Consider the following 461,373-nt stretch of genomic DNA (forward strand, 5'->3'; position numbering starts at 1 on the left):
GACGTTTTAAGAGAGGGAAGAACAATGCTCGACACAAACATGAAAACCCAGCTCAAGGCCTACCTTGAGAAACTGACCAAACCCGTTGAGCTGATTGCCACGCTGGACGACAGCGTGAAATCGGCAGAGATCAAAGAACTGCTGGCTGAGATCGCCGAGCTGTCGCCGAAGGTGACGTTCAGGGAAGATAACTCACTGGCCGTGCGCAAGCCTTCTTTCCTGATCGCCAACCCGGGCTCCGACCAGGGGCCGCGTTTCGCGGGGTCTCCTCTGGGGCACGAATTTACCTCGCTGGTGCTGGCGCTGCTGTGGACCGGCGGTCATCCGTCAAAAGAGGCGCAGGCGCTGCTGGAGCAGATCCGCGATATCGACGGTGACTTTGAGTTTGAAACCTATTACTCGCTCTCCTGCCACAACTGCCCGGACGTGGTGCAGGCGCTGAACCTGATGTCGGTGCTTAACCCGCGCATCAAGCATACGGCGATTGACGGCGGCACGTACCAGAATGAAATCACCGAACGCAACGTGATGGGCGTTCCGGCCGTCTATTTGAACGGCAAGGAGTTTGGCCAGGGCCGCATGACGCTGAGCGAAATCGTTGCCAAAGTGGATTCCGGCGCGGAAAAACGCGCGGCGGAAGCGCTGAACAAACGCGATGCTTACGACGTCCTGATCGTGGGGTCCGGCCCGGCGGGCGCGGCGGCGGCGGTGTACTCCGCGCGTAAAGGCATTCGTACCGGCCTGATGGGCGAGCGTTTCGGCGGCCAGGTGCTGGACACCGTGGACATCGAAAACTACATTTCCGTGCCGAAGACCGAAGGTCAGAAGCTGGCAGGCGCCCTGAAGGCGCACGTTAGCGACTACGACGTGGACGTGATTGACAGCCAGAGCGCCAGCAGGCTGGTTCCGGCGGCGGTTGAAGGAGGTCTGCACCAGATTGAAACGGCCTCTGGCGCGGTATTGAAAGCGCGGAGCATCATCATTGCCACCGGTGCAAAATGGCGCAACATGAACGTGCCGGGTGAAGATCAGTATCGCACCAAAGGCGTCACCTATTGCCCGCACTGCGACGGCCCGCTGTTTAAAGGCAAGCGCGTGGCGGTGATCGGCGGCGGTAACTCCGGCGTTGAGGCGGCTATCGACCTGGCGGGGATCGTTGAACACGTGACGCTGCTGGAGTTTGCTCCAGAGATGAAGGCGGACCAGGTGCTGCAGGACAAAGTGCGCAGCCTGAAAAACGTCGACATCGTGCTGAACGCGCAGACGACAGAAGTGAAGGGCGACGGCAGCAAGGTGACCGGTCTGGAATACCGCGACCGCGTAAGCGGAGACGTCCACAGCGTTCAGCTTTCGGGGATCTTTGTTCAGATTGGCCTGCTGCCCAACACCACCTGGCTGGAAGGCGCGATTGAGCGCAACCGCATGGGCGAGATCATCATCGACGCTAAATGCGAAACCAGCGTGAAGGGCGTGTTTGCCGCCGGTGACTGCACAACCGTCCCGTACAAGCAGATCATCATCGCGACGGGCGAAGGCGCGAAGGCATCGCTGAGCGCCTTCGACTACCTGATCCGCACCAAAACCGCATAATAAAAGAAAGTAAGACGACACCTGCACAGCCGCCTCTCCACGAGGCGGCTTTTTTTTAGTTCTATTTTTTTTACCGATTTTCCTTCCGATTTTTTCCTTCAAGAATCGAGTTGCCCGCTTTGATCAAAGAAAATATTTAATGTATTGCTAATATCTGCGAGATTTTTAGCGGATAATTATTTGCATTTCGTATGAATGATAAAAACATATTCACCAATTCAATATATGACGCGCTGTCATTATTTGAGTCTACAGGTCTGGCGCTGCGTGATTTTTTTAACGCCGCGGAAATGACCTCCCGAAATAAGGCCTTGCGACAGCTTCTTCCCGAAAGCGCAGAGTGGCATGACGATATCTGGCTGGATATTGAATATGATTTCAATGCACTCTTCGTCGGCCCCATGGCCCCGCTGGCTGCGCCTTACGCCTCGGTGTATATCGATGATGAACCGATGGTAATGGGCCCGACGACCCTGGGGGTACGCGAGTTTTTACACAGCATTGGTCTGTTTGTTAATGATGAAAACGGCGTGCCGGATGACCACGTTAGCTTTGAGCTGGAATTAATCGTGATGTTATCCGCTCATGCCAGGCAGTCCCCGCAATATCATGACGCGTTAACCCGCTTCACGACGGGACATGTCGAATTATGGCTGCCGACATTTATTGAAAGAATAAATAACAAAGCAAAAACTTCCGCAATCAAATCGGTCGCGAATCGTATGACTAATTGGTTAGATGAATTAAAAGCGAGAGTAATATTATGAGCATTGATACAGGGCAACTGAACAGGCGCTCCTTTTTAAAGGGGCTCATTGCATTAGGCACGGTCGCCGCGTTACCCGGCGGATTATTATCCTCCCGCTGCGCGATGGCGCAGCCGCCGATTCCGTTTAATCCGAAGACCTACAAAATCTTCCGCAACGCCTGCCCGCGTAACTGCTATGACACCTGTAGCTTAAAAACCTGGGTGAAGGATGATGTCATCACCTTCGTTGAAGGCGCGAGCGAATCGACCTTTACCCACGGCTCGCCGTGCGTGAAGGGGCTGACCTATCCTCGCCGCGTTTACTCTCCGGACCGCATTAAATATCCGATGATTCAGGACGGGCGCGGCAGCGGTAAATGGCGCCGCATCTCCTGGGATGAAGCGATGCAGCGTATTGCCAGCAAAATGCTGGAGATCAAAAAGAAAGACGGCTCCCTGCTGGGGCTGGCGCTGACGAAATACTCCGGCAACCTCGGCGTGATGAGCTATGCCGTCGAGGGGATGATGTCCTCTCTGGGCTACACCACCCGCTTTGCGGGTACGCCGTGCTGGCCTGCGGGCATTGACGCGCAGCATTACGACATGGGCGACATGTGGTGTAACGACCCGGAAGATATGGTGAAAGCCAAGTACATCATCCTTTGGGGCGCGAACCCGGCGTGGTGCTCCATGCACTCCATGAAGTACATCTACGAGGCGCGCGAGAAAGGGGCGAAGGTGGTCGTGATCGATCCGCTGTTCTCGCAAACCGCCGCAAAAGCCGACCTCTACCTGCGCGTGCGCTCGGGCTCCGACGGCGCGCTGGCGCTCGGCATGGCCCGCCACCTGGTCGACATCGGCCGCGTGGACCAGGATTTTGTGAACAACTATGCCCACGGCTATCCGGAGTTTGAGCAGTACCTGCTCAATAACGTGACGGTCGAGTGGGCTTCTGAAATCTGTGGCCTGGCCCCGGACGTCATTCGTCAGCTTGCCGAAGAGTTCACCGCCGTGAAGCCGTCCACCGTCTGGATTGGCTACGGCATGCAGCGCCACGTCAACGGCGGCGCGAACGTGCGCGCGATCGATGCGTTTGTGGCGATGACCGGCAACATCGGCGTAGAAGGCGGCGGCGCGCGCTACGGCCATCTGCAAACCTGGGGCTATAACTACCATGCCATGACGCAGAAGCCGCCGGTCGGATCGGTCGGAATGGAAGGTGCCTCAGGCCCGGTCGGGGAATTCGTCAGCGACAGCGGCGAAAAGAGCAAATACGCCGACCGCGCGCTTAACCTTAACCAGACCGCGCAGAGCATTCTGGACGCCAACGATCCGCCGATTCGCATGCTGTGGGTAGCCTGTAAGAACCCGTTCGCGCAGGACTTTGACCGCAACAAGATGGAAAAAGCGTTCGAGAAGCTGGAGATGGTCGTCTGCGTTGACCAGTTCTTTAACGAGACGGTACAGCACGCGGACATTGTTCTGCCCGTCACCACCACGTTCGAGCACTGGAGCGCCTCGTCTTCCTACTGGCACTACTGGCTGACGGTCAACGAGCCGGCCATCAAGCCGATGTACGAATGCAAGAGCGATCTGGATATTGCCGTGCTGCTCTCCCGCACCATCAACAAAATGGAGCCGGGTTCGTGCACCTTCCCGCAGGATGTCGATCAGAAAAAATGGCTGGATCTCGAGTTCAACGACGGGCTGGCGAAGCAGTTTGGCATCAGCTCCTGGGACGATCTGCTGGACGGGCCGGTGAAGGCCAAAATGCCGAGCAGCGCCGCCTGGCACGATCGCAAGTTCAAAACGCCGTCGGGCAAATATGAATTTTTATCCGAACGCTGTGCGAAAAACGGCCATAAGGCGCTGCCGGAATACCTGCCGGCTGCCGAAGGCAAGCTGCCGTTCCACCTCTTTACGCCGCACCTGCAGTACGGGCTGCACTCCCAGTTCGTTAACCTCGACTGGATGCAGGTCTTCTGGCCGGAGCCGTTCGTCTATATCCACCCGGTAGCGGCGGAGAAAAAAGGTATCCGCGACCTGGCGAAAGTTCGGGTATTCAACGAGATCGGTGAAGTGGAGCTGCGTGCCAAAGTGACCACCAACGTGCCGGAAGATTTCCTGGTGATGTATGAGTCCTGGTTCAACAAGCTCAGCTATAACGTGCAAAACGTGGTGAAAGATACCCCGGCCGATATGGGCCTGATGGCCACCGGCGCGCCGGGCGCGGCGATCCACGACCAGTTTGTAGACATTGTCCTCATCGCGAATGAAGGAGTAGAGGCATGAGACGCGCATTTTTAGTGAACAGTGATAAGTGTATTGGCTGCCGCGGATGCGCAATGGCCTGCAAAAGCTTTAACCAGCTTGAGCCGGAACGCTTCTGGCGCAACGTCTACCCGCTGGATAAAGAAATTTATCCGCACGAGGAGCGCGCCTTTTTCTCGCTGGCCTGCAACCACTGCGAAAACCCGGCCTGCCTGGCGGCCTGCCCGGTTGAGGCGTACACCAAACGCGACGACGGCGTGGTGGTGCATAACCCTGAGCGCTGCATCGGCTGTAAAAACTGCATCCGCAACTGCCCTTACGGCGCGCCGCGCTTTAACGAAGAGACGCAGAAAGCCGAGAAGTGCAGCATGTGCTACGAGCGTCTGGATATCGGCATGAACCCGGCCTGCGTGAACGCCTGCCCGGTGGGCGCGCTGACGCTTATCGATCTGGACGCCGATCCGCTGCCAAACAACGCGGTGCAGTACCCGCCGGGCTTCCCGCGCATGCCGCAGCTCAATCCGGGAACGCGCTTTATTCTCGCTCGTCAGCCTAAACAGCCGGGGGATAAATAATGGAAAAGTACGAACTGCCGCTGGTGATTTTCACCGTGCTGAGCCAGATGTCCGTCGGCATGACGCTGCTGCTGACCTGGCGCACGCTGCGCGGAGAGCTTGAGGGCAACCGCATTCACTGGCTGATAACGGGGCTGATCCTCGGCGTGGCGTCCATCGCCGCGATCCTGCACCTGGCGCACCCGGAGCACGCCTATAACGCGCTGATTAACCTCAAGCACGCCTGGCTGAGCCGCGAAATTCTGGGCGCAACGCTTTACGGCGGCACGATTGGCCTGGCGTTCCTGACCAAAGGCAACAAGGGCGCGGCGCTGCTGGCGTCCCTGTTCGGCATTCTGCTGGTTGTTGTCCAGGGCATGACCTACGCCGCCCCTGCGATGCAGGCGATTGCCAACGGCATCACCATGATGCTGTTCTTCGCCACCGTCTGGGTGATGGGCTGCGCCGCCGCGCCGCTGCTGCGGCTGAACGCCTCTGGCTGCGCCCTGCGCAATGGCGTGCTGGTGCTGATGGCGCTAATGATTGCCGCGCCGGTGATGTGGCTGAGCGGGGGAACCATCATGAAGATGACTGCCCACGCGTGGCTCAGCTCGCCGCTTTATCTCGGAAGCCTCGCCTGCTGTGCGGTAGGCTGCGCGCTGACGATGATGCGTCAGCCGATGCAGAAGGCCGTTTTCGCCATCCTGCTGGTGGGCCTGGTATTAAGCCGACTGACGTTCTTCGGCGACACGGTGAGCACCATCGTCAATATTGGTCACTTGTACTGAGAGCAAAAACCCCGCTGAAGCGGGGTTTTTTATGCGCGCTATCTGACCACCATCACCGGAATATGGGTATGGCGGATCACGCTGGAGGCGTTGGAGCCTAAAAGATGCGTGGTGATCGACGGATTGCGCGAACCGATGACGACGACGTCGGCCTTCAGCTCTTCCGCCAGCTCGTTCACAACGTCGCGCACGCTGCCAAACCTGACGTGGGTTTTAATACGTGAAGGATCGATGCTGAAGTGCCCGACCATGGTTTGCAGGCGCGTTTCCGCTTCGTGCTGCAGATGTTCCTCAAAGCGGCGCACGTCGGCGGCGAAGCGGTGCAGGCTGAGGCTGGCGGAACCCGGCAGAACGTGTAAAAGATGAATGATCCCATCCTGCTGCGCCAGGAACTCCGCGTGGCGTACGGCCTTGTCGCTCAGCTCCATTTCAAAAACATCAACCGGCATTATGATTGTCTGATACATACCCGTTTCTCCTTGTTTAAAAACGCTAAAAGCATTCAACCACAAAATAATACGGGTTTCTGCTAGCCGTCTGGCACTTTTTTGCTTTGCCAGGACAAATCTTAAATACCGATATTTCCAGGGCGGATCGCCTGGGGTAGCTACCCTTTTAGAAGCTTACCCGCATCTCTGGAGGTCGAATGAAAGCACTCACTTACCACGGTCCACACCATGTGAAGGTAGAAAATGTCCCCGATCCCATCATCGAACAGCCTGATGACATTATTCTCCGCGTAACGGCGACGGCCATCTGCGGCTCTGATCTTCATCTCTATCGAGGCAAGATCCCGAAGGTGGAGCACGGCGATATCTTTGGGCACGAGTTTATGGGGGAAATCGTCGAGTGCGGCCGCGACGTGAAGGGGCTGCAAAAGGGCGAGCGGGTCGTTATTCCCTTCGTGATAGCCTGCGGGGACTGCTTCTTCTGCCGCATCAATCAGTTTGCGGCCTGTGAAAAAACCAACGCCGGGCAGGGCGCGGCGCTGAACAAGAAACAGATCCCCGCACCGGCAGCGCTCTTTGGCTACAGCCACCTCTACGGCGGCGTGCCGGGCGGCCAGGCGGAGTACGTTCGCGTGCCGAAAGGCAACGTGGGGCCGTTCAAAGTGCCCCAGCTGCTGTCAGATGACAAAGCCCTGTTCCTCTCGGATATCCTGCCGACGGCCTGGCAGGCCGCCAAGAACGCCCAGATTGAGAAAGGCTCAAGCGTGGCCATCTTTGGGGCGGGTCCCGTCGGGCTGCTGACCATCGCGTGCGCGCGGCTGCTGGGTGCAGAACAGATTTTCATCGTCGATCATCATGCCTATCGGCTGCGTTTTGCTCAGGAACGCTACGGCGCTATCCCCATCAACTTCGACGAGAACAGCGATGCCGCGGAAAAAATTATCGAGCAAACGGCCGGCCAGCGAGGCGTGGATGCGGTTATTGACGCGGTGGGCTTTGAGGCTAAAGGTAGCACCACGGAAACGATCCTCAGCAACCTCAAACTTGAAGGCAGCAGCGGCAAAGCGCTGCGCCAGTGCATTGCCGCCGTGCGGCGCGGCGGGGTGGTCAGCGTGCCGGGAGTGTATGCCGGGTTTATTCACGGCTTCCTGTTTGGCGACGCCTTTGACAAAGGATTGAGCTTTAAAATGGGACAAACCCACGTTCATGCGTGGCTCGGAGAGCTGCTGCCGTTAATCGAAAAAGGCCTGCTGACGCCGGAGGAGATCGTGACGCATTATCTGCCACTGGCGGATGCTGAGCGCGCCTACAAAATTTTCGAAAAGCGGGAAGAAGAGTGCCGCAAGGTGATTTTGGTGCCCGGCGCGGCGTCCGCGGAAGCGGCGGAGCAGAAGGTCAAAGGTCTGGTTAACGCGTTTCCTGGCGGGGTCGTGTGACATTGAGCGCTTACTCATGTCGCTCAAGATAGAGCACGGCAATGACGATGACCGCCAACATAATAAGAAATACCAGCGTTATAACCAGCGTCTCACCCATGACCGTCCCCGCGGCACCAAAACAGATTAAGCGTGGATTAAGGCCGTTTTGCGGGAAATAGGAGGATTGGGTGAAATTGCACAAAGAGGATGCATGGCATCCTCCGGTCTGCGCGCAGGGCGCATGTGCAGGGGGGGATTAACGCAGGTATTCGCCCGCGGCTTCCGGCTGGTAGAGCAACTCAAGCACTTCAAGATGGGCAGAGGCACCGCCGGGCAGCTCCCAGTGAATGGTGTCACCGGTGCGCAAACCGAGCAGCGCAGCGCCCACGGGCGCCAGCACGGAAAGCTGCGCGCTGCTGTCGGTCATATTCGCCGGATAGACCAGGGTGCGGGTCAGCTCCTCGCCGGTCGTCAGGTTGCGGAACTTCACCTGGCTGTTCATCGTCACCACGTCGTGCGGCATCGACTCGGGCGTGCACATTTGCGCACGGTCAAGCTCCTCGTTCAGGGCGTCGGCAACCGGGAGCGAGGCGAACTCCGGTTTTTCCAGGAGTCGGTCGATACGTTCTGCGTCAAGTTCGTTAATGATGATTGTAGGTCTGGACATTTTTACTCCATGTCGTTAATGCTGCGCGTCACGCAGAAACCAATCCAAAAGAAAACCCTCGCCGTCTGGCAGCGAGGGTTTAACTCTCCTGATGATACTTGCTGAATGCGCAAGTTTGAAGTGATGCGGGTCACATTCATGCGCCAGATGAATTTTTAGCGAAAAAGGTGAAGCCTCTCAAATTTGCATTATTCTTTTTAAGCGCCCTTTGTCGGCGCCTATCCGCATCCCGCGTTTCTTCCAGGAGATCTCATGAGCGATTACGACAAACTTACCTTGAAAGACGGCAGCTATTTGTACTTTAAGGACTGGGGAAGTGGGCAGCCCATCGTGTTTAGCCACGGCTGGCCGCTAACGGCAGATGCCTTTGAAGATCAAATGTTATATCTGGGGTCGAAAGGATTTCGCGTCATTGCGCACGATCGCCGCGGGCATGGCCGCTCGGCGCAGCCGTGGGACGGCCACAACATGGATCAGTATGCTGACGATCTCGCCGAGCTGACCGCGCATCTCAATCTAAAGGATGCCGTTCACGTGGGGCATTCGACGGGCGGCGGGGAAGTGGCGCGCTATATTGGTCGCCACGGCACGGATCGTGTCGCCAAAGCGGCGCTGATTGGGGCGGTAACGCCGATTATGATCAAAACCGATTTTAACCCGAACGGGGTGCCGAAAGAGGTGTTTGATGGTATTCGGGAAGGGGTGGTTAACGACCGCGCCGCGTTCTTCTATGAGCTAACCAGCGCGTTCTACGGCTACAACCGTCCTGGGGCCAAAGAGTCCAAAGCCGTGCGGGAAAGCTTCGTTGAGCAGGGGCTTCAGGGCTCGATCAAGGCGCTTTACGACTGTGTAAAAGCGTTCTCGGAAACGGACCTGCGCGAAGATCTGAAAAAGATGACCATTCCTACGCTGGTGATCCACGGCGATGACGATCAGATCGTCCCGATCGAGACCTGCGGTCGCGTGGCGGCGGAAATCCTGCCGAACGCCGAGCTTAAAGTCTACGAGGGGGGCTCGCACGGTATCTGCACCACCCATAAGCATCAGATCAACGAAGATTTGCTGAAATTTATTCAGTCATAATATCTCGCGGATTGCGCTACGCTGATCGTCCTGAACCAGGGCGATGAGCGAAGCGCAATTCGTATGCCCATCTTAAAGAGAGCACTATGTACTTTTACCAACCGTCTCAGGGGCACGGCCTGCCGCATGACCCGCTGAACGCCATTATCGGCCCGCGGCCGATTGGCTGGATCTCATCCTGCGATAGCGACGGAGGGCTAAACCTCGCGCCGTATAGCTTCTTTAACTGCTTTAACTACCGCCCGCCGATTATCGGTTTTTCCAGCAACGGCTGGAAGGACAGCGTGCGCAATATTACCGAAACCGGGGAGTTTGTCTGGAACCTGGCGACGCGCGATCTGGCAGAGGCGATGAATCAGACCTCCGCGATGCTCCCGCACGGTGAGGATGAATTTACCTTTGCCGGCCTTACGCCCGCAGCCAGCAGGCTGGTGCGCGCGCCGCGCGTGGCGGAAAGCCCGGTTAACTTCGAGTGCCGGCTTTCACAGCGTATTCAGCTTACGGGCGCCGACGGTACGCTGATTGACACCTGGCTGGTGCTGGGTGAGGTGGTCGGAATTCATATCGCCGAAACGCTTCTTGAAGAGGGCATTTACCAGACCGCCAGGGCGCAGCCCATCCTGCGCGCGGGCGGGCCGACGGCCTACTATGGCATCAGCGATGAACATCGCTTCGATCTGGTTCGCCCCGGTGCGGGTCAGTAGCCAACTTTATCAATCACGAACTGCTTGCCGCAGTTGCCCGGATGCGGCTGCGGAGCAAATGAACCTGCCGAGAGCGGATTATTAATGGTGCTGGCCTTCAGCGAGATCTGCATTTCCGTCAGATACGCCGGGCTGCCGTTGCAGGTGAGCTTGAACGCTTTCACGTTCTCTTTGCCCCAGCCTTTCGCCACGGCAGCGTCAAAATCGCGGCGGCTTACGGTTTTTCCGTAATTCTGCGCCAGAAAATTCCCCACCGCGCTCTCCTTAACTTCCTGATTCATCCGCACCATGGTGCCGAAATAGGCGTCCGGATCGAAGCCAAAGCAGACGCCATGCTTGGCATATTCGTAGCGCTCAAGGCAGGAATTTCCTCCCGCAGCGGGCATGACGCTGTTCAGCTTCGCGGCGGCAGAGAGGGATAAGCCTGTTTCGGCGGCCGCGCATTTACGGCTGGCGCGAGCTTCCGGCGAGTTAGGCACGGGCCGGGTGGCGCAGCCAAAGCGCATCCAGCGGCGTTCGTCCACGCCCCGCGCGGCGACCGACTTAGGCAGGCCGGGCCAGAGCCCGTGAACGGTCAGAAAATCGGTTTTGCGGTCGCTCTCTTTTTGCATGCGGCACTCGGGCGGCTCGTTTCGATTGCGTTCGATTATGCTCTGGCAGAAACCCGTTTGCCAGGAGAGCGCCAGAACGTAGCGATCGAAGTCGCCGTACTGCGTCGCCTTAAGCGGTTCTGCCTGCGTGGAGAATATGCAGAGTGCAAGCGCGATGGCGCCAGAGGGGATAACGACATCCTTCCTGAACATTTAATTTCCTGATAGATGGGGTGTGATTTATTTCTGAGGATTATTAAAGCACAAAAAGCGCCGGGAGGCGCTTTTTGATGGTCAGGAAATTTAGCTTATGGCAGAGCCGGGGACCATAATTTCCGTGGCGATTATTACGATGATCAGGCCCACGACGACGGGGACCGAAGTGCGTTTTACCACTTCAAACGGAGAGATTTTCGCCATACCGGCAACGGCGACCACGACGCCGGAGACCGGGGAAATGGTGCGTCCGAGGTTTGATGCCTGCAGCATAGGAATCGACAGATAGGCCGGGTTAATGCCGGATGAATGGGCCAGCTTCGGGATCATCTCAACGAAAGCATAGAACGGGGCGTTACCGGAACCGGTGGTCATCGCCGCCAGCATGGTTAACACCACCAGCACCAGCATCAGGATAATGCTGGCCGAACCGAACGAGGTGGCGATGGAGATCAGGCTCTGAATAAAGCCGATGGTGCTCAGGCCCTGGGCGAACACGCCCGCGGCCACCAAAAGCATCACCACGCTGGCAAAGGCATCGGCCATGCCGCGATAGGCCACTTCCAGGCCCGAAAAGACTTTTTGCGTATTGAAGCCACGAACAAATTCCAGCACCGCCGCCAGCAGCATGCAGATCACCAGAATGGTAATAATGTGCAGCTGCGGACCCCATTTACCGTCAAAAATCAGCACGCCAATAATCGGGGTGAACGGCAGAATGGCGTAAAAGGCGGGCGCGGTGGTGGTGATCTCACTCACGTCCAGCATCTCGTGATGAATGTTCTCTTTTTTATCGAGATAGCGCTGCCAGAAGAAGTGCGCAATGGCCATGCCGATAATGGCGGCAATAGAAATAGGCAGCGTGGTTTTAAAGGCAAAGTCGATCAGCGACATTTCAGCGGCTTTGGCCGCCAGCACCACGTCGCCGGACGTTGGGGACAGAATAATCGCCGCAGGGGAGGCGCAAATGGCCGCCGCCGCGCCGCGGCTAATGCCCACGTTTACCATCACCGGGAACAGGGTAGCCATTAATAACACGCCGAGGCCGGTCGCCGAGGAGACGGCGAGGGACATCAGGCAGGCGACGAAATAGGCGGCGATCATCAGCAGGTACGGGGAGTTAATAAACTTGAGCGGCTTGGACGCCAGCTTCACCACCATGTCGTTCGCGCCGATGTGGGTCATATAGGCGGCGAAACCGCACAGCATCATGATCATCATGCCCAGATCGCCGCCGCGGCTCATGAGCAGAATCTTTATGTATTCAACGATGTCGGTGGCCGTATAGCCGGTGCTGGTTTCGCTGGCAGGCAGAACCTGGTGGCCCATGAGCGCGCTGATAATTAGCAGCGTCAGGCCGCCAACAAACAGTACGCCCGTGGCGGAATAGCCTTTGATGATGTAGCGCGCAACGCCGACAATGACGACGACTCCAATAAGGAGCTCGATAAACGTTAGCATGGTTTCCCCTGTATCCTTGCAGCCCAAGAGTAAAAAAATCAATAAAAAAGAAGGATGAAATGTGCCGAATTAACCATCATCCATAGCTGATTAAAATCAATAAATGGATGACTAAAGAAGATATCGGCATTATTTTGCCATCGGTACAACATTTATGTCATGACTTTATTGACCGCCTGAATGCGTATTATATGTCATTAATCTGCTACTAAATTGTTAGCGTGCTGAGGATAATTAACAGATACCGGATAAAAAACGTAAATCTCTTTAAACGCGCTGTTCAATGTTTTCTTTTCCCGCTTATACTCGGCCCACTTTTCATCACCCGATGACGCCGCTATGCACGCCAGCTGGACCTACCGCCTGCGCTTTCTCAAAAAGCATCTGTTGATGTTTTTGATGGCCTTTGGCTGGCTGCTGATCCAGAGTCAGGTTGCGGTTGCGTCTCACGATTGCTCCATCGATCTTCGCGGAGAGGTTGCCGCTATCCAGCACATGGAGATGATGGGCAACGCCGCGCCGCAGCACGCGTCCGACGCATCGCCGCTGTGCGAGAAGCACTGCGTGCCGGATCAGGTTCAGAAAGAACCGGCCCAGCCGCAGCTCGTCGCGCTCCCGTCAGCAATGACGATCGCCCTGAACGTGCCGGAATGCCGCTCTGCTGGCTATTCTGCATGGTCCGTTAACCCGCCCGCCGTGGGGCCACCGGCAACGATTCGCTATTGCCGGTTTAGAGAATAAAAACCTGTTAATTCGTTGATTTTAATTTAATTTACGTTTAACAGGAGCTTTATCATGCGTGCTTTATTTTTCTCCGCGCTGCTTGGCGCATCGCTTTCTTTCGCCCCTTATGCCGTTCAGGCCGACGAGGCTGTCGCCCCTTCGGCGCAGCGCTGGCAGGGCCGCGGGGTTGTCCAGTCATTCTCTGCGCAATCGGTCATGCTCCAGCATGACGCCATACCCGAACTGAAATGGCCAGCCATGACCATGCCCTTTACCTTATCTTCCGGTGCCGTGCTGAACGGCGCGAAGCCGGGTGACAAGGTGACCTTCATCCTCGAACGCGCGGGCGAGGGTTTCCAGATTGTCTCGCTGACGCCGCAGCGCTAGGCGAGGACACCATGAAACAACACACACTGGGCCTGTGGCTCGGTGGGGTGCTGTTCGGTCTCTTGAGCTCCGCCGTACAGGCGGAGCCGTGGACGCTCGAACAGACCCTCGCCGAAGCCCAACGCTATTCAGCCGAACTTTCCGCCAGCCGCAACGAGGCGCAGGCGCTGGATGCGATGGCCGATTCCGCCACGCAATTACCCGACCCGAAGCTGAAGTTTGGCATTGAAAACGTGCCCGTACAGGGCAGCAACGACCGGCGAATGACGCGGGAAGGCATGACCATGCAGAAAATTGGCATCATGCAAAGCTACGTCAGCGCCGAGAAGCGTGAGCGCAAGGCGCAGACGTTCCAGGCGCAGGCGCGGGGCGTGCTTGCAAAGTCTGAGGCGATCCGCGCGGCGCTTCAGCGCGATACCGCGCAGGCGTGGCTGGATTTGGCGCTTGCGCAGCAGGCGTTGAAAACCGCCAGCGCGCTGGTCGGCGAAACGGAACGCCAGCGCGGCGTACAAAAGGCGAGCGTCGGAGCCGGCGGTTCCGCCCCGGACAGCGTGCTGGCATTGCAGGTCACCCTGAGCGCGATGCGCGACAAAGAGACGCTGGCGCGTCGCGACGTCAGGCTTGCCCAAAGCAGGCTGCTCCAGCTGACGGGGCAGACCATCACCGACGCGAGCGGGCCGCTCCCGCGCTACCAGCGCCTGCCTGCGGATATCACTACCCTGGAGGCGGGCGTGCTTCAGCATCCTGAGGTGGAAGCCGCCCGACGCGAAGCGGAAACGGCAAAGGCCCGTTCGGCGCAATCCGCCGTGGCGGCCATTCCTGACGTGGACGTAGAGGTGTATTACGCCCATCGCGCTGAAGGCTATGACGACATGGCGGGCGTAATGTTTAGCGTCGATCTTCCACTGTTTCAGTCCAAAAGGCAGGACAAAGCGTATGCCGCCGACGTTTCCCGCTCCATGCAGGCGGTGGACCAGCTCACGCTTATCAAACGCGAACATATTGCGCAGATCCAAACGCTGGTGGCGCAGTATCAGGCGGCGCAGGCCCTGTGGCAGCGTCAGCGGGACGACGTGTTACCGCTGCAGCGCCAGAGGCTAAACGTCATGACGGCCCAGTATCGCTCGGGACAATCGGAGCTTCCCGCACTGCTCGAGGCACGCCGAAGCGTGCTGGATACGGAACTGGCGGTAAACCAGGCCGAGCGCGAGATGGCGCGCACCTGGTCCGCCGTAAACTGGCTGATCCCGCAGGAGCTGGCGCAATGAAAAAACTGACCTTAACTACCTTCGCCCTTGCGATCCTCGCCGCAGCCGGCGGCGGCTACCTGCTCGGACAGAAAACGGCCCATCACCCCGCGGCGGCTCCGGCGCCAGAGCGTACCGTGCTGTACTGGTACGATCCGATGGTGCCCGGACAGCGCTTTGACAGGCCGGGTAAATCCCCGTTTATGGATATGGCGCTGGTTCCACGCTATGCCGATGAAGAGAACGCGGCGAGCGGGGTGGGGATTAGCACCCGGCAGCAGCAGAATCTCGGCATGAAGACGGCAAAAGCGCAGATGCGCCAGATGGTCTCTCCGTTCTCGGCGTTTGCCACGGTGTCTGCCGATGAGCGCAGCGTGTCGGTGGTCCCTGCGCCCGCGAACGGCGTGGTCTCAAAGCTGTTTGTGAACGCGCAGCAGCAGCAGGTCAAGGCCGGAGAGCCGCTGGCACAGCTGTGGATGCCGCAATGGACGGCCGCGCAGCAGGAGTATTTGGCCGTTCGCCAGCTGGGTGACGGAAGATTAACCCGCGCCGCGCGGGAGCGGCTGGCGCTGCAGTTTATGCCGGAAGAGGTGATTCGCGCGGTGGAGCGCAGCGGCAGGCCGCAGGCCACGCTGACGCTGCGGGCCGAACGGGCGGGATACGTCGTGAAGCTGGACGTGCGGGAGGGGGCGCAAATCACGGCAACCGCGCCGCTTTTCGAAATCGCAAGCCTTGACCCCGTCTGGCTGATTGTTGATTACCCGCAGGCTCAGGCGCAGTCCCTGACGGTGGGCAGTGAAATGGTCGCCACGTCGGAGAGCTGGCCCGGCGAGGAGTTTCACGGTGCGGTCAGCGAACTGCTGCCGCAAATGGACGCCGCGACCCGAACCCTAAAAGCCCGCGTTGCCCTAAGAAATGCCGGGCAAAAGCTGAGGCCCGGAATGTATCTCACGGTTCGCCGCGCGCAAACCCCAGAGCGCCCGCCGGTATTGGCCGTGCCTGGGGAGGCGGTCATCAACAGCGGTGACGCCTCGCGGGTGCTGATCGCGACGGGGGACGGCTACTTCAGGCCGGTGAACGTCACGCCGGGCATGACGGCGCAGGGGTGGACGGAAATTCGCGCGGGGCTGAAGGAGGGCGAAACCGTGGTGACGTCCGGCCAGTTCCTGATTGATTCAGAAGCTAGCCTTCGCAGCGCAGTGCCGGAGGTGACGCCATGATTGCGGCCATCATTCGCGCTTCATTGCGTAACCGACTGCTGGTGATCCTTGCCGCGCTGGCAATGGTGGGGTGGGGCATTTGGGCGGTGCAGCGCGCGCCGCTGGACGCGCTGCCCGATCTTTCTGACGTGCAGGTTATCGTTAAGGCAAGCTATCCCGGCAAAGCGCCGCAGGTGATTGAGGATCAGGTCACATGGCCGTTGACCACCTCCATGCTGTCCGTTCCGGGGGCGAAAACGGTCCGTGGGTTTTCAATGTTTGGCGATGCTTACGTCTACGTTCTGTTTGAAGAGGGGACCGATCTCTACTGGGCGCGCTCCAGAGTGCTGGAGTATTTAAGCCAGGCGCAGGCGCAGCTTCCGGCGGGAGTGAAAGCCTCTCTGGGGCCGGACGCAACGGGCGTCGGCTGGATCTATGAATATGCGCTGATTGACCGCAGCGGAAAGCACAGCCTGGCGGATTTGCGCGCCATCCAGGACTGGACGCTGAAGTTTGAGCTTAAGTCCGTGCCGAACGTATCGGAGGTGGCGAGCATCGGCGGGATGGTGCGCCAGTATCAAATCGTCGCCGATCCGGCAAAAATGCGCGCGCTCAATATTACCCACGGCCAGCTTTCCAGCGCCGTGCAGGCCGCCAATCAGGAGAGCGGCGGCGCGCTGCTGGAAATGGGCGAGGCGGAGTATATGGTGCGCACCACGGGCTACCTGCGTACGCTGGAGGATTTTCGCAACGTGGTAATAACCAGCCGCGACGGCGTGGCGGTTATGCTCAAGGACGTGGCGACGATCGGCTTTGGTCCGGAGATCCGCCGCGGCGTGGCCGAGCTGAATGGAGAGGGGGAGGTTGCCGGTGGCGTGGTGGTGATGCGCTACGGGCAGAACGCGCTGGAGACCATTCGCGCGGTGAAGGCGAAGCTGGCTGAACTGCAGAAAACGCTGCCGCAGGGCGTTGCAATTGTGCCGGTGTACGACCGCTCGACGCTGATTGAGGACTCGGTCAAAACCTTAACCCACAAGCTGCTGGAAGAGTTTGCGGTGGTTGTGCTGGTATGCGCGCTGTTCCTGTTTCATTTCCGCTCGGCGCTGGTGGCGATCGTCTCCCTGCCGCTGGGGATTTTGGGCGCGTTCGTCGTTATGCATTATCAGGGCATTAACGCCAACATTATGTCCCTCGGCGGGATTGCCATTGCCATCGGCGCAATGGTGGATGCGGCGATCGTGATGATCGAGAATATGCATAAGGTGCTCGAGCGGTGGCGGCATGATAACCCGGGCCGGCAGCCTTCATCCGCAGAGTATTGGCAGCTGGCGGAGCGCGCGGCTATTGAGGTAGGGCCCGCGCTGTTTTGCAGCCTGCTGATCATTACCCTGTCGTTTATTCCCGTCTTCTCGCTGGAAGCGCAGGAGGGGAAAATGTTCTCGCCGCTGGCGTTCACCAAGACGTGGTCAATGGCCGTAGCGGCCGGGCTTGGGATCACGCTGGTGCCCGTGCTGATGGGGTATTTTATTCGCGGTAAGATCCCGGATGAAAAGGCGAACCCGATCAACCGCGCGTTGATTCGGTTATACGAGCCACTTCTGGATAAAGTTCTCACCTTTCCCAAAACGACGCTGGTGCTGGCGTTTGTGCTATTGCTCGCCACGCTATGGCCGCTAAGCCGCCTGGGCAGCGAGTTTATGCCTCCGCTGGATGAGGGAGACCTGCTCTATATGCCTTCAACGCTGCCGGGAATATCCGCGCAGGAAGCCGCAAAATTGCTGCAGCAAACGGACAGGCTAATTAAAAGCGTGCCGGAGGTTGAAAGCGTATTCGGTAAAGCCGGGCGGGCGGAGTCGGCCACCGATCCCGCGCCGTTAACCATGCTCGAAACGACCATCCGCTTTAAGCCGCGCGAGCTGTGGCGGCCCGGGATGACGCCGCAAAAGCTGGTCGAAGAGCTCGACAAAACGGTATCGCTGCCGGGGATCGCAAACGTCTGGGTTCCGCCTATCCGCAACCGGCTGGACATGCTGGCTACGGGGATAAAAAGCCCGGTCGGCATTAAGGTGAACGGCAATAATATTGCGGATATCGAGCGCGTGGCGCAGCAGATTGAGCGCGTGGTGAAGCAGGTGCCCGGCGTTACCTCCGCGCTGGCTGAACGGCTGGCCGGCGGACGCTATGTGGATATTCAGATTGACCGGCTCAAGGCCGCGCGCTACGGCGTCTCGGTTGACGAGCTGCAGGGCATGGTTTCCACCCTGGTCGGCGGCGACAATATCGGCGAAGTCATACAGGGGCGCGAGCGTTATCCTGTTAATCTGCGCTATCCGCGCGGTCTTCGCGACAATGTTGACAAGCTTCGCGCGCTGCCGGTCGTCACCGCAAACGGTAGCCAGGTGGCGCTTGGCGAGCTGGCGACAGTTTCGGTGAGCGAAGGCCCGCCGATGCTGAAAAGCGAGAACGCCCGTTTATCCAACTGGATTTACGTTGATTTGCGCGGGCGCGACCTGAAATCAGCCGTGGATGACATGCGGCAGCGCGTGGCTGAACGGGTGGCATTGCCGCAGGGCGTTTCGCTCTCCTGGTCCGGGCAGTTTGAATATCTTGAGCGGGCGACGGCAAAGCTCAAATTAGTCTTGCCGGTAACGCTAATGATTATATTTATTCTGCTTTGGCTGACGTTTAAACGCGTTTCAGATGTCCTGATAATAATGGGGACATTGCCCTTCGCGCTTATTGGGGGCGTGTGGCTGCTTTGGCTGCTTGGGTATAATCTCTCCGTGGCCGGGGCCGTTGGGTTTATCGCGCTGTCAGGCGTGGCCGCGGAATTTGGCGTCATTATGGTGCTTTATTTAAACCAGGCATTGGATAAATATTGGCGGAGCGGATCTGAAGGCGGAAATAGCCTATTGATGCGCGCGATCCACGAAGGCGCGGTGCTGCGCGTTCGACCGAAGGTGATGACGGTGGCCACCATCATGGCGGGCCTACTGCCCGTAATGTGGGGCGGAGGAAGCGGTTCAGAGGTGATGCAGCGTATCGCCGCGCCGATGATTGGCGGCATGGTCACGGCACCGCTATTGTCAATGCTGGTTATTCCCGCGCTCTATAAGCTTATCCATCAGCGCTAGGCCTGGCGCCTGCATGCGAATATTTTAGCGTGCAGGCGTCTTCTGATAAGAATATTCTCAATATCATCATCCGTAATTAGGAACTGCGGCGGTTCCGTTAAGGTTTTATTCAACTATTCTGTGTTAGAATTTGCCCTTAATAGCAAGAATGGTAATGGTATTGTGAGCGTACGTAATAATTTTTTACTGATTTTATTCTTTATTTTTGGTCAGTTAACGTTTTCATCCGCTGCACGGGCAGAAGATAACGCGACGGGCAAAGGCTGGTTTTCCACTTTTACGGATAATGTCGCTCAAACCTGGACAGCGCCGGAGCACTACGATCTCTATATTCCGGCTATCACGTGGCATGCGCGTTTCGCCTATGACAAAGAGAAAACGGACAAGTACAACGAGCGTCCTTGGGGGGCGGGCTTTGGCCAGTCTCGCTGGGATGAAAAGGGGAACTGGCACGGCATCTACCTGATGGCCTTCAAAGACTCTTTTAACAAGTGGGAGCCGATTGGGGGATACGGCTGGGAGAAAACCTGGCGTCCGCTGGCGGACGATAATTTTCACCTCGGTCTGGGCTATACCGCTGGGGTGACCGCGCGCGATAACTGGAAATACATACCGATTCCGGTCATCCTTCCGCTGGCCTCCATCGGCTATGGTCCGGCCACGTTCCAGATGACCTACATTCCAGGAACGTACAACAACGGTAACGTTTACTTTGCCTGGATGCGCTTTGAGTTTTAACCGTCAAACCTTTACATTCTGGTGAAAAAATGTGCTGCCGTTGAATTGTATAGCATAAAAATTCAACGGCAAAAATTAACGCGACTTTTGTCACTTTTTAACAAAGAAGCGCTGGACAAAACGTCTAACAATTGTTGTACTGATACTCGACACAGCATTTGTGTCGTTTTTTAATGTAAAGGTAATTTTGATGTCTAAGATTAAAGGTAACGTTAAGTGGTTTAATGAGTCCAAAGGATTCGGTTTCATTACTCCTGAAGATGGCAGCAAAGATGTGTTCGTACACTTCTCTGCAATCCAGTCTAATGGTTTCAAAACCCTGGCTGAAGGCCAGCGCGTTGAGTTCGAAATCACTAACGGTGCCAAAGGTCCTTCTGCTGCTAACGTAATCGCTCTGTAATTCAGACGCGTCAGCAAGAATTTCAAAACCCGCTCATTGAGCGGGTTTTTTTCGTTATGCGTTAGCCTAAAAAATACATTTTCAGGAAAATGGCGACGATCGCTACGCTCAGCAACACCATTCCCGCACTCATCACGTTCTCTTTCATTCTGCCGCCCTCGTTCAATGTTTAGGCAAGAGTGACAGAGAAAAATTAAGCCAACATTAATGTGAACATGATTAGTGTGCGCTGGCAGACGAAAATAGCCAAAATGCGAGCGCGGTCATCGCAAACGATCCAAGCATGTTGACGGCAATATTGGTCAGAGCCCACCCAATGCGACCTTCCTGAAACAGGAAAACCACCTCGGCCGAAAACGTTGAGAACGTGGTTAAGCCGCCGCAGAAGCCCGTGGTCACCAGAACTTTCCACATCGGGTCGATATTCGTCATGCGGTTAAACCAGGCTAGCCCCATGCCAATGATGAATGCGCCAATCAGGTTCGCTGCGAGCGTGCCCATGGGAATGGCCTGATGCAGTGGATTAAATCGCATACTCAGCAGCCATCGCGCGACGCTACCGGTACCCCCACCAATAAAAACGGCTAAAAGTAGTTGAAACACCGTACATACCTGCTATTTGATGTGTAAGAGCGTTAAGTGTAACGCTGATGTGGACGAGGGGACAAATATGCATGTTGCGGTTGGGCAGTTTGCAGTCACGCCGGACTGGAAAGAGAATGCGCAGAAATGTGTTTCTCTTATGGCGCAGGCTCGAGAAAAGGGCGCGGCGCTGCTCGTGCTTCCAGAGGCGCTGCTGGCGCGTGCCGACGGCGATCCCGATCTGTCGGTGAAATCGGCGCAGCCGTTGGATGGCCCTTTTTTACAACGGCTGCTGGGCGAGAGCGTCGGCAATCAAATGACGACCCTATTCACGATCCATGTACCTTCAACGCCCGGACGGGCAATCAATACGCTGGTGGCGATCCGCGGGGGGGCCATCATTGCGCGTTATGCAAAGCTTCACCTTTATGACGCGTTCAGCGTTCAGGAGTCACGGCTGGTCGATCCGGGAGATTGCGTGCCTCCTCTGGTAGAGGTTGACGGGATGAAAATCGGCTTAATGACCTGTTACGACCTTCGCTTTCCCGAGCTGGCGTTAAGCCTCGCGCAGCAGGGGGCCGAAGTGCTGGTGTTACCCGCAGCGTGGGTGAAAGGCCCAGCAAAAGAACACCACTGGGCGACGCTGCTGGCTGCCCGCGCGCTGGATACTACATGTTATGTCGTCGCCGCGGGCGAGTGTGGAAACAAAAACATTGGGCAGAGCAGAGTGGTCGATCCGCTGGGAGTGACGATTGCGGCGGCAGCGGAAGCGCCCGCGATGCTGTTTACCGAGATAATTTCAGCGCGAATAACGCTTGCACGCGAGCAATTACCCGTTCTTCGTAACCGTCGTTTTGCGCCACCGCAATTATTGTGATGTTTTTTTCAACAATGCTTGATTCACCTTGTTACAGATTGCTATTGTGTGCGCGCGCCAAATGACCGTTAATACGATCGGGTTTTACTGGCGCTGAATGCAGCCTGTTTTATGTAAAGAAGGTATCTATGGGTGAGATTAGTATTACCAAACTGCTGGTGGTTGCCGCACTGGTCGTCCTGCTGTTTGGTACCAAGAAGTTACGTACGCTGGGTGGAGACCTGGGTACCGCCATTAAAGGCTTTAAGAAAGCGATGAATGATGATGACGCGGCTGCGAAGAAAAGTGCCGAGGATGACGTCCCTGCAGAGAAGCTTTCTCACAAAGAGTAACCGCATGGCTTTCGCGCATGCAAAAGAAAAAACCGGCGCTTAGGCCGGTTTTTTTTCGCTTAACGGTAAATAAATATTACCGTCTTACTTCACCTCTTCGCCTTTCGCCTGCATGTCGGCGTGGTAGGAAGAGCGAACGAAAGGCCCGCAGGCAGCGTGGGTGAAGCCCATAGCCATCGCTTCGGCTTTCATTTCGTCAAACTCGTCCGGGCTCACGTAGCGCTGTACCGGCAGGTGATGACGGCTCGGCTGCAGGTACTGGCCCAGCGTCAGCATGGTCACGCCGTGGCGACGCAGATCGCGCATCACTTCAATGATTTCGGCATTGGTTTCGCCAAGGCCAACCATCAGGCCAGACTTGGTTGGAATGTGCGGGTGTGCTTCTTTGAAACGCTCCAGCAGCTTCAGGGACCAGTTATAGTCGGCCCCTGGACGAACCTGACGATAGATGCGCGGCACGTTCTCGAGGTTGTGGTTAAACACGTCCGGCGGCGTCGCGGTGAGAATATCCAGCGCGCGATCCATACGGCCGCGGAAATCGGGAACCAGCGTCTCGATTTTAATGGTTGGATTTTTTTCGCGAATCGCCGTAATGCAGTCCGCAAAGTGCTGGGCACCACCGTCGCGCAGATCGTCGCGGTCAACGGAGGTGATCACCACATAACGCAGCCCCATGTCGGCGATGGTCTGCGCCAGCTTTTGCGGTTCGTTAGCGTCAGGCGCGACGGGACGACCGTGTGCAACGTCGCAAAACGGACAGCGGCGGGTACAGATGGCACCCAGAATCATGAAGGTCGCCGTACCGTGGTTAAAACATTCAGCAAGGTTAGGGCAAGAAGCTTCTTCACAAACGGAGTGAAGGCCATTTTTGCGCATCGCCGCTTTGATCCCCTGGATACGCGAAGAGTCTGCCGGAAGTTTGATTTTCATCCATTCCGGTTTTCTTAACAGCGCTTCGCGCTCTGTAGCCACGTTTTTAACCGGGATAAGGGCCATTTTATCGGCATCGCGGTATTTTACACCGCGTTCCATCACAATGGGTTTACTCATAGCGTGCGTGTTCCAGTTGCGAATATCGAAGGAAAGCGTTTTAGTTCAAGGGAATGTTGTATTTATCAACTATTTTTGAACGAACGACAGGCAGTATATCATTTAAAGGGGCGATAAAGCAGCCTGCCGTGTCGCCAATTTGTAAAATAGTTGTTGTTTAGTGCCTTTTGCCCCGCCCATGGCGCGGACGCTTGATGCGCTTCTCAATCAGAAGGTCTGACGGATAATGTTGATCACGTTGTCGAGTACCGGATCGCGCAGGCTGAGCTTGTTGTAATGAAGTGAAATTTCGACAGATTCCGTACTGAGGTGGCTCAGCGGAATGCGCTCAAGCGGCCAGCATTTCTTGAGCAGGTGAAAGAGGCGCAGCGGCATCACGCACAGCATATCGCTGCTGGCAATCAGGGAGGCAATAGTAAACATATTGTAACTGCTGACGCTGACCTGCCGTTCCGGGAAGAGATCGTTAATGCGCTGACGCTGCGGGTTTTGCGCATGGCCTTCAGCCATAAACGATGAATGCTCATAATGGCGAAGATTGTCGAGCGTTGGCGGCTGGCCCAATGCCGGGTGATGCTGGCGGCAAACGAGGACCAGGCTGTCGGCGTAAAGTACGTGCTGCCCTAACGCCCGTGCGCTAGAACTGCTGACGTCAATAACCAGATCGGTCTGGAACTGTGCCAGTTGGGTTTCGGGTTCCTGAACCGGCACGTTGCGCAGGAGTAGCTGCGGTGCATGCTGCTTGACGGCCTGGTAGATGGCGGGCATAACCAGAACGCCAAGGGAAGGGGAGGTGCCGATGGTGATGGTTCTCTGCTTATCGTAGCTGCCGGTTAAATCAAGCGCGCCGAGAATCGATTCAAGCCCCTGGCTAATGTACTCATGTAAATGGGTTGCGTAAGCAGTTGGCGTGACGCCCTGGCCTTTGCGAATAAATAACGGATCGGGAAATATGGCGCGCAGCTTTTGAATAGACTGGCTAATTGCGGAAGGCGTGAGGTTAAGAATTTTAGCCGCGTTAACGATACCCTTGTGGACATATACCGCCTCAAAAATAGTCAATAAATTGAGATCAATATTACGTAAAGTCCGAAAAATTTGTGGTTTATCATCTCCAACGGTTTCGTTGATACGCTTTGTTGGTAAATTCTTATACTCCACGCTTTCACTCCGTATTCATTCACAGTATGAATGATAGTTGAATTTATTTATTATGCTTGTAGAGATTCGTAAAATAATTGACGTATTTCACTGGCTTATCAAAAACGAACAGTTGGGTGATTATCACGCATGTTGCATATGCCCCGCAGCCTGCACGGGCGGGGCAAGAGAATATGTAATGCTAATATGCGGGAGCATCGAAAATATAGAATCTACTGATTTTTGTAAAGTATAAAAGCAGTAAATAAATCACGGTCCGGAGAATAATCGGACCATGATGTATGGTGTATTAAGCGGTGATATATTCGTGGGGAGGATTGTTAAGTAGCGCTAAAAGATTGTTTAATAGCGCTGGTCGAATATTATCGGGGGTGGCGTCTTCTACCCACTGGCGCATTTGCGTCATTTCCATGCCCGCATAGCCACAGGGATTAATTCGCTGGAAGGGCGTCAGATCCATATTAATATTGAGCGCCAGCCCGTGGAACGAACAGCCTTTGCGGATGCGCAGCCCAAGCGAACAGATCTTCTTCTCACCCACGTAGACCCCCGGCGCATCGGCGCGCGGATGGGCGTCAATGCCGTATTCTGCCAGCGTATTAACGACGGTGTTTTCCAGTAAGGTCACCAGTTCACGCACGCCAAGCTTCCTGCGCTTCAGGTTCAGCAGGACATACACGACCTGCTGGCCCGGGCCGTGGTAGGTCACTTGTCCACCGCGATCGCTTTGAATCACGGGAATGTCGCCCGTCATCAGCAAATGTTCCGCTTTTCCGGCTTGGCCCTGGGTAAAGACCGGCGGATGCTCTACCAGCCAAATTTCATCTGGCGTGGCGTCGTCGCGTGAATCGGTGAAGTCGTGCATAGCCTGTGAGACAGGCTCATAGGGCTGTAGCCCGAGGTGGCGGACAAGAATTTTATCCTGATACAAAACAACGTCTCCGAAGACGAGGGACAAATGGGATTGGGGAGTATATCACAGCGGGGAAGTGGGTTACCCGGCTAACCGGGCAACCCGAAAGGGACTACAGCACCATACGAACAATTTCGATATTGCCGAGCTCTTCGTACAGCGTTTCAACCTGCTCAATGTGCGTTGCATTAATGGTGATAGAGACAGAGTGATAATTGCCTTTGCTGCTTGGTTTCACCGACGGAGAGTAGTCGCCCGGCGCATGGCGCTGAACCACTTCAACCACCTGATCAACCAGCTCAGGTTTCGCCAGACCCATTACTTTGTAGGTAAATGAGGTAGGGAATTCAAGCAGTTCGTTAAGTTTGGTTTTCATGTCAGCTCCGGCGTAACGTCAAAAAATAATAACTCCCACGTCGGGTGGGAGTTATCAGGATACTTAGTATATGGGGATCAAAATCACACTTTCAAGTGTTCAATTTTTAGCCAAACCAGTGATGGAACATCAATTTAATGTAATCAATGATTTTACCGAAGAAATTGCCCTCTGGAATTTCATCCAGCACGACGAGCGGACGCTGATCGATGGTTTTGCCGTCCAGCTGGAAGTTGATGGTGCCGACAACCTGGTTTTTCTGCAGCGGGGCATGCAGTTCGGTGGTGTTCAGCACGTAGCTGGCCTTCAGGTCTTTCATACGGCCGCGCGGGATGGTCAGATAAAGGTCTTTATCTACGCCGAGCGACGCGCGATCGTTGTCGCCGAACCAGACCGGCTCAGACGCAAATTCTTTACCTGCTTTCAGCGGGTTCACGGTTTCGAAGAAGCGGAAGCCCCAGGTCAGGAGTTTTTTGCTTTCCGTCTCACGGCCCTTGAAGGTACGACCGCCCATCACCGCAGAGATCAGACGCATTTGACCTTCGGTTGCCGAAGCCACCAGGTTATAGCCTGCTTTATCGGTATGACCGGTTTTAATGCCGTCAACGTTCAGGCTGTTGTCCCACAGCAGGCCGTTACGGTTGGTCTGGCGGATGCCGTTGAAGGTGAACTCTTTTTCTTTATAGATGGAGTACTCGTTTGGCACGTCGCGGATCAGCGCCTGGCCGATCAGCGCCATATCGCGCGCAGAGCTGTACTGCCCTTCGGCGTCCAGGCCGTGAACGGTCTGGAAGTGGCTGTTTTTCAGCCCCAGCGCAGAAACATAGCTGTTCATCAGGCCCACGAAAGCATCCTGACTGCCGGCCGCAAAGTCCGCCATCGCCACGCAGGCATCGTTACCGGACTGCAGGTTGATGCCGCGGATGAGCTGGGAAACCGGCACCTGCATGCCTGGCTTCAGGAACATCAGGGATGAGCCTTTGAACACTGGGTTACCCGTTGCCCATGCGTCGTTACCGATGGTCACTAAATCGGTTTCTTTAAACTTACCCGCCTTCATGGCCTGGCCGATAACGTAGCTGGTCATCATTTTGGTCAGGCTGGCCGGATCGCGACGCGTGTCGGCGTTCTGTTCTGCCAGCACTTTGCCAGAGTTGTAATCGATCAGGATGTAGGATTCCGCATCGATCTGCGGAACGCCAGGGATCATGGTCTTGATGTTCAGGTCATCCGCGTGAGCCGCAGAAAATGCAGCCGCGCATAAGGCCGTGGTCAGCGCCATGCGCTGCACAAAACGAGCAGAAAAAGTGGTCTTCATGGTCAGAACTACGACATCCGTGATGGAATTAAAAAAAGTGCCCTACTATAGCAAATGCTATACGGGCAGGCATCCGACTTTAAGCGTGAGTTTGTTAACGTTGTTTACACAAACTGACATTTCGGATACCGCCGATTGATTATTTTGCAACAGTAATAAACGACTGCAGCTGTGCCTCGCTTTGCAGGCGCTGCTGCAGGCTTGCGGCCTGGGATTTGCTCGCAAATGGGCCCATCTGAATACGCCAGACCGCTCCATTTTGCTCAACGCGCCCGGGCACGCTGAACTGCTGGCTCAGGCGCTGCTGATACTGTTGAGCCCTTGCCTGGTCGCTGACGGCACCCACCTGTACCACATAGCTGCCGCTTGCCGCTGCCGGTGCTGCGACCGCTGCATTTTGCTGTGCGGCGGGGGCCACAACGGGCGCGGGCTGCGCGACCGGAGCGGCTGCTGGGGCTGGCGTAGGTTCGCTGCCCTCAAGCACGCCGGAAGCTAAGGTTGTTGGCGCACCGAGGAAGCCGCTGCTTTTCACCGGCGCACCCGTGCTGTCATCGCTTTGCAGCGTATCGTTGCTGATGGCGCGAACTTCGCCCTGAGGCTGGGCTGGCTCTGCCGGAGAGGACACGCCGCCCATGCCACCGCTCAGGTCAGGCCGCGCGGGAAGGGCGTAGGTCTGTTTAGCCACCGTCGTACAGGCGGTGCCCGGACCAGAGAGCGTGCCGTCCTGCGCAACAATAATCGGGTCGATACGCACCTTCGTATTGTTAGAGGTGTTCAGGCGGTCGGCGGCGGCGCGCGACAGCGAGATGACGCGGTCATTGCCGTATGGGCCACGATCGTTAATGCGCACCACAATCATGCGGCCGTTTGCCAGGTTGGTTACGCGGGCATAGCTTGGGATAGGTAGCGTTGGGTGCGCGGCGGTGATTTGCATCGGATCGAACGTCTCGCCGGATGCCGTCAGGTTGCTGCCGGGCTCTGCGTCATAAATGGCGGCAAAGCCGGCCTGGCTGAAGCGGGACGGATCCTGAACAATTTTGTAGCTCTTGCCGTCGCGCTGGTAATCCTGATTGGCGCTGGCATTCAGCGGTTCATAGACAGGATCGGCACCGCTGATTTCGACTATCGGGCCATTACAAACCGCAGGCTGCGGCGGCGCGACGGTTGCCTGTTGCTGACCATCATCACTGGTACAAGCTGCAAGTAAACTTGCTGCGATACAGATCCCCAGCCACTGCTTACGCATTGCAAACCCCTTATTTTTATACGCTTTTTGACAACATTTTTCTGTGGGTATGGATCGACATGACGATACCAAACCCGGCCATCAACACGATCAGTGCCGAGCCCCCGTAGCTCACCAGCGGCAGCGGAACGCCTACAACCGGCAGAATACCGCTCACCATACCAATATTTACGAAGACATAAACGAATAAAATCAGCATCAATCCACCCGCCATCACGCGGCCAAAGGTGGTTTGCGCCCGCGCGGCAATCCACAGGCCGCGCATAATCAGCAGCACGTAGAGGGCAAGCAGGATCAGAATGCCCACCAGCCCCAGCTCTTCGGCCAGAACCGCAAAGATAAAGTCGGTATGTCGTTCGGGTAAAAACTCCAGCTGGGACTGCGTGCCGTGCAGCCAGCCTTTACCGCTCAGGCCGCCGGAGCCAATCGCAATCTTAGACTGGATAATGTGATAGCCCGCACCCAGCGGGTCGGTTTCCGGATCGAGCAGCATCATCACGCGCTGACGCTGATAGTCATGCATCAGGAAGAACCAGAGGATCGGGATAAAGGCCGCCACGAGCACGACGGCGATGCCGATCAGGCGCCAGCTCAGGCCAGACAAGAACAGCACAAACAGGCCGGACAGGGCGATCAGAATTGAGGTGCCCAGGTCAGGCTGTGCCGCTACCAGCAGCGTTGGCAGGAAGATGAGCACCAGCGCGATGGCCGTATTCTTCAGCGAAGGCGGGCAAACGTCGCGGTTGATAAAGCGCGCCACCATCAGGGGAACGGCAATTTTAGCGATTTCCGAAGGCTGGAAGCGGACAATCCCGAGATCCAGCCAGCGCTGTGCGCCCTTTGAGATGGCCCCAAAGGCGTCCACCGCAACCAGAAGAATAATACAGAAGATGTAAAGATACGGCGCCCAGCCCTCATAGACGCGCGGTGGGATCTGCGCCATCACCACCATGATGACCAGACCCATTGCGATCTGGCCAATCTTGCGCTCCATCATGCCGATGTCCTGGCCGCTTGCGCTCCAGATCACCATCGCGCTGTAGAAGAGCAGCGCCAGCAGGATCAGCAGCATGGCAGGATCGATGTGGATTTTGTCCCACAGCGATTTTTTATTTGGATTATCCGTCATGATTATTGGTCCTCCGCCGCAGCGGCCGCCGGGTTTTCAGCCGGCAAGTCGGTGTTATTGTCGCCCAGCATAATGTGATCGAGGATCTGGCGCATGATCGTGCCCACTGCCGGGCCCGCGCCGCCGTTTTCCAGGATCATGGCCACCGCAACCTGCGGGTTGTTATAAGGGGCAAATGCCGTCATGAGCTTATGGTCGCGCAGACGTTCCGCAATACGGTGGGCGTTATAGGTCTCGTTGGCCTTCAGGCCGAACACCTGCGCGGTACCGGATTTCGCGGCCACTTTATACGGCGCGCTGGCGAAATATTTATGTGCCGTACCGTTCGCACGGTTGGCTACGCCGTACATTCCGTCCTTGGCGATCTCCCAGTAGCCGGAATGAATATCGCCAACGGGTGGCTCATGCGGCTGAACCCACGGCACTTTTTTGCCATCTTCAACCGTGCTTTGCAGCAGATGCGGTACTTTTACTACGCCGTCGTTGATGAGGGTCATCATCGCTTTGTTCATCTGAATAGGCGTTGCCGTCCAGTAGCCCTGGCCGATACCGACCGGGATCGTATCTCCCTGATACCATGGCTTCTTAAAGCGCTTCAGCTTCCACTCGCGGGTTGGCATGTTGCCTGAGCGTTCCTCGGCAAGATCCACGCCGGTGTAATGCCCGTAGCCAAATTTACTCATCCACTCCGACAGGCGGTCAATACCCATGTCGTAGGCGACCTGGTAGAAGAAGGTATCCGCGGACTCTTCGAGCGACTTCGTCACGTTCAGATGGCCGTGGCCCCATTTTTTCCAGTCGCGATAGCGTTTTTCAGAGCCGGGAAGCTGCCACCAGCCCGGATCGAACAGGCTGGTATTGCGGGTAATGACGCCTGCGCTCAGCGCGGATACGGCCACATACGGTTTCACGGTGGATGCCGGAGGATAGACCCCCTGGGTAGCGCGGTTGACCAGCGGCGTGTTCGGGTCGTTCAGCAGGCCGGAGTAGTCCTTGCTCGAGATACCGTCGACGAAGAGGTTGGGGTCGTAGCTCGGCATTGATACCATAGCCAGAATCCCGCCGGTTCGCGGATCGGTCACGACGACGGCCGCGCGGCTACCCGCCAGCAGAGTTTCAATATACTGTTGCAGCTTGAGGTCGAGCGTCAGATAGACGTCGTGCCCCGCCTGAGGCGGCACCTCTTTCAGCTGACGGATTACGCGGCCACGGTTGTTAACTTCAACCTCTTCATAGCCGGTTTGTCCGTGAAGCACTTCTTCGTAATAGCGCTCAATGCCGAGCTTGCCGATATCGTGCGTCGCGGCGTAGTTCGCCAGCTTGCCGTCTTTATCCAGCCTTTCGACGTCTTTATCGTTTATTTTTGAGACGTAGCCGATGACGTGCGTCAGCGCGGAACCGTAAGGATAGTAGCGGCGCTTGTAGCCTTTGACCTCAACGCCGGGAAAGCGGTACTGATTCACGGCAAAGCGGGCAACCTGGACTTCCGTCAGGTTGGTTTTCACCGGAATGGAGGTAAAGCGATGCGAGCGTGAACGCTCTTTTTTGAATGTGGCAATGTCGTCGTCGGTCAGGTCGACCACGCTTTTCAGCGCTTCCAGCGTATCCTGAACGTTATCTACCTTTTCCGGCATCATCTCGATTTGGTAGATGGTGCGGTTCAGCGCCAGCGGCGTACCGTTGCGGTCGTAAATAATGCCGCGGCTGGGCGCGATGGGAACCAGCTTGATGCGGTTCTCGTTTGAGCGCGTCTGGTAATCGGTATAGCGGACGATTTGCAGATTATAAAGGTTGGCGATCAGCACGCCGGTCAGCAGCAAAATCCCCAAAAAGGCGACCAGCGCCCGGCGCACAAACAGCGCGGACTCAGCCGTATAGTCGCGAAAAGAATTCTGTAGTTTCATCCGCTGCTTAATCTACCCTGGTCAAGTCACTACTCGCGGTGATAGGGGTGGTTGGTCGTTATGCTCCATGCGCGATAAAGACTTTCTGCCACCAGTACCCGAACGAGCGGGTGGGGGAGCGTCAGCGCGGAGAGAGACCAGCTTTGTTCTGCCGCTGCCTTGCAGGCGGGGGATAACCCTTCCGGGCCGCCAATCAGCAAACTGACGTCACGGCCATCCTGCTTCCAGCGCTCAAGTTCGTGCGCCAGCTGCGGCGTATCCCAGGGTTTGCCTGGGATATCGAGGGTGACGATGCGGTTTTTGCCTGCGGCGGCCAGCATCAGCTCACCCTCTTTATCGAGAATACGTTTGATATCCGCGTTCTTACCGCGCTTTCCTGCTGGGATCTCCACCAGTTCGAACGGCATATCTTTGGGGAAACGACGCAGATATTCAGTAAAACCGGTTTGTACCCAGTCCGGCATTTTGGTGCCGACGGCGACCAGCTGCAACTTCACGCATTAACCCCAGAGTTTTTCCAGCTCATACAGACGACGGCTTTCGTCCTGCATGACGTGGACAATAACATCGCCAAGGTCGACAACCACCCAGTCAGCGGTCGCTTCACCTTCAACGCCAAGCGGTAACAGCCCTGCGGCGCGCGATTCCTGAACAACATGATCGGCAATAGAAACCACATGGCGAGTAGACGTTCCGGTGCAGATAATCATGCAGTCGGTGATGCTGGATTTACCCTTAACGTCGATAGCGATGATGTCCTGACCTTTCAGGTCATCAATTTTGTCGATAACAAAATCCTGGAGTGCTTTACCCTGCAAGTTTTCCCCCTGGGTGAAAAGATGGTGCAACAAAGAATTTGTGGTCAGCCAGTATACCTGAACTGAGGCCAGTGTCGGGACAAATGTCACCGTCCGGGCTTTTGAAGGCGGGTATCATCCCACCCTCCGCCTGAGATTGCATCGCCATTTTTGTAAAACAATTTCTGTAAAGCAATGTTCGGCGGGAAAGTCTGGCAGCGGAGGATAACAGCATGACTTTACCTGTCAAGGCAGGATAATCAATAAGGGGCTTTTTCACTCGCCGGGATTATTCATCTGCTCTTTTCTGATACAAACCGTGCTGGTGAATATATTCCAGCACCGGGGTGGGCAGCAGGTCCTCACAGGGCAAGCCTGCCTGTAAGCGCTCGCGGATCAGGGTTGCGGAGATATCAAACCACGGCGTTTCAGCCAGATAGATTTTACCTGCGGGCAGCGTATGTAGCTCGTCAATATTGTCCGTTAAATGGGCTTCCAGCCATTGCTGATACTGCTCTTCGCGCATGGTCAGAGGATAGCCCGGACGACGGGTGACGATAAGATGGCTGTTGCGCAGAATGGTTTCGTATTTGTGCCAGCTTGGGAAGTTCAGCAAAGAGTCCTGGCCAATAATAAACGCCAGCGGTTTCTCCGGCCCTTGTTCTTCGCGCCACTCCCGCAGCGTCTCGGACGTCCACGAAGGCGCGTCGCGCTTGAGTTCGCGCTCGTCGAGGGTGAACAGCGGCTTGTCGGCAATCGCCAGCGCGAGCATGGCTTTACGCTGCTCGCTGGTCGCTTCCGGCTGAGGGCGGTGCGGTGGAACGTTGTTAGGCATAATAATGACGCGCTGCAGGCCAATCAGGTTTGCCAGAATTTCGACGGGCTTGAGGTGCCCGTAGTGTACCGGGTCAAAGGTACCGCCATACAGCGCCTGTAGAGAGTGCATATTATCCATCAATAAATACGTCGGCCAGCGCCTTATGGCACAGCAGCAGAGAGAGGCTTTCAAGCTCTTCCCACACCGATTGACCGTAGTCCTGCTTCAGCGTCAGCTCGGCGCGCGTGAGCAGATGCACCGCCTGGCGCAGCTGCTCGTGGCCGAGCCGGTTAATGGCTTCGGTGGTCATCGCCCTGCGGTTTTGCCAGACGCGGTGTTTGTCAAACAGCGTGCGCAGCGGCGTGTGGGCCGACTGGCGCTTGAGGTTGATTAACAGCAGCAGCTCGCGCTGGATCGTGCGCAGTAAAATAACCGGTTCGCTGCCTTCGAGACGCAGCTGCTGCAGGATATGCAGCGCGCGCTTACTCTTAGCGGCCAGCAGCGCGTCGACCCAGTGGAACGGCGTAAAGTGCGCGGCATCGTTAACCGCCTGCTCAACGCGCGGCAGCGTCAGCTTGCCGTCGGGCCACAGCAGGGATAGCCTGTCGAGCGCCTGCGCAAGCGCCAGCAGGTTGCCTTCATAGCAGTAGCAGAGCAGCTGATTCGCCGCGTCGTCCAGCAGCAGGTTCTGCTGCTTTGCCCTTGCCGCAACCCACTTAGGCAGATGCGCCTGCTCGGGCGTCTGGCAGGTCACAAGCACCGCGTTGGTGGCGAGCGTCGTTATCCACGCCGCATTTTCCTGCGCTTTAGTCAGCTTATTGCCGCGCACAATCAGCAGCAGATCGCCGTGAAGCAAGCTTACCAGCGTCGCCAGCTGTTCATTAATCGCCGCGTTAGGGCCATTTTCCGGCAGCAGAATCTGAATGGTTTGACGAGAGGCAAACAGGCTCATCGCCTGGCAAATCGAAAAAATCGCATTCCAGTCGGTGCTGTTATCCAGCTGGAAGGTGTGGTGTTCATCGAAGCCCTGCGCCGCCGCCGCGTGGCGAACGGCATCAAGACTTTCCTGAAGCAAAAGCGGGTCGTTTCCGAGCAGCAGGTACGCCGCGCGCAGCCCTTCATTGAGCTGCGCGCGGAGTTGTTCAGGATACAACCTGATCATCAGTTACCCAACGAGGTGGCTGCCGGAAGCGAGGCTGCCTCAGGCTTGTCGACAATGTCTGAACCCTGTTTAGACGTTGCCGCAATGCGCGGCAGCTGACGGATCAGCTGTTCCGCTGCCTTGTCGTACATTTCGTTAATGATAATTTGCTGTTCGGCATCTTTCGCCAGCGCCGTCTGCGGGTTATCAAAGAACGAACGGTAGACCTTGGTGCTGATCGGATAGATGTCTTTACCCGGGATCAGCACGGCTGCGCTAACCGACATGACCATCTGATATTCCGCCGTGCGTCCGTCCTGGAAGATGGACGCCGTGTCTTTGCTCAGCGTCGAGCGGAGGACGCGGAATGACGGTACATCCTGGCGAAGCGTGTCTTTCTCGATAATCTCCACGCCGTTCAGGCGCAGCTGACTGCGAAGCGCGCGGCTAAGTGGGCCGTTCGGATCCGAAGAGTCGAAGATCATCGTTTTCATCTGCTCTGGCACCGCCGTTGTGTTGCGCAGGTGCCAGCCGCAGCCGGCGGTGACAAGCACCGCCAAAGATAAAAGTATTGTTGCCAGTTGTCGCACGTTTCCTCCCGCGCTTAGCCAACGACCAGATTAAGCAGTTTACCCGGTACGTAGATAACCTTACGTACGGTAACGCCCTCAAGATATTTCGCAACCAGATGCTCCTGGCCCGCGCGCTCGCGCACTTGCTCCTCGGTTGCATCAACGGCGACGGTAATTTTACCGCGCACTTTACCGTTAACCTGCACGACGACCAGCGTGGTGTTTTCCACCATTGCCGCTTCGTCCGCTACCGGCCACGGCGCGTTGTCGATATCGCCCTCGCCCTTCAGCGCCTGCCACAGGGTGAAGCTGGCGTGCGGGGTGAACGGGTTAAGCATGCGAACGACTGCCAGCAGCGCTTCACGCATTAAGGCGCGATCCTGCTCGCCGTCCTGCGGTGCTTTTGCCAGTTTGTTCATCAGTTCCATAATAGCCGCAATTGCGGTATTGAAGGTCTGACGACGGCCGATATCATCGGTGACTTTAGCAATTGTTTTATGCACATCGCGACGCAGCGCCTGCTGATCTTCAGTCAGTGCGGCAACGTTCAGCGCAGGGGCATCGCCCTGAGAGGTGTGCTCGTAAACCAGTTTCCAGACGCGTTTCAGGAAGCGGTTAGCGCCTTCAACGCCGGATTCCTGCCACTCGAGCGTCATGTCTGCCGGGGAAGCAAACATCATGAACAGGCGCACGGTATCGGCACCGTAGCGCTCGACCATAACCTGAGGGTCGATGCCGTTGTTTTTGGATTTGGACATCTTGCTCATGCCGGTATAGACCAGCTCGTGGCCTTCGGCATCTTTTGCCTTCACGATGCGGCCTTTTTCGTCACGCTCAACGATGGCATCAACCGGAGAAACCCAGTTACGCTCGCCGTTTTCGCCTACGTAGTAAAACGCGTCGGCCAGAACCATACCCTGGCACAGCAGCTGTTTTGCCGGCTCGTCGGAGTTCACGAGGCCCGCGTCGCGCATCAGCTTGTGGAAGAAGCGGAAGTAGAGCAGGTGCATGATGGCGTGTTCGATACCGCCGATGTAGATATCCACCGGCAGCCAGTAGTTCGCCGCGTCGGAATCAAGCATGCCTTCCTGATACTGCGGGCAGGTATAGCGCGCGTAGTACCAGGAGGACTCCATAAAGGTGTCGAAGGTGTCGGTTTCACGCAGCGCAGGCTGGCCGTTCACGGTGGTTTTTGCCCACTCTGGATCGGCTTTGATCGGACTGGTGATGCCGTCCATGACCACGTCTTCCGGCAGAATCACCGGCAACTGATCTTCAGGCGTCGGCACCACGGTACCGTCTTCCAGCGTCACCATTGGAATCGGTGCGCCCCAGTAACGCTGACGGGAAACGCCCCAGTCGCGCAGACGATAGTTCACCTTACGCTCGCCAACGCCCAGCGAGGCCAGCCTGTCGGCAATCGCGTTGAAGCCTTCTTCGAAGCTCAGGCCGCTAAATTCACCGGAGTTGAACAGGGTGCCTTTTTCGGTCAGCGCCTGCTCGGAGAGGTCAGGCTCAGAACCGTCGGCCGCCAGGATAACCGGCTTGATGTTCAGGCCATATTTGGTGGCAAATTCGTAGTCGCGCTGGTCGTGCCCTGGAACAGCCATCACTGCGCCGGTACCGTACTCCATCAGCACGAAGTTAGCGGCCCATACCGGAATTTCTTCCCCGGTCAGCGGATGCACGGCTTTAAAGCCGGTATCAACGCCTTTCTTCTCCATGGTCGCCATTTCGGCTTCAGCCACTTTGGTGTTGCGGCATTCGTCGATGAAGGTCGCCAGCTCAGGGTTGCTCTCGGCCGCTTTCTGCGCCAGAGGGTGACCCGCCGCCACGGCCAGGTAGGTCGCTCCCATGAAGGTGTCCGGACGGGTAGTGTAAACGGTCAGCGTCTGGTCGTAATCCTTCACGTTGAAGGTGATTTCAACGCCTTCAGAACGGCCGATCCAGTTGCGCTGCATGGTCTTCACGGTGTCAGGCCAGTGATCCAGATTATCCAGATCGTTCAGCAGCTCGTCAGCGTAAGCGGTGATTTTAATAAACCACTGGGGGATCTCTTTACGCTCAACCTTGGTGTCGCAGCGCCAGCAGCAGCCGTCGATCACCTGTTCGTTTGCCAGAACGGTCTGATCGTTCGGGCACCAGTTAACGGCGGACGTTTTCTTGTATACCAGGCCTTTTTTATACAGCTCGGTGAAGAATTTCTGCTCCCAACGGTAATATTCCGGCGTACAGGTCGCCAGCTCGCGGCTCCAGTCGTAGCCGAAGCCTAGCATTTTGAGCTGGTTTTTCATGTACGCGATGTTGTCGTAAGTCCACGGCGCGGGGGCGGTGTTGTTTTTTACCGCGGCGCCTTCAGCAGGCAGGCCGAATGCATCCCAGCCGATTGGCTGAAGAACGTTTTTACCCAGCATGCGCTGGTAGCGAGCAATCACATCGCCAATGGTGTAGTTACGCACGTGGCCCATGTGTAGTCGACCAGAAGGATAGGGAAGCATCGACAGGCAGTAATACTTCTCTTTGCTCTCGTCTTCGGTAACTTCAAAGGTACGCTTCTCGTCCCAGTGTTGCTGGACTTTGGATTCTATCTCTTCCGGGCGGTATTGCTCTTGCATGGCAGCCAGTGGTCCTGTGTTCAATACAGCTACAAAATGTAGCCAATGGATGTGGTAATTCAGATCCGCATAGCATAGCCCAAACGTACGCGTCAAAACAGCCTTTCGCACAAATGCCCTTTGCAGGAATTTACGGGCTCTGTGCTTCACCTGACAAAGCGGGACCGAAATACGGTCTATGATTAAAAAGAGTCACTTACCCAGGAGGCAGAAGGATGAACAAGGTTGCTCAATTTTACCGCGAACTGGTGGCGACGCTCACCGAGCGGCTGCGTAACGGCGAGCGTGATATTGACGCGCTCGTTGAACAAGCGCGTGCGCGGGTCACGCAAACGGGTGAGTTAACGCGAACCGAGGTTGAAGAGGTGACGCGCGCCGTTCGTCGCGACCTGGAAGAGTTTGCGCGCAGCTACGCGGAGAGCCAGGACGAGGTTGCCGACAGCGTCTTTATGCGGGTAATTAAAGAAAGCCTGTGGCAGGAGCTGGCGGATATTACCGATAAAACCCAGCTGGAGTGGCGCGAGGTGTTTCAGGATCTAAACCACCACGGCGTTTACCACAGCGGTGAGGTGGTGGGTTTGGGGAATCTGGTTTGCGAGAAATGCCATCATCATATTGCGATTTATACGCCAGACGTGCTCCCGCTGTGCCCGAAATGCGGGCACGACCAGTTCCAGCGTCGGCCGTTTGAACCCTAAATAAAAGCACAGGTTTGCTCCCTCTCCCTGTGGGAGAGGGCCGGGGTGAGGGCATCAGGCCGCACTATAATAAGCCAGCCTCTCCGCCAGCAAATCGACAAACCCCTCCCGATCGATATCCACCATCACCGTCGTATTCGGCTTATTCCCGGTCAGCGAGTAGTAATCCACCACCGTCATGCCCTGCGTGTATTTTCCCTGCGTTTCCACGCCAACCCACCTGTCCACCGTCGTAAACATCTCCGGTTTCAGCAGCCAGGCAATGGTGCAAGGATCGTGCAGCGGCGCGCCGTGGAAGCCCCATTTCTCAGCCTTATGGTATTCCATAAAGAAATCGAGAAGCTCCGCAACGGTTGTCGCAACCGGATTGTCGACGGCACGGAAGCGCTCAATATCCTCCGCCATAATCTGCGCGCGGTGGGTGACGTCCAGCCCCGCCATCACAATCGGTAACCCGGACTGGAACACAATCTCAGCGGCTTCCGGGTCAACAAAGATGTTGAACTCCGCCGCTGGCGTCCAGTTACCCAGCCCCATCGCGCCGCCCATGATGACGATGCGCGCGATCTTAGCGTGCAGCTCGGGATGGCTGTTCAGCAGCAGCGCCACGTTGGTTTGCGGGCCGGTTGCCACCAGCGTAACGGGCTCGCTGCTTTCGCGCAGCACCTTTGCCATCAGCTCTACGGCAGTGCAGCTTTGCGGCGCAAAGGCCGGTTCCGGCAGCGCCGGGCCGTCAAGGCCGCTCTCGCCGTGGACGTTGTCGGCAATAATCAGATCGCGCATCAGCGGCTTAACCGCGCCGCCCGCGACCGGGATATCGGTGCGCTTAAGCAGCGTCAGCATGCGCAGCACGTTGCGCAGGGTTTTATCAGGCGTCTGGTTTCCGGCGGACGAGGTGACGGCTTTGACGTCCAGCTCCGGGGAGGCGAGGGCAAGAACGAGGGCGATCGCGTCGTCATGACCCGGATCGCAATCGAGAATAATTGGCTGTGCCATAAGGTTCTCCATGCTTGGCGTTATTTTGTGACAAGGTTAACGCTGCATTGAGACGCCGACGAGAAGAAGAGAGAGAAAGCGTGAGGCAGCGCGCAATCCGCAGATTGCGCGCTGAAAAGATTAGTGCAGGATTTTGGCGAGGAAATCTTTTGCGCGATCGGATTTCGGATTGGCGAAGAACTCTTCTTTCGGCGAGTCTTCGACGATCTTCCCTTCATCCATGAAGATCACGCGGTTGGCCACCTTGCGGGCGAAGCCCATCTCGTGCGTCACCACCATCATGGTCATCCCTTCGTGAGCCAGCTCGACCATGACGTCCAGCACTTCGTTGATCATCTCGGGATCGAGCGCCGAAGTGGGTTCGTCGAACAGCATGGCGACGGGGTCCATACACAGCGCGCGGGCGATCGCCACGCGCTGCTGCTGGCCGCCGGAAAGCTGTGCCGGGAATTTATCGGCGTGAGCGGAAAGCCCCACGCGCTCAAGCAACTTCAGCCCTTTTTCGCGCGCCGCCTTTTTATCGCGCTTAAGCACTTTTACCTGCGCCAGCGTCAGGTTCTCAATAATGGAGAGGTGCGGGAACAGCTCAAAGTGCTGAAACACCATCCCAACGTGGGAGCGCAGCTGAGCCAGATTTGTCTTCTTGTCATTAACCCTGGTGCCGTTAACCACGATCTCGCCTTGCTGCACGGGTTCCAGGCCGTTCACCGTTTTAATGAGCGTCGATTTTCCGGAGCCGGACGGCCCGCACACCACGACCACGTCGCCTTTTTTTACTTCGGTGGAGCAGTCGGTCAGCACCTGAAAGTGCCCATACCATTTTGAAACATTTTTCAGGGAAATCATCATACAGTCCTTTTCTTCAGCCAGCTGACCAACAGCGACGCGCTTAAACTAATCACAAAATAGACCCCGCCCGCGAACAGGACCATCTCAACCTGGGTACCATCACGCTCGCCAATGGTTGACGCGGTGCGGAAGAAGTCCGCCAGGCTAAGAACGTAGACCAACGAGGTATCCTGGAACAGCACTATGCCCTGCGTCAGCAGGAGCGGGACCATGGCGCGAAACGCCTGCGGCAGAATAATCAGCTTCATTGACTGCCAGTGCGTCATTCCCAGCGCCAGCGCGGCGCTGGACTGCCCGCGGGAGATGCTTTGAATGCCCGCACGGATAATCTCAGAGTAGTACGCGGCCTCAAACATCGAAAACGCCACCATCGCGGAGATCAGGCGGATGTCGGTTTTCGGCGACAGCCCCAGCACGTTTTGCAGAAAGCCGGGAACAATCAGGTAAAACCACAGCAGCACCATCACCAGCGGGATGGAGCGGAAAACGTTAACGTACGCGGTCGCAAACCAGGCGAGCGGCTTAAAGCTCGACAGGCGCATCACCGCCAGCAGGGTTCCCCAGACGATACCGATGATGATGGCAATGACGGTGATTTTTAACGTAATCAACAGGCCATCCAGCAGGTACGGCATGGAAGGGACGATAGAACTCCAGTCAAATTCGTACATTATTTGCCCCCCATATTGCCCGGCAGGCGAATTTTGCGTTCAACCAGGTTCATTACCAGCATGATGAAAGCGTTAATCAGAACATACGCGAGCGTAATGGCAGTGAAGGACTCCCACGCGTGTGCGGAGTAATCCAGCAGCTTGCCCGCCTGCGCGGCCATGTCCACCAGGCCGATGGTCGAGGCGATGGCCGAGTTTTTTACCAGGTTCATCATCTCTGAGGTCATCGGTGGGACAATGACGCGATAGGCGTTTGGCAGCAGCACGTAGCGGTAGGCCTGCGGCAGCGTCAGCCCCATCGCCAGCGCGGCGTTCTTCTGTCCGCGCGGCAGCGACTGAATGGCCGCGCGTACCTGCTCGCAGACGCGCGCGGCGGTGAACAGCCCCAGACACAGCATGGAGGAGACGAAGAACTGCACGTTGGGGTCCAGCTCTGCCTTGAACCACATGCCGATATTTTCCGGCAGCAGTTCCGGGATCACCAGATACCAGGTAAAGAACTGCACGATCAGCGGAACGTTTCGGAACAGTTCCACATACAGAGTGCCGAGCATGGAGAGAAAGCGGTTGGGTACGGTACGCAGAATACCGAACAGCGAGCCGACGAGAAACGCGATAATCCACGCCGTTATGGATAACGCAACGGTGACCTGAAAGCCGCTCCAGAGCCAGCCGAGATAGGTGGTGTTGCCGAACGGGGCTTGTTGCAGAAATATGCCCCAGTTCCAGTCGATTGACATAATAAACTCCAGAAAAAAAAGGGTAGCAGCGCTACCCTCGAAGATTGGTGAGAAGCTCATTTTCGCGCTGAGTGGGGAACGACCACTCCGCGTATAGTCTGTCCGTGCTTCCCGACAATCGAGAGGGCAGGTATTCCCGCCCCTGTTGTTCTAATTAGTTAAGAGCTTTGTCGTTTGGTGTTTTGAACAGCGCTTTCATGTCATCGGACAGTTCGAAGTTCATGTTCAGGTTCTTCGGTGGAATAGGGTTCTTGAACCATTTGTCGAACCATTTTTCCGCTTCGCCGGAGGTCTGCGCCTGCGCGATGGTGTCATCGATCAGCTTTTTAAAGTCGGCGTCGTCTTTGCGCAGCATGCAGCCGTAGGCCTCTTTAGACTGCGCGGTGCCCACGATTTCCCAGTTGTCCGGTTTCTTCGCTTTTGCACGCTCGCCGGCCAGCAGCGCATCGTCCATCATAAACGCGACGGCGCGACCGCTTTCCAGGGTACGGAAGGAGTCGCCGTGGTCTTTCGCGCTGATGATGCGCATATCCATTTTCTTCTCGTCGTTCAGCTTGTGCAGCAGCACTTCTGACGTCGTGCCGGACGTCACGACGACCGCTTTACCCTTCAGATCGGCAAAATCTTTGATGTCGCCGCCTTTCTTGGTCAGCAGACGGGTGCCGACAACGAAGATGGTGTCGGAGAAGGCCGCCTGTTTCTGGCGCTCAAGGTTGTTGGTGGTGGAACCACACTCAAAATCGAAGGTGCCGTTCTGCAGCAGGGGAATGCGGTTCTGTGAAGTGATTGGGATCATCTTCACCTGCAGATCGGGTTTGTTCAGCTTTTTCTTCACGGCTTCAACGATGGCGTTGGAGTAGTCCTGTGAATAGCCCACGACTTTTTGCGTGTTGTCGTAGTAAGAAAACGGGACGGATGATTCACGGTGGCCGACCACGATAACGCCGTTTTTGGCGATCTTGTCGAGCGTGCTTCCTGCTTTCGGAGCGTCTTCAGCGTGAACGACGCCCGCCGACATCCCCATCATCAGCATTGCTGTGGCCAGTTTACGTAATTGCATACCCAACTCCTTCTTATCAGCGTCAGTGACGCATTGATACCCATTGTGATGTTGTTATATCTCGCGCTGTGCGAGTGCAGTGTTATGCAAGCTTGTTAACATTTAGTCTGGCTTAATGTAAAGATTTTGCTGCGTTATTGTTTATTTTTGCGAAGCGCGCCGCACCATTCAGAGGCAATAATCTCCCGTTGCACCGTTTCGGTGCTACCGACGATCTACGCTGGTGCGACAAGGTTGCACGTTAAGCCAGAAAGCGTTTGCGGGGATAATCAAAGCAATAGGCGTGCCAGAATTGACCCTCACCCTATCCCTCTCCCTGGAAGGGAGAGGGGAAAAGGCGGAGCTGGATTTTGAAAAAGTGCAGAGAACCGTTCCCTCTCCCCTGTGGGGAGAGGGCTAGGGTGAGGGGGAAGGTTATTTGCGACGCTGACGAAGGCTCATTACCACGGCGCCAAAGCCAAACAGCGCGGTCAGCACCCACAGCGGCCAGTTGCCGGTACGGGCGTACGGGGTCAGGCCCGTGGTTGGCGTGACCTTTGCGGTCAGCACGTCACGGGTGAACTGCGGGAGCATCGCCTGAATTTCACCCTGCGGACCAATCACGGCGGTGATGCCGTTGTTGGTGCTGCGCAGCAGCGGGCGAGCCAGCTCAAGCGAACGCATGCGCGCCATCTGGAAGTGTTGCCACGGGCCAATCGACTTGCCAAACCAGGCGTCGTTCGAGATGGTCAGCAGGTAGTCGGTATCCGGACGGAAGTTATCGCGCACCTGCTCGCCGAGGATGATTTCGTAGCAAATGGCGGGCGTCAGCGCAAAGCCGTGCGCGTGCAGCTGCGGCTGAACGTACGGCCCGCGGCTGAAGGATGACATCGGCAGGTCAAAGAACGGAGCCAGCGGGCGCAGAATCGACTCCAGAGGCACAAACTCGCCAAACGGTACCAGATGGTTTTTGTTGTAGCGGTCGCTTGAGTCGTAGCTATACTCGCTGCCCTTGCCGAGCGTAATGATGGTGTTGTACGTGTCGTAGCGGTTCTGCTGGTTGAGCCGCGCATCAACGATTCCGGTAATCAGCGTGGTGTCGCGCGCGCGCAGCAGGTTATCCATCATCTTCAGGAACGGCTGCTGGTTAATTTCCAGATCCGGAATGGCGGACTCCGGCCAGATCACCATCTGGGATTTTCCCATCACCTGCTCGGTGGCGTTGGCGTAGATTTTCAGCGTGTTGATAAGCTGATTTTCATCCCACTTCAGCGCCTGAGGAATATCCCCCTGCACCATAGAAACCTGCATGGCGCGCTCGGGCTGCGGGGTGAACCACTGGACGTAACGCAGCGGGAAGGGCAGAGCGAACAGCACCAGCGCGGCAACCAGGGGCTTCCAGCTGCGCGCGGTCAGGGCCAGCACCAGCAGGCCGCTGACGACCATCAGCAGGAAGTTAATCGCCTCTACGCCCATGACCGGCGCCAGCCCTTTCAGCGGGCCGTCGATCTGGCTATAGCCAAACTGCAGCCACGGGAAGCCGGTCAGCACCCAGCCGCGCAGAAATTCAGTTATCTGCCAGACAACGGGGGCGGCAATCGCCACGCGGATCCAGGTCGTTTTGGGCCACAGGCGAGAGAGGATGCCCGCGAACAGGCCGGTGTAAAGCGAGAGGTAAGCGGCGAGCAGCACGACGAGGAAAACGTTAACCGGGCCGGGCATTCCGCCAAACTGCGCGATGCTGACGTAGACCCAGTTAATGCCGGAACCGAAGAGCCCCAGCCCCCAGACGTAGCCGATAGCCGCGGCCTGCACCGGGCGGCGATTCAGGGTTAAACCCTGTAGCCCCATCAGGGAGAGAATGGCCGCTGGCCAGATATCGTAAGGCGAAAAAGCCAGCGTACCGCTGGCTCCGAGTAACAGCGCCAGCAGCAGACGGACGCGCTGGCGTTCAAAGAATGGGGCAAATGCCATTTACATTAATCTTCCAGTTTTGGCACCGGTGAGTCGTCCGGCGTTCTGACGTGAACCTGAATAATACGTCGGCTGTCGGCCATGGCGACCTTGAATTGGTAACCGTCGATGTCAACGGTCTCGCCGCGCGCCGGGAGATGGCCAAAGGCCTGCATTACCAGCCCACCAATGGTATCCACCTCTTCATCGCTGAAGTGGGTGCCGAAGGCGTCGTTGAAGTCCTCAATGGACGCCAGCGCGCGCACGGTCCAGGTGTGGCGGCTCAGCTGACGGAAGTCGATATCTTCTTCTTCGTCGTATTCGTCTTCGATTTCGCCCACGATCAGCTCAAGGATATCCTCGATCGTGACCAGACCCGAGACGCCGCCAAACTCATCAATCACAATCGCCATGTGGTAGCGCTGAGAGCGGAACTCTTTCAGCATCCGGTCCACACGTTTGCTTTCCGGCACAACCACGGCCTGGCGTAACACTTTTTCCATGCTGAAGGCTTCCGCGTCGCTGCGCATAAACGGCAGCAGATCCTTCGCCATCAGAATGCCTTCAATGTGATCTTTATCTTCGCTGATAACCGGGAAACGCGAGTGGGCGGATTCGATGATGACATCGAGGCACTCGTCCAGCGTCTGGTTGCGTTTCAGGGTGATCATCTGCGAGCGGGGGATCATGATGTCGCGCACGCGCTGGTCGGCGATGTCCATTACCCCTTCGAGCATCTCGCGCGTATCTTCATCGATAAGATCGTTTTGCCCGGAATCACGGATCAGCTCCAGCAGTTCGTCACGGTTTTTGGGCTCGCCGTGGAAAAGCTGGCTCAGAATAAGGGAGAAAAATCCCTTTTTAGTGTTTGGAGTGTCGCTACTGTGTGAATTGTCGTCGCTCATGGCGTTTGTTAAGGGTTCTCTTGTTGGTTCTCAGTTCACCGCCGCGCTATTTCCTTGCGCAGCGGCATGTTAGTCAGCCTGGGGCTGACTATTCTTTCTCGGCAATGTACGGGTCCTCATAGCCCAGAGCAAGCATTATCTCTGTCTCGAGGGACTCCATCTCTTCCGCTTCGTCATCTTCAATGTGATCGTAGCCCAACAGGTGCAGGCTGCCGTGGACCACCATATGCGCCCAGTGGGCCTCAAGCGGCTTTTGCTGCTCTTTGGCTTCCTGCTCAACCACCTGACGGCAGATGATCAGATCGCCTAACAGCGGCATCTCCATGCCCGGAGGCGCTTCGAATGGGAAAGAGAGCACGTTGGTCGGCTTATCTTTCCCGCGATAGGTCAGGTTAAGCTCATGGCTTTCCGCTTCATCCACCAGGCGAATCGTGACTTCTGATTCTTCCTGAAACTGGGGGATAACCGCATCCAGCCATTTCTGAAACTGTGCCTCTTCTGGCATGCCGGAATTATCTTCACAGGCCAGCTGTAAATCGAGGATCACCTGACTCATTTTTGTTCTTGCTCCTGCGCGTCGCGCTTGCGTTCTGCGGCCAGTTCGGCCCTGCGTTTCTGATCGGCTTCTTCCCAGGCCTCATAGGCGTTAACGATGCGCGCAACAACCGGGTGGCGCACCACGTCTTCGCTGTGGAAGAAGTTAAAGCTGATTTCATCCACTTCCGCCAGGACTTCAATGGCGTGGCGCAGGCCGGACTTAGTATTTCGCGGCAGGTCAATCTGGGTGACGTCGCCGGTGATGACCGCCTTTGAGTTAAAGCCAATGCGCGTCAGGAACATTTTCATCTGTTCGATAGTGGTGTTCTGGCTCTCATCGAGGATGATAAAGGCATCGTTCAGGGTGCGACCGCGCATGTAGGCCAGCGGCGCAACTTCAATGACGTTACGCTCAATCAGCTTCTCGACTTTCTCAAAGCCGAGCATTTCGAACAGCGCGTCATAGAGCGGGCGCAGATACGGATCGACTTTCTGACTCAAATCACCCGGCAGGAAGCCTAGCTTTTCACCGGCCTCCACCGCAGGACGCGTCAGCAGAATGCGGCGAATGTCCTGGCGCTCAAGGGCGTCTACCGCGGCGGCGACGGCCAGATAGGTTTTACCCGTACCCGCCGGACCCACGCCGAAGGTGATGTCGTGATCGAGAATGTTGGCGATGTACTGCGCCTGGTTCGGCGTGCGCGGCTTGATCACGCCGCGCTTGGTCTTGATGTGAATCGCCTTGCCGTAGTCCGGCACGCTCTCCGCGCTTTGCTCAAGCACGCGCGCTTCTTTGATCGCGAGGTGGATTTGCTCCGGCTCGATATCCTGAATTTCGCCGCGCATCGGGGCGGTATCGACATACAGGCTGCGAAGAATATCCGCAGCGGCGTTGACGCAGATTGGGCGTCCGGTGAGTTTGAAATGGTTATCGCGACGATAGATTTCGATACCCAGACGTCGCTCCAGTTGCTTGATGTTGTCATCAAACGGCCCGCACAGGCTCAGCAGGCGAGCGTTGTCTGCTGGCTCAAGGCTAATTTCACGCGTGTCTATGTTCAAACCGTTCCTCTTTGATGGTTTAGCTGACCTGGTGGTGGCGTAGTAACGCGGCCATTACCGAAATTATTCACGCCACAGAATAAAGGCGCAAGCATTGCGGAAGATATTGGGGACGATGGAAGGAAATACAAGGCCTGCCGGAAGGGCAGGCCTGAAGGATTAAGGCTGATAAATTCCGACGCCAGAATCGTTTACTTTGCGGGTGCGGGAGATCACGGATTCCGGAGACTCGGCGATGCGCAGGCCCATTTCGTCCTCGGTGCGCACCAGCTTTGCGCGCAGGGAGTTGGTCAACACCTCGACAATCTCGACGTCCACGAACTTACCGATCATATCCGGCGTGCCTTCGAAGTTCACCACGCGGTTATTCTCCGTGCGGCCGGAGAGTTCCATGATGCTCTTGCGCGAGGTGCCTTCCACCAGAATACGCTGGACGGTACCGAGCATGCGGCGGCTCCAGGCGTTTGCCTGCTGGTTGATGCGCTCCTGCAGGATATACAGACGCTGTTTTTTCTCTTCTTCCGGCACGTCGTCAACCATATCGGCCGCTGGCGTACCCGGACGCGCAGAGAAGATAAAGCTGTAGCTGACGTCAAAGTTCACCTCGCCAATGAGCTTCATGGTGCGCTCGAAGTCGTCAGCGGTTTCGCCAGGGAAGCCGACGATGAAGTCGGAACTGATCTGGATATCCGGACGCGCTTCACGCAGCTTGCGGATGGTAGATTTGTACTCCAGCACCGTATGCGGACGACCCATCAGGTTCAGCACGCGGTCGGAGCCGCACTGAATAGGCAGGTGCAGGAAGCTCACCAGCTCCGGCGTATCGCGATAGACATCAATGATGTCGTCGGTAAACTCCATCGGGTGGCTGGTGGTAAAGCGAATGCGGTCAATGCCGTCAATGGCTGCCACCAGGCGCAGCAGCTCGGCAAAGCTGCCGGTGGTGCCGTCGTAGTTCTCTCCACGCCAGGCGTTCACGTTCTGGCCCAGCAGGTTGACTTCGCGTACGCCCTGCGCGGCAAGCTGCGCGATTTCGAAGAGGATGTCGTCCGCCGGGCGGCTGACCTCTTCGCCTCGGGTGTACGGCACCACGCAGTAGGTGCAGTACTTATTGCAGCCTTCCATGATAGAGACGTAGGCGCTCGGGCCGTCGGCGCGCGGCTCCGGCAGGCGATCGAACTTTTCGATCTCCGGGAAGCTCACGTCAACGACCGGGCTACGCGTGCCGCGAACCTTATTGATCATCTCGGGCAGGCGGTGCAGAGTCTGAGGACCAAAGACGATGTCCACGTACGGGGCTCTCTGGCGGATCAGCTTGCCTTCCTGCGACGCAACGCAGCCGCCCACGCCGATAATCAGGTCCGGATTTTTTCGTTTGAGGAGTTTCCAGCGACCCAGCAGGTGGAAGACCTTTTCCTGCGCTTTTTCACGAATTGAACAGGTGTTAAGCAGCAGCACATCGGCTTCTTTCGCGTTTTCAGTCAGCTGGTATCCGTGGGTGGTATCCAGCAGATCGGCCATCTTGGATGAATCGTATTCGTTCATCTGACAGCCCCAGGTTTTTATGTGGAGTTTTTTAGTCATCGACTTGCTCAGCTCAGGATTGCAAGCCGCGTATTGTAATGCTTTGGTGGGGTTGTGACCAGTATGAAGGTTGTCAACCTCAAGGCCGTAAAAATCCGGTAAACTTAAGGGATTCTCCAATAAGGAAAAAAGACCATGACACTCCAACACACCGAAGTTGCCGTTGTCGGCGGCGGTATGGTCGGCGGCGCGCTGGCGCTGGGGCTGGCGCAGCAGGGATTTGAGGTAACGGTAATTGAGAAGGCGTTGCCACCGGCTTTCGATGCAGCGGCGAAACCGGACGTGCGGATTTCGGCGATCGGCGCATCCTCTGTCGATCTGCTGCGCGGGCTTGGCGTCTGGGAGGCGGTGCTGGCGATACGCGCGCATCCCTACAGCCGCCTTGAAACGTGGGAGTGGGAAACGGCCCACGTCGCGTTTGACGCTGCCGAGCTGAAGCTCCCGCGCCTGGGCTATATGGTGGAGAACAGCGTTCTCCAGCTGGCGCTCTGGCAGGCGCTCGAAGCGCATCCGAAGGTGACGCTGCGCGTTCCCGCTACGTTAAACGCATTGCATCAACACGATGGCGGCTATCTGCTGGCGCTGGATAACGGCGACGAGCTTGCCGTCAAGCTGGTGGTGGGGGCGGACGGGGCTAACTCGCAGGTCAGGCAGATGGCGGGGATTGGCGTGCATGCGTGGCAATATCATCAGTCCTGCATGCTGATCACCGTTCAGTGTGAGAATGCGCCCGGCGAAAGCACCTGGCAGCACTTTACGCCGAACGGACCGCACGCCTTTTTACCGCTGTTCGATAATTGGGCGTCGCTGGTGTGGTATGACAAGCCGGCGCGCATTCGTCAGCTGCAGGGGCTTTCTTTGGCTCAGCTGCAGGATGAAATCCAACGGCACTTTCCAAGCCGGCTGGGCAACGTGACTCCTGTTGCGGCTGGCGCATTCCCGCTCACGCGCCGCCATGCTTTGCAGTACGCCCGCGAGGGGCTGGTGCTGGTGGGCGATGCGGCGCACACGATCCACCCGCTGGCGGGGCAGGGTGTGAACCTGGGCTATCGCGACGTCGATGCGCTGCTGGACTTGCTGGGCAACGCGCGCGCGCATGCTGAATCCTGGGCCAGCCATCGGGTACTGAAGCGCTACCAGACGCGGCGCATGGCGGATAACTTTATTATGCAGTCGGGGATGGATTTGTTCTACGCGGGATTCAGCAATGACTTAGCGCCAGTGCGCATTCTTCGTAACATTGGATTGATGGCAGCGGAACGCGCCGGTGGCCTGAAGCGCCAGGCGCTGAAATACGCACTCGGACTCTAATCTTTTTTCCCTCTCCCTGTGGGAGAGGGCCAGGTGAGGGCATCAGGCCGCACGGTACTGACAACGAAAACAAAAAAGCCCGCAGAGCGGGCTATTTTGTTTTAAGTGGCTGGGGTGCAGGGATTCGAACCCCGGAATGCTGGTATCAGAAACCAGAGCCTTACCGCTTGGCGACACCCCAATTGCGTTAAACAAACTGCTTAACGACTTTTTAAATTGGCTGGGGTACGAGGATTCGAACCTCGGAATGCCGGAATCAGAATCCGGTGCCTTACCGCTTGGCGATACCCCAACAATTTATTTTGATTACCGATAAATCGACAATCTTAATTTGGTGGCTACGACGGGATTCGAACCTGTGACCCCATCATTATGAGTGATGTGCTCTAACCAGCTGAGCTACGTAGCCAGTACTGCTTTTCTTCGATGGCTGGGGTACCTGGATTCGAACCAGGGAATGCCGGTATCAAAAACCGGTGCCTTACCGCTTGGCGATACCCCAATAACCGCGGAGAACCGCAAAATCGAAGAAATATGGCTGGGGTACCTGGATTCGAACCAGGGAATGCCGGTATCAAAAACCGGTGCCTTACCGCTTGGCGATACCCCATCCGTGCAACGCTTATCTGGAAATGGTGCGGGAGGCGAGACTTGAACTCGCACACCTTGCGGCGCCAGAACCTAAATCTGGTGCGTCTACCAATTTCGCCACTCCCGCAAAAAAGATGGTGGCTACGACGGGATTCGAACCTGTGACCCCATCATTATGAGTGATGTGCTCTAACCAGCTGAGCTACGTAGCCATCTTTTTTTCGCGTTACCTTATCGGCGTTGCGGGGCGCATTATGCGTATAGACCCTTGCAGCGTCAATACCTTTTTCATCGAAAATAGCCGGAATGTGACTGTTTGGTTAGGTTGCGAACAGCGTGGCCGAATATTCGGCAATTATTGTTTATTAATCGATTTTGTCCATGCAAAAAAGACAAAAAAAGACCCCGCAGGGTCTTTTAACAGCGTAACGATTATTTATAGGCTGACTGGTGCACGCCAACCGCGCGGCCTGACGGATCGTTCATGGATTTGAACGATTCATCCCATTCAATCGCTTTCGCCGAGGAGCAGGCAACGGACGGGCCGCCCGGCACGCACTCGGCCGCGCTTGGAAGCGGGAACAGCTCTTCGAAGATCTCGCGGTAGAGGTACGCTTCTTTCGATCCCGGCGTGTTGTACGGGAAGCGGAAGCTCGCGGTTTCCAGCTGCCGATCGGAAACGTGCTTAGCGGCCACCTCTTTCAGGGTGTCAATCCAGCTGTAGCCTACGCCGTCGGAGAACTGTTCCTTCTGACGCCACGCCACGCTTGCCGGCAGATAGGATTCAAAGCATTCACGCAGGATATGTTTTTCCATTTTGCCGTTGCCACACATCTTATCCTGCGGGTTGATACGCATCGCGACGTCGAGGAATTTTTTATCCAGGAACGGCACGCGGGCTTCGACGCCCCATGCGGACATCGCTTTGTTGGCGCGCGCGCAGTCGAACATGTGCAGCGCCTGCAGCTTACGCACGGTCTCCTCGTGCAGCTCTTTTGCGTTAGGCGCTTTATGGAAATACAGGTAGCCGCCAAACACCTCATCGGAGCCTTCTCCGGAGAGGACCATCTTGATGCCCATCGCCTTGATTTTACGAGACATCAGGTACATTGGGGTAGAAGCGCGAATCGTCGTAACGTCATAGGTTTCAATGTGGTAGATCACATCGCGGATCGCATCCAGACCTTCCTGCACGGTAAAGTGAATTTCGTGGTGCACGGTACCGAGGTGGTTTGCCACTTCCTGCGCGGCTTTCAGGTCAGGCGCGCCTTCCAGGCCAACGGCAAAGGAGTGCAGCTGCGGCCACCAGGCTTCCGAGCGCTCCTGATCTTCCACGCGGCGCGCGGCGAATTTCTTGGTGATGGCGGAGATCACGGAGGAGTCCAGGCCGCCGGAGAGCAGCACGCCGTAGGGCACGTCTGACATCAGGTGGCTTTTTACGGATTCTTCCAGCGCCTGGCGCAGCCCGGCCTTGTCGGTAACGTTGTCTTTTACCGCGTCATAATCAAACCAGTCGCGCTGATAATACGGACGGATCTCGCCGTCTTTGCTCCACAGGTAGCTGCCTGCCGGGAACTCTTTAATGGTGCGGCAAACCGGCACTAGGGCTTTCATTTCTGACGCCACGTAGAAGTTGCCGTGCTCGTCGTGGCCCATATACAGCGGGATGATACCAATGTGGTCGCGGCCAATCAGGTAGGCATCCTTTTCGCTGTCGTACAGGGCAAAGGCGAACATGCCCTGCAGGTCGTCAAGAAACTCCGGGCCTTTTTCCTGATAGAGCGCCAGGATAACTTCGCAGTCGGAACCGGTCTGGAACGCGTAGCGATCGCCATACTCGGCGCGCAGGGCCTGATGGTTGTAAATTTCACCGTTCACCGCCAGCGCGTGCGTTTTTTTCTCGTTATACAGCGGCTGTGCGCCAGCGTTGACGTCAACAATGGACAAACGCTCGTGAGCCAGAATGGCCTTATCGCTGGCGTACACGCCGGACCAGTCCGGACCGCGGTGGCGCATCAGGCGAGATAATTCCAGGGCCTTTTTTCGCAGTTCGCCTGCGTCAGTTTTAATATCCAGTACGCCAAAAATAGAACACATAACCTTCTCCGTTAATGCTGATGCGTTGTGATGTTGCTTGCTTATGAAAATGCCGCAAAAGGGGGAGGGCGCGCAAGGGTTTTACGGTGCGAAACGCAAATAGTGCAATTGTGATTGTGGAATGTTGAAAAAAGAGTATGCAAACAGCGCTTTTATTGATGATTATTCAATGAATGGGGTGTTCTATTAAATATGAAGGTGTTTCAGGTGCGCTAAAATGAAAAACCGCGCCCTAAGGCGCGGTCTGGAATCAGATAACGTCAATTTCCTCGACGGAGGGGTAAATCCAGCTCGGCCGGAACGGCATGCTGTCGATGTCGTCGATCGTTGAAACGCCGGACAACACCAGGATCGTCTCAAGACCGGCCTGGAACCCGGCCAGAATGTCGGTGCGCAGGTTATCGCCTACGATAACGGTATCTTCAGAATGCGCCTGCATTTTATTCAGCGCAGCGCGAATGATCCACGGGCTTGGCTTGCCGACGTAAAACGGTTTACGTCCGGAGATTTTTTCAATGCCCGCGCACAGCGCGCCGCAGGCGGGGTAAAAGCCGCGTCCGTGGGTGTCCGGGTTGGTGGCGATAAACCGCGCGCCGTTGGCAACGAAGAAAGAGGCTTTATGCATCATTTCCCAGTTGTAGGATCGCGTTTCGCCTACGATGACAAAGTCCGGGTTGACGTCGGTGATGGTAAAACCGGCTTTGTACAGCTCATGGATCAGCGCGCCTTCACCCACCACGTAAGCCTTTTTTCCTTCCTGACGCTTGAGAAAATCCGCCGTCGCCATGGCCGAGGTGTAAAACACGCTGTCAGGAACGTTCACCCCTGCAGTTGCAAAGCGGTTTGCCAGATCCTGACCAGTCTGGGAAGGGTAGTTCGTGAGCAGAACCAGTGGCATTCCTTTGTCGATGATGCGGTGAAGAAACTCCGCAGCACCCGGCACGGCAACGTTGTCGTGCATCAGCACGCCGTCGATATCACAAATTACGTTCTTAATGGTCATGGACATTCCGACATCAAAAAAAGAAGGCGTTACTATAAGTCCCGATCAGGATTCCAGCAAATGTTGCAGCAGGCTGCCGTTAAGCATGGCGCGTTTAACCAGCGCGAATGCCCCAATCGCTGAACGGTGATCCAGCGTAGAGCGCACCACCGGTAAGTTCTGGCGAAACGCTTTCAGCGCCTGGGTATTGATGCAGCCCTCGATGGCGGGAAGTAATACTTTTTCCGCTTCCACAATTTCGCCTGCGATAACCACTTTTTGCGGGTTAAACAGGTTAATGGCGATAGCGATAGTTTTACCCAGATGGCGCCCAACCTGCTCAATCACCTCGCAGGCCAGCGGGTCGCCTTTATTCGCCGCTTTGCAGATAGGACCGATCTTACAGTCGTCGAGCGTGATGCGGCTTTGGTAGCCCTGTTCCAGCAGATGGCGCACGCGCTGCTCGATAGCGGCGTTGGCGGCAATGGTTTCCAGGCAGCCAAAGTTTCCGCAGTGGCAGCGCTCGCCTAGCGGCTCCACCTGGATATGGCCAATCTCACCGACATTGCCGTTGCGGCCAATGAAAATTCGGCCATTGGAGATGATCCCCGCGCCGGTGCCGCGATGAACGCGCACCAGAATGGAGTCTTCGCAGTCGTGGCTCGCACCAAAGTAGTGCTCGGCCAGCGCCAGAGAGCGAATATCGTGGCCGACGAAACAGGTCACGCTAAAACGTTTTTCCAGGGCGTCAACCAGGCCCCAGTTTTCAACCTGGATGTGGGGCATATACCGGATTACGCCGCTTTCAGGATCGACCAGGCCCGGCAGAATCACCGAGATGGCGATCAGTTCGCGGATCTTGCGCTGGCAGCTTTCGATGAAAAGGGCGATGGTTTTCAGCAGCGCGTGTTCCAGCGTCTCCTGCGTGCGCTCCGGCAGCGGATAATGCTCCTCGGCGATGGCTTTGCTGCTCAGATCGTACAGGGTAAGCGTGGTGTCGTAGCGGCCTAGACGCACGCCGATGGCCTGGAAATTGCGGGTTTCGGTGACAATAGAGATAGCGCGACGGCCTCCGGTGGAGGCCTGCTGATCGACTTCTTTGATCAGGCCGCGCTCAATAAGCTGACGGGTAATTTTTGTCACGCTGGCGGGAGCAAGCTGGCTTTGTTCGGCTATCTGAATCCGCGAGATTGGTCCGTGCTGGTCAATCAGGCGATAAACGGCCGCGCTGTTGAGTTGTTTTACGAGGTCAACATTACCAATTTGAGCTTGTCCGCCTGGTGTCATACTTTTACTTACTCAGTGACGACCTCGTTACCATTAACGATGGTCTTAATAATTTTATAATCGTGTGTGAACGCCGTCAGGTTTGCAACCATACCGGGGGCAATACCGCCCAGCTGTTTATCCACGCCGATCGCGCGCGCCGGGTAAAGCGTTGCCATACGCAGCACTTCATCAAGCGCGATGCCGCACTGTTCGACCAGGTTGCGTACCCCTTCGATCATCGTCAGGGCAGAACCGCTCAGGGTTCCGTTCTCGTCCACACACAGTCCATTACGGTAGTATATTGTTTTACCAGCAAAAATGAACTGGTCAATATTTGCCCCTGCCGGTGCGGTGGCATCCGTTACCAGACAAAGCTTGTCGCCTTTCAGGCGCTTGGCGTTACGGATGTTGGTGTAATCAACGTGCAGACCGTCCGCGATGATGCCGCAGTAGACGTCCGGCTCGTCCAGAATGGCGCCCACGAGGCCCGGCTCGCGTCCGGTGATGTAAGGCATCGCGTTGTAGAGGTGCGTGGCAAAGGTAATCCCTGCGCGGAAACCTGCTTTCGCCTCTTTCTGCGTGGCGTTCGAATGGCCTGCGGAAACGACAATTCCGGCATCAGCCAGTTTACGGATGACCTCAGTACCTGTCATTTCAGGCGCCAGCGTCACTTTGGTGATGACGTCAGCATTCGCGCACATGAAGTCAACCAGCTCGGCGTCCGGTTTACGCACGTAGCTCGGGTTATGGGTGCCTTTTTTGACCATGTTAAGCCATGGTCCTTCGAGGTGAAGGCCCAGCGCCTGATTTGGATGTTTCGCCAGATAGTCGCGCATTACGCGGATACCCTGTTTCATCAGGTCATCGCTGCTGGTAATCAGGGTTGGCAGATAGCTGGTGCAGCCCGATTTCTCGTTGGCTTTTTGCATGATTTCCAGCGTTTCAACGGTCACCGCGTCAGCGGTGTCGTTAAACTGCACGCCGCCGCAGCCGTTAAGCTGTACGTCGATGAAACCGGGGGCAATCACTGCTCCATTGAGTGAGCGCTGCTCAACGTCCGGCGGCAGCTCGGCCAGCGGACAAACTCGTTCAATCAGGCCATTTGCGACAACTATCGCATGGTCATCCAGAATTTCATGGCCGGTATAAATCCGACCGTGGGTTAAAGCGTACATAACGACCCCCGGTTTAAAAAATGCGACCGCCTCTGAAAGGAGAGGCGGTTATTCAATTACAGACCTTTGATGTTCTCTGCTTCCAGCTCGTTGAAGTACTTCAGCGTTTTCACTTTCAGCTCCATCGTTGACGGTTCATCGCACACGACAACGGCTTTTGGATGCAGCTGCAGGCAGCTGATGGTCCACATGTGGTTCACGTTCCCTTCAACGGCAGCCTGAAGCGCCTGTGCTTTCACGCTGCCCAGCACCAGAATCATGACTTCTTCGGCATCCAGCAGTGTACCCACGCCAACGGTCAGGGCGTACTTAGGCACCTGATTGACGTCGCCGTCAAAGAAGCGGGAGTTCGCCACGCGCGTGTCGTGAGTCAGCGTTTTGATGCGGGTGCGTGAAGCCAGGGAAGAGGCTGGTTCGTTGAACGCAATATGACCATCGTTACCTACGCCGCCCATAAACAGGTGGATTTTACCGTAAGAACGGATTTTTTCTTCATACTGACGGCATTCTGCGTCAATATCTGGCGCATTTCCGTTCAACAGGTTGATGTTTTCAGCTGGAATATCAACGTGATCAAAGAAATTACGGTGCATGAAGCTATGGTAGCTCTCCGGATGTTCCTTCGGTAAGCCTACGTACTCGTCCATGTTGAAGGTCACAACGTGCTTAAAGCTGACCTGGCCCGCTTTGTGCATTTCGACCAGAGCTTTATACGCGGTCAGCGGGGTGCCGCCGGTTGGGAGACCCAGTACGAAAGGACGGTCGGCGGTAGGTTTGAATGCATTGATACGGTTAACGATATGGCGAGCGGCCCATTTACCAACTTGTTCAGCTGTTGCCAGGGGAATCAGTCTCATTGTTCACCTCAAGAGTTTAAAAGTAGAAAAGTGGGCGGATGGCATCGGAACCTGAACTAAGCGTAACCTGGAACCTTTCAGGCTGGATCAATCCGTCTTGATTTTTTGAATGATAAAATAAGTTTTCGCTGTTAGCCAGTGAAAGGGAGGGTTAATAACGATATTTGGTGACAAAACTCACAAAAAAAGGGTGTTTAATTTGCGATACGAATTAATTTTTCACACACTCACGATGCCAGTGAATTATCAACGGTAGTTATAAGCCTGTAACACTATAAAAACATAGTTTAGAACGAGCCTTAAAAAGTGGGTCTCGTAGGGGGAATCGGATGAATATTTTAGGTTTTTTCCAGCGACTCGGTAGGGCATTGCAGCTGCCCATCGCGGTGTTGCCAGTGGCAGCACTGTTGCTGCGATTCGGCCAACCGGATTTATTAAATGTTCCCTTCATCGCGCAAGCGGGTGGGGCCATTTTCGATAACCTCGCGCTGATTTTCGCCATCGGTGTGGCATCCAGCTGGTCCAAGGACGGTGCGGGTGCGGCAGCTCTGGCAGGTGCGGTGGGTTACTTTGTACTGACTAAGGCGATGGTAACCATCAACCCGGAAATTAATATGGGTGTGCTGGCGGGTATCATTACCGGTCTGGTCGGCGGTGCGGTTTATAACCGCTGGTCCAACATTAAACTTCCAGATTTCCTGAGCTTCTTCGGCGGGAAACGCTTTGTACCGATCGCAACCGGCTTCTTCTGCCTGGTGTTAGCGGCTATTTTCGGCTACGTCTGGCCGCCAGTTCAGCATGCAATTCATGCTGGCGGTGAATGGATCGTGTCAGCAGGCGCGCTGGGTTCCGGTATCTTTGGCTTCATTAACCGACTGCTGATCCCAACCGGTCTGCACCAGGTTCTGAACACCATCGCCTGGTTCCAGATCGGTGAGTTCACCAACGCCGCAGGTGCGGTATTCCACGGCGACATCAACCGCTTCTATGCGGGTGACGGCACCGCGGGCATGTTCATGTCCGGCTTCTTCCCAATCATGATGTTTGGCCTGCCGGGTGCAGCGCTGGCGATGTACTTCGCCGCGCCGAAAGAGCGTCGCCCAATGGTTGGCGGTATGCTGCTCTCCGTAGCCGTCACCGCGTTCCTGACCGGCGTGACCGAGCCGCTGGAATTCCTGTTCATGTTCCTGGCTCCGCTGCTGTATCTCCTGCACGCGCTGCTGACCGGCATCAGCCTGTTCGTTGCTACGCTGCTGGGTATCCATGCGGGCTTCTCCTTCTCCGCAGGCGCTATCGACTATGTGCTGATGTACAGCCTGCCGGCCGCCAGCCAGAACGTCTGGATGCTGCTGGTGATGGGCGTGATCTTCTTCATCGTCTACTTCCTGCTGTTCAGCGCGGTTATTCGCATGTTTAACCTGAAAACCCCAGGCCGCGAAGATAAAACCGATGACGTGGTCACTGAAGAAGCGAACAGCAACACCGAAGAAGGTCTGGCACAGCTGGCGACCAGCTACATTGCTGCCGTTGGCGGTACCGATAACCTGAAAGCGATTGATGCCTGTATTACCCGTCTGCGTCTGACCGTGGTCGACTCTTCCCGCGTGAACGACGCCGCGTGCAAACGCCTTGGCGCATCCGGCGTGGTAAAACTGAACAAGCAGAGCATTCAGGTGATTGTGGGTGCGAAAGCGGAATCTATCGGCGACGAAATGAAAAAAGTTGTGATGCGTGGCCCGGTTGCCGCCGCGGAAGCGACTTCAGCTCCGGCCTCTGCTCCTGCTGCCGTTAAGCCGCAGGCTGTGCCAAACGCAGCAACCGTTGCTGCGCTGGTCTCACCCGTCACGGGTGAAGTGGTTGCGCTTGAGCAGGTGCCTGACGAAGCGTTCGCCAGCAAAGCGGTCGGTGACGGCGTGGCGGTGAAACCAACGGATAAAACCGTGGTGTCTCCGGCTGCCGGTACCATCGTGAAAATCTTCAACACCAACCACGCGTTCTGCCTTGAGACTGAAAAAGGCGCGGAAATCGTTGTCCATATGGGTATCGATACCGTGGCGCTGAACGGTCAGGGCTTTACTCGCCTGGTGGAAGAGGGCGCGGAAGTGGTGGCAGGCCAGCCGGTTCTGGAAATGGATCTGGACTTCCTGAACGCCAACGCGCGCTCCATGATCAGCCCGGTTGTGTGCAGCAACATCGACGACTTCAGCGGCCTGGTGATTCAGGCTAAAGGTCAGGTTGTTGCGGGCCAAACGCCGCTGTATGAGATTAAAGGCAAGTAATCGCTCCTGAGTAGAGTTCATGCCTTAAGCGGCGGGGGATAACCTCCGCCGCTTTTTTTTGCTGTAAATGCCCCCATTATTTTCTTCAGAGACGTTTTAAGGGTTGTCACTACGTCCGGCTTATAAGATCATATGCCGTTATACGTTGTTTACGCTTTTGAGGAATCCACGATGAGTGAGGCTGAAGCCCGCCCGAGTAACTTTATTCGTCAGATCATCGATGAAGATCTGGCCAGTGGTAAGCACACCACGGTTCATACGCGTTTCCCGCCGGAGCCAAACGGCTACCTGCACATTGGTCACGCGAAATCTATCTGCCTGAACTTCGGCATTGCGCAAGACTATCAGGGCCAATGCAACCTGCGTTTCGATGACACAAACCCCGCAAAAGAAGACATCGAATACGTTGAGTCAATTAAAAACGACGTGCAATGGCTGGGCTTTAACTGGTCAGGCGACATCTGCTACTCCTCTAACTATTTCGATCAGCTGTATGCCTACGCGGTGGAGCTGATCAACAAAGGTCTGGCGTATGTCGACGAACTGTCCGCTGACGAAATCCGCGAGTATCGCGGTACGCTGACGGCGCCTGGCAAAAACAGCCCGTTCCGCGACCGCAGCGTGGAAGAGAACCTGGCGCTGTTTGAAAAAATGCGTGCCGGCGGCTTCGAAGAGGGCAAAGCCTGCCTGCGTGCCAAAATCGACATGGCGTCACCGTTTATCGTGATGCGCGATCCGGTGCTGTACCGCATTAAGTTTGCTGAACACCACCAGACCGGCAACAAGTGGTGCATCTACCCGATGTACGACTTCACCCACTGCATCAGCGATGCGCTGGAAGGCATTACGCACTCGCTGTGTACGCTGGAGTTCCAGGACAACCGTCGCCTGTACGACTGGGTGCTGGATAACATCACTATTCCTGTGCATCCGCGTCAGTACGAGTTCTCTCGTCTGAATCTCGAATACACCGTGATGTCCAAGCGTAAGCTGAACCTGCTGGTCACCGACAAGCACGTTGAGGGCTGGGACGACCCGCGTATGCCGACCATTTCCGGCCTACGCCGTCGTGGCTACACCGCAGCTTCTATTCGCGAGTTCTGCAAACGTATCGGCATCACCAAGCAGGATAACACCATCGAGATGGCCTCCCTGGAATCCTGCATTCGCGAAGATCTCAATGAAAACGCGCCGCGCGCGATGGCCGTAATCGATCCGGTTAAGCTGGTTATCGAAAACTATCCGCAGGGTGAAAGCGAGCTGGTCTCCATGCCTAACCATCCGAACAAGCCGGAAATGGGAAGCCGTGACGTGCCGTTCAGCGGCGAGATCTGGATTGACCGCGCTGACTTCCGTGAAGAAGCGAACAAGCAGTACAAGCGTCTGGTGCTGGGTAAAGAAGTGCGTCTGCGTAACGCCTACGTCATCAAAGCCGAGCGCGTTGAAAAAGACGCGGAAGGTAACATCACCACCATCTTCTGTTCTTACGATGCGGAAACGCTGAGTAAGGATCCTGCCGATGGCCGCAAGGTGAAAGGCGTTATCCACTGGGTGAGCGCTGCCCACGCGCTGCCGGTAGAGATTCGCCTGTACGATCGCCTGTTCAGCGTACCTAACCCTGGTGCGGCCGAGGACTTCCTGTCCGTCATCAACCCTCAGTCGCTGGTGATTAAGCAGGGTTATGCTGAGCCGTCTCTGAAAGCGGCTGAAGCGGGCAAAGCGTTCCAGTTCGAACGTGAAGGGTATTTCTGCCTGGACAGCCGCCACAGCACGGCGGAAAAACCGGTATTTAACCGTACCGTAGGCCTGCGTGATACCTGGGCTAAATCAGGCGAATAATTTCGCCGCAGTGGTCAATGAGAAACAAACGCCGCTTATAGCGGCGTTTTTTTATTTAACGATCAGGCCATTAACGATATGAGCTTACACGCGCGCAGATAAAATCAGGTCAATGTCGTGCTACTTATTTTATTAAAATAAAGTTGTAATATTTACAGGGGGTATGGAGCTTAAAAAATAAACGCAAATAATGCATGTTATTGCGTAAAAATAGCCCTTATGCCTTGTAAATCCTCGCTTCATCTGAGTTGTTACAAATAGCTACTAAATATGTGCACTTCGTCATAATCCTGAGTTTTGCCTTCTAAAAAGCATTGATAATTCGCGTCGCGAAAAATAACCTAAAGACGGTAGTTAATTCGAGGGTATTTCTAACTACCCCTGACCATTAGGTCTTTTATATTTTCGCCGTTTTAGGCGCTTTAATTCGTCAAAGAGGAATAATCTATGCGTACGTTCAGTGGCAAACGTAGTGCGCTGGCGCTGGCTATTGCCGGTGTGACAGCATTGTCGGGGTTAGCGGTGACTCCAGAAGCTAAGGCAGCAGGTTTTATCGATGATTCTACCCTTACCGGGGGGATCTATTACTGGCAGCGTGAACGTGACCGTAAAGACGTCGCTGAAGATAAGTACAAAACAAACCTCTCTCACTCAACATGGAACGCCAACCTTGATTTCCAGTCAGGCTATGCGGCGGACATGTTCGGCCTGGATATTGCCGCATTTACCGCGATTGAAATGGCGGAAAACGGCGACAGCGGCCACCCGAACGAAATTGCCTTCTCCTCCAGCAATAAAGCCTACGATGAAGACTATTCGGGCGATAAAAGCGGTATCAGCCTGTATAAAGCGGCGGCAAAATTTAAATACGGCCCGGCGTGGGCTCGCGCGGGCTACATTCAGCCAACCGGCCAAACGCTGTTAGCCCCGCACTGGAGCTTTATGCCTGGTACTTACCAGGGGGCGGAAGCCGGGGCGAACTTTGACTACGGTGATGCGGGTGCGTTGAGCTTCTCCTACATGTGGACCAATGAGTACAAAGCGCCGTGGCACATTGAGATGGACAAGTTCTACCAGAACGACCGCAAGACTAAGGTTGATTACCTGCACTCGCTCGGTGCCAAATACGATTTCAAGAATGATCTGGTGCTTGAAGCAGCATTTGGTCAGGCAGAAGGCTTTGTCGATCAATACTTTGCCAAAGCCAGCTACAAGTTTGACGTCGCGGGCTCTCCGCTTTCAACCAGCTATCAGTTCTACGGGGCGCGCGATAAGGCCGACAACAACACCATTAATGATATCTACGACGGCACGGCCTGGCTGCAGGCGCTGACCTTTGGCTATAAGGTGGCCGAGGTAGTGGATTTGCGCCTGGAAGGGACGTGGGTGAAGGCGGAAGGGCAGCAGGGCTACTTCCTGCAGCGCATGACGCCAACCTACGCCTCCTCAAACGGTCGTCTCGACATCTGGTGGGATAACCGCTCAGACTTTAACGCCAACGGTGAAAAGGCGGTGTTCTTCGGGGCGATGTATGACCTCAAAAACTGGGATCTGTCGGGCTGGGCCGTCGGTGCGTCCTATGTTTACGCCTGGGATGCAAAACCGGCCGACTGGTTTATCAACGCCGCAGGCCAGCGTGAAGACTACGCGTCCAACAAAATCAAAGAGTCTGCGTACAGCCTTGATGCGATGTACACCGTACAGGACGGCCGTGCGAAGGGCACCATGTTCAAACTGCACTTCACTCAGTACGACAACCACTCCGATATCCCAAGCTGGGGCGGTGGTTACGGCAACATCTTCCAGGATGAGCGCGACGTGAAGTTCATGGTTATCGCCCCATTCACTATCTTCTGATAAACGCTCTGGCGGGCTAAGGCCCGCCGGAATGGAGACGGCTATGTTTAAGAAAATCGTACTTGTCGCGGTGATGACCGCCGGGCTTGCGGCCTGCGCAACCTCACCGGGGCCGAAAGAGGATTCGCGTCTAAAAGAGGCGTACAGCGCCTGTATCAATACCGCGCAAGGCTCGCCAGAAAAAATCGAGGCCTGTCAAAGCGTGCTGAACGTGCTGAAAAAAGAGAAGGCGCACGAGCAGTTTGCCACGCAGGAGAGCGTTCGCGTGATGGATTACCAGGCCTGCATCCAGGCGCGTAAAACCGGAAACGATCAGGAAGTGGCGAAGCGCTGCGATAAAATCTGGCAGGAAATTCGCAGCAACAATAACTAATGCGCTGTATTCACGCCCGGTGGCGCTGCGCTTACCGGCCTGCAAAGGTGTCACAGCCCCTCAGGCCCGGTAAGCGCAGCGCCACCGGGCTTTTTTAGGCAAAAAAAAAGCCAACCTCGCGGCTGGCTCAGAGTATGAATACGGATTATTTGGCGTCGTGTGCGCGGTCGTTCTCGCGGCAATCGCCTTCAGCGCAGTGACCATACAGGTACAGGCTGTGGTTGGTGAGGCGGATACCATGACGCGCAGCGATTTCACGCTGGCGTGATTCGATGGAATCATCGCTAAATTCAATAACCTTGCCGCAGTCGAGGCAGATCAGGTGATCGTGGTGGTGCTGCTGAGTCAGTTCGAAAACAGATTTACCGCCTTCGAAATTATGACGGGTAACAATGCCCGCGTCATCAAACTGGTTCAGCACACGATAGACGGTTGCCAGGCCAATTTCTTCACCCATATCGATAAGACGCTTGTAAAGGTCTTCCGCACTGACATGGTGATTGTCTGGCCCCTGAAGCACTTCAAGGATTTTTAACCGAGGAAGCGTTACTTTCAGGCCAGCCTTCTTTAATGCGGTATTGTTGTCAGTCATGCGGAATCTGTCCTGTTGCTAAACGATTCACTTCAAAAGAAGAAGTGACAGAGAATGCACTTGGGATAATGCGTCTCATTATAGAACTGCCACGCCTAAATGAAAACTGCAAGTCTCAAGCAAAATATGCTTATAAAAATGGGGTATCACCAACAAACTTGTTCGATGGAGCCCACGTTTTACCAGGGGGATATTGTACAGGTCTGAACGGAAAAGTTAAAAGTTTGTAGCAATTAATTTAATCGGTTTGACCTGGACAACGGGCGCAACCGGAGTCGCGCCGCAGGGATATCAGGCGTTGAGGATGTCGTCCAGGTTCAGCTCTTCACGAACCTGCTTCACCCATTTTTCAACGCGTTCGGCGGTCAGTTCTGGCTGACGGTCTTCGTCAATGGCCAGGCCAACAAAGTGGTCGTCATCAGCCAGGCCTTTGGAGGCTTCAAAGTGATAGCCCGCGGTTGGCCAGTGGCCAACAATAGCCGCGCCGCGCGGCTCAATGATGTCGCGGATAGTACCCAGCGCATCACAGAAATACTCCGCGTAGTCTTCCTGATCGCCGCAGCCGAACAGGGCGACCAGCTTGCCGTTAAAGTCCACTTCTTCAAGCGTAGGGAAGAAATCATCCCAGTCGCACTGCGCTTCACCATAGTACCAGGTCGGGATGCCCAGCAGCAGGATGTCATAGCCTTCGAGATCTTCTTTGCTGCTCTTGGCGATGTCGTGCACATCGGCAACGTCTTTACCGAGCTGTTTTTGAATGTTTTTTGCGATGTTTTCGGTATTGCCGGTGTCACTGCCGAAGAAAATGCCGATGATTGCCATGAGTAAAATAACCTCTTGAAACTTAATAGTATGGTGGCGCAAATTGTCCACGGATAAGGGCAATAATAGCAGAACACGCAACCCTGCGGAAACAGCTATCGCGCAGGACTGCACTCTGTGCTACATGAAAAGAGAGATTTGGGGGATTTTCAGACTTTTACTTTAGCGCGAAGCGTATCAAGCTGGGCGATCAGCATCGCTTCGATCAGCTCGCTGCGGCTAATGTTGCGTGCTTCAGCCAGCTCGTTAAGCGCATCAACCGCGTCAGCGTTAAGCTTCAGTTCGACACGCTTAAGCCCACGATTTTTATCGCGTTTAAGCTGGTTGCGTTTATTAATACGCAGCTGTTCGTCACGCGAGAGCGGATTCGTTTTCGGTCGTCCCGGTCGACGCTCATTCGCGAACAGATCTAGTGTCGTACGGTCCGTTTGTTCTTTGGCCATGATTCTGAGACTTCGGGGGAAACACGCCGCCCTGCTAAAGCCCGGGCGATAAGCGCGCCATCATACATCAGCGAAAACGACACGCCAACGACTGGAAGCCCGCAGCCTTCCAGTCGCTGACTTTTTAATCAATTCGCAGTATCAGTGAGATAGCGACGGATGGCGCGCAGGACGGCGTCCGGTTTTTCCGCGTGAACCCAGTGTCCAGCTCCGGCAATCACGTGGGCTCGCGCCTGAGGGAATTGCGCCAGCAGCGCGTCGCGGTACGCGTCGGTGACATAAGGCGAGTTACCGCCGCGGATAAAGAGGGCAGGGTGCGGCCAGGCGGGAACACTTTCCCAACCCACAATGTGAGAATACTGATCCCACAGAACGGGAACATTAAAGCGCCACTGGCCGTCAACAAACGATTTCAGCAGAAACTGCACCACGCCTTCCTCATCAAGATGCTCGCGCATCACGGTGGCGGCCTGTTGGCGAGTGGAAACACCCTCCTCGGTCACCGCATTGATGGCGGCAAAAATCTCGTCGTGGCGGCGAACGTCGTAATCCACGGGCGCGACGTCGATGACCACCAGACCGCTGATTCGCTCGGGCGCGAGCGCGGTCAGCGCCATCACCGCTTTACCGCCCATGGAATGCCCGATGAGCGTCGCTTTTTCCAGGCTATGTGCATCCAGCGTGTCCAGCAGATCCTGCGCCATCGCCGCGTAGGTCATCTCCTCCGCGCGACCGGAAAGGCCGTGATTGCGCATGTCGACCTGCAAAATATCATGATCGACCACCAGATCGCGCGCCAGCACGCCCAGGTTATCGAGGCTGCCAAAAAGCCCGTGAACCAGGACAATGGGGGGATTATTGTTCGGCGATTGCGCAGATAGCGCTCGGGTATTCAATTTCATGGCAAAGTTCTTTTTTTACGTATGTCAGGTTAGGGTATCATGTTCACCATTCTGCCGCCCGGCTGCAAGGTTCCAGTTTAATCCGACTTTTGCCGCCAACCTGGTTTGACGCTATCCGCTGTTGGGATTTGCTCCTATAATCCCAACGACTTGTATTCAGATAAGATATCGCACTGGATTAAGATGAAAACAATCGAAGTTGATGACGAACTCTATCAGTATATCGCCAGCCAAACGCGGCATATCGGGGAGAGCGCGTCAGACATTTTACGGCGCATGCTTAAAATTTCCGCCGCCGCACAGCCCGCAACGTCCGCGCCAAAAGAGGTTGCGCCTCAGCCTGGCGTAAATGCGTCAGCAAAACCTGCCGCGACGCCAGTAAAAGATAAAGTCCGCGCGGTGCGCGAGCTGCTGCTGTCTGACGAATATGCGGAACAGAAAAAAGCGGTTAACCGCTTTATGCTGGTGCTGTCTACACTCTACTCACTGGATAACAAAGCGTTTGCTGAAGCGACCGAATCGCTCCACGGCCGTACCCGCGTGTACTTCGCCGGCGACGAGCAGACGCTGCTGCAAAACGGCAATCAAACCAAACCTAAACATGTCCCGGGCACACCTTACTGGGTCATCACCAATACCAATACGGGCCGCAAGTGCAGCATGGTTGAACACATCATGCAGTCTATGCAGTTCCCTGCGGAATTGATTGAGAAGGTTTGCGGTACAATTTAACCCTTGCATCAGAAGGACCAGGCAATGGCAAATCACAGCCGTGCAGGCCAACCTGCACAACAAAGCGATTTGATTAACGTCGCTCAGCTGACCGCACAGTACTACGTGCTGAAACCGGTCGTGGGCAACGCAGAACACGCAGTGAAGTTTGGTACATCTGGCCACCGCGGCAGCGCGGCGCGCCACAGCTTTAACGAGCCGCACATTCTGGCCATTGCCCAGGCCATCGCGGAAGAGCGCGCTAAAAACGGCGTCACCGGTCCGTGCTACGTTGGGAAAGATACTCACGCCCTGTCTGAACCGGCGTTCATTTCCGTACTGGAAGTGCTGGCCGCGAACGGCGTAGACGTGATTGTCCAGGAGAATAACGGCTTCACGCCAACCCCGGCGGTATCAAACGCCATTCTCGTGCACAACAAAAAAGGTGGTCCGCTGGCTGACGGCATCGTCATCACGCCATCCCACAACCCGCCGGATGACGGGGGGATCAAATACAACCCGCCTAACGGCGGCCCTGCGGACACCAACGTCACCAAAGTGGTAGAAGACCGCGCGAACGCGCTGCTTGCAGCCGATCTGGACGGCGTCAAGCGCATTTCCCTGGACGCGGCCATGGCGTCCGGGCATGTGAAAGAGCAGGATCTGGTGCAGCCGTTCGTGGAAGGGCTGGCGGATATCGTCGACATGGCGGCGATCCAGAAAGCCGGCCTGAAGCTGGGCGTTGACCCGCTCGGCGGCTCCGGTATCGAATACTGGAAGCGCATCGCCGAGCATTACAAGCTGGATCTGACCATCGTTAACGATCACGTCGATCAGACCTTCCGCTTTATGCACCTGGATAAAGACGGCGCGATCCGCATGGACTGCTCCTCCGAGTGCGCGATGGCCGGTCTGCTGGCGCTGCGCGACAAATTCGACCTGGCGTTTGCCAACGATCCGGATTACGACCGCCACGGCATCGTGACCCCGGCGGGCCTGATGAATCCTAACCACTACCTGGCCGTTGCAATCAACTACCTGTTCCAGCACCGTCCGCAGTGGGGCAAAGAGGTGGCCGTCGGTAAAACGCTGGTCTCTTCCGCGATGATTGACCGCGTGGTTGACGCGCTGGGCCGCAAGCTGGTGGAAGTACCGGTCGGCTTCAAGTGGTTTGTTGACGGTCTGCACGACGGCAGCTTTGGCTTTGGCGGCGAAGAGAGCGCGGGCGCGTCCTTCCTGCGCTTCGACGGCACGCCGTGGTCCACCGACAAAGACGGCATCATCATGTGCCTGCTGGCGGCAGAAATCACTGCCGTCACCGGTAAAAACCCGCAGGAACATTACAACGAACTGGCAGTACGCTTCGGCGCGCCAAGCTACAACCGCATTCAGGCGGCAGCAACGTCCGCGCAGAAAGCCGCCCTGTCGAAACTTTCTCCAGAGATGGTCAGCGCAAGCACGCTGGCGGGTGACCCTATCACCGCGCGCCTGACGGCTGCGCCGGGCAACGGGGCGTCTATCGGTGGTCTGAAGGTGATGACCGAGAACGGCTGGTTCGCCGCGCGTCCGTCCGGTACGGAAGATGCGTACAAAATCTACTGCGAGAGCTTCCTCGGCGCTGAACATCGTCAGCAGATTGAGAAAGAAGCGGTGGAGATTGTCAGCGAAGTGCTGAAAAACGCGTAAGTGTGGATCGAGGGCGGGCTCATGTCCTCACCCAGGCCTCTCCCACTGGGAGAGGGTGAAAACGCTAAAAACGGCAACCCCAGGGTTGCCGTTTTGCTTTTCCCTAACTGTGTTTATTCGTCAATTCAAACCGCGGCGACACCAGCCCGTACAGCGTCCAGCCCATAAAGGTCACCATCGCGCCGTAGAGCATCGCTTCTTCACCGGAAGAGTAAAGCGCATAGAAGCTGTAGATAGCGCCCACCAGCGCCACAACGTTCGCCACTCTCGCCTTGCTCGGATCGACCTTCGCCACTTTCTGAATAATCACCAGCGCGGCCATCGACAGGATATACGGAATGATGTTCGTCACCACCGCCAGGTTAACCAGCACGTTGAACTGGCTGTTCAGCGACGGGCTAATGGTCATCAGCGACAGGCCGCTCTGGAAGATGACGATCGCCAGCATGCCCTGCACCGGTGCATCCGCTTTGGTCACGCGGGAGAAGATTTTCGGGAAATACCCTTCGTCAGCCGATGACTTGAACACCTGCGCGATGGTGAACTGCCAGCCGAGCAGCGAGCCGCAGCAGGACATTACCATCAGCCCCATAATCACTTTCCCGACTTCCGGCGTAAACATCTGCGCGAAGGCCAGCCCGAACGGTGCCGTGGAGTTCGCCAGATCCATATTGGGCACAATGCCGGCAATCACGTTGGTGGACACGATATAGATCACCGCTGCCCCCAGGGTGCCGCCGAGCACCGCAATCGGCACGTTCTTTTCCGGATTTTCGACGACTTCCGCGTTCGCGCACGCCGACTCCAGCCCCAGGAAGGCCCACAGCGTCATGGCAATGGACGAGCCCACCGCGGTGAAGAACGGCACGTGGTGCGGGTTCCAGGAGTTTGCGTACAGCGCCGGGCTAAACCAGAACCAGCCGATAACGCACAGCCCCACCACCGGAATAATCACCCCCCAGACGGTAATGCTGCTGAGCTGCCCGGTAATGCGCGCGCCGCCAAAGTTCGCCACGGTGCAGATCCACAGCACGCCGATTGTCGCCAGCCCAATCTGTACCGGGCTCAGCGTTGCGCCAAACAGCTCCGTACCGTAGCCCACGGCGGAAATGGCAATGGCGACGTTGGCGATCAGCAGCGACACGCCGTAGGTGTAGTTCGCCATAAAGTTACCGGACTTGCCGAAGGCGTATTCCGCGTAGCCGCCCATCCCGCCGGACTTGCGGCTGAACATTCCGCACTTGGCAAACGCCCACGCCAGCGCCATCGAACCCACCGCGGTCACCAGCCAGGAGATGATAGAGATGGTGCCCACTTCGGCAAGCTTGGTGGGCAGCATGATAATCCCGGACCCCATCATGTTCACCATGGTGAGGATAGTCAGCTGCACCACGCCCATCTTGTTGGATTTACTCATAATGCCTCTCCTTTGAGCAGCGCGGGCTGGGCTTCAGGTTGTTTGATGACGTAGCAGCGGACCTGCTTGCGGCCGTCGCACTCCTCCACGTACACGCCCTGTAGCTCAGGCGCAAAGCCCGGCAGCAGGTTGATCCCTTCTTCCAGCGCGGTGAAATAGCGCAGCACCGAACCGCCCCAGACTTCCCCCGGCACCACGCACAGCACGCCCGGTGGATAAGGCAGCGCGCCCTCGGCGGCGATGCGGCCCTCCGCGTCGCGCAGGGAAACCAGCTCGACCTCGCCGCGCAGATAGGCGTAGTTGGCGTCCTGCGGGTTCATCATCACGCGCGGGAAGTGGGACTGGCGGAACATCTCTTTTTGCAGCTGCTTGACGTTATGGCGGGCATACAGCTCATGCATTTCCTGGCAGATCTGGCGCAGGGTGTACCCGGCGTAACGTTCCGGGTGCTGCTTATAAAGAGAAGGCAGCACGTCGATAAGCGGCGCATCGCTCTCAAGCAGCTTCTCAAAGCGCACCAGCTGCGCGACAAGCTGCTGCAGTTTGCCCATATCTTCCGCAGGGGTGAGCAGGAACAGAATCGAGTTGAGGTCGCATTTCTCCGGCACGATGCCGTTCTCGCGCAGGAAGTTGGCGAGAATGGTGGCAGGCACGCCGAAATCCTCGTATTCACCGTTGCGGGCGTTGATGCCCGGCGTGGTCAGCAGCAGCTTGCACGGATCGATAAAATACTGGTGCTCGGCATAGCCCTCAAAGGCGTGCCAGCGCTCGCCCGGCACAAAGTGGAAGAAGCGCAGGTCGGTAGCGATGTCAGCCGTGTCCCAGCTTTCCCACGGGCGTCCGTCCACCGTTTCCGGCACGAACGGACGGATGAAGCGGCAGTTTTCGAGGATCAGCTTGCGCGCTTCAATGCCGGTCACCACGCAGTCCATCCACATGTTGCGGCCGTTCTGGCCCTCATGCATGCGGGCGTTAACATCGAGTGCGGCAAACAGCGGATAGAACGGGCTGGTGGAGGCATGCATCATAAAGGCGTTATTGAGACGCTTGTGCGGCACATAGCGCGGCTGGCCTTTTATGTGGCTGTCCTTCTTGTGGATCTGCGAGGTCTGCGAGAAGCCCGCCTGCTGTTTATGCACCGACTGGGTCACCAGAATGCCCGGATCGTTTTCGTTCAGCTCCAGCAGCAGCGGCGAACAGTCGGCCATCATCGGAATAAACTGCTCGTAGCCAACCCAGGCGGAGTCAAACAGGATGTAGTCGCAAAGATGCCCAATCTTGTCCACCACCTGGCGCGCGTTATAGATGGTGCCGTCGTAGGTGCCAAGCTGGATCACCGCCAGGCGGAACGGGCGCGCGTCGCGGGCGCGTTTGGGCGCGACGTGTTCCACCTGTTCGCGCAGGTAACGCTCTTCAAAGCAGTGCGCGTCAATCCCACCGATAAAGCCGTACGGGTTGCGCGCGGTTTCCAGATACACCGGCGTTGCGCCCGCCTGGAGCAGCGCGCCGTGATGGTTAGACTTGTGGTTGTTACGGTCGAACAGCACCAGATCGCCGGGCGTGAGCAGGGCGTTGAGCACCACTTTGTTTGATGAGGAAGTGCCGTTCAGCACGAAATAGGTTTTATCCGCGTTAAAGACTTTCGCCGCGTGCTGCTGGGCGATGCACGGCGCGCCCTCGTGGATCAGCAGGTCGCCCATTGCCACGTCGGCGTTGCACAAATCGGCGCGGAAAAGCGTTTCGCCAAAGAAATCAACGAACTGATTCCCGGCGGGATGGCGGCGGAAAAACTGTCCGCCCTGATGCCCCGGGCAGTCGAACGCGCTGTTGCCCTGCTGGACGTAATCAACCAGCGCGCGGAAGAACGGCGGGCGAAGCTGGGTCTCGTACTTCTGCGCGGCGGCCTCCAGCTGAAGCCCGTAAAAATGATTGCTGGTATCAGAATATTCAAATACGCCGTGGATCCGCGACAGGCAGTCCGCCGGAACAATTTCCTCTTTGTGTGTCGCAACAAATACCGGAATAGTAAATCCCGTTGCGTCTAATTCTTCTAATACACCGTTTTGAATATCACCTATTGCCAGCACGACCGCGGCAACGTCAATATAATCCGTGGCGCTAACGTCGACTATTTCCCTGTGGGTCGTAAAGCAGTCGGGGCACGCGCGGCTGGCGGCGATTTTTAAACTTTTCATCATAATCTCTTTATTTTAGGTAATAGGAGTCCCTCGATTTCCGCTCATCAAGAAATCGACAGTTAACCGGAAAAAAAGCAAAGCGTGGCCGCTGATAAAAAACAGCTAATTGCTTTTCTGAGAATAAAATTCAGTCCGTCCGGCTACGGATGCGTCTGAATCAACGGAAACGGGCGCAGCGGTTCGCAGGCAATCGCCTGTAACGTAGGGGTATTTCAGGTTTTTCTGCGACTGGGAGCGCCAGCGGTCGAAGGACTACCGGGCATTAAAGAGATGAAAGTCGAAGCAGTTGCGGTGGGCAAACATCATGATATGCGTCGCCCGCCTTATGTGGGGCATTAATCGATTGTTGTTTTCCATGTTCATATTCCTTTCATGATTGAAAGCACGGTCATTTTATCCAGGAAATGATGATTAACTGTGAAGAAGATCACCGTTAACCGATCAAAACAGAAATAATTATTCGTTTTGATTGAATAGTGCAGTTTAACGTTCTGCATTGTTGTTTTGATGTTAATGATGTGTTTTTGAAGTGTGTTTCATGTGCAGAAATAAATCTAAAAAATAACGCGGCATTATTTTTTTGGGGTTTATAAGAGACGAGGGTGATTTAGCTTAAAATAAAAACGAATAATTATTCAAAGCATAAACCGATAACCGATACCGGTTTCAGTTAATAAATGGCGAGGACGCGCGGGGTCAATTTCCAGCTTTTGGCGCAGGTGGCCCATATAAATGCGTAAATAGTGACTATGCTCGACGGCGTTCGGACCCCAGACCTGGCTCAAAAGCTGGCGCTGGGTAAGCACCTTGCCGTGGTTATTGAGCAAAACCGCCAGCAGGCGGAACTCGATCGGGGTGAGGTGGATCTCTTCCTCACCGCGAAGGATGCGGCGAGCGGCCAGGTCGACGCGGACGTCGCCAAAGGTGTAGACCGGGTCAGCGGCGGGAGCCGCGCCGTGGCGACGCAGCGCCACGCGGAGCCGCGCCTGTAGCTCGCCGATGCCAAACGGTTTGATCAGGTAATCGTCCGCGCCGGCGTCCAGCGCCGCGATTTTATCCGTCTCTTCGGTGCGGGCGGAGAGCACCAGAATCGGCATCTGGCTCCACTGGCGCACTTCGCGGATAAAATCGATGCCGTCACCGTCCGGCAGCCCCAGGTCGAGGATCGCCAGGTCCGGCTTGCGGGTAGCGGCTTCAATCAGGCCGCGCTGCAGCGTCCCCGCTTCGTGAACGCGCAGCCCGTCGCTTTCCAGCGCGGTGCGCAGAAAGCGGCTGATGGCGAGCTCATCTTCAACAATCAGGACGTTAATCACAAATCCTCTGGTAATTCATCAAGTTCTGGCGGGGCTTCCAGTGGAAGTGTAACACAAAATCGCGCGCCGCCTTCGGGCCGATTCTCGGCTGAAATCGTCCCTCCGTGCACGTCGATAATGGCCTGACAAATGGCCAGCCCGAGGCCAACGCCGGGAATGGCGGACTCTTTATTTCCGCGCGCGAATTTCTCAAAAATGGCGTGCTCCTGTCCGGGAGGAATACCCGGCCCCGAGTCCCAGACCTCGAGCCGCAGCGTCCGGTCCTTCACCGTGGCGTTAACGCCAATCTGCGCCTTTGCACCCGCGTATTTACCTGCGTTTTCGAGCAGATTGATCAGCACGCGCTCGAAAAGCGGGCCGTCGACGTGGATAAGCGTAAGCGGCTCCGGCAGGTTCAGCGCAATATGCCGACCGCCCAGCCCCGGTTCGAGCATCTTCAGCGCGCTGCCGACCACTTCCTCCAGGGTCAGCCACTCTTTTTTCAGGTTGAAGCCGCCCGACTGTATGCGCGCCATATCCAGCAGGTTGTTCACCAGGCGGGTCGTATTCAGCACGTGCTGGCGGATTTCGCTGGCCTGCAGCGCGTGCTTTGAACCTTCGGCAGCCAGATCCAGCGTCAGGATTTCAGACTGACCAAACAGCACCGTCAGCGGGGTGCGCAGATCGTGGGAGAGCGCCGCCAGCAGCGAGTTGCGGATGCTCTCGCGCTCGCTTGCCAGCCGGGCCTGCTCTTCGCTGGCGGTCAGCGCCAGGCGTTCGAGCGCGTTAGCGACGAGCAGGGTAAAGGTCTCCAGCAGCCGCTGCTGCTCGGGGATCATCAGCTGGCGCAGGTTAGACGGCTCGACGATAACCAGCCCCTGATTTTTATCCGCGCTGCGCAGGGGCAGGATCTGATACGGCACCCCCGGCAGCGTATCGGTGCCGGCTCCGGCGGGAAGCCCTTTGTCAAAGCTCCAGCGCGCGATGGCCTCATCCCACGGCGTCATGCCCGACGCGGAGGTGAGCGGGCGCAGCTGGCCGCGTTCGTCCGGGAGCAGAATCAGGTTGCTGGCGTGGAAGGTGGAGCGGATAAACTGCTCGCTGGTCTGCACGATATCCAGCGGCGTGCGGCCAACGGCCAGCGACTTGGACATCTCGTACAGGTGCCGCGTGCGCTGTTCGCGATAGCGGGCGATACGCGCCTGGTAGCGCACCCCGGCGGTCAGGTTGCCGATCACCAGCCCGACGGTCAGCATCACGCCAAAGGTCAGCACGTACTGCACGTCCGACACGGCAAGCGTCCCGCGCGGGGCGATGAAGAAGAGATCGAAGCTGACGACGTTGATGACGGTGGCCAGCACCGACGGCCAGCGCCCGTAGAAGAGGGCAACGACCACCACGCCCAGCAGGTAAATCATCACCAGGTTTGCGGCGTCGAAGGCGATCAGCCACTGGCTGGCAATCACGGTAATCAGGGTGCAAAGCGCGATAGCAACCAGGCAGCCGCGGATCTGCATACGCCATTTTTCGCTGAAGCCGCGGGCGTCCGGCGTGCGGTTCGGCAGCGGCGTCGGCTTATCGTCCAGCGCTACGATCACCAGATCCAGATCCGGCGCGCGCCGGGCCAGCCTGTCGGCAAACGACTCGCGGCTAAACCAGCGGCGGTGCTGACGGCGGCCAATCACGATTTTGCCCAGGTTATGCTCGCGGGCGTAGCGCAGAATCGCCTTGTCTTCCTGCGGATCGGAAAGGGTTGCGGTTTCGGCGCCCAGCTCCTGCGCCAGGCGCAGCGAGCTCAATATCGCGCGGCGCTGGTTTTCCGGCAGGGCGTGCAGCTGCGGCGTTTCAACATACACCGCGTGCCAGGCGCTGCCAAACTTTGCCGCCAGCCGCGCGGCGGTACGGATCAGCTTTTCATTGCCGCCGCCGTGGCCGATGCACAGCAGGATGGCATCCCGCGTGTGCCAGACGCGCTCCTGTCCCTGCAGGTCGCGCCAGGCGCGCATCTGGTCATCCACGCGGTCGGCGGTGCGGCGCAACGCCAGCTCGCGCAGGGCGATCAGGTTGCCTTTACGAAAGAAATGCTCGATGGCGCGTTCGGCCTGGCCGGCAATATAGACTTTGCCCTCGTGCAGGCGCTGGCGCAGATCGTCCGGCGGCAGGTCAACCAGCACGACCTCATCGGCGGCGTCAAAGAACGGGTCGGGTACGGTTTCCCGCACCTGAATGCCGGTCACGCCGCTGACGATATCGTTAAGGCTTTCAAGATGCTGAACGTTCACCGTGGTGAAGACGTCGATCCCGGCCTCAAGCAGCTCCTCCACATCCTGCCAGCGCTTGGGATGGCGCGAGCCCGGCGCGTTGCTGTGCGCCAGCTCGTCCATCAGGATAAGGGCGGGGCGGCGGGCGAGGGCGGCGTCCAGATCGAACTCGGTGACCAGCCTGCCGCGATGGCTGATGCGGCGTGCGGGCTGCGTGGCAAGCCCGTTAAGCAGCGCGGCCGTCTCTTTTCGCCCGTGCGTCTCGACCACACCGATGAGAATATCGAGCCCCTGCGCCCGCAGCCGCTGCGCTTCCGTCAGCATGGCAAAGGTCTTTCCGACGCCCGCGCAGGCGCCGAAAAAGATTTTGAGCTTGCCGCGGTGGGCTTCTGCCGCGTGTTCCAGCAGCCTGTCCGGGTCTGGACGAAGAGGCTCGTCGGTCATTTAGTTTTTCCTTAGCGCGTCCAGCGCCAGATTTAGCTCAACGATGTTTACCACCGGCGCGCCAATGAAGCTGACCAGCGGTTTTTGCGTGTGCTCAGCCACCAGCTGGCTTACCTGTTCCACCGTCAGCCCGCGGGCGGCGGCAACGCGCGGGATTTGCCACGCGACGGCCTGCGGCGACAGGCTGTAGTCCAGCCCGCTTGCGGAAGCGGTCACCAGCTCCACGGGCACCTCGCGGTCGGCCTGCGGGTTTGCGCTACGCAGCGCGGCAACGCGCTGGGCAACGGCGTTATCCAGCTCGGGGTTGCTCCCCGCCAGGTTACTGCCGCCGGATGCCATTGGATTATACGGGCTTTCCGCGGTGGCGGAAGGGCGCCCCTGGAAGTATCGGGCGTCGGTAAAGTTCTGCCCAATCAGGCGCGAGCCGCGGTTTTCGCCACCCTGCATAATCAGCGAGCCGTTGGCCTGGTCCGTAAACCACCACTGGCCCAGCGCGGTGGTCACCAGCGGGTAAAGCCCGCCGGTGATCAGAGACAGCAGAATAAACAGAAGTATAGCGGGACGTAACATCGTCATTTGATTCACCTTTTAAACCAGCCCGAAGAGGGTCAACAGCACGTCGATAACCTTGATGCCAATAAACGGCACCACCAGCCCGCCCAGGCCGTAAACCCACAGGTTGCGGCGCAGCATGGCGGCGGCGGTCAGCGGTTTGTAGCTCACCCCGCGCAGCGCCAGCGGGATCAGGAAGACAATAATCAGGGCGTTGAAGATCACCGCGCTGAGAATGGCCGATGACGGCGAGTGCAGGTGCATCACGTTCAGCGCGTTGAGCTGCGGATAGGTAGCGGCAAACGCGGCAGGAATAATGGCGAAATACTTCGCCACGTCGTTGGCGATGCTGAACGTGGTAAGCGAGCCGCGCGTCATCAGCATCTGCTTCCCAATGTGCACCACCTCGATCAGCTTGGTCGGGTTCGAGTCGAGATCGACCATGTTCCCCGCCTCTTTTGCCGCCTGGGTACCGGAGTTCATCGCCACCGCCACGTCGGCCTGCGCCAGAGCGGGCGCGTCGTTGGTGCCGTCGCCGGTCATCGCCACCAGGCGTCCTTCGGCCTGATACTGGCGGATCAGCGCCAGCTTGGCTTCCGGCGTGGCCTCTGCGAGAAAATCATCCACGCCCGCTTCGGCGGCGATGGCCGCCGCGGTCAGGCGATTATCCCCGGTGATCATCACCGTTTTGATCCCCATCTTGCGCAGCTGAGCGAAGCGCTCTTTGATGCCGCCCTTGACGATATCTTTCAGCGCAATCGCGCCCAGCACGCGCGAGCCTTCTGCCACCACCAGCGGGGTCGCCCCCTGGCGCGCGACGCTTTCCACCAGCGCGTCGACTTCCGGCGGGAAGTGGCCGTTGTTCGCCTCTATGTGGCGGCGAATGGCGTCCACGGAGCCTTTGCGGATCATGCGATCCTGAATGTTGATGCCGCTCATGCGCGTCTGCGCGGTGAAGGGCACAAAGGTCGCGTGAAGGCTTTGCACGTCCCGCTGGCGCAGGTTGAAGCGCTGCTTCGCCAGAATCACGATGCTGCGGCCTTCCGGCGTTTCGTCGGCAAGCGAAGAGAGCTGCGCCGCGTCGGCCAGCGTTTTTTCATCCACCCCTGGCGCGGGCAGGAAATCCGACGCCTGGCGGTTGCCGAGGGTGATGGTCCCGGTTTTGTCCAGCAGCAGCACGTCGACGTCGCCCGCGGCTTCCACGGCGCGTCCGCTGGTGGCGATCACGTTCGCGCCCAGCATCCGGCTCATCCCGGCCACGCCGATGGCGGACAGCAGGCCGCCGATGGTGGTCGGGATCAGGCAGACCAGCAGCGCGACCAGCACGGTAGTGGAGACCGCGTTGCCGCCGTAGGTCGAGAACGGCCACAGGGTGGCGGTCGCCAGCAGGAAGACGAGGGTTAACGCCACCAGAAGAATGGTCAGGGCGATTTCGTTCGGCGTTTTGCGGCGCTGGGCGCCCTCCACCATGGCGATCATCCTGTCGAGGAAGGTTTCGCCCGGGTTTACGCTGCACTGGATCACCAGCCAGTCGGAGAGAATGCGCGTCCCCCCGGTCACGGAGGCGAAGTCGCCGCCCGATTCGCGGATCACCGGCGCGGATTCCCCTGTAATGGCGCTTTCATCTACCGACGCGCCGCCCTCAATGACCTCTCCGTCGCAGGGGATGATGTCACCGGCCTCCACCAGCACCACGTCGCCCTTGCGCAGCTCGTCCGCCGGAACGTGATCCATCTGCGCGCCGTATTTCGGCTCGCGCAGCTTGCGGGCAAAGGCGGTCTTTTTCACCCCTTTCAGGCTGTTGGCCTGCGCCTTGCTTCTGCCCTCCGCCAGCGCTTCCGCAAAGTTGGCAAACAGCACGGTAAACCACAGCCACAGGCTAATGGCCGCGGTGAACGGTGCGTTTCCCGGCAGATGGCCCGTTGCCATGGCCACGGCCAGTACGGTAGTCAGCACGCTGCCGACCCAGACGATAAACATCACCGGGTTATGCCACTGAACGCGCGGGCTCAGCTTTTTAACCGCATCCATGAGGGCCTGACGAACTAACGACGGTTCGAACAGGGCCATTTGTTTACGACTCATGTCAAATACTCCGCAAAATCAGCGTAAAGAGAGATGTTCCGCGACCGGGCCAAGCGCGAGGGCGGGGATAAAGGTCAGCGCGCCGACCAGCAGCACGGTGCCAATCAGCAGGCCGATAAACAGCGCGCCGTGGGTCGGCAATGTGCCCACGGTGGTGGGCTGGATTTTTTTGCCCGCCAGCGACCCGGCGATCGCCATCACCGGAATAATCACGCCGAAGCGGCCCGCGAACATGCAGAAGGCCAGCAGGCAGTTCCAGAACGGCGAATTGGCGCTCAGGCCCGCAAAGGCGCTGCCGTTGTTGTTGGCGGCAGACGATACGGCGTACAGCACTTCGCTAAAGCCGTGGATGCCGGGGTTGAAGATGCCGCTGCGTCCGGCGTCGGTCATCAGCGCCAGCGCGGTGCCGAGCAGCACGAGGGCAGGGGTGACCAGAATCGCCAGCGCGGTAAACTTCATCTCCCGCACGTCGATTTTTTTCCCGAGATATTCCGGCGTGCGGCCTATCATCAGGCCGGCGATAAACACCGCCAGCAGCACGAACAGCAGCATGCCGTACAGGCCCGATCCCACGCCGCCAAACACCACCTCACCAATCTGCATCAGCCACATTGGGATCATGCCGCCCAGCGCGGTAAAGGAGTCATGCATGGCGTTTACCGCGCCGCAGGAGGCGGCCGTCGTCACCACGGCGTACAGGCTGCTGGCGAGAATGCCGAAGCGGCTCTCTTTACCTTCCATATTGATGTTGCTGTCAGCGCCCAGCTGCATAAAGTGGCTGTTGCCGTTCCATTCGGCCCACATCACCAGCGCAACGCACACCACGAAGATCAGCGACATTGCCCACAGCAGCGTGCGGCCCTGGCGGCGATCGTTGACCACCTCGCCAAACGCGAAGCACAGCGCCGCGGGGATCAGGAAGATCGCCAGCATCTGGACAAAATTGGTTAGCGCCGTCGGGTTCTCGAACGGATGCGAGGCGTTGGCGTTAAAGAATCCGCCGCCGTTGGTGCCGAGCATTTTGATCGCTTCCTGCGAGGCCACCGGGCCCATCGGCAGCAGCTCTTTTGCCCCTTCGATCGAGGTATACGGCGCGTACGGCAGCACGTTTTGCAGCGTCCCCTGCTGAATAAAGAACAGCGCAATCAGCAGGGCGATCGGCAGTAAAACCCACAGCGTGATGCGCGTCAGATCGATCCAGGCGTTGCCGAGCGTGCTGGTATTCTGCCGCGCAAAGGCGCGCGTCAGGGCAAAAATCACCGCAATGCCGCTGGCGGCAGAGAGGAAGTTTTGCACGGTAAGCCCGGCCATCTGGCTAAAGTAGCTCAGCGTGGTTTCACCGGCGTAGGACTGCCAGTTGGTGTTGGTGACGAAGCTAACCGCCGTGTTCAGCGCCAGATGCCAGGAGAGCCCCGGCAAATGTTGCGGGTTGAGCGGTAGCCAGCCCTGTAGCATGAGCATGGTGAACAGGGCAATCAGACCCAGGACGTTCAGCAGCAGAATCGCCGCGAGATACTGACGCCAGTTCATCTCGCTATCGCGTATTCCGAGCATGCGCCAGAGCCCGCTCTCAGCGCGGCCTACGCCCGGCAGCGCCACGTTGTTGATCATCCTCGCCAGCAGCGTTCCCAGCGGCTTTGCCAGAATAAACAGCGCCAGTAAAAAGCTGGCGATGAGCAAAAATGCCTGAGCAGCCATCAGAATGCCTCCGCATGAATCAGGGCATAAACCAGATAAGCCAATAACAGGAATACCAGCACGATGCCGGCAATGATACCTGCACTCACAATCCACCTCCGGGTGACATATGTTGATGTGCTAACGGTAGGATTTATGGCGCAAAGATTTCGCAAAAATCGCAGGGAAGGGTGTAAAAAAAGTATAAAAATGGAAAGGCCACAATTTAACTATTGGTAAGTAAATTGTTAACTTTCTTGTAACTTAATTACGGCGTGAATGTAAATATTCACTAAATGGATGAAAATAAGTGGTCGGATGAGTAGTAAAATTACAAACAAAACGATATTATTTTAGCCAGCTCACAAATTTTGAATTTTCCGGATGACCTTTCCGGCCAACTATAGGGGAGAAAAATATGGATCTTTATAAAGCGTTTCCGGCTCATATCGTTTTCATGCGTCGCACTTTCGCCGTAGTGGCCGGCGTGCTGGCCCTGCCGGTAATGCTGTTCTGGAAAGATCGCGCACGCTTTTACAGCTACCTGCACCGCGTCTGGGCGAAAACCAGCGATAAGCCGGTGTGGATGGACCAGGCCGAAAAAGCGACCTGCGATTTCTACTGATACGAAGAGCATCCCTCTCACCGCGATAACACGTCGCGTTAAGGCCGCCCCGGGCGGCCTTTTTTATTTCATCGCGTCTACACTTCTATGGCAAAGTAAACAAAAGCACGCCGTTTTCCCTTTGGCGGCATGCCATTACGGACATAATGGACAATTGCCAGGAGTTTTATGCCCACCCATCTGGTTTGGTTTCGCGCGGATTTACGCGTCCACGATAACACCGCTCTCGCTGCCGCCTGCCGTTCACCGAGCGCCAACGTTCTGGCGCTGTTTGTGGCTACCCCTAAACAGTGGCAGCAGCACGATATGGCGCCGCGTCAGGCCGCGTATCTGGCGGCGCATCTGAACGACCTGCAGCGTTCCCTCGCCGAAAAAGGCATTCCGCTGATCTATGAAGAGGTGGATGACTTTGCCGCGCAGGTCGAAAAAGTGAAGCAGGTCTGCGAGCAGCATGACGTCACCGATCTTTTTTATAACTACCAGTACGAATACAACGAGCAACAGCGCGATCGCCAGCTGGAGAACGCGCTGGAGACGGTGGTGTGCCAGGGTTTTGACGATAGCGTGATGCTGCCTCCGGGCAGCGTGATGACCGGCAGCCGCGAGATGTACAAAGTTTTCACGCCGTTCAAGAACGCGTTTATTAAGCGGCTGAAGGAGGGATTGCCCGAGTGCGTGGCCGCGCCTGCCGTGAGGGGCGACGCGATCGCGAAGCTGCCCGAGCTGAAGATTCATTATCCGCAGCAGGCGTTTGACGACGCGCTGTTTCCCGCCAGCGAGAAAGCGGCCATTGCCCAGCTGCGCCAGTTCTGCAAGCACGGGGCGGCCGACTACGAGGCGCGACGTGATTTTCCCGCCGTTGAGGGCACCAGCCGCCTGTCGGCCTGCCTGACGCTGGGCGCGATCTCCCCGCGCCAGTGCCTGCACCGCCTGCTGGCGGAACGGCCTGACGCTCTGGACGGCGGCGCGGGGGCCGTGTGGCTCAGCGAACTGATCTGGCGCGAATTTTACCGCCATCTGATGACGTATCATCCTGATTTATGTAAACATCGTCCTTTCATTGGTTGGACCGATAAGGTGGCGTGGCAGTCCAATGACGAGCAGCTCAAGGCCTGGCAAACCGGGATGACCGGCTATCCGATCGTCGATGCAGCCATGCGCCAGCTGAATGAAACCGGCTGGATGCACAACCGTCTGCGAATGATTACCGCCAGCTTCCTGGTTAAAGATCTGCTTATCGACTGGCGCGTCGGGGAGCGGTATTTTATTTCTCAGCTGATTGACGGCGATCTCGCCGCCAACAACGGCGGCTGGCAGTGGGCGGCCTCTACGGGTACCGATGCGGCACCGTATTTCCGCATTTTTAACCCAACCACGCAGGGGCAAAAATTTGATGCGGAAGGCGAGTTCATCCGCCGCTGGCTGCCCGAGCTGGCAAACGTCCCGGCGAAAGCGATCCACGAGCCGTGGGGATGGGCGGACAAGCAGGGCGTGACGCTCGATTATCCGCGTCCCCTCGTTGACCATAAACAGGCGCGCGTCGCCACGCTGGCGGCGTATGAAGCCGCCCGCAAAGCTTAAGAGAGTAATGATGAAAAATAGCGAACTGGAAAGCCTGATTAACGAAAAATTAAACAGCGCCTCTTTTAGCGACTACGGCCCAAACGGCCTGCAGGTTGAAGGACGCGACGAGGTGCAGAAAATTGTCACCGGCGTGACGGCCAGCCAGGCGCTGCTGGACGAAGCCGTGCGGCAGCAGGCGGACGCGGTGATTGTTCACCATGGATACTTCTGGAAGAACGAATCGCCGATTATTCGCGGCATGAAGCGCAACCGTCTGAAAACGCTGCTCGCCAATGATATTAACCTGTACGGGTATCACCTGCCGCTTGATGCGCACCCCGAGCTTGGCAATAACGTTCAGCTGGCGCAGCTGCTGGGCATTACGGTGATGGGCGAAATCGAGCCGCTGGTGCCGTGGGGCGAGCTGTCGATGCCGGTGCCGGGCCTCGAGCTGGCGTCGTGGATTGAAGCGCGCCTGGGACGCCGTCCGCTGTGGAGCGGCGATACCGGCCCGGATACGGTGAAGCGCGTGGCGTGGTGTACCGGCGGCGGGCAGGGCTTTATCGACAGCGCCGCGCGCTTTGGCGTGGATGCTTTCATCACCGGTGAAGTGTCTGAGCAGACTATCCACTCGGCCCGCGAGCAGGGCCTGCACTTCTATGCGGCGGGCCATCACGCGACCGAGCGCGGCGGCATTCGCGCGCTCAGCGAGTGGCTGACGGAAAATACCGATCTGGATGTGACCTTCGTCGATATTCCTAACCCGGCCTGATGAGAGGTATCTAAGTGCAGCGAGCGCGTTGTTATCTTCTCGGTGAAACGGCGGTGGTGCTGGAACTGGAGCCGCCGGTCACTCTTGCGTCACAAAAACGGATCTGGCGGCTCACCCAGCGCCTGGCCGATGCGCCGGAGGTCGTTGAGGCGATTCCGGGCATGAATAACATTACCGTTGTGCTGCGTAATCCGCACGCGCTGGCGCTGGACGCCATTGAGCGCCTCCAGCGCTGGTGGGAAGAGAGCGACGCGCTGGAGCCGGAAGGCCGCGTGGTTGAGATCCCGGTGGTGTACGGCGGCGAAGGCGGCCCTGATTTATCCGTCGTTGCCGCGCACTGCGGGCTGACCGAAAAACAGGTCGTCGAGCGGCATGCGTCGGTTGATTACGTGGTCTGGTTCCTTGGCTTTCAGCCGGGCTTCCCGTACCTGGGCGGACTTGCGCCAGAGCTGCATACGCCGCGCCGCGCCGAGCCGCGTCTGAGCGTTCCGGCCGGAACCGTCGCCATCGGCGGCGAACAGACGGGAATTTACCCGCTGGCCTCGCCCGGCGGCTGGCAGCTCATCGGCCACACCCGCACCTTACTCTTCACGCCGGGGCAGGAGGCGCCGACGCTTCTGCGCCCGGGCGATACCCTGCGCTTTATTCCACAGAAGGAGGGGGTATGTTAACGCTTATCCGCGCGGGCCTTTATACCTCCGTTCAGGACGCGGGCCGCTTCGGCATGCGCCAGTCGGGCGTGAGCTACTGCGGCGCGCTGGACCGCCCGGCGCTTGAGATTGCAAACCTGCTGGTGGGCAACCCCGGCAGCACCGCCGCGCTTGAAATTACGCTCGGCCAGTGCGTGATTGAGTTTCATCAGGAAACCTGGTTTGCCTTAACCGGCGCGGGCTGCGGTGCGACGCTTGACGACATGGCGGTTTGGACGGGCTGGCGCCTGCGGGCAAAAGCGGGGCAGCGCCTGACGCTTAAACGGCCACAGCACGGCGTGCGCAGCTACCTTGCGGTTGCAGGCGGCATTGACGTGCCGGCGCTGATGGGATCGGCGAGCACCGATCAGAAAGCCGGGATTGGCGGCCATGAGGGGCGCCTGCTGCGCGACGGCGATCGTCTGGCGATAAAACCGTCGGCGCGTCATTTTTCCACCACCCAGGGCGTGAAGCAGCTGCTGTGGGGAAACCATATCCGCGCCCTGCCGGGGCCCGAGTATCATGAGTTCGACGAGGCTTCCCAGGAGTCTTTCTGGCGCTCGCCGTGGAAAATCAGCCCGCAAAGTAACCGCATGGGCTATCGCCTGCAGGGACAGCCGCTGACCCGCACGACCCGCCGGGAGCTGCTTTCCCACGGCCTGCTGCCGGGCGTGATTCAGGTGCCGGGCAACGGTCAGCCGATCGTATTAATGAACGATGCGCAGACCACGGGCGGCTATCCGCGAATAGCCTGCATCATCGACGCCGATCGTTACCATCTGGCGCAAATTCCCCTCGGACAGCCTATTCACTTCGTGCAGTGCTCGCTGGAAGAGGCGCTGCAGGCGCGGCAGGACCAGCAGCGTTATCTGGAACAGCTGGCGTGGAGGCTCGATGGTAAAGATTGATTTGAACGCCGATCTGGGCGAGGGCGGCAATGCCGATGCGGCGCTAATGACGCTGGTCTCGTCGGTGAATATCGCCTGCGGCTTTCACGCGGGCGACGCGCAGACCATGCTGGAAAGCGTGCGCAGCGCAATTAAAAATAACGTCGCGATAGGCGCGCATCCGAGCTTCCCTGACCGGGAAAACTTTGGCCGAACGGCGATGACGCTCCCACCCGAAACGGTTTACGCCCAGACGCTTTATCAGATTGGCGCGCTGGAGGCGATTGTTCGCGCCGAGAAGGGCGTTCTGCGCCACGTGAAGCCGCACGGCATGCTGTATAACCAGGCGGCGAAAGACCCGTCGCTGGCCGATGCGATTGCCCGTGCGGTGCGGGATTGCAACCCGCAGCTGATCCTGGTGGGGCTGGCGGGCAGCGAGCTGATTCGCGCGGGGCAGCGTCACGGCCTGTCGACCCGCGAGGAGGTCTTCGCCGATCGCGGATATCAGCCGGACGGCAGCCTCGTGCCGCGAACGCAGGCCGGAGCGCTCATTACCGACGAAGATAAAGCGCTGGCGCAGACGCTGGAGATGGTGCAGTCAGGGCAGGTGACGGCGATTGACGGCACCACCGCGAAGGTGCGGGCCGAAACGGTCTGCTTACACGGCGACGGCGAGCACGCGCTGCGGTTTGCGCGCCGCCTGCGGGCGGCGTTCTCTGATGCGGGCATCCTTGTCAGTGCAGAATAATTATTAAAGGACAATAACATGCCAGAAGGTCCGGAGATCCGCCGCGCGGCGGATAGCCTGGAGGCGGCGATAAAGGGCAAACCGTTGACCGCGGTCTGGTTTGCTTTTCCTCAGCTTAAGCCGTTTGAAGCCCAGCTGCTGGGGCAGACGGTGACGCACATCGAAACGCGCGGCAAAGCCTTGCTCACGCATTTTTCCCATAACCTGACGTTATATAGCCATAATCAGCTTTACGGCGTCTGGCGCGTAGTGGATGCGGACGAACGGCCGGAGACCAACCGCGTGCTGCGCGTCAGGCTGCAGGCGGCGGACAAAGCCATCCTGCTTTACAGCGCGTCAGATATCGAAATGTTAACGCCGGAGCAGCTGCTTGCGCATCCGTTCTTACAGCGCGTCGGGCCGGACGTGCTGGATATGCGCCTCACGGCAAGCGATGTAAAAACGCGCCTGCTGTCAGCGAAATTCCGCAATCGCCAGTTTTCCGGGCTATTTCTCGATCAGGCGTTTCTGGCGGGATTAGGAAATTATCTGCGGGTTGAAATTCTGTGGGAAGCGGGGCTGGCGCCGCACCACAAGGCCTCTCAGCTAAGCGATGAACGGCTGGAGGTGCTCTCGCACGCGCTGCTGGACATCCCGCGCCTGTCGTACAACACGCGCGGCGCGGTGGATGAGAACAAGCATCACGGGGCGCTGTTCCGGTTTAAGGTGTTTCATCGGGCGGGGAAAAAGTGCGAGCGCTGCGGCGGGATCATCGACAGGATGATGCTCTCTTCAAGGCCATTTTACTGGTGTCCGCATTGCCAAAAATAAAAGTAAAACGGTAGCCCAGAGGCTACCGTTTTTAATGTTTTCACCCTCTCCCTGTGGGGGAGAGGGCATCAAGCTGAACCCAACCGTTCTTAGCGCTTCAGATCAGACTTAAAATCGCGCTGCTCGTAGCCGGTGTACAGCTGACGAGGGCGGGCAATTTTCATGCCTTCGCTATGCATTTCGTTCCAGTGCGCAATCCAGCCCACGGTACGCGCCATGGCGAAGATCACGGTGAACATGGAAGACGGAATGCCCATCGCTTTCAGAATAATGCCAGAGTAGAAATCGACGTTCGGGTAGAGTTTCTTCTCGATGAAGTACGGGTCGTTCAGCGCGATATGCTCAAGCTCCATCGCCACTTCCAGCAGATCGTCCTTGGTGCCCAGCTCTTTCAGCACTTCGTGGCAGGTTTCACGCATCACGGTAGCGCGTGGGTCATAGTTTTTATAAACACGGTGACCGAAGCCCATCAGGCGGAAGGAGTCGTTCTTATCCTTCGCGCGGCGCACGAATTCAGGAATGTGCTCCACGGTGCTGATCTCTTCCAGCATCTTCAGCGCCGCTTCGTTCGCGCCGCCGTGCGCCGGTCCCCACAGGGAGGCGATGCCCGCCGCGATACAGGCGAACGGGTTCGCGCCTGAAGAGCCCGCGGTACGGACGGTAGAGGTGGAAGCGTTCTGTTCGTGGTCAGCGTGCAAGATCAGGATACGGTCCATTGCGCGTTCCAGCACCGGGTTCACTTCGTACTCTTCGCATGGGGTTGAGAACATCATGCGCAGGAAGTTACCCGCGTAGGAGAGGTCGTTGCGCGGATAAACGAACGGCTGACCGATCGAGTATTTGTAACACATCGCCGCCATGGTTGGCATTTTGGACAGCAGGCGGAACGCGGCGATATCGCGGTGGCGCGGGTTATTCACGTCCAGCGAATCGTGGTAGAACGCCGCCAGCGCGCCGGTGATGCCGCACATGACCGCCATTGGGTGAGAGTCGCGGCGGAACGCGTGGAACAGACGGGTAATCTGCTCGTGGATCATGGTGTGGCGGGTAACGGTGGTTTTGAACTCATCGTATTGGGCCTGCGTCGGTTTTTCGCCGTTCAGCAGGATGTAGCACACTTCCAGATAGTTGGACTCGGTGGCTAACTGATCGATGGGAAAACCGCGGTGGAGCAGGATACCTTCATCACCGTCGATAAAGGTGATTTTAGATTCGCAAGATGCGGTAGAGGTGAATCCAGGGTCAAAGGTGAATACCCCTTTAGAACCCAGCGTACGGATATCAATAACATCCTGACCGAGCGTGCCTTTTAGCACATCCAGTTCAATAGCAGTGTCACCATTTAGGGTGAGCTTTGCCTTTGTATCAGCCATTTACGGTCTCCTTAGCGCCTTATGCTTAAGACTGCCAATTACCGGATTTGCATTCTACTGATTTTTAAACGTTACCAGTTTGTTATTTGGCTTACCGCTCAGCTCACGAGGAGAAACCAGGGTACAGAGCTATGGCGCCTTGCAGGTAAATGAATGAAAAATCAGTGAAACAACAGCAAATCAGTGTCTTCGCAGTCCGAATTATTCAAACCTGACTATCACTAATAACTGTCCTGATAACTTCGGTCAATACCATCACACTGTTACATAACTATTTCTCAGGTGAAAGCAAGACCTCATAACTTTTGCGCATTATATGCCTTTTCTAATGACGTTTGTAACAATTTTGTTTAACATTTGTCAAATCAGATGATTAAAAATTAAAAAGATGTTGTTATCGTGACCCGGATCACTGTTCAGGCGAAAACCCGACAAACTGTATGTAGGTTAATTGTAATGATTTTGTGAACGGCCTATACTGCCGCCAGGTCTCCGGAACACCCTGCTAATCCCGAGCCACCCAGCGTTGTTTTGTGTCGTCGTAGCTTCTGAAAGGGAGTTTTATCATGACGCTTAGTTATAGTAAGGACGCTGCTTGACCCGCACGCAGACCGGAGGAAGGAATAATAAGAACAGCATGTGGGCGTTATTCATGATAAGAAATGTGAAAAAACAAAGACCTGTCAATCTGGATCTCAAAACGATCCGGTTCCCCGTAACAGCAATAGCGTCCATTCTGCACCGCGTGTCCGGTGTCATTACGTTTGTGGCGGTCGGCATTCTGCTGTGGTTGCTGGGAACAAGCCTCTCTTCTCCGGAAGGATTCTTCCAGGCTTCGGCCATCATGAGCAGCTTCTTCGTGAAATTCATCATGTGGGGCATTCTCACCGCGCTGGCGTACCACGTGGTGGTGGGCGTTCGCCATCTGCTGATGGACTTTGGCTATCTCGAAGAGACATTCGAAGCCGGGAAACGCTCCGCTAATATTTCCTTTGTGATTACTGTCGTGCTTTCACTTCTCGCAGGAGTTCTCGTATGGTAAGCAACGCCTCCGCATTAGGACGCAACGGCGTACATGACTTTATTCTGGTCCGCGCTACCGCCATCGTCCTCACGCTTTACATCATCTATATGATCGGTTTCTTCGCCACCAGCGGCCCGCTGACGTGGGAGATCTGGAGCGGTTTCTTCGGATCGTCCTTCACCAAGGTGTTCACCCTGCTGGCGCTGTTCTCCATCCTTATTCATGCCTGGATTGGCATGTGGCAGGTGTTGACCGATTACGTTAAACCTTTGGCGATTCGCCTTCCTCTGCAGCTGGCGATTGTCGTTGCGCTGGTGGTTTACGTTATTTATGGATTCGTTGTGGTGTGGGGTGTGTAATGAAACTGCCAGTCAGAGAATTTGATGCTGTCGTAATTGGCGCAGGTGGCGCAGGTATGCGCGCAGCGCTGCAAATTTCCCAGAGCGGCCAGACCTGTGCGCTGCTCTCTAAAGTCTTCCCAACCCGTTCCCATACCGTATCCGCCCAGGGTGGTATCACCGTGGCGCTCGGTAATACCCATGAAGATAACTGGGAATGGCACATGTACGACACGGTGAAAGGTTCCGACTACATCGGCGACCAGGATGCCATCGAATATATGTGTAAAACCGGCCCGGAAGCGATTCTGGAGCTGGACCACATGGGCCTGCCGTTCTCCCGTCTGGAAAACGGTACTATCTATCAGCGTCCGTTTGGCGGCCAGTCGAAAGACTTCGGCGGCGAGCAGGCGGCGCGCACCGCGGCGGCGGCTGACCGTACCGGTCACGCGCTGCTGCACACGCTCTATCAGCAGAACCTGAAAAACCACACCACCATCTTCTCCGAGTGGTATGCGCTGGATCTGGTGAAAAACGCCGATGGCGCAGTGGTCGGCTGTACCGCGCTGTGCATCGAAACCGGTGAAGTGGTTTACTTTAAAGCGCGCGCAACCGTGCTGGCCACCGGCGGCGCGGGCCGTATCTATCAGTCCACCACCAACGCCCACATCAACACCGGTGACGGCGTCGGTATGGCTATCCGCGCGGGCGTACCGGTGCAGGATATGGAGATGTGGCAGTTCCACCCAACCGGCATCGCCGGTGCGGGCGTGCTGGTCACGGAGGGCTGCCGCGGTGAAGGTGGCTACCTGCTGAACAAACACGGCGAGCGCTTCATGGAGCGTTATGCCCCGAATGCGAAAGACCTGGCGGGCCGTGACGTGGTGGCGCGCTCCATCATGATCGAAATCCGCGAAGGCCGCGGCTGCGACGGCCCATGGGGTCCACACGCCAAGCTGAAGCTCGACCACCTGGGTAAAGAGGTGCTGGAATCCCGCCTGCCGGGCATTCTGGAGCTGTCCCGCACCTTTGCCCACGTTGACCCGGTGAAAGAGCCGATTCCAGTTATCCCAACCTGCCACTACATGATGGGCGGTATTCCGACCAAAGTGACCGGCCAGGCGCTGACCGTGAACGCGCAGGGCGAAGACGTGGTGATCCCTGGCCTGTTTGCGGTGGGCGAAATCGCCTGCGTGTCGGTACACGGCGCTAACCGTCTGGGCGGCAACTCCCTGCTGGACCTGGTGGTGTTTGGCCGCGCGGTGGGTCTGCACCTGCAGGAATCCATTGCCGAGCAGGGCGCGCTGCGTGATGCGACCGATGACGAAATTGACGCCTCTCTTGAGCGCCTCAACCGCTGGAACGGCAACCGTAACGGCGAAGATCCGGTGGAAATTCGCAAAGCGCTGCAGGAATGCATGCAGCACAACTTCTCGGTATTCCGCGAAGGCGACGCGATGGCGAAAGGCCTTGAGCAGCTGAAGGCGATCCGCGAGCGTCTGAAAAATGCCCGTCTGGACGACACCTCCAGCGAGTTCAACACCCAGCGCGTCGAGTGCCTGGAGCTGGATAACCTGATGGAAACCGCGTTCGCGACCGCGATGTCGGCAAACTTCCGCACCGAGAGCCGCGGCGCGCATAGCCGCTTCGACTTCCCGGATCGTGATGACGAAAACTGGCTGTGCCATTCCCTGTACCTGCCAGAATCGGAAACCATGACGCGTCGTAGCGTCAATATGGAACCGAAACTGCGTCCGGCGTTCCCGCCGAAGATTCGTACTTATTAATGCGGAGACAGGACAATGAAACTCGAATTTTCAGTTTATCGTTATAACCCGGATGTAGACGACGCTCCGCGCATGCAGGATTACACCCTGGAAGCGGAAGAGGGTCGCGACATGATGCTGCTGGACGCCCTCATGCAGCTGAAGGAAAAAGATCCTACGCTGTCGTTCCGTCGTTCCTGCCGTGAAGGGGTTTGCGGCTCCGACGGCGTGAACATGAACGGCAAAAATGGCCTGGCCTGCATTACGCCAATTTCGGCGCTGCAGCGTGCGGGTCAGAAAATCGTTATTCGTCCTCTGCCTGGCCTGCCGGTCGTTCGCGATTTGGTGGTAGACATGGGGCAATTCTATGCACAATATGAGAAGATTAAGCCTTACTTATTGAATAATGGGCAAAATCCACCCGCTCGCGAGCACCTACAGTCTCCCGAGCAGCGTGAAAAACTCGATGGACTTTACGAGTGCATTCTCTGTGCATGTTGCTCGACGTCGTGCCCGTCGTTCTGGTGGAACCCGGACAAGTTTATCGGCCCGGCCGGCCTGCTGGCTGCCTATCGCTTCCTGATCGATAGTCGCGATACCGAAACCGATAACCGTCTGGAGGGATTGAGTGACGCTTTCAGCGTATTCCGCTGCCATAGCATCATGAACTGCGTCAGTGTGTGTCCTAAGGGGCTCAACCCGACGCGCGCCATCGGCCACATTAAGTCGATGCTGCTGCAGCGCAGTGCATAAGTAGTGAGAGGGGAGCACTGTTCCCCTCACCCTAACCCTCTCCCAAAGGGAGAGGGAACAGATAGCAGGAAATCTTTAAAAACTGCCGACGACCTTCCCCCTCTCCCCGTGGGAGAGGGTCGGGGTGAGGGGAAACCCTAAGACAGTTTCTAAAGGTTCCTTCGCGGGCCAAGTAGAGCTCGCAGGTGAACCCCGGCACGTACACGCGGTGTGCGTGGTAGTTTCTACGGCGAAAGTAAGCATATAAATGCTTAAGGGATCACGATGCAGAACGGCGCAATGAAAGCCTGGCTGGACTCTTCTTACCTCTCTGGGTCGAACCAGAGCTGGATAGAACAGCTCTATGAAGACTTCTTAACCGATCCTGACTCAGTGGACGCAAACTGGCGTTCCATGTTCCAGCAGTTGCCTGGTACAGGGGTCAAACCGGATCAATTCCATTCCAAAACACGTGATTATTTCCGTCGTCTGGCGAAGGATGCCTCACGTTACTCTTCTGCGATTTCCGACCCTGACACCAATGCGAAGCAGGTTAAAGTCCTGCAGCTTATTAACGCTTATCGCTTCCGCGGTCACCAGCATGCGAATCTCGATCCGCTGGGGCTGTGGAAACAAGACCGTGTGGCCGATCTCGATCCGGCGTATCACGATCTCACCGAGGCCGATTTCAAGGAAAGCTTTAACGTAGGTTCATTTGCTATCGGCAAAGACACGATGAAGCTGGGCGAACTGATTGACGCGCTCAAGCAAACCTACTGCGGCTCCATCGGCGCGGAATATATGCACATTACCTCCACCGAAGAGAAGCGCTGGATCCAACAGCGAATCGAATCCGTGGCGGGCCACGCGAATTTCTCGGCAGACGAGAAAAAACGCTTCCTGAACGAACTGACCGCAGCGGAAGGGCTTGAGCGCTATCTGGGCGCGAAGTTCCCGGGCGCAAAACGCTTCTCGCTGGAAGGCGGCGATGCGTTAGTCCCGATGCTCAAAGAGTTAATTCGTCACGCCGGCAAGAGCGGCACCCGTGAAGTGGTGCTGGGCATGGCGCACCGCGGTCGTCTGAACGTGCTGGTCAACGTGCTGGGTAAAAAGCCGCAGGACCTGTTCGACGAGTTCGCGGGCAAGCACAAAGAACACCTCGGCACCGGCGACGTGAAGTACCACATGGGCTTCTCGTCCGATATCGAAACCGAAGGCGGGCAGGTTCACCTGGCGCTGGCGTTTAACCCGTCTCACCTTGAGATCGTTAGCCCGGTGGTTATCGGTTCCGTGCGCGCGCGTCTGGATCGTCTGGACGAGCCAAGCAGCAACAAAGTGCTGCCGATTACCATTCACGGCGATGCGGCGATTACCGGTCAGGGCGTGGTTCAGGAAACCCTGAACATGTCGAAAGCGCGGGGTTACGAAGTGGGCGGTACCGTTCGCATCGTGATCAACAACCAGGTGGGCTTCACCACCTCTAACCCGCTGGACGCGCGTTCTACCCCGTACTGCACCGACATCGGCAAGATGGTGCAGGCGCCAATCTTCCACGTGAATGCGGATGACCCGGAAGCGGTGGCCTTCGTGACCCGCCTGGCGCTGGACTTCCGCAACACCTTTAAACGCGACGTGCTGATCGACCTGTTCTGCTACCGCCGTCACGGCCACAACGAAGCCGACGAGCCAAGCGCAACGCAGCCGCTGATGTACCAGAAAATCAAAAAGCACCCGACGCCGCGCAAAATCTACGCTGACAAGCTGGAAGCGGAAAAAGTGGCGACGCTGGAAGATGCGACCGAGATGGTCAACCTCTACCGCGACGCGCTGGACGCGGGTGAATGCGTCGTGAAAGAGCTGCGTCCGATGAACATGCACTCCTTTACCTGGTCGCCGTACCTCAACCACGAGTGGGATGAGAGCTACCCGAACAAGGTCGAGATGAAGCGCCTGCAGGAGCTGGCTAAGCGCATCAGCACCGTGCCGGACGCGATCGAGATGCAGTCTCGCGTGGCCAAAATTTACGGCGATCGCCAGGCCATGGCGGCCGGTGAAAAACTGTTCGACTGGGGCGGCGCGGAAACGCTGGCCTACGCGACGCTGGTTGACGAAGGTATTCCCGTTCGTCTGTCCGGTGAGGATGCGGGCCGCGGCACGTTCTTCCACCGTCACGCGGTGGTTCACAACCAGTCTAACGGCTCAACCTACACTCCGCTGCAGCATGTGCATAACGGTCAGGGCCAGTTCAAGGTTTGGGACTCCGTACTGTCTGAAGAAGCGGTACTGGCCTTCGAATACGGCTACGCCACCGCTGAACCACGCACCCTGACCATCTGGGAAGCGCAGTTCGGTGACTTCGCCAACGGTGCGCAGGTCGTTATCGACCAGTTCATCTCCTCCGGCGAGCAGAAGTGGGGCCGCATGTGTGGCCTGGTGATGCTGCTGCCGCACGGCTACGAAGGGCAGGGGCCGGAGCACTCCTCCGCGCGTCTGGAACGCTATCTGCAGCTCTGCGCCGAGCAGAACATGCAGGTCTGCGTGCCGTCTACCCCGGCTCAGGTCTACCACATGCTGCGTCGTCAGGCGCTGCGCGGTATGCGCCGTCCGCTGGTAGTCATGTCGCCGAAGTCCCTGCTGCGCCACCCGCTGGCGGTTTCCAGCCTCGACGAACTGGCCAACGGCACCTTCCTGCCGGCCATCGGCGAAGTTGACGAGCTGGATCCGAAAGGCGTTAAGCGTGTCGTAATGTGTTCTGGTAAGGTTTATTACGACCTGCTGGAACAGCGCCGCAAGAACGACCAGAAAGATGTCGCCATCGTGCGTATCGAACAGCTTTATCCGTTCCCGCATCAGGCGATGCAGGACGTGCTGAAACAATATGCTCACGTGCATGATTTTGTCTGGTGCCAGGAAGAGCCGCTTAACCAGGGCGCATGGTACTGCAGCCAGCATCATTTCCGTGAAGTGATTCCATTTGGGTCCGCCCTGCGCTATGCAGGCCGCCCGGCCTCCGCCTCTCCGGCGGTAGGGTATATGTCCGTTCACCAGAAGCAGCAACAAGATCTGGTCAATGACGCGCTGAACGTCGATTAATTAAAGGATACATAATGAGTAGCGTAGATATTCTTGTTCCCGACCTGCCTGAATCCGTAGCAGATGCGACCGTCGCCACCTGGCACAAAAAACCGGGCGATAGCGTTAAGCGCGATGAAGTGCTGGTAGAAATCGAAACTGACAAAGTGGTACTGGAAGTACCGGCTTCGGCGGATGGCGTTCTGGATGCCGTTCTGGAAGATGAAGGCACCACCGTGACCTCTCGCCAGATCCTCGGTCGCCTGCGTGAAGGTAACAGCGCGGGCAAAGAGTCCAGCGCGAAAACGGAAGAGAAAGCCTCTACCCCGGCGCAGCGCCAGCAGGCCTCTCTGGAAGAGCAAACTAACGATGCGCTCAGCCCGGCGATCCGTCGCCTGCTGGCCGAGCACAGCCTTGACCCGGCAGCCATCAAAGGCACCGGCGTCGGCGGCCGTCTGACCCGCGAAGACATCGACAAGCATCTGGCAAAAGGGCCTTCTGACGCAAAAGCAGAAGCCAAAGCGCCAGCCGCCGCACCGGCAGCGCAGCCTGCGCTGGGCGCCCGCAGCGAAAAACGCGTGCCGATGACCCGCCTGCGCAAGCGCGTGGCCGAGCGTCTGCTGGAAGCGAAAAACTCCACCGCGATGCTGACCACCTTCAACGAAGTGAACATGAAGCCCATCATGGACCTGCGCAAGCAGTACGGTGACGCGTTTGAAAAACGTCACGGTATCCGTCTGGGCTTTATGTCCTTCTACGTGAAGGCGGTAGTTGAAGCGCTGAAACGCTACCCGGAAGTGAACGCCTCTATCGACGGCGACGACGTGGTGTATCACAACTACTTCGACGTGAGCATGGCCGTTTCCACGCCGCGCGGCCTGGTGACCCCGGTTCTGCGTGACGTTGATGCCCTGGGCATGGCGGATATCGAGAAGAAAATCAAAGAGCTGGCCGTCAAAGGCCGCGACGGCAAGCTGACCGTAGACGATCTGACCGGCGGTAACTTCACCATTACCAACGGCGGCGTGTTCGGTTCGCTGATGTCTACGCCAATCATCAACCCGCCGCAGAGCGCGATCCTCGGCATGCATGCCATCAAAGATCGTCCTATGGCGGTAGACGGTAAAGTGGAGATCCTGCCGATGATGTACCTGGCATTGTCTTACGACCACCGTCTGATCGACGGCCGCGAGTCCGTGGGCTTCCTGGTGGCCATCAAAGAGCTGCTGGAAGACCCAACGCGTCTGCTGCTGGACGTGTAGTAGTTTTTTAGCGTCACCTGCCCTGCAGGCCGGCACACAGACCGCGCCGGCCTGCAGGTTTAAAGATAACGATTACCCTGAAGGATGGATAGAACACATGAACTTACATGAATATCAGGCCAAACAGCTGTTTGCCCGGTATGGCTTACCGGCGCCGGTGGGTTATGCCTGTACTACTCCGCGTGAAGCAGAAGAAGCCGCTTCTAAAATTGGCGCTGGCCCGTGGGTAGTTAAATGTCAGGTTCACGCTGGCGGTCGCGGTAAAGCGGGCGGTGTGAAGGTTGTTAAGAGCAAAGAAGAGATCCGCGCGTTCGCTGAACATTGGCTCGGCAAGCGCCTGGTGACGTATCAAACGGATGCGAACGGCCAGCCGGTAAACCAGATCCTGGTTGAAGCGGCGACCGACATCGCAAAAGAACTGTATCTGGGCGCGGTTGTTGACCGTAGCTCCCGTCGCGTGGTGTTCATGGCATCTACCGAAGGCGGTGTGGAAATCGAGAAAGTGGCGGAAGAAACCCCGCACCTGATCCACAAAGTGGCGATCGATCCGCTGGCGGGCCCAATGCCTTACCAGGGTCGCGAGCTGGCGTTCAAGCTGGGTCTGGAAGGCAAGCTGGTGCAGCAGTTCACCAAGATTTTCATGGGCCTGGCGACCATTTTCCTTGAGCGCGATCTGGCGCTGATCGAGATTAACCCGCTGGTTATCACTACCCAGGGCGACCTGATCTGCCTCGACGGCAAGCTGGGCGCTGACGGCAACGCGCTGTTCCGCCAGGCGGATCTGCGTGAAATGCGCGATCAGTCTCAGGAAGATCCGCGTGAAGCGCAGGCGGCACAGTGGGAGCTGAACTACGTGGCGCTGGACGGCAACATCGGCTGCATGGTTAACGGCGCGGGCCTGGCAATGGGCACCATGGACATCGTTAAGCTGCACGGCGGTGAACCGGCAAACTTCCTCGACGTGGGCGGTGGCGCAACCAAAGAGCGCGTGACCGAAGCGTTCAAAATTATCCTCTCTGACGACAACGTGAAGGCCGTTCTGGTGAACATCTTCGGCGGCATCGTCCGCTGCGACCTGATTGCCGACGGTATCATCGGCGCGGTAGAAGAAGTGGGCGTGAATGTGCCGGTGGTTGTCCGTCTGGAAGGGAACAACGCTGAACTCGGCGCGAAAAAACTGGCTGACAGCGGCCTGAATATTATTGCAGCGAAAAGTCTGACGGATGCAGCTCAGCAGGTTGTTGCCGCAGTGGAGGGGAAATAATGTCCGTTTTAATTAATAAAGATACCAAGGTTATCTGCCAGGGCTTCACCGGTAGCCAGGGGACTTTCCACTCCGAACAGGCGATTGCCTACGGTACGCAGATGGTTGGCGGCGTGACGCCAGGTAAAGGCGGCACCACGCACCTGGGCCTGCCGGTGTTCAACACCGTGCGTGAAGCGGTCGAAGCGACCGGCGCAACCGCGACCGTGATCTACGTTCCGGCTCCGTTCTGCAAAGACTCGATTCTGGAAGCGATTGACGCGGGCATTAAGCTCATCATCACCATCACCGAAGGTATCCCTACGCTGGATATGCTGACCGTGAAGGTCAAGCTGGACGAAGCGGGCGTGCGCATGATTGGCCCGAACTGCCCGGGCGTGATCACCCCGGGTGAGTGCAAAATCGGCATCATGCCGGGCCACATTCACAAGCCGGGCAAAGTGGGCATCGTTTCCCGCTCTGGTACCCTGACCTATGAAGCGGTTAAGCAGACCACCGATTACGGCTTCGGCCAGTCCACCTGCGTGGGCATCGGCGGTGACCCGATCCCTGGCTCTAACTTCATCGATATCCTGAAGCTGTTCCAGGAAGATCCGCAGACCGAAGCGATCGTGATGATCGGTGAGATCGGCGGAAGCGCGGAAGAAGAAGCCGCTGCCTACATCAAAGAGCACGTGACCAAGCCGGTTGTGGGCTACATCGCGGGCGTGACCGCGCCGAAAGGCAAGCGTATGGGCCACGCTGGCGCGATCATCGCAGGCGGTAAGGGTACGGCTGATGAGAAATTCGCAGCGCTGGAAGCCGCAGGCGTGAAGACCGTACGCAGCCTGGCGGACATCGGCGAAGCACTGAAATCCATCATTAAGTAAGTCCTCTCTGCTCCCCGAACGGGGAGCGATGAAGTATAAAAATGTCCGTTTCGACATGGTTGGCCGCTGTAAAGCGGCCTTTTTTATTGCCTGCGTCTGGCGACGAGAGTGAACTTGTAGTCGTCGGTATTGAACACGTTGCGGCTGTATTCAAACACCCGTCCGTCCTTCAGGTAACCGCGAGAAACTTTTTCCAGGATCGGTTTAGCCGGATCGAGCGACATCGCGGCGATCGCCTCTTCCGATGGCATGATCGGCACCAGCTCCTGCTCGCTGCGATCGATAACCATCTTTTTGATCTGTTCAACGTAATGGTATTTCGACTTTTCCATCACGCCCCAGGTGAGGTCAGGGAACATTGCCAGCGGCATCCATGTCTCTTCCAGATTTACCGGCTTTTGCTTAATGAAGCGTACGCGCTTGATATGCCAGACCTTATCTTCCGGATTAATAGCCAGTATAGCCGCGAGCCTTGTATCGGCTTTCACCACTTCAAAGGTTTTGACATCGCTGTGCGTATCGACGTTTCGGTCAACCAGTTTTTCGTAAAAGCCGGTGAGCTGGTAGATGTCGTAATTAACGCGTTCCTCTTTTACATACGATCCGCTGCCCTGAATACTTTCGATGATCCCTTCATCAGCCAGCAGTTTCAGAGCCTGCCGGACGGTGACGCGGCTAACGTTGAACGTTTCCTGAAGGCAGGACTCGGTTGGTAGCGCGTCACCGGGTTTTAATTCTCCAGCGTTGATTTTCTCGCGGAACGCATCGGCAATCTGCCGGTACATCGGTTTGTTGGCCATTTTAGGGTGCCTGAATAATACCTTTTCAAAGAATTATGCATTCCACTAATGATTTGTAAATAATACAACTAGAATACAAATTTTGTTGTTAGTGAAAATGATCACATAAATGTATTACTACTTCTGCCACACTCCTCTCCAGACAATAACGATCGAGATGTGAGGATCTCTATGAACCTGAGGAACCTGACCGATCCGCGCGCTGTTAGCGTTCGGGCGCAGTTTACCTGCCGGGATGAGGCAATCCGTCAGCTGACGGCGCGGCTGGTAAAGCTGGGCAAAATAGCTGACTCCGACGCTTTTCTGGCGGAAGTTTTCCATCGGGAATCGCTTGGCCCGACGGCGCTGGGCGAAGGGCTGGCGGTCCCTCACGGCAAATCAGCCGTGGTGAAAGAAGCGGCTTTCGCCGTAGCAACACTGTCCGAACCGCTGGAGTGGGAAGGCGTGGACGGACCGGAAGAGGTTGAGCTGATTTTTCTTCTCGCCATTCCTCCTGCTGAAGCGGGCTCGACACATATTCAGGTGCTGACGGAACTGACGTCTCGCCTGGCGGATGACGATCTCCGGGCGCGCGTGATGGCAGCTACCACGGCGGAAGATGTGCTTGCTGCCCTGGAAGCGACCCCTGAAGCACAAGAGGCCGCCGTTGCGGTGAATGCCCCGACGATCGTTTGCGTTACCGCCTGCCCGGCCGGGATTGCCCATACCTATATGGCGGCGGAATACCTCGAAAAAGCGGGGCGCAGGCTGGGCGTCAACGTGGTGGTCGAAAAACAGGGGGCCAACGGCATTGAGGGGCGCATCACTGCGCAGCAGTTGAAGGAGGCGAATGCGTGCATTTTTGCCGCAGACGTGGCGATTAAAGAGCGAGAGCGTTTTCAGGGGATCCCCGCGGTTTCCGTCCCCGTTGCGGAGCCTCTGCGCCATGCTGAAGCGTTAATTGAGCGCGCGCTGGCGCTACAGCCTTCATCCGATGCGGGTCATGAGTACGTCGATACCGAAACGAAAAAGGGCGTAAAAAGTGAGCTCAAACAGGCACTCCTTAGCGGGATCTCCTTTGCGGTACCGCTGATTGTCGCCGGCGGTACGGTGCTGGCCGTGTCGGTATTGCTGGCGCAAATCCTGGGTCTACAGCACTTGTTTGACCAGGAATACTCGTGGCTGTGGATGTACCGCAAGCTTGGCGGCGGCATGCTCGGCATTCTGATGGTGCCCGTTCTGGCAGCCTATACCGCTTACTCGCTGGCGGATAAACCCGCGCTGACGCCGGGGTTTGCGGCCGGACTGGCTGCCAATATGATCGGCTCCGGTTTTCTGGGGGCTATCGTGGGCGGCCTGGTCGCGGGTTACCTGATGCGCTGGGTGAAAAATCACATCCGCCTGAGTAGCCGCTATAACGGCTTTTTGACTTTTTACCTCTATCCGGTCATTGGCGTGCTGGGGGCGGGAAGCCTGATGCTGTTTGTGATCGGCGAACCGGTGGCCTGGCTTAATAACACGCTCACCGTCTGGCTTAATGGTCTGTCCGGTGCGAATGCGCTGCTCCTGGGGGCGATCCTCGGCTTTATGTGCTCATTCGATTTGGGCGGGCCGGTCAACAAAGCCTCTTATGCATTCTGTTTGGGGGCAATGGCGAACGGCGTCTACGGTCCCTATGCCATCTTTGCCTCCGTCAAAATGGTCTCGGCCTTTACCGTGACGGCGTCAACGATGCTGGCTCCGGGACTGTTTAAACCCTTTGAAATTGAAACCGGAAAATCGACGTGGCTGCTCGGGCTTGCGGGGATTACCGAAGGGGCGATTCCGATGGCGATTGAAGATCCTCTCCGCGTGATTGGCTCATTTGTCCTCGGCTCCATGGTAACCGGCGCGATCGTTGGCGCGATGGGGATCGGGCTCTCTACCCCTGGGGCAGGTATTTTCTCGCTCTTCTTACTTCACGACGCTGGACTGAGCGGGGTGGTTGCGGCGGCCGGCTGGTTTGGCGCGGCGCTGTTGGGGGCTGCTATTTCCACGTTTGTTCTGCTGCTCTGGCGACGTCAGGCGGTAAAAAAAGGCACGTACGTCACTGAAGACGCCTTACCGTAAACTCACACAGGAAATGAAGATGAAAGCTGTATCTCGCGTTCATATCACGCCGCATATGCACTGGGACCGTGAGTGGTACTTCACCACCGAAGAGTCGCGTATTCTTCTGGTCAATAATATGGAAGAGATCCTGACCCGCCTGGAGCAGGACGAAGAGTATAAATATTACGTCCTTGATGGGCAGACGGCGGTGCTGGAGGATTATTTTGCCGTCGTGCCTGAAAACCGCGAGCGGGTGAAGGCGCTTGTTGAGCGGGGCAAACTGATTATCGGCCCATGGTATACCCAGACCGATACCACCATCGTTAGCGGGGAGTCGATCGTTCGCAACCTTATGTACGGTATGCGTGACTGCATGGCGTTCGGCGAGCCGATGAAGATTGGCTATCTGCCGGATTCGTTTGGTATGTCCGGCCAGCTTCCGCATATCTATAACGGGTTTGGCATTACCCGTACGATGTTCTGGCGCGGCTGCTCGGAACGACACGGAACCGATAAAACGGAATTTCTCTGGCAGAGCCAGGACGGCAGCGAAGTGACGGCGCAGGTCCTACCGCTGGGCTACGCGATTGGTAAGTACTTACCGGAGGACGAAGCGGGGCTGAGAAAACGGCTCGACAGCTACTTCGAGGTTCTGGAACGCGCCTCTGTAACCCAAGAGATCTTGCTGCCCAACGGCCACGATCAAATGCCGCTGCAGCAGAACATTTTCGCGGTGATGGACAAGCTTCGTGAAATCTATCCCCAGCGTCAGTTTGTGATGAGCCGTTTTGAAGAGGTGTTTGACCACATCGACGCGCACCGCGATGAACTGGCGACCTTAAAAGGGGAGTTCATCGACGGGAAATACATGCGCGTCCATCGGACAATCGGCTCCACGCGCATGGATATTAAAATCGCCCATGCGCGTATTGAGAATAAAATTGTCAATATTCTTGAGCCGCTGGCGACGCTGGCCTGGACGCTGGGCTTCGATTATCACCACGGTCTGCTGGAGAAAATGTGGAAAGAGATCCTCAAAAACCACGCTCACGACAGCATCGGCTGCTGCTGCAGCGATAAGGTGCATCGTGAGATTGTCTCCCGCTTCGCACTGGCTGAAGACATGGCAGACAACCTGGTGCGTTTCTACATGCGCAAGATTGTCGACAACATGCCGCAAAGCGATGCTGATAAGCTGGTGATGTTCAACCTGATGCCCTGGCCGCGTGAAGAGGTGATGAACACCACGATTCGACTGCGCGCCAGCCAGTTCCGTCTGCGGGATGATAAAGGCAACGAGATCCCCTATTTTATTCGCGGCGCGCGCGAACTTGATCCTGGCCTTATTGATCGGCAGATCGTTCATTACGGCAATTACGAACCATTTATGGAGTTTGACATTCAGCTCAGTCAGATCCTGCCGTCGATGGGCTACTGTACGCTATTTATCGAACCCAACGTTGCCGGGAAGCAATGCGCACCGGTGAAAAACACAACATCCTTACTCGAAAATGCCTTCTGGCAAATTGATTTAAACGACGACGGTACGCTGCGCCTGCGCGATAAAGAAACCGGGCTTATTTATGACCGCGTACTGGAAATCGAAGAGAGTTCGGATGATGGCGATGAGTATGACTACTCACCTTCCCGGGAAGAGTGGAGACTCACTTCAGCCCAGGGCGAGCATCAGGTTGAGGTAACGCATGAAGGCTGGCAGAGCAGGGCGGTAATCCGCCATCGTCTCGCTGTTCCGGCTAATCTGGCCGAACGTGCGGCGCGTCAGCGGAAAGGTTCTCTCAGCGCTGAGTTTGAAATCACGCTTAGCCGCAACAGCAGACGTATTGACGTGGCGGTTTGTCTGGATAATCAGGCTGACGACCACCGCGTTCGCGTGCTGATCCCCACGCCATTTACGACCCAGGACGTGTTAGCGGATACACAGTTTGGCACCCTCACTCGCCCGGTGCAGGATGCTGCAATGCAAGACTGGCAGCAGGAGGGCTGGAAAGAAGCGCCCGTTCCCGTCTGGAATTTGCTCAACTATGCCGTTCTGCAGGAAAAACGAAACGGGCTGGCGCTGTTTACCGAGGGACTGCGCGAATTTGAAGTGGTAGGTGAGGATAAAAAAGCATTTGCCGTAACCTTGCTACGTGGCGTGGGGCTACTCGGCAAAGAAGATTTGCTGTTGCGTCCAGGCAGACCGTCAGGAATTAAAATGCCCGTACCTGACTCTCAGGTGCATGGTTCGTTACGCTGTCGTTTTAGTCTCTTCAGCTTTAGCGGTACGCCGGAAAACGCGGGGGTCGCGCAGCAGGCCAAATCGTGGCTAACGCCCGTGCAGTGTTATAACAAGATCCCCTGGGACGCAATGAAGCTGAACCGATCATCGTTTACCACGCCGGAAAGTTACAGCTTATTGGCGCTTTCGCCAACGGGCTGTGTGCTCAGTACCCTCAAAAAGGCTGAAGATCGTGATGAACTTATACTTCGTCTGTTCAACCCGTCCTCGTCTACCCCATCAGACGCAACGTTATCCGTGAATCTGAACGTGAAGCGGTGCTGCGAAACGGACATGAATGAACGGTTGTTAGAGCAGGGTAAAGAAGAGGGCATCATCGGGATTTTCCGGCCGGGGCAGTCACGTACCTTTAGCATTCTTATCGTTTGAAAACACTGCTGAAAAAGGCCGCAGCGTGAGCGGCCTTTTTGACGCAATAGTTACCGAGGTGTGTTAATTTTTGGGGTTGTGAAGGTAAATTGAATGTAATTTCTAAGGGGCAGAGAGCTTATGGAAAAATAATCTGGCTGAACTATGCTTTATTGTTGACCCTGCATTGCAAAGCTGTTTCCCCTCGCGTTAATTAAAATCACTTCTGTTTATATTTTTTTTTGTCTTCCATAACCAAACGCACCCGGACATGAACATATTATTAACATGGTTTTTACCATTCTCACCTCAATTAAACATGGTTAACACAGGGGTTTGTTTTTGATTTAAATCAAAGTTTAATCCTTGGAAAAAGGTGATGAAAAGCGCTAAATTGTTCCCGATCAAAATGGCCGAAAAGTGGCAATTTTGCTATAAATTGATCACCGTCGAAAAACGTAAATGTGATTCAATAAAAACCTGTTTATTGTAAGGGTTTTGCAGCGTATTATATTTACGGGATCAATTTGAGTTTTTTATTAACCTATTTGTAACCTGTCGTGATTGTTTTTATCCTCCCTCAGGCTAAATACGGCGATAAGGATGCGAATAATTTGTATTGGGGCATGCGTGTGGATCTCTGTAACGGGGTTCACTCTCGGAGTCTTCATGCGATGAGCAAGGAGTCATAATGTTAGACGTAGTCGAACTGTCGCGCTTACAGTTTGCCTTGACCGCGATGTACCACTTCCTGTTTGTGCCGCTGACGCTGGGTATGGCGTTCCTGCTGGCCATCATGGAAACGGTGTACGTCCTCTCAGGCAAACAGATTTATAAAGATATGACCAAGTTCTGGGGCAAGTTGTTTGGTATCAACTTTGCGCTGGGTGTGGCAACCGGTTTGACCATGGAGTTCCAGTTCGGGACTAACTGGTCTTACTATTCCCATTACGTGGGGGATATCTTCGGTGCGCCGCTGGCCATTGAAGGTCTGATGGCCTTCTTCCTCGAATCCACCTTTGTAGGTCTGTTCTTCTTCGGCTGGGACCGTCTGGGCAAAGTCCAGCATATGGCGGTAACCTGGCTGGTCGCATTAGGCTCTAACCTGTCCGCGCTGTGGATTCTGGTGGCAAACGGCTGGATGCAGAACCCCATCGCCTCTGATTTCAACTTCGAAACCATGCGTATGGAGATGGTCAGCTTTGCCGAGCTGGTGCTGAACCCGGTTGCACAGGTTAAATTCGTTCACACCGTGGCATCTGGCTATGTCTGCGGCGCGATGTTCGTTCTGGGCATCAGTTCCTACTACATGCTGCGCGGTCGTGACTTCGCCTTCGCTAAACGTTCTTTCGCCATTGCCGCAAGCTTCGGTATGGCCGCGATTCTCTCTGTTATTGTTCTGGGTGATGAATCCGGTTACGAAATGGGCGACGTTCAGAAAACCAAGCTGGCCGCGATTGAAGCAGAGTGGGAGACCCAACCGGCTCCGGCTGCGTTCACCCTGTTCGGCGTTCCGGACCAGGATGCGCAGGAAAACCGCTTTGCGATTCAGATCCCTTACGCGCTGGGCATCATCGCGACGCGTTCTGTTGATAAGCAGGTTACGGGTCTGAAAGAGCTGATGGTTCAGCACGAAGAGCGTATCCGTAACGGTATGAAAGCGTACTCGCTGCTTGAGCAGCTGCGTGCGGGTTCCACCGATCAGGGCATTCGCGATCAATTCAACGACGTGAAGAAAGACCTGGGCTACGGTCTGCTGCTGAAACGCTATACCCCGAACGTCTCTGACGCAACGGAAGCGCAGATTCAGATGGCTACCAAAGACTCCATTCCGCGCGTGGCGCCGCTGTACTTTGCGTTCCGCATCATGGTTGGCTGCGGCATCATTATGCTGCTGATTATTGCTGCCTCCTTCTGGTCCGTCATTCGTAACCGTATCGGCGAGAAGAAATGGCTGCTGCGCACCGCGCTGTACGGTATTCCGCTGCCGTGGATTGCTATCGAGTCCGGCTGGTTTGTGGCGGAATACGGACGTCAACCGTGGGCAATTGGTGAGGTGCTGCCAACCGCGGTAGCGAACTCCTCCCTGACGGCAGGCGATCTGATCTTCTCTATGCTGCTGATCTGTGGTCTGTACACCCTGTTCCTGGTGGCTGAACTGTTCCTGATGTTCAAGTTCGCGCGCCTTGGCCCAAGCAGCCTGAAAACCGGTCGCTACCACTACGAGCAGTCTACTGCGACTACTCAGCCGGCACGCTAAGACAGGAGTCATCAAATGATCGATTATGAAGTATTGCGTTTTATCTGGTGGCTGCTGATCGGTGTCCTGCTGATCGGTTTTGCGGTCACAGACGGTTTCGACATGGGGGTGGGCATGCTCACCCGTTTCCTCGGTCGTAATGACACCGAGCGTCGAATCATGATTAACTCCATCGCCCCGCACTGGGACGGTAACCAGGTGTGGCTGATCACCGCAGGCGGCGCGCTTTTCGCGGCCTGGCCGATGGTCTACGCGGCTGCGTTTTCCGGTTTCTACGTGGCGATGATTCTGGTGCTGGCGTCTTTATTCTTCCGTCCGGTGGGCTTTGACTACCGCTCCAAGATTGAAGACACCCGCTGGCGCAACATGTGGGACTGGGGCATCTTCATCGGTAGCTTCGTACCACCGCTGGTGATTGGCGTGGCGTTCGGTAACCTGCTGCAGGGCGTGCCGTTCAACGTTGATGAGTACATGCGTCTTTATTACACCGGTAACTTCTTCCAGCTGCTGAACCCGTTTGGCCTGCTGGCGGGCGTGGTGAGCGTGGCGATGATCATCACTCAGGGTGCGACCTACCTGCAAATGCGTACCGTGGGCGAACTGCACCTGCGCTCCCGCGCAACCGCGCAGGTTGCTGCACTGGTGACGCTGGTCTGCTTCGCACTGGGCGGCGTTTGGGTGATGTACGGTATTGATGGCTACGTGGTGACCTCTGCTATCAATCATGCTGCACCGTCTAACCCGCTGACCAAAGAAGTCGCGCGTCAGGCGGGAGCATGGCTGGTGAACTTTAACAATACCCCTGCGCTGTGGGCTATCCCGGCTCTGGGCGTACTGCTGCCGCTGCTGACCGTGCTGACCTCGCGTCTGGAAAAAGGCGCGCTGGCGTTCGTGTTCTCTTCACTGACCCTGGCATGCATCATCCTGACTGCGGGTATTGCGATGTTCCCATTCGTGATGCCGTCCAGCACCATGATGAACGCTAGCCTGACCATGTGGGATGCAACCTCCAGCCAGCTGACGCTGAACCTGATGACGTATGTTGCTTGCGTGTTCGTACCGATTATCCTGCTGTACACCGCCTGGTGTTACTGGAAAATGTTCGGTCGTATCACGAAAGAAGACATTGAAAGCAACACCCACTCTCTGTACTAAGTAAGGAGCTAAATATGTGGTACTTCGCATGGATTTTGGGGACGCTTCTTGCCTGTGCATTTGGCATCATTACCGCCCTGGCGCTTGAGCACGTTGAAGCGACCAAAGCAGGTGAAGAAAAGCACTGATGAATATCATTGCGACACTTTACCGTGTCATGGACAAGCGCCCGCTACGGGCGCTTTCTTTAATCATGGCGCTTCTGTTAGCAGGTTGTATCTTTTGGGACCCGTCGCGCTTCGCGGCAAAGACCAGCGAGCTTGAAATCTGGCACGGATTTCTCATTATGTGGGCGGTTTGTGCTGGCGTCATTCACGGCGTGGGCTTTCGTCCGAAGGCACTGCACTGGCAGGGGATTTTCTCGCCCCTGATTGCCGATCTGGTACTTCTTGCAGGGCTGATATTCTTTTTCTTCTGAATAAGAAATGTCCGTTAATCCTATGGGCTTACCCGAGCCCATAAAAATTTACTCTCCGTTTACTTTCCCCCATTCCAAACCATCATTCCCGCGCGTATAGTAGCGAAGTTTAAAAGCTCTCTCTTTTGTTGCATTACTGGGATGTAAAGTGAATACAACGCTGTTTCGATGGCCGGTACGTGTCTACTATGAAGACACCGACGCCGGTGGTGTGGTCTACCACGCCAGCTACGTTGCTTTTTATGAACGGGCACGCACAGAGATGCTGCGACATCACCACTTTAGTCAGCAGGTACTGTTGGCTGAGCGAGTTGCCTTCGTGGTACGCAAAATGACGCTTGAGTATTTTGCGCCCGCCAGACTCGACGATATGCTCGAAGTCCAAACAGAAATTACATCAATGCGCGGAACCTCGCTGGTTTTCACGCAGCGGATAGTCAACGCAGAGAACACGGTACTGAACTCAGCTGAAGTACTGATTGTCTGTGTTGATCCAACCATAATGAAGCCTCGTGCGCTTCCTAAGTCTATTGTCGCGGAGTTTAAGCAGTGACTGACATGAATATCCTTGATTTGTTCCTGAAGGCAAGCCTTCTGGTTAAACTTATCATGTTGATTTTGATTGGTTTTTCAATCGCATCCTGGGCCATCATTATCCAGAGAACGCGCATCCTCAACGCTGCAGGCCGTGAAGCCGAAGCGTTCGAAGATAAGTTCTGGTCGGGTATCGAACTTTCTCGTCTGTATCAGGAAAGCCAGGGGCGCCGTGATAACCTTTCCGGCTCCGAACAGATTTTCTACAGCGGATTCAAGGAGTTTGCTCGTCTTCACCGTGCGAACAACCATGCGCCGGAAGCGGTCGTTGAAGGGGCATCGCGTGCGATGCGTATTTCGATGAATCGTGAGCTGGAAACCCTTGAAACCCATATTCCTTTCCTTGGCACCGTGGGTTCCATCAGTCCGTATATCGGCCTGTTTGGTACGGTGTGGGGGATCATGCACGCCTTTATCGCCTTAGGCGCGGTGAAGCAGGCAACGCTGCAGATGGTTGCGCCGGGTATCGCGGAAGCGTTGATCGCCACCGCGATTGGTCTGTTTGCCGCTATTCCTGCGGTGATGGCCTATAACCGCCTGAACCAGCGCGTGAATAAACTGGAACTGAATTACGACAACTTTATGGAAGAGTTCACCGCGATTCTGCACCGTCAGGCGTTTACCAGCACCGAGAGCAACAAGGGGTAAACCATGGCCAGATCGCGTGGACGAGGTCGTCGCGAGCTCAAGTCCGAAATCAACATTGTTCCACTGCTGGACGTGCTGCTGGTACTGCTGCTGATCTTTATGGCGACAGCACCCATCATCACCCAGAGCGTGGAAGTTGATCTGCCGGACGCGACAGAATCACAGGCGGTAAGCACCAATGACGATCCTCCGGTCATCATTGAGGTTTCCGGCATAGGACAGTACAGCGTGGTGGTAGAGAAAGATCGTATGGATCAGCTGCCGCCGGAGCAGGTGATTGCTGAAGCGCAACGTCGCCTGGAGTCAAATCCGAAGACGGTCTTCCTCATCGGAGGCGCGAAAGATGTGCCTTATGATGAAATTATTAAAGCGCTGAATTTGCTACATAGCGCGGGCGTTAAGTCGGTTGGCTTAATGACTCAGCCTATTTGATCATCTGCGTAGTTTTTGGGAACCGATAGTGTCAAAGGCAACCGAACAGAACGACAAGCTTAAGCGAGCGTTAATCGTCTCCGCCGTGCTGCACGTGATTCTTTTTGCGGCGCTGATCTGGAGTTCGTTCGACGAGCACATTGATGCATCCGCGGGCGGTGGGGGAGGTTCCTCCATCGATGCCGTTATGGTGGATCCCGGTGCAGTCGTTCAGAACTATAACCGCCAGCAACAGCAGCAGGCGAGTTCAAAACGGGCTGAAGAGCAGCGTGAGAAACAGGCGCAGCAGCAGGCTGAGGAACTGCGTGAAAAGCAGGCCGCAGAGCAAGAGCGTCTGAAGCAGCTGGAAAAAGAACGTTTGCAGGCGCAGGAGGCGGCGAAAGAGCAGGCGGAACAGCAGAAACAGGCTGAAGCCGCAGCGAAACAGGCGCAGGAACAGCAGAAGCAGGCGGAAGAGGCGGCAGCAAAAGCGGCGGCAGATGCCAAAGCCAAAGCGGACGCCCAGGCTAAACTGGCTGCAGACGCAGCGAAGAAAGCTGAAGCAGAAGCCGCGAAGAAAGCCGCTGCCGATGCGCAGAAAAAAGCCGAAGCGGAAGCTGCCAAAAAAGCCGCTGCTGATGCACAGAAAAAAGCGGAAGCCGAGGCGGCGAAAAAGGCCGCGCAGGAAGCCGAGAAGAAGGCTGCCGCGGAAGCGGCGAAGAAAGCGGCTGCTGCCGAGAAGGCCGCCGCTGAAAAAGCGGCAGCTGCCAAAGCTGCTGCAGAAAAAGCCGCAGCGGACAAAAAAGCTGCTGCAGAAAAAGCCGCTGCAGACAAAAAGGCTGCCGCGGATAAAGCTGCTGCTAAAAAGGCCGCCGCTGCTGAAAAAGCCGCTGCTGCTGCCGGTGTAGACGATCTTCTGGGCGATCTCAGTTCAGGTAAGAATGCACCGAAAACGGGCGGTGGCGCGAAAGGAAACAACGCAGCGCCGGCCGGAAGCGGTAACACTAAGAGTAACGGTGCTTCAGGGGCTGAAATCAACGGCTATGCTTCACAGATAAAATCTGCCATTGAAAGCCGATTTTATGACGCATCGTCCTATGCTGGTAAAACGTGTACGCTGCGGATAAAACTGGCTCCGGACGGCATGCTGCTTGATATTAAGTCTGAAGGCGGCGATCCGGCCCTGTGTACCGCAGCACTGGCTGCGGCACGGCAGGCAAAGATGCCTAAACCACCGTCTCAGGCCGTGTATGAAGTCTTTAAAAATGCACCGCTGGACTTCAAACCTTAAGTCATCGTCTTTCCTGCAAAGTGGGGAAACGTTGACCAGGCAGAGTCAAAGGGTTCTGGTAGTTTTGTCTATTTGAGTTTGTTAACATTCTGCTAAATTATCGTGGGTAAGGTTACCCAGATAAGGGAGATATGATGAAGCAGGCATTACGTGTAGCATTTAGTTTCTTAATGCTGTGGGCAGCTGTGCTGCATGCAGAAGTACGTATCGAAATCACCCAAGGGGTGGATTCGGCACGCCCAATCGGTGTCGTTCCGTTCAAGTGGGCAGGCCCTGGTGCCGCGCCTGAAGATATCGGGGGTATTGTTGCGGCTGACCTGCGCAACAGCGGGAAATTCAACCCGTTAGATCGTTCTCGTCTGCCGCAGCAGCCGGGTACCGCGCAGGAAGTTCAGCCTGCCGCGTGGTCCGCGCTGGGTATTGATGCGGTTGTGGTAGGGCAGGTAACGCCTGCGCCAGACGGCGGCTACAACGTGGCATATCAGCTGGTGGATACCGGCGGGGCGCCAGGCACCGTATTGGCTCAGAACACCTACAAAGTGAACAAGCAGTGGCTGCGCTATGCGGGGCACACCGCGAGTGACGAAGTGTTTGAAAAGCTGACCGGTATCAAAGGTGCATTCCGCACCCGTATCGCATACGTAGTTCAGACCAACGGCGGCCAGTTCCCGTATGAGCTGCGCGTTTCTGACTACGATGGTTACAACCAGTTCACCGTGCACCGTTCACCGCAGCCGCTGATGTCTCCGGCGTGGTCTCCGGACGGTTCCAAACTGGCTTACGTGACCTTCGAAAGCGGCCGTTCCGCGCTGGTTATCCAGACGCTGTCTAACGGTGCCGTTCGTCAGGTTGCCTCGTTCCCGCGTCACAACGGTGCGCCTGCGTTCTCTCCGGACGGTTCTAAACTGGCGTTCGCCCTGTCAAAAACCGGTAGCCTGAACCTGTACGTGATGGATATTGGCTCAGGTCAGATTCGTCAGGTAACGGATGGTCGCAGCAACAACACTGAACCAACCTGGTTCCCGGACAGCCAGAACCTGGCGTTCACTTCTGACCAGGCGGGTCGTCCGCAGGTTTATAAAGTTAATATTAACGGCGGTGCACCGCAGCGTATTACCTGGGAAGGTTCTCAAAACCAGGATGCTGACGTAAGCAGCGACGGTAAAACAATGGTCATGGTAAGTTCTGCGGGTGGTCAGCAGCACATTGCCAAACAAGATCTGGTAACGGGTGGCGTGCAAGTGCTTTCGTCAACGTTCCTGGATGAAACGCCAAGTCTGGCACCTAACGGCACTATGGTAATCTACAGCTCTTCTCAGGGGATGGGATCCGTGCTGAATCTGGTTTCTACAGATGGGCGTTTCAAAGCGCGTCTTCCGGCAACTGATGGACAGGTAAAATCACCTGCCTGGTCGCCGTATCTGTAATAATAATTAATTGATTACTAAAGGAATCTTAGAAATGCAACTGAACAAAGTGCTGAAGGGGCTGATGATCGCTCTGCCTGTAATGGCAATCGCAGCGTGTTCTTCTAACAAGAACGCAAGCAATGACCAGAGCGGCGAAGGCATGATGGGTGCCGGCACCGGTATGGACGCTAACGGCAATGGCAACATGTCTTCTGAAGAGCAAGCGCGTCTTCAGATGCAGCAGCTGCAGCAGAACAACATCGTTTACTTCGATCTGGATAAATACGACATCCGTTCTGACTTCGCTGCGATGCTGGATGCTCACGCTAACTTCCTGCGTAGCAACCCGTCTTACAAAGTCACCGTAGAAGGTCACGCGGACGAACGTGGTACCCCAGAGTACAACATCTCCCTGGGTGAACGTCGTGCTAACGCCGTTAAAATGTACCTGCAGGGTAAAGGCGTTTCTGCTGATCAGATCTCCATCGTTTCTTACGGTAAAGAAAAACCTGCAGTACTGGGTCACGACGAAGCGGCATACTCCAAAAACCGTCGTGCCGTACTGGTTTACTAAGAGAATGGCATGAGCAGTAACTTCAGACATCATCTGTTGAGTCTGTCGTTACTGGTTGGAATAGCGGCCCCCTGGGCCGCTTTTGCTCAGGCACCAATCAGTAGTGTCGGCTCAGGCTCGGTAGAAGACCGGGTCACTCAACTCGAGCGTATTTCTAACGCTCACAGTCAGCTTTTAACTCAACTCCAGCAGCAGCTTTCCGATAACCAAAACGATATTGATTCTCTCCGCGGTCAGATCCAGGAAAGTCAGTATCAGCTCAATCAGGTTGTGGAACGTCAGAAGCAAATTTTGCTGCAGATGGATAGCCTGAGCAGCGGCGGTGCTGCGGCCCAGCCAGCGGCAGGCGATCAGAGCGGTGCAGCAGCCCCTGCTCCGGCAGCGGATGCTTCAGCATCGACAGGCGCGCCTGTGCAGAGCGGTGACGCAAATACGGACTACAACGCGGCCATTGCCCTGGTGCAGGACAAATCGCGTCAGGACGATGCTATCGCTGCGTTTCAGAGCTTCGTTAAGAAGTACCCTGATTCCACCTACCAGCCCAATGCGAATTATTGGCTCGGTCAGTTGAATTACAACAAGGGTAAAAAAGACGATGCGGCGTTTTATTTTGCCTCAGTGGTGAAAAATTACCCAAAATCGCCAAAAGCACCTGACGCGATGTTTAAGGTCGGCGTGATCATGCAGGACAAAGGTGACACGGCGAAAGCGAAAGCGGTCTATCAGCAGGTGGTTGCAAAATTCCCTGGCACCGAAGGTGCCAAACAGGCGCAAAAACGTCTGGCTTCGATGGGATGATTATCGCATGACCAGAAATCGTGTTATTTCTGGTCGTGCCGCATGAATCGTAAGCAGTTAAGTGATCTTCATCGAAATTTTTGTTGCGCAGAATTCTTAAACCAGTAATATATGCCGCCGTTGCCACGGGATATCAAACAACGTGAATGCAGCGCAAAAGTGGGTCGTTAGCTCAGTTGGTAGAGCAGTTGACTTTTAATCAATTGGTCGCAGGTTCGAATCCTGCACGACCCACCAATCGTTAGGTGGATAGCGATAGTTTAACGTGAAGGATAACGTTGCGTAAGCAACGGCGCCGTAGGGCGAGGCGAAGCCGAGTCATCCTCACGACCCACCGCTTAAAGCAGTTCCGGCAGTACAGAGTGGGTGATTAGCTCAGTTGGTAGAGCATCTCCTTTACACGGAGGGGGTCGGCGGTTCGAGCCCGTCATCACCCACCACTCGGGTCGTTAGCTCAGTTGGTAGAGCAGTTGACTTTTAATCAATTGGTCGCAGGTTCGAATCCTGCACGACCCACCACTTTAAAAAGTGGAACCGAGTAAAAATCTTCGAAGTCAGCACCCGAATGGGTCGTTAGCTCAGTTGGTAGAGCAGTTGACTTTTAATCAATTGGTCGCAGGTTCGAATCCTGCACGACCCACCACTTCGAAGAGAAATCCCGCAAGGGGTCGTTAGCTCAGTTGGTAGAGCAGTTGACTTTTAATCAATTGGTCGCAGGTTCGAATCCTGCACGACCCACCAATGTAAAAAGGCGCCCTAAAGGCGCCTTTTTGCTTTCTGCAATATTGACGATTCGAACCTGCAGCAGGTTCGAGCCGAACGCAGTGAGGCACCGGAGCCGTTTGCGGCGACGGCCCGAAGGGCGAGCGAAGCGAGTCATCCTGCACGACCCACCAATGTAAAAAGGCGCCCTAAAGGCGCCTTTTTGCTATCTGTCATTCATAAACCTGCCTTGTAGGTCGGGCAAGACGAAGTCGCCGGCCGACAAATGCCACGCGCATCTATTTCCGGTGACTTTTCCACTCAACTTCGCTATCTTGTTTAGTATAAAAAACACCATTGCCAATTACTTTGCAATTTCAAGCAACACAAAGGCAATATTGTTAAGCCAGTAAAACGAGAAGCCATAATGAGCGTGATGTTCGACCCTGAAGCCGCAATCTATCCCTTCCCGCCCAAGCCCGCACCGCTGAGCTGGGACGAAAAGCAATTCTACCGTGAGAAGATCAAACGTCTTCTCAAAGAGCGTAACGCGGTGATGGTGGCCCATTACTACACCGATCCAGAGATCCAGCAGCTGGCGGAAGAGACGGGCGGCTGCATCTCTGACTCCCTTGAGATGGCGCGCTTCGGTGCAAAACATCCTGCCTCGACGCTGCTGGTAGCGGGCGTTCGCTTTATGGGAGAAACGGCAAAGATATTAAGCCCGGAAAAAACCATTCTGATGCCAACGCTAAACGCCGAATGCTCGCTCGATCTCGGCTGTCCCGTTGAAGAGTTTACGGCTTTCTGCGATGCGCATCCTGACCGTACCGTAGTCGTCTATGCCAATACCTCTGCCGCCGTGAAGGCGCGCGCCGACTGGGTTGTGACCTCCAGCATCGCCGTAGAGCTGATTGAGCACCTGGATAGCCTGGGCGAGAAAATTATCTGGGCTCCCGATCGTCACCTTGGAAACTACGTCCAGAAGCAAACCGGTGCGGATGTCCTCTGCTGGCAGGGAGCCTGCATCGTTCACGATGAATTTAAAACGCAGGCGCTTGCGCGTATGAGGGCGCTGTACCCGCAGGCGGCGATCCTTGTTCATCCGGAATCACCGCAGTCGATTGTCGATATGGCCGATGCGGTAGGGTCTACCAGCCAGCTGATTAATGCGGCTAAGACCCTGCCGCACAAGCAGCTTATCGTGGCGACCGACCGCGGTATCTTCTACAAAATGCAGCAGGCCGTGCCGGAAAAAGAGCTTCTGGAAGCGCCTACGGCAGGTGAGGGGGCGACGTGCCGCAGCTGCGCCCATTGCCCGTGGATGGCGATGAACGGCCTGAAAGCCATCGCTGAGGGGCTGGAAACCGGCGGCGCGGCGCATGAGATACAGGTGGACGCCGCGCTGCGAGAAGGCGCGTTAATTCCGCTTAACCGCATGCTGGATTTTGCGGCTACACTACGTACTTAATTTAATACGTTCCGGGGAAAAGATGGATTTTTTTAGCACGCAAAACATTCTGGTTCATATCCCGATAGGCGCGGGTGGCTATGACCTGTCATGGATTGAGGCCGTGGGCACGCTGGCGGGGCTGCTCTGCATCTGGCTGGCGAGCCTCGAAAAGATTAGCAACTACGCGTTTGGATTACTCAACGTGACGCTGTTTGCGATTATTTTCTTCCAGATCCAGCTGTACGCCAGCCTTCTTCTTCAGCTGTTCTTCTTTGCGGCGAACATTTACGGCTGGTATGCCTGGTCGCGTCAGAACAACCAGCAGGAGGCAGAGCTGCAAATCCGCTGGCTGCCGCTGCCGAAGGCCATCGCCTGGCTTGTTGCCTGCGTTGTCGCGATTGGGCTGATGACGGTGTTTATCAATCCGGTATTTGCCTTCCTGACCCGCGTTGCGGTGGCGGTGATGTCCGGCCTGGGGCTGAACGTGACGATGCCCGAACTGCAGCCCGACGCTTTCCCGTTCTGGGATTCGTGCATGATGGTGCTTTCGATTGCGGCGATGGTGCTGATGACGCGCAAATACGTCGAGAACTGGCTGCTGTGGGTGATCATTAACGTCATTAGCGTCGCGATCTTTGCGCTACAGGGCGTCTATGCCATGTCGCTGGAGTATTTGCTGCTCACCTTCATTGCGCTGAACGGCAGCCGCATGTGGATTAAGAGCGCGCGCGAGCGTGGCTCCCGCGCGCTATCCAGCTAGTGGTGGTGATGATGTGAATGGCCGGGCTGCGCCTCGTTGAGGTGGCAGTCCGGTCCGCTACACGCCTGATACTCCATCTGAACGGTGGAGTGCGAAACGTCGTAGTGATGCTCAAGGAAGTGCTGAATACGTTCCAGCAGCGCGTCGTGATCGTGCGGAGGAATGACCTGAACGTGTAGCGTCATTACGGGCTTCTCGCCCACCAGCCAGACGTGGACGTGGTGAACGTTACGTACTTCCGGAATTGAACGACACAGATTGCGCTTGAGCTCGCCAATGTCCATTGATGACGGCGCGCCCTCCAGCAGCTCGTTGACGCTCTCTTTGAGCAGCTGCCAGGCGCTGCGCAGAACGAGGCATGACACCAGCACCGAAAGGATCGGATCGACGGGCGTCCAGCCGGTGCCAAGGATCACCAGCGCGGCGACAATCGCCCCCACCGAGCCGAGTAAATCCCCCAGCACGTGCAGCGCGGCCGCGCGGACGTTCAGGTTCTTCTCTCCGCTGCCGCGGTGCAAAATCCAAAACGACAGGATATTCGCCAGCAATCCCGCCACGGCGATGACCATCATCGTGGTCCCCGCGACGGGCTGCGGATGCCTGAAGCGCTGAATAGCTTCCCAGACGATAAGTATCGTAATCACGACCAGAGCGATCGCGTTGACGAAGGCGGCGAGGGTGGTAAGCCTGAGCCAGCCAAAGGTATGGCGCGCATTCGGCGGGCGACGGGAAAACTGAACGGCCAGCAGCGCGAAGAGCAGCGCGGCGGCGTCGGTGAGCATATGCCCGGCATCCGCGAGCAATGCCAGCGAGCCCGAGATGAATCCGCCAATGACCTCGACGATCATAAAGGTGGCGGTAACGCCAAAGGCCAGCATTAGCCGTTTGGCATTATCGTCACCGGTGGAAGGAGTGTGGGAGTGCGCCATAGCATCGTTCCTGATACATCGTTATTGTAAGTGTAGATTTTTTAATATTTTGCACAAAAAAGAAAGGAGAGCTTCAGCTCTCCTTTTCGCTTATACCGCGCGGGGGTTACTGCGTAGTACCGTCCGTTTTGGTGTCGGCGCCCGCACCCACTTTGTCATTTGGGTTTGGGCATTTACCGTCTTTACAGACGGAATTTTTATGAATCTCTTCTTTGGTCATGCCGTCATGATTCATGCCCTTGGTGCCGTTACCGTCGGAGTGCGTCATAGTGCCGCCGGTATCGGTATTGCCAGTATTGATATTGTTGTTATCAACGTTGTTCGGGGCAATATTCTGTTTTGCATCGGGCGCAACCTGTCCCGCCGCCGCTGCGGCGTTAGCGTCTCCGTTGCTGTCTGATGCCCCCGTATCCGCGGCAAGCACGCTGCCGCTGGCCAGAGTAAGGGTCGCTGTCAGGAAGAGAGTTGCCAGTTTCGTCATTTGCATGATGTTGCTCCTGTTGTGCTCGTTATGCTGGATAACATTTTCCAACTTGTGCATCACGTACGGTGGCGAAAGATTCCGCTATTCTGAGTTACGTCAGAACGGAATCGCGATAAAGCAATAATATTTAGCTGTTACCATTAAAAAGTTTAGAGGAGATCTCATTTTTCGCTATTTTGTGGCGTTTTTTAGGCTAATTCCAGGAATTATCTGCCCGAAGTGTAAAAGCCCGTTTACACACCAAGGCTGGCAAGTTAGATTGAAAGGATTGCTTTCATTACTAAATATATGGCAGGGCCGGAAAGAAGATGAATTATCAGAACGACGATTTACGCATTAAAGAGATCAATGAGTTATTACCTCCCGTAGCGCTCCTTGAAAAGTTCCCCGCCACGGAAAACGCGGCAAACACCGTCTCCCACGCGCGCAAGGCGATCCACAAGATCCTGAAAGGCAATGACGATCGTCTGCTGGTGGTGATTGGTCCGTGCTCTATCCACGATCCGGCCGCGGCAAAAGAGTACGCGGCTCGTCTGCTCACGCTTCGTGAAGAGCTGAAGGACGAGCTTGAAATCGTGATGCGCGTCTACTTCGAAAAGCCGCGCACGACGGTCGGCTGGAAGGGGTTAATAAACGATCCGCACATGGATAATAGCTTCCAGATCAACGACGGCCTGCGCATTGCGCGCAAGCTGCTGTTGGAAATTAACGACAGCGGCCTTCCGGCAGCCGGTGAGTTCCTGGACATGATTACGCCGCAGTACCTGGCGGACCTGATGAGCTGGGGCGCAATCGGCGCGCGCACTACGGAGTCCCAGGTACACCGCGAGCTGGCGTCCGGCCTTTCTTGTCCGGTTGGCTTTAAAAACGGTACCGACGGCACCATCAAGGTGGCGATTGACGCCATCAACGCGGCGGGTGCGCCGCACTGCTTCCTCTCCGTGACCAAGTGGGGCCATTCTGCCATCGTGAATACCAGCGGGAACGGCGACTGCCACATCATCCTGCGCGGCGGCAAAGAGCCAAACTACAGCGCAAAACACGTCGCAGAGGTTAAAGCGGGGCTGGAAAAAGCGGGCCTTTCGCCGCAGGTGATGATTGACTTCAGCCACGCTAACTCCAGCAAGCAGTTTAAAAAGCAGATGGAAGTGGGCGCGGACGTTTGTCAGCAAATTGCCGGCGGTGAAAACGCGGTCATCGGCGTGATGATTGAAAGCCACCTGGTGGAAGGTAACCAGAACCTGGAAGGCAGCGAGCCGCTGGTTTACGGTAAGAGCGTCACCGACGCCTGCATCGGCTGGGACGACACCGACAGCCTGCTGCGCCAGCTGGCGAACGCGGTTAAAGCGCGTCGCGGCTAAGCCTGCTGTGGCAAATAAAAAAGCGCGGAAGGCTCCGCGCTTTTTTTAAGCCTGCGAAAATTACTTCGCTTTACCCTGGTTCGCTACTGCCGCCGCTTTCGCCGCGATTTCGTCAGCGTTGCCCAGATAGTAGTGCTTGATAGGCTTGAAGTTTTCGTCGAACTCATACACCAGCGGTACGCCGGTTGGGATGTTCAGCTCGAGAATTTCGTCTTCACCCATGTTGTCCAGGTATTTCACCAGCGCGCGCAGGGAGTTCCCGTGAGCGGCAATGATCACGCGCTCGCCACTTTTCAGGCGTGGCAGAATAGTTTCGTTCCAGTAAGGCACAACGCGGTCGATGGTCAGCGCCAGGCTTTCGGTGGTTGGCAGCTCCGCGTCGGTCAGCTTCGCGTAGCGCGGGTCATGGCCCGGGTAGCGCTCGTCGTCTTTGGTCAGCTCTGGCGGGGTAACCGCGAAGCCGCGACGCCACTGTTTTACCTGCTCGTCACCGTACTTCTCGGCGGTTTCGGCTTTGTTCAGACCCTGCAGCGCACCGTAGTGACGCTCGTTCAGCTTCCAGGATTTCTCAACCGGCAGCCATGCCTGATCCAGTTCGTCCAGCACGTTCCACAGGGTGTGGATGGCACGTTTCAGCACAGAGGTGTAAGCAAAATCAAAGCTGAAGCCTTCTGCCTTCAGCAGTTTGCCCGCTGCTTTTGCTTCGCTAACGCCTTTCTCAGACAGATCAACGTCGTACCAACCGGTGAAGCGGTTTTCGTTGTTCCACTGGCTTTCGCCGTGGCGCACCAGAACCAGCTTAGTAATAGCCATCTCTTACTCCTCAAGCATTTTTAGAATGATAACAATTCTCATTATATTGCCGTGACGGTGCCAGCGGCAACGCTTACCCCTAACCATAGCGAAAATAGTTCCGGAGTGTAAGGTGCTTGTGAATCCATGGTTATGATTTTGTCTGCGATCGGCGCTATTTTCAGCAAGACGAGCAGAAAAAAAGCCCTCGCGATGAGGGCCTGGCTTTTTGTCGGTTGGCGCTTCGCACAAGCGCCTACGGGTAGACCGTGTGGGCCTGGCGCCGCCGGGCGTTAAGCGCGCGAAATAAAGTGATACTCGGTAACGCTCACGTACTCTTCACCCGGGCGCAGCACGCAGTCCGGCTGCGGCCATTCCGGGTGGTTCGGGCTATCCGGCAGTAATTCGCTTTCGAGCGCAATCCCCTGCCAGTCGCTGTACTCTTCGTGCTCGCGGGCCGTCGTTCCGCCGAGATAGTTACCTGAGTAGAACTGCAGGGCAGGGGCGGTGGTATATACCGTCATCTGCAGCTTCTCATCGGCAGACCAGACGTGCGCGGCAGGCGCAGAGAAATCGCCTTTCGCCTGCAGCAGGAAAGCGTGGTCGTAGCCTTTTACCTTGCGCTGATCCTCATCGCTCAGAAAATCCTGCGCGATGGTCTTCGCGCTGCGAAAATCAAAGCTGCTGCCGCTGACCGGTTTTAGCCCCTGATACGGTATGCCCATTTCATCCACCGGCAGGTACGCGTCGGCCAGAATCTGCAGCTGGTGGTTACGCACGTCGCACTGGCTGCCGTCGAGGTTGAAGTACGCGTGGTTCGTCAGGTTAACCGGACACGGCTTATCAACCGTCGCGCGGTACTCAATGGCGATACGGTTATCCTCGGTTAACCTGAAGTGGGCGGTGGCGGTGAGATTTCCCGGGAAGCCCTGATCGCCATCCGGGGAATCCAGCAGGAACAGCGCTTCAGCGTCGTTCTGCCGAACAATCTTCCAGCGGCGCTTGTCGAAGCCTTCCGGGCCGCCGTGCAGCTGGTTTTCGCCCTGGCTCGGAAGCAGGGCGTAGCTCGCACCGTCAAGCTCAAAGCGGCTGTTGGCGATGCGGTTGGCGTAGCGGCCTACGGATGCGCCAAGAAAAGCGGACTGCTCGATATACTGCTCCGGCGACGCGCAGCCGAGCAGGGTTTCACGCACGCTGCCGTCGGGCATCGGCACGCGTGCGGAAAGCAGCGTGGCGCCCCAGTCCATCAGCGTCACCACCATCCCCGCGCCGTTGCGCAGGGTTAACAGGCGATACGGCAGTCCATCCGGTGCGAGGGTTGGTGTTTCGTTTAGCACTGTCCGGCTCCTTGCGATGCTTTGCAAACGTAGAAGGTTTCTTTTATGCCGGTTTTGGCTTCGTACTGTTTTGCCACGGCATCCTGTACGTCAGTCACCAGCTCTTCCGGCACCAGCGCCACGATGCAGCCGCCGAAGCCGCCGCCGGTCATGCGCACGCCGCCTTTCTCGCCGATGGTCGCTTTGACAATTTCAACCAGGGTATCGATCTGCGGAACGGTGATTTCAAAATCATCGCGCATCGAGGCGTGAGATTCCGCCATCAGCTCGCCCATGCGTTTGAGGTCGCCCTTTGCCAGCGCGGATGCGGCTTCAACGGTACGGGCGTTTTCCGTCAGCACGTGACGAACGCGCTTCGCCACCACCGGGTCCAGCTCGTGCGCCACTTTGTTAAATTCATCAAGCGAGACGTCGCGCAGGGCAGGCTGCTGGAAGAAGCGCGCGCCGGTTTCACACTGCTGGCGACGGGTGTTGTACTCGCTTCCCACCAGCGTGCGCTTGAAGTTGCTGTTGATGATGATGACGGCAGCGCCCTTCGGCAGCGGAACGGCCTTGGTGCCCAGCGTGCGGCAGTCAACCAGCAGCGCGTGCTCTTTCTTACCCAGCGCGGAGATCAGCTGGTCCATGATGCCGCAGTTGCAGCCCACGAACTGGTTTTCCGCTTCCTGACCGTTAAGGGCGATTTGCGCCCCGTCCAGCGGAAGATGATACAGCTGCTGGAACACGGTCCCGACGGCGACTTCCAGGGAGGCAGAGGAGCTCAGGCCCGCACCCTGCGGTACGTTGCCGCTGATAACCAGGTCCGCGCCGCCGAAGTTCTTGTTACGCTTTTGCAAATGCTTGACCACGCCGCGCACGTAGTTAGACCACTGCTGGCCGTCGTGCGTCACGATCGGCGCGTCGAGCGAAAATTCGTCGAGCTCATTGTCATAGTCCGCTGCGAGTACGCGAACTTTGCGGTCGTCGCGCTTTGCACAGCTGATGACCGTCTGGTAATCAATGGCGCAGGGCAGCACAAAGCCGTCGTTATAGTCGGTGTGTTCACCAATCAGGTTAACGCGGCCGGGCGCCTGAATAACGTGGGTGGCAGGGTAGCCGAATTTTTCAGCAAACAGGGATTGTGTTTTCTCTTTCAGACTCATTTATTAGGCTCCTGATTCGCGAAAGTGGACGTCGCTGACGGCGCGCAGACGCTCTGCGGCTTGTTCTGCCGTCAGGTCGCGCTGGGTTTCCGCCAGCATTTCGTAGCCCACCATAAATTTACGCACCGTTGCCGAACGCAGCAGCGGAGGATAGAAATGCGCGTGCAGCTGCCAGTGCTGATTCTCCTCACCGTTGAACGGCGCGCCGTGCCAGCCCATCGAGTAGGGGAAAGAGCACTGGAAAAGGTTGTCATAGCGGCTGGTCAGTTTTTTCAGCGCCAGCGCCAGATCGTCGCGCTGGGCGTCGCTGAGATCGGTAATGCGCTGCACGTGCGCCTTCGGCAGCAGCAGCGTTTCAAACGGCCAGGCCGCCCAGTAGGGCACCACGGCAAGCCAGTGCTCGGTTTCGACAACCGTACGGCTGCCGTCGGCCAGCTCGCGCCGGGTGTAATCCACCAGCATCGGCGAGCCGTTTTCCGCGAAGTACGCTTTTTGCAGGCGGTCTTCACGCTCGGCTTCGTTTGGCAGGAAGCTGTTGGCCCAGATCTGACCGTGCGGGTGCGGGTTAGAACAGCCCATTGCCGGGCCCTTGTTTTCGAACACCTGTACCCACGGGTAGGTCTGACCCAGTTCAGCAGTTTGCGTCTGCCAGGTGCTGACGACCTCTTTCAGCGCGTCGACGCTCAGCTCCGGCAGCGTTTTGCTGTGGTCCGGGGAGAAGCAGATCACGCGGCTGGTGCCGCGCGCGCTTTCACAGCGCATCAGCGGGTCGTGGCTTTGCGGCGCGTCCGGCGTGTCCGACATCAGCGCGGCAAAATCGTTGGTGAAAACGTAGGTGCCTTTATAGTTCGGGTTAACGTCACCGGTCACGCGCGTGTTGCCCGGGCAGAGGAAGCAGTCCGGGTCATGCTGCGGCAGCGTCTGTTGTGCAGGCGTCTCTTGCGCCCCCTGCCAGGGGCGCTTGGCGCGATGCGGAGAGACCAAAATCCATTGTCCGCTGAGCGGATTAAAGCGACGATGCGGGTGATCGACGGGATTGAATTGCGTCATGACAGATCCTTAGTCCGGATAGCCCTGAGGATGGCGAGACTGCCAGTGCCAGGTATCCTGCGCCATCTCATCAAGCGTGCGGGTCACGCGCCAGTTCAGCTCTTTATCCGCTTTGGTCGCATCGGCCCAGTACGCCGGAAGGTCGCCGTCGCGGCGTGGCGCAAAGTGGTAGTTCACCGGCTTGCCGCAGGCTTTGCTGAAGGCGTTCACAACGTCCAGCACGCTGCTGCCGACGCCGGCACCAAGATTATAAATATGCACGCCGGGCTTGCCCGCCAGCTGCTGCATCGCCGCGACGTGGCCGTCGGCCAAATCCATTACGTGGATGTAGTCGCGCACGCCGGTCCCGTCTTCGGTCGGATAGTCGTTGCCAAAAATGGCCAGCGACTCGCGGCGGCCCACGGCTACCTGCGCGATGTACGGCATCAGGTTGTTCGGGATACCCTGCGGATCTTCGCCCATATCGCCTGACGGATGTGCGCCGACCGGGTTGAAGTAGCGCAGCAGCGCGATGCTCCAGTCAGGCTGTGCTTTTTGCAGATCGGTGAGGATCTGCTCCACCATCAGCTTGCTCTTGCCGTAGGGGCTTTGCGGCGTGCCGGTCGGGAAGCTTTCGACGTAAGGAATTTTCGGCTGGTCACCGTAGACGGTGGCGGAAGAGCTAAAGATAACGTTTTTCACGTTCGCCGCGCGCATGGCGGAGATGAGGCGCAGCGTACCGTTGACGTTGTTGTCATAGTACTCAAGCGGTTTTGCGACCGACTCGCCGACCGCCTTCAGGCCCGCGAAGTGGATCACCGTGTCGATGGCATGGTCGTGAAGGATTTCGGTCATCAACGCTTCGTTGCGGATGTCGCCTTCGACGAAGGTCGGTTGTTTACCGCCAAGACATTCAATCACAGGCAGCACGCTGCGCTTACTGTTGCACAGGTTGTCGAGGATGATGACATCGTGACCGTTTTGCAGCAGCTGAACGCAGGTATGACTACCAATGTAACCGCTACCACCTGTTACAAGAACTCGCATATTTCGCTCCATTGGGCTTATGGTATGTATTAACCATAGCATAACAGAGTCGTCAAAAGTGTGACATGGGATAAAATAGTGGAATCGTTTACATGGATGCGGAACCCTGAATTTCCGATGCGCTTGAGCATTCTAGATCAAAGGGATAGGGATGTAATGCTGCAGGTTGTCTGAAAAGCGGAGGGCTGCGCCCTCCGCGGGTTAATCGATTTTGCTTAACAGATAGCGATAGCGCTCGCCCTCGGGCACGAACTCCAGCCGATGGGTAATGCAGGAAGGCGCGTCCTCAGCATGGTGAGAAACAAACAGCAGCTGGGTTTCACCTTCGCCGATGAGCACGTCAACAAAGCGGCGGATCAGCTGGCGGTTCAGCGGGTCCAGCCCCTGAAGCGGCTCGTCCAGAATCAGCAGCGTCGGGTGTTTTACCAGCGCGCGAACGATCAGCGCCAGCCGCTGCTGGCCCCATGAAAGGCTATGGAACGGCGCATCTGCGACCCGATCGTCCATGCCCAGAATATCCAGCCACCGCTGCGCCAGCGCCTGCTGCTTGTCCGAAACCGCCTGATAAATACCGATGGAGTCGAAAAAGCCGGACAAAATGACGTTGCGCACCGTGGTGCTAACCCGGTAGTCGAGATGCAGGCTGCTGCTGACGTAGCCGATGTGTTTTTTGATATCCCATATGGTTTCACCGCTGCCGCGACGGCGGCCAAACAGCGTCAGGTCGTTGCTGTAGCCCTGAGGATGATCGCCGGTAATCAGGCTCAGCAGGGTGGATTTCCCCGCGCCGTTAGGGCCAACGATTTGCCAGTGCTCGCCGGGGTTCACCGTCCAGCTCAGCGTGTTCAGAATGGGGCGATCGTTATACGACACAACGCCGTCGCGCAGCACGATGCGCGGCTGGCTGGGATCGAGCCCGTGGCGGGCCGAGGGCGCGTCGGGTTCCGGAAGCGTAATGCCGTCCAGCCGCTCGCTGTGCGCCAGCTGGGCAATCAGCGCCTGCTGAAGCAGGGCGTTTTTTTCACCGACCTCGGTCAGGCTGCAGTCCGCCAGCACCCCCGCGTGCTGCACGAAGGCGGGGATCTCGTCGAAGCGGTTAAGCACCAGCACGAGGGTAAGGCCCTGCTGGTTAAGCGTTTCTAACAGGGACGCCAGCTGGGCGCGGGACTGCACGTCCAGCCCGTCAAAAGGCTCATCCAGAATGAGAAGCTCAGGCTGGCCCATCAGCGCCTGGCAAAGCAGCGCTTTTCGCGTTTCGCCGGTAGAAAGATACTTGAAGCGCCTGTCGAGCAGGGCGGTGATGCCAAACTGCTCCGCCAGCTGCTGGCAGCGGATGGGGTCTTTAATCTCATCCTGAATAATCTCGGCGGCGGTGCGGCCGGTGTCTTCTTCGCCAGGGCTGAGCAGATCGGTATTGTTGCGCTGCCACTCGTCGCTGACCAGCTTTTGCAGCTGTTCAAAGGAGAGGCGCGTCAGGCGGGAAAAGCCGCACCGGCGCTCGCCTTTAAGCGGGGTTAACTCTCCTGCCAGCGCGCGGGCCAGCGCAGATTTTCCGCTGCCGTTGGTGCCGACAAACGCCCAGCTTTCGCCTGCCCGCAGCGTGAATTCCGCAAGCGCCAGCGTTCGGGTATCGCCAAGACGAAACGTGCCTTGCGAAATATGCAATGATGACATGATTTATCCCATTTTTTGCAGCAAAGAACATCAGGAATAATCACTGTCGGCGCGATTGTCAATGCGCTCAGCATAATGTGGCAAGAATGACCCGATCGGCATTGAAATATGCGGTCACAATCGCGCCTTCTGCCAGTTCGCACGCCTCGCTTGCCGGCACCGTTGCGCAAAGTGTTTGTCCGTCCGGCAGCGTCATCAGCACTTCGCACTGCTCCGCGCCGCGCTCAATGTGGCTAATCGCCCCGCGCAGCTGGTTATCGGCCTCGCCCGCGCGCTCGGGCTGAAGGGTGACGTTGACCCAGGGCGCTTTCAGCAGCACCAGCACCTCTTTGCCCTCATCAAGGCCCAGGCGCTCGCCGCTTTGCGCGGTGATGGCAGCCTTCAGGCGGGTGGTGCCGTCGGCCAGCAGGATATCGATATGCTGCTGCACCTGCGAATTATCGCGGGCGGTGACGGTGCCAAACCACTGGTTGCGCGCGCTGGTCTGCAGGGAAAAGCGGGAGATGGCGCCCAGCAGGCTGTCCAGCGGAATATTGTCGTCATCGCTGAGCACGTCAAAGGCTTTCTGCTGGATCTGCGCCAGCAGGTCGTAAAGCTGAATCAGGCGCTGGCCGTAGCGGGTCAGCACCGCGCCTCCGCCGCCTTTGCCGCCGGTCGCGCGGTCAACCAGCGTTTGTTCGCTCAGGGTGTTCATCTCGTTGATGGCATCCCACGCGCTTTTGTAGCTGATGCCGGCGTTTTTTGCCCCCTGGCTAATTGACCCGGTTTGTTCTATCTGTTTAAGCAGGGCAATGCGTCGCGGATCGGCGAAAAGCTTCTGCTGAAGGCGTAACGTGAGGAGAATTTCAGCCTGCATAGCGGTATCCTGGCAAAAAGCGTATTGTGACCCAAATGCCCTCAGGCGCAAAGCGCACCGCACAAAAGGGGATGTTTTTATTACGTTTCAGGGTAGAATACGCCCTTCACACTATCTGGAGAAAACCATGTTAGAGTTGTTGAAAAGTCTGGTATTCGCTGTGATCATGGTGCCAGTCGTGATGGCTATCATCCTCGGTGCCATCTACGGCCTGGGTGAAGTATTTAACCTGTTTTCGAACATTGGTCACCGCGACCAGCCGAAAAAGCAGCAATAATTTCCACAAAACGCCCGGCTCGTCCGGGCGTTTTGCTTCTTAAGTTTTTCCCCTCTCCGCCGATAGTATTCCTAAGATCAGCCCGTTACTCATTAATCGGTACGATGAAACGCTGGGATATCCCTGCAATAATCGTTATATTTATGCGTATATAACGAAACGCACAGGAGCATCAAATGGCACGTACATGGGCACGCCTCTTCGCCGGGGCAACGCTGACCTTAACATTCGCCGGGCACGCGCTGGCGGATGACGCTAAAATCACGGTCTTTGCCGCCGCGTCGCTGACAAACGCCATGCAGGATATCGCCGCCGTTTACAAGAAAGAGAAGAACGTGGACGTAGTCTCCTCGTTTGCCTCGTCTTCAACGCTGGCGCGCCAGATTGAGGCGGGGGCACCGGCCGATCTGTTCATCTCTGCCGATCAGAAGTGGATGGATTATGCGGTGGACAAAAAATCGGTTGATACGGCAACGCGCGAAACGCTGCTGGGCAACAGCCTGGTGGTGGTGGCGCCGAAGGGCAGCGCACAGGCTGATATCGCCATCAACAGGCAAACCAACTGGACCCGCCTGCTGAACGGCGGCCGTCTGGCGGTTGGCGATCCGGAACACGTTCCGGCGGGTATTTACGCGAAAGAAGCGCTGCAAAAGCTCGGCGCGTGGGAAACCTTATCGCCTAAGCTGGCACCAGCCGAGGACGTGCGCGGCGCGCTGGTGCTGGTTGAGCGTAACGAGGCTCCGCTGGGCATTGTATACGGCTCTGACGCCGTTGCCAGTAAAGGGGTAAAAGTGGTTGGAACCTTCCCTGAAGACTCCCACAAAAAAGTGGAATACCCTGTGGCGGTTGTTGATGGACACAAAACGGCGGCGGTAACGGCCTTCTATGATTATCTGAAAGGGCCAGAAGCGTCTGCAATCTTTAAACGTTACGGATTTACGACTCACGAATGATATTGACCGATCCTGAATGGCAGGCAGTACTGCTGAGCCTCAAAGTCTCGTCCCTGGCCGTTGCAGTGAGTTTGCCCTTTGGGATCTTCTTTGCCTGGCTGCTGGTTCGCTGTAAGTTCCCGGGCAAAGCCCTGCTGGACAGCATCCTTCACCTCCCTTTGGTTTTACCGCCCGTTGTGGTCGGCTATCTGCTGCTCATTTCGATGGGGCGGCGCGGCTTCATCGGCGAAAAGCTGTATGACTGGTTCGGCCTGACGTTTGCCTTCAGCTGGCGCGGCGCGGTGCTGGCGGCGGCGGTGATGTCGTTTCCGCTGATGGTGCGCGCCATTCGCCTGGCGCTGGAAGGCGTGGATATCAAGCTTGAACAGGCGGCCCGCACGCTGGGCGCAGGGCGCTGGCGCGTATTTTTCACCATCACGCTCCCGCTGACGCTGCCGGGCATTATCGTTGGCACGGTGCTCGCCTTTGCCCGCTCGCTCGGAGAGTTCGGGGCCACCATTACCTTCGTTTCCAACATTCCCGGCGAAACGCGAACCATCCCGTCGGCAATGTATACGCTGATTCAAACGCCGGGCGGCGAGGGCGCGGCGGCGCGGCTGTGCATAATCTCAATCGTGCTGGCGCTGATTTCGCTGCTGGTCTCCGAATGGCTGGCGCGCCTGAGCCGCGAACGGATGGGGAAATAACATGCTGGAGCTTAATTTCACCCAGACGCTGGGGAACCACTGCCTGACGATTAGCGAAACGCTGCCCGCCAGCGGGATCACGGCCATTTTTGGCGTGTCGGGCGCGGGGAAAACCTCGCTCATCAACGCCATCAGCGGCCTCACGCGCCCGCAGTCGGGAAGCATCATCCTCAATAACCGCGTGCTGAACGACGTGGAGAAGAAGATTTACCTGTCGCCGGATAAAAGGCGTATCGGGTACGTTTTCCAGGACGCGCGCCTGTTTCCGCACTACAGCGTGCGCGGCAACCTGCGCTACGGCATGGCGAAGAGCATGGCCGGCCAGTTTGACAAGCTGGTGGCGCTGCTGGGGATTGACCCTCTGCTCGATCGGCTGCCGTCCTCGCTTTCCGGCGGTGAAAAGCAGCGCGTGGCGATTGGCCGCGCGCTGTTGACCGCGCCGGAGCTGCTGCTGCTGGACGAGCCGCTGGCCTCGCTTGATATTCCGCGCAAGCGCGAGCTGCTGCCGTACCTCCAGCGCCTGGCCCGGGAAATCCATATTCCGATGCTTTACGTTAGCCATTCGCTGGATGAAATTCTCCATCTGGCGGACAAAGTGCTGGTGCTCGAAGAGGGCAGCGTGAAGGCGTTCGGCAATCTCGAAGATGTCTGGGGCAGCAGCGTCATGCACCCGTGGCTGCCGAAGGACCAGCAGAGCAGCATTCTGAAGGTCAGCGTCCTTGAACACCATCCGCACTACGCGATGACCGCGCTGGCGCTCGGCGATCAGCATCTGTGGGTGAATAAGGTAGACAAGCCGCTGCAGTCCGCTCTGCGCATCCGCATTCAGGCGTCGGACGTCTCGCTGGTGCTCCAGCCGCCGGTACAGACCAGCATTCGTAACGTGTTGCGTGCCAGAGTGGCGGAGTGCTATGACAATGACGGGCAGGTAGACGTGCAGCTGGAGGTTGGGGTTAAGACGCTCTGGGCGCGCATCAGCCCGTGGGCCAGGGATGAGCTAGGCATCAAGCCCGGCCAGTGGCTTTACGCGCAGATTAAGAGCGTCTCGATAACCACCTGATTACAGCAGGTGGGTATAAATGTACTGCGCGATGCTGTCGGCGGCGTTATCGCCAATCACCACGTTAGCGCGCGCTTTTACCGCGTCGTCGGCATTGCCCATCGCTACGCCCGTCCCGGCGGCTTCGAGCATGCTGATGTCGTTGTAGTTATCGCCAAAGGCAATGACGTCCTGCATCGACCCTCCCTGAGACTCAACGAACTGCGTCAGGCGCTTGCCCTTGCTGTTGCCTTTACGGGCAATATCGACCTGATCGTGCCAGGACCATTCGCACTCCAGGCCCAGCGTCTGCTCAACGTGCTTCGCAAACGCGTTAAGCTTCGCGGTGTCTTCATCCGTCAGGGCAAATTTCCAGATCGCGTCCACGTCCTGCGCCGCCTGGCGCAGGGAAGGGACCTGCGTAAAGACCGGACGCTGCGCTTCCGGCAGCGAAAGCGCCCAGTTGCTGGTGCGGATCACGTGGCCGGTCGGGCGCTCGTACACCATCGCGTTATCAACGTACATCAGGCCGTGAACGTCGTGCTCATCCAGCAAATCAATCAGTTGAAGCGCCTGCGTGACGGGGAGCGGATCGGATTCTAAAACCTTTTTCGCCTGATAATCATACAAATAGGTACCGTTGCAGCAAATTGCAGGTGTATCTAACGCCAGTGCCTGATAAAAAGGATGAATGGCAACGTGATGTCGACCCGTGACGATCAGGAGTTGATATCCCGCTTCTTTTGCGCGCTTTAGCGCTTCAAGAGAAGAGGGGAGCAGGGTTTTTTGAGGGGTAAGCAGTGTTCCGTCTAAATCCAGTGCAATCACACGCGAGGTCATTTGTTCATCCGGGTTAATGTTGAATTTTAGGTGTCAGGGGATGTTACACCCAGAGTAAATGGCTGCACAATTCCTGGCTAAAATTCAGCATTCACCGTTAAAAATAATCACTTTCACGCGCAGTGAGGAAAGGAGTATTCATGAAACAAACCGTTTATACCGCCAGCCCTGAAAGCCAGCAGATCCACGTCTGGCGCCTGAATGCGGAAGGTTCGCTCACGCTGGTTCAGGTTGTTGATGTTCCCGGGCAGGTTCAGCCGATGGTCGTCAGCCCGGATAAACGTTTCCTGTACGTGGGGGTACGCCCGGAGTTTCGCGTGCTGGCCTATTGCATCTCTCCGGACGACGGCGCGCTGACCTACGCTGCGGAAGCGCCGCTGCCGGGTAGCCCAACCCATATCTCCACCGACCGCAAAGGCAACTTTGTCTTTAGCGGCTCCTATAACGCCGGATGCGTTAGCGTGACCCGCCTTGTCGACGGCATTCCGGTTGAGACGGTCGACGTGGTGGAAGGACTGGAAGGCTGCCACTCTGCCAATATCTCTCCGGATAACCGCACGCTGTGGGTACCCGCGCTCAAGCAGGACCGTATCTGCCTGTTTACCCTGAGCGATGACGGCCACCTGGTGGCGCAAACCCCGGCGGAAGTGACCACCGTTGAGGGCGCGGGGCCGCGCCATATGGTCTTCCATCCGAACCAGCAGTACGCCTACGTGGTGAACGAACTGAACAGCTCGGTGGACGTGTGGGAGCTGAAAGATCCTAACGGCCAGATTGAGTGCGTGCAGACGCTGGACATGATGCCGTCTGACTTCTCCGACACCCGCTGGGCGGCGGATATCCACATCACGCCGGACGGTCGCCATCTGTACACCTGCGACCGCACCTCCAGCCTGATCACCGTGTTCAGCGTCTCCGAAGACGGCAGCGTGCTGGCGGTGGAAGGCTTCCAGCCGACGGAAACCCAGCCGCGCGGCTTCAACGTCGACCACAGCGGGAAATACCTGATTGCGGCGGGGCAGAAATCCCACCACGTTGCGCTGTATGAAATTAAGGGCGCGCAGGGCCTGCTGGAAGAGAAGGGGCGCTACGCCGTCGGCCAGGGGCCAATGTGGGTGGTGGTTAACGCGCACTGAGTGGCCTAAAACAAAAAACCTCGCATTCGCGAGGTTTTTTTATGCCTGTAGGCCGGCAAATCAGCTTACTGCTTAGGCTCTGCAACCACTTTGCTGCCTAAACCGCGGTTGTTGTATTCCCACATGCGGTTGAAGTTAGCGTCGTTAAGGTTGCGCTGCACGTTATCTTTGTCGTCCACCGTGCCGGTGTTGCCGGAGAACGGACGCTTGGAGATAGCGGCATCTGCCCACGGTTTTGCCACGTTGAAGCCTTCGTTAATGACGCTGTCGCGAATAACGACCTGGCCGTTGGTGGCTGAGTCTACGTCCAGCGATCGGCCCAGCTGCGCCACGCCGTCACCGGCCGCGTTGAAGCGGCTATTCACGGCGAGGAAGCCGTAGAACAGGTTGGACTGCGTTGCGGGCGCGAACACGTAGCCTTCCTGCTGGGTGCGGGAGTTCACCACGCGGAAATCGGTGTTATCAAACACCACCGCGCCGCGGCCGGACACCAGGTCAACGTCGCCCTCAACGTAGCTGTTGGTCACCAGCGTGCGGGTCAGACGGTTGTTCTGAAGCGCGTTCTTCACGTCGCTGTTGGTCACGAAGAAGGTGTTTTGGCGGCCCAGAATGTTCACGTTGTTGATCTGCACCTTGTCGCCGTCGCTGCGCAGCGCCACCGCCTGATGGTTGCCCGCGTCAACGCTGTCGCCCAGGGTATTCTGGATGGTCAGGTTTTGCAGCTGCAGGCCGTTATTCTGGGACCAGAACACCGCAGAGCACATCACGCCTACCGTCGCATTACGCTTGCTCTGGCAGTTATCGAACATATACCACGCCGGCTTGCCCGGCATGTATTTGCCGGCCGGGTTCACCAGGTGACGCCAGGTATTGGCGTCAATTTCAGAATCAATCGCCAGGCCAATCTTCACGTCGACTGCTTTTTCGCCCAGGCCGTAAAGGGTAATGCTGCCCGGCGCGGCAGGAACATACACGGTGCCTTCATATTCACCCGGCAGGATCGCGATGTACTGACGCGACGCGCTGTGTTTGGTGATGGCTGCATCCACCGCCGCCTGGATAGACGTGTGCGTCACGCCCTGCGCGCCCGCCGGGCCAACCACAAAATCAGGCTGCTTCGGCAGGTTAATAGAAGAAGGGGTCCACGGCGCGGCGTTAGGATCCATCGCCGTAAAGTAGTGCGCCTGGGTGAAGTTTTTCGCTTCACCCGCGGATAAGATCGGGCGGGAAGCCGTGCCCGGTGCCGCCTGCTCGGAAGGCAGCTGGTCCGGTGGCGTTGAGCTGCATGCGGATAAGGTCGCGCCAAAGGCGAACGCCAACGCCAGACGGGAAATCCTGGAAATGTTCAAGGTAAAGCTCCTGGGTATGCAAGTCTTAACGGTATTGCCGAAATAGCCTGCTTTTTTATACTAAGTTGAGCGAAACGGGAAGATAAAAAGGGTAAAAGTTGCATTTTTCACGGGCGCGCGGGCGGAAGTCATCACAAATAAATAACCTTTTCTACAAAGGCGGTTGACACCGCGCCGCAGATGAAAATAAATGTCTATACAACTCATGACAAGTGGATGGCCCGATGCAGCAGCTTCAACCCGACGACGTAGTCTGGCGTAACGCCCGGCTGGCAACGATGGACCCTGACCAGACGGACCCCTACGGAATAATGGAAAAGTGCGCCCTCGTCGTGCGCGGCCAGCATATTGTGGCCGTCGTGCCCGAAGCGGAACTCCCCGCCGGACACCGCAGCGTCGTCGATCTTGAAGAGCGCCTGGTGACCCCAGGGCTCATCGACTGCCATACCCACCTGGTCTTTGGCGGCGATCGCGCCTCGGAGTGGGAGCAGCGCCTGAACGGCGTCTCCTATAAGACGATCAGCGAGCAGGGCGGCGGGATTAACGCCACCGTGGCCGCCACCCGCAGCAGCTCGCCTGAAGCCCTGCTCGCGCTGGCGCAGCAGCGCCTTCAGCGCCTGATGAACGAGGGCGTTACCACCATTGAAATCAAGTCGGGATACGGCCTGAACGCTGAGTCCGAAGCGAAAATGCTGCAGGTGGCGCAGCGGCTCGCGCGGGATAATCCCGTTGAGGTTAGCCCGACGCTGCTGGCCGCCCACGCCGTACCCGGTGAATACCGCCACGATCCCGACGCCTATCTGGCGCTGGTCTGCGAGGAGATCCTGCCTGCGCTCTGGCAGGCGGGCTTATTCGAGGCCGTCGACGTGTTTTGCGAGAACGTAGGCTTTACCCCCGCGCAGACCGAGCGCCTGTTTCAGGCCGCTACCGCGCGGGGCATTCCGGTAAAAGGGCACGTCGAACAGCTCTCAAACCTCGGAGGCGCCGCGCTGGTGAGCCGCTTTAACGGGCTGTCGGCGGACCATATAGAGTATCTCGACGAGGCCGGCGTGCGCGCGATGGCGCAGCACGGCACGGTGGCGGTACTGCTGCCCGGCGCGTTCTATTTTCTGCAGGAGCGCCAGCGCCCGCCGGTGGAAGCGCTCAGGCAACGGGGCGTGCCGATGGCGGTTGCCACCGACTACAACCCCGGCACCAGCCCGTTTGCCAGCCTCCATCTGGCGATGAACATGGCCTGCGTGCAGTTTGGCCTGACGCCTGAGGAAGCCTGGGCAGGCGTGACCCGGCACGCCGCGCGTGCGCTGGGGCGCGGGGCAACGCACGGTCAGCTAAAGAGCGGCTACGTCGCCGATTTTATCGTCTGGGACGCGCAGCATCCGGTAGAAATGGTGTATGAGCCGGGCCGCAACCCGCTGTATCAACGCGTATTTCGGGGGAGAAAAGCATGACGCTATGGCGGCCGGTTGCGGCAGAGGTCTGGCAGGGGCGCGACGACAGCGCCGAGGCCAGCACCGCAAAACGTATCTTCCAGACGATCCGACGGGCTGAGGCCTTCGCGCCCGCCTCGTCAGGCATCGCCCTGATGGGCTTTGAATGCGATGAAGGGGTATCGCGCAACCGCGGCAGGCCAGGCGCCGCGCGGGCGCCCGACGTGCTGCGCGCAGCGCTGGCAAATATGGCCAGCCATCAGGGGCACGAGCGCCTGGCGGACATGGGGACTGTTTACGTCATCAACGACGATCTGGAGGCCGCGCAGCAGGCGCTTAGCGATGCGGTAGTTGCGTGCCAGCGCTTCGGCATGCGAACCCTTATTTTTGGCGGCGGGCACGAAACCGCCTGGGCTCACGGCCGCAGCGTGCTGGACGCCTGGCCCGACGCGCGCGTGGCCATTATCAACCTCGACGCGCATCTTGACCTGCGCAAGGCCGAACGCGCCACCTCCGGCACGCCGTTTCGCCAGCTGGCGCAGCACTGCGCCGCCGCGAAGCGTGAGTTTCAGTACGCGTGCTTCGGCGTCAGCCGCGCGGCCAACACCCAGGCGCTGTGGGACGAAGCGGAGCGGCTCAACGTCACGCTGGTGGAAGACCTGTGCTTCAGGCGCGACGCGCTCGCCGCGCTGGAAAAGGTGCTGGCGCAGGCCGATCGCGTTTACCTCACGATCGATCTGGACGTGCTGCCCGCAGGCGAAATGCCCGCGGTATCCGCGCCCGCGGCGTTAGGCGTACCGGCGCTGGATTTGCTGCCCGTGATTGAGCAAATTTGTCGAAGCGGTAAACTCTCGGCGGCGGATTTGGTAGAGTTTAATCCGCACTACGACAGGGATGGACAAGGGGCGCGTCTTGCCGCTCGTTTGGCCTGGCAAATCGCTCACTGGTGGGCATAAAAATTACGTTCAGGAGTCACTATGTTTTCACGCTCACCGCAGCCCAGCCCGCCCGTGCCTTTTTACGAAAAGATTAAGCAGGCGATCGGCGAAAAAATCGCCTCCGGCACGCTTCGCCCGCACGACCGCATACCGTCGGAAGCCGAGCTGGTGGCGCAGTTTGGCTATAGCCGGATGACGGTCAACCGCGCCCTGCGCGAGCTGACGGACGAAGGGCTGCTGGTGCGCCTGCAGGGCGTCGGCACCTTTGTCGCCGAGCCGAAGGGGCAGTCCGCGCTGTTTGAAATCCGCAGCATCGCTGACGAAATTGCCGCGCGCAACCACAGGCACCGCTGCGAGGTGCTGGTGCTGGAGGAAACGCAGGCGAGCGCCGAGCAGGCTCTGCAGCTGAACGTCAAAGAGGGCACGCGGATATTCCATTCGCTGATGATCCACTATGAGAACGACGTGCCGGTACAGATTGAGGATCGCTGCGTCAACGCCGGGCGCGTGCCGGAGTACCTTGAGCAGGATTACACCCAGACCACGCCGCACGCGTATCTCTCGCGCATCGCGCCGCTGACGGAAGGGGAGCACATCGTCGAGGCCGTAAGGGCCGCGCCGCAGGAGTGCGAATGGCTGCGCATAAAGGAGCACGATCCGTGCCTGCTGATCCGCCGCCGCACCTGGTCATCTTCGCATATCATTTCCCACGCCAGGCTGCTGTTCCCGGGCAACCGCTACCGGCTGCAGGGCCATTTCATGTCATAAGCGCTAAAAGCGTGATAGCTAACGCAATATAACAAAATTGTATCTTTTTTGTTAAATTTCGCCTTGTGTGTGGTTGTCTATACAAGTATATCTATTTGTATCATCCGTCCCCCATGAGGAGCACACAATGTCGTCAGGTAAATACCGCCAGCAGGATATCCGCGCCCCGCGCGGCACCACGCTCACCGCGAAAAGCTGGCTCACCGAAGCGCCGCTGCGCATGTTGATGAACAACCTCGATCCTGACGTGGCGGAAAATCCCCACGAGCTGGTGGTTTACGGCGGCATCGGCCGCGCCGCGCGCAGCTGGGAATGCTATGACGCCATTGTTAACGCGCTGACCCATCTCGAAAACGACGAAACCCTGCTGGTGCAGTCCGGCAAGCCGGTCGGCGTCTTTAAGACCCACAAAAACGCGCCGCGCGTGCTGATCGCCAACTCCAACCTGGTGCCGCACTGGGCGACGTGGGAGCACTTCAACGAGCTGGATGCTAAAGGGCTGGCGATGTACGGCCAGATGACGGCGGGAAGCTGGATCTATATCGGCAGCCAGGGCATTGTGCAGGGCACCTACGAAACCTTCGTTGAGGCCGGCCGCCAGCACTACGGCGGCTCGCTGAAAGGGCGCTGGGTGCTGACCGCAGGCCTCGGCGGCATGGGCGGCGCGCAGCCGCTGGCCGCTACCCTGGCGGGCGCCTGCTCGCTCAATATTGAATGCCAGCAGAGCCGCATCGATTTCCGCCTGCGCACCCGCTACGTGGACGAGCAGGCGAGCGATCTGGACGACGCGCTGGCGCGGATCAAAAAATACACCGCCGAGGGCAAAGCGGTGTCGATTGCCCTGTGCGGCAACGCGGCGGACGTTCTGCCTGAGCTGGTTGCCCGCGGCGTGCGCCCGGATCTGGTTACCGACCAGACCAGCGCCCACGATCCGCTGCACGGCTACCTGCCGAAAGGCTGGACGTGGGAAGCCTATCAGCAAAAAGCGGAAACCGACCCGGAGGGCACGGTGCTCGCCGCAAAACGCTCCATGGCAGAACACGTCTCCGCCATGCTGGCCTTCAGCCGGATGGGCATCCCGACCTTTGACTACGGCAACAATATTCGCCAGATGGCAAAAGAGATGGGCGTCTCCGATGCCTTTGATTTCCCCGGCTTCGTGCCTGCCTATATTCGCCCGCTGTTCTGCCGCGGCATCGGCCCGTTCCGCTGGGTTGCCCTCTCCGGCGACCCGGAAGATATCTATAAAACCGACGCGAAGGTGAAGGAAATCATCGCCGACGACGAACACCTGCACCGCTGGCTGGACATGGCCCGGGAGCGCATTAACTTCCAGGGCCTGCCGGCGCGCATCTGCTGGGTCGGGCTGGCGTGGCGTCAAAAGCTCGGCCTGGCCTTTAACGAAATGGTGCGCAGCGGTGAAGTCTCCGCGCCGATCGTCATCGGCCGCGACCACCTGGACTCCGGCTCCGTGGCCAGCCCGAACCGCGAAACCGAAGCCATGCGCGACGGCTCCGATGCGGTCTCCGACTGGCCGCTGCTCAACGCGCTGCTGAACACCGCCAGCGGCGCAACCTGGGTATCTTTACACCACGGCGGCGGCGTGGGGATGGGCTTCTCCCAGCATTCGGGAATGGTCATTGTCTGCGACGGAACCGACGAGGCGGCGGCGCGCATCGCCCGCGTGCTGCACAACGACCCGGCCACCGGCGTGATGCGCCACGCGGATGCGGGCTACGAGATTGCGATTGAATGTGCCGAAGAGCAGGGGTTAAACCTGCCGATGGTCCCTGCCACACAAGGAAAGCATTGATGAACGCCTTAACACTTACTCCCGGCTCGCTGACGCTCAAACAGCTGCGCGGCGTCTGGCGTCAGCCGGTTACCCTTTCGCTTGACGAAAGCGCCCATGCGGCCATTAGCGACAGCGTCGCCTGCGTAGAGGCGATCGTTGCCGAAGGGCGTACCGCCTACGGCATTAACACCGGTTTTGGCCTGCTGGCGCAGACGCGCATCGCAAACCACGACCTGGAAAATTTACAGCGTTCGCTGGTGCTGTCGCACGCGGCGGGCGTGGGTCAGCCGCTGGACGATGAAATTGTTCGCCTGATGATGGTGCTCAAAATCAACAGCCTGGCGCGCGGCTTCTCGGGGATTCGCCTGAGCGTGATCGAGGCGCTGATGGCGCTGGTCAACGCGAACGTCTACCCGTGGATACCGGCGAAAGGCTCCGTCGGCGCGTCCGGCGATCTGGCCCCGCTGGCGCATATGTCGCTCCTGCTGTTGGGTGAAGGCAAAGCCCGCTGGCAGGGGGAGTGGCTGCCCGCCAAAGAGGCGCTGCAAAAGGCGGGGTTAACGCCCATTACCCTGGCGGCAAAAGAGGGGCTGGCGCTGCTTAACGGCACCCAGGCGTCTACCGCCTTTGCGCTGCGCGGCCTGTTTGAAGCGGAAGATCTCTTTGCCTCGGCGGTGGCGTGCGGCGCGCTCACCACGGAGGCGGTGCTGGGCTCGCGGCGTCCGTTTGACGCCCGCATTCACGCGGTGCGCGGCCAGCGCGGCCAGATTGACGCGGCGGCGATGTATCGCCATCTGCTGACCGACGCCAGCGAGATTGCCGAGTCTCACCATAACTGTGAGAAAGTTCAGGACCCTTACTCGCTGCGCTGCCAGCCGCAGGTGATGGGCGCATGCCTGACGCAGCTGCGACAGGCGGCGGAGGTGCTGCTGGTCGAAGCCAACGCGGTGTCGGACAACCCGCTTGTATTCGCTCAGGAAAACGAGGTGGTATCCGGCGGTAACTTCCACGCCGAGCCGGTGGCGATGGCGGCGGATAATATCGCGCTGGCGATTGCCGAAATCGGGGCCTTATCCGAGCGCCGCATCGCGCTGATGATGGACAAGCATATGTCCCAGCTGCCGCCGTTCCTCGTACGCAACGGCGGCGTGAACTCTGGCTTTATGATTGCGCAGGTTACCGCGGCGGCGCTGGCGAGCGAGAATAAAGCGCTCTCCCATCCGCACAGCGTGGACAGCCTGCCGACCTCGGCGAACCAGGAGGATCACGTCTCGATGGCGCCTGCCGCCGGACGTCGCCTGTGGGAAATGGCGTCAAACACCCGCGGCGTGCTGGCGGTGGAATGGCTTGCCGCCTGTCAGGGGATCGACCTGCGCGAGGGGCTAAAATCCAGCCCGCTGCTGGAGCAGGCGCGTCAGGCGCTGCGCGAGCACGTTGCGCACTACGACGACGACCGCTTCTTTGCGCCGGATATTGATAAGGCGATGCAGCTTCTGGAAGAGGGACGGCTGGTGGGATTAATGCCTTCCGTGCTGTGATTTTCCCCTCACCCCAGCCCTCTCCCCATAGGGGAGAGGGTGTTGAAGTCCCCTCTCCCCTATGGGGAGAGGGTTAGGGTGAGGGGCCATCAGCCCGCACTGTTACGAGTACATCGCCGTAATCGACGCGCTGCCCAACGAGTGGAAATGCACGTTAAACCCGACCATCGCGCCGCTCGCCCCTTCGTCTACCTCAATCTTCTCCACGTCCAGCGCGTGAACCGTAAAGATATAGCGGTGCGTTTCGCCCTTCGGCGGCGCGGCGCCGCCGTAGCCCGCTTTGCCAAAGTCGGTGCGGGTCTGAATCGCGCCCTCCGGCAGGGCAACCAGGTCAGAGCCTGAACCCTGCGGCAGCACGCGCGTGTCGGCGGGAAGGTTGGCAACGATCCAGTGCCACCAGCCGGAGCCGGTCGGCGCGTCCGGGTCGTAGCAGGTCACCACGAAGCTTTTGGTTCCGGCCGGCACCTCATCCCACGCCAGGTGCGGGGAAATATTATCGCCTTGATAGCCCATGCCGTTGAAAACGTGGCGTTCCGGCAGTTTCTCCCCGTCGCGCAGATCTTTACTGATGATTTTCATACGGTTTACCTCGTTAATCGCTCGTTCACGAAGTGTAACGCATCGGGTTAGATCGTGTAATGCGCGGGAATGTTAACGGCTGTAACGACCGCGGCCGTCAATTTACGCAGCTGCTCCGGGGTAATCACATACGGCGGCATCAGGTAAATCAGCCTGCCGAAAGGACGCACCCATACGCCCTGCTCGACGAAGAAGCGCTGCAGGGCCGCCATGTTTACCGGCCGGTGCGTCTCAATCACGCCAATGGCGCCCAGCACGCGCACGTCCGCAACGTGTGCAGAATCGGCGGCTGCGCGCAGCTCCTCCTTGAGCTGCGCCTCAATGGACGCGACCTGCGCCCGCCACTCGCCGCTCTCGAGAATGGCGAGGCTTTCGCTGGCGACCGCGCAGGCCAGCGGGTTGCCCATAAACGTTGGGCCGTGCATAAAGCAGCCCGCTTCGCCGTCGCTGATGGTGTCGGCAACGCCGCGCGTGGCGAGCGTGGCGGAGAGCGTCATGGTGCCGCCGGTCAGCGCTTTTCCGAGGCACAGAATATCCGGCGAAATCCCCGCGTGCTCGCAGGCAAACAGCCTGCCGGTGCGGCCAAACCCGGTGGCGATCTCATCGGCAATCAGCAGAATCCCCTCGCGGTCGCACATCTTACGGATGCGCCTGAGCCACTCCGGATGATACATGCGCATGCCGCCCGCGCCCTGCACGATCGGCTCCAGAATCACGGCCGCAATCTCGTGGCGATGCGCCGCCATCAGCCGCGCGAAGCCGACCATGTCCGCCTCGTCCCATTCGCCGTCGAAGCGGCTCTGCGGCGCGGGGGCAAACAGATTATCCGGCAGGTAGCCCTTCCACAGGCTGTGCATGGAGTTGTCCGGATCGCAGACCGACATCGCGCCGAAGGTATCGCCGTGGTAGCCGTTGCGGAAGGTGAGGAACCGCTGGCGGGTCTCGCCCTTGGCGTGCCAGTACTGCAACGCCATTTTCATCGCCACCTCAACGGCAACGGAGCCGGAGTCGGCGAGGAACACGCACTCCAGCGCGTCCGGCGTCATCGCCACCAGGCGGCGGCACAGGTCTATGGCGGGCTGATGGGTAATGCCGCCAAACATCACGTGCGACATCTGGTCAATCTGCGCCTTCATCGCCGCGTTCAGCCGCGGGTGGTTGTACCCGTGAATCGCGGCCCACCAGGAGGACATCCCGTCGACGAGCCGCTCGCCGCTGGCGAGATGCAGCTCGCAGCCGCGCGCGGAGGCGACCGGATAGACGGGCAGAGGGCGAGTGGTGGAGGTGTAGGGGTGCCAGATATGCTGCGTGTCGAAGGCGAGATCGTCCGGGGTCATAATCGACTTGTAAACCATTTTGAAAAGTTTTAGGTTTACGAGTATAAACCGAACCGACAATTAACAAAACCCTTTGGAGAAGCCCAATGGCTCACCACGCACGCTGGACGATGTCGCAAGTCACTGAATTATTCAATAAACCGTTCCTGGAGCTGATGTTTGAAGCGCAGCAGGTCCACCGTCAGCACTTCGATCCTCGCCATGTGCAGGTCAGCACGCTGCTGTCAATCAAGACCGGCGCCTGCCCGGAAGACTGCAAGTATTGCCCGCAAAGCGCGCGCTACAAAACCGGCCTCGAATCCGAGCGCCTGATGGAGGTGGAGCAGGTGCTCGACTCGGCGCGAAAAGCGAAGAACGCCGGTTCGACCCGCTTCTGCATGGGGGCGGCGTGGAAAAACCCGCACGACCGCGACATGCCGTACCTGGAGCAGATGGTGAAGGGCGTGAAGGAGATGGGGCTTGAGGCCTGCATGACGCTCGGCACGCTGAACGAGGAGCAGGCGCAGCGCCTCTCCGCGGCCGGTCTGGACTACTACAACCACAACCTCGACACCTCGCCGGAGTTTTACGGCAACATCATCACCACGCGCACCTATCAGGAGCGCCTGGACACCCTCGACAAGGTGCGCGACGCGGGCATCAAGGTCTGCTCCGGCGGCATCGTGGGGCTGGGCGAAACGGTAAAAGACCGCGCGGGCCTGCTGCTCCAGCTGGCCAACCTGCCGACGCCGCCGGAAAGCGTGCCGATCAACATGCTGGTGAAGGTGAAAGGCACGCCGCTGGCGGATAACGACGACGTGGACGCGTTTGATTTTATCCGCACCATCGCCGTGGCGCGCATCATGATGCCAACCTCGTACGTGCGCCTCTCCGCGGGCCGCGAGCAGATGAGCGAGCAGACCCAGGCGATGTGCTTTATGGCGGGGGCAAACTCCATTTTCTACGGCTGCAAGCTGCTAACCACGCCAAACCCGGAAGAGGATAAAGACGTTCAGCTGTTCCGCAAGCTGGGGCTGAACCCGCACCAGACCGAGGTGCTGACCGGCGACAACGAACAGCAGCAGCAGCTTGAGCAGCAAATTTTCAACGCCGACACCGAACAGTTCTACAACGCGGCAGCGCTATGACCTGGCAGGCGCGAATCGACGCCGCCCTGAACGCGCGCCGGGCGGCCGACGCGTTCCGCACGCGCAGCGCGGTGGAAAGCGGCGCGGGCCGTTTTCTGGTGCGTGAGGGCAGGCGGTACTGCAATTTCTCCAGCAATGACTACCTGGGCCTCAGCCAGCATCCGCAGATTATCCGCGCCTGGCAGCAGGGGGCCGAGCGCTATGGCGTGGGCAGCGGCGGCTCCGGCCACGTCAGCGGCTACACCACCGCGCACCGGGCGCTCGAGGAGCAGCTTGCCGACTGGCTGGGCTACCCGCGCGCGCTGCTGTTTATCTCCGGCTTCGCCGCCAACCAGGCGGTGATTGCCGCGCTGATGGACAAAGACGACCGCATCGTCGCAGACCGCCTGAGCCATGCGTCTCTGCTCGAAGCGGCAAGCCTTAGCCCGGCGCAGCTGCGCCGGTTTGCGCACAACGACGACGCGCAGATGCGCACCCTGCTGGCGAAGCCCTGCGCCGGACTCCGGCTGGCGGTGACGGAAGGGGTGTTCAGCATGGACGGCGACTGCGCGCCGCTCGAGGCTCTTCACGCCGCCGCCCGGCAGCATCACGCCTGGCTGATGGTGGACGATGCCCACGGGATCGGCGTCGTGGGGGAAGAAGGCCGCGGCAGCGCCTGGCAGCAAAAGGTGAAGCCGGAGCTGCTGGTCGTCACGTTCGGCAAAGGCGTTGGCGTCAGCGGCGCGGCGGTGCTGTGCAGCGAGCCGGTGGCCGACTACCTGCTGCAGTTTGCCCGCCACCTGATCTACAGCACCAGCATGCCGCCCGCGCAGGCCGTGGCGCTTTCCGCGTCGGTGAACGTGATCCGCAGCGCCGAGGGCGAGGAGCGCCGTCTGCGCCTTGCCGACCGCATTCGCCGCTTTCGCCAGGGAGCACAGGCGCTGGCGCTGCAGGTCACTGATTCTCAGAGCGCCATTCAGCCCGTTATCGTCGGCGAAAACGATCGGGCGCTGGCGCTGGCGCAAACCCTGCGCGACGGCGGGATGTGGGCGACCGCTATCCGCCCGCCCACCGTGCCGTCGGGCACCGCGCGCCTGCGCCTGACGCTGACGGCGACGCACGAGGCGCAGGACATCGATGCCCTGCTGGAGGTGCTGCATGTCATCCGTCAATAAGCAGGCGATCGCCGCGGCGTTTGGCCGGGCCGCGCAGAGCTATTCGCAGCACGACGCGCTGCAGCGCCAGAGCGCGCAGGGGCTTATCGCGGCGCTGGGGGAAGGGCATTTTTCTGAGGTGCTGGACGCGGGCTGCGGGCCGGGGAGCAACAGCCGCTACTGGCGCGCGGCGGGAAGCCGGGTCACGGCCATCGATCTCTCCGAGCAGATGCTCGACGAGGCGCGCCAGCAGCAGTCGGCGGACCGCTATCTGGCGGCCGATATCGAAGCCATTCCGCTGGCGGACGCGCAGTTTGATTTGGTCTGGAGCCATCTGGCGGTGCAGTGGTGCAGCAGCCTGCCGCAGGCGCTGGGCGAGCTGTATCGCGTCGCGCGTCCGGGCGGGAAGGTGGCCTTCACCACGCTTCTTGAGAGCTCGCTTCCGGAGCTAAACGAGGCGTGGCGGGCCGTAGACGGGCGCGAGCACGCGAACCGGTTTTTATCGCACGAGAGTGTGGTGCAGGCGCTGGCAGGCCGACGCTATCGCGCCGAGGTGCAGACCATCACGCTCGACTTTAGCGACCCCCTGAGCGCCATGCGCTCGCTAAAGGGCATCGGCGCCACGCACCTGCACGCCGGGCGGGCGCCAAAGCCGCTCACCCGCGGGCAGCTGCAGCGGCTTGAGCTGGCGTGGCCGCAGCGGGGGGGCAGCTTCCCGCTCTCTTATCAACTTTTTCATGGGATTATTGAACGTGACTGAACGCTATTTTGTCACCGGCACCGATACGGAAGTGGGCAAAACGGTTGCCAGCGCCGCGCTGCTGCAGGCGGCGCGTCTTCTTGGACGTACGACCGCAGGGTATAAGCCCGTCGCCTCCGGCAGCGAGATGACGCCCGAGGGGCTGCGCAATACCGACGCGCTGGCCCTGCAGCGCAACAGCAGCGTCGGGCTGGACTACGCGGCGGTAAATCCGTACACCTTCGCGGAGCCGACCTCGCCGCACATCGTTAGCGCCGACGAAGGCCGGCCGATTGATTTCGCCGTCATGTCTGCGGGCCTGCGCGCGCTTGAGGCTCGCGCGGAGTGGGTGCTGGTGGAAGGGGCCGGGGGCTGGTTCACGCCGCTCTCGGAGGCGCAGACCTTTGCCGACTGGGTGCAGTCAGAGCGGCTTCCGGTCATTCTGGTGGTAGGCGTGAAGCTGGGCTGTATTAACCACGCGATGCTAACCGCGCAGGCGATTCAGCAGGCCGGCTTAACGCTGGCGGGCTGGGTCGCCAACGACGTCGTGCCGCCCGGCAGGCGCCATCAGGAATATCTCGAGACCCTGAACCGGGTTCTGCCCGCGCCGTGCCTGGGCGAAATCCCGTGGCTTGCCGACGGCGCGGAGGAGGCGGAAACCGGTCGCTATCTTGACCTCAGCCCGCTGCCGTCTGCACGATAAGCGCTGTTCGCGATAACGTGGCCTCGGGTCACGTTATTCCCCTTTGCCTGACGTTCGGATCGCGGAGTTGTGAGTAAGATCTCACCGGCGGGTTATGAATGAAATGGCTAATCATCATCAAAAAAGAGTGATAAAAATTTTTTAGCGCCGCTTCGTGGGAAAAACCGGGAATTTGCCGAGCACCGCGCCATACGGGCTGGAAGCAGTTATCCACTATTCCTGTGGATAACCATGTGCATTAGAGTTAGAAAACACGCGAGAAGCGAGAGAATACGCGGCCTTCACGCAAATTGGTGCGAAACGCGGCTTTGTTAAATATCTCTTAAATTTCAATTTGTTGAATAAAAGCAATTGCCCTGATGAAAGGCGCTTCAACGGACATAAAACTTTCATTACCTGTCTTGACAAATGTTAAAAAAGGAAATGTTTTGGGGATAACCCATCAATGCCGGTGTTTTATGTTGCCGCAGCTGAAATTTCAATCAGGAACACGCTAGCCGGGCCAGTGCTACGCTAAATATCCTTACACGCCACTGGTTTTTTATCCAGTGTTTTTTACTGGCATTCCTGGCAACAACGAGTAAAATTAGTCGTCTGCCGCTTACTACGTCATCAGGTTGTTGCCCATGAGTAAACCGTTCAAATTGAATTCCGCTTTCCGCCCTTCAGGCGATCAGCCTGAGGCGATTCGTCGTCTGGAAGAGGGGCTGGAAGATGGGCTGGCGCATCAGACCCTGCTGGGGGTGACCGGCTCGGGTAAAACGTTTACCGTCGCGAACGTGATTGCCGATCTGCAACGCCCGACGATGGTGCTGGCCCCCAACAAAACCCTGGCGGCACAGCTTTACGGCGAGATGAAGGAGTTCTTCCCGGAAAACGCGGTGGAGTATTTCGTCTCTTACTACGATTACTACCAGCCTGAAGCCTACGTTCCAAGCTCTGACACCTTTATCGAAAAAGACGCCTCGGTGAACGAACACATCGAGCAGATGCGCCTGTCGGCGACCAAGGCGCTGCTGGAACGTCGTGACGTGGTTGTGGTGGCTTCGGTGTCGGCTATCTACGGCCTGGGCGATCCGGATCTGTACCTGAAGATGATGCTGCACCTGACCCAGGGGATGATCATCGATCAGCGCGCCATCGTGCGTCGTCTGGCCGAGCTGCAGTACGCCCGTAACGATCAGGCATTCCAGCGCGGCACGTTCCGCGTGCGCGGCGAGGTGATCGACATCTTCCCGGCGGAGTCGGACGATATGGCGCTGCGCGTCGAGCTGTTTGACGAAGAAGTTGAGCGGCTGTCGCTGTTCGACCCGCTGACTGGGCACATTGAGTCGGTGATCCAGCGCTTTACCATCTACCCCAAAACGCACTACGTGACGCCGCGCGAGCGTATCGTGCAGGCGATGGAAGAGATTAAGGTTGAGCTGGCTGACCGCCGTAAGGTGCTGCTGGCGAACAACAAGCTGCTTGAAGAGCAGCGCCTGACCCAGCGTACCCAGTTCGATCTGGAGATGATGAACGAGCTGGGCTACTGCTCCGGCATTGAAAACTACTCGCGCTATCTGTCAGGCCGCGGGCCGGGCGAAGCGCCGCCGACGCTGTTTGACTACCTCCCGGCCGACGGCCTGCTGGTGATTGATGAATCCCACGTGACGATCCCGCAGATAGGCGGCATGTACCGCGGCGACCGCGCGCGTAAAGAGACGCTGGTGGAGTACGGCTTCCGCCTGCCGTCGGCGCTGGACAACCGTCCGATGAAGTTTGAAGAGTTTGAGGCGCTCGCGCCGCAGACGATCTACGTCTCGGCCACGCCGGGCAACTACGAGCTGGAGAAATCCGGCGACGACGTGGTGGATCAGGTTGTGCGTCCGACGGGGCTGCTCGATCCGATTATCGAGGTGCGCCCGGTTGCCACCCAGGTGGACGATCTGCTTTCAGAGATCCGCGCCCGCTCCGCGATTAACGAGCGCGTGCTGGTCACCACGCTGACCAAACGCATGGCGGAAGACCTGACCGAATATCTGGAAGAGCACGGCGAGAAGGTGCGCTACCTGCACTCGGACATCGACACCGTCGAGCGTATGGAGATCATCCGCGACCTGCGCCTCGGCGAGTTTGACGTGCTGGTCGGCATCAACCTGCTGCGAGAAGGTCTGGACATGCCGGAAGTCTCGCTGGTGGCGATTCTGGACGCCGACAAAGAGGGCTTCCTGCGCTCCGAGCGCTCGCTGATCCAGACCATCGGCCGCGCCGCGCGTAACGTGAACGGCAAGGCGATTCTGTACGGCGATAAGATCACGCCGTCGATGGCGAAAGCGATCGGCGAGACGGAGCGCCGCCGCGAGAAGCAGCAGCGCTACAACGAAGAGCACGGCATTACGCCGCAGGGCCTGAACAAGAAGGTGGTGGACATTCTGGCGCTGGGTCAAAACATCGCGAAGACCAAGGCGAAAGGGCGCGGCAAGGCGCGTTCGGTGGTGGAAGAGGATACCGTCGTACTGACGCCGAAGGCGCTGCAGCAGAAAATCCACGAGCTGGAAGGACAGATGATGCAGCACGCGCAGAACCTGGAGTTCGAAGAGGCGGCGCAAATCCGCGACCAGCTGCATCAGCTGCGGGATCTTTTCATCGCCGCATCTTAGATAAAGCGGCGTGTTTTCTCCCTCTCCCTGTGGGAGAGGGCCGGGGTGAGGGCATCATGCCGCACAATCAAACCTAACCCAGCGCCTGCACCGCCTTCTCCAGCGCCTCGCGCAGCAGGTGTCTGTCGTGACGATACATAATATCGCTCGCTTCCAGCGGCTCCTGGACCACCACCCGGCCTTCCATGCCGGAGACATCAACGTTTGGCCCCACCACGACGCCGTCGATAATCTTCTTACCCACGTAATGTTCCATGAGCGCCAGCTTATCCACCAGCGTCAGGCTGGCGGCCGCAGGGCTTAGCTCGCGCCCCAGGTTGCCCACGTAGACCATGGGCGCAGGCGTTCTGCGCAGGGCCTGCGCCAGCTCTTTGATCAGCAGGAGTGGCATCAGACTGGTGTAAAAACTGCCCGGCCCGATCAGGATCAAATCCGCTTCGCTTATTGCCTCTACCGCCTCGCGCGTGGCGGGCACGCTCGGATAGGTCATCAGCTCTTTAGGCGGGTGAATGAGCTGGTCGATATTGACCTCGCCATAAACTTCATGGCCTTCAGCATCGATGGCCATCAAATCCACCGGTTGTTCCGACATCGGGATCAGAAACGCGTCCACCTTGAGCAGGTTACGGATTAAATTGATCGCTTCCAGGGGCCGCACGCTTAGGTGGTCCAGCGCCTTTAACATCAAATTTCCGAGGTTATGCCCGGAAAGTTCGCCGTTACCGCCAAAACGATACTCAAACATGGCGGATGCAACGCTCGGCTCGGTGATAAGCTGGTTAAGACAGTTTCGCGTATCGCCCCAGGCAATCCCGCCTTCCGCGCGTCGAATCCGTCCCGTCGAGCCGCCGTTGTCCGTGGTAGTCACGATGCCCGTTAGCCGGGAGCCCAGCGAGGACAATGAGGACATGACGCGCCCCAGCCCGTGGCCTCCGCCGAGAGCGACAACGCGGTCAAGATCCGCCAATGTGCGATTGCGCATATACATTCCTTATGAGATTTATCCGCGTAACAGTAACCTAACTACCCCTAAAAGACGATGCTTCACCCGCTCGCGAATGATGTATATCAATGCGAAAGTGCTGGTTTTACGTATTCTATAGCGAAAATGCACAATCGTGCCGCTATATATAAAGATATATAGCGTAAAGCGAAAATGGCGAACTGATGATTTAAGCGCTACTATCGCCTTAACCTGTTTTCATTATTGAAAACCTACACTCTAGCCTTTGCGCCTGTGTCGGAAGATATGGCGCTCTGGCCGTGGCGGATCTGCCACCAGGGTACAGAAAGAAATGACTGTGCCTCCCGTATCTGGAAAGGTGTACATGGCTTCACAACTCACTGATGCTTTCGCGCGCAAGTTTTACTACCTGCGTCTGTCGATTACCGACGTATGCAACTTTCGTTGCACCTACTGCCTGCCTGACGGCTACAAGCCGGGCAGCGTCACCAATAACGGCTTTCTTTCCGTCGATGAGGTGCGCCGCGTCACGCGCGCCTTCGCTGAGCTCGGCACGGAAAAAGTCCGTCTGACCGGTGGTGAACCTTCTCTTCGTCGAGATTTTCCCGACATCATCGCTGCCGTGCGTGAAAACGCGCGTATCCGCCAGATCGCCGTCACCACTAACGGCTATCGCATGGCGCGTGACGTGGCGAGCTGGCGCGACGCGGGGCTAACCGCGATTAACGTCAGCGTGGACAGTCTCGACGCGCGCCAGTTCCACGCCATAACCGGCCAGGACAAATTCCAGCAGGTGATGGACGGCATCGACGCGGCGTTTGAGGCGGGCTTCGAAAAAGTCAAAGTCAACACGGTGCTGATGCGCGACGTTAACCATCACCAGCTGGACACCTTCCTGGCGTGGATCAAGCCGCGCCGCATTCAGCTGCGTTTTATTGAGCTGATGGAGACCGGCGAGGGCAGCGAACTGTTCCGCCGCCATCATATCTCCGGCATGGTGCTGCGCGACGAGCTGCTCAAGCGCGGCTGGATACACCAGATTCGCCAGCGCAGCGACGGCCCGGCCCAGGTCTTTTGTCACCCGGACTACGAAGGGGAAATCGGGCTGATTATGCCCTATGAGAAAGACTTCTGCGCCAGCTGCAACCGCCTGCGCGTCTCCTCCGTCGGCAAGCTGCACCTTTGCCTGTTCGGCGACGGCGGCGTGGATCTGCGCGATCTGCTGGAACACGACGCCCAGCAGGAGGCGCTTGAAGCGCGCATTTCCGAGGCGCTGACGCACAAAAAGCAGACCCACTTCCTGCATCAGGGCGACACCGGCATTACGCAAAATCTGTCATACATTGGCGGGTAATCAGCTTTAAAAAGGAACCAGAAGATGAGTCAGGTAAGCGCAGAATTTATCCCGACACGCATTGCTATCCTTACCGTTTCCGAGCGCCGCGGCGAAGAGGATGACACCTCCGGCCACTGGCTGCGCGACGCGGCGCACGACGCCGGACACCACGTTGTTGATAAAGCCATCGTGAAAGAGAACCGCTACGCCATTCGCGCCCGGGTATCCCAGTGGATCGCCAGCGACGAGGTGCAGGTGGTGCTGATCACCGGCGGCACCGGCTTTACCGCAGGCGATCAGGCTCCCGAGGCGCTGATCCCGCTGTTCGATCGCGAGGTCGAAGGCTTTGGTGAAGTGTTCCGCATGCTGTCGTTCGAAGAGATTGGCACCTCCACGCTGCAGTCGCGCGCCGTGGCGGGCGTGGCAAACGGCACGCTGATATTCGCCATGCCCGGCTCGACTAAGGCCTGCCGCAACGCGTGGGAAAATATCATCGCCCCGCAGCTTGATGCCCGCACCCGTCCGTGTAATTTTCATCCTCATTTGAAGAAGTAAGCTATGTCGCAACTGACCCACATTAACGCCGCGGGCGAAGCCCACATGGTGGACGTCTCCGCCAAGGCCGAAACGGTGCGCGAGGCGCGCGCCGAAGCGTTTGTCACCATGCTGCCGGAGACGCTGGCGATGATTATCGACGGCAGTCACCACAAGGGCGACGTGTTCGCCACCGCCCGCATTGCCGGTATCCAGGCCGCGAAGCGCACCTGGGACCTTATTCCCCTGTGCCACCCGCTGATGCTCAGCAAGGTTGAAGTCAACCTGGCTGCGCAGCCGGAGCACAATCGCGTGCGCATCGAATCCCTCTGCCGCCTGACCGGGAAAACCGGCGTGGAGATGGAGGCCCTGACGGCCGCGTCCGTTGCCGCGCTGACTATCTACGACATGTGCAAGGCCGTGCAGAAAGACATGGTGATTGGCCCGGTGCGCCTGCTGGCGAAAAGCGGCGGCAAATCCGGTGATTTTAAGGTGGACAGCCATGATTAAGGTGCTCTTTTTTGCCCAGGTGCGCGAGCTGGTGAATACCGATAGCCTGACGGTCGACGGTGCGTTTGAGAACGTGGCCGCGCTGCGTGCCCATCTGGCCGGGCAGGGCGACCGCTGGGCGCTGGCGCTGGACGAAGGCAAGCTGCTGGCGGCCGTGAACCAGACGCTGGTCGATTTCAACCATCCGCTGGCGGCAGGCGATGAAGTGGCGTTCTTCCCGCCGGTCACGGGAGGCTAACATGGCTGAAACCCGAATCCTCGTGAGCCGCGATCGCTTCAGCGTCGGCAGCGAATACGACTGGCTGGCCGAGCGCGACGAAGACGGCGCGGTTGTGACCTTCACCGGCAAGGTGCGCAACCACAACCTCGGCGACAGCGTGAAGGCGCTGACGCTGGAGCACTATCCGGGCATGACCGAAAAATCTCTCGCGGAGATCGTCGAGCAGGCGCGGGGGCGCTGGCCTCTCGGACGCGTGAGCGTTATCCACCGCATCGGCGAAATGTGGCCGGGCGAAGAAATTGTGTTTGTTGGCGTCACCAGCGCGCACCGCGGCAGCGCCTTTGCGGCAGGGGAGTTCATCATGGACTATCTCAAAACCAAAGCGCCGTTCTGGAAGCGCGAAGCGACGCCGGAAGGCGACCGCTGGGTGGAGTCACGCGACAGCGATAAAGAAGCCGCCGGCCGTTGGTAACAGGTTTACGCGGATGTGTTAGTCTTAAAGCGTGTGTCTACTTAATCTTAATCAGGAGTGAATCATGGACCGATTTCCGCGTTCCGATTCGATAGTGCAGCAGTCCCGTACCGGGCTGCAGACGTATATGGCTCAGGTGTACGGCTGGATGACGGTCGGCCTGCTGCTTACCGCGTTTATCGCGTGGTATGCGGCGAACACGCCGGAGATCATGATGTTTATCTTCTCCAGCAAAATCACCTTCTTTGGGCTGATCATCGCCCAGCTTGCGCTGGTGTTCGTGCTGTCAGGCCTGGTGCATAAGCTCAGCGCCGGAATGGCGACCACGCTGTTTATGCTTTATTCGGCGCTGACGGGTCTGACGCTGTCCAGCATCTTTATCGCTTACACCTATTCGTCAATCGCCAGCACCTTCGTGGTCACCGGCGGGATGTTTGGCGCGATGAGCCTTTACGGCTACACCACCAAGCGTGACCTGAGCGGCTTCGGCAGCATGCTGTTTATGGGGCTGATTGGGATCGTGCTCGCGTCGCTGGTAAACCTGTGGCTGAAGAGCGAAGCGCTGATGTGGGCCGTGACCTATATCGGGGTGGTGGTCTTCGTTGGTCTGACCGCGTATGACACGCAGAAGCTGAAAAATATCGGTGAGCAGATTGACGTGCGCGACGCGTCAACCCTGCGTAAATACGCCATCCTCGGCGCGCTGACGCTGTATCTGGACTTTATCAACCTGTTCCTGATGCTGCTGCGGATTTTCGGCAACCGGCGTTAAGGTTTTATTCCCCTCACCCTAACCCTCTCCCCAAAGGGGAGAGGGGACAGCTCGGTGCAGTCTTTGCTCCCTCGCCCCTTTGGGGAGAGGGGGCTTTTATTTCGCCATCGCCTTCTCGTTCTTCGCCCGCAGCTTTTTCGCCCGGCTCTCCAGCACCAGATAGCACACCGTCGCCAGCGCCAGCGGCAGGAAGTAGTACAGCATGCGGTAGGCCAGCAGGGCGGCGATAATGGTGCCGTGCGAGACGTGCTCGCCCGCCAGCAGGGCGATAAACACCGCCTCCAGCACGCCGATCCCCGCCGGAATATGGACGATAACCCCGGCAATGCTGCTGACCAGCAGCACGCCCAGCACGAAGAAATAGTTAATGTCTTCGCCAATCAGCAGCCAGATGATCGCGCCCATCGCCATCCAGTTGGCGCTGGAAACCACCATCTGCACCACCGCGAACTTCCACGAGGGCAGCACCAGCTTTTGCCCCTTGATGGTCACGTGACGACGCTTTGCGAAGGCGCAGGCCCAGAGGTAGGCGGCGACGATCAGCAGCAGCACGATGCCCAAAATCCTCAGCGTGGATTCATCGATATACCAGTGCGCGGGCAGCTGCACCACGTTGATGGTGAAAATCACTCCGCCGAGCAGAATATAGCCCAGCCAGTTGGTGGTAATGCTCAGCGAGAAGATGCGGGTAATCGTGCCGCCCGGCAGCCCCAGACGCGAGTAGAGGCGGTAACGCATGCCAATGCCGCCGACCCAGGTGCTGAGCGTCAGGTTAAAGGCGTAGCAGATAAACGACACCAGCATCACCTGCCGCTTCGCCAGCTTGTGGCCACAGTAGGCGCGGCCAAGCAGGTCGTAACAGCCGTAGATCAGGTAGCTCACGATCGTCAGCCCCGCGGCGCCCAGCAGCACGGTCCGGTTGTAGTTGCGGATAACTTTCCACACCTCCTTCCAGTCAACCTTCTGCGCGTACACCACCAGCAGCACCGCCACGGCGATGAAGAACAGCCAGGTGAGTATTTTCTTTGCCAGCCGCCAGCGCGGATGTGATGTTGACATCAGGGTTTCCCTCCGTCTTCCGCTTCAACGCGGTCCTGGGTTTCCATTTCCGGCTGTACCGGCGGATCGACCAGCTCCAGCTTCGGCGTGTGCGCGGGCAGCCAGCCCACCATCGCCGGGAAGTGGCGCAGGAAGTGGAACACCACCACGCCGATGCCGAGATTCCACCAGGTGCGCTTCGGCACCATGGATTCATCCACGCGCACGCAGTCGTTGGCGATAAGCCCGTGAAGATTATCCCGAAGCGTCTGGTTGAACTGGCGATCGTGAACGATCAGGTTCGCTTCCAGGTTCAGCGACAGGCTGAGCGGATCGAGGTTGCTGGAGCCAACGGTGGCCCAGTGGTCGTCCATCAGCGCCACCTTGCCGTGCAGCGGACGGCGGCGGTATTCGTAGATCTGAACGCCGCCTTTCACCAGATAGTTGTAGAGCAGGCGGGCACCGACCTTAACGATCGGCATGTCCGGCTCGCCCTGTACGATTAGCTTCACCCGCACGCCGCGCCGGGCCGCGTTGCGCATGGCGTGCAGCAGGCGGTAGCCGGGGAAGAAGTAGGCGTTGGCGATAATCACCTCGCGCTTCGCGTTGGCCAGCATCTTCAGATAATGGCGTTCAATATCGTCCCGGTGCTCGCCGTTATCGCGCCAGACGAATAGCGCCTGCGCCTCGCCGGGCCTGCGGTTCTCCTCGGGGCGGTGGCGGCGCTTCCACCAGCGGCGGACGGCCTCTTTCCCGGGCAGGTTTTCCAGCTCAAACAGCAGAATGTCCTGCACCACCGGCCCCTCAATGCGGATGGCGTAGTCCTGCTTGGCCTCCGGCCCGTAGTCGGACATATGCTCGGCGGAGTAGTTAATCCCGCCGACAAAGGCCACGGATTCGTCCACCACCACGATCTTGCGGTGCATGCGGCGGAACAGGTTGGTGCGCATGCCGAACAGGCGCGGGCCGGGATCGTAGTAGCGGAACACCACGCCCGCCGACGTCAGCTCGTTGACGAAATCATCGCTGAGGTCAGGCGAGCCGTAGCCGTCCAGCAGAACCTCAATTTTAATTCCGCGCTGGGCGGCGCGCAGCAGCACGGCGTGCAGCCGTTTTCCCACCTCATCCTCAAACCAGATAAAGGTTTCGAGGATCACCTTCTGCTGCGCGCGATCGATGGCCTCAAAGACGGCGGGATAGTACTGGTCGCCGTTTTCCAGCAGAACGATCCGGTTTCCCTCTTGCCATGTACATTTCATAAGTGGATCTCCGCGCTGAGCGGGGCGTGATCGGAGAGATGCCGCCAGTTAAGCAGCGCCAGGGCGGTCGGGCTGCTGGCGTGGGCGTTTTTCACGTAGATGCGGTCGAGGCGTAGCAGGGGAAAGCGCACCGGAAACGTGCGGGCCGGCCTGCCGTGGGCGCGGGTAAAGATCTCCTCCAGCCCGGCGCCCACCTTCAGCGGATGGTTAGCCCGCTGCCGCCAGTCGTTAAAATCGCCCGCGACTACCACGGGCTCGCCTTCCGGCAGCGCGTTGGTCCACTCGGCCAGCATCTGCAGCTGCGCCTGACGGTGCGCCTCCCGCAGCCCCAGATGAACGCATCCAACGTGGATCGGAAAGGCCAGGTCCGGCGGCGCGACGCGACAGTAGAGCAACCCGCGCTTTTCACTTTCGCCGACCGACACGTCGCGATTTTCATAATGCTCAATCGGGTAGCGGGACAGCACGGCATTGCCGTGATGCCCTTCGGGATAGACCGCGTTGCGCCCGTAGGCGTAATCGCTCCACATCGTATCCGCCAAAAATTCGTAGTGCGGCGTATCGGGCCAGTTTTCGACATGCAGGGGATGCACGTCGTGCGCGCCCATCACTTCCTGCAGGCAGACAATGTCGGCGCTGACGGTGCGTACCGCGTCGCGCAGCTCCGGTAAAATGAAGCGGCGGTTAAATGCTGTGAAGCCTTTATGAATGTTTATCGTCAGCACTTTAAGCGAGAAATGCTGCATTTTTTGAGTCATAAGCCCCTTCCTGAGTGACTATCCCAATGAAAATAAAGTGTAGTAGGCGTCACAAAAAGATGCGGCGTTACGGAATTTTCCGTAAAGTGCGGTAGTCTGAATGTGCAGAGAAAAATCCTTCAGGAGAGAAGCCATGAAGTGGCAACAACGCGTTCGCGTCACAACTGGACTCAGTTGCTGGCAGATAATGTTGCATTTACTGGTCGTGGCCGTACTGGTGATGGGCTGGATGAGCGGTACGCTGGTGCGCGTCGGCCTTGGGCTGTGCGTGCTGTACGGCGTGACCGTACTGTCGATGCTGTTTTTACAGCGTCATCATGAAGCGCGCTGGCGCGAGGTGGGTGATGTGCTCGAAGAACTCACCACCACCTGGTATTTTGGCGCCTCGATGATCGTGCTGTGGCTGCTGTCGCGCGTGCTGCAAAACAACCTGCTGCTGGCCCTGGCGGGTCTGGCGATCCTTGCAGGGCCCGCGGTCGTCTCGCTGCTGACCAAAGAGAAAAAGCTACGCGATGTTTCGTCTAAACATCGCATAGGCCACTGAGCCCGTTGTGGCCGCGATGACCAGCAGCGGCCACAAACTTCCCCACACGATGTCCAGACTCGCGTCCTTCAAATAAATCTGCTTGGTGATATCCGTGAAGTGGCGGATCGGGTTTATCCACGTTAAATCCTGCAGCCACACCGGCATGTTTTCCACCGGCGAGACGTACCCCGAGAGCAAAATCGCCGGCATCATAAAGACGAACACGCCGATGAACGCCTGCTGCTGCGTGGAGCAGAGCGCCGAAATCAGCAGCCCAAACCCGACCAGCGACAGCCCGTAAATCACCATCGTGAAGTAGAAGAGCGCCAGCGATCCGGAAAACGGGATCGCGTACGCCCAGATCCCCACGCCCAGCACGATCGTGGCCTGGAAGGTCGCAACAATCAGCGCCGGAATGGCTTTGCCAACGAAGATTTGCCAGGTTGCCAGCGGGGACACCAGCAGCTGATCGAGCGTGCCCTGCTCGCGCTCCCGCGCCACTGACAGGGAGGTGACGATCATCACCCCGATGGTGGTGATCATGGCGATCAGCGACGGCACCACAAACCACTTGTAGTCGAGGTTCGGGTTATACCAGTTACGCACCACCAGCTCGCTGTTGTTGGGTTTTGGCTTGCCGTCCATCAGCTCCTGCTGGTAATTCTTCACCACCTGCTGAAGATAGTTGGCCGCTATCTGGGCGCTGTTGGAGTTGCGCCCGTCGAGGATGAGCTGCATCGGCGCGGGCTGGAAGGTATCAAGATTGCGCGAGAAATCCGCCGGGAAGCGCACCAGCAGCAGGGCTTTTTGCGTATCGATGGTCGGCTGGATTTCCTTCGGGCTTTTCAGCAGCAGGATGTGGGTAAACGCTTTTGCACGGGCAAAGCGCTGCGTCAGCTCGATAGAATGTTTACCGTTGTCTTCGTTGTAAATGGCGATGGTGGCGTTGGTCACCTCAAGCGTAGCGGCAAAGGGGAACAGCAAAACCTGGATCAGCACCGGCAATACCAGAATGGCGCGGGTTTGCGGCTCGCGCAGCAGGGATTGCAGCTCTTTGCGTATTAACGTCCATAAACGGTGAAACATGTTCGCTCCTTAATCCAGACGCCGTTTGGTTTTCATCCAGGTCAGCCCGATGAACATCACCGCCGACGCCATCAAAAACAGCGTGTTAATTATCAGCACCACCGGAATATTCCCGGCCAGGAACAGGCTCTGCAGCGTGCTCACGAAGTAGCGGGCCGGAATGATGTACGTCACGGCGCGGATCGCCGCGGGCATGCTGTCTATCTGGAAAATAAACCCGGACAGCATAATCGACGGCAGGAACGCGGCGTTGAGCGCTACCTGCGCGGCGTTGAACTGGTTGCGGGTCACGGTGGAGATCAGCAGCCCCATCCCGAGCGTGCTGAGCAAAAACAGGCTGGTAATAAAGAACAGCACGACCAGCGAACCGCGATACGGCACGCCGAGGATAAACACCGAGACCAGCATGCAGAGCAGCATCGCCAGCATGCCGAGGAAATAGTAGGGGATCAGCTTGCACAGCAGCAGCTCCACGCGCGTTACTTCGGTGGAGAGTAGCGCCTCCATGGTGCCGCGCTCCCACTCACGGGCGATGACCAGCGAGGTAAGGATGGCGCCAATTACCGTCATGATGATGGTCACCGCGCCGGGAATGATAAAGTGCTGGCTGATGGCCGCCGGGTTAAACCAGTAGCGGGTCTGCACGTCGATCAGCGGCTCAAACGTTTCGCCCCGGTCCTCGGCGCGCTGCATCTGCCACAGCTGCCAAATCCCCTCCGCGTAGCCCTGCACGAAGTTGGCGGTATTCGGCTCGCTGCCGTCGGTAATCACCTGAATCGGCGCAGCGGTGCCCGCGCGCGCCATATTGGCGGCGAAATCCACCGGAATGACGATCAGGCCGCGTATTTTACCGGCCTGCATTTTCTGAATCAGCTCCTGACGGCTGTCGCTGATGGTGGCGTCGATGTAGGGCGAGCCGGTCATGGCGTGGGTGAAATCCAGCGCCTCTTTGCTTTGCTGTTCCAGCAGAATCCCGACCCGCAGCTTGCTCGAATCCAGGTTAATCCCGTAGCCAAAGATAAACAGCAGCAGCAGGGGGATCACCACCGCAATCAGCCAACTGCTCGGATCGCGCACGATCTGGCGCGTCTCTTTCACGCACAGCGCGCGCACCCGGCGCCAGGAAATCACCTTAGTGCTCATTGGCATGCTCCTTATCCCAGTCGTGGATGAGGGTGATGAACGCCTGCTCCATGGTCGGGTCCGGCTGGTCATCGTCCGCCGCCTGCGCCTTGAGATCGTCCGGCGTGCCGTGGGCGATCAGCTTGCCGCGATAGACCAGCCCGATGCGGTCGCAATACTCCGCCTCGTCCATAAAGTGGGTGGTGACCATGACCGTGACCCCTTTCTCCACCATGCTGTTGATGTGCAGCCAAAACTCGCGGCGGGTCAAGGGGTCAACGCCGGAGGTGGGCTCGTCGAGAAACAGAATGTCCGGCTCGTGCATCAGCGAGCAGGCCAGGGCCAGGCGCTGCTTAAAGCCGAGGGGGAGGGAGTCCGTGGCGTTCGAGGCGATGCCGGTCAGCGCAAACGCCTCGCTCATGCGGGCAATCTTCTCGTTCTGGGCCCGCCCGCGCAGGCCGTACACGCCGGAGAAAAAGCGCAGGTTCTGTTCCACCGTCAGGTTGCCGTAGAGGGAAAACTTCTGCGCCATATAGCCCAGGTGCTGGCGCGCTTTGCCGGAACTGACCTTCAGGTCCATATCGAGCACCAGCGCCTTGCCCGACGTCGGCACCAGCAGGCCGCACATCATCTTAAAGGTGGTGGATTTGCCCGCGCCGTTTGGCCCCAGCAGGCCAAAAATCTCCCCGCGCTTGACCGCGAAGTTGACGTTATCCGTCGCGGCGAAGTCGCCGAACTTCTTGGTGAGCGACTTCGCTTCAATCACCGTTTCGCCCGGCGTGCCCTCCACGGTGTGTAAAATCGCCCCCAGCGGGGATTCCGATGCGCCCGCGCCGCCCAGCAGGTCGATAAAGGCATCCTCGAAGCGCGGAGCGGTCTCGGCAATTTCAATCTCCGGCATGCCGGGCGCCTGGCGGATATCGTCCGCGGTGGCCTCTTTTTTGAGGATCGCCCGCACCGAGCGCCCCTGAATCATCCCGTCGCTGACCGCGGGCAGCTTCAGCACGCGCTGCAGCAGGCGGCGGTTGGACTCCTGCGGGCTGTGCAGCAGGACGCTGCGCCCGGCCATGCTTTGGGTCAGCTGCGTCGGGTCGCCCTGGTAGAGCAGCTCGCCCTCGTTCATCAGCAGCACGTCCCGGCACTGCTCCGCCTCGTCGAGGTAGGAGGTGCTCCAGAGGATCAGCATCCCGTCGCCCGCCAGCTCGTGCACCATCTGCCACAGCTCGCGGCGCGAGATCGGGTCAACGCCCACGCCGGGCTCGTCCAGCAGCAGCACCTTCGGCTCGCCCACCAGCGTGCAGGCCAGCCCCAGCTTCTGCTTCATGCCGCCGGAGAGCTTGCCCGCCAGGCGTCCGGTAAACGGGCCGAGGGAGGTAAATTCCAGCAGGCGGGCGAAGGTTTTCTGCCGGGTTTCGCCGGTCACGCTGCGCAGGTCGGCGTACAGATTGAGGTTTTCCATCACCGTCAGGTCTTCGTACAGGCCGAACTTCTGCGGCATATAGCCGAGCATGGCGTGGAGCGCGCCGTCGTCTTTGATCGGATCGAGGCCGAGCACGCTGGCCGACCCTTCGTCCGGCTTCAGGAGCCCCGCAAGCATGCGCATCAGCGTGGTTTTTCCCGCGCCGTCCGGGCCGACCAGCCCGGTCACGTAGCCTTTCTGAATCGTGCAGTTCAGCGGCGCGACGGCGGGCTTTTCCATGCCCGCGAAGCGTTTTACCAGATTGTCGAGTTGGATAACCGCGTCATTCATGTCGTTCCCCGTCGCTGAGGGTCACGGTGACCGGCATGCCCTGGCGCAGCGCGTCGTCCGCATCGGTCACGATAATGCGCAGGCGGTAGACAAGGTCGGTGCGCAGGTCCGGCGTTTCGACGGTTTTGGGGGTGAATTCGGCGGTGGGCGAAACAAAGCCCACCCTGCCGTGGTACGGCTTGTCCGGACGCCCGTCGGTGTAGAGCAGCAGCTCGCGGCCCGGCTGCATCTGGCCGAGGTTCGGCTCGTCAATGTAGGCGCGCACCCACACCGGGCGGGTTAAGGAGAGCGTTAAGACGGTGCTGCCCGCGCTGAGCATGCTGCCCGGCTCGACGGCGCGGGTCATCAGCGTGCCGTCAGACGGCGCGACCAGCGTGGTGTCGCGCAGATCCAGCTCGGCCTGCGCCAGCTGGGCCTGCGCCTGTTCGAGGCTGGCCTTCGCCTGCGCGATATCCTGCTCGCGGTTACCGGTGCGGTACTGGCTCAGCTTATCCTGCGCGGACTTCAGCGTGGCCTGCGCCTGATCGCGTGACGAACGGGCGTTTTCCAGATCGTTAGCGGAAATGGTGCGGCTTTTCCACAGCCCCTGCTGGCGGCTGTAGAAGTTCTGCGCGTAGTCGTAGGCGGCCTTCGCCTGTTTCACGGCCGCTTCAGCCTGGGCAATCTCCTCGTCGCGATAGCCCGCCCGCATCAGGTCGTACTGCGCCTGCGCGACGGAGACGCCCGCTTTCGCCTGCATCAGCGCGTTTTCATACGGCGCCTTGTCCAGTGCGCCCAGGGTTTGCCCGGCCTTGATGGCGTCGCCCTCGTCGACGCTGAGCGAGGCCAGGCGGCCGCCGACGCGGAAGCTCATATTGACGGTACGGATATCAACGTTGCCGTACAGCGTCAGGCCTCTGTCCTGCTGGCTTTGATACCACAGCCAGCCTCCCGCAACCACCGCGAGCACAACAACGGCCATCAGAACGATGGCGACCGGTTTTTTCATGACTTCAGGCTCCTTTGCGTTAAGCCTTGCAGGATCAGATCGACGTGACAGGTAATGACCCGGCTAATCTGCGCGGCTTTATCCTCATCAAACTGTGTCCAGCCGGTGCGTAACAAAATCGTTTCCCGCCCCAGGCGAAACGCCAGCACTTCACCCAGCAGGGCATGGGTATGCAAAATGGTCTCGGTGTCGTTCGCGTCTCGCCCGGTGTAGGCCGCCACCAGCCGGGTCAGGTGCCCGTGCATCGGATCGATGACCTGGTCGTGTACACGCTGGTAGGCCGCGGTGGGCGAAAGCTGCTCTCGAGAGATAAATTTGCTCAGGCTGAGCGTGTCGTCGTGCGTCAGCAGCCTGATCATATTGTGGCAGGCGTTAAGGATCAGCTGACGGATCGCGGCGCGGTCGGGGGAGGGGTGTTCGAGCAGCCCGGCGGCCTCTTCCACGTGCGGGCGAAAATTCGCGGCAATAAAGTCAGCGATCCACTGGGCGCAGGCGAGGTATAAATCCTCTTTTGAGCCAAAATAGTAGGTAATGGCCGCGATGTTTTGCCCGGCCTGCGCGGCGATGTCGCGCGTGGTGGCGTGCAGGCCATATTCGCCAAACTGCGCCAGCGCGGCGGCGATAAGCTGGCTTTTTGCCTGTTCGCCCTTCGATGTCGTCGGTGTTGTATTCATGGCGGCTTTAAGAATTAATCAATCGATTGATTAAGACTATGGCTGGTTCAGCGTTTTGTCCAGTCGCTCGCCGCGAGAAGCGGGTCATCAAGGATTAACGAAGGGATATTTATGCGCCACGTCACAAAAGCTGCTACACTCCGCTGCTTCACGACATTGTGGTTTTTGTCCTTCCCTATTCGTTATATCTCCCTGAAAACTACACCTGAGACGGTCGGGGCGGTTCGGAGTTTTTATGTCTTTTGATTCCCTTGGCCTGAATCCAGAAATTCTGCGCGCTGTTGCAGAGCAGGGTTACAGCGAGCCAACCCCGATCCAGAAGCAGGCGATCCCTGCCGTGCTGGAAGGCCGCGACCTGATGGCCAGCGCGCAGACCGGCACCGGTAAAACCGCCGGCTTTACGCTGCCGCTGTTAGAGCTGCTGGTCAAAAACCAGCCGCATGCGAAAGGCCGCCGCCCGGTACGCGCACTGATCCTGACGCCAACCCGCGAGCTGGCCGCTCAGGTCGGTGAGAACGTGCGTGAGTACAGCCGCTATCTCAACATCCGCTCAATGGTGGTTTTCGGCGGGGTGAGCATTAACCCGCAGATGATGAAGCTGCGCGGCGGCGTGGACGTGCTGGTGGCAACGCCGGGCCGTCTGCTGGATCTGGAACACCAGAACGCCGTTAAGCTGGATCAGATTGAAATTCTGGTGCTGGACGAAGCCGACCGCATGCTGGACATGGGCTTTATCCACGACATCCGCCGCGTGCTCTCTAAGCTGCCGCCGCGTCGCCAGAACCTGCTTTTCTCCGCAACCTTCTCCGACGATATCAAGGCGCTGGCTGAAAAGCTGCTGCACAATCCGCTGGAAATTGAAGTCGCGCGCCGCAACACCGCCTCCGAGCAGGTTACGCAGCACGTTCACTTCGTGGATAAGAAGCGCAAGCGGGAGCTGCTCTCCCAGATGATCGGCAAGGGGAACTGGCAGCAGGTGCTGGTCTTTACCCGCACCAAGCACGGCGCGAACCACCTGGCTGAACAGCTGAATAAAGACGGCATTCGCAGCGCGGCAATCCACGGCAACAAGAGCCAGGGCGCGCGTACCCGCGCGCTGGCGGAGTTCAAATCTGGCGATATTCGCGTGCTGGTGGCAACCGACATCGCGGCGCGCGGTCTGGACATCGAAGAGCTGCCGCACGTGGTGAACTACGAGCTGCCGAACGTGCCGGAAGATTACGTGCACCGCATCGGCCGTACCGGCCGCGCGGCGGCCACCGGTGAGGCGTTGTCCCTGGTGTGCGTCGACGAACACAAGCTGCTGCGCGACATCGAGCGTCTGCTGAAGAAAGAGATCCCGCGCATCGAAACCCCGGGCTATGAAGTGGACCCGTCCATCAAGGCGGAGCCGATTCAGAACGGCCGTCAGGGTGGCGGCGGTCGCGGTCAGGGCGGCGGCGGTCGCGGCCAGCAGCCGCGTCGTTCAGAAGGCGGTGCGCCGAAGTTATCGGGTAAACCGCCGCGTCGCGGCAACGATGCTAAACCGTCGGGTGAAAACCCGTGGCGCAGCGGTGAAGGAAAACCGGCAGGGGAAGGGCAGCGCCGACGTCGCCCGCGTAAGCCTGCCAGCCCGCAGTAATCTGGAAGCCCGGTCGTAAAGCCGGGCTTTTTCTTTTTGCGGCATCCGCCAGAAAGTGCCACAATAGTGGCTGTTTATACAGTATTTCAGGTTTCCGATGGCTCTTACCGCTGCGCTGAAAGCGCAAATTGGCGCATGGTATAAGGCGCTTCAACAGCAGATCCCCGACTTTATTCCCCGAGCGCCGCAGCGGCAGATGATTGCCGACGTGGCAAAAACGCTCGCCGGGGACGACGGACGACATCTGGCCATCGAAGCCCCGACCGGCGTCGGGAAAACCCTCTCGTATCTCATTCCCGGCATTGCCATCGCCCGGGAAGAGGATAAAACGCTGGTGGTCAGCACCGCCAACGTCGCGCTGCAGGACCAGATCTTCAGCAAAGACCTGCCGCTGCTGCGCAAAATCATCCCCGATCTTCGCTTCACCGCAGCCTTCGGGCGCGGGCGCTACGTGTGTCCGCGTAACCTGGCGGGCCTTGCCAGCAGCGAGGCGACGCAGCAGGATCTGCTGGCGTTTCTCGACGATGATCTCACGCCAAATAACAAAGCGGAACAAGAGCTGTGCGCCACGCTCAAGGCCGATCTTGACGGCTATAAATGGGATGGCCTTCGCGACCACACCGATAAAGCCGTTAGCGACGATCTGTGGCGCAGGCTCAGCACCGATAAGGCCAGCTGCCTGAACCGCAACTGTCATTACTACCGCGAATGCCCGTTCTTTGTCGCCCGCCGCGAAATTCAGGAAGCGGAGGTGGTGGTGGCTAACCATGCGCTGGTGATGGCGGCGCTCGAGAGCGAAGCCGTTCTGCCGGAGCCGAAAAACCTGCTGCTGGTGCTGGATGAAGGCCATCACCTGCCGGACGTGGCGCGCGACGCGCTGGAGATGAGCGCCGAGATCACCGCGCCGTGGTTTCGCCTGCAGCTCGACCTGTTCTGCAAGCTGGTGGCAACCTGCATGGAGCAGTTCCGCCCGAAAACCACGCCGCCGCTGGCCGTGCCAGAGCGGCTAAGCGACCACTGCGAAGAGGCGTACGCGCTTATTTCGTCCCTGAACAACATCCTCAATCTTTACCTTCCCGCAGCCCAGGAGGCGGAGCATCGCTTCGCGATGGGCGAACTGCCGGAAGAGATCATGGAGATTTGCCAGCAGCTGGCAAAGCATCTCGAAAAGCTGCGCGGGCTGGCGGAGATGTTCTTAAACGATCTGAGTGAGAAAACCGGCTCCCATGACGTGGTGCGACTGCACCGCGTCCTGCTGCAGATGAACCGCGCGCTGGGCATGTTTGAATCGCAGAGCAAGCTCTGGCGGCTGGCTTCGATGGCGCAGGCGTCCGGCGCGCCGGTCACCAAATGGGCCACCCGCGAGGTGCGGGACGGGCAGGTGCATCTGTTTTTCCACTGCGTGGGCATTCGCGTGGCCGATCAGCTTGAGAAGCTTATCTGGCGCAGCGTGCCGCACGTGGTTGTCACTTCCGCCACGCTGCGCTCCCTGAACAGTTTCTCCCGCTTGCAGGAGATGAGCGGCCTGAGAGAGAAAGCGGGCGACCGCTTTGTGGCGCTGGACTCGCCGTTTAACCACTGCGAGCAGGGCAAGCTGGTGATTCCGCGCATGACGTTTGAACCGCTTATGGACAACGAGGAGCAGCACATCGCCGAGATGGCTGCCTACTTCCGCGAGCAGGTTGAGGGCAAAAAATACCCCGGCATGCTGGTGCTGTTCGCCAGCGGTCGCGCGATGCAGCGTTTTCTTGAGCACGTGACCGACCTGCGCCTGCTGCTGCTTGTTCAGGGCGATCAGCCGCGCTATCGGCTGGTGGAGACCCACCGCAAGCGTATTGATAACGGCGAGCGCAGCGTGCTGGTGGGGCTCCAGTCCTTCGCCGAGGGGCTGGATCTCAAGGGCGATTACCTGACGCAGGTGCATATCCATAAAATTGCGTTTCCGCCGATCGACAGCCCGGTGGTGATCACCGAAGGGGAGTGGCTCAAAAGCCTGAACCGCTATCCGTTTGAGGTGCAAAGCCTGCCCGCGGCGTCGTTCAACCTGATTCAGCAGGTAGGGCGCCTGATCCGCAGCCACGGCTGCTGGGGTGAAGTGGTGATTTACGACAAACGCCTGCTGACGAAAAACTATGGTCCGCGTCTGCTTAACGCTCTTCCGGTGTTTCCGATTGAACAGCCCGAGGTGCCTGAGGTAAAAAAACGCCCGGCAAAACTGGCTGCCGGGCGTCGGAAAAGCATCCGTGCTAAGGGGCGCGGTCCTACTGGTAAGTGAAGGTCACCTGCACGACGCTGCTAAACGTCCCCGCGGTGACGGGCATGGAGGTGGCGTAGTAGCGGGCGGCCAGCGGAAACTCTGCCGTATGGTCGCTCTGGTTAATCAGCACGTTAAAGCTGGCCTGCGGGGCAATCAGAATATTGTCCTGGCGGTCGGCCAGCTCCAGCGCCAGTCCCTTTGCGCTGCCGGTGTTAGCAAACTTTGTTGGATGTACGCCGTCGGCCTGGCCGTAGAAAAAGGCGTTCGCCAGCATCAGGCTTGCCGGGCAATGGGAAACCTTGAGCGAAAAGTCCTTCCACTGCCCCGTATCCCCCACGTCCTTAAACTCGCCCGAGGCTGCCTGGCCTAAATCGACGGTAAGGTTTTTGCTTTCGCTGTCCACCACGCAGGTATTGGCGTAGATATTCCCGGTCATTTGCAGCTCAATCTCGTCCGCGTGGGCGCAGGCCGTCAGGCACAGGAGCAGGAGTAACGCTGTTTTTTTCATTGGATGTCACTTATAGGCAAGGGTGATGGTGGCAACGCTGTTGGCCGGGCCGGGCGTTACGACCGCGCTGGTCTGTTCATAGCGCAATTCGAGCGGAATGCGCAGCGTCTGGTTGGCAAACGCCTCGCTTCCTGTGGGGCTATAGGCATCAAAGCTGGCCAGCATGCCGTCGATGATCATCTGCACGCCAACTCCCGTCGCCATGCCGCTTTGCTGGGTAAGCTTCACCACGCCGGGAAAGGCGGTCTCATAGCCGTTGGCGCTGCTGATTTTCAGCTCGGGCTGCACGGTGGTATCGCAGTCCACGTCGATGTAGACGGTTTGCGCCGGATCGGAAAGCGTGCCGGTGCCGACAAAATCGCTGATGGGGAAATCCCCCAGGTTGACGGTCAGGTTTTTAGGCGACACGGAGCAGGTCACCTCGTGCAGAATGACGTTGCCGGAGTACTCGATGTCATTCGGGTTGCCAATGCCTTCGTGGCCGAACACGCCAATGCCGAATCGCGTCTGCGACTGGATGAGCGTCCCGGACGCCACGTCAGCACCCGTTTTCACCAGCTCAAGCGTGACGTCAAAATTAAACGACTGCTTGCCGTCGGTTGAGACGTAGCCGATTGGCGTCCCGCGAGAATCACAGGTTACGCCACCCGCGCCGCTGATGCGCTGGCCCTGATCGTTCATTAACGCGACGCCAACACCCGGCACGCCGGAGTCATAGACGCCCTTGAGACCGGGAATTTCAGTACCGGTGCCGTAATAGCAGGAGACAATCTCCAGCCCGCTGTCGATGCTTTGATCGCAATTGCCGGCCACGTGCACGGTCTGCTCCGTACCGGGGATCGTTTCACCGACCTCCAGCGTTGTCGGCACCGAAACCGACGCCACGTTGATCATTTTCGGCATATCCGGCGTTGAGCAGGTCGCTTTCGCATGGGGCATAAACAGCGCCGCCGTGCCCAGAACTGCTACGAAAAATAATGATTTAATCATCTGCATAAGAGTAAGCCCGAACGATAAATTAATGGCACTGCGCGGAGACAGTGGCGATGCTGGTTTTATCTTTCTCGTCCGTGAGCGCATAGTCGGCGACGCAGTGCTCGCTGGCGTTTTCACCCCACGACACCGCCAGGCGGCCGCGCGGCGGCAGGCCGGACACGTAGGTCTGCCCGTCATTGCCGACAATAAACTCGCTGTCCTTATCCTCGGTGGTGACCGTTGCGCCGAACGGCAGAGGCTTACCGTTCTGCGTGAGCGTCATCAGTGCCCGACGCCCGACGCGGGTGTTAAAGGTGGCGCGCACAACGGCGCCGCGCGTTGGCGTAACGATCTGCGCCGCGTGGGTGATGTCGGCATCGTCCGGCAGCGTTTCGGTATCCAGCGCAATCGTATTGTGGCGATAGGCGGTGACGAACGGCACAACCGTATAGCCGCGGAAGTCGGTCTCGACGCCGGTCTGGTTAGTGATATGCGTGCCGTGCGTGCCGGGCGCTTTCACCAGTGCGATGGTTTCGCCCAGCGGCTGGGTCAGGGTGATGCCGTTGGCGTGCGCCACCACGCCGCCCTGAATACCCACGTTCAGCGTCTGCTGGTGCTTGTCCTGGCTGACGCCGCCGCTGACTTCGCCGTACGTTCCTTTGTAATCGGCATTGGCGCTGCCTGAGGTGCCGCTGCCGGTGGTGCTCAGCCCTTCCTGAAGGTTCCAGTTGAGGTTGTTATCCTGCAGGGCCGTGCCGTTCAGGCCGAGGTTCTGCGTGGTGCCGTCTTTGGTATTGTTCAGGTTGTAGGTGGCCCAGGTGTTGTGCATCCAGTGGTCCAGCGGCACGGAGACGCTCAGGGAGAACTGATTATCGTTGGTCACGGACTCGCCGTTCTCGTCGCTGTCGTTGGTGTTCTTATTCATGCTGTAGCTCAGGCTGTAGCTCACGCCGTGCCAGCTGTTGTTGTAGCTGACGCTCATGGAGGTCATATCCTGGCTCTGGCTCCAGTAGCTTTCCTTTACCAGGCTCAGCGTCACGGAGCCCCAGCCTTCGCCCAGCGTTTGGTCAATGGTGGCTTCCGTCCGCGCCCGGCGCTGCTGCGGCGCTGACCAGTCGCTTGAGCGGGTATAGGACTCCATGGTGTCTTGCAGGGTATAGAAACCCTTGCTGTTGTAGCGGTAGCCCGCCAGCGAGAAGTTGGTTCCGCTTCCGGCAAAATCCTTGCTGTAGCGCACGCGCCAGGACTGGCCCTTGCTCGCCTGCTGCTTTTTCAGCAGCGCTTTCGCGCGCGTAACGTCAATGGAAAACGCCCCGAGATCGCCCATGTTTTTACCCGCGCCCACGGCCTGGGAGCGATAGTGGCTGCTCTGCTGAACGCCGCCGTAGGCCGTGAAGCCATAGGGCAAGCCGTAGATGGCGCTTCCCTGGGCGAACGGCGTTTTTTCCACGTCTTTGTCATATGAACGGTAGCGACCCGCGGTCACGCTGTAGCGCAGGTTCTTTTCGCGCTGGAGCACCGGCACGGAAGCGTACGGCACCACGAAATGGCTTTCGCTGCCGTCCGTCTCTTTCACGGTGACCTGCAGGTCGCCGCTGCTGCCGGTTGGGTAGAGATCGTTAATTTCAAACGCGCCGGGCGCGACGGTATTTTGGTAGATGACGTAGCCGTTCTGGCGGACCATCACCAGCGCGTTGCTGTGCGCCGTGCCGCGAATGATTGGCGCGTAGCCTTTTTCGCTGTCCGGGAGCATGTCGCTGTCGGAGTTAATCTGCGCGCCGGTATAGGGGACGCTATCGAAGACGTCGGCAGGGGACGAGCTCTGCCCCACCGTTACGCTGCTTTTCATCGCCACGATATCGCGCTGGGCGTAGGTATAGACCGACGAGAACTTCTGCTGCTCGGTGTTGCCGGTGGTGCTGCGGTTCCACGTTGAGTAGTTTCTTAAGCGCCACGCGCCGATATTGAGGCCGGGACGGAGGTTGACGTACTGGCTGCTGGCGTCTTGTTCGCCCTGCTGGCGCGCGTGGCTTTGGCTCGCGGTTGCGCTGTAGTTCAGCAGGCCCGCGGTGATCCCTTCGTCGTACTCTTTGGGGTCAATGTAGCCGCGCGGAACTTTGCCCAGCGCCACCTGCGGAATGCTGAGCAGCAGCTGCTGGTTACGCACGTGAAACGTTGCGGAGGCGGAGGGTATAGCGCTGAGGTTTGCACATGCGCCTTTTGCCAGCAGGTTGGGATAATTTTTGACCTTAATGCCCAGGCTTTGTAACTCATCCAGGCTAAAGCAGGGCTGGAGAGCGCTGTTGCCCTGGCGATCTTTTTGTAAGGTAAAGGTGACGTCGCGGGTATCAATTTTATTATTATTGATAAAAATAGCGACCTGATATTTCCCCGGCGCCTGTCCCGGCCCTTTTTCATAGACGGATAAATCGGTTTTGGTCTGCTGGGGATTATCTACGTCCAGCAGCGCCGGGTTAAAATAATCATCTGCCATCACCTGCGACGCAAAGATCGCCATTACCAGGCCAATAATAATGACCAGTAATGAAGATAGTTGGCAGGTAAACGGCTTTTTGTCGCTATACATGATTATTTAATACACCGGCGTGCCGAATGATTAATGGAGTGCTGCGGTCAGGGGGTGGCTGATGCTGCCGTAATCGGTAATAATCGACCACGCCACGGTATTGCCGTTGGTATTCGCCGGCAGCGCAAAATGGGTTTCCGTTTTCGGTACGGCCCAGTTCGCTTTGGTGACCTTATGCCCGTTCAGAGTGACGCTCTGGAAATTCATGTAAAACGGCGTCGGGTTATTCACGACGAGATCGTTCCCCTCGCGGTGCCATTCCAGCTTGTCGGCCACCTCTTCCGGTCTGCCTTTCACCGCGGCAGGGCGATACAGCAATTTGATGCGGGTATTAATGGCGATTTGCAGGGTATTCACGCCGTCAACGTGCTTTGATGACGGAATGGCCTTGATGTTCAGCCAGTACATTGACTCGCGGTCTTCGGGTAAATTGCCGCCCGTGCGCACGACGCGCAGCACGTTGTCTTCTTTAGCGTCCAGACGAAACAGCGGAGGGGTAATCAGGAACGGGGCCTTAGCCAGGTTTTTACCGCCGGAATCGACCCAGGACTGCACCAGATAATCCGTTGTATCCGGGTTTGAAATGCCAAGAGAAGATTCCTTTTTATCTCCCTGGTAAACCAGGCGGGTGCCATTAATAATGACCCCTGCATGTGCAGTGGCTGCTACCAGTAAAAGAGTGCTCAGTAAATAACCGTGGCGCATGAATATTTCTCATCAAAGATAAAAGATATTAGCGCCTGACGCGGCGCTAATATCTCAGGATTGATAATATCAGTTATAAATGACGGTGAAGGTAGATACAGAGTTTGCAGGACCAGCAGTAATAGCCGCTCCGGTCTGAATATAACGCGCACCAAATTCCAGATCGTTGACGGTTGTACCGGACGTTAACGGATATTGCTTAGACGGGGTATATAAGCTCACCGGCTGTGCTGATGAATCAACCAGCTGAATAGCAACCCCTGTCGCCGCATCCGTATCCGGCGTTAATGCCAGCGTGGAATTATTGTTAGCGTCCGGCGTACCGCCGAAATTAATGGCGGCAGACGTCACCGTTTCCGGACAATCTTTTAACTGAATATCGAATTTCGTTAATGTGCTGGTAGAGCCCGCGCCGGTAAATACCGTTTTCGATACTTTGCCGAGCTGGACGTTCAGCGGGTTACTTAACCCATTAACGACCTGACATGCGGAATCAATGATTTCGCCGGTAAAGTTAATTTGACCTTCACCGTTTGTTGCCGCGAATGCGGATGCAGAACATCCGATCGTTGCAGCGATAATTAACCCTAATGCAACCTTGTTCATAATAAATCCTGGTGTATGACGGGTGGAAACGTTGCCTGGACGTTTTCACCGCTGATGCTTAATGACTTTCCGCTGGCTATTTAATCAAAATATGCATGGATAAGATTGTTCTATAGAAATCACAAATAATTTAGATTTTGCTTGTGTTTAATTTTTATTAGGAATTTCAGAGGGTTGATAAAACACTATCGGCAAGGCGTTCATCAGGGCTATATTGTTAACAAGATGAAGCAGTAAGGAGAGATGTCGTGGATTATCGCAAAATTATCAAAGAGGTAGGGCGCGGTAAAAACCATGCCCGCGACCTGGACCGTGAGACCGCGCGCGCGCTGTATACCCATATGCTTAACGGCGACGTGCCGGACCTGGAGATGGGCGGCATTCTGATTGCGCTACGCATCAAGGGAGAAGGTGAGGCCGAGATGCGCGGTTTTTATGAGGCGATGCAGGCGCATACGCTGCGCCTTACGCCGCCGGTAGCAAAGCCGATGCCGATCGTGATCCCAACCTATAACGGCGCGCGCAAGCAGGCGAACCTGACGCCGCTTCTGGCGATTTTGCTGCATAAAATCGGCTTTCCGGTGGTCGTGCACGGGGTCAGCGAAGATCCTACCCGCGTGTTGACCGAAACGATTTTTGAACAGCTGGGCATTGCGCCCACGCTGCACGCCGGGCAGGCGCAGGCGAAGCTGGACGGGCACCAGCCGGTCTACATTCCGGTGAAGGCGCTGTGCCCGCCGCTGGAAAAACAGCTCGATATGCGCTGGCGGATGGGCGTGCGCAACAGCGCGCACACCCTGGCGAAGCTGGCCACGCCCTTTGACGAAGGCGCTGCGCTGCGTCTTTCCAGCGTCTCGCATCCTGAATACGTTGGCCGCGTGGGGAAATTCTTCGAGGACATTGGCGGCCGGGCGCTGCTGATGCACGGCACGGAAGGCGAAGCGTATGCCAATCCGCAGCGCTGCCCGCAGCTGACGCTGATCGATTCCGCCGGTGCGCGCGTGGTGCTAGAGCGCGGAGAGGAGGATACCGACGTCGCGCTGCCTCAGGCTAAAGATCCGCACACCACCGCGCGGTGGATTGAGCAGTGCCTTGCCGGAAGCGTGCCGGTCCCGCACTCCCTTAAGCTCCAGATGGCCTGCTGCCTGCTGGCGACGGGAGAAGTTGAAACGGTAGAGGCCGGGCTTCAGCGCGTGGCGCAGTCGTTTTGACAAAAAAAAGCCCGTCCAGTGGCGGACGGGCAAAAGGGGTAACAAACAGGGTCAATGAGGGTTGGAGCATCTCACCAGAGGGCCAGTGAGGGTGGAGCATAATTCTTTCGGTTATTTATAGATAACCGCGGTACCGCTCAGCTTGTTGCTGTTGGTTGCGGAGGTGATGGTATAACCGCTGGCACCCGCAGCCGCGGCTTTCTCAGCCAGTTTTGCTTCCAGACCGTCCAGCGTCGTCGCGCCATCTGCGCTCACCACGCCGATTTTGTTCATGTTCTGCGCCTGGGTAGAAGAGACAGGCTCTACGGCGAACGCGCCGAATGACAGGGCAGACAGGGCAACGGCAGCAACAGCATATTTGATGGTTTTCATAATTAATCTCTCGCAGGTTTTTTGTTAGGGGACGGTGTTCCGTCGATGTGATGAGTATCACGCTTTTTTTCGCCGGGGAAAATCGAAGAGAATTGACGTGGTCAATCAAAAAAATTGAATGACAAATAACTTATTGAATATTAATAAATTCAAAACCCGGCTTTACACTTCTTGTCGACGCGCTTTACAGAGAGCGGGAGAAGGGCACGTTTTGCTACGCGCTTCGCTAAAAAGCGTGAGCGTAAAGGCGAGTAGCCAAACGGTGAGAAAAGGTAAAGCAAAGTCAACGCAGCTGGCTGTCTTTCGATCCTCTGCGATTATATCCCGAATGGGAAGCATTTTTTGAATCTTTATCCTGCTGGCAGGCGATGCATAACCGCACGCCGGGAATGGCCTTGCGGCGCGCCTCGGGGATTGCATCGCCGCACTCTTCGCATTCATGCAAACTTTCACCGCGCGGAATTTCGCCGCGGGCGCGCGCGACGGCATCTTCAATTGTACTGTTGATCTGTTCGTTGACGGCGTCGTCATTTGCCCAACCGGAAGCCATAGGTCCTCCTGACAAGGTAAGGGAAGTAATAAACTTACATGGGGTTAAAAAATAAACAATCAAGGCGTGAATCAAAGAAACTGCATCCGATAAACGGATGCAGTGCGATCGCGGGAAGAGGCTTACTTATAAATAGTGGCGGTGCCGTACATATGGTTATCGCCGCCGGCAGCGTTCACCACATATCCTTTCGCGCCCTGTTCGCGCGCTTTTTCAGCCAGCTTATCCTGGAGATCGTCAAGGTTGCTGGCGCGGCTCACGGAAACCGTACCCGCGGGGCGAAGCTGGCCGGTATCGGTGCTGGTGGTCAGGGACTCAACGGACAGCGCGGAGAACGACGCGGTTGCAAGCGTTCCGGCGAGAACAGCAAGGGTCAGGTACTTTTTCATAATCACATCCTCAGGGGAAACAACGGGTGATTCCCCTTAAGTTTAGAAGCTTAAAGAATGTGATTTAGCGCAAAAATTTGATGATGATCTGCTTATTTTTTGAACGACAAAAGCTGACAATTTGCTAACAGATCATAGACATACAGGTTTCTGTTTTTAGTCGATATTTTGTCCCGCGTAGAGAAACATTTACCGTTGGGTCTGCAAAGGGTATCTTACGCCGCTGTTAAAAGGAGAACGCCATGACTGCCCACAAGCCGGGGTTGCACCCGCGCAACCGCCACCGTAACCGCTATGACATGCAGGCGCTGTGCCTGAGCTGCCCGCCGCTGCAGGATTTTATTGTCCAAACGCCCGCCGGCGAGCCAACGGTCAACTTTGCCGATCCGCAGGCGGTTAAAATGCTCAATAAAGCCCTGCTGGCGCATTTCTACGGCGTGGCGCAGTGGGACATCCCGGACGGCTTTCTCTGTCCGCCCGTCCCGGGGCGAGCCGATTACGTTCACCATCTGGCGGATCTGCTTGCGGAAGGAAATGACGGCGCGGTGCCGCAGCAGGCCACCATTCTGGATATCGGCACTGGCGCAAACCTCATCTATCCGCTGATCGGCGCGCACGAATACCAGTGGCGTTTTACCGGCAGCGAGATCGGCACCGACGCCTTTGCCAGCGCGCAGGCGATAATCAACGCCAACCCGGGGCTGAGCCGCGCCATTCGCCTTCGTCGCCAGAAGGATGAGGCCGCCATTTTTAACGGCATCATTCATAAAAACGAGCAGTACGACGCGACCATGTGTAACCCGCCGTTCCACGACTCGGCCGATTCCGCCCGTGCGGGCAGCGAGCGCAAGCGCCGCAACCTGGGTCAGGCAGAGGATGCCGCGCTGAACTTTGGCGGCCAGCAGCAGGAGCTGTGGTGCGAAGGGGGAGAAGTGGCGTTCATCCTGCGGATGATTGCCGAAAGCAAATCCTTTGGCCGCCAGGTGAAATGGTTCACCACCCTGGTGTCGCGCGGGGATAACCTGCCGCCGCTCTATCGCGCGCTAACCGAAGCCGGCGCGGTGAAGGTGGTGAAAAAAGAGATGGCGCAGGGCCAGAAGCAGAGCCGCTTTATCGCCTGGACGTTTATGGACAATAACAAACGTCGCAAATAGCACCGCGTCGCAGGCCGGGTAAGGCGAAGCCGCCACCCGGCAATCCGGCTACAGCGTTGGCTCCTGCGGCGCAGGTGGCGCCGCTGGGGCCGGTGACGGCAGCACCTGATAGGTCTGCACCGGCATCCGCACCTCCGCCAGGTCAAAGTGTTTTTTCACCATGCTGTCGAGGGCAAAGCGCACCGTCCACTGCTTCAGCGGCTGGGTGGTGAACGAGACGCGAAGCGTAAACGCCGTATTCGTCAGCCCGACGATGCCCGCAAACGACGGCTCGCCGATCACCAGCCCGCGAATATCCTCCATCTCCATCAGCTCTTCTACTGCATCCCGCAGCGCCTGCTTGGCCTTGTCAGCATTTTCATGACGATCCACGTCGTAGTTCGCCACAACGGAGCCAATGCCGCGCACGAAGTTGGCGAAGGTGGTGATCGATGACCACGGGATAATATGGTATGCCCCGGTATCCTGACGCACGCCGACCGAACGAATCGACATCCGCTCAACCGTGCCGGTAAGCGGCCCAATCGTCACCAGGTCGCCGGTGTTCATCCCGTTTTCAAACTGGATAAAGATGCCGGTGATGATGTCCTTCACCAGCGTCTGGGAGCCGAAGGAGATCGCCAGCCCCAGCGCCCCGGCCCCCGCCAGCAGCGGAGCGATGTTGACGCCGATTTCCGAGAGCACAATCATGATGGTAATGGTGCTGATGATCACCGCCAGCGCGTTGCGGAACAGCGTCAGCAGCGTGCGCGCGCGGGCGCTGGGCAGCGGCCTGCCGTGAATATCCGACACCAGACGGTTCTCAATCAGGCTTGCCAGCAGCGTCCAGCCCACCGCCGAGAAGAACAGGATCAGCGCGATGCGGATCAGAATATCGACGGTCTTTTCGCCCGCGCCGTAGTGCAGCCAGTTCCAGAAGTCGAACAATCCCCAGGCGTTAAGCAGCAGCATGATTGCCACACAGACCGTGAGAATGCGCGCGACCTTGAGTGAAGCAGACATCCAGCCGTTGACCCGCTTTTGCAGCTCAGGGTAGCTGTGCTGCACCTGCGGCGAGAGGGTGATGGTTTTAGAAATCCAGCGCGACAGCAGGCCCGACACGAACGCCGCGACGCCGATGATGGCCAGGCTTTTGAACGTTGCGCCCATCATAAACTTCAGGCTGTTGCCCGGATCGAACAGCGAGAAAAAGCATAGAACGACGAAGTAGGCGCTCGCCAGCCAGTGCCACACCAGCGCGAAGGCGCGAATAAACAGGCTGAAGAAGGGGAGGGAGCGGTCGGCCAGGTGCAGCAGGCTCTGGGTGATTGCCTTTTTGTTGTGAAAGATGAGGTACAGCGCCCAGACGGTAATGCACAGCATGATCAGCACGTTTGCCAGCGCGCCAAACTGAATGTTGACCTGATTGGAGATAATCGGCACGCCGACCAGCAGGCCGTAGCCAATCAGCCCGCTCAGAATGCTTAAGCGCAGGGCCCAGTATCTGGCGCTGTCGTTGCGGATGTTAAAGGGGCGCAGCTCCGGCACGCGCGGGCAGAAAATCAGGCGCAGGAGGGCCTTGAAGAACTCGATCAGGGCGAAGGCGTTGAGGAACAGCGCCTGCTGGAAGGCGATGGTTTTGTTGCCCGCGTTAAGGTGGTCGGCCAGCCGTTGGCCGACAAAAAGCGTCAGCACCAGCAGGAGTAAATCAATAATAAACGCGCTGGCAATCATCAGCGGCAGGTGCAGCCAGCTGCTTTTTTGCTGGTTTTTTTTACGTCCCCAGCGCCCCATCCTGCGATAGAGGGGCCAGGCGCAGAGGCGAACCAGCCAGTAAAAGGCAAAGATTGCGGCCGCCAGCATCAGGAAATGGCGGGCGGCGTTTGAGAAGGTGTCGGGGTTGAACGGCTTGTGGGGCGAGCCAATCAGGTTGCGGTAGAGCTGGGCGAAGCGCGAGGCGAGCGCGTCGCCGTAGCGGCGGCTTACGTCTGTCACGTTTTCCAGCACCGTTTTTTGCTCGGTCACTTCCGGCGGCGTAATGGCTGGAACCGTCTCCTGCGGCGGCGTGGCGGCGGCTTTGCGCAGCTGATCCACCAGCTCCTTGCGCGAGCCTTCGTTTTCAAGGACATCCGCCAGCGCGCCGTAGGCCGCTTTTTTCTGCTCGACGCTGGGTTCCGGGGGCGGGCTGGTTTGTTCCGTGGCGGTGCTTCCGGCGGTGACGCCGGGGATCGCCACCGCGAACGATGGCGCACTGAACAGGCTAATCAGAAGCAACAGAAACCACGGCACGGCATCCTCCGGAAAATGTCCAACAAAATGATAAGTATAGAGGGCAGGGCGCGGAGGGGGATTTTTGGGAACAATCTGGCGTAAAAAAGCCGGGCATGCCCGGCTCAGCGTGAAGCGTAAGATCAGGAGACGTGCTGCAGGAACTCCTGCAAACGCTGGCTCGGCGGATTGGCAATCAGTTCCTGCGGGTTACCGTCTTCGGCAATGCGCCCTTTGTCGATGAAGATCAGGCGCGACGCCACTTTTTCAGCAAAGCCGATTTCGTGGGTCACGATCACCATCGTCATGCCTTCTTCCGCCAGGTCCTGCATGACCTTTAATACTTCGTGGCGGAGTTCCGGGTCGAGCGCGGAGGTTGGTTCATCAAAGAGCATCATTTTCGGCTTAACCGCCAGCGCGCGGGCAATAGCCACGCGCTGCTGCTGGCCGCCGGACAGCTCGGACGGGTAGTGGTGCGAGCGCTCGGCAAGCCCTACCTTCGCCAGCAGATCTTTCGCCAGCGCTTCCGCTGCCGCTTTGCTGGCACCGCGCACGCGCAGGGGACCAAACATCACGTTTTCCAGCGCGGTCAGGTGCGGGAAAAGATAGAACTGCTGGAACACCATGCCCGCTTCCTGGCGGATCAGGCGCTCGTCAACCTTCGGGTCGTTAACCTTCAGCCCGTCGACGATCAGATCGCCGCTGGTAATCTCTTCCAGCTTGTTAATGCAGCGCAGCAGCGTGGATTTACCGGAGCCGGATGGCCCAATAATGACCACCACTTCGCCCTTCGTGATGTTCAAATCAATATTGTGCAGCACCTGGGTTGGGCCAAAGTGCTTGGAAACGTTTTTAAATTCAATCACAGGATTTTCATCCTTCTTTCAAGACGGCGCAGAACAAAGCTCAGAACCAGCGTAATAATCAGATAGACCACGGCGACGGCGCTCCAGATCTCCAGCGCGCGGAAGTTGCCCGCAATAATCTCCTGGCCCTGACGGGTCAGCTCGGCCACGCCGATCACGATAAACAGCGAGGTGTCCTTAATGCTGATGATCCACTGGTTACCCAGCGGCGGCAGCATGCGGCGCAGCGCCAGCGGCAGGATCACGTGGCGAATGGTTTCGCGACGAGAGAGGCCTAACGCCAGGCCCGCTTCGCTAAAGCCTTTATGAATCGACAGCACCGCGCCGCGGGTGATTTCCGCGATGTACGCACCGGAGTTGATCATAATGGTCACAACGGCGGCGCTGAACGGGTCAATGCGCAGGTCGTTGAAGGCCATTGGCAGGGCGAAGTAGATGAACATGACCTGAACGACAATCGGGGTGCCGCGGATCACTTCGATGAAAACCAGCGCGATGTGGTTAGCAATCCAGCCGCCGTAGGTGCGGGCGAAACCGGCGACAAGACCGATAATCAACCCGCCAACCAGACCGAGGATCGAAATCCACAGGGTCATTTTAGCGCCTTCAAGCAAGAGAGGAATGGCAGGCCAGATGGCGCTCCAGTCAAACTGCATGATGTATTCCTGTATACCGTGGTGAAAAACAAAAAATGTAGGCCCGGCAAGCGTCAGCGCCACCGGGCATTACAAACCTGAGTTCAGGCAGAATTATTTGGGTTCAGTACCGAACCATTTTTTATAGATTTCGTTATAGGTGCCGTTCTCTTTCAGGGTTTTCAGCGCGCCGTTCACTTTGTTACGCAGGTCGTCGCTGCCTTTCGGGAACGCAATACCGTACTGCTGTGCTTCCAGAGAGTCGCCTACCGCTTTGAACTTGCCGTTGCCCGCGGTTTTGATGAAGTACAGGATGTTTGGCGTATCGTGCAGCACCGCGTCAGCGCGGTTGGTGCCGAGCTCCATGTAGGCGTTATCGATGTTCGGGAACTGGCGCAGATCCTTGGTTTTGATGTTGGCTTTCGCGTAATCAACCGAACCGGTACCGCTCTTCACCGCCACCACTTTACCGTCAAGATCTTTCACGCTTTTCACGTCGTTATTGTCGGCTTTGACCATCACCAGCAGGCCGCTTTTATAGTAGCCGTCAGAGAAGTCGATTGCCTTTTTACGCTCGTCGGTAATGGTGATGCCCGCCAGCGCGAGGTCCACGTTTTTGGTCTGCAGCGCCGGGATGATGCCGCTGAAGTCCATTGGCTTCAGGGTGTAATCCAGCTTCAGCTCTTTGGCGACGGCGGCCCACAGGTCCACGTCGAACCCAACGTATTTATCGCCTTGTTTAAATTCAAATGGTACGAACGCAGTATCGGTTGCCACGACGAGTTTGTCGGCAGCGTGAGAAGACACTGCAAAAGCCAGGGTAAGTGCAGCCAGTGAAACTTTTAATACAGACTTCATAGCATTTCCTTTTATATCCACGGGGCGATCCCCTGCGAGAACAACAGGCACAATGAAAAAATCATGCCAACTTTACAAGTTATTGTTTTTCAATGGGGATGAAGACATGCGTTGCACAACAAGCGGGACAAACGCACCGGATTGCACCAGTCTGGAGCACCATTTTGGTGCGTGGCGTTTGGCCCAGCTGACGAGCCTCTATTTAGCGTAAATTCTGGTGAGAAAACAATCTCTCGTTAACGATTGTGTGAGGTGATTATTACAATTTATTTACTTCTTTAGGAGGGAAGGGGAAAAGTGTGCACCATAAATGTGCAAAACCCCCACCGGGACGGCGAGGGTTCGTCATTAATCCGAAAAGGATTATTCGATGTTGGATTCAATAAACCACAGGAACTGGTCCAGGTCGCGGGAGGCTGCGGTAAAGATATCCGCGGTATCTTCGTCCTTCGCTTCGCCAATGGCTTTACGCACGTCGTTTGCCACAATCGCGTAGCGATCGGCCAGCTCTTTCAGATGGTCCTGAACGGTATGGATATCCAGCGGGTAGCTTTTCAGCGGCGTTTTGCTGTTGATCACCTGCGTGGTGCCCAGCGCTACGCCGCCTAACTGAACGGCACGTTCAGCCATGGTGTCTAGATGGGTAACCAGCGCCGTGCGGAAGCCATCCAGCATTTCATGAACGGCAATAAAGTTTGCACCGCGCATATTCCAGTGGGCCTGTTTGGTGATCAGCGACAGATCGATGAACTGGATCACCTGGCGATTCAGCAGCTCAATAGTTGCTTTCTTATCGCTATCCGATACATCGTTACGGGTATAAAGCAGATTAGACGCTTTTGTTTTCACCAGTTTAGCGGTACTCATAATCTCATATCCTCTTGATGTTTTGTGTCCCAGGTAATTACGGGATTAAGTATAGCAGCTGATTTTTCGTCTGCGGCTTGGCTCTGCCTATTGGTTTAATAGCGATAATAGGGTTGAATAACTAACGTATTGAAATAATAGAGATTAGTTGAAAATGATACAGAACGGTCCTAATTCCCACGTAGACAGATCCTGTGTTGCAAATAGGACGGAAATATAACGGAGGAGCCGTGGAATTATACTGCGGGAGGGCGAATAAATATTCTGCATGGCGAATAAACCATGCAGAACGGCATAATTAGCTGATATCTACTTTCTGGACTTTAGGCTCCGGGCGCATGGTCAGCGTGGACCCCATCGACGCGGCGATGATTGAGCACAGCGCCAGCGTCTGCGTCAGCGTCAGGGTTTCGCCGAGGAATACCATGCCGGAGACGGCGGCCAGCGCGGGCTCCATGCTCATCAGGGTGCCAAAAATACGCGTAGGCAGGCGCGTCAGGGCTATCATCTCTAAAGAGTAGGGGAGCGCGGTTGAAAGCACGGCAACGGCCAGCCCCACCGGGAGAATGGACCACTGCCAGATGGACTCCGTAGCCTGTGCCATACCGATTGGCACAAAGACGATTGCCGCGATTAAGGACCCCAGCGCCACCGTTGCCGGGCCGTGCTCTTCACCCGCGCGCTGTCCGGTAAGAATATAGAGAGCCCAGCAGGCCCCGGCTCCAAGCGCCAGCGCGGCGCCCGTGAGATCGATATGGGAAACATTCTGACCCAGGGGCAGCAGGAACCAAAGCCCCAGCACGGCAAGCACTACCCAGATAAAGTCTACCGGGCGGCGGGAAGAGAAAAGCGCCACCGCCAGCGGGCCGGTAAATTCCAGCGCAACGGCAATCCCGAGCGGGATGGTCTGAATAGAGAGATAGAACATGTAGTTCATCGCGCCCAGCGACAGCCCGTAAAAAAGGAGGGGCAAACGCTGCTCTTTTTTGAAGCGCAGGCGCCACGGCTTAAAGATGACCACCAGGATCAGGGTTCCCAGGGCGATGCGCAGCGCCGTCACGCCCGGCGCGCCGATCAGAGGAAAGAGGGATTTTGCCAGCGATGCGCCACTCTGGATAGAAAGCATCGCGATCAGTATTACGGCAACCGGCAACCAGACCGATGACGTGCGGGAGAGCCCAGGCATCCTTTCTCCTGTCAATTTTTGTCAAATGAGGTAAAAGTCGCAGTGTAATGGAATTATGCTTCTGCGGTTGAGGGAATGTTGAAAAAAATCCTGCTTAACTCTATAAAATAGTGGCGGATTGCTGGATTTTTCGCCTGATAGATTAGGAATAATCTGGATGAATGTTTCAGCACGGACGCGCACTATTGGCGTTTTATCGTGATAATTCTATTTTAATTTAATAAGATAGCTAACGATGGAAACGTTCTGTTACAGGAAAGCATCCGTTAGACATCACGAATCTGAAAGAGTTTCACAAGATTTTTTGATATATTTAAAACTTACGGACTTACTAGTATCACATTTGAGGTGGTTATGAAAAAAATTGCATGTCTTTCAGCACTGGCCGCTGTTCTGGCTGTTTCCGCAGGTACCGCTGTAGCTGCTACTTCTACTGTAACTGGTGGTTACGCTCAGAGCGATATGCAGGGCGTGATGAACAAAGCTAGCGGTTTCAACCTGAAGTACCGCTACGAGCAGGATAACAACCCACTGGGCGTTATCGGCTCTTTCACCTACACCGAAAAAGATCGTTCTGAAGATGGCGCTTATAACAAAGGTCAGTACTACGGTATCACCGCTGGTCCTGCTTACCGCCTGAACGACTGGGCAAGCATCTACGGTGTTGTAGGTGTTGGCTACGGTAAATTCCAGCAGACCGAAAACGAATCTGCAAACCGTACTGCTAGCAACAGCGACTACGGCTTCTCCTACGGTGCGGGCCTGCAGTTCAACCCGTACGAAAACGTTGCTCTGGACTTCTCCTATGAGCAGAGCCGTATCCGCAACGTTGACGTTGGCACCTGGATCGCGGGCGTAGGTTACCGCTTCTAATCACTTCGGTGAGCCAGTATAAAAAATCCGCCCAATGTGGCGGATTTTTTTTATCGAAGATAAAAGCAAAACGGCAACCCAATGGTTGCCGTTTTTTAGTGTTTGCTCCCTCTCCCGCGGGTGAGGGGCATCAGGCCGACTACTGACTTTTACTATCGAAGATATCCGTCCCTAAGTGGTTGTAGTCAACTTTCTGTAACTTAAAGTTGGTAACGTACACTGGGGGAGCTTTCTTGTTGGAGATAAACGGATACGCATTTTTTATCTCCTTCGCTGAAATCCCGGTCCACTGCGAGAAGAAGGCCAGAAAATCATTCGCCGAACGGCGCGCTTTAATGATGCGATGCGTCTTATCGTCGCTGGACAGCACCATAAACGGCACCTGGAAGTTCTGCTGGAATTTGTCGTCGTGCGCCAGGTACTGCACGGCTTTACCGCGCTCCTTGAAGGCCAGCCCGTGGTCAGAGAAATAGACCATCGAGAAGGTGTCGCCCGTATTGCGCAGCTGCGCGTAGAGTTTCGCGAGCAGGTCGTCGGTTTGCGTCATGGTGTACAGGTAGCACGACGTCTCTTTAGACTGCACAAACTCGGCGTATTTCCCCTGGGTACGGTCGCACGCCTGCGGGTGCGAACCCATCAGATGCAGGACAATCAGCTGCGGCTGGGTGCGCTGAGTCGCGAAGACCTGCGCGGTCATCTTCAGCAGGGCCTCGTCTTTGGTATTTTTATCCGCCTCGAAATCGCCGCTTTTCAAAAACTGAACTTCGTCCGCCCGCTTCGCAATGCTGGCGATTGCCGTATCGTATTCGCCGATCTGCCCCTGGTTAGAGAACCACCAGGTCTGGAATCCCGCGCGGTTGGCCAGGGTAACAAAGTTGTCCTGGTACTGCGGTTTGCCGTCCACCACGCGGTTAAGCGTCAGGCCCAGCGACTTCTGCGTAGAGCCGCTGGCCGCGACGTAGTCGGTAAACAGCGTGCCGTTTACCGAGCTGGCGAACGGGGTGTTATCCCAGTGGCCGCCAAACGCCCCCAGCGCATCGCGACGCGCGCTTTCACCGATCACCACCACGTAGGTGTGGTACTTCGGCTTCACCGCCAGCACGTTCCAGGTATCTTTCATATTTGACAGCTCGGCCATCCGCGCCTGCTCGTCGAGCACTTCCGCGTTGTTAACCACCACGTCTTTCACGAAGCGAAACACCGGATAGCCCGTGTCCTTGAGCTTGAACACGCCGCCCCATGCCAGGTTTTGCACCGGCGCAACGAAGAAGGTGCCCACGCTAAATGCCAGGCACAGGCTTTCCATTTTGCCCCACGCTTTTTTCTCCTCCGGCCTGCGGCGAACCGCAATCACGCCGAGGGCGAAGATGAACAGGCCGACCACGTAGCTGTACCACGGGAAGATCGTCAGGATCTCCGTGGACTCTTCCATGTTGGTGGAGTGCAGCGCCAGGAGGGTATTAAAGTTCGGCGAGCCGTAGGCCTGGCCAAACGGGAAATAGAGCGCCGCAATCAGCGAGCAGATCCCCAGCAGAATTTTCTGCGCGCGCGGCGCGGTTCGCCACAGCACATGGAGGATGCAGGTAAACGCGACGGCATAGAGCAGGCTGAACGGGTAGCCAAGGGCAAAGTTAATCAGCAGCGATTGCAGAAAATAAAATCCCGTCCACGGGCTTAAGGCCCGGCTGCGGGTAACAAGCGTTTCTTTAAGGGTTAAATTCATAGGTCACTATCATGAAAACGCCATGTGCTCACCCTGGCGCCAAGGGTCAAAGCCTGCCTGACAGTGCGTGGAGAGGGAATAGGGTCCGCTTCAGCGAGCCGCAAATTGTGCAGGGCTGCAAGAAGATAGTGCGAGCGCGAAATAAGGTCAACCGTTGTTAAACGGATGTTTTGCGAGAGGGGCTGCAAATCCGTAAAAAAGATCGGGTATTAGGCGGGCAGAGCCCAGTATACGGGGGATTGTGACAAAAAAGTGAAGCGGCGTACCGCGACGCCGCTCAGTGGGAAGGTTTATCGTCCTGGTGCGGTTTGTTGTTAAACATATCGCACAGCATGTTCAACAGCATCAACCGTACCTTAAAGGGAGAGTGGGTAAACACGTTCATACACCTCTTAAATTCATTCATATGACCTCCTGATTTCCGATCCCTTCGATCCGTGAAGGGTGACTGCATTACATACAGATATAGCACAGGCTATATTGTATAGCTATGGCTATTTCGTTAATTTTTTGTGCTTGTGGAGCTATGGTTTACAATGTGCGCTCCGTAAAGGCGCTGGAAGCGTCATCCCCATTGAGGAAGCACAATGAACCGTCGCGCAGGTAAGCCAACAACAAAAAAAACGACGCAACTGGTGAATGTTGAAGAGCATGTAGAAGGGTTCCGCCAGGTACGCGAGGCGCACCGCCGCGAGCTGATTGATGACTACGTAGAGCTGATTTCTGATTTAATTCGCGAAGTGGGCGAGGCGCGTCAGGTCGATATGGCCGCCCGGCTGGGCGTCTCGCAGCCAACGGTTGCCAAGATGTTAAAGCGGCTGGCATCCGTGGGGCTGATCGAAATGATCCCCTGGCGCGGCGTTTTCCTGACGCCGGAAGGTGAAAAGCTGGCGCAGGAGAGCCGCGAGCGCCACCAGATCGTCGAAAACTTTTTGCTGGTGCTGGGCGTCAGCCCGGAGATTGCCCGCCGGGATGCGGAAGGGATGGAACATCACGTCAGCGAAGAGACGCTGGTGAAGTTCCGCGAGTTCACGCTCAAATACGGTTCCTCCGCCGAATGAACATTCCCGGACTGCGTGCGCTGGCGCGCGATCGTTTCTTCCATCTTTTAGTAATTATTGGCGCAGGCTTAAGCCTGTTCGTCCCCTTTGCGCCGCGCGCCTGGCCCGCGGCCATTGACTGGCGCACCATCATTACCCTGAGCGGCCTGATGATGCTGACCAAGGGCGTGGAGCTCAGCGGCTATTTTGACGTGCTCGGGCGCAAAATGGTTCGCCGCTTCGCGACCGAGCGCAGGCTGGCGCTGTTTATGGTCTTTTCGGCAGCGCTGCTCTCCACGTTCCTGACGAACGACGTGGCGCTGTTTATCGTGGTGCCGCTCACGCTCACGCTGCGTAAGCTGTGTGAAATTCCGGTTACGCGGCTGATTATCTTCGAAGCCCTGGCGGTGAACGCCGGGTCGCTGCTTACGCCCATCGGCAATCCGCAAAACATCCTGCTGTGGGGGCGCTCCGGGCTGTCTTTTGCCGCGTTTACCTGGCAGATGGCGCCGCTGGCGCTGGTGATGATGGCGTCGCTGCTGGCGGTCTGCTGGTTTGCGTTCCCGGATAAGAAGCTTCAGTACCATAGCGGCACGGCGGGACCGCAGTGGCAGCCGCGGCTGGTCTGGAGCTGCCTTGGCCTTTATATCGTTTTCCTCATCGCGCTGGAAATGAAGCTTGAGCTGGTGGGCGCGCTGCTGGTCGCCGCCGGGTTTTTAGCCCTGGCGCGGCGCGTGCTGGTGAGCGTGGACTGGACGCTGCTGCTGGTATTTATGGCGATGTTCATCGACGTGCACCTGCTGATTCAGCTGCCGGTGCTGCAAAGCGTTCTGCATGGTGTTGCGAGCCTGTCCGAACCTGGCCTGTGGCTCACGGCGATTGGCCTGTCGCAGTTTATCAGCAACGTGCCGTCGACCATTCTGCTGCTCAACTATGTTCCCCCCACCGCGCTGCTGGCCTGGGCGGTCAATATCGGCGGCTTTGGCCTGCTCCCCGGCTCGCTGGCAAACCTGATTGCCCTGCGCATGGCCAACGATCGCCGCATCTGGTGGCGCTTCCACCTGTGGTCGATTCCGATGCTTCTCTGGGCGGCGGCGATCGGATTCGGACTATTCCTTCTCATATAGTGCGTTATTTGTCAGTTTTTCCTGGCAAATGTATAGCAGCGTCCTAGCTTTAGTGAACGGCATAGTGTGATGCCGCTCACTGACAGGACCGTTGCTGACCATGGCTGAAGAACAGAATCCGCCTGCTGACGAGCAGGAAAAAAACAATAATGAGCGCAAGCGCCCCGGCAAAAAACCGTTAATTATCCTCGGCATCGTGGTTGTGGTGATGGTTATCGTGGCGCTGGTCTGGTGGTTTTTAACCCGTAACGAAGAGACCACCGACGATGCCTTTACCGACGGCGACGTGGTGACCATTGCCCCCAAAACGGCGGGCTACGTCACCGAGCTGCGGGTAAAGGATAACCAGCGCGTGAAAAAGGGCGACGTGCTGGTGACGATCGACCCGCGCGACACCACCGCGCAGCGCGACCAGGCGCAGGCCCAGCTTGGGCTGGCGATTGCCCAGCTCCACCAGGCGCAGGCCCAGCTGGCGCTCTCGAAGGTGCAATATCCCGCCCAGCGCGACGAAGCCAGGGCCCAGGTGCTGAAGGCCCAGGCCGACATGGCCAACGCGCAGGCGGAGTACCGCCGCCAGCGCGGCGTTGATCCGCGCGCGACCACCCAGCAAAGCATCGATTCTGCCAACGCCCAGCTGCGCAGCGCGCAGGCGGGCCTTGCCAGCGCGCAGGCGCAGCTGGAAGTGGCGGAGCAGGTTCAGCTGCAAATTCGCCAGCAGGAAACCAACGTCGAGGCCCGCGAACAGCAGGTAGAGCAGGCGAAAGCCCAGCTGGAAACGGCGAATCTCAACCTCTCGTATACCGAGGTTCGCGCCCCGTTCGACGGCTATGTAACCAAACGCAACGTTCAGCCGGGCACGCTGGTGCAGGCGGGAACGGCGCTGTTTTCACTGGTCTCCCCGAACGTGTGGGTGGTGGCCAACTTTAAGGAATCGCAGCTCGAGCGCATGAAGCCGGGCGACAAGGTCAGCGTGTCGGTGGATGCCTGGCCGGATATGGCGCTTGAGGGCCACGTTGACAGCATCCAGCAGGGCAGCGGCTCGCGCTTCTCCGCGTTCCCGTCGGAAAACGCGACCGGCAACTTCGTCAAAATCGTTCAGCGCGTGCCGGTCAAAATCGTCATTGATAAAGGGCTGGACCCGAACAGGCCGCTGCCGCTGGGGCTGTCGGTTGAGCCGAAGGTGACGGTGGAATGACGGACCATAGCCACGATAACTGGAAGCCCGCCAGCAACCCGTGGGCGGTGGCGATTGTGGTCACGCTGGCGGTGTTTATGGAAATACTCGACACCACCATCGTTAACGTGGCGCTGCCGCACGTGGCGGGCTCGCTGTCGGCCAGCTACGACGAATCCACCTGGGTGTTAACCAGCTACCTTGTGGCAAACGGCATCGTGCTGCCGATCTCTGCCTTTCTGAGCCGGCTGTTTGGCCGCAAGCAGTTCTTCCTGATCTGCATCGTGATGTTCACCATCTGCTCGTTCCTCTGCGGCATTGCCACCGAGCTGTGGCAAATCATCCTGTTCCGCGTGATGCAGGGCTTCTTCGGCGGTGGCCTGCAGCCGACGCAGCAGTCGGTGCTGCTCGACTACTTCAAGCCGGAGGACAGGGGCAAGGCCTTTGGCCTCTCGTCGATTGCCATCATCGTTGCGCCGGTGCTCGGGCCAACGCTGGGCGGCTGGATCACCGATAACTACTCCTGGCGCTGGGTCTTCTTCATCAATATTCCGGTGGGGATCGTCACGGTGCTGGCGATCTACCAGCTGCTGGAAGACCCGCCCTGGGAGAGCAAATCGAAAGAGAAGCTCTCCGTCGACTGGACGGGGATCGGCCTGATCGCCCTCGGGCTGGGCTGCCTGCAGGTGATGCTCGATCGCGGGGAGGATGAGGACTGGTTTAACTCTAACTTTACCCGTACCTTCGCGGTATTAACGCTGATCGGCATCATCGGCGCGATCTACTGGCTTCTCTACGCCAAAAAGCCGGTGGTGGATCTGCACTGCATGAAGGACAGAAACTTTGCGGTCTCCAGCCTGCTGATGGCGGGAATGGCGATGATCCTGTACGGCAGCTCGGTGGTGATCCCGCAGCTGGCGCAGCAGGATTTGGGCTACACGGCCACGTGGTCCGGGCTAGTGCTGTCGCCCGGCGCGGTGCTGATCGTGCTGACCATCCCGCTGGTGCTGAAGCTGATGCCCATCGTGCAGACGCGCTGGATCATCGCCTTTGGCTTTACCTGCCTGGCGGCGTCGTTCTTCTGGTCGCGCACGCTGACGCCGGATATCGACTTCGAGACGCTGGTCCTGTTCCGCAGCGCCCAGTCGATCGGGCTCGGGTTCCTGTTTGTGCCGCTCACCACCATCGCCTTTATCTCGATTCCGAGGCGGCTCAACGCCGACGCCGCGGCGCTGTTCACCATGTTCCGCAACGTGGCGGGGTCGATTGGCATCTCGCTTTCTACGGCGGCGATCACCGAGCGCTCTCAGGCGCACAGCGCGCATCTGGCGTACCACGCGTCGCCGTTTAGCGAGCAGTTCCAGCTGGCGATCCGTGAAAGCGCCCAGGCCATTCAGAACTTCACCACCCAGGTTGGTGACCCGACGGGCATCGCCACCGGGCGCATGTACCAGACCATGATCGAACAGTCGCGCTTTCTGGCCTACATCGACGTCTTCACCCTCCTGAGCACCGTGGCCTTGCTGCTGATTCCGTTTTGTTTGTTGCTCTCGCCGGTTAAGAGCGAGGGGAGTGCAGGAGCACACTGATGATACACAGACGTTTACACCCTCTGATGATAATGATGCTGCTGGTGGGCTGCGCCGTCGGGCCGGACTACCAGCCGCCCGCGCCGCAGGCGCCCGCCCGCTGGAACGACCCGGAGGATAGCGGCGTGAAGTCAAAAACGTCGACCGCGGCCACCAACCCGCGCTGGTGGCAAACCTTCGGCTCGCCGCAGCTCGACGGCCTGATTGAGCGCGCCATTGCCGGGAACTTATCCCTGCAGCAAACGGTGCTGCGCATCGCCGGGGCGCGCGAGCAGATTAACCAGGCCGGGGGCGCGTTTTACCCGTCGGTAAACGGCAGTCTGCAGGCCACGCGACAGCAGCTCGGGCTGGAAGGTGAGCTGAAGTCCCACGGCGTATATGACCAGGTGGATGGCATCGATCCCAACCTGAAAGGCGCGCTGGGGCCGCTGACGCAGCCGATTAACCTCTACCAGGGCAGCTTTGACGCCCAGTGGGAGATTGACCTGTGGGGCAAGGTGCGCCGCCAGGTTGAGGCCGCCGAGGCGCAGCAGAAAGCGGCGATTGAGCAGCGTAACGACGCGCTGGTATCGCTGGAAGCGGAGGTGGCGCGCGCCTGGCTACAGCTGCGCGGCGCGCAAAGCATCATCGCCACGCTCAACACCCAGATTGAGAGCGCGCAGCAGACGCTGGACCTCACCGAAAGCCGCCAGCGCGGCGGGCTGTCGCCGCAGATGGACGTGGAAAACGCCCGGGCCCAGCTCGGCAATCTTGAGGCGCAGCTGCCGCAGTACCAGGCGCAGGAGCGGCAGGCGATGAACGGCCTGGCGATCCTGCTCGGCAAGCCGCCGGGCGCGCTGGACGCGGAGCTACGCTCGGCCCAGCCGATGCCCGCGCTGCCGGATATCGTGCAGACGGGCATTCCGTCTACGCTGGCGCGTCGTCGCCCGGACGTGCGCGAGGCGGAGGCAAATCTCCACGCCGCCACGGCGCAGATCGGCGTGTCGGTGGCGCAGCTTTTCCCCAGCTTCACCCTTTCCGGGCAGTTTGGCCTGCGCAACAGCGAAACCAACTGGCTAACCGACTGGAGCAGCCACTTCTACAGCTTCGGGCCGCAGGTTTCGATCCCCATTTTCCAGGGGGGACGGCTGGTCTCCAGCGTGAAGGTCGCGCGGGCGCAGCAGGGGGCGGCGGTGCTGGACTATCGCCAGACGGTGCTGACCGCGCTCGGGGACGTGGAGAACGCGCTCGTCAGCTACCGCACCGACCAGCAGCGCGAGGCGGGGCTGGCAAAAACCATCGACGCGCTGCAAAACGCGTTTGATTTAGCGAGCGACAGCTACCGGCAGGGGATTGCCAGCTTTATCGACGTGCTCGACGCCCAGCGCCAGCTGGCGCAGGCCCAGCAGCAGCGCGCCCAGGCGCAGGTGCAGAGTTCGCTCGACCTGGTGGCGCTCTACAAGGCGCTCGGCGGCGGCTGGGAGCCGTATCAGCAGGTGCAATTGCCGGATTACAAGGTCTTCGGCGACGCGCCGCGCGCGTAACGATTCAGAGAATTGGGCAAGAAACGGACAGGAACGCCACATTCGCGATGGCTGAGCGGCGGGTATAACTATCAGGCACCCAAACGAAATGCGAGGAATGTCTTATGCGATATCAAAAACTGGGCAACACCGGCCTGTTTGTTTCTGAACTTTGCCTCGGCACCATGACCTTCGGCGGTGAAGGCGGCATGTGGGGCAAGATTGGCCAGCTGCAGCAAAGCGATGCCGAACGGCTGGTGGGCCGCGCCCTGGACGCGGGGATCAACTTTATCGACACCGCCGACGTCTACTCGGAAGGGCGCTCAGAGGAGATCCTCGGCCAGGCGCTGAAAAACCTGAAGGTCCCGCGTGAAAACGTGGTGGTCGCCACCAAGGCTTTCGGCGAGACGGGCACGGCGGGAGTGAACTCGCGCGGCAGCTCGCGCTATCACATCATCAACAGCGCCAAAGAGAGCCTGCGCCGCCTGCAGCTCGATCACATCGATCTCTATCAGCTGCACGGCTTCGACCCGGCAACGCCAGTCGAAGAGACGCTTTACGCGCTGGATAACCTGGTGCAGCACGGCCACGTGCGCTACGTCGGCGTCTCTAACTGGGCGGCGTGGCAGATTGCCAAAGCGCTGGGGATTTCCGAGCGTCTCGGGCTGTCGCGGTTTGCGTCGCTTCAGGCTTACTACACCATCGCCGGGCGCGATCTGGAGCGCGAGCTGGTGCCGATGATGCAGAGCGAGGGCGTGGGGCTGATGGTCTGGAGCCCGCTGGCGGGCGGGCTGCTGAGCGGGAAATATGGCCGCGACGGAACGAGCGAAGCGGGCAGCCGTCGCCTGGAGTTTGACTTCCCGCCGGTCAATAAAGATCGCGCCTTCGACTGCGTGGACGTGATGCGATCTATCGCCGAAAGCAAGGGCGTTTCCGTCGCGCAAATCGCGCTGGCCTGGCTGCTGCACCAGAAGGCGGTCACCAGCGTCATCATCGGGGCCAAACGCGTCGACCAGCTGGACGACAACCTTGCCGCCACGGGCATTCAGCTCAGCGAAGACGAACTGAAGCAGCTCGATGCCGTCAGCGCGCTGCCGCGCGAATATCCCGGCTGGATGCTGGAGCGTCAGGGCGAATACCGTCGCAACCAGTTAGCGCAGCAGTAACCTCCCTCCCCCGGTGGCGCTTGCGCTTACCGGGGCGAATTTCCCCCTGATTATTCAATCCTCCTCACAAAAAACGATCCCGGTCTTTGATTGATTTTTCATCTTTAGCTATATGACTAGTCATGAAATTTAAATGACTAGTCATATGAGGGTAGAACATGAATCAATCACTGCCAGCCAACTTTTTATGGGGCAACTCCGTTTCCAGCATGCAGACGGAAGGGGCGTGGAACGAGGGCGGGAAGGGGATGTCCGTATACGACATTCGCGAGGCCGGGGAAAACGTCTCCGACTGGAAGGTCGCCACCGACTCCTACCACCGCTATCGGGAAGACTTCGACCTGATGCAGGATCTCGGCATGAACTGCTACCGCTTCCAGATCTCCTGGAGCCGCGTCTGCCCGCAGGGCGACGGCGCGTTTAACGACGAAGGTATCGCCTTTTACGACCGCTTTATCGACGATCTGATCGCCCGCGGCATTGAGCCGATGATCTGCCTCTACCACTTTGATATGCCGCTGGCGCTGGCGCAGGAGTACAACGGCTTTAACGATCGCCGGGTGATGGAGGCCTTCATCCGCTACGGCAAAAAGATGATCGACTGCTTCGGCGACCGGGTGAAGTACTGGCTGACCTTCAACGAGCAGAACATTTTCCACATGCCGATAGCGTTTCGCATTTCCGGCTATATGAAAGGGGAGGAAACCCTGCGCGAGCTGTATGAATTACAGCACCACACGATGGTGGCGCACATGGCGCTGACCGAGTATCTCCATCAGACCAGTCCGGGCCAGCTGATGGGCGGCATGCTGGCGCACCAGCTGATCTACCCGGCCACCTGCAGGCCGCGCGACATCTTCTGCGCCCAGCAGTACGACGAATTCCTCAACCAGAACCTGCTGCGCGTCTTTGCCGGTCAGGGCTACAGCCCGGCGGTGATGGCCGTTGTGGAGCAGGAAGGCTTTGGCGATATCTACCGCGCCGAGGATCTGGCGCTGTTCGCGCGCACCAAAAACGACTACATGGCCTTTAGCTACTACGCCAGCAAAACGCTGGACAGCGACGCCATCCCGGAAGGCACGCCGGTCAACTACTACCTCCAGCACGGCGAGAAAAATAACCCGTACCTTCAGGCCACCGAGTGGAACTGGCAGATCGACCCGCTGGGCTTTCGCACCATCATCACCCGCTATGCCAACGACTGGCGTATGCCGGTGTTCCCGATTGAAAACGGCATCGGCGTGATTGAGTCCTGGGACGGCGTCAATCCGATTGAAGACGATTACCGCGTCGACTATCACCGCGCGCACATTGAGGCCATGAAGGCAGCGATCTTCGAAGACGGCGCAGAGGTGATGGGCTACCTCGGCTGGGGCCTGATTGACATCCTTAGCTCGCAGGGGGACATGCGCAAGCGCTACGGCGTGGTCTATGTGAACCGCGAAAACCACGACCTGAAAGACCTGAAGCGCGTGCCGAAGAAAAGCTACGCGTGGCTGAAGCAGGTTATCCATACCAACGGACGCGAGATGTAAGCCGTACGCTGCCGGGCCGTTTTTGTGACTGATTGATGGGAATATCCGCTATGTCTGAAGCAAAAATTACACCGAACATGCAGTCCTTTATCGACAGATTTGTTGAGTTTTCCGCGCGCCTGGCAAACCAGGTACACCTTCGCTCCCTGCGCGACGCCTTCGCCACGGTCATGCCGATTTTTATCCTCGCCGGGCTCGCGGTGCTGGTAAATAACGTGGTGTTTCCCTGGGTTCTGCACGGCGACGCGCTCGCGCAGTTTAAGGTGTGGGGCGAGGCGATTATCAACGGCACGCTGAACATCGCCGCGCTGCTGCTGGCGCCGATGATTGCCTGGTCGCTGGCGCGCAACAAAGATTTCGACAATCCGGTCTCGGCAGTGGTTATCGCCGTCAGCAGCTTTATCATCATGATGCCGATGCAGCTTCAGCTGACGCCCGTCGGCAGCCAGAGCGCGGTAAGCGTGGGGCAGGTGCTGTCGTTTGGCAATATCGGCAGCACGGGGATTTTCGCCGGCGTGCTGATTGGCCTGCTGTCGACGGAGATCTTTATCGCCATCTCGCGGCTGAAGGCGCTGCACATTTCGCTGGGGGAAAACGTGCCTCCGGCGGTGAGCAAATCATTCACCGCGCTGATCCCGACAATCATCACGCTCTCGCTGTTCGCCGTGCTGGCGGCGGTGCTGGCCAACGTGCTGCATACGGATCTGATCCACCTGATCACCACGTTTATTCAGCAGCCGCTGCGGCTGATCAACACCAGCCTGCCGGGCACCATTTTTATCTACAGCTTCGGCAATTTCCTGTTCACGCTGGGTATTCACCAGTCGGTGGTGAACAGCGTGATTCTGGAACCGTTCCTGCTGATTAATACCAACGAGAATATGCTGGCGTTCGCCAACGGCCAGCCGATCCCGCATATCATTAACAACATCTTTGTGCCGACCTTCGGCATGGTGGGCGGGACGGGCAGCACCATTTCGCTGCTGATCGCCATCTTCGTCTTCTCGCGCCAGCAGTCGGCGAAGCAGGTGGCGCGTCTGTCGCTGGCACCCGGGCTGTTTAACATCAACGAGCCGGTGATTTTCGGCCTGCCGATCGTGTTCAACCTGCCGCTGATGATCCCGTTCGTGCTGCTGCCCGCCATCGGCATCTGGTTTGCCTGGCTGTGTACCACGCTCGGGCTGATGTCGCGCTGCGTGGTGATGATCCCATGGACCACGCCGCCCGTCCTCAGCGCCTGGCTGGCAACGGCCGGAGACTGGCGCGCGGTAGTGGTGCAGTTGGCAATCATCGTATTTGGTGTATTCTTCTACCTGCCTTTCCTCAAGATTGCCGAGCGAGTGGCATTGAAAAACAGTGAGATAGCGAACTAACCATAAGGAAAGGGCGATGGCGGCGAAGTACATCACCATAGCGCGGGAAATCAAGAAACGCATTATTAGCCAGCAGTATGCCGCCAATGAACCGCTACCGGACCAGTTTGCGCTGGCGGCGGAGTTCAGCACCAGCCGGATGACCATCCAGCAGGCGATGCGCCAGCTGATCGTTGAAGGGCTGGTCTATACCCGCCAGGGGCAGGGGACCTTTATCCGCAAAAATTTCCTCCAGCTTTCGCAGTGGGATCTCTCCGGCAGCGACTACTTTGGCGCCACCAAAACCTGGGCGCATCTGGGCACGGTCACCAGCCAGGTGGTCCACTTCGAACTCCGCTTCCCCAACGAGAAGGAGCAGGCCTCGCTGATGATTAACGCCGATGCGCCGATCTATGATTTTATCCGCCTGCGCCTTCTGAACGGCGAGCCGATGTCGCTGGACTCCACCGTGATGCCGCTGAACCTGGTGCCGGGGCTGAACAAGAGCCACCTTGAAAGCTCGGTGTTCCAGTACGTGCAGGAGACGCTGGGGCTGAAAATAATGGGCTCGTATCGGGTGGTGCGGGCGCTAAAGCCCAACGAACTGGACATGCAGCATTTGGTCTGCGAGCAGACCGATCCGGTGCTGGAGGTGGAGCAGGTGATCTATCTTGAGGACGGTACGCCGCTGGAGTACGCGCACTGCCACTATCGTTACGACCACGGCGGGATTGTGATCGTCAATAACGGATAAAAAAAAGCGGGCACCGAGGCCCGCTTTTTTCATGTTTCTCTGTTAGTTCAAACGCACCGGCATACCGGAGCGGTTCTGAACGGCCTGGTCAACGATTGTCGTCTCGACGTCAGCCTGAGAGGTCACGGCCTGCACCGCGCTGTTCAGGGTGATTGGCACGATTTCGTTGTTGTTGATCTGGTCTTCGCTGGTGGACAGCGGGTTGTGCACTTCAATGTAGCGGCTACCGTCGGGTTCAGAGGTCGCTTTCACCGGTTCGTTGATGAACTGCACGCGCGTACCGACCGGCACGTTGTCGAACAGGAACTTGATGTCTTCGTTACGCAGACGCACGCAGCCGTGGCTGACGCGCAGGCCGATGCCGAAGTTGGCGTTGGTGCCGTGGATAGCGTACAGACGGCCAATATACAGCGCGTACAGGCCCATCGGGTTATCCGGGCCGGCAGGCACTACCGCTGGCAGCGGCTCGCCCGCAGCGATATATTCCGCGTGCATTTTGGCGGTTGGCGTCCAGGTTGGGCCCGCTTTCTTGCGCTCAACTTTGGTGGTCCAGTTCAGCGGGGTGTCTTTACCCAGCTGGCCAATACCGATTGGCAGCACGATCACGGTGTTGGTGCCTTTCGGGTAGTAGTACAGGCGCATTTCCGCGCTGTTGATCACGATACCTTCATGAACTGTATCCGGGAGGATCAGCTGCTGAGGGATATTCAGCACGGTCCCCGCTTTTGGCAGGTACGGGTCAACGCCCGGGTTTGCTTCCAGCATGTTGGACAGGCCGAGCTGATACTGCGCGGCAAAATACTCCAGCGGCTGGGTGTTGCCTTCCGGCACCGTCACCACCTGGTTTTCACCTACCAGACGGCTACCGTCTGTCGGCAGAGGATACGTTACCGCAGAAGCGGTTTTGCAAAAACCTACTACGGCTAACGCCGCCGCAAAAAGCGTTGTTAATTTCATGTTCATGTTATGCGAGGTATCTTTGCCACTCTGGCGGTTAGTTGAGAAGTCTGAATCTGTGATGGGAGCGCATTATATGTGCATTCCTGCCCACAGGGAATTCAGATGTGTACGAAATCACATTTTTTTCGAATTTGTTAAAGTTTAGTGGATGGCTGCAACACGGGATCTCATTTCGGAATTGTGGCATAATGCCGCGTTTATCACACTTTTCGCAGGAATCTCCCCGTGTTAGTTACCAGCAACGTCACTATGCAGTTTGGCAGTAAGCCGCTGTTCGAAAACATTTCCGTCAAATTTGGCGGCGGCAACCGTTACGGCCTGATTGGCGCCAACGGTAGCGGAAAATCCACCTTTATGAAAATCCTCGGCGGCGACCTGGAGCCGACGCTCGGCAACGTGTCGCTCGATCCTAACGAGCGCATCGGTAAGCTGCGTCAGGATCAGTTTGCCTTCGAAGAGTTCACCGTGCTCGACACCGTGATCATGGGGCACGCGGAGCTGTGGGAAGTGAAGCAGGAGCGCGATCGCATCTACGCCCTGGCCGAAATGAGCGAAGAGGACGGCTACAAGGTTGCCGACCTGGAAACGCAGTACGGCGAAATGGACGGTTACTCTGCGGAAGCGCGTGCGGGCGAGCTGCTGCTGGGCGTGGGCATTCCGGTTGAACAGCACTACGGGCCGATGAGCGAAGTGGCGCCGGGCTGGAAGCTGCGCGTCCTGCTGGCGCAGGCGCTGTTCTCGAACCCGGACATCCTGCTGCTCGATGAACCGACGAACAACCTGGACATCGACACCATCCGCTGGCTGGAGCAGACGCTGAACGATCGCGACAGCACCATGATCATCATCTCGCACGACCGTCACTTCCTGAACATGGTCTGTACGCACATGGCGGATCTGGACTACGGCGAGCTGCGCGTTTATCCGGGCAACTACGACGAATACATGACGGCGGCGACCCAGGCGCGCGAGCGTCTGCTGGCCGATAACGCCAAGAAAAAAGCGCAGATCGCGGACCTGCAGTCCTTCGTTAGCCGCTTTAGCGCCAACGCCTCTAAATCGCGTCAGGCGACCTCTCGCGCCCGCCAGATTGACAAAATCAAGCTGGATGAAGTTAAGGCTTCCAGCCGTCAGAACCCGTTCATCCGCTTCGAGCAGGACAAGAAGTTGTTCCGTAACGCGCTGGAAGTGGAAGCGCTGTCGAAAGGTTTTGAAAGCGGCCCGCTGTTTAAAAACTTCAACCTGCTGCTGGAAGTGGGCGAGAAGATTGCCATCCTCGGCGCGAACGGCGTGGGTAAATCCACCATGCTGAAAACGCTGGTCGGCGAACTGCAGCCGGACACCGGTACCGTTAAGTGGTCCGAGAACGCGCAGATTGGCTACTACGCGCAGGACCACGAGTACGCGTTTGAAAACGATCTGACCGTCTTTGACTGGATGAGCCAGTGGAAGCAGGAAGGTGACGACGAGCAGGCGGTGCGCAGCATTCTGGGTCGTCTGCTGTTCAGCCAGGACGACATCAAAAAGCCTGCAAAAGTGCTTTCCGGTGGTGAGAAAGGCCGCATGCTGTTCGGCAAGCTGATGATGGAAAAACCGAATATCCTGGTAATGGATGAACCCACAAACCACCTGGATATGGAATCTATCGAATCGCTGAACATGGCGCTGGAGATGTACCAGGGCACGCTGATCTTCGTCTCTCACGACCGTGAGTTCGTCAGCTCGCTGGCGACCCGCGTGATTGAAATTACGCCAGAGCGCGTGGTGGACTTCACCGGTAATTACGAAGATTACCTGCGTAGCAAAGGTATCGAGAATTAAAAAAAGCCGGGTGGCGGCTTCGCCTTACCCGGCCTACATTCTATTCCCTCTCCCCGTGGGAGAGGGTTAGGGTGAGGGCATCAGGCCGCACTACACCACCCACTCATCCCCTTCAACTCCGTTCACCAGCAGCGTACGTTTTTCTCCCGCCGGTAACGACACCTTCAGCGCGTTCCACGCCGGACGATAGTCGCCGCGCGCGTTCACCTTCAGGTTGATGGTTGCGCCATCGCACGCCATTTCCCACTCGATCCACAGTGCATTGCCGTGCTGGTAGCCCCAGCTTTCGCCGTCATCTTCAAACAGCAGGCCGGACGTGGTGCCCACCCCTTTCACCGGGAACAGCTTCAGCTCGCGGGTATCGTCTTTTTCAGCGCTCACGTGCGTAATGCGTTCGCTCAGCGGCAGGCCCGCACCGGCGCGCACCAGCAGCGGAAGCTTTTCCAGCGGCGCGTCGCGCGTAATCCACTGGCCGCCGGAGAACCACTCGTGGGTGTAAAAATCGTACCAGCCGGTTTCGTTATCCGGCAGCCAGACGCGGCGCTCGCGCTGTCCGGCCTCAATGACGCTCGCCACCAGCAGGTCGCGGCCCAGCAGGAAATCGTCGCACTCTTCAAACGTCTGCGCGTCGTGCTCGTGATCGAGGAAGGTCGGGCGCAGCATCGGCTCGTCGTCGGCGTGGGCCTGCCAGAGCAGGGTATAAAGATACGGCAGCAGGCGATAGCGCAGCTCAATCGCGCCGCGAATGGCAGGCGTGACGCCCGGGTACATCCACGGCTCGTTCACGGTGCAATCATCGTTCCACGAGTGAATGGTAAAGCGCGGGTGCATCACGCCGTTTTGCACCCAGCGCACGAACAGCTCGGCGTCCGGCTTATCGCCCGAGAAGCCGCCGACGTCGTGCCCGACGTTGAACAGGCCGGACAGGCTCATCCCCAGCCCCATGCGGGTGTTGTAGCGCAGCGTCTCCCAGCTGGTGCGGTTATCGCCGCTCCAGGTCTGAACGTAGCGCTGCATCCCCGCGCAGCCGGAGCGGGAAATTAAGTATGGACGCTTCTCCGGCGCAAAGCGCTGCTGCGCTTCCAGCGAGGCGCGCATCATCAGCAGCGGCATCACCGGGCGGATTTGCTTGATGGCGATCTCCCTGCCGAAGCCAAAGCACCGCGCTTCGCCGTCCCACACCTCAAACTCGTTGTTGTCGTTCCAGGTGGAATCGATGCCCATTTCCAGCAGCTGCGTGGTGACGCCGTTCTGCCACCACTTCACCGTCTGCGGGTTGGTAAAGTCGAGGTGCGAGCCTTCGTCATCCCAGAAGCTGGAGCGCTCCGGCGCATCGGTTTCTGAATCACGGATGAACAGGCCGCTCTCCGCCACTTCGCCATAGCGCGGGTGATCCTGCAGCAGGCACGGCTTGATGTTGGCGGCAAGCTTCAGCCCGGCGTCGTGGAAGGCCTGGCTCATCACCTTCGGCTGCGGCACCTTGTCGTAGTTCCAGTTGAAGACGTAGCGCTTGCCGTTAATGGAGGTATAGCCGGAAGAGAGCTGGAACGAATCGCACGGAATGGCGTGCTCTTCGCACAGTCGGATGAAGTTCATCAGCTGGTTCTGCGCGTCCGGCGCGTCGGTGTAGTGCATGGTCGAGCCGCTGTAGCCCAGGCTCCACTTCGGCCCGAACAGCGTTTTCCCGGTCAGGCGCACGAAAGACTTGGTAACGTCCAGCGCGCGCCTGCCGGTAAAGATGTAGTAGTCGATGTCGCCCGCTTCCGCCTGCCAGCGGCGGTAGGCGGTGTGGTAGTTGTCGATTTCGTTGCCCAGGTCCAGCCAGCAGCTGCTGAGGTTGTCGTAAAACAGGCCGTAGCTCACGTCGTCGCGGCGGGTGAGGGTGAACGGAATGTGCTTGTAGAGCGGGTCGGTGCTGGCGGCGTTGTAGCCCATCGCGTCGAGGTTACGCATCTCGTAGCGTTTGCCGTTGCGCTGCAGGTCGCCCGCTTTTTCGCCGAGACCGTAAAAACGCTCGTCCCTGCGGCGGCTCAGGTAATGCGCCACGCCGTCGCCGTGGGCATTTAGCAGGTACGCGCTGGTGGGGCGATCGTTGGCCAGCGGCTGCCATTCATCCGCGTCGTTGCGGTAGTGCCACTCCAGCCACAGCGGCTGGTGGACGGTAACGCGCAGGTTTTGGGTTTCCACCATCAGCACGTCGTCGCGCTGCGTTAATGTCCAGGCGGGGCAGGTGAAGCCGCTCAGGTCGTCGCGGCGGCGGCCTTCCCACGGCACGTCCTTGTCCGGCGCGATGCTCCAGGTGCGGTCCAGCGCCAGTTCGCCCCTGCGCTTGATCAGCACGCGGAACAGGTTCTCCTCCAGCACGTACAGGCACAGGCGGTGTTGATTGTCGACCAGCAGCTCAAGATGGTTTGCCGACTGCTTATCTACGGTCCAGTTTTTCAGGGTTTTCATATGCAATACATCCACTATCAGGCGCGCTTGGCGCGACGTTCAGCAATAAATGCCACCAGGAAAACAGCGCCAATCAGGTCAAAGAAGCCCATGGCGATAAAGAGCGGGTTAAAGCCGATTTTGTCGGCGGTGACCCCAATCAAAAGGGAGAACAGGAAGCTGGCAATCCACGCCGCCGAGCCGCGCATGCCGTTGACGGTCGCCATCTGGCCTTTGTCGAATGACTCCACGACCAGCGCGCTGAGCATGCAGGAGATGATCTGGTGCCCGAATCCGCCGATGGAGATCAGCACGATGGTGATATACGGGTCGCGGGTAATCGCCACGATGCCCAGCGAAATCATCAGGAACGCGCCGGTAACGGAGCTGGCAACCACCGAGTTCACGCGGGAGCAGCCGAACCAGCGGGTGTAGAGGCGCGTCAGGTAGCCGCTCGCCACGCTGCCGAGGTCGGCGGCGAGGAACGGCAGCCAGGCGAACATCGCGATCTGCTTCAGGTCCATGCCGTGCTCTTTCGCCAGATAGAGCGGCACCCAGAAGCTCAGCACCGCCCAGGCCGGTTCCGCCATAAAGGCCGGAATGGCGATACCGTAGAACCGTTTATTCTTTGAGACGGTTTTCAGCGCGGTAAGGAACGGCAGTTTGACCGCAGGCGGTTCGTTATCCTGCTTGATAAAGGCCAGCTCCTCCTTGCCGAGGTTCGGGTGCTGCTCCGGGTTGTGGTAGAAGATCCACCACAGGGCAACCCACAGCAGCGCCAGCACGCCGGTAAACATAAACGCGCCCTGCCAGCCGAAGGAGGCGTGGGCAAAATAGATAATCGGCGGAGCCAGCATTGCCCCGACGGAGAAGCCGACGCCTGCCCAGCCTGCGGCGACGGGACGTTCCGATTTCGGGAACCATTCACCGATGGTTTTGGCGTTAGCGGGCGTTGCGGCGGCTTCCGACGCGCCCATAAAGAAGCGCAGGATAGCCAGGTGCAGCCAGGTTCCGGCGCCCGCGTGGAAGATACACATCAGCGCCCAGATCCCGGCGCAGACCATAAAGCCAATCTTCAGGCCAATCACGTCAATCAGCCAGCCGCACAGGGGCTGGAAAATGGTGTAGGCGATCTGGAACGCGCCAACGATCCAGGAGTATTGCTCGGTGGTGATCCCGAGGCTCTCTTTCAGCTCCGGCGCGAGGATGCCCAGCGAGTTTCGGGTAATGTAGTTCACGGTTACGCCGAGTAAAAACAGCACCAGAACGTACCAGCGCAGGTTCTTAATTACGCGGCGGGTTTTGCTTGCCGCAAGAGGTGTATTGATGTCCTGACTCATTTTGATCTCCACAAGACGGACGGCAGGATAGAGAAAGTAAGTTGTCACACACATTTTTATATTTCGCTGAATGGTAACGGTTTTATACATTAAACCTGTTATACCAATTTGATGCGTTTTGTGTGATAACTGCACAGTAGGGGAGAAATTGGCTGGACAACAGGGGATTTTATGCAAAACTTTTCATGATCCTTTGTGATTGATCGCTCGTGGCCTCAGGAGCTAAGTTATTGAGCATTGGCGGCGATATGAAAAAATTTTCACGACACAACCGGAGCCAGATCACAAAATGGATAAAAGGCTAAAAATTACCCAGATCGCTGAGCGCACGCAGCTGTCGATCAGCACCGTTTCGCGCGTGCTGGCGGGCAAAGCCAACACCAGCGAACGCGCGCGGGCAAAAGTGCTGGCCTGCGCGCGGGAGCTGGGCGTGATGGACGGTCTGGCGGCGGGGCGGCTGCTGCTCAACAGCCTGGTGGTCTTCGCGCCGCAGCGGGCGTTTGACGAGCGGTCCGACATCTTCTACTACCGCGTGATCCAGAGCGTGGGCAAGGCGCTGGCCTCGCACGAGGTGCGCCTGCGCTACTGCGCGCTGGAGGAAAACGACGGCGACGCCCAGCTGTTTCTGACGCGCATGAACGAGCCGGATACCCAGGCCGCCATTCTGCTGGGCATTGACGATCCGCACATTCACGATCTGGCGGTCGACGTGGGCAAGCCGTGCATGCTCATCAACTGCCGCGATCGGCATATGCGCCTGCCTGCCGTTGCGCCGGATCACCGTTCCATTGGCGAGAGAGCGGCGGAGTATCTGTTCGAGATGGGGCACCGTGAGGTGATGACCGTGCTCTGTCTGCGGCGCTATACCATGGAGCTGCGCCTGTCGGGGATCCGCGATGCGTGGCGCACGCATAATTTGCGCTTCGACGACAAACGCGATCTGCTGGAGGTACAAAGCTTCAGCGCGAAAGAGAGCGAACGCGCGGTCAGCGAATGGCTCGGGCAGCGGCAGGGAAAAGAGTTACCCACGGCGTTTCTGGTCGGCGGCGATTTTATGGCGGCGGGCGCTATCAGCGCGCTGCAACATCACGGGCTGCGGGTTCCGCAGGATGTCTCGGTGATGAGCATCGACGGGTTTAACCTGGCGGCGATTCAGGACGTGCCGCTGACCGCGGTACTCGTCCCGCGCGACGAGCTGGGCACCGAAGCGGTGCACATGCTCCAGCAGCGGCTGATGCGCCCGGACGCGCCGGTGGGGACATTGCTGCTGAACGGCACGCTGGCGGTGCGGGAATCGGTGCGGCGGATACGTCAGGGGAAACGACGCACCGCCGTTGAGCGGGAAGGGCTTTACGACGATTAGGCCATGCCCAGCGCGCGCCTGCCGTGAATATTCAGGTCGTTCACGGTGAAGCGGTCCTGCCAGGTGGTTTCGTAATCCTCACGCGGGAAATCCCCCGGCGACGCTCCGGCCTCCAGCGCTTCCTTAACCTTCTTCGCGTAGGCGAGGTTCTTCTCGCACATCGGCGCGGCCGGAATATACATCACGTTCCCCCAGCCCTGCTGGTTTTCCACCGGCGCCACGGAGTGGATCACGTCGCAGTGCCACCAGACGGAATCGCCCGCGTCCAGCGCCGGAATGCTGGTCAGCGCTTCAATGAGTAGCGGGTGCCACTTCTCGGAAATCGGCAGCACGCGCCCCGGCGCGACGCCGCACAGCTCGTCCTCGGGAACATCGTCCAGCAGCGGGCGCAGCAGAATATAGGCCATCGCTTCCGGGATCGGCACCACGTGCAGCAGGCCCTGACCGGGGATCATGTCCGACAGCGCCGTCCAGCCCTGGAAGGTGCGGAACACCGAGCATTTGGTGGTGTTATCTACGGTGTACTCTTCCACTTCGGTACGGTGCGCCGCGTTCCAAGGATCGTATTGCTCAACGTTGCCGTCAAAGACGCGGGCGAAAACCTGCTGATACGCCGGAAGCAGCCAGCGCTCCAGCGCGCCGGAGTCGGTATGCGCCCCCAGCCCTTTAGACGTCGTTCCCGGCGGGCGGCGGCGGATGCGATCCGGATAAATCACGCTGACGTCCGGGTTGAACCACTGCTTGCCGTTGCTTTCGAACGTCCACAAGCGGTTCAGGAACGATTGCACCTGCGCCATCTCTTCACTCTGGCGCGCCTGCATCTGCGCCTGTGACCAGTAGATCGGGTAAATCTCCGGGCGCGAAGCCGTCAGCGTGCCGAAGAAGTTATCGCCCGGGCCTTTGTACACCTCGTCGAACCTGTTCAGATCGAGGTAGTCGAGCATCGATTTATCCCACGCCAGCGCCTGCTCGCGCGGGAAATGACCCTTGATCACCGCGCAGCCCCGGCGCTTAACCGCCTCGCGCTGCTCTGCGGTGATGCGCCCGTTTTTCACGTCAGCAAACGGAATTACCGGCCAGACGTCCTGGCCTTTGTTTTTCAGCCCGTTGATTTCCGCCACGCGGGTGGCAATTTTGTCGCTGAGCCTGTCGAACACCGCCTGCACGTCGCCGATTTGCGCCCGCAGCTCGCGCTTCATCTGACGGATTGCCGCCTTGTGGTCCGCAGGCAATGTTTCACTGGTAAACGTCATCGTCATAACCGCCTCGCATCTTTCATTCGAAAGTAAAAGTATCTACAAACGATACTTTAAGTTAAAAATAAGTTAATGCAAGTTTAAAAACTTGATGGGCAGCACAGGATGGAAAAAGAGTGAAGGGCCGGAGCGGGGCTCCGGCTGGAAAGGGGTCAGGCGTCGAACGGAGAATGGTTGTCGAGCACGGCCTGAATGACGTTCAGCGCGCCCTGATGGTTGTTGTCGTCGGTGCCGTAGCGGCTGATTTCTTTAATGCTCTCTGCCGCGTTGCCCATGGCAAAGGAGTACTTCACCAGCTTCAGCATTTCCGCATCGTTGCCGCTGTCGCCGATCGCCACGCATTCCTGCGGGGAGACGTTCCAGCGCTTGAGCAGGCGGCTGATGCCGTTGGCTTTGTGCAGGCCGGGAATGATTAAATCGACAAAGCCAAAGCCGCTGGTCACCGGCTTCATAATGCCGTCGAGCGAGACGTGCAGCTTATCAACGAGGTTCGGGATATCGCTGTCCGGCAGGTTCAGGGAGAACTTGAACAGCACGTCGTCGATTTCACGGTAATCGCTGATGCGCTTTAAGCGGTGATAGTGTTTCGACATCAGCGCCACGAACGCGTCTGGCGCCTTGTCGCTGACGTAGGCGCTTTCCAGCCCGCAGGCCACGAAGTTCAGTCCTTTATCTTTCAGCAGCTCGCCAATCACGATCTGCGACTCGTGCTTCGTCAGCTCGCCGTGGAAAATCTGTTCGCCGCGGTCGAAGACCAGCGCGCCGTTTTCCGCCACGAAGGAGATCTGCGCTTTGAGTTCCGGGAAGAAGGAGATGAGCTGGTAATACTGGTTGCCGCTGGCGACAACAAATTCAATATTGCGCGCCTTAAGCTGCGCGAACTGTGCCTGGAAGCGGTCGCGATCGTACTGCTTGGCGTCATCCAGGAAAGTACCGTCCATATCGGTGACGATAACTTTTACGGTCATACTGTGCTCCAGAGTCACTTCGTTTTGAAACATTCTAATAACAAGGTGACGGGGAGCACAAATTTATTTCATTCGAAAGTAAAAGCAAAACGGCAACCGAGGTTACCGTTTTTAGTTTTTCTCCCTCTCCCCGTGGGAGAGGGCCGGGGTGAGGGCATCAGCGTGCGCATTTCCCCTCACCCTCAGGAGAGAGGGGATAACGCGTTACAATGTATGCTCAGTACGGGCGATGATATCGTCCTGCGCGTCCGGCGACAGGGCGGTGAAGAACGCCGAGTAGCCCGCTACGCGCACCACCAGGTCGCGATACTGGTCAGGGTGCTTCTTCGCTTCCAGCAGCGTTTCGCGCGAGACGATGTTGTACTGAATGTGCCAGCCTTTATGCACCTCGAAGAAGGTGCGCAGCAGCACCATCAGCTTCTGACGGTCGCCGTCGTTTTCCAGCGTCGACGGGTTCAGCTTCTGGTTCAGCAGCACGCCGCCGAGAATCGCCTCGGTCGGCAGCTTGCCCACGGAGCCGATAACCGCCGTCGGGCCGAGGTGGTCGGTACCGGACGACGGGCTTGCGCCTTCCGCCAGCGGGGTATATGCCTTACGACCGTCCGGCGTTGCCATCGTCGCCGCGCCAAACGGCACGTTCGCGGAGATAGACGACGTGCCCGCATAGTAATTACCGCCAATCGGGCCGCGGCCGTAGCGCGGGTTGTGGTACTGCTTCAGCTCTTCGATGTAGGTTTGATAGGCGCGCGCCAGCAGGAGATCCACGCTGTCGTCGTCGTTACCGTACTTCGGCGCGCCGTTGATCAGGCGCTGGCGCAGCTGCTCGTGGGTAAGGCCCTCATAGTCATCGGCCAGCGCTGCCGCCAGCTGCTGCTGGCCAATCGCGCCCTGTTCGAAGACCAGCTTCTTCACCGCCGCCAGGCTGTTGCCGAGGTTAGCAATGCCGACCTGCAGGCCGGAAACCCAGTCATACTTTGCGCCGCCCTGCTTGATGCTTTTCGCGCGCTCGATGCAGTCGTCCACCAGCGCGGAGCAGAGAATGTCGTGCACGTTCTCCTCCAGCATGGTGTCCACCACGTACTCGATTTCGATGGATTTGCGGGTGTAGTAGCGGATCTGCGTATCCCAGGCGGCCATCACCTCGTCGAAGTTATCGAAATTACCCGCGGAGAGCGCTTTCTCCTGCGGCAGGAACACCTTGCCGCTGGTGGCGTCGCGTCCGCCTTCCATCGCCGCGAGCATTACGCGGGCGAAGTTAATAAAGCTCATGCCGGTGCAGCGGTAGCCCCACTTGCCGCCCACGGCGGTTTCGATGCAGCCGATCGCCGCATAGTCGTAGGCGTCGTCTTTCTCTACGCCGAGCTTGATAAATTCCGGGATCACGATTTCATCATTGTTAAACGCCGGCATGCCGAAGCCGCAGCGGATCACCTGCACGCAGGCGTCGAGGAAGTCGTTGCTCATGCCCGCGTGGTAGCGCACGCTCAGGTTCGGCTGGGTGGAGCGCAGGCGACCGCAGGATTCCAGAATCGCGTAGGAGAGCGGGTTCACCGCGTCCATCGGCTCGCCGTTCACCAGCTTCTGGCCGCCAATCGTGACGTTCTGATACAGCGGGCTGCCCGCCGAGGCCTTGGAGTGCGAGCCGGAGCGGATCTTGTTCACTTCCAGCAGCTTCAGCCAGCAGCTGTGCAGCAGCTCGATGGCGTGCTCTCGGTCGAGGCTCTGGTTCAGCTCCACGTCGCGGCGGTAGAACGGATAGAGATACTGGTCCATGCGGGCGAACGACACGGAGTGGCCGTTGGACTCAATCTGCAGGATCAGCTGGATGAAGTAGCACAGCTGCAGCGCCTGCCAGAAGGTTTTCGGCGGCTCGTGGGCAATTACGTCGCAGTTTTCCGCCATCGCCAGCAGCTCGTCGCGGCGGCTTTCGCGGGTCTCTGTTGACGCCATTTCGCGCGCCAGGTCGGCAAAGCGCGTGATGTGCAGGCTCACCGCGTCCAGCACGATGTCAATTGCCTTCAGGAACTGGTCGCCGTGCAGGTCTTCCAGCACCGTCAGGTTGATGCGCGAGCGGCGTTCGGCAACCTTCGCGCGCAGGCCGTCGAGGCCCATTTCCAGCACCAGCGGGAAGTTGACCGCCAGATGCGCATCGCCGGAGGTCATGTTGCCTTCGGCTTTAATAATGCCCGTCTCCAGCAGGCCTTTCTGCTCGTCGGTAAACATGCCGTAGCAGCGGTCCTGCACCGTCTGGCCGCGCCACCACGGGCAGATCTCATGCAGCACGCGCTTGTTCTCTTCGCTCACCGCAAAGCCCGCGCCCGGACGATCCGCCAGGTCGTCGATCTCTTTTTCAATCCACGACACGGTGTATTCCGGGAAGATCGGCGCGGCGCGCACTTCGCTCGCCTGGTTACCGATGATCAGCTCGTCGTGCTTGATCCAGATGGTGCGATTCGCCAGGTGATGGGCCAGCGCCAGCGCGCGGCGCACCGGGATCGGCTTGTCCAGGTGCTGCTGGTACATTTCGGTGTAGTGCTGCGCGCGCTCGGTACAGACCGGCGGCTTAACGATATGCACCAGGGCCATTTTGTGCGCTTTAATGCGCTCGCTGAGCGTGTTGAGATTCAAAGTCGTCATCAGTTTATCCTCGTAAGGTCGCGGTTAGCCCTTTCTGGCAGGCGTACGTCTGGGCAAAGTCCAGTATTTCCGGGCTATCCAGCGGTTTATCAGGGGCAGAGTAAGGTTGGCCGAGCAGGGTGTATTTGTTCATGCCCAGCGTGTGGTACGGCAGAAAATGAATATCGTGTACGTTGAGTTCGTCCGCCGCGAAGTTGGTAATGGCGGTCACGGAGGCTTCATCGGCGTTAAAGCCCTGAATGAGCGGCACGCGGATGGTGATCTTCTTCCCGGCGGCGGCCAGACGCTTGAGGTTCTCCAGGATGCGCTTTGCCGAGCCGTCGGTCCACTGTTTGAACACTTCAGGATCAACGTGTTTCAGGTCGGCGAGGAACAGATCGACATACGGTAATGACGGCTCGATGTAGTGCCACGGCACGTGCAGGCAGGTTTCAACGGCGGTATGAATGCCCTGTTCATGGCTCGCCTTGAACAGGTCGTGCGCCAGCTCGGGATTCATAAACGGCTCGCCGCCGGAGAGCGTCAGGCCGCCGCCGCTGCGGTCGTAAAAAGGCTTGTCGCGCAGCACGGTCGCCATAATCTCGGCGACGGGTTTTTCTTCACCGCAGACGGTGAGCGCCTGCGTCGGGCAGCAGGGGGTGAGGGCGTTCAGCGCGTCGTCGTTCAGCTTTTCGCGGTGGATCACCAGCCCGTTCAGCGTACGCTCAACCACGCCCGGCGCGGCCTGCTGGCACAGGTCGCAGCCGTCAAGGCACAGGCGCGCGTCAAACAGCACGTCCCGGGTGCGGGAGCGGCTTTCCGGGTTCTGACACCAGCGGCAGCCCAGCGAGCAGCCTTTCAGGAATACTACGGTGCGGATGCCGGGGCCGTCGTGGGTAGAGTAACGCTGAATATTGAAGATCATGATTTCGCCTCTCGTGTTGCGTATGAAGATTAAATGACTTTCGAATGAAAGTTATCTTGATGTGGGTCAACTCTTGAGCGGGTTTTGCCGTGATAGGGTTAGCGCAGGCTAATTTTGAGGATCACATCATGGAACTCTATCTGGATACATCTGACGTTGCGGCGGTGAAAAAGCTGGCGCGCATCTTCCCGCTGGCTGGCGTAACGACTAACCCAAGCATCGTGGCGGCGGGTAAAAAGCCGCTGGACGTGCTGCTGCCGGAGCTGCAAGACGCGCTCGGCGGTAAAGGCCGCCTGTTTGCGCAGGTTATGGCGAGCAGCGCCGAAGGCATGGTCGAAGACGCGCGCAAGCTGCGCGCGATTATTAGCGATCTGGTGGTGAAAGTGCCGGTCACCGCGGAAGGCCTGGCGGCAATTAAAATGCTAAAAGCGGAAGGAATACCGACCCTGGGCACTGCCGTTTACGGCGCGGCGCAGGGGATGCTCTCCGCGCTGGCGGGGGCCGAGTACGTTGCCCCTTACGTTAACCGCGTGGACGCGCAGGGCGGAGACGGGATCCAGACGGTGGTGGAATTACAGCAGCTGCTGACGCTGCACGCGCCGCAGTCAAACGTGCTGGCCGCCAGCTTCAAAACCCCGCGCCAGGCGCTGGACTGCCTGCTGGCAGGCTGCGAATCCATTACGCTGCCGCTGGACGTGGCGCAGCAGTTTATTACCTCTCCGGCAGTGGATGCGGCGATCGTGAAGTTTGAGCAGGACTGGCAGGGGGCGTTTGGACGGACGTCGATTTGACGCTGTTGCCGGATGGCGCTGACGCTTAGCCGGCCTACGATTTTCTCCCTCTCCCTGTGGGAGAGGGCCGGGGTGAGGGCATCACGCCGCGATGCGGTTTAACCTCCGCACACCTCGCACCCCGGATTGCGCATCAGCTTCATCTCGCGGAACTGGCAGGTCATCGCGTCGTACATCACGATTTTCCCCGCGGCGGGCGCACCGTAATGCGCTAATACCTTGATCGCTTCCATCGCCTGCAGCGACCCAATCACGCCGACCAAAGGCGCCATCACGCCCGCCTCCACGCAGGTCAATGCATTTTCGCCGAACAGGCGGCTCAGGCAGCGGTAGCAGGGTTCACCTTCCGCGTACGTGAAAACGCTGACCTGTCCCTCCATGCGGATCGCCGCGCCGGAAACCAGCGGCGTTTTGTGGGCGAAACAGCCGGCGTTAAGCTGCTGTCGAATGGCGACGTTGTCGGTGCAGTCCAGCACCAGATCGTGCCGCGCAATCTGCTCGCCGAGCGCCGCGTCGTCCAGCATGGCGTCAATGAGCGTGAGCTGAATGTTGGGATTGATGCGCGCCAGCGCCGCGCGGGCGGATTCAACCTTCGGCTGGCCGACGGTCGCATCGCTGTGCAGCGTCTGGCGCTGCAGGTTGGACACCGATACCGTATCAAAATCCAGCAGCGTCATGCGGCCCACGCCCGCCGCGGCAAGATACTGCGCCGCCGCGCAGCCCAGCCCGCCGAGCCCGACCACCAGCACGTTCGCCGCCTTCAGCGCTTCCTGGCCCTCGAAGTCAAAACCGCGCAGCACGATCTGGCGGTTATAGCGCATCATCTCCTGGTCGCTCAGCTCAACCGTCATCTTAGCCTCCGAACAGGTGGTTAAAGGCTTCCACCTCAACCCATTCGCCGGCTTCCACATTGCCGCGCTCGCGCTCCAGCACGATGAAGCAGTTGCCCTGGCTGAAGGAGCTAAAAATGTGCGAGCCCTGGTGGCCGGTGGTGCTCACCTCCAGCTCGCCGTCGGCGCTGCGCGTTAAAATGCCGCGCTGGAAATCAAGGCGTCCCGGGGATTTCTTCAGCCGCGTGGCCGCGCGCGCGCGCTGGCGGGCGGGAAGCGGGCTGGCGCGGTTGCCGGAAAGCGTCGCCAGCAGCGGCTGCACCAGCTGGTAGAAGGTGAGGGCGGCGGAGACCGGGTTGCCCGGCAGGCCGCAGAACCAGCTGTTGGCCAGCTTGCCGAAGGCGAACGGTTTGCCCGGCTTAATCGCCAGCTTCCAGAAGGCGATTTCGCCCAGCTCGTCGAGAATGGTTTTGGTGTAGTCCGCTTCGCCGACGGAGACGCCGCCGGAGCTGATCACCACGTCCGCGGATTTGTCCGCCTCGATAAAGGCGGCGCGCAGCTTGTCCGGATCGTCAGGAATAATGCCGAGGTTAATCACCTCGCAGCCCAGCTGCTCGAGCATCAGGTGCACCGCCAGGCGGTTGGTGTCGTAAATCTGGCCGTCCCTCAGCGGCTGGCCCGGAAGCTGGAGTTCATCGCCCGTCGAGAAGACCGCCACGCGCACCCTGCGGATAACGTCAACCTCCGCGATGCCGAGCGAGGCCAGCACCGGCAGCTCGGCGACGGTCAGCTTCTGCCCGGCGGCAAAGACGGTCGCGCCGAGGGTAATATCTTCCCCTACGCGGCGAATGTTCTGGCCCCGTTTAACCTCAGCGGTAAAACGCACGCCGCCGTCGGTTTGTTCCGCCTCTTCCTGCATCACCACCGCGTCGCAGCCTGCCGGAACCGGGGCGCCGGTCATAATGCGCACGCAGGTGCCCGCTGGCCACTCACCGCTGAACGGCTGGCCCGCAAAGGCTTTTCCCGCCACCGGCAGCGGCTGCCCCGCCTGAATATCCGCCAGGCGTACCGCGTAACCGTCCATGGCCGAGTTATCAAACCCCGGCACGTTCAGCGGCGAAACGATATCGCGGGCGACGATGCGGCCAAAGCAGCGCGCAAGCGGCAGCGTCTCGCGGTCGTGCAGGGGGGAAACGCGGTCAAGCATCTGCGTCAATGCCGTCTCAAGCGGCATCAGTCCGGCGGTAAAATCCATGGTGGGCTCCTGAGGAGTAAAAACGAAAGCGCTCATTATGGCAGAAAAGTGCCGCTAACTGTATGACCCGCAGGCGTAAGCTTTACATCCCTCCTGCGTCTTTCTATATTCAAAAATCATCTGAATAATCATCGACAATAATGATATTTATAGAAAAAGCGGCAGACAGGGCCGACGGGTGAGGCGAAATGGGTAAGGCAGTGATTGCAATTCATGGCGGTGCCGGGGCCATTACACGGTCGCAGCTCACGCCGGAGCAGGAAAAGCGCTATATCGATGCGCTGTACGAGATTGTGGAAACCGGCCAGCGGATGCTGGAGGCGGGCGAGAGCGCGCTTGACGTGGTGACCGAAGCGGTGCGCCTGCTGGAGGAGTGCCCGCTGTTCAATGCGGGGATCGGTTCGGTCTTTACCCGCGATGAAACGCACGAGCTGGATGCCTGCGTGATGGACGGCGTCACCCTCAAGGCCGGGGCGGTGGCGGGCGTGACGCGCCTGCGCAATCCGGTGCTGGCGGCGCGCCTGGTGATGGAGCAAAGCCCGCACGTCCTGATGGCGGGAGCCGGGGCGGAGCGCTTTGCCGCCGGGCACGGTACGGCGCTCGTTCCGCCCGACACGTTTTCAACGCCTGAACGCTACCAGCAGCTGCTGGAGGCGCGTTCGGCCGGCGTGACGCAGCTCGACCACGTTGCGCCACTGGACGAAAGCACCAAGATGGGCACGGTGGGCGCGGTCGCGCTGGATAAGGCGGGCAATCTCGCCGCCGCGACCTCAACCGGCGGGATGACCAACAAGCTGCCGGGCAGGGTCGGCGACAGCCCGCTGCCGGGCGCGGGATGCTATGCCAATAACGCCACGGCGGCGGTGTCGTGCACCGGCACCGGCGAAGTGTTTATCCGCACCCTGGCGGCGTACGACATTACCGCGCTGATGGATTACGGCGGCCTGAGCCTGAGCGAGGCCTGCGAGCGCGTGGTGATGGAAAAACTGCCCGCGCTGGGCGGCGAGGGCGGATTAATCGCCGTCGATCGCGAGGGAAACGTCGCGCTGCCGTTCAACAGCGAAGGGATGTACCGCGCCTGGGGCTACGCCGGCGACGAGCCCAGCACCGGAATTTATCGTGAATAAGGGGGCATCGCGTGCCGCACAGTGAAGAGCTGGACAGCCGGGAAGTGCTGGCGGTCCGCCGGCTGAATATTGCGTTTCAGGACGAGCGGCAGTTCATCCCCGCAGTACAGGATTTATCGTTCTCGCTGAAGCGCGGCGAGACGCTGGCGATCGTCGGCGAGTCCGGTTCCGGCAAGTCGGTTACGGCGCTGGCGCTGATGCGTCTGCTGGAAACGTCCGGCGTGCAGGTGACCAGCGAGCAGATCCTGCTTCGCCGCCGCAACCGCCAGGTAATTGATTTAGACGAGCTGAGCGCGGCGCAAATGCAGGGCGTGCGCGGTGCAGACATCGCTATGATCTTTCAGGAGCCGATGACCTCGCTTAACCCGGTTTTTCCGATCGGCGAGCAGATTGCCGAATCCATCCGGCTGCATCAGGGGCTGAGCGGCGAAGAGGCGATGAACGAGGCGCGGCGGATGCTGGAACGGGTGCGCATCCCGGAGGCGCAGACCATTCTGGGCCGCTACCCGCACCAGCTCTCCGGAGGAATGCGCCAGCGCGTGATGATCGCCATGGCGCTGTCGTGCCGCCCGGCGGTGCTGATTGCGGATGAACCGACCACCGCGCTGGACGTGACCATTCAGGCGCAGATCCTGCAGCTGATCAACGTCCTGCAGCAGGAGATGGAGATGGGGGTGATTTTTATCACCCACGATATGGGCGTGGTGGCCGACATTGCCGACCGCGTGCTGGTGATGCACCAGGGCCATGCGGTGGAAACGGGCAGCGTTGAGCAGATTTTTCACGCGCCGGTCCATCCCTATACCAAAGCGCTGCTGGCCGCGGTGCCGAAGCTCGGGGCAATGAATGGCTGCGATCTGCCGCGGCGCTTTCCGCTGATGTCCTCTGACGGAGCCGGAAGCCCGGAGCCGGAAGACGAGCAGGATACCGTGGTCGCCGGCAGGCCGATCCTTGAGGTGCGCAATCTGGTGACCCGCTTTCCCCTGCGCGGCGGCATCCTCAACCGCGTTAAGCGGGAAGTGCACGCCGTTGAAAACGTCAGCTTTGATCTGTGGCCCGGCGAAACGCTGGCGCTGGTGGGCGAGTCGGGAAGCGGTAAATCGACCATTGGACGGGCGCTGCTGCGGCTGGTGGAGTCGCAGGAGGGCAGCATCACCTTTAACGGCGAGCGCATTGACGCGCTGCCCCAGCGCAGGCTGCAGGCGGTGCGCCGGGATATTCAGTTTATCTTTCAGGACCCTTACGCCTCGCTCGATCCGCGCCATACGGTGGGCTATTCAATTATGGAGCCGCTGCGCGTGCATAACCTCCTCGACGGCGAGGCGGCGCAGCGACGCGTTGCCTGGCTGCTCGAGCGCGTGGGGCTGAAGCCGGAACACGCCTGGCGTTATCCGCACGAGTTTTCCGGCGGCCAGCGGCAGCGGATCTGCATCGCCCGCGCGCTGGCGCTCAACCCGAAGGTGGTAATTGCCGACGAGTCGGTTTCGGCCCTCGACGTTTCTATTCGCGCGCAAATCATCAATCTGCTGCTCGATCTCCAGCGGGATATGGGGATCGCGTTTCTGTTTATTTCCCACGACATGGCGGTGGTAGAGCGCATCAGCCACCGCGTGGCGGTGATGTACATGGGGCAAATCGTTGAGATGGGCCCGCGGCGGGCGGTATTTGAAAACCCGCAGCACCCGTACACCCGCAAGCTGATGGCCGCCGTTCCGGTCGCCGATCCTGCGCATCGCCACGCCCAGCGCGTGCTGCTGCAGGATGAAATGCCGAGCAATATCCGCAAGCGGGGCGAAACCATGGAGCGCGTGACGCTGCGTGAAGTCGGCCCCGGACATTTTGTGGCACCGCCGCGTCAGGACAATGCATTCTCGCGGCTTTAACTTTCACCAGGCAGGAGAACACAATGGTTAACTTTGTTGCTCGTAAATGGCTTTTAGCCGCGAGCGTGACGGCTGCTCTGGCCGCATCCCCCGCGTTCGCTGCCAAGGACGTGGTGGTTGCGGTCGGGTCAAACTTCACGACGCTGGATCCGTATGACGCCAACGATACGCTTTCCCAGGCGGTGGCGAAGTCCTTCTATCAGGGGCTGTTTGGCCTCGATAAAGAGATGAAGCTCAAGAACGTGCTGGCAGAGAGCTATACCGTTTCCGACGACGGGCTGGTCTACACCATCAAGCTCAAAACCGGGGTTAAGTTCCAGGACGGGACCGACTTCAACGCGCAGGCGGTTAAGGTAAACCTCGATCGCGCCAGCGATCCGGCGAGCGGCCTCAAGCGCTATAACCTGTATAAAAATATCGCCAGCACCGAGGCGGTCGATCCTACGACGGTGAAGATCACCCTCAAAGAGCCGTTCTCGGCGTTTATCAATATTCTGGCGCATCCGGCGACGGCGATGATTTCGCCCGCCGCGCTGAAGAAATACGGCAACGAGATCGGCTTCCACCCGGTCGGAACCGGCCCGTACGAGCTGGTCACCTGGAACCAGACCGATTTTGTGAAGGTGAAGAAATTTGCCGGATACTGGCAGAAGGGGCTGCCGAAGCTGGACACCATTACCTGGCGTCCGGTAGTTGACAACAACACCCGCGCGGCGATGCTGCAAACCGGCGAGGCGCAGTTCGCCTTCCCGATCCCCTACGAGCAGGCCGCGCTGCTGAAGAAGAACAGCAAGCTGGAGCTGGTGGCCAGCCCGTCGATCATGCAGCGCTACATCAGCATGAACGTCACGCAAAAGCCGTTTGATAATCCGAAGGTGCGCGAGGCGATCAACTACGCCATTAACCGCCAGGCGCTGGTGAAGGTGGCCTTTGCGGGATACGCCACGCCGGCCACCGGCGTGCTGCCGCCGTCGATTGAGTATTCCCAGGCCTATAAGCCGTGGCCTTACGACCCGGCCAGGGCGCGCGAGCTGTTGAAAGAGGCCGGGTTCCCGAACGGCTTTAGCACCACGCTGTGGTCATCGCACAATCACAGCACCGCGCAGAAGGTGCTGCAGTTTACCCAACAGCAGCTGGCGCAGGTGGGCATTAAGGCGCAGGTAACGGCGATGGACGCCGGGCAGCGCGCGGCCGAGGTGGAGGGCAAAGGGCAGAAAGAGAGCGGGGTGAGAATGTTCTACACCGGCTGGACCGCCTCGACCGGCGAAGCGGACTGGGCGCTCTCCCCGCTGTTCGCCTCGCAGAACTGGCCGCCGACGCTGTTTAATACCGCGTTCTACAGCAACCCGCAGGTTGATAAGGACCTGACCGACGCGCTGAACACCACGAAGCCGGAAGAGAAGGCGCGCCTGTATAAAGAGGCGCAGGATATCATCTGGAAAGAGTCGCCGTGGGTGCCGCTGGTGGTCGAAAAGCTGGTATCGGCCCATAACAAAGCGCTGACCGGGTTCTATATCATGCCGGACACGGGCTTTAGCTTCGACGACGCGGATCTGAAATAAGAGAACTCATTCCCGCGGGCGCAGGCCTGCGGGATGAGAGGGAAAGGCATGCTGAATTATGTTTGTAAACGCCTGCTGGGGCTGCTCCCGACGCTGCTGATCGTAGCGGTGCTGGTGTTTTTGTTTGTCCATATGCTGCCGGGCGATCCGGCGCGCCTGATAGCAGGTCCCGAGGCGGACGCCACGGTCATTGAGCTGGTGCGTAAGCAGCTGGGGCTGGATCAGCCGCTGTACAGGCAGTTCCTGCACTATATCGGCAACGTTCTGCAGGGCGATTTCGGCACCTCGATGGTTTCGCGGCGCCCGGTATCAGAAGAGATTGCCAGCCGATTTATGCCCACCTTCTGGCTAACGATTGCCAGCATGGCCTGGGCGGTGCTGTTCGGCCTTGCGGCGGGCATCGTGGCCGCCGTCTGGCGCAACCGCTGGCCGGATAAGCTAGGGATGGCGCTGGCCGTTACCGGCATCTCCTTCCCGGCCTTTGCCCTTGGGATGCTGCTGATGCAGGTCTTTTCCGTTGAGCTGGGCTGGCTGCCGACGGTGGGGGCCGATACCTGGAAGCACTATATTTTGCCTTCCCTGACGCTGGGCGCGGCCGTGGCGGCGGTAATGGCGCGCTTTACCCGCGCGTCGTTTGTCGACGTGCTGAGCGAGGACTACATCCGCACCGCGCGGGCGAAAGGGGTGAGCGAGAAGTGGGTGATCCTCAAGCACGGCTTTCGCAACGCGATGATCCCGGTGGTGACGATGATGGGGCTGCAGTTTGGCTTCCTTCTGGGCGGCTCTATCGTGGTGGAAAAAGTCTTCAACTGGCCGGGGCTGGGGCGACTGCTGGTGGACTCGGTGGAGATGCGCGACTACCCGGTGATTCAGGCGGAAGTGCTGCTGTTTTCACTGGAGTTTATTCTTATCAACTTAGTGGTGGACGTGCTGTACGCCGCCATTAACCCGGCTATCAGGTACAAATAAAATGCGATTATTGAACTGGCGGCGTGAAGCCATGATAAACGCGATGCCGGGGGTCAGGCCGGAACGCGTCAGAACGCCGTGGTCTGAATTTTGGCGGCGCTTTCGCCGCCAGCCCGTGGCGCTGGCAGCGGGGATTTTCGTCCTGCTGCTGATTGTAGTTGCGGTGCTGGCTCCGTGGATAGCGCCGTTTGATGCGGAAAATTATTTCGACTATGACCGCCTGAACGACGGCCCGTCGATGGTGCACTGGTTCGGCGTGGATTCACTGGGGCGCGACATCTTTAGCCGCGTGCTGGTGGGCGCGCAGATCTCGCTTGCCGCTGGCGTCTTTGCCGTGCTGATTGGCGCGGCGATCGGTACGGTGCTCGGCCTGGTTGCCGGGTATTACGAAGGCTGGTGGGACCGCGTGATTATGCGCATCTGCGACGTGCTGTTTGCCTTCCCCGGCATCCTGCTGGCTATTGCCGTGGTGGCGATCATGGGCAGCGGCATGGCGAACGTCATTATCGCCGTGGCGGTCTTCTCCATTCCCGCCTTTGCGCGCCTGGTGCGCGGCAATACGCTGGTGCTCAAGCAGCAGACGTTTATCGAGTCGGCGCGCAGCGTGGGGGCGAGCGATGCCACCATTCTGTTCAGCCATATTTTGCCGGGCACGGTGTCGTCTATCGTGGTCTATTTCACGATGCGGATCGGCGTGTCGATAATCTCGGCGGCCAGCCTGTCGTTTCTGGGATTGGGCGCTCAGCCGCCGACGCCGGAGTGGGGCGCGATGCTGAACGAGGCAAGGGCAGATATGGTAATTGCGCCGCATGTCGCAATTTTCCCGAGCCTGGCGATTTTCCTGACGGTGCTGGCGTTTAACCTGCTGGGGGACGGGCTGCGCGATGCGCTGGATCCGAGGATAAAGGGGTAAGTTTTTGCCCCTCACCCTAACCCTCTCCCCGTAGGGGAGAGGGGACGGTTCGGAGCGTTTTTTCACCCTCACCCCTCCGGGAAGAGGGGAATAAACGCTAAATTAAACCCGGCTACCCCACAGGTCGTACTCGTCGGCGTTTTCAACCTTCACGCGAATAATATCCCCCGGCTTAACCCTGGTTTCACCGTTCAGATACACCGCGCCGTCGATTTCCGGTGCATCGGCCATGCTGCGGCCAATCGCGCCTTCTTCATCCACTTCATCAATAATTACCAGAATCTCGCGGCCCACTTTTTCCTGCAGGCGCTCGGCGGAGATCTGCTGCTGGAGCTGCATAAAGCGGTTCCAGCGTTCTTCTTTCACCTCTTCCGGCACCTGGTCGGCCAGCTCGTTGGCAGTTGCGCCTTCAACCGGGCTGTACTTGAAGCAGCCGACGCGGTCCAGACGCGCTTCTTTCAGGAAGTCGAGCAGCATCTGGAAATCTTCTTCGGTTTCACCCGGGAAGCCGACGATAAAGGTCGAGCGCAGGGTCAGCTCCGGGCAGATTTCGCGCCACTGCTTGATGCGCGCCAGCTGGCGGTCAACGGAGCCGGGACGCTTCATCAGCTTCAGGATGCGCGGGCTGGCGTGCTGCAGCGGAATGTCCAGGTACGGCAGGATTTTGCCTTCCGCCATCAGCGGGATGACGTCGTCAACGTGCGGGTAAGGGTAAACGTAGTGCAGACGTGTCCAGATCCCGAGTTTCGAAAGCTGTTCGCACAGGCCCACCATGCTGGTTTTCACCGGCTCGCCGTTGTGGAAGCCGGAGCGGTGCTTCACGTCCACGCCGTAGGCCGAGGTATCCTGGGAGATCACCAGCAGCTCTTTGACGCCCGCGTCGGCCAGGCGTTTGGCTTCGGCCAGCACCTCGCCAATCGGACGGCTTACCAGATCGCCGCGCATCGACGGGATGATGCAGAAGGTGCAGCGGTGGTTGCAGCCTTCGGAAATTTTCAGGTACGCATAGTGGCGCGGCGTCAGCTTCACGCCCTGTTCCGGCACCAGGCTCAGGAACGGGTTGTGCTTCGGTTTTGGCACGTAGTGATGAACGTGTTCCAGCACCTGCTCGTAGCTGTGCGGGCCGGTGATCTCCAGCACCTTCGGATGCACTTCGCGGATCTGATCCACCTTCGCGCCCAGGCAGCCGGTCACGATGACCTTGCCGTTTTCCGTCAGGGCTTCACCGATGGCTTCCAGAGACTCCTGGACCGCGCTGTCGATAAAGCCGCAGGTGTTGACAATCACCATGTCGGCGTTGTCGTAGCTTGGCACCACGTCATAGCCCTCGGTGCGCAGTTCGGTCAGGATACGTTCAGAATCCACCAGGTTTTTCGGGCAGCCCAGGGAGACAAAGCCGATTTTCGGCTGGTGCGTAACATTGCTCATAGGTTAAAAATTCATCAATTATGGAGTTATCAGGGCGGGATTTTACAGCGTTCCGCGGGGGATTTATACACTCTTTGCGGGGATAGGGGTGAGGTTGAACGTTGTAACAATGTAAAGAATGTTAAGCAGTTTAGTTTTATTGATCCCAGGCATTAAATTGTACAAAAAATAACCTTATTCTTATTGTGCACTAAGGCTGACAGAGGAGGAACTAGCATGTCCGTTGACAGACTGAAACGCGATCTGCTGAACAAGCTGATCGACGTCAGAATCGACCTTGCCGCCTATCTGCAGTTGAGAAAGGCGAAGGGGTACATGTCAGTCAGCGAAAGCGAACATCTGCGTGATAATCTCTTTGAACTCTGTAATTTCATGCGCGAGAAAGCGCCGACCCTGAAAGCGGAATTCGACGAAAGCGAACGGATTGCGCTGCGCCGTGCCGCCGAAACGCTTTCTGTCGCAGGGGTATGTTTGATGAACGGACACCACGACTGCCCCACGTTTATCGCCGTCAACGCGGATAAGCTCGAAAACTGCCTGACTACGATCTCGCTTTGCATCATGTGTCTGAACAAGCAGGAAAAGCTTGAACAGCATTAAGCCCGGGGGAGGCAACTCCCCCTTCTGATTAAGCTTTTGTAAAAGTGATAACGCGCCCGGGCGTTGTGGCTAATCTTTATGCCATATGCCGACAAAGGAGCGCGCCATGCATCGATCCTCGCTGATATTTATTCCCGCCCTGCTGTTTCCCGTTTCGCTTCTCGCCGCGCCCGACGCGGTCAAGGTTGAGGTGCTGCAAACCAAACTCGATCATCCCTGGTCTCTGGCGTTTTTGCCGGACGATAAGGGGCTGCTGGTCACCTTACGGGACGGGCAGCTTAAGCACTGGCAGGCGGGAAAAGGGCTTTCTGACCCTATCGTCGGCGTGCCGAAGGTCTGGGCGAACGGGCAGGGCGGGCTGCTTGACGTGGTGCTGGCGCCCGATTTTGAAACATCTCGTCGGATCTGGCTCAGCTATGCCGAAGCGGGCGATGACGGTAAGGCCGGAACGGCGGTCGGCTACGGTCGGCTGAGCGACGATCTCTCGCGCATTGAGGGGTTCCAGGTGGTGTTCCGCCAGATGCCGAAACTCTCTACCGGCAACCACTTTGGCGGGCGTCTGGCGTTTGACGGCAAAGGCCATTTATTCATTGGGCTTGGCGAGAACAATCAGCGCTCGACGGCGCAGGATCTCGACAAGCTGCAGGGTAAAGTGGTGCGCCTGACGGAAGACGGCAAGGTGCCGCCGGACAACCCGTTTGTGAAGACCGCCGGCGCGCGGCCGGAAATCTGGTCTTACGGCATTCGCAATCCGCAGGGCATGGCGATGAACCCGTGGAGCGACGCGCTATGGCTTAACGAGCATGGCCCGCGCGGCGGCGACGAGATTAACATTCCTGAGAAAGGGAAAAACTACGGCTGGCCGCTGGCGACCCACGGCATCAACTACAGCGGCCTGAAGATCCCCGAAGCCAAAGGCGAGCACGTTGAGGGGACGGAAAAGCCGCTGTTCGTCTGGAAAGTCTCGCCTGCCGTGAGCGGGATGGCGTTCTACAACAGCGACGTCTTTCCGCAGTGGAAGAACAAGCTGTTCGTCGGGGCGCTGAAGGAGAAGGACGTTATCGTGCTGAGCGTGGACGGCAATAAAGTGACCGAGGACGGGCGCATTCTGGGGGATAAAGACCAGCGCATCCGCGACGTGCGGGTCGGGCCGGACGGCTATCTGTACGTGTTGACCGATGAAACGGACGGGCAGCTCCTGAAGGTCAGCCCGTCCGGCACGTAATCAGCTGACCGGGATCATCACCACGTTCTGGTACGCCGGGCGCTCGCTGAGCTGCTTCAGCCAGCGCTCAAGGTGCGGGCGCGGCGTCCACTTCAGGCCCATGTTGGTCAGGTTCCAGACGAACGGCGCCACGGCAATATCCCCGACGCCAAAGGCATCACCGGAGAACCACGCGTGCTTCGCCAGCTCGTCATCCATCATCGCAAACAGCCCTTCACAGGCGTCCTGCGCGGCGTGGATGGCGGGGTAGTCTCGTTCGGGTTCCGGCGTGCGGATAAGCCCCATCAGGATCACGCGGTGGGTGGGAGAGAGCGTCTGGTTGGCCCAGTCCATCCACTTTTCACCCTGCGCGCGCTGCGCCGGGCTATCGACCCACAGGCGGCTTTGGCCATACTGAGCGGCAAGGTAACGCACAATGGTGTTCGATTCCCATAGCGTTACGTTGGTTTCTTCATCGCGCAGCAGCGGCACCAGGCCGTTTGGGTTCATGGCCAGATATTCAGCCTCTTTATTTACGCCAAACTCTAAACCGGCCATCACCTGCTCAAACGGTAAATCCAGCTCTTCCAGCGTCCACAGCACCTTCTTGACGTTGGTCGAGTTGTTCCTTCCCCACAGCGTAATCATCGTTATTCCTCAAAGAGTCAAACCCGAGAGCCGACATGGTGAGATAAACCCAACAATTACGCAACAAAGACGAAAAAAAACGCGTTAACCGAAGCGTAACCGGATGTTATTGCATAAACTTTAAAAACTTTACCTGGATTAGGTTTCTTTGAACGCTGTAGTGCGCTATTACTCATCGCTTCTTGCGACACGGTGATTGTGACGTGATTTAAGAAAGGACACTCGGGTGGCATTTATGACGCAAAAAACTTCTTCTCTGCGCAGCCTGGCGGCGGGCTCTGCGCTCCTTTTCCTGTTTGCTCCAACGGTTTATGCAGCTGAAACAACGGCTCCGGAAGCGCCTCCGGTGGATGCGCGCGCCTGGATTTTGATGGACTACGCCAGCGGTAAGGTGCTGGCGGAAGGTAACGCCGATGAGAAGCTCGACCCGGCCAGCCTGACCAAGATCATGACCAGCTACGTGGTGGGGCAGGCGCTGAAGGCGGGCAAAATTAAGCTCGACGATAAGGTAACCATCGGAAAAGATGCGTGGGCGACGGGTAACCCCGCGCTGCGCGGCTCGTCGGTAATGTTCCTCAAGCCGGGCGACCAGGTGTCGGTTTCCGACCTCAACAAAGGGGTGATAATCCAGTCGGGTAACGACGCCTGTATTGCGCTGGCGGATTACGTGGCGGGTAGCCAGGACTCTTTCATCGGGCTGATGAACGGTTACGCGCAGAAATTGGGCTTAACCAACACTACGTTTAAAACCGTCCACGGCCTGGACGCACCGGGCCAGTTCAGCACCGCCCGCGATATGGCGCTGCTGGGCAAGGCGTTGATCCACGACGTGCCTGAAGAGTATGCCATCCACAAAGAGAAAGAGTTCACCTTCAACAATATCCGCCAGCCGAACCGCAACCGCCTGCTGTGGAGCAGCAACGTTAACGTGGACGGGATGAAAACCGGCACCACCGCGGGCGCGGGCTACAACCTGGTGGCCTCCGCGACGCAGGGCGATATGCGCTTAATCTCGGTGGTGCTGGGCACGAAAACCGACCGCATTCGCTTTAACGAATCTGAAAAGCTGCTGACATGGGGCTTCCGCTTCTTTGAAACCGTTACGCCGATTAAGCCGGACGCAACCTTTATCACCCAGCGCGTCTGGTTTGGTGACAAGAGCGAAGTTAACCTTGGAGCAGGGGAAGCCGGTTCGGTGACCATTCCGCGCGGGCAGTTGAAAAACCTGAAGGCCAGCTTCACCCTGACGGAGCCACAGCTCACCGCGCCGCTGAAGAAAGGTCAGGTTGTCGGGACCATTGACTTCCAGCTTAACGGCAAATCCATCGAGCAGCGCCCGCTGATCGTGATGGAAGCGGTTGAAGAGGGGGGCTTCTTCAGCCGGATGTGGGACTTCGTGATGATGAAATTCCACGGATGGTTCGGCAGCTGGTTCAGCTAAGCATTTTTGCTTCTCACCCTCTCCCCGTGGAAGAGGGCCGGGGGGCGGGCATCAGGCCACCCCCCACTCAATACATCAACTTCACCTGCTGCGCTTTCGCATACGCCACCAGCTCGTCGTCCGGGCGGCAGTCGCTAACGATCGCGTCAAACTGCGCCAGCTCGCCCATCCTTGCCGGACGCACCTTGCCAAACTTACTGTGATCCACCACCAGCACGTGCTGCTGCGCCGCGTTGAGCGCCCAGTGCTTCACCGGCAGCTCTTCCAGGTTGAAGCAGGTTGCGCCCTGACGAACGCTGACGCCCGCAGCCGAATAAAACGCGATGTCCGGGCATAGATGGCCGAGCGTATCCTGCAGGTTAAGCGGCTTGAAGATGGCATTGCTGGCGTGGAACTCGCCGCCGCAGAGGATCACCCGGCACTCGGGCTTCTCCTGCAGGGCCAGAAAGGTGTTTAGCGAGTAGCAGACCGCGGTGAAGGGCATGCCGCTGTCGATCGCTTCGATAATCCAGGGCGTGGTGGTGCCGCAGTCAAAAAACAGCGTCTGGTGGGGCTGAACGAGGGAGGCGGCAAGACGCGCCGCTTTGCGTTTTTCTTCAACGAGGCGCGTTTTCTGATCGCTCAGCAGGTAGTGGCTGGCGGCGCGCGGCTCTAGCACGATATACCCGCCCAGCAGCACGACGGGCGCGCTGTCGCTGTTCAGATCGCGACGAATGGTCATCTCAGAAACGCCGAGCAGGGCGGCGGCCTCCTTGAGATGAAGCTTATCGCTGCGCTTCAGCGCCTGAATGAGCTGAGCAATGCGGTCATCGCGTCGTGTTTCCATAGTTCCTCGGGAATAAAAAAGTAAGCCCCCGCAGGGCGGGGGCTCAAGTGTAACCCGTAGGACCAGGGTTAGTCACGTATCCAGCCTTTGCGGATGGGCAGGGCAAACAGCACGCGATACAGCTGAGACAGCCCGCGATAAAGCGCCTGGCCAAACAGGTTCCACAGGATTGCCGCGCTGACGCAGCCGATCAATCCCACCAGGAATCCGCCGACCATGTCCAGCGGCCAGTGGACCCCCAGATAAACGCGTGACCACGCGATAGCGACCGCCGTTGCCATTAGCACCGCACCGGACCACAGGCGATGCCAGAAGAGGAAGGCCAGCGCAAAGGTGAAGATCACCGTGCCGTGGTCGCTCGGGAAGGAGTCGTCCGGCGCGTGGTGCAGGAAGGTATAGCCGACGTGGTCGACAAACGGACGGTCGTGCGGGAACGCGTGTCCCAGAATGAAGCTGGTCAGCACGCTGACGCCGATCGCCATGGAAACCTTAATCACCAGCTGGCGCTGCGCGCTGACCTGCTTGCGCGGCCCCCACAGCCAGAGAATGACCGCCAGAGCGGGAACGATGCTGATCAGGTCCCTTGCAACAAACGTGGCAAAATCAATCATCCACTCGGGTGAAGCCGGCGTAGCGTTAATCAGATAAAACAAACTGTAGTTGAGACTCTCTAACATACCCTCGTCACTCTTTTGCAAACCAGGCGGAAACAAGCCCGTAGACCGCCACCTGAGAAAACCAAACCCACCACCCGGCCCACAGGTTGTGAGAGAAAAAATGCGCCCCGCGCATCACCTGCCCATAGCCCATCGCCAGGCCCAGAACACTACCCAGCGCGACAAAGCCCCAGGCCAGACGCGGACGTTCGCGCCAGAAGGCAAAAAACAGCCCCATCACCATAAAGCCGCTGGAGGCGTGGCCGCCCGGGAAGCAGCGTCCGGGGCCGCTGTTGTCCGGCGCAGCGCTAAACAGCGGATAAGAGACCGCCTTGCCGCCGTACTCCACCAGGTCCCACGGGCAGCTGTGGTGGCTGATGCTTTTCAGCACGCCGACCACCAGGGCGCCGACGCCCATCAGCAGCGCGGCGGTGACCAGCCGCGCGTTGCGGCGGTAGGCGCCATAGATCAGCGCTACCGCGCCCAGCGCGATGGCGAGATATTTCGCCAGACGATGGTTCAGCAGATCCAGCAGCGCGTTTTGCTGCAGCGGGAAGCGGTGCGCTGCCGCGCCATACCAATAGCCTGTTATCCACCTGTCGAGCCCTTCATCGCGAGAAAGCCAGGTAAACAGAATGGCTAAGGCTAACAGCGTTAAAAGCTGATAACCATAAAAGCGCGTAGGCAAACGGTAAAGTTTTTTTGCCTTGGTTGTCTGCAACTTAGACAATTCTGAAGGGCTGGAAGTGTATGCCATAACCGGGGCCAATGACGTGAAATTAGCGCTATCATATTTGTGTCAAATTAAGGAAACCTTAAACGGCGACGATAAGTGCTTTATTTCTGTTATCCCTCGATAATTTGCTGTCTCAGACTGGGCCAATTCATTACACTCAACGCGATTTTTTCACCATAAAGAGATTGCATGACAAATCGTTCTTCTTCCGGTAACCGTCTGGGCCGTCAGGCGTTACTATTCCCCCTGTGTCTGGTGCTCTACGAATTTTCCACCTATATCGGCAACGATATGATCCAGCCCGGCATGCTGGCCGTGGTCGAGCAGTTCAACGCAGGGATTGAGTGGGTTCCCACCTCCATGACCGCCTATCTGGCAGGCGGCATGTTTTTGCAGTGGCTGCTGGGGCCGCTGTCGGATCGCATTGGCCGTCGTCCGGTGATGCTGACGGGCGTGGTGTGGTTTATCGTCACCTGTCTCGCCACGCTGCTGGCGCAGAATATTGAACAGTTCACCCTGCTGCGTTTTCTTCAGGGCGTCAGCCTGTGCTTTATCGGCGCGGTGGGTTATGCCGCCATTCAGGAGTCGTTTGAGGAGGCGGTGTGTATCAAAATCACCGCGCTGATGGCCAACGTGGCGCTGATTGCCCCGCTGCTGGGGCCGCTGGTAGGCGCCGCGTGGGTGCACGTCGCGCCGTGGGAGGGGATGTTTGTCCTCTTCGCCGCGCTTGCTGCCGTTTCCTTCTTTGGTCTGCACAGGGCGATGCCGGAAACCGCGACGCGGCTGGGCGAAAAGCTGTCGCTGAAAGAGCTGGGCCGGGACTATAAAGAAGTGCTAAAAAACGGCCGCTTTGTGGCGGGCGCGCTGGCGACGGGCTTTGTCAGCCTGCCGCTGCTGGCGTGGATTGCCCAGTCGCCGGTCATTATCATCAGCGGCGAAAAGCTGAGCAGCTACGAGTATGGCCTTTTACAGGTGCCGATTTTTGGCGCGCTGATCGTCGGTAACCTGGTGCTGGCGCGCCTGACCGCACGCCGCTCCGTGCGGTCGCTGATTATCATGGGCGGCTGGCCGATTGCCGCTGGCCTGATTGTGGCCGCGGTGGCGACCGTGGCGTCCTCCCACGCCTACCTGTGGATGACGGCGGGGCTGAGCATTTATGCCTTCGGCATCGGCGTGGCGAATGCCGGGCTGGTGCGCCTGACGCTGTTCGCTAGCGAAATGAGTAAAGGCACCGTGTCGGCAGCGATGGGGATGCTGCAGATGCTGATTTTCACCGTCGGCATTGAGGTGAGCAAACATGCTTACGCCTTCGGCGGTAACGGGCTGTTCAGCCTGTTCAACCTCGCCAACGGCGCGCTCTGGGTGGCGTTGATGGTGGTATTCCTGAAGGACAAGCGCGTAGGGAATGCCCTGCAACCTTAACCTGTTTATTCCCTCTCCCCTTTGGGGAGAGGGTCAGAGTGAGGGGAGAGGGCACCAAACCATACGGAATCAATTAAACGGCGCTTCCCCGTTCAGCGCTTTCTCAATCACGTCCAGGACGCCCTCATCGTTATTATGCGGCGCTTCGAAGCGGGCAACCGCCTTGATGTGCGGCCTGGCGTTCGCCATCGCGAAGCTAAATCCCGACTGGCGCAGCATTTCCACATCGTTGCCGCTGTCGCCAAATGCCACCACCTCATGGTCTTCAATGCCCCAGCGCTTCTGTAATATCTTCAGGCCGTTGGCCTTATGCACGCCGGGTATAATCAGGTCAATACTGCCGTGACCGGTGGTGACGGGCACCATGATGTCGCCCAGCTTTTCATGCAGCATTGCCTGAATGCGCGGGATTTCATCGTCAGACACGTTAAGGCCAAACTTAAAGAAAATGTCGTTCAGATTGTCGAAATTATCGACCTTTTCCAGACGATGATAATATTTCGCCGCCATAGCGTGGAAGCCGTCATGATACTGTTTCAGCGTATAGGCGCTGCCTTTGCCGCAGGCAATAATTTCAATTCCGGCAACGTCGCCTAGCAGGGTGGTCACGGTGTCAAAATCTTCTTTCGACAGCTCGCCGTTAAACACGTCTTCGCCAGCGCTGACCACCCAGCCGCCGTTTTCCGCCACGAAGGAAATCTCATGGGCGATCTCCGGGAAAAACGAAATCAGCTGGTAGTACTGGTTACCGCTGGCCACCACGAAGCGAATGCCTTGCGCCTTCATGCGCGCGTACTGCGCCAGAAAACGCGCGCGGTTGTAGGTTTTCGCGTCGCTCAGGAAGGTGCCATCCATGTCGACTGCAATCAGTTTAACGCTCATATCCCTTCTCCAGTGTCGTCTTTTCTGTTTCCGGCTTTGCCACCGCGCGGGCGACCAGCGCGGCGATCATTACCAATCCTAATACTACCAGCATGGCGCTGCGCAGCCCGTAGTGCTCGCCGAGGAAGCCAAGCAGCGGCGGGCCTACCAGGAAGGCAAGATAGCCGGTCGTGGCGACCACGCTGACGCGGGTTGGCGCGTCCGGCCCGGTATCGCTGGCGGCGGAAATTGTCAGCGGGAAGCCGAGCGAGGCGCCCAGCCCCCACAGGATCACCGAAACGCCGGCAATCCAGTCCACGTCCACAAAGATGATCATCGCGATGCCCAGCCCGCCCAGCAGGGCGCTGGCGCGTACCACCGCCACGCGGCTGTAGCGGTCAATAAACCAGCCGCCGGTAAAGCGCCCCACCGTCATGCCGAGCGTAAATCCGGCGTAAATCAGCGAGCCGGATGTCGGGCTAAACCCGTGGCCATCCACCATCAGCAGCGGCAGCCAGTCGTTGGCCGAGCCCTCGGCGAAGGCCATCGCCAGCACCACCACGCCAATCAGCATCAGCTGGAAATCGCGGTAAAAGGGCAGCCCTTTTTCAGCCGATTTCTGTTCTTCAGCGGAGTTTTTTCCCGTGCCGTCGGGGATCGCCCGAATGCCGGTCACAATCGGAATAATGCAGACCAGGGCCGCCAGCAGAATGTGCAGATTGGCGGCGATGCCAAACGCCGTCAGCGCCATGCCGACGCCCGCGCCCGCCAGCGTGCCGAGGCTGTAAAAGCCGTGCATCATCGGCAGGACGGTTTTGTCCATTTCGCGCTCAACGGCAGCGCCTTCAACGTTAATCCCCACCTCTGCCGCGCCGAAGCTGCCGCCAAAGACCGTGAGCCCGAGGGCGAATATCAGAGGAGAAGCAAACCACAGCGCGACGCTGAGCACCATCATGCCCAGCACCGCGCAGCACATGGTGGTGCGGATCACCGCTCGGGTGCCGAAGCGCTTGACCAGCCAGGCCGAACACAGGATGCCGCTCATCGAGCCTATCGACAGGCCAAACAGCACGATGCCCATCTCCGCAGTCGAGACGGAGAGAATGTCGCGAATGGCAGGCGTCCGCGTGGCCCAGGAGGCCATCAGCAGCCCTGGAATAAAGAAGAACATAAACAGCGCCCACATGCGCAGCTGCAGGGCCTTACGAGGAGAGGTCAAGGTCATTGGGGTCAATACCGGAAGTACAACAGTAGCGACAACACTAGCAAGTATGTGTACATTTGTACATAAACTACGTGAGGATTTTATGAGCAGACCCCCGAACGACCCTCAACGCCGCGAGAAGATCCTTCAGGCGACGCTGGACACCATTGCCGGGCATGGCGTCCACGCGGTCACGCATCGCAAAATTGCCAGCCGTGCGGGCGTGCCGCTGGGCTCGATGACCTACTATTTTGACGGCATGGAGCAGCTTATCGAGGAGGCGTTCGTCTGGTTCACCCTGCAAATGTCGAAGCAGTATCGTGATTTTTTTGCAGGCGTCACCGGGCCAGAGATGGCCTGCGAATCCATCACCACCCTGATCCACAGCTCAGAGGTGACTACGCCGCAGAATATGGCGCTGATGTACCAGCTTTATGCCTTAATGTACCGCAGCGCGGCGCTTAAAACGGTGATGCAGGACTGGATGAAAATGAGCCAGGAAACGCTCGGGCAGTGGTTCGACCCGGTGACCACCCGCGCGCTGGACGCGTTCATTGAGGGAATGACGCTACACTTCGTGACGGACAGGCAGCCGCTGTCTCGGGAGGAGATCCGCGCGATGGTGGGACGGATTGCGGGGGAAAGCGGCCGCTAGCGTGCCGCTTGTCCGCATCACGGCCTGAGGATTTTTTTCCCGGCGGCGTCGATCACCGCTTCACCGTCTTCCTTGCTGAAAGCCCCTTTTTGCGCATCCGGCAGGATCTCCAGCACCATCTCCGAAGGCCGGCAAAGGCGGGTGCCGAGCGGCGTAACCACAATCGGTCGGTTAATCAAAATCGGATGTTGCAGCATGAAGTCAACGATCGCATCGTCTGGGATGCTTTCATCGGCCAGCCCGAGCTGCGCGTACGGCTCGACGTTTTTGCGCAGCAGATCGCGCACGGAAATACCGATATCGGCAATCAGCTTTACCAGCTCGACCCGCGACGGCGGGTTCTCGAGGTAAAGGACAACGTCCGGCTCAACGCCGCTGTTGCGGATCATCTCCAGCGTGTTGCGGGACGTGCCGCACGCCGGGTTGTGATAGATAGTGATGTGGCTCATAGGAGGTGCTCGCTATAGGGTAAAAGAGAGACGTAACGCCAGCGCGGCGAGCGTCACAAACAGAACGGGCAGGGTCATGATAATCCCCGTTCGGAAATAGTATCCCCACGTAATGGTGATATTTTTCTGCGCCAGCACGTGCAGCCAGAGCAGGGTAGCAAGGCTGCCGATTGGCGTGATTTTCGGCCCCAAATCGCAGCCAATCACGTTGGCATAAATCATCGCCTCTTTAATCACGCCCGTCGCCGTGCTGCCGTCGATGGACAGCGCGCCAATCAGCACCGTAGGCATGTTGTTCATGATTGATGACAGAAACGCGGTGATGAACCCCGTCCCCAGCGTGGTTGCCCACAGCCCGTGCGCCGCCAGCAGGTTCAGCACGCCTGAAAGCGCGTCCGTTAACCCGGCATTTCGCAAGCCATACACCACCAGATACATCCCCAGCGAGAAGATCACGATCTGCCAGGGCGCGCCGTGCAGCACCTTTCCGGTATTAATGGCGTGGCCGCGCTTTGCGACGGCATACAACACCAGCGCGCCGACGGTAGCGATGGCGCTGACCGGCACGCCGAGAGGTTCAAGAACGAAGAAGCCGACCAGCAAAAGAACCAGAACAACCCAGCCCGTTCTGAAGGTGGGGAGATCGTTAATCGCCAGGGCGGGCCGTTTGAGCTTGTCCAGGTCGTAGACCGGCGGAATGTCTTTACGGAAGAACAGGTGCAGCATCACCAGCGTGGCGGCGATGGCCGCGATATCTACCGGGATCATCACCGACGCGTACTCCGTGAACCCGAGCGTAAAGAAGTCTGCGGAGACGATATTCACCAGGTTAGAGACGATCAAAGGCAGGCTGGCGGTGTCCGCGATAAATCCGGCCGCCATCACGAAGGCCAGCGTGGACCGCGTGCTGAATCCAAGCGCCAGCAGCATCGCGATGACGATAGGCGTCAGGATCAGCGCCGCGCCATCGTTGGCAAAGAGCGCGGCCACGGCGGCGCCCAGCAGCACGATATAGCTGAACAGCAGCCGACCCCGCCCTTTACCCCAGCGCGAAACGTGCAGTGCCGCCCATTCGAAAAAGCCGGACTCATCCAGCAGCAGGCTGATGATGATGACCGCAATAAAGGTTGCCGTGGCGTTCCAGACGATATTCCACACCACCGGAATATCGCTAAGCTCAATGACTCCGAAGGCCAGCGCCAGCGCGGCTCCAATGGCGGCGCTCCAGCCGATGCTGAGCCCCCTCGGCTGCCAGATAACCAGAATCAGCGTGAAGAGAAAAATCGCACCTGCCAGAAACATGATTGGCTCCATTACATCTGTTTTAATGAATGTGTTTGTTGTTTAACACGCACCGCGCTGGAGGGTTTTAAGCTTTGATCGAATCTCGTCCCGCAGGCAGTTCCAGGCGCTGTCGATACTCGCCGCCGCCCACGCGGGCATGGTGGGGGACAGGCGGTAATAAATCCATTTCCCTTCCCGGCGATCGCTGACAAGGCCTGACTCACGCAGTATGGCCATATGCCTTGAGACTTTGGGCTGCGCTTCCTCTGTGGCAGAACAAATTTCGCAAACGCACAGTTCTCCGGCCTCGCGAAGCAGCATGACGATGGCTAAACGGGTTTCATCAGAAAGCGTTTTGAAAAGCTGAAGCGGGTGGTGCATCGGATGCCTCGCGGTTAGAGGGGTTACACATATGGTAAATCATATGTGTTTGGTTGCATAGAGGGAAAGCTGAGGGGAATTTCAGGCAACAAAAAAAATATTTATGTAAACGAGTTAGTTAAAACAACGACTTGAAAGATAATCAATAAGTTAGGTTAGTGGTAAGGAGTGGCGATTACGGGGCAATGCCAACCGCTGCTGCCACTTTGTCGCCACTTGGATCATCATGACTTACTTTAAACGCCAGGGGCCTTTCTCCTCGACTTGCTCCACCATTCCCTCTGACTCAAGTTCGCGGAGAAGGGCTACTGCCCAGTATTGTTGCTGTGTACTTGGGGCTTTAGGGTAATCTCCCCAGTCCAGACCGCAGAGACGAAATACTTCTGCTTGCTTAACGCCTTTACCATTTATGCGTCCATCAGGATGCTTTGCCAAAGCAGAAAGAGCTAATTCTTTAGCTTTTGTTCGAAGTTCTAAGCCCTGTTTCTGTAAATCATTCATAATCAATCTCCCTGATAATCAAGACCATCCTAATGATACTCCGCGAATGTCAGGCGCGCACGTGAACTGCATCTAAGGGTGTTTGACCCATGGTTTCCAGGGGATTAAAGCATAGGGCCGTTTCCAGTTGATCGGGCGCGAGGTGGGCATAGCGCAGAACGTGGGCGAGTTGACCGCGTGGGAGCACGATAGAGGTCTTATCCATTACGGATAAAAACTGGAAATAGCAGGCGGTAAAAATCCTAAAGCCATCTAGAGCTATGAACTGTTAATGCTCACTACGCCGGAGGGACAGCATTCGCAGGTCCATTTTCACAAGTCGAGTTTCGTACTTCCATAAAAAAGCCCTCATGTCTGAGGGCTAAATTTGACTGTGTGTATAAACAGTGGTCGGCGTATAATTATGTGAAATCACCTATGTCAGGCAACAACGAGTTCTTCGTTAGCAACCTGCGCGGCCGATCGTTCATTCTCAATTGCTAGAGACTCTCTATATTCTTTGGCATTTGCAAACATCGTCCAGTGTGCATCGATATTCAAATTGGTTACAGTTGATTTAATTTCTTTAATGCCAACATTAAAGAACTCCTTCCGTGAATTAACCTTGTTAACCTGTTTTTCATTAAATACTTTATGCAGATGATTCTCTAATGCAGGCGCATCATCACTGTAAATCATTGCATGTACATCAAAGGCGAATGGAACACTGGCATCACTAAGTTCACGAACACGGTCTAGAGGTTCAAGGCGACGCGTCATACCAATTTTGTAAACATCTTCACCGAACGAGCCTATATTACTTATAACATATACATGTCCTGAGCGAGTTTGCTGAGCCATCGAAATAGCACGCTGATTTTTGGCTTCAGCCTCTTCGTATTTAATTTGTAATTCAGCCAATTTCTGCTCAAGAGCGAGTCTTTGCTCTTCACCTGCAAGCATCAACTCTTTAGTAGCCTTGTCTATAGCCTGCTGAATTGTTTTCTCTTCTTTCTCGGCTTCTTTTATCGCTCTTTCGTACTCTCGACGTGCTTTTTCTTCTTCGCGCAACTGCTCTTTAATACGCCTTTGTTCTTCTTTTTCTTCGAGCATAATTTCATTAACGGCAACGCCCCATTTTAGTTCGTTGAGTCGGGCTTGTAAGTATATATCAGTGATCTTGGCCGACCTAAAAGCTGAACCGTTGTAATTCACAAGCTGAAATGCGTCTTTAATTTCTTGGGAAAGTTTACCGTAATTGTTATGTTTGATCTTAGAAAGCGTACTATCAACTTTTCCGTTGAACGCATCTAACACAAATTTTATTGCAGTGTTACGTCTGCTAGGTTCGACGTAATCACAACTTGCAGCTTTGCTCGTTTTGATTAGAGACTTTGTTAGCTCTCTGGCTTTTTGTAGCTCTCTGCCTGCATCAGTAAATTCATAATTCTCAGCAAGTTCATCCAGAACGCTTCGGTTTGGAATAATCCATTCATCACCGTACCCTTCTATCTTATTTTTCATTGACTTGGCTACAGCTTGGTAGGTTTCTGCAAATTCTTTTGCTTCATATGCTGAGCCGGCGATTTCTTTTGCTCTGCTCTCTGCATCTGCAACTATTTTCATTGCATTATCATTAGCATTAGAGATTAGCTCATCGGCCCTGCTATTGGCGTTATCCAAGCGCTCCTTGGCTTTTAAACGAGCATCGCGAGCGTCTTTAGTTATTACAACTGCTTCATTATTAGCATTACTTAACGTTAGTTGGGCTTTGTTTTTTGCTTCTAAAACGATGTTTGAAGCTTTAAGGTGTGCTTCATTTACTGTTTTTTGGGCAATAGAGTCAGCTGTTTTTATCGTCTTTTTTGCATCCAGGACCGCGCTATGCAGCTCTTCATACTGCCATAATGGAGCCGCTCTTCCTTCCAGCTCTGAATACTGTCTTATAACGTTGGCTAAATTTTCTTTACTTTGATTCAATTCACTCGAAAGAGCCGCCTTTCGATCATTAAGCGCTTCGATCTCGACCTTATGTTGTTTACTCTTGTTGAACAAAATCGCTGTGAGGATGGGGGCGAGTAAGGCGAACAACAAAACTAAAATTAGAAAAAAATCCATTTCTAAACCCTATTACTGAATCAGTGTGAAAATGTTGTGCTTCTTATGTGAGGTGTATCTTGTGGATCTAATAAAGCACACTCAAATTGTCTTCTGCAGCAGAAATTTTAATCATTCCTATCGGCAGCCTTGTAATCATTCTAACGGAGTGGTTTCCATCACTATTGATCAAGTAGTGCCTATCTAGCACTTTTATTAATTTTTGATCGAAAATGTACGGGGCAGGCCATCATAAACATTATCTGAAGATAAAAGATTGGTAGGAGGATATGATGAGTTAACACGCAAGAAGCATCTTCAACTATTTTGGATATCAGTGAGAACAAATGAGCCAGTTTTTCAATTGTTGCTCTTTTTGTACATTGTTTTATACCGTACCTTGTGGTTAACCAAATGAGAGATTAGCCGGTTTAAGCGCGCAATGACATGTGTTGATCACCAAGTTATGTGCCGAGTTTTTTGCGCTGGGATGATGCAGGCGCTGTTGCTTTGGTTGAATTGTTGCACGCGATTGAAACGGCTTAAGGCGAAGATTTTGCAGCCAGGATAAAGCGCTGCCGCCACTTTGTGGTCATGTATGGAAAAGTGGGTCTGTAAGGGATTGATTTACCGGGTAGAAAATTCAGGCAACAAAAAACCCATCAACCTTGAACCAAAACGGCGGGGTTGATGGGCTCCACAAATTGGGGACATCAAAGAAAAGCAGTGGCACTAGTTATGACTGCCCCCTGCGTAAAAAGTTCTGCGCATCGCGAAAATTATTTTCGTCAATGCGCAAACTTAAGACTTATCCGAGACCTGGCCAGATGATGATGATAAGCGTACCTGCCAGGGTCAGCAGCACGTTGGCGATTGCGTAGGTGCCCGCATAGCCCAGAGCAGGGATGTTGCTGCGCGCGGTGTCGCTGATGATCTCCATCGCCGGCGCGCAGGTGCGGGCCCCCATCATCGCGCCGAAGAGCAGGGCGCGGTTCATGCGCAGCACGTAGGCGCCAAACAGGAAGCAGATCACCACCGGCACCAGGCTAACGATAAGGCCGGAAACCAGCATCTGCCAGCCCACGGCGCCCAGGCCGCTGCCGATACCGCTGCCCGCGCTCAGGCCAACCCCGGCCATGAAGACCATCAGCCCGAACTCTTTCACCATGTTTAGCGCGCCCTGCGGGATGTAGCCGAAGGTTGGGTGGTTTGCGCGCAGGAAGCCGAGCATGATACCGGCGAACAGCAGCCCGGCGGCGTTGCCGATGCCGAAGCTGAAGTTGCTGAACTGGAAGGTAATCATCCCGATCATCAGGCCCACGATAAAGAAGGCGCAGAAGGCCAGCAGGTCAGTCACCTGGCTGTGGATGGAGATAAAGCCGATACGGTCGGCAACCGTTTTCACGCGCCGCGTGTCGCCGCTCACCTGCAGGACATCGCCCTTGTTGAGAACGATATTGTCGTCGATCGGCATTTCGATCTGGCTGCGGATGACGCGGTTCAGGAAGCAGCCGTGGTCCGTGAGCTTTAGCTGCGCCAGGCGGCGGCCCACCGCGTTGTGGTTCTTCACCACAATCTCTTCGGTGACGATGCGCATATCGAGCAGATCCCGGTCGAAGACCTCTTTACCGTTGCGGAAGCTTGGGTCAAGGCGCGCGTGGGCGTCCGGATAGCCCACCAGGGCAATATCGTCGCCCATCTGCAGCACCGCATCGCCGTCCGGGTTTGCCAGAATGCCGTTGCGTCGGATGCGTTCGATGTAGCAGCCCGTCTGGCGGTAAATCCCCAGCTCGCGCAGGTTTTTACCGTCGGCCCAGGCCACCAGCTCGGGGCCGACGCGATAGGCGCGGATAACCGGAAGGTAGACTTTTCGCTTGGTGTCGGTGTCCAGTCCGCGCTCGCGCGCAATTTGCTGGGCGCTGGTCTGCAAGTCCTGGTGCTGCAGTTTCGGCAGATAGCGCGCCCCCACAATCAGGCTGACCAGCCCGATCAGGTAGGTCAGGGCATAGCCCAGGCTCAAGTTATCGAGCGCGCTGGAGAGCTGCGCACCGGCCATGCCGGAATGGCGCAGGGTGTCGCCCGCGCCCACCAGCACCGGCGTTGAGGTCATGGAGCCCGCAAGCATACCGGCGGTCAGGCCGATATCCCATCCGAACAGCTTGCCCAGCCCGAGCGCCATCAGCAGCGCGCTGCCCACCATCACCAGCGCCAGCATCAGGTAGTTTTTGCCGTCGCGGAAGAAAATAGAGAAAAAGTTCGGCCCGGCCTCCACGCCCACGCAAAAAATAAACAGCATGAAGCCTAAGTTGAGCGCGTCCGTGTTAATGCTGAAGTGCTGCTGGCCTAATAATAAGGAGACGACTAAAACGCCAATGGAATTACCAAGTTGAACTGAGCCCAGGCGCAATTTACCCAGACAAAGGCCCAGTGCGAGTACCACAAATAATAACAGGATGTAATTCCCATTTAACAAGTCTGCGACGTTTATATTCACGGAGGCTAACTTCTTGTTTACCAGTAAGTTGTTGAATGAAGAGGCTATTTGGGCTACTGTTTTGAACGTCAGGGGTCTGTTCGATCTTTCCCTGATGCATGACTCAATTCCCTAAAACAATAGCAAGCGGTTAGTTTAATCGTATTAGCTATCTACAGCTACCTATTATCGCACTACCTTGTGCGAGTTCTGGCACGGATTGCCACATGCTTTATCTGACTGGGCGTCCATTGGACGAAGGTGTATTTGATAGAGAAAAGTCAGGAGGATCGTTTGAACATTACGCGTAATTGGGCGGGCGTGGTCAGCTGCTTTTTGCTGTTCATCGTCGTGTGCGTGTCGTTAGCCTTTAACGTAAAAGGGGCGTTTCGCGCATCCGGTCATCCCGAACTGGGCCTGCTCTTTTTTACCCTGCCGGGAGCGGCGGCCAGCTTTCTTTCACGGGGCGGTGAAGTCGTTAAACCTCTACTTGGCGCGATTCTGGCGGCTCCGCTCTGTTTGCTGTTGCTGCGTCTGGTGTTTGTCACATCGCGTTCGTTCTGGCAGGAGCTGGCGTGGCTGTTAAGCGGCGTATTCTGGTGTGCGCTGGGCGCGCTGTGCTTTTTGTTTATTCGCAGCCTGCTGCACCGACGTCGTCACAAATAAAAACGCCCTCGGTCGAGGGCGCTTCTGAACTCACTGAATTTACTGAGCGGCAAACAGGCCCAGATTTTCTTTGGCGTAGGCTTCAAAGTCCGTGCAGCCGCCAATGTGTTTCTGATCGAGGAAAATCTGCGGTACGGTTTCAACCGGTTTACCCACGGTTTTTTCCAGATCGGCTTTAGTGATACCTTCGGCGTGGATATCCACATAGCGGAAGTTGAAGTCATCACGCTCTGCGGTCAGCTTCTCAGCCAGCTCTTTTGCGCGCACACAGTAAGGGCATCCTGGACGACCAAAAATTACTGCAAACATTTCTCTCTCCTCAAAATACAAGCCAAACGGCGAATGACACCTAGTGTGCACGATAACCGGCCGCAATGGAAAGAAGGTTTCACCTGTCACTTTGATACAGTGAGGCTATGTTTCGCCAATTACACGGCGTGCCGCATTGCCTATACTGGCTGGCATATGTGTAACGAAAGACCAAGAGAGATAAGATGACGCCAACGATTGACCTGCTGCTTTCCCACCGCTCCATTCGCCATTTCACCGGAGAGCCGATTAGCGAAGCGCAGCGCGAAGCCATTATCAACAGCGCGCGCGCCACGTCCAGCTCCAGCTTCCTGCAGTGCAGCTCCATTATCCGCATTACCGATCCGGCGATGCGCGAGCAGCTGGTGACCCTGACGGGCGGGCAAAAGCACGTCGCGCAGGCGGCGGAGTTTTGGGTTTTCTGCGCCGATTTCAACCGTCATCTGCAAATTTGCCCTGAAGCCCAGCTGGGGCTAGCGGAACAGCTGCTGCTGGGCGTGGTCGATACCGCGCTGATGGCGCAAAACGCTTTTACGGCGGCGGAGTCGCTTGGCCTGGGCGGGGTTTATATCGGCGGGCTGCGTAACAATATCGAAAGCGTAACCGAGCTTCTGAAGCTGCCGAAACACGTTCTTCCGCTGTTTGGCCTGTGCCTCGGCTGGCCGGCAGATAACCCGGACCTGAAGCCGCGTATTCCCGCGGCGATGCTGGTGCATGAAAACACCTATCAGCCCGTGGATCGGGATGTGCTGGCGCAGTACGACGACGAACTGGCGAACTACTATTTAACGCGCGACAGCAACAACCGCCGCGACACCTGGAGCGACCACATCCGCCGCACCATCATCAAAGAAAACCGCCCGTTTATTCTTGAGTATTTGCATAAGCAGGGCTGGGCGACGCGATAGTCATTTCTCCTGCGCCTCGTGTATGATAGGCGGGCTTTTACCATGTCTTTAGAGAGGTGCAGGGTGAAAATTGCCATTTTGTCCCGGGATGGAACGCTCTATTCATGCAAACGCCTGCGGGAAGCGGCGGCGAAGCGCGGCCACCAGGTTGAGATCCTCGATCCGATGTCCTGCTATATGAACATCGATCCGGCCGCGTCCTCCATTCACTACAAGGGCCGCCAGCTCCCCCGTTTTGACGCGGTGATCCCGCGCATTGGCTCCCAGAATACCTATTACGGCATGGCCGCGCTGCGCCAGTTTGAGATGCTCGGCAGCTATCCGCTCAACGAATCGGTCGCCATTTCCCGCGCGCGCGACAAGCTGCGCTCGCTGCAGCTTCTCGCCCGGCAGGGCATCGACCTGCCCGTGACCGGCATTGCCCACTCGCCGGACGACACCAGCGATCTGGTGGACATGGTGGGCGGCGCGCCGCTGGTTATCAAGCTGGTCGAAGGGACGCAGGGGATTGGCGTGGTGCTGGCCGAAACGCGGCAGGCGGCGGAGAGCGTAATCGACGCGTTTCGCGGCCTCAACGCGCACATTCTGGTGCAGGAATATATTGAAGAGGCCAAAGGCTGCGATATCCGCTGCTTCGTGGTCGGCAATGACGTGGTGGCCGCCATCGAGCGCCAGGCGAAAGAGGGCGATTTCCGCTCGAATTTGCACCGCGGCGGCGTGGCCCGCATTGCGACTATCACCGAGCGCGAGCGCGCCATGGCGGTAAAAGCGGCGCAAACGCTCGGGCTTGACGTGGCGGGGGTCGATCTCCTGCGCGCGGACCGCGGGCCGCTGGTGATGGAAGTCAATGCGTCTCCCGGGCTGGAAGGCGTAGAAAAAACGACGGGCGTCGATATTGCAGGTAAAATGATCTCATGGATCGAACGCCATGCGACGCCGGGTTTTTGCCTGAAAACGGGCGGGTAAATAGATTACCAGGCGCTTTTTGCGTAAGGTATGTAACGTTTTTATTAAAGAGGCTGCACAGCGATGGATTTACAGGTAGTTCCAACCCTGGATACGTTACGTCAATGGCTTGATGATGCGGGAATCACCTTCTTTGAATGCGACTCCTGTCAGGCGCTGCATCTGCCTCATATGCAAAATTTCGACGGCATTTTTGATGCCAAAATCGATCTGATTAACGACGTGATCCTTTTTTCTGCGCTGGCCGAGGTGAAACCGTCCGCGCTGCTGGCGCTGGCTTCCGATCTCTCTGCGATCAACGCCAGCTCGTTGACGGTGAAGGCCTTCCTCGATATCCAGGATGATAATCTGCCTAAGCTGGTGGTATGCCAGTCGCTGCTCTCGGGTGCCGGGCTGTCGTTTAAGCAGTTTTCCGCGTTCATGCGCCTGAGCGAAGAGCAGATTTCGATGGTGATGATGGAAGCGAACGCGCACCACCTGCTGTACAGCGCCGAGGACGATGCGGAAAATACCGACGCGTCGCCCAACTTTCTTCACTAAGCCGGTTTGATTTCCGCGCAGCCGCTGCCACGGCGGCTGCATAACCCCCTTTTTTCTGCTGCCGTTAACCTTCCTTTAAAGAATTTTTCACCTTACTCCGGGCCATTTTGGCTTATCACATAGACTTAACCTGCATAAAAAATTGATAAAAGGCGTTTTTTCGTCTGGGCTATAGGCGCAGACACGGGCTACAGTTATTCTTGCGGTGCTTAAAAAAGCGAGCGATTCCTGCCGAAATAGACACGTTTTCTTTTCGGCCTAAGCGAAAAAGTATGCATGATTCTTGCATACCTTCAGCGTGCACAGTTTTAGCTCGAATGTTAACGAGCTTTCAGAAGGAATAACGATATGATCGCCTTGAATAAAAAATGGGTATCGGGTCTGGTTGCGGGTGCGCTGATGGCCGTCTCTGCCGGCACGCTCGCTGCGGAACAAAAAACGCTCCACGTTTACAACTGGTCTGACTATATTGCGCCGGATACCGTCGCAAACTTCGAAAAAGAGACCGGCATTAAGGTCGTCTACGACGTCTTTGATTCCAACGAGGTGCTGGAAGGCAAGCTGATGGCGGGCAGCACCGGCTTTGACCTGGTTGTCCCCTCCGCAAGCTTCCTTGAGCGTCAGCTGACGGCGGGCGTGTTCCAGCCGCTGGATAAAAGCAAGTTACCGAACTGGAAAAACCTCGATCCGGAGGTGCTGAAGCTGGTGGCGAAGCACGATCCGGACAATAAATACGCAATGCCTTATCTCTGGGCGACCACCGGCATCGGCTTTAACGTCGACAAAGTGAAGGCGGCGCTGGGGCCGGACGTGAAGCTGGACAGCTGGGACGTGGTGCTCAAGCCGGAAAACCTTGCGAAGCTGAAAAGCTGCGGCGTCTCCTTCCTGGACGCCCCGGAAGAGATTTTCGCCACCGTGCTCAACTACTTAGGCAAAGATCCGAACAGCAGCAAGGCCGTTGATTACACCGGCCCGGCCACCGACCTGCTGCTCAAGCTGCGTCCGAACATTCGCTACTTCCACTCTTCCCAGTACATCAACGATCTGGCTAACGGCGATATCTGCGTCGCCATCGGCTGGGCGGGCGACGTCTGGCAGGCGGCGAACCGCGCGAAAGAGGCGAAAAACGGCGTAAACGTCTCGTACTTCATTCCGAAAGAGGGCGCGCTGGCCTTCTTCGACGTCTTCGCGATGCCGGCCGATGCGAAAAACAAAGATGAGGCCTATCAGTTCCTCAACTACCTGATGCGCCCGGAGGTGATCGCCCACATCAGCGATCACGTCTATTACGCGAACGGTAATAAGGCCTCCGTGCCGCTGGTCAGCGAAGAGATTCGTAACAACCCGGCGATTTATCCGCCTGCGGACGTGTTTGCCAAGCTCTTTACCCTCAAAGTGCAGGACCCAAAAATTGACCGCGTGCGCACCCGCGCGTGGACCAAGGTGAAAAGCGGTAAATAATCCCTTGTCGTAGGCCGGGCAAGCGAAGCGCCCCCGGCAACAGGCGCACCGTTCTGGTGCGCCTGCACCATGATTTGATCTCTGCCGGAGAACACCCCGTGAACGATGCAACTCCCCGCCCGCAGGCGAAAGTCCGTAAAGCGCTGACCCCGCTGCTTGAAATTCGTAACCTCACCAAATCCTTCGACGGCCAGCACGCCGTGGACGACGTTAGCCTGACCATCTATAAGGGCGAAATTTTTGCCCTGCTCGGCGCGTCCGGCTGCGGGAAATCGACCCTGCTGCGCATGCTGGCCGGTTTTGAACAGCCGACCGCCGGGCAGATCGTGCTCGACGGGGTCGATCTCTCCAGCGTGCCGCCGTACCAGCGCCCGATCAACATGATGTTCCAGTCCTACGCGCTCTTCCCGCACATGACCGTGGAGCAGAATATTGCGTTCGGCCTGAAGCAGGACAAGCTGCCGAAAGCCGAGATTACCGCCCGCGTGGCGGAAATGCTGAGCCTGGTGCACATGCAGGAGTTCGCCAAACGCAAGCCGCACCAGCTCTCCGGCGGCCAGCGTCAGCGCGTGGCGCTGGCCCGCAGCCTCGCCAAGCGCCCTAAGCTGCTCTTGCTCGACGAGCCGATGGGGGCGCTGGATAAAAAGCTGCGCGACCGCATGCAGCTGGAAGTGGTGGATATCCTCGAGCGCGTGGGCGTGACCTGCGTGATGGTCACTCACGATCAGGAAGAGGCGATGACCATGGCCGGGCGCATCGCGATCATGAACCGCGGCAAGTTCGTGCAGATTGGCGAGCCGGAAGAGATTTACGAGCACCCGACCACCCGCTACAGCGCGGAGTTTATCGGCTCGGTCAACGTCTTCGAAGGGCTGCTGAAAGCGCGTCAGGACGACGGCCTGGTGATTGAATCGCCGGGGCTGGTGCATCCGCTGAAGGTTGATCCTGATAACTCCGTCGTTGACAACGTGCCGGTTTACGTCGCGCTGCGGCCGGAAAAAATCATGCTCTGCGAAGAGCCGCCTGCCGACGGCTACAACTTTGCCGTCGGGGAGGTGGTGCATATCGCCTATCTGGGCGACCTTTCCATCTACCACGTTCGCCTGAACAGCGGGCAAATGCTCAGCGCGCAGCTGCAAAACGAACATCGCTTTCGCAAGGGCCAGCCGACCTGGGGCGACGAAGTGCGCCTGTGCTGGGACGCGGACAGCTGCGTTGTGCTGACGGTATAAGGAGCGGCCATGAGTACATTTGAACCACCGTCCCGCGTTCACAGGCCGGGCGGGTTTGCGCCCTGGCTGGCGCGGATGAAGATGGCGCACGGGCGCAAGCTGGTGATTGCCATGCCGTACGTTTGGCTGATCCTGCTGTTCCTGCTGCCGTTCCTGATCGTCTTCAAGATCAGCCTGGCGGAAATGGCGCGGGCGATCCCCCCGTACACCAACCTGCTGGACTGGGCCGACGGGCAGCTCACGCTGACGCTGAACCTGGGCAATTTCCTCCAGCTGACGGACGATCCGCTCTATGTCGAAGCCTATCTGCAGTCGCTGCAGGTGGCGGCGATCTCGACGATCTGCTGCCTGCTGATGGGCTATCCGCTGGCGTGGGCGGTGGCGCACAGCAGGCCCTCAACGCGTAACATCCTGCTGCTGCTGGTGATCCTGCCGTCGTGGACCTCGTTCCTGATCCGCGTGTACGCGTGGATGGGGATCCTGAAGAACAACGGCATCCTCAACAACTTTCTGCTGTGGCTGGGGGTTATCGATCAGCCGCTGACCATCCTGCACACCAATCTCGCGGTCTATATCGGGATTGTGTATGCCTACCTGCCGTTTATGGTGCTGCCGATCTACACCGCGCTGACGCGCATTGATTATTCGCTGGTGGAGGCGTCTCTGGATCTGGGCGCGCGGCCGCTGAAGACCTTCTTTAGCGTGATCGTCCCGCTGACCAAAGGCGGTATTATTGCCGGATCGATGCTGGTGTTTATCCCGGCGGTAGGGGAGTTTGTGATCCCCGAACTGCTCGGCGGCCCGGACAGCATCATGATTGGCCGCGTGCTGTGGCAGGAGTTCTTCAACAACCGCGACTGGCCGGTGGCCTCGGCGGTGGCGATCGTGATGTTGCTGCTGCTGATCGTGCCGATCATGTGGTTCCACAAGCACCAGCAGAAGCAGATGGGGGAGCGCGGATGAACAACTTACCGGTAGTACGCTCTCCGTGGCGGATCCTGATCCTGGTGATTGGCTTTACCTTCCTGTACGCGCCGATGCTGATGCTGGTGATCTACTCCTTCAACAGCTCAAAGCTGGTGACGGTATGGGCGGGCTGGTCCACGCGCTGGTACAGCGAGCTGTTTCACGACGACGCCATGATGAGCGCGGTGGGGCTGAGCCTGACGATCGCGGCGCTGGCCGCGACCATGGCCTGCGTGCTAGGCACCATCGCCGCGCTGGTGATGGTGCGCTTCGGGCGTTTTCGCGGCTCGACGGGCTTTGCGTTTATGATCACCGCGCCGCTGGTCATGCCGGACGTCATCACCGGCCTGTCGCTGCTGCTGCTGTTCGTCGCGCTCGCCCACGCCATCGGCTGGCCGGCGGATCGCGGCATGCTGACGATCTGGCTGGCGCACGTCACCTTCTGTACCGCGTACGTGGCGGTGGTGATCGCCTCGCGGCTGCGCGAGCTGGACCGCTCCATTGAGGAGGCGGCGATGGACCTGGGCGCCACGCCGCTGAAGGTCTTTTTCGTCATCACGCTGCCGATGATTATGCCCGCGGTGATCTCCGGCTGGCTGCTGGCGTTTACCCTGTCGCTGGACGATCTGGTCATCGCCAGCTTCGTCTCCGGCCCGGGGGCCACCACGCTGCCGATGCTGGTCTTCTCCAGCGTGCGCATGGGCGTTAACCCGGAAATTAATGCCCTGGCGTCGATCATCCTTGGCGTGGTCGGAATTGTCGGATTTATCGCCTGGTACCTGATGGCGCGCGCGGAAAAACAGCGCGTGCGTGATATCCAGCGTGCAAGACGCGGCTGAAGCATTTAAAATTTCCAGTGATGTGCCGCGCATGACGCGGCGCTGTTTTTCAGGGAAGTAAAACATTGGGATTCTTTCAAAAAACACGTCATTCGCACGCTCGTCCGAACGTTCCTGCGCTGGTGCAGGTGGCGGCGCTCGCCATTATTATGATCCGCTGCCTGGACGTGCTGATGATTCTGAACACGCTGGGCGCGCGCGGCATTGGCGAATTTATTCACCGCAGCGTGCAGACGTGGAACCTGACGCTGGTCTTTTTTGCCAGCCTGGTGCTGGTGTTTGTTGAGATTTACTGCGCGTTCTCGCTGGTGAAAGGGCGCAACTGGGCGCGCTGGATCTATCTGCTGACGCAGGTGACGGCGGCCAGCTATCTCTGGGCCGCGTCGCTGGGTTACGGCTATCCGGAGCTGTTCAGCATTGCGGGCGGGTCCAGGCGCGAGATTTTCCATTCGCTGGTGATGCAAAAGCTTCCGGATATTTTGGTCCTGTGCCTGCTTTATCTTCCGGCGTCCAGCCGGAGATTCTTTCGCCTGCAATAAAATAACGTATATAATCGCAGCCCCCGTGATTCTTAAGGTCTTAATATGCAGTGCGCACTCTTTGACGCCGGTCGCTGCCGCTCCTGTCAGTGGATAGAACAGCCGGTCTCCCAACAGCTCTCCGCCAAAATGACCGATCTGCAGCAGCTGCTGGCAGAACACGCGGTGGGCGAGTGGTGCGCACCCGTCAGCGGGCCGGAGCAGGGCTTTCGCAATAAGGCCAAAATGGTGGTCAGCGGCAGCGTCGAAAGGCCGCTGCTGGGGATGCTGCACCGCGACGGCACGCCGGAAGATTTAACCGAATGCCCGCTGTATCCTGATTCCTTCGCGCCGGTCTTTGCGGCGCTCAAGCCCTTCATTGCCCGCGCCGGGTTAACGCCCTATAGCGTTGCCCGCAGGCGCGGCGAGCTGAAATACCTTCTGCTCACCGAAAGCCAGGTTGACGGCGGGATGATGCTGCGCTTCGTGCTGCGCTCGGAGGCCAAGCTGGAGCAGCTTCGCGCGGCGCTGCCGTGGCTGCAGGCGCAGCTTCCGCAGCTTAAGGTCATTACGGCGAACATTCAGCCGGTGCATATGGCGATCATGGAAGGGGAGAAAGAGATTTTCTTCACCGACCGGCACGCGCTGGCGGAAAGCTTCAACGGCGTGCCGCTGTGGATCCGTCCGCAGAGCTTCTTCCAGACGAACCCGACCGTCGCCAGCGCCCTGTACGCTACCGCCCGCGACTGGGTTCGCGCCCTTAATATCGGCCACATGTGGGACCTGTTCTGCGGCGTGGGCGGCTTTGGCCTGCACTGCGCCACCCCGGAGATGCAGCTGACCGGGATTGAGATCTCCCCCGAAGCGATCGCCTGCGCGAAGCAGTCCGCCGCCGAGCTGGGGTTAACAAACCTTCATTTTCAGGCGCTGGACTCCACCCGCTTCGCCACCGGGCAGGGCAACGTGCCCGAGCTGGTGCTGGTCAATCCGCCGCGGCGCGGCATCGGCAACGCGCTGTGCGACTACCTCAGCCAGATGGCGCCTGAGTCCATTATCTACTCCAGCTGCAACGCCCGGACGATGGCAAAAGACATCGCCCACCTGCCGGGCTACCGCATTGCGCGCGTGCAGCTTTTCGATATGTTCCCGCACACCGCGCATTATGAAGTGCTGACGCTGTTGACCCGCAGGCCGGGTAAGGCGTAGCGCCACCCGGCGTAAACCCCGCACAATGTTAAACAAAATGTGAACTCTGCCAGCCCCTAAAATCAGGTAAGCTTAAGCCAGAAGAACTGAATTAAGGCTTAACGATGAAGCAGATCCTGCTGGTGGAAGATGACCACGATATCGCGGCGCTTCTGCGTCTCAATTTAGAAGACGAAGGCTACGCCATTACCCACGAGCCTGACGGGGCCAGGGCGCTACGCTGCCTGGACGCGCAGCCGTGGGACGCGGTGATCCTCGATCTTATGCTCCCGCACGTTGACGGCCTGGAGATTTGCCGCCGCATTCGCCAGATGACGCGCTACCTGCCCATTATCATCATCAGCGCCCGCAGCAGCGAAACGGACCGCATTACCGGGCTGGAAACCGGCGCCGATGATTATCTGGCGAAACCGTTCTCGGTGCAGGAGCTGATTGCCCGCATCAAGGCGCTGTTCCGCCGCCAGCAGGCGATGGGGCAGGCGCAGCCCGCGGGGCAAATCCACGCCCACGGCCTGACGATCGACCCGCTGGCGCGCAGCGTGCGCCTGCACGGCCAGGACGTCGACCTCACCCCGCGCGAGTTTGAGCTGCTCTACTTCTTTGCCCGGCACCCGGGCGAGGTCTTTTCGCGCCTGGCGCTGCTGGAACAGGTGTGGGGCTACCAGCACGAAGGGTACGAGCATACGGTGAACACCCATATCAACCGTCTGCGGATCAAGATTGAAAAAGATGCCGCCGAGCCGGAGATCGTTCGCACCGTGTGGGGCAAAGGCTACAAATTTGCGGAGGTTAAGCCTGATGGGGCGATTTAACCTGAGCCAGCGCCTGACGCTGCTGTTCATCCTGCTGCTGCTGATTTGCGCCAGCGTCGCCTGCGCCGTTCAGCTGTACAGCACCACCCAGTACGGCAACGCCACGGTGCAGCGCCTTTCCGGCGGGCTTGCGCAGCAAATCGTGCAGCGCGAAGCCATTCTCGACGCGCAGGGCGGCGTTGACCGCACCGCGCTGAAGCCGCTGTTTGACCGCCTGATGACCTTTAACCCCAGCGTTGAGCTGTACGTTATCTCCCCGGACGGGGACGTGCTGGCCGACGCCGCGCCGCCCGGCCACGTGAAGCGGCAAAAAATCGACCTCAAGCCGCTGCAGACGTTCCTGAGCGGCGGCGCCATGCCGGTCTACGGCGACGACCCGCGCAGCGAGAACCAGAAGGTGTTTAGCGTCACCCCGCTGCGCCAGGACGGGGCGCTGCGCGGGTATCTGTACATCATCCTGCAGGGGGAAGAGTTTAACGCGCTGGCGGAGATGGCCTGGCACGACGCGCTCTGGCGTACCGCGCTGTGGTCGCTGCTGCTGGTGGCCACGTTTAGCCTGCTGGCCGGGCTGCTGGTGTGGTTCTGGGTGACGCGCCCGGTTAACCAGCTTACGCGCGACGTCGCGGGGCTGGACCAGGACAGCATCAGCACCATAAAGCAGCTGGCGGCAGAGCCGCTGGAGCCCGCAAGCCGTGATGAAGTGGTGCTGCTGCGCAACAGCTTTATCGAGCTGGCGCGCAAAATCACCTCCCAGTGGGATCGGCTGGCCGACAGCGATCGCCAGCGCCGGGAGTTTATCGCCAATATTTCGCATGACCTGCGCACGCCGCTGACCTCCCTGCTGGGGTATCTGGAAACGCTGTCGCTCAAATCCGCGACCCTGACCGCCCAGGAGCACCAGCAGTATCTCGCCACCGCGCTGCGCCAGGGGCAAAAGGTGCGCCATCTGTCGCAGCAGCTTTTCGAGCTGGCGCGCCTTGAGCACGGCGGCATCCGGCCGCAGCGCGAGCGGTTTGCCATGGCCGAGCTGATTTCGGACGTGGCGCAGAAGTTTGAGCTGGCGGCGCGCACGCGCGAGGTGAACCTGCACATCGACGTGCCGGGGCCGCTGCCGCTGGTGAACGCCGACGTCTCGATGATTGAGCGGGTGGTGACCAACCTGCTGGACAACGCCATTCGCCATACCCCCGCGGGCGGGGAGATCCGCCTGGCGGTGTGGCAGGAGAACGAGCGGATCCAGGTGGAGGTGAGGGACAGCGGAGCGGGCGTAGACGATGCCCTGCGCGACGAACTGTTTCAGCGGCCTTCGGCGCTGAATACGCAGGCGTCGCGGGAGAACCGCGGCGGGCTAGGATTGCTGATTGTGAAGCGGATGCTGGAGCTGCACGGCGGTGGAATAAGGCTGATGGAGTCGGTGAGCGGGGCGCGGTTCAGGTTCTTTGTGCCGCTGTGAGAAATTGCCGGGTAAGGCGTAGCTGCCACCCGGCACACATATTTATTGCGGGAACCACTGCGCGCTGATTTTCTGGTACGTACCGTCAGCCTTAATCGCCTTCAGCGCGCCGTTCAGTTTTTCCAGCAGCGCTTTGTTGTCCGGACGCACCGCGATGCCCAGGCCCGTGCCGAAGTACTGCGGATCGGTCACTTTCTCGGTGGCGGTACCCAGCTGCGGGTTGGTTTTCAGCCACTCGTTCACCACGGCGGTATCGCCAAAGACGCCGTCGATACGGCCATTTTTCAGGTCGATAATCGCGTTCTGGTAGCTGTCGTAGGCCACGGTTTTCACTTCAGGATGCTTGTCCTGCAGGTATTTCTGGTGCGTGGTGCCGTTTTCCATGCCGATGCGTTTGCCCTTCAGCTCGTCAAAGGATTTGTAGGTGCCTTTCTTCGCGATAACCACCGCCGAGTTGGCGTAGTACGGGTCGGTGAAGGCTACCTGCTTGCTGCGCTCAGGCGTGATGTCCATGCCGGAAATCACCGCATCGTATTTCTTGAATTTCAAAGACGGGATCAGGCTGTCAAACGCGTGGTTGGTGAAGGTGCAGTCGGCCTGCATCTGCTTGCACAGCGCTTTCGCCAGATCGATATCAAACCCGACGATCTGGTTGCTGGCGTCCAGCGATTCAAACGGCGGATAGGTGGCCGAAACGCCGAAGTTGATTTTATCCGCGGCGGATGCGCCAGCGGCGAAGGTTGCCAGCAGTGCTGCCAGAACTAATTTTTTCATTGTCATACTCCCGTCTGTAAGTCTTATGGTAAAACAATGCCAGTAATTGAATTTATATGCAATAAAAATGATTAAATATTGTATTGCTGACAAAAAAAAGCGGATAACCAAAACGTTATCCGCTTCTATTAATCACATTTATGCACTTCTTGCCGACTAGCGCTGCGCTTACCCGGCCTACGATCTGCGCTCAAACGCCAGCGCTTTACGCTCGATTAAACGCATCATCAGCGTCAGCAGGCCGTTGACCACCAGGTAGACCAGCCCCGCGGCACCGAACACCATCACGTCGTAGGTGCGCCCGTACAGCAGCTGCCCGTGGCCCATCACCTCCATCAGCGTGATGGTGTAGGCCAGAGAGGTACTCTTGAACACCAGCACCACTTCGTTGGAATAGGATGAGAGCGCGCGCTTAAAGGCGTACGGCAGCAGGATAGCCAGGGTATCTTTTTTGCTCATGCCCAGCGCCCCGCAGGACTGCCACTGGCCTTCCGGGATCGCGCGGATCGCGCCGTAAAACAGCTGGGTGGTATAGGCCGCGCTGTTCAGCGAGAGCGCAATCAGGGCGCACAGCCACGGCTCGGAGAGCAGGTGCCAGACAACCGGATACTCCTGCAGCGACGGAAACTGCCCCGGGCCGTAGTAAATCAGGAAGATTTGCACCAGCAGCGGCGTGCCGGTAAACAGGGTGATGTAGGCGCGCACGATCCACACCAGCACCGGCGTTTTCAGCGTCAGGACGATGGTGAAGAGCAGCGCCAGGATCAGCGCCACAACGATAGAGGCGACGGTCAGCGTCAGGCTGGTGTGCAGCCCTTTCATCAGCTCCGGTAAGTATTCAAGCATCAGCCCGGTCTCCGTTCAAAACGCGTTGCGCGCAGGTCAATACGCTTAAGGATGTACTGACTCAGCAACGTGATCGCCAGGTAGATTGCCGCCGCCACGATGTACCAGGTAAACGGCTCCTGGGTGCGGGTCGCGATACTTTTGGTTTGCAGCATTAAATCGTTGACGCTGATTAAGCTCACCAGCGCGGTATCTTTCAGCAGCACCAGCCACTGGTTGCCCAGCCCCGGCAGCGCGTGACGCCACATCTGCGGCATCACCAGGCGGAAGAAAATAGCCGCTTTCGACATCCCCAGCGCCTGTCCGGATTCCCACTGGCCCTGCGGTACGGCTTTCAGCGCGCCGCGCAGTGTCTGCGAGGCGTAGGCGGAATAGAGCAGGGAAAGGGCAATCACGCCGCAGAGGAACGGGCTGACGTCGAAGTTTTCAATCTGCATCTGCACCGGGATATGCGCAAAACCCAGATTAATCGTGAAGCCGTCGGACAGCGTTAACAGCAACTGCGAGGAGCCGAAATAGATAAACAGGACCACCAGAATCTCCGGTAGCCCACGCAGCACCGTGACCAGCGCCGAGCCGAGCCATGCGATCGGGCGCCATTTTACCGACTCCCAGACCGCAAAGAACATCGCCAGCGCGAGGCCGATAATCAGTGCGCAAACGGCAAGGCCGACGGTCATCCCGGCGGCGCTTGCTAAAGGAAAAATTTCATTCATCAGGAATTACTTCTGGAACCATTTTTTGTAGATGGTTTCGTAGGTGCCGTCTTTCTTCACTTTTTCCAGCGCAGCGTTGAATTTCTGCTGCAGCTCGGTGTTGCCCTGACGAACCGCGATGCCCAGGCCGGTGCCGAAGTAGGCCTTATCGGTCACTTTGTCGCCGACTGGCGCCAGCTTGTCGTTCGCTTTCAGCCATTCGGTCACTACGGCGGTATCGCCAAACACGCCGTCAATACGGCCGTTTTGCAGATCCAGCTTCGCATTCTGGTAGCTGTCGTAAGGCACGGTGGTGATTTCCGGATGTTTATCCATGATGAATTTCTGGTGCGTGGTGCCGTTCTGCACGCCAACCTTCTTGCCTTTCAGCTGGTCAATCGCGGTGAATTTGCCTTTCTGACCGATGAACAGCGCGGAGTTGTCGTAGTAAGGGGTGCTGAACAGAACCTGCTTTTCACGTTCTGGCGTGATGTCCATGCCGGCCATCACCGCGTCAATGCGGCGGAACTTCAGGCTTGGGATCAGGCTGTCAAACGCCTGGTTGCTGAAGGTGCAGGTTGCATCAATCTCTTTGCACAGCGCGTTAGCCAGATCGACGTCGAAGCCAACGATCTTGTTGTTGGCATCGATGGATTCAAACGGAGGGTAAGACGCCTCGGTAGCGAAGCGAATGGTCTGAGCTGCGGTAGCGGAAAGGCTGACGCTTGCGAGCAGCGCGGCAATCAATACTTTTTTCATTATCATTTTTCCCTAACACATCAGTGAGATAAGTAGTTTTTGAAGGCGTCGGTTTGCGGGTTGCTAAAGCAGCTCGCGTCACCTTGCTCAACGATATACCCGTTTTCCATGTAGACCACGCGGCTGGCGGTTTTGCGCGCCACTTCCACTTCGTGGGTCACGATGACCTGAGTAATGTTGGTTTCCGCCAGCTCGCGGATAATGCTGACGATTTGGGCGGTAATTTCCGGGTCCAGCGCGGCGGTCGGCTCATCGAACAGCAGCACCGCCGGCTCCATCATCAGCGCGCGGGCAATGGCCACGCGCTGCTGCTGCCCGCCGGACAGGTGCAGCGGATAGCGATCGCTGTATGGCTTAAGGCGCAGGCGCTCGAGCAGCTTTTCGGCACGCGCCATCGCCTGGTCTTTGCTTAAGCCCAGCACGCGGCACGGGGCCTCGATCAGGTTTTGCAGCACGGTCAGGTGCGGCCAAAGATTGTACTGCTGGAAAACCATGCCAACGTTTTGACGCAGTTCGCGAATCGCTTTATCGGAAGGCGTTTTGGCAAAGTCGAAATGATTACCCGCGATCGCCAGCGTGCCGGAGCGCGGCATTTCAAGCAGATTAAGAACACGCAAAAGAGAGCTTTTTCCCGCGCCGCTTGGGCCAAGCAAAACCAGCGTTTCGCCTTCCGGGCAGTTCAGCGTGATGTCAAACAGCGCCTGGTGTGCGCCGTAGAAGCAGTTAATGCCGTTTAGTTTAATACTCATCGGGGCAGTCTTTACTCATCCAGGCAATCTATAGCAATTGAGGCCGCAGATAGTACCGTTGACAGAATAGTTATGCAATATTTCTGCGTTAAAAGTTAAATATAACCCGTATTCTGATCTAAACATAGCACAAAATAGGGAACGGCAGGGGGGGCGAGAATAAATGTCGGCATTCCGCATGAAATGCCGGACATTTTACGGGGTTAACAATTTTAGGGCTGCGCTTTAGCGGTTTTCAATCGACTGGCGAAGCGTGCCCGCCGGGGCGTGTACGCTACCGCCGATGTACCGTACGTCGTCCACGGCCCAGCACTGGCCTTCGCGGATCATCAGCACCTCATCCTGCCAGGTCTGGCTGCCCTGGGTCAGCTTCACGCGCAGGGGGATGTTGCGGGCATCGGTGTTCGGAATGGTAGAGGCGCTGGCGACGTCGGCGCTGTCCGGCAGGGTGGCGCGGCTGGAGAACGGATCGGATTTGAGCAGCGCGTTATGCTGCGGATCGCGCGCCGCGTCGTTCAGCAGTTTTGCCAGACCATCGCTCAGGTATGGGCGCAGGGCGGTGAGATCGTTACCGCGATGCTGAATACGATAATCGTAGAACTGCTGCGCCACGGCGTCCGGGCCGCCGTCAATACAAGGGCCGCTGCGGGTTCCAATATCCTTAAAAGCAGGCGTGACCGTGGTGCACGCGCTGAGCACCAGCGCACACGGCACTAAAAGCGTTAAAGCAGAGTAGCGCATGTTGATTTCCTTATTAATTAACTATCCTTTCAATCATAGCGTAACGAACCGATAATGCAGTTGCTAACGCATTGAACGCTAAAGAAGGAGAGAAAGTATGCAATTTTCAACCACGCCTACCCTGGAAGGGCAACCCATCATTGAATATTGCGGCGTCGTCACCGGCGAAGCGATTCTTGGCGCCAACATCTTCCGCGACTTTTTTGCCGGCATCCGCGACATCGTCGGCGGGCGTTCCGGAGCGTATGAAAAGGAGCTGCGTAAAGCGCGCGAAATCGCCTTTAAGGAGCTCGGCGAACAGGCCAAAGCGCTCGGCGCGGATGCGGTCGTCGGGATTGATATCGATTACGAAACGGTCGGCAAAGACGCCAGCATGCTGATGGTGAGCGTCAGCGGCACGGCGGTGAAAACCCGCCGATGAAGCGCTCGCTTGCCGCCGTCCTGCTGGCGATGATGCTGGCAGGATGCGCCACGGAAAAAGGCGTGGTTGATAAAGGCGCCTACGAGCTGGATACCCGCCACCAGGCGCAGGCGGCCTACCCGCGCATAAAGGTGCTGGTTATTCACTATACCGCCGATGATTTTGACACCTCGCTTGCCACCCTCACCGATAAAAACGTCAGCTCCCACTATCTTATCCCCGCCAGGCCGCCAGCGCCTGACGGCAAGCCGCGCATCTGGCAGCTGGTGCCCGAAAGCGAACTGGCCTGGCACGCGGGAATCAGCTTCTGGCGCGGGACGAACCGCATTAACGACACTTCCGTCGGCATTGAGCTGGAAAACCGCGGCTGGCAGATGATTAACGGGCAGAAGCGCTTTACGCCGTTCGAACCTGCGCAAATCAGCGCCCTGATCCCGCTCGCTAAAGACATCATCGCGCGCTATAGCATCAAGCCCGAAAACGTGGTCGCGCACGCGGATATCGCCCCGCAGCGTAAGGACGATCCCGGCCCGCTGTTCCCGTGGGAAGCGCTGCACAGGCAGGGCATTGGCGCATGGCCTGACGCCGATCGGGTGGCGTTTTACATGAACGGGCGCCCTCGCTTTCAGGCAGTCGAGCAGAGCGCCTTGCTCGACCTGCTGGCGCGCTACGGCTATGAGGTGCCTGACAAAGGTACGCCGCAGCAGCTGAAAAGGGTCATCATGGCGTTTCAGATGCATTTCCGCCCGCAGCTGTGGAACGGCGCTGCGGACGTGGAGACGATGGCGATTGCCGAAGCGCTTCTGGAGAAATACGGACAGGGGTAATCCTTCGGGATTGCCTCCGAAAGGGCTGATTTTTCTCTCTTTAAGTAAGATTAATCTTAAGTACAATCTCAATTAACTTTTAGTTAATTGACTTAAAATTACCCGCGATTAATATAGACACATAGCCTGCTAAGTAATTGCAAAAATATAATCATTAAGTAGTACTTTCTCTATTTTATTTACGTATTCATCAGGAATGCATTCGTGGCCCTGGTATTATCCGTGGCCGCAGATAATCTTAAATTACATCTTAAACGGGTATAACAATGTTAAGCATCTACGGTAAAAAATTACGTCCACAACAAGAGATGGAAACCATTATTTCTGCGACGTCAGGTTATGAAGAAAAAACGTTAAAGAAATGGCAGAAAATCTCCACGTCTGATTCAGGAAAAATTCATATCATCGTCAGTGGCGACGTCGAATTTCGTCGTGAATCGGATGAACTTTGCATGTTCACCTTACAGGGCCAGTGTATTTTTGGTCTTTCCTCAATCTTTTATAACTCGTCCCACATGTACGGCCTGGTGCGCGGCAACACGGTTGTTCGCTCCATCGACAAAGAAGAGTTTATGCGCCTGATGACCGAGAAAGGCCTGTGGCCACAGCTGACAAAAGTGCTCTCCTGGTATATCTGCATGCTCAGCAAGCGTGACGATGTACTGGTTGCCCGCAGCGCGTATTCCGTCGTACGCGAGTTTTTATTAGAAATAAATGAGCTGATCGTCCATCACCAGCGCGATATTAACGTTTATGACTATATTCAGGAATACACCAACCTGGCTCGCAGCACCATTATTAAAATCCTTTCCGATTTAAAGAAAGGGCAATACATTGTGGTGGAGAAAGGACGTCTCCTGAACCTCACCAACCTGCCTGAAAAATATTAATGGCTTCCGCCGGTCCTCTTTTCAATAAAAGGGGACCTTGTTATTTTCTGCTGTTCTTCCTTCACCTCGACATTACCCTGCGTCTCATCGGTTGGTGGCGCAGGTATTTTTCCTTGAGAATAATCTTGCTCTTGTTCTTTTAGCGCCTGCATAAACAGCGTTTTTAACGATGCGCTGTCATCATCCGCGCCTGAAGCCGGTGAATCGTGCTCTTCCGTTCCGGGGAGCGTATCGCGCGACGTATCGTGCGGCGCGTCCAGATTGCCGTCGGGCGCCTGCTGCCAGTCCGCGTCATCGCCGTTAATCGGCATATCCTGCATGGGCGGAACGTCTTCATGTACCGGAATGGGTTTCGGCTGCGGGTGCGGGAACGGCTTGCTTACGTACACGTAGTGCATGTCCGAAAGCGACGTTTCCGGTTTCGTCGTGTTCACCTTAACCGGTTCCGGCGCGGGATGGCGCAGGTTCCAGTAAACGTGGGCGTAAAGCCCGGCGATAATCACGGCGGCGATCCCCAGCATCCACAAAAACGTGTTGCCGAAGACCTTTTTCAGACTGGGAAAACGGTATGAAAACCACACCGCTTCCCCGGTCTCATAGCTGCGCTGGGCAGCGAGACAGATCGTAGACATTATGCGTGTTTCTCCTGAGGGGTTGCGCCCGCCGTCGTTTGGGGGGCCTGTATCAGTACGCTTGGCGTAGCGTGAGTTTCACGCATCAGCTGCATCAGGGTATCTTCACCCGGAATACCGTCCACGTGCAGGTTCAGTTTCTCCTGGAACGCGCGGGTGCGCTTCATTAACTCCGCGGTCCACGCCTGCGCGTGGGTTTCCGGCATTCCCAGCGCCAGGCTGAGCTGCCGATCGAGCCAGGCGAGATCTTTGCCGTCGCTGGCCGCGCTGATGGCGTCTTTGCCTTCCGGCGTCAGGCGGTGCAGCAGCGTATAGTTGCCGGTGGCGTGCTGGTTATACCAGCTGCGGCTCACCTGCCATGTTTTCCCGTTCATCAGCAGATCCAGGGTGCGATCGCCCACGCGGGCGACAACGGCATAGTTCAGGTGGTTGCCGGTGGTGATTTCTCCGACCCACGGATAGCCCTCTTTCCCCAGCTCCGCCAGCGTGGCATTTCCCTGCCTGCACGTCAGGTTGACCTTCGACGCGTTCTGGCACAGCGCGTCATCGGCGGAGGCATCGTATCCCCACATCAGGTAAAGCTGATGCATGGCGTCCGGCTGGTTAACCATTTCATTATCGATGACCGGAACAACCGGCGCCTGAACCTGCGGCTTGGGCTGTTTCCAGCTCGCCGGGATCGGCAGCGCGACGGGCAATCTGGCACTAATGAAGGCGGTTTGATACCAGCCGCAGGCGGCGAAAAGCACCGAGGCAAACAGTCCCACGGTTGCCAGGCGCTTACCGTGTTTTTTTGCCGGGAGGATTTCGCCCGCGGCCAGGCGCAGGTGCCGAGGGCTCACTGCCGGGGCGCGTTCGGTCCAGGCGGCGAGTAGGGCAAGATGCGCCAGCGCGTTAAATGACGTGATGTTTCCTTTGGTCAGGGTATGCATTTTGCGCACGCGCGCCGGTACCAGCGGGGAATTTTCGCAGCCGTGCTCGTCGCACTGCGCCTGAACGTAGCTCAGGGTTTCGCGGCAGGTCATTGCGCGCAGCGCGTGGTGGGTATGCACATACTCTTTGAGCCCTGAGCGCTGCATCAGTTCGGCTTCCTGAGCGGCGGCGCCCATCAGGACGATGGATAAATGAAACTCCAGCTCATGGGCGCGGGTCAGCAGCATGCCCAGGACCTCATGGCAGCTCTCTTTCATCGCTTCCACGTGGGTAATAACCAGCACTTTACCGTTCGCCTTGCGGGAAGAGGGATCTTCCTGCCACTGGCGCAGCACCGCATCAACGGCGTGAATGCGATTCTTACTCTCTTTGGTGCCTGGATTGAGCTTGTACAGCAGGCTACTGGCGCTCAATTTTGGAAAGGCATTAATCGCGAGGACGTTGCGGCCGTGGGATTTCAGCGCATCGCTGAACTGGCCCAGCAGCGGCGCGTCGTTGCAAAAGAGTCCGGTAATACCCGCCTGCTGGATCTTCTCTTTCAGCAGGTTAAAAACGTCCTGATGATAAGGCACAAAAAAATCACCCGAGGCGCGAGTGACCTTTTTGAACGGCGGATTCTGGAAATGAAAATGACTCTGATACATACGACTTACCGTCTCTTTACATGAATAGCATTAGGGCGAAAAAGTAAGGTAAGGCGGGGTGATGGTCAATTTGCAATCAGGGTAAAAATAACCTGTTCCCGCTATCTAACATCACGTATTTATTGGGTCAATATTTTTCTTTATTAAAGTTAATGGCGAAGCAAGTGGTCGATTTACAGCCGGATAATTACTATCTACTTCACATATTGGCGCAGCATAACGCTGCTTTTTTTCGCTTTGCTAAAGGCCAGATGAAAATGAGGTTCTCATTTCTTTCCAGGTTGATAATGCCCTGTATTATGTTTGTGACGCTATTGTTTTGCGGTCACCAGGGATACGTCATCTTTAAGGATTATAAAAAACAATCTACCAGGCGGGCGCTTGCGAACGTAAAGCCGCAAATAAAGCGTCAGGAAGAAAACGCGTTCACCCTGTTTAATGCCGCCGTCCGTCAGGATGCGCTCGCCGCTGCGGCAAAAGCGCCGCTCTCCGCCGAGATTGAAGGCATTGTCAGCAGCGATGAATCCTGGCTCTCCTTCGCCGTCATCAAGACGCCATCAGGGCAGAAAAGCTACCGAGAAGGGGAAAGCCTGACGGGGTTTAACGACGCGTATGTGGAAGAAATTAATCAAGATAATGTGGTGGTCAATTATGAAGGGGCCACACAGGTTCTGGCGTTAAAAAAACCAGATTACTTCAAGGGCGGCGTTGACAGCGGCCCGGTAACCAAATCGACAAAAGACGCGGGCGCTGACAGCCTGCACCTCAATGATTATCTGGTGTTAAAGCCGGTTATCGAAAAGGGCCAGCTGGAAGGCTACAACATAAACCCAAGGAATGCCTCCGCTTTCTTCAGCCATTCAGGGCTGAAAAAAGGCGACGTGGCGGTAAAAGTCAATTCTGTCGATATGACCAAAGAAGCTGAGGCAAAAAATATTATTGCCAGCTGGTCGAAAATGAAAGAAGCGGAGGTCGTCGTAAGACGTCACGCTCACCTTGAAAATATTCGGGTCAATGTTCTAAACAATTAACAAGTGTACAGACATGAAGAAATTTCCTTGGGCGTGCGTGGCGCTGACCGCATTGTCGTTATATTCCGGTTCGCTGCTTGCAGCCAACTTTAGCGCCAGCTTTAAAAATACCGATATTCGAGAATTTATCGATACCGTCGGGCGTAACCTTAATAAAACCATTCTGGTCGATCCTTCCGTTCAGGGCACGGTATCGGTCAGAACCTATAACGTGCTGACGGAAGACGAATATTATCAGTTCTTCCTGAGCGTGCTGGACCTGTACGGTCTGTCGGTGATCCCGATGGATAACGGCATGGTCAAAGTTGTGCGCTCAAGCGTAGCCCGCACCGCCGGTGCGCCGCTCGCGGACAGCAAAAACCCGGGCAAGGGCGATGAGATCATCACCCGCGTTGTGCGCATGGAGAACGTGCCGGTGCGCGAGCTGGCCCCGCTGCTGCGCCAGCTGAACGATGCGACCGGGATCGGCAACGTGGTGCACTTCGAGCCGTCGAACGTGCTGCTGTTAACCGGCAAAGCGTCGGTGGTAAACCGCCTGGTGGACCTGGTGCAGCGCGTGGATAAAGACGGCGTTCAGCGCCGCGAAATCGTGCCGCTGCGCTATGCCTCCGCGAAGGGGCTCTCCGACATGTTGAACAACCTCAACAACGAAGAGCAAAAAGGGCAAAACGCGCCGCAGCTGGCCACCAAAGTGGTCGCGGACGACGAGACCAACAGCCTGGTGATCAGCGGCTCGGAAGACGCGCGTGCGCGCACCCGCTCCCTGATCGGCCAGCTGGATCGCGAGCAGAACAACGAGGGGAACACCCGCGTGTTCTACCTCAAATATGCCAGCGCGACCAAGGTGGTTCCGGTGTTAACCGGCATCGGCGAGCAGCTGAAGGACAAAGCCGGCGCGCCGAAGAGCAAAACGGCGACAGCGTCTACCGACCTGAACATAACCGCCGACGAATCAACCAACTCACTGGTGATCACCGCGCAGCCTAACGTGATGAACTCGCTGGAGAAGGTGATCGACAAGCTGGATATCCGTCGTCCGCAGGTGCTGGTGGAAGCGATCATTGCTGAAGTGCAGGACGGCAGCGGCATGGATCTCGGCGTGCAGTGGACCGGCAAGCACGGCGGCGTGCAGTTCGGCTCGACCGGGCTGCCGATCAGCCAGATTAAGAACGGCACGATGAAGGGCACAAGCTTTACCGGCCTGGCCACCGGCTTCTTTAACGGTGATTTCGGCGCGCTGCTCACGGCGCTCTCGACCGGGGCCAAGAACGACATTCTTTCTACGCCAAGCGTGGTCACGCTGGATAACAAAGAGGCCTCGTTCAACGTCGGTCAGGACGTGCCGGTGCTGTCCGGCTCCCAGACCACCAGCGGCGATAACGTCTTCAACTCCGTTGAGCGTAAAACCGTCGGTACCAAGCTTAAGATCGTGCCGCAGATTAACGACGGCGACATGATTCACCTGAAGATCGAGCAGGAAGTGTCCAGCGTGGACAACAGCGCCACCGAAGATGCGAGCCTCGGCCCGACCTTCAACACGCGCACCATCAACAACGAAGTGATGGTCCACAGCGGCCAGACGGTGGTGCTCGGCGGCCTGATGGAAAACGTGACCAAACAGACGGTGTCGAAAGTGCCGCTGCTGGGCGACATTCCGCTGGTCGGGCAGCTTTTCCGCTACACCTCGGAGGACACCTCCAAGCGCAACCTGATGGTCTTTATCCATACCACGGTGCTGCGCGATGACGACAACTACAGCGCCGCATCGAAAGAGAAATACGATCAGATCCGCGCGCGCCAGCAGCAGCGGATGGAGGAGAAGAAGCTTGGGATCGTTGAAAACAGCGACAACCCGGTGCTCCCCGCCTTCCCGGTCGACAAAAGCAGCAGCGTGACGCCCGTGAAATCAACCGGCGCGGCTTCCCGTAACCCGTTTAAAGAGTAGCGCGGAGGTGCAACGTGGATGAACTGAGCAGAACGCTGTGCAGCAGCAGCTACGCAAAGGACAACGGCATCTTGTTTTACCACGACGAGGTCTTTGTCCGGGACGATACGCCGGCGTTTGCCCTGCTGGAGATGCGCCGGGTGCTGGGGCGGGCCTTCGTGCCCGTCATTCTCAGCGCGGAAGCATTCGAGGAGATGCTGACCAAAATCTGGCAGCAGAACAGCGGCGTCTCCCAGCAGATGGTGGACGACATGGACGCCGATATCGATCTGATGGCGCTGACCGAGGAGATCCCGGACAACGAGGATCTGCTGGAAAACGACGAAAACTCGCCGGTCATCCGCCTGATCAACGCCATTCTCGGCGAGGCGGTGAAGGACGGCGCGTCCGATATTCATATCGAAACGTTCGAGCGCACGCTGAGCATCCGCTTTCGCGTCGACGGCGTGCTGCGCCCGGTGCTGCAGCCCGCGCGCAAGCTCGCGCCGCTGCTGGTGTCGCGCATTAAGGTCATGTCAAAGCTCGACATCGCCGAAAAGCGCCTGCCGCAGGATGGCCGTATCTCGCTGCGCATCGGCCGCAAGGCGATCGACGTGCGCGTGTCGACCATTCCGTCGCAGTACGGCGAGCGCGTGGTAATGCGCCTGCTGGATAAATCCAACCTCAAGCCGGATATCAACAAGCTTGGGCTGATTGATGAAGAGCTGGAGAAGCTCAAGGGGCTGATCGACCGCCCGCACGGCATTATCCTGGTCACCGGACCGACTGGCTCCGGTAAAAGTACCACCCTGTACGCCATTCTGTCGGCGCTGAACGGCCATGAGCGCAATATTCTGACCGTCGAAGATCCGATCGAGTACGAGCTGGAAGGGGTGGGGCAGACGCAGGTCAACCCGCGCGTGGACATGACCTTTGCCCGCGGGCTGCGCGCGATCCTGCGCCAGGACCCGGACGTGGTGATGATCGGGGAAATTCGTGACGGCGAAACCGCGCAAATCGCGGTGCAGGCGTCGCTCACCGGTCACCTGGTCATGTCTACGCTGCACACCAACAGCGCGGCGGGCGCCATCACGCGCCTGCGCGACATGGGGCTGGAGTCATTTTTGATCGGTTCGTCGCTGCTCGGCGTCATTGCCCAGCGTCTGGTGCGTCGGCTGTGTACCCACTGCCGGACCACCAGTCCGCTGGACGCCAATGAAAAGGCGCTGTTCAGCTTTATGGAGACGCCGCCGAAGGCGATTTATCGCGCGGTGGGGTGCGAGCACTGCCGTCAAAGCGGCTATCAGGGCCGCGCGGGCATTCACGAGTTTCTGGTGGTGGATACCGCCATGCGTCGCGCCATCCACGAGGATAAAGACGAAATGTCCCTCGAAACGCAGCTGTTTAAGCAGGCCTACAGCCTGCGCGAAAACGGGCTGCTGAAGGTGATTTCCGGCGTCACGTCGCTGGAAGAGGTGATGCGCGTCACCGCCGAACGCGGGGGGGATGAGTAATGGCCCTCTACGCGTGGACGGCGACGGACATGGCGGGGAAAACCCGCCGCGGTACCCAGCAGGCCGAAGGGCAAAAGCAGGTGCGCCAGTGGCTGCGCGAGCAAAAGCTGATGCCGGTCAGCATCAACGAGACCCGCGAGAAGGCGGAGGCCGGCAAGGCGAAAACGGGCGTTAAGCTCTCGACGCCGGTGCTGTCGATGTTTACCCGCCAGCTGTCGACGCTGGTCAACGCGTCGCTGCCGCTCGAAAGCGCGCTGAAGGCAATCTCAAAGCAGACGGAAGATAAAAAGCTCGCGGCGATGGTGGTGGAGATCCGCGAAAAGGTAGTGGAAGGCCATACGCTGTTTGACGCGTTTAGCCAGTTTCCGCGCACCTTCGACAAGCTCTACTGCACCCTGGTGATGGCCGGAGAAAAAACCGGCCACCTGGGCGACGTGCTGGAAAAGCTGGCGGAGTACAACGAGCAGCGCCAGAAGATGAAAAGCAAGCTGACGCAGGCGATGGTCTACCCGATCACCCTGACGGTGGTGGCCATCGCGGTCATCAGCATCCTGCTGGTGGCGGTGGTGCCGCAGGTGATCGAACAGTTCACCCACATGAAGCAGCAGCTGCCGATCACCACCCGCACGCTGATCGCGGTGAGTGACTTCCTCCAGGCCTACGGCATGTATATCGTCGGCGCGCTGGTCGGCGGGTTTATCGGCTTTAAGGCCTGGCTTAAGAACGCCAAAAACCGCTTTAAGTGGAACAGCTGGCTGGTCAACGGATCGCCGATCAAAAAGCTGGTGTGCGCCATCAACAGCGCCCGCTACATCCGCACGCTGAGCATTCTTCAGGCGAGCAGCGTGCCGCTGCTGGAGGGGATGTATATCGCGATGGACGGTATCGAAAACCTCTATGCCCGGCAGGTGCTCGAGCAGGCGGCGGATACCGTGCGCCAGGGGGCCTCACTGTATGCCGCGCTGGATCAGGCGAAACTGTTTCCGCCCACCATGCTGTATATGATTGCCTCCGGCGAAGAGAGCGGGGAATTAGGCAATTTAATGGACCGCGCGGCGGAAAACCAGGAATCGGCTTTACAACATCGAATCACGTTAACGCTGTCGGTATTTGAACCGGCGCTGGTGGTGAGTATGGCGACGATTGTTTTATTCATCGTCCTGTCAATATTACAACCGCTTCTGCAACTTAATAATATGGTAGGTTAAATCATGGCTTTAAAACGTAAAAACCTGGCTCGCCAGGCGGGCTTCACCTTGCTCGAATTAATGGTGGTCATTGTTATTCTCGGCGTGTTGGCGAGTATGGTTGTGCCCAACTTAATGGGTAATAAAGAAAAAGCCGACGCGCAAAAGGCCACCAGCGATATTGTCGCGCTGGAAGGTTCGCTGGATATGTACAAGCTGGATAACCACCGCTACCCCACCACGGAGCAGGGCCTGCAGGCGCTGGTTACCAAGCCGGAAATCGCGCCAATCCCGAACGGCTACCGCGCCGACGGCTATATTCGCCGCCTGCCGCAGGACCCGTGGGGCAGCGATTATCTGATGGTGAGCCCGGGTGAGCACGGCGCAGTCGATGTATTTTCCGCAGGTCCGGACGGCGAAGCGAATACCGCCGATGACATTACCAACTGGTCTCTGGATAAAAAAGAGAAATAATGAAAAAACAACGCGGCTTTACGTTGCTGGAAATTATTCTGGCCCTGGTGATATTTGCCAGCTGCGCCATGATGGTGGTGTCAACCATACCTTCACGCAGCGGTGCGGATATATTTGGCCAGCAATTAAAAGCCCTCGTTGATTATGGCTCTGACCGTGCGGTAATGGATGGAAATATTGTCGGGCTGGTCGTGACCACCGATCAATATCAGCTGGTGACCCTGGAAGATAAGCAGGGCGAACGCCGCTGGGTGCCATTATCCGCCGGACGTATCACGACGAAAGGCGATTTTCCGCCCGACATGTACGTTTCGCTGTCGCCTCAGCGCCTGGCCGCTACGGTGGACAGCGAGCCGCAGGTGCTGTTTTTGCCTGACGGTGAGATCGGCCGGTTTACGCTCACCCTGCAAAGCCACGACAAGCAGCACCATTTTCGCGTGGTGTCGCAAGGAGCGGCGCCGGTATCGGTAGAAAACGATGACTAAGGGCAAGGCAAAGCAAAAAGGGATGACGCTGCTGGAGGTGATGGTCGCACTGGTGATCTTCTCCACCGCGGCGCTGGCGCTGATGAACTCCGTCTCCCTGAACGTCCGTTTCACCCACGGCCTGGCCGAAACGCTGCAGGCGAGCTGGGTGGCGGAGAACCAGCTCGCCGAGGCGCAGCTGACGAAGAGCGATTTCCCCGATGCGGAACAGCAGGGCACGGAAATCATGGGCGGGCGCAGCTGGAACTGGCGCAAGCAGCGGGTGAAAACGGCGGATAACCGCTGGGCGAACGCGATCCGCGTGTATGCCGAAGGCGACGAAAGCCAGCCCGCGATTGCCCTGCAGATTATCCCGCCGGGAGAGAGCAAGTGAATAAAACGCAGCGCCAGCGCGGGTTTACCCTGCTGGAGATCATGATTGCGCTGACCATTTTTGCCGTGATCAGCACGCTGGCCTGGCAAATTCTTGACGGGGCCATGCGCACCAGTTCGGCCACCGATGCCAGCGCGGCAAAGCTCAACCAGGTGCAGCGCGCCTGGAGCCTGCTGGAGCGTGATTTCTTTCAGCTCCAGCCCCGCGCGCCGCGCAACGAGCCGGATCTGTTTCGTCAGGACGGCGACACCGTCGAGCTGACCACGCTGAACGGCGTGAGCGGAACCGTGCAGCTGGAGCGCGTGCGCTGGCGGCTGGAAGAGGGGCGTTTATACCGTGACGTCTGGCCGGCGATTGACGGCCCGGCGGACGTGAAGCCCGACGAAGTGCCGATCGTTAACGAGGTGAAATCCCTTAGCTGGCGCTTCTACCGCAAGGGCTGGCTGAAAAGCTGGACGGACTCCGCGCACCAGCCGGACGGCGTGGAGCTGACGCTGACGATGAACAACGGCGATACGTGGCGCTGGGTGTTTACCACCCCGGGCGATGTGCCGCAGGCGGCCGCGCCGGAGAGTGCGCCCGCCCCAACGGCGGAGGCTGCGCCGTTGCCGGACGCCGCGCCCGCCCCGCAACCCGTGCCGGACGTGAAACCATGAACGCATTACGCAAACAACGCGGCGTTGCCCTGCTGGTGGTGCTGATCCTGCTGGTGATGATGTCCGCGCTGGCGGCGAAAATCAGCCAGCAGTTCTGCCGCAACCTGCAAAAGACGCACTACCAGGTCAGCCAGCAGCAGCTGCGCTGGGCGATGCAGGCCCAGGAAAAGGCGATCAAGGATCGCCTGCAGGAAGACGCCAGCGGCGAAAGCAAGGCGCTCGACCCTGAAGGGGCGTGGCATCAGCCGCTGGAGACGCAGGGCGACGACTACACGGTGGTCGGCCAGGTCGAGGACGCGCAGGACTGTTTTAACGTCAACAACCTGCTGGCAGTTGAAAAAGCCGCACAGGGGCAGGCGGAAAGCGCCGTGCCGCAAAAGCCGCGCAGGGAGCTGATTGTCGAGCAGATCCTCACCGACAGCGGCGTGAGCCATACCGCGGCGGAAGAGATCTATCAGCAGCTGGTGGACTACCTGGACGGAGACGCCACCACGAGTAAGGACGGGGCCGAGAGCGACGCCTGGTCGGGGCTGGTGCCCGCGCGTCAGCCCGCGAACCAGATGATGCGCGCCATCTCGGAGATCAAGCTGCTGCCCGCCTTTCCTGCAGCGGCCTACCCGAAGGTGAGCCGGCTGCTGTGCGCGCTGCCGGATTCGGCGAGCAAAGTGGACGTGAACACCCTGAAGCCGGAGCAGGCGGCCATTCTGGCGGCGATGTTCCCTGGAAAAATAACCCAGGACGACGCGGCGCGGCTGATTGAATCGCGCCCGGAAGCGGGCTGGGAAAACATGGAGGCGTTCAGCAAAGCGCTGGAGCAGACCTTCCCGCAGTTGAAGGATGATTTACCCCAGGTGGCCGACTTTCTCGCCATCAACAGCCGATATTTTCGCGTCAGCTACACCGGGAATACCGATGAGCTAACGCTTCGCGTGGTGAGCCAGCTTCAGGTGAATAATGAAGCCGGTGAAATTGTGACGTGGCAACGTCGTTACCGAATGATTGAATAACACAAGTTGAACGCTATGAAACAGGTGCTTTTTGTTCGTCCCGACAGTCGCGAGGACGGAAAGATTATGTGGTGCGAGTCCGGCAGTCAGGAGGTCATCACCGGTGAAGGCCGCGAGGCGCTGGATACGCTTGCGCAGCATCCCTTAGCCACGCGCGTCTGCCTGCTGCTGCCCGCGGGTGAAATGGTTTTCCGCCATTTTACGCTGCCGAAAAAGATGGCCTCGCAGGCTACGGCCTTCTCGTGGATGGCGGAAGAGACGCTGATCGGCGAGGTGGATAACCTTCACTGGACGGTGCTCAATAAAAAAGGGGCGGAGGTTGACGCGGTGGCGATTGATGCCGATCGCCTGCGCGGCTGGCTGGACCGTTTCCAGGAGGCCGGGCTAAAGGTGGTCCAGGCGCTGCCCGACGCCTGGCTGCTGCCGGTTGCCGCGGGCGGCAGCACGATCGTCGCGCTGGAGGACAACTACTGGCTGCGCCTGTCTTCCCACGTGGCCTGCGAGGTCGAGGCGGCCCTGCTGCCGCTGCTGATGCAAAAGGCGGGCGAGGGCGAGGTGGCCTGCTACGGCGAGGCTCCCGCCGGGGTTGAGGTGGATGAGCGCCTGGCCTGGGAGCATCCGCTACTGCTGATCCAGCCGCAGTGGGCGCACAGCCGCGTCAACCTGCTGCACGGTGCCTTTGGCGCTACAGCCTCTGCCGGTAGCGCAAAGCGCTTAAAGGCCGCCATCGCCGCGGCGGGGCTGCTTTCGCTGGGGCTGTTGCTGGGCCCGCGCGTCGCCATGGCGTGGATGCTGGTCCAGCAGGAGAACCAGATGCAGGAGGAAATAATGCAGGTCTATCAGCACCATTTCCCGAGCATGCGCCATCAGACCAACATCAAATACCACTTTGGCCAGAGCGTGAAAAAGCAGAGCAAGGGTATTTTTCTGCAGCTTGAGGATCTGGACACCGCGAAGCGGGCCGTTCCGGCAATGGAAATCAACCTGGTCGAGTACGACTACCCGAACAATACGCTGTCGCTTAGCGTCAGCGCGCAAAACCCGCAGGCGCTGCAGACGTTTGTCCAGCAGGCCAGCGAGAATTTTGATTTTACGCTACAGCCTGTTTCCAACAGCGCGCCGTATACCGCCATGATCTCAGGGAAATATAAATGAAAGCGCGAATCGCTCAATTAACATCACGTTATCAACAATACAGCACCCGGGAAAAAACGATATTGAAAGCAGGCATGGCCGCCTTGTGCTGTGCGGCCATTTATTATGGAGGCGTCGTTCCTTTGGATAATATGATTAAAGATAGTCAGTTGACATTAAAAAAACAGAGCGAAACGCTGACCTGGATGAGAGACGAAATTGATAAAAATCATCTTCCGGTATTACAGGTGAAAACGGATAACCCCAGAAGCGTTGTCGAAAACAGCGCGCACGAAATTAATATTTCCCTCACCGATATTCGCCAGGACGGTCAAACGCTGGCGTTCGTGGTGAATCGGATTAACGTTTATGAGCTGAAAAACTGGCTGCGTGAAATGAACCTCACGTCCGGCATTCGTTTAGAGAAAATGAACCTCACGCCGGTAGACCATTTAAGCGACGTGAAGGCCGATATTCAGCTCACCTGGAAAAAGGTGGCATGAATACGTTAATGCTGGTGCGGGAGAGTTGCCCGGCGGGATTCAGCGCAATGAGCGGCGTGCTGGGGGCGATCGTGGGCAGCTTTCTCGGGCTGGTGGCTGAACGCGTTCCGGCCATGATGATGGACGACGAGAGCCGCACAAACCTGCTCTTTCCCGGCTCGCACTGCCCCGCCTGCGGGCACTCGCTGAAGGCGTGGGAAAATATCCCGCTCGTCAGCTGGCTGGCGCTGCGCGGGCGCTGCAGCCACTGCCGTACGGCCATTCCGCTGCGGTTATTTTTAATCGAAGGCGTTACGGCGCTCTTTTTTGCCGTTTCGGCCTGGTGTATTGCCGATATTCAGGCGCTGTGCTCGCTTTGGCTGCTGGCGTCGTTCCTGCTGCCGCTGACGATGATTGACCGGGAGCACCAGCTGCTGCCCGACTGCCTGACGCAGCCGCTCCTGTGGGCCGGGCTGCTGATGCATGCCTTCTCTGGCAGCCTTCCGCTGCGCGATGCGCTGCTCGGCGCGGCGGCGGGATACCTGTCGCTGTGGCTGCTGTACTGGGGATTCAGGCTAACGACGGGCCGCGAGGGGCTGGGCTACGGTGATTTTAAGCTGCTGGCCGCGCTGGGTGCCTGGTGCGGCTGGCAGGCATTGCCGACTATCGTGCTTATTGCCGCACTGAGCGGTATTGCGGGTTATTTTCTGATGATTAAATCAGATAAAAATAACCTCATCATCTCTTTCGGACCGTACCTCTCTTTTGCTGGAATAACGGTATTCATTAGTCAGCTTCTCGTTATTAACGTTTGATTGGATGGTCAAGTTTTTTTAAAAATTTTTTCGACGAGGAAAGGGAAGGAAACCCTTTTGCCTCCGGTGTATCGTAAGGGATATAGGCAATAAGGAATTTGTGCTTGTGTCTTTTTATGGAGGAATACAGCGCGTCATCTCAATTTTAGTTTGAAATATTACGTCGTTTAATATTGTCAGTGAGATTTATATTCCATGTTTTAAAGGAAAGCATGGGTAACACATTTTCAAATAAATTTATCAGGAAATAAGAATGAAATTTATGAAGCCTAAATATCTGGCGCTTTTTGTGGCAGCAGCGTCCAGCTCTGTCTTCGCAGCGGCACCGGGTACGCCTTCTATCAGCAGCGGCAACGACAAGTTTGCCATTGTAGAAGTGGATCAGGCCGCGCAGGACTATAACAGCCTTGTGAAAGTGCATGACGGCGCTGACGTTAAGGTTGAGTGGAACGTCTGGAGCGGCGATGCGCCAACCTCTGCGAAAGTCCTGCTTGACGGCAAAACCGTCTGGAGCGGCGCGGGCAGCGCGTCCGGCTCGGCGACCTTCAAAGTGAAAAAAGGTGGTCGTTACCAGGAGCAGGTTGAGCTGTGTAACGCCAGCGGCTGCACCAAGAGCGCGAGCAAGCTGATCGTCGTTGCCGATACCGACGGTAGCCACCTGCTGCCGCTGAACGCAGCGATGCAGGAAAACAACAAATCCTTCAGCAAGCACACTGATAAAGTGGTTGCCGCCTATTTCCCAGAGTGGGGCGTATACGGCCGTAACTTCCCGGTAGATAAAATTCCTGCCGCTAACCTGAACCACATTCTGTACGGCTTCATTCCAATCTGCGGCGGCGACGGCATCAACGACGGTCTGAAAACCGTTGAAGGCGGTAACAGCTTCTCCGTGCTCCAGCGCGACTGTGAAGGCCGCCCTGATTACACCGTGGCAATCCACGACCCGTGGGCTGCGCTGCAAAAACCACAGTCCGGCGTCTCTAACTGGGACGACCCGTACAAAGGTAACTTCGGCCAGCTGATGGCGCTGAAAAAAGCCCACCCTGACCTGAAAATTCTGCCTTCTATCGGCGGCTGGACCCTGTCTGATCCGTTCTTCCACATGGGCGACTCCGCGATCCGCGCACGCTTCGTCTCCTCTGTTAAAGATTTCCTCAAAACCTGGAAATTCTTCGACGGCGTAGATATCGACTGGGAGTTCCCTGGCGGCGGCGGCGTGAGCGAAAACCTCGGCAACCCGCAGCAGGACAAAGCCACCTACACCGCGCTGATGCACGACCTGCGCGCCATGCTGAACGAGCTGTCTGCTGAAACCGGCCGTTCTTACGAGCTGACCAGCGCCATCGGTGCCGGTAAAGACAAGATCGAAGATGTGGATTACAACGCTGCCCAGCAGTACATGGACCACATCTTCCTGATGAGCTACGACTTCTACGGCGGCTGGAGCAACACCGATCTGGGTCACCAGGCGGCGCTGCGCGGCGCTGAGTGGAAGCCAGACACCAACTACACCACCGAAAACGGCGTTGACGCGCTGCTTGCTCAGGGCGTACAGCCGGGCAAAATCGTGGTGGGTGCGGGCATGTACGGCCGCGGCTGGACTGGCGTTCACGGTTACACCGGCGACAACCCGTTCACCGGTACGGCAACCGGTCCAGTGAAAGGGACCTGGGAACCGGGCGTCGTTGACTACCGTCAGATCGTTAACGAGTACAAGGGCAAGCCGGGTTGGGAATACAAATATGATGCGGCAGCAGAAGCACCGTACGTATTCAACAAGTCTACCGGTGACCTGATCACCTATGAAGACGCCCGCTCTACTGCCGCTAAGGGCAAGTACGTGATGGCGAAAAACCTGGGTGGCCTGTTCTCCTGGTCTATCGACTCCGATAACGGCGACATCCTGAACGCGATGAACGAAAGCCTGCTCGGCGGCTCAACGCCGGTTGAGCCTGTTGCGACCAACCATGCGCCGGTCGCCACTGCGGTTGACCAGTCCGTAACGGGCCCGGCAGCGGTAACGCTGGACGGTTCTGCTTCCAGCGACCAGGACGGCGATGCGCTGACCTACAAATGGACCCAGATCTCTGGCCCAACCGTGACCCTGGCGAACAGCACCAAGGCGAAGGCCACCTTCAACGTGGCTGCGGTCACCAGCAACCAGACGCTGGCGTTCCGCCTGACCGTGACGGATGCGAAAGGTCTGAGCAACTCTGTGGACGTGCAGGTTCTGAACAAAGCGCCAAAAGCGAACCAGGCCCCTGTCGTTAACAAAATCGACGCGGTTTCCCTGGAAGCAGGCCAGAGCTACACCCTGAACGCACAGGCTGCGGATCCGGACGGTGATGCGCTGACCTACTCCTGGAGCGTTCCAGCGGATATGCACGCGACCGGTACTAATACCTCCAGCGTTAACATCACCGCGCCAGACGTAAGCTCTGACTCCAGCTACACCCTGAGCGTTATCGTTTCTGACGGTAAAACCAGCGTGCAGTCCGATGTACAGGTTTCCGTATCGCCTAAAGCGGCTCCGGCCCCTGTTGACGAAGATACCAACCCGTCTGACGAAGGCACTCAGCCGTCTGACGAAGGCACTACCCCATCTGATGAAGGGACTACCCCATCCGATGAAGGGACTCAGCCAGCGGACGAAGGCACTGCAACCGGCAGCTGTGATAACCCAGTAGACGCCAATGCCAGCAAATACGCTGCATGGGACGCCAGCAAGGTTTACAACAACGGCGACACCGTCAGCTCCGGCAACCTGGTCTGGAAAGCGAAATACTGGACTCAGGGCAACAAGCCAGGCTTCGATGCTGACGCATGGGAACTGGTCAGCCAGGTGAAAATGAACTGGCGCTCTGACCTCGTCTACAACGGCGGTGAAACCACCACCTACAACGGTTCCGTATACCGTGCGAAATGGTGGACCCGCGGTGACAAACCGGGCAACAGCGACGTATGGGTGAAAGAAGGCGCGTCTGCGGACTGCAAATAATCTTCTGAACTAACATTGCGGGCGTAATATTCGCCCGCAATATCTGACCACGCCCCGCTTCGGGTGTGGTCAATTCTAAAATTAACAGTGACGTGCGCAAAAAGAGGATGGGATATAACGTAAGCAGGTGCATAAATGAAACGCATGATTTTATTATTACTGTTTGTCAGCCAGAGCGTGTTTGCAAACTGTTGGGATAAAGCGGCGCATTATTACCACGTCGACCCGTATTTATTATTTGCCATCGCTAAGGTGGAATCAGGAATGAACCCCAGAGCCGTTGGCTGGAACCGTGACGGTTCGCATGATGTAGGGCTGATGCAGATTAACAGCACCCATTTTGATGAATTAGAACGCCGCGGCATTGATGAACGCCGCCTTATTGTTGAACCCTGCACCTCCATCATGGTTGGCGCATCCATTCTCTCTAATATGATTAAAGTGTATGGCTATAACTGGGAAGCGGTAGGCGCGTATAACGCCGGGCTGAAAAAAGAGAATTATCCGAAGCGAATGCAATATGCCCACAAGGTGTGGAGTAAATATCAGGAAATAAAACAGCGTAACGCATATGTTTATTAATTTTTGTTTTTTGAAGAATACCGTTCAGTGTTCTTCAGAAAGTGAAAAGAACCGCACGCTCAGGTTTATTTATTAATGGACTAATACATAAGCCGTGTTTGCATTAACCATTGTTGCTTAAAAACAGGATTATTTGAGATGAACAAAAGGACTCTTCTGAGCTTACTCGTTGCAGGGGCATGCGTTGCTCCGTTTATGGCTCAGGCTGCTTCGCTGCAGGCGACCAGCAGCGAACCGTACACCATGAAAGCCAGCGATCTGGCGAAAAAAGAGAAGGAGCTGACGAGCTTCCCGCTGATGGCGTCCGTCAAGGAGACCATCCGCACGCTGGATAACGAGCAGGTTGAGCTGATTGAGCCAGGCCGCGCGGCGAATCCGGACAACGTGAAGCGCGTTGAAGGCATCGTGAAGGAGAGCGACTGGGAGTATCTGTTCCCGATGCGCGCAGCTTCTTATACCTATAGCAACTTCCTGAAGGTGGTGGGCAAGTTCCCGGCGCTGTGTAAGACCTATAACGACGGTCGCGACAGCGACGCGATCTGCCGTAAAGAGCTGGCAACCATGTTTGCCCACTTTGCGCAGGAAACCGGCGGCCACGAAAGCTGGCGTCCAGAAGCCGAATGGCGTCAGGCGCTGGTTCACGTCCGTGAAATGGGCTGGACCGAAGGCCAGAAGGGCGGCTACAACGGTGAATGTAACCCGGAAATCTGGCAGGGTCAGACCTGGCCTTGCGGTAAAGATAAAGACGGCGACTTCGTCAGCTACTTTGGCCGCGGCGCGAAGCAGCTCTCTTACAACTACAACTACGGTCCGTTCTCTGAAGCGATGTTTGGCACCGTTCGCACCCTGCTCGACAAGCCTGAGCTGGTGGCTGACACCTGGCTGAACCTGGCGTCCGCGATCTTCTTCTTCGCGTATCCACAGCCGCCAAAACCAAGCATGCTGCAGGTTATCGACGGCACCTGGCAGCCAAACGATCGCGATAAGGCGAACGGCCTGGTTCCAGGCTTCGGCGTGACTACCCAGATCATCAACGGCGGCGTTGAGTGCGGCGGCCCGACTGAAATTGCTCAGTCTCAGAACCGCATCAAGTACTACAAAGAGTTCGCGAACTACCTGAAAGTGCCTGTTCCGGCAAACGAAGTGCTGGGCTGCGCCAACATGAAGCAGTTCGACGAAGGCGGCGCGGGCGCGCTGAAGATTTACTGGGAGCAGGACTGGGGATGGAGCGCGGATACGCCAGACGGTAAGACCTACTCTTGCCAGCTGGTGGGCTACCAGACGCCGTTCAGCGCCTTCAAAGAGGGTGATTACACTAACTGCGTGAAGAAATTCTACAACGTTAACATCATCAACGACGACGGCTCTGCCACCAAGCCTGACGAAACGCCGGTAACCCCAGCGCCAACGCCGGCCGATGAAACGCCAGCACCAGCACCTGCGCCAACGCCGGATGAAACGCCAGCTGAACCGGCCGTGGTTAACCATGCGCCAGTGGCGCAGATCGCCGGTCCAATCGGCGCGGTTGAAGCCGGTGCACAGGTTTCCCTGAGCGCGGAAGGCTCCTCCGACCAGGACGGCAACCAGCTGACCTACACCTGGCGTTCCCAGGACGGCACCACGGTGACCGGCCAGGACAAAGCGGTAGTGACTTTCACTGCGCCTGAGTCCGCAACCGCGCAGCAGATTGAAGTCAGCCTGACCGTCAGCGACGGCGAGCTGAGCAGCACTACCACCTATCTGCTGAACGTGAAGGCTAAAGCCGCCACTCCGTCAAAAGACGAAGGCACCTCCGGTTCATACGCCGCGTGGAGCGCGAACAGCAAGTACAACGCAGGTGATATCGTGAACAACCACGGTAAACTGTTCCAGTGCAAACCGTTCCCGTACAGCGGCTGGTGTAACAACGCCCCGTCATACTATGAACCAGGCGCAGGTCTGGCATGGGCTGATGCCTGGACGGCTCTGTAAACAGCAAACGGCAACCGAAAGGTTGCCGTTTTGGTGTTTACACTTTCCCCTCACCCTAACCCTCTCCCCAAAGGGGCGAGGGGACAGATCGTGCGCGGTGTGATTTTCTTCCTCTCCCCATGGGAGAGGGGACAGACTGTGCGCGGTGTGATTTTCTCCCTCTCCCTGTGGGAGAGGGGACAGACTGTGCGCGGTGTGATTTTCTCCCTCTCCCTGTGGGAGAGGGCCGGGGTGAGGGCACCAAACTAGCGGTGAAGCTTCCCGTGATCGCGTAACCACGCTGCCGTGCGCACAATCCCCTCATCCAGCGTCACCACCGGCTTATACCCCAGCTCGTTCTGCGCGCGAGAAATATCCAGCGTGAAATCAAAGTTGAGCTTCGAAACGCCGTAGTGCGTCAGCGCAGGCTCTTTGGCGGATTTGCTGCCAAAGCGCTCCATGCTGCGGGCGATCATGTCCAGCATCGGATAGGGAACGGAGCGAATGCGGCACTGGATCTGCAGCTCGTCAATCAGCCTCTGGACGATGCTGCGCAGCGTGCACGGCTCGCCGTTGGTGATGTTATACGCCCGGCCTGAAACCAGCTTTTCGCAGTCCGGCTGGCTTGCCAGCCACATCGCGTGAACCGCGTTTTCGTAGTAGGTCATATCCACCATTGCATCGCCGCCGCGCGGCAGCAGCACGCTGCCGTAGTGGTGCATCATCTGCGCCAGGCGTGGGATAAACACCTTATCATGCGGCCCAAACAGGCTCTGCGGGCGCAGTACGGTAAAGCGGGTATGCGGGTTGGACTGCGCAAGCAGGTCGATAACCTCTTCGCTGGCGGCCTTGCTGCGGGCAAATTCGCAGGCAAAGCGCGCCGGACGGAAATCTTCCTGAATATCGCGGTGGTGGTGATAATCAAAATAGAGCGACGGGGAAGAGATATGGATGAAGTTACGCACGCCCCAGGCAACGGCCCATTCGCCCAGACGACGCGTTGCGCGCACGTTGGCGAGATCGAAGGCTTCCTGGGTTCCCCACGGCGAGGTGAAACTGGAGCAGTGCCACAGCGTGTCGATTCCGGCAAGCATCACCTTAGCCTGAGAGGAGACCAGCTCCGTCAGATCCGCATGGACAAATTCCGCGCCCATTTTTTGCAGCAGCTTGCCCATTGCCTCGTTGCGACCGGTTGCCCTGACGCTGATGCCTTTGTTGCGCAGAAACTCGACCGCGTTTCGGCCTAAGCCGCTGGTCGCACCGGTAACCAGTACCTTCATAACTGTCCACTGTGTTGAAAAGAATTTCGTGCGCATTCTTCCGTGAATTACGCGAGTATGCAATGGGAAAGGTGAAAGAATAAGAGTTTTAATTAGATATTTTAATGCTTTTGTTCTGCCAGCCGCGCAATGCGTTTTGCCATGCCGCGGAAGATAAACAGGTGCGCCGGGATCATAAACAGCCAGTAGAACAGGCCGGGCATGCCGTGCGGGTGCCACCACGCGCGAACGTCCAGCTCGCGATGGTCGCCTTTGTCTTTCAGCGTGAAGCAGAGCCGTCCAAGGCCCGGCGCCTTCATGCCAAACAGCAGCGCCAGCTGTTTTTCCGGCTCGACGATAATCACCTTCCAGCTGTCGACCGCATCGCCAACCTTTAAATAGGGATGAGCGGGGCGGCCCTTCGCCAGCCGGTGGCCGACGAGCAGGTCCAACGCGCCGCGCGTTTGCCAGAGAATATTGCCGAAGAAGTAGCGCTCCTTGCCGCCGATCTGGTTGATCACCTCCCACAGCGACGCCAGGCTCGCCTCGGTTTTCACCGTGCAGCCCGCCTGTTTAGGGTAGTAGCCGTACTCGGGCCGCCAGCGGGCAAAGGCCTGGGCGTCGTAGCCCCAGTCGCTGGAGTTCACCAGCTTTTCCTCTTCCTTCAGCGTCTTGCGCACCGCGTCGTCGAAGCGGATCAAATCCTGCGGGATCAGCGCGCGAAGCTCGCGATCGTCCGCCAGCAGATCGTGCTTAAGCCCCTGGATCAGCGCTTTCGCCGTGGTCGGCGGCACGGAGGTGATGACGTTTAAAAACCACACCGAGATCCAGCGGGTCGGGAAGGGGACGGGCACCAGAAGCCGGTGGCGGCCGCTGACCCGCATAAAATGTTCGAACTGCTCCTGGTAGCTCAGCACCTCGGGGCCTGCCGCTTCCAGCACGCGGTGCTGGTCTGCGGGATGGTTAAGCAGTTCCACCAGGTAATGCAGCAGGTTTTCCAGCGCAATCGGCGTGGTGCGTGAGCGTACCCAGCGCGGCGGCGTCAGCACCGGCAGGTTGTAGACCATATCGCGCATCACTTCGAACGCGGCCGAGCCTGCGCCGACGATGATCCCCGCCCGCAGCTCGGTGACGGGGACATTGGCGCTGCGCAGGGTGTCGCCGGTCAGCTGGCGCGCGCGCAGGTGGTCCGACTGCTCGTGCTCGGGCGCCTGCAGCGAGCTGAGAAAAATCACCTGCTTCACCGGCGTTTGCAGCAGCGCGTCGCGCACGTTCATCGCCACCTGGCGCTCGTGGGCGATGAAATCGCCGCCTTCGCCCATGCTGTGAACCAGGTAATAAAGCGTATCAACGCCTTCGAGCAGCGCGGGCAGCGTCTTCGGCCAGTTCAAATCGACGTTGTGGCAGGTGACGCCGGGCAGCTGCTGCTTTTGCAGGCGTTCCGTGCTGCGCGCCACGGCCAGCACCTGATGCCCCTGCTGGCCGAGCGCCGAGGTCAGATGTTGACCGATATACCCGCTGGCACCCAGCACCAGAATCCGTTGCGCCACGTTGCTCTCCTTTATTAAAGCTGTAAAAACGCCTGCCAGTGCTTCACGACTTCAGACAGCTGGTCGCGGCTGACGTCAAGATGCATCACCAGGCGCACCACCGGAGAGGCGTTGATCAGCACGCCGCGGGCCTTCATAAACTCGCCCAGCGCGGCGGCGTTTTCGTCGCCCACGCGCACGAACAGCATGTTGGTGTCGTGACGCATCACGTCCGCGCCGATCTCGCGCAGCTGCGCGGCCATCCACGCGGCGTTGTCGTGGTCATCCTTCAGACGCGCCACGTTGTTTTTCAGCGCATAAAGGCCCGCCGCCGCCAGAATCCCCGCCTGGCGCATGCCGCCGCCGGTCATCTTACGCCAGCGGTTGGCGCGCTTGATGTAGTCAGCGTTGCCGACCAGCAGCGAGCCGACGGGCGTCCCCAGCCCTTTGGAGAGGCATATGGTGAACGAGTCGCAATATTGCGTGATGTCTTTGAGTTCGCAGCCGTATTCCACCACCGCGTTAAAGATGCGCGCGCCGTCAACGTGCAGGCCCAGCCCGCGCTCGCGGGTAAATTCCCACGCCGCTTTCAGGTACTCGCGCGGCAGCACTTTGCCGTTGTGGGTGTTTTCGAGGCTCAGTAATTTGGTGCGGGCGAAGTGAATATCGTCGGCTTTGATTTTCGCCGCGACCTTATCCAGCGGCAGGGAGCCGTCCGCTGCGGCGTCAATCGGCTGCGGCTGAATGCTGCCGAGCACCGCCGCGCCGCCGGCTTCGTACAGGTAGTTATGCGCGCCCTGGCCGACGATGTACTCTTCGCCGCGCTCGCAGTGGCTGAGCAGCGCGACCAGGTTGGCCTGCGTACCGGTTGGCAGGAACAGGGCGGCCTCTTTGCCGCCCAGCTCCGCCGCGAAGCGCTGAAGTTCGTTGACCGTCGGGTCGTCGCCGTACACGTCGTCCCCGACCGGGGCGGCCATCATCTCGTCGAGCATGGCGCGCGTCGGCCGGGTTACGGTATCGCTGCGTAAATCAATCATGGCAAGTCCTTATGTTTAAAAAGGCAATGCCAGATGTTTTACCTGAGCCAGTTGGTTTTTGCTAGCTCCATCACCTCGTCGCCGCGTCCGCTGATGATGGCGCGCAGCATGTAGAGGCTGAAGCCTTTGGCCTGCTCCAGCTTGATCTGCGGCGGAATGGCCAGCTCGTCCTTGGCAACCACCACGTCCACCAGCACCGGGCCGTCGATGGAGAAGGCGCGCTGTAGGGCTTCGTCTACCTCCGAGGCCTTCTCCACGCGGATGCCGGTGATGCCACAGGCTTCGGCGATGCGGGCGAAGTTGGTGTCGTGCAGGTCGGTGCCGTCCGTCAGGTAGCCTCCGGCCTTCATCTCCATGGCCACGAAGCCCAGCACGCTATTGTTAAAGACCACGATTTTAAGCGGCAGCTTCATCTGCACCACCGACAGGAAATCACCCATCAGCATGCTAAACCCGCCGTCGCCGCACATCGCCACCACCTGACGCTCCGGCGCGGTAGCCTTCGCGCCCAGCGCCTGCGGCATGGCGTTAGCCATCGAGCCGTGGTTGAACGAACCGAGCAGGCGGCGCCTGCCGTTCATCTTCAGATAGCGCGCCGCCCAGACGGTTGGCGTGCCCACGTCGCAGGTGAAGATGGCATCGTCGTCGGCAAAATGGCTGATCTGCTGCGCCAGATACTGCGGGTGAATCGCCTTGTCGCTCGGCTTAGCGAGATCGTCCAGGCTTTTGCGCGCGTCGCGGTAGTCGCTTAGCGCTTTGTCGAGGAACTTGCGGTCGGTTTTTTCTTCCAGAAGCGGCAGCAGGGCGGTGAGGGTGGCTTTAATATCGCCGATCAGCGCCATGTCCACCTTGCTGTGCGCGCCGATGCTGCCGGGGTTGATGTCGATCTGGATGATTTTAGCATCGGTCGGGTAGAAGGCGCGGTACGGGAACTGGGTGCCGAGCAGGACCAGCGTGTCGGCGTTCATCATGGTATGGAAGCCGCTGGAGAAGCCGATCAGCCCGGTCATGCCGACGTCGTACGGGTTATCGTATTCGACGTGCTCTTTGCCGCGCAGGGCGTGGACGATCGGCGCTTTCAGCTTGCCCGCGAACGCCAGCAGCTCTTTATGCGCCCCCGCGCAGCCGCTGCCGCACATCAGGGCGATATTGCTGGAGTAGCGCAGCAGCTGGGCGAGCTTTCTCAGCTCCTCTTCGGCTGGCGTCACCACCGGCAGCGGCGCGGGATACCAGTGGCTGCTGGCGCTTTCCGGCGCGGCCTTCAGCGCCACGTCGCCCGGCAGAACCACCACCGAGACGCCGCGGTTGAGCACCGCCTTGCGCATGGCGATCGCCAGCACCTGGGGAATTTGCTCCGGCGAGGAGACCAGCTCGCAGTAGTGGCTGCATTCACGGAACAGCTCCTGAGGATGCGTCTCCTGAAAATAGCCGCTGCCGATTTCGGAAGAGGGGATGTGGGCGGCAATCGCCAGCACCGGCACGCGGTTGCGGTGGCAATCGAACAGGCCGTTAATCAGGTGCAGGTTGCCCGGCCCGCACGACCCGGCGCAGACGGCCAGTTCGCCCGTCAGCTGCGCCTCCGCGCCTGCGGCAAACGCGGCGACCTCCTCATGGCGGGTAGGCATCCATTCGATTGTTTTCATTTTATTGAGGCTATCGCTCAGCCCGTTCAGGGAATCGCCGGTCACGCCCCAGATGCGCTTAACGCCCGCCTGGTCGAGGGTTTTAGCTATATATGCAGCCACGGTTTGTTTCATGGGTGTCCATCTCCTTTAAGTGATCTCGCTTACAAGCTTAGAAGAAAGAAAGCGGCTTGCCCGGCAGAAGATGCGCAGACCCTTTTTTTTGCGTGATTTGTAATCTATTGATTTGTATAGCGGGAAAAGAGAGCGCTGAAAAAAGGGTTTACTGGCGAAAATGCGTGGGTTGTATTTATTTTACAAGGAGATAAGCGTAGATTGGTCCAGTTCACTGCCGAGCAGGCAGCTTAGAAAATAATAGGGCCACTTAAAAGTAGGAACTTCGTGTTCACTGCCGAGCAGGCAGCTTAGAAACGCATAGATAATGCAAAACCTGTCGACCCGTGGTTCACTGCCGAGCAGGCAGCTTAGAAAGCTTCAAACCCCCTGCTAAGCCGGGTCTTTCGGTTCACTGCCGAGCAGGCAGCTTAGAAACTTGTTGTCGCTACGCCGACGCTGCAGCAATAGTTCACTGCCGAGCAGGCAGCTTAGAAATCCTGGTCCTGGTGCTGTTGCTCCAGCTTCTAGTTCACTGCCGAGCAGGCAGCTTAGAAAAGTAAGAAACTTATAATCGTTATCAGCTATATGTTCACTGCCGAGCAGGCAGCTTAGAAAACGACGGCGCGCTGTACAGCAAGCGCAGAGACGTTCACTGCCGAGCAGGCAGCTTAGAAACAAATCAAAATCGCTGCCGGCCATAATCAGCTGTTCACTGCCGAGCAGGCAGCTTAGAAAGACGGCTGCTTCGCTTGTGCGCCAGTTTTCCAAGTTCACTGCCGAGCAGGCAGCTTAGAAAAAAAATAGGCGACCCGGTGACTGTTATTTCAGGTTCACTGCCGAGCAGGCAGCTTAGAAAGTTTGCTGTGTGTAATGGCGCATCATTCCGGTATTCACTGCCGAGCAGGCAGCTTAGAAATCACAGACAGAATAGAGCGAGAACTCGCGATGGTTCACTGCCGAGCAGGCAGCTTAGAAATCCGCGCCCCCTTTGAATGACGGCAGCACAGCGTTCACTGCCGAGCAGGCAGCTTAGAAACGAAATCCGAAGGGGTTTGACGGAGCCTGGCGGGTTCACTGCAGTTCAGGCAGTTTAGGAAATAATCGAATCTATGCGATCGGTATCATTCGCACTGCCGTACAGGCAGCGCTGTATCAAGCAAGTGCAGAACCTAAAAGCCCGGCAGCGATATCGCTAACCGGGCTTTTGGTTTGCGCTGGCGGCTTACGCCAGAACCAAATCACCCTGCGGATGGCACGAGCAGGCGAGCACGTAGCCTTCGGCGATTTCCGCGTCCGTCAGCGTCATGGTGCTGCTGACGGTATAGTCCCCGGACACCACTTTCGTTTTGCAACAGCCGCACACGCCCGCGCGGCAGGCGGCCGCGACCGGCACCTTGTTGCTTTCCAGCGCTTCCAGCAGCGTGGTGCCCACGCGGCCAAAGAAGGTTTGCGCAGGCTGCAGCTTAGTGAACCTGATGCCGCTGGTGGCCGCTTCCGCCACCGGGGTGAAGAACTGCTCTTTGTAGAAGCGCGTCACGCCCAGCGCCTTCACCTCTTTTTCCACGATATCCATATACGGAGCCGGGCCGCAGGTCATCACGGTGCGGGAGGCAATGTCCGGCACGCTTTGCAGCAGCTCGCGGCTCAAACGGCCCGGCACAAAACCGTGCGTGGCGTTATTTTCCGCCACCAGCGTCACCGGGTAGTTGCGCCACTCGTCGGCAAAAATTACGTCCTGCGGTGAACGCACGCTGAAAATCACCAGCACGTCGGCCTGCGGGCGGTTTTTCGCCAGCCAGCGGCGCATTGACATAATCGGCGTCACGCCGCAGCCCGCCGCCAGCAGCAGGAACTTATCTTCCGCTTTGTCGTCGCAGGTGAACTCGCCCTGCGCGTCTGAAAGCCAGATATAGTCCCCGCGCTTCACGTCGCGCGTCAGCCACTGAGAGCCTGCGCCGTCATCGATGCGGCGCACGGTGAGGGTAATGTACTCGCTTACGCCCGGCGTGGAGGAGATGGTGTAGGCGCGCAGGGTGTCCGCAGCGTTGCGCACGCTGACCAGCGCATACTGGCCCGCGCGGTACGGGTAGTAGTCATGGCACAGCAGCGAGAGCGTCCAGACGTCCGGCGTCTCCTGATGGATGTGGTGAACCTGCATCCGCCACGGGCACTGTGAGGTTGGCATCGTCATCAAAAACTCCTTATGCGCTCAGCAGCTGTTTCATGTCGTCTTCTACGTTCGTCACCGAACGCAGGCCAAATTTCTCGTTCAGCACGGCCAGCAGGTCCGGCGTCAGGAAGCCCGGCGCGGTAGGGCCGGTCACGATATTGGTCACGCCGAGAGAGAGCAGGGTCAGCAGAATGACGATGGCCTTTTGCTCGAACCAGGAGAGCACCAGCGAGAGCGGCAGGTCGTTCACGCCGCAGCCCAGTTTTTCCGCCAGCGTGACCGCCAGAATGATGGCCGAGTAGGCATCGTTACACTGGCCGGCATCCACCAGGCGCGGCAGCCCTTCGATGTTGCCGAAGTCGAGCTTGTTGAAGCGGTATTTGCCGCAGGCCAGGGTCAGGATCAGGCAGTCTTCCGGCACGCGGGTGGCGAAATCGGTGAAGTAGTTACGCTCGCCGCGCGCGCCGTCGCAGCCGCCGATGAGGAAGATGTGGCGCAGCTTCTCGCGGCTCACCAGGTCAATCAGGGAATCCGCCGCGCCCAGCAGGGTCTCGCGGCCAAAGCCGACGGTGATGAGGTGCGGAATTTCGCTGTACGGGAAGCCCGCCATCTGCTGCGCCTGCGCAATCACCGGGCCGAAATCGTCGCCTTCGAGGTGGCTCACGCCCGGCCAGCCGACGATGCTGCGGGTCCAGATGCGGTCGTCGTACGCGCCCACGGTTGGGTCGATGATGCAGTTAGAGGTCATCACGATCGGGCCCGGGAAGCGGGCGAACTCCACCTGCTGGTTCTGCCAGCCGCTGCCGTAGTTGCCGATCAGGTGCTTGAATTTACGCAGCTCCGGGTAGCCGTGCGCGGGCAGCATTTCGCCGTGGGTATAGACGTTTACGCCGGTGCCTTCGGTCTGCTTCAGCAGGTTATAGAGATCCTTCAGGTCGTGGCCGGAAATCAGGATGCATTTGCCTTCGGTGGCCTTCACGTTGACCTGCGTTGGCGTCGGGTGGCCGTAGGTGCGGGTTTCACCGGCGTCGAGAATGCTCATTACGCGGAAGTTCATCTGGCCGATTTCCATGGAGCACTCAAGCAGCGCATTCATGTCGGCAGGCCACGTGCCCAGCCACGCCATGATCTTGTGATACTGCGCGTAAATATCGTTGTCGTACTGGCCGAGAACGTGCGCGTGTTCCATATAGGCCGCGGCGCCCTTCAGGCCGTACAGGCAGAGCAGGCGCAGGCCGAGAATGTTCTCGCCAATCGCCGCTTTGTCTTTGTTTGGGGTAAATTCCGCCGCCTGGCGCTGCAGCTCGCCGAGGTCGTCGCTGACCAGCTGAAGCCCGGCCATCGGGTTATCCACCGCGGCGTTGGCATCCGCGCTCAGGCACCGCGCCTTCAGCGCTTCGCGCAGGGCGATGGCTTCACGGGCGTAACCGACGATACGCGGAGAGTCAAAGTTGACGTTGGTCAGCGTGGAGAAAAAGGCGCGTGGCGCAAAGCTGTCGACGTCGTGGTCGACAATCCCGTATTCGCGGGCTTTAAACGCCCACGCGGACAGCCCCTGCAGCGCCGCGATCAGCAGATCCTGCAGGTCTGAGGTTTCTGCGGTTTTACCGCACATTCCCTGCGCGTAGGAGCAGCCGTTGCCTGCCGGGGTACGGATGGTTTGTTCACATTGCACACAAAACATAATCACACCTGTTAAAGTTATATTTGATATACATGTTTAAGATTATGCCCGTGCCGGGACGGAGAAAAGTGCTTTCTGCTACAAAAGAGAGGGAGATTGATTTAGCGCAATTTTGGCGGCAGGGACGCTACCGCCAGAGAGGTATCAGGCTGAGAAAAATGCCATCAGAATCGGGACCAGCAGGCTCAGAATAAAGCCGTGGACGATGGCGGCAGGCACCATCTCAATGCCGCCGGAGCGTTGTAAAACGGGCAGGGTGAAGTCCATTGAGGTGGCACCGCACAGGCCGAGCGCCGTCGAGCGGCTGCGGCGCACCAGGCCCGGGATCAGCATAATGGCGATCAGCTCGCGCGCCAGGTCATTGAAGAAGGCGGCGCTGCCGATGACCGGGCCGAAGGACTCGGTGAGCAGGATCCCGGAAAGAGAGTACCAGCCGAAGCCCGATGCCATCGCGAGGCCCGTTTTGATCGGCAGGTCGAGAATTAAGGCGTTTATGACGCCGCCAATCAGCGAGCTGGCGACCACGACCACTGCCACAATCATTCCCCGACGATTGAGGACAATCTGTTTTAGCGTCATGCCGTTATTGCGCAGCTGAATGCCGATCAGGAACAGCAGGAAAATCAGGGTATATTCGCTGGCCTGCGTTGCGTGCTGTAAAAATGCCCATCCGGTTAAGCCGAGCAGAAAGCCGAGCACCACCACGCCGCACAGCTTTAATGATTCCAGCGCCATGGCTATACGTGAGGGTAATTTTTCCTGATGGTGGTGGTTTTTCCACGGAATAGACCGTTCGAGCCAAAAAAGCGCGGCAATATTGCACAGCAAAATAACCACAACGGTGACCGCGGAATAATGAAGTATAGAGAGTAAATTGGCCGACAGGTTATCGAGGAAGGCCAGGCTTATTCCCATAAAGAAAAGAATGACGTAGACAATCCAGCTGAGAAAACGGTTGATCAGCCTTAATGCCGATTCACGCCGCAGCGGTATAAGGTAGCCCACGATCAGGGGCAAAAGAATAATGAGGAGTCCTGAAAACATGAACGGCCTTTCCTTTTGAGTATCTTTAAGCGCCAGAGACACTACCCAATAAAGGCTGCCCAGTAAAGCCACAAAAAAAGCCGGGGGGCGGTTACGCCTTACCCGGCTCGTGCGTGCGGTCCGTTGCCCTCTCCCACGGGGAGAGGGAGGGAATGATTAATCGCGTTTTTCCAGCAGGGTGCGGTACAGCACGCCGCCCAGGATACCGCCGACGATTGGCATCACCCAGAACAGCCACAGCTGCTCAAGCGCCCAGCCGCCCTGGAAAATGGCGACCGCGGTGCTGCGCGCCGGGTTGACGGAAGTATTGGTTACCGGGATTGAGATCAGGTGAATGAGCGTCAGCGCCAGGCCAATCGCGATCGGCGCGAAGCCTGCAGGCGCGTGCTTGTCCGTTGCGCCGTGGATCACTAGCAGGAAGCCCGCGGTCAGCACGATTTCAATCACGATGGCAGAGAGCATAGAGTATCCGCCCGGTGAGTGCTCGCCATAGCCGTTAGAGGCAAAGCCGCTGGCGGCAGCATCAAAGCCTGCTTTACCGCTGGCAATAACGTACAGCACCGCTGCGGCTATAATGCCGCCGATCACCTGGGCAATAATATAGCCAATCACCTCTTTTGCCGGGAAACGGCCGCCGGCCCACAGGCCGAGGGTAACGGCCGGGTTGAAATGACCTCCGGAAATATGCCCCACGGCAAATGCCATGGTTAATACCGTCAGGCCAAAGGCCAGCGCGACGCCGACAAATCCAATACCTAATTCCGGAAATGCCGCCGCAAGCACCGCGCTACCGCAGCCACCAAACACCAGCCAGAATGTACCAAAGCATTCTGCCGCTAATTTTCTAAACATAACCACCTCAAAAAATAAACTTCCGCACGCTTTAAAGCGCACGGCCTATATCGTCATAAAGGGATGACGACTCAAAGAGCCAATATTTTAGAAACCATTAACATCCCTTCGCCAGTTAAATAAATTCAATTAATTTGATTTTAGGCAATGTGATGTCGTTCCTTGTTCGAACGGGTGGTAAAAAAAGCATAGACCAATTTCGGAGCGGTAGTATCTTGCTCCGTTAGCATTATTTCAAACGAAACCGTGTAGGGAGAATCTGAATTTTATCGCCCAGCGTTAAATAATCGACGCGTATGGGTATGTCCTGCCGGGCGCCCTGCCGCTATACTGCTGATAACTTGAAGGAAAAAGTGTTCATTTTGCGGGGGATTTATGCTTCTCGAACGTGTAGAAATTGTCGGGTTTCGCGGTATAAACCGCCTGTCGCTGCAACTTGAGCAAAATAATGTTCTGATTGGGGAGAACGCCTGGGGTAAGTCCAGCCTGCTGGACGCATTGACCCTGCTTCTCTCGCCGGACGATACCCTTTATCACTTCACGCACGACGACTTCTGGTTTCCGCCGGGAGACGTCGCCGGGCGCGAGAAGCACCTGCACATCATTCTGACCTTCCGCGAGTCTGAGCCCGGTCGCCATCGCATTCGCCGCTTCCGACCGATGTCGCCGTGCTGGGTGCCATGTGAAGACGGCTATCATCGTCTTTTCTACCGCCTGGAAGGTGAGATGGCGGAAAACGACAGCGTTCTCACCCTGCGCGAGTTTCTCGACCAGAAAGGCAATCCGATCCCGCTTCAGGACATCGACGAGCTTGCCCGCCACCTGATCCGGCTGATGCCGGTCCTGCGCCTGCGCGACGCGCGCTTTATGCGGCGCATTCGTAACGGCTCCGTGCCCAATATGCCGGACGTGGAGGTGACCGCCCGCGAGCTGGATTTTCTGGCCCGCGAGCTGGTTTCCCGGCCGCAGAACCTCAGCGACGGGCAGATCCGCCAGGGGCTGTCTGCGATGGTCCAGCTGCTGGAACACTACTTCTCCGAGCAGGGAACGTCTCAGTCCCGCCACCGCCTGATGCGCCGCCGCTCGCACGACGAGCAGCGCAGCTGGCGCTATCTCGACATTATTAACCGGATGATTGACCGCCCCGGGGGCCGCACGCACCGGGTGATCCTGCTGGGGCTTTTCTCCACGCTGCTGCAGGCGAAGGGCACCGTCCGCCTCGACCGGGACGCGCGGCCGCTGCTGCTGGTGGAAGATCCTGAAACGCGCCTGCACCCGATCATGCTCTCCGTCGCCTGGCACCTGCTCAACCTGCTGCCGCTGCAGCGGATCGCCACCACCAACTCCGGCGAATTGCTTTCGCTGACCCCGGTGGAGTACGTTTGCCGCCTGGTGCGTGAGTCTTCGCGCGTAACGGCCTACCGGCTGGGGCCGGGCGGGCTAAACGCCGAGGACGGGCGGCGCATTGCGTTCCACATCCGCTTCAACCGCGCATCGTCGCTGTTCGCCCGCTGCTGGCTGCTGGTGGAAGGCGAAACGGAAACCTGGGTCATCAACGAGCTGGCGCGCCAGTGCGGCCACCATTTTGACGCGGAAGGGATTAAGGTGATCGAATTTGCCCAGTCGGGGCTCAAGCCGCTGATCAAGTTTGCCCGTCGGATGGGCATAGAGTGGCACGTGCTGGTGGACGGCGACGAGGCGGGCAAGAAGTACGCCTCCACCGTGCGCAGCCTGCTGAACAACGACCGGGAAGAAGAGCGCGATCATTTGACCGCGCTGCCCGCCATGGACATGGAGCACTTTATGTACCGTCAGGGGTTTGACGACGTATTCCACCGTATTGCAATGGTGCCGGTCGACGTGCCGATGAATATGCGCCGGGTGATTGCCAAAGCGATCCACCGCTCGTCGAAGCCCGACCTGGCGATTGAGGTGGCGGCGGAGGCGGGCAGGCGCGGCGTGGAATCCGTTCCGACGCTGCTGCGCAAGATGTTCTCCCGCGTGCTCTGGCTGGCGCGCGGAAGGGCCGACTAGCGCTCGCTTTGTCTGCAACCCGCGGTTCAGATAGAATCAACGGCGATGATAGCCAGAACAATTAATTGGAATATTTATGAACCTTAAGGGAAAACGCGGGAAGCTCTTTCTGCTGCTGGCGGTAGTGATATTGATCGGCGTGTATTGGCTATGGCAGGTGCTGAACGCGCCCGTGCCCCAGTACCAGACGCTGATTGTTCGCCCCGGCGAGCTGCAGCAAAACGTGCTGGCGACGGGCAAGCTCGACGCGCTGCGCAAGGTTGACGTGGGCGCGCAGGTGAGCGGCCAGCTGAAAACGCTGTCGGTTGAGATTGGCGACAAGGTGCAAAAAGGCCAGCTGCTCGGCGTGATCGACCCCGAGCAGGCCGAAAACCAGATCCGCGAGGTGGAAGCAACGCTGATGGAGCTGCGCGCGCAGCGCAGCCAGGCGCAGGCGGAGAGCCGCCTTGCACAGGTGACGCTGAGCCGCCAGCAGGCGCTGGCAAAAACGCAGGCCATTTCTCGGCAGGATCTGGACACCGCCGCCACGGAAGTCGCGGTCAAGCAGGCGCAGATTGGCACCATCGACGCGCAAATCAAGCGTAACCAGGCCTCGCTGGATACGGCGAAAACCAACCTCGACTACACCAAAATCGTTGCGCCGATGGCCGGTGAAGTGACCCAAATCACCACCCTCCAGGGGCAAACGGTGATTGCGGCGCAGCAGGCGCCGAACATCCTGACCCTGGCCGATATGAGCACCATGCTGGTCAAGGCGCAGGTGTCCGAGGCCGACGTTATTCACCTTAAGCCTGGGCAAAAGGCCTGGTTCACGGTGCTCGGCGATCCGCAAACCCGCTACGAGGGCGTGCTGAAGGATATCCTGCCGACGCCGGAGAAGGTGAACGACGCCATCTTCTATTACGCCCGCTTTGAGGTGCCTAACCCGCAGGGCGTGCTGCGTCTGGACATGACCGCCCAGGTGCACATTCAGCTGACCGGCGTGAAAAACGTCCTCACCATCCCGCTCTCCGCGCTGGGCGAATCCGCTGGCGACAGCCGCTATAAGGTGAAAGTGCTGCGCAACGGCGAAACCCGCGAGCGCGAGGTGACCATTGGCGAGCGCAACGACACCGACGTGGTGGTGGTGAAAGGCCTGGAAGAGGGCGAAGAGGTCGTCACCAGCGAAAGCCTGCCCGGAGCGGCTAAATGACGGCGCTGCTTGAGCTAACCGATATTCGCCGCAGCTACCCGTCCGGCGACGGGCCGGTGGAGGTCCTGAAGGGGATCACACTGCGCGTGGAAGCGGGAGAGATGGTGGCGATTGTCGGCGCGTCCGGCTCCGGTAAATCGACGCTGATGAATATTCTCGGCTGCCTGGATAAACCGACCAGCGGCACCTACCGCGTGGCGGGGACGGACGTCTCTACGCTGGACGGCGACGCGCTGGCGAAGCTGCGCCGCGAGCACTTTGGGTTTATCTTTCAGCGCTATCATCTGCTTTCGCACCTGAGCGCGGCGCAAAACGTTGAGGTCCCGGCGGTGTACGCGGGCGTGGAGCGCAAAAAGCGCCTCGAGCGCGCGAAGGCGCTGCTGGCGCGTCTGGGGCTGGCCGAGCGCGTGGAGTATCAGCCGTCGCAGCTTTCCGGCGGCCAGCAGCAGCGCGTGAGCATCGCCCGCGCGCTGATGAACGGCGGGCAGGTGATCCTCGCGGATGAACCGACCGGGGCGCTCGACAGCCATTCGGGTGAAGAGGTGATGGCGATCCTCCACCAGCTGCGCGATCAGGGGCATACGGTGATTATCGTGACCCACGACCCGCAGGTGGCGGCGCAGGCGGAGCGCATCATCGAGATCCACGACGGCGAGCTGGTAAGCAACCCGCCGCCGCGCGAATCGCGCGCTGCGGCACCGAAAGAGCCGCTGCCGGTTTCCAGCGGCTGGAGCCAGTTCTCCAGCGGCTTTCGCGAGGCGCTCACCATGGCCTGGCTGGCGATGGCGGCCAACAAGATGCGCACGCTGCTGACCATGCTCGGCATCATTATCGGCATCGCCTCGGTGGTGTCGATTGTGGTGGTGGGCGACGCGGCAAAACAGCTGGTGCTGGCGGATATCCGCGCTATCGGCACCAACACGATTGACGTCTACCCCGGTAAAGATTTCGGCGACGACGAGCCGCAGTACCAGCAGTCCTTAAAGTATGACGACCTGGCGGCCATCCAACGGCAGCCGTGGGTCAATTCGGCCACGCCCGCGGTGTCGCAAAACCTGCGCCTGCGCTACGGCAACATCGACGTGGCGGCAAGCGCGAACGGCGTCAGCGGGGACTATTTTAACGTCTACGGCATGACCTTTAGCCAGGGCGCGACCTTCAACGGCGAGCAGCTCGCGGGCAGGGCGCAGGTGGTTGTGCTGGACGACAATTCGCGCAGGCAGCTTTTCCCGAACAAAACCAACGTGGTGGGTGAAGTGATCCTCGTCGGCAACATGCCTGCGACGGTCATCGGCGTAGCCGAAGAGAAGCAGTCGATGTTTGGCAGCAGTAAAATCCTGCGCGTGTGGCTACCGTATTCCACCATCTCCGGGCGAATTATGGGGCAGTCCTGGCTGAACTCGATCACCGTTCGCGTGAAGGAAGGTTACGACAGCGCCCTCGCCGAGCAGCAGCTTGAGCGCCTGCTGACGCTGCGCCACGGGAAGAAGGATTTCTTCACCTGGAACATGGACGGCCTCTTGAAAACCGCGGAAAAGACCACACGTACTCTTCAGCTGTTCCTGACGCTGGTGGCGGTCATTTCGCTGGTCGTCGGCGGCATCGGGGTGATGAATATCATGCTGGTGTCGGTGACGGAGCGTACGCGCGAAATCGGCATCCGCATGGCGGTGGGCGCTCGCGCCAGCGACGTGCTGCAGCAGTTTTTGATTGAAGCGGTGCTGGTGTGCCTGGTGGGCGGCGCGATGGGCATTGCGCTGTCGATGATGATTGCCTTTGCGCTTCAGCTCTTTTTACCGGGCTGGGAGATTGGCTTCTCGCCGGTGGCGATCCTCACCGCGTTTTTGTGTTCGACCTTTACCGGCATTTTGTTCGGCTGGCTCCCGGCACGCAATGCCGCGCGGCTTGATCCGGTAGACGCGCTGGCGCGGGAATAACCCGAAAATAAAAATGCCAGCCGATCGGGCTGGCATTTTGCCTGCGGGGTGTACACAATTAAACAGAGCGCTACGCGACCGTTGCGACCGCTTCTGCTTCAATAACGGGGACGATAAGACTGGCGTGATTGCCCTTTGGCCCCTGGTGTACGTCGAACTGAACGGACTGCCCGGCTTTGAGCGTCCTGTAACCATCCATCTGAATGGTGGAATAGTGAGCGAAGATATCCTCGCCGCCGCCTTCAGGGCAGATGAACCCAAACCCTTTGGCGTTGTTGAACCACTTAACAGTACCCATTTCCATGCTTCGACTTCCTTCGTAAATCTTATAAATTAAGATGGAATGAACCGGTGGTGGAGTGGAGGCTGTTCAAAACCTCGCCAACTCACGCTTGTACAATTTAGATAAACGAAAGAAGCCGTCAAGCGTTTGGCGCTGGAGTTGGGACAATAATCAACCAAAATTTGAAGCAGTTAACGCTATTGCAACAGTTTGTGACAGACATCGCGGATGACAGTAATAGATGATTGTTATCTAACATCTGAGGTAGATTCAAGAAGATGATGCATCATGGGTAAGACCAACGACTGGCTGGATTTCGACCAGCTGGCGGAAGACAAAGTGCGCGACGCGCTAAAACCGCCATCTATGTATAAAGTTATGTTAATGAACGATGACTACACGCCGATGGAATTTGTTATTGACGTGCTACAAAAGTTCTTTTCTTATGATGTAGAACGTGCAACGCAACTGATGCTTACCGTTCATTATCGAGGCAAAGCCATCTGCGGCATTTTTACGGCAGAAGTGGCGGAAACCAAAGTAGCGATGGTGAACGATTATGCGAGGGAGAACGAGCATCCGTTGCTGTGTACGCTGGAAAAGGCCTGATAAGGCATAAAATTGGGGGAGGTGCCTATGCTCAATCAAGAACTGGAACTCAGTTTAAACATGGCTTTCGCCAGAGCGCGTGAGCACCGACATGAGTTTATGACCGTCGAGCATTTACTGCTCGCACTGCTTAGCAACCCGTCCGCCCGCGAAGCGCTGGAAGCCTGCTCCGTGGACCTGGTGGCGCTACGTCAGGAACTCGAAGCCTTCATCGAACAAACCACACCGGTGCTGCCTGCCAGTGAAGAAGAGCGCGACACGCAGCCGACGCTCAGCTTCCAGCGCGTGCTGCAGCGCGCGGTATTCCACGTCCAGTCTTCCGGGCGTAGCGAAGTCACCGGCGCGAACGTGCTGGTGGCCATCTTCAGCGAGCAGGAGTCCCAGGCGGCCTACCTGCTGCGCAAGCACGAAGTCAGCCGACTCGACGTGGTGAACTTTATTTCTCACGGAACGCGGAAAGACGAGCCAAACCAGGCTTCGGACTCCAGCAATCAGATCAACAACAGCGAAGAGCAAGCAGGCGGGGAGGATCGTATGGAAAACTTCACCACCAACCTTAACCAGCTTGCTCGCGTGGGCGGTATCGATCCGCTGATTGGTCGCGATAAAGAGCTGGAGCGTGCGATCCAGGTGCTGTGCCGCCGCCGCAAAAACAACCCGCTGCTGGTGGGGGAATCCGGCGTGGGGAAAACCGCCATTGCCGAAGGGCTGGCCTGGCGCATTGTGCAGGGCGACGTGCCGGAAGTCATTGCCGATTGCACCATCTACTCGCTGGATATCGGCTCGCTGCTGGCGGGCACCAAGTACCGCGGCGATTTCGAAAAACGCTTTAAGGCGCTGCTGAAACAGCTGGAGCAGGACACCAACAGCATCCTGTTCATCGATGAAATCCATACCATCATCGGTGCGGGCGCGGCGTCCGGCGGCCAGGTCGATGCTGCTAACCTGATCAAACCGCTGCTCTCCAGCGGCAAGATCCGCGTGATGGGCTCCACTACTTACCAGGAGTTCAGCAACATTTTCGAGAAAGACCGCGCGCTGGCGCGTCGCTTCCAGAAAATCGACGTCACCGAGCCGTCCGTTGACGAAACGGTGCAGATCATCAACGGCCTGAAAACCAAGTACGAAGCGCACCACGACGTGCGTTATACCGCGAAAGCGGTGCGTGCGGCGGTGGAGCTGGCGGTGAAATACATCAACGACCGTCACCTGCCGGACAAGGCGATTGACGTGATCGATGAAGCAGGTGCGCGTGCGCGCCTGATGCCGGCCAGCAAGCGCAAGAAAACGGTTAACGTGGCGGATATTGAGTCCGTGGTGGCCCGCATCGCGCGTATCCCTGAGAAGAGCGTTTCTCAGAGCGACCGCGACACGCTGCGCACTCTCGGCAATCGCCTGAAAATGCTGGTCTTTGGTCAGGATAAGGCCATTGAGGCCTTAACCGAAGCGATCAAGATGGCGCGCGCCGGGCTGGGGCATGACCACAAGCCGGTCGGTTCCTTCCTGTTCGCTGGCCCAACCGGCGTCGGGAAAACCGAGGTGACGGTCCAGCTTTCCAAAGCGCTGGGCATTGAGCTGCTGCGCTTTGATATGTCCGAGTACATGGAGCGCCACACCGTCAGCCGCCTGATTGGTGCGCCTCCGGGCTATGTGGGCTTTGACCAGGGCGGCCTGCTCACCGACGCGGTGATCAAGCATCCGCACGCGGTTCTGCTGCTCGATGAAATCGAGAAGGCGCACCCGGACGTGTTCAACATCCTGCTGCAGGTGATGGACAACGGGACGCTGACCGACAACAACGGGCGCAAGGCGGACTTCCGCAACGTGGTGCTGGTGATGACCACCAACGCCGGGGTGCGCGAAACCGAGCGTAAATCCATCGGCCTGATCCACCAGGACAACAGCACCGATGCGATGGAGGAGATCAAGAAGATCTTCACGCCGGAGTTCCGCAACCGTCTGGACAACATTATCTGGTTCGATCACCTGTCTACCGAGGTGATCCATCAGGTGGTGGATAAGTTCATCGTCGAGCTGCAGGTTCAGCTGGACCAGAAAGGCGTGTCGCTGGAAGTCAGCCAGGAGGCCCGTAACTGGCTGGCCGAGAAAGGCTACGACCGTGCGATGGGCGCCCGTCCGATGGCGCGCGTGATTCAGGACAACCTGAAGAAACCGCTGGCGAACGAGCTGCTGTTCGGCTCGCTGGTGGACGGCGGCCAGGTCACCGTGGCGCTGGACCAGGCGAAGAACGAGCTGACCTACGACTTCCAGAGTGCGGCGAAGCACAAGCCGGAAGCGGCACACTAAGTCGTTTTAGTATAAAAGCCGGGTTTCTAACCCGGCTTTTTTTGTGCCCGCTTTTCTTCCACTCCCCGTGGAAAGGGCCGGGAAGAGGAAGAAAAGCGGCAACAGCGCTGACGTATTGAGTGTTTGTTCCCTCTCCCTGTGGGAGAGGGCCAGGGTGAGGCAAGGTAAAAGCAAAACAGCAACGTAAGTTGCTGTTTTTGGTGTTTTTACCCTCTCCCCGTGGGAGAGGGTCAGGGTGAGGGCATCTGACCGCAGAGGAATTTTGCGAGGCGCTTTCCAGTTTCTTTCTAAGTCGGTTGCTGGATAAATTCACAGTGATAAATTGGCGGCGCACCTGCAAAATCAGGTGTCGGGATTGGCGTCCTGATTACATGCGAGAAATGATGTTGGTTCGTCAACTATCATCAGGTTCGTGCACACTTTTGAAAGTTAGCGTTATAATTCGCAGACTCAAATATGGTGGGCTGGACCGGGGCTTCTTTTGAAGCACCGATTTTCCCGTGTGGTCGGTACGCCAAACCGGTTCAGTCTGCCACCTGAGTTGGCGTTCGGGTGGGGATCTTAAAATTTCACACGGAGTCAAAATCACATGGAACATACTAATTTTTCTCATCTCTACAGCGAACTCTCTCTCAATCCCGATCTCCCCGTCCTTGTCGAACGCTGCAAGCTGCTGGTCGAAATTCTGCTGGACTGCAATTCGCTCCCGCAAACGCAGCCTGTATGCCGCTGCCTCGGTGCCTATCTGGATGCAGTGAAGGAAGGGCTTGCGGAGTCGATGAGCGATTTTCGCGTCGTGGAATTTGAAGACGAGCAGCCGCAGCACAAGGAGTGGCTGCTGGATGATACTGAAACGAAGTGCGATTACTGCCGCGCGCTCAATCACGTCCTGCTGATTTCGCATTTTGACCGCGACATGCTCCCGCATCTGACGGGCCTGCTGCATGACATTACGCACTCAATGGCTGATGACATGGTTGTGCCTCGTTGCCAAAGCACGGTTGTGCATCTTATTCCCTGACGTGAAATAGTTCGTCAGGACGTAAACTGACGCATAACTGCGGAACCCTTTTTTGGTATGCCTTTCTAAGTTATTGATTTATAGATAATGAAATTAATGGCTGGAAAAAAGGGTTCAGACAGAGAAAGTTGATTTTTTTCTTTTAGAACAATAGGGTATTGTTGTTTTCTTCCAGTTCACTGCCGTACAGGCAGCTTAGAAAGACGTGTTCGTACGAGTAAAGTTGGGCCACTTGTTCACTGCCGTACAGGCAGCTTAGAAACATCCCACTTGTAGAAATTGCCTGCAGGTCGTGTTCACTGCCGTACAGGCAGCTTAGAAAGAGTGAACCGGGTAAATCAGGTTTTGGATTGCGTTCACTGCCGTACAGGCAGCTTAGAAAGACGACAGCCCGCAAGCGGCTCTCGCCGTAGCGTTCACTGCCGTACAGGCAGCTTAGAAACAGCAAGCCAGAGCTGCTCCATCATGTCTTTGGTTCACTGCCGTACAGGCAGCTTAGAAATTTATGAGCGTCTCATAACTAGAGGCGAAGGCGTTCACTGTCGTACAGGCAGCTTAGAAATCTGGAAGCGCAGCGAATCCACTTCGCAACGCGTTCACTGCCGTACAGGCAGCTTAGAAACGGTAGTGAACTGAACTTTGAGCTGTTCAAAGATGTTCACTGCCGTACAGGCAGCTTAGAAAGCTCATCCATCGGGTCGTATTCGTTAACCAGCGTTCACTGCCGTACAGGCAGTTTAGAAAAGGCAACCGTGATAAGGCTTGCGATAAGCCCGGGTTCACTGCCGTACAGGCAGTCAATAACAAATTAATCAAGGAAAAGATATGAAGATTCTTAAATCCTTATTAGGTTTATGGCTAATAAGGTTGGGAAACAAGACTGAGGACCTGTCAGTCGTAAAACTATATGGAAGACCATTATGGCTTTAAATGGAACTATGATGCTTAACGGTGGTGACTACGCGCCCTTTAACCTCTTTGGTGTTGGCGTGTTCATGGCCCATTCTGGGCAAGGAGCCTACCGTAACAGCGGCTCTTGTGGTGCAATAAAAGGTGCGGGTCCAATTCCCCCGGGTAAATACTGGATTGTTGATCGTGGCACAGGAGGGGTCTTTTCAGGATTGAAAGCTAAGGCGCAAGATCAGTGGAACAAAATCAGATTTGGGGCTGAATTTGGACGTGATGAATGGTTTGCCTTGTATAAGGATGATTGGGGAATAGATGATGGCACCTGGATTGAAAACGTCTACCGTGGATTGTTCAGACTTCATCCCGGAACGGTGTCAGAAGGTTGTATAACGATCGCACATAATTCTGATTTTGCCATAATTCGCAATGCACTTATGAACACAGAGCTTATTCAGATTCCTTGTATGCGTTCCCTGATGGCACGTGGCTTGGTCGAGGTTATTGATGGTGGCTACAAAAATGGTTGTTCGTAAACGGGCTGTTAGGCTGATCAAAACGGTTTGGTTTCTGACAATCACTTTTAGCGTCGGTTATTTTTTAGCTCCTCCGGAAGCTTATCTCAATCATGAGATGATATCTAAAATATGCAATGTGATTTATGGCGACGTGAATGCAGAAACAATGTACGAAACGCATACCAATATTGATATGTTGATGGTTTTTTCATTCAGTGTTTTTATTTATTTCGTAACGTTAAAGACATTCAGTAAAATAAGGAGATAACACATATCAGCTACCTGCGTCGACATGCGCATGGCTTGTGGTTGAATGATTGAACCGTGGTTCAATCACGTTTTGGCCGATCGCCTCGGTAAAATCCTTTATGGATCTAAAAATATCGGTCAGGATTATTTATACGAGCTTTATACATACGTCCGGTTGATAGTTATCTAGTTAATAATAGAGACTATTTACCTGTCAGTAATGAACTTTTTTAACCAAATAAGGTAATAGAGTATGCCAATTCCTCCCTATATGTGGCTCAAAGATGATGGCGGTGCAGACATTAAAGGCTCAGTAGATGTGAAGGACCGTGAAGGTAGTATTGAGATCATAGGGTTAAGCCATGGCCTAAATCTCCCGATAGACAGTGCGGACGGTAAAATTACTGGTACGCGACAACATTCATCAATGAGGATTGAAAAGGAGGTAGATAGGTCAACCCCCTATTTTTATAAAGCTGCATCTACCGGACAGGCATTAAAGAGCGCTGAAATTAAGTTTTATCACATTAATGATGCTGGTCAGGAGGTTTGCTATTACATTGTGTTGTTGGAGAACGTGAAGGTGACTGGCATTAACTGTGCCGTACCGAACGTGAAACTTGCGGCTAATGATAAAATCAACCACGTTGAGAGTGTGAGCCTTCAGTATGAAAAAATAACCTGGCGCATCGTCGATGGGAATATTATGCACAGCGACGCCTGGAACGAACGGCCCTCAGCATAAGCGTTGATACCTATGCGCTAAATGCAGACATATCCCACCGATATCCTGAGGAACCACTGCCGTACAGGCAGCTTAGAAATAAAACGTAACGCCCGTGTCATTTGTGTACAGTTCGCTGCCGTACCCCTATGTATATTTATTTACGGCTCGCCTGCCAAAAAAAAGAGTTAACGCTTCTGGTAATATAATTCTGCAAATAAAGATACTTAGTAATCGGAAATGACACAAAAGTTACCAGAATATATCATCTATCGATGTGGATATATATTCCATTAAATTGAAACGCATATAACCCTTCTGAATAATATTCTTGCGATTAATGCCTGCTGAAAATAATTGGCAATGAAATTAAACAGTTAAGTTTTGTTTAATGTCTCATAATAACTCTTTTTTTGAATTGGATCACATTCCCCACATACACATCATCGATACCATAATCATCATTGATACGTTAACAGATATATTCTATGACCCAGCCAGCCATTACGCCTTCAGATCTGAAAACGATCCTTCATTCTAAACGCGCAAATATCTATTACCTGGAAAAATGCCGTATTCAGGTAAACGGCGGGCGGGTGGAATATGTCACTCAGGAAGGTAAAGAGTCGTTTTACTGGAACATCCCAATAGCGAATACCACCGCCGTAATGCTGGGAATGGGGACCTCGGTCACCCAAATGACGATGCGGGAATTTGCGCGCGCGGGCGTAATGGTCGGCTTTTGCGGTACGGACGGCACGCCGCTGTATTCGGCTAATGAAGTGGATATTGACGTCTCCTGGCTATGCCCGCAAAGCGAATATCGACCCACGGCGTATCTGCAAAACTGGGTCTCGTTCTGGTTCGACGAGGAAAAACGACTGAAGGCGGCAAAGCAGTTTCAAATGATTCGGCTTCAGCAAATAGAGAAACACTGGCTGGGGGCGAGAATGCAGCGCGAGGCGGCGTTCCATCCGGATAAAACCCGGCTGCTTGAGTCTCTGGCATGCGCCCGGGAGAACATGTCGAACTCCGCCGACCATACTGCGTTGATGCTCAAAGAAGCGCTTCTCACTAAATCTCTCTATAAACAGGTTAGCCTGGCGGTTGGCTACGGCGATTTTAGCCGTGCCAAACGCGGTGGCGGTGTGGATATGGCTAACCGGTTTCTCGATCAGGGAAACTATCTGGCCTACGGGCTTGCTGCGGTGGCCGCGTGGGTGACGGGGATCCCGCACGGGCTGGCGGTGATGCACGGCAAAACCCGGCGTGGCGGGCTGGTCTTCGACCTTGCCGATCTGATCAAGGATGCGCTGGTCATGCCGCAGGCGTTTATCGCCGCGATGCAGGGAGAAGACAATATGCAGTTTCGCCAGCGCTGTATTAATGCCTTTCAGCAGGCCGATGCGCTGGACGTCATGATCGCGACGCTTCAGGAAACGGCTTGCTCACTGGCGGGTGTGGCAGAATGAACGTCCTGATTATCTCCCGCTGTACCAAACGCGCCCGTGAAATCAGCTGCCAGATTATTGACCAGTTTGCCGAACGCACCGGCGATGCGGCCTGGCAAACCCCCATAACCCTTGATGGCCTCAATACCCTGCGAAAATTATTGCGCAAACACGCGCGACGTAATACCGCGGTGGCCTGCCACTGGATTAAAAAAAGCGGTGAGACGGAATTGCTCTGGATCGTTGGGAACCTGCGCCGCTTCAACGCTCAGGGGCGCGTGCCGACAAACCGCACGTCAACCAACGTGTTGAAAAACGAGGCTGAACACCACTGGCACAGTGCAGAAAGCATCGCGCTGCTGGCCGCCATCGCCGGGCTGTTTCATGATTTCGGCAAAGCGGGGAAGTGCTTTCAGCAAACCTTGAAGAAGCAAAGTAAGCACAATTACCAGCCTTACCGGCATGAATGGATCTCCGCCCGGCTGTTTCAGGGATTTGCCGCCGGGCAGACCGACGAGCAGTGGCTTGCCTCTTTAGAACGCCTCTCCCTCGCCGACCAAACGCGAATGCTGAACGCAATGCTCAAGGAGCCGCAGCTCATAGATGGCAGCCCGCTTAAGGGATTACCCCCGCTGGCAAGAACCGTGGCATGGCTGATCCTGTCCCATCATCGGCTGCCGCAGTCCCTGCTATCAAGACCCAACCTACAGTACTGCGACGGCTGGCCTGACCGTCAGCTCAACGTCCACTGGAACGCGCTCAATCATCAGGATAATGAAAAGCATCGCTGGAAGCCGGGCGAGTTAAAAAGCGTCTGGACATTCCCCAAGGGTACGCCTTTTAAAAGCGCCGTCTGGCGTGAAAAAGCCAGGCAGATCGGCAGGCGTGCCCGCCATGCAGCGTCGTTACGCCAGTATGGCACGCTGGACAATCTGTTTACCGCGCACCTTGCCCGTCTGTCATTGATGCTGGCCGATCACTTTTATTCTTCACAACCACCCTGCGTCCAGTGGCAGGCACAAGTCTTTGATCTGTGGGCCAATAGCGATCGCGCCACCACTCAGCTAAAACAAAAGCTGGATGAACATAACACAGGCGTGGCGCATCACGCCCTGCTGCTGGGGCGATCGCTGCCCTGGCTGCGGCGTTCGCTGCCTGCGATTGCGCGGCACAACACCTTTCGCGAGCGGGCGAAGGGCGAGCGGTTTCAGTGGCAGAACAGAGCCTGGGATGTGGCGTCGGCGCTGCGCGAACGCAGTGCAGCGCAGGGATTTTTTGGCGTCAATATGGCATCCACCGGCTGCGGCAAAACCTTCGCCAACGCCCGCATCATGTATGCCCTGGCGGATGAGCACGCAGGCTGCCGCTTCAGCATCGCACTGGGCCTGCGTACCCTGACGCTGCAAACCGGGCAGGCGCTGCGCGAACGTCTGAGACTGGATGAGGACACGCTTGCCGTGGTCACCGGTTCGGCTGCCGTGCGTGAACTTTATGAACGACAGCTTAAAGATCAGAAAAAGGAGGAAGAGCCGGACGACAACAGCGCCAGCGACGAAGCATTTTTCGCCAGCCATCAGTACGTTCAGTATGAAGGCAGCGTGAGTCATGGCATTGCACAGCAGTGGCTCTCTTCCGAGCCTGCGCTTAACCGGCTGGTGAGTGCGCCGGTGCTGGTCACGACTATTGATCATCTGATGCCCGCCACAGAAGGCATTCGCGGCGGCAGGCAGATCCCCGCGATGCTGCGCCTGATGACCAGCGACCTGGTGCTGGACGAGCCCGATGATTTTGATATTAACGACCTGCACGCGCTGTCCCGGCTGGTGAACTGGGCCGGAATGCTCGGTTCGCGCGTGCTGCTCTCGTCCGCAACGCTGCCGCCCGCGCTGACGCAGGCTCTGTTCGAGGCCTATCGGGCGGGGCGGGAAGCGTATCAGCAGGCATGCGGCGAGCCGAACAGACCCGTTAATATTTGCTGCGCCTGGTTTGATGAATACGGCGCGCAGTCGCAGGATGTGGCTGAAGGTGGGGTGTTCCAGCAGGCGCACGCCCGGTTTGTCGCCGGGCGGTTGAAAAAGCTTCCTCACCAACCCGTTCTGCGGCTGGGGAAACTTGCCCGCGTCGAACCTGAATCCACCGGCGCGCAGGCGGTTATTTCCGCGGTCGCGAAAACGCTGTATCAGCAGATGCATGACCTTCACCGTGCTCACCACAGCACGCACGTAAGCGGAAAAACGGTGTCATTTGGCCTGATACGGCTGGCAAACATCAACCCGCTGGTGGCCGTGGCGCAGGCGCTGATGGCCATGCCCGCGCCGGAAAATACCTGCATCCACTACTGCGTGTATCACGGGCGGCACCCGCTGGTGGTGCGCTCGCATATTGAAGCCCGGCTGGACAGTGCCTTTACGCGCCACGCTCCCGACAGAATCTGGCTGCTCCCCGAGGTGAAACAGGCGCTGGAATCGCCCTGCCAGCACCATCTGTTTGTGGTGCTTGGCACGTCCGTTTTAGAGGTGGGGCGCGATTTCTGTGCAGACTGGGGGATTATCGAACCCAGTTCCATGCGCTCGCTGATCCAGTTCGCCGGGCGAATTCAGCGCCACCGTCAAAAAGTGCCGGAGACTGAAAACCTGGTGATTTTGAACCGCAACATTAAGGCGCTGCGCGGCGAGAGTATTGCGTACTGCAAGCCGGGTTTCGAAACGAAGGCGCATCCGTTTACCGATCACGATTTACAGACGCTGCTGCCCGCATCGGCGTACTGCGCCATTAATGCCATACCAAGAATAACGGATGCCCTGGCGGATAACGCCTTTGCCGCCCAGGAACACACCCGGCTGCGTGCCGCGCTGCTGGAATCTACTGACAAGAACGAGGCCATCGCTGCCCACTGGTGGAGACTGCCGCTCACCTGGTGCGGCGAGCTGCAACGGCGCACGCCGTTTCGTCAATCGGCATCACAGGAAACGTTTTACCTGGGAATGAAAGAGGAAGACGACAAGCCCGCTTTTTGTCTGATACAGACCAACGGCGGCCTGAAAGATGCGGGGCGATTTGAACGCCAGGAGATTACGCTGGCCGCCGGCGTGGAGCCGTGGTTTGAAGTGGACTATCAGGAGATATTGCTGGCGCAGGCCGAGACGAAGCAGATGGAATTGAAAGAAGTATCAACACGATATGGGGAGATTACGGTGAGGGAATCAGAAGAGCAGTGGCGATATCACCCGATTCTGGGTGTGTTTCGCGCCCCTTGAAAAGGGGCGCGAGCTGCTTGTACAGCAGTAGACGAAGCATTTAGGTGCTTTATATATTTCTAAACTATCTGCGCGATAGTTACGCGGAGAATTTTAGGGCAATAGGTCTAAAAAAAGTAGCAAAAAAGGAATGTATATAGAAGCTTTATATAGGTAATTAGATGCTTTATATAGGAATGGAATTTGCGTTGCAAAAAGAGTACATTGCTCGCACTAGCAATCCACGGAAGCGTTTCTATGTTCAGATTAGCACTTAGATCAGGGATGATTTTTGGTATTTTGATGCTGCTTTTTTACTCCAAGCAATTGTTTTAGCTGTTCTTATAAGTAATCCTTACTCAGGAGGGATTCGTGCTTCAATGGAACTTATGTACTTTTATTGCTGAATATATTGCCGCACGACGGCAAACGAAGCTGGAAGCGTTTGATAAAGACGCGGCAAAGCGTGACGCGGCGGATCGCGTAGCTCTGGCAGCTGAGCGCCGGGAGCTTGAGCTTCGCTATGAGCCGCAGACCTGGCTCACCGATGCAGCACGACGAGCCGGGCAGATTAGCCTGGTCACCCATGCGGCAAAGTTTACGCACGGGGATTCAAAAAGCAGCAGCCTGTACAGCGAAACGACGCAGAAAGAAGGCTATCTCAGCAGCGCGACATTGGACGATATAGACCCCGATGCCGTCGGGAACGCCGCGGCGCTGGACGTGGCAAAGCTGCTGCAAACCCGCGTTGAAGGGGATTCGCTTCTCGCCTGCCTCAAACGCGGCGAGCGTACCCCGCTTGCAGCCTTCACGGACGATGCGGCTCAGCTCGATGAATGGATTACCGGTTTTTCCCGCGCGCTCACGCCCGGTGAGCCCGCTTCGCACAAGCTGGCAAAGCAGAATTATTTCCCGGTGGGTGACGATTACCATCTCCTCAGCCCTCTCTTTGCCACCTCGCTGGTGCAGGCTTACCACCAGAAGATGCTCGCGTTTCGTTTTGGCGATGACATAAATGCCATCCGCAAAGCGCGGCGCGAGAAAACCTGGCATCCGCAGCCTCTTGTGCTCTTTCCTGACAGCGCTGAAATGCACTTTGGCGGGACCAAGCCGCAGAATATCTCCTATCTGAACAGCGTGCGCGGCGGGCGGGTCTGGCTGCTTTCGGCGCAGCCTCCGCAGTGGAAGCGTGCGGATAAACCCCCGGTAAATCTACGCTCGGTATTTACCGCTGGAGGCCAGTTTGACCGGCGGGCAAATGCGGCGGTACAGCGGCTGATAACGCTACTTACGCGCTCGAAGGACTACAACAACCGACACATCCGTGAATCACGCGATAAGTATATCGACGAGCTTATCGACCTGCTGTTTGTTGTCGTATCAGAACTGCAGCGTGAAGAATGGCAGGGCTGGACGCTCAGGTGCCCGACGCTGAAAACACACCAGCAGCTCTGGCTCGATCCGTGGAGAACGAAAACCGACGAGGCATTTCGCAAAGAGCGGGATAAAGACGACTGGCTGGAAGAGGTCGCCGCTGATTTTTCGATATGGCTGAACGCCCGCTTGCGGAAAGATTTACCCGACGTCGGAGCGGTAGAAAAACGGGAATGGGAGACACGCGAAAGGCTTCGCACCAACCTGCGTGAAATGGAAAAAATGATCCGGGAGGCGCTGAAATGAGCACGCTAATCCTCTTACGTCACGTGCGCGTGGAAAACGCCAACGCCGTTGCGGGCATCACATGGGGCTTTCCAGCCGTCACCCACTTTTTAGGCTTCACCCACGCCCTGTCGCGTATCCTGACGCAAACCCACGGGCTGACGCTGGAGGGCTGCGCCGTGGTGAGCCACGGGCACCAGCTCCACGCGCATACCTCTGGGCGCGAGTATCAGTTTGCCCTGACGCGCAACCCGCTGACGCGCGAGGGAAAAACAGCCTCCTTCAACGAAGAGGGCCGGATGCATATGACCGTCTCCCTGCTGCTGGAGTGCCACGGGGAAATCATTAACGGCGAATACGGGCAGCAGGCGCTGGCAGAGTTTCTGAAATCACGTTGCCCGACGCTGCGCCTGGCGGGCGGGATTATTGTCGACATTAAAGATATTTCGGTGATGGATAAGCCGACGACGGATGAAAAGCTGGCTTACCTGAAGTGGCAGCTGACGCCGGGCTTTGTCCTGCGCGATCGCAGCGCCTGGCTTGAGGAACATCACCAGAGCCTGCTTGAGGATAACCCGCAGGCCACCCTGCTGGACGCCTGGCTTGATTTTGCCGCCCTCAAGTTTCAGGCGGAAACCCCGGAAGAGGGGGAGATCCATGAGGGCGAACCTGCGGACTGGCAGCGCGTGCCAAAACCGCGGCCGGGCTATCTGGTTCCGCTGATGACGGGTTACCAGCGCATTTCTGAACTCTACGCCCCCGGCGCGGTGGCAAACGCCCGCGACGATCGGACGCCATTTGCCTTTACCGAAGCGGTGTACGGCGTGGGCGAGTGGTGTGGGCTGCATCGTATTTCGTCGCTGGAGGATATTTTCTGGCGCTACCGCACCACGGAAACCGGCTACTACTGCCAGGGCGCCGACGCGCCGCAGGCAGCAAAACAACATTCATAAAAAGGACTATCACATGGCAAAGGCTCCAACTGCCGTTAAAACGGCTTCTGTACTGGCATTCGAACGCAAGCTGGCAACCTCAGACGCGGTAATGTACGCGGGGAACTGGCAAGGAACCGACTGGCAGCCGATCCGGCTGCAGGAAAAGGCGGTGCGCGGAACGATTTCCAATCGGCTGAAAAATGCGCTCGTTAACGACCCAACCAGGCTGGATGCGGAAATCCAGAAAGCCAACCTGCAGCGCGTGGACGTGGCGGCGCTGCCGGCCGAGGCCGATACCCTCCAGGTGAGATTCACCCTGCGCGTGCTGGGCAACCTTTCTGTACCTTCGGTTTGTAACGATCGCACCTATCAGGATGCCCTGCAGCAGGTTATTGAAGGGTACATTGCCGAGCACGGCTTTAGCGCGCTGGCGCATCGCTATGCCACCAACCTGGCGAACGGTCGCTTCCTGTGGCGTAACCGCATTGGTGCAGAAAAAATTGAGATTACGGTCAAGAAGGGGAGCGAGACCTGGACGTTCAACGCGCATGACTATCCGCTGCGGGATTTCACCGCGCAGGATAAGGCGCTAAACGCGCTTTCGCAGGAAATTGAGAAAGGGCTGCGCGGTGAAAGCTTCGTCCTGCTGGAGGTGAGCGCTAACGTGCTGCTGGGCAAAGGGCAGGAGGTATTCCCGTCGCAGGAGCTGGTGCTCGACAGCAACAGCACCAGGAGCCGCCTGCTTTATCAGGTGGATAACGTGGCGGGAATGCACTCGCAGAAGATCGGCAACGCGGTCAGAACCATTGATACCTGGCATCCCCGCGTGGACGAACTCGGGGCGATTGCCGTGGAGCCCTACGGCTCAGTCACCAGCCGCGGTATCGCATGCCGCCAGCCGAAAGAGAAAATGGACTTCTACACGCTGCTTGATAACTGGGTGACAAAGGGGCAAAAGCCAGAAGTGGACCAGCAGCATTACGTGATGGCGATTTTGATCCGCGGCGGCGTGTTTGGCGAGAAGAGTGAATAAGGAGTCATGATGGATCACTACCTTGAGATCCACGTCCTGCCCGACCCGGAGTTCAGTGAAGAGGTGCTGATGGCGGCACTGTTTGCCAAACTTCACCGGGCGCTGGGTGCGCGGGGAAAGGGCGATATTGGCGTGAGCTTTCCGCTGCATAACCTTAAGCCGGGCACCTGCCTTCGTCTGCACGGGAGTGCACCGGCCCTGCAGGCGCTGGAGTCAACGTTGTGGCGAAAAGGGCTGACGGACTATTGCCATTGTACGGATATCTGCCCGGTTCCGGCGATAGCGCGCTGGCGCTGCGTGAGCCGCGTGCAGGTCAAAAGCAGCCCGGAGCGATTGCTGCGTCGTTCGGTCAAAAAAGGCTGGTTGACGGAGGAGGAGGCTCAACAGAGGCTGCCGGGCATGAGCCAACAGCAGACCGATTTGCCCTGGCTCAATTTGCGCAGCCTGTCCACGGGGCAGACGTTCCGGCTGTTTATCCGGCACGGCGAGATTGGTAGTTCGCCCGTTTCGGGGACGTTTTCCGCCTACGGCTTAAGTTCCACGGCAACCATCCCCTGGTTTTAACTGTGTCAGGATGTCTGCAAATCATATAAAAAAATAAGGCCGGGATTAACCCGGCCTTATTTAATATTCATCTGCCTTTACAGGCGAAAACAATTAGCGACTACGGAAGACAATGCGGCCTTTGCTCAGGTCGTACGGGGTCAGTTCAACAGTCACTTTGTCGCCCGTCAAAATGCGGATATAGTTTTTGCGCATTTTACCGGAGATGTGCGCAGTTACCACGTGACCGTTTTCCAGCTCTACGCGAAACATGGTGTTAGGCAACGTATCAAGTACGGTACCCTGCATTTCAATATTGTCTTCTTTGGCCATCTAATCCTCTGGGGTATCACTACCAAGTTTTGAACCGGCAAGATAATGCCGAAATTCATCAATTAAGTAAAGAATTGCGCGATTAAAACGCAGCAAAACAGTTTCAGCGCATTGCCCAAGCGTCACGCTACAACCGAACAGGAAGCGCATTCGTAAAGGGGAGACGACAGGATAAACGTCAGGACGTTATCTGAAGCGGGGGTCCCAAACGGCGGCGGGGCAACAGGCAGAAGCTACTCTGCGGCGTAATTATAACACCCTCATAAAAAATGTGCGGAAAACATTTAGGCTTTGGGCATAAAGAGCGTGCGTGGGATCCAAAAATCGTGCGCAAGCGTCTCATGACGATAGCTGTCCAGATGCTCAATGTAGCTGCGGCGCGAAATTTCAACGGCGCCGAGCGACGCGGTATGCTCATTAAGGACCTGGCAATCCAGCAGCTTACCACCGCGTTCAGCAAACTCTTTGCAGAACACCAGCAGCGCGGTTTTAGACGCGTTAACGGCGCGGGAAAACATTGACTCGCCGCAGAACAAGGTACCCTGCGCAACGCCATACATTCCGCCCACTAGCTTATTCTTATCCCACACCTCTATCGAATGCGCATAGCCAAGCTCGTGCAGACGCTCATAGGCGATAACAATCTCACGGGTGATCCAGGTGCCTTCATGGCGGTCGCTGGCGCAGCCTTCGATCACCTGGCTGAACGCATGGTTGAGGGTCACGCGATAGGGAGATTTAGCATGAAACCGCTTCATGCTGCGGCTGAGGTGAAACGCCGTTGGCCACAGCACCGCGCGCGGGTCGGGTGACCACCATAAAATAGGATCGCCCGGGGAAAACCACGGGAAAATTCCGCGCTGATAGGCCATTAACAGCCGCGCTGGGCTGAGATCGCCGCCCAGCGCCAGCAGACCGTTGGGCTCACGAAGCGCCCCCTCAGGTGAGGGGAACGCAATATTATGACGAGAGAGCTGGACCAGGCGCATGACGGCGAAACTCCACTACGCGAGTTGGGATCGGTTCAAATATAGCTTACAGACGCTGTTTAAACTGATAGTAGCGACCCTGTTTTGCCATCAATTCAGAATGATTACCTTGCTCAATAATGTGCCCGTTGTCCATCACAATTATTTGGTCGAAATTCGCCAGGCCGCGCAGGCGGTGCGTTACCATCAGCACCGTTTTTCCGGACGTCACGTTAGCCAGTAAATCAAGGATTTGGCTTTCGGTGGTCGCATCAAGCCCTTCTGTAGGCTCGTCCAGCAGCATCAGCGGAGCATTGTGCAGCAGCGCGCGGGCAATCGCCAGACGGCGCAGCTCCCCGCCGGAAAGCTGACGACCGCCTTCGCCGAGCCAGCTGTTTAACCCGTCGTCTTCCAGAAGCTTATGCAGGCCGACCTGCTTCAGCGCCCCGCAAAGCTGGTCATCTGTCGCTTCCGGTGCGGCAAGCAGCAGGTTGTCGCGCAGCGTGGCGCTGAAAAGATGTACGCGCTGCGGCACGACGCTGACGGTTTTGCGCAGCGCATCTTCGCTGAAATCGGTCAGCGCGATGCCGTTAAAGCGGATCTCGCCGCGCTGCGGATCCCACGCGCGGGTCAGCAGCTGAAGCAGCGTTGATTTTCCGCAGCCTGTACGGCCGAGGATTGCCACGCGCTGGCCTGCGCCTACGGAGAGGTCGATCTCTTCCAGCGCGTTCTGCGCCTGCGGGCTATAGGCGAAGGTTATTCCGCTGAGGGTGAGCGTGACCTGTTCAGGAACAGGCGTTTGCGCAGCGGAAAAGGTCACTTCCGGATCCTGCTCCGCAATCTGCGTTATGCGCAGGGCGGAGGCAATAACCTGCCCAAGATGCTGGAATGCCCCGGTGACGGGGGCCAGCGCTTCAAAGGCGGCCAGCGCGCAGAAGACAAAGAGGGCAATAAGCGGGCCCGGCTGGGCGTGACTGCCTACGCCGCCGGAGGCCATCCAAAGCATAGCTACAACGGCAATGCCGCCGATCAGCATCATCAGCGCCTGGGATAGCGCGGTCAGCTCGGACTGGCGGCGCTGGGCTTCGTGCCAGTTCAGCTCGGTATTTTCCATTTGGGCGCGATAGCGGCTGCTGGCACCAAAGAGGGTCAGCTCGGCCTGACCCTGAAGCCAGGAGGTGAGCTGCTGCCGGTAATCGCCACGCAGGCGCGTCAGGTTCTCTCCGGCAGATTTCCCCGCCCGATAAAACAGCGGCGGCAGGGCGATGAGCGTAAGCAGCATAATGCCGCCCAGCGTCAGCGCGAGCGTAACATCCAGCGCGCAAAGCCCCAGCGTAACCACCACGATGACCACGAACGCGCCTATCAGCGGGGAGATCACCCGCAGGTAGAGGTGGTCCAGGGTGTCGACATCCGCCACCACGCGGTTGAGCAATTCGCCCTGACGAAAGCGCGCCAGTCCGGCAGGGGAGAGGGGGAGCAGCTTGCTGAACGTGTAAATTCGCAGGTGCTGAAGCACGCGGAAGGTGGCATCGTGGCTCACCAGGCGTTCAAAGTAGCGTCCGGCGGTGCGGGCAATCGCAGTGCCGCGCACGCCCGCTGCGGGAAGCATATAGTTAAAGCTGTAGAGCCCCGCGAAGCCCGCAACGGCAGAGGCGGATAAGAACCAGCCGGACAGCGTCAGCAGGCCGATGCTGGCCAGCAGGGTAACGATGGCGAGCACAATCCCCAGCGTAAGCATCCATTTGTGGCGCTTGTAAAGCGCCAGATACGGTAACAGAGCGCGCATCAGATATCCTCCTGACGATTCGCCAGCAGGGCGGCAAACTGCCCCTGCGCGGCAACAAGCGAGGCATAATCGCCTTGCTCGACGATTTGACCGTTTTCCATCACCCAGATCCGATCCCAGTCGGCAAGTCCTTCCAGCTGGTGGGTGACCATCAGCGTCGTTTGCTGCCGCGAGGCGGCGTTAAGCGCGTCCATGACGCGCTGCTCGCTGTGCGCGTCAAGGCTGGCAGCCGGTTCATCCAGCAGCATCAGCTGGCACGGGTTGAGCAGGGCGCGAGCCACCGCAACGCGCTGGGCCTGACCGACGGACAGGCCAGCGGACTGATCGCCCACGATGGTATCCACGCCCTGCGGGAGCAGCGGCAGAAACTCGCTGACCCAGGCGCGGTCAAGCACCGACTTCAGCTCGTCATTGCTGGCGTCCGGGCGTGCCAGAAGCACGTTTTCACGAAGCGTCGCAGCGGGGAGCTGAGGGTTCTGTCCCACCCAGCTGAGCTGCTTGCGCCAGGCGTCAGGATCGAGATCGCTCAGCTCCGTTTTGTTCACCTGAAGGGAGCCGGTGTAGGCCATGAAGCCAGATAGGGCATTAAGCAGCGAGCTTTTACCGGACCCGCTGGTGCCAACCACCACGACGCGCTGCCCGGCTGGGAGGGTAAAGTTAAGCGGACCCGCAAGCACTTTCCCTTCCGGTGACAGGACCGAAAAATCACGCGCTTCGATAGCGACAGCTTCATTTGCATTCAGCGTAACGTCACCGCGTTCAGGATGCGCCAGCGGCGTCTCCATGAAGGTTTTCAGGCTGTCGGCTGCGCCTACGGCCTGGGCTTTTGCATGGTAGAAGGTGCCGAGATCGCGAAGAGGCTGGAAAAACTCCGGGGCCAGGATCAGCGCCAGGAAACCGGCTGACAGCGTCACCGCCGTACCATAGTGTCCGAAGTCCAGCGCGCCAAGATAGGAAAAGCCGAAATAAACCGCCACCAGCGCGATCGACAATGAGGTGAAAAACTCAAGCACGCCGGAGGACAGAAATGCCAGGCGGAGCACTTCCATGGTGCGCTGGCGGAAGTCCTGTGACGCCCGGCGGATGTTTTCGGTCTCGGCTTCGCCCCGGCCAAAAATACGCAGCGTTTCCATCCCGCGAAGGCGATCGAGGAAGTGGCCGCTCAGGCGGCTCAGCGCCAGAAAGTTTCGGCGGTTGGCGTCCGCCGCGCCCATGCCGACCATCGCCATAAACAGCGGGATGAGGGGAGCGGTGCCCAGCAAAATCAGCGCGGCGACCCAGTTGACGGGAAAAATCGTCACGACGATCAGCAGCGGCACGCACACCGCCAGCGCCATCTGCGGGAGATAGCGCGCGTAGTAGTCGTGCATATCGTCAATTTGTTCAAGGATCAGCGTCGCCCAGCTCCCGGCGGGTTTTCCCTGAATCCACGCAGGCCCAGCCTCCTGAAGGCGGTCAAGCACCTGGCGGCGTATTTCGTAGCGGATGTGCTGCCCAGCGTGAAAGCCGACCCGCTCGCGCAGCCAAACGACCCAGGCGCGTAAAATGAAGACCAGCACCAGGACGATAAACGGCAGCAGGAGCGCCTCGCGGGGAATGTTCTCCATGATCATGTGGTGAAGAATGCGGGCCAGCAGCCATGCCTGGGCAACAATCAACAGGCCGCTGATAAGCCCCAGAATACGGGAAATATTCAGCCAGCGGCGGGAAATAACGCTTTGCTGTTTAAGCCAGCGTGTTAGCTCTTGTTGACGGGTCTTTTCCATTGCGTACTTTGCAGGTGACGTTATTAGAAATTGGGCAGCGCAATGTTACAACGGAGAGACAATAAAGGCGACTTATCGCCGCCTTTATTTACGTTTGTTACTGACTTGTAAAGATTATTTACGTTGTTCAGCCAGTCCATCAAGGTAGCGCTCAGCGTCCAGCGCGGCCATACAGCCCGTGCCGGCAGAGGTGATCGCCTGACGGTAAATATGGTCCATGACGTCGCCCGCGGCGAAGACGCCCGGGATGCTGGTCTGGGTTGCATTGCCGTGAATGCCGGACTGTACCTTAATGTAGCCGTTTTCCAGCTCCAGCTGGCCGTCGAAGATGGCGGTGTTTGGGCTGTGACCGATGGCCACGAACAGACCCGCAACGTCCAGCGTCTCGACGTTATCGGTGTTCTGTGTATCACGGATACGCAGTCCTGCAACGCCCATCTGATCGCCCGTCACTTCTTCAAGCGTACGGTTGGTGTGCAGCACGATGTTGCCGCTCGCCACTTTATCCATCAGGCGTTTGATCAGAATTTTCTCCGCGCGGAACGTCTCGCGGCGGTGGATCAGGTGCACTTCAGAGGCGATGTTCGCCAGGTAAAGCGCTTCTTCCACGGCGGTATTACCGCCGCCGATGACCGCGACCTTCTGATTACGGTAGAAGAAACCGTCGCAGGTTGCGCAGGCAGAGACGCCGCGGCCTTTAAACGCTTCTTCGGAAGGCAGGCCCAGATAGCGAGCGGATGCGCCGGTCGCAATAATCAGCGCGTCGCAGGTGTACTCACCGCTGTCGCCCGTCAGGCGGAACGGTCGATTCTGGAGGTCCACCTTACTAATGTGGTCGAACAGAATTTCGGTCTCGAACTTAGCGGCATGCTCGTGCATGCGCTCCATCAGCAGCGGCCCGGTCAGGTCGTTCGGATCGCCTGGCCAGTTTTCCACTTCGGTGGTGGTGGTCAGCTGACCGCCTTTTTCCATGCCGGTGATGAGTACCGGTTGCAGGTTAGCGCGTGCAGCATAGACCGCCGCGGTGTATCCCGCAGGTCCAGAACCAAGGATTAGCAGCTTACTGTGTTTGGCCGTGCCCATGAGATCCCCATTGTTGTTGGCAGACAGTTGGCAGGATTGTAGGGAATTTGTTGTCGTAAAAAAAGAGCACAGCAATTTTGATATCGATGTGTGTAATAGCCTGCGTCGATGAGCCGGGCGCTATAACATAACGTCTTCTACTGAAAACCGGTCGATTATAAGGCAATAAAATGAGGATTAATCCTCGGGCGTAATGAATATCCGGCATGTTGTACTAAAAATCGATGTTTTGCTTTGACAATCCCCTGCGCTTTTGCGAAAACATTGAAGGAAGAAAAAAATACCGCGTTAAGCGTGTGCCGCATAAGCATGCACGTAAATGCCATTTTTACCGTGTCAGTGAAATCTACGCATGGCGTGGACAGACGCCATGCGTGATGTCGGTGACGGCTTTAGTGCAACGGTCTTCTTACCACAGAACCCGAATCCGCATTGCGTCTAAAACATAACCAGGCAATGTGATGACTAACGGGGACGGCTCTGAACAGTGATGTGCACAGGGTCCAGGCAGGAGTAGGGAAGGAATACAGAGAGACAATAATAATGGTAGATAGCAAGAAGCGCCCTGGCAAAGATCTCGACCGTATCGATCGTAACATTCTTAATGAATTGCAAAAGGATGGGCGTATTTCCAACGTCGAGCTTTCAAAACGTGTGGGACTTTCTCCGACGCCGTGCCTTGAGCGCGTGCGCCGACTGGAAAGACAGGGTTTTATTCAGGGCTACACGGCTCTGCTGAACCCGCATTATCTGGATGCCTCACTTCTGGTATTTGTTGAGATTACTCTGAATCGTGGCGCGCCGGATGTGTTTGAGCAATTTAACTCCGCTGTACAAAAACTTGAAGAAATTCAAGAGTGTCATTTGGTTTCGGGCGATTTCGACTACCTGCTGAAAACGCGTGTGCCAGACATGTCCGCCTATCGTAAGCTGCTGGGTGAAACCTTGCTGCGTCTGCCGGGCGTAAATGACACCCGTACTTACGTGGTGATGGAAGAGGTCAAACAGAGCAATCGTCTGGTAATTAAGACGCGCTAACACGGAACAGGTGCAAAATCAGTGTAGTTTGATTACACTCCTGTTAATCCATACAGCAACAGTGCCGGGGATACCCGGCGCTGTTGTCCGTTTTAGCAAACAGGCAGGGTATGCCTGATACCTGGAGAGCCTTTCTTGAGCCAGGAATACACTGAAGACAAAGAAGTCACATTATCTAAGCTAAGCAGCGGACGTCGTCTCCTTGAGGCGTTGCTGATCGTTGTTGCCCTTTTTGCCGTCTGGCTGATGGCAGCCTTACTCAGTTTTAATCCTTCCGATCCAAGCTGGTCACAAACCGCATGGCATGAGCCTATACATAATTTAGGCGGCACGCCCGGCGCCTGGCTTGCGGATACTCTCTTTTTCATTTTCGGTGTGATGGCCTACACCCTTCCCGTCATTATCATTGGCGGATGCTGGTTCGCCTGGCGTCATCGGCAGAATGATGACTACATCGATTACTTCGCGGTTTCGCTGCGCCTGATTGGCGCGTTAGCGTTGATTCTGACCTCCTGCGGGCTGGCGGCAATTAACGCCGATGATATCTGGTATTTCGCCTCCGGTGGCGTTATCGGCAGCCTGTTGAGCACCGCGCTGCAGCCGATGCTGCACAGCAGCGGCGGAACGCTTACGCTGCTTTGCATATGGGCCGCGGGCCTGACGCTTTTCACCGGCTGGTCATGGGTGAGTATTGCTGAAAAAATCGGCAGCTTTATCCTCACTCTCCTGACGTTTGCCAGCAACCGCACCCGCCGTGATGACACGTGGGTTGATGAAGACGAATACGAAGATGAGTATGAAGATGACGATGCGCCCGTTGAGCACCGTGAATCTCGTCGTGCGCGCATTTTGCGCGGCGCGCTCGCGCGCCGCAAACGCGTAGCTGAAAAATTTGCTAACCCGCTTGGGCGTAAAACCGATGCGGCACTCTTCTCCGGCAAACGCATGGATGAAGACGAACAGGTTGAATATCGCGCGGCGGGGGCACCGGTCGATCCTGATGACGTATTGTTCTCAGGCAGCCGTGCTACGCCGGGGGATTACGATGAATACGATCCGCTGCTAAACGGTCATTCGGTTACCGAGCCAGTTGCGGCAGCGGCAGCGGCGACAACCGCGGCGCAGGCGTATGCCGCACCGGCCGAAGCGACTATGCACTCAGCCTCGGTTCCTGCCCCGGAATCGGTTGTGCAGCAGCCGCAGGTTGACTGGCAGACCGCGCCTGGCGTGCATACGCCGGAGCCGACCATCTCACCAGAGCCGGCAAGCTATGCCCCTGTTCAACAGCCTGTTCAGCATGAGCAGTGGCAGCAGCCCTATCAGCCGGAACCTGTCTATGAGCCTGAGCCTTATCAGCAGCCTGTCGCACAGCCGCATCAGGCGTATGTGCCTGAACATCCGGTAGAACCGGTACAGCCTGCGGTTGAGCCTCAGCCTGAGCCGGTGGAAGAGGTTAAACCGGCTCGTCCACCGCTGTACTATTTTGAAGAAGTCGAAGAGCGACGCGCCCGCGAGCGCGAGCAGCTCGCGGCCTGGTATCAGCCCGTGCCAGAACCCGTGCAGGAGCCGGCTGTGCCGACGCCTTCTGCTGCCGTCCCTTCCGTTGACACAACGCCTGCCGTTGCGCCCGTTGCCGAGAGCATTAAGCAGGCGACGGCCGCAGCCGCCGCGTCTACGCCGGTCTTTAGCCTGGCAGCAGGCGGAGCGCCGCGTCCTCAGGTGAAAGAAGGGATTGGCCCACAGCTGCCGCGTCCAAATCGCGTTCGCGTGCCAACCCGCCGCGAGCTGGCGTCCTACGGCATCAAGCTGCCTTCCCAGCGCATGGCGGAAGAAAAAGCGCGTGAGCCCGAGTACGAAGATGACGCGGACGAAATGCATCAGGACGAGCTGGCGCGCCAGTTCGCTGCCCAGCAGAATCAGCGCTATGGCGAGGAGTACCAGCACGACGTGCAGGTTCAGGAAGACGAAGACGACGCCGCTGAAGCGGAACTCGCGCGTCAGTTTGCGGCAACCCAGCAGCAGCGCTATTCCGGCGAACAGCCTGCTGGTGCGAATCCGTTCTCGCTGTCTGATTTTGAATTTTCACCGATGAAAGATCTGGTGGACGATGGCCCAAGCGAACCGCTCTTTACGCCGAGCGTAATGCCCGAGGTTGAGCCCGCTCGCCAGCCGCCAGCACCTGCGCCGCAGGCTTACGCCCCGCAGCAGCCTGCTCCGCAAGCTTATGCGCCGCAGCCCGCTCAGCAGACGTATGCGCAACCGCAGCAGCCTCAACAGGCACCGCAGTTCCAGCAGCCCGCGCCGGCGCAGCAGGAAAGCCTAATTCACCCGCTGCTGATGCGTAACGGCGATAGCCGTCCGCTCCAGCGTCCGAGCACGCCGCTACCGTCGCTGGACCTGCTCACGCCGCCACCGTCTGAAGTTGAGCCGGTAGATACCTTTGCGCTGGAACAGATGGCGCGCCTGGTGGAAGCGCGTCTGGCCGATTTCCGCATTAAGGCGGACGTGGTTAACTACTCGCCTGGTCCGGTCATTACGCGTTTCGAGCTTAATCTGGCACCTGGCGTAAAAGCCGCGCGTATTTCTAACCTGTCCCGCGATCTGGCGCGCTCATTGTCGACCGTTGCCGTGCGTGTGGTAGAGGTTATTCCGGGCAAGCCGTACGTTGGCCTCGAGCTGCCGAACAAGAAGCGCCAAACCGTTTACCTGCGCGAAGTGCTGGATAACACCAAGTTCCGCGATAACCCGTCTCCGCTGACCGTGGTGCTGGGCAAAGATATCGCGGGCGATCCGGTAGTTGCCGATCTGGCGAAGATGCCGCACCTGCTGGTCGCCGGTACAACGGGTTCCGGTAAATCCGTCGGCGTGAACGCCATGATCCTCAGCATGCTCTACAAAGCGCAGCCGGAAGACGTGCGCTTCATTATGATCGACCCGAAAATGCTCGAACTGTCGGTCTACGAAGGCATTCCACACCTGCTGACGGAAGTTGTGACCGACATGAAGGATGCTGCCAACGCCCTGCGCTGGAGCGTCAACGAAATGGAGCGTCGCTACAAGCTGATGTCAGCGCTGGGCGTGCGTAATCTTGCCGGTTATAACGAGAAAATTGCCGAAGCCATGCGCATGGGGCGCCCAATCCCCGATCCTTACTGGAAGCCGGGTGACAGCATGGATGCCCAGCATCCGGTGCTGGAAAAACTGCCTTACATCGTGGTGCTGGTGGATGAATTTGCCGACCTGATGATGACCGTCGGTAAGAAAGTGGAAGAGCTGATTGCCCGTCTGGCGCAGAAAGCGCGTGCGGCCGGTATTCACCTCGTCCTCGCGACGCAGCGTCCTTCTGTAGACGTCATTACCGGTCTTATTAAGGCAAACATCCCGACGCGTATCGCGTTTACCGTATCGAGTAAAATTGACTCCCGCACCATTCTCGATCAGGGCGGCGCGGAATCGCTGCTGGGTATGGGGGATATGCTTTATTCCGGCCCGAACTCCACGTCGCCGGTTCGCGTTCACGGCGCGTTCGTCCGTGATGAGGAAGTTCATGCCGTGGTCCAGGACTGGAAGGCGCGCGGGCGTCCGCAGTACGTTGATGGCATCACTAACGATACCGAAAGCGAAGGCGGCGGCGGTGGTTTTGACGGCGGCGAAGAGCTCGATCCGTTATTCGACCAGGCGGTTAACTTCGTGACCGAGAAGCGTAAAGCCTCTATCTCGGGCGTGCAGCGTCAGTTCCGCATCGGCTACAACCGAGCGGCGCGCATCATCGAGCAGATGGAAGCCCAGGGCATCGTGAGCGAGCAGGGGCACAACGGTAACCGCGAGGTGCTGGCTCCGCCGCCGTTTGAGTGATGGTCCCAGTAATGCAAAGAAGGGTAAATCAGTAAAAATTAGGCATTTTCTTCTGTCGCCTGCTTCCGGGCAGGTCCAGAATAGAACACGGAAACCCCCATATCGGGATGACGTATTTTAAGGAATAACAATGAAAAAAATCGCAATCGCCTGTGCATTACTCACCAGTTTTGTTGCCAGCGGCGTCTGGGCTGATGCAGCCAGCGACCTTAAAAGCCGACTGGATAAGGTGAGCAGCTTCCACGCCAGCTTCACGCAAAAGGTGACTGACGGCAGCGGCAATGCGGTGCAGGAAGGTCAGGGTGACCTATGGGTCAAACGTCCGAATCTGTTTAACTGGCATATGACCCAGCCTGATGAAAGTATTCTGGTTTCAGACGGTAAAACCCTGTGGTTCTTCAACCCGTTCGTAGAGCAAGCGACCGCGACCTGGCTGAAAGATGCTACCAGCAACACGCCGTTCATGCTGATCGCCCGTAACCAGACGAGCGACTGGCAGCAGTACAACATCAAGCAAAACGGCGATGAGTTTGTTCTGACGCCAAAAGGCAGCAACGGCAACCTGAAGCAGTTCACCATTAACGTGAGCAGCAACGGTACGATCAATCAGTTCGGTGCGGTTGAGCAGGACGACCAGCGCAGCAGCTATCAGCTCAAGTCCCAGCAAAACGGCGCTGTCGACGCATCGAAATTCACCTTTACCCCGCCGCAGGGCGTAACGGTGGACGACCAACGTAAGTAAGAGGCGTGAGTGAGCAACCTTTCGCTCGATTTTTCAGATAATGCGTTTCAACCTCTGGCCGCCCGTATGCGGCCAGAAAATTTAGCGCAGTATATTGGCCAGCAGCATTTGCTGGCTGCGGGTAAACCTTTGCCGCGCGCCATCGAGGCCGGGCATCTCCACTCCATGATCCTCTGGGGGCCGCCGGGCACCGGTAAAACGACCCTGGCGGAGGTGATTGCCCGCTATGCGAATGCGGACGTCGAGCGTATTTCTGCGGTCACGTCTGGCGTGAAAGAGATACGCGAAGCCATTGAGCGCGCCCGGCAAAACCGTAACGCGGGGCGCCGCACCATCCTGTTTGTCGACGAAGTTCACCGCTTCAACAAAAGCCAGCAGGACGCTTTTCTGCCGCATATTGAAGACGGTACGATTTTCTTCATCGGTGCCACCACTGAAAACCCCTCCTTTGAACTGAATTCGGCGCTGCTTTCCCGCGCGCGCGTTTATCTGCTTAAATCGCTGACGACTGAGGACATCGAAAAGGTTCTCCTCCAGGCGATGGAGGATAACGCGCGGGGCTACGGCGGTCAGGATATTGTGTTGCCGGACGACACCCGCCGCGCAATTGCCGAGCTGGTTAACGGCGACGCGCGTCGGGCGCTCAACACGCTGGAGATGATGGCCGATATGGCCGAAGTCGACGACGCCGGAAAGCGCGTGCTGAAGCCTGAGCTGCTCACTGAAATCGCGGGCGAGCGTAGCGCGCGGTTTGATAACAAAGGCGATCGTTTTTACGACCTCATTTCGGCGCTGCACAAGTCCGTGCGGGGCAGCGCGCCGGATGCGGCCCTCTACTGGTATGCGCGGATCATCACGGCAGGAGGCGATCCGCTGTACGTTGCGCGTCGCCTGCTGGCCATCGCTTCGGAAGATGTGGGCAATGCCGACCCGCGTGCCATGCAGGTCGCGATTTCAGCATGGGACTGTTTTACCCGGGTTGGCCCAGCCGAGGGCGAACGTGCGATTGCGCAGGCGATTGTCTATCTTGCCTGCGCGCCGAAAAGTAATGCTGTTTATACCGCGTTTAAGGCCGCGATGTCCGATGCGCGCGAACGCCCGGACTACGACGTGCCGGTTCACCTTCGTAACGCGCCAACCAAACTCATGAAAGAGATGGGCTACGGCCAGGAATACCGTTATGCCCATGATGAGCCGAACGCCTACGCCGCCGGTGAAGAGTACTTCCCGCAGGAAATGGCACAAACGCGCTATTATCATCCCACCAACAGAGGCCTTGAAGGTAAGATTGGCGAAAAGCTCGCCTGGCTCACCGGACAGGATCAAAATAGCCCTATAAAACGCTACCGTTAGGGCTATCGTTGCGGTAATGTTGGCGTAGTATCCCTGTGACCGCAGGCTGTGGTCACATTTCCTATTTTAATTCGATAAGCACAGGATAAGCATGCTCGATCCCAATCTGCTGCGTAACGAGCCAGACGCAGTCGCTGAAAAACTGGCACGCCGAGGCTTTAAGCTGGATGTAGATAAGCTGCGCGCTCTTGAAGAGCGTCGTAAAGTTCTGCAGGTACAAACTGAAAATCTGCAGGCAGAGCGTAACTCTCGATCGAAATCCATCGGCCAGGCGAAAGCGCGCGGGGAAGATATTGAGCCATTACGCCTGGAAGTGAACAAACTGGGTGAAGAACTGGATCAGGCAAAAGCTGAGCTGGATGTTCTTCAGGCCGAGATTCGTGATATTGCCCTGGCTATCCCGAATATTCCTGACGACAGCGTGCCTGTCGGCAAAGATGAAAACGACAACGTTGAAGTGAAGCGCTGGGGCACGCCTCGCGAGTTCGACTTTGAGGTTCGCGATCACGTGACGCTGGGCGAAATGCACGCGGGCCTGGACTTTGCGGCAGCGGTTAAGCTGACCGGCTCCCGTTTTGTGGTGATGAAAGGCCAGATTGCCCATCTGCACCGCGCGCTGGCGCAGTTCATGCTGGATCTGCACACCGAGCAGCATGGCTACAGCGAAACCTACGTGCCGTATCTGGTCAACCACGATACGCTGTACGGTACGGGTCAGCTGCCGAAATTCGCCGGCGACCTGTTCCATACCCGTCCGCTGGACGAGGAAGCAGACAGCAGCAACTACGCGCTGATCCCAACCGCTGAAGTGCCGCTAACTAACCTCGTGCGTGATGAGATCATCGATGAAGACGACCTGCCAATTAAGCTGACGGCACACTCTCCGTGCTTCCGCTCTGAAGCAGGGTCTTACGGTCGTGATACCCGCGGGCTGATCCGCATGCACCAGTTCGATAAAGTCGAAATGGTTCAGATTGTGCGTCCTGAAGAGTCCATGGATGCGCTGGAAGAGATGACCGGCCACGCTGAGAAAGTGCTGGAGCTGCTGGGCCTGCCGTACCGTCGTATGGCGCTGTGCACCGGTGATATGGGCTTTGGCGCCTGCAAAACCTTTGACCTGGAAGTTTGGGTTCCAGCGCAGAACACCTACCGTGAAATCTCTTCCTGCTCTAACGTCTGGGATTTCCAGGCGCGCCGCATGCAGGCTCGCTGCCGCAGCAAGTCTGACAAGAAAACCCGCCTGGTACACACCCTGAACGGTTCCGGCTTGGCTGTAGGCCGCACGCTGGTTGCCGTAATGGAAAACTATCAGCAGGCTGACGGGCGTATCGAAATCCCTGAAGTGCTGCGCCCGTACATGAAGGGTCAGCAGTTCATCGGATAAGATTTGCCTAATTCAAAAAAAGCGCCTTCGGGCGCTTTTTTTATGCCCAGGCTTTGATGCGAAGCAATAACCCCTCACTCTAAAGTAGTAATACTCCCTCACACATAATTAGCACGATATATTGTGAACGAATTTATTCGTTATATATAAAACTATATAGCGGCATGCGCCGCCTGATTATTTCTCTGTGAGCAATCAAAGTGAGTCTATATGAAAATCAACGCGCCTGATGCGTTACTGGCTGCTGAGGTGAGCCGTCGCGGGCTAGTAAAAACGACCGCGATTGGCGGCCTGGCAGTAGCCAGCAGCGCATTCTCATTGCCTTTTTCACGCATGGCGTCCGCTGCGGAGGCCATTGCCCCGACGGCCCCGGAAAATGTTGTCTGGAGCGCCTGCACCGTTAACTGCGGTAGCCGCTGCCCGCTGCGTATGCACGTGGTGGACGGTGAGATTAAGTATGTAGAAACCGACAACACCGGGGATGATAACTACGAAGGGTTACATCAGGTTCGCGCCTGTCTGCGCGGCCGCTCCATGCGCCGTCGCGTCTATAATCCGGACCGTCTGAAATATCCGATGAAGCGCGTTGGAAAACGCGGCGAAGGCAAGTTCGAACGCATCAGCTGGGATGAGGCTTACGATATTATCGCCAGCAATATGCAGCGCCTGATTAAAGACTACGGCAACGAGTCCATCTACCTGAACTACGGCACAGGCACGCTAGGCGGCACGTTGACCCGCTCCTGGCCGCCGGGGAAAACCCTGATTGCTCGCCTGATGAACTGCTGCGGCGGTTATCTCAACCACTACGGCGATTACTCCACCGCGCAGATTGCGGCAGGACTGAACTACACCTACGGCGGCTGGGCTGACGGCAACAGCCCGTCCGATATCGAAAACAGCCGGCTCGTCGTGCTGTTCGGTAACAACCCGGGCGAAACGCGCATGAGCGGCGGCGGCGTGACCTATTACGTCGAGCAGGCGCGTGAAAAATCTAACGCCAAAATGATCATCATCGATCCGCGCTACACCGATACCGGTGCCGGGCGCGAAGACGAGTGGATCCCGATTCGTCCCGGAACCGATGCGGCGCTGATCTCCGCGCTGGCGTGGGTGATGATTAACGAAAACCTCGTCGACCAGCCTTTCCTCGATAAATACTGCGTAGGCTACGACGAGAAAACGCTCCCGGAAGGCGCTCCGGCCAACGGCCACTATAAGGCTTATATTCTGGGGCAGGGCAGTGACGGCGTTGCCAAGACGCCTGAATGGGCATCTGCCATTACCGGCATTCCGCAGGCGCGCATCGTTAAGCTGGCGCGTGAAATCGCGGGCGCTAAGCCGGCGTTCATTTCGCAGGGGTGGGGCCCGCAGCGTCACGCAAACGGCGAGCTGGTGTCCCGCGCTATCTCCATGCTGGCGATCCTGACCGGCAACGTGGGCATTCACGGCGGCAACTCCGGCGCGCGCGAAGGCTCCTACTCACTGCCGTTCGAGCGCATGCCGACGCTGGACAACCCGGTGCAGACCAGCATCTCCATGTTCATGTGGACCGACGCCATTGAGCGCGGCCCGGAAATGACCGCGACTCGCGACGGCGTGCGCGGTAAAGATAAGCTGGACGTGCCGATTAAGATGATCTGGAACTATGCCGGGAACTGCCTCATTAACCAGCATTCCCAGATCAACCGCACCCACGAGATCCTCCAGGACGACAAGAAATGCGAGATGATCGTGGTGATTGACTGCCACATGACGTCGTCAGCCAAATACGCCGATATCCTGCTGCCGGACTGTACGGCTTCAGAGCAGATGGACTTCGCCCTGGACGCATCCTGCGGCAACATGTCCTACGTGATTTTTGCCGACCAGGCAATCAAGCCGCGCTTTGAATGCAAAACCATCTATGAGATGACGACGCAGATTGCGAAGCGGATGGGCGTTGCGGAGAAATTTACCGAAGGCCGCACCCAGGAAGGCTGGATGCGCCATCTGTATGAACAGTCCCGCAAAGCGATTCCTGAGCTGCTGCCGTTTGATGAATTCCGCAAGGCCGGAATGTTCAAACAGCGCGATCCGGAAGGGCACCACGTGGCGTATAAAGCGTTCCGTGAAGATCCGGTTGCCAACCCGCTGACCACGCCGTCCGGCAAAATTGAAATCTACTCGACTCAGCTGGCAGAGATTGCGGCGACGTGGGAGCTGGAAAAAGGGGACGTTATCGATCCGCTGCCGGTGTATAGCCCTGGCTTCGAAAACTATGACGATCCGCAGAGCAAAGACTATCCGCTTCAGCTGACGGGCTTCCACTACAAGGCGCGCACGCACTCCACCTACGGCAACGTCGACGTGCTGAAGGCCGCCTGCCGTCAGGAGATGTGGATTAACCCGGTGGACGCGCAGAAGCGCGGGATCGCCAACGGCGATCGTATCCGTATTTTCAACAGTCGTGGCGAGGTACACATCGAAGCGAAAGTGACGCCGCGCATCCTGCCGGGGGTTGTTGCCCTTGGGGAGGGCGCCTGGTACAACCCGGATTCGAACGGGATCGATCAGGCTGGCTGCATTAACGTGTTGACCACGCAGCGCCCGTCGCCGCTGGCGAAAGGCAACCCGTCCCACAGTAACCTGGTTCAGGTTGAGAAGGCGTAAGGAGTAACCGATGACAACCCAGTATGGATTTTTTATTGATTCCAGCCGTTGCACCGGGTGCAAAACCTGCGAGCTGGCCTGCAAGGACTACAAGGACTTAACCCCGGACGTCAGCTTCCGCCGTATTTACGAATACGCGGGGGGCGACTGGCAGGAGGACAACGGCGTCTGGCATCAGAACGTCTTTGCCTATTACCTGTCGATTGCCTGCAACCACTGCGAAGACCCGGCCTGCACCAAGGTCTGCCCGAGCGGCGCAATGCACAAGCGCGAGGACGGTTTTGTGGTGGTGGACGAGGACGTCTGCATCGGCTGCCGCTACTGCCACATGGCCTGCCCGTACGGCGCGCCGCAGTATAACGCCGCCAAAGGCCACATGACCAAGTGCGACGGCTGCCATACCCGCGTCGCCGACGGCAAAAAGCCGATCTGCGTCGAGTCCTGCCCGCTGCGCGCGCTGGACTTCGGCCCGATTGATGAGCTGCGTCAAAAGCACGGCCAGCTGGCGGCGGTTGCGCCGCTGCCGTCCGCGCACTTTACGAAGCCAAGCATTGTGATTAAACCTAACGCCAATAGCCGTCCGACGGGGGACACCACCGGCTACCTGGCAAACCCGAAGGAGGTGTGAGATGGGAAGTGGATGGCATGAATGGCCGCTGATGATCTTCACGGTCTTTGGGCAGTGCGTGGCGGGCGGGTTTATTGTTCTCGCGCTGGCGCTGTTAAAGGGTAACCTCTCTGCCAGCCAGCAGCAGCGCCTGGTGCTGAGCATGTTTGGCCTGTGGGTGCTGATGGGAATTGGGTTTATCGCCTCTACGCTGCACCTCGGCTCGCCGATGCGCGCATTTAACTCGCTGAACCGCGTCGGGGCCTCGTCGCTCAGCAACGAGATTGCCAGCGGGGCGATCTTCTTCGCCGTCGGCGGTCTCGGCTGGCTGCTGGCTGCGCTGAACAAGCTGCCTTCAGGATTGCGCAGCCTGTGGCTTATCGTCACGATGGTTCTGGGCGTGGTGTTCGTGTGGATGATGGTGCGGGTGTATAACACCATCGATACGGTGCCAACCTGGTACAGCGTCTGGACGCCGATGAGCTTCTTCCTGACGATGTTTATCGGCGGGCCGCTGCTCGGCTTTCTGCTGCTGCGCGTGGCGGGCGTAGACGGCTGGGCGATGCGTTTGCTTCCGGCGGTATCCCTGCTGGCGCTGGTCGTCAGTGCCGTCGTGGCGCTGATGCAGGGTGCGGAGCTTGCCACGATCCACAGCTCCATTCAGCAGGCCTCCGCTCTGGTGCCGGATTATGGCTCCCTCATGGCGTGGCGCGTCGTGCTGCTTACCGTTGCGCTGGTGTGCTGGATTGCCCCACAGCTTAAGGGCTACCAGCCCGCGCTGCCGCTCTTATCGCTGGCGTTTGTGCTGGTATTAGCAGGGGAGCTAATCGGTCGCGGCGTGTTCTATGGTCTGCATATGACGGTCGGCATGGCTATCGCCAGCTAAAGCTGATTTTTTATTATATAAAGCCGGGACTTAATGCCCGGCTTTTCTTTTTTTAATCATGAAATTTTTCGACTGATGTCCAAAAAGCATTTTCACCATAAACAAATAAAAACAATCAGATAATAAATATCGATCGCAACCGCTCCGTTAGCAGGATGAGTTTTTTAAATCGACGAGGCGCATATCGTGCGTAGCGCCTGAAGCGGTGGATTGACTTTGTTTTTGCCGGTGGCATGATGCGCACGAAATCTGAACTTCCTCACGGTTTTTAATCCATGACTACCTATACCCGGCCAGTGCTGCTGTTGCTCTGTGGCCTACTTTTGCTGACGCTGGCGATCGCGGTGTTAAACACGCTCGTCCCGCTGTGGCTTGCCCATGAAAACTTACCGACCTGGCAGGTGGGTATGGTTAGCTCATCCTTTTTTACCGGCAATCTTCTTGGCACATTATTAACCGGCAGCCTGATCAAGCGTTTCGGCTTTAACCGCAGCTATTATTTTGCGTCATTACTTTTCGCCGCGGGATGCGCCGGTTTAGGGCTGATGGTGGGCTTCTGGAGCTGGATGGCCTGGCGCTTTATCGCGGGCGTGGGCTGCGCGATGATCTGGGTCGTGGTCGAAAGCGCCCTGATGTGCAGCGGTACTTCCCGCAACCGCGGTCGCCTGCTGGCGGCCTATATGATGGTCTACTATATTGGCACCGTCCTGGGCCAGCTGATGGTCAGCAAGCTGCCAACCGACCTGATGAGCGTTCTGCCGTGGGTCACGGGCATGGTGCTGGCCGCGATCCTGCCGCTGCTTTTCACGCGGATTGTGAACCAGAACAGCGAGCATCAGGAAGCCACGCACGTCTGGCCGATGCTCAGACTGCGCCAGGCGCGTCTTGGTGTAAACGGCTGTATCATCTCCGGGATCGTACTGGGCTCTCTCTATGGCCTGATGCCACTCTATCTTAACCATCAGGGCGTCAGCGATTCCGGCATCGGCTTCTGGATGGCGGTAATGGTCAGCGCCGGCATTGTCGGCCAATGGCCGATTGGTCGCCTGGCCGATCGCTTTGGTCGCCTGCTGGTGCTGCGCGTGCAGGTCTTTGTGGTGATCATGGGATGCCTGGCAATGCTTAGCAATGCCGCCATGGCTCCCGCGCTGTTTATCCTGGGGGCGGCGGGCTTCACGCTCTATCCGGTTGCGATGGCCTGGGCCTGTGAGAAAGTTGAGCATCACCAGCTGGTGGCGATGAACCAGGCGCTGCTGTTGAGCTACACCATCGGCAGCCTGCTCGGACCCACGTTTACCTCAGTGTTAATGCAGAACTATTCCGACAATCTTCTGTTTATCATGATTGCCAGCGTGTCGTTTATCTATCTCCTGATGCTGCTGCGAAAAGCGGGCGAGCATCCGACGCCTGTGGCACATGCCTGATGAAATAAAAGCCCGTTAATGACGGGCTTTTTTGTCCACATCACATATAAGACTTTTACGCATTGTTTGTTTTACCCGCCAGGCGATAATTCAAATGAGTTCTACCACTAAAAGGCAACAATCATGTCTAAAGGTCGTTTTTCCACTACCGCGCTTGCCGTAGTGTTGTCTTTAACGTTTGCAACGGCTCCGGTCATGGCTAATCCTGGAAACGGGAATGGCGGTGGACACGGAAACGGTGGCGGACAAAATAATGGCGCAAATCATGGTAACGGGAACTCGGGTAACCATGGTAATAAGCAAAATAGCGGTCATGAAAACCCTGGAAAATCAGATAAGAGCTTTAAAAACGGCAAAGAGGTCAGTAATGATGTCGATGCTCGCGTTAGCTTCGATCGTGCCCGACACCTCGCACTGAATTACGGCCTAACGGGATATGATTCTCTGCCTCCGGGTATTGCGAAAAACCTCGCACGCGGTAAACCACTTCCTCCGGGTATTGCCAAGAAGGCCGTGCCAGCCTCCATGCTCGGCCAGCTCCCATCCTATCCGGGTTATGAATGGCGCGTAGTGGGTGACGATTTGGTACTTATTGCGCTGAGTACGGCGATTGTGACCACTATTATTAACGGTGTCTTTAAATAGAATAAAAAACGCCCGGTTATTATACCGGGCGTATTATTAATACATTACCTTGTGACCGTACTGTTCAAGAATACCTTTCACGCGCTCCATGGTCTCTTTCTTCGGCGGCTTAACGCCATCAAGCTTATATTCTTCGCCCATCGCAACCCACTTGTGTTTACCCAGTTCGTGATAGGGCAGGAGTTCAATTTTCTCCACGTTGCCCATATCCCGGGTAAATTCGCCCAGGCGGTGCGCGGAATCATCATCATCTGACCATCCCGGTACGACGACGTAGCGTATCCAGGTTTTGATGCTCTTATCGGCGATGTATTTTGCAAACTCGAGCGTACGGTGGTTAGAGACGCCAACCAGGTTCTGGTGGATCTCATCGTTCATTTGTTTGAGATCGAGCATCACCAGATCGGTGACTTCAAGCAGTTCGTCAATGACCGGATCGTAGCGGCGAACAAAACCGTTGGTGTCGAGGCAGGTGTGAATGCCTTCTTTACGGCAGGCGCGGAACCAGTCGCGCACAAACTCTGCCTGAAGAATAGCCTCACCGCCGGATGCGGTCACGCCGCCGCCGGACGCGTTCATGAAGTGGCGGTAGGTCACCACCTCTTTCATTAAATCTTCAACGGTGACTTCTTTGCCGCCGTGGGTATCCCACGTGTCGCGGTTGTGGCAGTACAGGCAGCGCATCAGGCAGCCCTGGAAGAAGGTGATGAAGCGAATGCCTGGGCCATCGACGGTGCCACAGGATTCAAAGGAGTGAATACGACCAATAGTTGACATTGCGGTGATATCTCCAGATTCGGCCCGTCCGGGACCTGAGTATGCACAGCTCAAACCGGCTGTGTTAAGTCTGTTTTGGCTGCTATCCAATCATTATAGATAGCGGCCAAAAGAGACTGAGAAGGAGAGGGTGCTAAAAAGGCCCCACTTGCGTGGAGCCTTTATTGTACGCTTTTTAACGCGTGATTTCAGTCAAATCCACTTACATGGACTGAGTGAAAGTACGGGTAATAACGTCCTGCTGCTGTTCTTTAGTCAGGGAGTTAAAACGTACTGCGTAGCCGGATACGCGGATGGTCAGCTGAGGATATTTCTCAGGGTGTTCCATCGCATCAAGCAGCATTTCACGGTTCATGACGTTCACGTTCAGGTGCTGACCACCTTCGATGGACGCTTCGTGGTGGAAGTAACCATCCATCAGACCCGCGAGGTTAGTTTTACGCACTTCGTCGTCTTTACCCAGCGCGTTTGGCACGATGGAGAAGGTATAAGAGATACCATCTTTCGCGTAAGCAAACGGCAGTTTAGCCACGGAGGTCAGAGAGGCAACCGCACCTTTCTGGTCACGACCGTGCATTGGGTTAGCACCTGGTCCGAATGGCGCGCCAGCACGACGACCGTCTGGAGTGTTACCGGTTTTCTTACCATACACAACGTTAGAGGTGATGGTCAGAACAGACTGAGTCGGGATAGCGTTACGGTAGGTAGTGAGTTTCTGAATTTTCTTCATGAAACGTTCTACCAGGTCAACCGCCATGTCATCAACGCGAGAGTCGTTGTTACCAAACTGCGGGTATTCGCCTTCGATTTCGAAGTCAACGGCCAGGCCGTCTTCGTCACGAATTGGTTTAACTTTCGCATACTTGATTGCAGACAGGGAGTCAGCAGCAACGGACAGACCTGCGATACCACACGCCATGGTGCGAACAACGTCACGGTCGTGCAGCGCCATCAGAGAGGCTTCGTAGCTGTACTTGTCGTGCATGTAGTGGATAACGTTCAGCGCAGTCACGTACTGCTTAGCCAGCCAGTCCATGAAGTGGTCCATGCGTTCCATGACTTCGTCATAGTTCAGCACGTCGCCTTTGATTGGCTCAGACTTAGGACCAACCTGCATTTTCAGTTTTTCATCAACGCCGCCGTTGATTGCGTACAGCATGGTTTTCGCCAGGTTTGCACGTGCACCGAAGAACTGCATTTGTTTACCAACGACCATTGGGCTTACGCAGCATGCGATAGCGTAGTCATCGTTGTTGAAGTCCGGACGCATCAGGTCATCGTTCTCATACTGCAGAGAAGAGGTATCGATGGACACTTTAGCCGCGAATTTCTTGAAGTTCAGAGGCAGTTTTTCAGACCACAGAACGGTGATGTTCGGCTCCGGAGAAGGACCCATGGTGTACAGGGTGTTCAGGAAGCGGAAGCTGTTTTTGGTTACCAGAGTACGGCCGTCAACGCCCATACCGCCGATAGATTCAGTTGCCCAGATTGGGTCGCCGGAGAACAGCTCATCGTATTCAGGGGTACGCAGGAAGCGAACCATACGCAGTTTCATGACCAGGTGGTCAATCATTTCCTGAGCGTCTTGCTCGGTGATTTTGCCCGCTTTGATGTCGCGCTCGATGTACGCATCCAGGAAGGTGGACACGCGACCGAAGGACATTGCTGCACCGTTCTGAGACTTAACAGCGGCCAGGTAGCCGAAGTAGGTCCACTGGATAGCTTCCTGAGCGTTGGTTGCAGGACCGGAGATATCGCAGCCGTATTTTGCTGCCATTTCTTTGATCTGACCCAGCGCACGGTGCTGTTCAGCAATCTCTTCGCGCAGACGGATAGTCGCTTCCAGGTTTACGCCGTTTTCCAGATCGGACTGCAGGGAAACAAACTGCGCGTATTTGTCTTTCATCAGGAAGTCGATACCGTACAGCGCAACGCGACGGTAGTCACCGATGATACGGCCACGGCCATACGCATCTGGCAGACCGGTCAGCACGCCAGATTTACGGCAGTTCAGGATGTCTTTGGTGTAAACATCGAATACGCCCTGGTTGTGGGTTTTGCGGTATTCGGTGAAGATTTTTTTCAGCATTGGGTCCAGCTCGCGGTTATACGCTTTGCATGAACCTTCAACCATTTTGATACCACCAAACGGAATGATTGCGCGTTTCAGTGGTGCTTCAGTCTGCAGACCAACGATTTTCTCAAGGGCTTTGTTGATGTAGCCAGCATCGTGAGAAGTGATGGTGGAAGCAATGGAGGTGTCAAAATCAACAGGCGCGTGAGTGCGGTTTTCCAGTTTAACGCCTTCCATTACGCTGTCCCACAGCTTGGTGGTCGCTTCAGTTGCGCCAGCCAGGAAGGATTCGTCACCTTCATACGGGGTATAGTTTTTCTGAATGAAGTCACGGACGTTTACTTCATTCTGCCAGTCACCTTTAGTAAAACCTTCCCAGGCTGTGGCTAACTTTTCATTAAGCTCGGACATGTAACACCTACCTTCTTAAGTGGATTTTTTATTTACTGCCTGAGACAACCATTAATGATGATTGTCGCCACGCAGGTAAATGACCCAGTATGTCAACCCAACTAACAGACCCCCACCGATAATGTTCCCGATAGTGACAGGGATCAGGTTATCAGTAATGAAATTCATGATAGTCAGGTGTGAGAAACTTTCCGGGGTTGAACCAACTGCAGTCCAGAACTCCGGGCTCGCAAAGTTGCGGATAACAATCCCCATCGGGATCATAAACATATTCGCGATACTGTGTTCGAAGCCGCTGGCAACAAACATCGCAACCGGCAGAACCATAATCATGGCTTTGTCCATCAGGCTACGACCAGAGTAGCTCATCCAGACCGCCAGGCAGACCATCAGGTTTGCGAGGATGCCGAGAGCAACGGCTTCGATAAATGTATGGTGCATTTTGTGGTCAGCGGTTTGCAGGACGTTAAGCCCCCAGCCACCGTTGGCGGTCATATACTCGCCAGAGAGCCACATCAACAAAACAAAGAGCAGACAGCCAAACAGGTTACCCACATAGACGTTGAACCAGTTGCGCGCCAGTTGGCCCCAGGTAATTCTTCCGCTGGCTTTCGCTACGACGATCAGTACCGTTGAGGTAAAGAGGTCAGCACCGCAGATGACGCAAAGAATCAGACCCAGTGAGAAGCAGATACCACCAATCAGTTTCGCGATGCCGAAAGGCATGTCGGCCGTGCCGGTAGTGGCAGTGATGTAGAAGACAAAAGCAATGGAGATGAACACACCAGCGGTAATCGCCAGGAAAAACGTGGTCATCGGGTGTTTCGTTGCTTTATAGACACCCGCTTCTTCGGCCACTTTGGCCATTGCAGCTGGGAGTAAAAGATCAAAAGGGTTGTCAGCTTTCACACTAACTCTCTCTTTATTAAGTCGGCGACGAGATACTAACAAAGCATTATAGAAGAGAAATTGATATAGATCATATCTCGCCTGGCTTATAGGCCCGCTATGTGTATGGTTTTACAACAAAAGCGGAGTAAGTTTTTGATTATCCGAATAAAAATAAATTTTAAAAGTTATGAAAAGAGTTGAATTATTTCGTTCAGCCTCCCTTAAAACAGTTAATTAAAATGGAGTATTTACCATAAAAGGTAACACTAAAGCCCGGGTAAGTATTTTTATATTTACCTTGATTTAACTTTAATATTACATTCAATTGTCATTGCCGGAAAAATATAAAACGGGACAATGAAATTGCCCCGTAATATAGCCCAGGCGAGAGAGTTCGCCTACAGTTAGTAATGTTATATGCGCTTATTTTGACCAGTAAGCGGCTTTTGCTTTCTGCAATTTCTCATAGGCTTTCAGCAGCGACTGATGCGCCGGGAAGGCTTTGAGATCGCTATCAACCGCCTGCAGGCCGTAGAACGGCTCTTCACCGCTCAGCGCCGCGCTGGCGGCTTCAACCGCCTCTGCGCCGTACATACGCACAAACGCATTAAGATATTGCAGCGGCTCTCGCTCTTCTTCCTGAGAGAGCAGAAGCAGCGTTTGCAGGCAGCGGTAGTAGTTAGTGCGCTCGGCAGAGAATACGGACTGGTTGAATTCCATCGTCCACTCCGTCCAGGCCAGAGCCTGATCCAGATCGCCGCCCGCCAGCGCCAGCATCGCCTTGAGTTCACCGATACGCAAAGTGTACCAGCCGTTGTCTTTCCCGGTCGCCAGGCCCAGCAGCTCGCGCACGCGAGTGAAGTCATCGTGGCCTTCTTCGTCCAGCTGGGCGATCAGGTTCAGATAATCTTCTTTTTCCCATTCGCTGCCCGGCAGGGCCAGCAGCGTTTCACGCAGGTGCGCGCCCATGCTGTTGTTCGCCAGCCACAGATCTTCCGCCGGATAAATATCGGACATGCCCGGCACGATAATACGGCAGGCGTAAACGCCCAGATGCTCATAGTCAGCAATGTAGACTTCCCGATCTTCCGCGCTGAAGATTGCCATTAGCGTGGCGAACTCTTCTTCCGTGGTGCCCGCAAAGCTCCAGTCGACGAAAGGATAATCTGCGTCCTGCTTGAACATATCCCAGGAGATCAAACCGCTGGAATCGATGAAGTGGGTCTCAAGGTTGGTATGTTCGGCCACTTCTTCGTCATCAAAGGTCGGCGGGGTAAACACGTCAAGATCCTTCAGGCTACGGCCCTGCAGCAGCTCGGTCACGGTACGCTCCAGCGCTACGCCGAAGTCCGGGTGTGCGCCGAAGGAGGCGAAGCAGGTTCCGTTTGCCGGGTTGAACAGTACCACGCAGATAACCGGGTATTTACCGCCCAGAGAACCGTCATACGCAAAGATTGGGAAGCCTTCTGCTTCCAGCTTTGCGATGGATTCCACTACGCCCGGATAGCGCGCCAGCACGTCAGCCGGGATTTCAGGCAGGCTGATGGATTCAGCAATAATGCGGTTTTTAATGTGGCGTTCGAAAACTTCAGACAGGCCCTGAACGCGCGCTTCGTTGCGGGTATTACCGGCAGACATGCCGTTCGATACATACAGGTTGCCGACGATGTTCATCGGGATATACACCGTCTGCTCGTCGGACTGACGGGTAAACGGCAGGGCGCAGACACCGCGATCCTCATTGCCGGACTGAAGATCGATCAGCATGCTGGCGGTGAGCTCGTTCTCCGGATCGTAGAACGCACGCAGGCGAGCGTCGAGAATGCCTTCCGGCAGCGCATCGTCGTCGGTCAGCGGGAACCATTTTTCATTTGGATAGTGGACGAACGGGCCGTTGGCGATGGTTTCGCCCAGCCAGAAATCGGCGAAGAAATAGTTAGTCGAGAGACGCTCAAAATACTCACCCAGCGCGGAGGCCAGCGCGGCTTTTTTAGTGGCGCCTTTGCCGTTGGTAAAGCACAGCGCGCACTCTTTATCGCGAATATGCACGGACCAGACGTGAGGCACCGGGTTCAGCCAGGAGGCTTCTTCAATATTAAAGCCCAGGTCGGTCAGTTTTTGCTGGAAGCGAGCGATGGAATCTTCCAGGGCGGCGTCTTTGCCGGGGATAAACGTTTGAGTCATGGCGTTCACTTTTATCGTACGTAAAGCGCGCAATGATACGGGTTTTGCGTGACGGGTGCTATCTCCGGCGAAAATAAATGCCTGAGCTATGCTTATAACCAGTAACCTACTGTTAAGGCATAAAAAAATGAAAGCATTCGACCTCCAGCGGATGGCGTTTGATAAGGTCCCCCCTGAGTTTTTAGGCGAAGTGGCGCTACGAAGCTTATATACCTTCGTACTCGTCTTCCTGTTTCTCAAAATCACCGGACGGCGCGGCGTACGCCAGATGTCGCTCTTTGAAGTGCTCATCATTCTGACGCTGGGTTCCGCGGCAGGGGACGTAGCCTTTTATGACGACGTGCCGATGGTACCCGTTTTCATCGTCTTCGTTTCGCTGGCGCTGCTCTACCGTCTGGTGATGTGGCTAATGTCGAAAAGCGAAAAGCTGGAGGACCTGCTTGAAGGAAAGCCGGTCGTTATCGTTGAGGACGGACAGCTGGCGTGGGAGAAAGTCAAAAGTGCCAACATGACGGAGTTCGAGTTCTTCATGGAGCTGCGGCTTAACAGCGTAGAACAGCTGGGGCAGGTGCGGCTGGCCATTATGGAAACGAACGGGCAGATCAGCGTGTACTACTATGCCGATGACGAGGTTAAGCCCGGCCTCTGCATCTTGCCCGACATGCTGGTGGAACGCTTTCGCGTTGTGCCAGAAACCGAAATGTATGCCTGCGTAAGATGTAGCCATGTCGTTCCCATGAAGGCCGGCGATCGTCAATTATGTCCTCGCTGTGCAAATCCGGAATGGACGAAGGTAAGCCGGGCCAAACGGCTAACCTGACAGCCTTTTTGTCGGTTTTGTCACGAACCGCTGGCAGATTGTATTGTGTGATGATGGCCACATTTTACCGGCCATCCGTTTTAGCCATTGCGGCGCGTGTCGCTGGATGATAAAACCGATAGCCACAGTAATAACTTATTGCTTTTAGCGTGGTGAGGGGAAATGGCTCAAGTTTATAATTTCAGTTCAGGCCCGGCAATGTTACCGGCCGACGTGCTTAAACAGGCTCAACAGGAGCTGTGTGACTGGAACGGTCTGGGAACGTCGGTAATGGAAATCAGCCACCGTGGAAAAGAGTTTATCCAGGTGGCGGAAGAGGCAGAAAAGGATTTTCGCGATCTGCTGAACATCCCCTCGAACTACAAAGTATTGTTCTGCCACGGCGGCGGCCGCGGTCAGTTTGCGGGTATCCCGTTAAACCTGCTGGGCGACAAAACCACCGCCGACTACGTTGATGCAGGTTACTGGGCGGCCAGCGCGGTGAAAGAAGCGCACAAATATTGCACGCCAAACGTTATCGACGCCAAATTGACCGTTGACGGACTGCGCGCCGTGAAGCCGATGAGTGAATGGCAGCTTTCCCGTGACGCGGCGTACCTTCACTATTGCCCGAACGAGACTATCGACGGCATCGCGATTCACGAAGAGCCAAACTTTGGCGAAGATGTGATCGTGACCGCGGATTTCTCTTCCACCATTCTTTCTACGCCGCTGGACGTCAGCCGCTACGGCGCGATCTACGCGGGCGCACAGAAAAATATCGGCCCTGCAGGCCTGACAATCGTTATCGTACGTGAAGATTTGCTGGGCAAAGCGCATACATCATGCCCGTCGATCCTGGATTACTCCGTACTGAACGACAACGACTCGATGTTCAACACCCCGCCGACCTTTGCCTGGTATCTCTCCGGCCTGGTCTTCAAATGGCTGAAGCAAAAGGGCGGCGTGGCGCAGATGGACAAGATCAATCAGCAAAAAGCCGAGCTGCTGTACGGCGTGATTGATAAGAGCGACTTCTACCGCAACGACGTTGCCAAAGCCAACCGCTCACGCATGAACGTGCCGTTCCAGCTGGCGGACAGCAGTCTTGACAAAGTCTTCCTCGAAGAGTCTTTCGCGGCCGGTCTACACGCGCTGAAAGGTCACCGCGTGGTGGGCGGCATGCGCGCCTCCATTTATAACGCGATGCCGCTGGAAGGCGTCAAAACGCTAACCGATTTCATGGTCGACTTCGAACGTCGTCATGGTTAATTTCGCAGTTTTTCACCCCCGCGGCTCCGCTGCGGGGTTTTTATTATGTCGAGTTGAGAGTTAAGTTTCATGGAATCCCTGACGTTACAACCTATCGCGCGCGTAGACGGCACCATTAACCTGCCAGGTTCAAAAAGCGTCTCGAACCGCGCGCTGCTGCTGGCAGCTCTGGCAAACGGCACCACCGTCCTCACCAATCTTCTGGACAGCGATGACGTGCGCCATATGCTCAATGCGCTGAAAGCGTTGGGAGTTCACTATACGCTGTCTGACGATCGTACCCGTTGTGAAGTGACCGGCAACGGCGGCGCGCTGCGTTCGACAGGAGAGCTTGAGCTGTTTCTGGGGAATGCCGGAACGGCTATGCGTCCGCTGGCTGCTGCGCTCTGTCTGGGCAACGGCAACGTTGTGCTGACCGGCGAGCCGCGCATGAAAGAGCGGCCGATCGGCCATCTGGTGGATGCCCTGCGTCAGGGCGGCGCGCAGATTGACTATCTTGAGCAGGAAAACTATCCGCCGCTGCGCCTGCGCGGCGGCTTCACCGGCGGCAGCGTAGAAGTTGACGGCAGCGTCTCCAGCCAGTTCCTGACCGCGCTGCTGATGACGGCACCGCTGGCACCGCAAGATACCGTAATTACCATCAAGGGGGAGCTGGTCTCTAAGCCGTACATTGATATCACGCTGCACCTGATGAAAACCTTCGGCGTTGAGGTGGATAACCAGTCTTACCAGCGCTTCGTGGTGCGCGGCGCACAGCAGTACCAGTCTCCGGGCAATTATCTCGTTGAAGGTGATGCTTCCTCAGCATCCTACTTCCTCGCGGCAGGCGCGATTAAAGGCGGTACCGTAAAAGTGACCGGTATTGGCCGCAACAGCGTGCAGGGCGATATCCGCTTTGCAGACGTGCTGGAGAAAATGGGCTCGCTGGTGACCTGGGGCGAGGACTTCATCGCCTGTACGCGCGGCGAGCTTAACGCCATTGATATGGATATGAACCATATCCCGGACGCGGCCATGACCATTGCCACGGCGGCGCTGTTTGCCAAAGGCACCACCACGCTGCGCAACATCTACAACTGGCGTGTGAAAGAAACCGACCGCCTGTTCGCGATGGCGACCGAGCTGCGCAAAGTGGGCGCAGAAGTGGAAGAGGGTGAAGACTACATTCGCGTCACGCCGCCGGCAAAGCTGCAGTTTGCCGAAATCGGCACCTATAACGATCACCGCATGGCGATGTGCTTCTCGCTGGTGGCGTTGTCCGACACGCCGGTGACGATCCTCGACCCGAAATGTACGGCAAAAACCTTCCCGGACTACTTCGAACAGCTGGCGCGCATTAGCACGCTGGCCTGATAACGTTTTGCCGCATCGCCCGGTGCGGCATTTCCTTACGCTTCCTGACGTTCATCTTCGCACGTTTCTTCTACACTCAGCTTCATTCATTCCGTATTTTGCACGCAAAGGTAACAGTTGCGCACGTTGGCGCGTATAATGCGCGGCGTTCATGTTAACGGTATGCCTTTATTAAGGAGAAAACGATGACGGCAGTTGCCCCGGTAATCACCATTGATGGGCCAAGTGGCGCAGGGAAAGGAACCTTGTGCAAAGCGATGGCAGAAGCATTGCAATGGCATCTGTTAGATTCGGGAGCAATCTATCGCGTGCTGGCTTTGGCAGCGCTGCATCACCATGTGGATGTTGCCTCTGAAGAAGCGCTGGTACCGCTGGCTGCGCATCTGGATGTACGTTTTGTCTCAACCGATGGCAACCTTGAAGTGATTCTGGAAGGGGAAGACGTCAGCGGTGAAATCCGTACCCAGGAAGTGGCCAACGCGGCCTCACAGGTGGCTGCTTTCCCACGCGTTCGCGAGGCGCTTTTACGCCGCCAGCGAGCGTTCCGCGAAGCACCAGGGCTGATCGCCGACGGTCGTGACATGGGAACCGTAGTTTTCCCAGAGGCTCCTGTAAAAATTTTCCTCGACGCCTCTTCGGAAGAACGCGCTCAGCGACGTATGCTTCAGTTGCAGGAAAAGGGGTTTAGTGTTAACTTTGATCGCCTTTTGTCCGAGATAAAAGAGCGCGATGACCGCGATCGTAACCGCGCCGTCGCCCCACTTGTTCCTGCAGAAGATGCATTAGTTCTGGATTCAACCAGTTTAACTATTGAGCAAGTGATTGAAAAAGCGCTACAATATGCGCGCCAAAAACTGGCACTCGCGTAATCGCGACCGATTTAGCAGTACCCCCGCTGCAAAGGATTGACGGCGGGTATGTGAAACAACCCCATCCGGCACGGAGCCAGGTGGACGTTAATATTAACCTGAAGATTAAACATGACTGAATCTTTTGCTCAACTATTTGAAGAATCCTTAAAAACAATCGAAACCCGTCCGGGTTCCATCGTTCGTGGTGTTGTTGTTGCTATCGACAAAGACGTAGTACTGGTTGACGCCGGTCTGAAATCTGAGTCCGCCATTCCGGCAGAGCAGTTCAAAAACGCCCAGGGCGAGCTGGAAATCCAGGTTGGTGACGAAGTTGACGTTGCACTGGACGCAGTAGAAGACGGCTTCGGCGAAACCCTGCTGTCTCGTGAGAAAGCTAAACGTCACGAAGCATGGATCACGCTGGAGAAAGCTTACGAAGAAGCTGAAACTGTGGTCGGTGTTATCAACGGCAAAGTTAAAGGTGGCTTCACTGTTGAGCTGAATGGTATTCGTGCGTTCCTGCCAGGTTCACTGGTAGACGTTCGTCCAGTCCGTGACACCCTGCACCTGGAAGGCAAAGAGCTTGAGTTCAAAGTAATCAAGCTGGACCAGAAGCGTAACAACGTTGTTGTATCCCGTCGTGCCGTTATCGAATCCGAAAACAGCGCAGAACGCGATCAGCTGCTGGAAAACCTGCAGGAAGGCATGGAAGTCAAAGGTATCGTTAAGAACCTCACTGACTACGGCGCATTCGTTGACCTGGGCGGCGTTGATGGCCTGCTGCACATCACCGACATGGCGTGGAAACGCGTTAAGCACCCAAGCGAAATCGTGAACGTGGGCGACGAAATCACTGTTAAAGTGCTGAAGTTCGACCGCGAGCGTACTCGTGTATCCCTCGGCCTGAAACAGCTGGGCGAAGATCCATGGGTAGCTATCGCTAAGCGTTACCCAGAAGGTACTAAACTGACTGGTCGCGTTACCAACCTGACCGACTACGGCTGCTTCGTTGAAATTGAAGAAGGCGTTGAAGGCCTGGTGCACGTTTCCGAAATGGACTGGACCAACAAAAACATCCACCCATCCAAAGTTGTTAACGTTGGTGATGTAGTGGAAGTGATGGTTCTGGATATCGACGAAGAACGTCGTCGTATCTCCTTGGGCCTGAAGCAGTGCAAAAACAACCCATGGCAGCAGTTCGCGGAAACCCACAACAAGGGTGACCGTGTTGAAGGTAAAATCAAGTCTATCACTGACTTCGGTATCTTCATCGGCCTGGACGGCGGCATCGACGGCCTGGTTCACCTGTCTGACATCTCCTGGAACGTTGCAGGCGAAGAAGCAGTTCGTGAATACAAAAAAGGCGACGAAATCGCTGCAGTTGTTCTGCAGGTTGACGCAGAGCGTGAGCGTATCTCCCTGGGCGTTAAGCAGCTCGCAGAAGATCCGTTCAACAACTGGGTTGCACTGAACAAGAAAGGCGCAATCGTAAACGGTAAAGTGACTGCAGTTGACGCGAAAGGCGCAACCGTAGAACTGGCTGACGGCGTTGAAGGTTACCTGCGCGCTTCCGAAGCTTCACGTGACCGCGTTGAAGATGCCACTCTGGTTCTGAGCGTTGGCGACGACGTTGAAGCGAAGTTCACCGGTGTTGACCGTAAGAACCGCGCAATCAGCCTGTCTGTTCGTGCTAAAGACGAAGCTGACGAGAAAGATGCAATCGCAACTGTTAACAAACAGGAAGATGCAAACTTCTCTAACAACGCAATGGCTGAAGCTTTCAAAGCAGCTAAAGGCGAGTAATTCAAGTTCTGGCTTCCTTTGAGCTGTAACGCATTTACAGTGATAAGGGTAAGAAGCGGACTTGACAGATTGCAGGATTCGTCCTGTAATCAATAACAAAGGGCGGCTACGGCCGCCCTTGTTTAATGAGCTATCAAGCTAATTGGTTTGAAAGGAACCGGAGGAATCATGACCAAGTCAGAATTGATTGAAAGACTTGCCAGTCAGCAGCCGCATGTCCCGGCAAAAGCCGTGGAAGATGCTGTAAAAGAGATGCTGGAGCATATGGCCACCACTCTTGCCCAGGGCGAGCGCATTGAAATCCGCGGTTTCGGTAGTTTTTCTTTGCACTATCGTGCTCCACGCACCGGGCGTAACCCGAAGACTGGCGATAAAGTCGAGCTGGAAGGTAAATACGTTCCACACTTTAAGCCGGGTAAAGAGCTGCGCGATCGCGCCAATATTTACGGCAACTGAGTCTCTGACTTGGTTATCAACAGAAAAGCACCTGCGGGTGCTTTTTTTGTGTCCGGCGTTCCGTACTGGAAGCCATCTCGCAGTTGTGATTGTCCGCTGCTGTAAGCGGCTATATTTCTGCCGGCGCTTCTCGTAAAACCGTTCTATTCGCTCTGACATTTCACGGCACAACCCTCACACTTCCCAAAACAGGGAGGTCCAATGAGTATTGCCGCCGTAAGCGTTTGTCTGATTTTGTCCATTATCCCGTTGCTATGGCTGCCGTCTCTGCCTGATATGCCGACGATATGGACCCTTATTGCGCTCGCCTTTGCACTCACATTTTTCCCCTTCCGCAGGCTGCGCTATGTGCAGCTGGGTCTACTTTTTTTCGCCTGGGGAATACTGGCTGCGCAGGAGGTGGTCTGGCCAACGGAGCACCTTACGAAAGGGCCGAAGCATGTTGAGGTGGTCATCACCGAGACCGATGGCGCAACCACGCACAAAGGACGCATTGTCAGCCTTGATCACGCTTCGTGGTACGGTAGAACCGGGATCGTCCTGTACGGCAACTACCTGCCGCAGCCCGCCTGCGCCGGACAGCGTTGGGCAATGACCGTACGCCTGCGGGCCGTTCACGGTCAGCTAAACGATGGCGGCTATGACTCACAGCGCGCGGCGCTGGCGCAGCACCAGCCGCTGACGGGGCGCTTTACGCATGCAGAAGTCATCGATGCGTCCTGTAGCCTGCGTACGCAGTATCTCAGCTCGCTGACTTCAACGCTTTCAACCTACCCGTGGGGGAGCGTCATTCTGGGGTTGGGAATGGGGGAGCGCCTGGCCGTTTCAGCAGACGTAAAAAATCTGATGCGTGAAACCGGAACGCTGCACCTGATGGCGATATCAGGGCTGCATATAGCGCTAGCGGCCTCCATCGTGTGGCTGCTTGCACGGGGGATACAATTTTTGCTTCCCTGTCGATGGATAGACTGGCGGATGCCGCTCATTGCCGGTACCGGTTTTGCCCTCTTTTACGCCTGGCTGACCGGATTACAGCCCCCTGCGCTTCGCACGGCGGTTGGGCTGATCGTGCTTGCGCTTTTAAAGATGAGCGGCAGGCAGTGGTCCCCCTGGCTGGTCTGGTCAGGCTGCGTGGCGGCGATCCTGTTTGTCGATCCGCTGGCGGTCCTCTCTCAAAGCCTGATGCTCTCCGCTTTTGCGGTCGCGGCCCTTATATTCTGGTATCAATGGCTTCCGCTACCGGCCTGGCGTTTACCTCGCGTCGTAAAGCCGATGATAAACCTGCTGCATTTGCAGCTGGGAATGCTATGTCTGCTGCTGCCTTTACAGGTTTCCCTCTTTCATGGCATTAGCCTCTCTTCACTCGTTGCCAATCTTTTCGCGGTCCCGCTGGTAACGTTTATCTCGGTGCCGCTGATTTTGGCCGGCATGCTGCTGCACCTGTTCCCCCTGGCTCACCTTGAGCTGGCCGTTTGGTGGATGGCGGACAAATCGCTGGCCGTGCTGTTCTGGCTTTTACAACAGCTGCCAAACGGCTGGCTGGACGTCGACGGGCGCTGGCAGCTCCTGGCCGTTGCGCCCTGGCTGGTTGTAATTGGATGGCGTTTGCGTTCATGGCGTTCCGTTCCCGCCGTTTGTCTGGCGCTGGGCGCCGTGCTCATCTTCCCACTCTGGCGGGACAAAAGGGATGATAGCTGGACGTTGCACATGCTTGATGTAGGGCAGGGGCTGGCGATGGTCATCGAGCGAAACGGGCATGCGATACTTTACGATACGGGGCTTGCGTGGCCGGGCGGTGACAGCGCGCAGCAAATTATTATTCCCTGGCTGCGCTGGCACCACCTAACGCCGGAAGGCGTCATCATTAGCCACGAACATGCCGATCATATCGGAGGGTTATCGTCTCTTCACGCCGCATGGCCTGGGATGTGGATAAAAAGCCCGCTGAAGCGTGCTGGGCATCAGCCATGCTTACGCGGCGAGCGCTGGGAGTGGCAGGGCCTGACCTTTACGGTGCACTGGCCCTCGGCGGATTATCGACAGCAGGGGAACAACCGCTCATGCGTGGTAAAGGTCGACGACGGGCGACAAAGCGTACTACTGACCGGCGATATTGAAGCGCAGGCTGAACGGGCGATGCTAAGCCACCATTGGCAATATCTTACGTCTACACTTATCCAGGTGCCGCACCATGGCAGCAATACCTCTTCTTCGTCGCCGCTGATTCAGCGCGCTGCCGGTAGCCTGGCGCTGGCTTCCGCGGCGCGATATAACGCCTGGCGATTTCCGTCATCACGCGTAGTGAAACGCTATCAAAAAGAGGGCTACGCATGGTTCGATACCCCTCAGAGCGGGCAAATTTCGGTGACGTTTTCGCGACATGGCTGGCTAATGCGGCGCTTACGCGATCAATTTTTACCGCGTTGGTATCATCAGTGGTTTGGCGCGCCCGTCGATAACGGGTAGAATATGCGGCTATTTCAACAAATGCTGGTTTTTTGAATGCATAACGACAAAGATCTCTCCACGTGGCAAACGTTCCGCCGACTCTGGCCGATGATTGCACCTTTTAAAGCAGGCTTGATCGTGGCGGGCGTAGCGTTAATCCTCAACGCAGCCAGCGATACTTTTATGTTATCGCTTCTTAAACCGTTACTGGATGACGGTTTTGGTAAAACGGATCGCTCAGTGCTGCTATGGATGCCTCTGGTGGTTATTGGACTGATGATCCTGCGCGGTATCACCAGCTATATCTCCAGCTACTGCATCTCCTGGGTATCCGGAAAGGTGGTTATGACCATGCGCCGTCGGCTGTTTAGCCACATGATGGGCATGCCGGTTGCGTTCTTTGACAAGCAGTCCACCGGGACGCTGCTGTCGCGCATTACCTATGATTCAGAGCAGGTCGCGTCGTCGTCTTCCAGCGCGCTGATTACCGTGGTGCGTGAAGGCGCCTCGATCATCGGCCTCTTTATCATGATGTTCTACTACAGCTGGCAGCTGTCGATTATCCTCATTGTCCTGGCGCCGATTGTCTCCATTGCGATCCGCGTGGTGTCCAAGCGGTTCCGCAATATCAGTAAGAATATGCAGAACACGATGGGGCAGGTGACGACCAGCGCTGAACAAATGCTGAAAGGGCATAAAGAAGTGCTTATTTTTGGCGGCCAGCAGGTTGAGACCTCGCGCTTTGATAAGGTCAGCAACAAAATGCGCCTGCAGGGCATGAAGATGGTTTCTGCGTCTTCAATCTCCGACCCGATCATCCAGCTGATTGCCTCTCTGGCGCTGGCGTTCGTGCTCTACGCGGCCAGCTTCCCAAGCGTAATGGAAACCCTCACTGCGGGCACCATCACCGTCGTCTTCTCATCGATGATTGCGCTTATGCGTCCGCTGAAATCCCTGACCAACGTCAACGCGCAGTTCCAGCGCGGGATGGCGGCATGCCAGACGCTGTTCAGCATCCTGGACTCCGAGCAGGAAAAAGACGAAGGCCAGCGCGAGATCACCCGTGCGAAAGGGGATCTTGAGTTCCGCAACGTGACCTTTACCTACCCGGGCCGCGAAGCACCGGCGCTGCGCAAGATTGATCTCTCCATTCCTGCGGGGAAAACCGTTGCGCTGGTGGGCCGTTCAGGTTCCGGTAAGTCAACGATTGCCAGCCTGATCACGCGTTTTTACGATATCGACGAAGGCGAAATTCTCTTAGACGGACACGACCTGCGGGAATACACCCTGCAGTCGCTGCGTAACCAGGTCGCGCTGGTCTCTCAGAACGTGCACCTGTTTAACGATACGGTCGCCAACAACATCGCCTACGCGCGTACGGAAGAGTACAGCCGCGAGCAGATCGAGAATGCCGCGCGTATGGCCTACGCGATGGACTTTATCAACAAAATGGATAACGGCCTGGATACGATTATTGGCGAGAACGGCGTGCTGCTCTCCGGCGGCCAGCGCCAGCGTATCGCCATTGCGCGCGCGCTGCTTCGCGATAGCCCAATTCTTATTCTTGATGAAGCCACCTCGGCGCTGGATACCGAATCCGAACGCGCTATTCAGTCCGCCCTGGACGAGCTGCAAAAGAACCGCACGTCGCTGGTGATTGCGCACCGCTTGTCAACTATCGAGCAGGCGGATGAAATCGTTGTGGTTGAAGATGGCGTGATTGTCGAGCGCGGAAGCCACGCGGACCTGCTGGCCCATCGCGGCGTCTACGCTCAGCTTCATAAGATGCAGTTCGGCGAATGATTGCACGCATCTGGGCAGGGGAGTCTCCTCTGTGGCTGCTGCTGTTACCGCTCTCCTGGCTGTACGGCCTGGTGAGCGGCGGCATTCGGCTGCTTTACCGTCTGGGGCTGAAACGCGCCTGGCGCGCGCCGGTGCCCGTGGTGGTAGTGGGCAATCTCACGGCGGGTGGTAACGGTAAAACGCCGGTTGTGATCTGGCTGGTAGAGCAGCTTCAAAAGCGCGGGATCCGCCCTGGCGTGGTGTCGCGTGGCTACGGGGGCAAAGCGGCACGCTATCCGCTGCTGTTGAACCCGCAAACCACCGCTGAGGAAGCCGGAGATGAGCCGGTGCTGATTTATCAGCGCACGGGAGCGCCGGTTGCCGTATCACCAGCGCGCAGCGAGGCCGTACGGGCGCTTCTGGCCGAACACGCCGTGCAAATTATAATTACTGACGATGGCCTACAGCATTACGCGCTGGCGCGGGACAAGGAAATCGTGGTCATTGACGGCGTGCGTCGCTTTGGTAACGGCTGGTGGTTACCCGCCGGCCCGATGCGCGAGCGTGCGTCGCGCCTCAAGACCGTTGATGCGGTAATCGTTAACGGCGGCGTGGCAAAGCCAAGCGAGATCGCCATGCTGCTGCGGCCCGGACGTGCGGTGAATCTGCTCACCGGGGAACGTAGGGAGATCTCACAGCTCCCGTCCCTGGTGGCGATGGCTGGGATAGGCCATCCTCCGCGCTTCTTTACGACGCTTGAGCAATGCGGTGCCCGGCTTGAAAAACGCATCCCGTTGGCCGATCATCAGCTGCTGACGCCGGAACAGGTTAAGGCGTTTACGGTCCCCGGCCAGACGCTAATCATGACCGAAAAAGACGCGGTAAAATGTCGCGCCTTCGCACAACCCCACTGGTGGTATCTGCCGGTTGACGCCGAACTCAGCGGCGAGCAGCCGGAACAATTGCTCAATGAACTGATAGCGCTGGTGCATTAACGGCTTATGCGGTTCTGACGGCGCTTTGACTGACAGGAAAACGCATGTCTTTACCGCAACTCTCTCTTTCGGCAGCGCGTCATTTGCATCTTGCTGCGCAGGGGCTGCTGAAGAAGCCCCGCAGACGCGCAAAGCCCACCGATATTCTCCCGACTATTCAGCGCATGTCGTTGCTGCAAATCGACACCATTAATATTGTGGCCCGCAGCCCGTACCTGGTGCTGTTTAGCCGCTTGGGCGATTATTCGCCGCAGTGGCTGGACAATGCGCTCAGCCGGGGCGAACTCATGGAGTATTGGGCGCACGAAGCCTGCTTTCTCCCGCGCAGTGATTTCGCGCTTGTTCGCCACCGCATGCTCTCCCCGGACAAAATGGGCTGGAAATATCGCCAGGAGTGGATGCAAGAGCACGCCGCTGAAATCGACCAGCTTATCGCGCATATCGAGGAAAACGGCCCCGTACGCTCCGCTGACTTTGAGTATCCGCAAAAAGGGGCCAGCGGTTGGTGGGAATGGAAGCCGCACAAGCGCCATCTCGAGGGATTATTTACCTCAGGCAAGGTCATGGTGGTTGAGCGGCGTAATTTCCAGCGCGTTTACGACCTTACGCATCGCGTTATGCCGCGCTGGGACGATGAGCGCGACCTGCTGACCCAGACGGCGGCAGAAGCCCTCATGCTGGAGAACAGCGCCCGGAGTCTTGGCATTTTTCGCCCACAGTGGCTGGCAGATTACTACCGCCTGCGTCAGCCTGCGCTCGGACCGCTGCTGGATGCGTGGCAGCGCGAGCAAAAGGTAATCCCCGTTGCTGTCGAGACGCTGGGTGAAATGTGGCTGCATGAAGATCTGTTCCCGCTGTTGGCGCAGGCAGAGGCCGGAAAGCTTCAGGCCACCCACAGCGCGGTGCTTTCGCCGTTCGACCCGGTGGTCTGGGACAGAAAGCGCGCCGAACAGCTGTTTGATTTCACCTACCGGCTGGAGTGCTATACCCCTGCGCCAAAGCGTCAGTACGGCTATTTTGTCCTGCCTCTGCTGCACAAAGGGCGCCTTGTGGGGCGTATGGATGCCAAAATGCACCGTAAAACGGGCGTTCTTGAGGTTATCGCCCTATATCTTGAAGAGGGGATAAAAGTGACCGCGACGCTGGAGAAAGGGTTGTTCAGCGCCATTAGCGAATTTGCGCTCTGGCAGGATGCTCGCGAGGTCACGCTGTCGCGCCTGCCGGACGGGCTATTCACCACCTGCCTGAGCGGCTGGGAAACAGGCACTGCCTGAAAAAAGAATGTGGTAAGCTTTAGCGATTACCCATACGGAGGAACTATGGATCACCGTTTACTTGAAATTATTGCCTGCCCGGTGTGCAACGGCAAACTCTACTACAGCCAGGACAAACAGGAGCTGATTTGCAAGCTCGACAGCCTGGCATTCCCGCTGCGCGACGGTATTCCGGTCCTGCTGGAAAACGAAGCCCGCTCCCTGGCCGCAGAAGAGAGCAGACCATGAGTTTTGTCGTCATTATTCCTGCGCGCTATGCGTCTACCCGCCTGCCGGGCAAGCCGCTGGTCGACATTAACGGCAAGCCGATGATCGTGCATGTGCTCGAGCGCGCGCGCGAATCGGGTGCCGATCGCGTTATCGTTGCCACCGATCACCCGGACGTGGCGCGCGCGGTGGAAGCGGCGGATGGTGAAGTGTGCATGACTCGCGCCGATCACCAGTCCGGTACGGAGCGTCTGGCTGAAGTGGTCGAAAAATGCGGCTTTAGCGACGACACGGTTATTGTTAACGTGCAGGGCGATGAGCCAATGATCCCGGCGGTTATCATTCGTCAGGTGGCGGAGAACCTTTCCCAGCGCCAGGTGGGAATGGCCACGCTCGCGGTGCCCATTCATCACGTTGAAGAAGCCTTTAATCCTAACGCGGTAAAGGTGGTCATGGACGCAGAGGGCTACGCGCTTTACTTCTCCCGCGCCACCATCCCGTGGGATCGGGATCGTTTTGCCGCGTCAAAAGAGACCATTGGCGACACCTTCCTGCGCCATCTGGGAATTTACGGCTATCGAGCGGGCTTTATTCGCCGCTACGTGACCTGGGCCCCCAGCCCGCTCGAACATATCGAAATGCTCGAACAGCTTCGCGTGCTGTGGTACGGCGAAAAGATCCACGTCGCGGTCGCTCAGGAAGTGCCCGGCACCGGGGTTGATACGCCTGAAGATCTTGAGCGCGTACGCGCCGAAATGCGTTAATGTTGCTGCTATCCCCTCGTTCGGGGGGGATAGCTCCCCTCCAGATTGTTTTCTTTCCCCTATTTGATCGCTTCCGGGTGACATCTGCCCTTAGCACGCTCATTATAAAAGCAGTAGTCTTCATGGGGGTAATCTCATATGGAACAGCTGCGTGCTGAACTCAGCCATCTGCTTGGCGAAAAATTGAGCCGGGTCGAGTGTGTGAATGAAAAAGCGGATACCGCGCTATGGGCGCTGTATGACAGTCAGGGAAATCCAATGCCGCTGCTGGCGAGGAGCTTTACCTCACCGGGCGTGGCAAGGCAGCTCGCCTGGAAAATGTCGCTGCTGGCGCGTGAAGGAACGGTGCGCATGCCAACGGTCTACGGCGTAATGACGCATGAGGAGCATCCCGGCCCGGACGTCCTGCTTATTGAGCGATTGCGCGGCGTGCCCGTAGAGGCGCCGGCGCGAACGCCGGAACGCTGGGAGCAGCTTAAGGACCAGATCGTCGAGGGGCTGCTGGCCTGGCATCGTCAGGACAGCCGCGGGCTGGTGGGGGCCGTCGACAGCACCCAGGAAAACCTGTGGCCGCTCTGGTATCGCCAGCGGGTGGAGGTGCTGTGGGGAACGCTTAACCAGTTCAGCAATACCGGCTTAACGATGCAGGACAAACGCATTTTGTTCCGCACCCGCGAGTGCTTGCCCGCGCTGTTTGAAGGCTTTAACGACAACTGCGTGCTGGTGCATGGCAACTTCACGCTGCGCAGTATGCTAAAGGACTCGCGCAGCGACCAGCTGCTGGCGATGGTAGGGCCGGGCATTATGCTCTGGGCACCGCGCGAATATGAGCTTTTCAGGCTGAGCGAAAGCGGCTTAGCCGAAGATTTGCTGTGGCACTATCTGCAGCGCGCGCCCGTGGCGGAGGCCTTTCTCTGGCGGCGCTGGCTCTATCTGCTGTGGGATGAAGTGGCGCAGCTGGTTAATACCGGGCGGTTCAACCGCGCCAACTTCGATCTGGCGACAAAATCACTCCTGCCGTGGCTCGCCTGACGAGCCTTTGAGCCACTGCCAGAGGCGTCCCAGCGTCTCGTAGCCCACGCGATCGCTGTGCATCAGCCAGGCCGGGGATGGGATCGCCCGTTCCCACGGATTCAGCGGCGCGTCGATCGCCAGCTGATTGGCCGGGGCAGGTAGCGGATGCAATCCCTGATTCTCAAAGAAAATCATGGCTCTTGGCAGGTGCGATGCGGAGGTGACCAGCAGGAAGGGCGCATCGCCGATCGCCTGCTTCACCGCTGCCGCTTCCTCTTCGGTATCCTTCGGGCTGTCCAGTGTGATAATGGCCGAGCGCGGCACGCCAAGCGACTCGGCAACGCGGGCGCCCGCCTCGGCGGTGCTCACCGGATTCGTTTTTGCCGCCGCGCCGGTAAAGATTATTTTCGAGCCCGGATTTGCCAGCCACAGGCGGATGCCCTCGTTCAGGCGCGGGAGGCTGTTGTTGATGAGGTTTGAACTCGGCGCCCAGTTTGGGTCCCAGGTATAGCCCCCGCCCAGCACCACGATGTACTCCACCTTTTGATTTCCCTGCCATGTCGGATAGCTGTTTTCAATGGGGCGTAACAGCCCGTCGGCGACCGGCTGCAGGCTCAGCAGCAGCAGCGCCAGCCAGCCGAAGGTGATGAGCGATTTGCCGCTTTTCTGAAAGCGGCTAAACCAGACCAGTCCAAGGCCGAGCGCAATAAGCAGCAGCAGCAGCGGAAGAGGCAGCATCATGCCTCCGACATATTTTTTTAGGGTAAAAAGCATCCTTTTTGGTTCCTTTTTTAACCATATAGCAGGTGATTAGCCGTGATATTACACCAGACAGGTTCATTCTCCGCGCGGGTATGACAAAATAGCGGTTTTGCAGTTATCGAGTGGAACTCTCCCAATGCGGGATCGCAATTTTGATGACATCGCGGAAAAGTTTTCGCGCAACATTTATGGCACCACCAAAGGGCAGTTGCGCCAGACGATCCTCTGGCAGGATTTGGACACCATCCTGGCGGGTTTTGGCGGCCAAACGTTGCGCGTGCTGGATGCGGGCGGCGGCGAAGGCCAAACGGCCATAAAGATGGCGCAGCGCGGCCATCACGTCACGCTTTGCGATCTTTCTGCTGAGATGGTCGCGCGCGCGACGCGTGCAGCAGAAGAGAAAGGTGTGAGCGACAACATGCATTTTATACAATGCGCCGCTCAGGACATTGCACAGCATTTGGAAACCCAGGTTGATCTGATATTGTTTCATGCGGTGCTGGAGTGGGTGGCCGATCCGCAAAGCGTGCTACAGGCGCTGTGGTCGATGCTGCGCCCCGGCGGCACGCTGTCGCTGATGTTCTACAATGCAAACGGCTTCCTGATGCACAACATGGTTGCGGGTAATTTCGACTATGTGCAGGTCGGGATGCCGAAAAAGAAAAAGCGCACGCTTTCACCGGACTATCCGCGCGATCCTCAACAGGTCTACGGCTGGCTTGAAGCGATCGGCTGGGAGATAACCGGCAAGACGGGCGTGAGGGTGTTTCATGATTATCTGCGTGAAAAACATAAACAGCGTGACTGTTTTGACACCTTAACAGAATTAGAAACGCGGTATTGCCGCCAGGAGCCCTTTATCAGCCTTGGCCGTTATATACATGTCACTGCTCGCAAACCGCAGATGCAAGGATAACCTATGAGTGAATTTTCCCAGACAGTCCCCGAACTGGTTGCCTGGGCCAGGAAAAATGATTTCTCCATCTCGCTGCCGGTCGACAGGCTCTCATTCCTGCTGGCGGTGGCCACGCTGAACGGCGAGCGTCTGGATGGTGAAATGAGCGAGGGTGAACTGGTGGACGCGTTCCGCCACGTCAGTGATGCGTTTGAGCAAACCAGCGAAACCATTAGCGTGCGTGCCAACAACGCAATCAACGATATGGTGCGTCAACGTCTGCTGAACCGCTTTACCAGCGAGCAGGCGGAAGGAAACGCCATTTATCGTCTGACGCCGCTGGGCATCGGCATCACGGATTATTACATTCGCCAGCGCGAATTTTCGACGCTGCGTCTTTCCATGCAGCTCTCGATCGTGGCGGGCGAGCTGAAGCGCGCTGCCGACGCCGCGGACGAAAACGGCGATGAGTTTCACTGGCATCGTAACGTCTATGCGCCGCTCAAATACTCGGTTGCCGAGATTTTTGACAGCATCGATCTGACCCAGCGCCTGATGGACGAACAGCAGCAGCAGGTGAAAGACGATATTGCCCAACTGCTGAACAAAGACTGGCGTGCGGCCATCTCTAGCTGCGAAATGCTGCTGTCAGAAACGTCCGGCACGCTGCGCGAGCTGCAGGATACGCTGGAAGCGGCGGGCGATAAGCTGCAGGCCAACCTGCTGCGTATTCAGGATGCCACGATGGCGCATGACGATCTGCACTTTGTCGATCGCCTTGTCTTCGATCTGCAAAGCAAGCTCGACCGCATTATCAGCTGGGGCCAGCAGTCCATCGACCTGTGGATCGGCTACGACCGGCACGTACATAAGTTTATTCGTACCGCCATCGATATGGACAAAAACCGCGTCTTTGCACAGCGGCTGCGCCAGTCGGTACAAACCTATTTCGATGCGCCGTGGGCGCTCACCTATGCCAACGCCGATCGTCTGCTCGACATGCGTGATGAAGAGATGGCGCTGCGCGACGAAGAGGTGACCGGGGAACTTCCGCCGGATCTGGAATTTGAAGAATTTAACGAAATTCGCGAACAGCTTGCGGCGATGATCGAAGAACAGCTGGCGGTCTACAAAACCAGACAAGTGCCGCTGGATCTGGGCCTCGTGGTGCGCGAGTATCTTGCGCAATATCCGCGTGCGCGCCATTTTGATATCGCCCGCATTGTCGTCGACCAGGCCGTGCGCCTGGGTATTGCACAAGCCGATTTTACCGGGTTGCCGCCGAAGTGGCAGCCAATCAACGATTACGGAGCCAAGGTACAGGCGCATGTCATTGACAAATATTGAACAAGTGATGCCACTTAAGATGGCGCAGGCGCTGGCGAATCCGTTATTTCCGGCGCTGGACAGCCAGCTGCGTGCCGGTCGTCACATTGGCCTTGACGAGCTGGACAACCACGCTTTTTTGATGGACTTCCAGGAGTATCTGGAAGAGTTCTACGCTCGCTATAACGTGGAGCTGATTCGCGCGCCGGAAGGTTTCTTCTATTTGCGCCCGCGCTCCACGACGCTGATCCCGCGCTCGGTTCTGTCCGAGCTGGATATGATGGTGGGCAAAATTCTTTGCTATCTCTATCTCAGTCCCGAGCGTCTGGCGAATGAAGGTATCTTCACCCAGCAGGAACTTTACGATGAGCTGTTGACGCTGGCGGATGAGAGCAAACTGCTCAAGCTGGTGAACAACCGCTCCACGGGGTCGGATCTTGACCGTCAGAAATTACAGGAAAAGGTTCGTTCTTCCCTGAACCGCCTGCGTCGTCTGGGGATGGTCTGGTTTATGGGCCACGACAGCAGCAAGTTCCGCATCACCGAGTCCGTGTTCCGCTTTGGCGCCGACGTGCGTGCGGGCGACGACGCGCGTGAAGCACAGCTGCGCATGATCCGCGACGGGGAAGCGATGCCGGTGGAAAATCACCTGCAGCTCAATGACGAGCATGAAGACAATCAGCCGGATAGCGGGGAGGAAGAGTAATGATTGAACGCGGTAAATTTCGCTCACTAACGCTGATTAACTGGAACGGTTTCTTTGCGCGAACCTTCGATCTTGATGAGCTGGTAACGACGCTGTCCGGCGGTAACGGTGCGGGCAAGTCCACCACCATGGCGGCGTTTGTGACGGCCCTAATCCCCGATCTGACCCTCCTGCACTTCCGCAACACCACCGAAGCGGGGGCCACAAGCGGCTCCCGAGATAAGGGCCTGCACGGCAAGCTGAAGGCCGGCGTCTGCTACTCCGTACTGGACGTGATCAACTCTCGCCACCAGCGCGTGGTGGTCGGCGTACGTCTCCAGCAGGTTGCCGGTCGCGATCGTAAAGTCGATATCAAACCGTTTGCGATCCAGGGGCTGCCAACCTCCGTGCAGCCTACCGCGCTGCTGACGGAAACCCTGAACGAACGCCAGGCGCGCGTGCTGACGCTGCAGGAGCTGAAGGACAAGCTCGAAGCCATCGAGGGCGTTCAGTTTAAGCAGTTCAACTCGATTACCGATTACCACTCCCTGATGTTCGATCTGGGCGTGGTGGCGCGTCGTCTTCGCACGGCGTCCGATCGCAGCAAATACTACCGCCTTATCGAAGCGTCGCTGTATGGCGGTATTTCCAGCGCCATTACCCGCTCGCTGCGTGACTACCTGCTGCCGGAAAACAGCGGCGTGCGCAAGGCCTTCCAGGATATGGAAGCCGCGCTGCGTGAAAACCGCATGACGCTGGAAGCGATCCGCGTCACCCAGTCTGACCGCGATCTGTTCAAGCATCTGATCAACGAAGCCACCAACTACGTGGCGGCGGACTACATGCGTCACGCCAACGAGCGCCGCATTCATCTCGATCAGGCGCTGGAATACCGCCGCGAGCTGTTCACCTCCCGCAAACAGCTGGTGGCCGAGCAGTACAAGCACGTTGAAATGGCGCGCGAGCTGGGCGAACACAACGGTGCCGAAGGGGATCTGGAAGCGGATTATCAGGCGGCCAGCGATCACCTGAACCTGGTGCAAACCGCGCTGCGCCAGCAGGAAAAAATCGAGCGCTATGAGGCGGATCTTGACGAGCTTCAAATTCGTCTCGAAGAGCAGAACGAAGTGGTGGCGGAAGCCGCCGATATGCAGGAAGAGAACGAAGCCCGCGCCGAAGCCGCCGAGCTGGAAGTGGATGAGCTGAAAAGCCAGCTTGCCGATTACCAGCAGGCGCTGGACGTCCAGCAGACGCGTGCGATTCAGTACAACCAGGCGCTGCAGGCGCTGCAGCGGGCAAAAGAGCTTTGCCATCTGCCTGACCTGACGCCGGACAGCGCTGACGAATGGCTTGAGACCTTCCAGGCGAAAGAGCAGGAAGCCACCGAGAAGCTGTTGGCGCTCGATCAGAAAATGAGCGTGGCGCAAACGGCGCACAGCCAGTTTGAGCAGGCTTATCAGCTTGTCGTGGCGATTAACGGCCCCGTCGCGCGAAGCGATGCGTGGAACGTTGCCCGCGAGCTGCTGCGCGATGGCGTGAACCAGCGTCACCTGGCCGAGCAGGTTCAGCCGCTGCGCATGCGCCTGAACGAGCTGGAACAACGCCTGCGCGAGCAGCAGGAAGCCGAGCGTCTGCTGGCTGAGTTCTGCAAGCGTCAGGGCAAAAGCTACGATATCGACGATCTCGAAGCCCTCCATCAGGAGCTGGAAGCGCGCATCGCGGCGCTCTCGGACACCGTGTCCAACGCCAGCGAGCAGCGCATGACGCTGCGCCAGGAGATGGAACAGCTTCAGGCCCGGTCAAAAACCCTGCTGCAGCGCGCGCCGGTGTGGCTCGCGGCGCAAAGCAGCCTGAGCCAGCTCAGCGAGCAGTGCGGCCAGGAGTTTGAATCCAGTCAGGACGTGACCGAATACCTGCAGCAGCTGCTGGAGCGCGAGCGTGAGGCGATTGTTGAACGCGATGAAGTTGGCGCTCGCAAGCGCGACGTTGACGATGAAATTGAGCGCTTAAGCCAGCCGGGCGGCTCCGAAGATGCCCGCCTGAATACCCTGGCAGAGCGCTTCGGCGGCGTGCTGCTCTCGGAAATTTACGACGACGTTGGTCTGGACGACGCGCCGTACTTCTCCGCGCTGTATGGCCCTTCACGTAACGCGATCGTGGTGCCGGATCTGTCGCTGATTTCCGATCAGCTGGCCGGTCTGGAAGATTGCCCGGAAGATCTCTACCTGATCGAAGGGGACCCGCAGTCGTTCGATGACAGCGTCTTCAGCGTGGATGAGCTGGAAAAAGCGGTGGTGGTCAAAATCGCCGATCGCCAGTGGCGTTATTCCCGCTTCCCGGAGCTTCCGCTGTTTGGCCGCGCGGCGCGCGAAAGCCGTATCGAAAGCCTTCACGCCGAGCGCGAAACCCTGTCCGAACGTTTTGCGACCCTGTCGTTTGACGTGCAGAAAACGCAGCGTCTTCACCAGGCCTTCAGCCGCTTCATCGGCAGCCACCTGTCGGTTGCGTTTGAAGCCGACCCGGAAGCGGAAATCCGCAAGCTCAACACCCGCCGCGGCGAGCTGGAGCGCGCGATTGCGAATCATGAAAATGATAACCAGCAAAACCGCGTGCAGTTCGAACAGGCGAAAGAGGGCGTTGCCGCGCTGAACCGCATTCTGCCGCGCCTGAATCTGCTGGCGGATGATACGCTGGCCGATCGCGTGGACGAAATCCAGGAACGTCTGGACGAAGCGCAGGAAGCCGCGCGCTTCGTGCAGCAGCACGGTAACCAGCTGGCGAAGCTGGAGCCGGTTGTCTCCGTTCTGCAAAGCGACCCCGAGCAGTATGAGCAACTGAAAGAAGATTACGCCTGGTCACAGCAGGTGCAGCGCGAGGCGCGTCAGCAGGCGTTTGCCCTGACCGAAGTCGTGCAGCGCCGCGCCCACTTTGGCTACTCTGACTCGGCGGAAATGCTGAGCGGCAATAGCGATCTGAATGAGAAACTGCGCCAGCGTCTGGAGCAGGCCGAAGCGGAGCGTACGCGCGCTCGTGAAGCCATGCGTACGCACGCCGCGCAGCTGAGCCAGTACAGCCAGGTCATGGCCTCGCTGAAAAGCTCCTTTGATACCAAGAAGGAGCTGTTAAACGATCTGCATAAAGAGCTGCAGGACATCGGCGTGCGCGCCGACAGCGGGGCGGAAGAGCGGGCGCGTATTCGTCGCGACGAGCTGCACGCTCAGCTCAGCAACAACCGCGCGCGCCGCAACCAGCTGGAAAAAGCGCTCACCTTCTGCGAAGCGGAAATGGACAACCTGACCCGCCGGCTGCGCAAGCTGGAGCGTGACTATCACGAAATGCGCGAGCAGGTCGTTAGCGCGAAAGCGGGCTGGTGCGCTGTGATGCGAATGGTGAAAGACAACGGCGTTGAGCGTCGTCTGCACCGTCGCGAGCTGGCCTATCTTTCCGGCGACGAGCTGCGCTCCATGTCGGATAAGGCGCTGGGTGCGCTGCGCCTGGCGGTGGCGGATAACGAGCACCTGCGCGACGTGCTGCGCATGTCTGAAGATCCAAAACGCCCGGAGCGTAAGATTCAGTTCTTCGTGGCGGTGTATCAGCACCTGCGCGAGCGTATTCGTCAGGACATCATCCGCACCGACGATCCGGTTGAAGCCATTGAGCAGATGGAAATCGAGCTGGGCCGCCTGACGGAAGAGCTGACCTCGCGCGAGCAAAAGCTGGCAATCAGCTCCCGCAGCGTGGCGAACATTATTCGCAAAACCATTCAGCGCGAGCAGAACCGCATCCGTCAGCTGAACCAGGGCCTGCAGAGCGTGTCGTTTGGTCAGGTGAACAGCGTGCGTCTTAACGTGAACGTACGTGAAGCGCACGCTACGCTGCTGGACGTACTCTCAGAACAGCACGAGCAGCATCAGGATCTGTTCAACAGCAACCGTCTGACCTTCTCTGAAGCGCTGGCGAAGCTGTACCAGCGCCTGAACCCGCAGATCGATATGGGCCAGCGCACGCCGCAAACTATCGGAGAAGAGCTGCTGGATTACCGTAACTACCTGGAGATGGAAGTTGAGGTTAACCGTGGCTCTGACGGCTGGCTGCGCGCGGAATCCGGCGCGCTCTCTACGGGTGAGGCTATCGGTACGGGGATGTCGATTCTGGTGATGGTGGTGCAGAGCTGGGAAGACGAATCTCGCCGCCTGCGCGGAAAAGATATTTCTCCGTGCCGTCTGCTGTTCCTTGATGAAGCGGCGCGTCTGGATGCTCGCTCCATTGCTACGCTGTTTGAGCTTTGCGATCGTCTCGACATGCAGCTCATCATCGCGGCGCCGGAAAACATCAGTCCGGAAAAAGGCACGACGTACAAGCTGGTGCGTAAGGTGTTCCAGAATACCGAGCACGTGCACGTTGTCGGTCTGCGGGGCTTTGCGCCGCAGCCGCCGGAATCCTTGCCGGGTACGGCCGACGCGTCTTAACGCGGTTCATGACATCAAGCGGCGCATCAGCGCCGCTTTTTTTTCACTTATCCTATACACCCGGCTGCGTTATCTTTAAACTTCTTTACATAAGGTAAGGCAACAGCGTTTAAGCCTTTCTATAATGAAGAAAAGCCCCAGAATGATGGGCATGTCGTAAAAACAGGGGGCAAGGGATGTTGCTAAAGAAAAATCGTGGTCATCAGCTGTCCGCGCTGAGTTTATGCCTGACGGTGATGTTTGCTCCACTGTTAAGTGCTCGGGCCGACGAGCCTGAAATGGTACCGACGGACAGCTCCGCAACCGTGGGCGCGCAGCCGACATCGCTGTCGCAGCCGCTGGAGCAATCTCCGGCGACGGCCATCATGGCCGGCATCAGGCCGCTGCCTGAAGGTATTGATACGGAATCACTTCGCCAGCAGCTCATGACAGGGCTGCCTTCCGGCTACACGCCTGCGTACATCAATCAGCTAACGCTCTTGTATGCGGCGCGCGACATGAAGCCCATGTGGGAAGATCGCGATGCGGTCAGGGCGTTTCAACAGCAGCTGGCAGAAGTGGCGATTGCGGGCTTCCAGCCGCAATTTACCACTTGGGTTGAGCTATTGACCGATTCGGCTGTGACCGGCCAGGCGCGCGACGTCGTGCTGTCCGACGCCATGATGGGTTATCTGCAGTTCGTTGCGGGCATCCCGGTCAACGGCGGTCGCTGGCTCTATAGCGATAAGCCCTACAAGCTTGCCACGCCGGCGCTGTCGGTAATTAATCAGTGGCAGCTTTCGCTCGATAACGGCGAGCTGCCGCGCTTTATTGCGAGCCTGGCACCCGCACACCCTCAATATGCCACTATGCATCAGTCCCTGCTGGACCTGGTGGCGGATTCTCGTCCGTGGCCGCAGCTGCGCGCTACCGCCACCCTGCGTCCGGGGCAGTGGAGCAGCGATGTGCCTGCATTGCGTGAAATCCTCGCGCGCTCCGGCATTTTGAACGGGGGGCCCAAAATTGCGCTTCCCGGCGACGAGCCAGAAAGCGCGGTGGTTAGCCCTTCGGCGCCGGTGAAGGAACGAAAAGGCGCCGTGAGTAATAAACCGGCGGCATACGATCGCGAGCTGGTGGCTGCGGTCAAGCAGTTCCAGGCCCTGCAGGGGCTGGGCGCTGACGGCGTCATCGGTCAGTCCACCCGCGACTGGCTCAACGTTTCGCCTGCTCAGCGGGCCGGCGTGCTGGCGCTGAACATCCAGCGTCTGCGGCTGCTGCCCGGCACCTTGTCGACCGGCATTATGGTAAATATCCCGGCGTACTCGCTGGTTTACTATCAGAACGGGAGCGAAGTCCTGGCCTCGCGCGTGATTGTCGGTCGTCCCGATCGCAAAACGCCGATGATGAGCAGCGCGTTGAATAACGTGGTGGTCAACCCGCCGTGGAACGTACCGCCGACGCTGGCGCGTAAGGATATTCTGCCTAAGCTGTGGAGTGACCCGGGATACCTTGAACGGCATAACTACACGGTGATGCGCGGCTGGAACAGCAAAGAGGCCATTGACCCTTACATGGTGGACTGGTCGACGATCACCGCATCTAACCTGCCGTTCCGCTTCCAGCAGGCACCCGGCGCGCACAACTCGCTTGGGCGTTACAAATTCAATATGCCGAGCTCGGACGCTATTTATCTTCACGATACGCCAAACCACAATCTGTTCCAGAAGGACACTCGCGCGCTCAGCTCAGGCTGCGTTCGCGTGAATAAGGCCTCAGAGCTGGCAAATATGCTGTTACAGGATGCGGGCTGGAACGACGCGCGGATTTCCGATGCGCTTAAGGAAGGAAATACGCGCTACGTGAATATTCGCCAAAATATTCCTGTTAATCTTTATTACCTGACGGCCTTCGTCGGAGAAGATGGTCGCACCCAATATCGTACAGATATTTACAATTATGATCTCACCGCGCGATCTGGCGCACAAATTTTGCCAAAAGCGGAACAATTAATCAGGTAAATGAAGTAGTTCGGGGAAAACGATTGTCGTAAGTTATGGTAAGCATTAGGCGATCTGGCTGTAAGCCGCATGTTTACTGGGGTTGGGCACCTTGACGTACAGGTTTAAGCCAGTTATGGTGCCCATCGTGCGCTATGCATACTTACGATAACTTTTGACCTGTAGACCTGATTATCATGGACAAATTTGACGCTAATCGCCGCAAACTGCTGGCGTTAGGTGGTGCTGCGCTGGGCGCTGCTGCCATCCTGCCGACGCCAGCATTTGCCACCCTCTCGACACCTCGACCGCGCATATTAACGCTAAATAACCTGCATACAGGTGAAACGCTTAAAGCGGAGTTTTTCGATGGCAGAGGCTATATTCAGGATGAATTAGCTCGACTTAACCATTTTTTCCGTGATTTCCGCGCGAATAAAGTTAAAGCCATCGACCCTGGACTTTTCGATCAGCTGTTCCGCCTACAGGGTATGCTTGGAACCCGCAGGCCCGTGCAGCTTATTTCCGGCTATCGCTCTCTTGATACCAATAACGAGCTGCGCGCCCATAGCCGTGGCGTAGCGAAAAAAAGCTACCACACGAAAGGGCAGGCGATGGACTTTCATATTGAAGGCGTTTCGTTAGCCAATATTCGCAAAGCTGCGTTATCTATGCGCGCAGGTGGTGTAGGATATTACCCCAGCAGCAACTTTGTGCATATTGATACCGGGCCGGTTCGGCACTGGTAATAACGAAACACAGGAGCAGTATGAACTATCGTATTATTCCGGTTACCGCGTTCTCCCAGAACTGTTCATTAATCTGGTGCGAGCAAACCAAACTGGCCGCGCTTGTCGATCCCGGCGGTGACGCTGAGAAAATCAAGCAGGAAGTCGCAGCAAGCGGCGTGACGCTGATGCAGATTTTGCTCACCCATGGTCATCTTGATCATGTGGGCGCTGCGGCTGAACTGGCTCAACATTACGGTATCCCCGTGATTGGCCCGGAAAAAGAAGATGAGTTCTGGCTGCAGGGACTGCCTGCCCAAAGCCGTATGTTTGGTCTGGATGAGTGTCAGCCGTTAACGCCCGATCGCTGGCTGAACGAAGGCGATCGCATAAGCGTAGGGAATGTGGCTTTACAGGTGCTGCATTGTCCTGGACATACGCCGGGCCATATCGTTTTCTTTGATGACCAGTCGCGTCTGCTGATTTCCGGCGATGTGATTTTCAAAGGCGGCGTAGGGCGCAGCGATTTCCCGCGTGGCGATCACGGTCAGCTGATTCAGTCGATTAAGCAGAAGCTGTTGCCGCTTGGCGATGACGTAACGTTTATTCCGGGTCACGGACCGCTATCAACGCTCGGATACGAGCGGCTGCATAATCCGTTCCTTCAGGATGAAATGCCAGTCTGGTAACCGAATAAAAAAAGCCTGCGCTAAGCAGGCTTTTTTATGGGCGCTGAATGATTACAGCACGGCGACGATGGCTTCGCACAGCGGCGCCATGTTGTCCGGCGTCATGCCCGCCACGTTCACGCGGCCAGAGGCCACGGCGTAAACGCCAAACTCCTCACGCAGGCGCAGAACCTGCTCTTTGGTCAGGCCGCTGAAGGAGAACATGCCGTTCTGCTTGATGATAAAGCTGAAGTCGCGGTCGGCGCCTTTCTCGGCCAGCGTGCTCACAAACAGCAGGCGCATGCGCTGGATGCGCTGGCGCATGTCGTTCAGCTCTTGTTCCCATATAGCGCGCAGGGCGTCGTTGCTCAAAATGGTCGCCACCACGGACGCACCGTGTGCCGGTGGGTTGGAGTAGTTGGCGCGGATCGCGGATTTCATCTGGCTGAACGCGCGGTCAACGGTTTGCTCATCGGCGGCAACCAGCGTGCAGGCGCCCACGCGCTCGTTGTACAGGCCAAAGTTCTTGGAGTAGGAGCTCGCGACAATCAGCTCCTGGTGAACGGCAGCGAACGCGCGTAAGCCTTCCGCATCTTCTTCCAGACCGCGGGCAAAGCCCTGATAGGCGAAGTCGAACAGCGGCAGCCAGCCTTTTTCGACGGACAGCTTCGCCAGATGCTCCCACTGCTCCAGCGTCGGATCGATACCCGTTGGGTTATGGCAGCAGCCGTGGAACAGCACTACGTCACCCGCCTGCGCGTCGTTCAGGCTTGCCAGCAGGCCGTCAAAGTCCAGGGAGTGGTTTGCCGCGTCGTAATAGGCGTACTCGCGCACTTCCAGACCCGCAGAGTTAAAGACGCTCTTGTGGTTAGGCCAGCTTGGGTTGCTTACCCAGACGCGCTTAACGGAGGTGTTTTTCGCCAGGAAATCCGCCGCCACGCGCAGCGCGCCGGTACCGCCTGGGGTTTGCGCAGTGCGAGCGCGTTTGTCGCTCACAATGGTGCTGCCTTTACCGAACAGCAGCTCCTGCGTGCAGCGACCGAATTCCGGAATACCATCAATACCGAGGTAGTTCTTGGTGGTTTCGTTTTCCAGCAGATACTGCTCTGCTTTTTTAACGCTGGTCAGAACCGGTGTTTTGCCGGTTTCATCTTTATACACACCAATACCCAGGTTGATTTTGCCAGGGCGGTCGTCGGCACGAAACAGATCGGCCAGGCCCAGAATAGGGTCGGCAGGAGCGGCGGTAATGTTCTCAAACATGACGAAGTTCCATTGTGATGACAGAAGTGAAATCCGCTATCAGGTTAACGGGAGATTTACAAAATGCCAACCGTTTGCGATGAAAAGCGTGCGGCTTTTCAAAAGTCGCTATTATTTTCTGACAGCCATAAAAAAACAGGGCCGAAGCCCTGTCTCTTATGCATATAACAGCGTGGTGTACTGATTAGAACTGGTAAACAATACCCAGAGCCACGATGTCGTCGCTGCTCATGCCCAGCTTGTTGTCGCTTTTCAGCTGGTTGATCATGTAGTCAACGTAGGTGGACATGTTTTTGTTGAAGTAGTAGGTTGCGCCAACATCGATGTAGTTGATGTAATCTTCGTCACCAATACCCTCTACGTCTTTCGCTTTGGATTTGTAGTAAGCGATGGACGGACGCAGGCCGAAGTCGAACTGGTACTGTGCAACAACGGAGAAGTCCTGAGTTTTGTTAGCGAAGCCGCGGCTGCTCAGACGTGCTGCGTTGCGCATTTCACCGTACAGCGCTGCCAGGTAGATGTTGTTCGCGTCATATTTCAGACCGGTTGCCCACTGCTCAGCTTTGTCGCCTTTACCCCATGCCAGGTTCTGCTGTGCGTTGGTACGGTCAGCAGCGCCATAAGCACCCAGTACGGAGAAGCCGTCAAACTCGTAGCTCATAGACGTTGCCCAACCGTCGCCGTTAGAGCGAACAGCGTCGTCACGTTCGTTTTTGCCCAAGTACTGAACGCCGAAGTTCAGACCATCAACCAGGCCGAAGAAGTTGTTGTTGCGGTAAGTTGCCAGGCCACCGGTACGGCCAGCGAAGAAGTCATCGCTCGCGCCAGTGTCGCCACCGAACTCAGGCAGCATATCGGTAATACCGATTACGTCGTATACCAGGCCGTAGTTACGACCGTAGTCGAAGGAGCCTGCGTCACCAAATTTCAGACCAGCATAGGCCAGACGGGTTTTGTTACCGGTCTGCGCGTCGCTGCCTTCAGAGTTGTTACCCTGGAAGTTATATTCCCACTGGCCGTAACCGGTCAGCTGGTCGTTGATCTGAGTTTCACCTTTGAAGCCCAGACGCGCGTAGGTTTTGTCGCCATCGTTGCCGGAATCATCAGAGAAGTAGTGCAGACCAACGGCTTTACCGTACAGGTCCAGTTTGTTGCCGTCTTTGTTATAGATTTCTGCAGCGTTAGCTGCACCGGCTACCAGCAGGGCAGGGATCACCGCTGCCAGAATATTGCGCTTCATCATTATTTATTACCCTCATTGGTTTTTTTATGACACTCGCCACTGCCGCCAATAAATTCTGTCAATAAATATTTCCGGAACTATTGATGAGAGTTTGGTGTCTTTATGTGTCTGACAGGCATCTTTCCATTCACCGAACCGTTTCGCTAGCCTGAAAATGCTACAAACATCAAGATTGAGTAACAAAAAGAAATAATGTGTAAGAATTTGTGTAATTTAAGGAACTTTGTGAACCACCTCAAATTTCAGAACTGAATGGTCAACAAATCAGCTCTCCTTTGGTTATCTATATGAATTGCTTATCTTTAATTTAGATAAAAGCGCGTCCTATAAACAAACCTTCAACGGGTCGTTTTTTCTTATACGCTAAATAAGACTTCTGGATGGCTGTGAAATTGATTGAAAATTGTGCTAATGCTTCAGATTTGTATTAGGCGCAATGATGGTGTGGTTTCTTTTTTGTTGACAGATATTTCGCGGAAATAAAACGTAACAGGCAGTGGTTTTTGCGGGGTTGATGTTTAATGAAGCTGACTTATCGCTGACGAAAATTGACAGTGCAGAATAAAATAATGGCCAGCATAGCTGGCCATTGAGATTGATGCTGATTAGAAGCTGGCGTTACGCGGGGTACGCGGGAACGGAATGACGTCGCGCACGTTCTGAACGCCGGTCACGTAGGCAATCAGACGCTCGAAGCCGAGGCCAAAACCGGAGTGCGGTACGGTGCCGTAGCGGCGCAGATCGCGATACCAGCTGTAGTCCGCCGGGTTGAGCCCCATCTCTTCCATACGCGCATCCAGTACGTCCAGGCGCTCTTCACGCTGGGAACCCCCGATGATTTCACCGATGCCCGGCGCCAGAACGTCCATTGCGGCAACGGTTTTACCGTCTTCGTTAAGGCGCATGTAGAAGGCCTTAATGTCTTTCGGGTAGTTTTTCACGACAACCGGCGCTTTGAAGTGCTTCTCGGCCAGGTAGCGTTCGTGTTCGGAAGAGAGGTCCACGCCCCAGTAAACCGGGTTCTCGAACTTCTCACCGCATTTTTCGAGGATTGCCACCGCGTCGGTGTAATCCACCTGGGCGAAGTCAGCGGACACGAAGCGCTCAAGGCGGGCAATCGCGTCGTTGTCCACGCGCTCGGCGAAGAATTTCATGTCGTCAGCGCGCTCTTCAAGCACCGCTTTAAACACGTATTTCAGCATGGCTTCAGCCAGCGCGGCAGCGTCGTCCAGATCGGCAAAGGCCACTTCCGGCTCCAGCATCCAGAACTCCGCCAGGTGGCGGCTGGTGTTAGAGTTTTCCGCACGGAAGGTTGGGCCGAAGGTGTAGATCTTAGACAGCGCGCAGGCGTAGGTTTCGCCGTTGAGCTGGCCGGACACCGTCAGGAAGGCCTCTTTACCAAAGAAGTCTTTGTCAAAGTCTACTTTGCCTTCCGGCGTGCGCGGCAGGTTTTCCATATCCAGCGTGGAAACGCGGAACATTTCACCGGCACCCTCGGTATCGGACGCGGTAATCAGCGGGGTAGAGACCCAGAAATAACCCTGCTCGTTAAAGAAGCGATGCAGCGCCTGCGCCAGCGTATGGCGTACGCGAGCTACGGCACCAATCAGGTTGGTGCGCGGACGCAGATGCGCCACTTCGCGCAGATACTCAATGCTGTGGCGTTTTGCCGCCATTGGGTAGGTATCCGGATCTTCAACCCAGCCGGTCACTTCGATGGCAGAAGCCTGAATTTCGAAACTCTGGCCCTGGCCCGGTGAGGCGACAACAACACCGGTCACGATAACGGAGCAGCCTGTTGTCAGGTGCAGCACGTCATCATTGTAATTGGGCAGAGAATTATTAATGACGGCCTGTACAGGATCAAAGCAGGAACCGTCATAGACGGCGAGGAAGGAGATGCCAGCTTTAGAATCTCGGCGAGTACGCACCCATCCGCGCACGGTGACTTCCTGGTCAACGGCGACACGGCCCTGGAGTACGTCGGCTACAGGCACAACGCTCATAATATTCTCTCTGTTAATAGTCGGAAAAAATAAACACTTGTCCACCCTTATGGGGGGATATCTATGTTACCTGCCATCCGCTATCAGACAAGTAAATTTCGCAGCCAAAAGAGAAGAATTAAGAAAAAATAAGGGGAGGGGGAGCCATTAAGGCTCCCCCAGGCGCTTAGCTGGCCTTTTTAATCTGCGGGAGATCGAACGCTTTGCGCAAGGCGCGAACGAAGGCTTTATCATGGCAGATGGTTTTTCCCGGGCTGTCGGAGAGCTTTGCTACCGGCTTACCGTTACATTCCACCAGCTTAATAACAATATTCAGAGGTTTTACCTGAGGAATATCGCACGTTAAGCGGGTGCCAATACCAAAGCTCAGGTTCACTCGGGAAGAGAAATGACGATACAGGTCGACGGCCTTCGCCAGATCGAGATTGTCGGAGAAGACCAGCACCTTGCTCATGGGATCAATGCCGAGCTTCTCGTAATGCGCGATGGCTTTCTCGCCCCACTCAACGGGATCGCCGGAATCATGGCGCAGGCCCTGATAGCGTTCGGCAAACTCAGGACCAAAGTCGCGCAGGAACGCGTCCATAGTAATGCAGTCGGTCAGCGCGATACCGAGGCGATCCGGGTACTCTTCAAGCCATGCGGCCAGGGCGGCGCGCTGGCTGTTCGCAAGGTCGGGGCTGATCTGCTGATGCGCCTGGAACCACTCGTGCGCCTGGGTGCCCATCGGCGTTAAGTCCAGTCGACGCGCCAGGTCGTAGTTGCTGGTGCCGACAAACCACGGTTCCTGCTGCAGGCGCTCAACGATGGCCTGCTGTACCTCGCGTGAGAATCGACGGCGGGTACCAAAGTCCATCAGGCGGAAGCGTGACATATCCAGCCCGTCGGTCAGCGCAGTAAACTCAACCAGCTTTTTCTCCAGCGAGTCCAGCGCCTGCTCAACGCCCATTTCCGGCGAGCGGTAGCGGTGGGCCAGCTCGCTGATGACGGCCAGCAGCGGCACCTCCCACATGATCACTTCGCGCCACGGCCCTTCAAGACGGATGTTGAGCTTGCCGTTATCGTTAGAGATGGTGACCTGCTCAGGCTTATAGCGGAAGTCGCGCAGCCAGTTGAGGTAGTCTTCTTTAAAGAACGGCAGGCCGGAAAGCCATTGATACTCATCGTCCTGCAGCGCCAGATGCTGCATGGCATCGACCTGTTCGCGAATGGAATCCGCATAGATACCCAGCAAGTCGTCGCCCCGGCAGCGAAACTCCGCCGCAACATGGACATCATGATAGTGGTGAAACACGGCTTGCTGCATATGCAGTTTATACGCGTCGGTATCCAGCAACGTATGCAGAACAGGGGAAGGGAATTGAGTCATAGGTGCGCAGTAGCATCCTCTCACGGGAGCGTTTAGTACAATAAACAACGCTGAAGTATACCGTGTTTATCAATTTATTGAACCCCGATCACACCATAAGGTGTCTTTAGGGTCGAGCGCATTTCGTGCCCCGTGTTATAAAAATGTAGCGAAAAAGGGCGTTGTCACTGAAAAGATGAACATTCTGCGTAGCGCGTTTTCCGCAACAGGAATAGACTGGATTCGATATTCGACAAACGATGCATAAGGTTTTCTATGACACAACAGCCACAAGCCAAATACCGCCACGATTACCGTGCGCCGGATTACCTGATTAGCGATATCGATCTGACTTTTGACCTGGATGCCACTAAAACCGTTGTTACGGCGGTAAGCCAGGTCATGCGCCAGAGCGCGACGGCTGTGCCGCTGCGCCTGGATGGCGAAGACCTGACGCTGGTTTCCCTGCATATTAATGATGTAGCCTGGACAGACTATAAAGAAGAAGGCAACCAGCTGGTCATCGATAATCTGCCGGAACGCTTTACGCTGCGCATCGTCAATGAAATTAGCCCTGCTGCTAACACCGCGCTGGAAGGGCTCTACCAGTCGGGCGTGGCGCTGTGTACCCAGTGTGAAGCCGAAGGCTTCCGCCATATCACCTGGTATCTTGACCGCCCGGACGTGCTGGCGCGTTTTACCACCAAAATCATCGCCGATAAAACGCTGTATCCCTTCCTGCTTTCCAACGGGAACCGCGTAGGCGAAGGCGAACTGGAAAACGGGCGTCACTGGGTGCAGTGGCAGGACCCGTTCCCGAAACCGTGCTACCTCTTTGCGCTGGTGGCGGGGGACTTCGACGTCCTGCGCGACACCTTCAAAACCCGTTCAGGCCGCGAGGTGGCGCTGGAGCTGTTTGTTGACCGCGGCAACCTCGACCGCGCGCCGTGGGCGATGACCTCCCTGATCAATTCCATGAAGTGGGACGAGGAGCGCTTCGGCCTCGAATACGATCTCGACATCTATATGATCGTCGCCGTCGACTTCTTCAACATGGGCGCGATGGAGAACAAAGGCCTTAACGTCTTTAACTCAAAATACGTCCTCGCCCGCACCGATACCGCCACCGATAAAGATTATCTCGATATTGAGCGCGTTATCGGCCACGAGTATTTCCACAACTGGACCGGCAACCGCGTGACCTGCCGCGACTGGTTCCAGCTGAGCCTGAAAGAGGGCCTGACCGTCTTCCGCGACCAGGAGTTCAGCTCCGATTTGGGGTCGCGCGCGGTCAACCGCATCAACAACGTGCGCACCATGCGCGGCCTGCAGTTTGCGGAAGATGCCAGCCCGATGGCGCACCCGATACGCCCGGACAAAGTTATTGAGATGAACAACTTCTACACCCTGACGGTGTACGAGAAGGGCGCTGAGATCATTCGCATGATCCACACCCTGCTGGGCGAAGAAAACTTCCAGAAGGGCATGCAGCTTTACTTCGAGCGTCATGACGGCAGCGCGGCTACCTGCGATGATTTCGTGCAGGCGATGGAGGATGCCTCGAATGTCGATCTCTCCCACTTCCGCCGCTGGTACAGCCAGGCCGGCACGCCGATTGTGACCGTTAAAGACGACTACAACCCGGAGACCGAGCAGTACACGCTGACCATCAGCCAGCGCACGCCGCCGACGGCCGAGCAGGAAGAGAAGCATCCTTTACATATTCCGTTCAGCATTGAGCTGTACGATAACGAAGGCAAAGTCATCCCGCTGCAGAAGGGCGGCCATCCGGTCCATCACGTGCTCAACGTGACCCAGGCCGAGCAGACCTTTATCTTCGATAACGTCTACTTCCAGCCGGTCCCGGCGCTGCTTTGCGAATTTTCCGCACCGGTGAAGCTGGAGTACAAGTGGAGCGACCAGCAGCTGACCTTCCTGATGCGCCACTCGCGCAACGACTTCTCCCGCTGGGATGCGGCGCAAAGCCTGCTGGCAACCTACATCAAGCTGAACGTTAACCGATACCAGCAGGGTCAGCCGCTGACTCTGCCGGTGCACGTGGCCGATGCGTTCCGCGCGATCCTGCTGGATGAGCACATTGACCCGGCGCTGGCAGCTGAAATCCTGACGCTGCCGTCCGCGACGGAAATCGCCGAGCTGTTCGACATCATCGACCCAATCGCGATTGTTGCCGTGCGTGAAGCGCTGACCCGCACGCTGGCGACCGAGCTGGCGGACGAGTTCCTGGCGATTTACAACGCCAACCGGCTGGACGCGTATCGCGTCGAGCATGCGGATATCGGCAAGCGGTCCCTGCGCAATACCTGCCTGCGCTACCTGGCGTTTGGCGAGGTCGAGCTCGCAGACGCCCTGGTAAGCAAGCAGTATCACGACGCGGACAACATGACCGACGCGCTGGCGGCCCTGGCCGCAAGCGTCGCCGCCGAGCTGCCGTGCCGCGATGCGCTGATGCAGGAATACGACGACAAGTGGTACCAGGATGGTCTGGTGATGGACAAGTGGTTCATCCTGCAGGCCACCAGCCCGGCGGCCGACGCGCTTAGCAACGTGCGCAGCCTGCTGAAGCATCGCTCCTTCACCATGAGCAACCCGAACCGCGTGCGCTCGCTGATCGGCGCGTTTGCCAGCAGCAATCCGGCCGCGTTCCACGCGGAAGACGGCAGCGGCTATCAGTTTATGGTGGAAATGCTGACCGAGCTGAACAGCCGTAACCCGCAGGTGGCGTCGCGCCTGATTGAGCCGCTGATCCGCCTGAAGCGCTACGATGCGAAGCGTCAGGCGAAGATGCGCGCCGCGCTTGAGCAGCTGAAAGGGCTGGAAAACCTGTCCGGCGATTTGTACGAGAAGATCGCTAAAGCCTTAGCGTGATGTAAAAAAGCCCGGGTGGGCAGCTAAAAGCAAAACGGCAACCTCGGTTGCCGTTTTTAGTGTTTTCTCCCTCTCCCTGCGGGAGAGGGCCGGGGTGAGGGCATCAGGCATTAGCCTTCGCCCGCCTTAACTCCGTTTCCCCGCGCTTCATCACCCGAACCAGCACCTGCGCCTCCAGCTCCGCTAGCCTGGCAGAGCCCACGCGGCGCGGACGCGGAATATCCACCGTCAGATCCAGCCCAATTCGTCCTTCTTCTATGAGCAGCACGCGGTCGGCCATCGCGACGGCTTCGCTGACGTCGTGCGTGACCAGAATGACCGTAAAGCCGTGGGTCTGCCACAGCGAAACGATCAGCTCCTGCATTTCAATGCGCGTCAGGGCATCCAGCGCGCCGAGCGGTTCATCGAGCAGCAGCAGGCCGGGGCGATGGATCAGCGCCCTTGCCAGCGCCACGCGCTGCTTTTGACCGCCGGACAGCGCGGCTGGCCACTCTGCGGCACGGTTTTCCAGCCCGACGGCGGCCAGCGCATGACGCGCGTTATCGCGCCAGCTTCCCTTTAGCCCCAGGCCGACGTTATCAATGACCGATTTCCACGGCAGCAGGCGCGCGTCCTGAAACATCATCCGCGTATCGTCCTGAATGTTCGCCAGGGGCGTCGTGCCTGCGAGAATTTCACCGCCGTTCGGCGCTTCCAGCCCCGCCAAAAGCCGCAGCAGCGTGCTTTTTCCGCCGCCGCTGCGGCCCACCACGGCCACGAACTGTCCGGCGGGAATGTGAAGATCCAGCGCGTTAAGAATTGTGTTATCGCCGTAGCGTTTGGTTACGCCGTTAAGCAGCAGCGGCGTACCCTGGTTCAGTCGAGCCGTATTCATGCTTTTACCTCCTGAGCGGTATAGGCCGGGTTCCAGCGCAGCCAGGTGCGCTCCAGCCACTGGGCGCTGACGTCGGCAAGCTTGCCGAGCAGGGCGTAAAGAATGATGGCAACCACCACCACGTCCGTTTGCAGGAACTCGCGGGCGTTCATCGCCAGATAGCCGATGCCGGAGTTAGCCGAAATGGTTTCAGCAACGATCAGCGTCAGCCACATCAGGCCCAGCGCAAAGCGCACGCCGACCATAATGGAGGGCAGGGCACCCGGCAGGATCACGTGGATAAACAGCGCGAAGCCGGAGAGCCCGTAGCTGCGCGCCATCTCCACCAGCCCGCGATCGATGCTGCGAATGCCGTGCCAGGTATTGATGTAAATCGGGAACAGCGTCCCCAGCGCCACGAGGAAGATCCTGGCGCTCTCATCAATGCCGAACCACAGGATAACCAGTGGGATCAGCGCCAGATGCGGCACGTTGCGCAGCATCTGAACGGACGTGTCCAGCAGGCGCTCTCCCCAGCGCGACAGGCCGCTAATCAGCCCCAGCGCCAGGCCGATGCTGCCCCCAATCGAAAAGCCAATCGCCGCGCGCCAGGAGCTGATCGCCAGGTGCTGCCACAGCTCGCCGCTCACGCTCAGCGACCAGAAGGCTTCGACAACGCCCTCGGGTGAGGGCAGTATGCGGCTGGAGAGCCAGCCGACCGAGGACGCCAGCTGCCAGAAGGCGACAATGCCGACGGGGAGAAACCAGGGGGCGGCGCGCAGCAGCCATTTTTGTGCGGTGGCAGACATGGTTGTCTCCTTAGCTTTGCGCCGCTTTTCGCGGGATAAACTCGTTTGCAATTGCTTCGCCCTGAAGCTGAAGCCGCTGCGGCTGCGGTATCTCCGGGATGGCGACATCCAGATGCGGGAATAACAGCTCGCCTACCCTGTAGGCCTCTTCAAGATGCGGATAGCCGGAGAGAATAAAGCTATCGATGCCCAGCTCCGCGTACTCGTTGATACGCGCCGCCACGGTTGGGCCATCGCCCACCAGCGCCGTTCCCGCGCCGCCGCGCACCAGGCCAACGCCCGCCCACAGGTTGGGGCCGATCTCCAGATCCTCGCGCTTGCCGTTGTGCAGCGACGCCATCCGGTGCTGCCCCACGGAGTCGGTTTTGGCAAACGCCGCCTGGGCCTTGGCTATGGTGGCATCATCGAGATGTGAAATCAGCCGGTCCGCGGCCTGCCAGGCCTCCTCATTAGTTTCGCGCACAATCACGTGCAGGCGAATGCCGAAGCGGACCCTGCGGCCATGCGCTGCCGCTTTGGCACGGACCTGTTCAATTTTCTCCTTCACCAGGTGCGGCGGCTCGCCCCACGTTAGGTAGAGGTCGACCTGCTCGGCCGCCAGATCCTGCGCGACGTCCGACGAACCGCCAAAATAGAGCGGCGGACGCGGCTGCTGCACCGGCCGGAAGTAGAGCTTCGCATCGCGAACGTGGACGTGTTTGCCCTCGAACGTCACGGTCTCGCCCTCAAGCAGGCGGCGCCAGACGCGGGTAAATTCGGCGGACGCCTCGTAGCGCTCGGTATGATCGAGGAACACGCCGTCGCCCGCCAGCTCCTGCGGATCGCTGCCGGTCACCAGGTTAAACAGCGCGCGTCCGTTAGACAGCCGATCCAGCGTGGCGGCCTGGCGCGCGGCCACCGTCGGGGAAACGACGCTTGGGCGCAGCGCGACGAGAAACTTCAGCCGCTGGGTGACCGGGATCATCGAGGCTGCGACCAGCCAGGCGTCCTCGCAGGAGCGTCCGGTCGGGATCAGCACGCCGGTAAAGCCGATGCGGTCTGCCGCCTGCGCAATTTGCTGCAGGTAGCCATGGTCAACGGGACGAGACCCTTCTTCGGTACCCAGATAGTGGCCGTCACCGTGAGTAGGTAAAAACCATAAAAGATTCAGACTCATGATTTGGTTCCTTCTTTGCCGGCAGGCTGCCAGATGCGTTCGCGAATATTGACCTGTTTTGGCACCAGGTGGTTTTGATAAAAGAGGTCGGCGGTATGCTGCTGAAGCGCGGCGACGCGCGCGTCCACGGGGGAAATGGTGGTGGGCGGCCGATGGTCGAGGTAGCTCGCAATCACCGGTTCAGGCAAGCCCATGGTTTTTGCCAGCAGGGCAATGCTCGCCCGGCGCTGGGTTTGCGTCAGCGCATCGGCCTCGGTAAAGGTATCCAGCACGCCATGAATAAAGGTGCCGTTCTTTTCCGCATACGGACGTGCGGCGAGGTAGAACGAACCGGTCTGCTTCAGCGTGGTGCCGTCTTTGAGCACGCGCACGCCGCCCTGCAGCAGCGCGGCGGAGTAGTACGGGTCCCAAATGGCCCAGGCATCAACGTTCTTTTGCTGGAACGCGGCGCGGGCGTCGGCGGGCGTCAGGTAAACGGGCTGAATGTCGGTAAACTTAAGCCCGGCCTCCTGCAGGGCGCGCAGCAGCAGGTTGTGCGAGCTGGAACCTTTCTGGAATGCGACCTTATGGCCCTTAAGGTCGGCGACGCGCTTAATGTCGCTGTTCTCTGGAACCAGGATCACTTCCGCCTTGGGCTTGGCAGGCTCAACGCCAACGTAAACCAGATCCGCGCCCGCTGCCTGCGCAAAGATCGGCGGAATATCGCCGGTGCTGCCAAGATCGATACTGCCGACATTGAGCGCTTCAAGCATTTGCGGCCCGGCCGGGAACTCTATCCAGGAGAATTTCGTTTCAGGAAAACGCTTTTCCAGAAGCTGGTGATTTTTTGCCAGCACCATGCTGACGCTGCCTTTCTGATAGCCGATGCGCAGGCTGTCGGGCGCCGCGTCGGCCGCATTCGCCAGAGACGAGATCGCCAGCAGGCCTGCGAGTCCGATTCGGGTTAACGTTTTAAACATGGGCGACTCCTTGCAGCTGCTTGAATGCAGGCACCGTGGCATCGCGGCGGTGCAGGGCCTGCCAGAACGTTTCCAGCGCGCTATCGAGGCGGGTTTGCAGGTTCGGCGTGAAGTGCGGCCTGTGCTGATAATCGATAACCTGCGAATCGTCAGCAAAGACGCCGTGCAGGATCTCCTGCGCTTTCAGCGCGCTGAGCACCGGCTTGAGGGCGTAGTCCACCGCCAAAAGGTGGGCGAGGGTGCCTCCGGTCGCCAGCGGCAGGACAACTTTGCCGTCCAGCGCGCGTTCGGGCAGCAGGTCGAGCAGGGTTTTCAGCGCGCCAGAAAACGAGGCTTTATACACCGGCGTCGCGACGATTAATCCGTCCGCACCGTGCAGCTGCTCGATGAACGTCTTCAGCGCGGGGCTATCAAAACGGGCGTACAGCAGATCCTCAGGCTCGAAGTTGTGCAGATTCCAGTGGCACACCTCCACGTTTAGCGCATTGAGCTTTTCGCGGGCGTATTCCAGCAGCGAACTGGAACGAGAGGGAAATCGGGGACTTCCGGCCAGGGTGATAACGCGCATGCAGGCTCCTTATAACTAATTGTTTGCTTTTATCTAACATTGATAACAATTTTCAGGAGTGTGACATCGCGGGCGTTCTCCGCTAAATGATTTATCCGCAAAATAAATGCCATAAACCGCATAAGAAATGTGCTGAAAGGTAAACGTTTGCGTTTTAACCCGCTTTTTTTGCCACAGGTCAATTCCCTTTCCGCGTCGGATCGCTGATAATCCCCTCCCGGTTTGCACACCGGGAATCCAGGAGAGTTCATGTACTACCCCTTCGTTCGTAAAGCCCTTTTCCAGCTCGATCCAGAGCGCGCCCATGAATTGACATTTCAGCAATTACGCCGCATTACCGGAACGCCGCTGGCGGCGCTGGTGCGTCAAAACGTGCCGGAGAAACCGGTGCAGTGCATGGGTCTGACCTTTAAAAATCCGCTGGGCCTCGCGGCTGGCCTTGATAAGAACGGTGAATGTATTGATGCGCTGGGCGCGATGGGGTTTGGCTCTATCGAAATCGGGACGGTGACGCCGCGCCCTCAGCCTGGCAACGACAAGCCGCGCCTGTTCCGGCTGGTCGAGGCCGAAGGGCTGATCAACCGCATGGGCTTCAATAACCTCGGCGTCGATCGCCTGGTCGAGAACGTAAAAAAATCCCATTACGATGGCGTATTAGGCATCAATATTGGCAAGAATAAAGACACGCCAGTTGAGCAGGGTAAAGATGACTATCTGATTTGTATGGAAAAAGTCTATGCCTACGCCGGTTATATTGCGATAAATATTTCATCGCCGAATACCCCGGGCCTGCGCTCCTTGCAATATGGTGAAGCATTGGACGATCTTCTGAGCGGGATTAAAAATAAGCAAAATGAACTTCAGGCGATCCACCATAAATATGTTCCGGTAGCGGTTAAGATCGCCCCGGATCTTTCCGTTGAAGAATTGATCCAGGTGGCCGACAGTTTAGTTCGCCATAATATTGATGGCGTTATTGCCACCAATACGACGCTCGATCGCTCCCTCGTGCAGGGAATGAAACACTGTGACGAAGCGGGTGGTTTAAGCGGTCGTCCGGTGCAATTAAAAAGTACCGAAATTATTCGTGCCCTGTCGGCCGAATTAAACGGTCGTCTCCCGATTATCGGCGTAGGGGGAATCGACTCCGTCATCGCCGCGCGCGAGAAGATGGCGGCGGGGGCATCGCTGGTCCAAATTTATTCCGGCTTTATTTTTAAAGGACCTCCGCTGATTAAAGAAATCGTTACGCATATCTAATCTTTTCTCTGAATCAGACAACCAGGGCTTTATTTCCGGCCCTGGTTGTTTTATATTCCGTCACTGTTGCTTATTTAGACATTATAGTCTTTTATTAATGTGGTAATAAACGAAGCGGCAATCAGGACATTTTTAGAACAGGACGTTCCGGGGACGGGAGAGAAACATGCGTATTAAACCTGACGATAACTGGCGCTGGTATTTTTGCGACGAGCACGATCGAATGATGCTCGATTTAGCCAATGGCATGCTGTTTCGTTCTCGTTTTCCACGCCGCATGTTGACCCCCGATGCTTTCTCCCCTTCGGGATTCTGCGTTGAGGATGCCGCTCTTTATTTCTCCTTTGAAGAGAAATGCCGTGACCTCGTCCTTTCAAAAGAACAGCGCGCCGAGCTGGTGTTAAATGCCCTGGTCGCCATCCGTTTCCTCAAGCCACAGATGCCAAAAAGCTGGCACTTTCTCGCGCACGGCGTGAACTGGTCACCGACAACGGGGGATGCAGCAAGCGTGAATTTAAGCGATACCGCGGAAGAGGTGAACCTGCTGGTGGTTGAGCCCGGTGAAAACGCGGCGCTTTGCCTGCTGGCCCAGCCCGGCGTGACGATCGCCGGGCGAATGATGCAGCTTGGCGATGCGATTAAAGTGATGAACGACAGGCTGAAGCCTCAGCTTCGCGTTGATGCATTCAGCCTCGAGCAGGCGGTTTAAGCTTCCAGCTGTACCGACGTGACGGGAACGCAGCTGCAGCACAGGATCGTACCGTCTTCCCCAATCGCCGATTTTTTCAGCCCGGTGACTTCGCCTTCAATCAGTTTAATTCGACAGCATCCGCAAATCCCCGCGCGGCAGGAATAGGGAACGCGTATTCCCGCCTGTTCAAGCTGCTCAAGCAGCACCTGCTGGTTGTTCCCCTTGATGACTTTGCCTTCCCAGTGAATGTCCACGCTCGACGCTGGCGCCGTTTCGAGATCGACGAACTCCTCTTCCTGACCGGATCCGTACGCTCTGGCAGGGCCGCGGGCGAGGATCTCGACGTCATCGCCCACGCGGATCACGCCGCTTGAGCGGGGGATGAGGTTTTGGCCGAAATCCACGTCGCCGTTATCCTGCGCGGTGCGGAAGGACTGCAGGGTTTTTAGCGGCTCGCCGGAAGGGTGCTTTTGGCCTTTCTCCGGGCTCACGGTGGTGAAAATGCAGCGGCTGCACGGCTTCACCACGTCAAAAATCACGCTGCCGATTCGAATGACTTTCCAGGTGTCCTCATCCCAGGCGTCTGCGCCCGTCACCACCAGGTTAGGACGGAACTGCTCCATCTTCACGCTGGCCTTGCAGCGGTTTTGCAGATCGCGCAGGGACGCTTCGCTGGTGAGCAGGAACGGGAAGCCGTCGGCGAAGGAGAGCGGAACGGCATCATGTCGCTTAACGCGGCGCGTTAGCTCCGGGCCGACCCAGCGCAGCTGAACGTCGCGGGCAAAAAAGCCGCTCAGCCAGCGGTTAACGTCGTCAGGGGCGATGCGCGCGGTAAAATGATTGCCCCACACTTCCGTTGGCGCATCCACGGGCGCAAAATCGCTGAAGCGCACGACCGCGCTGGAGCCGTCCGGTGCGGTCAGGTGCAGCCCATCATGCAGCGGGGAAGGGGTAAAGCGAACCATTTGCGGGAACTGTCTTGCTGTGATAAACGTGCCGTCAGGCTCGGTGACCATAAAAATACGATCGAAGGCAAATCCGCTCATGTCGGCAAGCGCGTGAGAAACGCCAATGCCGCGCATGGATTTCACCGGATGGATAAAAAGCCTGGATAACGTCGCCACTGCACACTCCCACAAATGAAAATAAGCCTTCAACTTTATGACATACACGCCATATTAGCTATAATGCGCGACAATTTTCTAAGAGTAAAAGTGACGATATGAATTCTCTGTTTGCCAGTACGGCCCGTGGGCTGGAAGAGCTGTTAAAAACTGAACTGGAAGCCCTGGGCGCGCAAGCCTGCCAGGTGGTTCAGGGTGGTGTCCATTTCGAGGGCGACACGCGGCTTATTTACCAGAGCCTGATGTGGAGCCGCCTGGCGTCGCGCATCATGCTTCCGATGAAGGAGTGCAAGGTCTACAGCGATCTTGACCTCTACACCGGCGTACAGATGATCGACTGGACAGAGATCTTCACGCCGGGCGGCACCTTCGCCGTGCATTTCAACGGCGTGAACGATGAGATCCGCAACAGCCAGTACGGCGCGCTGCGCGTCAAAGACGCCATCGTTGACTGCTTTACCCGTAAAAATAAAGAGCGCCCGAACGTTGACCGCGAAAATCCCGATCTGCGCATCAACGTCTGGCTGAACGGCGACACTGCCAGCATTTCTCTGGATCTGAGCGGCCACGGTCTGCACCTGCGCGGCTACCGCGATCGCACGGGCATCGCGCCGATTAAAGAGCCTCTTGCCGCAGCCATTGTGATGCGCTCAGGCTGGCAGCCGGGAACGCCGCTGCTGGACCCGATGTGCGGTTCCGGTACGCTGCTGATTGAAGCGGCCATGCTGGCGACCGATCGCGCGCCGGGGCTGCATCGCGGCCACTGGGGCTTTAGCGGCTGGGCGCAGCACGACGAGGCTATCTGGCAGGAGGTGAAAGCCGAAGCGCAGGCCCGCGCGCGCAAAGGTCTGGCGGAGTACACGTCCCGTTTCTACGGCTCCGACAGCGACCCGCGCGTGATTGAGCGCGCCCGCAGCAACGCCCGCCGTGCCGGTATCGGTGAGCTCATTACCTTCGAAGTAAAAGACGTCGCAACGTTAACCAATCCGCTGCCAAAAGGCCCGTACGGCACCGTGGTCAGCAACCCGCCGTACGGCGAGCGTCTGGACAGCGAACCTGCGCTGATTGCGCTGCACAGCCTGCTGGGCCGCAACATGAAAGACCACTTTGGCGGCTGGAACCTCTCCCTGTTCAGCGCGTCGCCAGAGCTGCTGAGCTGCCTACAGCTGCGCGCCGACCGCCAGTTTAAGGCGAAAAACGGCCCGCTGGACTGCGTGCAGAAAAACTACCATCTGGCCGAGAAAGCGGCGGACAGTAAGCCGTCCGGCGTAGCGGAAGACTACGCCAACCGTCTGCGCAAAAATCTGAAGAAATTCGAAAAATGGGCGAAGCAGGAAGGCATTGAATGCTATCGCCTGTACGATGCCGATCTGCCGGAATATAACGTTGCGGTTGACCGCTACGGCGACTGGGTGGTGGTGCAAGAGTACGCGCCGCCGAAAACGGTTGATGCACAAAAGGCCCGCCAGCGCATGCTGGACGTGATCGCTGCAACCATCGGCGTGCTCGGCATTGCGCCGAACAGGCTGGTGCTGAAAACCCGCGAGCGCCAGAAAGGGAAAAATCAGTATCAGAAGATGGGCGAGAAGGGCGATTTCATCGAAGTGGGTGAATACAACGCGCGCCTGTGGGTCAACCTGACCGACTACCTTGATACCGGCCTTTTCCTCGACCACCGCATTGCCCGCCGCATGCTGGGCCAGATGAGCAAGGGTAAAGACTTCCTGAACCTGTTCTCCTACACCGGCAGCGCCAGCGTTCATGCGGGCCTGGGCGGCGCGCGCAGCACCACCACGGTGGACATGTCCCGCACCTATCTGGAGTGGGCCGAGCGTAACCTGCGTCTGAACGGCTTAACCGGACGCCAGCATCGCCTGATGCAGGCCGACGTGCTGGGCTGGCTTCGCGAAACCGACGAGCAGTTCGACCTGATCTTCATCGATCCGCCGACGTTCTCCAACTCCAAGCGCATGGAGGATAGCTTTGACGTTCAACGCGATCACCTGCGCCTGATGACCGACCTCAAGCGCCTTCTGCGCAAGGGCGGCACGATTATGTTCTCGAACAACAAACGCGGATTCCGCATGGATCACGACGGCCTGGCGGCTCTGGGGCTGAAAGCACAAGAAATCAGCCAAAAAACGCTGTCTCAGGACTTCGCCCGTAACCGTCAGATCCACAACTGCTGGTTAATCACCGCGGTCTGAAAGGAAAAATAAATGTCATTAATTAGTATGCACGGCGCGTGGCTCTCCTTCAGCGACTCGCCGCTTCTCGATAACGCAGAGCTGCACATCGAAGATAACGAGCGCGTTTGTCTGGTAGGCCGTAACGGCGCGGGCAAATCCACGCTGATGAAAATCCTCAACCGCGAGCAGGGGCTGGACGACGGCCGCATTGTCTACGAACAGGATTTGATCGTCTCTCGCCTGCAGCAGGACCCGCCGCGTAACGTGACGGGAAGCGTCTACGATTTTGTGGCTGAGGGCATCTCCGAGCAGGCTGAATACCTGAAGCGCTACCACGAAATTTCGCATCTGGTGATGACCGACCCGAGCGACAAAAACCTGAACGAGATGGCGCGCCTGCAGGAGCTGCTGGACCACCATGGCCTGTGGCAGCTGGAAAGCCGTATCACCGAGGTATTGGATCAGCTTGGCCTGGAGGCGGATATGGAGCTGTCGGCGCTGTCCGGCGGCTGGCTGCGTAAAGCGGCGCTGGGCCGTGCGCTGGTCAGCGGGCCGAAGGTGCTGCTGCTGGACGAGCCAACGAACCACCTCGATATCGAAGCGATTGACTGGCTGGAAGGGTTCCTGAAAACCTTTAGCGGCACCATTATCTTTATCTCCCATGACCGTTCGTTTATTCGCAATATGGCAACCCGCATTGTCGATCTCGATCGCGGCAAGCTGGTGACCTATCCGGGCGATTACGACACCTACCTGCTGGAGAAAGAAGAAAACCTGCGCGTGGAAGAGCTGCAAAACGCCGAGTTCGACCGCAAGCTGGCGCAGGAAGAGGTATGGATCCGCCAGGGCATCAAAGCCCGCCGTACCCGCAACGAGGGCCGCGTTCGCGCCCTGAAGGCGATGCGTCGCGAGCGTAGCGAGCGCCGCGAAGTGATGGGCAGCGCCAAAATGCAGGTTGAAGAAGCCTCCCGCTCAGGAAAAATCGTCTTTGAGATGGAAAACGTCAACTATCAGGTTGATGGCAAAGTGCTGGTGAATGATTTCTCTGCGCAGGTTCAGCGTGGAGACAAAATCGCGCTGATTGGCCCGAACGGCTGCGGCAAAACCACGCTGCTCAAGCTGATGCTCGGCCAGCTGCAGGCCGACAGCGGCCGCATTCACTGCGGCACCAAGCTGGAAGTCGCTTACTTCGACCAGCACCGCGCGGAGCTGGACCCGGACAGAACGGTGATGGACAACCTGGCCGAAGGTAAGCAGGAAGTGATGGTGAACGGTAAGCCGCGTCACGTTCTGGGCTATCTCCAGGACTTCCTGTTCCATCCTAAGCGGGCGATGACGCCGGTGCGCGCGCTGTCCGGTGGGGAACGAAACCGTCTCCTGCTCGCGCGCCTGTTCCTGAAGCCAAGCAACCTGCTGATCCTCGATGAACCGACGAACGATTTGGATGTCGAAACGCTGGAGCTGCTTGAAGAGCTGATTGACGGCTATCAGGGTACCGTGATGCTGGTGAGCCACGATCGTCAGTTTGTGGATAACACCGTGACGGAATGCTGGATCTTCGAAGGCGCAGGGCGCATTGGCCGCTACGTTGGCGGTTATCACGACGCGCGCGGCCAGCAGACGCAGCATCTGGCGCAAAAACAGGCGAAATCCAAAGCTGCGCCGGAACCTGCTGTTACAAAAGCAGAAACTGTTAAAAAGCCATCGGCTAAAATGAGCTATAACCTGCAGCGCGAGCTGGAAGGGTTACCGCAACGGCTGGAAGAGCTGGAGGCCGCGCTTGAAGCGCTGCAGGCTCAGGTCGCGGACGCTTCATTCTTTACGCAATCGCACGACTATACTCAGAAAGTATTGGCTGATCTGTCCGCGGCTGAAAAAGCCCTGGAAGAGGCTTTTGAGCGCTGGGAGTATCTTGAGTCACTGAAAAACGGCGCATAACCAGGGATAAACTATGTGTGACCAGCACCATGCCGACAGGCATATATTATGCTCGCAATGCGATATGCTCGTGGCGTTGCCAGAGCTTGGTCACGGACAAAAGGCGTTGTGCTCGCGCTGTGGTACAACGCTGACAACCGAGTGGGATGCGCCGAGGCAGCGTCCCACTGCCTACGCTATCGTCGCCCTGTTCATGCTGGTGCTCTCTAATCTCTTCCCCTTCATTTATATGAAGGTGGGGGGGATGACCAGCCAGGTTAAGCTGCTTGAAATTCCGGGCGTGATGTTCTCGGAAGATTACGCCAGCCTCGGTACATTTTTCCTCCTGTTTGTCCAAATCGTTCCCGCGTTTTGCCTGATCGTCATTCTGCTGCTCGTTAACCGGGTGAGAATGCCGGATGCCCTTAAAATCAGGCTCGCGCGATTCCTTTTCCAGCTTAAGAGCTGGGGAATGGCGGAGATCTTCCTGGCCGGAATACTGGTTAGCTTCGTCAAGCTGATGGCCTATGGCGACGTGGGCATTGGCAGCAGCTTTATTCCGTGGTGTTTGTACTGCATATTGCAGCTTCGCGCGTTTCAGTGCGTTGACAGGCGCTGGGCCTGGGACGACATCGCGCCTGCGCCGCATCTTAACCGTACGGTTAAAGTGGGCGTGACGGGCATTCGTCAGGGGCTGCGCTCCTGCTCGTGCTGTACGGCGATACTGCCTGCGGATACCGAAGTGTGTCCGCGCTGTGAGACAAAAGGCCACGTGCGGCGCAAAAACAGCCTGCAGTGGACCATGGCGCTGCTGGTGACCTCCATCATGCTCTATTTGCCCGCCAATATTCTGCCCATCATGATCACCGATCTGCTGGGCGACAAAATGCCCTCAACGATCCTGGCCGGGGTAATTTTGCTGTGGGGCGAGGGGTCATATCCCGTTGCTGGCGTGATTTTCATTGCCAGCATCATGGTGCCGACCCTGAAGATGATTGCGATTGCCTGGCTCTGCTGGGACGCCAAAGGACACGGCAAGCGCGACAGCGAGCGCATGCATCTTATCTACGAAGTTGTCGAATTTGTCGGACGCTGGTCCATGATTGACGTGTTTGTCATTGCCGTTCTCTCTGCGCTGGTGCGCATGGGGGGACTGATGAGTATTTATCCCGCAATGGGTGCATTAATGTTTGCGTTGGTCGTCATTATGACCATGTTTGCGGCCATGACCTTCGACCCTCGTCTATCGTGGGATCGTGAGCCAGAGTCAAGCCATGAGGAAGAGTAAGAGCATGGAAAATAAGAGTGGAGAGGCGAAAGTGCAGAAGGTCAAAAACTGGTCGCCGGTGTGGATTTTTCCCATCGTGACCGCGCTGATCGGTGCCTGGATCCTGTTTTATCACTACAGCCATCAGGGGCCTGAAGTGACGCTTATCACCACCAACGCAGAAGGTATTGAGGGGGGCAAAACCACCATCAAAAGCCGCAGCGTCGATGTGGGCGTCGTGGAAAGCGCAACCCTGACCGATGACTTAACGCACGTTGAGATCAAGGCTCGCCTGCACGCCGGCATGGAAAAGCTGCTGCACGGCGATTCCGTTTTCTGGGTGGTGAAACCGCAGGTCGGGCGTGAAGGGATCAGCGGCTTGGGCACGCTGCTTTCCGGTGCCTATATTGAGCTGCAGCCGGGGAGCAAAGGTGCTCAGCCAGCCGACTATCAGCTGCTGGACGCTCCGCCTCTGGCACCCCCTGACGCAAAAGGCATCCGCGTGATCCTCGACAGCAAGAAGGCGGGGCAGCTTTCGCCCGGCGATCCCGTGCTGTTCAGGGGCTATCGCGTCGGCTCGGTCGAAACCAGCACGTTTGATCCGCAAAAGCGCGCCATCAGCTACCAGCTGTTTATTAACGCGCCAAACGATCGTCTGGTCACCAGCAACGTTCGCTTCTGGAAAGACAGCGGGATCGCGGTCGATCTAACATCTGCCGGCATGCGCGTGGAAATGGGCTCCCTGACCACGCTATTCGGCGGCGGCGTAAGCTTTGACGTGCCGGAAGGGATTGATCTTGGGCAACCTGTTGCGGAGAAAACGGCGTTCAGGCTCTTTGACGATCAGAAAAGCATTCAGGATGCGCTATACACCGATCACATCGACTACCTGATGTTCTTTAAGGATTCCGTTCGCGGCCTGCAGCCTGGCGCACCGGTTGAGTTCCGCGGTATTCGTCTGGGTACGGTAGGACAGGTGCCGTTCTTTGTCCCTGGGCTCCAGCAGGTGCTGGATGATGATTATCGCATTCCGGTGCTGATTCGCATCGAGCCCGAGCGTTTGATCAATCAGATTGGCGTTACTCAGGATATTGGCGCGCATATTAATGACCTGCTGAACCGGGGCCTGCGCGGCTCGCTCAAAACCGGTAACCTGGTGACCGGCGCGCTGTACGTGGATATGGATTTCTATCCGAAAGCGCCGCCCATTACCGGCATGCGCGACTTCGGCGGCTATACCATTATTCCAACGGTCAGCAGCGGCCTGGCGCAGATCCAGCAGCGGCTGATGGAGACGCTGGATAAGATTAACAATCTGCCGCTTAACCCGATGATTGAAGCCGCAACCAGCTCGCTGAGCGAGAGCCAGGCCACGATGCGTCGTCTGCAAACCACGCTGGATAACATCAACAAGGTGACCTCCAGCCAGTCCATGCAGCAGCTGCCGCAGGATATGCAGAAAACGCTGCGCGAACTCAACCGCAGCATGCAGGGCTTCCAGCCGGGCTCCGCGGCGTACAACAAGATGGTGGCGGATATGCAGCGCCTCGATCAGGTACTGCGTGAGCTACAGCCGGTGCTCAAAACGCTCAACGAGAAGAGCAATGCGCTGGTGTTCGAAGCGAAAGATAAAAAAGATCCTGAGCCGAAGAGGGCGAAACAATGAAAAAATGGCTAGCAATTGCGGGAGCACTGGTGCTGACGGCCTGTAGCTCAGGAAGCGAGACGAAAAGCTACTATCAGCTGCCGGTGTCCGCACAGGCTGGAATGCAGAGCAGCGCGGCCCAAGGGAGCCGGCTGCTGTGGGTTGAGCAGGTCTCCGTGCCGGATTACCTCGCCGGAAACGGTGTGGTATATCAAACCAGCGACGTAAAATACGTGATTGCCAATAACAACCTGTGGGCCAGCCCGCTGGATCAGCAGCTGCGGAATACGCTGGTGGCTAACCTTGGCAGCCAGCTTCCGGGCTGGGTGGTGGCCTCGCAGCCTCTTGGCAGTGACCAGGACACGCTGAACGTGACGGTGACAGGATTCCACGGCCGCTATGACGGGGCGGTGGTGGTGAGCGGGGAGTGGCTGCTGAATCATCAGGGGCAGCTGATTAAGCGCCCTTTCCATCTTGAGCTAAAGCAGCAGCAGGACGGTTATGATGAGATGGTGAAAGTTCTGGCGCAGGGCTGGGCACAGGAGTCGGCCAGCATTGCGAGAGAGATTTCCCGGTTGCCATAAGTAAAATTCATCGATAAAAGCCGCTATCGGACTCACGCTGATAGCGGCTTTTTTTTCGGTGTACCTTCAGAACGTTACTTGTGCTGTATCACATTTTTTGTACAAATGAACTTCTGCATAGCTCACATATATGACATCCGTATGAATTTTGAGCGTTGACGCTGCCGCTTATCCAGGGTATTCGTTATCTGTGGTTGCACACTTTGCAATCACTGTTTTCTTTCCACCAGACAAAAGAATGAGGGAAACGAGGCATGAAGAGACAGAAACGAGATCGCCTGGAAAGGGCTCATCAACGTGGTTATCAGGCTGGCATCGCCGGACGTTCTAAAGAAATGTGTCCCTATCAGACTTTGAACCAAAGGTCGCAATGGTTAGGGGGCTGGCGAGAAGCCATCGGAGACAGGGCAGTACTTGCTTGATAGCGTCTCTTTAAAAAAGAAACCTCCGCAGTGCGGAGGTTTCGCCTTTCTGAATACGGACAGCGCCTGAATCAGAACGCTGAGGTATCCTGGAACAAGCCCACTTTCAGATCGCTTGCTGAGTAAATCAGGCGGCCGTCAACCAGCACTTCACCATCGGCCAGGCCCATGATCAGACGGCGGTTAACGATGCGCTTGAAGTGGATACGGTAGGTCACTTTCTTCGCGGTTGGCAGAACCTGTCCGGTGAATTTCACTTCACCCACGCCCAGCGCGCGGCCTTTTCCTTCGCCGCCGAGCCAGCCCAGATAAAAGCCAACCAGCTGCCACATGGCATCAAGGCCCAGGCAGCCAGGCATTACCGGATCGCCAATAAAGTGGCAACCAAAGAACCACAGGTCCGGGTTGATATCGAGTTCCGCTTCAACGTAGCCCTTATCAAAGTTGCCGCCGGTTTCGGTCATTTTCACGACACGGTCCATCATCAGCATGCTTGGGGCCGGTAACTGTGGGCCATTCGCGCCAAACAGTTCACCGCGACCAGAGGCAAGAAGATCTTCTTTTGTATAGGATTCGCGTTTATCTACCATGTTCTCAGTAAGCCTTATTTTAGTGAAGCACGCAGGATAGCTAACACGTGTACGCTGAACAAGTCCGATCAGTTCGGACTAAACCAGCCCAGCCAGCGTAACGGCCATGGATAACGGTGTCGGGCATCCGGTTGTGTCGCCTGCGCAATGCGCTCCTGAATAGTTTGCAGCAGCGTAGTTTGACCTTCTCCATCCCAGACCAGGTTTGTCAGTAAGGGTAGTGCATCCTCAATACCTTCGATGGCCCAGATCGTAAATTGCTGCTGTTCTACCGCGTCAAGAACCGCCTGGCTCAGGCTTAAGTGCCGGGCATTAGGGGCGGGAATAATAACGCCCTGCTTGCCGTTTAAGCCGCGCTGTTGGCAGATGGCGAAAAATCCTTCAATTTTCTCGTTCAGGCCGCCTACCGGCTGGGCGCGACCAAACTGATCGACCGATCCGGTGATTGCGATATTCTGATTAATCGGTACTTCAGCGAGGGCGCTTATCAACGCGCACAGCTCGGCCATTGAGGCGCTATCACCGTCGACTTCGCTGTAGGATTGTTCAAAAGTCAGCGACGCCGAGAAGGGAATTTGCTGCTCAAGCTGGAGCTCAGACATCAGAAATGCCTGCATGATCATCATGCCTTTGGCGTGAATGTTTCCACCCAGCTCGGCTTTGCGTTCGATATCGGTAAATTCACCATCGCCCACGTGGACGACGCAGCTGATGCGCGAAGGCTCACCGAAGGCGCGAGGATGGCCCGGGAATTCAATCACCGAAAGGGCGTTAATCTGCCCGATGCGTTCGCCTTCCGTTTCAACAAGGATCTGCTCCAGCAGAATTTCGTCCTGCATCCGATCGGCAAGGTAACCCTCTCGCCATTCGCGCTGGGCAAGCATTTGAGCAAACTGTTCACCCGTAAACGTCCCCTGACCGCTGATAACGCCCACTTCGCGAAGCTGTTTACCGATCCAGAGCGGGCAGAGCGGGAGCGTTTCCCGATCGCCGGTGTAACGAACGGCTTCGCGGATCAAGCCCTGCCACGCGTCTGCTGACGGGGCAGGGAGCGCGAAGCGTTTTGCAACGTCGAGAACCCATTGACGCCATAACGCCATATCATCAGCGTCAGCGATCTGAATATTATCTTCATATTCGCTATAAACAGCCTGCTCGGCCAGCTCGGGTTCCATCTCCTGGAAATCAGCCAGCGACTCGCGATCCCCCGTGAGGACCACGGTCAGAGACAGAGGCATAGAAGGAATGGAGACCGGCAGCGGGCGAGACTCATCATAACCCACCCAGTCGAAGCGCTGCTGGCTTACAATCGTTTTCAGGCGCATCCACAGCAGCGGCTGAGCAAGCAAGGTACGCAGGGCGATAATTAACACCCCGCCGTTCGCGCGGTGTACCAGGCCCGGCTGTAGCGACAGCTCGCCGTTGAACTGGCGCAGACAGCCAAACAGCTGCTCGGCTTCAACCCAGCTAGCCGAGATGATTTCACCTTTTGCCGCAAAACGCGCGTCTGCCTGCTTTGCCGGTTCAAAAGTGATACTGCGTCCCGCAATATGATATTGACCACCAAAGACCGTTTCCGCCTCCGGCTTTAGCTGGCGCATGGCATCGCTAAGAAGCGTCAAATACTCGGCTTCTTCCGGGGCCTTGAGCAGCATGAAGGGAGATGTCGCCCACGGGCTTATCATCTGCTCCAGCGCGTAATGCAAACGCGGTTGTGTGTCGCTAAGTATAAATTCGTTTTCTTCTGCGAGCTCTGGTTGTGTAAAAAGCGCCTGATAGCTTTCGGTATCCGGAACCAGATCGCGCCATGCAAGTTTCGTAATGGTCAAAGTTGATGTTTTTTAGTCAGATGTAAAAACGTGGAGTATACCGTAAGCGGAGGTCTCTTCCCAAGCAGGATTGGGTTTTCGCGGAGGGAATATCCTGGAATGCTTCACAGGGTATGATTTCTTTTCAGCAGATTGCAAAAAAACTGATATTCTGAACAGAGTTACGTGGTAACACTGAGAACGCAATGAAATATCAACAACTGGAAAACCTCGAAAGCGGCTGGAAATGGAAATATCTGGTCAAAAAGCACCGCGAGGGAGAGCTGATTACCTGCTATATCGAAGCCAGTGCTGCGCAAGAAGCCGTGGATATTTTGCTGACCCTCGAAAATGAACCGGTACAGGTCAATAGTTGGATTGCGAAACATATCAATCCCGCGCTGTTGAACCGCATGAAGCAGACTATCCGCGCGCGTCGTAAGCGGCATTTTAACGCCGAGCATCAGCACACCCGCAAAAAATCCATCGACCTGGAGTTCATGGTCTGGCAGCGGCTGGCCGGGCTGGCGCAAAGGCGCGGAAAGACGCTATCGGAAACGGTGGTGCAGCTGATAGAAGATGCGGAGCATAAAGAGAAGTATGCGAGCCAGATGTCGACGTTGAAAAACGATCTGCAGGCCTTGCTGGGTAAAAAGTAACTTTTTTCGTTTTCTACAGGCAATAAAAAACCCCGCAGCGCGGGGTTTTTTTTAAGACGATAACTTATGCCGCTGGCTGAGTTACAACGTCTTTAACGCCTTTAACTTCGATCTCAACGCGACGATCTGGAGCCAGGCAGTCAATCAGTGCAGCGCGAGCTTTCACGTTGTCACAGGTGTTGCCAGTAACTGGGTTAGATTCGCCCATACCGCGTGGGGAGATCTTGTTAGCTGGGATACCTTTAGAGATCAGGTAATCAACAACAGACTGAGCACGTTTCTCAGACAGTTTCTGGTTGTAAGCGTCAGAACCGATACGGTCTGTGAAGCCCAGAACCACAACGTTGCCGTCTTTAGGATCCAGGTTGCTCAGCTGGGTGTACAGCTGATCCAGTGCCTGCTGACCTTCTGGTTTCAGGGTCGCTTTGTTGAAGTTGAACAGAACGTCAGACTTCAGAGTGAAGTGCTTGGTCTGTACTTCTGGAGCTGGAGCCGGAGCTGGCGCTACGATTGGTGCAGCATCTTCCTGCTGACCGAAACGGTAGGAAACACCTACGCTCAGCATGCCGTTGTCTGGACGAACACCAACGGTGTTGCCGTCGCCGATGTTGTTAACCCACTGGTATTCCAGACGGGTAGCGATGTCACGGGTCATAGCCCACTCAACGCCACCAGCGAATACTGGGGAAACACCGGTATCGTGGTTGTCACCAGACTGGTTGTTGCTGGAATCTGCACGCCATACCATGCCGCCCAGACGGGTGTACACGTCCAGATCGTCGGTTACTGGGTAACCCAGTTTAGCGGTCAGCTGAACGCCCTGAGCTTTGAAAGCGCCATTAAAGTTGTCGCCTTTGTATGGCATACGACCTAACCAGTCGTAACCCATTTCAAAGCCAACATACGGGTTAACCTGATAGCCACCGAACGCACCTGCACCCAGCTGACTTTCGTGGGTTGGGCCGTCGTTGTTCAGGCTGCTGTTGTACCAGCCTGTGTCATGGAACTGAGACCAGCCCAGTTTACCACCTGCGTACCAGGTATTATCTTTCGGAGCGGCCTGCGCTACGGTAGCGAAGCCAGCCAGTGCCACTGCAATCGCGATAGCTGTCTTTTTCATTTTTTGCGCCTCGTTATCATCCAAAATTTGCCATGAAAATCTCAATAGAGGAATCACGGTTAAATCCTTCACCGGGGGGCGTGGTCAAATATAAGTCTACCGATATCTTCGGCTTAGGCCGAGCACCCCTGGCGATGTAAAGTCTACAACGTAGCTGAAAACTTACAAGTGTGAACTCCGTCAGGCATATGAAAAAAATTTTTCCGTATACCTATTATTTAACATTTTTTGAACGAATTTTAGCCAGTAAAATTAACGAGAACCGCACCAGACAAGCCTTGCCGTCATTTTTTCTTTTTGAACTAATTCCACATCGTGGGGTCAAAAAAAAATTCCAGGAAAAATCTTAATTTTGCTCAATGGTAGAGATTTGAGTGAATTTTTAACCCGGAAAGTTGTCCTTTGCGGTAAGAATCAGGGTGAACGGGACGCATGATAAACCCGATAGCATCTCCTTCTTCGGCCGCTTCCGTTAGGCGGCAATGTTCCTCTTCCGTCAGTTCATCAGGCAGCCAGCCAATCACCACGCTGTAATTTCCGGTGCGTAATGCACGGATCATCGACTCAACCGTATCGCACGGGGAGAGCTGATTAATCTGCATAACCTTTGCCAGCGGTAGGCCCGCAGACTGAACCCATTGGCGGCTCAGCTTTTGCTGCGGCGTCAGCCAGAGCTGCCAGCGTGACTGCTGACCCAGCTGCTGCAAAAGTGGCAGCAAAAGCAGCTGTGTTAACAAGGGCTGGTCTTCACGATAAACCACTTCACTGATTAGCCCTGTCGAAACGCGCCCGACGGATTTCTGCGTGACGCTGCCAGCGGTAGAGGAGAGAGATGTTAAGCGATTCGCATAGCCTGAAGTGTACATATTCATTCCAGCCCTGTAGTTACTGTATGGATATACAGTAACCCCTGTATGGCTAAAGATCAACTTCAATTTCTGAAAGCGACTCGCAAATTTCGTTGATTCTTGACCCGCCTGAAAAAATCATCTTGCTCACGGACGATAAGTTGCCTATTTTCCTGCTAACGGATCCGCTAGTAAGAAATGTTGTTGTTAATTTATGATTTTTAAGGGAATTATCATGAAAAAGATATCTTATGAACGGATTTATAAATCCCAGGAATACCTCTCTCCGTTGGGTGAGATTCATCATCGGGCCCTCTTCGGCGGATACACGCTGGCCGTTGATGATGCGGTTTTCGCCATGGTGTCTGACGGTGAACTCTATCTTAGAGCCTGCGAGCAGAGCGCAACCTACTGTGTGAAACACGCCTCTTCGTTTTTGACGCTGGTGAAACGTGGCAGACCCGTGTTGCTTAATTACTATCGCGTAGACGACGGCCTGTGGCAGGACAAAGAAAAGCTGCTTCAGCTCTCTTCGTTTGCGCTTGATGCGGCCAGAAACGAACGCAATCTGCGGCGTCAGCGCAACCGGCTGAAAGATCTTCCCAACCTGACGTTCCAGATTGAGGTATTGCTTTATGAAGCGGGGATCAGGGATGAAGAAACGCTGCGGGCGCTGGGTGCGAAAGAGAGCTGGCTCAAGATTAGGCAGATTAATAAGGCGCTGGGCATCAAGGTGCTGTTCGCGCTTGAGGGGGCTATCGAAGGCTTACATGAAGCGGCGCTCCCGGCTGACACTCGCCGGGAGCTAACGGAGTGGGTCAACGCGCTGCCAGAGCCGCGCGAGCATCATTCCGCCAGGTAGCCACAAGCTGCTGCAGGCGGCAAATTTCCGGCAGCAACGCGATCAGCAGGCCAATCTGCTGAAGCACAAGCGGCGCTTTGCTGTCGGTACCCGGATCGAGATGCGCAATGCGCTGAGAGAGTTCATCAAGAGATTGCTTGACGCGAGGTTCGTCGGCAGGCCGATGGTGCAGGGCATCATCGACATAACACACCGCGTCATCCAGCAGGCCGAGAATGGCGGGATTGGTCAGCTTTTCGCGGTGCGCGCCCAGGGTCGAAATGTAGCTGGTGAACGTGTGGTTCAAGCAAAGCAGCCTGAACGCCGTTTCGCGAATTTCTGCCGTGGCGCGGGGTTCCGTTGACATGTTGGAGACCACGGAAGCCAGCTCTGCGTCAGTGTTGTGCGCATCGCGGCGGGCGATACGGTAGGCCAGGCGGTTATCGCGGCCCTGGTGATACTGTTCAAGTATCGCATCCAGGTACCGGCAGTTTGCGTTCATTGCCCTGTCCAGCACGCGGGGCAAATTGCGAAAACGCCAGTCCGGCCAGATAAAGCTGACCGCGGCCCAGGCGATAGCGCAGCCAATTAAGGTATCAAACACGCGCGGCAGGGCGACTTCAAACCCCTCTCCGAGCAAATTAAAGCACAGCAGCACCAGCAGGGTGATGAACATGGTGGCATGCGCATACTGCACGTTGCGAAAAGCAAAGAACAGCACCCCCGTTATGACGATGAGGATGAGCTGACCCTCGATAGACGGCACGAAATAGAGCACCGGTAGCCCAATGGCGACGCCCACCAGCGTGCCGATGATTCGTAACGCGAGGCGGTGACGAGTTGCGTTGTAGTTAGGCTGGCAGACAAACAGGCTGGTCAGCAGGATCCAGTAGCCGTGGTGTAAACCGGTTATCTGGATAAAGGCATAGCCCACACACAGGACCAGCGACATTCGCACCGCATGGCGAAAGAGCGCGGACTCTGGCGTGAAATTCCGGCTCAGGCGCAGCCACATATCGCTAAAGCCATGCATGCTGTCGTCAGCGAGCTGGTTCTCGGCATCAGAGCCCGGCATCGCCAGCGCCTGCTCGGACTCGATGGTCGCCAGCTGGGCGTCGATCGCGCGCAGGTTATTGAGCAAGAACCCCAGGGCGTTGATATGTTCAGGCGACGTGCCGCTGGCCTTAACGCGATCGAGCGCTGCGTCAAGATGGCTGAATGCGCGCTCAAAGCGCGGATCGTGCTGGTACGGCGTGCGCAGCAGAATAGAGCGCGAAAGCTGCTGGCAGGCCTGAGACTGCATCGACAGCAGCCTCTGGAAGCGGAACATCACGTCGCTGTAGCGAAACTTCTCGCGCAGCGCCGCATACTGTACGTGCGAGGAGCTGGCGCGTTCGTGAATATCCTGGGCCACGAAGTAGTAATGCAGCGTTCGGCGGGTTCCACGCTGGCCGCGATCGCCCCGCAGTCGGGTCAGCAGCGAGGCTTTTGTCTGGTTGAGGGTCGCTACCAGCTGGCCGTTTGCCAGCGCCAAATCGTAAAGGGGCGCCTGGCTATCGTCTTCGATATCCGGGTCGAACAGGCGAGACTTCAGCTCAAGATAGTGCGCCAGCTGCTCGTAGCTGCACGCGAGGTTATCCTGCAGCGCGCGAACCGGAAAGATGAGATGCCCGGTTAAGGTCAGCAGGTTATACCAGATGGCCCCCAGCAACAGCAGCACGGGTTGTTGATACCATTGGTCGTACAGCGAAACGCCCAGCATGGTGTAGATGGCAATCAGCAGTGCGCCAAAGGCGATAGTGGCATAGCGCTGTCCAAGGCCGCCGAGCAGGATAAACCCGCTGGTGGAAAGCGTCAGACCGAGCGCGAATAGCCAGGGCCATGGGAACAGCAGTTCAACGGAGGCCGATGCAATAAAGAAGGAGATCAGCGTAATAACAAGATTACGCAGGCGGCCGGTCAGGCGGTCATCAAGATCCGCCAGCGCGCCGGCAACCACGCCAAGCGTGAGCGGAATGGTGAGCTTTACGTCGTTAAGCCACCATGGCAAGGCCGTCGTTCCGCAAAGTGCGATAAAAATTCTGGCGTTATAGAGCCAGTTGCTGTTCCAGGTATAGCGGCGAAGCAGTGGGCTTAGCATCAGCGCGGCCACTCCTTTTTACTGAAAACGACGACGCGCATTTGCTTCTCGTGCGGCCTGCGCGACTTCAACCGATACCACTCTGCGCCCGACCGGCCACAGGGCAATCGCGGCAATCTTAAAGTTAGCAATGCCGACAGGAATGCCAATGATTGTGATGCACTGCGCGATCCCGGTGACGATATGCATCAGGCATAACCACCAGCCGAAGAAAATCAGCCACAGGATATTCAGCAGCGTCCCGCCGGTATTCATTAGCGCGTTTTGCCTCTCCGGATTCAGCTCATCCACGTGAACCGCTTCGTTACCGTAGGGGAACAGCGACAGCCTGGTGATTTCCCAGCATGAGCGCGTCAGTGGCAGCGTAAAAATCAGCACGATGCTGACCAGCGTGGCAAAAAGCCATGAAAGGGTGGTGGCAAAACCGCCAAGGACAAAATTCAGGACATTCAAAACGGTACGCATAAACCCTCAGTTCCTTTCGATATGATTAACGCCGGGGGATTGTAACGGTTTTTAGGCTGGAGCACCTTAAAACTGGCAGTTAAACTGTCAGGTAATTTATCTCATCGTGGATTTGGCGGGACATGGAACTTAAAGCAACTTCAATGGGCAAACGCCTGGCGCAGCATCCTTACGACAAGGTCGTCCTTCTCAATGCCGGGGTGAGGGTCTCTGGAGAACGCCACGAGTATCTTATTCCGTTTAATCAGCTGCTCGCGATCCACTGCAAGCGCGGGCTGGTATGGGGCGAGCTGGAGTTCGTGCTGCCGGACGATAAGGTGGTTCGGCTCCACGGCACGGAGTGGTCGGAAACTCAGCATTTCTATCACCATCTTAATGCACTCTGGCAGCGGTGGAGCCACGACATGAGCGTGATTGCGGCACAGGTGCTTGAGCAGGTGCTGGACGATATTGCCCAACGCGACGAGCAGCAAAAATGGCTCACCCGCCAGCAAACCGCGGAATTACAGCAAAAGATTTCGCAGGCCATCGCCGCGCTGCCGTTTCCCGCATCGCGTCTTGATGAATTTGAAAACTGCCGCGAGGCGTGGCGCAGGTGTCAGGCTTGGCTCGGCGACATAGATAAGAGCCGGATGGCGCATAATCAGGCATGGACCGATGCCATGCTGGTCCGGTACGCCGATTTCTTCCGCAATATTGAATCTTCGCCGCTTAATCCCGCTCAGGCGCGTGCGGTAGTCAACGGCGAGCGGTCGCTGCTGGTGCTGGCAGGGGCCGGAAGCGGCAAGACCTCGGTGCTGGTGGCGCGCGCGGGCTGGCTTCTGACGACGGGGGAGGCGGCCGCGGATCAGATTCTGCTGCTGGCGTTTGGCCGTAAAGCGGCGCAGGAAATGGATGAGCGCATCCAGCAGCGCCTGCACACCCAGGATATTTCGGCCCGCACCTTCCATTCCCTGGCGCTGCATATTATTCAGCAGGGCAGTAAAAAAGTCCCTGTCGTCAGCAGGCTGGAAAACGACGCACAGGCGCGCCAGGCGCTGTTTATCAAGGCGTGGCGACAGCAGTGCAGCGAGAAAAAGGCGCAGGCCAAAGGGTGGCGGCAGTGGCTGGAAGAGGAGCTTGGCTGGGAGGTGCCGGAAGGCAGCTTCTGGCAGGATGAAAAACTGGCGCGCCGCCTGGGGTCGCGCCTTGACCGCTGGGTGAGCCTGATGCGCATGCACGGTGGCACGCAGGCTGAAATGATTGAAAGCGCGCCGGAAGCGATCCGCGACCTCTTTTCAAAGCGGGTCAAGCTCATGGCGCCCATGCTTAAGGCGTGGAAGACGGCGCTGAAAGAGGAAAACGCCGTTGATTTCTCCGGCCTCATCCATCAGGCGATTATCATTCTGGAAAAAGGCCGCTTCGTTAGCCCGTGGAAGCATATTCTCGTTGATGAGTTTCAGGATATCTCCCCTCAGCGCGCCGCGCTGCTTGCCGCGCTGCGCGCGCAAAATAAGCACACCTCGCTCTTTGCCGTTGGCGATGACTGGCAGGCCATTTACCGCTTCAGCGGTGCGCAGCTCTCGCTGACCACCGCGTTCCACCACTATTTTGGCGAGGGCGATCGCAGCGACCTCGACACCACCTACCGCTTTAATTCGCGCATCGGTGAAATTGCTAACCGCTTTATCCAGCAGAACCCGCACCAGCTGGCGAAGCCGCTGAACAGCCTGACGCCGGGAGATAAAAAGGCGGTGACGCTGCTTGCGGAGGATAAGCTCGAATCGCTGCTGGACAAGCTGAGCGGCTATGCCAAACCGGATGAGCGTATTTTGGTGCTGGCGCGTTACCATCACCTGAAACCTGCGGCGCTGGAAAAAGCGGCCACCCGCTGGCCGACGCTCCAGCTGGACTTTATGACCATTCACGCCAGCAAAGGCCAGCAGGCAGATTATGTCATCGTGATGGGATTAAAGGAGGGCAGCGACGGCTTCCCGGCCCCCGCGCGGGAATCGGTTATGGAAGAAGCGCTGCTCCCGGTGCCGGAAGATTTCCCGGATGCCGAAGAGCGTCGCCTGCTGTACGTGGCGATTACGCGCGCGCGCCATCGCGTCTGGCTGCTGTTCAACAACGATGCGCCATCGTCGTTTGTTGATATTCTAAAGGGGCTGGACGTGCCGGTGGCGAGAAAGCCTTAACGGAGTTGCCGGGCGGCGGCTGCGCCTGACCCGGCCTATAAAATGCGTAGGCTCGCGCAAGCGTCGCGCCGCCGGGCAAAAAAACTACTTCAGCCTTTCGGCAAGATAGCGCGGATAGTCGGGGATCAGGATCTCAACCGGCGAGCCGAACTGCGGCGATTCAATGATGAAATCCGCCGTCGACAGGTTCGTGGCGACGGGAATATTCCACACCGTTGCCAGGCGCAGCAGCGCCTTTACGTCCGGGTCATGAGGCACCGCGTTCAGCGGGTCCCAGAAGAAAATCAGCACATCAATCTTGCCTTCCGAAATCTGCGCGCCAACCTGCTGATCGCCGCCCATTGGGCCGCTCAGCATGGCATTCACCTCAAGACCCGTTTCGCGATGGATCAGGTTGCCGGTAGTACCGGTTGCGGAAAGCGTATGCTGTTCCAGCAGCGCCTGATGGCGGCGAACCCAGTTGAGCAACATCTGCTTACAGTGATCGTGCGCGACCAGAGCAATGTGTTTGCGTTCGGGGAGGGTGCGAGTTGTCAGTTCCATAAATATGTCCGTCAGTTTATCTGGCTACACGATGACGGGAAGCGCCTGACGCTGCAAGAGTAAGGATGAAAAAATGTGGCTTATGACGACGGTTGCTGCTTTGCCCACTGCATAAAGCGGGCGCGCGTGTCCGGATCGGCCTGCTGGAACCAGAATTTCAGCCGCTGCTCGGTGAGCGTCTGGGACTGGGGAGGAATAACGTCCAGCTCCGACACGCCGGATAACAGGGTGCTGTCGTCGGCCATCAGGGGGGCGAACTGGGGCAGGGAGGCGCGCCTGTTGGCTTTGTTATAGATTTCCGTGTCGGCTTCATAATCGGTGCCCTTGGGGGTTTGCGTCAGTGCCAGAATGTCGAGCTTAACGGGAATAGGCGTTGCATCGCCGTCAAGCAGCTCAACGCGCGGCGCGGCGTCGAATGCCATTGACTCTTTCTCCGTTTCAATGCGCGGAAGATGAAAGTTAACCTGGCTGACGCGCTGCGTGTCGAAGCTCATGACCAGCGGGGGAGAGATATACGTCCGCAGCTCGTGGTTCGTCAGGCGAATGGTCTTCTCAATGCGAAAAACCACCTGATGTGGCCCGTTATCCAGTTCGATGCTGTCAGCCCCGCGCAGCAGCGAGCTCGAGACTTTTTTCCCATCCAGCACCAGCAGATCGATATCGGTAGAGAGCCTCAGCGTCGTAGCAAAGACGCAAACCGGCATAATTAACGCAATCACCGCAGAGGCAAGGCCGGTTTTCATAGGGCGCTCCTGTTGAAAGGACGTGTGTCGTCATAATGTGTCTATATTTTTCGCGGTTCACGTTTACTAACATATAGACATAAAACCTCGTTTTGCCCTCATGCGTCCGTATGGGATAGATGGTTGTACCGCGTGCTATGACGTACACTTTGAAAAAAGCCAGGAGGAAGAGCATGAAAGAGAACGATATTGCCGGGATTCTGACGTCCACACGCACCATTGCGCTGGTCGGGGCAAGCGACAAACCCGATCGCCCAAGCTATCGGGTCATGAAGTATTTGCTCGATCAGGGCTATCACGTGATTCCCGTGTCGCCAAAGGTGGCGGGCAAAACGCTGCTGGGCCAGCAGGGTTACGCCACGCTGGCTGACGTGCCGGAAAAAATTGATATGGTCGATGTATTCCGCAACTCGGAGGCCGCCTGGGGCGTGGCGCAGGAGGCGATCGCCATTGGCGCGAAAACGCTGTGGATGCAGCTTGGGGTGATTAACGAGCAGGCCGCGGTGCTGGCGCGCGACGCGGGGCTGACGGTCGTGATGGACCGCTGTCCGGCGATAGAAATCCCCCGGTTGGGGCTGGCAAAGTAACAAAAAAAAGCCCGTTAATCGGGCTTTTTTTACACCGTTAGTTCCTCAGGCGGGGAGCCTGTAGCTGTTTACGGATCGTTTGTGCGAGTTCGTCCATGGTGGGTTGCTCCGGATGTTCTTCCTGCAGCTCACCGCTCAGCTGTGCTTCAGCAAGATAGGTGTGCACCGGCTGCCCGTCGTCGCCTTCCATGACCACGTGATACCAGGGCGCGGCGCGAAGCTCTGCGTCAACCGCCAGCTCGTCGGCTGACGGTTCATCGAGGGAATACTCCGGGTCGATATCCACGACCACACCCAAATACCCAAGCAAGGTGTGGCGGACCTGCTGGCCGATACCGAATTTGCTGGCAATCATAGTCACCTCCCGGGAAACATTGCTTACGCTCTATGTGCGGGCAATATTTCTCTTTTCAAGTTACATGACGCGACAGGCAAACCCTTTCAGATACAGCCCTTCCGGGTAGGTCGCGATCACGGGATGATCGGCCGCCTGACGGAACTGCTCTATAAATTGTACATCACGACCCGCATCTATTGCGGCATCGGCGATGATTTTCTGAAATAAATCGGTGGTCATCAGGCCGGAGCAGGAGAAGGTCAGCAGCACGCCGCCCGGGTTCAGCAGCTGGATCGCCAGCATGTTGATGTCTTTGTAGCCGCGGCAGGCGCCCATCAGCTGGCTTTTGTTCTCGACGAACTTCGGCGGGTCCATCACGATGACGTCAAATTTTTCACCCTGGTCGCGATATTTGCGCAGCAGCTTGAACACGTCGTCGCGCACGAATTCGGCCTTGCTCAGGTCCAGCTTGTTCAGCTCGACGTTCTGTTTCGCCACGTCCAGCGCTTCCTGAGACGTATCAACGCTCACCACCTGCGCGCAGCCGCCCATCAGGGCAGAGACCGCAAAACCGCCGGTGTAGGAGAAGCAGTTCAGCACGCGCTTGTCGGCCACGTACTGGCGCGTTGCCAGGCGGCTGTCGCGCTGATCGAGATAATAGCCGGTTTTATGCCCGCCCTGAATATCCACCAGCAGCTTCATGCCGTGCTCTTCAATAGGCAGCAGGGCAGGCGGCAGTTCGCCGGTGACCGGGCCCTGCGTCAGCTCCAGCCCCTCCTTTTTACGTACCGCCACGTCGCTGCGGTCGTAAATGGCGCACTGCGGGAAAACGGCCTGCAGGGCGCTAATCAGCGCGGCGCGCTGGTATTCGGCACCCGCGCTCAGCAGCTGCAGCACCAGAAAATCACCAAAGCGGTCAATCGTCACGCCCGGCATGCCGTCGGATTCACCGGCAATCAGGCGATAGCTGTCCAGCCCGTCGCGCTTTGCCAGCCACTCGCGCCACTGCTGCGCCTGCTGCAGGCGGCGCACGAAGAAATCGATATCGATGGTTTCATCTTTATCGAACGTCCAGACGCGGGCGCGGATCTGGGACGCGGGCGAATAGGCGCCGCGGGCTAACCATTTCCCCTGATGGTCAACGATATCGATGGTTTCACCGAGGCTGGCTTTGCCTTCCATGCGGGCAACCGCGCCGGAGAAGACCCAGGGATGGCGGCGCAACAATGACTTCTCGCGCCCTTTGGCTAACACTAAACGTACGCTCATAATTTGCTATTCTGTCGATTCAAGAAAATGGCCGCCATTTTCCCGAGTTCAGTGGGGAAATGCAACGCGCCTGACGGATAAGGAGAGAGATGATGTCAAAAGTCTGCACAATGGCCTGGGTTCACGGCCTGGTTCAGGGCGTCGGGTTTCGCTACAGCACCCAGCGCGAAGCCGTTCAGCTTGGCCTCACGGGATACGCGCGCAACATGGACGACGGCAGCGTAGAGGTGCTGGCCTGCGGCGACGCGGAGCAGGTGGACAAGCTGATGGCGTGGCTAAAAGCGGGCGGGCCGCGCAGCGCGCGGGTTGATAAGGTCCTGACCGAACCGCACCAACCCGGCAGAGAATACGTGAACTTTGGTATTCGCTATTAAATGCATTTCACCGGCTTTGGTAGGCCGGCAATTTTGGTCGCCTGCTTGGCCGGGCCTTTCGGGAACAGGCGGTACAGGTAGCGGCTATTGCCTTTCTCTTCACCGAACGTATTCGCCATCGCCTTCACCAGCATACGGATTGCGGGCGAAGTGTTAAATTCGAGATAAAACGCGCGCACGAAGCGCACCACTTCCCAGTGTTCCGGGGTAAGGGCGATGTCCTCTTTTTCGGCAATCACCTCTGCCAGCGCTTCGCTCCACTGGCCGCTGTCTTTAAGATAGCCATCGTTATCGGTTTCGATCTCTTTACCTTCAAAGCTCAACATAATCATTCACACGTTAGTCAAAAACCTGCGAAGTGTAGCAAAAGAGCCGCCGTGGAATAAACAGTCCCCTACAGCAGCAGCTGGAGCAGGTTGTTGGCATTGAGCTTTTTCAGCGCGTTGCACTTGTGGGTTGAAACCTGCTTCTCCGCCATATTGGTCAGGATCGCGATATGGCGTACGGGTATGCCGCCAATCAGCAGGTCAAGCACGTTGAACTCGGTTCCCGTCAGGCAGCTGTCCAGGCTGCGCGTGCGCCGGGGCTCTTTGGCCAGCACGTAGGGCGCGTCCGCGACGGCAATTCTGTCGTCGATAATGTAAATCCTCAGCGCCTCAAAGCGCTTGCGCAGGTGCGTCGCCAGCGCCCAGCCCTTTTCATTGCATATCAAATAGAGCGAACCCTGCCAGCGCGCGGCTTCAAGCCGGAAAAGAATATTCACCAGCGACTGATGGGCGGCCGTAATGGAGAAACGACAGCGGATCGCCAGCGTGTTGCGCGCCAGCAGCGCGCTATGCCAGCGAATGCCCTGGCTCTCCACCAGGGCCTGCGGGTGGCGGCGCAGCAGGGAAAAGCGCAGGCCTTCGGCATAAAATCGGTTGTTATCAAGAATGGCGTAGCTCACGGTTCCCTCGTCATAGCGTGCTGGGGGTGTAGATCACGCGCAGCGTGCCGGTATAGTCCCCGGCGTTTTTGCTGCTGGCGGCAAAGGCCGGCGTCGTCAGCGTGATGGGCGCCGGAATGCACAGCACGGTTTCGCGGCCACCGGGCAGGACGACCTGACGCAGATAATCAGGGTTATTGGTGCCTTGCCAGACGATCGCTTTGCCGTTCGTCACGCTCTCCTTCGCGCCGGTTATCGGGTTAGTCACCGACACGCGGTAGTCGAGGCGATCCCGCTCCTGTGTTGGGCTTCCCCCGCGGCGGCGAATGGAAAACGCGCCGTCCGCGCGTCCGGTCGCGGCCGCGCCGTCGTCCTCGAAGCGGATAAACGCGCGCGGGCTGGTGGCGTTATTGCCGTCGTACAGGCACATGTCGAGCGTGTTTTCGCCCTGAATCTCGCTGCCGCCGGGGCGGCCCGGGAAGTTGGTCAGGTTCAGGTTGACGATCGGCGTCGAGTGGGGAAACGCGGGCAGATAGATCTGCTGATTGCCTGAATCCACCACCTCGATGCGAATCGAGGCCTGCCAGCTGGCGATGGTCAGATAGCCCGGGCAGCCCACGTTAAGATCACCGAAGTTTCCCCCGCAGGTGGCGCTTCCCCACTCGCGCAGGTTTTGCTTCAGCGTGGCGGTCCAGATGCCGGCCTGGTTAAGCTTGTTCAACTCGCTTTTCACGATGTAGTAATCAAAATAGGGTTCGCTGTTCCACGCCGCAATATCCTCCGAGCCGCCGGTCACGTAGCTGGCGAAGACGAAGGTTCTGCCGTTGATGAACATATGCTTTTCGCCATAGACCTTAACGTCCACCGTTTTTTTGGACACCGCGTGGGTGAAGCGCAGATTGATGGCATAGGGTGAGGCCGGGTTGGCCGTAAACCATACCGGCGCCGTCATGCAGGCACCAAAGGTCGGGTCGGTGCGCGACGGGCAGGTGAGGGTATTTCGCCCCCACTTCTGCGGATTGCTGGCGATAAAGCCGCCCGACTCGTGCAGCCAGATGTCCAGGCGTGCGGGGGAGGCCAGGCGATCGAAGCTTACCCCGACGCTGGTGTTTCTGCCCCCCGCGCTGGCCGCCAGCGCCTGGCCGGCTCCTGCGCTTAACAGCAGTAAAACAAAGAGAAATTTTTTCACATCATGTTCCTGTCGTTATTTTTTAGCGTTCATCGCGGTTGGGCTGGCCAGCGGCGCGCGTCCGGCAAGCATCAGCTGCGCCTGCTGCTGCACCGTGTCCGGCAGCGCCGAGAACGTCAGCTCCTGGCAGGTCACCGCCCCCACGTCGCGCATGCTTTTTACCTGCAGCGCGCATTCGTAGAACTGCTGCTGTTTGACCAGGTAGAGGGCGTGGAGCAGGGCGTCGCTTTGCGCGCTAAAGCCGCCGTTGCCGAGATCGCTCCAGCCGTTAACGTTGAGCGGCACGCCACCGACGAACGGGGTGTGCTGGCCGTCGGTCAGCTGGCCGAGCCAGGTGTAGCGGGTCGTGGTTTGCACGTCGCGGCGCAGCATTTTTCCCGGCACCATAAAGACGGTCCGGCTGCCCGACCCCTGGGTGATCTCGCTGCCGGCTCCACGGGAAACGTCCAGCGATTCGTTCACCGTCAGGGTCGTCTGCTGGTAGCCCGGCAGGGCGAAAAGCGACCGCGCGTTGGCCGGGACGTCCGCGCTTCCGCCGTTGTCCAGCGACACGGCAACGCGCGAATCCGGCGTCTCTTCCGGCGTGAGAACGTCCACCGCAATCGCGGAAGCAGGTCGGCCGTCGCTCCAGCGGCCAAACCACAGGCCGGAGCGCGAGAGGGCAAGCGTGGAGCTGTAGCTGCCGCTGCTGCTCAGCGTGTGCTTGCTGTCCTGACGATCCCAGGCGTCGCTGACCGTCAGGCTGGCGTTGCCGTATCGGCCCCCCTGGCGCGTATAGGCTGACGCGTTAACCGAGTCGCTGTTGATGCCCGAGGCGTTAAGGCCGTATTCGTTCTCGCCGCGCGCATCGGTATACCAGTTGTGCGACGCGCTGTAGCTCATCTGGTCCTTTTGACGCTGCTGGTGCTGCCAGGTCGCGCCCAGCGAGGTATAGCTTGACGCATCGCCCTGGCGGCTGTGCGCCATCGAGACGCTTACGCTGAGATAGGCCCCCTTGTCGCGGCCGTCGCGCGAGTGGTCGTTACGCATAAACAGGCTGACGCTGCTGTTGACGTTCAGCCCGCGGGTGCTAAAGCTGTTGCTCAACCCACCCTGCCACGCCTGCGAGCGCGAGCGGGTCATATAGACGTTGTCCCACGGGAGCCCCTGGTCGTGGCGGTCGTCGCCATCCGGAAGCTCGCGGCGGGAGACGTAGCGCCCTTCGTTGCGGTTGTCCGAGTAGCCCAGGCTGGCATACCAGCTGCCGACGGGGACGGAAAACATCACCGACAGCGAGCGGTAGCAGCCGTTGATGGCGTCAGAGCCGGTGCTGAGCGAGTCGCAGCTATCCGCGGACAGCGCGTTGCGGTAAACGCTCAGCGAAAAGCCGTCGCTGTAGCTCACCTGCTGGATGTTGCCGCGCTCGCCTTTGCTGCCGTACAGGTAGCTGAAGCGGGTGCTCAGGACGCCGTCAACAGGGCCCGCGTTGAACCCGCGGCTCCAGTCGAGCGCATTTTCCACAAACTGATGGTGTTTCGTGGTCGTCCCGCCGCTGGTCAGCGCCAGCGTCGGGGTTATGGGCAGGCGAACACCCGCCTGCGCCACGGCGGAGCGGGACGCACTGGGATCGTCGTTATCCGTTTCGCCCGCCTGCATAAACCACTCCACGCGGTCAAACGGAGTGATGCCGGTGCGGGTAAACGGTATCTGCTCGGTGCGCGTTAGGCGGTTGTTTTCATAGATGGAGAGCGTGACCGTGTAGCTGCCGTCCGGGAAGGCGCGGGTGTCCAGCGTTTGCGCCCCGGCGTTCAGGTAGAAGCTGGCCAGCAGCTGGCTGCCGCGCCGCGCGTCAATGCGCGCATCGTGGGAAAGCAGCACGGTAATCGGCGTGCCCTTTGACTGCTGGACCGGATTGATCCACGCGCGGGTCGAGCCCGCGCGCAGGCCGCGAATTTTGCCCAGCGGAAGCTGGCTAAGGTTGATGTTGCCGCCCGCGTTGCTGAACAGATCGCGGGTATCCATTTCGCCCGCCTGAAGGTAGTACTGGCGCAGAATATCCTGGCGAAACCACGCGTTGTTGATCGTGACATCCTGCTGCTGCCGGTGCCGCGAACGCTGTCCCTGCCAGGTCCAGTCCAGGTTGAGATAGCCGTCCTGCGTAACGGCCAGCGCGCCGTTGCCCTGCACGGTGGCCGACTGGTAATCCTCGTCGGCGACGAAGTTGATGTTCTGCTGGTGGATCAGGGCGTTTTCCGCGTCGCTCGTCGGCTGATACCACTGGCTCTCCTGGGAGGGCTTAGGCAAGAAGGCTTTATCAAAAAACAGGTTAATGCGCGCGTTGTTTTCATCGTAAATAATCGCCGCGCTGCGGGTGTCGATGTAGTCACATCCGCTGGCGGAGCCGTTGCTGCTGCACGCCAGGTTTCCGTTACGCGTGAGCGGCGCGGACAAGGTCGCGCTGAGGGAGGCGATCAGTTTCGGATCGTCATTAAACCGGCGCTTAACGGCGGCGATCAGCGCGTCGGGCGCGACAAACGTGACCGTTTCAAGATTGATATCGGTTTCAAACAGGCCGAGCGAATCGCCGTAGAGGCTGACTTCGGTCCACAGGCGCTGCGTTTTCGCCAGATCTTCAAAGCCCGAAGGAACAGCCATATCGGCATGAACGAGTGGAGCGGAAGCGGGTAACAATACGGCAAAGAGGAGAGTATTTCTGTGAAAAGCCATGAACGAGCCTCAACGTCATCCTGACATCAGAGGGTGGGCACCCTCTGATGTATTTCCTTTTACGAGCTGTGGAGTTACGCACCGCCTTCCGCAGTGGTCGCCTGAGTCAGCATCAGGCTTACGACGCCGCTGTACTGGCCGGTTTTAACGATGCCTTTCGTGGTCTGAGAGATGGTCAGCGGCAGCACGGCTGAACCGTTTTCGATGCTGCCCGGGAACAGTTCGGTGCCGGTAAATTCAGCGTCGGTGGTGTTCAGGGTTTTGTCGCCCAGCTTCACGGTCATCGGGATCGTTTCATTGCCATCGGCGTTGGTCAGTTTTGCCGCGCTGACAAGGCGCACCTTGACGTTGCTGGTCGCGGAGTTAGACCACACCTTGGTGTTAAGGCGATAGCTCTCCAGGCCGCGGCCCGGCAGGTACTGCATATCGATGCTGGCCGGCAGCGGGGTGTTGTCCGCCTGCGTCATGTCGAGCTGTGAATCGACGCTGGCATTTACCGTGATGTCTTTCTGGATAGCCATCGCGCTGAACGCAGTGGAAATCGCGGCAACGATCATCAGAGGTTTAATATACTTTTTCATTGATATCTCCATATTTACAGACGAGCTCCATTAGCCCTTTTAAACAAACCACGAGGGGTTCTACAGTGACGTCGCGTTATTGCACGACGGGTAAATCTGCTTCCTCAGCCGTTTTATTGATCCAGTTGAAGTAGCGGAATTTGTATTTCTGGCCCTTGACCTTCGCGAGCGTTTTTAATTGACGCTCCGTATCGGGATAAATCGTCGCGTCCTCCTTAATCCACCTGCAATTATCCGCCGCGTCGCACACGCCTATTTCCTTCAGCGGCACGCGCACGGTGCCGTCATTTTTCAACGTTCCCCGCGCGGGGTTGATGCCCAGCGAGACCACCACCTTTTCCGGCGCGAGGTGTACCAGCGCCCCCCAGATGACGTTTACGCCGAGTTTGGCGCTCGCCGCGCCGCCCGACGACGCGGGGAGAATGCTTTCCGGCTGCTTAACGCCTTCAAAATAGACGCGCCACGTGCTCTCTTTCGCAGGCGCGGTCAGCGATACCAGGCGAACAACCCGTAACGCGCCTGCGGCAAGGGCAAATTTCTCCGGCGTGACGACAATGCCTCCTTCTTTCCATGCGGCCACGTCGATCTCTTTCTCCTGCGGCGTACCCGGATTAAGAATTTTCTTTTGCCTCACCCGAATGAACTGAATATCATCACTTTTAGATGCCACTTTTATCTGCGCTGCACCGGAACTTTCCACATTCAGTTCCATGGGATAAACGCTCATATTGGCCATTGTCATTTCGGAGAAAAATGACAATGAAATTGCGGCTGCGTAAAACGTGTTGGTCATATTCATTAATTTGTTCTGCTTCAAGATTGCCTGCCTGCTTTTGGTTCATTCACGGCGGTTGTCCACCCGTGTCCGTCCGCTGTCATCGTGCTTCAGGGCAGGGAAACTTTAACCAGAACAGCATGTTGTGAATACTTGTATCGCTTAACTTGGTATGTATAGGTTTTTATTCTGCTTTGTCTGGTTTATAGTTGTTTGGTTAAAATAAAATGCCGTGACGGGGAGCGTTCAGGAAGAACCTTCTGATGCGAAAACAGGCGAGTCAATGCGCTATTTTCGCCGCCTGCCGTTCTTTATGAATACAGCGCAGGTGCACGGCATAACCTGAGAATAAAATATGTTTTTTATATGCAATAATTCGCTGTTATTTGATCCTGAAGCACACGTAATTAGTCCTGTGAGTCAACCTGAATCGGCAATTACCCTTTCGGCTCCCGCCGTGCGTCTTTTACAGGAATTTATTCGTAATAAGGGCAAAGACCTCAGCCGGGAGGAATTAATTACCCGCGTCTGGGAGGCGTTTGGCTTCACGCCGTCGGGGAATAATCTGAACAAAGCCATGAGTGAATTACGCAAAGGCTTTCAGTCGCTCGGCGAGCACAACGACGTTATCGTGACCGTGCCGCGCTACGGATTCCGCTTTGAGGCGGACGTCAGCTGCCAGCCAAAAAAGCGCTTTTTGCCTGCCGACCCCGTTCCTGAGCCGAACGCCAGCGTGAAGAAACCGCCGATCGGGCGCTGGCCTGTCTGGGGGAAGAAGCGCGCGGCGCTGGCGGTAATCGCCGCGGTGGCGATGGGGCTTGTTATATACGCCTTCAGCCCCCGGGCGTTGACCGTACCCGCGATGCTCAAGCCGGTGAAGGAGAAAATTGGCCAGTGCAGCATCTGGCTTATCAACGATCACGGTCGACCGCTGGTGCTGTCAAAAATGGAACCGCTGCTGGAGGCGAACAACGTTGCGTGCCATCGCGAGGCGTACAACATCTACTATTTCAGCGCGCGCTTCACGATTGCCGCCGCGGACGAAGTGTTCATCGGCGCCTGTCCGGTAAGCCCAATCAGCTTTTGTAAAACCATTCGTTATAAGAGCGGGGCGGAGCAATGAAAATAACGCTGTTATCCGCGCTGGGCTGTGCGCTGGTGGGGGGAGCCGTGGGGCTCGCCATTTGCACAATTCTTACTCACAGAGGGGATGCGCTGGCCTGCAGCACGGAGTTCAATTTTATTCGCAATCAGGGAAGGGCAAGCGAGGTGAAGGTGAACGCGATCGCGCAGTTTTATTTCCACAAGGATGGGACGGGGCTGACGACGTATAAAGGCGCCGCGTCGGCGGAAGGGCGCAATATGATCATCGACAGAGACGTGGATTTTAGCTGGCACCGTCGAGACGATGACAACGTTATTGTTCTCACCTATACCAAAACCTGGCGGCGGCATAATGATAATACGCCCGATACGCAGTGGGGCAGTTTTGCTCGCCCGACGGCACGTTATTATCTGACGCTGTCTGAACTTTCGCCTTCGGTCTGGCTGATTCAGGATCGACTCTATCCCACCTATATTTGCCGGGGAGAGTAAGGCATAAAAAAAGGAGAATGCCTGAGGCATTCTCCTTTTCTGTTAGATATCAGTCGGCTTAATCGCGGCTGGCGAAGCCCAGGATGCTGAGCAGGCTGACGAAGATGTTGTACAGCGACACGTACAGGCTCACGGTGGCGCGGATGTAGTTGGTCTCACCGCCGTGAATGATGTTGCTGGTTTCATACAGGATCGCGCCGGATGAAATCAGGATGAACACCGCGCTGATCGCCAGGTGCAGCGCAGGCAGCTGCAGGAAGATGTTCGCCACCATGCCGATCAGCACCACCACGATACCCGCCATGAGCATCCCGCCGAGGAAGGACATATCCTTGCGGGTGGTCAGCACGTAGGCCGAGCAGCAGAAGAAGACCAGCGCGGTACCGCCCAGCGCCATGCCGATGACGTCACCCATTCCGGCAGACAGATAGGCGTTCAGGATCGGCCCCAGAATGTAGCCCAGGAAGCCGGTAAAGGCGAAGGCGGACAGAATGCCCACCGGTTTATCGGCGGTTTTGTAGGTCAGGAACATCAGGCCGTACATGCCCACCAGCGTCAGGATCAGCCCCGGAGACGGCAGCATCAGCACGGTGCTGGCCGTTGCGGTGATCGCCGAAAACGCCAGCGTCAGGCTGAGCATGAAATAGGTATTGCGCAGCACCTTGTGGGTGCTGAGTAGCGACGTGCGGTCGCGTGAAGAAGTAATTATACGGTCCATGAGTCACTCTCTTATGACAGATGTAATTGACGGCAAGCATAGGAAACGCAGCGCCAGACTCAAAATGGTTTTACCCATCTTTACTCAGTGCGTTAGGCCATTAGCTGGCTATTTATTCTGCAAAAATCCCTTTTCGTAGAAGGAATGGCGATTTAGCGATTTTATTCAGATCAAGCTCTTATAGGTTACTGAAAATTATTGCGTTATTACAGCCCCGGCGCTAAGAGTTATTTCCGGATCGTCATAAAACAGACAACAAGGCGAAGGAAATGAAACCACAAACACGCAATATCTTTACACTCTCTGTGTTAACCGCCGCGGTGCTTGGCGCGAGCGCCCCGGCGTGGGCGGCTAACGTCCCGTCAGGAACCGCGCTGGCAGAGAAGCAGGAGCTGGTTCGAAACAACGGTAATGAACCCGCGTCGCTTGATCCGCATAAAGTTGAAAGCGATGTTGAATTCAATATTATCAGTGATTTATTCGATGGGCTGGTCAGCGTCTCGCCGAAAGGTGAGATCCAGCCGCGCCTCGCGGAGAAATGGGAAAACAAAGACAACACCGTCTGGACGTTCCACCTGCGCCCGGGCATTACCTGGAGCGACGGCACGGCCATCACCGCGCAGGACGTGGTGTGGAGCTGGCAGCGGCTGGTCGATCCCAAAACGGCGTCCCCCTACGCCAGCTATCCAGGCAGCATGCGCATCGCCAACGCCGCTGAGATTGCCGAGGGCAAAGCGTCCCCCCAGTCGCTGGGCGTGAAGGCCATTGACGACGCGACTCTCGAAGTGACGCTCACCCAGCCGAACGCGGCCTTCCTGGCGATGCTGGCGCACCCGTCGCTGGTGCCGATAGATAAGGTGCTGGTCGGGCGCTACGGCGAGAAGTGGACCAAGCCCGAGCATATTGTCACCAGCGGGGCGTACAAGCTCTCTCAGTGGGTCGTCAACGAGCGCATCATTGCCGAGCGCAACCCGCGCTACTGGGATAATGCGCATACCGTGATCAACAAGGTGACCTATCTGCCAATTACCTCAGAAGCCGCGGACGTTAACCGCTATAAGGCGGGTGAGATTGATATCGTCTACACGGTGCCGATTAACCAGTTTGCGCTGCTGAAAAAAACGCTGGGCAGCGAGCTGGACGTGTCGCCGCAGCTTGCAACCTATTACTACGAATTTAATACTGCCCGTCCGCCGTTCAACGATGCCCGCGTGCGTCTGGCGCTGAACCTGGCGCTGGATAAGGACATTATTGCCGAGAAGGTGCTGGGGCAGGGGCAGCGCCCGGCGTGGCTTATCAGCCAGCCGGACATCGGCGGCGTGACGCTAAAAAACCCTGATTACGCCAGCTGGCCGATGGACAAGCGCATTGCCGAGGCGAAAAAGCTGCTGGCCGAGGCCGGATTTAATGCCGATCACCCCCTCAGCTTTAACCTGCTCTACAACACCTCCGAGTCGCACCAGCGCATCGCCATCGCCGCCAGCTCGATGTGGAAGAAAAATCTCGGCGTAGAGGCGAAGCTGCAGAACCAGGAGTGGAAAACCATGCTGGACACCATGCACACCCACAACTTTGACGCGGTGCGCTACGCGTGGATCGCAGACTACGACGATGCCTCAACCTTCCTGAATAACTTCCGCACCGGCGATAGCCAGAACACTACCCAGTACAGCAATCCCGCGTTTGACCAGGCGATGAGCGACGCGGCGAAGGCGAAAACGGCGCAGGCGCGCGGGACGTATTATCAAAAAGCGGAAGATTTACTGAGCCGCGACGTGCCGGCCATTCCGGTCTACCACTATGTGCGCACGCACCTGGTCAAACCGTGGGTGGGCGGGTTTACGCCGGATAAGCTTGGGTATTACTACACCAAAGATATGTACATCAAAAAGCACTGATCGTTTTAAAGCTATTTTGTGCTGATAAAGTGGTCAATATGTTGTTGATTCAACCGATTAAACGGTTTTTGACTATTTTTCAGGCGAACGAATGCGCTGGCACTTTACAGCTTCCGGTGAGGTGTTTATAGTTCGCCTCACTTAGGAAGCGTGGCCGAGCGGTTGAAGGCACCGGTCTTGAAAACCGGCGACCCGAAAGGGTTCTAGAGTTCGAATCTCTACGCTTCCGCCAAATTCGAAAGCCCTGCGATAGCAATATCGCAGGGCTTTTTGCTTTTATGCGCTCATAAAATGGCCGCCCGCAAGATTAGAAAAATTCCTGCTTTACAAGGCGCTAATAGACGTTTATAGTGCGCCTCACTTTGGAAGCGTGGCCGAGCGGTTGAAGGCACCGGTCTTGAAAACCGGCGACCCGAAAGGGTTCTAGAGTTCGAATCTCTACGCTTCCGCCAAATTTAAACCCCAGCTGATTACGTCAGCTGGGGTTTTTCTTTTATCCGCTATCAATGTGTTTTCCTTTCTTTAGGCGAGTAGCGAATCCAGGTCTTTGGATAAAAGACTGGCGGCCTTATGTTGAAAGCCTTGTCCGATTGCGGCAAACAAAAAAAGCCTGCTCCGCAGAGGAGCAGGAAAATCACAAACACCAGTTTTACTTCACTCAGTTGGGATGTAACTTCAGGTAAGTTACCTTCTAAGTATGGCCTTAATGCCGCGTTTTTCCACCAGGTCAACTCATTGATAAGTCACCATAAATGAAGGTATTTATGCGCATTGCGTCTCTAAAACGAATCGCCAACAGCCCCTGCGATGTCGCTACCGCAGGGGCTGTTTTTACGGGTTACGCGTCGCGCATCGCCTGCTGAAGAATCGCCAGCGCCTGGGTGAACTGCGCGTCCGGGATGGTCAACGGATAGAGGAAGCGGATCACGTTGCCGTATTGCCCGCAGGTTAGCAGCAGAAGCCCCTGTTCAAGCGCCTTCTGCTGGATTTTCTGCGCAATCGCGGCAGACGGCTCGCGGGTGGTCGGGTCGAAAAACTCGGCGGCGATCATTGAGCCGACGCCGCGCACCGCGGCAAGAGACGGGCAACCGCTTTTGATCTCCTCCAGCGTGGCCTTCAGCCGGTCGCCCAGCCGCTGCGCGCGCTCGCACAGCCCCTCGTTGTCGATAATATTCAGCACCGCGTGCGCGGCGGCGACGGCGAGCGGGTTCCCGGCATAGGTTCCGCCCAGGCCGCCGGGCGCGGGCGCGTCCATAATGTCGGCTTTGCCCACCACGCCGGAGAGCGGCATGCCGCCCGCCAGGCTTTTCGCCATGGTCATGAGATCGGGCCCGTCGGCGTAGTGGTCCATCGCAAACAGCCTGCCGGTGCGGGCAAAGCCGCTCTGGACTTCGTCGGCAATCATCACGATGCCGTGCTCGTCGCAGATGCGGCGAACGGCGGCGACCAGCTCCTTCGGCGCAACGTTAAAGCCGCCTTCGCCCTGAACCGGCTCGAAGATAATTGCCGCTACCTGCTTCGCCTCAATGTCGGCTTTGAACAGGCGCTCAATCGCCGTTAAGGCATCCTGCGTGGTGATACCGTGCAGCTCTGACGGGTACGGCACGTGGTAAACCGAGCCGGGGAAAGGACCGAAGCCGATCTTGTAGGGCGCGACTTTGCCGGTCAGCGCCATGGTCATATAGGTTCGGCCGTGAAACCCGCCGCCGAACGCAATCACGCCGGGGCGACCGGTGTGGGCGCGGGCGATTTTAACCGCGTTTTCGACCGCTTCGGCACCGGTTGTGAAGAAGGCGGTTTTGGCCGGGCCTTTTATCGGCGCCAGCTCGTTAAGCTTCTCCGCCAGCGAGACGTAGCTCTCGTAAGGCACGATCTGATACGCCGTGTGGGTAAACTGCTGAAGCTGTTTCTCCACGGCGGCAACCATATCCGGATGGCGATGGCCGGTATTCAGCACGGCGATCCCGGCGGCAAAGTCGATATACTCATTGCCTTCCACGTCGGTTAACGTAGCGTTCTGCGCCGACTCGGCAAAGAACTGGCACATCACGCCCACGCCGCGCGGGGTGGCAGAAAGACGACGCTGGTGAAATTCGTTGTTGCTCATGTTTAGCACCCTTTTAAAAGAAAAAATTACACGCCAAGACGATCGCGCAGGCTGTAGTACGCCGCGCCCATCGCGGTGAACGGGATGCGCAGGCTGCGTCCGCCCGGGAACGGGTAGTGCGGCAGATTCGCGAAGGCGTCGAAGCGCTCCGCGTCGCCGCGCAGCAGCTCCGATATCAGTCGGCCCGCCAGGTGGGTACAGGTCACGCCGTGGCCGCTGTAGCCCTGCATGTAGTAGATGTTTTTATCGAGGCGGCCAAACTGCGGCATGCGCGACAGCGTCAGCAGGAAGTTGCCGGTCCAGCGGTAGTCGATTTTTACGCCCTGCAGCTGCGGGAAGGTTTTCAGCAGCTTCGGCATGACCAGGCGCTCCACGTCGTCCGGATCGCGCGCGCCGTACACCACGCCGCCGCCGTACAGCAGGCGGTTGTCGGCGGTCAGGCGGTAGTAGTCCAGCAGGTAGTTACAGTCTTCCACGCAGTAGTTGTTCGGAATAAGCGAGCGGGCAAGATCCTCAGAAAGCGGCGCGGTAGTGACCACCTGCGTGCCGCAGGGCATGCTGCGCTTCGCCAGCTCGGGCTCGACCTTGTCGCCCAGGTAGGCGTTTCCGGCGACGATCACGTAGCGCGCGGTAACCTGGCCCTGCGCCGTACTCACTACCGCCGGGCTGGTGTGCGCGATGCGGGTCACCGGAGATTGCTCGTATACGCGGCCGCCGTTGAGGCGAATCGCGTCCGCCTCGCCGATGGCTAAATTCAGCGGATGAATATGTCCGCCGCTGTGGTCGAGCAGCGCGCCGGTATAGCGATCGCTGTCGACTTCACGGCGGATCGCGCTGGCGTCCAGCAGCTCCAGCTGGGTATTGCCGTAGCGCTCCCAGTTTTCCTTTTGCTCTTCCAGCGTCTCCATCTGCTTGCCGTTGAGCGCCACGAACAGGCCGCCGGGGCGATAATCACACGCGATCTGGTAGCGTTGGATCCGCTCGCGGATAATGTCGCCGCCCTCAAACATCATGCTGCCGAGCATTCTGGCGGCGTCCGGGCCGTAGGTTTTCTCAATAACGTCGATATCGCGGCTGTAGGAGTTAACCAGCTGCCCGCCGTTGCGCCCGCTGGCGCCATAGCCGATGCGCGCGCCTTCCAGCAGCACGACGTCGTAGCCCAGTTCGGCAAGGTGCAGGGCGGAGGAGAGGCCGGTATATCCGCCGCCGACCACGCACACGTCGCAGCTGATGGATTCGCTCAGCGTTGGGAACGGTTCATATTTATTGGCGCTGGCGGCGTAATAGCTGGTGGTATGTTCAGTCATGATTAGGGCTCCAGGGCAATCCAGATGGTTTTCAGTTCGGTGAATTTTTCCAGCGCGTGCAGGGACTTATCCCGTCCGTTGCCGCTCTGCTTGTAGCCGCCAAACGGCACGGTCATATCCCCGTCGTTGTAGTTATTCACGAAGACCGAGCCGGCCTTCAGGCGGCGGCTCATGCGGTGCGCGCGGGAAAGATCGCGGGTCCACACGGCGGCGCCCAGCCCGTACTGGCTGTTGTTGGCCAGGCGCAGCGCCTCTTCCTCGGTTTTAAAGCGGGTAACGACCAGCACCGGGCCGAAGATCTCCTCGGTGCAGACGGCGGAGGCCGGATCGGCGTCCACGATAATCGTCGGGCCCACGGCGGCGGGCCACGGATTTTTGCGCCCGTCCAGCAGCAGCGTGCCGGTGTTCATCCCCTCGCGGATAAAGGTGTGCACCGTATCAGCGTGGCCGTTATCAATAAGCATGCCCATGGTGGTGTCGGGATCGAGCGGGTTGCCCGGCTGCCATTTAAGCGCCTGGGCCTTCAGGCGGGTAAGAAATTCGTCCGCGATGCTCTCTTCCAGCAGCAGGCGCGTGCCCGCGATGCAGACCTGCCCCTGGTTGTAGAAAATGCCCGCCGCGGTGCCGCTGACGGCGGCGTCCAGATCCGGGCAGTCGGCGAAAACGACGTTGGCGCTTTTGCCGCCGGCTTCAAGCCACACGCGCTTCATGTTGCTGTCGCCCGCATCCTTCATCAGCTGCTTGCCGGTGCGCGTCGAGCCGGTGAAGGTCATGACGTCCACGTCCGGATGCAGCGAAAGCGCCTGGCCCGCCTCGTGACCCAGGCCGGTGATAACGTTCAGCACGCCGTCAGGCAGCCCGGCCTCTTTCGCCAGCGCCGCGAGCCGGATGGCGGTCAGCGGGGATTTCTCAGAGGGTTTTAACACCACGCTATTGCCCGCAGCCAGCGCCGGGCCGAGCTTCCAGCAGGCCAGCAGCAGGGGGAAGTTCCAGGGCACAATCGCCGCTACCACGCCGATCGGCTCGCGAACGATCATCGCCAGCGCGCTGCTGTCGGTGGGCGCCACTTCGCCATACGCTTTATCCACCGCTTCGGCGTACCAGCGAACGGCGCGCGCCGCGCCGGGCACGTCGTCGCGCAGGCTGTGGCGGATCGGCTTGCCGGTATCCAGCGTTTCCAGCAGCGCCAGCTCTTCAGCGTGCTTTTCCATCAGGTCAGCCAGCGTATTAAGTACCGCCTTGCGACGGGCCGGAGAGGCCTGCGACCAGTCGCCGCGCTCGAAAACGCCGCGCGCAGCCTCTACCGCACGATCGACATCCGCTTTCTTACCGCGCGAGACCTGGGCAAGCGCCTGCTGCGCGCCAGGGTCGATCGTCTCGAACGTCGTATTATCGACGGCATGGCAATATTCGCCGTTAATAAAGAGGCGCGTCTCGATGTGGATATTTTTTGCTTTATCCTGCCAGTAGGTCAGGTTCTGAAAATTCATATTCTCTCCTTCCTGTCGCAATCAGATAAATAAGCGCGGTAGCCGCTTACAGGCAGCAAAAGGGCGCGGGGCGTCCCAGGCGATGTCCTGTGAAATACCGTTAATAACGTTTTAGTCGAGGCCCCGACGAGATTTATGCCGTCGGGGCGGGTCTGGCATTAGAATGTGGTAGGCGTATGGGCACTGATAATTCGGCAAATCCCTGCCGACGTGTTGCTGAAGCTGTGCGGGATCCCGGTATTAATGGCATAGCTTTGCCCCGCGACGAGGTGATAATGCTGGCCGTTAATAGTCAACACGATCTCCCCCTCCAGTATGGTGCCGATCTCCTCACCCTGATGTTTGATTCTTTCTCCGGTTGTGGTTCCAGGCTGGTAAGTTTCAAAAATCATCGCCAGCGTACGGTTCGGATTTCCGTTATGAACCAGCTTCATCGAAACGCCCTGACTGCCCATTTCGATAAGATCGTCCTGATTAATAACCACCTGCGGTTCATCAGGCTTTTCGGGTTCAGAAAAGAATTCCGAGAGCGACAGCCCATAAACTTTCAGCAGCTTTTGCAGCGTACTGATGGCAGGACTGACTTTGTCCTGCTCTATGGTGCTGATGGCACTGTGTGTCAATCCAGACAGTTCGGCGGCACGACGCTGTGAGAGACCCAGCCGTTGGCGGATCTCTGACAGACGTTTCCCTGGCGCCAGTCCGTCATCGCTCATAGTTGCATTTCCTTAACTGTAGTGGTCAAAGCCGCTGTTTCTCAGCAATGTAGCTCTGACAGGCGGTGATAAAACCCTCAAACAACATACGCGACAGGGCATATTCGCTGCTGTTCCATTCGGGGTGCCACTGGACGCCGAGCGCAAAAGGATGACCGGTCACACTGACCGCCTCAACCAGCCCATCCGTTGAGCGTGCCTCCACGCGCAGCCGCGACCCAAGCGTTTTTGAGCCTTGCCCGTGCAGCGAGTTTACCCAAAACGTGTTGCAGCCCGGTATCAACTGAGAAAGTAATCCTCCTTCCTGAACCTGAACTTCATGTGAGGGTGCGTACTGCATCTCAACCGGAAGCTCAGGATCTTCGCGGTGCTCAAGAAGCTCTGGCTCCTCGAAGAGACGACGATACAGAGTCCCGCCGGTGGCGACAACCAGTTCCTGTAGCCCTCGGCAGATGGCGAAAATGGGGATGCGCCTTTCAAGCGCGGCGTCGATCAGCGCCATGCTCAGAAGATCACGCCCGGGATCGGCGTAAGGCTCATCGCCGTTTTCACCATAAAGGTGCGGCTGCACGTTGCTGGGGCTGCCCGGGAGGTAAATGCCGTCCAGCCTGGGGAGAAGGGTATCAAGCAGTTCCGGCTCGGCCAGCGCGTGCGGCAGGGCAATCGGCAGGCCGCCCGCGTGGATAATCGCATTCAGGTACTTTTCTTGCAGGGTCTGGGTCTCAAGACCCTTAAGCCTGTTTCTACACATCACGACGCCAATAACTGGCTTGTACATTATATTTTCCATGATCGCCCTCACAAAGTGGACTAAATTTAGGCCGGTTTTGCCGTTTAAACGGCCATTTCGTTCAATATTTTCTCAATCTAGCAGTGAGATCTGCCCTTTGCAAACTTAACTTAACATTTGACAAACAATTTGTTTGCATACAGATTCGATAGTATGGACATTATATTTGACAGTCGACGTCCGCGAACGCAAACCCAAAACGGTGGTAAATCATGGAAACCAATATCGTAGAAGTTGAGAACTTTGTTCAGCAGTCGGAAGAGAGGCGGGGAAGCGCATTTAGCCAGGAGGTGAAGCGCTATCTCGAGCGGTACCCGAATACGCAGTTTATCGACGTTTTGCTTACCGATCTTAACGGCTGCTTCCGCGGGAAGCGGATCCCGGTGGCGGGTTTAGCCAAGCTGGAGAAGGGCTGCTATTTCCCGGCCTCGGTGTTTGCGATGGATATTCTCGGCAACGTCGTAGAAGAAGCAGGCCTGGGGCAAGAGCTGGGCGAGCCGGACTGCACCTGCGTGCCGGTGCTGGGCACGCTGACGCCTTCCGCCGCTGATCCGGAGTATATTGGTCAGGTCCAGCTGACGATGATGGATGAAGATGGCGCTCCCTTTGACGTTGAGCCACGGAACGTACTGAACCGCCTCTGGCAGCAGCTGCGCCAGCGCGGGCTGTTCCCGGTGGTAGCGGTAGAGCTGGAGTTCTATTTACTTGACCGTCAGCGCGATGCCGAAGGCTACCTGCAGCCGCCCTGCGCGCCGGGCACCGACGTGCGTAACACCCAGAGCCAGGTCTACTCCGTGGATAACCTCAACCATTTTGCCGACGTGCTGAACGACATCGACGAGCTGGCGCAGCTTCAGCTGATCCCCGCCGACGGCGCGGTGGCGGAAGCCTCGCCCGGCCAGTTTGAGATCAACCTTCACCACACCGAAAACGTGCTCGACGCCTGCGATGACGCGCTGGCGTTAAAACGCCTCGTGCGTCTGATGGCGGAAAAACATAAGATGCACGCCACCTTTATGGCTAAACCCTATGAAGAGCATGCGGGAAGCGGGATGCATATCCACATCAGCATGCAAAACGCCAAGGGGGAGAACGTGCTGGCGGATAAGGACGGCGAGGATTCCGCGCTGCTCAAGCGCGCGCTGGCGGGGATGATCGATCTGATGCCCGCCTCAATGGCGCTGCTGGCCCCGAACGTCAACTCGTACCGCCGCTTCCAGCCGGGCATGTACGTGCCGACGCAGGCGTCGTGGGGGCATAACAACCGCACGGTGGCCCTGCGCATTCCGTGCGGCGACCGCCATAACCACCGCGTGGAGTATCGCGTGGCGGGCGCGGACGCCAACCCGTATCTGGTGATGGCGGCGATTTTTGCCGGTATTTTGCACGGCCTGGACAACGATTTACCGCTTCAGGAAGAGGTGGAAGGCAACGGGCTTGAGCAGGACGGCCTGCCGTTCCCGATTCGCCAGAGCGACGCGCTGTGGGAGTTTATGCAAAACGACGACCTGCGCGAGCGGCTGGGCGAGCGTTTTTGCCACATTTACCACGCCTGTAAAAACGATGAATTACTGCAGTTTGAGCGTCTTATCACAGAAACCGAAATTGAGTGGATGTTGAAAAACGCCTGATGACGGCCCCCGCAAGGGGCCCGCTTTATCCCTCTAATCAGTAGCATCATACGGCCTGCGCGGAGCCTGGCCGAAAACTTGCTGGAAACCCAGCCATTTCCCGGGTGTCGCGTTATGGAGCGCAGGCGGCAACGGGGCTTCAGTTAACGACACTGTGTGTGACGAGGAAATGAAATGATGCAGATGTTTAAATATCCGCAAGGAGAGGGGGGCCTGTGCGCCCGCCGTCATGAATGCGAGCCGGTTCTGGCCCGCAGCACTTCTCACCTTCACGTTTTGGCTTCACCTCCCTTGCTCTACAGGGTTGTCAAAAGGCTTCTGCCCCGACAGCTCGCGGTAAGCACGGGAGGGCTGGCCTATGGCGACTAACACCTCTCTCAACGTTCCGGCCGCCGCGGAAAAACCCCGGCTGCGTAAATCGCTCAAGCTCTGGCAGGTGGTGATGATGGGCCTGGCCTATCTCACGCCGATGACGGTGTTTGACACCTTTGGGATCGTCTCCGGCATCAGCAACGGCCACGTGCCGGCCTCCTATCTGCTGGCGCTGGCGGGCGTGCTGTTCACCGCCATTAGCTACGGCAAGCTGGTGCGCCAGTTCCCGGAGGCGGGGTCGGCCTATACCTACGCGCAAAAATCGATTGGCCCCCACGTCGGCTTTATGGTCGGCTGGTCGTCGCTGCTGGACTACCTCTTTTTACCGATGATTAACGTCCTGCTGGCGAAAATCTACCTCGCGGCGATGTTCCCGGACGTGCCGCAGTGGATTTGGGTAGTCACCTTCGTGACCATCCTGACGCTGGCGAACCTCAAGAGCGTGAGCCTGGTGGCGAACTTTAATACCCTGTTCGTGCTGGTGCAGGTGTCGATCATGGTGGTGTTCGTGGTGCTGGTGGTGCAGGGGCTGCACAAGGGCGAGGGGGTGGGCACCGTCTGGTCGCTTCAGCCGTTTATCAGCCAGAACGCGCACTTAATTCCGATTATCACCGGGGCGACCATCGTCTGCTTCTCGTTCCTCGGCTTTGACGCGGTGACCACGCTCTCCGAGGAGACGCCGAACGCCGGGAAGGTTATCCCGAAAGCGATTTTCCTGACCGCGCTGTACGGCGGGCTGATCTTCATCATTGCGTCGTTCTTTATGCAGCTGTTCTTCCCGGACATCAGCCGCTTTAAGGACCCGGACGCGGCGCTGCCGGAAATAGCGCTGTACGTCGGCGGCAAGCTGTTCCAGTCCATTTTCCTCTGCACCACCTTTGTGAATACGCTGGCGTCCGGGCTGGCCTCGCACGCCAGCGTGTCGCGGCTGCTGTACGTGATGGGGCGCGATAACGTCTTCCCGGAGCGGGTGTTTGGCTACGTTCATCCGAAGTGGCGCACCCCCGCGCTGAACGTGATCATGGTTGGCGTGGTTGCGCTGTCGGCGCTGTTCTTCGACCTGGTAACCGCGACGGCGCTGATCAACTTCGGCGCGCTGGTGGCCTTTACCTTTGTGAACCTGTCGGTCTTTAACCACTTCTGGCGCCGCAAGGGCTATAACAAAACGTGGAAAGACCGCTTTCACTACCTGCTGCTGCCGATGATCGGTGCGGTGACGGTCGGCGTGCTGTGGATCAACCTGGAGGCCACCTCGCTGACGCTGGGCCTGGTGTGGGCTTCTCTCGGTGTGCTTTACCTCACGTACCTGACCCGCCGCTTCCGCAGGCCGCCGCCGCAGTTTGCCGCGGGCAAAACGGAGCAGGCCTGGGAATCCTAGCCGGCAACGACGCGAGCCTCCCGCGCTTAGAGAGGCTCGCGTCAGTCTTATGACAGGCCGAGCGTGTACTGGGCAATCTTGAAGTAGATGATCAGCCCGGTACCGTCGATAAGGGTAGCGATAAACGGCGCGGATACCACCGCCGGGTCGATGCCGCAGCGCTTGAGCACCATCGGAATGATCGACGACACAATCGCGCTCCACAGGGTGATACAGATCAGCGTCAGGCTGACGATAAGCGTGATCTCCAGCCCAATCCCCATCATCCAGGCGCGGAAACAGCCCGCCAGGCCCAGCGTCACCGCAATCATAAACGAGGTGGTCATCTCCTTTTGCAGCACGCGGCCCACGTCTTTGAGCCCCACCTCGCCCAGCGCCATGGCGCGCACCAGCGTGGAGGTGATCTGCGTGCCGCTGTTCCCCCCGGTGCCGATCAGCAGCGGGATAAAGAACGCCAGCGCGATGGCGGACTCCAGCGCTTCTTCAAAGTGCTGAATGACGGAGCTGGTGTAGGCTTCCGCGACGAACAGCAGCAGCAGCCAGACGGAGCGCTTTTTCCACAGGCTGACCGGGCTGGTTTCCAGATAGGGCTTTTCCAGCGGCAGCGTTGCCCCCTGCAGCTGGGCATCTTCCGTTACGTCATCTTCCAGCAGGTGGGCGATTTCGCGCTCGGTCAGGCAGCCGACCAGCTTGCCGTGCGTAACCACCGGCACCACGTCCGCCTCGCCGTGGGCCAGCAGCCTGGCCACGTCGGCGCGCTTATCTTCCGGTTTCACCTGAATAAAATGGGAAATCATCAGCGCCTTAACGGGCTGTATCGCATCCGTTTCCTGCAGCAGTTTGCGCACGGCAATCATGCCCGCCAGAAGGCCACTGTCCTCGATGAAAATATGCGAAGGAATATCGTCGCTTTTTAATTTCTCAAAAAACTGCTCGCGCGCCAGCGCCACGCAAAGTGAAATATCAATAACGATGAAATCGGTATTCATATATTGCGCGATCGCGCTGTCGATGAATGCCGGATTCTGATTGTGAATAGCGAAAGACATAGTGAATTCCCTTTGAATAATAAAATCTCTCAGGGGCGAGCAAGACAGGGCATATCGTAGAGGAGATCCCCACGTCCTGGGTTCAGCACTGTACACCGTATCCTTAAATGAGGAAGTTATACTGACAAAGCCTTGATTCGACAGTGCCTGTTTTACCCTGTGCCGGTTCTCTCGAACCCACCAGAGCGATAACGTGTATTTGTACAGGAGCCTCGCCATAACGAGATCGTTGTAAACGAGGGGAATAATACGCATTTTTTTTCCGGGTGCCGCGGAATCTAAATAATGTTTAAGGAACGTTTAAGAGAATATATTTTATGCGTTTATTGACCAACGGTTTAATAATGCCTCTGGAAATCCGCTGGTTATTCCGCTATTCGTTATCCGGCACGCGCTGGCGAATTGCCTCGGGATAACCCAGGGCAAAAGAGGCGTGCAGATAACGTCTCATGCGGCACGCCTCAGGCCCGGCGTGGAAACAGCCTGTCGAATGCGATACAGTCCGTTCAGGGTTATAGTTTACCCTCAAACTCTGATTTTGAGATGACGAGGAGCCAGCGTAATGCCCCTATACGACGCCGGGCCGAAGCCGGATTTGACCATCGGCTTTCTGCTGATGCCCCAGTTCACCCTTGCTTCCGTCGCCGGGCTGGTGGAGTCTTTGCGCTTTGCGGCGGACGAATCTTTCTCCAGCCGCCAGATATTTTGCCGCTGGGAGTGGATGACCTGCGATAACCAGCCGGTCACGGCCAGCTGCGGCCTGCCGGTTTCCCCGACGGCGACGCTCGATTTCAGCAAGGAGTGGGACTACGTTGTGGTGGCGGGCGGGCTGCTCGAAGAGACGCGCCATCCGCCGCGCTGGCTGCTGCAGGCGCTGCGCGACCTGCACGCGAGAAATATCCCGATTATTACCCTGTGCAGCGGCGCCTTTGTGGCCGGTAACGCCGGGCTGCTGGACGGGCGTCACTGCGCGATCCACTTCACCACCCGCGACGAGTTTCGGATGCGTTTTCCGAAGGCGATCCCGGTCATCGATAAAACCTACATTAAAGACGGCGGGATAATCTCCTGTCCCGGCGGCACGGCGATCGATCTTGCCGCCGACCTGATCCGCCAGCACTGCGGGCTGGTTCGCTCCCAGAAGGTGCTGAAATATCTGCTGGTGGACGATGCCCCCCAGCCCGCCAGAAGGACGAAGCAAAAAGTCCCGCTCAACGCCCCGGACGTGTATGAAAACGAGCTGGTAAGCAGGGTGATTGGCTTTATGAAGCACCACCTCGATTCACCGATCCCGCTGAGCGAGGTGGCGGAATTTGCGGGCGTCACCTTCCGCCAGCTGAACCTGATCTTTACCCAGTGTACCGGCCATTCCGCGGCCGTGTACTGGCGCACCCTGCGTCTTGAACAGGCGCGCAAGCTGATGGCTGACTCAAGCAACAGCATCGCGGCCATCGCCGCCGCCACCGGCTTTTCGGACGCCTCGCATCTGATTGCGTGGTTTCGCAAGCAGTACGGCGAAACGCCCAGCTCGTTTCGCAAGCGGCGCAGGGAGGTCGAGAAGCTGGTGAGGGAATAAGGCCAGGCGCGGCGCGGCCTGGCATAACGCGTTAGAAGCTCTGCCGTTTCGGCATCGCCGCCTGCATAGACACCCTGTCGCGCGCGGGCGTCTCCTCAAGCGATGAGGCCTCTTCCAGGCTGCGGGCCGTGGTCTCCGGCGCGAGGAACCACGACACCACCAGGCCAAAGAAGGTGATGGCCGCCGCAATATACATCGTCGGGCCGATGCCCAGGCTTTGCAGCGATACCGGCACCAGCCAGGTCCCCACGGCTGCGCCAATGCGCGACAGCGAGGTGCCAACGCCGACCGCGCCAGCGCGGATCTCGGTGGGAAAAATCTCGTTAGGGTAGACCAGCTGTAGCACCTGCGCGCCGCCGATGAACAGGGCGTACAGGCCAAACATCAGCAGGATCAGCGCAGAGGGGCCGTCGCGCAGCAGCCCTAACAGCAGCAGCGCCAGGCCTGACCACAGGAAGCTGTGCAGCAGCAGCCTGCGGCGGCCGAGAACGTTGACCAGGCGAGTGGCGATAACGCAGCCGACGACAAACAGCAGCGTAATGGCAACCGAGCCGTAGGATGCCCAGCCGCCGGTCAGGTGCAGCGCGTCCAGCACCTTCGGCGCAAAGGCATACACGGCGAAAACCGGGATGACGGAGCAGGTCCAGAAGACGGTGACGAACGCCATCCGCTTGCCGTAGCCGGAATGCAGCAGGCTGGCAAAGGAGAGGTTTTTGCTCTCGGCCTGCACGGGCAGGTTATCCAGACCAAAGCCGGGGCCGTAGACGCGGCGAATTATCGCTTCGGCCTCCGCGTGGCGGCCTTTGCTCATCAGCCAGCGCGGCGATTCCGGGGTACCCAGACGCACCAGAAACAGCAGGACGCCAATAACGGCGGTGCTGGCCAGCGTCAGACGCCAGGCGTCAGGCCCGCCAAACCGGAGGATCGCTTCGCCCGTCAGATAGGCGGTGGCCGCCCCCGCGAACCACAGAATGGTCAGGGTGGCGAGGCAGGGCCCGCGGTTTTTCTTCGGCAGAAACTCCACCAGGAAGGCGGTTGCCACCGGGTATTCAATTCCCACGGCCACGCCGTTCATAAAGCGCAGGGCAAAGAGCATTTCGCCGCTCTGCACCCAGTACTGCGCCACGGAGCAGACCACGAACAGCGTAGGGCCCACGAAATAGAGCACGCGGCGGCCGAGGCGGTCGGTCAGCGCGCCGCCGATAAAGCCGCCGAAGAAAATGCCGATCAGCGCCGAGGCGGCGATCAGCCCCTCCCAGAAGGCGCTCAGGCCCAGCGCGGGAGAGACTTTCATCATCGCGATGCCGATGATGCTCAGCACGTAGCCATCAACAAAGGAGCCGCCGCCCGAGCGCACGGTCAAAAGCCGGTGGAAGCGGTTAAGGGGGACATCTTCTACAGAAATAGTTTTTGACATGGTAACTCCTGTCTTTCCCCGACGTCGTTGAATTAACGGCTGTAACAGTCCTTAAAAGCGATGGAGGCTTATTACAGGCGCACGCAGACGGTGCCGTTAATCAAACGATTACGGTATAAATGTAGGTCAGGTAAAATAAATAACGGGTTATGAATAAAAACGCTTTTCTGTTATTGAGGGACTTTCATTATTAATACTCCTCCGGTGCAGGATGGTCGGATAAGATGTTTTTTTATTATTAATGTCTTACTTGCCTTCATGAGTAACGGGTAATTTCTTTGCGGCCACGCTGCGGGTAGACCACCAGCACATCAGCGACCCCAGGCTCACCATGGCGGTGCCCTGCCAGAAGGAGAGCGTCAGGTGTGAGTTCAGCATAAACGCGGCGAGCACCGCCGAGATAATCGGAATAAAATACGAGGCGGCGGCCAGCACCGTCACGTTGCCGTGGAGAATACCGACGTTCCAGGCGGCGTAACCAAAGCCCATCGCGATGGCGGCCAGCAGCAGGCTTATCCAGGCGTGCCAGGAGAGCACAAATTCCGGCTGCGGCGACGTCAGATATTTAATCCACAAGGTCAGGGCGGTTAAAATAAAGAATAAGGTGATCCCGTTGCTGCCCTTGGCGATTATTTTGGTGACCACGCAGTATATGGCCCAAATAATGGCGCCGCTAAAGGCCAAACCATAGCTGAGCGGGTTTTCCATCACGTTGCGGCTCATTTCGCTGAAGGAGAATCCCTGTTCACCGCCCAATACCCGGCATATTCCGGCTATCGCCAGGATCACGCCCGGAATAATCAGCGGGCTAGTCTTTTGCCGGTTGACGATCACCGCCAGCAGAATAGTCATGCTCGGCCAGAGATAGTTCACCATGCCGACCTCAATCGCCTGACGGCCCGAATGGGTAAAGCCCAGCGACAGGGACAGGCAAAGTTCATAGCAAACAAAAAGCAGGCTGCCGAGGATCAGGTAGCTCGGCGGAAACTGCCGCAGCTTCGGAAAGCCAACGGTGAACAGCAGCAGCACCGCGCTGCAGCTGTAAATCAGCGCCGCGCCGCCCACCGGCCCGAAGCCTTCGCTCACGCTTTTGATCAGCCCAACGATCGCGCTCCACAGCAGGATGGCGATCAGCCCGATGAGCGTGGCTTTATTCTGCGGCATACCCTGTACCTCTGTTTACATTTCAATCACAACCGGATCGGCTGACTGTTAAAATCTGGTTAAATATATTTCTTAAAACTATGCCGCCGTCGGGACGCTGTAAATACGTCTCAGGAGCCCATCATTCCGGAATGTGATCGCTATCTTAAATCATGTAGAAAATTACTACGCAGAAAATAAATAAATAAATCATTGATATTAAACATTTTTAATTATTTCTAATGTAGAAATCTACTATTAAAGCGTATTAACTTTGTATTTTTAATGTATACAAAAAATATTCATTCGTTGACCTCCTTCACGCCAGTATGCAAATTTTTAACAAACGCAGCTGACGTGCTGCCGTACCGACCCTGTGGTCGCGCATTTATCTGGAGGTTAACGTGTTCACATTTGAAGGTATCTACACCCCGGCAATTACCCCTTACGCGGCCGATGGCAGCATTGATTTCGCGCGCTTCGCCGAGGTGCTGGAGAGCCTGATCGAGGCCCGCGTGCACGGCATCATCATCGGCGGCTCGACGGGCGAGTACTATGCCCAAAGCGCGCAGGAGCGCAAGGCGCTGGCCGAGCGCGCGCGCCAGGTCATTGGCAACCGCCTGCCGCTGATTGTCGGCACCGGGGCCATACGCACCGAGGACGCGGTGGATTACGCGAAGCACGCCCGCGAAATCAAGGCCGATGCGATTCTGGTCACTTCGCCGCCGTACGCGCTGCCGACCGAGCTGGAAAACGCCCACCACGCGCTGACGGTCGATAAAGCCGCCCAGCTGCCGATCATGCTCTACAACTACCCGGGCCGCATGGGGATCACCATGGGCGAAACCTACTTCCGCGAGGTGAGCCGCTCACCAAACGTTGTCGCCATCAAAGAAAGCTCCGGAGATTTCAACAACCTGCACCTGCTGGCCTGCACCTTCCCGAACATTGCGCTCTCCTGCGGCTGGGACGATCAGGCGCTGGAGTTCTTCGCCTGGGGCGCGCAAAGCTGGGTCTGCGCCGGATCGAACTTTATTCCGCGCGAACACGTGGCGCTGTATGAAGCCTGCGTGGTGGAAAAAGACTTCGACAAAGGCCGCAAAATCATGGCGGCCATGATGCCGCTGATGAACTTCCTCGACGGCGGCAAGTTTGTGCAGTCCATCCGATACGGCTGCGAGCTTAACGGCCTGGCGTCCGGCCAGGTTCGCGCTCCGCTGCAGGATCTCGATGAACAGGAAAAAGCGCAGCTGAAGACGGTGATTGCCGACGTTAAACGCAACGTGGCGGCGGCAGCGTCGGCGTAAGGAGGAAAAATGAAACAGCTTCAGACGCTCGGGGACGTGACGCGCCTTGCGAACGATCTTCAGATCCCGAACAGGGCCTTTATCAACGGCGCTTTTACCGCGGCTCGTTCAGGTGAAACCCTGACGACCCATAACCCGGCGACCGGTGAGCCCATCACCGCTATCGCCGCCTGCGATGAGCGCGACGTGAACGCGGCGGTCAGCGCGGCGCGTGATGCGTTCGAGGCCGGCAGCTGGCGCAGGATGGCTCCCGGCGAACGCAAGGCGGTCTTGCTCAGGCTGGCGGCGCTGATGGAGCAGGAGCGTGAGCCGCTGGCGGCGCTGGAAAGCCTCGACAGCGGCAAGCCGTTCAGCGAGTGCCTGGCGGTGGACGTGCCGGAAACCATTCACGTTCTGAAGTGGCACGCGGAGGCCATCGACAAGCTGTATGACCATACCGCGCCAACGGGCAGCGCGCTGGCGCTGGTGGTTCGTGAGCCGATTGGCGTGGTGGGCTGCGTTCTGCCGTGGAACTTCCCGCTGCTGATGCTCGCCTGGAAGATTGGTCCGGCGCTGGCGGCGGGCTGTTCCGTGGTGGTGAAACCGGCAGAGCAGACCTCGCTGACGTCGCTGCGCGTGGCGGAACTGGCGCATGAAGCGGGCGTTCCGGCGGGCGTGCTGAACATCATCACCGGAACCGGAAAGGCGGTCGGCGAACCGATTGGCCTGCATCCCGACATCGACATGGTCAGCTTCACCGGGTCGACCGCGACCGGGCGTCGCTTTCTGCACTACGCCGCGGAATCTAACCTGAAAAAGATCGTACTGGAGTGCGGAGGCAAAAACCCGGCGCTGGTGTTTAACGATGCCGACGATATCGCCGCGGTTGCCGGGCATGTGCTTAACGGCGCGTTCTGGAACATGGGCGAAAACTGCTCCGCCACGTCGCGCCTGCTGGTGCAGGAAGAGGTGAAAGAGGCGCTGCTGGCGGAGATGGCCAAGCAGATCGGCGGCTGGACGATGGGCAATCCGCTCGAACCGAATAACCGTCTGGGGACGATGGTCTCGCCGGAACACTTCAGCAAGGTGAGCGGCTATCTCGATATTGCGCGCCAGGAAGGGCTGCGCGTGCTGCACGGCGGCGGCACGGAGCACGGGGCTTACGTTCAGCCGACGGTGATTGACGGCGTGACGCCGGAAAGCGCGCTGTTCCGCGAGGAGATCTTCGGCCCGGTTCTGTGCGTGACGACCTTTAAAACCGAAGCCGAAGCGGTTGCGCTGGCCAACGACACGCCTTACGGACTGGCGGCGTCGGTCTACACCGGCAGGCTCAACCGCGCCGTTCGCGTTTCCCGCGCCATCCGCGCTGGGACGGTGACCGTCAACTGCTTTGGGGAAGGCGACGCCACGACGCCGTTTGGCGGCTACAAGCAGTCCGGCTTTGGCGGGCGCGATAAATCTGCCTTCGCGCTCGATCAGTACACCGAGCTGAAAACAATCTGGATTGACGTTCCTGACGAGGATGCCTGAGAGAATTTGCCGTCGTGCGCCTTTATCTGTAGGTTAATCAGCATTACAGGCAGTTTCTGGAGGCGATAATGAGAACGGGCAAAGCCGCGCTGTATGAGGATCTCAAGCGGCTTATCTTGACGATGGAATTGGATCCCGATGCGCTGCTGGATGAAGCCAGCCTGACGGCGCAGTACGGCCTGTCGCGCACCCCGGTGCGCGAAGTGTTTCAGCGCCTCGCGGGGGAAGGGTACCTCGAGATTGTCGAAAAGCGGGGCGTCAGGGTGATCCCCATGAGCCACGCCACGCTGCGCAACTTTTTTCTCGTGGCCCCGATGATCTATGCGGCGGTGGGGCGTCTTGCGGTGCAGCACTACAAGCCTGCGCAGCTAAAGGCGCTGAAAGAGACGCAAAAGCGCTTTCGCAAAGCGGTGCAGAACCATGACGCCGAAGCGCTGGCGCTGGAGAATAACCGCTTTCACGAGATCATGGGCGAGATGGCGGCGAACCCCTATCTGCAGCCGAGCCTTGGCCGCCTGCTGATTGACCATTGCCGGATCGGCCATACCTTTTTCCGCCCGCAGAATGAGGACATGGAGCGGCGGCTACAGCTGTCCGCCGACCATCACGATGCGTTTATCGCCGCGCTGGACGCGCGCGACGAGCAGAAGGTGGTGGACCTGGTATTTGAACACTGGGAATTGTCCAGGGAGAACATGGAGATCTTCATCGCGCCGCAGGGGCTTAAGGCCGATGAGCGCGTTTAGCCAACTGATTACGATCGCCTGACGTTTCGCCCGCGGCGTTCGCCGGCGGGCGTTTTACACCGCATGACCACTCTTTGCTCGCCGCTCGCCGGGGGCTTTCTCACGTCTTTATTAACCTGGATTTAACTATTTTTATACTTGTTGTATACATGAGATATACATCACGTATTCGTTTTCCGGGTCTGGCTACCATGATTTCAGCAACGCTTAGTCGTCGTAAGCGAAAAGAAAAAATGACAGCGTACCGGAGTAAATCACGTGCAAAAGATCACCTCACTGCCTGCCGATGACGCCCTGCCAGGGTGGTATCACACCAGTCCATCGCGCATCCCTCGTCCTGCCCATGTAGGGCAAAAGCACGCCCGCTGGGCAATCGTTGGAGCCGGATTAACCGGGCTTGCCGCCGCCCGCCAGATGGCGCTGAATTTCCCTGATGATGAAATTGTCCTGATTGAGGCGCAGGAGGTGGGCTTTGGCCCGTCCGGGCGCAACGCGGGCTTTGCCATCGACGTCCCGCACGACATTGGGGCGAAGGACTACATCGGCGATGTCAAAACGGCAAACCTGATCCTCCGGCTCAACACGCTGGGGCAAAACTATCTGCGCGAGGTTGTTCAGGAGCACGGCATTGCCTGCCAGATGTCCGAGTCCGGGAAATACCAGGCGGCGGTAGGGGAGCAGGGGATAGCGATTCTGGAAGCCTACCGCAGGGGGCTGGAGAAGATCGGCCGGGAAACGGAGATGATTGCGGGTAAGGATCTTCCCGACCACATCGGCACCTCGTACTACAAACAGGCGCTCTATATTCCCGGCACGATGCTGTTGCAACCGTCGGCGCTGGTAAAGGGGCTGGCAAACAGCCTGCCCGCGAACGTTACGCTCTACGAGTACACGCCCATTACCTCGATTAACTACGGCGATAAAGTGACGCTGGTGCACGATAAAGGCAGCATCACGGCGGATACGCTGATTCTGGCGAACAATGCCTTTGCGTCGCACTTTGGCTTTCTGCGCGGGCGGCTGCTGCCGACCTTCCTGTACGGCAGCCTGACGCGGCCGCTCACCGCAGACGAGCAGTCTCAGCTGGGCGGCAAGCCGGTCTGGGGCGTGATCCCGGCGCATCCGTTTGGCAGCACCGTGCGCCGGACGGTGGACAACCGCATCCTGGTGCGCAACAGCTTCAGCTTCCATCCGGATGGCCGCCCGCGCGAGCACCACCTGAAGCGGTTTATCGCCAACCACCGTAAATCCTTTGAGCGCCGCTTCCCGACGCTAAGCCAGGTGGATTTCGAATACTCCTGGAGCGGCGCGATTTGCCTGTCGGAGAATCACGAGGGCTTCTTCGGCCAGCTTGCGCCGAACGTTTATGGCGCGCTGTGCTGTAACGGCCTGGGGATCACCCGCGGCACGGCAACCGGCAAACTGCTGGCGGATATGATTGCCGGCGAGCGCAATGAGCTGATTGATTTTCTCGCCGCCTCGCCGGGGCCGAATAAGACCCCGCCGGAGCCGTTCCTCTCCGTGGGCGTCAATTCGGTGCTGAAGTGGGGGCAGTACCGGGCGGGGCTGGAGGTGTAAGCGGTTTAGACGCCATTCAGGCGCGTTCGTTTCTAATAGCAGGACCGATGAAACAACGAACCGGAGCGGCGCATGGCGTGGCTGGACAATCTGCTTAATCATTTTGCGCACTATCCGACGCACCTCTTCGCGCTGCTCTTTTTAACGGCGCTGTGCAAGTCGACGGTGCTGGTCTCTTCCGTTCTCCCGCCCGCTTCGGTGATGCTCATCGCGGGGGTTACCGCCGGCCTTTCCAGCCTGCATCCGGGGCTGGCGTGGCTGGCGGTGGTGCTGGGGGCAACGGCCGGCTCGGTGCTGAATTACCACATCGGCCAGCGGATGGGGAACACGCGAACCATTGCGCGGCTCACCGCAAAACATGCCGCTGCATTTTTGCGGGTGCAAAACCAGCTGCAGAAAAACGGCGTGCTGGTGCTGTTCACCGCGCGCTTTCTGGCGGTGCTGCGCTATATCGTGCCGCTGGCGGCGGGAATGCTGAGGCTTAGCGCGGTAAAGGTCTATGTCATCAGCCTGATTTCCGCCTGCGTATGGGCCGCGCTGTATGTCGGAGCCGTAACGGGGATTAGCGCTTTCTGAGGCGCGCCAGCAGCGGGCATGTCGGCGACGGAGTTGATCGGGGTTTCTCCGCCGTCCCCTTTCAGGCGTACTGGATATTCATCATTCCCTGCGACGTTCGTGAGATGGTCGCATCGACCTGCCAGGTGGACTGTATCAGTTCCGGGGTAAGCACGGCGGCAGGCTCACCGGACGCCGCCACGCGGCCTTCATGCAGCACGACCAGATGCTGGCAATATTTTGCAGCCAGATTCAGATCGTGCAGGGCCATAATCACGGTCAACGGCAGCGCGGAAATAAGGCGCATCAGCTCCAGCTGGAACTGGATATCCAGATGATTGATCGGCTCATCCAGCAGCAGGATATCCGGCTGCTGGGCGAGCGCCCGGGCGATCTGACAGCGCTGACGCTCGCCGCCCGACAGACGCTGCCAGGCTCTGTGGGCCAAATCGCCAAGCCTCATCATCGAAAGCGCCTGTTGAACCGCATCCTCATCAGCCTGCCGCCACGGCGTGAAGGCATTGCGATGCGGCGTGCGGCCGAGGCGAATAATATCCATTACGCTCATCTCCGCCTCTGCCTCCGCGTGCTGCGGCACGAAAGCAAGCGTGCGGGAACGCTGGCGCGGGCTCAGGTGGCCCATCGGCGTGCCGCCCATTTTCACGCCCGCATACGCGCAGGGCTGGACGCCAGCCATCGCGCGGATCAGCGTGGATTTTCCGGAGCCGTTGGGACCGAGTAGCCCTACCGTGTGCGATCGCTGCACGGCAAAGCTGATATCAGATAGCACCCGGCGGGCCTGGAGCGTCACATTCAGCTTATCAATCACCACGTGCATTATCATTTCTCCCGGTTGCGGTACAAAATCATGGCAAAAACAGGCGCGCCCACCAGCGCCGTGACGACGCCAGTCGGCAATACCTGATGGCTAATCAGGGTGCGTGAGATCAGGTCTGCGAGGATCATAAAATGGCATCCGGCAAGAAACGCGACGGGGATCGTGAGCAGATGGCGATGTCCGGCGATCATGCGGGTGACGTGCGGAATGACCAGCCCGACAAAGCCCACGGCGCCGATGGCGCTGACGATGACCGCCGTCATTAGTGCGGTAGTCAGCAGCAAAATCACGCGGACCTGCATCACGCGCGTTCCAAGCGTCGCGGAGACGTCCGTGCCGACGTTAAAGGTGTCCAGCGAGCGGCCGTAGCAAATCACAATCAGCAGCCCGAGGACGACGACAGCGAAGCACAGCAGCGCGTCGGGCCAGCGTACGCCGCTCAGGCTGCCCAGCAGCCAGAACATCACCCCGCGCGACTGCTCGGCGTTGGCCGCCGTGCTGACAATGTACGACGTTAGCGCGTTAAACAGCTGCGTGCCGGCGATACCGGCCAGAATAATGCGCGCCGTATTGCCGCGCATTCCGCCCGATAGCGCGACGATCAGCATAAACGCGGTACAGGCTCCGATAAACGCCCCGGCTCCGATCGTGATCGCGCCGCTGCCGATACCCAGCAGCATCACGCTGACGGCGCCGGTCGAGGCGCCGGCGGAGATGCCCAGCAGGTAAGGATCGGCCAGCGGATTACGCAACAGCGACTGCAAAACCAGCCCGCATAGCGCCAGCCCGCCACCGCAGCTGGCGGCCATCAGCGCGCGGCTCATGCGGTACTGCCAGACGATCCCGGCCTCGACCGCAGGCAGGTTGAAGTGTGTTAGGCCCAGACCATTAGTCATTGCGCGAAAGGCGGTGGCGAAACCTATCGGTATATCGCCGGTTGCCGCGGCAAGGGCCATCATGACCGGCAGGCTCAGGATCCCGCAGAAAATGAGAAGGCCGGTACGCCAGTAATAAACGGATTGGTCGGTCATCTTGAAGGCGCGAACGCGTTAATCTGCTGGCTAATCAGCTCGACGGCTTCTACGTTACGCATTGAGGGATTCAGCGACATGGCCGGAACCACCACGATATGCCCTTGCCTGACCGCAGGCATTTCGCGCGTCACGGGATCGGTTTCGAGGAAACGTTTTTTCGTCGCAACGTCGTCGGCGGGGTAAAGCCGTCTTTCCATACTCGCGATAACAATAATATCAGGCTGAGACTTCACGATATGTTCCCAGGTCACCGCAGGCCACTCTTCATCAGAATCGATGATGTTGTTCAGGCCGAGCGTCTTATTGATCCAGCCCGGTGCGCCTTTACTGCCTGCTATCCACGGATCGCCCTTCAGGCGGCTGCTTGAAAACCAGTAAACCACCTTAAGCGGCGCTTTTGGCTGGACGGGAACGTGCTGCTGCGCGGCGCTAATGCGGTCAGACAGCTTCTGCTTAAGCGCCTCGCCGCGCGCGGGCACGTCAAACACGCGCGCCAGCGCCGTGATTTCATCAAAGATGATATCGATGGAGTAAGGTTTTGAGCGCGCGCCGTCGCCGTTGGAGGCCGCCGTGACGCTTTTGGCCGTGCAGTCGGCGGGCGAGATCCAGGTTCTGATGCCCAGCTGCTCAAACTGCTGACGCGTGGCGACCTCTCCCTGCGGGCCAACGTGCCAGCTGTACTGAGCAAGAACAAGCTCAGGACGCTGGGCCGCAACGGCTTCGAATCCGGGGGCATTCTCCGCCAGCCGCTTCAGCTTTGCCCCCTGGGCTTTCAAGTCATCCGGCAAGGGGCCAAACCAGACCGCGGTGCCCGCAATCTTATCCTGCAGATCCAGCGCCAGAAGCAGCTCCGTTTCGTGCTGACCAATTGTCACCACGCGTGAAGGGGCGTGGGTAAAGGTTTCTTTCACGCCGCAGTTTTCAATCGTTAGCGGATAGCCGTCGGCAACGGCGTTAGCCAGGGGAAGCGACAGCAGTAAAGACAGCAATAATGGGAGGGTCGGTTTCATCATTTCACTCATCGTAATGTTATACCATAACAATATTGCATTTGCCTGTTCGCTGTCAACGCGTCGCGCGCCTCGCCTGTAGCCATCTTCAGTTTGAACGGACGTATTGATAACTTTGAGAAATCCTTCCCGGAAAATTGTTATTAATCTGTCACACTCAGGGGATTATTAAACCGAGTGAGGATCTAGGGATGAGAAAAGCACTACTCGCTGTTGCAGTGGCAGGTACCCTTTCAATGTCTTTCGGCGCCCAGGCGCAGGACGCGCCGGACGGGTATCAGCTTGAACAGGTATTAATCATGAGCCGCCACAACCTGCGCGCGCCGCTCGCCAATAACGGCAGCGTGCTGGAGCAGTCCACGCCGAAGCAGTGGCCGGAATGGGACGTGCCGGGCGGCCAGCTCACCACCAAGGGCGGCGTGCTTGAGGTCTACATGGGCCACTACATGCGCGAGTGGCTGGCAGAGCAGGGGATGGTGACCACGGGCGAATGTCCACCGGCCAATGCCGTCTATGCCTACGCCAACAGCCTGCAGCGTACCGTTGCCACCGCGCAGTTCTTTATCACCGGGGCCTTCCCGGGGTGCGACGTTCCTGTTCATCATCAGGAAAAAATGGGCACCATGGACCCGACCTTCAATCCGGTCATCACCGATAACTCCCCAGCGTTCCGCGAAAAAGCGCTGAAGGCGATGGAGGCGGAGCGCCAGAAAATGCAGCTTGATGAAAGCTACAGGCTGCTGGAGCAGATGACCAACTACGCGCAATCCCCGTCCTGCAAAGAGAAAAAAGCCTGCTCCCTGACCGACGCCAAAGATACCTTTAGCGCCGAATATGAAAAAGAGCCGGGCGTCTCCGGGCCGCTTAAGGTGGGGAACTCGCTGGTGGATGCCTTCACGCTGCAGTATTACGAAGGCTTCCCGATGGACCAGGTGGCGTGGGGAGAGATCAACACCGACCAGCAGTGGCGCGTGCTGTCGAAGCTGAAAAACGGCTACCAGGATTCGCTCTTTACCTCTACGGAAGTGGCGCAGAACGTCGCGAAGCCGCTGGTGAAGTACATCGATAACGCGCTGGTGGCGGACCAGGCAAAGGCGGCAAAAATCACGCTGCTGGTGGGGCATGATTCCAACATCGCGTCCCTGCTGACCGCGCTGGACTTCAAGCCGTATCAGCTGCATGGCCAGCAGGAGCGCACGCCGATTGGCGGCAAAATTGTCTTCCAGCGCTGGCACGATAAGGGCGCCAATCGCGACCTGATGAAGATTGAATACGTTTACCAAAGCTCGGAGCAGCTGCGCAACGCCAGCGTGCTTTCCCTCAAATCCCCGGCGCAGCGCGTCACGCTGGAGCTGAAGGGATGCCCGATCGATGCGGACGGCTTCTGCCCGATTGATAAGTTTAATACCGTGATGAACGACGCGGCGAAATAGCAGGATAACCCCCCCGCCATCGCGGGGGGATTCGATCAGACGTTTTTACGTTCGATGGTTTGCTCGCCCCAGAAGAGCGAATCTTTGTCCGTTTTCTCAAAGGCGCGAACCAGCACGTCGTCGCTGCCTTCTTCCCAGATTTGCTCCGCCAGCTTTTCGTCATAGTTCGCGACTTCAAAGATGGCTTCGGCAATTTCCGGAGAGGTGTTGCGTAAACTGGCCCATTCGCCCACGCGATGAGCCTTAGATTCTTGAGTTGGCATGCATATCCTCCTGTTGGGGTTAGCCGTGCAGTTTTTTGGCAAGACCCGCGACGTATTCACCCTGATAGCGGGCGATAGCCAGTTCTTCATTACTTGGCTGGCGCGAGCCATCGCCACCGGCAATGGTGGTTGCGCCGTAAGGCGTCCCGCCGCGCACCTGAGAAACGTCAAACAGCTCCTGCGCGCCGTAGCCAATCGGCACTATCACCATCCCATGGTGAGCAAGGGTAGTCCAGGTTGAGGTGATGGTCTGCTCCTGGCCGCCGCCGGTGCCGGTAGAACTAAATACGCTGGCGAGCTTGCCGTAGAGGGCGCCGGATGCCCACAGCCCGCCCGTCTGATCGAGGAAGGTGCGCATCTGGCCCGACATATTGCCGAAGCGGGTAGGGGTACCGAAGATAATGGCATCGTAGTCGGCCAGCTCCTGCGGGGTTGCCTGCGGCGCGTTTTGCGTTTTACCGCCGGCTTTTAGGAACGCCTCGGCATTCATGGTTTCCGGTACGCGTTTCACCACAACCTCGACGCCGTCTACCTTGTTTGCACCTTCAGCGACCGCGTGAGCCATGGTTTCGATGTGTCCATACATGGAATAATAGAGCACCAGAACTTTTGCCATTTTGCATCACTCCTCGTTTGTGTTTTCTGACAGCGATTCGCTGCGTTCCTTTAAAGATATGACATCACAGCCAGACTGCAAAAATGAACGGCATTTCTTTGATTTATAACAAATTATAAACAATTGGGCTTTGTAGCAAATTGAAACAACTTTAAGGGAGGGAATTTTGGAAAGTATAAGAAAGAGTTATGAATCGCCGCCGCATCGTCTCACACAAAAGGCTGAGATCATGTTGCAGAATATTACCTATCGCTTGCCGGATAGCCTCACTCCACTAAGCTTAGTTTCACGCGGCGCAGATAAAGGCTCTGTCCTTGCGCCGCCAGGTGAAAGAATCCTCTTTTACTGAATGCAGTATGATGTCTAATGTTTCACACTCTGGAGGTTCGAGATGGCAAACCATCGTGGTGGTTCAGGTAATTTCGCAGAAGACCGTGAAAGAGCATCAGAAGCAGGCCGTAAAGGTGGCCAGTCGAGCGGGGGGAATTTCAAAAATGACCCTCAGCGCGCGTCAGAAGCTGGCAAAAAAGGGGGTAAAAACAGCCATGGCAGCAGCAAATAGCTGAGGCCGGGTTGTTTAAAACGATTTTAACCTGAAGGTTGAAGTCATCCCTGCCGCCGGATAAGTCCGGCGGTTTTTTTATTTGTGCAACATTGAACTGTAACCAAAGGCATCGCACACTACGCCATTAGTCCTTATTTCTGGTGTCCCATGTTGTCGTCTCGCTTCACCTTTTCCGTAAAACCTCAGGAAGCCATCCTCATTCTGATCACCATGTTCTGGGGCGGAACCTTCCTTGCCGTCCAGTACGCGGTCACGATGAGCGACCCGTTCTTTTTTGTCGGGCTGCGCTTTGCTACCGCGGCGATTGCCGTGGCGCTGATCTCACTTAAAACCCTGCGCGGGTTAACCCTTAAAGAGCTTCAGGCCGGCGTGGTTATTGGGATTGCCATCGCCATGGGCTACAGCCTGCAAACCTGGGGGCTACAGACCATCTCCAGCAGTAAATCTGCCTTTATCACCGCCATGTATGTCCCGCTGGTGCCGCTCCTGCAGTGGCTGTGCCTGGGCAGAATGCCGGGGCTAATGTCCTGCATCGGCATCGTGCTGGCGTTTATCGGCCTGATTCTGCTGGCCGGGCCGGGCGATAACCTGCTGGCGATGGGGCCGGGCGAGATGATTACCCTCGTGGGCGCGGTGGCCATCGCCGCGGAAATTATCCTGATCGGCGCCTGGGCGGGGAAGGTTGACGTCAAGCGGGTCACCGTCGTCCAGCTGGCGACCGCCTCGCTGGTGGCGTTCGCCGCGATGGTCCCGGCAGGGGAGTCAGTTCCGCCGATGTCCACCGGGCTGGTGGTGGTCGCACTGGGCTTGGGAATTTTTAGCGCCATTATTCAGGTGACGATGAACTGGGCGCAGCGCAGCGTCTCCCCGACGCGTGCGACGGTCATCTACACCGGAGAACCCGTGTGGGCGGGCATTTTTGGCCGTCTCGCCGGGGAGCGCCTGCCGCTGCTGGCCCTGCTGGGCGCGGCGTTTATCGTGGCGGGCGTGCTGGTGAGCGAGCTGAAGCTCAGAAAGAAGAAGCGGGACGTGGCCAACCTGACGGCAGAGTGAGGTTGTTATTGATAAAGTCGTCCGGGCGCCTTACATTATGTACGGATAAATGCCGTACATAATGAGGTAAACCATGCCGGCACTGAAAAAACAGCGTATCGATCTCCGCCTGACCGACGAAGATAAAAATATGATTGAAGAAGCCGCCGCAATGACGAACCAAACCGTCACCCAGTTTATGGTGAACAGCGCGTCGGAACGGGCGGCGCAGGTCATTGAACAGCATCGCCGTTTGATTCTCAACGACGCTTCTTGGAATGCGGTAATGGAGGCTATCAGCAACCCGCCAGAGCCAAATGAAAGGCTAAAACGCGCCGCCAGGCATCTTCTAAACGGGGAGTAAGGCGTGGCCGATTTAACGATAGAACTGTTTTCAGAGGGAAAAGATTACGGTTTTGCCGGTTTTGACTGCGGTGAACCTTCGCTCAACGCGTTTCTCACCGAGCATCTGGAGCGCCAGCATGCGAATCGTATCTTAAGAGGCTACCTCCTCCTCGAGCGGGGCGATTGTCCCAGAGTGCTCGGATATTACACCCTGTCCGGCAGTTGCTTTGAAAAAGCGCTTCTGCCGTCGAAGACCCAGCAGCGCAAAGTTCCCTATTTTAACGTGCCCAGCGTCACGCTGGGGCGGCTCGCGATTCATCGGGAGCTGCAGGGGGAAGCGTGGGGAACCCTGCTGGTCACACACGCAATGAAGACCGTCTACCGGGCCTCTCAGGCCGTCGGCGTGCATGGCCTGTTTGTCGATGCGCTTAGCGAAGGGGCCAAAACCTTTTACATGAAGCTCGGGTTTGTTCCGCTGACGGGCGAAAACAGCCGTTCGCTTTTTTATCCCACCAAATCCATTGAGCGCCTGTTTAGCGACGCGCTTTGAATGAAAAGATGTCCATGCCAAAACGGAGAGCGGGAATGACGCAAAGCGAAGTGAAAATACAGGGAAAACGCTCAAAGGCCGTTAGCGCGAAAAAGCAGGCCATTCTCGGCGCGGCGCTGGAAACCTTCTCGCAGTTTGGCATCCACGGCACGCGGCTCGAACAGGTCGCGGAGTGCGCCGGGGTGTCGAAAACTAACCTGCTTTATTATTACCCCTCCAAAGAGGCGCTCTACGTCGCCGTGATGCAGCAGATCCTCGATATCTGGCTCGCGCCGCTGAAGGCCTTCCGCGCAGAGCTGGCCCCGCTGGTGGCGATTAAAGAGTACATTCGCCTGAAGCTGGAGGTGTCGCGCGATTATCCGCAGGCATCACGGTTGTTTTGCCTTGAGATGCTGCAGGGCGCGCCGCTGCTGCAGGCGGAACTAACCGGGGATTTAAAACAGCTGGTGGACGATAAGTCGGCCATTATTGCCGGGTGGGTCGCCAGCGGCCAGCTGGCCCAGGTCGAACCGCACCACCTGATCTTTATGATCTGGGCCGCAACCCAGCACTACGCTGACTTTGCGGCCCAGGTAGAGGCGGTGACCGGAAAAACGCTTCAGGACGAAGCATTTTTCCACAGCACGCTCGAAAACGTGCAGCGGATGATTATCGAAGGGATCCGCGTGCGCGAGTTCCCCTCACCCTAACCCTCTCCCCAAAGGGGAGAGGGGATTGTTCTGTGCGGTCTTTTCTCGCTCGCCCCTATGGGAAAGGGGACTGTTTTGTGCGGTCTTTTCTCGCTCGCCCCTATGGGAGAGGGGACTGTTCTGCGCGGTTTTTCTCCCTCGCCCCTATGGGGAGAGGGCCGGGGTGAGGGGACAGCTTAGGTCGCCCTCTTCACACTGCATCAGCGAGGCGAGAAACGCTTCGCGCTCGACGGTTTTTTCCGCCAGGCACTGGTTCATAATCATTGGCTGAACGCTTCCCCCTTCCGTACCCGAACCGATAAACGCGCAGTCCGCATCCCGCAGGGTAATCCACGCCTGCTGCGCTTTTTTCAGCAGATCGCGCTGGGGGGCTGCCGCACGCGCAATGGCGGCCTGATACGTCTGGTTGAGCTTTTTATCGGCAGCCTGATATTGCTGCGCGCTACAGGTGTTCAGTTCAAGCTGGGTGGTAGCGTTGTCACACTCGTTGGCCAGCGCGCTGGCGCTCAGCAGCATTGCGGTACCGGCGATAATAAATCGTTTCATACACTCCCCAATAAAATAAGGCTCCGTTTCCGGAGCCTTATTAGCACAGCGTTAGCCGATTGTCATCAGGCTGGCGTTCCCGCCCGCCGCCGCGGTGTTGACGCTGAGGGAGCGCTCGACGTACAGGCGCTCCAGCAGCAGGTTGGTCTCGCCGCGGGCGAAGCCCTGCACCGACACAATCGCGCCGCTGCGGGCCGCAACCTGTTCGCACAGTTCGCGAAGCTGGTCGGAGTCCCCGTGGTAGATCACCGCGTCAAACGGCTGGGCAAGCATCGCGTCCGGTTTCGCAAAGTGGATGCGGGCAGAGACGGCTTTCGGCAGCTGTTTTGCCAGATCGCGATGCAGCGCGTCTTCCGGCCACAGCACTTCGCACCCGGTCGCCATAGCCGCGGCCAGCTGAACCAGCGCGTCCTGCTCGTTATCCGCCACGCACAATACGCGCTCGCGCGGCATCAGCGTCCAGGTGTTGCGCTCGCCGGTAGGCCCCGGCAGCAGGCGCTGCGTGCCGGCCTGCGCCAGCTCGCCGTACTGCCGCGCCGCGTCGCGCAGTTCAGGGCGGTTCTCCGCCCAGCCGATCAGCGCTTCAAGCGGCTGCGTCAGCACGGCTTTCACCTGGGCGTCCACCGGGTATTCCGCGTCCTGGCGCGCCAGCGTCACGCCCAGCGCATTTTCCGGACGGTTAGCCAGCAGGCGGTACAGGTACAGCGGACCGCCCGCTTTCGGACCGGTGCCGGACAGGCCTTCGCCGCCGAACGGCTGCACGCCGACGACCGCGCCGACCATGTTGCGGTTCACGTACAGGTTGCCGACCTTGGCGCTGCCGGTCACCTGGGCGATGGTTTCGTCGATACGGGTATGCACGCCGAGCGTCAGGCCATAGCCGGAAGCGTTAATCTGATCGATCAGCTCGCTGAGGTTGTTACGGTTGTAGCGCACCACGTGGAGCACCGGGCCGAAGACCTCCTTTTTCAGCTCGTCGAAGCTCGCCAGCTCAATCAGCGTCGGCGGCACGAAGGTGCCGGTCTGCCACTCGCGGGCGTCTTCGCTATTCTGGCGCACCGCCTGGTAGACCGGACGGCCCTTGGCGCGCATCGCCTGAATGTGGTTGTCGATATTGGCTTTGGCTTCCGCGTCGATCACCGGCCCGATGTCGGTGGTGAGGCGGCCCGGGTTGCCCATCCGGCATTCGCCCATCGCGCCGCGCAGCATTTTCAGCGTGTGGTCGGCCACGTCGTCCTGCAGGCAGAGCACGCGCAGCGCGGAGCAGCGCTGGCCCGCGCTGTCGAACGCCGAGGCCAGCACGTCCACCACCACCTGCTCGGTGAGCGCGGAGGAGTCGACGATCATCGCGTTCATGCCGCCGGTTTCCGCGATGAGCGGGGTAGGACGACCCTGCGCATCCAGACGGGTAGCAATGTTGCGCTGCAGCAGAGAGGCAACTTCGGTCGAGCCGGTAAACATTACGCCGCGTACGCGGTTATCGGAGGTCAGCTTCGCGCCGACCGTTTCACCGCGTCCCGGCAGCAGCTGGACAACGCCCGCAGGCACGCCGGCTTCAAGAAGAATGTTGATCCCCTGGGCGGCAATCAGCGGCGTTTGTTCAGCCGGTTTCGCCAGCACGCTGTTGCCTGCGGCAAGGGCGGCGGCAATCTGGCCGGAGAAGATCGCCAGCGGGAAGTTCCACGGGCTGATACACACCACCGGGCCCAGCGGACGGTGGGTTTCGTTGTCGAAATCATGGCGAACCTGTCCCGCATAGTAGTGCAGGAAATCCACCGCTTCGCGCACTTCGGCGATGGCGTTGCTGAAGGTTTTACCCGCTTCGCGCACCAGAATGCCGATAAGCTGCTGCATCTGATCTTCCATCAGCACCGCGGCGCGCTCCAGAATGGCGGCGCGCTCCTGCGGCGGGGTGGCGAACCAGATAGGCGCGTTGTTCACCGCGCTGTCCAGCGCCTGGTCCACTTCCGCTTCGGTGGCTTCACGCACGTAGCCGACGATGTCCTTTGGCTCCGCCGGGTTGATCACCGGCTGCATGTCGCCGTCGGCGGCGGGCTGCTCAAGGATCGGTTTCGCCTGCCATTTCTGCAGTGCGCTGTTGAGCAGGGCAGAGGAGAGAGAGGCCAGGCGATGCTCGTTGGACAGGTCGAGGCCCGCCGAGTTGACGCGGCCTTCACCGTATAGCTCGCGCGGCAGGGCAATCTTCGGATGCGGCAGGCCGATCTGGCCTTCCTGCGCCGCCATTTTCTCGACGGCCTGCACCGGGTCGGCCACCAGCTCGTCGAGCGGCAGGGTGGTATCGGCGATGCGGTTAACGAAGGAGGTGTTCGCGCCGTTTTCCAGCAGGCGGCGCACCAGGTAGGCCAGCAGCGTTTCGTGGGTGCCCACCGGCGCATAGATACGGCACGGGCGGTTCAGCTTGCCGTCCGCGATTTTTCCCGTGACCTGCTCGTACAGCGGTTCGCCCATGCCGTGCAGGCACTGGAACTCGTACTGGCCCGGATAGTAGTTCTGCCCCGCCAGGGTGTAGATCGCCGCCAGGGTATGGGCGTTGTGGGTGGCGAACTGCGGATAAATCAGGTTCGGCACGCCGAGCAGCTTTTTCGCACAGGCGAGGTAAGAGACGTCGGTGTAGACCTTGCGGGTATAGACCGGATAGCCCTCCAGCCCTTCCATCTGGGCGCGCTTGATCTCGCTGTCCCAGTAGGCGCCTTTCACCAGGCGGATCATCAGGCGACGACGGCTGCGGCTTGCCAGATCAATCAGGTAATCAATGACGAACGGACAGCGCTTCTGGTAGGCCTGGATGACGAAGCCAATCCCGTTCCAGCCCGCCAGCTCCGGCTCGAAGCACAGCTTTTCCAGCAGATCGAGGGAGATTTCCAGGCGGTCGGCCTCTTCGGCATCGATGTTAATGCCGATGTCGTACTGGCGCGCCAGCAGGGTCAGGGACTTCAGGCGCGGGTAGAGCTCTTCCATCACGCGGTCGTACTGCGCGCGGCTGTAGCGCGGGTGCAGGGCGGAAAGCTTGATGGAGATGCCCGGACCTTCATAAATGCCGCGCCCGTTGGAGGCTTTACCGATGGCGTGGATCGCCTGCTGGTAAGAGACCATATACGCCTGCGCGTCGGCGGCGGTCAGCGCCGCTTCGCCCAGCATGTCATAGGAGTAGCGGAAGCCTTTGTCTTCCAGCTTGCGCGCGTTTGCCAGCGCTTCGGCAATGGTTTCGCCGGTCACGAACTGCTCGCCCATCAGGCGCATCGCCATGTCCACGCCTTTGCGGATCAGCGGCTCGCCGCTTTTGCCGATGATGCGGTTCAGGGAGCGGGAGAGGTTGGCCTCGTTGTGGGTGGAGACCAGCTTGCCGGTAAACAGCAGGCCCCAGGTGGCGGCGTTAACGAACAGCGACGGGCTGCGGCCAATGTGGGAATGCCAGTTCCCGTTGCTGATCTTGTCGCGGATCAGCGCGTCGCGGGTGGCTTTGTCCGGAATACGCAGCAGCGCTTCCGCGAGGCACATCAGCGCCACGCCCTCCTGCGAGGAGAGGGAGAACTCCTGCAGCAGGCCCTGCACCATTCCGGCGCGGCCGCTGGCGGTTTTCTGGTTACGCAGCCTGTCGGCCAGCTGATAGGCGAGGTCGTGCGCCTTCGATGCGATGGCGTCCGGCAGGCGAGCCTGCTCCAGCAGCATTGGCACCGCGTCGGTTTCGGCACGGCGGTAGGCCCCGGTGATGGCAGCGCGGCTGACGGACTGCGGCAGGATCTGCTCGGCAAATTCAAGGAACGGCTGGTGGCTTTCCTCCACGGCGGCGGTCGTTTCTTCGCCTTCGTTCGCCGCGCCCGCCAGCAGGGCAGGCAGCTCCGGCAGGTTGTCTTCGCTCTCCAGCCTCTCGAGATAGTTAAAAATCGCCTGCTTGATTAACCAGTGCGGTGTGCGGTCAATGCGGGTCGCTGCGGTTTTAATCCGTTCGCGGGTAGCGTCATCCAGCTTAACCCCCATGGTGGTCATCCCCATGCCAAAACTCCTGTTGTTCTGTAATCGCGTTTTGTAGATGGCATGAAATATCCACCATGTTGCAACTTTGTGCAACCGTGTTAAATGTGACCTGGTTTGCAACCCAGAAAATGAAAGAGTTGTTAACGAATGGTTAGCTGTAAAAAAGCGCTGGCATCTGCATGGGAAGCCTCTTTTTATGCGGGAGTTAACACTTTTAAAAGGTGCAACCCGTAAAAGCGTGAGCGAGTGCAACCTATAGGAAACTCGTATCAAAGCGGGGATGAATTTGATGTAAATGCAGTGTTAAATCGTTTGTCAGCGGGATGCGCATACGGCAGGATAGCGCGCCCAACGGAAACACATACACACATCACTACGTTCCGGTGATGACATAACAAGGCAGCCCGGACGGCTGTCGCTCGATATTTTGGAGAATTTGAATGGCTATTAGCACACCGATGCTGGTGACATTTCTCGTTTATATTTTTGGCATGATCCTGATAGGGTTTTTGGCATGGCGTTCAACAAAGAACTTTGACGACTACATCCTCGGCGGCCGCAGTTTGGGCCCGATGGTGACCGCGCTGTCTGCGGGCGCATCCGATATGAGTGGCTGGCTGCTGATGGGGCTGCCGGGCGCAATTTTCATCTCCGGTATCTCTGAAAGCTGGATTGCAATCGGCCTGACCGTCGGGGCGTGGATCAACTGGAAGCTGGTGGCAGGCCGCCTGCGCGTGCATACCGAGGCCAACAACAACGCCCTGACGCTGCCGGATTACTTCACCGGACGGTTTGAAGATAACAGCCGCATATTGCGTATTATCTCCGCGGTGGTGATCCTGCTGTTCTTCACCATCTACTGTGCTTCCGGCATCGTGGCGGGCGCGCGCCTGTTCGAGAGCACCTTCGGCATGAGCTATGAAACGGCGCTCTGGGCCGGCGCGGCGGCGACCATCCTCTATACCTTCGTGGGCGGATTCCTGGCGGTAAGCTGGACCGATACCGTGCAGGCGAGCCTGATGATCTTCGCCCTGATCCTGACGCCGGTGATTGTAATTTTCACCGTCGGCGGCTTCGGCGAATCGCTGGAAGTGATCAAGCAGAAGAGCATTGAAAACGTCGACATGCTGAAAGGGCTGAACTTCGTGGCCATCGTGTCGCTGATGGGCTGGGGGCTGGGCTACTTCGGCCAGCCGCACATCCTGGCGCGCTTCATGGCGGCGGATTCTCACCACACCATCGTTCACGCGCGCCGCATCAGCATGACGTGGATGATCCTCTGCCTGGCAGGCGCGTGCGCCGTCGGCTTCTTCGGCATCGCCTACTTCAACAACAACCCGGCACAGGCAGGCGCGGTGAACCAGAACGCCGAGCGCGTGTTCATCGAGCTGGCGCAGATCCTGTTCAACCCGTGGGTTGCCGGTATCCTGCTCTCCGCCATTCTGGCGGCGGTAATGTCTACGCTGAGCTGCCAGCTGCTGGTGTGCTCCAGTGCCATCACCGAAGACTTGTACAAAGCGTTCCTGCGCAAAGGCGCGAGCCAGAAAGAGCTGGTGTGGGTCGGGCGCTTTATGGTGCTGGTGGTGGCGTTAATTGCCATTGCGCTGGCGGCCAACCCTAATAACCGCGTTCTGGGCCTGGTGAGCTACGCGTGGGCAGGTTTCGGGGCGGCATTTGGCCCGGTAGTCCTGTTCTCCGTTCTGTGGTCACGTATGACACGCAACGGCGCGCTGGCGGGGATGATCATCGGCGCGGTCACCGTTATCGTCTGGAAGCAGTTCGCGTGGCTGGGCCTGTACGAAATCATCCCGGGCTTTATCTTCGGCAGCATCGGCATCGTGGTGTTCAGCCTGCTGGGCAAAGCACCGTCTGCCGCGATGCAGAAACGCTTTGCGGAAGCGGACGCGCACTACCACTCCGCGCCGCCGTCTAAGCTCCAGGCTGAGTAATTTCCCCCTCACCCTAACCCTCTCCCCGGTGGGGAGAGGGAATAAACCTCTCTTGCTAAATTCTGCAATTTACGTTGATATCGCTGCACTTATAACAATGAGGATAGCGAACAATGACCATCAAAACAGGGCTTATGGCGGCGGCATTATTCTTGCTCGCAGGCTGCAACGCACCAGCGCAGCACGCGGCAATGGAGACCTGCAAAGCGGATAACCAGATGCAGCAGACCACGCTCTATTTCGGCCTCAACCGTCCGGCGGGGGCGCAGATTACCCCCAGCGAGTGGCAGCAGTTTGTTGACCAGGATGTGACCCCGCGCTTTCGCGATGGCCTGACGGTGTTTGAGGCGCGCGGGCAGTGGCTGGGCAACGACGGGAAGGTGGCGCGCGAGCCGAGCAGGGCGCTGATGCTGATCCACGGTAAAGATGCGCAGAGCGAGAAGAACATTGAAGCGCTGCGCGGGATCTATAAATCACGCTTTGCGCAGGAATCGGTGATGCGGGTCGATCAGCCGGTGTGCGTGCAGTTTTAAAATAAAACGGCGGGAAAACCCGCCGTCATTATTTTGTAAGCCGGGTAAACGACGCGCCACCCGGCATGGCGTTACAGCACCAGCCCCGCAAAGCTCGCCGACAGCAGGCTTACCAGCGTGGCCCCGTACACCAGGCGCAGGCCAAAGCGCGACACCACGTTGCCCTGCTGCTCATTCAGACCCTTAATGGCCCCCGCGACGATGCCAATCGAGGCGAAGTTAGCGAACGACACCAGGAAGATGGAGAGGATCCCCAGCCCGCGCGGCGTCATCTGATGGGCGATTTTTTGCAGCTCTATCATCGCCACAAATTCATTCGCCACCAGCTTGGTCGCCATAATACTTCCCGCGTGCAGGGCGTCGCTCAGCGGAATACCAATCAGCCACGCCAGAGGATAAAAGACGTAGCCGAGGATCTGCTGGAAGCTCATGCCGAATACGCTTGAGAAAAGGGCGTTGACGGCGCTAATCAGGGCAATAAAGCCAATCAGCATCGCCAGAATAATCATCGCGACCTTAAAACCGGCCAGAATATATTCGCCGAGCATCTCAAAGAAGCTCTGGGATTCGTGCAGTTTTTCGAGCTTAATCTCCGGCTCCGCTTCCGGACGCACCGGGTTGATCACCGAAAGGATAATAAAGGTGCTGAACATGTTCAGAATAAGCGCCGCAACCACAAATTTGGCGTCCAGCATGGTCATATAGGCCCCGACAATCGACAGCGAAACGGTCGACATTGCCGTGGCGGCCATGGTGAACAGGCGACGCGAGGAGAGATCGCCCAATACCCCTTTGTATGCAATGAAGTTTTCAGACTGGCCGAGGATCAGCGAGCTCACCGCGTTGAAGGATTCCAGCTTGCCCATGCCGTTAAGCTTTGACAGCAGCGTGCCGATGACCCGAATAAATATTGGCAAAATTCGCCAGTGCTGGAGAATACCGATCAGCGCAGAGATGAAAATAATTGGGCAAAGCACGCCGAGGAAAATAAACGCCAGCCCTTTTTCGCCCATTCCGCCGAAGACGAAATTAGTCCCTTCGCCGGCGAATTTAAGCAGCGATTCAAAAAATCCCGACACGTATTTAATAACGAACAGACCGCTTTCCGCATGCAGGAAAAAGAAGGCGAGGGCCATTTCAATAACGATAAGCTGCAAAATATAACGAATGCGGATCTTGCGGCGGTCAAAGCTCACCAGCCAGGCCAGCGCCAGAATAATCACCAGGGCCAGCAGAAAATGGAGGATGTGATACATAATCAGTTTTCGGTTAGTTTTCGAGGCGCTTATTTAGCCACAGCGACAGTTAACCGTAAACGGGCATTTACGTTATAACTTATAAACATAAAAGTAATACCGGAAACCATTATCAGGCGAAGGGTTTACATCTCGTCATTAAAACTCAACACATTTCGCTTGTTTTTCTTCTCACCGTAATGATAATCACTATCACAAGAATTTACCTTTCTTTGCATCACTTGACCGCGATAAACATTTAAGGTGTCCGCATGTTTGTTCCATTTCTCATTATGTTACGTGAAGGCCTAGAAGCGGCCCTGATTGTGAGCCTTATCGCCAGCTACCTGAAGCGAACCCAGCGCGGGCGCTGGATTGGCGTGATGTGGATTGGGGTTTTCCTCGCGGCCGCGCTCTGTCTTGGGCTTGGCATTCTCATCAACGAAACCACGGGCGAGTTCCCGCAGAAAGAGCAGGAGCTATTTGAGGGGATCGTGGCGGTGATTGCGGTCTTTATCCTCACCTGGATGGTGTTCTGGATGCGCAAAGTCTCCCGCAACGTCAAGGTTCAGCTGGAGCAGGCGGTGGATACGGCGCTGCAAAAGGGCAACAACCACGGCTGGGCGCTGATCGTGATGGTCTTTTTCGCCGTCGCGCGTGAAGGGCTGGAGTCGGTCTTCTTCCTGCTGGCCGCCTTCCAGCAGGACGTGGGCATCTGGCCGCCGCTCGGGGCGATGCTCGGGCTGGCGACCGCGGTTGTGCTCGGCTTCCTGCTCTACTGGGGCGGCATTCGTCTTAACCTCGGTGCCTTCTTCAAATGGACCAGCCTGTTCATTCTGCTGGTTGCGGCAGGGCTGGCGGCGGGCGCCGTTCGCGCGTTCCACGAGGCCGGGCTGTGGAATCACTTCCAGGACGTGGCGTTCGACCTCAGCAATATCCTGTCAACGCATTCGCTGACCGGCACGCTGCTGGAAGGGATCTTTGGCTATCAGGAGACGCCGAGCGTCAGCGAAGTCGCGATGTACTTTATCTATCTGGTGCCGGCGCTGGTGCTTTTCGCGATGCCGCCGCGTGCCGGCTCCCAGGCGTCGCGCGTTGCGCCGTAATTCGTTATTTAGTTACAACATACTTTAAAAGGGAAGAGTCATGGCAATTCAGTTCCGTCGTAATGCGTTATGCGCAGGCATTGCCGCGCTGTTCGCTTCTGCCTTCGCCGCCCAGGCAGCAGATATCCCGCAGGTGAAAATTACCGTCAATGATAAGCAGTGTGAGCCGATGACCGTGACGGTCAACAGCGGTAAAACCCAGTTTATTATTCAGAACCACAGCCAGAAAGCGCTGGAGTGGGAGATCCTCAAAGGCGTGATGGTGGTGGAAGAGCGTGAAAACATCGCCCCCGGCTTTAGCCAGAAGATGACCGCCAGCCTGCAGCCGGGCGAGTACGACATGACCTGCGGCCTGCTGACCAACCCGAAAGGCAAGCTGATCGTGAAGGGCGAAGCTACCGCTGATGCGGCCAAAGGCAATGCGCTGATGAGCCTCGGCGATGCCATTACCGCCTATAAAGCCTACGTCACCAAAGAGACGGCGGATCTGGTGGCGAGCACCAAGGCCTTTACCGACGCGGTGAAAGCGGGCGATATCGAAAAAGCGAAATCACTGTTTGCCCCAACGCGCCAGCACTACGAGCGTATCGAGCCGATTGCCGAGCTCTTCTCCGATCTGGACGGCAGCATTGACGCCCGCGAAGATGACTACGAGCAGAAGGCCGCCGATCCGAAATTCACCGGCTTCCACCGTCTGGAAAAAGCGCTGTTTGGCGATAGCTCTACCAAAGGGATGGAGAAATACGCGGAGCAGCTGAACGGCGACGTGCTGGAGCTGCAAAAGCGCATTAGCGAGCTGGCCTTCCCGCCGTCAAAAGTGGTGGGCGGCGCGGCCGGGCTGATTGAGGAAGTGGCCGCGAGCAAAATCAGCGGCGAAGAAGATCGCTACAGCCACACCGACCTGTGGGACTTCCAGGCCAACGTCGACGGCGCGCAGAAAATTGTTAACCTGCTGCGTCCGCAGCTGCAAAAAGAGAACGGCGATCTGCTGGCAAAAGTGGATGCTAACTTCAAAAAGGTCGACGCCATTCTGGCGAAGTACCGCACCAAAGACGGGTTCGAAACCTATGACAAGCTGACCGATGCTGACCGTAACGCGCTGAAAGGCCCGATTACCACGCTGGCGGAAGATCTGGCGCAGCTGCGCGGCGTTCTGGGCCTGGATTAAACACGATGAAAAAGCACGACGAGTACGACGTGGCTGAACCTTCGCGGCGTCGGTTGTTAAAAGGGGTGGGGGCGCTCAGCGGCGCACTCGCCCTGGCGGGAGGTTGCCCGGTGGCGCATGCGGCGAAACCGCAAAGCGCGCCCGGCACGCTGTCGCCCAATGCCCGCATGGAGACGCAGCCTTTCTACGGCGAGCACCAGTCGGGCATTCTCACGCCGCAGCAGGCCTCGATGATGCTGGTGGCGTTCGATTCGCTGGCGAGCGATAAGGCGGATCTCGAACGCCTGTTCCGCCTGCTGACGGCGCGCCTTGCGTTTCTGACCGCCGGTGGCCCGGCACCGGATACGCCGAACCCGCGCCTGCCGCCGATGGACTCCGGTATTCTCGGCCCGTTTATCGCCCCCGATAATCTGACGATTACCGTTTCGGTCGGCGAATCGCTGTTTGACGCGCGCTACGGCCTGGCAAATCAGAAGCCGAAGGCGCTGCAGAAAATGACGCGCTTCCCGAATGACTCACTCGATGCGGCGCTGTGCCATGGCGATCTGCTGCTGCAGATTTGTGCCAACACGCAGGACACGGTGATCCACGCCCTGCGCGACATTATCAAGCACACGCCGGATCTGCTGAGCGTGCGCTGGAAGCGGGAAGGGTTTATCTCGGATCACGCGGCGCGCAGCAAAGGTAAAGAGACGCCGGTTAACCTGCTGGGCTTTAAGGACGGTACCGCCAACCCGGACAGCAGCGATGCCGCTCTGATGAAGAACGTGGTGTGGGTCACTGCCGACCAGGGCGAGCCTGCGTGGGCGGTTGGCGGAAGCTACCAGGCGGTGCGTATTATCCAGTTCCATGTGGAGTTCTGGGACCGCACGCCGCTGAAAGAGCAGCAGACCATTTTTGGCCGCGACAAGCAGAGCGGGGCGCCGCTCGGGATGAAGAATGAGCATGACGTGCCGGACTACGCCAGCGATCCAAACGGCGACGTTATCGCGCTGGACAGCCATATTCGCCTTGCCAACCCGCGCACCAAAGAGACGCAGTCCAGCCTGATGATGCGCCGCGGCTACAGCTACTCACTGGGCGTGACTAACTCCGGCCAGCTCGATATGGGGCTGCTGTTTGTCTGCTATCAGCATGACCTTGAAAAAGGTTTCCTGACCGTGCAGAAGCGCTTAAACGGTGAAGCGCTGGAAGAGTACGTCAAGCCCATCGGTGGCGGCTATTTCTTTGCCCTGCCGGGCGTGCGCGATCGCAACGCGTATCTCGCTCAGGGGCTCATAGAAGCCTGATAGTTGTCCCTGCGACAGTTCGCAGGGACATTATTTTTTTCTATGACTAACGCACTGTTATATTACTGTAATATTTGTATATGAGACTGAATCCGCTGCAGGCGCAGTCTTAAAAGTTGCGCCCAGGTAAAATAAATGTTGCATTTGTGATAATTGGTGATGTACTTACTATAAGACAGCGGTAGTTCCCGGCAGTGATGCTGTATCACTATGGAGATCGCGAATGGTTGCGTCCTGTACTGGACAAGGTAAACATAACAACCGCAACACCCGGCGCGGAGGCTCAGACTCCGGCAGCGATTTCTTCACCCCCACATTCTCCTCATCTCTTCAAAAACGCATTGTACCGACGTGCAAAACAGTGCGCGTAGCTGTGTTGTATCGTCATCCGGAAAGGCAAGCAATGGCTTACAAGGAAGCCAACCCTCAGATGTTCGTGCGCATAATCGTGCCGATGCCGGCGCGTGTGATGAATACCAACAACTCAAGGTGCTATCCATGGGAAGACAAAAAGCAGTGATCAAAGCTCGTCGCGAAGCAAAACGCGTGCTGAGACGGGATTCACGCAGCCATAAACAGCGTGAAGAAGAATCGGTCACCTCGCTTGTGCAGATGAGTGGCGTTGAATCAATTGGCATGGCGCGGGATAGCCGTGATGCTTCTCCAATTGTGGCCCGCAATGAGGCTCAGGCGCACTACCTGAATGTTATCGAGAGTAAACAGCTTATCTTTGCAACCGGTGAAGCCGGATGCGGGAAAACCTGGATCAGCGCGGCCAAAGCGGCGGAAGCGCTGATTCATAAGGACGTGGAGCGCATTATTGTTACCCGTCCGGTACTGCAAGCGGATGAAGATCTCGGCTTCTTGCCCGGCGATATCTCGGAGAAGTTTGCCCCGTACTTCCGGCCCGTCTATGACGTGCTGGTGAAGCGGCTGGGCGCATCCTTTATGCAGTACTGCCTGCGGCCGGAGATTGGCAAGGTGGAAATCGCGCCGTTCGCCTATATGCGCGGACGTACATTTGAAAATGCGGTCGTCATTCTTGACGAGGCTCAGAACGTGACCGCTGCGCAGATGAAGATGTTTTTAACGCGCCTCGGGGAGAACGTGACGGTCATCGTCAATGGCGATATTACCCAGTGTGACCTGCCTTCCGGCGTGAAATCCGGGCTGAGCGACGCCATGTCGCGTTTCGAAGAAGATGAAATGATCGGGGTGGTGCGCTTTACCAAAGAGGACTGCGTGCGTTCGGCACTGTGCCAGCGCACGCTGCAAGCGTACTACTGAATTAGCCGTTGTGTTCAAGGCCCGGGCAACCGGGCTTTGTTTTTTGTGCGGGGTTTGATGTCGGGTGGCGCTGCGCTTGCCCGACCTGCGGGGCCGGTGCGGTTTTCCCAGAGGGTTAGAGGTGAGATGTAACGTTTTCCCTCTCCCTTGGGGCTGAGGAATCCCCAGAAAAATGAAAAGCACGATGAAGTGTGATCTACTGATTGCGCCAACAAAACAGAAGAGACCTCATCGTGCCTTTACATACAGTCTGCCAGAGATTTTTCTCCTCGTCTTTATCCGGTATTCATTCCTTCCGGATTAATGTCCTTGTTTCCATGGCTGTCGCCCTTACACACGGTGCCAGTCTGACCCTGACCAGCCTTGGCCGTAACCTTCCCGGCAGGGCGCATGTCAAAAACAAAATTAAACGTGTCGATCGCGCCCTGGGCAATTCTGCCCTTCATCGCGATATTCCCCGTATCCAGCATATGCTCACCCATGCCATCACGTCCCTGATGCCCTTTTGTGTTATCGCCGTCGACTGGACCGGCTGGCATGACAGGAACTGGCATCTTCTGCGGGCCAGTCTGGTCTGTAACGGGCGCTCACTTCCGCTTATGAGCGAGCTCGTTCCCGCGGAGCGGGCTCAGAACAGCGACGTCCAGTGCCGCTTCCTCGAGCGTCTCCATGATGCCATCCCGAAAGATAAATCCGTCACCGTCATTACCGACGCGGGCTTCAGGACGGACTGGTTCCGTCATGTCGCTCACCTGGGCTGGACCTTCACTGGCCGGGTCAGGGGCTGCATCAGCTTCCGGCTGGAGGGCGAGAGAAAATGGATGAAAATCAGCGAGCTGCAGGCCAGTCAGACGCCGAAATATGTAGGTTACGGCGTTCTGTCCCGTAAACCGCGCACGCCCTGTTACGGAAGGTTTTATCTGCATAAACGTCCCGGAGCGGGACGTCATGGTAAGGGAGGGATGCCGAAAACACAGCGGGAACACCGCAGCAGCGCGCAGGAGCCGTGGCTGCTGTTCAGTAATGCGCAGGAACTGGAGCCCTGCCAGATAATGGAGCTGTACAGCCGCAGAATGCAGATAGAGCAAAACTTCCGGGACGACAAAAGCCCCCGGTTCGGGTTCGGCCTGAGGCTAAGCCGGAGTCAGGGGAAAGGACGGCTGGAAGTACTGAATATGGTCGCGGCGATGGCGAGCCTGGTGATGTGGCTGGCGGGCTACAGGGCGGAAAAGCAGCGGCTGCACTGGCACTATCAGGCAAGCAGCATCCGGTGCAGGCGGGTTCTGTCTTACCTGAGGCTGGCAGAGGAAGTGATCAGGCATGCTCCCCGGAAAGTGCGGCGGCTCAATATGGGTAACGAGCTGAAAAATCTCGGAAAAGAGTACAGTAATATGGTCATGGAGGTATGACCATATTACTGGGGATCCCTCAGCCCTTGGGGAGAGGGTTAGGGTGAGGGGCCCAGACCGCACAAGGGTAAAGTGCAATATGCGAAAAAAAAGCCCGCATTTTCATGCGAGCTCTTCTTTAAATATGGCGGTGAGGGGGGGATTCGAACCCCCGATACGTTGCCGTATACACACTTTCCAGGCGTGCTCCTTCAGCCACTCGGACACCTCACCATATTGTTTGCTGCCTGACCGCTTGGGGGGCAACGGGGCGCTACTATAGGGAGTTGCGCTAAAGCGGTCAAGCAGATTTTCTGGTTTAGTGCCCGTTCGGTTAAGCAATAGTCAGCTCCACGGTTTTTACGCCGCGGAGCGGGGGATTAACGCTGGGAATCGAGCGCTTCGCTGTTCTTAACCACTTCCTGCGCCTTGCTGTAGCTTTCGATCAGCAACTGGTAGGCAGGGAAGATATGGGTGTACACCTCAGCCCATTCTGCCGCATCCGCACGATTCCAGGTGCGCTGGATCTCGGAGGCAACCGCCGCCGTATCCATCGGCACAACGCCCGCCTGGACTACCCGCGCCAGCGTAATTTCCTGCGCCATCTTGCTGTAGGTGCCGGAAGCATCGATAACCGCGAAGACCTTATAGCCGTCCGCCACCGCGCTGATGGACGGAAACGCCATGCATACGCTGGTGATGGTGCCCGCGATAATCAGCGTTTTACGTCCTGTCGCTTTAACCGCCGCAACAAACTCCGGGTTATCCCAGGCGTTGATCTCGCCCTTGCGCGCCACGTACTGCGCATGCGGCGCGTTGGCGTGGATCTCCGGAATAAGCGGTCCGTTGGGGCCCTGCGGCACGGACGCTGTGGTAATCACCGGAATTTCGGCAAGCGTAGCGATTTTTGCCAGCGCCGCCGCACGGGCGCGCAGCTCCGGCATCGGCATGTCGCCGACGGTCTGGAACAGACCGCTCTGGTGATCGATAAGCAGCATCACCGCGTCATTCACGTCAATCACGGGACGTGCGCCGTTGAAGTTAGCAGGGGTAGACATGGTTCTCTCCTTTATTTATCAGATCTGGCCGAAGCGGCCGGAGTTGAAATCGCGAATGGCTTCGGCGATTTCGGTTTTACTGTTCATCACAAACGGGCCGTAACCTACAATCGGCTCGTTTAGCGGCTCGCCCGCCATCAGCAGCACTTTGGCGTCGCTGCTGGCTTCCAGATGCAGCCTGTCGCCGTCCTGGCTCAGAACGACCAGCTGCGCTTCACCTGCCTGTGCGGTGCCGTTTACCGTCACGCTGCCTTCGAGCACCACCAGCGCAGTGCTCCAGCCGTCAGGCTGTTCAAGCGTGATATGGCTTCCCTGACGCAGCGCAATGTCCCAGACGTTCAGCGGTGAAAAGGTATGCGCCGGGCCAGCGGCGTCGCCATAGCGCCCCGCAATCACCCTCAGCGAGCCGCTGTTGTCAGGCAGCGCTACTACCGGGATTTGGCTTTTGGTGATGCTCTGATAGCCCGGCGCCGCCATCTTGTCTTTGGCCGGCAGGTTGACCCACAGCTGGATCATTTTTAGCTCGCCGCCTTTTTGCGAAAACGCGCTGGAGTGGAACTCCTCGTGCAAAATGCCCGCGCCCGCCGTCATCCACTGCACGTCGCCCGGGCCGATGACGCCGCCCCTGCCGGTAGAATCGCGATGTTCAACCTCACCGGAATAGACGATGGTGACCGTTTCAAAGCCGCGGTGCGGATGCTCGCCCACGCCGCGCTTGACGCCATCCGCCGGAAAGGTATGCGGGCCCGCGTAGTCCAGCAGCAGGAACGGGCTGAGCGGTTCGCCGTGGGTTTGATAAGAAAACATCGAACGAACCGGGAAACCATCGCCAACCCAGTGTGGACGGGGCGCGGTATAAACACCTGTCACGTTTTTCATGATGAGCTCCTGATGTTTTGTTGATGTAATTAGCTTATATTCAGCATTAATGTTCCGGTAGAGTGTGAAAATGACATTCACTGTTCCAAAAATAGAACGATGAGGGGCTATGCAGGATCTCAATGATTTTGTTTGGTTTGTGAAGGTGGTGGATCACGGCGGATTTGCGGCGGCCGGTCGGGCGTTGGATAAGCCTAAGTCGAAGCTCAGCCGCCGCATCGCCCAGCTTGAGGAGCGCCTGGGCGTGCGGCTAATCCAGCGCACAACCCGGCAGTTTACGGTGACGGAGGTGGGGCACACGTTCTATCAGCACTGCAAAGCGATGCTGGTTGAAGCGGAGGCCGCCGAAGAGGCCGTTGCGGCACTTCAGGCCGAGCCGCGCGGTATCGTGCGGATCACCTGTCCGGTAACGCTGCTGCACGTGCACGTGGGGCCGATGCTGGCGCGGTTTATGGTGCGCTATCCGGGAATTAACCTTCAGCTTGAGGCCACCAACCGGCGCGTGGATCTGGTTGGAGAGGGGGTCGACGTGGCGATCCGCGTGCGCCCGCGTCCGTTTGACGATAGCGATCTGGTATTAAGGGTGCTCGCTGACAGGGGACACTGCCTGGTGGCCGGACCGACGCTGATTGAACGAATGGGCAAGCCTTTCGCGCCTTCTGAGCTGAGTGAGTGGCCAGGCCTCAGCATGGGGGCGAGTAAGCAGGTGCATAAGTGGGACTTATGCGGTCCGGAAGGGGCAAAAGCGGAGATACACTATACGCCGCGCTTTATTACATCCGACATGCTCGCCCTGCGGGAAGCCGCTGCAGCAGGCGTGGGCGTGGTGCAGCTGCCGATACTGATGGTTAAAGATCAGCTTGCATCGGGTGAGCTCGTTCGGGTGCTTGAACAGTGGGAGCCACGGCGGGAGGTGATTCATGCGGTATATCCGTCGCGTCGCGGGCTGCTGCCGTCCGTCAGAACGCTGGTGGATTTTCTCACCGAAGAGTATGCGCGGATGGTGGAGGAATAAGGGGACAACGGATCTCAACCGCATTTTTTGCAACCCCGAAGCCTGGCACCTTAATTTTGGCTTAAGCTATTTCTCAAATAATAACGCCTCTTTTTAAAGGGGATATTTAATGAAGAAATTACTGATTTCACTGGTGATGATGGCGGCATGCGCCGGAACGGCGATGGCGCAGCCTGTTACGGTCGATGTTCCCAGCGGCTACAAGGTCGTGGTTGTTCCTTCTTCAGAAACGGTCACGGGCGCAATTTCTACTGCCGTACCTCAAGCCGCGTATGTCGCACCTGCCGCGGCTCCGGCGCCGGTTTATCATCCACGCGCCCGGCATATTGCCAGCGTTGCCGAGGGAATGGTGATTGAACATCAGCATGATGATCATCACTAGGTCGAACACCTTTTTGATGTCAGGTGGCGCTACGCCACCTGGCATAAAGAGCGCAGGGAGTATCAGGTTCTCATCCCCCGCAGACGTGCGACATGCGAAAAAAAAAGCCCGCATTTTCATGCGAGCTCTTCTTTAAATATGGCGGTGAGGGGGGGATTGACTCGCTGCGCTCACCCTACGGGCAGCCTGTTCGCGTTGCTCTCAGTCTGTCCAACGGGCTGACGCCCGTTGTCGAACCCCGGTCGGGGCTTCTCATCCCCCCTCTCGGAGAACATAAACGAAAAAAGCCCGTACTTTCGTACGAGCTCTTATCTTAAAGATGGCGGTGAGGGGGGGATTCGAACCCCCGATACGTTGCCGTATACACACTTTCCAGGCGTGCTCCTTCAGCCACTCGGACACCTCACCATATTGTCATCCCGTTGTTGCTGGGACGGGCGCTAATGTAAGGAAAAGCCGAAGCGCCGTCAACTCACTTTTTCAGTAAATCAGCGCATTTAGACAAACTTCAAACAACCTGATTCCTAAATGTGCTGAAAGCGCTTTTTTTATCAGCAACCGGTTCGCCCATAATTTTGGTATGCTGGCAATCCAGTTGAAAATGAAAACAAAACAGCGCAATAAAAGGCAGGAATGACTATGGATATTCTCTTCTATCACCCCACTTTTGATACGGCTTACTGGATTAAGGCGCTTTCAGCTGCGCTACCTGGCGCTCGCGTGCGCGAATGGAAGCAGGGCGACAATGAACATGCCGACTATGCGCTGGTCTGGCATCCTCCCGTCGAGATGCTGCAGGGCCGAAAGCTAAAGGCCGTTTTTGCTCTCGGCGCGGGCGTTGACTCTATTCTCAGCAAGCTGAAGGCGCACCCCGAAATGCTGCCCGAAAATATCCCCCTGTTCCGCCTGGAAGATACCGGCATGGGCGAGCAAATGCAGGAGTACGCCGTAAGCCAGGTCTTGCACTGGTTCCGACGCTTTGACGATTATCAGGCGCTTAAGCTGCAGTCCCGCTGGGAGCCGCTGCCGGATTATCAGCGTGAAGATTTTACGATTGGCATCCTCGGCGCGGGCGTGCTGGGATCGAAAGTGGCGCAGGCGCTTGCTCCGTGGGGGTTCCCGCTGCGCTGCTGGAGCCGCAGCCGTAAAGATTATCCCGGCGTAGAAAGCTTTGCGGGAGCGGATGAACTCCCGGCGTTCCTCAAAGGCACCCGCGTGTTAATTAATTTGCTGCCCAATACGGCGGAGACGGTGGGGATTATTAACGCTCAGCTTCTTAACCAGCTTGCTGACCAAAGCTACGTCATGAACCTTGCGCGCGGCGTACATCTGGTTGAGGAGGATTTACTGCAGGCGCTGGACGCTGGCAGGCTTAAGGGCGCCATGCTGGACGTATACGGCAAAGAGCCGCTGCCTGCCGACAGCCCGCTCTGGACGCACCCGCGCGTGGCGATGACGCCGCACGTGGCGGCCGTGACGCGCCCGGCGGAAGCCGTGGCGTATATCTCGCGCACCATCAGCGGGATCGAGAAGGGCAGCGCGGTGACCGGGCAGGTCGACAGGCAGCGCGGCTACTGAGAGAAACCCGGCGTTTGCCGGGTTTTTGCTAATATTCGCCGCTGATTACTGCTATCCTTTGAAAAAAATCACGAGGAGAGGAAGATGTATCCCGTTGACCTGCATATGCACACCGTCGCCAGCACCCACGCGTACAGCACCCTTCATGACTACATCGCGCAGGCTAAACGCAAGGGCATTACGCTCTTTGCCATAACCGATCACGGTCCCGACATGGCGGATGCGCCGCACTACTGGCATTTTGTGAATATGCGCGTCTGGCCGCGTCTCGTTGACGGCGTCGGTATTCTGCGCGGCATTGAGGCGAACATCAAAAACACCGACGGTGAAATTGACTGTACCGGCCCGATGCTGACCTCGCTCGATCTGATTATCGCCGGTTTCCACGAGCCCGTGTTTGCCCCGCAGGATCGGGAAACGAACACGAAGGCGATGATCGCGACCATCGCCAGCGGCAATGTTCACATCATTAGCCATCCTGGAAACCCGAAATTCCCCATCGATATTCAGGCGGTTGCCGAAGCGGCAGCCAAACATCGCGTGGCGCTTGAAATTAACAACTCCTCCTTTACCCACTCGCGCATCGGCAGCGAGGCGAACTGCCGCGCGGTGGCGGCTGCCGTTCGCGATGCCGGCGGTATGGTGGCGCTGGGCTCGGATTCGCACACCGCCTTCACGCTGGGCGATTTTGGCGAATGCCGAAAGGTGCTGGACGACGTGGGGTTCCCGGAGGAGAAGATTTTAAACGTCACGCCGCGCCGGATGCTCGATTTTCTTGAATCACGCGGCATGACGCCGATTGATGAATTTGCCGACCTTTAATTGTGTAATGGAATAATAAAATGAATGAGTTTTCCATCCTCTGCCGCGTGCTGGGTACGCTTTACTATCGTCAGCCGCAGGACCCGCTGCTGGTTCCGCTCTTTACCCTGATCCGCGAAGGGAAGCTGGCGCAGAACTGGCCGCTGGAGCAGGATGATTTGCTGGAAAGGCTGAAAAAGAGCTGTGATATGCAGCAGATTGCAACGGATTACAACGCCTTGTTCGTGGGCGAAGAGTGTCGCGTATCGCCATACCGCTCCGCCTGGCAGGAAGGCGCCACGGAAGCTGAAGTGCGCGCATTTCTCTCCGAACGCGGGATGCCGCTGACGGATGCTCCGGCCGATCATATCGGCACGCTGCTGCTGGCGGCTTCCTGGATTGAAGACAACTCGGGAGACGATGAAAATGCAGCTATCGAAACCCTGTTCGAAGAGTACCTGCTGCCGTGGTGCGGGACTTTCCTCGGCAAAGTGGAAGCCCATGCGACCTCGCCATTCTGGAGAACGCTGGCCCCCCTGACGCGCGATGCGATAGCGGCCATGTGGGACGAGCTGGAAGAAGAGAACGAAGAGTGATTTAAGTCACAAAATTCCTGCAACGATACATTTCATCGTTCATAAATTGTGCTTCACATCTCATTTCTATGGCGCGCTTCTGCTAAGATGCGCGCCATGAACATACTACTTTGCATTGCACTCACGACGGGCGTTCTCTCCGGGCTTTGGGGATGGGTGGCTGTCTCGCTGGGATTATTAAGCTGGGCCGGTTTTCTCGGCTGCACGGCCTACTTCGCCTGTCCTCAGGGCGGCATCAGGGGTTTCTTTATTTCAGGCTGCACGCTGATGAGCGGGGTGATCTGGGCGCTGGTGATTATGAAAGGCAGCGCGCTGGCTCCGCATCTTGAGATCCTGGGATACGCGATGACCGGCGTGGTTGCCTTTTTAATGTGTATTCAGGCAAAACACCTTCTGCTCTCATTCGTGCCGGGAACCTTTATCGGGGCGTGCGCCACCTTTGCGGGGCAGGGCGACTGGAAGCAGGTTGTCCCTTCGCTGGCGCTGGGGCTGGTATTTGGCTATGCCATGAAAAACAGCGGACTCTGGCTGGCCGCACGCCGTGAGAAAGCGGGAACCACCACGACGGTGAGTGAATAAAAAAAGGCGAGAATATTCTCGCCTTTTTTCTGCGCGCGTTCCGTCAGGACTCCGGCGGCACCGACATTTCGCGGTACTTCACCAGCACCTCATTCTTCACGTCACTCTTATTCTGCAGATCCCAGAGCCCGCGATCGATACCGTCGTTAATCAGGAAAATAACCCCCGTTTCGATGGCGGACATCAGGCACAGCATCACCGGTTCGTTAGAGGTATACCCGATTTCACCCTCCAGCAGGCGCTGGTAGTCGATGAAGCGGAACACGCCCGCCTGCACCTCGTAAGAGAGGATGGTTTTGCTGGTATTCACCGAGGACAAAATTTCACCCGTGCTGACGTTGACCACCCGCAGGTTCACAGCAATCTGATCGAGCTGATACTGCGTATCCGCGCCGATACCGAAGTAGCGGGCACCCGCACCACCGGACTTCACGTTGCTTTCGTAGCCGATGATAGAACCTTCCACCATAATATTGGCCGCGGTGAGGGACTGGAGCGGCGTGCGGTTATTCACCCCAACCGTACCATTCTCCTGAGCGGCGCGAATGATTTTTCGCTCGTTCAGCAGGTTTTGCAGGCCCTGGCGTTCCAGAGGGATAAACCAGCGCGAATCCTTCAGCGCGGTGACCAGCATTGCGGTGGCGCTTTGCGGTACGGCGGTCGAGAAGTTGCTTGCCGGGTAGGGTTTAAACTGTCCCGTCTCGTCCTGGATGTTATACACCGAGACGAATATCTTCCCGGTAGGTATCGGCAGATGGGTTAAATCACGGTAGCTTTGTGCCCGAGGCATTAACGTTGGCTTAGCGGCTTCTTTGGGAGGAGCGGTTAAACAACCGCTCAATAAGCACACTGCAACAAGAATCAATAAGCGCTGCATGATGATTGTCCTTATTTCGACGTCGACTAGAAGTCAGTTGAGTTAGACTGCAGTCCCGAAACCTGGATGGTTGATGTCTTCCCGGTTTTTCGGTCCGTCACGTTTAACTGAAGCTGCCCATCTTTGTTGGCGATATCGACGATAAAGTCGTTAGTCACCATGCGGCCGGGTTTGCCCGTATTGATGTTGGTTAATAAGCCACCTAATATTTGCGACTGAATGGCCTGAGTAAAATTATCCAGCGCTGACGGCGTTTCGATGCCGAAATTGTCGTCATAGCTGGGGTCTTTATAGGAATTTTGTGCCTGAGCTTCGTTAAGCATGAATGCCCCGTTATTTGGGTTGCCGCCAAAATTCGGGTTGCGGAACTGGAACGTCATATTCCCGGCCCAGCTTAGCGGCGCAATGAGCATTAACGAAATCACCGTGTGTGCGAGACGCATTACAGCCTCCAAAATTGGTATCGTTGCTAGAACTCATCTTTTGCTAAATCACCCGTGCTCAGGAGCGCTTTATCGAGCTGCAGGCGGTTAATAGCCTCTTCTGTTTTTGCCAGCGCAAAAGCGACGTTCTTGTCGAAGTCTCTTTTGGTTGGAAAGAGAAAGGTCTGGTAAATAACATCCTGATTGGCTGTTATCGTTATCCAGCTTCCCCATCGTGCGCTGGGCCGTTCGTTGATTGTTAAATTTCCAGGGTATTCACTTTCCCAGTTATCGCTGAATGCGCGGTAAAAATCGTGCCCGATAGATGAGACGGTATGGTCAGTTAACAATCCGGGAACCTCAACTTCCACCGCCTGGAGGTGCCCGGCAGCAAGCAGAAAGCCCGCTGCGGTAATCCAACTCAACGTGCGTTTCATACCGTTAACGCCTGAGGTTGTCGTTTGCCCATGAGACCGCCTGAGTTCGGTTTTTAACCGCTATTTTCTTGAAAAGGTTATAAAGGTGCGTTTTAACCGTGTTTTCGCTGATAAATAACGAACGGGCAATCTCAATATTCGAAGCTCCAATCCGCAGCTTGTTCAGGATCTCCTTTTCGCGGTGCGTAAGCAGCGCGGATTCCGAACTGTTATAACGATAATTTCCTGAGTGGGTGATGAGATAGCTGGCAAGCTTTTGCGAGAAATAGCATTCTCCTCGCAAAATTCCCTGCAGCCCCTCAACAACGCGGTTTTCTTCTTCAGTAACGTAAAAAACACCATTGATATGCGGCCAGCTTTCAATATCTCTGTAAGGATATTCATCAGGTGTATTCAATAATAACAGTCTGATATTATTGTTTTTCCTGCTTAAGTTATCTTGCCAGTAATGGATGAGCTTTTTATCCGCTTCCATCATGTCAAGCAGAACGATACTTCCAGGCACAATATCGTCACAAGATCGTTGAATATTATGCAGTTTCCCATTAACGGAAAGCGATTGTTTTAAATGCTGCAATAATGCTGTTGCTTGTAAAGATGGCTTGGTGATCAACAGTAATGTATGACCATGTAAACTATGGACTTCATTAAACATGATGAAACCCCACTTTATTTATGGCACCTGGCAGCTATCCCTTCGTAAATA

At 57.6% G+C, this 461,373-nt stretch carries 413 protein-coding genes, 16 tRNA genes, 1 other RNA gene, 1 pseudogene, 2 CRISPR repeat arrays and 2 riboswitches; of the genes and pseudogenes, 232 read left to right on the forward strand and 199 right to left on the reverse strand.

Annotated features, from left to right (window positions below):
* Positions 1-24 precede the first annotated feature (24 nt).
* The 5 genes from ahpF to V1599_RS08625 all read left to right on the forward strand — a co-directional run bounded on the left by ahpF (position 25) and on the right by V1599_RS08625 (position 5,951).
* Positions 25-1,590, forward strand: coding sequence for an alkyl hydroperoxide reductase subunit F (gene ahpF / locus V1599_RS08605; protein WP_395301367.1), 1,566 nt, complete (start codon positions 25-27; stop codon positions 1,588-1,590).
* A 191-nt stretch (positions 1,591-1,781) separates the two neighbouring features.
* Entirely contained in the window at positions 1,782-2,357 is a 576-nt protein-coding gene (locus tag V1599_RS08610; protein WP_112011544.1) for a molecular chaperone, read from the forward strand.
* Positions 2,354-4,630 carry a molybdopterin-dependent oxidoreductase gene (locus V1599_RS08615; RefSeq protein ID WP_395301368.1) on the forward strand — a complete coding sequence of 759 codons (2,277 nt, stop codon included), beginning with the start codon at positions 2,354-2,356 and terminating at the stop codon, positions 4,628-4,630. The genes V1599_RS08610 and V1599_RS08615 overlap by 4 nt, the downstream gene beginning before the upstream one ends.
* Positions 4,627-5,184, forward strand: a complete 558-nt coding sequence (locus V1599_RS08620; RefSeq protein WP_112011542.1) for a 4Fe-4S dicluster domain-containing protein — start codon at positions 4,627-4,629, stop codon at positions 5,182-5,184. The genes V1599_RS08615 and V1599_RS08620 overlap by 4 nt, the downstream gene beginning before the upstream one ends.
* Positions 5,184-5,951, forward strand: a complete 768-nt coding sequence (locus tag V1599_RS08625; RefSeq protein ID WP_112011541.1) for a DmsC/YnfH family molybdoenzyme membrane anchor subunit — start codon at positions 5,184-5,186, stop codon at positions 5,949-5,951. Before V1599_RS08620 ends, V1599_RS08625 begins: the two co-directional genes overlap by 1 nt.
* A gap of 38 nt (positions 5,952-5,989) precedes the next feature.
* Here the strand turns inward: V1599_RS08625 and uspG are convergent, their stop codons facing one another.
* A complete protein-coding gene (gene uspG, locus V1599_RS08630) occupies positions 5,990-6,418 on the reverse strand; it encodes a universal stress protein UspG (protein WP_112011540.1) in 429 nt (142 codons plus the stop codon).
* Between the two features lie 179 nt (positions 6,419-6,597).
* Between uspG and V1599_RS08635 the strand changes: the two genes are divergently transcribed.
* Entirely contained in the window at positions 6,598-7,836 is a 1,239-nt protein-coding gene (locus V1599_RS08635; protein ID WP_395301369.1) for a zinc-dependent alcohol dehydrogenase, read from the forward strand.
* A 10-nt stretch (positions 7,837-7,846) separates the two neighbouring features.
* Here the strand turns inward: V1599_RS08635 and yldA are convergent, their stop codons facing one another.
* Together yldA and rnk are read right to left on the reverse strand one after the other, a co-directional pair.
* Complete coding sequence (gene yldA, locus V1599_RS08640; RefSeq protein WP_395301370.1) at positions 7,847-7,936, reverse strand: small membrane protein YldA; 90 nt, start codon at positions 7,934-7,936, stop codon at positions 7,847-7,849.
* Positions 7,937-8,074: 138 nt separating this feature from the next.
* Positions 8,075-8,485, reverse strand: coding sequence for a nucleoside diphosphate kinase regulator (gene rnk / locus V1599_RS08645; RefSeq protein ID WP_112011538.1), 411 nt, complete (start codon positions 8,483-8,485; stop codon positions 8,075-8,077).
* Between the two features lie 252 nt (positions 8,486-8,737).
* On the opposite strand from rnk, the gene V1599_RS08650 reads away from it, so the two are divergent.
* Both V1599_RS08650 and V1599_RS08655 read left to right on the forward strand, forming a co-directional pair.
* Complete coding sequence (locus V1599_RS08650; protein ID WP_297119294.1) at positions 8,738-9,568, forward strand: alpha/beta fold hydrolase; 831 nt, start codon at positions 8,738-8,740, stop codon at positions 9,566-9,568.
* A gap of 86 nt (positions 9,569-9,654) precedes the next feature.
* Positions 9,655-10,272 (forward strand): flavin reductase family protein, encoded by a 618-nt coding sequence (locus tag V1599_RS08655; protein WP_297119290.1) that lies wholly within the window; start codon positions 9,655-9,657, stop codon positions 10,270-10,272.
* On the opposite strand, the gene rna is transcribed toward V1599_RS08655, so the two are convergent.
* Both rna and dcuC read right to left on the reverse strand, forming a co-directional pair.
* The gene (gene rna, locus V1599_RS08660) at positions 10,266-11,075 is read right to left on the reverse strand and encodes a ribonuclease I (RefSeq protein WP_395301371.1); all 810 of its coding nucleotides are present in this window, start codon (positions 11,073-11,075) and stop codon (positions 10,266-10,268) included. The two genes, V1599_RS08655 and rna, sit on opposite strands and share 7 nt — an antisense overlap.
* Positions 11,076-11,165: 90 nt before the next feature.
* A complete protein-coding gene (gene dcuC, locus V1599_RS08665; protein ID WP_395301372.1) occupies positions 11,166-12,539 on the reverse strand; it encodes an anaerobic C4-dicarboxylate transporter DcuC in 1,374 nt (457 codons plus the stop codon).
* 339 nt (positions 12,540-12,878) lie between these two features.
* Between dcuC and V1599_RS08670 the strand changes: the two genes are divergently transcribed.
* From V1599_RS08670 to cspE, 7 genes are all read left to right on the forward strand, one after another.
* Positions 12,879-13,280, forward strand: a complete 402-nt coding sequence (locus V1599_RS08670) for a hypothetical protein (RefSeq protein WP_297119287.1) — start codon at positions 12,879-12,881, stop codon at positions 13,278-13,280.
* Between the two features lie 54 nt (positions 13,281-13,334).
* Positions 13,335-13,649, forward strand: coding sequence for a copper-binding protein (locus V1599_RS08675; protein WP_395301373.1), 315 nt, complete (start codon positions 13,335-13,337; stop codon positions 13,647-13,649).
* Between the two features lie 11 nt (positions 13,650-13,660).
* On the forward strand, positions 13,661-14,917 hold the full coding sequence (locus V1599_RS08680) for a TolC family protein (RefSeq protein ID WP_395301374.1): 1,257 nt from the start codon (positions 13,661-13,663) through the stop codon (positions 14,915-14,917).
* On the forward strand, positions 14,914-16,116 hold the full coding sequence (locus tag V1599_RS08685) for an efflux RND transporter periplasmic adaptor subunit (RefSeq protein ID WP_395301375.1): 1,203 nt from the start codon (positions 14,914-14,916) through the stop codon (positions 16,114-16,116). Before V1599_RS08680 ends, V1599_RS08685 begins: the two co-directional genes overlap by 4 nt.
* On the forward strand, positions 16,113-19,229 hold the full coding sequence (locus V1599_RS08690) for an efflux RND transporter permease subunit (protein WP_395301376.1): 3,117 nt from the start codon (positions 16,113-16,115) through the stop codon (positions 19,227-19,229). The genes V1599_RS08685 and V1599_RS08690 overlap by 4 nt, the downstream gene beginning before the upstream one ends.
* Positions 19,230-19,391: 162 nt before the next feature.
* Positions 19,392-19,967: a lipid IV(A) palmitoyltransferase PagP gene (pagP, locus tag V1599_RS08695; protein ID WP_112011528.1), complete on the forward strand. Its 576-nt coding sequence runs from the start codon at positions 19,392-19,394 to the stop codon at positions 19,965-19,967.
* 190 nt (positions 19,968-20,157) lie between these two features.
* Positions 20,158-20,367 (forward strand): transcription antiterminator/RNA stability regulator CspE, encoded by a 210-nt coding sequence (gene cspE / locus V1599_RS08700; protein WP_002439184.1) that lies wholly within the window; start codon positions 20,158-20,160, stop codon positions 20,365-20,367.
* Positions 20,368-20,586: 219 nt separating this feature from the next.
* On the opposite strand, the gene crcB is transcribed toward cspE, so the two are convergent.
* A complete protein-coding gene (crcB, locus tag V1599_RS08705) occupies positions 20,587-20,970 on the reverse strand; it encodes a fluoride efflux transporter CrcB (protein WP_395301377.1) in 384 nt (127 codons plus the stop codon).
* Between the two features lie 67 nt (positions 20,971-21,037).
* Here crcB and V1599_RS08710 point away from each other — a divergent pair, with 67 nt between their 5' ends.
* Both V1599_RS08710 and tatE read left to right on the forward strand, forming a co-directional pair.
* Complete coding sequence (locus tag V1599_RS08710; protein ID WP_112011526.1) at positions 21,038-21,826, forward strand: deaminated glutathione amidase; 789 nt, start codon at positions 21,038-21,040, stop codon at positions 21,824-21,826.
* 128 nt (positions 21,827-21,954) lie between these two features.
* On the forward strand, positions 21,955-22,158 hold the full coding sequence (tatE, locus tag V1599_RS08715; protein WP_112011525.1) for a twin-arginine translocase subunit TatE: 204 nt from the start codon (positions 21,955-21,957) through the stop codon (positions 22,156-22,158).
* Positions 22,159-22,242: 84 nt separating this feature from the next.
* Here the strand turns inward: tatE and lipA are convergent, their stop codons facing one another.
* From lipA to leuS, 14 genes are all read right to left on the reverse strand, one after another.
* Positions 22,243-23,208: a lipoyl synthase gene (lipA, locus tag V1599_RS08720; RefSeq protein ID WP_112011524.1), complete on the reverse strand. Its 966-nt coding sequence runs from the start codon at positions 23,206-23,208 to the stop codon at positions 22,243-22,245.
* 207 nt (positions 23,209-23,415) lie between these two features.
* Positions 23,416-24,369 carry a YbeF family transcriptional regulator gene (locus tag V1599_RS08725; RefSeq protein WP_297119260.1) on the reverse strand — a complete coding sequence of 318 codons (954 nt, stop codon included), beginning with the start codon at positions 24,367-24,369 and terminating at the stop codon, positions 23,416-23,418.
* Positions 24,370-24,658: 289 nt separating this feature from the next.
* Positions 24,659-25,300 carry a lipoyl(octanoyl) transferase LipB gene (gene lipB / locus V1599_RS08730; protein WP_395301378.1) on the reverse strand — a complete coding sequence of 214 codons (642 nt, stop codon included), beginning with the start codon at positions 25,298-25,300 and terminating at the stop codon, positions 24,659-24,661.
* A gap of 94 nt (positions 25,301-25,394) precedes the next feature.
* Positions 25,395-25,658 (reverse strand): DUF493 family protein YbeD, encoded by a 264-nt coding sequence (ybeD, locus tag V1599_RS08735; RefSeq protein ID WP_112011521.1) that lies wholly within the window; start codon positions 25,656-25,658, stop codon positions 25,395-25,397.
* A 106-nt stretch (positions 25,659-25,764) separates the two neighbouring features.
* Positions 25,765-26,976, reverse strand: coding sequence for a D-alanyl-D-alanine carboxypeptidase DacA (dacA, locus tag V1599_RS08740; RefSeq protein WP_112011520.1), 1,212 nt, complete (start codon positions 26,974-26,976; stop codon positions 25,765-25,767).
* A 139-nt stretch (positions 26,977-27,115) separates the two neighbouring features.
* Positions 27,116-28,222 carry an endolytic peptidoglycan transglycosylase RlpA gene (gene rlpA / locus V1599_RS08745; RefSeq protein WP_112011519.1) on the reverse strand — a complete coding sequence of 369 codons (1,107 nt, stop codon included), beginning with the start codon at positions 28,220-28,222 and terminating at the stop codon, positions 27,116-27,118.
* A 16-nt stretch (positions 28,223-28,238) separates the two neighbouring features.
* The gene (gene mrdB, locus V1599_RS08750; RefSeq protein WP_112011518.1) at positions 28,239-29,351 is read right to left on the reverse strand and encodes a peptidoglycan glycosyltransferase MrdB; all 1,113 of its coding nucleotides are present in this window, start codon (positions 29,349-29,351) and stop codon (positions 28,239-28,241) included.
* Positions 29,352-29,353: 2 nt separating this feature from the next.
* Positions 29,354-31,255 (reverse strand): peptidoglycan DD-transpeptidase MrdA, encoded by a 1,902-nt coding sequence (mrdA, locus tag V1599_RS08755; protein ID WP_297119254.1) that lies wholly within the window; start codon positions 31,253-31,255, stop codon positions 29,354-29,356.
* A 29-nt stretch (positions 31,256-31,284) separates the two neighbouring features.
* Positions 31,285-31,752, reverse strand: coding sequence for a 23S rRNA (pseudouridine(1915)-N(3))-methyltransferase RlmH (gene rlmH / locus V1599_RS08760; RefSeq protein ID WP_003858701.1), 468 nt, complete (start codon positions 31,750-31,752; stop codon positions 31,285-31,287).
* A gap of 3 nt (positions 31,753-31,755) precedes the next feature.
* The gene (gene rsfS / locus V1599_RS08765; RefSeq protein ID WP_023334893.1) at positions 31,756-32,073 is read right to left on the reverse strand and encodes a ribosome silencing factor; all 318 of its coding nucleotides are present in this window, start codon (positions 32,071-32,073) and stop codon (positions 31,756-31,758) included.
* Positions 32,074-32,341: 268 nt separating this feature from the next.
* Positions 32,342-33,007 carry a nicotinate-nucleotide adenylyltransferase gene (gene nadD, locus V1599_RS08770; protein ID WP_297119241.1) on the reverse strand — a complete coding sequence of 222 codons (666 nt, stop codon included), beginning with the start codon at positions 33,005-33,007 and terminating at the stop codon, positions 32,342-32,344.
* Entirely contained in the window at positions 33,000-34,031 is a 1,032-nt protein-coding gene (holA, locus tag V1599_RS08775) for a DNA polymerase III subunit delta (protein WP_112011516.1), read from the reverse strand. Before holA ends, nadD begins: the two co-directional genes overlap by 8 nt.
* Positions 34,031-34,600 carry an LPS assembly lipoprotein LptE gene (gene lptE / locus V1599_RS08780; RefSeq protein ID WP_112011515.1) on the reverse strand — a complete coding sequence of 190 codons (570 nt, stop codon included), beginning with the start codon at positions 34,598-34,600 and terminating at the stop codon, positions 34,031-34,033. The genes holA and lptE overlap by 1 nt, the downstream gene beginning before the upstream one ends.
* Positions 34,601-34,614: 14 nt before the next feature.
* Positions 34,615-37,197 (reverse strand): leucine--tRNA ligase, encoded by a 2,583-nt coding sequence (gene leuS, locus V1599_RS08785; protein WP_112011514.1) that lies wholly within the window; start codon positions 37,195-37,197, stop codon positions 34,615-34,617.
* Between the two features lie 215 nt (positions 37,198-37,412).
* On the opposite strand from leuS, the gene V1599_RS08790 reads away from it, so the two are divergent.
* Positions 37,413-37,895: a zinc ribbon-containing protein gene (locus tag V1599_RS08790; protein ID WP_112011513.1), complete on the forward strand. Its 483-nt coding sequence runs from the start codon at positions 37,413-37,415 to the stop codon at positions 37,893-37,895.
* A gap of 54 nt (positions 37,896-37,949) precedes the next feature.
* Here V1599_RS08790 and rihA read toward each other — a convergent pair whose 3' ends face one another.
* The 10 genes from rihA to miaB form a co-directional block, all read right to left on the reverse strand.
* A complete protein-coding gene (gene rihA / locus V1599_RS08795) occupies positions 37,950-38,891 on the reverse strand; it encodes a pyrimidine-specific ribonucleoside hydrolase RihA (RefSeq protein ID WP_395301379.1) in 942 nt (313 codons plus the stop codon).
* Between the two features lie 120 nt (positions 38,892-39,011).
* Entirely contained in the window at positions 39,012-39,737 is a 726-nt protein-coding gene (locus V1599_RS08800) for an amino acid ABC transporter ATP-binding protein (RefSeq protein ID WP_112011511.1), read from the reverse strand.
* Positions 39,737-40,411, reverse strand: a complete 675-nt coding sequence (gene gltK, locus V1599_RS08805; protein ID WP_112011510.1) for a glutamate/aspartate ABC transporter permease GltK — start codon at positions 40,409-40,411, stop codon at positions 39,737-39,739. The genes V1599_RS08800 and gltK overlap by 1 nt, the downstream gene beginning before the upstream one ends.
* A complete protein-coding gene (gene gltJ / locus V1599_RS08810) occupies positions 40,411-41,151 on the reverse strand; it encodes a glutamate/aspartate ABC transporter permease GltJ (protein ID WP_395301380.1) in 741 nt (246 codons plus the stop codon). The genes gltK and gltJ overlap by 1 nt, the downstream gene beginning before the upstream one ends.
* 154 nt (positions 41,152-41,305) lie before the next feature.
* Entirely contained in the window at positions 41,306-42,211 is a 906-nt protein-coding gene (locus V1599_RS08815; protein ID WP_395301381.1) for an amino acid ABC transporter substrate-binding protein, read from the reverse strand.
* A 414-nt stretch (positions 42,212-42,625) separates the two neighbouring features.
* Positions 42,626-44,164 (reverse strand): apolipoprotein N-acyltransferase, encoded by a 1,539-nt coding sequence (lnt, locus tag V1599_RS08820; RefSeq protein ID WP_395301382.1) that lies wholly within the window; start codon positions 44,162-44,164, stop codon positions 42,626-42,628.
* 5 nt (positions 44,165-44,169) lie between these two features.
* Complete coding sequence (gene corC / locus V1599_RS08825; RefSeq protein WP_395301383.1) at positions 44,170-45,048, reverse strand: CNNM family magnesium/cobalt transport protein CorC; 879 nt, start codon at positions 45,046-45,048, stop codon at positions 44,170-44,172.
* 88 nt (positions 45,049-45,136) lie between these two features.
* Positions 45,137-45,604 carry an rRNA maturation RNase YbeY gene (gene ybeY / locus V1599_RS08830; protein WP_006809617.1) on the reverse strand — a complete coding sequence of 156 codons (468 nt, stop codon included), beginning with the start codon at positions 45,602-45,604 and terminating at the stop codon, positions 45,137-45,139.
* Positions 45,601-46,647, reverse strand: a complete 1,047-nt coding sequence (locus tag V1599_RS08835) for a PhoH family protein (protein WP_112011504.1) — start codon at positions 46,645-46,647, stop codon at positions 45,601-45,603. Before V1599_RS08835 ends, ybeY begins: the two co-directional genes overlap by 4 nt.
* A gap of 159 nt (positions 46,648-46,806) precedes the next feature.
* Positions 46,807-48,231 carry a tRNA (N6-isopentenyl adenosine(37)-C2)-methylthiotransferase MiaB gene (gene miaB, locus V1599_RS08840; RefSeq protein WP_112011503.1) on the reverse strand — a complete coding sequence of 475 codons (1,425 nt, stop codon included), beginning with the start codon at positions 48,229-48,231 and terminating at the stop codon, positions 46,807-46,809.
* A gap of 135 nt (positions 48,232-48,366) precedes the next feature.
* Between miaB and ubiF the strand changes: the two genes are divergently transcribed.
* Positions 48,367-49,542 (forward strand): 3-demethoxyubiquinol 3-hydroxylase, encoded by a 1,176-nt coding sequence (ubiF, locus tag V1599_RS08845; RefSeq protein WP_395301384.1) that lies wholly within the window; start codon positions 48,367-48,369, stop codon positions 49,540-49,542.
* Positions 49,543-49,648: 106 nt separating this feature from the next.
* Here the strand turns inward: ubiF and V1599_RS08850 are convergent.
* From V1599_RS08850 to nagB, 12 genes are all read right to left on the reverse strand, one after another.
* Positions 49,649-49,723 (reverse strand) — tRNA-Gln (locus V1599_RS08850).
* Positions 49,724-49,759: 36 nt separating this feature from the next.
* Positions 49,760-49,834: transfer RNA gene (locus V1599_RS08855), tRNA-Gln, on the reverse strand.
* A 40-nt stretch (positions 49,835-49,874) separates the two neighbouring features.
* Positions 49,875-49,951: transfer RNA gene (locus V1599_RS08860), tRNA-Met, on the reverse strand.
* Positions 49,952-49,969: 18 nt separating this feature from the next.
* Positions 49,970-50,044 (reverse strand) — tRNA-Gln (locus V1599_RS08865).
* Between the two features lie 33 nt (positions 50,045-50,077).
* Positions 50,078-50,152 (reverse strand) — tRNA-Gln (locus V1599_RS08870).
* A 23-nt stretch (positions 50,153-50,175) separates the two neighbouring features.
* A tRNA-Leu gene (locus V1599_RS08875) sits at positions 50,176-50,260 on the reverse strand.
* 8 nt (positions 50,261-50,268) lie between these two features.
* Positions 50,269-50,345, reverse strand: a tRNA-Met gene (locus V1599_RS08880).
* Between the two features lie 220 nt (positions 50,346-50,565).
* Complete coding sequence (asnB, locus tag V1599_RS08885; RefSeq protein ID WP_112011501.1) at positions 50,566-52,230, reverse strand: asparagine synthase B; 1,665 nt, start codon at positions 52,228-52,230, stop codon at positions 50,566-50,568.
* A gap of 250 nt (positions 52,231-52,480) precedes the next feature.
* Entirely contained in the window at positions 52,481-53,233 is a 753-nt protein-coding gene (gene nagD / locus V1599_RS08890; protein ID WP_112011565.1) for a ribonucleotide monophosphatase NagD, read from the reverse strand.
* Positions 53,234-53,278: 45 nt separating this feature from the next.
* On the reverse strand, positions 53,279-54,499 hold the full coding sequence (locus V1599_RS08895; RefSeq protein WP_112011500.1) for an N-acetylglucosamine repressor: 1,221 nt from the start codon (positions 54,497-54,499) through the stop codon (positions 53,279-53,281).
* An 8-nt stretch (positions 54,500-54,507) separates the two neighbouring features.
* Entirely contained in the window at positions 54,508-55,656 is a 1,149-nt protein-coding gene (gene nagA, locus V1599_RS08900; RefSeq protein ID WP_112011499.1) for an N-acetylglucosamine-6-phosphate deacetylase, read from the reverse strand.
* 56 nt (positions 55,657-55,712) lie between these two features.
* Positions 55,713-56,513 (reverse strand): glucosamine-6-phosphate deaminase, encoded by an 801-nt coding sequence (gene nagB / locus V1599_RS08905; protein ID WP_100165290.1) that lies wholly within the window; start codon positions 56,511-56,513, stop codon positions 55,713-55,715.
* Positions 56,514-56,842: 329 nt separating this feature from the next.
* On the opposite strand from nagB, the gene nagE reads away from it, so the two are divergent.
* The 4 genes from nagE (at position 56,843) to chiQ (ending at position 62,861) form a co-directional block, all read left to right on the forward strand.
* Positions 56,843-58,792: a PTS N-acetyl glucosamine transporter subunit IIABC gene (gene nagE / locus V1599_RS08910; RefSeq protein ID WP_395301385.1), complete on the forward strand. Its 1,950-nt coding sequence runs from the start codon at positions 56,843-56,845 to the stop codon at positions 58,790-58,792.
* A 171-nt stretch (positions 58,793-58,963) separates the two neighbouring features.
* Positions 58,964-60,631, forward strand: coding sequence for a glutamine--tRNA ligase (gene glnS, locus V1599_RS08915; protein ID WP_112011497.1), 1,668 nt, complete (start codon positions 58,964-58,966; stop codon positions 60,629-60,631).
* 447 nt (positions 60,632-61,078) lie between these two features.
* On the forward strand, positions 61,079-62,488 hold the full coding sequence (gene chiP, locus V1599_RS08920) for a chitoporin (RefSeq protein WP_395301386.1): 1,410 nt from the start codon (positions 61,079-61,081) through the stop codon (positions 62,486-62,488).
* Positions 62,489-62,531: 43 nt separating this feature from the next.
* Positions 62,532-62,861 carry a ChiQ/YbfN family lipoprotein gene (chiQ, locus tag V1599_RS08925; protein ID WP_395301387.1) on the forward strand — a complete coding sequence of 110 codons (330 nt, stop codon included), beginning with the start codon at positions 62,532-62,534 and terminating at the stop codon, positions 62,859-62,861.
* A 145-nt stretch (positions 62,862-63,006) separates the two neighbouring features.
* On the opposite strand, the gene fur is transcribed toward chiQ, so the two are convergent.
* From fur to ybfF, 4 genes are all read right to left on the reverse strand, one after another.
* Positions 63,007-63,453, reverse strand: a complete 447-nt coding sequence (fur, locus tag V1599_RS08930) for a ferric iron uptake transcriptional regulator (protein WP_112011494.1) — start codon at positions 63,451-63,453, stop codon at positions 63,007-63,009.
* Positions 63,454-63,744: 291 nt separating this feature from the next.
* Positions 63,745-64,275, reverse strand: coding sequence for a flavodoxin FldA (gene fldA / locus V1599_RS08935; protein WP_003858653.1), 531 nt, complete (start codon positions 64,273-64,275; stop codon positions 63,745-63,747).
* Positions 64,276-64,424: 149 nt separating this feature from the next.
* The gene (gene ybfE / locus V1599_RS08940; protein ID WP_112011493.1) at positions 64,425-64,718 is read right to left on the reverse strand and encodes a LexA regulated protein; all 294 of its coding nucleotides are present in this window, start codon (positions 64,716-64,718) and stop codon (positions 64,425-64,427) included.
* A 128-nt stretch (positions 64,719-64,846) separates the two neighbouring features.
* A complete protein-coding gene (gene ybfF / locus V1599_RS08945; RefSeq protein WP_395301388.1) occupies positions 64,847-65,620 on the reverse strand; it encodes an esterase in 774 nt (257 codons plus the stop codon).
* Between the two features lie 183 nt (positions 65,621-65,803).
* On the opposite strand from ybfF, the gene seqA reads away from it, so the two are divergent.
* Positions 65,804-66,352 (forward strand): replication initiation negative regulator SeqA, encoded by a 549-nt coding sequence (seqA, locus tag V1599_RS08950; RefSeq protein ID WP_112011491.1) that lies wholly within the window; start codon positions 65,804-65,806, stop codon positions 66,350-66,352.
* Between the two features lie 24 nt (positions 66,353-66,376).
* Positions 66,377-68,017, forward strand: coding sequence for a phosphoglucomutase (alpha-D-glucose-1,6-bisphosphate-dependent) (gene pgm / locus V1599_RS08955; protein WP_395301389.1), 1,641 nt, complete (start codon positions 66,377-66,379; stop codon positions 68,015-68,017).
* 103 nt (positions 68,018-68,120) lie between these two features.
* Here pgm and potE read toward each other — a convergent pair whose 3' ends face one another.
* From potE to kdpF, 9 genes are all read right to left on the reverse strand, one after another.
* Positions 68,121-69,434: a putrescine-ornithine antiporter gene (gene potE, locus V1599_RS08960; RefSeq protein WP_395301390.1), complete on the reverse strand. Its 1,314-nt coding sequence runs from the start codon at positions 69,432-69,434 to the stop codon at positions 68,121-68,123.
* A complete protein-coding gene (speF, locus tag V1599_RS08965) occupies positions 69,431-71,629 on the reverse strand; it encodes an ornithine decarboxylase SpeF (RefSeq protein WP_395301391.1) in 2,199 nt (732 codons plus the stop codon). The genes potE and speF overlap by 4 nt, the downstream gene beginning before the upstream one ends.
* A gap of 255 nt (positions 71,630-71,884) precedes the next feature.
* Positions 71,885-71,989 (reverse strand): leader peptide SpeFL, encoded by a 105-nt coding sequence (gene speFL, locus V1599_RS08970; protein WP_395301392.1) that lies wholly within the window; start codon positions 71,987-71,989, stop codon positions 71,885-71,887.
* A 278-nt stretch (positions 71,990-72,267) separates the two neighbouring features.
* Entirely contained in the window at positions 72,268-72,945 is a 678-nt protein-coding gene (gene kdpE, locus V1599_RS08975; protein ID WP_297119176.1) for a two-component system response regulator KdpE, read from the reverse strand.
* Positions 72,942-75,629 (reverse strand): two-component system sensor histidine kinase KdpD, encoded by a 2,688-nt coding sequence (kdpD, locus tag V1599_RS08980; RefSeq protein ID WP_395301393.1) that lies wholly within the window; start codon positions 75,627-75,629, stop codon positions 72,942-72,944. The genes kdpE and kdpD overlap by 4 nt, the downstream gene beginning before the upstream one ends.
* Positions 75,630-76,205 carry a potassium-transporting ATPase subunit KdpC gene (kdpC, locus tag V1599_RS08985; RefSeq protein WP_112011485.1) on the reverse strand — a complete coding sequence of 192 codons (576 nt, stop codon included), beginning with the start codon at positions 76,203-76,205 and terminating at the stop codon, positions 75,630-75,632.
* 12 nt (positions 76,206-76,217) lie between these two features.
* On the reverse strand, positions 76,218-78,266 hold the full coding sequence (gene kdpB, locus V1599_RS08990) for a potassium-transporting ATPase subunit KdpB (RefSeq protein ID WP_395301394.1): 2,049 nt from the start codon (positions 78,264-78,266) through the stop codon (positions 76,218-76,220).
* Between the two features lie 18 nt (positions 78,267-78,284).
* Complete coding sequence (gene kdpA / locus V1599_RS08995) at positions 78,285-79,964, reverse strand: potassium-transporting ATPase subunit KdpA (protein ID WP_395301395.1); 1,680 nt, start codon at positions 79,962-79,964, stop codon at positions 78,285-78,287.
* Positions 79,964-80,053 (reverse strand): K(+)-transporting ATPase subunit F, encoded by a 90-nt coding sequence (gene kdpF / locus V1599_RS09000; RefSeq protein ID WP_112011482.1) that lies wholly within the window; start codon positions 80,051-80,053, stop codon positions 79,964-79,966. The genes kdpA and kdpF overlap by 1 nt, the downstream gene beginning before the upstream one ends.
* Before the next feature lie 308 nt (positions 80,054-80,361).
* Between kdpF and V1599_RS09005 the strand changes: the two genes are divergently transcribed.
* The 7 genes from V1599_RS09005 to nei all read left to right on the forward strand — a co-directional run bounded on the left by V1599_RS09005 (position 80,362) and on the right by nei (position 86,037).
* Entirely contained in the window at positions 80,362-80,568 is a 207-nt protein-coding gene (locus tag V1599_RS09005) for a YbfA family protein (RefSeq protein ID WP_112011481.1), read from the forward strand.
* A gap of 168 nt (positions 80,569-80,736) precedes the next feature.
* A complete protein-coding gene (gene phrB / locus V1599_RS09010) occupies positions 80,737-82,149 on the forward strand; it encodes a deoxyribodipyrimidine photo-lyase (protein ID WP_395301396.1) in 1,413 nt (470 codons plus the stop codon).
* Positions 82,150-82,159: 10 nt separating this feature from the next.
* On the forward strand, positions 82,160-82,903 hold the full coding sequence (locus V1599_RS09015) for a type 2 GTP cyclohydrolase I (RefSeq protein ID WP_112011564.1): 744 nt from the start codon (positions 82,160-82,162) through the stop codon (positions 82,901-82,903).
* 14 nt (positions 82,904-82,917) lie between these two features.
* Positions 82,918-83,574 (forward strand): 5-oxoprolinase subunit PxpB, encoded by a 657-nt coding sequence (gene pxpB / locus V1599_RS09020; RefSeq protein WP_112011479.1) that lies wholly within the window; start codon positions 82,918-82,920, stop codon positions 83,572-83,574.
* On the forward strand, positions 83,568-84,500 hold the full coding sequence (gene pxpC / locus V1599_RS09025; protein ID WP_112011478.1) for a 5-oxoprolinase subunit PxpC: 933 nt from the start codon (positions 83,568-83,570) through the stop codon (positions 84,498-84,500). The genes pxpB and pxpC overlap by 7 nt, the downstream gene beginning before the upstream one ends.
* Entirely contained in the window at positions 84,487-85,227 is a 741-nt protein-coding gene (pxpA, locus tag V1599_RS09030) for a 5-oxoprolinase subunit PxpA (RefSeq protein ID WP_297119149.1), read from the forward strand. Before pxpC ends, pxpA begins: the two co-directional genes overlap by 14 nt.
* A gap of 18 nt (positions 85,228-85,245) precedes the next feature.
* Positions 85,246-86,037 (forward strand): endonuclease VIII, encoded by a 792-nt coding sequence (nei, locus tag V1599_RS09035; protein WP_297119146.1) that lies wholly within the window; start codon positions 85,246-85,248, stop codon positions 86,035-86,037.
* Between the two features lie 89 nt (positions 86,038-86,126).
* Here the strand turns inward: nei and V1599_RS09040 are convergent, their stop codons facing one another.
* Positions 86,127-87,410 (reverse strand): citrate synthase, encoded by a 1,284-nt coding sequence (locus V1599_RS09040; RefSeq protein ID WP_014831112.1) that lies wholly within the window; start codon positions 87,408-87,410, stop codon positions 86,127-86,129.
* A 637-nt stretch (positions 87,411-88,047) separates the two neighbouring features.
* Here V1599_RS09040 and sdhC point away from each other — a divergent pair.
* The 8 genes from sdhC to sucD all read left to right on the forward strand — a co-directional run bounded on the left by sdhC (position 88,048) and on the right by sucD (position 97,737).
* A complete protein-coding gene (gene sdhC, locus V1599_RS09045) occupies positions 88,048-88,452 on the forward strand; it encodes a succinate dehydrogenase cytochrome b556 subunit (protein ID WP_395301567.1) in 405 nt (134 codons plus the stop codon).
* The gene (gene sdhD, locus V1599_RS09050; protein ID WP_395301397.1) at positions 88,446-88,793 is read left to right on the forward strand and encodes a succinate dehydrogenase membrane anchor subunit; all 348 of its coding nucleotides are present in this window, start codon (positions 88,446-88,448) and stop codon (positions 88,791-88,793) included. The genes sdhC and sdhD overlap by 7 nt, the downstream gene beginning before the upstream one ends.
* Complete coding sequence (gene sdhA / locus V1599_RS09055; protein WP_395301398.1) at positions 88,793-90,559, forward strand: succinate dehydrogenase flavoprotein subunit; 1,767 nt, start codon at positions 88,793-88,795, stop codon at positions 90,557-90,559. The genes sdhD and sdhA overlap by 1 nt, the downstream gene beginning before the upstream one ends.
* A 15-nt stretch (positions 90,560-90,574) precedes the next feature.
* Positions 90,575-91,291, forward strand: a complete 717-nt coding sequence (locus tag V1599_RS09060; RefSeq protein WP_395301399.1) for a succinate dehydrogenase iron-sulfur subunit — start codon at positions 90,575-90,577, stop codon at positions 91,289-91,291.
* 264 nt (positions 91,292-91,555) lie between these two features.
* Positions 91,556-94,363 carry a 2-oxoglutarate dehydrogenase E1 component gene (sucA, locus tag V1599_RS09065; RefSeq protein ID WP_112011472.1) on the forward strand — a complete coding sequence of 936 codons (2,808 nt, stop codon included), beginning with the start codon at positions 91,556-91,558 and terminating at the stop codon, positions 94,361-94,363.
* A 14-nt stretch (positions 94,364-94,377) separates the two neighbouring features.
* Positions 94,378-95,604, forward strand: coding sequence for a 2-oxoglutarate dehydrogenase complex dihydrolipoyllysine-residue succinyltransferase (gene odhB, locus V1599_RS09070; RefSeq protein ID WP_112011471.1), 1,227 nt, complete (start codon positions 94,378-94,380; stop codon positions 95,602-95,604).
* A gap of 97 nt (positions 95,605-95,701) precedes the next feature.
* A complete protein-coding gene (gene sucC, locus V1599_RS09075; protein WP_112011470.1) occupies positions 95,702-96,868 on the forward strand; it encodes an ADP-forming succinate--CoA ligase subunit beta in 1,167 nt (388 codons plus the stop codon).
* Entirely contained in the window at positions 96,868-97,737 is an 870-nt protein-coding gene (gene sucD, locus V1599_RS09080) for a succinate--CoA ligase subunit alpha (RefSeq protein ID WP_008501094.1), read from the forward strand. Before sucC ends, sucD begins: the two co-directional genes overlap by 1 nt.
* An 83-nt stretch (positions 97,738-97,820) precedes the next feature.
* On the opposite strand, the gene V1599_RS09085 is transcribed toward sucD, so the two are convergent.
* Complete coding sequence (locus tag V1599_RS09085; RefSeq protein ID WP_395301400.1) at positions 97,821-98,537, reverse strand: GntR family transcriptional regulator; 717 nt, start codon at positions 98,535-98,537, stop codon at positions 97,821-97,823.
* A gap of 171 nt (positions 98,538-98,708) precedes the next feature.
* On the opposite strand from V1599_RS09085, the gene mngA reads away from it, so the two are divergent.
* The 21 genes from mngA to pnuC all read left to right on the forward strand — a co-directional run bounded on the left by mngA (position 98,709) and on the right by pnuC (position 115,727).
* Positions 98,709-100,625, forward strand: coding sequence for a PTS 2-O-a-mannosyl-D-glycerate transporter subunit IIABC (gene mngA / locus V1599_RS09090; protein WP_297119125.1), 1,917 nt, complete (start codon positions 98,709-98,711; stop codon positions 100,623-100,625).
* 19 nt (positions 100,626-100,644) lie between these two features.
* Complete coding sequence (mngB, locus tag V1599_RS09095; RefSeq protein WP_395301401.1) at positions 100,645-103,275, forward strand: mannosylglycerate hydrolase; 2,631 nt, start codon at positions 100,645-100,647, stop codon at positions 103,273-103,275.
* Positions 103,276-103,945: 670 nt separating this feature from the next.
* Positions 103,946-105,514 (forward strand): cytochrome ubiquinol oxidase subunit I, encoded by a 1,569-nt coding sequence (cydA, locus tag V1599_RS09100; protein WP_112011466.1) that lies wholly within the window; start codon positions 103,946-103,948, stop codon positions 105,512-105,514.
* Positions 105,515-105,529: 15 nt separating this feature from the next.
* Positions 105,530-106,669: a cytochrome d ubiquinol oxidase subunit II gene (gene cydB / locus V1599_RS09105; protein ID WP_112011465.1), complete on the forward strand. Its 1,140-nt coding sequence runs from the start codon at positions 105,530-105,532 to the stop codon at positions 106,667-106,669.
* Between the two features lie 14 nt (positions 106,670-106,683).
* Positions 106,684-106,797 carry a cytochrome bd-I oxidase subunit CydX gene (gene cydX / locus V1599_RS09110; protein ID WP_112011464.1) on the forward strand — a complete coding sequence of 38 codons (114 nt, stop codon included), beginning with the start codon at positions 106,684-106,686 and terminating at the stop codon, positions 106,795-106,797.
* Positions 106,797-107,087 carry a cyd operon protein YbgE gene (gene ybgE, locus V1599_RS09115; protein ID WP_112011463.1) on the forward strand — a complete coding sequence of 97 codons (291 nt, stop codon included), beginning with the start codon at positions 106,797-106,799 and terminating at the stop codon, positions 107,085-107,087. Before cydX ends, ybgE begins: the two co-directional genes overlap by 1 nt.
* Positions 107,088-107,235: 148 nt before the next feature.
* Positions 107,236-107,640 carry a tol-pal system-associated acyl-CoA thioesterase gene (ybgC, locus tag V1599_RS09120; RefSeq protein ID WP_003858593.1) on the forward strand — a complete coding sequence of 135 codons (405 nt, stop codon included), beginning with the start codon at positions 107,236-107,238 and terminating at the stop codon, positions 107,638-107,640.
* A complete protein-coding gene (gene tolQ, locus V1599_RS09125) occupies positions 107,637-108,329 on the forward strand; it encodes a Tol-Pal system protein TolQ (protein ID WP_089598919.1) in 693 nt (230 codons plus the stop codon). Before ybgC ends, tolQ begins: the two co-directional genes overlap by 4 nt.
* Before the next feature lie 3 nt (positions 108,330-108,332).
* Positions 108,333-108,761, forward strand: a complete 429-nt coding sequence (gene tolR / locus V1599_RS09130; protein WP_112011462.1) for a colicin uptake protein TolR — start codon at positions 108,333-108,335, stop codon at positions 108,759-108,761.
* Between the two features lie 28 nt (positions 108,762-108,789).
* Entirely contained in the window at positions 108,790-110,031 is a 1,242-nt protein-coding gene (gene tolA / locus V1599_RS09135; RefSeq protein ID WP_395301402.1) for a cell envelope integrity protein TolA, read from the forward strand.
* A 134-nt stretch (positions 110,032-110,165) separates the two neighbouring features.
* The gene (gene tolB / locus V1599_RS09140; RefSeq protein ID WP_395301403.1) at positions 110,166-111,458 is read left to right on the forward strand and encodes a Tol-Pal system beta propeller repeat protein TolB; all 1,293 of its coding nucleotides are present in this window, start codon (positions 110,166-110,168) and stop codon (positions 111,456-111,458) included.
* Positions 111,459-111,492: 34 nt separating this feature from the next.
* Positions 111,493-112,014: a peptidoglycan-associated lipoprotein Pal gene (pal, locus tag V1599_RS09145; protein WP_003858578.1), complete on the forward strand. Its 522-nt coding sequence runs from the start codon at positions 111,493-111,495 to the stop codon at positions 112,012-112,014.
* A gap of 9 nt (positions 112,015-112,023) precedes the next feature.
* Positions 112,024-112,812: a cell division protein CpoB gene (gene cpoB / locus V1599_RS09150; RefSeq protein WP_395301404.1), complete on the forward strand. Its 789-nt coding sequence runs from the start codon at positions 112,024-112,026 to the stop codon at positions 112,810-112,812.
* Between the two features lie 161 nt (positions 112,813-112,973).
* Positions 112,974-113,049: transfer RNA gene (locus V1599_RS09155), tRNA-Lys, on the forward strand.
* Between the two features lie 127 nt (positions 113,050-113,176).
* A tRNA-Val gene (locus tag V1599_RS09160) sits at positions 113,177-113,252 on the forward strand.
* A gap of 3 nt (positions 113,253-113,255) precedes the next feature.
* Positions 113,256-113,331 (forward strand) — tRNA-Lys (locus tag V1599_RS09165).
* 48 nt (positions 113,332-113,379) lie between these two features.
* Positions 113,380-113,455, forward strand: a tRNA-Lys gene (locus tag V1599_RS09170).
* 22 nt (positions 113,456-113,477) lie between these two features.
* Positions 113,478-113,553 (forward strand) — tRNA-Lys (locus V1599_RS09175).
* Between the two features lie 30 nt (positions 113,554-113,583).
* Positions 113,584-113,708: non-coding RNA, RtT sRNA (locus V1599_RS09180), on the forward strand.
* Positions 113,709-113,941: 233 nt separating this feature from the next.
* Complete coding sequence (gene nadA / locus V1599_RS09185; protein ID WP_395301405.1) at positions 113,942-114,985, forward strand: quinolinate synthase NadA; 1,044 nt, start codon at positions 113,942-113,944, stop codon at positions 114,983-114,985.
* 22 nt (positions 114,986-115,007) lie between these two features.
* Complete coding sequence (gene pnuC / locus V1599_RS09190; RefSeq protein WP_112011457.1) at positions 115,008-115,727, forward strand: nicotinamide riboside transporter PnuC; 720 nt, start codon at positions 115,008-115,010, stop codon at positions 115,725-115,727.
* Here the strand turns inward: pnuC and zitB are convergent.
* Together zitB and V1599_RS09200 are read right to left on the reverse strand one after the other, a co-directional pair.
* Positions 115,724-116,656: a CDF family zinc transporter ZitB gene (gene zitB, locus V1599_RS09195; protein ID WP_112011456.1), complete on the reverse strand. Its 933-nt coding sequence runs from the start codon at positions 116,654-116,656 to the stop codon at positions 115,724-115,726. The two genes, pnuC and zitB, sit on opposite strands and share 4 nt — an antisense overlap.
* A 106-nt stretch (positions 116,657-116,762) precedes the next feature.
* Positions 116,763-117,143, reverse strand: a complete 381-nt coding sequence (locus V1599_RS09200; RefSeq protein WP_112011455.1) for a protein YbgS — start codon at positions 117,141-117,143, stop codon at positions 116,763-116,765.
* A gap of 305 nt (positions 117,144-117,448) precedes the next feature.
* On the opposite strand from V1599_RS09200, the gene aroG reads away from it, so the two are divergent.
* Positions 117,449-118,501 carry a 3-deoxy-7-phosphoheptulonate synthase AroG gene (gene aroG / locus V1599_RS09205; protein ID WP_297119101.1) on the forward strand — a complete coding sequence of 351 codons (1,053 nt, stop codon included), beginning with the start codon at positions 117,449-117,451 and terminating at the stop codon, positions 118,499-118,501.
* Between the two features lie 60 nt (positions 118,502-118,561).
* Here aroG and gpmA read toward each other — a convergent pair whose 3' ends face one another.
* The 7 genes from gpmA to modE all read right to left on the reverse strand — a co-directional run bounded on the left by gpmA (position 118,562) and on the right by modE (position 126,378).
* The gene (gpmA, locus tag V1599_RS09210) at positions 118,562-119,314 is read right to left on the reverse strand and encodes a 2,3-diphosphoglycerate-dependent phosphoglycerate mutase (RefSeq protein WP_112011453.1); all 753 of its coding nucleotides are present in this window, start codon (positions 119,312-119,314) and stop codon (positions 118,562-118,564) included.
* 272 nt (positions 119,315-119,586) lie between these two features.
* Entirely contained in the window at positions 119,587-120,630 is a 1,044-nt protein-coding gene (gene galM / locus V1599_RS09215; protein ID WP_395301406.1) for a galactose-1-epimerase, read from the reverse strand.
* On the reverse strand, positions 120,624-121,772 hold the full coding sequence (galK, locus tag V1599_RS09220) for a galactokinase (protein ID WP_395301407.1): 1,149 nt from the start codon (positions 121,770-121,772) through the stop codon (positions 120,624-120,626). Before galK ends, galM begins: the two co-directional genes overlap by 7 nt.
* 3 nt (positions 121,773-121,775) lie before the next feature.
* Positions 121,776-122,822 (reverse strand): galactose-1-phosphate uridylyltransferase, encoded by a 1,047-nt coding sequence (galT, locus tag V1599_RS09225; RefSeq protein ID WP_395301408.1) that lies wholly within the window; start codon positions 122,820-122,822, stop codon positions 121,776-121,778.
* A gap of 9 nt (positions 122,823-122,831) precedes the next feature.
* Entirely contained in the window at positions 122,832-123,848 is a 1,017-nt protein-coding gene (gene galE, locus V1599_RS09230; RefSeq protein WP_395301409.1) for a UDP-glucose 4-epimerase GalE, read from the reverse strand.
* Positions 123,849-124,049: 201 nt separating this feature from the next.
* On the reverse strand, positions 124,050-125,522 hold the full coding sequence (gene modF / locus V1599_RS09235; protein ID WP_395301410.1) for a molybdate ABC transporter ATP-binding protein ModF: 1,473 nt from the start codon (positions 125,520-125,522) through the stop codon (positions 124,050-124,052).
* Between the two features lie 67 nt (positions 125,523-125,589).
* Entirely contained in the window at positions 125,590-126,378 is a 789-nt protein-coding gene (gene modE, locus V1599_RS09240; RefSeq protein ID WP_112011447.1) for a molybdenum-dependent transcriptional regulator, read from the reverse strand.
* A 127-nt stretch (positions 126,379-126,505) separates the two neighbouring features.
* Between modE and V1599_RS09245 the strand changes: the two genes are divergently transcribed.
* From V1599_RS09245 to modC, 4 genes are all read left to right on the forward strand, one after another.
* The gene (locus tag V1599_RS09245; protein WP_112011446.1) at positions 126,506-126,655 is read left to right on the forward strand and encodes an AcrZ family multidrug efflux pump-associated protein; all 150 of its coding nucleotides are present in this window, start codon (positions 126,506-126,508) and stop codon (positions 126,653-126,655) included.
* A 176-nt stretch (positions 126,656-126,831) separates the two neighbouring features.
* Positions 126,832-127,608, forward strand: coding sequence for a molybdate ABC transporter substrate-binding protein (gene modA / locus V1599_RS09250; protein ID WP_395301411.1), 777 nt, complete (start codon positions 126,832-126,834; stop codon positions 127,606-127,608).
* Complete coding sequence (gene modB, locus V1599_RS09255; protein WP_112011444.1) at positions 127,605-128,294, forward strand: molybdate ABC transporter permease subunit; 690 nt, start codon at positions 127,605-127,607, stop codon at positions 128,292-128,294. Before modA ends, modB begins: the two co-directional genes overlap by 4 nt.
* Before the next feature lies 1 nt (position 128,295).
* A complete protein-coding gene (gene modC, locus V1599_RS09260; protein WP_395301412.1) occupies positions 128,296-129,354 on the forward strand; it encodes a molybdenum ABC transporter ATP-binding protein ModC in 1,059 nt (352 codons plus the stop codon).
* On the opposite strand, the gene V1599_RS09265 is transcribed toward modC, so the two are convergent.
* Positions 129,355-130,173 carry a pyridoxal phosphatase gene (locus V1599_RS09265; RefSeq protein ID WP_112011442.1) on the reverse strand — a complete coding sequence of 273 codons (819 nt, stop codon included), beginning with the start codon at positions 130,171-130,173 and terminating at the stop codon, positions 129,355-129,357.
* Between the two features lie 140 nt (positions 130,174-130,313).
* On the opposite strand from V1599_RS09265, the gene pgl reads away from it, so the two are divergent.
* Positions 130,314-131,309: a 6-phosphogluconolactonase gene (gene pgl, locus V1599_RS09270; protein WP_395301413.1), complete on the forward strand. Its 996-nt coding sequence runs from the start codon at positions 130,314-130,316 to the stop codon at positions 131,307-131,309.
* A 65-nt stretch (positions 131,310-131,374) separates the two neighbouring features.
* On the opposite strand, the gene V1599_RS09275 is transcribed toward pgl, so the two are convergent.
* Positions 131,375-132,658 carry a putative acyl-CoA thioester hydrolase gene (locus V1599_RS09275; RefSeq protein ID WP_112011440.1) on the reverse strand — a complete coding sequence of 428 codons (1,284 nt, stop codon included), beginning with the start codon at positions 132,656-132,658 and terminating at the stop codon, positions 131,375-131,377.
* A 224-nt stretch (positions 132,659-132,882) separates the two neighbouring features.
* Between V1599_RS09275 and hutI the strand changes: the two genes are divergently transcribed.
* The 5 genes from hutI to hutH all read left to right on the forward strand — a co-directional run bounded on the left by hutI (position 132,883) and on the right by hutH (position 139,124).
* On the forward strand, positions 132,883-134,106 hold the full coding sequence (hutI, locus tag V1599_RS09280; protein WP_395301414.1) for an imidazolonepropionase: 1,224 nt from the start codon (positions 132,883-132,885) through the stop codon (positions 134,104-134,106).
* On the forward strand, positions 134,103-135,041 hold the full coding sequence (gene hutG, locus V1599_RS09285) for a formimidoylglutamase (protein ID WP_395301415.1): 939 nt from the start codon (positions 134,103-134,105) through the stop codon (positions 135,039-135,041). Before hutI ends, hutG begins: the two co-directional genes overlap by 4 nt.
* A 21-nt stretch (positions 135,042-135,062) precedes the next feature.
* A complete protein-coding gene (locus V1599_RS09290) occupies positions 135,063-135,791 on the forward strand; it encodes a histidine utilization repressor (protein WP_112011437.1) in 729 nt (242 codons plus the stop codon).
* A gap of 127 nt (positions 135,792-135,918) precedes the next feature.
* Positions 135,919-137,604 carry a urocanate hydratase gene (hutU, locus tag V1599_RS09295; protein WP_297119059.1) on the forward strand — a complete coding sequence of 562 codons (1,686 nt, stop codon included), beginning with the start codon at positions 135,919-135,921 and terminating at the stop codon, positions 137,602-137,604.
* Positions 137,604-139,124 carry a histidine ammonia-lyase gene (hutH, locus tag V1599_RS09300; RefSeq protein ID WP_395301416.1) on the forward strand — a complete coding sequence of 507 codons (1,521 nt, stop codon included), beginning with the start codon at positions 137,604-137,606 and terminating at the stop codon, positions 139,122-139,124. Before hutU ends, hutH begins: the two co-directional genes overlap by 1 nt.
* 102 nt (positions 139,125-139,226) lie before the next feature.
* Here the strand turns inward: hutH and V1599_RS09305 are convergent, their stop codons facing one another.
* Together V1599_RS09305 and bioA are read right to left on the reverse strand one after the other, a co-directional pair.
* Positions 139,227-139,703, reverse strand: coding sequence for a kinase inhibitor (locus V1599_RS09305; protein WP_008501131.1), 477 nt, complete (start codon positions 139,701-139,703; stop codon positions 139,227-139,229).
* Positions 139,704-139,750: 47 nt separating this feature from the next.
* Positions 139,751-141,058 (reverse strand): adenosylmethionine--8-amino-7-oxononanoate transaminase, encoded by a 1,308-nt coding sequence (gene bioA, locus V1599_RS09310; RefSeq protein WP_395301417.1) that lies wholly within the window; start codon positions 141,056-141,058, stop codon positions 139,751-139,753.
* Positions 141,059-141,126: 68 nt separating this feature from the next.
* Between bioA and bioB the strand changes: the two genes are divergently transcribed.
* From bioB to uvrB, 5 genes are all read left to right on the forward strand, one after another.
* Positions 141,127-142,167 carry a biotin synthase BioB gene (gene bioB, locus V1599_RS09315; protein ID WP_395301418.1) on the forward strand — a complete coding sequence of 347 codons (1,041 nt, stop codon included), beginning with the start codon at positions 141,127-141,129 and terminating at the stop codon, positions 142,165-142,167.
* A complete protein-coding gene (gene bioF, locus V1599_RS09320; protein WP_112011432.1) occupies positions 142,164-143,321 on the forward strand; it encodes an 8-amino-7-oxononanoate synthase in 1,158 nt (385 codons plus the stop codon). Before bioB ends, bioF begins: the two co-directional genes overlap by 4 nt.
* Positions 143,305-144,060 (forward strand): malonyl-ACP O-methyltransferase BioC, encoded by a 756-nt coding sequence (gene bioC / locus V1599_RS09325; protein WP_395301419.1) that lies wholly within the window; start codon positions 143,305-143,307, stop codon positions 144,058-144,060. Before bioF ends, bioC begins: the two co-directional genes overlap by 17 nt.
* A complete protein-coding gene (bioD, locus tag V1599_RS09330; protein ID WP_181573232.1) occupies positions 144,053-144,742 on the forward strand; it encodes a dethiobiotin synthase in 690 nt (229 codons plus the stop codon). Before bioC ends, bioD begins: the two co-directional genes overlap by 8 nt.
* Positions 144,743-145,368: 626 nt before the next feature.
* Positions 145,369-147,384 (forward strand): excinuclease ABC subunit UvrB, encoded by a 2,016-nt coding sequence (gene uvrB, locus V1599_RS09335; RefSeq protein WP_395301420.1) that lies wholly within the window; start codon positions 145,369-145,371, stop codon positions 147,382-147,384.
* Between the two features lie 73 nt (positions 147,385-147,457).
* Here the strand turns inward: uvrB and yvcK are convergent, their stop codons facing one another.
* Complete coding sequence (yvcK, locus tag V1599_RS09340) at positions 147,458-148,366, reverse strand: uridine diphosphate-N-acetylglucosamine-binding protein YvcK (protein ID WP_395301421.1); 909 nt, start codon at positions 148,364-148,366, stop codon at positions 147,458-147,460.
* A 224-nt stretch (positions 148,367-148,590) separates the two neighbouring features.
* A riboswitch (molybdenum cofactor riboswitch) is annotated at positions 148,591-148,725 on the forward strand.
* Here yvcK and moaA point away from each other — a divergent pair.
* The 6 genes from moaA (at position 148,713) to V1599_RS09370 (ending at position 152,192) form a co-directional block, all read left to right on the forward strand.
* Positions 148,713-149,702, forward strand: coding sequence for a GTP 3',8-cyclase MoaA (moaA, locus tag V1599_RS09345; RefSeq protein WP_112011426.1), 990 nt, complete (start codon positions 148,713-148,715; stop codon positions 149,700-149,702). (Overlaps the previous riboswitch by 13 nt.)
* A gap of 24 nt (positions 149,703-149,726) precedes the next feature.
* The gene (gene moaB, locus V1599_RS09350) at positions 149,727-150,239 is read left to right on the forward strand and encodes a molybdenum cofactor biosynthesis protein B (RefSeq protein ID WP_395301422.1); all 513 of its coding nucleotides are present in this window, start codon (positions 149,727-149,729) and stop codon (positions 150,237-150,239) included.
* Between the two features lie 3 nt (positions 150,240-150,242).
* A complete protein-coding gene (gene moaC / locus V1599_RS09355) occupies positions 150,243-150,728 on the forward strand; it encodes a cyclic pyranopterin monophosphate synthase MoaC (RefSeq protein ID WP_112011424.1) in 486 nt (161 codons plus the stop codon).
* Positions 150,721-150,966, forward strand: coding sequence for a molybdopterin synthase sulfur carrier subunit (moaD, locus tag V1599_RS09360; protein WP_112011423.1), 246 nt, complete (start codon positions 150,721-150,723; stop codon positions 150,964-150,966). The genes moaC and moaD overlap by 8 nt, the downstream gene beginning before the upstream one ends.
* 1 nt (position 150,967) lies before the next feature.
* Positions 150,968-151,420: a molybdopterin synthase catalytic subunit MoaE gene (gene moaE, locus V1599_RS09365; protein ID WP_112011422.1), complete on the forward strand. Its 453-nt coding sequence runs from the start codon at positions 150,968-150,970 to the stop codon at positions 151,418-151,420.
* Between the two features lie 64 nt (positions 151,421-151,484).
* Positions 151,485-152,192, forward strand: coding sequence for a Bax inhibitor-1/YccA family protein (locus V1599_RS09370; RefSeq protein WP_112011421.1), 708 nt, complete (start codon positions 151,485-151,487; stop codon positions 152,190-152,192).
* Positions 152,193-152,288: 96 nt separating this feature from the next.
* Here the strand turns inward: V1599_RS09370 and V1599_RS09375 are convergent, their stop codons facing one another.
* From V1599_RS09375 to V1599_RS09385, 3 genes are read right to left on the reverse strand one after another with little or no spacing between them, the layout of a single operon-like run.
* Positions 152,289-153,251, reverse strand: a complete 963-nt coding sequence (locus V1599_RS09375; protein WP_112011420.1) for a YbhN family protein — start codon at positions 153,249-153,251, stop codon at positions 152,289-152,291.
* A complete protein-coding gene (clsB, locus tag V1599_RS09380) occupies positions 153,251-154,489 on the reverse strand; it encodes a cardiolipin synthase ClsB (protein ID WP_395301423.1) in 1,239 nt (412 codons plus the stop codon). The genes V1599_RS09375 and clsB overlap by 1 nt, the downstream gene beginning before the upstream one ends.
* Positions 154,486-155,247: an endonuclease/exonuclease/phosphatase family protein gene (locus V1599_RS09385; RefSeq protein ID WP_112011418.1), complete on the reverse strand. Its 762-nt coding sequence runs from the start codon at positions 155,245-155,247 to the stop codon at positions 154,486-154,488. Before V1599_RS09385 ends, clsB begins: the two co-directional genes overlap by 4 nt.
* Before the next feature lie 133 nt (positions 155,248-155,380).
* On the opposite strand from V1599_RS09385, the gene V1599_RS09390 reads away from it, so the two are divergent.
* Complete coding sequence (locus V1599_RS09390) at positions 155,381-155,791, forward strand: YbhQ family protein (protein ID WP_112011417.1); 411 nt, start codon at positions 155,381-155,383, stop codon at positions 155,789-155,791.
* On the opposite strand, the gene V1599_RS09395 is transcribed toward V1599_RS09390, so the two are convergent.
* From V1599_RS09395 to cecR, 5 genes are read right to left on the reverse strand one after another with little or no spacing between them, the layout of a single operon-like run.
* Complete coding sequence (locus V1599_RS09395; RefSeq protein ID WP_395301424.1) at positions 155,753-156,859, reverse strand: ABC transporter permease; 1,107 nt, start codon at positions 156,857-156,859, stop codon at positions 155,753-155,755. The two genes, V1599_RS09390 and V1599_RS09395, sit on opposite strands and share 39 nt — an antisense overlap.
* Before the next feature lie 9 nt (positions 156,860-156,868).
* Complete coding sequence (locus V1599_RS09400) at positions 156,869-158,002, reverse strand: ABC transporter permease (RefSeq protein ID WP_297119026.1); 1,134 nt, start codon at positions 158,000-158,002, stop codon at positions 156,869-156,871.
* Positions 157,992-159,731 carry an ATP-binding cassette domain-containing protein gene (locus V1599_RS09405; protein WP_112011414.1) on the reverse strand — a complete coding sequence of 580 codons (1,740 nt, stop codon included), beginning with the start codon at positions 159,729-159,731 and terminating at the stop codon, positions 157,992-157,994. The genes V1599_RS09400 and V1599_RS09405 overlap by 11 nt, the downstream gene beginning before the upstream one ends.
* A complete protein-coding gene (gene hlyD / locus V1599_RS09410; protein ID WP_112011413.1) occupies positions 159,724-160,719 on the reverse strand; it encodes a secretion protein HlyD in 996 nt (331 codons plus the stop codon). Before hlyD ends, V1599_RS09405 begins: the two co-directional genes overlap by 8 nt.
* Positions 160,716-161,393, reverse strand: coding sequence for a transcriptional regulator CecR (gene cecR, locus V1599_RS09415; RefSeq protein ID WP_112011412.1), 678 nt, complete (start codon positions 161,391-161,393; stop codon positions 160,716-160,718). The genes hlyD and cecR overlap by 4 nt, the downstream gene beginning before the upstream one ends.
* A 235-nt stretch (positions 161,394-161,628) precedes the next feature.
* On the opposite strand from cecR, the gene rhlE reads away from it, so the two are divergent.
* Together rhlE and dinG are read left to right on the forward strand one after the other, a co-directional pair.
* Entirely contained in the window at positions 161,629-163,014 is a 1,386-nt protein-coding gene (gene rhlE, locus V1599_RS09420) for an ATP-dependent RNA helicase RhlE (RefSeq protein ID WP_112011411.1), read from the forward strand.
* Between the two features lie 97 nt (positions 163,015-163,111).
* On the forward strand, positions 163,112-165,289 hold the full coding sequence (gene dinG, locus V1599_RS09425; RefSeq protein WP_112011410.1) for an ATP-dependent DNA helicase DinG: 2,178 nt from the start codon (positions 163,112-163,114) through the stop codon (positions 165,287-165,289).
* On the opposite strand, the gene V1599_RS09430 is transcribed toward dinG, so the two are convergent.
* The 5 genes from V1599_RS09430 to V1599_RS09450 form a co-directional block, all read right to left on the reverse strand.
* Positions 165,276-165,779, reverse strand: coding sequence for a fimbrial protein (locus V1599_RS09430; protein WP_297119017.1), 504 nt, complete (start codon positions 165,777-165,779; stop codon positions 165,276-165,278). The genes dinG and V1599_RS09430 overlap by 14 nt on opposite strands.
* Positions 165,780-165,785: 6 nt before the next feature.
* Positions 165,786-166,775 (reverse strand): fimbrial protein, encoded by a 990-nt coding sequence (locus V1599_RS09435; protein WP_112011408.1) that lies wholly within the window; start codon positions 166,773-166,775, stop codon positions 165,786-165,788.
* A 22-nt stretch (positions 166,776-166,797) separates the two neighbouring features.
* Complete coding sequence (locus V1599_RS09440) at positions 166,798-169,341, reverse strand: fimbria/pilus outer membrane usher protein (RefSeq protein WP_395301425.1); 2,544 nt, start codon at positions 169,339-169,341, stop codon at positions 166,798-166,800.
* A gap of 30 nt (positions 169,342-169,371) precedes the next feature.
* Positions 169,372-170,046 carry a molecular chaperone gene (locus V1599_RS09445; protein WP_395301426.1) on the reverse strand — a complete coding sequence of 225 codons (675 nt, stop codon included), beginning with the start codon at positions 170,044-170,046 and terminating at the stop codon, positions 169,372-169,374.
* Positions 170,047-170,115: 69 nt separating this feature from the next.
* The gene (locus V1599_RS09450; RefSeq protein WP_112011406.1) at positions 170,116-170,652 is read right to left on the reverse strand and encodes a fimbrial protein; all 537 of its coding nucleotides are present in this window, start codon (positions 170,650-170,652) and stop codon (positions 170,116-170,118) included.
* 248 nt (positions 170,653-170,900) lie between these two features.
* On the opposite strand from V1599_RS09450, the gene ybiB reads away from it, so the two are divergent.
* Entirely contained in the window at positions 170,901-171,863 is a 963-nt protein-coding gene (gene ybiB, locus V1599_RS09455) for a DNA-binding protein YbiB (RefSeq protein WP_395301427.1), read from the forward strand.
* Positions 171,864-171,974: 111 nt separating this feature from the next.
* On the opposite strand, the gene ybiJ is transcribed toward ybiB, so the two are convergent.
* The 3 genes from ybiJ to mcbA all read right to left on the reverse strand — a co-directional run bounded on the left by ybiJ (position 171,975) and on the right by mcbA (position 173,174).
* Positions 171,975-172,235 (reverse strand): DUF1471 family protein YbiJ, encoded by a 261-nt coding sequence (ybiJ, locus tag V1599_RS09460; RefSeq protein ID WP_112011404.1) that lies wholly within the window; start codon positions 172,233-172,235, stop codon positions 171,975-171,977.
* A 283-nt stretch (positions 172,236-172,518) separates the two neighbouring features.
* Positions 172,519-172,785, reverse strand: a complete 267-nt coding sequence (locus V1599_RS09465) for a DksA/TraR family C4-type zinc finger protein (protein ID WP_112011403.1) — start codon at positions 172,783-172,785, stop codon at positions 172,519-172,521.
* A gap of 122 nt (positions 172,786-172,907) precedes the next feature.
* Positions 172,908-173,174: a DUF1471 family periplasmic protein McbA gene (mcbA, locus tag V1599_RS09470; protein WP_112011402.1), complete on the reverse strand. Its 267-nt coding sequence runs from the start codon at positions 173,172-173,174 to the stop codon at positions 172,908-172,910.
* Between the two features lie 242 nt (positions 173,175-173,416).
* Here mcbA and rlmF point away from each other — a divergent pair, with 242 nt between their 5' ends.
* The gene (gene rlmF, locus V1599_RS09475; RefSeq protein WP_112011401.1) at positions 173,417-174,328 is read left to right on the forward strand and encodes a 23S rRNA (adenine(1618)-N(6))-methyltransferase RlmF; all 912 of its coding nucleotides are present in this window, start codon (positions 173,417-173,419) and stop codon (positions 174,326-174,328) included.
* Between the two features lie 48 nt (positions 174,329-174,376).
* On the opposite strand, the gene ybiO is transcribed toward rlmF, so the two are convergent.
* From ybiO to rhtA, 6 genes are all read right to left on the reverse strand, one after another.
* A complete protein-coding gene (ybiO, locus tag V1599_RS09480; RefSeq protein ID WP_395301428.1) occupies positions 174,377-176,596 on the reverse strand; it encodes a mechanosensitive channel protein in 2,220 nt (739 codons plus the stop codon).
* Positions 176,597-176,718: 122 nt separating this feature from the next.
* Entirely contained in the window at positions 176,719-177,441 is a 723-nt protein-coding gene (gene glnQ / locus V1599_RS09485) for a glutamine ABC transporter ATP-binding protein GlnQ (RefSeq protein ID WP_395301429.1), read from the reverse strand.
* Positions 177,438-178,097 (reverse strand): glutamine ABC transporter permease GlnP, encoded by a 660-nt coding sequence (gene glnP, locus V1599_RS09490; protein WP_108367324.1) that lies wholly within the window; start codon positions 178,095-178,097, stop codon positions 177,438-177,440. Before glnP ends, glnQ begins: the two co-directional genes overlap by 4 nt.
* Before the next feature lie 93 nt (positions 178,098-178,190).
* Positions 178,191-178,934 carry a glutamine ABC transporter substrate-binding protein GlnH gene (glnH, locus tag V1599_RS09495; RefSeq protein WP_343647470.1) on the reverse strand — a complete coding sequence of 248 codons (744 nt, stop codon included), beginning with the start codon at positions 178,932-178,934 and terminating at the stop codon, positions 178,191-178,193.
* Positions 178,935-179,297: 363 nt separating this feature from the next.
* Positions 179,298-179,801 (reverse strand): DNA starvation/stationary phase protection protein Dps, encoded by a 504-nt coding sequence (gene dps / locus V1599_RS09500; RefSeq protein ID WP_010428924.1) that lies wholly within the window; start codon positions 179,799-179,801, stop codon positions 179,298-179,300.
* Between the two features lie 298 nt (positions 179,802-180,099).
* On the reverse strand, positions 180,100-180,987 hold the full coding sequence (gene rhtA, locus V1599_RS09505; protein ID WP_112011396.1) for a threonine/homoserine exporter RhtA: 888 nt from the start codon (positions 180,985-180,987) through the stop codon (positions 180,100-180,102).
* 354 nt (positions 180,988-181,341) lie between these two features.
* Between rhtA and ompX the strand changes: the two genes are divergently transcribed.
* Positions 181,342-181,860, forward strand: coding sequence for an outer membrane protein OmpX (gene ompX, locus V1599_RS09510; protein ID WP_112011395.1), 519 nt, complete (start codon positions 181,342-181,344; stop codon positions 181,858-181,860).
* 139 nt (positions 181,861-181,999) lie between these two features.
* On the opposite strand, the gene V1599_RS09515 is transcribed toward ompX, so the two are convergent.
* Together V1599_RS09515 and mntS are read right to left on the reverse strand one after the other, a co-directional pair.
* Entirely contained in the window at positions 182,000-183,583 is a 1,584-nt protein-coding gene (locus tag V1599_RS09515) for a phosphoethanolamine transferase (RefSeq protein WP_395301430.1), read from the reverse strand.
* 277 nt (positions 183,584-183,860) lie between these two features.
* Positions 183,861-183,989: a manganase accumulation protein MntS gene (gene mntS / locus V1599_RS09520; RefSeq protein WP_032644847.1), complete on the reverse strand. Its 129-nt coding sequence runs from the start codon at positions 183,987-183,989 to the stop codon at positions 183,861-183,863.
* Positions 183,990-184,170: 181 nt separating this feature from the next.
* Between mntS and mntR the strand changes: the two genes are divergently transcribed.
* From mntR to V1599_RS09565, 9 genes are all read left to right on the forward strand, one after another.
* Positions 184,171-184,644: a manganese-binding transcriptional regulator MntR gene (gene mntR, locus V1599_RS09525; RefSeq protein WP_112011393.1), complete on the forward strand. Its 474-nt coding sequence runs from the start codon at positions 184,171-184,173 to the stop codon at positions 184,642-184,644.
* A complete protein-coding gene (locus tag V1599_RS09530) occupies positions 184,641-185,750 on the forward strand; it encodes an anion transporter (RefSeq protein WP_297118989.1) in 1,110 nt (369 codons plus the stop codon). The genes mntR and V1599_RS09530 overlap by 4 nt, the downstream gene beginning before the upstream one ends.
* A gap of 100 nt (positions 185,751-185,850) precedes the next feature.
* Positions 185,851-186,945: an HlyD family secretion protein gene (locus tag V1599_RS09535; protein ID WP_395301431.1), complete on the forward strand. Its 1,095-nt coding sequence runs from the start codon at positions 185,851-185,853 to the stop codon at positions 186,943-186,945.
* Positions 186,942-188,513 (forward strand): DHA2 family efflux MFS transporter permease subunit, encoded by a 1,572-nt coding sequence (locus tag V1599_RS09540; protein ID WP_395301432.1) that lies wholly within the window; start codon positions 186,942-186,944, stop codon positions 188,511-188,513. The genes V1599_RS09535 and V1599_RS09540 overlap by 4 nt, the downstream gene beginning before the upstream one ends.
* Complete coding sequence (locus V1599_RS09545; RefSeq protein ID WP_395301433.1) at positions 188,513-190,036, forward strand: efflux transporter outer membrane subunit; 1,524 nt, start codon at positions 188,513-188,515, stop codon at positions 190,034-190,036. Before V1599_RS09540 ends, V1599_RS09545 begins: the two co-directional genes overlap by 1 nt.
* Positions 190,037-190,140: 104 nt before the next feature.
* Positions 190,141-191,181, forward strand: coding sequence for an aldo/keto reductase (locus V1599_RS09550; RefSeq protein WP_297118982.1), 1,041 nt, complete (start codon positions 190,141-190,143; stop codon positions 191,179-191,181).
* A 158-nt stretch (positions 191,182-191,339) separates the two neighbouring features.
* A complete protein-coding gene (locus V1599_RS09555) occupies positions 191,340-192,716 on the forward strand; it encodes a glycoside hydrolase family 1 protein (RefSeq protein ID WP_395301434.1) in 1,377 nt (458 codons plus the stop codon).
* A 50-nt stretch (positions 192,717-192,766) separates the two neighbouring features.
* A complete protein-coding gene (locus tag V1599_RS09560) occupies positions 192,767-194,089 on the forward strand; it encodes a PTS sugar transporter subunit IIC (RefSeq protein WP_395301435.1) in 1,323 nt (440 codons plus the stop codon).
* A 16-nt stretch (positions 194,090-194,105) separates the two neighbouring features.
* Entirely contained in the window at positions 194,106-194,822 is a 717-nt protein-coding gene (locus V1599_RS09565; protein WP_297118977.1) for a GntR family transcriptional regulator, read from the forward strand.
* Between the two features lie 42 nt (positions 194,823-194,864).
* Here the strand turns inward: V1599_RS09565 and ldtB are convergent, their stop codons facing one another.
* Positions 194,865-195,785 (reverse strand): L,D-transpeptidase, encoded by a 921-nt coding sequence (gene ldtB / locus V1599_RS09570; RefSeq protein WP_112011384.1) that lies wholly within the window; start codon positions 195,783-195,785, stop codon positions 194,865-194,867.
* A 222-nt stretch (positions 195,786-196,007) separates the two neighbouring features.
* On the opposite strand from ldtB, the gene V1599_RS09575 reads away from it, so the two are divergent.
* Positions 196,008-197,603: an ABC-F family ATPase gene (locus tag V1599_RS09575; protein WP_395301436.1), complete on the forward strand. Its 1,596-nt coding sequence runs from the start codon at positions 196,008-196,010 to the stop codon at positions 197,601-197,603.
* A 90-nt stretch (positions 197,604-197,693) separates the two neighbouring features.
* On the opposite strand, the gene V1599_RS09580 is transcribed toward V1599_RS09575, so the two are convergent.
* Positions 197,694-200,057, reverse strand: coding sequence for a TIM-barrel domain-containing protein (locus V1599_RS09580; RefSeq protein ID WP_395301437.1), 2,364 nt, complete (start codon positions 200,055-200,057; stop codon positions 197,694-197,696).
* 17 nt (positions 200,058-200,074) lie between these two features.
* Positions 200,075-201,376 (reverse strand): MFS transporter, encoded by a 1,302-nt coding sequence (locus tag V1599_RS09585; protein WP_395301438.1) that lies wholly within the window; start codon positions 201,374-201,376, stop codon positions 200,075-200,077.
* A 289-nt stretch (positions 201,377-201,665) separates the two neighbouring features.
* Between V1599_RS09585 and V1599_RS09590 the strand changes: the two genes are divergently transcribed.
* Positions 201,666-202,739: a LacI family DNA-binding transcriptional regulator gene (locus V1599_RS09590; protein WP_395301439.1), complete on the forward strand. Its 1,074-nt coding sequence runs from the start codon at positions 201,666-201,668 to the stop codon at positions 202,737-202,739.
* On the opposite strand, the gene V1599_RS09595 is transcribed toward V1599_RS09590, so the two are convergent.
* The 4 genes from V1599_RS09595 to V1599_RS09610 all read right to left on the reverse strand — a co-directional run bounded on the left by V1599_RS09595 (position 202,736) and on the right by V1599_RS09610 (position 208,504).
* Positions 202,736-203,998 (reverse strand): DUF1479 domain-containing protein, encoded by a 1,263-nt coding sequence (locus tag V1599_RS09595; RefSeq protein ID WP_395301440.1) that lies wholly within the window; start codon positions 203,996-203,998, stop codon positions 202,736-202,738. The genes V1599_RS09590 and V1599_RS09595 overlap by 4 nt on opposite strands.
* Positions 203,999-204,147: 149 nt before the next feature.
* Positions 204,148-204,963 (reverse strand): Cof-type HAD-IIB family hydrolase, encoded by an 816-nt coding sequence (locus V1599_RS09600; RefSeq protein ID WP_395301441.1) that lies wholly within the window; start codon positions 204,961-204,963, stop codon positions 204,148-204,150.
* Positions 204,964-205,167: 204 nt separating this feature from the next.
* Positions 205,168-207,600: a formate C-acetyltransferase/glycerol dehydratase family glycyl radical enzyme gene (locus tag V1599_RS09605; RefSeq protein WP_112012206.1), complete on the reverse strand. Its 2,433-nt coding sequence runs from the start codon at positions 207,598-207,600 to the stop codon at positions 205,168-205,170.
* 4 nt (positions 207,601-207,604) lie between these two features.
* Positions 207,605-208,504, reverse strand: coding sequence for a glycyl-radical enzyme activating protein (locus tag V1599_RS09610; RefSeq protein ID WP_297118962.1), 900 nt, complete (start codon positions 208,502-208,504; stop codon positions 207,605-207,607).
* A 128-nt stretch (positions 208,505-208,632) separates the two neighbouring features.
* Here V1599_RS09610 and fsa point away from each other — a divergent pair, with 128 nt between their 5' ends.
* The gene (gene fsa, locus V1599_RS09615) at positions 208,633-209,295 is read left to right on the forward strand and encodes a fructose-6-phosphate aldolase (RefSeq protein WP_297118961.1); all 663 of its coding nucleotides are present in this window, start codon (positions 208,633-208,635) and stop codon (positions 209,293-209,295) included.
* A 98-nt stretch (positions 209,296-209,393) separates the two neighbouring features.
* Here the strand turns inward: fsa and moeB are convergent, their stop codons facing one another.
* Positions 209,394-210,146 (reverse strand): molybdopterin-synthase adenylyltransferase MoeB, encoded by a 753-nt coding sequence (gene moeB, locus V1599_RS09620; protein WP_297118959.1) that lies wholly within the window; start codon positions 210,144-210,146, stop codon positions 209,394-209,396.
* 1 nt (position 210,147) lies between these two features.
* Positions 210,148-211,380, reverse strand: coding sequence for a molybdopterin molybdotransferase MoeA (gene moeA / locus V1599_RS09625; protein ID WP_395301442.1), 1,233 nt, complete (start codon positions 211,378-211,380; stop codon positions 210,148-210,150).
* Positions 211,381-211,568: 188 nt separating this feature from the next.
* Between moeA and iaaA the strand changes: the two genes are divergently transcribed.
* Genes iaaA through gsiD form a run of 5 tightly spaced genes read left to right on the forward strand, consistent with a single transcriptional unit; the run spans position 211,569 to position 217,834 of the window.
* Positions 211,569-212,507 carry a beta-aspartyl-peptidase gene (gene iaaA / locus V1599_RS09630; protein WP_395301443.1) on the forward strand — a complete coding sequence of 313 codons (939 nt, stop codon included), beginning with the start codon at positions 211,569-211,571 and terminating at the stop codon, positions 212,505-212,507.
* Positions 212,508-212,518: 11 nt separating this feature from the next.
* The gene (gene gsiA / locus V1599_RS09635; RefSeq protein ID WP_395301444.1) at positions 212,519-214,390 is read left to right on the forward strand and encodes a glutathione ABC transporter ATP-binding protein GsiA; all 1,872 of its coding nucleotides are present in this window, start codon (positions 212,519-212,521) and stop codon (positions 214,388-214,390) included.
* Between the two features lie 23 nt (positions 214,391-214,413).
* On the forward strand, positions 214,414-215,952 hold the full coding sequence (gene gsiB, locus V1599_RS09640) for a glutathione ABC transporter substrate-binding protein GsiB (protein ID WP_395301445.1): 1,539 nt from the start codon (positions 214,414-214,416) through the stop codon (positions 215,950-215,952).
* A gap of 48 nt (positions 215,953-216,000) precedes the next feature.
* The gene (gene gsiC, locus V1599_RS09645; RefSeq protein ID WP_112012214.1) at positions 216,001-216,921 is read left to right on the forward strand and encodes a glutathione ABC transporter permease GsiC; all 921 of its coding nucleotides are present in this window, start codon (positions 216,001-216,003) and stop codon (positions 216,919-216,921) included.
* Position 216,922: 1 nt separating this feature from the next.
* On the forward strand, positions 216,923-217,834 hold the full coding sequence (gene gsiD, locus V1599_RS09650; RefSeq protein WP_395301446.1) for a glutathione ABC transporter permease GsiD: 912 nt from the start codon (positions 216,923-216,925) through the stop codon (positions 217,832-217,834).
* 102 nt (positions 217,835-217,936) lie between these two features.
* Here the strand turns inward: gsiD and rimO are convergent, their stop codons facing one another.
* Positions 217,937-219,262, reverse strand: a complete 1,326-nt coding sequence (gene rimO, locus V1599_RS09655; RefSeq protein WP_112012216.1) for a 30S ribosomal protein S12 methylthiotransferase RimO — start codon at positions 219,260-219,262, stop codon at positions 217,937-217,939.
* Positions 219,263-219,478: 216 nt separating this feature from the next.
* On the opposite strand from rimO, the gene bssR reads away from it, so the two are divergent.
* Positions 219,479-219,862 (forward strand): biofilm formation regulator BssR, encoded by a 384-nt coding sequence (gene bssR, locus V1599_RS09660; RefSeq protein ID WP_112012217.1) that lies wholly within the window; start codon positions 219,479-219,481, stop codon positions 219,860-219,862.
* Between the two features lie 106 nt (positions 219,863-219,968).
* Positions 219,969-221,087 carry a PQQ-dependent sugar dehydrogenase gene (locus tag V1599_RS09665; protein ID WP_395301447.1) on the forward strand — a complete coding sequence of 373 codons (1,119 nt, stop codon included), beginning with the start codon at positions 219,969-219,971 and terminating at the stop codon, positions 221,085-221,087.
* Here V1599_RS09665 and V1599_RS09670 read toward each other — a convergent pair whose 3' ends face one another.
* Entirely contained in the window at positions 221,088-221,714 is a 627-nt protein-coding gene (locus tag V1599_RS09670; protein ID WP_112012219.1) for a glutathione S-transferase family protein, read from the reverse strand. It lies immediately after the preceding gene.
* Positions 221,715-221,949: 235 nt separating this feature from the next.
* On the opposite strand from V1599_RS09670, the gene dacC reads away from it, so the two are divergent.
* A complete protein-coding gene (gene dacC / locus V1599_RS09675; RefSeq protein WP_395301448.1) occupies positions 221,950-223,155 on the forward strand; it encodes a serine-type D-Ala-D-Ala carboxypeptidase in 1,206 nt (401 codons plus the stop codon).
* A gap of 67 nt (positions 223,156-223,222) precedes the next feature.
* Here the strand turns inward: dacC and deoR are convergent, their stop codons facing one another.
* From deoR to V1599_RS09690, 3 genes are all read right to left on the reverse strand, one after another.
* Positions 223,223-223,981, reverse strand: coding sequence for a DNA-binding transcriptional repressor DeoR (gene deoR, locus V1599_RS09680; protein WP_112012220.1), 759 nt, complete (start codon positions 223,979-223,981; stop codon positions 223,223-223,225).
* A 68-nt stretch (positions 223,982-224,049) separates the two neighbouring features.
* A complete protein-coding gene (gene ybjG / locus V1599_RS09685) occupies positions 224,050-224,658 on the reverse strand; it encodes an undecaprenyl-diphosphate phosphatase (RefSeq protein WP_112012221.1) in 609 nt (202 codons plus the stop codon).
* Positions 224,659-224,665: 7 nt separating this feature from the next.
* Positions 224,666-225,394 (reverse strand): phosphatase PAP2 family protein, encoded by a 729-nt coding sequence (locus V1599_RS09690; RefSeq protein ID WP_395301449.1) that lies wholly within the window; start codon positions 225,392-225,394, stop codon positions 224,666-224,668.
* Positions 225,395-225,562: 168 nt separating this feature from the next.
* Here V1599_RS09690 and V1599_RS09695 point away from each other — a divergent pair, with 168 nt between their 5' ends.
* Entirely contained in the window at positions 225,563-226,795 is a 1,233-nt protein-coding gene (locus tag V1599_RS09695; protein WP_112012223.1) for an MFS transporter, read from the forward strand.
* 69 nt (positions 226,796-226,864) lie between these two features.
* Here the strand turns inward: V1599_RS09695 and V1599_RS09700 are convergent, their stop codons facing one another.
* Both V1599_RS09700 and V1599_RS09705 read right to left on the reverse strand, forming a co-directional pair.
* Entirely contained in the window at positions 226,865-227,677 is an 813-nt protein-coding gene (locus tag V1599_RS09700; RefSeq protein WP_395301450.1) for a Cof-type HAD-IIB family hydrolase, read from the reverse strand.
* On the reverse strand, positions 227,667-228,881 hold the full coding sequence (locus V1599_RS09705) for an MFS transporter (RefSeq protein ID WP_112012225.1): 1,215 nt from the start codon (positions 228,879-228,881) through the stop codon (positions 227,667-227,669). Before V1599_RS09705 ends, V1599_RS09700 begins: the two co-directional genes overlap by 11 nt.
* Before the next feature lie 82 nt (positions 228,882-228,963).
* Here V1599_RS09705 and V1599_RS09710 point away from each other — a divergent pair, with 82 nt between their 5' ends.
* The gene (locus tag V1599_RS09710) at positions 228,964-229,515 is read left to right on the forward strand and encodes a TetR/AcrR family transcriptional regulator (protein ID WP_395301451.1); all 552 of its coding nucleotides are present in this window, start codon (positions 228,964-228,966) and stop codon (positions 229,513-229,515) included.
* 17 nt (positions 229,516-229,532) lie between these two features.
* Here V1599_RS09710 and arsC read toward each other — a convergent pair whose 3' ends face one another.
* The 8 genes and pseudogenes from arsC to V1599_RS09750 all read right to left on the reverse strand — a co-directional run bounded on the left by arsC (position 229,533) and on the right by V1599_RS09750 (position 236,700).
* Complete coding sequence (gene arsC / locus V1599_RS09715; protein ID WP_395301452.1) at positions 229,533-229,964, reverse strand: glutaredoxin-dependent arsenate reductase; 432 nt, start codon at positions 229,962-229,964, stop codon at positions 229,533-229,535.
* Positions 229,965-229,976: 12 nt separating this feature from the next.
* Positions 229,977-231,266, reverse strand: coding sequence for an arsenic transporter (locus V1599_RS09720; protein ID WP_395301453.1), 1,290 nt, complete (start codon positions 231,264-231,266; stop codon positions 229,977-229,979).
* Positions 231,267-231,308: 42 nt separating this feature from the next.
* Positions 231,309-231,629: a metalloregulator ArsR/SmtB family transcription factor gene (locus V1599_RS09725; RefSeq protein WP_395301454.1), complete on the reverse strand. Its 321-nt coding sequence runs from the start codon at positions 231,627-231,629 to the stop codon at positions 231,309-231,311.
* Between the two features lie 231 nt (positions 231,630-231,860).
* Positions 231,861-232,130 carry a hypothetical protein gene (locus V1599_RS09730; RefSeq protein WP_112012230.1) on the reverse strand — a complete coding sequence of 90 codons (270 nt, stop codon included), beginning with the start codon at positions 232,128-232,130 and terminating at the stop codon, positions 231,861-231,863.
* Between the two features lie 49 nt (positions 232,131-232,179).
* A pseudogene (locus V1599_RS09735) lies at positions 232,180-232,398 on the reverse strand (site-specific integrase); the annotation flags it as partial.
* Positions 232,399-232,550: 152 nt separating this feature from the next.
* Positions 232,551-234,227 carry a DUF4041 domain-containing protein gene (locus tag V1599_RS09740; RefSeq protein WP_395301455.1) on the reverse strand — a complete coding sequence of 559 codons (1,677 nt, stop codon included), beginning with the start codon at positions 234,225-234,227 and terminating at the stop codon, positions 232,551-232,553.
* 67 nt (positions 234,228-234,294) lie between these two features.
* Positions 234,295-234,441: a hypothetical protein gene (locus V1599_RS09745; protein WP_395301568.1), complete on the reverse strand. Its 147-nt coding sequence runs from the start codon at positions 234,439-234,441 to the stop codon at positions 234,295-234,297.
* 573 nt (positions 234,442-235,014) lie between these two features.
* Complete coding sequence (locus tag V1599_RS09750) at positions 235,015-236,700, reverse strand: aspartate:alanine antiporter (RefSeq protein ID WP_112012234.1); 1,686 nt, start codon at positions 236,698-236,700, stop codon at positions 235,015-235,017.
* Between the two features lie 273 nt (positions 236,701-236,973).
* Between V1599_RS09750 and V1599_RS09755 the strand changes: the two genes are divergently transcribed.
* The gene (locus tag V1599_RS09755) at positions 236,974-237,345 is read left to right on the forward strand and encodes an inner membrane protein YbjM (protein ID WP_112012235.1); all 372 of its coding nucleotides are present in this window, start codon (positions 236,974-236,976) and stop codon (positions 237,343-237,345) included.
* Between the two features lie 39 nt (positions 237,346-237,384).
* Here V1599_RS09755 and V1599_RS09760 read toward each other — a convergent pair whose 3' ends face one another.
* On the reverse strand, positions 237,385-237,654 hold the full coding sequence (locus tag V1599_RS09760; RefSeq protein WP_112012236.1) for a GrxA family glutaredoxin: 270 nt from the start codon (positions 237,652-237,654) through the stop codon (positions 237,385-237,387).
* A 185-nt stretch (positions 237,655-237,839) separates the two neighbouring features.
* Between V1599_RS09760 and nfsA the strand changes: the two genes are divergently transcribed.
* The 11 genes from nfsA to V1599_RS09815 all read left to right on the forward strand — a co-directional run bounded on the left by nfsA (position 237,840) and on the right by V1599_RS09815 (position 248,555).
* Positions 237,840-238,562, forward strand: coding sequence for a nitroreductase NfsA (gene nfsA / locus V1599_RS09765; RefSeq protein ID WP_395301456.1), 723 nt, complete (start codon positions 237,840-237,842; stop codon positions 238,560-238,562).
* Between the two features lie 63 nt (positions 238,563-238,625).
* Complete coding sequence (gene rimK / locus V1599_RS09770; RefSeq protein WP_395301457.1) at positions 238,626-239,528, forward strand: 30S ribosomal protein S6--L-glutamate ligase; 903 nt, start codon at positions 238,626-238,628, stop codon at positions 239,526-239,528.
* A gap of 63 nt (positions 239,529-239,591) precedes the next feature.
* Positions 239,592-240,068 carry a YbjN domain-containing protein gene (locus V1599_RS09775; protein WP_395301458.1) on the forward strand — a complete coding sequence of 159 codons (477 nt, stop codon included), beginning with the start codon at positions 239,592-239,594 and terminating at the stop codon, positions 240,066-240,068.
* Between the two features lie 348 nt (positions 240,069-240,416).
* Positions 240,417-241,529: a spermidine/putrescine ABC transporter substrate-binding protein PotF gene (gene potF, locus V1599_RS09780; RefSeq protein WP_395301459.1), complete on the forward strand. Its 1,113-nt coding sequence runs from the start codon at positions 240,417-240,419 to the stop codon at positions 241,527-241,529.
* Positions 241,530-241,627: 98 nt separating this feature from the next.
* Positions 241,628-242,761 carry a putrescine ABC transporter ATP-binding subunit PotG gene (potG, locus tag V1599_RS09785; RefSeq protein ID WP_112012241.1) on the forward strand — a complete coding sequence of 378 codons (1,134 nt, stop codon included), beginning with the start codon at positions 241,628-241,630 and terminating at the stop codon, positions 242,759-242,761.
* A 9-nt stretch (positions 242,762-242,770) separates the two neighbouring features.
* Positions 242,771-243,724, forward strand: a complete 954-nt coding sequence (gene potH, locus V1599_RS09790) for a putrescine ABC transporter permease PotH (RefSeq protein WP_297118842.1) — start codon at positions 242,771-242,773, stop codon at positions 243,722-243,724.
* On the forward strand, positions 243,721-244,566 hold the full coding sequence (gene potI, locus V1599_RS09795; protein ID WP_112012243.1) for a putrescine ABC transporter permease PotI: 846 nt from the start codon (positions 243,721-243,723) through the stop codon (positions 244,564-244,566). Before potH ends, potI begins: the two co-directional genes overlap by 4 nt.
* A gap of 65 nt (positions 244,567-244,631) precedes the next feature.
* On the forward strand, positions 244,632-245,105 hold the full coding sequence (locus V1599_RS09800) for a YbjO family protein (RefSeq protein ID WP_297118839.1): 474 nt from the start codon (positions 244,632-244,634) through the stop codon (positions 245,103-245,105).
* A gap of 45 nt (positions 245,106-245,150) precedes the next feature.
* A complete protein-coding gene (gene rlmC / locus V1599_RS09805) occupies positions 245,151-246,290 on the forward strand; it encodes a 23S rRNA (uracil(747)-C(5))-methyltransferase RlmC (RefSeq protein WP_395301460.1) in 1,140 nt (379 codons plus the stop codon).
* A 104-nt stretch (positions 246,291-246,394) separates the two neighbouring features.
* The gene (locus tag V1599_RS09810) at positions 246,395-247,102 is read left to right on the forward strand and encodes a response regulator transcription factor (RefSeq protein WP_395301461.1); all 708 of its coding nucleotides are present in this window, start codon (positions 246,395-246,397) and stop codon (positions 247,100-247,102) included.
* Positions 247,086-248,555 (forward strand): sensor histidine kinase, encoded by a 1,470-nt coding sequence (locus V1599_RS09815; RefSeq protein ID WP_395301569.1) that lies wholly within the window; start codon positions 247,086-247,088, stop codon positions 248,553-248,555. Before V1599_RS09810 ends, V1599_RS09815 begins: the two co-directional genes overlap by 17 nt.
* Positions 248,556-248,597: 42 nt before the next feature.
* Here V1599_RS09815 and artJ read toward each other — a convergent pair whose 3' ends face one another.
* The 6 genes from artJ to V1599_RS09845 all read right to left on the reverse strand — a co-directional run bounded on the left by artJ (position 248,598) and on the right by V1599_RS09845 (position 253,119).
* Positions 248,598-249,329, reverse strand: coding sequence for an arginine ABC transporter substrate-binding protein ArtJ (gene artJ, locus V1599_RS09820; RefSeq protein ID WP_112012247.1), 732 nt, complete (start codon positions 249,327-249,329; stop codon positions 248,598-248,600).
* A gap of 177 nt (positions 249,330-249,506) precedes the next feature.
* Complete coding sequence (gene artM, locus V1599_RS09825) at positions 249,507-250,175, reverse strand: arginine ABC transporter permease ArtM (RefSeq protein WP_112012248.1); 669 nt, start codon at positions 250,173-250,175, stop codon at positions 249,507-249,509.
* Positions 250,175-250,891 (reverse strand): arginine ABC transporter permease ArtQ, encoded by a 717-nt coding sequence (artQ, locus tag V1599_RS09830; RefSeq protein ID WP_297118830.1) that lies wholly within the window; start codon positions 250,889-250,891, stop codon positions 250,175-250,177. The genes artM and artQ overlap by 1 nt, the downstream gene beginning before the upstream one ends.
* Before the next feature lie 6 nt (positions 250,892-250,897).
* On the reverse strand, positions 250,898-251,629 hold the full coding sequence (gene artI / locus V1599_RS09835; protein ID WP_112012250.1) for an arginine ABC transporter substrate-binding protein ArtI: 732 nt from the start codon (positions 251,627-251,629) through the stop codon (positions 250,898-250,900).
* 20 nt (positions 251,630-251,649) lie between these two features.
* Positions 251,650-252,378 (reverse strand): arginine ABC transporter ATP-binding protein ArtP, encoded by a 729-nt coding sequence (artP, locus tag V1599_RS09840; protein ID WP_112012251.1) that lies wholly within the window; start codon positions 252,376-252,378, stop codon positions 251,650-251,652.
* A gap of 225 nt (positions 252,379-252,603) precedes the next feature.
* Positions 252,604-253,119: a lipoprotein gene (locus V1599_RS09845; RefSeq protein ID WP_297118827.1), complete on the reverse strand. Its 516-nt coding sequence runs from the start codon at positions 253,117-253,119 to the stop codon at positions 252,604-252,606.
* Positions 253,120-253,216: 97 nt separating this feature from the next.
* Between V1599_RS09845 and V1599_RS09850 the strand changes: the two genes are divergently transcribed.
* The 3 genes from V1599_RS09850 to V1599_RS09860 all read left to right on the forward strand — a co-directional run bounded on the left by V1599_RS09850 (position 253,217) and on the right by V1599_RS09860 (position 255,257).
* Positions 253,217-253,540, forward strand: a complete 324-nt coding sequence (locus V1599_RS09850; protein ID WP_112012253.1) for a heavy metal-binding domain-containing protein — start codon at positions 253,217-253,219, stop codon at positions 253,538-253,540.
* Complete coding sequence (locus tag V1599_RS09855) at positions 253,537-254,367, forward strand: N-acetylmuramoyl-L-alanine amidase (RefSeq protein WP_395301462.1); 831 nt, start codon at positions 253,537-253,539, stop codon at positions 254,365-254,367. The genes V1599_RS09850 and V1599_RS09855 overlap by 4 nt, the downstream gene beginning before the upstream one ends.
* A gap of 266 nt (positions 254,368-254,633) precedes the next feature.
* Positions 254,634-255,257, forward strand: a complete 624-nt coding sequence (locus V1599_RS09860) for a helix-turn-helix domain-containing protein (RefSeq protein WP_112012255.1) — start codon at positions 254,634-254,636, stop codon at positions 255,255-255,257.
* Here the strand turns inward: V1599_RS09860 and V1599_RS09865 are convergent.
* Both V1599_RS09865 and V1599_RS09870 read right to left on the reverse strand, forming a co-directional pair.
* Positions 255,254-255,889, reverse strand: coding sequence for a hypothetical protein (locus V1599_RS09865; protein WP_395301463.1), 636 nt, complete (start codon positions 255,887-255,889; stop codon positions 255,254-255,256). The genes V1599_RS09860 and V1599_RS09865 overlap by 4 nt on opposite strands.
* The gene (locus V1599_RS09870; RefSeq protein ID WP_395301464.1) at positions 255,889-257,466 is read right to left on the reverse strand and encodes a peptidoglycan-binding protein; all 1,578 of its coding nucleotides are present in this window, start codon (positions 257,464-257,466) and stop codon (positions 255,889-255,891) included. The genes V1599_RS09865 and V1599_RS09870 overlap by 1 nt, the downstream gene beginning before the upstream one ends.
* Positions 257,467-257,765: 299 nt before the next feature.
* Here V1599_RS09870 and gspC point away from each other — a divergent pair, with 299 nt between their 5' ends.
* The 15 genes from gspC (at position 257,766) to V1599_RS09945 (ending at position 274,099) form a co-directional block, all read left to right on the forward strand.
* Positions 257,766-258,497, forward strand: a complete 732-nt coding sequence (gene gspC / locus V1599_RS09875; RefSeq protein WP_112012307.1) for a type II secretion system protein GspC — start codon at positions 257,766-257,768, stop codon at positions 258,495-258,497.
* A 13-nt stretch (positions 258,498-258,510) separates the two neighbouring features.
* On the forward strand, positions 258,511-260,442 hold the full coding sequence (gene gspD / locus V1599_RS09880; RefSeq protein ID WP_112012258.1) for a type II secretion system secretin GspD: 1,932 nt from the start codon (positions 258,511-258,513) through the stop codon (positions 260,440-260,442).
* A gap of 14 nt (positions 260,443-260,456) precedes the next feature.
* Positions 260,457-261,935 (forward strand): type II secretion system ATPase GspE, encoded by a 1,479-nt coding sequence (gene gspE / locus V1599_RS09885; RefSeq protein ID WP_112012259.1) that lies wholly within the window; start codon positions 260,457-260,459, stop codon positions 261,933-261,935.
* A complete protein-coding gene (gene gspF, locus V1599_RS09890) occupies positions 261,935-263,143 on the forward strand; it encodes a type II secretion system inner membrane protein GspF (RefSeq protein ID WP_395301465.1) in 1,209 nt (402 codons plus the stop codon). The genes gspE and gspF overlap by 1 nt, the downstream gene beginning before the upstream one ends.
* A 3-nt stretch (positions 263,144-263,146) precedes the next feature.
* Positions 263,147-263,596: a type II secretion system major pseudopilin GspG gene (gspG, locus tag V1599_RS09895; RefSeq protein ID WP_112012261.1), complete on the forward strand. Its 450-nt coding sequence runs from the start codon at positions 263,147-263,149 to the stop codon at positions 263,594-263,596.
* Complete coding sequence (gene gspH, locus V1599_RS09900; protein WP_112012262.1) at positions 263,596-264,081, forward strand: type II secretion system minor pseudopilin GspH; 486 nt, start codon at positions 263,596-263,598, stop codon at positions 264,079-264,081. Before gspG ends, gspH begins: the two co-directional genes overlap by 1 nt.
* Positions 264,074-264,454 carry a type II secretion system minor pseudopilin GspI gene (gspI, locus tag V1599_RS09905; protein WP_112012263.1) on the forward strand — a complete coding sequence of 127 codons (381 nt, stop codon included), beginning with the start codon at positions 264,074-264,076 and terminating at the stop codon, positions 264,452-264,454. The genes gspH and gspI overlap by 8 nt, the downstream gene beginning before the upstream one ends.
* On the forward strand, positions 264,451-265,110 hold the full coding sequence (gene gspJ / locus V1599_RS09910) for a type II secretion system minor pseudopilin GspJ (RefSeq protein WP_297118810.1): 660 nt from the start codon (positions 264,451-264,453) through the stop codon (positions 265,108-265,110). The genes gspI and gspJ overlap by 4 nt, the downstream gene beginning before the upstream one ends.
* Positions 265,107-266,117, forward strand: coding sequence for a type II secretion system minor pseudopilin GspK (gene gspK / locus V1599_RS09915; protein WP_297118808.1), 1,011 nt, complete (start codon positions 265,107-265,109; stop codon positions 266,115-266,117). The genes gspJ and gspK overlap by 4 nt, the downstream gene beginning before the upstream one ends.
* Positions 266,118-266,132: 15 nt before the next feature.
* On the forward strand, positions 266,133-267,272 hold the full coding sequence (gene gspL, locus V1599_RS09920; RefSeq protein ID WP_112012266.1) for a type II secretion system protein GspL: 1,140 nt from the start codon (positions 266,133-266,135) through the stop codon (positions 267,270-267,272).
* Entirely contained in the window at positions 267,269-267,754 is a 486-nt protein-coding gene (gene gspM, locus V1599_RS09925) for a type II secretion system protein GspM (protein WP_112012267.1), read from the forward strand. Before gspL ends, gspM begins: the two co-directional genes overlap by 4 nt.
* A complete protein-coding gene (locus tag V1599_RS09930; RefSeq protein ID WP_297118803.1) occupies positions 267,751-268,548 on the forward strand; it encodes an A24 family peptidase in 798 nt (265 codons plus the stop codon). Before gspM ends, V1599_RS09930 begins: the two co-directional genes overlap by 4 nt.
* A gap of 253 nt (positions 268,549-268,801) precedes the next feature.
* Positions 268,802-271,546 carry a glycosyl hydrolase family 18 protein gene (locus V1599_RS09935; protein WP_395301466.1) on the forward strand — a complete coding sequence of 915 codons (2,745 nt, stop codon included), beginning with the start codon at positions 268,802-268,804 and terminating at the stop codon, positions 271,544-271,546.
* Between the two features lie 135 nt (positions 271,547-271,681).
* Positions 271,682-272,128: a type III secretion system invasion protein IagB gene (iagB, locus tag V1599_RS09940; RefSeq protein ID WP_112012270.1), complete on the forward strand. Its 447-nt coding sequence runs from the start codon at positions 271,682-271,684 to the stop codon at positions 272,126-272,128.
* A gap of 138 nt (positions 272,129-272,266) precedes the next feature.
* Positions 272,267-274,099: a glycoside hydrolase family 19 protein gene (locus V1599_RS09945; RefSeq protein WP_395301467.1), complete on the forward strand. Its 1,833-nt coding sequence runs from the start codon at positions 272,267-272,269 to the stop codon at positions 274,097-274,099.
* A gap of 245 nt (positions 274,100-274,344) precedes the next feature.
* Here the strand turns inward: V1599_RS09945 and V1599_RS09950 are convergent, their stop codons facing one another.
* The 8 genes from V1599_RS09950 to aqpZ form a co-directional block, all read right to left on the reverse strand.
* The gene (locus tag V1599_RS09950) at positions 274,345-275,358 is read right to left on the reverse strand and encodes an NAD-dependent epimerase/dehydratase family protein (protein WP_395301468.1); all 1,014 of its coding nucleotides are present in this window, start codon (positions 275,356-275,358) and stop codon (positions 274,345-274,347) included.
* A 101-nt stretch (positions 275,359-275,459) separates the two neighbouring features.
* A complete protein-coding gene (locus tag V1599_RS09955) occupies positions 275,460-276,887 on the reverse strand; it encodes a DUF2867 domain-containing protein (RefSeq protein ID WP_395301469.1) in 1,428 nt (475 codons plus the stop codon).
* Between the two features lie 14 nt (positions 276,888-276,901).
* Positions 276,902-277,903, reverse strand: a complete 1,002-nt coding sequence (ltaE, locus tag V1599_RS09960) for a low-specificity L-threonine aldolase (RefSeq protein WP_395301470.1) — start codon at positions 277,901-277,903, stop codon at positions 276,902-276,904.
* A gap of 38 nt (positions 277,904-277,941) precedes the next feature.
* Entirely contained in the window at positions 277,942-279,660 is a 1,719-nt protein-coding gene (gene poxB / locus V1599_RS09965; protein WP_112012275.1) for a ubiquinone-dependent pyruvate dehydrogenase, read from the reverse strand.
* Between the two features lie 209 nt (positions 279,661-279,869).
* A CRISPR array of direct repeats spans positions 279,870-280,739; the repeat unit is 28 nt; unit sequence GTTCACTGCCGAGCAGGCAGCTTAGAAA.
* Between the two features lie 125 nt (positions 280,740-280,864).
* Complete coding sequence (gene hcr, locus V1599_RS09970) at positions 280,865-281,833, reverse strand: NADH oxidoreductase (RefSeq protein ID WP_395301471.1); 969 nt, start codon at positions 281,831-281,833, stop codon at positions 280,865-280,867.
* 10 nt (positions 281,834-281,843) lie between these two features.
* A complete protein-coding gene (gene hcp, locus V1599_RS09975; protein WP_395301472.1) occupies positions 281,844-283,496 on the reverse strand; it encodes a hydroxylamine reductase in 1,653 nt (550 codons plus the stop codon).
* A gap of 144 nt (positions 283,497-283,640) precedes the next feature.
* On the reverse strand, positions 283,641-284,540 hold the full coding sequence (locus V1599_RS09980; RefSeq protein ID WP_395301473.1) for a lysine exporter LysO family protein: 900 nt from the start codon (positions 284,538-284,540) through the stop codon (positions 283,641-283,643).
* Positions 284,541-284,696: 156 nt separating this feature from the next.
* Positions 284,697-285,392, reverse strand: coding sequence for an aquaporin Z (gene aqpZ / locus V1599_RS09985; protein WP_112012308.1), 696 nt, complete (start codon positions 285,390-285,392; stop codon positions 284,697-284,699).
* Between the two features lie 375 nt (positions 285,393-285,767).
* Between aqpZ and V1599_RS09990 the strand changes: the two genes are divergently transcribed.
* From V1599_RS09990 to macB, 3 genes are all read left to right on the forward strand, one after another.
* The gene (locus V1599_RS09990; protein ID WP_112012279.1) at positions 285,768-287,426 is read left to right on the forward strand and encodes an ATP-dependent endonuclease; all 1,659 of its coding nucleotides are present in this window, start codon (positions 285,768-285,770) and stop codon (positions 287,424-287,426) included.
* Positions 287,427-287,502: 76 nt separating this feature from the next.
* On the forward strand, positions 287,503-288,618 hold the full coding sequence (gene macA, locus V1599_RS09995; protein ID WP_112012280.1) for a macrolide transporter subunit MacA: 1,116 nt from the start codon (positions 287,503-287,505) through the stop codon (positions 288,616-288,618).
* Entirely contained in the window at positions 288,615-290,555 is a 1,941-nt protein-coding gene (gene macB, locus V1599_RS10000) for a macrolide ABC transporter ATP-binding protein/permease MacB (protein WP_395301474.1), read from the forward strand. Before macA ends, macB begins: the two co-directional genes overlap by 4 nt.
* A gap of 70 nt (positions 290,556-290,625) precedes the next feature.
* Here macB and cspD read toward each other — a convergent pair whose 3' ends face one another.
* Positions 290,626-290,859, reverse strand: a complete 234-nt coding sequence (gene cspD / locus V1599_RS10005) for a cold shock-like protein CspD (protein WP_112012282.1) — start codon at positions 290,857-290,859, stop codon at positions 290,626-290,628.
* A gap of 267 nt (positions 290,860-291,126) precedes the next feature.
* Here cspD and clpS point away from each other — a divergent pair, with 267 nt between their 5' ends.
* The 11 genes from clpS to cas6f all read left to right on the forward strand — a co-directional run bounded on the left by clpS (position 291,127) and on the right by cas6f (position 306,050).
* Positions 291,127-291,447 (forward strand): ATP-dependent Clp protease adapter ClpS, encoded by a 321-nt coding sequence (gene clpS, locus V1599_RS10010; RefSeq protein WP_006174393.1) that lies wholly within the window; start codon positions 291,127-291,129, stop codon positions 291,445-291,447.
* Between the two features lie 27 nt (positions 291,448-291,474).
* A complete protein-coding gene (gene clpA / locus V1599_RS10015; RefSeq protein ID WP_112012283.1) occupies positions 291,475-293,754 on the forward strand; it encodes an ATP-dependent Clp protease ATP-binding subunit ClpA in 2,280 nt (759 codons plus the stop codon).
* A gap of 589 nt (positions 293,755-294,343) precedes the next feature.
* Positions 294,344-294,775, forward strand: coding sequence for a hypothetical protein (locus V1599_RS10020; protein WP_395301475.1), 432 nt, complete (start codon positions 294,344-294,346; stop codon positions 294,773-294,775).
* Between the two features lie 174 nt (positions 294,776-294,949).
* Positions 294,950-295,580: direct repeats of the CRISPR family, unit length 28 nt; unit sequence GTTCACTGCCGTACAGGCAGCTTAGAAA.
* Positions 295,581-295,695: 115 nt separating this feature from the next.
* A complete protein-coding gene (locus V1599_RS10025; protein WP_395301476.1) occupies positions 295,696-296,217 on the forward strand; it encodes a DUF2778 domain-containing protein in 522 nt (173 codons plus the stop codon).
* A gap of 484 nt (positions 296,218-296,701) precedes the next feature.
* Entirely contained in the window at positions 296,702-297,193 is a 492-nt protein-coding gene (locus V1599_RS10030; RefSeq protein ID WP_395301477.1) for an Hcp family type VI secretion system effector, read from the forward strand.
* A 467-nt stretch (positions 297,194-297,660) separates the two neighbouring features.
* On the forward strand, positions 297,661-298,644 hold the full coding sequence (gene cas1f / locus V1599_RS10035) for a type I-F CRISPR-associated endonuclease Cas1f (RefSeq protein WP_395301478.1): 984 nt from the start codon (positions 297,661-297,663) through the stop codon (positions 298,642-298,644).
* Positions 298,641-301,880 carry a type I-F CRISPR-associated helicase Cas3f gene (cas3f, locus tag V1599_RS10040; protein WP_395301479.1) on the forward strand — a complete coding sequence of 1,080 codons (3,240 nt, stop codon included), beginning with the start codon at positions 298,641-298,643 and terminating at the stop codon, positions 301,878-301,880. The genes cas1f and cas3f overlap by 4 nt, the downstream gene beginning before the upstream one ends.
* Positions 301,881-302,231: 351 nt before the next feature.
* A complete protein-coding gene (gene csy1 / locus V1599_RS10045; RefSeq protein ID WP_395301480.1) occupies positions 302,232-303,539 on the forward strand; it encodes a type I-F CRISPR-associated protein Csy1 in 1,308 nt (435 codons plus the stop codon).
* Positions 303,536-304,471 carry a type I-F CRISPR-associated protein Csy2 gene (gene csy2 / locus V1599_RS10050; protein WP_395301481.1) on the forward strand — a complete coding sequence of 312 codons (936 nt, stop codon included), beginning with the start codon at positions 303,536-303,538 and terminating at the stop codon, positions 304,469-304,471. Before csy1 ends, csy2 begins: the two co-directional genes overlap by 4 nt.
* Positions 304,472-304,484: 13 nt before the next feature.
* Entirely contained in the window at positions 304,485-305,486 is a 1,002-nt protein-coding gene (gene csy3, locus V1599_RS10055) for a type I-F CRISPR-associated protein Csy3 (RefSeq protein WP_395301482.1), read from the forward strand.
* A 9-nt stretch (positions 305,487-305,495) separates the two neighbouring features.
* A complete protein-coding gene (gene cas6f, locus V1599_RS10060; protein WP_395301570.1) occupies positions 305,496-306,050 on the forward strand; it encodes a type I-F CRISPR-associated endoribonuclease Cas6/Csy4 in 555 nt (184 codons plus the stop codon).
* A gap of 93 nt (positions 306,051-306,143) precedes the next feature.
* Here the strand turns inward: cas6f and infA are convergent, their stop codons facing one another.
* From infA to trxB, 5 genes are all read right to left on the reverse strand, one after another.
* Positions 306,144-306,362: a translation initiation factor IF-1 gene (infA, locus tag V1599_RS10065; protein ID WP_002211347.1), complete on the reverse strand. Its 219-nt coding sequence runs from the start codon at positions 306,360-306,362 to the stop codon at positions 306,144-306,146.
* A 284-nt stretch (positions 306,363-306,646) separates the two neighbouring features.
* Positions 306,647-307,351 carry a leucyl/phenylalanyl-tRNA--protein transferase gene (aat, locus tag V1599_RS10070; RefSeq protein ID WP_395301483.1) on the reverse strand — a complete coding sequence of 235 codons (705 nt, stop codon included), beginning with the start codon at positions 307,349-307,351 and terminating at the stop codon, positions 306,647-306,649.
* A gap of 46 nt (positions 307,352-307,397) precedes the next feature.
* Positions 307,398-309,119: a cysteine/glutathione ABC transporter ATP-binding protein/permease CydC gene (gene cydC, locus V1599_RS10075; RefSeq protein WP_395301484.1), complete on the reverse strand. Its 1,722-nt coding sequence runs from the start codon at positions 309,117-309,119 to the stop codon at positions 307,398-307,400.
* Entirely contained in the window at positions 309,119-310,885 is a 1,767-nt protein-coding gene (gene cydD / locus V1599_RS10080) for a cysteine/glutathione ABC transporter permease/ATP-binding protein CydD (protein ID WP_395301485.1), read from the reverse strand. Before cydD ends, cydC begins: the two co-directional genes overlap by 1 nt.
* A 114-nt stretch (positions 310,886-310,999) precedes the next feature.
* The gene (gene trxB, locus V1599_RS10085) at positions 311,000-311,968 is read right to left on the reverse strand and encodes a thioredoxin-disulfide reductase (protein ID WP_112012297.1); all 969 of its coding nucleotides are present in this window, start codon (positions 311,966-311,968) and stop codon (positions 311,000-311,002) included.
* Between the two features lie 543 nt (positions 311,969-312,511).
* On the opposite strand from trxB, the gene lrp reads away from it, so the two are divergent.
* The 10 genes from lrp (at position 312,512) to V1599_RS10135 (ending at position 326,554) form a co-directional block, all read left to right on the forward strand.
* Positions 312,512-313,006, forward strand: coding sequence for a leucine-responsive transcriptional regulator Lrp (gene lrp, locus V1599_RS10090; RefSeq protein ID WP_002439523.1), 495 nt, complete (start codon positions 312,512-312,514; stop codon positions 313,004-313,006).
* 135 nt (positions 313,007-313,141) lie between these two features.
* A complete protein-coding gene (gene ftsK, locus V1599_RS10095; RefSeq protein ID WP_395301486.1) occupies positions 313,142-316,861 on the forward strand; it encodes a DNA translocase FtsK in 3,720 nt (1,239 codons plus the stop codon).
* Between the two features lie 130 nt (positions 316,862-316,991).
* Positions 316,992-317,603 (forward strand): outer membrane lipoprotein chaperone LolA, encoded by a 612-nt coding sequence (gene lolA, locus V1599_RS10100; protein WP_112012301.1) that lies wholly within the window; start codon positions 316,992-316,994, stop codon positions 317,601-317,603.
* A gap of 9 nt (positions 317,604-317,612) precedes the next feature.
* A complete protein-coding gene (gene rarA / locus V1599_RS10105) occupies positions 317,613-318,956 on the forward strand; it encodes a replication-associated recombination protein RarA (RefSeq protein WP_112012302.1) in 1,344 nt (447 codons plus the stop codon).
* 91 nt (positions 318,957-319,047) lie between these two features.
* Entirely contained in the window at positions 319,048-320,340 is a 1,293-nt protein-coding gene (gene serS, locus V1599_RS10110; protein ID WP_112012303.1) for a serine--tRNA ligase, read from the forward strand.
* Between the two features lie 210 nt (positions 320,341-320,550).
* Positions 320,551-322,992 carry a dimethylsulfoxide reductase subunit A gene (gene dmsA / locus V1599_RS10115; RefSeq protein ID WP_395301487.1) on the forward strand — a complete coding sequence of 814 codons (2,442 nt, stop codon included), beginning with the start codon at positions 320,551-320,553 and terminating at the stop codon, positions 322,990-322,992.
* 10 nt (positions 322,993-323,002) lie between these two features.
* Positions 323,003-323,620: a DMSO/selenate family reductase complex B subunit gene (locus V1599_RS10120; RefSeq protein ID WP_032639247.1), complete on the forward strand. Its 618-nt coding sequence runs from the start codon at positions 323,003-323,005 to the stop codon at positions 323,618-323,620.
* A gap of 1 nt (position 323,621) precedes the next feature.
* Positions 323,622-324,485, forward strand: a complete 864-nt coding sequence (locus tag V1599_RS10125; RefSeq protein WP_395301488.1) for a dimethyl sulfoxide reductase anchor subunit family protein — start codon at positions 323,622-323,624, stop codon at positions 324,483-324,485.
* 275 nt (positions 324,486-324,760) lie between these two features.
* Positions 324,761-325,909 carry an MFS transporter gene (locus tag V1599_RS10130; protein ID WP_112009198.1) on the forward strand — a complete coding sequence of 383 codons (1,149 nt, stop codon included), beginning with the start codon at positions 324,761-324,763 and terminating at the stop codon, positions 325,907-325,909.
* Between the two features lie 123 nt (positions 325,910-326,032).
* The gene (locus V1599_RS10135) at positions 326,033-326,554 is read left to right on the forward strand and encodes an anti-virulence regulator CigR family protein (protein WP_395301489.1); all 522 of its coding nucleotides are present in this window, start codon (positions 326,033-326,035) and stop codon (positions 326,552-326,554) included.
* A gap of 36 nt (positions 326,555-326,590) precedes the next feature.
* On the opposite strand, the gene pflA is transcribed toward V1599_RS10135, so the two are convergent.
* The 4 genes from pflA to ycaO form a co-directional block, all read right to left on the reverse strand.
* Positions 326,591-327,331 (reverse strand): pyruvate formate lyase 1-activating protein, encoded by a 741-nt coding sequence (pflA, locus tag V1599_RS10140; RefSeq protein WP_395301490.1) that lies wholly within the window; start codon positions 327,329-327,331, stop codon positions 326,591-326,593.
* Between the two features lie 202 nt (positions 327,332-327,533).
* Positions 327,534-329,816 carry a formate C-acetyltransferase gene (gene pflB, locus V1599_RS10145; protein ID WP_297115399.1) on the reverse strand — a complete coding sequence of 761 codons (2,283 nt, stop codon included), beginning with the start codon at positions 329,814-329,816 and terminating at the stop codon, positions 327,534-327,536.
* 51 nt (positions 329,817-329,867) lie between these two features.
* Positions 329,868-330,725, reverse strand: coding sequence for a formate transporter FocA (gene focA / locus V1599_RS10150; RefSeq protein WP_297115400.1), 858 nt, complete (start codon positions 330,723-330,725; stop codon positions 329,868-329,870).
* Between the two features lie 405 nt (positions 330,726-331,130).
* Complete coding sequence (gene ycaO, locus V1599_RS10155; RefSeq protein ID WP_181573180.1) at positions 331,131-332,891, reverse strand: 30S ribosomal protein S12 methylthiotransferase accessory factor YcaO; 1,761 nt, start codon at positions 332,889-332,891, stop codon at positions 331,131-331,133.
* A 127-nt stretch (positions 332,892-333,018) separates the two neighbouring features.
* On the opposite strand from ycaO, the gene V1599_RS10160 reads away from it, so the two are divergent.
* The 13 genes from V1599_RS10160 (at position 333,019) to V1599_RS10220 (ending at position 347,927) form a co-directional block, all read left to right on the forward strand.
* Positions 333,019-333,711 carry a DUF421 domain-containing protein gene (locus tag V1599_RS10160; protein ID WP_112009203.1) on the forward strand — a complete coding sequence of 231 codons (693 nt, stop codon included), beginning with the start codon at positions 333,019-333,021 and terminating at the stop codon, positions 333,709-333,711.
* A gap of 162 nt (positions 333,712-333,873) precedes the next feature.
* Positions 333,874-334,962, forward strand: coding sequence for a 3-phosphoserine/phosphohydroxythreonine transaminase (gene serC, locus V1599_RS10165; protein WP_395301491.1), 1,089 nt, complete (start codon positions 333,874-333,876; stop codon positions 334,960-334,962).
* 69 nt (positions 334,963-335,031) lie between these two features.
* Complete coding sequence (gene aroA / locus V1599_RS10170) at positions 335,032-336,315, forward strand: 3-phosphoshikimate 1-carboxyvinyltransferase (protein WP_395301492.1); 1,284 nt, start codon at positions 335,032-335,034, stop codon at positions 336,313-336,315.
* Positions 336,316-336,500: 185 nt separating this feature from the next.
* Positions 336,501-337,184, forward strand: a complete 684-nt coding sequence (gene cmk, locus V1599_RS10175; RefSeq protein WP_112009206.1) for a (d)CMP kinase — start codon at positions 336,501-336,503, stop codon at positions 337,182-337,184.
* 111 nt (positions 337,185-337,295) lie between these two features.
* On the forward strand, positions 337,296-338,969 hold the full coding sequence (rpsA, locus tag V1599_RS10180; RefSeq protein WP_010429251.1) for a 30S ribosomal protein S1: 1,674 nt from the start codon (positions 337,296-337,298) through the stop codon (positions 338,967-338,969).
* A 168-nt stretch (positions 338,970-339,137) separates the two neighbouring features.
* The gene (ihfB, locus tag V1599_RS10185) at positions 339,138-339,425 is read left to right on the forward strand and encodes an integration host factor subunit beta (RefSeq protein ID WP_014069584.1); all 288 of its coding nucleotides are present in this window, start codon (positions 339,138-339,140) and stop codon (positions 339,423-339,425) included.
* 201 nt (positions 339,426-339,626) lie between these two features.
* Positions 339,627-341,891 carry a ComEC family protein gene (locus tag V1599_RS10190; RefSeq protein WP_395301493.1) on the forward strand — a complete coding sequence of 755 codons (2,265 nt, stop codon included), beginning with the start codon at positions 339,627-339,629 and terminating at the stop codon, positions 341,889-341,891.
* A 36-nt stretch (positions 341,892-341,927) separates the two neighbouring features.
* Positions 341,928-343,676: a lipid A ABC transporter ATP-binding protein/permease MsbA gene (gene msbA, locus V1599_RS10195; protein WP_112009207.1), complete on the forward strand. Its 1,749-nt coding sequence runs from the start codon at positions 341,928-341,930 to the stop codon at positions 343,674-343,676.
* Positions 343,673-344,650 carry a tetraacyldisaccharide 4'-kinase gene (lpxK, locus tag V1599_RS10200; RefSeq protein ID WP_112009208.1) on the forward strand — a complete coding sequence of 326 codons (978 nt, stop codon included), beginning with the start codon at positions 343,673-343,675 and terminating at the stop codon, positions 344,648-344,650. The genes msbA and lpxK overlap by 4 nt, the downstream gene beginning before the upstream one ends.
* A 44-nt stretch (positions 344,651-344,694) precedes the next feature.
* Positions 344,695-345,924: a winged helix-turn-helix domain-containing protein gene (locus V1599_RS10205; RefSeq protein ID WP_112009209.1), complete on the forward strand. Its 1,230-nt coding sequence runs from the start codon at positions 344,695-344,697 to the stop codon at positions 345,922-345,924.
* Positions 345,925-345,969: 45 nt separating this feature from the next.
* Complete coding sequence (ycaR, locus tag V1599_RS10210) at positions 345,970-346,152, forward strand: protein YcaR (RefSeq protein ID WP_112009210.1); 183 nt, start codon at positions 345,970-345,972, stop codon at positions 346,150-346,152.
* Positions 346,149-346,895 (forward strand): 3-deoxy-manno-octulosonate cytidylyltransferase, encoded by a 747-nt coding sequence (gene kdsB / locus V1599_RS10215; protein WP_395301494.1) that lies wholly within the window; start codon positions 346,149-346,151, stop codon positions 346,893-346,895. The genes ycaR and kdsB overlap by 4 nt, the downstream gene beginning before the upstream one ends.
* Positions 346,896-347,033: 138 nt before the next feature.
* The gene (locus tag V1599_RS10220; RefSeq protein ID WP_112009212.1) at positions 347,034-347,927 is read left to right on the forward strand and encodes a YcbJ family phosphotransferase; all 894 of its coding nucleotides are present in this window, start codon (positions 347,034-347,036) and stop codon (positions 347,925-347,927) included.
* On the opposite strand, the gene elyC is transcribed toward V1599_RS10220, so the two are convergent.
* On the reverse strand, positions 347,904-348,683 hold the full coding sequence (gene elyC, locus V1599_RS10225) for an envelope biogenesis factor ElyC (protein WP_395301495.1): 780 nt from the start codon (positions 348,681-348,683) through the stop codon (positions 347,904-347,906). The genes V1599_RS10220 and elyC overlap by 24 nt on opposite strands.
* Before the next feature lie 124 nt (positions 348,684-348,807).
* Here elyC and cmoM point away from each other — a divergent pair, with 124 nt between their 5' ends.
* From cmoM to V1599_RS10260, 7 genes are all read left to right on the forward strand, one after another.
* Positions 348,808-349,587: a tRNA uridine 5-oxyacetic acid(34) methyltransferase CmoM gene (gene cmoM, locus V1599_RS10230; RefSeq protein WP_112009214.1), complete on the forward strand. Its 780-nt coding sequence runs from the start codon at positions 348,808-348,810 to the stop codon at positions 349,585-349,587.
* Between the two features lie 3 nt (positions 349,588-349,590).
* Positions 349,591-350,913 (forward strand): chromosome partition protein MukF, encoded by a 1,323-nt coding sequence (gene mukF / locus V1599_RS10235; protein ID WP_112009215.1) that lies wholly within the window; start codon positions 349,591-349,593, stop codon positions 350,911-350,913.
* A complete protein-coding gene (gene mukE / locus V1599_RS10240) occupies positions 350,894-351,598 on the forward strand; it encodes a chromosome partition protein MukE (protein ID WP_112009216.1) in 705 nt (234 codons plus the stop codon). The genes mukF and mukE overlap by 20 nt, the downstream gene beginning before the upstream one ends.
* The gene (gene mukB, locus V1599_RS10245) at positions 351,598-356,046 is read left to right on the forward strand and encodes a chromosome partition protein MukB (protein ID WP_297115408.1); all 4,449 of its coding nucleotides are present in this window, start codon (positions 351,598-351,600) and stop codon (positions 356,044-356,046) included. Before mukE ends, mukB begins: the two co-directional genes overlap by 1 nt.
* Before the next feature lie 176 nt (positions 356,047-356,222).
* Complete coding sequence (ldtD, locus tag V1599_RS10250; RefSeq protein WP_297115409.1) at positions 356,223-358,043, forward strand: L,D-transpeptidase; 1,821 nt, start codon at positions 356,223-356,225, stop codon at positions 358,041-358,043.
* Between the two features lie 176 nt (positions 358,044-358,219).
* Positions 358,220-358,771, forward strand: a complete 552-nt coding sequence (locus V1599_RS10255; protein WP_112009219.1) for a YcbK family protein — start codon at positions 358,220-358,222, stop codon at positions 358,769-358,771.
* 20 nt (positions 358,772-358,791) lie between these two features.
* Positions 358,792-359,439, forward strand: coding sequence for an MBL fold metallo-hydrolase (locus V1599_RS10260; RefSeq protein WP_112009220.1), 648 nt, complete (start codon positions 358,792-358,794; stop codon positions 359,437-359,439).
* A 51-nt stretch (positions 359,440-359,490) separates the two neighbouring features.
* Here V1599_RS10260 and V1599_RS10265 read toward each other — a convergent pair whose 3' ends face one another.
* The 4 genes from V1599_RS10265 to pncB form a co-directional block, all read right to left on the reverse strand.
* Positions 359,491-360,681: an amino acid aminotransferase gene (locus V1599_RS10265; RefSeq protein WP_395301496.1), complete on the reverse strand. Its 1,191-nt coding sequence runs from the start codon at positions 360,679-360,681 to the stop codon at positions 359,491-359,493.
* A 184-nt stretch (positions 360,682-360,865) separates the two neighbouring features.
* Entirely contained in the window at positions 360,866-361,924 is a 1,059-nt protein-coding gene (gene ompF / locus V1599_RS10270; protein ID WP_112009222.1) for a porin OmpF, read from the reverse strand.
* 605 nt (positions 361,925-362,529) lie between these two features.
* Positions 362,530-363,930 carry an asparagine--tRNA ligase gene (gene asnS, locus V1599_RS10275; protein ID WP_112009224.1) on the reverse strand — a complete coding sequence of 467 codons (1,401 nt, stop codon included), beginning with the start codon at positions 363,928-363,930 and terminating at the stop codon, positions 362,530-362,532.
* 166 nt (positions 363,931-364,096) lie between these two features.
* Entirely contained in the window at positions 364,097-365,299 is a 1,203-nt protein-coding gene (pncB, locus tag V1599_RS10280; RefSeq protein WP_395301497.1) for a nicotinate phosphoribosyltransferase, read from the reverse strand.
* A gap of 255 nt (positions 365,300-365,554) precedes the next feature.
* Here pncB and pepN point away from each other — a divergent pair, with 255 nt between their 5' ends.
* Entirely contained in the window at positions 365,555-368,167 is a 2,613-nt protein-coding gene (pepN, locus tag V1599_RS10285) for an aminopeptidase N (RefSeq protein ID WP_395301498.1), read from the forward strand.
* Positions 368,168-368,270: 103 nt separating this feature from the next.
* Here pepN and ssuB read toward each other — a convergent pair whose 3' ends face one another.
* Genes ssuB through ssuE form a run of 5 tightly spaced genes read right to left on the reverse strand, consistent with a single transcriptional unit; the run spans position 368,271 to position 372,512 of the window.
* Positions 368,271-369,041: an aliphatic sulfonates ABC transporter ATP-binding protein gene (gene ssuB / locus V1599_RS10290; protein WP_395301499.1), complete on the reverse strand. Its 771-nt coding sequence runs from the start codon at positions 369,039-369,041 to the stop codon at positions 368,271-368,273.
* Positions 369,038-369,829: an aliphatic sulfonate ABC transporter permease SsuC gene (ssuC, locus tag V1599_RS10295; protein WP_395301500.1), complete on the reverse strand. Its 792-nt coding sequence runs from the start codon at positions 369,827-369,829 to the stop codon at positions 369,038-369,040. The genes ssuB and ssuC overlap by 4 nt, the downstream gene beginning before the upstream one ends.
* Positions 369,830-369,839: 10 nt before the next feature.
* On the reverse strand, positions 369,840-370,985 hold the full coding sequence (ssuD, locus tag V1599_RS10300) for an FMNH2-dependent alkanesulfonate monooxygenase (RefSeq protein WP_395301501.1): 1,146 nt from the start codon (positions 370,983-370,985) through the stop codon (positions 369,840-369,842).
* The gene (locus V1599_RS10305; RefSeq protein ID WP_395301502.1) at positions 370,982-371,944 is read right to left on the reverse strand and encodes a sulfonate ABC transporter substrate-binding protein; all 963 of its coding nucleotides are present in this window, start codon (positions 371,942-371,944) and stop codon (positions 370,982-370,984) included. The genes ssuD and V1599_RS10305 overlap by 4 nt, the downstream gene beginning before the upstream one ends.
* A complete protein-coding gene (ssuE, locus tag V1599_RS10310; RefSeq protein WP_395301503.1) occupies positions 371,937-372,512 on the reverse strand; it encodes an NADPH-dependent FMN reductase in 576 nt (191 codons plus the stop codon). The genes V1599_RS10305 and ssuE overlap by 8 nt, the downstream gene beginning before the upstream one ends.
* A gap of 249 nt (positions 372,513-372,761) precedes the next feature.
* Here ssuE and pyrD point away from each other — a divergent pair, with 249 nt between their 5' ends.
* Both pyrD and zapC read left to right on the forward strand, forming a co-directional pair.
* Positions 372,762-373,772 (forward strand): quinone-dependent dihydroorotate dehydrogenase, encoded by a 1,011-nt coding sequence (gene pyrD, locus V1599_RS10315; RefSeq protein WP_297115417.1) that lies wholly within the window; start codon positions 372,762-372,764, stop codon positions 373,770-373,772.
* Between the two features lie 166 nt (positions 373,773-373,938).
* Entirely contained in the window at positions 373,939-374,481 is a 543-nt protein-coding gene (gene zapC / locus V1599_RS10320; protein ID WP_395301504.1) for a cell division protein ZapC, read from the forward strand.
* Here zapC and V1599_RS10325 read toward each other — a convergent pair.
* Entirely contained in the window at positions 374,478-375,587 is a 1,110-nt protein-coding gene (locus tag V1599_RS10325; protein WP_112009234.1) for a YcbX family protein, read from the reverse strand. The genes zapC and V1599_RS10325 overlap by 4 nt on opposite strands.
* Before the next feature lie 98 nt (positions 375,588-375,685).
* Here V1599_RS10325 and rlmKL point away from each other — a divergent pair, with 98 nt between their 5' ends.
* The 6 genes from rlmKL to rmf all read left to right on the forward strand — a co-directional run bounded on the left by rlmKL (position 375,686) and on the right by rmf (position 383,611).
* Positions 375,686-377,794 (forward strand): bifunctional 23S rRNA (guanine(2069)-N(7))-methyltransferase RlmK/23S rRNA (guanine(2445)-N(2))-methyltransferase RlmL, encoded by a 2,109-nt coding sequence (gene rlmKL / locus V1599_RS10330; RefSeq protein ID WP_297115419.1) that lies wholly within the window; start codon positions 375,686-375,688, stop codon positions 377,792-377,794.
* Between the two features lie 12 nt (positions 377,795-377,806).
* A complete protein-coding gene (locus V1599_RS10335; protein ID WP_395301505.1) occupies positions 377,807-379,714 on the forward strand; it encodes an ABC transporter ATP-binding protein in 1,908 nt (635 codons plus the stop codon).
* 13 nt (positions 379,715-379,727) lie between these two features.
* Positions 379,728-380,981, forward strand: coding sequence for a membrane integrity-associated transporter subunit PqiA (pqiA, locus tag V1599_RS10340; RefSeq protein ID WP_395301506.1), 1,254 nt, complete (start codon positions 379,728-379,730; stop codon positions 380,979-380,981).
* Positions 380,982-380,985: 4 nt separating this feature from the next.
* Entirely contained in the window at positions 380,986-382,626 is a 1,641-nt protein-coding gene (pqiB, locus tag V1599_RS10345) for an intermembrane transport protein PqiB (RefSeq protein ID WP_112009238.1), read from the forward strand.
* Positions 382,623-383,189, forward strand: a complete 567-nt coding sequence (gene pqiC, locus V1599_RS10350; protein ID WP_395301507.1) for a membrane integrity-associated transporter subunit PqiC — start codon at positions 382,623-382,625, stop codon at positions 383,187-383,189. The genes pqiB and pqiC overlap by 4 nt, the downstream gene beginning before the upstream one ends.
* A gap of 254 nt (positions 383,190-383,443) precedes the next feature.
* Positions 383,444-383,611 (forward strand): ribosome modulation factor, encoded by a 168-nt coding sequence (rmf, locus tag V1599_RS10355; protein ID WP_010429337.1) that lies wholly within the window; start codon positions 383,444-383,446, stop codon positions 383,609-383,611.
* 71 nt (positions 383,612-383,682) lie between these two features.
* On the opposite strand, the gene fabA is transcribed toward rmf, so the two are convergent.
* Positions 383,683-384,201: a 3-hydroxyacyl-[acyl-carrier-protein] dehydratase FabA gene (gene fabA / locus V1599_RS10360; protein ID WP_006174537.1), complete on the reverse strand. Its 519-nt coding sequence runs from the start codon at positions 384,199-384,201 to the stop codon at positions 383,683-383,685.
* Between the two features lie 68 nt (positions 384,202-384,269).
* Positions 384,270-386,030, reverse strand: a complete 1,761-nt coding sequence (locus V1599_RS10365) for an AAA family ATPase (RefSeq protein WP_395301508.1) — start codon at positions 386,028-386,030, stop codon at positions 384,270-384,272.
* 185 nt (positions 386,031-386,215) lie between these two features.
* On the opposite strand from V1599_RS10365, the gene matP reads away from it, so the two are divergent.
* Positions 386,216-386,668 (forward strand): macrodomain Ter protein MatP, encoded by a 453-nt coding sequence (gene matP / locus V1599_RS10370; protein WP_112009241.1) that lies wholly within the window; start codon positions 386,216-386,218, stop codon positions 386,666-386,668.
* A 64-nt stretch (positions 386,669-386,732) separates the two neighbouring features.
* Here matP and ompA read toward each other — a convergent pair whose 3' ends face one another.
* Positions 386,733-387,788: a porin OmpA gene (gene ompA / locus V1599_RS10375; RefSeq protein WP_112009598.1), complete on the reverse strand. Its 1,056-nt coding sequence runs from the start codon at positions 387,786-387,788 to the stop codon at positions 386,733-386,735.
* 356 nt (positions 387,789-388,144) lie between these two features.
* A complete protein-coding gene (gene sulA, locus V1599_RS10380; protein WP_112009242.1) occupies positions 388,145-388,654 on the reverse strand; it encodes an SOS-induced cell division inhibitor SulA in 510 nt (169 codons plus the stop codon).
* A gap of 217 nt (positions 388,655-388,871) precedes the next feature.
* Here sulA and V1599_RS10385 point away from each other — a divergent pair, with 217 nt between their 5' ends.
* Positions 388,872-389,498, forward strand: a complete 627-nt coding sequence (locus V1599_RS10385) for a TfoX/Sxy family DNA transformation protein (protein WP_112009599.1) — start codon at positions 388,872-388,874, stop codon at positions 389,496-389,498.
* Here V1599_RS10385 and yccS read toward each other — a convergent pair.
* Both yccS and V1599_RS10395 read right to left on the reverse strand, forming a co-directional pair.
* Positions 389,455-391,617 (reverse strand): YccS family putative transporter, encoded by a 2,163-nt coding sequence (gene yccS, locus V1599_RS10390; RefSeq protein ID WP_395301509.1) that lies wholly within the window; start codon positions 391,615-391,617, stop codon positions 389,455-389,457. The genes V1599_RS10385 and yccS overlap by 44 nt on opposite strands.
* Before the next feature lie 18 nt (positions 391,618-391,635).
* Positions 391,636-392,082, reverse strand: coding sequence for a YccF domain-containing protein (locus tag V1599_RS10395; RefSeq protein WP_112009244.1), 447 nt, complete (start codon positions 392,080-392,082; stop codon positions 391,636-391,638).
* A 122-nt stretch (positions 392,083-392,204) separates the two neighbouring features.
* Here V1599_RS10395 and helD point away from each other — a divergent pair, with 122 nt between their 5' ends.
* The gene (gene helD, locus V1599_RS10400; RefSeq protein ID WP_395301510.1) at positions 392,205-394,259 is read left to right on the forward strand and encodes a DNA helicase IV; all 2,055 of its coding nucleotides are present in this window, start codon (positions 392,205-392,207) and stop codon (positions 394,257-394,259) included.
* Positions 394,260-394,343: 84 nt separating this feature from the next.
* Here helD and mgsA read toward each other — a convergent pair whose 3' ends face one another.
* A complete protein-coding gene (mgsA, locus tag V1599_RS10405; protein WP_112009246.1) occupies positions 394,344-394,802 on the reverse strand; it encodes a methylglyoxal synthase in 459 nt (152 codons plus the stop codon).
* A gap of 80 nt (positions 394,803-394,882) precedes the next feature.
* Positions 394,883-395,545: a DUF2057 family protein gene (locus V1599_RS10410; RefSeq protein WP_112009247.1), complete on the reverse strand. Its 663-nt coding sequence runs from the start codon at positions 395,543-395,545 to the stop codon at positions 394,883-394,885.
* A gap of 173 nt (positions 395,546-395,718) precedes the next feature.
* On the opposite strand from V1599_RS10410, the gene V1599_RS10415 reads away from it, so the two are divergent.
* Entirely contained in the window at positions 395,719-396,132 is a 414-nt protein-coding gene (locus tag V1599_RS10415) for a CoA-binding protein (protein ID WP_112009248.1), read from the forward strand.
* Positions 396,133-396,169: 37 nt separating this feature from the next.
* Here V1599_RS10415 and hspQ read toward each other — a convergent pair whose 3' ends face one another.
* Both hspQ and rlmI read right to left on the reverse strand, forming a co-directional pair.
* On the reverse strand, positions 396,170-396,487 hold the full coding sequence (gene hspQ / locus V1599_RS10420; RefSeq protein WP_112009249.1) for a heat shock protein HspQ: 318 nt from the start codon (positions 396,485-396,487) through the stop codon (positions 396,170-396,172).
* Positions 396,488-396,547: 60 nt separating this feature from the next.
* Positions 396,548-397,738, reverse strand: coding sequence for a 23S rRNA (cytosine(1962)-C(5))-methyltransferase RlmI (gene rlmI, locus V1599_RS10425; protein ID WP_395301511.1), 1,191 nt, complete (start codon positions 397,736-397,738; stop codon positions 396,548-396,550).
* Positions 397,739-397,830: 92 nt separating this feature from the next.
* On the opposite strand from rlmI, the gene yccX reads away from it, so the two are divergent.
* The gene (yccX, locus tag V1599_RS10430; RefSeq protein ID WP_112009251.1) at positions 397,831-398,112 is read left to right on the forward strand and encodes an acylphosphatase; all 282 of its coding nucleotides are present in this window, start codon (positions 397,831-397,833) and stop codon (positions 398,110-398,112) included.
* On the opposite strand, the gene tusE is transcribed toward yccX, so the two are convergent.
* From tusE to V1599_RS10460, 6 genes are all read right to left on the reverse strand, one after another.
* Positions 398,109-398,438 (reverse strand): sulfurtransferase TusE, encoded by a 330-nt coding sequence (tusE, locus tag V1599_RS10435; protein ID WP_395301512.1) that lies wholly within the window; start codon positions 398,436-398,438, stop codon positions 398,109-398,111. The genes yccX and tusE overlap by 4 nt on opposite strands.
* A gap of 68 nt (positions 398,439-398,506) precedes the next feature.
* Complete coding sequence (locus V1599_RS10440) at positions 398,507-399,058, reverse strand: LuxR C-terminal-related transcriptional regulator (protein ID WP_395301513.1); 552 nt, start codon at positions 399,056-399,058, stop codon at positions 398,507-398,509.
* A 10-nt stretch (positions 399,059-399,068) separates the two neighbouring features.
* Positions 399,069-400,226, reverse strand: coding sequence for a CfaE/CblD family pilus tip adhesin (locus tag V1599_RS10445; protein ID WP_395301514.1), 1,158 nt, complete (start codon positions 400,224-400,226; stop codon positions 399,069-399,071).
* Between the two features lie 15 nt (positions 400,227-400,241).
* A complete protein-coding gene (locus V1599_RS10450) occupies positions 400,242-402,932 on the reverse strand; it encodes a TcfC E-set like domain-containing protein (RefSeq protein ID WP_395301515.1) in 2,691 nt (896 codons plus the stop codon).
* Positions 402,933-403,006: 74 nt separating this feature from the next.
* On the reverse strand, positions 403,007-403,513 hold the full coding sequence (locus V1599_RS10455) for a CS1 type fimbrial major subunit (RefSeq protein WP_395301516.1): 507 nt from the start codon (positions 403,511-403,513) through the stop codon (positions 403,007-403,009).
* Between the two features lie 76 nt (positions 403,514-403,589).
* Entirely contained in the window at positions 403,590-404,213 is a 624-nt protein-coding gene (locus tag V1599_RS10460) for a fimbrial protein (protein ID WP_395301517.1), read from the reverse strand.
* A gap of 430 nt (positions 404,214-404,643) precedes the next feature.
* Between V1599_RS10460 and V1599_RS10465 the strand changes: the two genes are divergently transcribed.
* A complete protein-coding gene (locus V1599_RS10465; protein ID WP_395301518.1) occupies positions 404,644-405,411 on the forward strand; it encodes a transcriptional regulator in 768 nt (255 codons plus the stop codon).
* Positions 405,408-405,884 (forward strand): hypothetical protein, encoded by a 477-nt coding sequence (locus tag V1599_RS10470; RefSeq protein ID WP_297115431.1) that lies wholly within the window; start codon positions 405,408-405,410, stop codon positions 405,882-405,884. The genes V1599_RS10465 and V1599_RS10470 overlap by 4 nt, the downstream gene beginning before the upstream one ends.
* Positions 405,885-405,942: 58 nt before the next feature.
* Here V1599_RS10470 and yccA read toward each other — a convergent pair whose 3' ends face one another.
* Positions 405,943-406,602, reverse strand: coding sequence for an FtsH protease modulator YccA (gene yccA / locus V1599_RS10475; protein WP_112009258.1), 660 nt, complete (start codon positions 406,600-406,602; stop codon positions 405,943-405,945).
* Between the two features lie 269 nt (positions 406,603-406,871).
* On the opposite strand from yccA, the gene V1599_RS10480 reads away from it, so the two are divergent.
* The 3 genes from V1599_RS10480 (at position 406,872) to V1599_RS10490 (ending at position 408,952) form a co-directional block, all read left to right on the forward strand.
* Entirely contained in the window at positions 406,872-408,500 is a 1,629-nt protein-coding gene (locus V1599_RS10480) for an ABC transporter substrate-binding protein (RefSeq protein ID WP_395301519.1), read from the forward strand.
* 144 nt (positions 408,501-408,644) lie between these two features.
* Positions 408,645-408,732 (forward strand) — tRNA-Ser (locus tag V1599_RS10485).
* Positions 408,733-408,864: 132 nt separating this feature from the next.
* A tRNA-Ser gene (locus V1599_RS10490) sits at positions 408,865-408,952 on the forward strand.
* A 386-nt stretch (positions 408,953-409,338) separates the two neighbouring features.
* On the opposite strand, the gene puuE is transcribed toward V1599_RS10490, so the two are convergent.
* From puuE to puuD, 5 genes are all read right to left on the reverse strand, one after another.
* Entirely contained in the window at positions 409,339-410,607 is a 1,269-nt protein-coding gene (puuE, locus tag V1599_RS10495) for a 4-aminobutyrate transaminase (RefSeq protein WP_112009260.1), read from the reverse strand.
* A gap of 26 nt (positions 410,608-410,633) precedes the next feature.
* Entirely contained in the window at positions 410,634-411,914 is a 1,281-nt protein-coding gene (locus V1599_RS10500) for an FAD-binding oxidoreductase (protein ID WP_112009261.1), read from the reverse strand.
* Positions 411,915-411,916: 2 nt separating this feature from the next.
* Positions 411,917-413,404 (reverse strand): aldehyde dehydrogenase PuuC, encoded by a 1,488-nt coding sequence (gene puuC / locus V1599_RS10505; protein ID WP_395301520.1) that lies wholly within the window; start codon positions 413,402-413,404, stop codon positions 411,917-411,919.
* A 158-nt stretch (positions 413,405-413,562) separates the two neighbouring features.
* Positions 413,563-414,120, reverse strand: coding sequence for an HTH-type transcriptional regulator PuuR (gene puuR / locus V1599_RS10510; protein WP_112009263.1), 558 nt, complete (start codon positions 414,118-414,120; stop codon positions 413,563-413,565).
* 25 nt (positions 414,121-414,145) lie between these two features.
* Positions 414,146-414,898 carry a gamma-glutamyl-gamma-aminobutyrate hydrolase gene (gene puuD / locus V1599_RS10515; protein WP_297115435.1) on the reverse strand — a complete coding sequence of 251 codons (753 nt, stop codon included), beginning with the start codon at positions 414,896-414,898 and terminating at the stop codon, positions 414,146-414,148.
* Between the two features lie 224 nt (positions 414,899-415,122).
* On the opposite strand from puuD, the gene V1599_RS10520 reads away from it, so the two are divergent.
* The gene (locus tag V1599_RS10520) at positions 415,123-416,541 is read left to right on the forward strand and encodes a glutamine synthetase family protein (protein ID WP_112009265.1); all 1,419 of its coding nucleotides are present in this window, start codon (positions 415,123-415,125) and stop codon (positions 416,539-416,541) included.
* Positions 416,542-416,899: 358 nt separating this feature from the next.
* Positions 416,900-418,291, forward strand: coding sequence for an APC family permease (locus V1599_RS10525; protein WP_112009266.1), 1,392 nt, complete (start codon positions 416,900-416,902; stop codon positions 418,289-418,291).
* Positions 418,292-418,338: 47 nt separating this feature from the next.
* On the opposite strand, the gene V1599_RS10530 is transcribed toward V1599_RS10525, so the two are convergent.
* Positions 418,339-419,340, reverse strand: a complete 1,002-nt coding sequence (locus V1599_RS10530) for a magnesium transporter (RefSeq protein WP_395301521.1) — start codon at positions 419,338-419,340, stop codon at positions 418,339-418,341.
* 60 nt (positions 419,341-419,400) lie between these two features.
* A riboswitch (M-box (ykoK) riboswitch) is annotated at positions 419,401-419,572 on the reverse strand.
* Between the two features lie 330 nt (positions 419,573-419,902).
* Here V1599_RS10530 and V1599_RS10535 point away from each other — a divergent pair.
* On the forward strand, positions 419,903-420,916 hold the full coding sequence (locus V1599_RS10535) for a GlxA family transcriptional regulator (protein WP_395301522.1): 1,014 nt from the start codon (positions 419,903-419,905) through the stop codon (positions 420,914-420,916).
* A 31-nt stretch (positions 420,917-420,947) separates the two neighbouring features.
* Here V1599_RS10535 and V1599_RS10540 read toward each other — a convergent pair whose 3' ends face one another.
* The gene (locus V1599_RS10540) at positions 420,948-422,333 is read right to left on the reverse strand and encodes an MFS transporter (protein ID WP_395301523.1); all 1,386 of its coding nucleotides are present in this window, start codon (positions 422,331-422,333) and stop codon (positions 420,948-420,950) included.
* Positions 422,334-422,579: 246 nt separating this feature from the next.
* Complete coding sequence (yddG, locus tag V1599_RS10545) at positions 422,580-423,497, reverse strand: aromatic amino acid DMT transporter YddG (protein ID WP_297115437.1); 918 nt, start codon at positions 423,495-423,497, stop codon at positions 422,580-422,582.
* Positions 423,498-423,880: 383 nt separating this feature from the next.
* On the opposite strand from yddG, the gene V1599_RS10550 reads away from it, so the two are divergent.
* From V1599_RS10550 to V1599_RS10570, 5 genes are all read left to right on the forward strand, one after another.
* Positions 423,881-424,783 (forward strand): dihydrodipicolinate synthase family protein, encoded by a 903-nt coding sequence (locus V1599_RS10550; RefSeq protein WP_395301524.1) that lies wholly within the window; start codon positions 423,881-423,883, stop codon positions 424,781-424,783.
* 9 nt (positions 424,784-424,792) lie between these two features.
* Entirely contained in the window at positions 424,793-426,292 is a 1,500-nt protein-coding gene (locus V1599_RS10555; protein ID WP_395301525.1) for an aldehyde dehydrogenase, read from the forward strand.
* Between the two features lie 68 nt (positions 426,293-426,360).
* Entirely contained in the window at positions 426,361-427,038 is a 678-nt protein-coding gene (locus V1599_RS10560; RefSeq protein ID WP_112009273.1) for a GntR family transcriptional regulator, read from the forward strand.
* Between the two features lie 258 nt (positions 427,039-427,296).
* Complete coding sequence (locus V1599_RS10565; protein ID WP_395301526.1) at positions 427,297-428,616, forward strand: NAD(P)/FAD-dependent oxidoreductase; 1,320 nt, start codon at positions 427,297-427,299, stop codon at positions 428,614-428,616.
* A gap of 72 nt (positions 428,617-428,688) precedes the next feature.
* Complete coding sequence (locus V1599_RS10570; protein ID WP_297115440.1) at positions 428,689-429,192, forward strand: DedA family protein; 504 nt, start codon at positions 428,689-428,691, stop codon at positions 429,190-429,192.
* Positions 429,193-429,253: 61 nt separating this feature from the next.
* Here the strand turns inward: V1599_RS10570 and V1599_RS10575 are convergent, their stop codons facing one another.
* From V1599_RS10575 to V1599_RS10585, 3 genes are read right to left on the reverse strand one after another with little or no spacing between them, the layout of a single operon-like run.
* Entirely contained in the window at positions 429,254-430,009 is a 756-nt protein-coding gene (locus V1599_RS10575; protein ID WP_395301527.1) for an ABC transporter ATP-binding protein, read from the reverse strand.
* 2 nt (positions 430,010-430,011) lie between these two features.
* Positions 430,012-431,040, reverse strand: a complete 1,029-nt coding sequence (locus tag V1599_RS10580; protein ID WP_395301528.1) for a FecCD family ABC transporter permease — start codon at positions 431,038-431,040, stop codon at positions 430,012-430,014.
* Complete coding sequence (locus tag V1599_RS10585; RefSeq protein ID WP_297115443.1) at positions 431,037-432,053, reverse strand: ABC transporter substrate-binding protein; 1,017 nt, start codon at positions 432,051-432,053, stop codon at positions 431,037-431,039. The genes V1599_RS10580 and V1599_RS10585 overlap by 4 nt, the downstream gene beginning before the upstream one ends.
* 191 nt (positions 432,054-432,244) lie before the next feature.
* Here V1599_RS10585 and agp point away from each other — a divergent pair, with 191 nt between their 5' ends.
* Positions 432,245-433,486, forward strand: coding sequence for a bifunctional glucose-1-phosphatase/inositol phosphatase (gene agp / locus V1599_RS10590; protein ID WP_395301529.1), 1,242 nt, complete (start codon positions 432,245-432,247; stop codon positions 433,484-433,486).
* 35 nt (positions 433,487-433,521) lie between these two features.
* Here agp and V1599_RS10595 read toward each other — a convergent pair whose 3' ends face one another.
* Together V1599_RS10595 and wrbA are read right to left on the reverse strand one after the other, a co-directional pair.
* Positions 433,522-433,749, reverse strand: a complete 228-nt coding sequence (locus tag V1599_RS10595) for a YccJ family protein (RefSeq protein WP_112009280.1) — start codon at positions 433,747-433,749, stop codon at positions 433,522-433,524.
* A gap of 19 nt (positions 433,750-433,768) precedes the next feature.
* Positions 433,769-434,365: an NAD(P)H:quinone oxidoreductase gene (gene wrbA / locus V1599_RS10600; protein ID WP_112009281.1), complete on the reverse strand. Its 597-nt coding sequence runs from the start codon at positions 434,363-434,365 to the stop codon at positions 433,769-433,771.
* Positions 434,366-434,756: 391 nt separating this feature from the next.
* On the opposite strand from wrbA, the gene V1599_RS10605 reads away from it, so the two are divergent.
* The 5 genes from V1599_RS10605 (at position 434,757) to rutR (ending at position 437,546) form a co-directional block, all read left to right on the forward strand.
* A complete protein-coding gene (locus V1599_RS10605; RefSeq protein ID WP_059354485.1) occupies positions 434,757-434,927 on the forward strand; it encodes a general stress protein in 171 nt (56 codons plus the stop codon).
* Positions 434,928-435,077: 150 nt separating this feature from the next.
* Positions 435,078-435,983, forward strand: coding sequence for a DMT family transporter (locus tag V1599_RS10610; protein ID WP_112009282.1), 906 nt, complete (start codon positions 435,078-435,080; stop codon positions 435,981-435,983).
* Positions 435,984-436,056: 73 nt separating this feature from the next.
* On the forward strand, positions 436,057-436,326 hold the full coding sequence (locus V1599_RS10615) for a DUF1778 domain-containing protein (protein ID WP_112009283.1): 270 nt from the start codon (positions 436,057-436,059) through the stop codon (positions 436,324-436,326).
* Positions 436,327-436,329: 3 nt separating this feature from the next.
* Positions 436,330-436,857: a GNAT family N-acetyltransferase gene (locus V1599_RS10620; protein ID WP_112009284.1), complete on the forward strand. Its 528-nt coding sequence runs from the start codon at positions 436,330-436,332 to the stop codon at positions 436,855-436,857.
* A 35-nt stretch (positions 436,858-436,892) separates the two neighbouring features.
* Positions 436,893-437,546 (forward strand): HTH-type transcriptional regulator RutR, encoded by a 654-nt coding sequence (rutR, locus tag V1599_RS10625; protein ID WP_112009285.1) that lies wholly within the window; start codon positions 436,893-436,895, stop codon positions 437,544-437,546.
* A gap of 144 nt (positions 437,547-437,690) precedes the next feature.
* Here the strand turns inward: rutR and V1599_RS10630 are convergent, their stop codons facing one another.
* Together V1599_RS10630 and putA are read right to left on the reverse strand one after the other, a co-directional pair.
* Entirely contained in the window at positions 437,691-438,092 is a 402-nt protein-coding gene (locus V1599_RS10630; RefSeq protein WP_395301530.1) for a lysozyme inhibitor LprI family protein, read from the reverse strand.
* Positions 438,093-438,143: 51 nt separating this feature from the next.
* The gene (gene putA, locus V1599_RS10635) at positions 438,144-442,106 is read right to left on the reverse strand and encodes a trifunctional transcriptional regulator/proline dehydrogenase/L-glutamate gamma-semialdehyde dehydrogenase (RefSeq protein ID WP_395301531.1); all 3,963 of its coding nucleotides are present in this window, start codon (positions 442,104-442,106) and stop codon (positions 438,144-438,146) included.
* 422 nt (positions 442,107-442,528) lie between these two features.
* Between putA and putP the strand changes: the two genes are divergently transcribed.
* Positions 442,529-444,037: a sodium/proline symporter PutP gene (gene putP, locus V1599_RS10640; protein ID WP_297115448.1), complete on the forward strand. Its 1,509-nt coding sequence runs from the start codon at positions 442,529-442,531 to the stop codon at positions 444,035-444,037.
* 113 nt (positions 444,038-444,150) lie between these two features.
* Positions 444,151-444,570, forward strand: a complete 420-nt coding sequence (locus tag V1599_RS10645) for a DUF3574 domain-containing protein (RefSeq protein WP_395301532.1) — start codon at positions 444,151-444,153, stop codon at positions 444,568-444,570.
* Between the two features lie 71 nt (positions 444,571-444,641).
* On the opposite strand, the gene V1599_RS10650 is transcribed toward V1599_RS10645, so the two are convergent.
* Positions 444,642-445,826 (reverse strand): NupC/NupG family nucleoside CNT transporter, encoded by a 1,185-nt coding sequence (locus V1599_RS10650; protein WP_112009290.1) that lies wholly within the window; start codon positions 445,824-445,826, stop codon positions 444,642-444,644.
* Between the two features lie 251 nt (positions 445,827-446,077).
* On the opposite strand from V1599_RS10650, the gene efeU reads away from it, so the two are divergent.
* From efeU to phoH, 5 genes are all read left to right on the forward strand, one after another.
* Positions 446,078-446,911 carry an iron uptake transporter permease EfeU gene (gene efeU, locus V1599_RS10655; protein WP_395301533.1) on the forward strand — a complete coding sequence of 278 codons (834 nt, stop codon included), beginning with the start codon at positions 446,078-446,080 and terminating at the stop codon, positions 446,909-446,911.
* Positions 446,912-446,951: 40 nt separating this feature from the next.
* Positions 446,952-448,079 (forward strand): iron uptake system protein EfeO, encoded by a 1,128-nt coding sequence (gene efeO / locus V1599_RS10660; protein WP_395301534.1) that lies wholly within the window; start codon positions 446,952-446,954, stop codon positions 448,077-448,079.
* A gap of 5 nt (positions 448,080-448,084) precedes the next feature.
* Entirely contained in the window at positions 448,085-449,368 is a 1,284-nt protein-coding gene (efeB, locus tag V1599_RS10665) for an iron uptake transporter deferrochelatase/peroxidase subunit (protein ID WP_395301535.1), read from the forward strand.
* A gap of 223 nt (positions 449,369-449,591) precedes the next feature.
* Positions 449,592-449,888: a hypothetical protein gene (locus V1599_RS10670; protein ID WP_395301536.1), complete on the forward strand. Its 297-nt coding sequence runs from the start codon at positions 449,592-449,594 to the stop codon at positions 449,886-449,888.
* Positions 449,867-450,655: a phosphate starvation-inducible protein PhoH gene (gene phoH / locus V1599_RS10675; protein WP_395301537.1), complete on the forward strand. Its 789-nt coding sequence runs from the start codon at positions 449,867-449,869 to the stop codon at positions 450,653-450,655. Before V1599_RS10670 ends, phoH begins: the two co-directional genes overlap by 22 nt.
* A gap of 275 nt (positions 450,656-450,930) precedes the next feature.
* On the opposite strand, the gene V1599_RS10680 is transcribed toward phoH, so the two are convergent.
* Positions 450,931-451,137: a hypothetical protein gene (locus tag V1599_RS10680; RefSeq protein ID WP_395301605.1), complete on the reverse strand. Its 207-nt coding sequence runs from the start codon at positions 451,135-451,137 to the stop codon at positions 450,931-450,933.
* Here V1599_RS10680 and V1599_RS10685 point away from each other — a divergent pair.
* Positions 451,060-452,064: an IS4 family transposase gene (locus V1599_RS10685; RefSeq protein ID WP_395301557.1), complete on the forward strand. Its 1,005-nt coding sequence runs from the start codon at positions 451,060-451,062 to the stop codon at positions 452,062-452,064. The genes V1599_RS10680 and V1599_RS10685 overlap by 78 nt on opposite strands.
* 125 nt (positions 452,065-452,189) lie before the next feature.
* Here V1599_RS10685 and V1599_RS10690 read toward each other — a convergent pair.
* The 3 genes from V1599_RS10690 to V1599_RS10700 all read right to left on the reverse strand — a co-directional run bounded on the left by V1599_RS10690 (position 452,190) and on the right by V1599_RS10700 (position 453,980).
* A tRNA-Ser gene (locus V1599_RS10690) sits at positions 452,190-452,277 on the reverse strand.
* A 146-nt stretch (positions 452,278-452,423) separates the two neighbouring features.
* Positions 452,424-453,101 carry an isochorismatase family protein gene (locus V1599_RS10695; protein ID WP_112009296.1) on the reverse strand — a complete coding sequence of 226 codons (678 nt, stop codon included), beginning with the start codon at positions 453,099-453,101 and terminating at the stop codon, positions 452,424-452,426.
* An 18-nt stretch (positions 453,102-453,119) separates the two neighbouring features.
* Entirely contained in the window at positions 453,120-453,980 is an 861-nt protein-coding gene (locus V1599_RS10700; RefSeq protein ID WP_112009297.1) for a pirin family protein, read from the reverse strand.
* Positions 453,981-454,089: 109 nt separating this feature from the next.
* Here V1599_RS10700 and V1599_RS10705 point away from each other — a divergent pair, with 109 nt between their 5' ends.
* Positions 454,090-454,995, forward strand: a complete 906-nt coding sequence (locus V1599_RS10705) for a LysR family transcriptional regulator (protein WP_395301538.1) — start codon at positions 454,090-454,092, stop codon at positions 454,993-454,995.
* Positions 454,996-455,104: 109 nt separating this feature from the next.
* Entirely contained in the window at positions 455,105-455,377 is a 273-nt protein-coding gene (locus tag V1599_RS10710; RefSeq protein WP_112009299.1) for a hypothetical protein, read from the forward strand.
* Between the two features lie 320 nt (positions 455,378-455,697).
* On the opposite strand, the gene V1599_RS10715 is transcribed toward V1599_RS10710, so the two are convergent.
* Positions 455,698-455,785 (reverse strand) — tRNA-Ser (locus V1599_RS10715).
* 231 nt (positions 455,786-456,016) lie between these two features.
* Between V1599_RS10715 and ghrA the strand changes: the two genes are divergently transcribed.
* From ghrA to V1599_RS10735, 4 genes are all read left to right on the forward strand, one after another.
* Positions 456,017-456,955: a glyoxylate/hydroxypyruvate reductase GhrA gene (gene ghrA, locus V1599_RS10720; RefSeq protein ID WP_395301539.1), complete on the forward strand. Its 939-nt coding sequence runs from the start codon at positions 456,017-456,019 to the stop codon at positions 456,953-456,955.
* 84 nt (positions 456,956-457,039) lie between these two features.
* The gene (locus tag V1599_RS10725; protein WP_112009301.1) at positions 457,040-457,777 is read left to right on the forward strand and encodes a phosphatase; all 738 of its coding nucleotides are present in this window, start codon (positions 457,040-457,042) and stop codon (positions 457,775-457,777) included.
* 20 nt (positions 457,778-457,797) lie between these two features.
* Complete coding sequence (locus V1599_RS10730) at positions 457,798-458,352, forward strand: molecular chaperone (protein ID WP_395301540.1); 555 nt, start codon at positions 457,798-457,800, stop codon at positions 458,350-458,352.
* 96 nt (positions 458,353-458,448) lie between these two features.
* A complete protein-coding gene (locus V1599_RS10735) occupies positions 458,449-458,931 on the forward strand; it encodes a DUF1097 domain-containing protein (RefSeq protein WP_395301541.1) in 483 nt (160 codons plus the stop codon).
* A gap of 43 nt (positions 458,932-458,974) precedes the next feature.
* On the opposite strand, the gene csgG is transcribed toward V1599_RS10735, so the two are convergent.
* The 4 genes from csgG to csgD are packed head-to-tail and all read right to left on the reverse strand — an operon-like array spanning position 458,975 to position 461,322.
* Positions 458,975-459,808, reverse strand: coding sequence for a curli production assembly/transport protein CsgG (csgG, locus tag V1599_RS10740; RefSeq protein WP_297118088.1), 834 nt, complete (start codon positions 459,806-459,808; stop codon positions 458,975-458,977).
* Positions 459,809-459,834: 26 nt separating this feature from the next.
* Entirely contained in the window at positions 459,835-460,251 is a 417-nt protein-coding gene (csgF, locus tag V1599_RS10745; protein ID WP_112009305.1) for a curli production assembly/transport protein CsgF, read from the reverse strand.
* A gap of 26 nt (positions 460,252-460,277) precedes the next feature.
* Entirely contained in the window at positions 460,278-460,667 is a 390-nt protein-coding gene (gene csgE, locus V1599_RS10750; RefSeq protein WP_112009306.1) for a curli production assembly/transport protein CsgE, read from the reverse strand.
* A 4-nt stretch (positions 460,668-460,671) separates the two neighbouring features.
* The gene (csgD, locus tag V1599_RS10755; protein WP_112009307.1) at positions 460,672-461,322 is read right to left on the reverse strand and encodes a biofilm master transcriptional regulator CsgD; all 651 of its coding nucleotides are present in this window, start codon (positions 461,320-461,322) and stop codon (positions 460,672-460,674) included.
* Positions 461,323-461,373: the final 51 nt, after the last annotated feature.

The organism is Enterobacter sp. ECC-175, assembly GCF_043968675.1.
In the GTDB taxonomy this organism is placed as follows: domain Bacteria; phylum Pseudomonadota; class Gammaproteobacteria; order Enterobacterales; family Enterobacteriaceae; genus Enterobacter.

What these genes read in the sequence shown, in the direction of transcription:
- ahpF (WP_395301367.1), top strand. Translation starts at nt 25, where the DNA reads ATGCTCGACACAAACATGAAAACCCAGCTCAAGGCCTACCTTGAGAAA.
- V1599_RS08610 (WP_112011544.1), top strand. Translation starts at nt 1,782, where the DNA reads ATGAATGATAAAAACATATTCACCAATTCAATATATGACGCGCTGTCA.
- V1599_RS08615 (WP_395301368.1), top strand. Translation starts at nt 2,354, where the DNA reads ATGAGCATTGATACAGGGCAACTGAACAGGCGCTCCTTTTTAAAGGGG.
- V1599_RS08620 (WP_112011542.1), top strand. Translation starts at nt 4,627, where the DNA reads ATGAGACGCGCATTTTTAGTGAACAGTGATAAGTGTATTGGCTGCCGC.
- V1599_RS08625 (WP_112011541.1), top strand. Translation starts at nt 5,184, where the DNA reads ATGGAAAAGTACGAACTGCCGCTGGTGATTTTCACCGTGCTGAGCCAG.
- uspG (WP_112011540.1), bottom strand. Translation starts at nt 6,418, where the DNA reads ATGTATCAGACAATCATAATGCCGGTTGATGTTTTTGAAATGGAGCTG.
- V1599_RS08635 (WP_395301369.1), top strand. Translation starts at nt 6,598, where the DNA reads ATGAAAGCACTCACTTACCACGGTCCACACCATGTGAAGGTAGAAAAT.
- yldA (WP_395301370.1), bottom strand. Translation starts at nt 7,936, where the DNA reads ATGGGTGAGACGCTGGTTATAACGCTGGTATTTCTTATTATGTTGGCG.
- rnk (WP_112011538.1), bottom strand. Translation starts at nt 8,485, where the DNA reads ATGTCCAGACCTACAATCATCATTAACGAACTTGACGCAGAACGTATC.
- V1599_RS08650 (WP_297119294.1), top strand. Translation starts at nt 8,738, where the DNA reads ATGAGCGATTACGACAAACTTACCTTGAAAGACGGCAGCTATTTGTAC.
- V1599_RS08655 (WP_297119290.1), top strand. Translation starts at nt 9,655, where the DNA reads ATGTACTTTTACCAACCGTCTCAGGGGCACGGCCTGCCGCATGACCCG.
- rna (WP_395301371.1), bottom strand. Translation starts at nt 11,075, where the DNA reads ATGTTCAGGAAGGATGTCGTTATCCCCTCTGGCGCCATCGCGCTTGCA.
- dcuC (WP_395301372.1), bottom strand. Translation starts at nt 12,539, where the DNA reads ATGCTAACGTTTATCGAGCTCCTTATTGGAGTCGTCGTCATTGTCGGC.
- V1599_RS08670 (WP_297119287.1), top strand. Translation starts at nt 12,879, where the DNA reads ATGCACGCCAGCTGGACCTACCGCCTGCGCTTTCTCAAAAAGCATCTG.
- V1599_RS08675 (WP_395301373.1), top strand. Translation starts at nt 13,335, where the DNA reads ATGCGTGCTTTATTTTTCTCCGCGCTGCTTGGCGCATCGCTTTCTTTC.
- V1599_RS08680 (WP_395301374.1), top strand. Translation starts at nt 13,661, where the DNA reads ATGAAACAACACACACTGGGCCTGTGGCTCGGTGGGGTGCTGTTCGGT.
- V1599_RS08685 (WP_395301375.1), top strand. Translation starts at nt 14,914, where the DNA reads ATGAAAAAACTGACCTTAACTACCTTCGCCCTTGCGATCCTCGCCGCA.
- V1599_RS08690 (WP_395301376.1), top strand. Translation starts at nt 16,113, where the DNA reads ATGATTGCGGCCATCATTCGCGCTTCATTGCGTAACCGACTGCTGGTG.
- cspE (WP_002439184.1), top strand. Translation starts at nt 20,158, where the DNA reads ATGTCTAAGATTAAAGGTAACGTTAAGTGGTTTAATGAGTCCAAAGGA.
- V1599_RS08710 (WP_112011526.1), top strand. Translation starts at nt 21,038, where the DNA reads ATGCATGTTGCGGTTGGGCAGTTTGCAGTCACGCCGGACTGGAAAGAG.
- tatE (WP_112011525.1), top strand. Translation starts at nt 21,955, where the DNA reads ATGGGTGAGATTAGTATTACCAAACTGCTGGTGGTTGCCGCACTGGTC.
- lipA (WP_112011524.1), bottom strand. Translation starts at nt 23,208, where the DNA reads ATGAGTAAACCCATTGTGATGGAACGCGGTGTAAAATACCGCGATGCC.
- ybeD (WP_112011521.1), bottom strand. Translation starts at nt 25,658, where the DNA reads ATGAAAACCAAACTTAACGAACTGCTTGAATTCCCTACCTCATTTACC.
- dacA (WP_112011520.1), bottom strand. Translation starts at nt 26,976, where the DNA reads ATGAAGACCACTTTTTCTGCTCGTTTTGTGCAGCGCATGGCGCTGACC.
- rlpA (WP_112011519.1), bottom strand. Translation starts at nt 28,222, where the DNA reads ATGCGTAAGCAGTGGCTGGGGATCTGTATCGCAGCAAGTTTACTTGCA.
- mrdB (WP_112011518.1), bottom strand. Translation starts at nt 29,351, where the DNA reads ATGACGGATAATCCAAATAAAAAATCGCTGTGGGACAAAATCCACATC.
- mrdA (WP_297119254.1), bottom strand. Translation starts at nt 31,255, where the DNA reads ATGAAACTACAGAATTCTTTTCGCGACTATACGGCTGAGTCCGCGCTG.
- nadD (WP_297119241.1), bottom strand. Translation starts at nt 33,007, where the DNA reads ATGGATAATATGCACTCTCTACAGGCGCTGTATGGCGGTACCTTTGAC.
- holA (WP_112011516.1), bottom strand. Translation starts at nt 34,031, where the DNA reads ATGATCAGGTTGTATCCTGAACAACTCCGCGCGCAGCTCAATGAAGGG.
- leuS (WP_112011514.1), bottom strand. Translation starts at nt 37,197, where the DNA reads ATGCAAGAGCAATACCGCCCGGAAGAGATAGAATCCAAAGTCCAGCAA.
- V1599_RS08790 (WP_112011513.1), top strand. Translation starts at nt 37,413, where the DNA reads ATGAACAAGGTTGCTCAATTTTACCGCGAACTGGTGGCGACGCTCACC.
- rihA (WP_395301379.1), bottom strand. Translation starts at nt 38,891, where the DNA reads ATGGCACAGCCAATTATTCTCGATTGCGATCCGGGTCATGACGACGCG.
- V1599_RS08800 (WP_112011511.1), bottom strand. Translation starts at nt 39,737, where the DNA reads ATGATTTCCCTGAAAAATGTTTCAAAATGGTATGGGCACTTTCAGGTG.
- gltK (WP_112011510.1), bottom strand. Translation starts at nt 40,411, where the DNA reads ATGTACGAATTTGACTGGAGTTCTATCGTCCCTTCCATGCCGTACCTG.
- gltJ (WP_395301380.1), bottom strand. Translation starts at nt 41,151, where the DNA reads ATGTCAATCGACTGGAACTGGGGCATATTTCTGCAACAAGCCCCGTTC.
- V1599_RS08815 (WP_395301381.1), bottom strand. Translation starts at nt 42,211, where the DNA reads ATGCAATTACGTAAACTGGCCACAGCAATGCTGATGATGGGGATGTCG.
- lnt (WP_395301382.1), bottom strand. Translation starts at nt 44,164, where the DNA reads ATGGCATTTGCCCCATTCTTTGAACGCCAGCGCGTCCGTCTGCTGCTG.
- corC (WP_395301383.1), bottom strand. Translation starts at nt 45,048, where the DNA reads ATGAGCGACGACAATTCACACAGTAGCGACACTCCAAACACTAAAAAG.
- ybeY (WP_006809617.1), bottom strand. Translation starts at nt 45,604, where the DNA reads ATGAGTCAGGTGATCCTCGATTTACAGCTGGCCTGTGAAGATAATTCC.
- miaB (WP_112011503.1), bottom strand. Translation starts at nt 48,231, where the DNA reads ATGACTAAAAAACTCCACATAAAAACCTGGGGCTGTCAGATGAACGAA.
- ubiF (WP_395301384.1), top strand. Translation starts at nt 48,367, where the DNA reads ATGACACTCCAACACACCGAAGTTGCCGTTGTCGGCGGCGGTATGGTC.
- asnB (WP_112011501.1), bottom strand. Translation starts at nt 52,230, where the DNA reads ATGTGTTCTATTTTTGGCGTACTGGATATTAAAACTGACGCAGGCGAA.
- nagD (WP_112011565.1), bottom strand. Translation starts at nt 53,233, where the DNA reads ATGACCATTAAGAACGTAATTTGTGATATCGACGGCGTGCTGATGCAC.
- V1599_RS08895 (WP_112011500.1), bottom strand. Translation starts at nt 54,499, where the DNA reads ATGACACCAGGCGGACAAGCTCAAATTGGTAATGTTGACCTCGTAAAA.
- nagA (WP_112011499.1), bottom strand. Translation starts at nt 55,656, where the DNA reads ATGTACGCTTTAACCCACGGTCGGATTTATACCGGCCATGAAATTCTG.
- nagB (WP_100165290.1), bottom strand. Translation starts at nt 56,513, where the DNA reads ATGAGACTGATTCCCCTGGCAACAGCTGAACAAGTTGGTAAATGGGCC.
- nagE (WP_395301385.1), top strand. Translation starts at nt 56,843, where the DNA reads ATGAATATTTTAGGTTTTTTCCAGCGACTCGGTAGGGCATTGCAGCTG.
- glnS (WP_112011497.1), top strand. Translation starts at nt 58,964, where the DNA reads ATGAGTGAGGCTGAAGCCCGCCCGAGTAACTTTATTCGTCAGATCATC.
- chiP (WP_395301386.1), top strand. Translation starts at nt 61,079, where the DNA reads ATGCGTACGTTCAGTGGCAAACGTAGTGCGCTGGCGCTGGCTATTGCC.
- chiQ (WP_395301387.1), top strand. Translation starts at nt 62,532, where the DNA reads ATGTTTAAGAAAATCGTACTTGTCGCGGTGATGACCGCCGGGCTTGCG.
- fur (WP_112011494.1), bottom strand. Translation starts at nt 63,453, where the DNA reads ATGACTGACAACAATACCGCATTAAAGAAGGCTGGCCTGAAAGTAACG.
- fldA (WP_003858653.1), bottom strand. Translation starts at nt 64,275, where the DNA reads ATGGCAATCATCGGCATTTTCTTCGGCAGTGACACCGGCAATACCGAA.
- ybfE (WP_112011493.1), bottom strand. Translation starts at nt 64,718, where the DNA reads ATGGCCAAAGAACAAACGGACCGTACGACACTAGATCTGTTCGCGAAT.
- ybfF (WP_395301388.1), bottom strand. Translation starts at nt 65,620, where the DNA reads ATGAAATTGAATACCCGAGCGCTATCTGCGCAATCGCCGAACAATAAT.
- seqA (WP_112011491.1), top strand. Translation starts at nt 65,804, where the DNA reads ATGAAAACAATCGAAGTTGATGACGAACTCTATCAGTATATCGCCAGC.
- pgm (WP_395301389.1), top strand. Translation starts at nt 66,377, where the DNA reads ATGGCAAATCACAGCCGTGCAGGCCAACCTGCACAACAAAGCGATTTG.
- potE (WP_395301390.1), bottom strand. Translation starts at nt 69,434, where the DNA reads ATGAGTAAATCCAACAAGATGGGCGTGGTGCAGCTGACTATCCTCACC.
- speF (WP_395301391.1), bottom strand. Translation starts at nt 71,629, where the DNA reads ATGAAAAGTTTAAAAATCGCCGCCAGCCGCGCGTGCCCCGACTGCTTT.
- speFL (WP_395301392.1), bottom strand. Translation starts at nt 71,989, where the DNA reads ATGGAAAACAACAATCGATTAATGCCCCACATAAGGCGGGCGACGCAT.
- kdpD (WP_395301393.1), bottom strand. Translation starts at nt 75,629, where the DNA reads ATGACCGACGAGCCTCTTCGTCCAGACCCGGACAGGCTGCTGGAACAC.
- kdpC (WP_112011485.1), bottom strand. Translation starts at nt 76,205, where the DNA reads ATGACGATGTTACGTCCCGCTATACTTCTGTTTATTCTGCTGTCTCTG.
- kdpB (WP_395301394.1), bottom strand. Translation starts at nt 78,266, where the DNA reads ATGAGTCGTAAACAAATGGCCCTGTTCGAACCGTCGTTAGTTCGTCAG.
- kdpA (WP_395301395.1), bottom strand. Translation starts at nt 79,964, where the DNA reads ATGGCTGCTCAGGCATTTTTGCTCATCGCCAGCTTTTTACTGGCGCTG.
- V1599_RS09005 (WP_112011481.1), top strand. Translation starts at nt 80,362, where the DNA reads ATGGATCTTTATAAAGCGTTTCCGGCTCATATCGTTTTCATGCGTCGC.
- phrB (WP_395301396.1), top strand. Translation starts at nt 80,737, where the DNA reads ATGCCCACCCATCTGGTTTGGTTTCGCGCGGATTTACGCGTCCACGAT.
- V1599_RS09015 (WP_112011564.1), top strand. Translation starts at nt 82,160, where the DNA reads ATGAAAAATAGCGAACTGGAAAGCCTGATTAACGAAAAATTAAACAGC.
- pxpC (WP_112011478.1), top strand. Translation starts at nt 83,568, where the DNA reads ATGTTAACGCTTATCCGCGCGGGCCTTTATACCTCCGTTCAGGACGCG.
- pxpA (WP_297119149.1), top strand. Translation starts at nt 84,487, where the DNA reads ATGGTAAAGATTGATTTGAACGCCGATCTGGGCGAGGGCGGCAATGCC.
- nei (WP_297119146.1), top strand. Translation starts at nt 85,246, where the DNA reads ATGCCAGAAGGTCCGGAGATCCGCCGCGCGGCGGATAGCCTGGAGGCG.
- V1599_RS09040 (WP_014831112.1), bottom strand. Translation starts at nt 87,410, where the DNA reads ATGGCTGATACAAAGGCAAAGCTCACCCTAAATGGTGACACTGCTATT.
- sdhC (WP_395301567.1), top strand. Translation starts at nt 88,048, where the DNA reads ATGTGGGCGTTATTCATGATAAGAAATGTGAAAAAACAAAGACCTGTC.
- sdhD (WP_395301397.1), top strand. Translation starts at nt 88,446, where the DNA reads ATGGTAAGCAACGCCTCCGCATTAGGACGCAACGGCGTACATGACTTT.
- sdhA (WP_395301398.1), top strand. Translation starts at nt 88,793, where the DNA reads ATGAAACTGCCAGTCAGAGAATTTGATGCTGTCGTAATTGGCGCAGGT.
- V1599_RS09060 (WP_395301399.1), top strand. Translation starts at nt 90,575, where the DNA reads ATGAAACTCGAATTTTCAGTTTATCGTTATAACCCGGATGTAGACGAC.
- sucA (WP_112011472.1), top strand. Translation starts at nt 91,556, where the DNA reads ATGCAGAACGGCGCAATGAAAGCCTGGCTGGACTCTTCTTACCTCTCT.
- odhB (WP_112011471.1), top strand. Translation starts at nt 94,378, where the DNA reads ATGAGTAGCGTAGATATTCTTGTTCCCGACCTGCCTGAATCCGTAGCA.
- sucC (WP_112011470.1), top strand. Translation starts at nt 95,702, where the DNA reads ATGAACTTACATGAATATCAGGCCAAACAGCTGTTTGCCCGGTATGGC.
- sucD (WP_008501094.1), top strand. Translation starts at nt 96,868, where the DNA reads ATGTCCGTTTTAATTAATAAAGATACCAAGGTTATCTGCCAGGGCTTC.
- V1599_RS09085 (WP_395301400.1), bottom strand. Translation starts at nt 98,537, where the DNA reads ATGGCCAACAAACCGATGTACCGGCAGATTGCCGATGCGTTCCGCGAG.
- mngA (WP_297119125.1), top strand. Translation starts at nt 98,709, where the DNA reads ATGAACCTGAGGAACCTGACCGATCCGCGCGCTGTTAGCGTTCGGGCG.
- mngB (WP_395301401.1), top strand. Translation starts at nt 100,645, where the DNA reads ATGAAAGCTGTATCTCGCGTTCATATCACGCCGCATATGCACTGGGAC.
- cydA (WP_112011466.1), top strand. Translation starts at nt 103,946, where the DNA reads ATGTTAGACGTAGTCGAACTGTCGCGCTTACAGTTTGCCTTGACCGCG.
- cydB (WP_112011465.1), top strand. Translation starts at nt 105,530, where the DNA reads ATGATCGATTATGAAGTATTGCGTTTTATCTGGTGGCTGCTGATCGGT.
- cydX (WP_112011464.1), top strand. Translation starts at nt 106,684, where the DNA reads ATGTGGTACTTCGCATGGATTTTGGGGACGCTTCTTGCCTGTGCATTT.
- ybgE (WP_112011463.1), top strand. Translation starts at nt 106,797, where the DNA reads ATGAATATCATTGCGACACTTTACCGTGTCATGGACAAGCGCCCGCTA.
- tolR (WP_112011462.1), top strand. Translation starts at nt 108,333, where the DNA reads ATGGCCAGATCGCGTGGACGAGGTCGTCGCGAGCTCAAGTCCGAAATC.
- tolB (WP_395301403.1), top strand. Translation starts at nt 110,166, where the DNA reads ATGAAGCAGGCATTACGTGTAGCATTTAGTTTCTTAATGCTGTGGGCA.
- pal (WP_003858578.1), top strand. Translation starts at nt 111,493, where the DNA reads ATGCAACTGAACAAAGTGCTGAAGGGGCTGATGATCGCTCTGCCTGTA.
- cpoB (WP_395301404.1), top strand. Translation starts at nt 112,024, where the DNA reads ATGAGCAGTAACTTCAGACATCATCTGTTGAGTCTGTCGTTACTGGTT.
- nadA (WP_395301405.1), top strand. Translation starts at nt 113,942, where the DNA reads ATGAGCGTGATGTTCGACCCTGAAGCCGCAATCTATCCCTTCCCGCCC.
- pnuC (WP_112011457.1), top strand. Translation starts at nt 115,008, where the DNA reads ATGGATTTTTTTAGCACGCAAAACATTCTGGTTCATATCCCGATAGGC.
- zitB (WP_112011456.1), bottom strand. Translation starts at nt 116,656, where the DNA reads ATGGCGCACTCCCACACTCCTTCCACCGGTGACGATAATGCCAAACGG.
- V1599_RS09200 (WP_112011455.1), bottom strand. Translation starts at nt 117,143, where the DNA reads ATGCAAATGACGAAACTGGCAACTCTCTTCCTGACAGCGACCCTTACT.
- aroG (WP_297119101.1), top strand. Translation starts at nt 117,449, where the DNA reads ATGAATTATCAGAACGACGATTTACGCATTAAAGAGATCAATGAGTTA.
- gpmA (WP_112011453.1), bottom strand. Translation starts at nt 119,314, where the DNA reads ATGGCTATTACTAAGCTGGTTCTGGTGCGCCACGGCGAAAGCCAGTGG.
- galK (WP_395301407.1), bottom strand. Translation starts at nt 121,772, where the DNA reads ATGAGTCTGAAAGAGAAAACACAATCCCTGTTTGCTGAAAAATTCGGC.
- galT (WP_395301408.1), bottom strand. Translation starts at nt 122,822, where the DNA reads ATGACGCAATTCAATCCCGTCGATCACCCGCATCGTCGCTTTAATCCG.
- galE (WP_395301409.1), bottom strand. Translation starts at nt 123,848, where the DNA reads ATGCGAGTTCTTGTAACAGGTGGTAGCGGTTACATTGGTAGTCATACC.
- modF (WP_395301410.1), bottom strand. Translation starts at nt 125,522, where the DNA reads ATGTCATCATTGCATATTTCGCAAGGCACGTTTCGTCTTGGCGATACC.
- modE (WP_112011447.1), bottom strand. Translation starts at nt 126,378, where the DNA reads ATGCAGGCTGAAATTCTCCTCACGTTACGCCTTCAGCAGAAGCTTTTC.
- V1599_RS09245 (WP_112011446.1), top strand. Translation starts at nt 126,506, where the DNA reads ATGTTAGAGTTGTTGAAAAGTCTGGTATTCGCTGTGATCATGGTGCCA.
- modA (WP_395301411.1), top strand. Translation starts at nt 126,832, where the DNA reads ATGGCACGTACATGGGCACGCCTCTTCGCCGGGGCAACGCTGACCTTA.
- modB (WP_112011444.1), top strand. Translation starts at nt 127,605, where the DNA reads ATGATATTGACCGATCCTGAATGGCAGGCAGTACTGCTGAGCCTCAAA.
- modC (WP_395301412.1), top strand. Translation starts at nt 128,296, where the DNA reads ATGCTGGAGCTTAATTTCACCCAGACGCTGGGGAACCACTGCCTGACG.
- V1599_RS09265 (WP_112011442.1), bottom strand. Translation starts at nt 130,173, where the DNA reads ATGACCTCGCGTGTGATTGCACTGGATTTAGACGGAACACTGCTTACC.
- pgl (WP_395301413.1), top strand. Translation starts at nt 130,314, where the DNA reads ATGAAACAAACCGTTTATACCGCCAGCCCTGAAAGCCAGCAGATCCAC.
- hutI (WP_395301414.1), top strand. Translation starts at nt 132,883, where the DNA reads ATGCAGCAGCTTCAACCCGACGACGTAGTCTGGCGTAACGCCCGGCTG.
- hutG (WP_395301415.1), top strand. Translation starts at nt 134,103, where the DNA reads ATGACGCTATGGCGGCCGGTTGCGGCAGAGGTCTGGCAGGGGCGCGAC.
- V1599_RS09290 (WP_112011437.1), top strand. Translation starts at nt 135,063, where the DNA reads ATGTTTTCACGCTCACCGCAGCCCAGCCCGCCCGTGCCTTTTTACGAA.
- hutU (WP_297119059.1), top strand. Translation starts at nt 135,919, where the DNA reads ATGTCGTCAGGTAAATACCGCCAGCAGGATATCCGCGCCCCGCGCGGC.
- hutH (WP_395301416.1), top strand. Translation starts at nt 137,604, where the DNA reads ATGAACGCCTTAACACTTACTCCCGGCTCGCTGACGCTCAAACAGCTG.
- V1599_RS09305 (WP_008501131.1), bottom strand. Translation starts at nt 139,703, where the DNA reads ATGAAAATCATCAGTAAAGATCTGCGCGACGGGGAGAAACTGCCGGAA.
- bioA (WP_395301417.1), bottom strand. Translation starts at nt 141,058, where the DNA reads ATGGTTTACAAGTCGATTATGACCCCGGACGATCTCGCCTTCGACACG.
- bioB (WP_395301418.1), top strand. Translation starts at nt 141,127, where the DNA reads ATGGCTCACCACGCACGCTGGACGATGTCGCAAGTCACTGAATTATTC.
- bioF (WP_112011432.1), top strand. Translation starts at nt 142,164, where the DNA reads ATGACCTGGCAGGCGCGAATCGACGCCGCCCTGAACGCGCGCCGGGCG.
- bioC (WP_395301419.1), top strand. Translation starts at nt 143,305, where the DNA reads ATGTCATCCGTCAATAAGCAGGCGATCGCCGCGGCGTTTGGCCGGGCC.
- uvrB (WP_395301420.1), top strand. Translation starts at nt 145,369, where the DNA reads ATGAGTAAACCGTTCAAATTGAATTCCGCTTTCCGCCCTTCAGGCGAT.
- yvcK (WP_395301421.1), bottom strand. Translation starts at nt 148,366, where the DNA reads ATGCGCAATCGCACATTGGCGGATCTTGACCGCGTTGTCGCTCTCGGC.
- moaA (WP_112011426.1), top strand. Translation starts at nt 148,713, where the DNA reads ATGGCTTCACAACTCACTGATGCTTTCGCGCGCAAGTTTTACTACCTG.
- moaB (WP_395301422.1), top strand. Translation starts at nt 149,727, where the DNA reads ATGAGTCAGGTAAGCGCAGAATTTATCCCGACACGCATTGCTATCCTT.
- moaC (WP_112011424.1), top strand. Translation starts at nt 150,243, where the DNA reads ATGTCGCAACTGACCCACATTAACGCCGCGGGCGAAGCCCACATGGTG.
- moaD (WP_112011423.1), top strand. Translation starts at nt 150,721, where the DNA reads ATGATTAAGGTGCTCTTTTTTGCCCAGGTGCGCGAGCTGGTGAATACC.
- moaE (WP_112011422.1), top strand. Translation starts at nt 150,968, where the DNA reads ATGGCTGAAACCCGAATCCTCGTGAGCCGCGATCGCTTCAGCGTCGGC.
- V1599_RS09370 (WP_112011421.1), top strand. Translation starts at nt 151,485, where the DNA reads ATGGACCGATTTCCGCGTTCCGATTCGATAGTGCAGCAGTCCCGTACC.
- V1599_RS09375 (WP_112011420.1), bottom strand. Translation starts at nt 153,251, where the DNA reads ATGTCAACATCACATCCGCGCTGGCGGCTGGCAAAGAAAATACTCACC.
- clsB (WP_395301423.1), bottom strand. Translation starts at nt 154,489, where the DNA reads ATGAAATGTACATGGCAAGAGGGAAACCGGATCGTTCTGCTGGAAAAC.
- V1599_RS09385 (WP_112011418.1), bottom strand. Translation starts at nt 155,247, where the DNA reads ATGACTCAAAAAATGCAGCATTTCTCGCTTAAAGTGCTGACGATAAAC.
- V1599_RS09390 (WP_112011417.1), top strand. Translation starts at nt 155,381, where the DNA reads ATGAAGTGGCAACAACGCGTTCGCGTCACAACTGGACTCAGTTGCTGG.
- V1599_RS09395 (WP_395301424.1), bottom strand. Translation starts at nt 156,859, where the DNA reads ATGTTTCACCGTTTATGGACGTTAATACGCAAAGAGCTGCAATCCCTG.
- V1599_RS09400 (WP_297119026.1), bottom strand. Translation starts at nt 158,002, where the DNA reads ATGAGCACTAAGGTGATTTCCTGGCGCCGGGTGCGCGCGCTGTGCGTG.
- V1599_RS09405 (WP_112011414.1), bottom strand. Translation starts at nt 159,731, where the DNA reads ATGAATGACGCGGTTATCCAACTCGACAATCTGGTAAAACGCTTCGCG.
- hlyD (WP_112011413.1), bottom strand. Translation starts at nt 160,719, where the DNA reads ATGAAAAAACCGGTCGCCATCGTTCTGATGGCCGTTGTTGTGCTCGCG.
- cecR (WP_112011412.1), bottom strand. Translation starts at nt 161,393, where the DNA reads ATGAATACAACACCGACGACATCGAAGGGCGAACAGGCAAAAAGCCAG.
- rhlE (WP_112011411.1), top strand. Translation starts at nt 161,629, where the DNA reads ATGTCTTTTGATTCCCTTGGCCTGAATCCAGAAATTCTGCGCGCTGTT.
- dinG (WP_112011410.1), top strand. Translation starts at nt 163,112, where the DNA reads ATGGCTCTTACCGCTGCGCTGAAAGCGCAAATTGGCGCATGGTATAAG.
- V1599_RS09430 (WP_297119017.1), bottom strand. Translation starts at nt 165,779, where the DNA reads ATGAAAAAAACAGCGTTACTCCTGCTCCTGTGCCTGACGGCCTGCGCC.
- V1599_RS09435 (WP_112011408.1), bottom strand. Translation starts at nt 166,775, where the DNA reads ATGCAGATGATTAAATCATTATTTTTCGTAGCAGTTCTGGGCACGGCG.
- V1599_RS09440 (WP_395301425.1), bottom strand. Translation starts at nt 169,341, where the DNA reads ATGTATAGCGACAAAAAGCCGTTTACCTGCCAACTATCTTCATTACTG.
- V1599_RS09445 (WP_395301426.1), bottom strand. Translation starts at nt 170,046, where the DNA reads ATGCGCCACGGTTATTTACTGAGCACTCTTTTACTGGTAGCAGCCACT.
- V1599_RS09450 (WP_112011406.1), bottom strand. Translation starts at nt 170,652, where the DNA reads ATGAACAAGGTTGCATTAGGGTTAATTATCGCTGCAACGATCGGATGT.
- ybiJ (WP_112011404.1), bottom strand. Translation starts at nt 172,235, where the DNA reads ATGAAAACCATCAAATATGCTGTTGCTGCCGTTGCCCTGTCTGCCCTG.
- V1599_RS09465 (WP_112011403.1), bottom strand. Translation starts at nt 172,785, where the DNA reads ATGGCTTCCGGTTGGGCAAATGACGACGCCGTCAACGAACAGATCAAC.
- mcbA (WP_112011402.1), bottom strand. Translation starts at nt 173,174, where the DNA reads ATGAAAAAGTACCTGACCCTTGCTGTTCTCGCCGGAACGCTTGCAACC.
- rlmF (WP_112011401.1), top strand. Translation starts at nt 173,417, where the DNA reads ATGACTGCCCACAAGCCGGGGTTGCACCCGCGCAACCGCCACCGTAAC.
- glnP (WP_108367324.1), bottom strand. Translation starts at nt 178,097, where the DNA reads ATGCAGTTTGACTGGAGCGCCATCTGGCCTGCCATTCCTCTCTTGCTT.
- glnH (WP_343647470.1), bottom strand. Translation starts at nt 178,934, where the DNA reads ATGAAGTCTGTATTAAAAGTTTCACTGGCTGCACTTACCCTGGCTTTT.
- dps (WP_010428924.1), bottom strand. Translation starts at nt 179,801, where the DNA reads ATGAGTACCGCTAAACTGGTGAAAACAAAAGCGTCTAATCTGCTTTAT.
- rhtA (WP_112011396.1), bottom strand. Translation starts at nt 180,987, where the DNA reads ATGCCTGGGCTCTCCCGCACGTCATCGGTCTGGTTGCCGGTTGCCGTA.
- ompX (WP_112011395.1), top strand. Translation starts at nt 181,342, where the DNA reads ATGAAAAAAATTGCATGTCTTTCAGCACTGGCCGCTGTTCTGGCTGTT.
- V1599_RS09515 (WP_395301430.1), bottom strand. Translation starts at nt 183,583, where the DNA reads ATGAATTTAACCCTTAAAGAAACGCTTGTTACCCGCAGCCGGGCCTTA.
- mntS (WP_032644847.1), bottom strand. Translation starts at nt 183,989, where the DNA reads ATGAATGAATTTAAGAGGTGTATGAACGTGTTTACCCACTCTCCCTTT.
- mntR (WP_112011393.1), top strand. Translation starts at nt 184,171, where the DNA reads ATGAACCGTCGCGCAGGTAAGCCAACAACAAAAAAAACGACGCAACTG.
- V1599_RS09530 (WP_297118989.1), top strand. Translation starts at nt 184,641, where the DNA reads ATGAACATTCCCGGACTGCGTGCGCTGGCGCGCGATCGTTTCTTCCAT.
- V1599_RS09535 (WP_395301431.1), top strand. Translation starts at nt 185,851, where the DNA reads ATGGCTGAAGAACAGAATCCGCCTGCTGACGAGCAGGAAAAAAACAAT.
- V1599_RS09540 (WP_395301432.1), top strand. Translation starts at nt 186,942, where the DNA reads ATGACGGACCATAGCCACGATAACTGGAAGCCCGCCAGCAACCCGTGG.
- V1599_RS09545 (WP_395301433.1), top strand. Translation starts at nt 188,513, where the DNA reads ATGATACACAGACGTTTACACCCTCTGATGATAATGATGCTGCTGGTG.
- V1599_RS09550 (WP_297118982.1), top strand. Translation starts at nt 190,141, where the DNA reads ATGCGATATCAAAAACTGGGCAACACCGGCCTGTTTGTTTCTGAACTT.
- V1599_RS09555 (WP_395301434.1), top strand. Translation starts at nt 191,340, where the DNA reads ATGAATCAATCACTGCCAGCCAACTTTTTATGGGGCAACTCCGTTTCC.
- V1599_RS09560 (WP_395301435.1), top strand. Translation starts at nt 192,767, where the DNA reads ATGTCTGAAGCAAAAATTACACCGAACATGCAGTCCTTTATCGACAGA.
- V1599_RS09565 (WP_297118977.1), top strand. Translation starts at nt 194,106, where the DNA reads ATGGCGGCGAAGTACATCACCATAGCGCGGGAAATCAAGAAACGCATT.
- ldtB (WP_112011384.1), bottom strand. Translation starts at nt 195,785, where the DNA reads ATGAACATGAAATTAACAACGCTTTTTGCGGCGGCGTTAGCCGTAGTA.
- V1599_RS09580 (WP_395301437.1), bottom strand. Translation starts at nt 200,057, where the DNA reads ATGAAAACCCTGAAAAACTGGACCGTAGATAAGCAGTCGGCAAACCAT.
- V1599_RS09585 (WP_395301438.1), bottom strand. Translation starts at nt 201,376, where the DNA reads ATGAGTCAGGACATCAATACACCTCTTGCGGCAAGCAAAACCCGCCGC.
- V1599_RS09590 (WP_395301439.1), top strand. Translation starts at nt 201,666, where the DNA reads ATGGATAAAAGGCTAAAAATTACCCAGATCGCTGAGCGCACGCAGCTG.
- V1599_RS09595 (WP_395301440.1), bottom strand. Translation starts at nt 203,998, where the DNA reads ATGACGATGACGTTTACCAGTGAAACATTGCCTGCGGACCACAAGGCG.
- V1599_RS09600 (WP_395301441.1), bottom strand. Translation starts at nt 204,963, where the DNA reads ATGACCGTAAAAGTTATCGTCACCGATATGGACGGTACTTTCCTGGAT.
- V1599_RS09605 (WP_112012206.1), bottom strand. Translation starts at nt 207,600, where the DNA reads ATGACGACTTTGAATCTCAACACGCTCAGCGAGCGCATTAAAGCGCAC.
- V1599_RS09610 (WP_297118962.1), bottom strand. Translation starts at nt 208,504, where the DNA reads ATGATCTTCAATATTCAGCGTTACTCTACCCACGACGGCCCCGGCATC.
- fsa (WP_297118961.1), top strand. Translation starts at nt 208,633, where the DNA reads ATGGAACTCTATCTGGATACATCTGACGTTGCGGCGGTGAAAAAGCTG.
- moeB (WP_297118959.1), bottom strand. Translation starts at nt 210,146, where the DNA reads ATGACGGTTGAGCTGAGCGACCAGGAGATGATGCGCTATAACCGCCAG.
- moeA (WP_395301442.1), bottom strand. Translation starts at nt 211,380, where the DNA reads ATGGATTTTACCGCCGGACTGATGCCGCTTGAGACGGCATTGACGCAG.
- iaaA (WP_395301443.1), top strand. Translation starts at nt 211,569, where the DNA reads ATGGGTAAGGCAGTGATTGCAATTCATGGCGGTGCCGGGGCCATTACA.
- gsiB (WP_395301445.1), top strand. Translation starts at nt 214,414, where the DNA reads ATGGTTAACTTTGTTGCTCGTAAATGGCTTTTAGCCGCGAGCGTGACG.
- gsiC (WP_112012214.1), top strand. Translation starts at nt 216,001, where the DNA reads ATGCTGAATTATGTTTGTAAACGCCTGCTGGGGCTGCTCCCGACGCTG.
- gsiD (WP_395301446.1), top strand. Translation starts at nt 216,923, where the DNA reads ATGCGATTATTGAACTGGCGGCGTGAAGCCATGATAAACGCGATGCCG.
- rimO (WP_112012216.1), bottom strand. Translation starts at nt 219,262, where the DNA reads ATGAGCAATGTTACGCACCAGCCGAAAATCGGCTTTGTCTCCCTGGGC.
- bssR (WP_112012217.1), top strand. Translation starts at nt 219,479, where the DNA reads ATGTCCGTTGACAGACTGAAACGCGATCTGCTGAACAAGCTGATCGAC.
- V1599_RS09665 (WP_395301447.1), top strand. Translation starts at nt 219,969, where the DNA reads ATGCATCGATCCTCGCTGATATTTATTCCCGCCCTGCTGTTTCCCGTT.
- V1599_RS09670 (WP_112012219.1), bottom strand. Translation starts at nt 221,714, where the DNA reads ATGATTACGCTGTGGGGAAGGAACAACTCGACCAACGTCAAGAAGGTG.
- dacC (WP_395301448.1), top strand. Translation starts at nt 221,950, where the DNA reads ATGACGCAAAAAACTTCTTCTCTGCGCAGCCTGGCGGCGGGCTCTGCG.
- deoR (WP_112012220.1), bottom strand. Translation starts at nt 223,981, where the DNA reads ATGGAAACACGACGCGATGACCGCATTGCTCAGCTCATTCAGGCGCTG.
- ybjG (WP_112012221.1), bottom strand. Translation starts at nt 224,658, where the DNA reads ATGTTAGAGAGTCTCAACTACAGTTTGTTTTATCTGATTAACGCTACG.
- V1599_RS09690 (WP_395301449.1), bottom strand. Translation starts at nt 225,394, where the DNA reads ATGGCATACACTTCCAGCCCTTCAGAATTGTCTAAGTTGCAGACAACC.
- V1599_RS09695 (WP_112012223.1), top strand. Translation starts at nt 225,563, where the DNA reads ATGACAAATCGTTCTTCTTCCGGTAACCGTCTGGGCCGTCAGGCGTTA.
- V1599_RS09700 (WP_395301450.1), bottom strand. Translation starts at nt 227,677, where the DNA reads ATGAGCGTTAAACTGATTGCAGTCGACATGGATGGCACCTTCCTGAGC.
- V1599_RS09705 (WP_112012225.1), bottom strand. Translation starts at nt 228,881, where the DNA reads ATGACCTTGACCTCTCCTCGTAAGGCCCTGCAGCTGCGCATGTGGGCG.
- V1599_RS09710 (WP_395301451.1), top strand. Translation starts at nt 228,964, where the DNA reads ATGAGCAGACCCCCGAACGACCCTCAACGCCGCGAGAAGATCCTTCAG.
- arsC (WP_395301452.1), bottom strand. Translation starts at nt 229,964, where the DNA reads ATGAGCCACATCACTATCTATCACAACCCGGCGTGCGGCACGTCCCGC.
- V1599_RS09720 (WP_395301453.1), bottom strand. Translation starts at nt 231,266, where the DNA reads ATGTTTCTGGCAGGTGCGATTTTTCTCTTCACGCTGATTCTGGTTATC.
- V1599_RS09725 (WP_395301454.1), bottom strand. Translation starts at nt 231,629, where the DNA reads ATGCACCACCCGCTTCAGCTTTTCAAAACGCTTTCTGATGAAACCCGT.
- V1599_RS09730 (WP_112012230.1), bottom strand. Translation starts at nt 232,130, where the DNA reads ATGAATGATTTACAGAAACAGGGCTTAGAACTTCGAACAAAAGCTAAA.
- V1599_RS09740 (WP_395301455.1), bottom strand. Translation starts at nt 234,227, where the DNA reads ATGGATTTTTTTCTAATTTTAGTTTTGTTGTTCGCCTTACTCGCCCCC.
- V1599_RS09760 (WP_112012236.1), bottom strand. Translation starts at nt 237,654, where the DNA reads ATGTTTGCAGTAATTTTTGGTCGTCCAGGATGCCCTTACTGTGTGCGC.
- nfsA (WP_395301456.1), top strand. Translation starts at nt 237,840, where the DNA reads ATGACGCCAACGATTGACCTGCTGCTTTCCCACCGCTCCATTCGCCAT.
- V1599_RS09775 (WP_395301458.1), top strand. Translation starts at nt 239,592, where the DNA reads ATGGATTTACAGGTAGTTCCAACCCTGGATACGTTACGTCAATGGCTT.
- potF (WP_395301459.1), top strand. Translation starts at nt 240,417, where the DNA reads ATGATCGCCTTGAATAAAAAATGGGTATCGGGTCTGGTTGCGGGTGCG.
- potH (WP_297118842.1), top strand. Translation starts at nt 242,771, where the DNA reads ATGAGTACATTTGAACCACCGTCCCGCGTTCACAGGCCGGGCGGGTTT.
- potI (WP_112012243.1), top strand. Translation starts at nt 243,721, where the DNA reads ATGAACAACTTACCGGTAGTACGCTCTCCGTGGCGGATCCTGATCCTG.
- rlmC (WP_395301460.1), top strand. Translation starts at nt 245,151, where the DNA reads ATGCAGTGCGCACTCTTTGACGCCGGTCGCTGCCGCTCCTGTCAGTGG.
- V1599_RS09810 (WP_395301461.1), top strand. Translation starts at nt 246,395, where the DNA reads ATGAAGCAGATCCTGCTGGTGGAAGATGACCACGATATCGCGGCGCTT.
- artJ (WP_112012247.1), bottom strand. Translation starts at nt 249,329, where the DNA reads ATGAAAAAATTAGTTCTGGCAGCACTGCTGGCAACCTTCGCCGCTGGC.
- artM (WP_112012248.1), bottom strand. Translation starts at nt 250,175, where the DNA reads ATGCTTGAATACTTACCGGAGCTGATGAAAGGGCTGCACACCAGCCTG.
- artQ (WP_297118830.1), bottom strand. Translation starts at nt 250,891, where the DNA reads ATGAATGAAATTTTTCCTTTAGCAAGCGCCGCCGGGATGACCGTCGGC.
- artI (WP_112012250.1), bottom strand. Translation starts at nt 251,629, where the DNA reads ATGAAAAAAGTATTGATTGCCGCGCTGCTCGCAAGCGTCAGCCTTTCC.
- artP (WP_112012251.1), bottom strand. Translation starts at nt 252,378, where the DNA reads ATGAGTATTAAACTAAACGGCATTAACTGCTTCTACGGCGCACACCAG.
- V1599_RS09845 (WP_297118827.1), bottom strand. Translation starts at nt 253,119, where the DNA reads ATGCGCTACTCTGCTTTAACGCTTTTAGTGCCGTGTGCGCTGGTGCTC.
- V1599_RS09850 (WP_112012253.1), top strand. Translation starts at nt 253,217, where the DNA reads ATGCAATTTTCAACCACGCCTACCCTGGAAGGGCAACCCATCATTGAA.
- V1599_RS09855 (WP_395301462.1), top strand. Translation starts at nt 253,537, where the DNA reads ATGAAGCGCTCGCTTGCCGCCGTCCTGCTGGCGATGATGCTGGCAGGA.
- V1599_RS09860 (WP_112012255.1), top strand. Translation starts at nt 254,634, where the DNA reads ATGTTAAGCATCTACGGTAAAAAATTACGTCCACAACAAGAGATGGAA.
- V1599_RS09865 (WP_395301463.1), bottom strand. Translation starts at nt 255,889, where the DNA reads ATGTCTACGATCTGTCTCGCTGCCCAGCGCAGCTATGAGACCGGGGAA.
- V1599_RS09870 (WP_395301464.1), bottom strand. Translation starts at nt 257,466, where the DNA reads ATGTATCAGAGTCATTTTCATTTCCAGAATCCGCCGTTCAAAAAGGTC.
- gspC (WP_112012307.1), top strand. Translation starts at nt 257,766, where the DNA reads ATGTTTGTGACGCTATTGTTTTGCGGTCACCAGGGATACGTCATCTTT.
- gspD (WP_112012258.1), top strand. Translation starts at nt 258,511, where the DNA reads ATGAAGAAATTTCCTTGGGCGTGCGTGGCGCTGACCGCATTGTCGTTA.
- gspF (WP_395301465.1), top strand. Translation starts at nt 261,935, where the DNA reads ATGGCCCTCTACGCGTGGACGGCGACGGACATGGCGGGGAAAACCCGC.
- gspG (WP_112012261.1), top strand. Translation starts at nt 263,147, where the DNA reads ATGGCTTTAAAACGTAAAAACCTGGCTCGCCAGGCGGGCTTCACCTTG.
- gspH (WP_112012262.1), top strand. Translation starts at nt 263,596, where the DNA reads ATGAAAAAACAACGCGGCTTTACGTTGCTGGAAATTATTCTGGCCCTG.
- gspI (WP_112012263.1), top strand. Translation starts at nt 264,074, where the DNA reads ATGACTAAGGGCAAGGCAAAGCAAAAAGGGATGACGCTGCTGGAGGTG.
- gspK (WP_297118808.1), top strand. Translation starts at nt 265,107, where the DNA reads ATGAACGCATTACGCAAACAACGCGGCGTTGCCCTGCTGGTGGTGCTG.
- gspL (WP_112012266.1), top strand. Translation starts at nt 266,133, where the DNA reads ATGAAACAGGTGCTTTTTGTTCGTCCCGACAGTCGCGAGGACGGAAAG.
- gspM (WP_112012267.1), top strand. Translation starts at nt 267,269, where the DNA reads ATGAAAGCGCGAATCGCTCAATTAACATCACGTTATCAACAATACAGC.
- V1599_RS09930 (WP_297118803.1), top strand. Translation starts at nt 267,751, where the DNA reads ATGAATACGTTAATGCTGGTGCGGGAGAGTTGCCCGGCGGGATTCAGC.
- V1599_RS09935 (WP_395301466.1), top strand. Translation starts at nt 268,802, where the DNA reads ATGAAATTTATGAAGCCTAAATATCTGGCGCTTTTTGTGGCAGCAGCG.
- iagB (WP_112012270.1), top strand. Translation starts at nt 271,682, where the DNA reads ATGAAACGCATGATTTTATTATTACTGTTTGTCAGCCAGAGCGTGTTT.
- V1599_RS09945 (WP_395301467.1), top strand. Translation starts at nt 272,267, where the DNA reads ATGAACAAAAGGACTCTTCTGAGCTTACTCGTTGCAGGGGCATGCGTT.
- V1599_RS09950 (WP_395301468.1), bottom strand. Translation starts at nt 275,358, where the DNA reads ATGAAGGTACTGGTTACCGGTGCGACCAGCGGCTTAGGCCGAAACGCG.
- ltaE (WP_395301470.1), bottom strand. Translation starts at nt 277,903, where the DNA reads ATGATTGATTTACGCAGCGATACCGTAACCCGGCCGACGCGCGCCATG.
- poxB (WP_112012275.1), bottom strand. Translation starts at nt 279,660, where the DNA reads ATGAAACAAACCGTGGCTGCATATATAGCTAAAACCCTCGACCAGGCG.
- hcr (WP_395301471.1), bottom strand. Translation starts at nt 281,833, where the DNA reads ATGACGATGCCAACCTCACAGTGCCCGTGGCGGATGCAGGTTCACCAC.
- hcp (WP_395301472.1), bottom strand. Translation starts at nt 283,496, where the DNA reads ATGTTTTGTGTGCAATGTGAACAAACCATCCGTACCCCGGCAGGCAAC.
- V1599_RS09980 (WP_395301473.1), bottom strand. Translation starts at nt 284,540, where the DNA reads ATGTTTTCAGGACTCCTCATTATTCTTTTGCCCCTGATCGTGGGCTAC.
- aqpZ (WP_112012308.1), bottom strand. Translation starts at nt 285,392, where the DNA reads ATGTTTAGAAAATTAGCGGCAGAATGCTTTGGTACATTCTGGCTGGTG.
- V1599_RS09990 (WP_112012279.1), top strand. Translation starts at nt 285,768, where the DNA reads ATGCTTCTCGAACGTGTAGAAATTGTCGGGTTTCGCGGTATAAACCGC.
- macA (WP_112012280.1), top strand. Translation starts at nt 287,503, where the DNA reads ATGAACCTTAAGGGAAAACGCGGGAAGCTCTTTCTGCTGCTGGCGGTA.
- macB (WP_395301474.1), top strand. Translation starts at nt 288,615, where the DNA reads ATGACGGCGCTGCTTGAGCTAACCGATATTCGCCGCAGCTACCCGTCC.
- cspD (WP_112012282.1), bottom strand. Translation starts at nt 290,859, where the DNA reads ATGGAAATGGGTACTGTTAAGTGGTTCAACAACGCCAAAGGGTTTGGG.
- clpS (WP_006174393.1), top strand. Translation starts at nt 291,127, where the DNA reads ATGGGTAAGACCAACGACTGGCTGGATTTCGACCAGCTGGCGGAAGAC.
- clpA (WP_112012283.1), top strand. Translation starts at nt 291,475, where the DNA reads ATGCTCAATCAAGAACTGGAACTCAGTTTAAACATGGCTTTCGCCAGA.
- V1599_RS10020 (WP_395301475.1), top strand. Translation starts at nt 294,344, where the DNA reads ATGGAACATACTAATTTTTCTCATCTCTACAGCGAACTCTCTCTCAAT.
- V1599_RS10025 (WP_395301476.1), top strand. Translation starts at nt 295,696, where the DNA reads ATGGCTTTAAATGGAACTATGATGCTTAACGGTGGTGACTACGCGCCC.
- V1599_RS10030 (WP_395301477.1), top strand. Translation starts at nt 296,702, where the DNA reads ATGCCAATTCCTCCCTATATGTGGCTCAAAGATGATGGCGGTGCAGAC.
- cas1f (WP_395301478.1), top strand. Translation starts at nt 297,661, where the DNA reads ATGACCCAGCCAGCCATTACGCCTTCAGATCTGAAAACGATCCTTCAT.
- cas3f (WP_395301479.1), top strand. Translation starts at nt 298,641, where the DNA reads ATGAACGTCCTGATTATCTCCCGCTGTACCAAACGCGCCCGTGAAATC.
- csy2 (WP_395301481.1), top strand. Translation starts at nt 303,536, where the DNA reads ATGAGCACGCTAATCCTCTTACGTCACGTGCGCGTGGAAAACGCCAAC.
- csy3 (WP_395301482.1), top strand. Translation starts at nt 304,485, where the DNA reads ATGGCAAAGGCTCCAACTGCCGTTAAAACGGCTTCTGTACTGGCATTC.
- cas6f (WP_395301570.1), top strand. Translation starts at nt 305,496, where the DNA reads ATGGATCACTACCTTGAGATCCACGTCCTGCCCGACCCGGAGTTCAGT.
- infA (WP_002211347.1), bottom strand. Translation starts at nt 306,362, where the DNA reads ATGGCCAAAGAAGACAATATTGAAATGCAGGGTACCGTACTTGATACG.
- aat (WP_395301483.1), bottom strand. Translation starts at nt 307,351, where the DNA reads ATGCGCCTGGTCCAGCTCTCTCGTCATAATATTGCGTTCCCCTCACCT.
- cydC (WP_395301484.1), bottom strand. Translation starts at nt 309,119, where the DNA reads ATGCGCGCTCTGTTACCGTATCTGGCGCTTTACAAGCGCCACAAATGG.
- cydD (WP_395301485.1), bottom strand. Translation starts at nt 310,885, where the DNA reads ATGGAAAAGACCCGTCAACAAGAGCTAACACGCTGGCTTAAACAGCAA.
- trxB (WP_112012297.1), bottom strand. Translation starts at nt 311,968, where the DNA reads ATGGGCACGGCCAAACACAGTAAGCTGCTAATCCTTGGTTCTGGACCT.
- lrp (WP_002439523.1), top strand. Translation starts at nt 312,512, where the DNA reads ATGGTAGATAGCAAGAAGCGCCCTGGCAAAGATCTCGACCGTATCGAT.
- lolA (WP_112012301.1), top strand. Translation starts at nt 316,992, where the DNA reads ATGAAAAAAATCGCAATCGCCTGTGCATTACTCACCAGTTTTGTTGCC.
- serS (WP_112012303.1), top strand. Translation starts at nt 319,048, where the DNA reads ATGCTCGATCCCAATCTGCTGCGTAACGAGCCAGACGCAGTCGCTGAA.
- dmsA (WP_395301487.1), top strand. Translation starts at nt 320,551, where the DNA reads ATGAAAATCAACGCGCCTGATGCGTTACTGGCTGCTGAGGTGAGCCGT.
- V1599_RS10120 (WP_032639247.1), top strand. Translation starts at nt 323,003, where the DNA reads ATGACAACCCAGTATGGATTTTTTATTGATTCCAGCCGTTGCACCGGG.
- V1599_RS10125 (WP_395301488.1), top strand. Translation starts at nt 323,622, where the DNA reads ATGGGAAGTGGATGGCATGAATGGCCGCTGATGATCTTCACGGTCTTT.
- V1599_RS10130 (WP_112009198.1), top strand. Translation starts at nt 324,761, where the DNA reads ATGACTACCTATACCCGGCCAGTGCTGCTGTTGCTCTGTGGCCTACTT.
- V1599_RS10135 (WP_395301489.1), top strand. Translation starts at nt 326,033, where the DNA reads ATGTCTAAAGGTCGTTTTTCCACTACCGCGCTTGCCGTAGTGTTGTCT.
- pflA (WP_395301490.1), bottom strand. Translation starts at nt 327,331, where the DNA reads ATGTCAACTATTGGTCGTATTCACTCCTTTGAATCCTGTGGCACCGTC.
- pflB (WP_297115399.1), bottom strand. Translation starts at nt 329,816, where the DNA reads ATGTCCGAGCTTAATGAAAAGTTAGCCACAGCCTGGGAAGGTTTTACT.
- ycaO (WP_181573180.1), bottom strand. Translation starts at nt 332,891, where the DNA reads ATGACTCAAACGTTTATCCCCGGCAAAGACGCCGCCCTGGAAGATTCC.
- V1599_RS10160 (WP_112009203.1), top strand. Translation starts at nt 333,019, where the DNA reads ATGAAAGCATTCGACCTCCAGCGGATGGCGTTTGATAAGGTCCCCCCT.
- serC (WP_395301491.1), top strand. Translation starts at nt 333,874, where the DNA reads ATGGCTCAAGTTTATAATTTCAGTTCAGGCCCGGCAATGTTACCGGCC.
- aroA (WP_395301492.1), top strand. Translation starts at nt 335,032, where the DNA reads ATGGAATCCCTGACGTTACAACCTATCGCGCGCGTAGACGGCACCATT.
- cmk (WP_112009206.1), top strand. Translation starts at nt 336,501, where the DNA reads ATGACGGCAGTTGCCCCGGTAATCACCATTGATGGGCCAAGTGGCGCA.
- rpsA (WP_010429251.1), top strand. Translation starts at nt 337,296, where the DNA reads ATGACTGAATCTTTTGCTCAACTATTTGAAGAATCCTTAAAAACAATC.
- ihfB (WP_014069584.1), top strand. Translation starts at nt 339,138, where the DNA reads ATGACCAAGTCAGAATTGATTGAAAGACTTGCCAGTCAGCAGCCGCAT.
- V1599_RS10190 (WP_395301493.1), top strand. Translation starts at nt 339,627, where the DNA reads ATGAGTATTGCCGCCGTAAGCGTTTGTCTGATTTTGTCCATTATCCCG.
- msbA (WP_112009207.1), top strand. Translation starts at nt 341,928, where the DNA reads ATGCATAACGACAAAGATCTCTCCACGTGGCAAACGTTCCGCCGACTC.
- lpxK (WP_112009208.1), top strand. Translation starts at nt 343,673, where the DNA reads ATGATTGCACGCATCTGGGCAGGGGAGTCTCCTCTGTGGCTGCTGCTG.
- V1599_RS10205 (WP_112009209.1), top strand. Translation starts at nt 344,695, where the DNA reads ATGTCTTTACCGCAACTCTCTCTTTCGGCAGCGCGTCATTTGCATCTT.
- ycaR (WP_112009210.1), top strand. Translation starts at nt 345,970, where the DNA reads ATGGATCACCGTTTACTTGAAATTATTGCCTGCCCGGTGTGCAACGGC.
- kdsB (WP_395301494.1), top strand. Translation starts at nt 346,149, where the DNA reads ATGAGTTTTGTCGTCATTATTCCTGCGCGCTATGCGTCTACCCGCCTG.
- V1599_RS10220 (WP_112009212.1), top strand. Translation starts at nt 347,034, where the DNA reads ATGGAACAGCTGCGTGCTGAACTCAGCCATCTGCTTGGCGAAAAATTG.
- elyC (WP_395301495.1), bottom strand. Translation starts at nt 348,683, where the DNA reads ATGCTTTTTACCCTAAAAAAATATGTCGGAGGCATGATGCTGCCTCTT.
- cmoM (WP_112009214.1), top strand. Translation starts at nt 348,808, where the DNA reads ATGCGGGATCGCAATTTTGATGACATCGCGGAAAAGTTTTCGCGCAAC.
- mukF (WP_112009215.1), top strand. Translation starts at nt 349,591, where the DNA reads ATGAGTGAATTTTCCCAGACAGTCCCCGAACTGGTTGCCTGGGCCAGG.
- mukE (WP_112009216.1), top strand. Translation starts at nt 350,894, where the DNA reads ATGTCATTGACAAATATTGAACAAGTGATGCCACTTAAGATGGCGCAG.
- mukB (WP_297115408.1), top strand. Translation starts at nt 351,598, where the DNA reads ATGATTGAACGCGGTAAATTTCGCTCACTAACGCTGATTAACTGGAAC.
- ldtD (WP_297115409.1), top strand. Translation starts at nt 356,223, where the DNA reads ATGTTGCTAAAGAAAAATCGTGGTCATCAGCTGTCCGCGCTGAGTTTA.
- V1599_RS10255 (WP_112009219.1), top strand. Translation starts at nt 358,220, where the DNA reads ATGGACAAATTTGACGCTAATCGCCGCAAACTGCTGGCGTTAGGTGGT.
- V1599_RS10260 (WP_112009220.1), top strand. Translation starts at nt 358,792, where the DNA reads ATGAACTATCGTATTATTCCGGTTACCGCGTTCTCCCAGAACTGTTCA.
- V1599_RS10265 (WP_395301496.1), bottom strand. Translation starts at nt 360,681, where the DNA reads ATGTTTGAGAACATTACCGCCGCTCCTGCCGACCCTATTCTGGGCCTG.
- ompF (WP_112009222.1), bottom strand. Translation starts at nt 361,924, where the DNA reads ATGATGAAGCGCAATATTCTGGCAGCGGTGATCCCTGCCCTGCTGGTA.
- asnS (WP_112009224.1), bottom strand. Translation starts at nt 363,930, where the DNA reads ATGAGCGTTGTGCCTGTAGCCGACGTACTCCAGGGCCGTGTCGCCGTT.
- pncB (WP_395301497.1), bottom strand. Translation starts at nt 365,299, where the DNA reads ATGACTCAATTCCCTTCCCCTGTTCTGCATACGTTGCTGGATACCGAC.
- pepN (WP_395301498.1), top strand. Translation starts at nt 365,555, where the DNA reads ATGACACAACAGCCACAAGCCAAATACCGCCACGATTACCGTGCGCCG.
- ssuB (WP_395301499.1), bottom strand. Translation starts at nt 369,041, where the DNA reads ATGAATACGGCTCGACTGAACCAGGGTACGCCGCTGCTGCTTAACGGC.
- ssuC (WP_395301500.1), bottom strand. Translation starts at nt 369,829, where the DNA reads ATGTCTGCCACCGCACAAAAATGGCTGCTGCGCGCCGCCCCCTGGTTT.
- ssuD (WP_395301501.1), bottom strand. Translation starts at nt 370,985, where the DNA reads ATGAGTCTGAATCTTTTATGGTTTTTACCTACTCACGGTGACGGCCAC.
- V1599_RS10305 (WP_395301502.1), bottom strand. Translation starts at nt 371,944, where the DNA reads ATGTTTAAAACGTTAACCCGAATCGGACTCGCAGGCCTGCTGGCGATC.
- ssuE (WP_395301503.1), bottom strand. Translation starts at nt 372,512, where the DNA reads ATGCGCGTTATCACCCTGGCCGGAAGTCCCCGATTTCCCTCTCGTTCC.
- pyrD (WP_297115417.1), top strand. Translation starts at nt 372,762, where the DNA reads ATGTACTACCCCTTCGTTCGTAAAGCCCTTTTCCAGCTCGATCCAGAG.
- zapC (WP_395301504.1), top strand. Translation starts at nt 373,939, where the DNA reads ATGCGTATTAAACCTGACGATAACTGGCGCTGGTATTTTTGCGACGAG.
- rlmKL (WP_297115419.1), top strand. Translation starts at nt 375,686, where the DNA reads ATGAATTCTCTGTTTGCCAGTACGGCCCGTGGGCTGGAAGAGCTGTTA.
- V1599_RS10335 (WP_395301505.1), top strand. Translation starts at nt 377,807, where the DNA reads ATGTCATTAATTAGTATGCACGGCGCGTGGCTCTCCTTCAGCGACTCG.
- pqiA (WP_395301506.1), top strand. Translation starts at nt 379,728, where the DNA reads ATGTGTGACCAGCACCATGCCGACAGGCATATATTATGCTCGCAATGC.
- pqiB (WP_112009238.1), top strand. Translation starts at nt 380,986, where the DNA reads ATGGAAAATAAGAGTGGAGAGGCGAAAGTGCAGAAGGTCAAAAACTGG.
- pqiC (WP_395301507.1), top strand. Translation starts at nt 382,623, where the DNA reads ATGAAAAAATGGCTAGCAATTGCGGGAGCACTGGTGCTGACGGCCTGT.
- rmf (WP_010429337.1), top strand. Translation starts at nt 383,444, where the DNA reads ATGAAGAGACAGAAACGAGATCGCCTGGAAAGGGCTCATCAACGTGGT.
- fabA (WP_006174537.1), bottom strand. Translation starts at nt 384,201, where the DNA reads ATGGTAGATAAACGCGAATCCTATACAAAAGAAGATCTTCTTGCCTCT.
- matP (WP_112009241.1), top strand. Translation starts at nt 386,216, where the DNA reads ATGAAATATCAACAACTGGAAAACCTCGAAAGCGGCTGGAAATGGAAA.
- ompA (WP_112009598.1), bottom strand. Translation starts at nt 387,788, where the DNA reads ATGAAAAAGACAGCTATCGCGATTGCAGTGGCACTGGCTGGCTTCGCT.
- sulA (WP_112009242.1), bottom strand. Translation starts at nt 388,654, where the DNA reads ATGTACACTTCAGGCTATGCGAATCGCTTAACATCTCTCTCCTCTACC.
- V1599_RS10385 (WP_112009599.1), top strand. Translation starts at nt 388,872, where the DNA reads ATGAAAAAGATATCTTATGAACGGATTTATAAATCCCAGGAATACCTC.
- yccS (WP_395301509.1), bottom strand. Translation starts at nt 391,617, where the DNA reads ATGCTAAGCCCACTGCTTCGCCGCTATACCTGGAACAGCAACTGGCTC.
- V1599_RS10395 (WP_112009244.1), bottom strand. Translation starts at nt 392,082, where the DNA reads ATGCGTACCGTTTTGAATGTCCTGAATTTTGTCCTTGGCGGTTTTGCC.
- helD (WP_395301510.1), top strand. Translation starts at nt 392,205, where the DNA reads ATGGAACTTAAAGCAACTTCAATGGGCAAACGCCTGGCGCAGCATCCT.
- mgsA (WP_112009246.1), bottom strand. Translation starts at nt 394,802, where the DNA reads ATGGAACTGACAACTCGCACCCTCCCCGAACGCAAACACATTGCTCTG.
- V1599_RS10410 (WP_112009247.1), bottom strand. Translation starts at nt 395,545, where the DNA reads ATGAAAACCGGCCTTGCCTCTGCGGTGATTGCGTTAATTATGCCGGTT.
- V1599_RS10415 (WP_112009248.1), top strand. Translation starts at nt 395,719, where the DNA reads ATGAAAGAGAACGATATTGCCGGGATTCTGACGTCCACACGCACCATT.
- hspQ (WP_112009249.1), bottom strand. Translation starts at nt 396,487, where the DNA reads ATGATTGCCAGCAAATTCGGTATCGGCCAGCAGGTCCGCCACACCTTG.
- rlmI (WP_395301511.1), bottom strand. Translation starts at nt 397,738, where the DNA reads ATGAGCGTACGTTTAGTGTTAGCCAAAGGGCGCGAGAAGTCATTGTTG.
- yccX (WP_112009251.1), top strand. Translation starts at nt 397,831, where the DNA reads ATGTCAAAAGTCTGCACAATGGCCTGGGTTCACGGCCTGGTTCAGGGC.
- tusE (WP_395301512.1), bottom strand. Translation starts at nt 398,438, where the DNA reads ATGTTGAGCTTTGAAGGTAAAGAGATCGAAACCGATAACGATGGCTAT.
- V1599_RS10450 (WP_395301515.1), bottom strand. Translation starts at nt 402,932, where the DNA reads ATGGCTTTTCACAGAAATACTCTCCTCTTTGCCGTATTGTTACCCGCT.
- V1599_RS10455 (WP_395301516.1), bottom strand. Translation starts at nt 403,513, where the DNA reads ATGAAAAAGTATATTAAACCTCTGATGATCGTTGCCGCGATTTCCACT.
- V1599_RS10465 (WP_395301518.1), top strand. Translation starts at nt 404,644, where the DNA reads ATGTTTTTTATATGCAATAATTCGCTGTTATTTGATCCTGAAGCACAC.
- V1599_RS10470 (WP_297115431.1), top strand. Translation starts at nt 405,408, where the DNA reads ATGAAAATAACGCTGTTATCCGCGCTGGGCTGTGCGCTGGTGGGGGGA.
- yccA (WP_112009258.1), bottom strand. Translation starts at nt 406,602, where the DNA reads ATGGACCGTATAATTACTTCTTCACGCGACCGCACGTCGCTACTCAGC.
- V1599_RS10480 (WP_395301519.1), top strand. Translation starts at nt 406,872, where the DNA reads ATGAAACCACAAACACGCAATATCTTTACACTCTCTGTGTTAACCGCC.
- puuE (WP_112009260.1), bottom strand. Translation starts at nt 410,607, where the DNA reads ATGAGCAACAACGAATTTCACCAGCGTCGTCTTTCTGCCACCCCGCGC.
- V1599_RS10500 (WP_112009261.1), bottom strand. Translation starts at nt 411,914, where the DNA reads ATGACTGAACATACCACCAGCTATTACGCCGCCAGCGCCAATAAATAT.
- puuC (WP_395301520.1), bottom strand. Translation starts at nt 413,404, where the DNA reads ATGAATTTTCAGAACCTGACCTACTGGCAGGATAAAGCAAAAAATATC.
- puuR (WP_112009263.1), bottom strand. Translation starts at nt 414,120, where the DNA reads ATGAGCGATGACGGACTGGCGCCAGGGAAACGTCTGTCAGAGATCCGC.
- puuD (WP_297115435.1), bottom strand. Translation starts at nt 414,898, where the DNA reads ATGTACAAGCCAGTTATTGGCGTCGTGATGTGTAGAAACAGGCTTAAG.
- V1599_RS10520 (WP_112009265.1), top strand. Translation starts at nt 415,123, where the DNA reads ATGGAAACCAATATCGTAGAAGTTGAGAACTTTGTTCAGCAGTCGGAA.
- V1599_RS10525 (WP_112009266.1), top strand. Translation starts at nt 416,900, where the DNA reads ATGGCGACTAACACCTCTCTCAACGTTCCGGCCGCCGCGGAAAAACCC.
- V1599_RS10530 (WP_395301521.1), bottom strand. Translation starts at nt 419,340, where the DNA reads ATGTCTTTCGCTATTCACAATCAGAATCCGGCATTCATCGACAGCGCG.
- V1599_RS10535 (WP_395301522.1), top strand. Translation starts at nt 419,903, where the DNA reads ATGCCCCTATACGACGCCGGGCCGAAGCCGGATTTGACCATCGGCTTT.
- V1599_RS10540 (WP_395301523.1), bottom strand. Translation starts at nt 422,333, where the DNA reads ATGTCAAAAACTATTTCTGTAGAAGATGTCCCCCTTAACCGCTTCCAC.
- yddG (WP_297115437.1), bottom strand. Translation starts at nt 423,497, where the DNA reads ATGCCGCAGAATAAAGCCACGCTCATCGGGCTGATCGCCATCCTGCTG.
- V1599_RS10555 (WP_395301525.1), top strand. Translation starts at nt 424,793, where the DNA reads ATGAAACAGCTTCAGACGCTCGGGGACGTGACGCGCCTTGCGAACGAT.
- V1599_RS10560 (WP_112009273.1), top strand. Translation starts at nt 426,361, where the DNA reads ATGAGAACGGGCAAAGCCGCGCTGTATGAGGATCTCAAGCGGCTTATC.
- V1599_RS10570 (WP_297115440.1), top strand. Translation starts at nt 428,689, where the DNA reads ATGGCGTGGCTGGACAATCTGCTTAATCATTTTGCGCACTATCCGACG.
- V1599_RS10575 (WP_395301527.1), bottom strand. Translation starts at nt 430,009, where the DNA reads ATGCACGTGGTGATTGATAAGCTGAATGTGACGCTCCAGGCCCGCCGG.
- V1599_RS10580 (WP_395301528.1), bottom strand. Translation starts at nt 431,040, where the DNA reads ATGACCGACCAATCCGTTTATTACTGGCGTACCGGCCTTCTCATTTTC.
- V1599_RS10585 (WP_297115443.1), bottom strand. Translation starts at nt 432,053, where the DNA reads ATGAAACCGACCCTCCCATTATTGCTGTCTTTACTGCTGTCGCTTCCC.
- agp (WP_395301529.1), top strand. Translation starts at nt 432,245, where the DNA reads ATGAGAAAAGCACTACTCGCTGTTGCAGTGGCAGGTACCCTTTCAATG.
- V1599_RS10595 (WP_112009280.1), bottom strand. Translation starts at nt 433,749, where the DNA reads ATGCCAACTCAAGAATCTAAGGCTCATCGCGTGGGCGAATGGGCCAGT.
- wrbA (WP_112009281.1), bottom strand. Translation starts at nt 434,365, where the DNA reads ATGGCAAAAGTTCTGGTGCTCTATTATTCCATGTATGGACACATCGAA.
- V1599_RS10605 (WP_059354485.1), top strand. Translation starts at nt 434,757, where the DNA reads ATGGCAAACCATCGTGGTGGTTCAGGTAATTTCGCAGAAGACCGTGAA.
- V1599_RS10610 (WP_112009282.1), top strand. Translation starts at nt 435,078, where the DNA reads ATGTTGTCGTCTCGCTTCACCTTTTCCGTAAAACCTCAGGAAGCCATC.
- V1599_RS10615 (WP_112009283.1), top strand. Translation starts at nt 436,057, where the DNA reads ATGCCGGCACTGAAAAAACAGCGTATCGATCTCCGCCTGACCGACGAA.
- rutR (WP_112009285.1), top strand. Translation starts at nt 436,893, where the DNA reads ATGACGCAAAGCGAAGTGAAAATACAGGGAAAACGCTCAAAGGCCGTT.
- V1599_RS10630 (WP_395301530.1), bottom strand. Translation starts at nt 438,092, where the DNA reads ATGAAACGATTTATTATCGCCGGTACCGCAATGCTGCTGAGCGCCAGC.
- putA (WP_395301531.1), bottom strand. Translation starts at nt 442,106, where the DNA reads ATGGGGATGACCACCATGGGGGTTAAGCTGGATGACGCTACCCGCGAA.
- putP (WP_297115448.1), top strand. Translation starts at nt 442,529, where the DNA reads ATGGCTATTAGCACACCGATGCTGGTGACATTTCTCGTTTATATTTTT.
- V1599_RS10645 (WP_395301532.1), top strand. Translation starts at nt 444,151, where the DNA reads ATGACCATCAAAACAGGGCTTATGGCGGCGGCATTATTCTTGCTCGCA.
- V1599_RS10650 (WP_112009290.1), bottom strand. Translation starts at nt 445,826, where the DNA reads ATGTATCACATCCTCCATTTTCTGCTGGCCCTGGTGATTATTCTGGCG.
- efeU (WP_395301533.1), top strand. Translation starts at nt 446,078, where the DNA reads ATGTTTGTTCCATTTCTCATTATGTTACGTGAAGGCCTAGAAGCGGCC.
- efeO (WP_395301534.1), top strand. Translation starts at nt 446,952, where the DNA reads ATGGCAATTCAGTTCCGTCGTAATGCGTTATGCGCAGGCATTGCCGCG.
- efeB (WP_395301535.1), top strand. Translation starts at nt 448,085, where the DNA reads ATGAAAAAGCACGACGAGTACGACGTGGCTGAACCTTCGCGGCGTCGG.
- V1599_RS10670 (WP_395301536.1), top strand. Translation starts at nt 449,592, where the DNA reads ATGGTTGCGTCCTGTACTGGACAAGGTAAACATAACAACCGCAACACC.
- phoH (WP_395301537.1), top strand. Translation starts at nt 449,867, where the DNA reads ATGGGAAGACAAAAAGCAGTGATCAAAGCTCGTCGCGAAGCAAAACGC.
- V1599_RS10680 (WP_395301605.1), bottom strand. Translation starts at nt 451,137, where the DNA reads ATGGGTGAGCATATGCTGGATACGGGGAATATCGCGATGAAGGGCAGA.
- V1599_RS10695 (WP_112009296.1), bottom strand. Translation starts at nt 453,101, where the DNA reads ATGTCTACCCCTGCTAACTTCAACGGCGCACGTCCCGTGATTGACGTG.
- V1599_RS10700 (WP_112009297.1), bottom strand. Translation starts at nt 453,980, where the DNA reads ATGAAAAACGTGACAGGTGTTTATACCGCGCCCCGTCCACACTGGGTT.
- V1599_RS10705 (WP_395301538.1), top strand. Translation starts at nt 454,090, where the DNA reads ATGCAGGATCTCAATGATTTTGTTTGGTTTGTGAAGGTGGTGGATCAC.
- V1599_RS10710 (WP_112009299.1), top strand. Translation starts at nt 455,105, where the DNA reads ATGAAGAAATTACTGATTTCACTGGTGATGATGGCGGCATGCGCCGGA.
- ghrA (WP_395301539.1), top strand. Translation starts at nt 456,017, where the DNA reads ATGGATATTCTCTTCTATCACCCCACTTTTGATACGGCTTACTGGATT.
- V1599_RS10725 (WP_112009301.1), top strand. Translation starts at nt 457,040, where the DNA reads ATGTATCCCGTTGACCTGCATATGCACACCGTCGCCAGCACCCACGCG.
- V1599_RS10730 (WP_395301540.1), top strand. Translation starts at nt 457,798, where the DNA reads ATGAATGAGTTTTCCATCCTCTGCCGCGTGCTGGGTACGCTTTACTAT.
- V1599_RS10735 (WP_395301541.1), top strand. Translation starts at nt 458,449, where the DNA reads ATGAACATACTACTTTGCATTGCACTCACGACGGGCGTTCTCTCCGGG.
- csgG (WP_297118088.1), bottom strand. Translation starts at nt 459,808, where the DNA reads ATGCAGCGCTTATTGATTCTTGTTGCAGTGTGCTTATTGAGCGGTTGT.
- csgF (WP_112009305.1), bottom strand. Translation starts at nt 460,251, where the DNA reads ATGCGTCTCGCACACACGGTGATTTCGTTAATGCTCATTGCGCCGCTA.
- csgE (WP_112009306.1), bottom strand. Translation starts at nt 460,667, where the DNA reads ATGAAACGCACGTTGAGTTGGATTACCGCAGCGGGCTTTCTGCTTGCT.
- csgD (WP_112009307.1), bottom strand. Translation starts at nt 461,322, where the DNA reads ATGTTTAATGAAGTCCATAGTTTACATGGTCATACATTACTGTTGATC.